This window comes from Marinomonas sp. 15G6-16 (assembly GCF_055809555.1).
The window spans coordinates 692,058-1,153,430 of sequence record NZ_CM147916.1; the positions used below are offsets into that span (position 1 = coordinate 692,058).

General features: G+C 42.6%; 417 protein-coding genes, 13 tRNA genes, 6 rRNA genes, 1 other RNA gene and 4 pseudogenes (2 of these 441 running past the window's edge). 166 read left to right on the forward strand and 275 right to left on the reverse strand.

Annotation, left to right across the window (positions count from 1 at the left end; genetic code table 11):
• Both AC0L46_RS03350 and AC0L46_RS03355 read left to right on the forward strand, forming a co-directional pair.
• Positions 1-1,537 carry the 3' portion of a cyclic nucleotide-binding domain-containing protein gene (locus AC0L46_RS03350; protein WP_473505728.1) on the forward strand. 1,088 nt of this gene lie to the left of the window's left edge, so the window shows 1,537 of its 2,625 coding nt (coding positions 1,089-2,625); its start codon lies off the left edge, out of view; it ends in the stop codon at positions 1,535-1,537.
• 10 nt (positions 1,538-1,547) lie between these two features.
• The gene (locus AC0L46_RS03355; protein WP_473505730.1) at positions 1,548-2,480 is read left to right on the forward strand and encodes an exopolyphosphatase; all 933 of its coding nucleotides are present in this window, start codon (positions 1,548-1,550) and stop codon (positions 2,478-2,480) included.
• A gap of 68 nt (positions 2,481-2,548) precedes the next feature.
• On the opposite strand, the gene AC0L46_RS03360 is transcribed toward AC0L46_RS03355, so the two are convergent.
• From AC0L46_RS03360 to AC0L46_RS03370, 3 genes are all read right to left on the reverse strand, one after another.
• Positions 2,549-3,160, reverse strand: coding sequence for a LysE family translocator (locus AC0L46_RS03360; protein WP_473505732.1), 612 nt, complete (start codon positions 3,158-3,160; stop codon positions 2,549-2,551).
• Between the two features lie 181 nt (positions 3,161-3,341).
• Entirely contained in the window at positions 3,342-4,943 is a 1,602-nt protein-coding gene (locus AC0L46_RS03365) for an isocitrate lyase (protein WP_473505734.1), read from the reverse strand.
• A 73-nt stretch (positions 4,944-5,016) separates the two neighbouring features.
• Positions 5,017-7,185 carry a malate synthase G gene (locus tag AC0L46_RS03370; protein ID WP_473505736.1) on the reverse strand — a complete coding sequence of 723 codons (2,169 nt, stop codon included), beginning with the start codon at positions 7,183-7,185 and terminating at the stop codon, positions 5,017-5,019.
• 196 nt (positions 7,186-7,381) lie between these two features.
• Here AC0L46_RS03370 and AC0L46_RS03375 point away from each other — a divergent pair, with 196 nt between their 5' ends.
• On the forward strand, positions 7,382-8,869 hold the full coding sequence (locus AC0L46_RS03375) for a DUF3612 domain-containing protein (RefSeq protein WP_473505738.1): 1,488 nt from the start codon (positions 7,382-7,384) through the stop codon (positions 8,867-8,869).
• Positions 8,870-8,973: 104 nt separating this feature from the next.
• Here the strand turns inward: AC0L46_RS03375 and AC0L46_RS03380 are convergent, their stop codons facing one another.
• Positions 8,974-10,938: a polysaccharide lyase family 7 protein gene (locus tag AC0L46_RS03380; protein ID WP_473505740.1), complete on the reverse strand. Its 1,965-nt coding sequence runs from the start codon at positions 10,936-10,938 to the stop codon at positions 8,974-8,976.
• A gap of 387 nt (positions 10,939-11,325) precedes the next feature.
• Between AC0L46_RS03380 and dapA the strand changes: the two genes are divergently transcribed.
• Positions 11,326-12,198 (forward strand): 4-hydroxy-tetrahydrodipicolinate synthase, encoded by an 873-nt coding sequence (gene dapA, locus AC0L46_RS03385; RefSeq protein ID WP_473505742.1) that lies wholly within the window; start codon positions 11,326-11,328, stop codon positions 12,196-12,198.
• A 90-nt stretch (positions 12,199-12,288) separates the two neighbouring features.
• Here the strand turns inward: dapA and AC0L46_RS03390 are convergent, their stop codons facing one another.
• Positions 12,289-12,972, reverse strand: coding sequence for an SPOR domain-containing protein (locus tag AC0L46_RS03390; RefSeq protein WP_473505744.1), 684 nt, complete (start codon positions 12,970-12,972; stop codon positions 12,289-12,291).
• A 72-nt stretch (positions 12,973-13,044) separates the two neighbouring features.
• A complete protein-coding gene (locus tag AC0L46_RS03395; protein ID WP_473505746.1) occupies positions 13,045-13,473 on the reverse strand; it encodes a YqaA family protein in 429 nt (142 codons plus the stop codon).
• 449 nt (positions 13,474-13,922) lie between these two features.
• Here AC0L46_RS03395 and AC0L46_RS03400 point away from each other — a divergent pair, with 449 nt between their 5' ends.
• Complete coding sequence (locus tag AC0L46_RS03400) at positions 13,923-15,542, forward strand: methyl-accepting chemotaxis protein (protein ID WP_473505748.1); 1,620 nt, start codon at positions 13,923-13,925, stop codon at positions 15,540-15,542.
• Between the two features lie 8 nt (positions 15,543-15,550).
• Here the strand turns inward: AC0L46_RS03400 and AC0L46_RS03405 are convergent, their stop codons facing one another.
• Positions 15,551-17,113 carry a methyl-accepting chemotaxis protein gene (locus AC0L46_RS03405; RefSeq protein WP_473505750.1) on the reverse strand — a complete coding sequence of 521 codons (1,563 nt, stop codon included), beginning with the start codon at positions 17,111-17,113 and terminating at the stop codon, positions 15,551-15,553.
• 256 nt (positions 17,114-17,369) lie between these two features.
• On the opposite strand from AC0L46_RS03405, the gene AC0L46_RS03410 reads away from it, so the two are divergent.
• From AC0L46_RS03410 to AC0L46_RS03425, 4 genes are all read left to right on the forward strand, one after another.
• The gene (locus tag AC0L46_RS03410) at positions 17,370-18,638 is read left to right on the forward strand and encodes a response regulator (RefSeq protein ID WP_473505752.1); all 1,269 of its coding nucleotides are present in this window, start codon (positions 17,370-17,372) and stop codon (positions 18,636-18,638) included.
• Positions 18,639-18,768: 130 nt separating this feature from the next.
• A complete protein-coding gene (locus AC0L46_RS03415; protein WP_473505754.1) occupies positions 18,769-19,170 on the forward strand; it encodes a phosphotransferase in 402 nt (133 codons plus the stop codon).
• The gene (locus AC0L46_RS03420) at positions 19,125-19,787 is read left to right on the forward strand and encodes a serine/threonine protein kinase (RefSeq protein WP_473505756.1); all 663 of its coding nucleotides are present in this window, start codon (positions 19,125-19,127) and stop codon (positions 19,785-19,787) included. The genes AC0L46_RS03415 and AC0L46_RS03420 overlap by 46 nt, the downstream gene beginning before the upstream one ends.
• A complete protein-coding gene (locus AC0L46_RS03425) occupies positions 19,784-21,778 on the forward strand; it encodes a RecQ family ATP-dependent DNA helicase (RefSeq protein WP_473505758.1) in 1,995 nt (664 codons plus the stop codon). Before AC0L46_RS03420 ends, AC0L46_RS03425 begins: the two co-directional genes overlap by 4 nt.
• Here AC0L46_RS03425 and AC0L46_RS03430 read toward each other — a convergent pair.
• The 4 genes from AC0L46_RS03430 to AC0L46_RS03445 all read right to left on the reverse strand — a co-directional run bounded on the left by AC0L46_RS03430 (position 21,756) and on the right by AC0L46_RS03445 (position 23,404).
• The gene (locus AC0L46_RS03430; RefSeq protein WP_473505760.1) at positions 21,756-22,199 is read right to left on the reverse strand and encodes a VOC family protein; all 444 of its coding nucleotides are present in this window, start codon (positions 22,197-22,199) and stop codon (positions 21,756-21,758) included. The two genes, AC0L46_RS03425 and AC0L46_RS03430, sit on opposite strands and share 23 nt — an antisense overlap.
• Positions 22,200-22,285: 86 nt before the next feature.
• Positions 22,286-22,585 carry a GIY-YIG nuclease family protein gene (locus AC0L46_RS03435; RefSeq protein ID WP_473505762.1) on the reverse strand — a complete coding sequence of 100 codons (300 nt, stop codon included), beginning with the start codon at positions 22,583-22,585 and terminating at the stop codon, positions 22,286-22,288.
• Positions 22,586-22,589: 4 nt separating this feature from the next.
• The gene (locus tag AC0L46_RS03440; RefSeq protein ID WP_473505764.1) at positions 22,590-23,201 is read right to left on the reverse strand and encodes a LysE family translocator; all 612 of its coding nucleotides are present in this window, start codon (positions 23,199-23,201) and stop codon (positions 22,590-22,592) included.
• A complete protein-coding gene (locus AC0L46_RS03445; RefSeq protein WP_473505766.1) occupies positions 23,198-23,404 on the reverse strand; it encodes a hypothetical protein in 207 nt (68 codons plus the stop codon). Before AC0L46_RS03445 ends, AC0L46_RS03440 begins: the two co-directional genes overlap by 4 nt.
• Before the next feature lie 243 nt (positions 23,405-23,647).
• On the opposite strand from AC0L46_RS03445, the gene AC0L46_RS03450 reads away from it, so the two are divergent.
• On the forward strand, positions 23,648-25,075 hold the full coding sequence (locus tag AC0L46_RS03450) for an aminotransferase-like domain-containing protein (RefSeq protein ID WP_473505768.1): 1,428 nt from the start codon (positions 23,648-23,650) through the stop codon (positions 25,073-25,075).
• Positions 25,076-25,137: 62 nt separating this feature from the next.
• Here the strand turns inward: AC0L46_RS03450 and AC0L46_RS03455 are convergent, their stop codons facing one another.
• Genes AC0L46_RS03455 through AC0L46_RS03470 form a run of 4 tightly spaced genes read right to left on the reverse strand, consistent with a single transcriptional unit; the run spans position 25,138 to position 29,016 of the window.
• Positions 25,138-25,959: an ABC transporter ATP-binding protein gene (locus tag AC0L46_RS03455; RefSeq protein ID WP_473505770.1), complete on the reverse strand. Its 822-nt coding sequence runs from the start codon at positions 25,957-25,959 to the stop codon at positions 25,138-25,140.
• 41 nt (positions 25,960-26,000) lie between these two features.
• Positions 26,001-27,065, reverse strand: a complete 1,065-nt coding sequence (locus AC0L46_RS03460; RefSeq protein ID WP_473505772.1) for a FecCD family ABC transporter permease — start codon at positions 27,063-27,065, stop codon at positions 26,001-26,003.
• Entirely contained in the window at positions 27,062-28,081 is a 1,020-nt protein-coding gene (locus AC0L46_RS03465; RefSeq protein ID WP_473505774.1) for a FecCD family ABC transporter permease, read from the reverse strand. The genes AC0L46_RS03460 and AC0L46_RS03465 overlap by 4 nt, the downstream gene beginning before the upstream one ends.
• A gap of 2 nt (positions 28,082-28,083) precedes the next feature.
• Positions 28,084-29,016 (reverse strand): ABC transporter substrate-binding protein, encoded by a 933-nt coding sequence (locus tag AC0L46_RS03470; protein WP_414680960.1) that lies wholly within the window; start codon positions 29,014-29,016, stop codon positions 28,084-28,086.
• A gap of 361 nt (positions 29,017-29,377) precedes the next feature.
• On the opposite strand from AC0L46_RS03470, the gene AC0L46_RS03475 reads away from it, so the two are divergent.
• Genes AC0L46_RS03475 through AC0L46_RS03485 form a run of 3 tightly spaced genes read left to right on the forward strand, consistent with a single transcriptional unit; the run spans position 29,378 to position 35,240 of the window.
• Positions 29,378-30,769 carry a TolC family protein gene (locus AC0L46_RS03475; RefSeq protein ID WP_473505776.1) on the forward strand — a complete coding sequence of 464 codons (1,392 nt, stop codon included), beginning with the start codon at positions 29,378-29,380 and terminating at the stop codon, positions 30,767-30,769.
• On the forward strand, positions 30,766-31,968 hold the full coding sequence (locus AC0L46_RS03480) for an efflux RND transporter periplasmic adaptor subunit (RefSeq protein WP_473505778.1): 1,203 nt from the start codon (positions 30,766-30,768) through the stop codon (positions 31,966-31,968). Before AC0L46_RS03475 ends, AC0L46_RS03480 begins: the two co-directional genes overlap by 4 nt.
• Positions 31,965-35,240, forward strand: coding sequence for an efflux RND transporter permease subunit (locus AC0L46_RS03485; protein ID WP_473505780.1), 3,276 nt, complete (start codon positions 31,965-31,967; stop codon positions 35,238-35,240). The genes AC0L46_RS03480 and AC0L46_RS03485 overlap by 4 nt, the downstream gene beginning before the upstream one ends.
• Before the next feature lie 139 nt (positions 35,241-35,379).
• On the opposite strand, the gene AC0L46_RS03490 is transcribed toward AC0L46_RS03485, so the two are convergent.
• Positions 35,380-36,243: an isocitrate lyase/PEP mutase family protein gene (locus tag AC0L46_RS03490; RefSeq protein ID WP_317004550.1), complete on the reverse strand. Its 864-nt coding sequence runs from the start codon at positions 36,241-36,243 to the stop codon at positions 35,380-35,382.
• 461 nt (positions 36,244-36,704) lie between these two features.
• Between AC0L46_RS03490 and AC0L46_RS03495 the strand changes: the two genes are divergently transcribed.
• Positions 36,705-38,009, forward strand: coding sequence for a cation:proton antiporter (locus AC0L46_RS03495; RefSeq protein WP_473505782.1), 1,305 nt, complete (start codon positions 36,705-36,707; stop codon positions 38,007-38,009).
• Between the two features lie 106 nt (positions 38,010-38,115).
• On the opposite strand, the gene hisP is transcribed toward AC0L46_RS03495, so the two are convergent.
• From hisP to AC0L46_RS03520, 5 genes are all read right to left on the reverse strand, one after another.
• Positions 38,116-38,895: a histidine ABC transporter ATP-binding protein HisP gene (gene hisP, locus AC0L46_RS03500; protein ID WP_473505784.1), complete on the reverse strand. Its 780-nt coding sequence runs from the start codon at positions 38,893-38,895 to the stop codon at positions 38,116-38,118.
• Between the two features lie 93 nt (positions 38,896-38,988).
• A complete protein-coding gene (locus AC0L46_RS03505) occupies positions 38,989-39,669 on the reverse strand; it encodes an ABC transporter permease (RefSeq protein ID WP_414680966.1) in 681 nt (226 codons plus the stop codon).
• Positions 39,670-40,347, reverse strand: coding sequence for an amino acid ABC transporter permease (locus tag AC0L46_RS03510; RefSeq protein WP_473505786.1), 678 nt, complete (start codon positions 40,345-40,347; stop codon positions 39,670-39,672).
• 43 nt (positions 40,348-40,390) lie between these two features.
• On the reverse strand, positions 40,391-41,170 hold the full coding sequence (locus AC0L46_RS03515; protein ID WP_414680968.1) for a transporter substrate-binding domain-containing protein: 780 nt from the start codon (positions 41,168-41,170) through the stop codon (positions 40,391-40,393).
• 415 nt (positions 41,171-41,585) lie between these two features.
• Positions 41,586-42,746, reverse strand: a complete 1,161-nt coding sequence (locus AC0L46_RS03520) for a methionine aminotransferase (RefSeq protein WP_473505788.1) — start codon at positions 42,744-42,746, stop codon at positions 41,586-41,588.
• A 124-nt stretch (positions 42,747-42,870) separates the two neighbouring features.
• Here AC0L46_RS03520 and AC0L46_RS03525 point away from each other — a divergent pair, with 124 nt between their 5' ends.
• Entirely contained in the window at positions 42,871-43,761 is an 891-nt protein-coding gene (locus tag AC0L46_RS03525; protein ID WP_473505790.1) for a LysR substrate-binding domain-containing protein, read from the forward strand.
• Positions 43,762-43,865: 104 nt separating this feature from the next.
• On the opposite strand, the gene AC0L46_RS03530 is transcribed toward AC0L46_RS03525, so the two are convergent.
• The 4 genes from AC0L46_RS03530 to AC0L46_RS03545 all read right to left on the reverse strand — a co-directional run bounded on the left by AC0L46_RS03530 (position 43,866) and on the right by AC0L46_RS03545 (position 46,911).
• A complete protein-coding gene (locus tag AC0L46_RS03530) occupies positions 43,866-44,963 on the reverse strand; it encodes an NAD(P)-dependent oxidoreductase (RefSeq protein WP_473505792.1) in 1,098 nt (365 codons plus the stop codon).
• A 335-nt stretch (positions 44,964-45,298) separates the two neighbouring features.
• Positions 45,299-46,120: a M23 family metallopeptidase gene (locus AC0L46_RS03535; RefSeq protein ID WP_473505794.1), complete on the reverse strand. Its 822-nt coding sequence runs from the start codon at positions 46,118-46,120 to the stop codon at positions 45,299-45,301.
• Between the two features lie 5 nt (positions 46,121-46,125).
• Positions 46,126-46,650 (reverse strand): DNA-binding protein, encoded by a 525-nt coding sequence (locus AC0L46_RS03540; RefSeq protein ID WP_473505796.1) that lies wholly within the window; start codon positions 46,648-46,650, stop codon positions 46,126-46,128.
• 3 nt (positions 46,651-46,653) lie between these two features.
• Positions 46,654-46,911: a hypothetical protein gene (locus tag AC0L46_RS03545; RefSeq protein ID WP_473505798.1), complete on the reverse strand. Its 258-nt coding sequence runs from the start codon at positions 46,909-46,911 to the stop codon at positions 46,654-46,656.
• Positions 46,912-47,234: 323 nt separating this feature from the next.
• Between AC0L46_RS03545 and AC0L46_RS03550 the strand changes: the two genes are divergently transcribed.
• On the forward strand, positions 47,235-47,876 hold the full coding sequence (locus AC0L46_RS03550) for a DsbA family oxidoreductase (RefSeq protein WP_473505800.1): 642 nt from the start codon (positions 47,235-47,237) through the stop codon (positions 47,874-47,876).
• An 89-nt stretch (positions 47,877-47,965) separates the two neighbouring features.
• Here the strand turns inward: AC0L46_RS03550 and AC0L46_RS03555 are convergent, their stop codons facing one another.
• The 5 genes and pseudogenes from AC0L46_RS03555 to AC0L46_RS03575 all read right to left on the reverse strand — a co-directional run bounded on the left by AC0L46_RS03555 (position 47,966) and on the right by AC0L46_RS03575 (position 53,350).
• Positions 47,966-48,430, reverse strand: a complete 465-nt coding sequence (locus AC0L46_RS03555) for a phosphoribosyl-AMP cyclohydrolase (RefSeq protein ID WP_414680270.1) — start codon at positions 48,428-48,430, stop codon at positions 47,966-47,968.
• A 417-nt stretch (positions 48,431-48,847) separates the two neighbouring features.
• Positions 48,848-48,934 (reverse strand): annotated as a pseudogene (locus AC0L46_RS03560) (type II toxin-antitoxin system YoeB family toxin); the annotation flags it as partial.
• A 158-nt stretch (positions 48,935-49,092) separates the two neighbouring features.
• Positions 49,093-49,638 (reverse strand): hypothetical protein, encoded by a 546-nt coding sequence (locus AC0L46_RS03565; protein ID WP_473505802.1) that lies wholly within the window; start codon positions 49,636-49,638, stop codon positions 49,093-49,095.
• Between the two features lie 123 nt (positions 49,639-49,761).
• Positions 49,762-51,147 carry a BglII/BstYI family type II restriction endonuclease gene (locus AC0L46_RS03570; RefSeq protein WP_473505804.1) on the reverse strand — a complete coding sequence of 462 codons (1,386 nt, stop codon included), beginning with the start codon at positions 51,145-51,147 and terminating at the stop codon, positions 49,762-49,764.
• A gap of 565 nt (positions 51,148-51,712) precedes the next feature.
• Complete coding sequence (locus AC0L46_RS03575) at positions 51,713-53,350, reverse strand: NAD+ synthase (RefSeq protein WP_473505806.1); 1,638 nt, start codon at positions 53,348-53,350, stop codon at positions 51,713-51,715.
• Positions 53,351-53,423: 73 nt separating this feature from the next.
• On the opposite strand from AC0L46_RS03575, the gene AC0L46_RS03580 reads away from it, so the two are divergent.
• Entirely contained in the window at positions 53,424-53,687 is a 264-nt protein-coding gene (locus AC0L46_RS03580) for a PP0621 family protein (protein WP_473505808.1), read from the forward strand.
• Here the strand turns inward: AC0L46_RS03580 and AC0L46_RS03585 are convergent.
• From AC0L46_RS03585 to AC0L46_RS03605, 5 genes are all read right to left on the reverse strand, one after another.
• Positions 53,684-54,145 (reverse strand): hypothetical protein, encoded by a 462-nt coding sequence (locus AC0L46_RS03585; protein WP_473505810.1) that lies wholly within the window; start codon positions 54,143-54,145, stop codon positions 53,684-53,686. The genes AC0L46_RS03580 and AC0L46_RS03585 overlap by 4 nt on opposite strands.
• A 64-nt stretch (positions 54,146-54,209) precedes the next feature.
• Entirely contained in the window at positions 54,210-55,100 is an 891-nt protein-coding gene (locus AC0L46_RS03590; RefSeq protein ID WP_473505812.1) for a hypothetical protein, read from the reverse strand.
• Positions 55,097-55,471: a type IV pilus modification PilV family protein gene (locus tag AC0L46_RS03595; RefSeq protein ID WP_473505814.1), complete on the reverse strand. Its 375-nt coding sequence runs from the start codon at positions 55,469-55,471 to the stop codon at positions 55,097-55,099. Before AC0L46_RS03595 ends, AC0L46_RS03590 begins: the two co-directional genes overlap by 4 nt.
• Positions 55,468-55,980 carry a GspH/FimT family pseudopilin gene (locus AC0L46_RS03600; protein ID WP_473505816.1) on the reverse strand — a complete coding sequence of 171 codons (513 nt, stop codon included), beginning with the start codon at positions 55,978-55,980 and terminating at the stop codon, positions 55,468-55,470. The genes AC0L46_RS03595 and AC0L46_RS03600 overlap by 4 nt, the downstream gene beginning before the upstream one ends.
• Before the next feature lie 70 nt (positions 55,981-56,050).
• Positions 56,051-56,920 carry an alpha/beta hydrolase gene (locus tag AC0L46_RS03605; protein WP_473505818.1) on the reverse strand — a complete coding sequence of 290 codons (870 nt, stop codon included), beginning with the start codon at positions 56,918-56,920 and terminating at the stop codon, positions 56,051-56,053.
• 88 nt (positions 56,921-57,008) lie between these two features.
• Between AC0L46_RS03605 and pabB the strand changes: the two genes are divergently transcribed.
• Complete coding sequence (pabB, locus tag AC0L46_RS03610) at positions 57,009-58,418, forward strand: aminodeoxychorismate synthase component I (protein WP_473505820.1); 1,410 nt, start codon at positions 57,009-57,011, stop codon at positions 58,416-58,418.
• Positions 58,419-58,426: 8 nt separating this feature from the next.
• Entirely contained in the window at positions 58,427-59,077 is a 651-nt protein-coding gene (locus AC0L46_RS03615) for an NUDIX hydrolase (protein WP_414680284.1), read from the forward strand.
• Between the two features lie 84 nt (positions 59,078-59,161).
• Here AC0L46_RS03615 and AC0L46_RS03620 read toward each other — a convergent pair whose 3' ends face one another.
• Entirely contained in the window at positions 59,162-59,476 is a 315-nt protein-coding gene (locus AC0L46_RS03620) for a LysR family transcriptional regulator (protein ID WP_473505822.1), read from the reverse strand.
• 111 nt (positions 59,477-59,587) lie between these two features.
• On the opposite strand from AC0L46_RS03620, the gene AC0L46_RS03625 reads away from it, so the two are divergent.
• The gene (locus tag AC0L46_RS03625) at positions 59,588-60,931 is read left to right on the forward strand and encodes an anti-phage deoxyguanosine triphosphatase (RefSeq protein ID WP_473505824.1); all 1,344 of its coding nucleotides are present in this window, start codon (positions 59,588-59,590) and stop codon (positions 60,929-60,931) included.
• A gap of 116 nt (positions 60,932-61,047) precedes the next feature.
• Here AC0L46_RS03625 and AC0L46_RS03630 read toward each other — a convergent pair whose 3' ends face one another.
• Both AC0L46_RS03630 and AC0L46_RS03635 read right to left on the reverse strand, forming a co-directional pair.
• Positions 61,048-61,668, reverse strand: coding sequence for a phosphoadenosine phosphosulfate reductase domain-containing protein (locus AC0L46_RS03630; RefSeq protein ID WP_473505826.1), 621 nt, complete (start codon positions 61,666-61,668; stop codon positions 61,048-61,050).
• A gap of 93 nt (positions 61,669-61,761) precedes the next feature.
• The gene (locus AC0L46_RS03635) at positions 61,762-62,250 is read right to left on the reverse strand and encodes an Lrp/AsnC family transcriptional regulator (RefSeq protein ID WP_414680287.1); all 489 of its coding nucleotides are present in this window, start codon (positions 62,248-62,250) and stop codon (positions 61,762-61,764) included.
• Between the two features lie 135 nt (positions 62,251-62,385).
• Between AC0L46_RS03635 and AC0L46_RS03640 the strand changes: the two genes are divergently transcribed.
• The 4 genes from AC0L46_RS03640 to AC0L46_RS03655 all read left to right on the forward strand — a co-directional run bounded on the left by AC0L46_RS03640 (position 62,386) and on the right by AC0L46_RS03655 (position 65,884).
• Complete coding sequence (locus AC0L46_RS03640; protein WP_473505828.1) at positions 62,386-63,321, forward strand: DMT family transporter; 936 nt, start codon at positions 62,386-62,388, stop codon at positions 63,319-63,321.
• A gap of 307 nt (positions 63,322-63,628) precedes the next feature.
• The gene (locus tag AC0L46_RS03645) at positions 63,629-64,057 is read left to right on the forward strand and encodes a RidA family protein (RefSeq protein WP_473505830.1); all 429 of its coding nucleotides are present in this window, start codon (positions 63,629-63,631) and stop codon (positions 64,055-64,057) included.
• A 238-nt stretch (positions 64,058-64,295) separates the two neighbouring features.
• Positions 64,296-65,312, forward strand: coding sequence for a 1-aminocyclopropane-1-carboxylate deaminase (locus AC0L46_RS03650; RefSeq protein WP_414680290.1), 1,017 nt, complete (start codon positions 64,296-64,298; stop codon positions 65,310-65,312).
• A gap of 119 nt (positions 65,313-65,431) precedes the next feature.
• Positions 65,432-65,884, forward strand: a complete 453-nt coding sequence (locus tag AC0L46_RS03655) for an Lrp/AsnC family transcriptional regulator (protein WP_473505832.1) — start codon at positions 65,432-65,434, stop codon at positions 65,882-65,884.
• Between the two features lie 21 nt (positions 65,885-65,905).
• Here the strand turns inward: AC0L46_RS03655 and AC0L46_RS03660 are convergent, their stop codons facing one another.
• The 5 genes from AC0L46_RS03660 to AC0L46_RS03680 form a co-directional block, all read right to left on the reverse strand.
• Positions 65,906-66,481, reverse strand: coding sequence for a YdeI/OmpD-associated family protein (locus tag AC0L46_RS03660; RefSeq protein ID WP_473505834.1), 576 nt, complete (start codon positions 66,479-66,481; stop codon positions 65,906-65,908).
• 79 nt (positions 66,482-66,560) lie between these two features.
• On the reverse strand, positions 66,561-67,148 hold the full coding sequence (locus tag AC0L46_RS03665) for a cytochrome b (RefSeq protein ID WP_473505836.1): 588 nt from the start codon (positions 67,146-67,148) through the stop codon (positions 66,561-66,563).
• A gap of 42 nt (positions 67,149-67,190) precedes the next feature.
• Positions 67,191-67,694: a GNAT family N-acetyltransferase gene (locus AC0L46_RS03670; protein ID WP_473505838.1), complete on the reverse strand. Its 504-nt coding sequence runs from the start codon at positions 67,692-67,694 to the stop codon at positions 67,191-67,193.
• 41 nt (positions 67,695-67,735) lie between these two features.
• A complete protein-coding gene (locus tag AC0L46_RS03675) occupies positions 67,736-68,785 on the reverse strand; it encodes a DUF2333 family protein (RefSeq protein ID WP_473505840.1) in 1,050 nt (349 codons plus the stop codon).
• 12 nt (positions 68,786-68,797) lie between these two features.
• Positions 68,798-69,670: a hypothetical protein gene (locus AC0L46_RS03680; RefSeq protein ID WP_473505842.1), complete on the reverse strand. Its 873-nt coding sequence runs from the start codon at positions 69,668-69,670 to the stop codon at positions 68,798-68,800.
• A 117-nt stretch (positions 69,671-69,787) separates the two neighbouring features.
• Between AC0L46_RS03680 and dsbD the strand changes: the two genes are divergently transcribed.
• The 9 genes from dsbD (at position 69,788) to purD (ending at position 80,556) form a co-directional block, all read left to right on the forward strand.
• Positions 69,788-71,623 carry a protein-disulfide reductase DsbD gene (dsbD, locus tag AC0L46_RS03685; protein WP_473505844.1) on the forward strand — a complete coding sequence of 612 codons (1,836 nt, stop codon included), beginning with the start codon at positions 69,788-69,790 and terminating at the stop codon, positions 71,621-71,623.
• Positions 71,624-71,869: 246 nt separating this feature from the next.
• Complete coding sequence (gene accB / locus AC0L46_RS03690) at positions 71,870-72,316, forward strand: acetyl-CoA carboxylase biotin carboxyl carrier protein (protein WP_473505846.1); 447 nt, start codon at positions 71,870-71,872, stop codon at positions 72,314-72,316.
• A gap of 21 nt (positions 72,317-72,337) precedes the next feature.
• Positions 72,338-73,678 (forward strand): acetyl-CoA carboxylase biotin carboxylase subunit, encoded by a 1,341-nt coding sequence (gene accC, locus AC0L46_RS03695; protein ID WP_414680298.1) that lies wholly within the window; start codon positions 72,338-72,340, stop codon positions 73,676-73,678.
• A gap of 119 nt (positions 73,679-73,797) precedes the next feature.
• Positions 73,798-74,688, forward strand: a complete 891-nt coding sequence (prmA, locus tag AC0L46_RS03700; protein WP_473505848.1) for a 50S ribosomal protein L11 methyltransferase — start codon at positions 73,798-73,800, stop codon at positions 74,686-74,688.
• A 45-nt stretch (positions 74,689-74,733) separates the two neighbouring features.
• The gene (locus AC0L46_RS03705) at positions 74,734-76,101 is read left to right on the forward strand and encodes a DUF3426 domain-containing protein (protein ID WP_473505850.1); all 1,368 of its coding nucleotides are present in this window, start codon (positions 74,734-74,736) and stop codon (positions 76,099-76,101) included.
• A gap of 155 nt (positions 76,102-76,256) precedes the next feature.
• On the forward strand, positions 76,257-77,225 hold the full coding sequence (dusB, locus tag AC0L46_RS03710; RefSeq protein WP_473505852.1) for a tRNA dihydrouridine synthase DusB: 969 nt from the start codon (positions 76,257-76,259) through the stop codon (positions 77,223-77,225).
• Between the two features lie 80 nt (positions 77,226-77,305).
• Positions 77,306-77,584: a DNA-binding transcriptional regulator Fis gene (gene fis, locus AC0L46_RS03715; RefSeq protein ID WP_317004590.1), complete on the forward strand. Its 279-nt coding sequence runs from the start codon at positions 77,306-77,308 to the stop codon at positions 77,582-77,584.
• An 85-nt stretch (positions 77,585-77,669) separates the two neighbouring features.
• Positions 77,670-79,247: a bifunctional phosphoribosylaminoimidazolecarboxamide formyltransferase/IMP cyclohydrolase gene (purH, locus tag AC0L46_RS03720; protein WP_473505854.1), complete on the forward strand. Its 1,578-nt coding sequence runs from the start codon at positions 77,670-77,672 to the stop codon at positions 79,245-79,247.
• Positions 79,248-79,269: 22 nt separating this feature from the next.
• Positions 79,270-80,556 (forward strand): phosphoribosylamine--glycine ligase, encoded by a 1,287-nt coding sequence (gene purD / locus AC0L46_RS03725; protein WP_473505856.1) that lies wholly within the window; start codon positions 79,270-79,272, stop codon positions 80,554-80,556.
• 364 nt (positions 80,557-80,920) lie between these two features.
• Here purD and AC0L46_RS03730 read toward each other — a convergent pair whose 3' ends face one another.
• Positions 80,921-81,172 carry a hypothetical protein gene (locus AC0L46_RS03730; RefSeq protein ID WP_473505858.1) on the reverse strand — a complete coding sequence of 84 codons (252 nt, stop codon included), beginning with the start codon at positions 81,170-81,172 and terminating at the stop codon, positions 80,921-80,923.
• Positions 81,173-81,236: 64 nt separating this feature from the next.
• Here AC0L46_RS03730 and AC0L46_RS03735 point away from each other — a divergent pair, with 64 nt between their 5' ends.
• Genes AC0L46_RS03735 through pdxH form a run of 4 tightly spaced genes read left to right on the forward strand, consistent with a single transcriptional unit; the run spans position 81,237 to position 85,213 of the window.
• Positions 81,237-83,534, forward strand: a complete 2,298-nt coding sequence (locus AC0L46_RS03735; protein ID WP_473505860.1) for a sensor histidine kinase — start codon at positions 81,237-81,239, stop codon at positions 83,532-83,534.
• A 44-nt stretch (positions 83,535-83,578) separates the two neighbouring features.
• The gene (locus AC0L46_RS03740; protein ID WP_414680997.1) at positions 83,579-83,920 is read left to right on the forward strand and encodes a histidine triad nucleotide-binding protein; all 342 of its coding nucleotides are present in this window, start codon (positions 83,579-83,581) and stop codon (positions 83,918-83,920) included.
• A 16-nt stretch (positions 83,921-83,936) separates the two neighbouring features.
• Positions 83,937-84,569, forward strand: coding sequence for a 2-polyprenyl-3-methyl-6-methoxy-1,4-benzoquinone monooxygenase (gene coq7 / locus AC0L46_RS03745; RefSeq protein WP_473505862.1), 633 nt, complete (start codon positions 83,937-83,939; stop codon positions 84,567-84,569).
• Positions 84,570-84,571: 2 nt separating this feature from the next.
• Positions 84,572-85,213: a pyridoxamine 5'-phosphate oxidase gene (pdxH, locus tag AC0L46_RS03750; protein WP_473505864.1), complete on the forward strand. Its 642-nt coding sequence runs from the start codon at positions 84,572-84,574 to the stop codon at positions 85,211-85,213.
• A 47-nt stretch (positions 85,214-85,260) separates the two neighbouring features.
• Here the strand turns inward: pdxH and AC0L46_RS03755 are convergent, their stop codons facing one another.
• On the reverse strand, positions 85,261-85,818 hold the full coding sequence (locus tag AC0L46_RS03755; RefSeq protein ID WP_473505866.1) for an alpha-ketoglutarate-dependent dioxygenase AlkB family protein: 558 nt from the start codon (positions 85,816-85,818) through the stop codon (positions 85,261-85,263).
• 23 nt (positions 85,819-85,841) lie between these two features.
• Between AC0L46_RS03755 and AC0L46_RS03760 the strand changes: the two genes are divergently transcribed.
• The 5 genes from AC0L46_RS03760 (at position 85,842) to AC0L46_RS03780 (ending at position 91,954) form a co-directional block, all read left to right on the forward strand.
• Positions 85,842-86,567, forward strand: a complete 726-nt coding sequence (locus AC0L46_RS03760) for a heparan-alpha-glucosaminide N-acetyltransferase (protein ID WP_473505868.1) — start codon at positions 85,842-85,844, stop codon at positions 86,565-86,567.
• A 312-nt stretch (positions 86,568-86,879) separates the two neighbouring features.
• The gene (gene nrdA / locus AC0L46_RS03765) at positions 86,880-89,144 is read left to right on the forward strand and encodes a class 1a ribonucleoside-diphosphate reductase subunit alpha (RefSeq protein WP_473505870.1); all 2,265 of its coding nucleotides are present in this window, start codon (positions 86,880-86,882) and stop codon (positions 89,142-89,144) included.
• Positions 89,145-89,301: 157 nt separating this feature from the next.
• Entirely contained in the window at positions 89,302-90,435 is a 1,134-nt protein-coding gene (gene nrdB, locus AC0L46_RS03770) for a class Ia ribonucleoside-diphosphate reductase subunit beta (RefSeq protein WP_473505872.1), read from the forward strand.
• Positions 90,419-90,715: a class I ribonucleotide reductase maintenance protein YfaE gene (gene yfaE, locus AC0L46_RS03775; RefSeq protein ID WP_414681003.1), complete on the forward strand. Its 297-nt coding sequence runs from the start codon at positions 90,419-90,421 to the stop codon at positions 90,713-90,715. The genes nrdB and yfaE overlap by 17 nt, the downstream gene beginning before the upstream one ends.
• Positions 90,716-90,754: 39 nt before the next feature.
• Complete coding sequence (locus tag AC0L46_RS03780; protein ID WP_473505874.1) at positions 90,755-91,954, forward strand: oxidoreductase; 1,200 nt, start codon at positions 90,755-90,757, stop codon at positions 91,952-91,954.
• Positions 91,955-91,995: 41 nt separating this feature from the next.
• Here the strand turns inward: AC0L46_RS03780 and AC0L46_RS03785 are convergent, their stop codons facing one another.
• The gene (locus AC0L46_RS03785; RefSeq protein ID WP_473505876.1) at positions 91,996-92,601 is read right to left on the reverse strand and encodes a CDP-alcohol phosphatidyltransferase family protein; all 606 of its coding nucleotides are present in this window, start codon (positions 92,599-92,601) and stop codon (positions 91,996-91,998) included.
• An 87-nt stretch (positions 92,602-92,688) separates the two neighbouring features.
• On the opposite strand from AC0L46_RS03785, the gene AC0L46_RS03790 reads away from it, so the two are divergent.
• Complete coding sequence (locus AC0L46_RS03790) at positions 92,689-93,468, forward strand: alpha/beta fold hydrolase (RefSeq protein WP_473505878.1); 780 nt, start codon at positions 92,689-92,691, stop codon at positions 93,466-93,468.
• On the opposite strand, the gene AC0L46_RS03795 is transcribed toward AC0L46_RS03790, so the two are convergent.
• From AC0L46_RS03795 to AC0L46_RS03810, 4 genes are all read right to left on the reverse strand, one after another.
• Complete coding sequence (locus AC0L46_RS03795; protein WP_473505880.1) at positions 93,465-94,307, reverse strand: hypothetical protein; 843 nt, start codon at positions 94,305-94,307, stop codon at positions 93,465-93,467. The two genes, AC0L46_RS03790 and AC0L46_RS03795, sit on opposite strands and share 4 nt — an antisense overlap.
• Positions 94,308-94,384: 77 nt before the next feature.
• Positions 94,385-95,086: a hypothetical protein gene (locus tag AC0L46_RS03800; protein ID WP_473507101.1), complete on the reverse strand. Its 702-nt coding sequence runs from the start codon at positions 95,084-95,086 to the stop codon at positions 94,385-94,387.
• The gene (locus AC0L46_RS03805; protein ID WP_473505882.1) at positions 95,059-96,453 is read right to left on the reverse strand and encodes a TonB-dependent receptor plug domain-containing protein; all 1,395 of its coding nucleotides are present in this window, start codon (positions 96,451-96,453) and stop codon (positions 95,059-95,061) included. Before AC0L46_RS03805 ends, AC0L46_RS03800 begins: the two co-directional genes overlap by 28 nt.
• 2 nt (positions 96,454-96,455) lie before the next feature.
• Entirely contained in the window at positions 96,456-97,322 is an 867-nt protein-coding gene (locus AC0L46_RS03810) for a prephenate dehydratase (RefSeq protein WP_414681008.1), read from the reverse strand.
• Between the two features lie 137 nt (positions 97,323-97,459).
• Between AC0L46_RS03810 and yidD the strand changes: the two genes are divergently transcribed.
• Positions 97,460-97,708, forward strand: coding sequence for a membrane protein insertion efficiency factor YidD (gene yidD, locus AC0L46_RS03815; RefSeq protein ID WP_317004609.1), 249 nt, complete (start codon positions 97,460-97,462; stop codon positions 97,706-97,708).
• Here yidD and AC0L46_RS03820 read toward each other — a convergent pair.
• From AC0L46_RS03820 to AC0L46_RS03835, 4 genes are all read right to left on the reverse strand, one after another.
• Positions 97,705-98,358: a response regulator gene (locus AC0L46_RS03820; RefSeq protein ID WP_473505884.1), complete on the reverse strand. Its 654-nt coding sequence runs from the start codon at positions 98,356-98,358 to the stop codon at positions 97,705-97,707. The genes yidD and AC0L46_RS03820 overlap by 4 nt on opposite strands.
• Before the next feature lie 27 nt (positions 98,359-98,385).
• Positions 98,386-100,344 carry an acetate--CoA ligase gene (gene acs / locus AC0L46_RS03825; RefSeq protein ID WP_473505886.1) on the reverse strand — a complete coding sequence of 653 codons (1,959 nt, stop codon included), beginning with the start codon at positions 100,342-100,344 and terminating at the stop codon, positions 98,386-98,388.
• A 109-nt stretch (positions 100,345-100,453) separates the two neighbouring features.
• Positions 100,454-101,194 (reverse strand): class I SAM-dependent methyltransferase, encoded by a 741-nt coding sequence (locus tag AC0L46_RS03830; protein WP_473505888.1) that lies wholly within the window; start codon positions 101,192-101,194, stop codon positions 100,454-100,456.
• 48 nt (positions 101,195-101,242) lie between these two features.
• Positions 101,243-101,863, reverse strand: a complete 621-nt coding sequence (locus tag AC0L46_RS03835; RefSeq protein WP_473505890.1) for an HAD family hydrolase — start codon at positions 101,861-101,863, stop codon at positions 101,243-101,245.
• A gap of 228 nt (positions 101,864-102,091) precedes the next feature.
• Here AC0L46_RS03835 and AC0L46_RS03840 point away from each other — a divergent pair, with 228 nt between their 5' ends.
• Both AC0L46_RS03840 and AC0L46_RS03845 read left to right on the forward strand, forming a co-directional pair.
• The gene (locus AC0L46_RS03840) at positions 102,092-103,120 is read left to right on the forward strand and encodes a TAXI family TRAP transporter solute-binding subunit (protein ID WP_414681013.1); all 1,029 of its coding nucleotides are present in this window, start codon (positions 102,092-102,094) and stop codon (positions 103,118-103,120) included.
• A gap of 84 nt (positions 103,121-103,204) precedes the next feature.
• On the forward strand, positions 103,205-105,328 hold the full coding sequence (locus tag AC0L46_RS03845; protein ID WP_473505892.1) for a TRAP transporter permease: 2,124 nt from the start codon (positions 103,205-103,207) through the stop codon (positions 105,326-105,328).
• Between the two features lie 102 nt (positions 105,329-105,430).
• Here AC0L46_RS03845 and AC0L46_RS03850 read toward each other — a convergent pair whose 3' ends face one another.
• On the reverse strand, positions 105,431-106,789 hold the full coding sequence (locus AC0L46_RS03850) for a peptidoglycan DD-metalloendopeptidase family protein (RefSeq protein ID WP_473505894.1): 1,359 nt from the start codon (positions 106,787-106,789) through the stop codon (positions 105,431-105,433).
• Positions 106,790-107,188: 399 nt separating this feature from the next.
• Here AC0L46_RS03850 and fdhD point away from each other — a divergent pair, with 399 nt between their 5' ends.
• Entirely contained in the window at positions 107,189-108,016 is an 828-nt protein-coding gene (gene fdhD, locus AC0L46_RS03855; protein WP_473505896.1) for a formate dehydrogenase accessory sulfurtransferase FdhD, read from the forward strand.
• Positions 108,009-110,348, forward strand: a complete 2,340-nt coding sequence (locus AC0L46_RS03860) for an FdhF/YdeP family oxidoreductase (RefSeq protein ID WP_473505898.1) — start codon at positions 108,009-108,011, stop codon at positions 110,346-110,348. Before fdhD ends, AC0L46_RS03860 begins: the two co-directional genes overlap by 8 nt.
• Before the next feature lie 54 nt (positions 110,349-110,402).
• Here the strand turns inward: AC0L46_RS03860 and AC0L46_RS03865 are convergent, their stop codons facing one another.
• Positions 110,403-111,722, reverse strand: a complete 1,320-nt coding sequence (locus tag AC0L46_RS03865; protein ID WP_473505900.1) for a methyl-accepting chemotaxis protein — start codon at positions 111,720-111,722, stop codon at positions 110,403-110,405.
• Between the two features lie 324 nt (positions 111,723-112,046).
• On the opposite strand from AC0L46_RS03865, the gene AC0L46_RS03870 reads away from it, so the two are divergent.
• Together AC0L46_RS03870 and AC0L46_RS03875 are read left to right on the forward strand one after the other, a co-directional pair.
• Positions 112,047-113,036 (forward strand): 2-hydroxyacid dehydrogenase, encoded by a 990-nt coding sequence (locus AC0L46_RS03870; RefSeq protein WP_473505902.1) that lies wholly within the window; start codon positions 112,047-112,049, stop codon positions 113,034-113,036.
• Positions 113,037-113,195: 159 nt separating this feature from the next.
• Entirely contained in the window at positions 113,196-114,050 is an 855-nt protein-coding gene (locus AC0L46_RS03875) for an inositol monophosphatase family protein (protein ID WP_473505904.1), read from the forward strand.
• Between the two features lie 83 nt (positions 114,051-114,133).
• On the opposite strand, the gene AC0L46_RS03880 is transcribed toward AC0L46_RS03875, so the two are convergent.
• The gene (locus AC0L46_RS03880; RefSeq protein WP_317004621.1) at positions 114,134-114,409 is read right to left on the reverse strand and encodes a hypothetical protein; all 276 of its coding nucleotides are present in this window, start codon (positions 114,407-114,409) and stop codon (positions 114,134-114,136) included.
• A gap of 263 nt (positions 114,410-114,672) precedes the next feature.
• On the opposite strand from AC0L46_RS03880, the gene AC0L46_RS03885 reads away from it, so the two are divergent.
• Entirely contained in the window at positions 114,673-115,017 is a 345-nt protein-coding gene (locus tag AC0L46_RS03885; RefSeq protein ID WP_473498624.1) for a metalloregulator ArsR/SmtB family transcription factor, read from the forward strand.
• A gap of 102 nt (positions 115,018-115,119) precedes the next feature.
• On the opposite strand, the gene phnE (AC0L46_RS03890) is transcribed toward AC0L46_RS03885, so the two are convergent.
• From phnE (AC0L46_RS03890) to AC0L46_RS03930, 9 genes are all read right to left on the reverse strand, one after another.
• Positions 115,120-115,929, reverse strand: coding sequence for a phosphonate ABC transporter, permease protein PhnE (phnE, locus tag AC0L46_RS03890; RefSeq protein ID WP_473505907.1), 810 nt, complete (start codon positions 115,927-115,929; stop codon positions 115,120-115,122).
• A complete protein-coding gene (gene phnE / locus AC0L46_RS03895; RefSeq protein WP_347982459.1) occupies positions 115,917-116,705 on the reverse strand; it encodes a phosphonate ABC transporter, permease protein PhnE in 789 nt (262 codons plus the stop codon). The genes phnE (AC0L46_RS03890) and phnE (AC0L46_RS03895) overlap by 13 nt, the downstream gene beginning before the upstream one ends.
• The gene (phnC, locus tag AC0L46_RS03900; protein ID WP_414681024.1) at positions 116,705-117,502 is read right to left on the reverse strand and encodes a phosphonate ABC transporter ATP-binding protein; all 798 of its coding nucleotides are present in this window, start codon (positions 117,500-117,502) and stop codon (positions 116,705-116,707) included. The genes phnE (AC0L46_RS03895) and phnC overlap by 1 nt, the downstream gene beginning before the upstream one ends.
• Positions 117,503-117,511: 9 nt before the next feature.
• Positions 117,512-118,453: a phosphate/phosphite/phosphonate ABC transporter substrate-binding protein gene (gene phnD / locus AC0L46_RS03905; RefSeq protein ID WP_473505910.1), complete on the reverse strand. Its 942-nt coding sequence runs from the start codon at positions 118,451-118,453 to the stop codon at positions 117,512-117,514.
• 149 nt (positions 118,454-118,602) lie between these two features.
• On the reverse strand, positions 118,603-119,583 hold the full coding sequence (locus tag AC0L46_RS03910; RefSeq protein WP_473505912.1) for a lipid A deacylase LpxR family protein: 981 nt from the start codon (positions 119,581-119,583) through the stop codon (positions 118,603-118,605).
• A 256-nt stretch (positions 119,584-119,839) separates the two neighbouring features.
• Positions 119,840-121,213 carry a short-chain fatty acid transporter gene (locus AC0L46_RS03915; RefSeq protein WP_473505914.1) on the reverse strand — a complete coding sequence of 458 codons (1,374 nt, stop codon included), beginning with the start codon at positions 121,211-121,213 and terminating at the stop codon, positions 119,840-119,842.
• 122 nt (positions 121,214-121,335) lie between these two features.
• Complete coding sequence (locus tag AC0L46_RS03920) at positions 121,336-122,511, reverse strand: acetyl-CoA C-acetyltransferase (protein WP_473505916.1); 1,176 nt, start codon at positions 122,509-122,511, stop codon at positions 121,336-121,338.
• Between the two features lie 61 nt (positions 122,512-122,572).
• Positions 122,573-123,232: a CoA transferase subunit B gene (locus tag AC0L46_RS03925; protein WP_473505918.1), complete on the reverse strand. Its 660-nt coding sequence runs from the start codon at positions 123,230-123,232 to the stop codon at positions 122,573-122,575.
• Positions 123,233-123,246: 14 nt separating this feature from the next.
• A complete protein-coding gene (locus AC0L46_RS03930) occupies positions 123,247-123,951 on the reverse strand; it encodes a CoA transferase subunit A (protein ID WP_347982465.1) in 705 nt (234 codons plus the stop codon).
• A 127-nt stretch (positions 123,952-124,078) separates the two neighbouring features.
• Between AC0L46_RS03930 and AC0L46_RS03935 the strand changes: the two genes are divergently transcribed.
• Complete coding sequence (locus tag AC0L46_RS03935) at positions 124,079-124,975, forward strand: LysR family transcriptional regulator (protein ID WP_473505920.1); 897 nt, start codon at positions 124,079-124,081, stop codon at positions 124,973-124,975.
• A 70-nt stretch (positions 124,976-125,045) separates the two neighbouring features.
• Here the strand turns inward: AC0L46_RS03935 and AC0L46_RS03940 are convergent, their stop codons facing one another.
• The 6 genes from AC0L46_RS03940 to AC0L46_RS03965 all read right to left on the reverse strand — a co-directional run bounded on the left by AC0L46_RS03940 (position 125,046) and on the right by AC0L46_RS03965 (position 132,268).
• Positions 125,046-126,773 carry a dipeptide ABC transporter ATP-binding protein gene (locus tag AC0L46_RS03940; protein WP_473505922.1) on the reverse strand — a complete coding sequence of 576 codons (1,728 nt, stop codon included), beginning with the start codon at positions 126,771-126,773 and terminating at the stop codon, positions 125,046-125,048.
• Entirely contained in the window at positions 126,773-127,678 is a 906-nt protein-coding gene (locus tag AC0L46_RS03945; RefSeq protein ID WP_473505924.1) for an ABC transporter permease, read from the reverse strand. Before AC0L46_RS03945 ends, AC0L46_RS03940 begins: the two co-directional genes overlap by 1 nt.
• 13 nt (positions 127,679-127,691) lie before the next feature.
• The gene (locus AC0L46_RS03950; protein WP_473505926.1) at positions 127,692-128,654 is read right to left on the reverse strand and encodes an ABC transporter permease; all 963 of its coding nucleotides are present in this window, start codon (positions 128,652-128,654) and stop codon (positions 127,692-127,694) included.
• 32 nt (positions 128,655-128,686) lie between these two features.
• Positions 128,687-130,267 (reverse strand): ABC transporter substrate-binding protein, encoded by a 1,581-nt coding sequence (locus tag AC0L46_RS03955; protein ID WP_473505928.1) that lies wholly within the window; start codon positions 130,265-130,267, stop codon positions 128,687-128,689.
• A 150-nt stretch (positions 130,268-130,417) separates the two neighbouring features.
• Positions 130,418-131,452: a hypothetical protein gene (locus AC0L46_RS03960; RefSeq protein WP_473505930.1), complete on the reverse strand. Its 1,035-nt coding sequence runs from the start codon at positions 131,450-131,452 to the stop codon at positions 130,418-130,420.
• A gap of 171 nt (positions 131,453-131,623) precedes the next feature.
• Positions 131,624-132,268 (reverse strand): peroxiredoxin-like family protein, encoded by a 645-nt coding sequence (locus AC0L46_RS03965; RefSeq protein WP_414681047.1) that lies wholly within the window; start codon positions 132,266-132,268, stop codon positions 131,624-131,626.
• A gap of 173 nt (positions 132,269-132,441) precedes the next feature.
• Between AC0L46_RS03965 and AC0L46_RS03970 the strand changes: the two genes are divergently transcribed.
• Positions 132,442-133,014, forward strand: a complete 573-nt coding sequence (locus tag AC0L46_RS03970; RefSeq protein WP_414681048.1) for a TetR/AcrR family transcriptional regulator — start codon at positions 132,442-132,444, stop codon at positions 133,012-133,014.
• A 131-nt stretch (positions 133,015-133,145) separates the two neighbouring features.
• Entirely contained in the window at positions 133,146-134,285 is a 1,140-nt protein-coding gene (locus AC0L46_RS03975; protein ID WP_473505932.1) for a capsular polysaccharide export protein, LipB/KpsS family, read from the forward strand.
• Positions 134,286-134,293: 8 nt separating this feature from the next.
• Here AC0L46_RS03975 and entS read toward each other — a convergent pair whose 3' ends face one another.
• On the reverse strand, positions 134,294-135,574 hold the full coding sequence (gene entS / locus AC0L46_RS03980; RefSeq protein WP_473505934.1) for an enterobactin transporter EntS: 1,281 nt from the start codon (positions 135,572-135,574) through the stop codon (positions 134,294-134,296).
• Positions 135,575-135,605: 31 nt separating this feature from the next.
• On the reverse strand, positions 135,606-136,910 hold the full coding sequence (gene fes / locus AC0L46_RS03985; RefSeq protein WP_473505936.1) for an enterochelin esterase: 1,305 nt from the start codon (positions 136,908-136,910) through the stop codon (positions 135,606-135,608).
• Between the two features lie 103 nt (positions 136,911-137,013).
• Between fes and AC0L46_RS03990 the strand changes: the two genes are divergently transcribed.
• The gene (locus AC0L46_RS03990; RefSeq protein ID WP_473505938.1) at positions 137,014-139,068 is read left to right on the forward strand and encodes a TonB-dependent receptor; all 2,055 of its coding nucleotides are present in this window, start codon (positions 137,014-137,016) and stop codon (positions 139,066-139,068) included.
• 55 nt (positions 139,069-139,123) lie between these two features.
• Here AC0L46_RS03990 and AC0L46_RS03995 read toward each other — a convergent pair whose 3' ends face one another.
• Entirely contained in the window at positions 139,124-139,408 is a 285-nt protein-coding gene (locus AC0L46_RS03995; protein ID WP_473505940.1) for a hypothetical protein, read from the reverse strand.
• A gap of 165 nt (positions 139,409-139,573) precedes the next feature.
• Here AC0L46_RS03995 and AC0L46_RS04000 point away from each other — a divergent pair, with 165 nt between their 5' ends.
• The gene (locus AC0L46_RS04000; RefSeq protein ID WP_473505942.1) at positions 139,574-139,987 is read left to right on the forward strand and encodes an acyl-CoA thioesterase; all 414 of its coding nucleotides are present in this window, start codon (positions 139,574-139,576) and stop codon (positions 139,985-139,987) included.
• Here the strand turns inward: AC0L46_RS04000 and AC0L46_RS04005 are convergent.
• Positions 139,984-140,448 (reverse strand): DUF2127 domain-containing protein, encoded by a 465-nt coding sequence (locus AC0L46_RS04005; protein WP_473505944.1) that lies wholly within the window; start codon positions 140,446-140,448, stop codon positions 139,984-139,986. The genes AC0L46_RS04000 and AC0L46_RS04005 overlap by 4 nt on opposite strands.
• 278 nt (positions 140,449-140,726) lie before the next feature.
• Here AC0L46_RS04005 and AC0L46_RS04010 point away from each other — a divergent pair, with 278 nt between their 5' ends.
• A complete protein-coding gene (locus tag AC0L46_RS04010) occupies positions 140,727-142,397 on the forward strand; it encodes a methyl-accepting chemotaxis protein (RefSeq protein ID WP_473505946.1) in 1,671 nt (556 codons plus the stop codon).
• A gap of 407 nt (positions 142,398-142,804) precedes the next feature.
• On the opposite strand, the gene AC0L46_RS04015 is transcribed toward AC0L46_RS04010, so the two are convergent.
• The 3 genes from AC0L46_RS04015 to katG form a co-directional block, all read right to left on the reverse strand.
• The gene (locus tag AC0L46_RS04015; RefSeq protein WP_473505948.1) at positions 142,805-143,947 is read right to left on the reverse strand and encodes an HNH endonuclease; all 1,143 of its coding nucleotides are present in this window, start codon (positions 143,945-143,947) and stop codon (positions 142,805-142,807) included.
• Between the two features lie 127 nt (positions 143,948-144,074).
• Positions 144,075-144,536, reverse strand: a complete 462-nt coding sequence (locus tag AC0L46_RS04020) for a hypothetical protein (RefSeq protein ID WP_473505950.1) — start codon at positions 144,534-144,536, stop codon at positions 144,075-144,077.
• A 139-nt stretch (positions 144,537-144,675) separates the two neighbouring features.
• Positions 144,676-146,892, reverse strand: coding sequence for a catalase/peroxidase HPI (gene katG / locus AC0L46_RS04025; RefSeq protein ID WP_473505952.1), 2,217 nt, complete (start codon positions 146,890-146,892; stop codon positions 144,676-144,678).
• Between the two features lie 331 nt (positions 146,893-147,223).
• Here katG and codA point away from each other — a divergent pair, with 331 nt between their 5' ends.
• The gene (gene codA, locus AC0L46_RS04030; protein ID WP_473505954.1) at positions 147,224-148,486 is read left to right on the forward strand and encodes a cytosine deaminase; all 1,263 of its coding nucleotides are present in this window, start codon (positions 147,224-147,226) and stop codon (positions 148,484-148,486) included.
• Here the strand turns inward: codA and AC0L46_RS04035 are convergent.
• The 14 genes from AC0L46_RS04035 to AC0L46_RS04100 form a co-directional block, all read right to left on the reverse strand.
• The gene (locus AC0L46_RS04035; RefSeq protein WP_473505956.1) at positions 148,483-148,923 is read right to left on the reverse strand and encodes a cupin domain-containing protein; all 441 of its coding nucleotides are present in this window, start codon (positions 148,921-148,923) and stop codon (positions 148,483-148,485) included. The two genes, codA and AC0L46_RS04035, sit on opposite strands and share 4 nt — an antisense overlap.
• Positions 148,924-148,936: 13 nt before the next feature.
• On the reverse strand, positions 148,937-149,905 hold the full coding sequence (locus AC0L46_RS04040; protein ID WP_473505958.1) for a D-2-hydroxyacid dehydrogenase family protein: 969 nt from the start codon (positions 149,903-149,905) through the stop codon (positions 148,937-148,939).
• Positions 149,906-150,050: 145 nt separating this feature from the next.
• Positions 150,051-151,226, reverse strand: coding sequence for an acetyl-CoA C-acyltransferase FadA (fadA, locus tag AC0L46_RS04045; protein ID WP_473505960.1), 1,176 nt, complete (start codon positions 151,224-151,226; stop codon positions 150,051-150,053).
• Positions 151,227-151,253: 27 nt separating this feature from the next.
• Positions 151,254-153,404, reverse strand: coding sequence for a fatty acid oxidation complex subunit alpha FadB (gene fadB / locus AC0L46_RS04050; protein ID WP_473505962.1), 2,151 nt, complete (start codon positions 153,402-153,404; stop codon positions 151,254-151,256).
• A gap of 106 nt (positions 153,405-153,510) precedes the next feature.
• A complete protein-coding gene (locus AC0L46_RS04055; protein WP_473505964.1) occupies positions 153,511-154,440 on the reverse strand; it encodes an electron transfer flavoprotein subunit alpha/FixB family protein in 930 nt (309 codons plus the stop codon).
• Positions 154,437-155,189, reverse strand: coding sequence for an electron transfer flavoprotein subunit beta/FixA family protein (locus tag AC0L46_RS04060; protein ID WP_473505966.1), 753 nt, complete (start codon positions 155,187-155,189; stop codon positions 154,437-154,439). Before AC0L46_RS04060 ends, AC0L46_RS04055 begins: the two co-directional genes overlap by 4 nt.
• A gap of 175 nt (positions 155,190-155,364) precedes the next feature.
• Positions 155,365-156,117 carry an enoyl-CoA hydratase-related protein gene (locus AC0L46_RS04065; RefSeq protein ID WP_473505968.1) on the reverse strand — a complete coding sequence of 251 codons (753 nt, stop codon included), beginning with the start codon at positions 156,115-156,117 and terminating at the stop codon, positions 155,365-155,367.
• Between the two features lie 103 nt (positions 156,118-156,220).
• A complete protein-coding gene (locus AC0L46_RS04070; RefSeq protein ID WP_473505970.1) occupies positions 156,221-157,921 on the reverse strand; it encodes an AMP-binding protein in 1,701 nt (566 codons plus the stop codon).
• A gap of 114 nt (positions 157,922-158,035) precedes the next feature.
• On the reverse strand, positions 158,036-158,350 hold the full coding sequence (locus AC0L46_RS04075) for an SCP2 sterol-binding domain-containing protein (RefSeq protein ID WP_473505972.1): 315 nt from the start codon (positions 158,348-158,350) through the stop codon (positions 158,036-158,038).
• 53 nt (positions 158,351-158,403) lie between these two features.
• Positions 158,404-160,209, reverse strand: a complete 1,806-nt coding sequence (locus AC0L46_RS04080) for an acyl-CoA dehydrogenase C-terminal domain-containing protein (RefSeq protein ID WP_473505974.1) — start codon at positions 160,207-160,209, stop codon at positions 158,404-158,406.
• A 222-nt stretch (positions 160,210-160,431) separates the two neighbouring features.
• On the reverse strand, positions 160,432-160,965 hold the full coding sequence (locus AC0L46_RS04085; RefSeq protein WP_414680254.1) for a DUF6882 domain-containing protein: 534 nt from the start codon (positions 160,963-160,965) through the stop codon (positions 160,432-160,434).
• Positions 160,966-160,974: 9 nt separating this feature from the next.
• On the reverse strand, positions 160,975-162,006 hold the full coding sequence (locus AC0L46_RS04090) for a CobW family GTP-binding protein (RefSeq protein ID WP_473505976.1): 1,032 nt from the start codon (positions 162,004-162,006) through the stop codon (positions 160,975-160,977).
• A gap of 44 nt (positions 162,007-162,050) precedes the next feature.
• Complete coding sequence (locus AC0L46_RS04095; RefSeq protein WP_473505978.1) at positions 162,051-162,797, reverse strand: DUF481 domain-containing protein; 747 nt, start codon at positions 162,795-162,797, stop codon at positions 162,051-162,053.
• Positions 162,798-162,922: 125 nt separating this feature from the next.
• The gene (locus AC0L46_RS04100; protein ID WP_473505980.1) at positions 162,923-163,447 is read right to left on the reverse strand and encodes an RNA methyltransferase; all 525 of its coding nucleotides are present in this window, start codon (positions 163,445-163,447) and stop codon (positions 162,923-162,925) included.
• 106 nt (positions 163,448-163,553) lie between these two features.
• Between AC0L46_RS04100 and AC0L46_RS04105 the strand changes: the two genes are divergently transcribed.
• Positions 163,554-164,414, forward strand: coding sequence for a TraB/GumN family protein (locus AC0L46_RS04105; protein ID WP_473505982.1), 861 nt, complete (start codon positions 163,554-163,556; stop codon positions 164,412-164,414).
• Positions 164,415-164,575: 161 nt separating this feature from the next.
• Entirely contained in the window at positions 164,576-165,868 is a 1,293-nt protein-coding gene (locus tag AC0L46_RS04110; protein ID WP_473505984.1) for an NCS2 family permease, read from the forward strand.
• A gap of 89 nt (positions 165,869-165,957) precedes the next feature.
• Here AC0L46_RS04110 and cpxA read toward each other — a convergent pair whose 3' ends face one another.
• A complete protein-coding gene (gene cpxA / locus AC0L46_RS04115) occupies positions 165,958-167,337 on the reverse strand; it encodes an envelope stress sensor histidine kinase CpxA (protein WP_473505986.1) in 1,380 nt (459 codons plus the stop codon).
• On the reverse strand, positions 167,337-168,023 hold the full coding sequence (locus AC0L46_RS04120) for a response regulator (protein ID WP_414680261.1): 687 nt from the start codon (positions 168,021-168,023) through the stop codon (positions 167,337-167,339). Before AC0L46_RS04120 ends, cpxA begins: the two co-directional genes overlap by 1 nt.
• 195 nt (positions 168,024-168,218) lie before the next feature.
• Here AC0L46_RS04120 and AC0L46_RS04125 point away from each other — a divergent pair, with 195 nt between their 5' ends.
• Complete coding sequence (locus AC0L46_RS04125; protein ID WP_414680262.1) at positions 168,219-168,755, forward strand: CpxP family protein; 537 nt, start codon at positions 168,219-168,221, stop codon at positions 168,753-168,755.
• A 101-nt stretch (positions 168,756-168,856) separates the two neighbouring features.
• On the opposite strand, the gene AC0L46_RS04130 is transcribed toward AC0L46_RS04125, so the two are convergent.
• Entirely contained in the window at positions 168,857-169,135 is a 279-nt protein-coding gene (locus AC0L46_RS04130) for a hypothetical protein (RefSeq protein ID WP_473505989.1), read from the reverse strand.
• 222 nt (positions 169,136-169,357) lie between these two features.
• On the opposite strand from AC0L46_RS04130, the gene AC0L46_RS04135 reads away from it, so the two are divergent.
• Entirely contained in the window at positions 169,358-169,879 is a 522-nt protein-coding gene (locus AC0L46_RS04135) for a hypothetical protein (RefSeq protein ID WP_473505991.1), read from the forward strand.
• 85 nt (positions 169,880-169,964) lie between these two features.
• Here AC0L46_RS04135 and AC0L46_RS04140 read toward each other — a convergent pair whose 3' ends face one another.
• Positions 169,965-170,963: a branched-chain amino acid aminotransferase gene (locus AC0L46_RS04140; RefSeq protein WP_473505993.1), complete on the reverse strand. Its 999-nt coding sequence runs from the start codon at positions 170,961-170,963 to the stop codon at positions 169,965-169,967.
• 243 nt (positions 170,964-171,206) lie between these two features.
• Entirely contained in the window at positions 171,207-171,473 is a 267-nt protein-coding gene (locus AC0L46_RS04145; protein ID WP_473505995.1) for a DUF1294 domain-containing protein, read from the reverse strand.
• A gap of 168 nt (positions 171,474-171,641) precedes the next feature.
• On the opposite strand from AC0L46_RS04145, the gene AC0L46_RS04150 reads away from it, so the two are divergent.
• On the forward strand, positions 171,642-172,592 hold the full coding sequence (locus tag AC0L46_RS04150) for a M23 family metallopeptidase (protein WP_473505997.1): 951 nt from the start codon (positions 171,642-171,644) through the stop codon (positions 172,590-172,592).
• Positions 172,496-172,936, forward strand: coding sequence for a bactofilin family protein (locus tag AC0L46_RS04155; RefSeq protein ID WP_473505999.1), 441 nt, complete (start codon positions 172,496-172,498; stop codon positions 172,934-172,936). The genes AC0L46_RS04150 and AC0L46_RS04155 overlap by 97 nt, the downstream gene beginning before the upstream one ends.
• A 66-nt stretch (positions 172,937-173,002) precedes the next feature.
• Here AC0L46_RS04155 and AC0L46_RS04160 read toward each other — a convergent pair whose 3' ends face one another.
• From AC0L46_RS04160 to apbC, 3 genes are all read right to left on the reverse strand, one after another.
• Positions 173,003-173,419, reverse strand: a complete 417-nt coding sequence (locus tag AC0L46_RS04160) for an NUDIX domain-containing protein (RefSeq protein ID WP_473506001.1) — start codon at positions 173,417-173,419, stop codon at positions 173,003-173,005.
• 241 nt (positions 173,420-173,660) lie between these two features.
• Positions 173,661-174,248, reverse strand: coding sequence for a dCTP deaminase (gene dcd, locus AC0L46_RS04165; RefSeq protein ID WP_473506003.1), 588 nt, complete (start codon positions 174,246-174,248; stop codon positions 173,661-173,663).
• Positions 174,249-174,286: 38 nt separating this feature from the next.
• Positions 174,287-175,378 (reverse strand): iron-sulfur cluster carrier protein ApbC, encoded by a 1,092-nt coding sequence (apbC, locus tag AC0L46_RS04170; protein ID WP_473506005.1) that lies wholly within the window; start codon positions 175,376-175,378, stop codon positions 174,287-174,289.
• Positions 175,379-175,680: 302 nt separating this feature from the next.
• Between apbC and metG the strand changes: the two genes are divergently transcribed.
• From metG to AC0L46_RS04220, 10 genes are all read left to right on the forward strand, one after another.
• Positions 175,681-177,726: a methionine--tRNA ligase gene (metG, locus tag AC0L46_RS04175; protein WP_473506007.1), complete on the forward strand. Its 2,046-nt coding sequence runs from the start codon at positions 175,681-175,683 to the stop codon at positions 177,724-177,726.
• A gap of 275 nt (positions 177,727-178,001) precedes the next feature.
• Entirely contained in the window at positions 178,002-178,583 is a 582-nt protein-coding gene (rsxA, locus tag AC0L46_RS04180) for an electron transport complex subunit RsxA (RefSeq protein WP_414680979.1), read from the forward strand.
• A gap of 8 nt (positions 178,584-178,591) precedes the next feature.
• Positions 178,592-179,188 carry an electron transport complex subunit RsxB gene (gene rsxB / locus AC0L46_RS04185; RefSeq protein ID WP_414680980.1) on the forward strand — a complete coding sequence of 199 codons (597 nt, stop codon included), beginning with the start codon at positions 178,592-178,594 and terminating at the stop codon, positions 179,186-179,188.
• Positions 179,188-182,304, forward strand: coding sequence for an electron transport complex subunit RsxC (rsxC, locus tag AC0L46_RS04190; protein ID WP_473506010.1), 3,117 nt, complete (start codon positions 179,188-179,190; stop codon positions 182,302-182,304). The genes rsxB and rsxC overlap by 1 nt, the downstream gene beginning before the upstream one ends.
• Complete coding sequence (rsxD, locus tag AC0L46_RS04195) at positions 182,305-183,363, forward strand: electron transport complex subunit RsxD (protein WP_473506012.1); 1,059 nt, start codon at positions 182,305-182,307, stop codon at positions 183,361-183,363.
• The gene (gene rsxG / locus AC0L46_RS04200; protein WP_473506014.1) at positions 183,363-183,980 is read left to right on the forward strand and encodes an electron transport complex subunit RsxG; all 618 of its coding nucleotides are present in this window, start codon (positions 183,363-183,365) and stop codon (positions 183,978-183,980) included. Before rsxD ends, rsxG begins: the two co-directional genes overlap by 1 nt.
• Positions 183,981-183,989: 9 nt before the next feature.
• Positions 183,990-184,748 (forward strand): electron transport complex subunit E, encoded by a 759-nt coding sequence (locus AC0L46_RS04205; protein WP_473506016.1) that lies wholly within the window; start codon positions 183,990-183,992, stop codon positions 184,746-184,748.
• 29 nt (positions 184,749-184,777) lie between these two features.
• Positions 184,778-185,413 (forward strand): endonuclease III, encoded by a 636-nt coding sequence (gene nth, locus AC0L46_RS04210; protein WP_414680985.1) that lies wholly within the window; start codon positions 184,778-184,780, stop codon positions 185,411-185,413.
• Positions 185,414-185,587: 174 nt separating this feature from the next.
• Positions 185,588-186,925, forward strand: coding sequence for an omega-aminotransferase AptA (gene aptA, locus AC0L46_RS04215; protein ID WP_473506018.1), 1,338 nt, complete (start codon positions 185,588-185,590; stop codon positions 186,923-186,925).
• 221 nt (positions 186,926-187,146) lie between these two features.
• Positions 187,147-187,473 carry a hypothetical protein gene (locus AC0L46_RS04220; RefSeq protein WP_473506020.1) on the forward strand — a complete coding sequence of 109 codons (327 nt, stop codon included), beginning with the start codon at positions 187,147-187,149 and terminating at the stop codon, positions 187,471-187,473.
• 80 nt (positions 187,474-187,553) lie between these two features.
• Here the strand turns inward: AC0L46_RS04220 and AC0L46_RS04225 are convergent, their stop codons facing one another.
• From AC0L46_RS04225 to AC0L46_RS04245, 5 genes are all read right to left on the reverse strand, one after another.
• Positions 187,554-187,823, reverse strand: a complete 270-nt coding sequence (locus tag AC0L46_RS04225; protein ID WP_414680988.1) for an RNA recognition motif domain-containing protein — start codon at positions 187,821-187,823, stop codon at positions 187,554-187,556.
• Between the two features lie 136 nt (positions 187,824-187,959).
• Positions 187,960-188,901, reverse strand: a complete 942-nt coding sequence (locus AC0L46_RS04230) for a nucleoside hydrolase (protein ID WP_473506022.1) — start codon at positions 188,899-188,901, stop codon at positions 187,960-187,962.
• Between the two features lie 55 nt (positions 188,902-188,956).
• Complete coding sequence (locus AC0L46_RS04235; protein WP_473506024.1) at positions 188,957-189,850, reverse strand: ribokinase; 894 nt, start codon at positions 189,848-189,850, stop codon at positions 188,957-188,959.
• A gap of 216 nt (positions 189,851-190,066) precedes the next feature.
• Positions 190,067-191,299, reverse strand: a complete 1,233-nt coding sequence (locus AC0L46_RS04240) for an argininosuccinate synthase (protein ID WP_473506026.1) — start codon at positions 191,297-191,299, stop codon at positions 190,067-190,069.
• Between the two features lie 191 nt (positions 191,300-191,490).
• On the reverse strand, positions 191,491-192,378 hold the full coding sequence (locus tag AC0L46_RS04245) for a flagellar protein MotY (protein ID WP_473506028.1): 888 nt from the start codon (positions 192,376-192,378) through the stop codon (positions 191,491-191,493).
• A gap of 95 nt (positions 192,379-192,473) precedes the next feature.
• On the opposite strand from AC0L46_RS04245, the gene rnt reads away from it, so the two are divergent.
• From rnt to AC0L46_RS04260, 3 genes are all read left to right on the forward strand, one after another.
• Positions 192,474-193,142, forward strand: a complete 669-nt coding sequence (rnt, locus tag AC0L46_RS04250; RefSeq protein ID WP_414680993.1) for a ribonuclease T — start codon at positions 192,474-192,476, stop codon at positions 193,140-193,142.
• 74 nt (positions 193,143-193,216) lie between these two features.
• Positions 193,217-193,627, forward strand: coding sequence for a YbaN family protein (locus AC0L46_RS04255; protein ID WP_414680994.1), 411 nt, complete (start codon positions 193,217-193,219; stop codon positions 193,625-193,627).
• Positions 193,628-193,711: 84 nt separating this feature from the next.
• Positions 193,712-196,462, forward strand: a complete 2,751-nt coding sequence (locus tag AC0L46_RS04260; RefSeq protein WP_473506031.1) for a DUF748 domain-containing protein — start codon at positions 193,712-193,714, stop codon at positions 196,460-196,462.
• A 437-nt stretch (positions 196,463-196,899) separates the two neighbouring features.
• Here the strand turns inward: AC0L46_RS04260 and AC0L46_RS04265 are convergent, their stop codons facing one another.
• Positions 196,900-198,777 carry a methyl-accepting chemotaxis protein gene (locus tag AC0L46_RS04265; protein WP_473506033.1) on the reverse strand — a complete coding sequence of 626 codons (1,878 nt, stop codon included), beginning with the start codon at positions 198,775-198,777 and terminating at the stop codon, positions 196,900-196,902.
• A 225-nt stretch (positions 198,778-199,002) separates the two neighbouring features.
• A complete protein-coding gene (locus AC0L46_RS04270) occupies positions 199,003-199,485 on the reverse strand; it encodes an FKBP-type peptidyl-prolyl cis-trans isomerase (protein WP_414680305.1) in 483 nt (160 codons plus the stop codon).
• A 412-nt stretch (positions 199,486-199,897) separates the two neighbouring features.
• On the opposite strand from AC0L46_RS04270, the gene AC0L46_RS04275 reads away from it, so the two are divergent.
• Positions 199,898-203,359 carry a hybrid sensor histidine kinase/response regulator gene (locus tag AC0L46_RS04275; RefSeq protein ID WP_473506035.1) on the forward strand — a complete coding sequence of 1,154 codons (3,462 nt, stop codon included), beginning with the start codon at positions 199,898-199,900 and terminating at the stop codon, positions 203,357-203,359.
• A 10-nt stretch (positions 203,360-203,369) separates the two neighbouring features.
• Here AC0L46_RS04275 and AC0L46_RS04280 read toward each other — a convergent pair whose 3' ends face one another.
• The 21 genes from AC0L46_RS04280 to AC0L46_RS04380 all read right to left on the reverse strand — a co-directional run bounded on the left by AC0L46_RS04280 (position 203,370) and on the right by AC0L46_RS04380 (position 219,255).
• Entirely contained in the window at positions 203,370-203,999 is a 630-nt protein-coding gene (locus AC0L46_RS04280; RefSeq protein WP_473506037.1) for a TetR family transcriptional regulator C-terminal domain-containing protein, read from the reverse strand.
• 57 nt (positions 204,000-204,056) lie between these two features.
• A complete protein-coding gene (locus AC0L46_RS04285) occupies positions 204,057-204,425 on the reverse strand; it encodes a DUF2750 domain-containing protein (RefSeq protein ID WP_414680308.1) in 369 nt (122 codons plus the stop codon).
• A gap of 31 nt (positions 204,426-204,456) precedes the next feature.
• The gene (locus AC0L46_RS04290) at positions 204,457-205,146 is read right to left on the reverse strand and encodes a pseudouridine synthase (protein ID WP_473506039.1); all 690 of its coding nucleotides are present in this window, start codon (positions 205,144-205,146) and stop codon (positions 204,457-204,459) included.
• A 26-nt stretch (positions 205,147-205,172) separates the two neighbouring features.
• On the reverse strand, positions 205,173-205,709 hold the full coding sequence (locus tag AC0L46_RS04295; RefSeq protein ID WP_347982890.1) for a GNAT family N-acetyltransferase: 537 nt from the start codon (positions 205,707-205,709) through the stop codon (positions 205,173-205,175).
• 101 nt (positions 205,710-205,810) lie between these two features.
• Positions 205,811-206,476 (reverse strand): hexitol phosphatase HxpB, encoded by a 666-nt coding sequence (hxpB, locus tag AC0L46_RS04300; RefSeq protein ID WP_473506041.1) that lies wholly within the window; start codon positions 206,474-206,476, stop codon positions 205,811-205,813.
• 240 nt (positions 206,477-206,716) lie between these two features.
• Positions 206,717-206,947, reverse strand: coding sequence for a hypothetical protein (locus tag AC0L46_RS04305; protein ID WP_473506043.1), 231 nt, complete (start codon positions 206,945-206,947; stop codon positions 206,717-206,719).
• A 180-nt stretch (positions 206,948-207,127) separates the two neighbouring features.
• Positions 207,128-207,550 (reverse strand): hypothetical protein, encoded by a 423-nt coding sequence (locus tag AC0L46_RS04310; protein WP_473506045.1) that lies wholly within the window; start codon positions 207,548-207,550, stop codon positions 207,128-207,130.
• 99 nt (positions 207,551-207,649) lie between these two features.
• On the reverse strand, positions 207,650-208,108 hold the full coding sequence (locus AC0L46_RS04315) for a hypothetical protein (protein ID WP_473506047.1): 459 nt from the start codon (positions 208,106-208,108) through the stop codon (positions 207,650-207,652).
• A 266-nt stretch (positions 208,109-208,374) separates the two neighbouring features.
• Positions 208,375-208,995, reverse strand: coding sequence for a YitT family protein (locus AC0L46_RS04320; protein ID WP_473506049.1), 621 nt, complete (start codon positions 208,993-208,995; stop codon positions 208,375-208,377).
• Positions 208,996-209,115: 120 nt separating this feature from the next.
• Positions 209,116-209,382 (reverse strand): S24/S26 family peptidase, encoded by a 267-nt coding sequence (locus AC0L46_RS04325; RefSeq protein WP_473506051.1) that lies wholly within the window; start codon positions 209,380-209,382, stop codon positions 209,116-209,118.
• A 79-nt stretch (positions 209,383-209,461) separates the two neighbouring features.
• Positions 209,462-209,965, reverse strand: a complete 504-nt coding sequence (gene sodN / locus AC0L46_RS04330) for a superoxide dismutase, Ni (protein ID WP_473506053.1) — start codon at positions 209,963-209,965, stop codon at positions 209,462-209,464.
• Between the two features lie 3 nt (positions 209,966-209,968).
• Complete coding sequence (locus AC0L46_RS04335; protein WP_414680317.1) at positions 209,969-210,175, reverse strand: hypothetical protein; 207 nt, start codon at positions 210,173-210,175, stop codon at positions 209,969-209,971.
• 50 nt (positions 210,176-210,225) lie between these two features.
• Entirely contained in the window at positions 210,226-210,669 is a 444-nt protein-coding gene (locus AC0L46_RS04340; protein WP_317004722.1) for a tetratricopeptide repeat protein, read from the reverse strand.
• Positions 210,670-210,882: 213 nt separating this feature from the next.
• On the reverse strand, positions 210,883-211,524 hold the full coding sequence (gene cobO, locus AC0L46_RS04345; protein WP_473506055.1) for a cob(I)yrinic acid a,c-diamide adenosyltransferase: 642 nt from the start codon (positions 211,522-211,524) through the stop codon (positions 210,883-210,885).
• Positions 211,481-212,209: a trimeric intracellular cation channel family protein gene (locus AC0L46_RS04350; RefSeq protein WP_473506057.1), complete on the reverse strand. Its 729-nt coding sequence runs from the start codon at positions 212,207-212,209 to the stop codon at positions 211,481-211,483. Before AC0L46_RS04350 ends, cobO begins: the two co-directional genes overlap by 44 nt.
• Positions 212,194-212,784: a histidine phosphatase family protein gene (locus AC0L46_RS04355; protein ID WP_473506059.1), complete on the reverse strand. Its 591-nt coding sequence runs from the start codon at positions 212,782-212,784 to the stop codon at positions 212,194-212,196. The genes AC0L46_RS04350 and AC0L46_RS04355 overlap by 16 nt, the downstream gene beginning before the upstream one ends.
• On the reverse strand, positions 212,781-213,566 hold the full coding sequence (cobS, locus tag AC0L46_RS04360) for an adenosylcobinamide-GDP ribazoletransferase (RefSeq protein WP_317004725.1): 786 nt from the start codon (positions 213,564-213,566) through the stop codon (positions 212,781-212,783). The genes AC0L46_RS04355 and cobS overlap by 4 nt, the downstream gene beginning before the upstream one ends.
• A gap of 55 nt (positions 213,567-213,621) precedes the next feature.
• Entirely contained in the window at positions 213,622-214,683 is a 1,062-nt protein-coding gene (cobT, locus tag AC0L46_RS04365) for a nicotinate-nucleotide--dimethylbenzimidazole phosphoribosyltransferase (RefSeq protein WP_473506061.1), read from the reverse strand.
• 9 nt (positions 214,684-214,692) lie between these two features.
• Entirely contained in the window at positions 214,693-215,460 is a 768-nt protein-coding gene (rlmB, locus tag AC0L46_RS04370; RefSeq protein WP_473506063.1) for a 23S rRNA (guanosine(2251)-2'-O)-methyltransferase RlmB, read from the reverse strand.
• Between the two features lie 42 nt (positions 215,461-215,502).
• A complete protein-coding gene (gene rnr, locus AC0L46_RS04375; RefSeq protein ID WP_473506065.1) occupies positions 215,503-218,070 on the reverse strand; it encodes a ribonuclease R in 2,568 nt (855 codons plus the stop codon).
• A 381-nt stretch (positions 218,071-218,451) separates the two neighbouring features.
• On the reverse strand, positions 218,452-219,255 hold the full coding sequence (locus AC0L46_RS04380) for a pyruvate, water dikinase regulatory protein (RefSeq protein ID WP_414680324.1): 804 nt from the start codon (positions 219,253-219,255) through the stop codon (positions 218,452-218,454).
• A gap of 281 nt (positions 219,256-219,536) precedes the next feature.
• On the opposite strand from AC0L46_RS04380, the gene ppsA reads away from it, so the two are divergent.
• The 3 genes from ppsA (at position 219,537) to AC0L46_RS04395 (ending at position 223,791) form a co-directional block, all read left to right on the forward strand.
• A complete protein-coding gene (ppsA, locus tag AC0L46_RS04385) occupies positions 219,537-221,936 on the forward strand; it encodes a phosphoenolpyruvate synthase (protein WP_473506067.1) in 2,400 nt (799 codons plus the stop codon).
• A gap of 226 nt (positions 221,937-222,162) precedes the next feature.
• The gene (gene trhP, locus AC0L46_RS04390) at positions 222,163-223,530 is read left to right on the forward strand and encodes a prephenate-dependent tRNA uridine(34) hydroxylase TrhP (RefSeq protein WP_473506069.1); all 1,368 of its coding nucleotides are present in this window, start codon (positions 222,163-222,165) and stop codon (positions 223,528-223,530) included.
• 9 nt (positions 223,531-223,539) lie between these two features.
• Positions 223,540-223,791 carry a YfhL family 4Fe-4S dicluster ferredoxin gene (locus tag AC0L46_RS04395; protein WP_347982905.1) on the forward strand — a complete coding sequence of 84 codons (252 nt, stop codon included), beginning with the start codon at positions 223,540-223,542 and terminating at the stop codon, positions 223,789-223,791.
• 35 nt (positions 223,792-223,826) lie between these two features.
• Here AC0L46_RS04395 and trxC read toward each other — a convergent pair whose 3' ends face one another.
• From trxC to AC0L46_RS04425, 6 genes are all read right to left on the reverse strand, one after another.
• Entirely contained in the window at positions 223,827-224,273 is a 447-nt protein-coding gene (trxC, locus tag AC0L46_RS04400; RefSeq protein ID WP_473506071.1) for a thioredoxin TrxC, read from the reverse strand.
• Between the two features lie 95 nt (positions 224,274-224,368).
• Positions 224,369-224,953 carry a DUF938 domain-containing protein gene (locus AC0L46_RS04405; RefSeq protein ID WP_473506073.1) on the reverse strand — a complete coding sequence of 195 codons (585 nt, stop codon included), beginning with the start codon at positions 224,951-224,953 and terminating at the stop codon, positions 224,369-224,371.
• Between the two features lie 135 nt (positions 224,954-225,088).
• A complete protein-coding gene (locus AC0L46_RS04410) occupies positions 225,089-225,724 on the reverse strand; it encodes a LysE family translocator (protein WP_473506075.1) in 636 nt (211 codons plus the stop codon).
• 167 nt (positions 225,725-225,891) lie between these two features.
• The gene (locus AC0L46_RS04415) at positions 225,892-226,167 is read right to left on the reverse strand and encodes a putative quinol monooxygenase (RefSeq protein WP_414680330.1); all 276 of its coding nucleotides are present in this window, start codon (positions 226,165-226,167) and stop codon (positions 225,892-225,894) included.
• Between the two features lie 30 nt (positions 226,168-226,197).
• Complete coding sequence (locus tag AC0L46_RS04420) at positions 226,198-226,578, reverse strand: VOC family protein (protein WP_473506077.1); 381 nt, start codon at positions 226,576-226,578, stop codon at positions 226,198-226,200.
• Positions 226,579-226,770: 192 nt separating this feature from the next.
• Entirely contained in the window at positions 226,771-227,739 is a 969-nt protein-coding gene (locus AC0L46_RS04425) for an NAD(P)-dependent oxidoreductase (RefSeq protein WP_473506079.1), read from the reverse strand.
• A 198-nt stretch (positions 227,740-227,937) separates the two neighbouring features.
• Here AC0L46_RS04425 and AC0L46_RS04430 point away from each other — a divergent pair, with 198 nt between their 5' ends.
• A complete protein-coding gene (locus AC0L46_RS04430) occupies positions 227,938-228,885 on the forward strand; it encodes a LysR substrate-binding domain-containing protein (RefSeq protein ID WP_473506081.1) in 948 nt (315 codons plus the stop codon).
• 47 nt (positions 228,886-228,932) lie between these two features.
• Here AC0L46_RS04430 and AC0L46_RS04435 read toward each other — a convergent pair whose 3' ends face one another.
• Genes AC0L46_RS04435 through AC0L46_RS04455 form a run of 5 tightly spaced genes read right to left on the reverse strand, consistent with a single transcriptional unit; the run spans position 228,933 to position 233,467 of the window.
• The gene (locus tag AC0L46_RS04435; protein ID WP_473506083.1) at positions 228,933-229,688 is read right to left on the reverse strand and encodes an iron ABC transporter ATP-binding protein; all 756 of its coding nucleotides are present in this window, start codon (positions 229,686-229,688) and stop codon (positions 228,933-228,935) included.
• An 8-nt stretch (positions 229,689-229,696) separates the two neighbouring features.
• On the reverse strand, positions 229,697-230,644 hold the full coding sequence (locus AC0L46_RS04440; RefSeq protein WP_473506085.1) for an iron chelate uptake ABC transporter family permease subunit: 948 nt from the start codon (positions 230,642-230,644) through the stop codon (positions 229,697-229,699).
• On the reverse strand, positions 230,637-231,614 hold the full coding sequence (locus AC0L46_RS04445) for an iron chelate uptake ABC transporter family permease subunit (protein ID WP_473506087.1): 978 nt from the start codon (positions 231,612-231,614) through the stop codon (positions 230,637-230,639). The genes AC0L46_RS04440 and AC0L46_RS04445 overlap by 8 nt, the downstream gene beginning before the upstream one ends.
• Positions 231,615-231,617: 3 nt before the next feature.
• Entirely contained in the window at positions 231,618-232,529 is a 912-nt protein-coding gene (locus AC0L46_RS04450) for an ABC transporter substrate-binding protein (RefSeq protein WP_473506089.1), read from the reverse strand.
• Positions 232,530-232,552: 23 nt separating this feature from the next.
• Positions 232,553-233,467, reverse strand: coding sequence for a helix-turn-helix domain-containing protein (locus AC0L46_RS04455; protein WP_473506091.1), 915 nt, complete (start codon positions 233,465-233,467; stop codon positions 232,553-232,555).
• A gap of 143 nt (positions 233,468-233,610) precedes the next feature.
• Here AC0L46_RS04455 and AC0L46_RS04460 point away from each other — a divergent pair, with 143 nt between their 5' ends.
• The 6 genes from AC0L46_RS04460 (at position 233,611) to AC0L46_RS04485 (ending at position 240,759) form a co-directional block, all read left to right on the forward strand.
• Positions 233,611-234,912, forward strand: coding sequence for an NtaA/DmoA family FMN-dependent monooxygenase (locus AC0L46_RS04460; RefSeq protein ID WP_473506093.1), 1,302 nt, complete (start codon positions 233,611-233,613; stop codon positions 234,910-234,912).
• A gap of 282 nt (positions 234,913-235,194) precedes the next feature.
• A complete protein-coding gene (locus AC0L46_RS04465) occupies positions 235,195-236,271 on the forward strand; it encodes a GGDEF domain-containing protein (protein ID WP_473506095.1) in 1,077 nt (358 codons plus the stop codon).
• A 191-nt stretch (positions 236,272-236,462) separates the two neighbouring features.
• Entirely contained in the window at positions 236,463-237,206 is a 744-nt protein-coding gene (locus AC0L46_RS04470; RefSeq protein WP_414682621.1) for a sulfite exporter TauE/SafE family protein, read from the forward strand.
• Positions 237,207-237,265: 59 nt separating this feature from the next.
• Positions 237,266-238,444 carry a 3-phosphoserine/phosphohydroxythreonine transaminase gene (serC, locus tag AC0L46_RS04475; protein WP_473506097.1) on the forward strand — a complete coding sequence of 393 codons (1,179 nt, stop codon included), beginning with the start codon at positions 237,266-237,268 and terminating at the stop codon, positions 238,442-238,444.
• A 411-nt stretch (positions 238,445-238,855) separates the two neighbouring features.
• Positions 238,856-239,419: a TRAP transporter small permease gene (locus tag AC0L46_RS04480; protein ID WP_473506099.1), complete on the forward strand. Its 564-nt coding sequence runs from the start codon at positions 238,856-238,858 to the stop codon at positions 239,417-239,419.
• A complete protein-coding gene (locus AC0L46_RS04485) occupies positions 239,416-240,759 on the forward strand; it encodes a TRAP transporter large permease (RefSeq protein ID WP_414682618.1) in 1,344 nt (447 codons plus the stop codon). The genes AC0L46_RS04480 and AC0L46_RS04485 overlap by 4 nt, the downstream gene beginning before the upstream one ends.
• A gap of 99 nt (positions 240,760-240,858) precedes the next feature.
• On the opposite strand, the gene pdxR is transcribed toward AC0L46_RS04485, so the two are convergent.
• From pdxR to uvrB, 4 genes are all read right to left on the reverse strand, one after another.
• On the reverse strand, positions 240,859-242,331 hold the full coding sequence (gene pdxR, locus AC0L46_RS04490) for a MocR-like pyridoxine biosynthesis transcription factor PdxR (RefSeq protein ID WP_473506102.1): 1,473 nt from the start codon (positions 242,329-242,331) through the stop codon (positions 240,859-240,861).
• A gap of 219 nt (positions 242,332-242,550) precedes the next feature.
• Positions 242,551-242,627, reverse strand: a tRNA-Val gene (locus tag AC0L46_RS04495).
• Positions 242,628-242,710: 83 nt separating this feature from the next.
• A complete protein-coding gene (locus tag AC0L46_RS04500) occupies positions 242,711-242,899 on the reverse strand; it encodes a hypothetical protein (protein ID WP_473506104.1) in 189 nt (62 codons plus the stop codon).
• A 19-nt stretch (positions 242,900-242,918) separates the two neighbouring features.
• Positions 242,919-244,946, reverse strand: coding sequence for an excinuclease ABC subunit UvrB (gene uvrB / locus AC0L46_RS04505; RefSeq protein WP_473506106.1), 2,028 nt, complete (start codon positions 244,944-244,946; stop codon positions 242,919-242,921).
• Between the two features lie 200 nt (positions 244,947-245,146).
• Here uvrB and AC0L46_RS04510 point away from each other — a divergent pair, with 200 nt between their 5' ends.
• Positions 245,147-246,868, forward strand: coding sequence for a SulP family inorganic anion transporter (locus tag AC0L46_RS04510; protein ID WP_473506108.1), 1,722 nt, complete (start codon positions 245,147-245,149; stop codon positions 246,866-246,868).
• Positions 246,869-246,903: 35 nt separating this feature from the next.
• On the opposite strand, the gene AC0L46_RS04515 is transcribed toward AC0L46_RS04510, so the two are convergent.
• The 5 genes from AC0L46_RS04515 to ihfB all read right to left on the reverse strand — a co-directional run bounded on the left by AC0L46_RS04515 (position 246,904) and on the right by ihfB (position 249,986).
• Positions 246,904-247,212, reverse strand: coding sequence for a ComEA family DNA-binding protein (locus AC0L46_RS04515; protein ID WP_473506110.1), 309 nt, complete (start codon positions 247,210-247,212; stop codon positions 246,904-246,906).
• 135 nt (positions 247,213-247,347) lie between these two features.
• Positions 247,348-248,055, reverse strand: a complete 708-nt coding sequence (gene pyrF / locus AC0L46_RS04520; protein ID WP_414682612.1) for an orotidine-5'-phosphate decarboxylase — start codon at positions 248,053-248,055, stop codon at positions 247,348-247,350.
• Positions 248,056-248,098: 43 nt separating this feature from the next.
• Positions 248,099-249,277, reverse strand: coding sequence for a lipopolysaccharide assembly protein LapB (lapB, locus tag AC0L46_RS04525; protein WP_473506113.1), 1,179 nt, complete (start codon positions 249,275-249,277; stop codon positions 248,099-248,101).
• A gap of 5 nt (positions 249,278-249,282) precedes the next feature.
• Positions 249,283-249,606 carry a LapA family protein gene (locus tag AC0L46_RS04530; protein WP_473506115.1) on the reverse strand — a complete coding sequence of 108 codons (324 nt, stop codon included), beginning with the start codon at positions 249,604-249,606 and terminating at the stop codon, positions 249,283-249,285.
• A gap of 74 nt (positions 249,607-249,680) precedes the next feature.
• Complete coding sequence (ihfB, locus tag AC0L46_RS04535) at positions 249,681-249,986, reverse strand: integration host factor subunit beta (RefSeq protein WP_414682609.1); 306 nt, start codon at positions 249,984-249,986, stop codon at positions 249,681-249,683.
• Positions 249,987-250,195: 209 nt separating this feature from the next.
• Here ihfB and ppa point away from each other — a divergent pair, with 209 nt between their 5' ends.
• On the forward strand, positions 250,196-250,726 hold the full coding sequence (gene ppa / locus AC0L46_RS04540) for an inorganic diphosphatase (protein ID WP_473506117.1): 531 nt from the start codon (positions 250,196-250,198) through the stop codon (positions 250,724-250,726).
• Between the two features lie 100 nt (positions 250,727-250,826).
• On the opposite strand, the gene trxB is transcribed toward ppa, so the two are convergent.
• On the reverse strand, positions 250,827-251,780 hold the full coding sequence (gene trxB, locus AC0L46_RS04545) for a thioredoxin-disulfide reductase (RefSeq protein WP_414682608.1): 954 nt from the start codon (positions 251,778-251,780) through the stop codon (positions 250,827-250,829).
• A 126-nt stretch (positions 251,781-251,906) separates the two neighbouring features.
• Complete coding sequence (locus AC0L46_RS04550) at positions 251,907-252,659, reverse strand: HesA/MoeB/ThiF family protein (protein WP_473506119.1); 753 nt, start codon at positions 252,657-252,659, stop codon at positions 251,907-251,909.
• 96 nt (positions 252,660-252,755) lie between these two features.
• On the opposite strand from AC0L46_RS04550, the gene AC0L46_RS04555 reads away from it, so the two are divergent.
• The gene (locus tag AC0L46_RS04555; protein ID WP_473506121.1) at positions 252,756-254,054 is read left to right on the forward strand and encodes an inosine/guanosine kinase; all 1,299 of its coding nucleotides are present in this window, start codon (positions 252,756-252,758) and stop codon (positions 254,052-254,054) included.
• Positions 254,055-254,157: 103 nt separating this feature from the next.
• On the opposite strand, the gene AC0L46_RS04560 is transcribed toward AC0L46_RS04555, so the two are convergent.
• The 8 genes and pseudogenes from AC0L46_RS04560 to AC0L46_RS04595 form a co-directional block, all read right to left on the reverse strand.
• On the reverse strand, positions 254,158-254,667 hold the full coding sequence (locus tag AC0L46_RS04560) for a chemotaxis protein CheW (RefSeq protein ID WP_317004763.1): 510 nt from the start codon (positions 254,665-254,667) through the stop codon (positions 254,158-254,160).
• Positions 254,668-254,774: 107 nt separating this feature from the next.
• On the reverse strand, positions 254,775-255,620 hold the full coding sequence (locus tag AC0L46_RS04565) for a Tim44 domain-containing protein (RefSeq protein WP_317004764.1): 846 nt from the start codon (positions 255,618-255,620) through the stop codon (positions 254,775-254,777).
• Between the two features lie 21 nt (positions 255,621-255,641).
• Positions 255,642-256,649 (reverse strand): tryptophan--tRNA ligase, encoded by a 1,008-nt coding sequence (locus tag AC0L46_RS04570; protein WP_473506123.1) that lies wholly within the window; start codon positions 256,647-256,649, stop codon positions 255,642-255,644.
• A gap of 166 nt (positions 256,650-256,815) precedes the next feature.
• Positions 256,816-258,699, reverse strand: coding sequence for an exodeoxyribonuclease V subunit alpha (recD, locus tag AC0L46_RS04575; RefSeq protein ID WP_473506125.1), 1,884 nt, complete (start codon positions 258,697-258,699; stop codon positions 256,816-256,818).
• On the reverse strand, positions 258,686-262,342 hold the full coding sequence (recB, locus tag AC0L46_RS04580) for an exodeoxyribonuclease V subunit beta (RefSeq protein WP_473506127.1): 3,657 nt from the start codon (positions 262,340-262,342) through the stop codon (positions 258,686-258,688). Before recB ends, recD begins: the two co-directional genes overlap by 14 nt.
• Positions 262,339-265,767: an exodeoxyribonuclease V subunit gamma gene (gene recC, locus AC0L46_RS04585; RefSeq protein WP_473506128.1), complete on the reverse strand. Its 3,429-nt coding sequence runs from the start codon at positions 265,765-265,767 to the stop codon at positions 262,339-262,341. Before recC ends, recB begins: the two co-directional genes overlap by 4 nt.
• 99 nt (positions 265,768-265,866) lie before the next feature.
• Positions 265,867-267,334 (reverse strand): annotated as a pseudogene (locus AC0L46_RS04590) (NAD-dependent succinate-semialdehyde dehydrogenase).
• Positions 267,335-267,517: 183 nt separating this feature from the next.
• A tRNA-Ala gene (locus AC0L46_RS04595) sits at positions 267,518-267,593 on the reverse strand.
• A 345-nt stretch (positions 267,594-267,938) separates the two neighbouring features.
• On the opposite strand from AC0L46_RS04595, the gene AC0L46_RS04600 reads away from it, so the two are divergent.
• Together AC0L46_RS04600 and AC0L46_RS04605 are read left to right on the forward strand one after the other, a co-directional pair.
• Positions 267,939-269,006 (forward strand): EAL and HDOD domain-containing protein, encoded by a 1,068-nt coding sequence (locus tag AC0L46_RS04600; RefSeq protein ID WP_473506130.1) that lies wholly within the window; start codon positions 267,939-267,941, stop codon positions 269,004-269,006.
• Positions 269,007-269,093: 87 nt separating this feature from the next.
• Positions 269,094-269,178, forward strand: a tRNA-Leu gene (locus tag AC0L46_RS04605).
• Positions 269,179-269,243: 65 nt separating this feature from the next.
• Here AC0L46_RS04605 and AC0L46_RS04610 read toward each other — a convergent pair.
• The 10 genes from AC0L46_RS04610 to AC0L46_RS04655 all read right to left on the reverse strand — a co-directional run bounded on the left by AC0L46_RS04610 (position 269,244) and on the right by AC0L46_RS04655 (position 276,032).
• The gene (locus tag AC0L46_RS04610) at positions 269,244-269,672 is read right to left on the reverse strand and encodes an acyl-CoA thioesterase (protein ID WP_414682599.1); all 429 of its coding nucleotides are present in this window, start codon (positions 269,670-269,672) and stop codon (positions 269,244-269,246) included.
• Between the two features lie 207 nt (positions 269,673-269,879).
• Positions 269,880-270,830: a DUF4862 family protein gene (locus AC0L46_RS04615; RefSeq protein WP_473506132.1), complete on the reverse strand. Its 951-nt coding sequence runs from the start codon at positions 270,828-270,830 to the stop codon at positions 269,880-269,882.
• Between the two features lie 195 nt (positions 270,831-271,025).
• Positions 271,026-271,112 (reverse strand) — tRNA-Leu (locus tag AC0L46_RS04620).
• Between the two features lie 11 nt (positions 271,113-271,123).
• A tRNA-Cys gene (locus tag AC0L46_RS04625) sits at positions 271,124-271,197 on the reverse strand.
• A 20-nt stretch (positions 271,198-271,217) separates the two neighbouring features.
• Positions 271,218-271,292, reverse strand: a tRNA-Gly gene (locus AC0L46_RS04630).
• Positions 271,293-271,389: 97 nt separating this feature from the next.
• The gene (gene pgsA, locus AC0L46_RS04635; RefSeq protein ID WP_414682597.1) at positions 271,390-271,950 is read right to left on the reverse strand and encodes a CDP-diacylglycerol--glycerol-3-phosphate 3-phosphatidyltransferase; all 561 of its coding nucleotides are present in this window, start codon (positions 271,948-271,950) and stop codon (positions 271,390-271,392) included.
• Positions 271,951-271,994: 44 nt separating this feature from the next.
• The gene (gene uvrC / locus AC0L46_RS04640) at positions 271,995-273,818 is read right to left on the reverse strand and encodes an excinuclease ABC subunit UvrC (RefSeq protein ID WP_473506134.1); all 1,824 of its coding nucleotides are present in this window, start codon (positions 273,816-273,818) and stop codon (positions 271,995-271,997) included.
• 18 nt (positions 273,819-273,836) lie between these two features.
• On the reverse strand, positions 273,837-274,478 hold the full coding sequence (locus tag AC0L46_RS04645; protein WP_473506136.1) for a response regulator: 642 nt from the start codon (positions 274,476-274,478) through the stop codon (positions 273,837-273,839).
• A gap of 26 nt (positions 274,479-274,504) precedes the next feature.
• Entirely contained in the window at positions 274,505-275,317 is an 813-nt protein-coding gene (locus tag AC0L46_RS04650; protein ID WP_473506138.1) for a replication protein P, read from the reverse strand.
• Positions 275,226-276,032, reverse strand: a complete 807-nt coding sequence (locus AC0L46_RS04655) for a DnaT-like ssDNA-binding domain-containing protein (protein WP_473506140.1) — start codon at positions 276,030-276,032, stop codon at positions 275,226-275,228. The genes AC0L46_RS04650 and AC0L46_RS04655 overlap by 92 nt, the downstream gene beginning before the upstream one ends.
• 303 nt (positions 276,033-276,335) lie before the next feature.
• Here AC0L46_RS04655 and AC0L46_RS04660 point away from each other — a divergent pair, with 303 nt between their 5' ends.
• From AC0L46_RS04660 to AC0L46_RS04680, 5 genes are all read left to right on the forward strand, one after another.
• Positions 276,336-276,992: a Bax inhibitor-1/YccA family protein gene (locus AC0L46_RS04660; protein WP_317004777.1), complete on the forward strand. Its 657-nt coding sequence runs from the start codon at positions 276,336-276,338 to the stop codon at positions 276,990-276,992.
• Between the two features lie 93 nt (positions 276,993-277,085).
• Positions 277,086-277,478 carry a sulfurtransferase complex subunit TusD gene (gene tusD / locus AC0L46_RS04665; RefSeq protein ID WP_473506143.1) on the forward strand — a complete coding sequence of 131 codons (393 nt, stop codon included), beginning with the start codon at positions 277,086-277,088 and terminating at the stop codon, positions 277,476-277,478.
• A gap of 4 nt (positions 277,479-277,482) precedes the next feature.
• Positions 277,483-277,827: a DsrE family protein gene (locus AC0L46_RS04670; protein WP_473506145.1), complete on the forward strand. Its 345-nt coding sequence runs from the start codon at positions 277,483-277,485 to the stop codon at positions 277,825-277,827.
• A gap of 15 nt (positions 277,828-277,842) precedes the next feature.
• Complete coding sequence (locus tag AC0L46_RS04675) at positions 277,843-278,130, forward strand: DsrH/TusB family sulfur metabolism protein (RefSeq protein ID WP_473506147.1); 288 nt, start codon at positions 277,843-277,845, stop codon at positions 278,128-278,130.
• An 11-nt stretch (positions 278,131-278,141) separates the two neighbouring features.
• A complete protein-coding gene (locus tag AC0L46_RS04680) occupies positions 278,142-278,462 on the forward strand; it encodes a TusE/DsrC/DsvC family sulfur relay protein (protein WP_473506150.1) in 321 nt (106 codons plus the stop codon).
• 67 nt (positions 278,463-278,529) lie between these two features.
• Here AC0L46_RS04680 and cobA read toward each other — a convergent pair whose 3' ends face one another.
• The 8 genes and pseudogenes from cobA to AC0L46_RS04720 form a co-directional block, all read right to left on the reverse strand.
• A complete protein-coding gene (gene cobA / locus AC0L46_RS04685; RefSeq protein WP_473506152.1) occupies positions 278,530-279,291 on the reverse strand; it encodes a uroporphyrinogen-III C-methyltransferase in 762 nt (253 codons plus the stop codon).
• 59 nt (positions 279,292-279,350) lie between these two features.
• Positions 279,351-280,652 (reverse strand): serine--tRNA ligase, encoded by a 1,302-nt coding sequence (gene serS, locus AC0L46_RS04690; protein WP_473506154.1) that lies wholly within the window; start codon positions 280,650-280,652, stop codon positions 279,351-279,353.
• A gap of 64 nt (positions 280,653-280,716) precedes the next feature.
• On the reverse strand, positions 280,717-281,088 hold the full coding sequence (gene crcB, locus AC0L46_RS04695) for a fluoride efflux transporter CrcB (protein WP_473506156.1): 372 nt from the start codon (positions 281,086-281,088) through the stop codon (positions 280,717-280,719).
• A complete protein-coding gene (locus AC0L46_RS04700) occupies positions 281,085-282,443 on the reverse strand; it encodes a replication-associated recombination protein A (RefSeq protein ID WP_473506158.1) in 1,359 nt (452 codons plus the stop codon). Before AC0L46_RS04700 ends, crcB begins: the two co-directional genes overlap by 4 nt.
• Positions 282,443-283,072 (reverse strand): outer membrane lipoprotein periplasmic chaperone LolA, encoded by a 630-nt coding sequence (gene lolA, locus AC0L46_RS04705; protein ID WP_473506160.1) that lies wholly within the window; start codon positions 283,070-283,072, stop codon positions 282,443-282,445. The genes AC0L46_RS04700 and lolA overlap by 1 nt, the downstream gene beginning before the upstream one ends.
• Before the next feature lie 44 nt (positions 283,073-283,116).
• Positions 283,117-284,883 (reverse strand): annotated as a pseudogene (locus tag AC0L46_RS04710) (DNA translocase FtsK); the annotation flags it as partial.
• Positions 284,884-285,333: 450 nt separating this feature from the next.
• Positions 285,334-285,788, reverse strand: a pseudogene (locus AC0L46_RS04715) (DNA translocase FtsK 4TM domain-containing protein); the annotation flags it as partial.
• Between the two features lie 197 nt (positions 285,789-285,985).
• Complete coding sequence (locus AC0L46_RS04720; RefSeq protein WP_473506162.1) at positions 285,986-286,816, reverse strand: hypothetical protein; 831 nt, start codon at positions 286,814-286,816, stop codon at positions 285,986-285,988.
• 585 nt (positions 286,817-287,401) lie between these two features.
• Here AC0L46_RS04720 and aat point away from each other — a divergent pair.
• Together aat and infA are read left to right on the forward strand one after the other, a co-directional pair.
• A complete protein-coding gene (gene aat / locus AC0L46_RS04725) occupies positions 287,402-288,145 on the forward strand; it encodes a leucyl/phenylalanyl-tRNA--protein transferase (RefSeq protein WP_473506164.1) in 744 nt (247 codons plus the stop codon).
• A 225-nt stretch (positions 288,146-288,370) separates the two neighbouring features.
• Positions 288,371-288,589: a translation initiation factor IF-1 gene (infA, locus tag AC0L46_RS04730; RefSeq protein ID WP_148831492.1), complete on the forward strand. Its 219-nt coding sequence runs from the start codon at positions 288,371-288,373 to the stop codon at positions 288,587-288,589.
• A gap of 142 nt (positions 288,590-288,731) precedes the next feature.
• Here infA and clpA read toward each other — a convergent pair whose 3' ends face one another.
• Both clpA and clpS read right to left on the reverse strand, forming a co-directional pair.
• Positions 288,732-290,984: an ATP-dependent Clp protease ATP-binding subunit ClpA gene (gene clpA, locus AC0L46_RS04735; RefSeq protein WP_473506166.1), complete on the reverse strand. Its 2,253-nt coding sequence runs from the start codon at positions 290,982-290,984 to the stop codon at positions 288,732-288,734.
• Positions 290,985-291,004: 20 nt separating this feature from the next.
• Entirely contained in the window at positions 291,005-291,355 is a 351-nt protein-coding gene (gene clpS, locus AC0L46_RS04740) for an ATP-dependent Clp protease adapter ClpS (protein ID WP_317004792.1), read from the reverse strand.
• A 244-nt stretch (positions 291,356-291,599) separates the two neighbouring features.
• Between clpS and AC0L46_RS04745 the strand changes: the two genes are divergently transcribed.
• The 9 genes from AC0L46_RS04745 to AC0L46_RS04785 all read left to right on the forward strand — a co-directional run bounded on the left by AC0L46_RS04745 (position 291,600) and on the right by AC0L46_RS04785 (position 300,665).
• The gene (locus tag AC0L46_RS04745) at positions 291,600-291,848 is read left to right on the forward strand and encodes a cold shock domain-containing protein (RefSeq protein WP_317004793.1); all 249 of its coding nucleotides are present in this window, start codon (positions 291,600-291,602) and stop codon (positions 291,846-291,848) included.
• Positions 291,849-291,998: 150 nt separating this feature from the next.
• On the forward strand, positions 291,999-292,724 hold the full coding sequence (locus tag AC0L46_RS04750) for a pseudouridine synthase (protein ID WP_473506168.1): 726 nt from the start codon (positions 291,999-292,001) through the stop codon (positions 292,722-292,724).
• Positions 292,660-293,055, forward strand: a complete 396-nt coding sequence (locus tag AC0L46_RS04755) for an NUDIX domain-containing protein (RefSeq protein ID WP_473506170.1) — start codon at positions 292,660-292,662, stop codon at positions 293,053-293,055. The genes AC0L46_RS04750 and AC0L46_RS04755 overlap by 65 nt, the downstream gene beginning before the upstream one ends.
• A gap of 122 nt (positions 293,056-293,177) precedes the next feature.
• Positions 293,178-294,299, forward strand: a complete 1,122-nt coding sequence (gene mnmA / locus AC0L46_RS04760) for a tRNA 2-thiouridine(34) synthase MnmA (protein WP_473506172.1) — start codon at positions 293,178-293,180, stop codon at positions 294,297-294,299.
• Positions 294,300-294,311: 12 nt separating this feature from the next.
• Positions 294,312-294,941, forward strand: a complete 630-nt coding sequence (gene hflD, locus AC0L46_RS04765; RefSeq protein ID WP_414682578.1) for a high frequency lysogenization protein HflD — start codon at positions 294,312-294,314, stop codon at positions 294,939-294,941.
• A 227-nt stretch (positions 294,942-295,168) separates the two neighbouring features.
• A complete protein-coding gene (locus AC0L46_RS04770) occupies positions 295,169-297,388 on the forward strand; it encodes an NADP-dependent isocitrate dehydrogenase (protein ID WP_473506174.1) in 2,220 nt (739 codons plus the stop codon).
• A gap of 185 nt (positions 297,389-297,573) precedes the next feature.
• Positions 297,574-298,947 carry an adenylosuccinate lyase gene (gene purB / locus AC0L46_RS04775; protein ID WP_473506176.1) on the forward strand — a complete coding sequence of 458 codons (1,374 nt, stop codon included), beginning with the start codon at positions 297,574-297,576 and terminating at the stop codon, positions 298,945-298,947.
• A 95-nt stretch (positions 298,948-299,042) separates the two neighbouring features.
• A complete protein-coding gene (locus AC0L46_RS04780) occupies positions 299,043-300,233 on the forward strand; it encodes a JmjC domain-containing protein (protein ID WP_473506178.1) in 1,191 nt (396 codons plus the stop codon).
• A gap of 15 nt (positions 300,234-300,248) precedes the next feature.
• Positions 300,249-300,665, forward strand: coding sequence for a GNAT family N-acetyltransferase (locus tag AC0L46_RS04785; RefSeq protein WP_473506180.1), 417 nt, complete (start codon positions 300,249-300,251; stop codon positions 300,663-300,665).
• Positions 300,666-300,765: 100 nt separating this feature from the next.
• Here AC0L46_RS04785 and AC0L46_RS04790 read toward each other — a convergent pair whose 3' ends face one another.
• A complete protein-coding gene (locus AC0L46_RS04790; RefSeq protein ID WP_317004801.1) occupies positions 300,766-301,386 on the reverse strand; it encodes an FKBP-type peptidyl-prolyl cis-trans isomerase in 621 nt (206 codons plus the stop codon).
• Positions 301,387-301,575: 189 nt separating this feature from the next.
• On the opposite strand from AC0L46_RS04790, the gene AC0L46_RS04795 reads away from it, so the two are divergent.
• Positions 301,576-301,797 (forward strand): hypothetical protein, encoded by a 222-nt coding sequence (locus AC0L46_RS04795; protein ID WP_473506182.1) that lies wholly within the window; start codon positions 301,576-301,578, stop codon positions 301,795-301,797.
• Between the two features lie 109 nt (positions 301,798-301,906).
• The gene (locus tag AC0L46_RS04800; protein WP_473506184.1) at positions 301,907-303,898 is read left to right on the forward strand and encodes a DNA topoisomerase III; all 1,992 of its coding nucleotides are present in this window, start codon (positions 301,907-301,909) and stop codon (positions 303,896-303,898) included.
• 19 nt (positions 303,899-303,917) lie between these two features.
• Here the strand turns inward: AC0L46_RS04800 and AC0L46_RS04805 are convergent, their stop codons facing one another.
• The 5 genes from AC0L46_RS04805 to exaC form a co-directional block, all read right to left on the reverse strand.
• Positions 303,918-304,535, reverse strand: a complete 618-nt coding sequence (locus tag AC0L46_RS04805; protein ID WP_473506186.1) for a LysE family translocator — start codon at positions 304,533-304,535, stop codon at positions 303,918-303,920.
• 40 nt (positions 304,536-304,575) lie between these two features.
• Positions 304,576-305,355, reverse strand: coding sequence for a hypothetical protein (locus AC0L46_RS04810; protein ID WP_473506188.1), 780 nt, complete (start codon positions 305,353-305,355; stop codon positions 304,576-304,578).
• A 275-nt stretch (positions 305,356-305,630) separates the two neighbouring features.
• A complete protein-coding gene (locus tag AC0L46_RS04815) occupies positions 305,631-307,169 on the reverse strand; it encodes an inorganic phosphate transporter (protein WP_473506190.1) in 1,539 nt (512 codons plus the stop codon).
• Positions 307,170-307,461: 292 nt separating this feature from the next.
• Positions 307,462-308,844 carry an L-serine ammonia-lyase gene (locus tag AC0L46_RS04820; RefSeq protein WP_473506192.1) on the reverse strand — a complete coding sequence of 461 codons (1,383 nt, stop codon included), beginning with the start codon at positions 308,842-308,844 and terminating at the stop codon, positions 307,462-307,464.
• Between the two features lie 237 nt (positions 308,845-309,081).
• Positions 309,082-310,599, reverse strand: a complete 1,518-nt coding sequence (exaC, locus tag AC0L46_RS04825; protein WP_473506194.1) for an acetaldehyde dehydrogenase ExaC — start codon at positions 310,597-310,599, stop codon at positions 309,082-309,084.
• 227 nt (positions 310,600-310,826) lie between these two features.
• On the opposite strand from exaC, the gene AC0L46_RS04830 reads away from it, so the two are divergent.
• The gene (locus AC0L46_RS04830; protein WP_473506196.1) at positions 310,827-311,750 is read left to right on the forward strand and encodes a helix-turn-helix domain-containing protein; all 924 of its coding nucleotides are present in this window, start codon (positions 310,827-310,829) and stop codon (positions 311,748-311,750) included.
• Between the two features lie 16 nt (positions 311,751-311,766).
• Here the strand turns inward: AC0L46_RS04830 and AC0L46_RS04835 are convergent, their stop codons facing one another.
• The 4 genes from AC0L46_RS04835 to folM all read right to left on the reverse strand — a co-directional run bounded on the left by AC0L46_RS04835 (position 311,767) and on the right by folM (position 315,025).
• The gene (locus AC0L46_RS04835) at positions 311,767-312,984 is read right to left on the reverse strand and encodes an MFS transporter (RefSeq protein WP_473506198.1); all 1,218 of its coding nucleotides are present in this window, start codon (positions 312,982-312,984) and stop codon (positions 311,767-311,769) included.
• A gap of 194 nt (positions 312,985-313,178) precedes the next feature.
• Positions 313,179-313,454, reverse strand: a complete 276-nt coding sequence (locus tag AC0L46_RS04840) for a hypothetical protein (protein ID WP_414682566.1) — start codon at positions 313,452-313,454, stop codon at positions 313,179-313,181.
• 81 nt (positions 313,455-313,535) lie between these two features.
• The gene (gene folE / locus AC0L46_RS04845) at positions 313,536-314,213 is read right to left on the reverse strand and encodes a GTP cyclohydrolase I FolE (protein WP_317004817.1); all 678 of its coding nucleotides are present in this window, start codon (positions 314,211-314,213) and stop codon (positions 313,536-313,538) included.
• Between the two features lie 71 nt (positions 314,214-314,284).
• Positions 314,285-315,025 (reverse strand): dihydromonapterin reductase, encoded by a 741-nt coding sequence (folM, locus tag AC0L46_RS04850; protein WP_473506200.1) that lies wholly within the window; start codon positions 315,023-315,025, stop codon positions 314,285-314,287.
• 287 nt (positions 315,026-315,312) lie between these two features.
• On the opposite strand from folM, the gene AC0L46_RS04855 reads away from it, so the two are divergent.
• Complete coding sequence (locus AC0L46_RS04855) at positions 315,313-316,233, forward strand: dienelactone hydrolase family protein (protein WP_414682564.1); 921 nt, start codon at positions 315,313-315,315, stop codon at positions 316,231-316,233.
• Positions 316,234-316,270: 37 nt separating this feature from the next.
• Here the strand turns inward: AC0L46_RS04855 and AC0L46_RS04860 are convergent, their stop codons facing one another.
• The 9 genes from AC0L46_RS04860 to AC0L46_RS04900 form a co-directional block, all read right to left on the reverse strand.
• Positions 316,271-317,362, reverse strand: a complete 1,092-nt coding sequence (locus tag AC0L46_RS04860) for an MJ1255/VC2487 family glycosyltransferase (RefSeq protein ID WP_473506202.1) — start codon at positions 317,360-317,362, stop codon at positions 316,271-316,273.
• 52 nt (positions 317,363-317,414) lie between these two features.
• Entirely contained in the window at positions 317,415-317,873 is a 459-nt protein-coding gene (locus AC0L46_RS04865; protein WP_473506204.1) for a phosphatase PAP2 family protein, read from the reverse strand.
• Between the two features lie 169 nt (positions 317,874-318,042).
• Positions 318,043-318,612 carry a hypothetical protein gene (locus AC0L46_RS04870; RefSeq protein ID WP_414682561.1) on the reverse strand — a complete coding sequence of 190 codons (570 nt, stop codon included), beginning with the start codon at positions 318,610-318,612 and terminating at the stop codon, positions 318,043-318,045.
• Positions 318,613-318,708: 96 nt separating this feature from the next.
• Positions 318,709-319,692 carry a phospholipase A gene (locus AC0L46_RS04875; protein ID WP_473506206.1) on the reverse strand — a complete coding sequence of 328 codons (984 nt, stop codon included), beginning with the start codon at positions 319,690-319,692 and terminating at the stop codon, positions 318,709-318,711.
• Between the two features lie 58 nt (positions 319,693-319,750).
• Positions 319,751-320,101 (reverse strand): 5-carboxymethyl-2-hydroxymuconate Delta-isomerase, encoded by a 351-nt coding sequence (locus tag AC0L46_RS04880; protein WP_473506208.1) that lies wholly within the window; start codon positions 320,099-320,101, stop codon positions 319,751-319,753.
• Between the two features lie 81 nt (positions 320,102-320,182).
• The gene (locus AC0L46_RS04885) at positions 320,183-321,118 is read right to left on the reverse strand and encodes a 2-hydroxyacid dehydrogenase (protein ID WP_473506210.1); all 936 of its coding nucleotides are present in this window, start codon (positions 321,116-321,118) and stop codon (positions 320,183-320,185) included.
• A 108-nt stretch (positions 321,119-321,226) separates the two neighbouring features.
• A complete protein-coding gene (locus AC0L46_RS04890; RefSeq protein ID WP_473506212.1) occupies positions 321,227-322,795 on the reverse strand; it encodes an FMN-binding glutamate synthase family protein in 1,569 nt (522 codons plus the stop codon).
• Between the two features lie 89 nt (positions 322,796-322,884).
• Positions 322,885-325,272 carry a putative bifunctional diguanylate cyclase/phosphodiesterase gene (locus AC0L46_RS04895; RefSeq protein ID WP_473506214.1) on the reverse strand — a complete coding sequence of 796 codons (2,388 nt, stop codon included), beginning with the start codon at positions 325,270-325,272 and terminating at the stop codon, positions 322,885-322,887.
• 432 nt (positions 325,273-325,704) lie between these two features.
• Positions 325,705-327,609: a PhoX family protein gene (locus AC0L46_RS04900; RefSeq protein WP_473506216.1), complete on the reverse strand. Its 1,905-nt coding sequence runs from the start codon at positions 327,607-327,609 to the stop codon at positions 325,705-325,707.
• Between the two features lie 242 nt (positions 327,610-327,851).
• Between AC0L46_RS04900 and AC0L46_RS04905 the strand changes: the two genes are divergently transcribed.
• A complete protein-coding gene (locus AC0L46_RS04905; protein WP_473506218.1) occupies positions 327,852-329,489 on the forward strand; it encodes a methyl-accepting chemotaxis protein in 1,638 nt (545 codons plus the stop codon).
• Positions 329,490-329,581: 92 nt separating this feature from the next.
• Here AC0L46_RS04905 and ykgO read toward each other — a convergent pair whose 3' ends face one another.
• The 18 genes from ykgO to tyrS form a co-directional block, all read right to left on the reverse strand.
• Complete coding sequence (gene ykgO / locus AC0L46_RS04910; protein WP_317002939.1) at positions 329,582-329,722, reverse strand: type B 50S ribosomal protein L36; 141 nt, start codon at positions 329,720-329,722, stop codon at positions 329,582-329,584.
• 12 nt (positions 329,723-329,734) lie between these two features.
• Positions 329,735-329,980: a type B 50S ribosomal protein L31 gene (locus AC0L46_RS04915; protein ID WP_317002938.1), complete on the reverse strand. Its 246-nt coding sequence runs from the start codon at positions 329,978-329,980 to the stop codon at positions 329,735-329,737.
• A gap of 203 nt (positions 329,981-330,183) precedes the next feature.
• On the reverse strand, positions 330,184-331,770 hold the full coding sequence (locus tag AC0L46_RS04920; protein WP_473506220.1) for an ABC-F family ATPase: 1,587 nt from the start codon (positions 331,768-331,770) through the stop codon (positions 330,184-330,186).
• Positions 331,771-331,964: 194 nt separating this feature from the next.
• The gene (locus AC0L46_RS04925; RefSeq protein ID WP_473506222.1) at positions 331,965-332,555 is read right to left on the reverse strand and encodes a glutathione S-transferase; all 591 of its coding nucleotides are present in this window, start codon (positions 332,553-332,555) and stop codon (positions 331,965-331,967) included.
• 60 nt (positions 332,556-332,615) lie between these two features.
• Positions 332,616-333,893, reverse strand: a complete 1,278-nt coding sequence (gene paeA / locus AC0L46_RS04930) for a polyamine export protein PaeA (RefSeq protein WP_414682551.1) — start codon at positions 333,891-333,893, stop codon at positions 332,616-332,618.
• Positions 333,894-334,077: 184 nt separating this feature from the next.
• Complete coding sequence (locus AC0L46_RS04935) at positions 334,078-335,031, reverse strand: N-acetylmuramoyl-L-alanine amidase-like domain-containing protein (RefSeq protein ID WP_473506224.1); 954 nt, start codon at positions 335,029-335,031, stop codon at positions 334,078-334,080.
• A gap of 28 nt (positions 335,032-335,059) precedes the next feature.
• Positions 335,060-335,398, reverse strand: coding sequence for a thioredoxin family protein (locus tag AC0L46_RS04940; protein WP_473506226.1), 339 nt, complete (start codon positions 335,396-335,398; stop codon positions 335,060-335,062).
• Positions 335,395-335,682, reverse strand: coding sequence for a YkgJ family cysteine cluster protein (locus AC0L46_RS04945; protein ID WP_473506228.1), 288 nt, complete (start codon positions 335,680-335,682; stop codon positions 335,395-335,397). The genes AC0L46_RS04940 and AC0L46_RS04945 overlap by 4 nt, the downstream gene beginning before the upstream one ends.
• A 14-nt stretch (positions 335,683-335,696) precedes the next feature.
• Positions 335,697-336,785 (reverse strand): amidohydrolase family protein, encoded by a 1,089-nt coding sequence (locus AC0L46_RS04950; RefSeq protein ID WP_473506230.1) that lies wholly within the window; start codon positions 336,783-336,785, stop codon positions 335,697-335,699.
• A 247-nt stretch (positions 336,786-337,032) separates the two neighbouring features.
• The gene (locus AC0L46_RS04955; RefSeq protein WP_473506232.1) at positions 337,033-337,908 is read right to left on the reverse strand and encodes a porin; all 876 of its coding nucleotides are present in this window, start codon (positions 337,906-337,908) and stop codon (positions 337,033-337,035) included.
• 412 nt (positions 337,909-338,320) lie between these two features.
• A complete protein-coding gene (locus AC0L46_RS04960) occupies positions 338,321-338,872 on the reverse strand; it encodes a DUF2058 domain-containing protein (RefSeq protein ID WP_473506234.1) in 552 nt (183 codons plus the stop codon).
• Positions 338,873-339,033: 161 nt separating this feature from the next.
• Positions 339,034-339,243 carry a cold-shock protein gene (locus tag AC0L46_RS04965; RefSeq protein ID WP_024024079.1) on the reverse strand — a complete coding sequence of 70 codons (210 nt, stop codon included), beginning with the start codon at positions 339,241-339,243 and terminating at the stop codon, positions 339,034-339,036.
• 922 nt (positions 339,244-340,165) lie between these two features.
• Positions 340,166-340,280: ribosomal RNA gene (gene rrf, locus AC0L46_RS04970) — 5S ribosomal RNA — on the reverse strand.
• A gap of 202 nt (positions 340,281-340,482) precedes the next feature.
• Positions 340,483-343,366 (reverse strand): 23S ribosomal RNA (locus tag AC0L46_RS04975).
• 277 nt (positions 343,367-343,643) lie between these two features.
• Positions 343,644-343,719, reverse strand: a tRNA-Ala gene (locus AC0L46_RS04980).
• Positions 343,720-343,739: 20 nt separating this feature from the next.
• Positions 343,740-343,816 (reverse strand) — tRNA-Ile (locus AC0L46_RS04985).
• Between the two features lie 77 nt (positions 343,817-343,893).
• Positions 343,894-345,434, reverse strand: a 16S ribosomal RNA gene (locus AC0L46_RS04990).
• Together the 16S, 23S and 5S rRNA genes with 2 tRNA genes alongside form the textbook arrangement of a ribosomal RNA operon.
• Before the next feature lie 377 nt (positions 345,435-345,811).
• On the reverse strand, positions 345,812-347,116 hold the full coding sequence (gene tyrS, locus AC0L46_RS04995; protein ID WP_473506236.1) for a tyrosine--tRNA ligase: 1,305 nt from the start codon (positions 347,114-347,116) through the stop codon (positions 345,812-345,814).
• Between the two features lie 106 nt (positions 347,117-347,222).
• Between tyrS and AC0L46_RS05000 the strand changes: the two genes are divergently transcribed.
• Positions 347,223-348,620, forward strand: coding sequence for a peptidoglycan DD-metalloendopeptidase family protein (locus AC0L46_RS05000; RefSeq protein WP_473506238.1), 1,398 nt, complete (start codon positions 347,223-347,225; stop codon positions 348,618-348,620).
• Positions 348,621-348,674: 54 nt separating this feature from the next.
• Here the strand turns inward: AC0L46_RS05000 and trxA are convergent, their stop codons facing one another.
• From trxA to lptM, 6 genes are all read right to left on the reverse strand, one after another.
• On the reverse strand, positions 348,675-349,001 hold the full coding sequence (gene trxA, locus AC0L46_RS05005; RefSeq protein ID WP_473506240.1) for a thioredoxin TrxA: 327 nt from the start codon (positions 348,999-349,001) through the stop codon (positions 348,675-348,677).
• A 106-nt stretch (positions 349,002-349,107) separates the two neighbouring features.
• The gene (locus tag AC0L46_RS05010; RefSeq protein WP_473506242.1) at positions 349,108-349,821 is read right to left on the reverse strand and encodes an HAD-IA family hydrolase; all 714 of its coding nucleotides are present in this window, start codon (positions 349,819-349,821) and stop codon (positions 349,108-349,110) included.
• A complete protein-coding gene (locus tag AC0L46_RS05015; protein WP_473506244.1) occupies positions 349,818-350,483 on the reverse strand; it encodes a DUF484 family protein in 666 nt (221 codons plus the stop codon). Before AC0L46_RS05015 ends, AC0L46_RS05010 begins: the two co-directional genes overlap by 4 nt.
• 7 nt (positions 350,484-350,490) lie before the next feature.
• Positions 350,491-351,321 carry a diaminopimelate epimerase gene (dapF, locus tag AC0L46_RS05020; protein ID WP_473506246.1) on the reverse strand — a complete coding sequence of 277 codons (831 nt, stop codon included), beginning with the start codon at positions 351,319-351,321 and terminating at the stop codon, positions 350,491-350,493.
• Positions 351,322-351,331: 10 nt separating this feature from the next.
• On the reverse strand, positions 351,332-352,585 hold the full coding sequence (lysA, locus tag AC0L46_RS05025; RefSeq protein ID WP_414682710.1) for a diaminopimelate decarboxylase: 1,254 nt from the start codon (positions 352,583-352,585) through the stop codon (positions 351,332-351,334).
• Positions 352,586-352,599: 14 nt separating this feature from the next.
• Positions 352,600-352,719, reverse strand: a complete 120-nt coding sequence (gene lptM, locus AC0L46_RS05030; RefSeq protein ID WP_473497217.1) for an LPS translocon maturation chaperone LptM — start codon at positions 352,717-352,719, stop codon at positions 352,600-352,602.
• 390 nt (positions 352,720-353,109) lie between these two features.
• Between lptM and AC0L46_RS05035 the strand changes: the two genes are divergently transcribed.
• Positions 353,110-353,718, forward strand: a complete 609-nt coding sequence (locus tag AC0L46_RS05035) for a hypothetical protein (protein WP_473506248.1) — start codon at positions 353,110-353,112, stop codon at positions 353,716-353,718.
• Positions 353,719-353,795: 77 nt separating this feature from the next.
• On the opposite strand, the gene argH is transcribed toward AC0L46_RS05035, so the two are convergent.
• Positions 353,796-355,202, reverse strand: a complete 1,407-nt coding sequence (gene argH, locus AC0L46_RS05040) for an argininosuccinate lyase (protein WP_473506250.1) — start codon at positions 355,200-355,202, stop codon at positions 353,796-353,798.
• 168 nt (positions 355,203-355,370) lie between these two features.
• Between argH and hemC the strand changes: the two genes are divergently transcribed.
• The 4 genes from hemC to AC0L46_RS05060 are packed head-to-tail and all read left to right on the forward strand — an operon-like array spanning position 355,371 to position 359,561.
• Positions 355,371-356,294 carry a hydroxymethylbilane synthase gene (gene hemC, locus AC0L46_RS05045; RefSeq protein ID WP_473506252.1) on the forward strand — a complete coding sequence of 308 codons (924 nt, stop codon included), beginning with the start codon at positions 355,371-355,373 and terminating at the stop codon, positions 356,292-356,294.
• Between the two features lie 24 nt (positions 356,295-356,318).
• A complete protein-coding gene (locus AC0L46_RS05050) occupies positions 356,319-357,071 on the forward strand; it encodes a uroporphyrinogen-III synthase (protein ID WP_473506254.1) in 753 nt (250 codons plus the stop codon).
• Position 357,072: 1 nt separating this feature from the next.
• Positions 357,073-358,335, forward strand: a complete 1,263-nt coding sequence (locus AC0L46_RS05055) for a uroporphyrinogen-III C-methyltransferase (protein WP_473506256.1) — start codon at positions 357,073-357,075, stop codon at positions 358,333-358,335.
• Positions 358,332-359,561: a heme biosynthesis HemY N-terminal domain-containing protein gene (locus AC0L46_RS05060; RefSeq protein ID WP_473506258.1), complete on the forward strand. Its 1,230-nt coding sequence runs from the start codon at positions 358,332-358,334 to the stop codon at positions 359,559-359,561. Before AC0L46_RS05055 ends, AC0L46_RS05060 begins: the two co-directional genes overlap by 4 nt.
• Before the next feature lie 105 nt (positions 359,562-359,666).
• Here AC0L46_RS05060 and AC0L46_RS05065 read toward each other — a convergent pair whose 3' ends face one another.
• The 4 genes from AC0L46_RS05065 to AC0L46_RS05080 form a co-directional block, all read right to left on the reverse strand.
• The gene (locus AC0L46_RS05065; protein WP_473506260.1) at positions 359,667-360,602 is read right to left on the reverse strand and encodes a methyl-accepting chemotaxis protein; all 936 of its coding nucleotides are present in this window, start codon (positions 360,600-360,602) and stop codon (positions 359,667-359,669) included.
• Positions 360,590-361,213 (reverse strand): PAS domain-containing protein, encoded by a 624-nt coding sequence (locus AC0L46_RS05070; RefSeq protein WP_473506262.1) that lies wholly within the window; start codon positions 361,211-361,213, stop codon positions 360,590-360,592. Before AC0L46_RS05070 ends, AC0L46_RS05065 begins: the two co-directional genes overlap by 13 nt.
• Before the next feature lie 114 nt (positions 361,214-361,327).
• Positions 361,328-362,236, reverse strand: a complete 909-nt coding sequence (locus tag AC0L46_RS05075; RefSeq protein WP_473506264.1) for a hypothetical protein — start codon at positions 362,234-362,236, stop codon at positions 361,328-361,330.
• A 52-nt stretch (positions 362,237-362,288) separates the two neighbouring features.
• On the reverse strand, positions 362,289-362,474 hold the full coding sequence (locus AC0L46_RS05080) for a hypothetical protein (protein ID WP_317002923.1): 186 nt from the start codon (positions 362,472-362,474) through the stop codon (positions 362,289-362,291).
• Positions 362,475-362,565: 91 nt separating this feature from the next.
• On the opposite strand from AC0L46_RS05080, the gene yaaA reads away from it, so the two are divergent.
• Positions 362,566-363,348, forward strand: a complete 783-nt coding sequence (yaaA, locus tag AC0L46_RS05085) for a peroxide stress protein YaaA (RefSeq protein WP_473506266.1) — start codon at positions 362,566-362,568, stop codon at positions 363,346-363,348.
• Positions 363,349-363,434: 86 nt separating this feature from the next.
• On the opposite strand, the gene prmC is transcribed toward yaaA, so the two are convergent.
• Genes prmC through hemA form a run of 3 tightly spaced genes read right to left on the reverse strand, consistent with a single transcriptional unit; the run spans position 363,435 to position 366,676 of the window.
• Positions 363,435-364,277: a peptide chain release factor N(5)-glutamine methyltransferase gene (gene prmC, locus AC0L46_RS05090; RefSeq protein ID WP_473506268.1), complete on the reverse strand. Its 843-nt coding sequence runs from the start codon at positions 364,275-364,277 to the stop codon at positions 363,435-363,437.
• A 40-nt stretch (positions 364,278-364,317) separates the two neighbouring features.
• A complete protein-coding gene (prfA, locus tag AC0L46_RS05095; RefSeq protein ID WP_347984631.1) occupies positions 364,318-365,406 on the reverse strand; it encodes a peptide chain release factor 1 in 1,089 nt (362 codons plus the stop codon).
• Position 365,407: 1 nt separating this feature from the next.
• Positions 365,408-366,676: a glutamyl-tRNA reductase gene (gene hemA / locus AC0L46_RS05100; RefSeq protein WP_414682698.1), complete on the reverse strand. Its 1,269-nt coding sequence runs from the start codon at positions 366,674-366,676 to the stop codon at positions 365,408-365,410.
• Between the two features lie 197 nt (positions 366,677-366,873).
• Between hemA and AC0L46_RS05105 the strand changes: the two genes are divergently transcribed.
• The 13 genes from AC0L46_RS05105 (at position 366,874) to AC0L46_RS05165 (ending at position 374,750) form a co-directional block, all read left to right on the forward strand.
• Positions 366,874-368,682, forward strand: coding sequence for a tetratricopeptide repeat protein (locus tag AC0L46_RS05105; protein WP_473506270.1), 1,809 nt, complete (start codon positions 366,874-366,876; stop codon positions 368,680-368,682).
• Positions 368,679-369,257 (forward strand): lipoprotein insertase outer membrane protein LolB, encoded by a 579-nt coding sequence (lolB, locus tag AC0L46_RS05110; RefSeq protein WP_414682696.1) that lies wholly within the window; start codon positions 368,679-368,681, stop codon positions 369,255-369,257. The genes AC0L46_RS05105 and lolB overlap by 4 nt, the downstream gene beginning before the upstream one ends.
• Complete coding sequence (gene ispE, locus AC0L46_RS05115) at positions 369,242-370,117, forward strand: 4-(cytidine 5'-diphospho)-2-C-methyl-D-erythritol kinase (protein WP_414682695.1); 876 nt, start codon at positions 369,242-369,244, stop codon at positions 370,115-370,117. The genes lolB and ispE overlap by 16 nt, the downstream gene beginning before the upstream one ends.
• Before the next feature lie 68 nt (positions 370,118-370,185).
• Positions 370,186-371,133 carry a ribose-phosphate diphosphokinase gene (locus AC0L46_RS05120; RefSeq protein WP_414682694.1) on the forward strand — a complete coding sequence of 316 codons (948 nt, stop codon included), beginning with the start codon at positions 370,186-370,188 and terminating at the stop codon, positions 371,131-371,133.
• 68 nt (positions 371,134-371,201) lie between these two features.
• Positions 371,202-371,780, forward strand: a complete 579-nt coding sequence (locus AC0L46_RS05125) for a 50S ribosomal protein L25/general stress protein Ctc (RefSeq protein ID WP_317002912.1) — start codon at positions 371,202-371,204, stop codon at positions 371,778-371,780.
• Between the two features lie 23 nt (positions 371,781-371,803).
• Positions 371,804-372,388, forward strand: a complete 585-nt coding sequence (gene pth, locus AC0L46_RS05130) for an aminoacyl-tRNA hydrolase (protein WP_473506273.1) — start codon at positions 371,804-371,806, stop codon at positions 372,386-372,388.
• A gap of 28 nt (positions 372,389-372,416) precedes the next feature.
• Positions 372,417-373,508 (forward strand): redox-regulated ATPase YchF, encoded by a 1,092-nt coding sequence (ychF, locus tag AC0L46_RS05135; RefSeq protein ID WP_473506275.1) that lies wholly within the window; start codon positions 372,417-372,419, stop codon positions 373,506-373,508.
• A gap of 111 nt (positions 373,509-373,619) precedes the next feature.
• Positions 373,620-373,694, forward strand: a tRNA-Gln gene (locus AC0L46_RS05140).
• A gap of 8 nt (positions 373,695-373,702) precedes the next feature.
• A tRNA-Met gene (locus tag AC0L46_RS05145) sits at positions 373,703-373,779 on the forward strand.
• A 17-nt stretch (positions 373,780-373,796) separates the two neighbouring features.
• A tRNA-Gln gene (locus AC0L46_RS05150) sits at positions 373,797-373,871 on the forward strand.
• Between the two features lie 15 nt (positions 373,872-373,886).
• A tRNA-Met gene (locus AC0L46_RS05155) sits at positions 373,887-373,963 on the forward strand.
• Positions 373,964-373,979: 16 nt separating this feature from the next.
• Positions 373,980-374,054 (forward strand) — tRNA-Gln (locus AC0L46_RS05160).
• A gap of 117 nt (positions 374,055-374,171) precedes the next feature.
• Complete coding sequence (locus tag AC0L46_RS05165) at positions 374,172-374,750, forward strand: porin family protein (RefSeq protein WP_473506277.1); 579 nt, start codon at positions 374,172-374,174, stop codon at positions 374,748-374,750.
• A gap of 78 nt (positions 374,751-374,828) precedes the next feature.
• Here AC0L46_RS05165 and clpB read toward each other — a convergent pair whose 3' ends face one another.
• The 3 genes from clpB to rluD all read right to left on the reverse strand — a co-directional run bounded on the left by clpB (position 374,829) and on the right by rluD (position 379,323).
• On the reverse strand, positions 374,829-377,408 hold the full coding sequence (gene clpB / locus AC0L46_RS05170) for an ATP-dependent chaperone ClpB (RefSeq protein WP_473506279.1): 2,580 nt from the start codon (positions 377,406-377,408) through the stop codon (positions 374,829-374,831).
• Between the two features lie 112 nt (positions 377,409-377,520).
• A complete protein-coding gene (pgeF, locus tag AC0L46_RS05175) occupies positions 377,521-378,276 on the reverse strand; it encodes a peptidoglycan editing factor PgeF (protein ID WP_473506281.1) in 756 nt (251 codons plus the stop codon).
• Positions 378,277-378,339: 63 nt separating this feature from the next.
• Positions 378,340-379,323 carry a 23S rRNA pseudouridine(1911/1915/1917) synthase RluD gene (gene rluD / locus AC0L46_RS05180; RefSeq protein ID WP_414682690.1) on the reverse strand — a complete coding sequence of 328 codons (984 nt, stop codon included), beginning with the start codon at positions 379,321-379,323 and terminating at the stop codon, positions 378,340-378,342.
• Positions 379,324-379,483: 160 nt separating this feature from the next.
• Between rluD and AC0L46_RS05185 the strand changes: the two genes are divergently transcribed.
• On the forward strand, positions 379,484-380,326 hold the full coding sequence (locus AC0L46_RS05185; RefSeq protein ID WP_414682689.1) for an outer membrane protein assembly factor BamD: 843 nt from the start codon (positions 379,484-379,486) through the stop codon (positions 380,324-380,326).
• A 61-nt stretch (positions 380,327-380,387) separates the two neighbouring features.
• On the opposite strand, the gene AC0L46_RS05190 is transcribed toward AC0L46_RS05185, so the two are convergent.
• Positions 380,388-381,059 (reverse strand): glutathione S-transferase, encoded by a 672-nt coding sequence (locus AC0L46_RS05190; protein ID WP_473506283.1) that lies wholly within the window; start codon positions 381,057-381,059, stop codon positions 380,388-380,390.
• Positions 381,060-381,258: 199 nt separating this feature from the next.
• Between AC0L46_RS05190 and AC0L46_RS05195 the strand changes: the two genes are divergently transcribed.
• Positions 381,259-381,717 (forward strand): DTW domain-containing protein, encoded by a 459-nt coding sequence (locus AC0L46_RS05195; protein ID WP_473506285.1) that lies wholly within the window; start codon positions 381,259-381,261, stop codon positions 381,715-381,717.
• Here AC0L46_RS05195 and AC0L46_RS05200 read toward each other — a convergent pair.
• The 3 genes from AC0L46_RS05200 to AC0L46_RS05210 are packed head-to-tail and all read right to left on the reverse strand — an operon-like array spanning position 381,707 to position 383,327.
• Complete coding sequence (locus AC0L46_RS05200) at positions 381,707-382,414, reverse strand: fumarylacetoacetate hydrolase family protein (protein ID WP_473506287.1); 708 nt, start codon at positions 382,412-382,414, stop codon at positions 381,707-381,709. The two genes, AC0L46_RS05195 and AC0L46_RS05200, sit on opposite strands and share 11 nt — an antisense overlap.
• 31 nt (positions 382,415-382,445) lie before the next feature.
• Positions 382,446-382,862, reverse strand: coding sequence for a hypothetical protein (locus AC0L46_RS05205; RefSeq protein WP_473506289.1), 417 nt, complete (start codon positions 382,860-382,862; stop codon positions 382,446-382,448).
• Positions 382,863-382,874: 12 nt separating this feature from the next.
• The gene (locus AC0L46_RS05210; RefSeq protein ID WP_473506291.1) at positions 382,875-383,327 is read right to left on the reverse strand and encodes a DUF302 domain-containing protein; all 453 of its coding nucleotides are present in this window, start codon (positions 383,325-383,327) and stop codon (positions 382,875-382,877) included.
• A gap of 273 nt (positions 383,328-383,600) precedes the next feature.
• Between AC0L46_RS05210 and AC0L46_RS05215 the strand changes: the two genes are divergently transcribed.
• Positions 383,601-384,803 carry a putative manganese transporter gene (locus AC0L46_RS05215; RefSeq protein ID WP_473506293.1) on the forward strand — a complete coding sequence of 401 codons (1,203 nt, stop codon included), beginning with the start codon at positions 383,601-383,603 and terminating at the stop codon, positions 384,801-384,803.
• A gap of 65 nt (positions 384,804-384,868) precedes the next feature.
• Here AC0L46_RS05215 and AC0L46_RS05220 read toward each other — a convergent pair whose 3' ends face one another.
• The 4 genes from AC0L46_RS05220 to prfB form a co-directional block, all read right to left on the reverse strand.
• Positions 384,869-386,491 carry a methyl-accepting chemotaxis protein gene (locus AC0L46_RS05220; RefSeq protein ID WP_473506295.1) on the reverse strand — a complete coding sequence of 541 codons (1,623 nt, stop codon included), beginning with the start codon at positions 386,489-386,491 and terminating at the stop codon, positions 384,869-384,871.
• Positions 386,492-386,780: 289 nt separating this feature from the next.
• Positions 386,781-387,839 (reverse strand): histidinol-phosphate transaminase, encoded by a 1,059-nt coding sequence (hisC, locus tag AC0L46_RS05225; RefSeq protein WP_473506297.1) that lies wholly within the window; start codon positions 387,837-387,839, stop codon positions 386,781-386,783.
• Positions 387,840-387,920: 81 nt separating this feature from the next.
• A complete protein-coding gene (lysS, locus tag AC0L46_RS05230; protein WP_473506299.1) occupies positions 387,921-389,420 on the reverse strand; it encodes a lysine--tRNA ligase in 1,500 nt (499 codons plus the stop codon).
• 50 nt (positions 389,421-389,470) lie between these two features.
• Positions 389,471-390,566, reverse strand: a protein-coding gene (prfB, locus tag AC0L46_RS05235; protein ID WP_414682679.1) for a peptide chain release factor 2 whose coding sequence is annotated in 2 segments (ribosomal slippage) — positions 389,471-390,493 and positions 390,495-390,566 — 1,095 coding nt in all. Because the reading frame shifts where the segments join, the coding sequence is not laid out codon by codon here.
• A gap of 144 nt (positions 390,567-390,710) precedes the next feature.
• Here prfB and AC0L46_RS05240 point away from each other — a divergent pair.
• The 3 genes from AC0L46_RS05240 to AC0L46_RS05250 all read left to right on the forward strand — a co-directional run bounded on the left by AC0L46_RS05240 (position 390,711) and on the right by AC0L46_RS05250 (position 391,914).
• A complete protein-coding gene (locus AC0L46_RS05240) occupies positions 390,711-390,998 on the forward strand; it encodes a cell division protein ZapA (RefSeq protein WP_317002894.1) in 288 nt (95 codons plus the stop codon).
• Positions 390,999-391,138: 140 nt separating this feature from the next.
• Positions 391,139-391,316, forward strand: a non-coding RNA gene (gene ssrS / locus AC0L46_RS05245) — 6S RNA.
• A gap of 4 nt (positions 391,317-391,320) precedes the next feature.
• Entirely contained in the window at positions 391,321-391,914 is a 594-nt protein-coding gene (locus AC0L46_RS05250; RefSeq protein WP_473506301.1) for a 5-formyltetrahydrofolate cyclo-ligase, read from the forward strand.
• Between the two features lie 15 nt (positions 391,915-391,929).
• On the opposite strand, the gene traF (AC0L46_RS05255) is transcribed toward AC0L46_RS05250, so the two are convergent.
• The 9 genes from traF (AC0L46_RS05255) to AC0L46_RS05295 all read right to left on the reverse strand — a co-directional run bounded on the left by traF (AC0L46_RS05255) (position 391,930) and on the right by AC0L46_RS05295 (position 400,679).
• Positions 391,930-393,396 carry a conjugal transfer protein TraF gene (gene traF / locus AC0L46_RS05255; protein WP_473506303.1) on the reverse strand — a complete coding sequence of 489 codons (1,467 nt, stop codon included), beginning with the start codon at positions 393,394-393,396 and terminating at the stop codon, positions 391,930-391,932.
• A gap of 102 nt (positions 393,397-393,498) precedes the next feature.
• On the reverse strand, positions 393,499-394,749 hold the full coding sequence (gene traF, locus AC0L46_RS05260; RefSeq protein ID WP_473506305.1) for a conjugal transfer protein TraF: 1,251 nt from the start codon (positions 394,747-394,749) through the stop codon (positions 393,499-393,501).
• 267 nt (positions 394,750-395,016) lie between these two features.
• Positions 395,017-395,823 (reverse strand): 3-deoxy-manno-octulosonate cytidylyltransferase, encoded by an 807-nt coding sequence (gene kdsB, locus AC0L46_RS05265; RefSeq protein ID WP_473506307.1) that lies wholly within the window; start codon positions 395,821-395,823, stop codon positions 395,017-395,019.
• Positions 395,823-396,404, reverse strand: coding sequence for a KdsC family phosphatase (locus AC0L46_RS05270; protein WP_473506309.1), 582 nt, complete (start codon positions 396,402-396,404; stop codon positions 395,823-395,825). The genes kdsB and AC0L46_RS05270 overlap by 1 nt, the downstream gene beginning before the upstream one ends.
• Positions 396,405-396,407: 3 nt before the next feature.
• On the reverse strand, positions 396,408-397,265 hold the full coding sequence (kdsA, locus tag AC0L46_RS05275; protein ID WP_473506311.1) for a 3-deoxy-8-phosphooctulonate synthase: 858 nt from the start codon (positions 397,263-397,265) through the stop codon (positions 396,408-396,410).
• Positions 397,266-397,333: 68 nt separating this feature from the next.
• Positions 397,334-398,308: a KpsF/GutQ family sugar-phosphate isomerase gene (locus AC0L46_RS05280; protein ID WP_473506313.1), complete on the reverse strand. Its 975-nt coding sequence runs from the start codon at positions 398,306-398,308 to the stop codon at positions 397,334-397,336.
• Positions 398,309-398,424: 116 nt separating this feature from the next.
• Positions 398,425-399,543 carry a zinc ABC transporter substrate-binding protein gene (locus AC0L46_RS05285; protein ID WP_473506315.1) on the reverse strand — a complete coding sequence of 373 codons (1,119 nt, stop codon included), beginning with the start codon at positions 399,541-399,543 and terminating at the stop codon, positions 398,425-398,427.
• A gap of 120 nt (positions 399,544-399,663) precedes the next feature.
• Positions 399,664-399,954 (reverse strand): succinylglutamate desuccinylase/aspartoacylase domain-containing protein, encoded by a 291-nt coding sequence (locus tag AC0L46_RS05290; RefSeq protein WP_473507103.1) that lies wholly within the window; start codon positions 399,952-399,954, stop codon positions 399,664-399,666.
• A complete protein-coding gene (locus AC0L46_RS05295; protein ID WP_473506317.1) occupies positions 399,882-400,679 on the reverse strand; it encodes a succinylglutamate desuccinylase in 798 nt (265 codons plus the stop codon). The genes AC0L46_RS05290 and AC0L46_RS05295 overlap by 73 nt, the downstream gene beginning before the upstream one ends.
• Before the next feature lie 232 nt (positions 400,680-400,911).
• On the opposite strand from AC0L46_RS05295, the gene AC0L46_RS05300 reads away from it, so the two are divergent.
• From AC0L46_RS05300 to glnK, 4 genes are all read left to right on the forward strand, one after another.
• Entirely contained in the window at positions 400,912-401,448 is a 537-nt protein-coding gene (locus AC0L46_RS05300; protein WP_473506319.1) for an NUDIX hydrolase, read from the forward strand.
• Positions 401,435-402,214 carry a DUF2927 domain-containing protein gene (locus AC0L46_RS05305; protein ID WP_473506321.1) on the forward strand — a complete coding sequence of 260 codons (780 nt, stop codon included), beginning with the start codon at positions 401,435-401,437 and terminating at the stop codon, positions 402,212-402,214. Before AC0L46_RS05300 ends, AC0L46_RS05305 begins: the two co-directional genes overlap by 14 nt.
• 152 nt (positions 402,215-402,366) lie before the next feature.
• On the forward strand, positions 402,367-403,467 hold the full coding sequence (hemE, locus tag AC0L46_RS05310; RefSeq protein ID WP_473506323.1) for a uroporphyrinogen decarboxylase: 1,101 nt from the start codon (positions 402,367-402,369) through the stop codon (positions 403,465-403,467).
• A 108-nt stretch (positions 403,468-403,575) separates the two neighbouring features.
• A complete protein-coding gene (glnK, locus tag AC0L46_RS05315; RefSeq protein WP_473506325.1) occupies positions 403,576-403,914 on the forward strand; it encodes a P-II family nitrogen regulator in 339 nt (112 codons plus the stop codon).
• 103 nt (positions 403,915-404,017) lie between these two features.
• On the opposite strand, the gene AC0L46_RS05320 is transcribed toward glnK, so the two are convergent.
• From AC0L46_RS05320 to AC0L46_RS05340, 5 genes are all read right to left on the reverse strand, one after another.
• Entirely contained in the window at positions 404,018-404,728 is a 711-nt protein-coding gene (locus AC0L46_RS05320; protein ID WP_414682664.1) for an ABC transporter permease, read from the reverse strand.
• Positions 404,729-404,731: 3 nt separating this feature from the next.
• Positions 404,732-405,421 (reverse strand): ABC transporter permease, encoded by a 690-nt coding sequence (locus AC0L46_RS05325; protein WP_347984591.1) that lies wholly within the window; start codon positions 405,419-405,421, stop codon positions 404,732-404,734.
• 89 nt (positions 405,422-405,510) lie between these two features.
• Positions 405,511-406,269 (reverse strand): transporter substrate-binding domain-containing protein, encoded by a 759-nt coding sequence (locus tag AC0L46_RS05330; protein ID WP_473506327.1) that lies wholly within the window; start codon positions 406,267-406,269, stop codon positions 405,511-405,513.
• Between the two features lie 73 nt (positions 406,270-406,342).
• The gene (locus AC0L46_RS05335) at positions 406,343-407,110 is read right to left on the reverse strand and encodes an ABC transporter ATP-binding protein (protein WP_317002875.1); all 768 of its coding nucleotides are present in this window, start codon (positions 407,108-407,110) and stop codon (positions 406,343-406,345) included.
• Positions 407,111-407,250: 140 nt separating this feature from the next.
• Positions 407,251-408,270, reverse strand: coding sequence for a GlxA family transcriptional regulator (locus tag AC0L46_RS05340; RefSeq protein WP_414682719.1), 1,020 nt, complete (start codon positions 408,268-408,270; stop codon positions 407,251-407,253).
• 295 nt (positions 408,271-408,565) lie between these two features.
• Here AC0L46_RS05340 and AC0L46_RS05345 point away from each other — a divergent pair, with 295 nt between their 5' ends.
• From AC0L46_RS05345 to sbmA, 3 genes are all read left to right on the forward strand, one after another.
• A complete protein-coding gene (locus AC0L46_RS05345) occupies positions 408,566-413,383 on the forward strand; it encodes an NAD-glutamate dehydrogenase (protein WP_473506330.1) in 4,818 nt (1,605 codons plus the stop codon).
• Between the two features lie 52 nt (positions 413,384-413,435).
• Positions 413,436-414,650, forward strand: a complete 1,215-nt coding sequence (locus AC0L46_RS05350; protein ID WP_473506332.1) for an aspartate aminotransferase family protein — start codon at positions 413,436-413,438, stop codon at positions 414,648-414,650.
• 247 nt (positions 414,651-414,897) lie between these two features.
• Positions 414,898-416,172 carry a peptide antibiotic transporter SbmA gene (sbmA, locus tag AC0L46_RS05355; protein WP_473506334.1) on the forward strand — a complete coding sequence of 425 codons (1,275 nt, stop codon included), beginning with the start codon at positions 414,898-414,900 and terminating at the stop codon, positions 416,170-416,172.
• 104 nt (positions 416,173-416,276) lie between these two features.
• Here the strand turns inward: sbmA and AC0L46_RS05360 are convergent, their stop codons facing one another.
• The 3 genes from AC0L46_RS05360 to AC0L46_RS05370 form a co-directional block, all read right to left on the reverse strand.
• Positions 416,277-416,486 (reverse strand): hypothetical protein, encoded by a 210-nt coding sequence (locus AC0L46_RS05360; protein ID WP_414682659.1) that lies wholly within the window; start codon positions 416,484-416,486, stop codon positions 416,277-416,279.
• 170 nt (positions 416,487-416,656) lie between these two features.
• On the reverse strand, positions 416,657-419,584 hold the full coding sequence (gene glnE / locus AC0L46_RS05365; protein ID WP_473506336.1) for a bifunctional [glutamate--ammonia ligase]-adenylyl-L-tyrosine phosphorylase/[glutamate--ammonia-ligase] adenylyltransferase: 2,928 nt from the start codon (positions 419,582-419,584) through the stop codon (positions 416,657-416,659).
• Positions 419,585-419,646: 62 nt separating this feature from the next.
• A complete protein-coding gene (locus tag AC0L46_RS05370; RefSeq protein ID WP_473506338.1) occupies positions 419,647-420,600 on the reverse strand; it encodes a CYTH domain-containing protein in 954 nt (317 codons plus the stop codon).
• 128 nt (positions 420,601-420,728) lie between these two features.
• Here AC0L46_RS05370 and argE point away from each other — a divergent pair, with 128 nt between their 5' ends.
• Both argE and argA read left to right on the forward strand, forming a co-directional pair.
• Positions 420,729-421,898: an acetylornithine deacetylase gene (argE, locus tag AC0L46_RS05375; RefSeq protein ID WP_473506340.1), complete on the forward strand. Its 1,170-nt coding sequence runs from the start codon at positions 420,729-420,731 to the stop codon at positions 421,896-421,898.
• Positions 421,895-423,217, forward strand: a complete 1,323-nt coding sequence (gene argA / locus AC0L46_RS05380) for an amino-acid N-acetyltransferase (RefSeq protein WP_473506342.1) — start codon at positions 421,895-421,897, stop codon at positions 423,215-423,217. The genes argE and argA overlap by 4 nt, the downstream gene beginning before the upstream one ends.
• Before the next feature lie 68 nt (positions 423,218-423,285).
• Here the strand turns inward: argA and AC0L46_RS05385 are convergent, their stop codons facing one another.
• The 5 genes from AC0L46_RS05385 to rpoE all read right to left on the reverse strand — a co-directional run bounded on the left by AC0L46_RS05385 (position 423,286) and on the right by rpoE (position 427,534).
• On the reverse strand, positions 423,286-424,692 hold the full coding sequence (locus AC0L46_RS05385; RefSeq protein WP_473506344.1) for a DegQ family serine endoprotease: 1,407 nt from the start codon (positions 424,690-424,692) through the stop codon (positions 423,286-423,288).
• 61 nt (positions 424,693-424,753) lie between these two features.
• Positions 424,754-425,221, reverse strand: a complete 468-nt coding sequence (locus AC0L46_RS05390; protein ID WP_317004872.1) for a SoxR reducing system RseC family protein — start codon at positions 425,219-425,221, stop codon at positions 424,754-424,756.
• Positions 425,214-426,251 carry a MucB/RseB C-terminal domain-containing protein gene (locus tag AC0L46_RS05395; RefSeq protein WP_414682718.1) on the reverse strand — a complete coding sequence of 346 codons (1,038 nt, stop codon included), beginning with the start codon at positions 426,249-426,251 and terminating at the stop codon, positions 425,214-425,216. The genes AC0L46_RS05390 and AC0L46_RS05395 overlap by 8 nt, the downstream gene beginning before the upstream one ends.
• 6 nt (positions 426,252-426,257) lie before the next feature.
• A complete protein-coding gene (locus AC0L46_RS05400; protein WP_473506346.1) occupies positions 426,258-426,944 on the reverse strand; it encodes an RseA family anti-sigma factor in 687 nt (228 codons plus the stop codon).
• 2 nt (positions 426,945-426,946) lie between these two features.
• Entirely contained in the window at positions 426,947-427,534 is a 588-nt protein-coding gene (rpoE, locus tag AC0L46_RS05405; protein ID WP_414682652.1) for an RNA polymerase sigma factor RpoE, read from the reverse strand.
• Between the two features lie 234 nt (positions 427,535-427,768).
• On the opposite strand from rpoE, the gene nadB reads away from it, so the two are divergent.
• Positions 427,769-429,364: an L-aspartate oxidase gene (nadB, locus tag AC0L46_RS05410; protein WP_473506348.1), complete on the forward strand. Its 1,596-nt coding sequence runs from the start codon at positions 427,769-427,771 to the stop codon at positions 429,362-429,364.
• On the opposite strand, the gene AC0L46_RS05415 is transcribed toward nadB, so the two are convergent.
• Positions 429,361-429,753, reverse strand: coding sequence for a hypothetical protein (locus AC0L46_RS05415; RefSeq protein ID WP_473506350.1), 393 nt, complete (start codon positions 429,751-429,753; stop codon positions 429,361-429,363). The two genes, nadB and AC0L46_RS05415, sit on opposite strands and share 4 nt — an antisense overlap.
• A gap of 40 nt (positions 429,754-429,793) precedes the next feature.
• The gene (locus tag AC0L46_RS05420) at positions 429,794-430,063 is read right to left on the reverse strand and encodes an FAD assembly factor SdhE (RefSeq protein WP_473506351.1); all 270 of its coding nucleotides are present in this window, start codon (positions 430,061-430,063) and stop codon (positions 429,794-429,796) included.
• Between the two features lie 328 nt (positions 430,064-430,391).
• Between AC0L46_RS05420 and AC0L46_RS05425 the strand changes: the two genes are divergently transcribed.
• The 6 genes from AC0L46_RS05425 (at position 430,392) to AC0L46_RS05450 (ending at position 437,114) form a co-directional block, all read left to right on the forward strand.
• Positions 430,392-431,714, forward strand: a complete 1,323-nt coding sequence (locus AC0L46_RS05425) for an ABC transporter substrate-binding protein (protein ID WP_414682648.1) — start codon at positions 430,392-430,394, stop codon at positions 431,712-431,714.
• 99 nt (positions 431,715-431,813) lie between these two features.
• Positions 431,814-432,674: a carbohydrate ABC transporter permease gene (locus AC0L46_RS05430; RefSeq protein ID WP_347984573.1), complete on the forward strand. Its 861-nt coding sequence runs from the start codon at positions 431,814-431,816 to the stop codon at positions 432,672-432,674.
• Positions 432,675-432,685: 11 nt separating this feature from the next.
• Positions 432,686-433,516 (forward strand): carbohydrate ABC transporter permease, encoded by an 831-nt coding sequence (locus tag AC0L46_RS05435; protein ID WP_414682647.1) that lies wholly within the window; start codon positions 432,686-432,688, stop codon positions 433,514-433,516.
• A gap of 18 nt (positions 433,517-433,534) precedes the next feature.
• The gene (locus AC0L46_RS05440) at positions 433,535-434,629 is read left to right on the forward strand and encodes an ABC transporter ATP-binding protein (RefSeq protein ID WP_473506354.1); all 1,095 of its coding nucleotides are present in this window, start codon (positions 433,535-433,537) and stop codon (positions 434,627-434,629) included.
• A 1-nt stretch (position 434,630) separates the two neighbouring features.
• The gene (locus tag AC0L46_RS05445; protein ID WP_473506356.1) at positions 434,631-436,061 is read left to right on the forward strand and encodes a mannitol dehydrogenase family protein; all 1,431 of its coding nucleotides are present in this window, start codon (positions 434,631-434,633) and stop codon (positions 436,059-436,061) included.
• 153 nt (positions 436,062-436,214) lie between these two features.
• Positions 436,215-437,114: an AraC family transcriptional regulator gene (locus AC0L46_RS05450; protein WP_473506358.1), complete on the forward strand. Its 900-nt coding sequence runs from the start codon at positions 436,215-436,217 to the stop codon at positions 437,112-437,114.
• A gap of 76 nt (positions 437,115-437,190) precedes the next feature.
• Here the strand turns inward: AC0L46_RS05450 and xylB are convergent, their stop codons facing one another.
• A complete protein-coding gene (gene xylB / locus AC0L46_RS05455; RefSeq protein ID WP_473506360.1) occupies positions 437,191-438,684 on the reverse strand; it encodes a xylulokinase in 1,494 nt (497 codons plus the stop codon).
• A gap of 185 nt (positions 438,685-438,869) precedes the next feature.
• Between xylB and ygfZ the strand changes: the two genes are divergently transcribed.
• Both ygfZ and AC0L46_RS05465 read left to right on the forward strand, forming a co-directional pair.
• Entirely contained in the window at positions 438,870-439,613 is a 744-nt protein-coding gene (ygfZ, locus tag AC0L46_RS05460; protein WP_473506362.1) for a CAF17-like 4Fe-4S cluster assembly/insertion protein YgfZ, read from the forward strand.
• Positions 439,589-439,783: a hypothetical protein gene (locus AC0L46_RS05465; RefSeq protein WP_473506364.1), complete on the forward strand. Its 195-nt coding sequence runs from the start codon at positions 439,589-439,591 to the stop codon at positions 439,781-439,783. Before ygfZ ends, AC0L46_RS05465 begins: the two co-directional genes overlap by 25 nt.
• Here AC0L46_RS05465 and ung read toward each other — a convergent pair whose 3' ends face one another.
• Together ung and AC0L46_RS05475 are read right to left on the reverse strand one after the other, a co-directional pair.
• Positions 439,784-440,503 (reverse strand): uracil-DNA glycosylase, encoded by a 720-nt coding sequence (gene ung / locus AC0L46_RS05470; protein ID WP_473506366.1) that lies wholly within the window; start codon positions 440,501-440,503, stop codon positions 439,784-439,786.
• A 19-nt stretch (positions 440,504-440,522) separates the two neighbouring features.
• A complete protein-coding gene (locus AC0L46_RS05475; protein ID WP_473506368.1) occupies positions 440,523-441,401 on the reverse strand; it encodes a phosphotransferase in 879 nt (292 codons plus the stop codon).
• An 89-nt stretch (positions 441,402-441,490) separates the two neighbouring features.
• Here AC0L46_RS05475 and hexR point away from each other — a divergent pair, with 89 nt between their 5' ends.
• A complete protein-coding gene (gene hexR / locus AC0L46_RS05480) occupies positions 441,491-442,357 on the forward strand; it encodes a transcriptional regulator HexR (protein ID WP_414682639.1) in 867 nt (288 codons plus the stop codon).
• Positions 442,358-442,812: 455 nt separating this feature from the next.
• Positions 442,813-444,309, forward strand: a complete 1,497-nt coding sequence (gene putP, locus AC0L46_RS05485; RefSeq protein ID WP_473506370.1) for a sodium/proline symporter PutP — start codon at positions 442,813-442,815, stop codon at positions 444,307-444,309.
• Positions 444,310-444,458: 149 nt separating this feature from the next.
• Here the strand turns inward: putP and edd are convergent, their stop codons facing one another.
• A complete protein-coding gene (gene edd, locus AC0L46_RS05490) occupies positions 444,459-446,273 on the reverse strand; it encodes a phosphogluconate dehydratase (protein WP_414682637.1) in 1,815 nt (604 codons plus the stop codon).
• Positions 446,274-446,664: 391 nt separating this feature from the next.
• Between edd and gap the strand changes: the two genes are divergently transcribed.
• The 6 genes from gap to AC0L46_RS05520 all read left to right on the forward strand — a co-directional run bounded on the left by gap (position 446,665) and on the right by AC0L46_RS05520 (position 452,093).
• Positions 446,665-447,678: a type I glyceraldehyde-3-phosphate dehydrogenase gene (gap, locus tag AC0L46_RS05495; protein ID WP_414682636.1), complete on the forward strand. Its 1,014-nt coding sequence runs from the start codon at positions 446,665-446,667 to the stop codon at positions 447,676-447,678.
• An 81-nt stretch (positions 447,679-447,759) separates the two neighbouring features.
• Positions 447,760-449,208, forward strand: coding sequence for a pyruvate kinase (gene pyk, locus AC0L46_RS05500; RefSeq protein WP_473506373.1), 1,449 nt, complete (start codon positions 447,760-447,762; stop codon positions 449,206-449,208).
• 25 nt (positions 449,209-449,233) lie between these two features.
• Positions 449,234-449,689 (forward strand): methylglyoxal synthase, encoded by a 456-nt coding sequence (locus AC0L46_RS05505; RefSeq protein WP_414682717.1) that lies wholly within the window; start codon positions 449,234-449,236, stop codon positions 449,687-449,689.
• Positions 449,690-449,853: 164 nt separating this feature from the next.
• The gene (purE, locus tag AC0L46_RS05510; RefSeq protein WP_473506375.1) at positions 449,854-450,345 is read left to right on the forward strand and encodes a 5-(carboxyamino)imidazole ribonucleotide mutase; all 492 of its coding nucleotides are present in this window, start codon (positions 449,854-449,856) and stop codon (positions 450,343-450,345) included.
• Positions 450,346-450,348: 3 nt separating this feature from the next.
• Entirely contained in the window at positions 450,349-451,413 is a 1,065-nt protein-coding gene (gene purK, locus AC0L46_RS05515) for a 5-(carboxyamino)imidazole ribonucleotide synthase (protein WP_473506377.1), read from the forward strand.
• A 44-nt stretch (positions 451,414-451,457) separates the two neighbouring features.
• Entirely contained in the window at positions 451,458-452,093 is a 636-nt protein-coding gene (locus AC0L46_RS05520) for an Lrp/AsnC family transcriptional regulator (protein WP_414682632.1), read from the forward strand.
• 767 nt (positions 452,094-452,860) lie between these two features.
• On the opposite strand, the gene rrf (AC0L46_RS05525) is transcribed toward AC0L46_RS05520, so the two are convergent.
• From rrf (AC0L46_RS05525) to AC0L46_RS05550, 6 genes are all read right to left on the reverse strand, one after another.
• A 5S ribosomal RNA gene (gene rrf, locus AC0L46_RS05525) occupies positions 452,861-452,975 on the reverse strand.
• Positions 452,976-453,177: 202 nt separating this feature from the next.
• A 23S ribosomal RNA gene (locus AC0L46_RS05530) occupies positions 453,178-456,061 on the reverse strand.
• Positions 456,062-456,334: 273 nt separating this feature from the next.
• Positions 456,335-457,875: ribosomal RNA gene (locus tag AC0L46_RS05535) — 16S ribosomal RNA — on the reverse strand.
• Between the two features lie 471 nt (positions 457,876-458,346).
• Positions 458,347-459,519: a sodium ion-translocating decarboxylase subunit beta gene (locus AC0L46_RS05540; protein WP_473506380.1), complete on the reverse strand. Its 1,173-nt coding sequence runs from the start codon at positions 459,517-459,519 to the stop codon at positions 458,347-458,349.
• 17 nt (positions 459,520-459,536) lie between these two features.
• Entirely contained in the window at positions 459,537-461,330 is a 1,794-nt protein-coding gene (gene oadA, locus AC0L46_RS05545; RefSeq protein ID WP_473506382.1) for a sodium-extruding oxaloacetate decarboxylase subunit alpha, read from the reverse strand.
• Between the two features lie 34 nt (positions 461,331-461,364).
• On the reverse strand, positions 461,365-461,373 hold the 3' portion of the coding sequence (locus tag AC0L46_RS05550) for an OadG family protein (RefSeq protein ID WP_414681448.1). 243 nt of this gene lie beyond the right edge of the window; the window shows 9 of its 252 coding nt (coding positions 244-252); its start codon lies off the right edge, out of view; its stop codon occupies positions 461,365-461,367.

A 461,373-nucleotide genomic window follows, 5' to 3' on the forward strand; every position in this document is an offset into this window, starting at 1 on the left:
CTTCGGTGTGCTCTATAAATGCTTACATTTCGGCAGCGTCTTAGAACGTACAATTGCAGGAATGTGTCTCGACATTCTGAAAGACTTACAACGTGAAAACGCTTTTTATCGTCACCTTCAAAATGTCTACGACAGCATTAACAGCCTGCCAAAAGGCACACCAAGCTTAGATGCAAGACGATTAGGAACTGAGCTTTTCAAACAAGCTTTCCAGCAAGTGCCTTATGTTATCAAAGGCTTGGAAAACCTACCGAAAAAAGCCGGTTCCCTGTTCATTTACAACCACTTATTAGGCTCGCCTACGAACCGCTTACCAAATGGCTTCCGTTTCTCTATGGACGCCCAGTTTATTGGCTCCATGGTTATTGATAATGAATACGGTATTTCTGGCCAGCGTGTTGTTCGTCGCAGTAAAGAGAGCGAGTTTTGGCGAGATGACTTCTACGAAAAATTTGGCAACCTCTTCATCCATAGCTGGGAAAACCTGACCCGAGACACACCTGAATACGAGCAATTTATTCAACAGTCTCAAGAAACTTTGCGCCAGAATTTCCCTTTAATGATTTCTCCAGAAGGCCAGAGTTTCAACACTCATCAGTCGCCTGGAAGCTTCTTACCACATGCCTTTGAAATCGCTGGTTCCATGGGCAGTGAAGAGCCTTGGATCGTTCCTATTGCCGTTGCTAACTTTGATAAACGCGCCGACCATAATATCTATACGGTTATTATCAAGCCCGCTTTCAAGCTGTCTGATAAAGTAGATTACACGGATAAAGCGGCGTTGAATCAATTCCTAGCGGCTTACCAAGAAGAATACAAAGGCTATGTGAATGAAGCGGTCGAACTGTCCAAAGAAATTCGCCAATACCCTATTTTTAGTGGCAAAAATGGCTACCGCTCAAATGTCATGAGCTTAAACCAAATTGACGTTGAGTTTGAATCCGATGTACGAGAGTTAGAATTCCACTTAGCTCACCAAGAGTACAAAGATCAGCCAGTAGCTTTTTATGGCTCTTCCACCATGCGTTTATGGCATGATTTTGATAGCAACTTCCGAGAAAAAGATGGCATAAACTTAGGTTTTGGTGGCGCGACATTAGAAGCCTGTGTTTATTACTTTGAGCGTATCATTCTGCCTCATAAGCCTCGGTCTTTGGTCATTTATGCGGGTGATAATGACATAGGTAACCATTACGACAGCAACAAAGTCGTTGAGTTATACATTGAATTACTGCAGAAAATAGATCGTCACTTACCGGGTATTCCTGTGACTTTGATCAGCATTAAATGCAGCCCAGCTCGCCTTAAAATGCGAAAAACAATTGAAACCACAAACGTACAATTAGAACGCTTAGCAAAAACGCGCCCTAATACACAGTACATTGATTTGTTCTCAACCTTGCTCGATCAGGAAGGCGAAGTAAAAGAGAATCTGTTTGATGGTGATAAGCTTCATTTAACTAAAAAGGCTTATGAACTTTGGACAAAACGTCTGATGAAAGCTGAAGAATTCATTTTTACTAAATCATTAAAATAAAGGCTATATAATGACTACAAAAAAATTCCGTCTCGTTACCCGCAGTGATTTTGACGGCTTGGTTTGCGCTGTTTTATTAAAAGACTTAGATATAATCGATGACATACTGTTCGTACACCCAAAAGACATGCAAGACGGTAAGGTCGAAATAACGTCAAATGACATTACCACTAACTTACCTTATGTAGCAGGATGTTATTTAGCATTCGACCACCACCTTAGCGAAACTGTGCGCAATAGTGACAAGATTGAAAACCATATTATCGACCCAGACGCCCCTTCTGCCGCACGAGTGGTATATGACTATTATGGTGGCCTAGAGAAATTCCCAAACATCTCTGTTGAGATGATGGACGCGGTAGATAAGGGCGACTCCGCACAATTTTCTAAAGATGAAATATTAAACCCTAAAGATTGGGTGTTATTAAATTTCATCATGGATGCTCGCACAGGTTTAGGACGCTTCCGAGAATTCCGTGTTTCTAACTATCAACTAATGATGCAATTAATTGACTGTTGCCGAGACTACTCTATAGAGCAAATTCTCGCTCTGGAAGACGTTCAAGAGCGCGTCAACCTGTATAAAGAGCACGATGCATTAGCTAAGGAGCAAATACAGCGTTGCGCTACCCTGTACGGTAACCTTGTGGTATTAGACTTAACTGCGGAAGAAACAATATACACAACAAACCGTTTTGTTATTTACGCTCTGTACCCAGAATGTAATATTTCTATTCATAAAATGTGGGGATTGAAAAAACAAAACACAGTTTATGCCATAGGAAAATCCATCACTAACCGTACCTCTCAGACCAATGTAGGCGAACTTTGCTTAACCTATAATGGTGGAGGACACATGAATGCCGGCACTTGCCAAGTTGATAATGACAAAGCGGACGAAACCCTTAAAGCTCTTATCCAAAAGATCAATATGGACGGCTAAGTAAGTCATTAAAAAGCGCTCAGAATACACAAAGCATTCTGGGCGCTTTCACAACAACTACAGCTTGTTTAGGTAAAGATCACTTTCAAACCAATCATAATAAGCAAACATCCCATTATTCGATCGACCCAAACCATGTTTTTACGCAACCAAGGCAACACTGGACCGCTCGCCAATAGCAGCGCCACTAAGACATACCAACCACCGTCAATCAAAACCACAGTCGTCCAAAATTGAAGCTTCATGATAGTAGTCATTTCAGCGTCAATCAGCTGGCTAAATAAAGCTAAAAAGAAAAGCGCAATCTTCGGGTTCATTAAAGAAATCATAAGCCCGTCACGCATGGCTTCCCAATAGGATGATTTAACGGCTTCCACTTCGTCTACCTGACTTTTACCAGCGTGACGCAATGCTTTGATGCCTAACCACGCCAGATACAGTCCGCCCAAAACCGTCAATACAGAGAACACTTGCTGATGTTGCTCTATAAGAACCGCCAGACCTTGAAGGGTAATAAATACCCAAAAGCCAACGCCTAAACCGTGTGCAACAGAGGCAAGCACACCATGTAAAGCAGTCTGAGAAATAGACAAACGTAAAATAACCGCGAGACTTGGCCCAGGTGAAATGGCTCCCATCACACACACGGCGGCCAAAGAAAGCCAGGTTGTCAGTTCCATACACACTCATCCTTTTTAACAGCTAACATTATACTTATTATTAGAAATCAATTATTTATGACGGGCGCTATAGTATCGAACAGATACTTGAAAATCGAGGATATAAAAACGAAATAAGGCCAACAGAGGGGAACTGTTGGCCTTATTCATTCATCAGGTTTTAAATACGATCTCTAGTGAATCACACCGCAAATTGATTCATTGTATTATCCTTACCGGACGCTTTAAGCGCTTGTTCGCCAGAGAAGTACTCTTTGTGATCATCACCTATGTTTGATCCAGACATATCTTGGTGTTTCACACAGGCAAGACCTTGGCGAATCTCTTTACGCTGTACTTCTCTTACATAACCCAGCATACCCTGCTCACCAAAGTAGTCTTTCGCTAGATTATCGGTAGACAACGCCGCTGTGTGATACGTTGGCAAAGTGATCAAATGATGAAAAATACCGGCTTGTGCCGCAGCATCTTTCTGGAAACGTCGAATGCGTTCATCCGCTTCTGCAGACAAAGCAGAGTCATCATAATCTTTCGACATTAATTGATCACGCTGGTATTCCGTTACATCTTTGCCTTCAGCTTGCCATGCATCAAACACCTGTTGGCGGAAATTTAGTGTCCAATTAAACGATGGGCTGTTGTTATAAACCAGTTTCGCGTTTGGTATAACATCACGAATACGATTCACAATACTCGCAATCTGCCCAATATGCGGCTTCTCAGTTTCAATCCATAATAAATCCGCTCCGTTTTGCAAAGACGTGATGCAATCAAGCACCACTCGATCTTCACCTGTATTAGGTTTAAAACGCACCAAACCATTAGCCAAACGAATCGGTTTAATCAGACGTTCACCTAATTTGATGGCCATATCACCAGATGCTATTTGATCTAAAGAAGTCACCTCTTCCCCATCAATAAACTCGTTATACTGCTCTGCCAAGTCACCCGCAGTTTGAGATACTGGAATCTTCTGCGTTAAGCCTGCCCCTAAAGAATCCGTACGAGCCACGATGACACCATCGTCCACACCAAGCTCTAAAAAGGCATAACGAACCGCATTAATTTTTGCTAAGAAGTCTTCATGTGGCACGGTTACCTTGCCATCCTGATGTCCGCATTGTTTGGCATCAGATACTTGGTTTTCAATTTGAATACAGCAGGCTCCTGCTTCAATCATTTTCTTCGCTAACAAGTAGGTCGCTTCTTCGTTACCAAAGCCCGCATCAATATCCGCAATAATGGGAACAACATGAGTTTCAAAACCATCGATTTTTTGTTGAATTGCCTGCTCACGCACTCGATCACCTGCCTCTCTTGCTTCATCCATTTCTTTGAATAAATGCTGAAGTTCACGAGCATCGGCTTGCTTCAAAAAAGTATAGAGCTCTTCAATTAAGGCTGGCACAGAGGTTTTCTCATGCATGGATTGATCTGGTAAAGGACCAAACTCAGAGCGCATGGCTGCAACCATCCAGCCAGATAAATACAGGTAACGACTACGAGTTGTACCGAAGTGTTTTTTAATGGAAATCATTTTCTGCTGGCCGATGAATCCGTGCCAACAGCCTAAAGACTGAGTGTAGTTTGCTGGGTCTTTATCATAATTCGCCATGTCTTCACGCATAATCTTAGCCGTGTACTTCGCGATATCCACTCCGGTATTAAAACGGTTCTGCAACTGCATTCTCGCGACAAATTCAGGATTCATCCCGGCCCAAGTAGGGCCTTGTTGATGAATAGTATTGTTCGCTTGCTGGGTTTTATTATTATAAGTTTGCATAGTTTTTCTCTCTCTTTAGGTTGTCTAAATTAATACGCCTTATTATTGATACATTCACTTTTTCATCATTCAGTTAATGGGCTTCTTTTACCTGTATTCGGTAAGCATGCAGTAATGGTTCTGTGTAACCATTAGGTTGAATATGTCCTTTAAAAATCAAATCTTGCGCCGCTTTAAATGCCTGACTCCCCCCATTAAATGCCATCGGCTGATAATCTTCAGTCGCACTATTCTGCTCATCTACCACAACCGCCATTCGCTGCATTACGCCATCAATCTGCTTTTTAGTGCACACGCCATGCAGCAACCAATTCGCCAAATGCTGACTGGAAATTCGTAATGTGGCTCTGTCTTCCATCAAACCAACGTTATTGATATCAGGTACTTTAGAGCAACCAACACCCGCTTCAACCCAACGAACCACATAACCTAATAATCCCTGAACGTTATTTTCTATTTCTCGCTCAATAACCTGATTCGATAAGGTCAAATTAGTTGGAATCATCGGTATTGTGAGCAAATCCTTAAGACTCGCTTTTTCACGATGTTTTATGCGTTGCTGTACTTCAAATACATTTATCTGGTGATAATGCAAAGCATGCAAAGTAGCCGCTGTAGGCGATGGCACCCAAGCTGTATTAGCACCGGCTTTTGGGTGTGCATTTTTTGTTGCCATCATATCTGCCATTTCATCTGGCATGGCCCACATGCCTTTACCAATTTGCGCTTTGCCAGGTAAACCACACTGCAAACCAATGTCTATATTGCGGTTTTCATAAGCTTGAATCCAAGGCTGATTTTTAATCTGATCTTTTGGTAAAAAAGCACCGGCCTGCATACTGGTGTGAATTTCATCTCCAGTACGATCCAAGAAACCCGTATTAATAAAGAAGACACGTTCTTTGGCCTGTCGAATACACTCTTTCAGGTTCAAAGTCGTCCGGCGCTCTTCATCCATAATGCCAATTTTGATGGTGTTTTTTCCCAATCCGAGCATTTGCTCAACTCGACCAAATAACTCACAACTGAACGCCACCTCATCCGGCCCATGCATCTTAGGTTTCACAATATAAATACTGCCAGTACGGCTGTTTCGCATACCTTCAGAACACCGTAAATCCAATGCTGCAATTAAACTGGTTACAACTGCATCTATGATACCTTCTGGCACAAAGCTGCCTAAGTTGTCCTGCATCAAATCACATTCCATTAAATGACCTACATTTCGTACCAACAAAAGTGAGCGACCATGGAGACGGTATTCTTGACCGTCTAAATCCGTAAAAATACGATCAGGATTCATGCGTCGTGTTTGCTGTTGGCCGTTTTTGCTAAAACTCGCTTCTAGCGTACCTTGCATCAGCCCAAGCCAGTTTCGATACACCTCGACTTTGTCTTCCGCATCCACTGCCGCCACAGAATCTTCACAATCAATAATGGTGCTAAGTGCCGACTCGATAATAATGTCGTTTATATTGGCTTTATCTTTTGCTCCGTTCTTCCCATTACGGTCAAATTGGATCTCTATATGGAGGCCGTTATTCTTCAATAAAATCGATTCTGGATCGCTGCGTTGACCATTTACTGCCACCAGCTGGCAAGGCTCTTTTAAACCTGTCTGACTGCCATCTTTGAAAAAGGCCAACAGATGATGGTAATAAACAAGGTAGCTGGTCACATTGTGATGAGAGCCAAATTCAAGTGGAAATACCTCATCTAGAAAGTCTTTCGCTTTAGTAATTACCTGTTCACCGCGAGCTGGATCATAATCAAGTGTCGTTCGCTCAATGTCTTTTTTAATCACATCGGTGCCGTAAAAAGCATCGAACAAACTTCCCCATCGAGCATTTGCAGCGTTTAAGGCAAAGCGTGCATTTTTAACCGGCACAACTAATTGAGGCCCGGCTAAATGCGCAATTTCGTCATCTACATTTTCTGTTGTGATTTGGAAGTCATCGCCTTCTTCAACCAAATAACCAATGTCACGTAAGAAAGCTTCGTATTCTTGAACATCAAGGCTTTGCCCTTTACGAGCTAAATGCCATTGATCAATTTGTTGTTGCATCACATCACGAGTCACCAACAATTGACGGTTAATAGGAGACAAATCCGCGATAAGCTGCTCAAGGTCGTGCCAGAACTTCGTTGGTTCAATAGCATGAAGTGGCAACACCTCGTCATTGATGAAGCTGCAAAACTCAGGGTGAATCTGACTGTTGTTTTTGGGTAAAGGCATATTCATCTCGCTTTCCTTCTTTAATAAGCTTTCTTCTTATTGTTAGCTGTTAACAGTTGGGAATGTCAGTTGTGAATCACATTCCCGCTTGCTTGATTTATAGTCTATGTCTTACTAAGCTGAAATTTCACAATAAGAATTACACAGTGTAAATTTTACAAAAATGAAGAATAAAAATAGCCTTAATAGAAAAGCCCATTTTTTGGGTACCAAGATCCGCAACCTGCGTAAACGCAACCGTTTGACGATGGAAGATCTATCATCGAGATGTGTAAAAATAGACGTGGAATGCGCGCCTTCTGTGTCTTATTTATCCATGATAGAAAGAGGAAAACGCATTCCCAGTGAAGACGTTTTAGAAGTCATCGCAAGTGTTTTTCAAAAAAATGTCGAATGGTTTTTGGATGATATTCCAGAAGAAGAGGCCATCACTCCGTCAAAAGGTTCTGGTGGTGGCATCAATGGCATGGCGTTAGAGCCAAACTTTTTATTTTCCAAAGAAATCTTACAAATAGCCATTCCAGAAATGTTGTCTCAGACAGGAACCAGTGGCCGACAATTTGCGCATTTACTCATTCGGGCTCATCAAGAGCACCATCAAAACCATTTTCCTGATTTAGAAAGGGCTGCAGAAGAAGTGGGGCTTAAGCGCTTACCTTTAAGTCTTGATGAAATTGTCGCGATTACCAAACAAATGGGACTCCAGGTCAAGTGGTTTCGCAAAACACCGTTAGCCGTTTTGAACGAAATGGGCATGAATGAAAGTCACCTTGTGACCTCTTTTTTTGATCCACCAAACAGCATCTACATCAATCAAATCATGAAAGCCCAGCCACAACGCTTAAAATACAATCTCGCTGTGCATATAGGCCATGCGGTATTGCATGATAAAGACGGCATGAAGAACATCTTGGTTACAGGGCGAAATGAAATCTCTCCGCTACAAACTAAAACATCAAAAATACAATCCTCTGGCATGGATGCGCAGGACATTTTATATGCCTGGCGCGACTTCGAATGCAGCTTTTTTGCGGGCGCACTGCTCTGTCCAAAAGTGCCATTCAGGCAAATGCTCGACCGTAATGGTTATGAGATTAATACAGCACAACTGGCCGGTGTATCTGAATCCGTCACCATGCGCCGAATGACCGCGGCTTCTCCCTACCCCCATTGGCATTATTTTGATGCGTATGCGCCAGGAAAATTAAAAGCGGTTTATCGTGGCAATGGCATTCCTCTGCCTTGGGGAAATATGAGTATGGTAGAAGACCCTTGTCAGCACTGGTCTGTGTTCCGAAAAATCAGCGAGCCAAGCACAGGAACATCTGCTCAAATCTCCATTTTAAATGTGGGTGACGAGCCTAAAATTTATGCCTGTGAGTCCATAAAAGTGCACGATCTTGCTGGCAACAGTCATGTTTTGTGCTCTGGTATCGACCTTAATCCAGCCATTCAGGCTCAAGGAAAAGATGCTCTATCCATTGCAGCGGATTTACGCCAAGTATGTGTCACAAAAGGTGGTTCAACAAAAATACCCAGAAGCATTCAAAAAGACCTCATGAGTGTTGCAAAGATTCTTAATATTAACTGGGTCGAGCGAGGCATAGAAAACGATGCAAGGCTTATTTGCTCCCGTGGCGCCGTCTGCCCGAGATCACCAAGCTGTTATCAGCAATGTGAAGCGAATTGATCTGGTTTGAAGCCTCATTAGAAAACATAGGAACTTCTAGACAAAAAAATCCCCGTTAAAGTTAACGGGGATTTTTAGGGTTAAGCAAAAGCGCTATATAACAATTAGTGCTTCGTTGTTAACTTATAAAAAGTTGCTTGTACATAATCTTCTGGGTCGCCTGAATGGTTTTGATTATACACACCGGCTTTGAAGTACATGTATTGACCACCAGCATCATAACCACTGTTGCTCATGTCTACTTTTTGCACGGCATCAGGCTTACCATCACGAGAAACAGTTACCGTCATGTCATTGCCTTTTACTTCGATGCGATAGCTAAACACTTCACCCAACGCGATACCGTCAACAGGATCTGCAGCGGCGCCAGAATGGCTACCAATTAGATCATAGTAAACATCGGAACCTTCATTTCTGTTTTCATGAGCGAAGTACACAGAGCCCTTTTTATGACCTGGTAACTGACGGAAATAAAGGCGGATAGGCTCATCATCATTGGCATGGATCTGACCAATAATGAAACGACCTACTTGCTCAGGTTCACCTGTTGTCGTTGTGTGATCTATTTTCAATGTCGCTTCTAATACACCGTCAACTGCGCCAGCATTTTTTCTGTCTTCTTCAGGGGCAGAACCAAACACCCAGTTGTTTTTCGTCACACCTTTTAAAGGAATGCTTTCATCACCACGGCGTAACATTTGACGTAGTTCAGTGCGAACATATTTTGTGTTTTTAGAAGTACGAACACCCTTGATAAAGCTCTTGAAGACTAAGCCGCCATCTTTCGCCGTATAGAAAAAATCAGGATTCTCGTAACCTTGAGCAAGGTACTGTTCAGGCACATCGTCAGGCTTACCATTTGCGTCATGGTCTGTTGCAATTGATAAGTACCAACCACCTAAATCAAAGTTTTGACCTGGTTTAAAGTCAGGGCGAACTTGTGCTGGCACATCTACAACTGGTAGAGGAGCTTCCCACCACTGACAAGTAGGATTTGTTTTCAAACAAGTACAGTCAGATACTTTCGCATCACATATTAAAGGCACATGTGTTCCGAAATCACCTGGACGAACTTTTGGCTTTTTGCTTTCAGCCAGTTTTTTCGCTTCTGCTTTTGCTTTTTCAATGGCAGCCATTTTTTCAAGTTCAGGCGCTGTTTCACTGATAGGACAAGCATCTACAGCACAGTTAGCGGCCAAGAACTCTGTTACGCTATTCCATGTATTGGATGTGTTACCGTAACCAACATACTTAATGTAGCGTGCTTTTGTTGGCTCTAACTCGAAGCGCTCTAGATTATTAGAAAAGCCTGAACTGCTTGTTTTTGGCAAAATAGTATTCCAAGTTTTGCCATCTTCACTGCCTTCTAACAAGAAAGACGTCGCTCGAGCATTACCTTTATGGAAAGCCAATTTCACAGCGTCTAATTCAATGACTTTACCGTAATCGAACTCAACCCACGCGCCGTCGCCATTTGCCGACCAACGTGTTTTCAAGTCATGATCTAGCAGTCTATCAGGACCGTTACCATCATGATCACTTGCTGTCACACTAACAGGAACAGAGGCAACCGCCATTGGGTTTAATTCAGATGTAGGGCAGCTGTCTACTTCACAATTTGCCGCCATGAATTCCGTAAGGCTGTTCCAGGTATTAGAAGTGTTACCAAAACCGACATATTTAATATAACGAGCTTGAGTCGCTTCTAGGTCGAATCGTTCTAATCCTAAACTCGTACCTGAGCTTTGTGTTTTTGGAAGGAGAGTTGTCCATGTTACGCCATCATTACTGCCTTCAATCATGAATGATGAGGCTCTGGCGTCGCCTTTGTGGAAGGCCATTTTAACGGCATCGATGTCTATATTTTTGCCGTAGTCTAATACTGCCCAAGCACCATCGCCATTGGCAGACCAGCGAGTTTTTAGATCGCCATCAATAAGTCTTTCGGGAGCATTACCGTCGTGATCACTAGCAGTAGCAGTCACTGGAGGAGGAGTTGGGATCACTGCACAGCCAACAGCCAGTACAGACAGGCAAACGCCCATCGTCCCTTTGAACAAGTTAGTCATATCAACACCCTTTTATTATTGTTGGTGTAATTAATGTTTGCTTGTAGTGAGAATCACTACTGACAAATAAAATATATGAAGCCATATTATAATACAAATAAAAAATTCACTTTTTTTGCATAAACACCGTAAAGATAAATTTCTCGCATGTATTGACCTTTGATAGAGAACACGGCAGCATAGAAACCACTTAATCAGTACATGTAACAAACTTTATGAACCACTCTTTCTTAAATAAACGCAACGGCGATAAACGTAAGGCTAAGAAGCTTTGCGGTGCTGACGTGCGGATTTAAGATTTAAAACTCCCCGGCAGCATTCTTGCTGGCGGACGAACTCTCCCTTTTCAGCAGAATGCTCCGGCTAAAAAATATATAAGGTAACTGTATGTTTCACGGTGCAATCACGGCGTTAATTACCCCCTTTAGAAATGGTCAGCTTGACGAAGAAGCCTTACGCAACATAGTGCGCTGGCAAATAGATCAGGGGATCAATGGTCTAGTTCCTGTTGGCACAACAGGCGAATCCCCTACTTTGAGTGAAGAAGAACACAAACGTGTTATTGAAATTACGGTTCAAGAAACAAACAAAGCTGTACCTGTTCTAGCCGGCGCTGGATCAAACAACCCTATTGAAGCAGTAAATTACTCTGAGTTTGCCTACCAAGCTGGCGCAGACGCGACTTTGCATGTTGCCGGATATTACAACCGACCAAATCAAACTGGCTTGTATGAACATTTCAAATATGTGCATGACAACAGCAAGCTCCCTATGATTATTTATAACATTCCGCCTCGTGCTATTGTCGGTGTAGAAGTGGCAACATTGGCGCGTCTTGCTGAGTTGCCGCGAGTCATAGGCGTAAAAGATGCTACAGGAGATCTAACCCGCCCAATTCGTGAGCGAGCTCTCATTACCAAACCTTTTGACTATTTAAGCGGCGATGACATAACAGCTGTTGCTTATAATGTTGGAGGCGGTCAAGGCTGTATCTCCGTCACTTCTAATATTGCGCCAAAGCAAGTCGCAGAATTGCATAGATTATGTAATCAAGGCTTATTCCGTGAAGCAGCCGAGTTACAAGACAAATTATTTGCGTTACATAACGCTCTATTCATCGAGCCTAACCCTGCAGGGCCAAAATACGCGCTGTCTCTACTTGGGCTATGTTCAGAGAAATGCCGTTTACCTATTGTGCCTTTACAAGAGAGTACAAAAGCTACGATTCGAACGATTATGGAAGAGCTAGAACTTATTTAGTTTTTCAGGTTTTCTTTGCAAGAAGGTTGATACAAAAATGCCAGAACACATGTTCTGGCATTTTTGTATTCGGAAAACAGAAAGACGATGTTAATTAATGGAAAAGTCTTCTCCATCATATTGGGTGACGAAACAATCTTGCCCTTTCTCTTTTAGCATCTGACAAAAATCAGCAGCGAAAGATTTGCTCAAAAATGAACCAACTTTCAGCTGATACATATCCGTTCCACCAATGCTTTTTTGGCTGACTCGTGGATCAAGGCCTTTGAAGGAATTTGGATCATTTTTGTGTAAAACATTCCAACTACGAATAGCTTCGGTGCGGCTTTTATAAGCAGAAAGTTGCACACCATATTCGACTTTAGGTGCTACTTTTGGCTCTGCTGGCGTTGCTAGCGGTGCAGATGCAATAAGTAAAGCTTCATCAGTATTAGTTTGCTCTTCCATTGCCATTGGCTCACTAGCCACATCTTTGGCAGACATTGGCTCTTCAAGCATTGGGGTAGATTCAGCAACCATTTCCTCATCAGAAAGAGTGTCTGCATTTGCAGTGTTAGCCAAAGCCATATTTTCTTGCTTTAGCTTTTCTACTTCTGCTTCCAGCGCGTCAATTTTTGCTAGTTGAGGCTGCACACTTTTCCACTGTTCATCATGTGCATGAACTTTATCCTGTAATTCGTTGTACGTTAAAAACGTATTTTTCTCTCCTGTAGATGAGCAAGCACCTAATGACAACCCAGCGATAACAAGGACCAATTTTTTTGCTATTCCCATTGTTCAACTCTCCTATTAAATCATTAAGGCACTCTATTCTTTACTGATGCTCTAGGATAAAAAAGCACCATATCAACTAAAGAACAGGTTTTGTCCCCATAAAAGTAAAGCGTAACGTATTGCTTTACCAGCAAATACTAAAGGTAAAAAGTACCAGATAGAGGTTCGTAATACACCTGATATTAAAGCAATCCCATCACCAACAACAGGTAACCAAGTGAATAATAAGCTCAAAATGCCATAACGATTAAAAACTTTTTCTGCTTTCACTCGCGTAGCATGACTGATTGGAAACCACTTTTTGCCTTGATATCTCAGTAAATACAAACCAAGCCACCAATTCACGACACCGCCTAATGTGTTCCCCAAACTGGCAACAAGCCAAAGAAAAAACACGGATAAAGAGCCATCAGAAGCATAAAAAAGCAAGGCGCCTTCCGAGCCTAAAGGCAAAATGGTCGCCGATAAAAAAGCAATAACAAATACGAAACAATAATCCAAGAATTTCCTCTTACTGCTTTTTCAAATGAAATAAATCAATAAATAACAAAACAATGACTTAGAGCAACCTTTCCACCTAGGCAGTTTTTCCTAAACCCTTTAGTCTAGGGAAGGTACGAACAAGTCCACTGGCTTCAACGTGTGGATAAACCTTTATTATTCGAGGCAAGCTTCGCAGTCCAATATGAACATATTGGCAAGAAGCTTAACAAAGAATAAAAAGAGTTTAGCCCACGCCCTTCGGGTCTTTCAGAGAAACGGCCTCTCTGCATTAAGAGTGATTGAAAGGTATTAACATTCCTGCTCACTCTTGCCTTGATAGACCGTTTCTCTGATAAGACTGAAGCTCAGAAGACTTATTCGTACCTTCCCTAGCTTCAACGTAGAGTTATTTCTCTGCCTCTATTAAATCACGATCAAACAATAACCTCATACGCGGTGGAGAGAAAATGCAGGATCGCATTAATAACATAAAAATTCGTTACAAATTATGGGCAATTATTGGGCTCATGTCAGTCGGAACCACAGCGCTTATTATTGTTTCCCTCACTACGTTATTTAATAGCCATGTAGACGCAAGGCAAGACCGAACTCAGGATATTTTGGACATAGTCCATACCGCTATTTTGCCCATCTATGAGCAACAAGAAGCTAACCACCTGACAGAGAAAGAAGCCAAACAAAAAGCGATTCAATTACTTGCAAATTTTAACTATGGCGACAACCAAGGTCTTTGGGTCATTGATAAAAGCAATTATTCTTTGCTTTCTGCCCCAAACAGCTACCAAGGGTCAAAAGCACCGAACTCTCTCGTCAATGCATTGCAATCAAGCACTTCCAGTACACCTTCAAAACAAAGCAAGGAGAGTATTGAGTTCTCCTTTAAAGGTACAAATGGCTCGCTTCATCGATTCATTGCTAGCAGCTTTTCCTTTTCGCCATGGAACATCACCATTGTTGCTACTTCTTCCATGGATGCCGTGATTGATTTCTTCCTAACAGCTTTAGTGGATTACAGTATTTTAGTCGGTGTATTGACTATCTTGGTTGGAGGCTCGGCACTTTATATCATTCACCTAGTCACAAGCCGAGTAACATCTTTATGTAAAACAATGACTTCTGTTCAGCATTCTGGTGATTTAACTCAACGAGTCGAGTTCAGCGGTCACGATGAAATGGGAGAAATGTCTCATGCCTTTAACAGCATGATGAATGATTTTCAGGCCATTGTACGCAATGTCAGCCATTCTAGTGAAACACTAGACACCATAGTTGACCAAACAAATTTATCGACAAACAAAACAGCTCAAGGCGTTACTCAACAGTTATTCAACATCGAAAAAGCTTCTACTCTGATGCAAAGCGTCATGGCCTCGGTGCATGAAACATTAACTATTGCAGAACAAGCAAACAACACCACTCAAGAATTAGGTAAGCACTCCAAACAAGGGTTAGGAGTGATGGATAAAGCAAACCAAGACATTCAACAACTTTCGAATGAAGTCGGTGACGCAGCAGTACAAATTCAAAAGTTGCGCGAAGCAGTTACTAACATCAACGATAGATTAGGGATTATTACCGAGGTTGCAGATCAAACCAATTTATTGGCATTGAACGCAGCAATTGAAGCAGCTAGAGCAGGAGAACAAGGTCGAGGCTTTGCCGTTGTTGCCGACGAAGTTCGTCAATTAGCGCAGCGCTCCCAGCTCGCCGCAACGGAAATTGGCGGATTAATCGAGCAGCTAACTCAACAAACCATGAAAACAGTGGATGTCATGTCATTGGCAAGAGGCACCGCCAACCAAGGGGCAGAGCAAACATCACAAGCGGGGCAGGCTTTTACTGACATCGCAAATGGCGTGTTGTCGATTTCACAACTCAATAGCGATATCAGTGAGGCGGCAAACCGCCAACATGAATCTTCTCAAACGGTTCATCAAACACTAGAAAGCATTGCTGGAATCAGTGAAGAGACAAGCCATAATTCAAATGACATTCAAACATCGGTTAACAACCTACAAGATTGTGCGTCTCAATTACGACAATTGGTTACGCAATTTACCGTATAGGCTCAACTCTACACCTTAGGTTTGAAGCCCATACGGAAGCCGCCCCAATGTTCACCGTTCACAAAAATGGGGACCGATAAATCATGAAGAATCTCACCGGTATCGCGTTTATAAGTTTGCAATAAGAAAGAGTCTGTATGAGCGCCGCATCGGGATCCAGTTGGGTCATTAAAGATCCGCTTAGTACGGTTATTGACTAGGTCTTTCTCGTAATTGCCACTCAAAGGTTGGCTGAATTTTTTATTATGGGTTGGAAAATACCCATTAACGTCCACAGCGCCAGCGAACATCACTTCTTCGTACTTATCTAAAACCGCTTCCTGAATCGCTGGGAAAGTTTGGTCACTAAAAGCATCGTACGCGGTACTGTATTTTTGAGGGTTGGTTTGCTGAATCGGCTGATAATCTCGCGAAAAAACAGCGTCTTTTGTTAGTTTTCCATTTTCTATGGCTGTTTCGAAAAGCTGTCCAATGTCTTGAGCGCAAGACTTTGCGCTACTAACCAAGTCAGAAAAAAACAATGAATCATCTACTTTATCTAACTCTCTAAAAACCACCTCAGCACCATTGCTTAAATTAGAGGCCTCTTTAGACAACACATCACTCCGCGCTGAAATGTCTTCCAAAGAATGACTTATACGCGAAATAGAGCTATTAATTTGTGCGCTGGTTGCACCCAATGATTCCCCTGCACTTTCCACTTCTGCTAACACCTTAGACGCCGTTTGAATCTCTTCTGCCAAAGAAACAAAACGCTGAGTTTCGTCCAACATGGTTTCAGAAAGTGATCCAGTGAGTGCTTTTACCGAAACCATCTCGCTGTCTGTTAATTTACTATTGCGACGCACTTCCGCTAACAGACCTGAAATTTGCTCAGAAGCATCGGCACTCTTAGCAGCCAAAGCACGAACCTCATCAGCAACCACAGCAAAGCCTCGCCCTTGCTCTCCTGCTCTAGCCGCTTCGATCGCCGCGTTTAAAGCCAAAAGATTGGTTTGTTCTGAAACGCCAATAATAACGGTTGTGATGCTGTCTATGTCATCGGCACTTTTCGTCAACAAAGCCAATTGCTCGCTGGCTCTTTGCACCTTGTCAGTAAGTTCATTTATTTGCTCAGCACTTTGAGTCAATGCCGCTTGTGCTGTCTGGCTAGACTGAGCCGTATGAGAAACCGTTTCTGACAGTTGCCCCAGATTATGAGACAGCGTCAGGCCAGTATTAGACAAGCTTTCAACCGCTTGGGTGATTTGTTCGCTATCCGTATGAGTATGATGAATGTCTTTCGTCAGTGTATCGACAAAATGAGAGACTTCCGCTGCGCAAATTGCCATTTTCGACGTTGCATCTGTGACTTTTTTACTCATGTCTGAATACAAAGAAGTTTGTTCGCACTTTATCTCGGCATCATTTTTACACGACTTCTTAGCTTTATTTGGCAAATTTAAAAGGATTAAACATAGACTAAGCAAAGAACCGACAACAACGTATGGTAATGAAATGGCGTCAAAGAAATAACCACAAACAAATACTATGAAAACACCTAGAGCGCTAGAAAATTGGAAATACAACATCACATATTCCTTCTCTTTTAATTATTATTTTTTCTAGTGTTTAACGCAGCTCATGGAAGGTCAACGTAAAACAAGGAGCCTAAGACTAAAGTAGTAGTTATCAATGAACCGCCCAAACCAGCATAAAAGGTTATTTTTTGCGTAATAATTAGTAATTTTTGGTAAATTGAGAGTTACCGCTAGTATTTTTTCAATCCCATTGGTATAAGTGAAGAAAGATGGAATTTATTTAAGGCTTAAATTATCGGGTAATATTGTGATTAACGTAACGCTTAGCAACACGGAAAGTAGCAATTTAGTTCAGCAAGAATTCACTGACTTATCAAACAAACGTGTTTTGATTATCGAAGACATTGGTGAAATGCGCATCATGCTGAAGTCCTTCATGATGTCCTTGGGTTACTCCAATATTGATGTTGAATCATCCGGCCAATTTGCCATTAAACGCATTTTAGAAAAACACTACGATGTCGTACTGTCTGATTACAACCTAAATGGCAGCATTGATGGACAGCAGATACTAGAAACCGCCCGCAAAAACTACTCTCAAGATCACTCCACTGTTTTCATTATGGTTACCGCCGATACCGCTTACGAGAGTGTCGTAAATGTATTGGAATACCAACCTGACAGTTACATAGTTAAGCCTTTCCCGCCAGCCGCTTTTTATCGTCGATTCGAACGAGTACAAAAGCAAAAGAAAATACTCGAAGACATCAATACAGCGCGAAAAATGAAAAACTACGAGCTAATGGAAACGCTCGCAAAAGACGTTATGGCGCAACATCCAAACTTTACAAGCCAATGCCTTAAAGTCATCGGAGAATCACTCCATGCCCGCGGCCATTATAAAGACGCCAAACGACATTACATGTTAATTATTCAAAAGAATAAGAACCTCGCCTGGGCTCACTTTGGTGTGGCGTTATGTGAATTGAAGCTTGGCAACGCCCTTGCAACAATCAAAAAGCTAGAAGACACTATTCAACTAAGTCGTTACTTCTTGTCTGCCTATGACCTACTTGCCGACGTTCAAGAGGGTTTAGGAAATTTAGAAGCAGCACAAGCTGCTATGTCAAAGGTAATTGAAGTATCGCCTCGAGCCATTGATCGATCTGTACGCTTAGCTCAAATCAGTATGACCATGGAAGATTGGACAACGGCTGAACATGCCTATTCTCGTGTCATTCGTTTAACCCGAGAAACCGCATTTGAAAAAGTAGAATATCATTACGATATTTTGAAATGCCTTACCCACTTAATGGAATCCGCCGAAGATAACCTTAAATTGGCAGACAAATTTAAGCGCATATTAATAAGACTACGTACCTTTGGAAAAGCAAACCCTGCTGTGGTTTCTAACTCATTTAGGCTTGAAATACAGCAGTATCTGGTTCGAAATCATCAAGAAGCCGCAGTCAAATCTTGGATGCAATGGAACCATCTCATCAACTCAAAACAAGCCTCACCACTAACAGACGCCCAAACCTATACGCTAGAAAAACGCCTTGGCTTAAAACATTAGCCCTTCTTTCTCTTTACCTTTGCTTGCTATAACGCTTCGTCCTCGTTATCGTCACCGTTCGATTTTCTACCTCTAATGCTGACACCACGCTAGACATTAGAGCTAAAGGTAAAGTTAAGAGGTTAAACCCATGTCTGCAAACGATAACACTTCAGCTAAACAAACTGACAAAGCCACAACATCGGCTAGCCTCGCGTTTTCCTCTCTTATTCCTGATGTCATTTTAGATGCGGTTGAATCCACAGGACTTTGGAGTGACTCTCGGATTTACCCTTTAAACAGTTATGAGAACAGAGTCTATCAAGTCGGAATTGAAGACAGTGCTCCTGTCATTGCCAAATTTTATCGACCAGAACGTTGGACTAAAGCACAAATTCTTGAAGAACATGCGACATTACTAAAACTAAAAGCAGACGATGTACCTGTTGTTGCACCATTAGAATTTGAAGGCAAAAGCCTTTTTAGCCACAAAGGGCTTTTTTCTGCTTGTCCCCAAGATTGGTTGGGCAACACCCTGAAGCCGATAACTTAGACGAGCTCTATCAGTTAGGCGAGCTCATCGGCCAAGTACATCAAAAAATGTCAGACAAACCTTTCTCGCAGCGAATCAGCGTGTCGCCTTTGACACAAATAGATCAAGCAGCAAAACAGATTCTATCGGCAAATGTTTTACCTAAAAAGCTGACACCCATTTATCAACAGCAAGTCACTAAGTTAAGAGAAATGTGTGAAAAACGCATACAAACTTATTGGCCTGCTCAACTACGTCCAGTGCATGGTGACAGCCACCGTAGTAACCTCATGTTGCATCAAGGTCAATTTCATTTATTGGACTTCGACGACTGTCAAAATGGCGTTGCCGTACAAGATTTATGGCTGCATTTAACCCAGACAGAAAGCCCAAGACAGCAACTAAGCGAAATTATCGAAGGCTACGAGAACTATTTGCCTTTTGAAACAAGAGAACTAGACTTAATCGATGTATTCAAAAGTGTGCGTGTGATCAATTACGCCGCTTGGTTGCAGAGTCGATGGAGCGACCCTGCGTTTGTAAAAGCATTTCCTTGGTTTGGCTCAGAAGAATATTGGCTAAATCATTTAAATGAATTAAAAAATTGCGAACTAGAATGGGGGAATATTTCCCGATGAAACGAATGGACTCGGCAGAAACTATGGAGAACTCACTACACGCTCTGTTTGGCTTTGATCAATTCCGTGAAGGACAAAGACAAACCATCGAACAACTTTTATCTGGCCACTCTTCTCTTGCAGTATTTCCAACTGGTTCAGGTAAATCCTTATGCTATCAATTCACAGCCACGCAACTTCCCCATTTAACCTTGGTGATTTCGCCGCTCATTGCCTTGATGCATGACCAACTCGAATTCTTACGTTCTAAAAACATTGCTGCGGCAAGCTTAGACTCAAGCCAAACAAAAGAAGAAAGCCAAGCAGTTATGGCTGGCGTTCAGAATGGCTCAATCAAAGTCTTAATGATCTCAGTAGAACGCTTTAAAAATGAACGTTTTCGACGTTTTATTAAACAGATTCCAATATCCATGTTGGTTGTTGACGAAGCCCACTGTATCTCTGAATGGGGTCACAACTTCCGACCAGATTATTTAAAGCTTCCCCATTACCAACAAGAATTAACCATTCCCCTAGTCCTATTGCTCACCGCCACCGCGACGCGTCGAGTACAAAAAGACATGGCACAGAAGTTTTCTATCCACCCAGAACACATAGTGCAAACAGGGTTCTATCGACGTAATTTAGACATCAATCTGATTCAGACACCCAGTCACGAAAAACTTAACCGATTAAAGACCGTATTGAACGACTCTAAAAACGCCCCTCAAGGCGCGAGCATTGTTTACGTCACTCAACAAAAAACAGCAGAAGACCTTGCCAACGCCTTACGTGCCGATGGCTATTCAGCAACGGCTTACCATGCAGGCTTAGGAAATGAAATTCGAAGCCAAATCCAAGCTGACTTTATGGCTGGGAAAACTCGCATCATAGTGGCGACCATTGCCTTTGGAATGGGCATTGATAAATCCGATATTCGCTTAGTTGTGCATTATGACTTACCTAAATCGATTGAGAATTACAGTCAAGAAATTGGTCGCGCAGGACGAGACAACCAAGCCAGCCGATGTGTTCTGCTCGCTAATTTAGAAGGCCTACACACGCTCGAAAACTTTGTTTATGGCGACACACCAGAACCACAAAATATCGGCTCATTACTCACCATCATTGCAGAGCAAACCAATGACTTAGAGTGGGAAACTCAGCTTTATGGACTGTCTAACCAAACCAACATCCGCTCTTTACCCTTAAAGACCCTACTCGTTCAATTAGAGCTGCTTGGCGCAATAACGCCAAAATACAGTTATTACGCTGATGTTAGACTCAAGTGGGAAGGAGACAGAATCGCTTTTGCAAGCCAGATTCCACCAGAGTGGCAAAGCGCCTATCAAGCAATTTTAAAAGGCATTCGATACAAAAAAATCTGGGGAACACCTAACTTCGAACAGCTATTTAACCAAGCAGGCTTATCGAGAGGCGACGTTTTACAAGTCCTAGAGTTTGCTGCGGACAAAAACGTCCTCACACTAGAAAGCAAAGGTCTAACAGAGGTTTATCAAATTAACCCAGACGCTTTTCATCATCAGGTTCTCGCCAATCAATTACATGAATACGTTGAGGAGAAGCAAGCTACAGAAATTTCTCGCATTGCAACAATGATTCGCTTTTTCCAGCTCGACCGCTGCTTAAACCATAATCTCGCCCGTTATTTTGGGGATCAAAACGCGCCAGAGAATTGTGGTCATTGTTCAGTGTGTCGGAAGAACGTCTTGGTTTTCTTGGATAAGCCAAAGACAACAGAAGAAAATTCGTTTGAAATGGAAGCATGGCAAGAGCATCTTGCCATGCACGTAGAAGAGTTCATTCAGCATGTTCGCCATAAAAGCCCAAACACACTGATTACGGCTGTTTTGATTACTCGCTTCTTAACAGGCTTAACACAGCCTATTTTCACTAAAATCAAAGCTCGCCAACTAAAAGGCTTTGCAATATATGAAGAGCAAGCTTATCAAGCGGTGCTAGAAGCCGTTACTCCGCTTTTTTCTCGTTAGTATCTGTCTCAATAGAATCAGATGAAGATTCCACTGGCTCATTCTCTGTGGAGTCTAAATACACACTCACTTCGATAAGGTTATTATCTGGATCATTAAAATACACAGACTCAATTGGGCCTTGAGCGCCGGATTTAGCAACAGGACCTTCTAGAATAGACACATCACATTCTTTTAAGTGAGCAATCACAGCCTCCATCGCCCAATCCGTAATCAGGCACAAATCACCTGAACCTTCCATTGCGTGATTTCGAAGCTCTTCGCCTAGCAGCTGTAAATTAATTTTTTGCTGACCAAACTTCACGGCTTTTCGCCCGTCACCAAAAGTGATCGCTTCCATTTTCAGTACGGTTTCATAAAAAGACACCGCTCTGTCTATATTTGCCACAGTCAATACAATGTGGTCAAAATGACTAATCATAGCGCCTTATCTCCATTTTATAAGCCATTAAAGAATACATCTCATGCTACGAATGATTGCCCAGAAAAACAAGCTTCTCCAGAGGTCTATTTTCTCAACAAGTGGATGTCGATTACACCATTAATCAATTGTAATTTCTGACGTTTATTCAATTTTTTAACTTGATACTCCAGCTTAAGAGCATCGCTCTTAGTGCCCACTTCTTGCTGCCAAACTAACTCTAATGGCCCCTTACCTTTTAAGTAACGTGCGGCGCGCTTACTGTCTCTAGAATGCTCTTTAAAGCGACGCGCCACATCAAGGCTGATACCCGTGTACAAAGTATTTAGACGAGTTTTAATCATATAAATACTCCACTGAGGTGCCGTTGTATTTTCTTCAGTCATGCCATTAATCTTGGATAATCATTAATAAGGTTAACGCTGTTGCCACACCCATCATAATATTAAACGCTCTTTGACGTGTAGTATCCGTTAACCAACCACGAATGCTCACACCCAATCCGGCCCAAAGTGAAATCGTTGGAAGATTCACACAGGCAAAAATAACCAGAAGAAAAAGCCCCGATTGCACATACAAATCCCCAGGAACAGTAAAGGTTCCCACGCCACTGATCGCCATCATCCAAGCCTTCGGATTAATAAACTGAAACAAAGCCGCCTGCCACCAGCGCATAGGCGCGGCCTTTTCACCTGAGTCTGTCGATAACCCATTAACAGGCGCGTTGGCAATCTTCCAAGCCAACCACAACAAATAACCGCCTCCTAGCCATTTGAGCAAACTATACAAAGGTGGATATAAGGAAAACAAAGCGCCCAGCCCCAATAAAGCTGATGAAATCAACATCGCCATCCCTATGCCAATTCCAAACATGTGAGGCAAGGTTCGTCGAAACCCAAACTGAGCACCAGACGCTAACAACATAATATTATTTGGACCCGGTGTTGCAGACATCACAAAGGAAAAGATCGCCAACGCCAAGAAAAAAGACAATTCCATCATAATAATGCCCTGCCTTTTTTGATTCTATCGATCAGGTCTCGTGTAAAACCTTTCACAGAGGCTTGAGAAAGTTCTGTTTGTTGGCGCTCTTGTGTCATTCCAATATCAGACATCTGTGCTGCCGTTAATGTCACCAAGGCTTTACGAGTTTTATAACGCACAACGCAATGCTGAATATGAACAAACAAACTAATGATTAGCATAACTTTCTCTCCTTATGTCACACTGCTTAAACCGTTTAAGCAATTACCATGTGTATGATTAACCACTTTAGAAGAAAGCAATAAGGCAATACAGATTCAAAAAAACACTAAAATAGTCATACAGAACTGCATTTATTGATCTGTATGGCAGAATAAATCGAAATCTGTATGGTCATCCAACAAGACTTAACGTTTTACAATATATGACAAGACGTGAAAGATAGGTTTAAAAAAGGAGAAGCCATGACACTTTATCAAAAACTCGCTAAGCGCTTACGAGAACACATACAGCATGGCTTCTATAAAGCAGGTGACAAACTGCCTTCTGTGCGCCAATTGGCACAGGAACACAATGTCAGCATTTCAACCGTACAAGAAGCTTATCGTCAGCTAGAACAAGACCAACTTGTCGAAGCAAAGCCAAAGTCTGGCTATTTTGTTTGCCAGCCGAAGAAAGATAATTTACCCAGTACATCACGGCCACCACAGCGCCCTCTTGAGGTTTCCCAATGGGAAGATGTCCTCAACATGCTGATGATTCGTGGCAGTCTCAAAGGCGTGCAGTTGCAACATGCCATGCCAGACATGAAAGCCCCGACACTAAAGCCGCTACTCAAAACCCTCTCGGATTTATCTAAACAAAAGCCAGAGTTAGGTTTATCTTATGCGGATATTCGAGGTGCTGAAGAATTACGCTCACAACTGTGTCGATTGGCTGTTGCTTCTGGCTGCCAACTACACCCTGATGATTTAGTGGTCACATCCGGTTGTCAGGAAGCCATTTCAGTTTGCTTAAGAGCCGTTACAGAACCCGGCGATATTATTGCCATTGAATCACCAAGCTTTTACGGTTCCATGCAAGCCATAAAAGCGGCCAACTTGAAAGCCATGGAAATCCCCACGCATCCAGAAACTGGCATGAGTATAGAAGCCTTAGAATTGGCGTTAGATCAATGGCCAATCAAAGCCATTTTTGTGACACCGACTTGTAATAATCCGATGGGCTACACCATGCCTGAAGAGCGCAAAGAACAGCTTTATAAACTGGCGCAAAACTACGACATCGCCATAATAGAAGACGACATTTATGGGGATATTTCGTACCAATTCCCTCGACCAAAAACCATTAAATCTTTCGATACCGATGGCCGAGTGCTTTTATGCTCGTCTTTCTCTAAATCCATTGCACCGGGTATTCGAGTCGGGTGGATTGCTCCGGGGCGTTATCGCGACAAAGTCACTCATGTGAAGTACGTGAGCAGCTCTATGTGTCCTGTTTTTCCACAGCTCGCCATTGCCAAATTTATTCGCCAAGGTGGCTACAATAAACACATACGACAAATGCGGCATAACTACGAGCCACAAAGAGACCATTTACTAAAAGTCATCAAAGCGCATTTTCCAAGTGACACACGCGTCAGCTTTCCTGACGGTAGCTTCATATTATGGGTCGAACTTAACCCTAAAGTTGATAGCATGGAATTAGTAGAAAAGTGTCGAAAAGAAGGAGTAGGCTTTGCACCGGGGCCGTTGTTTTCTGCAACAGGCAAATACAGAAACTGTTTTCGTTTGAACTTCAGTGAACAAAATACAGAACGACGGGAAGCAGCCATCAAGACATTAGCCAGAATCATTAAAGAGACTCTTGCAGAAAAGAGCTTGCAAAAATAACAGCAGATTTTTCTTGTTAAATCCACCTCGGTGTAGAGATCAAACCTTCTGGTATTGATTCTCTACTTCGTTTTCACTCTTTTAATATTGATCAAGATTGGGCTGCCCGTCATAGGGTCAGGAATTAAATCGCATTCAATGCCATAAAGTTCTAAAACAAGCTCTTTCGTCATAATGGTTTTAGGACAGCCTTGGGTAATAATCTTGCCATCTTTCATTGCGATCACATGATCAGCGTAACGGCATGCACTCGCCAAATCATGTACCACCATTGCAATGGTTTTGCCTTCTTCAGACAGCTCTTTGATCAGCTCAAACACTTCGATTTGATGCCCTAAATCCAATGCAGACGTTGGTTCATCCAATAGCAATAATGGCGTTTCTTGAGCTATCGACATGGCAATCCAAGCTCTCTGACGTTGACCTCCAGACAAGGTGTCTAAAAGGCGGTTTCCTAAGTCACTTAAATCCGCTGCATTTAATGCATAATCAATGGCTTCTTGATCGCCCATCATCCATTGCTTCATCGCACTATGATGAGGGTGACGACCAAATCGAATCAATTCTGTCACTGTGATGCCATCAGGCGCTATGGTATCTTGCGGCAACAAAGCCAAGCGGCGAGCCACTTCTTTCGATGGTAATTTATGAATGTCTTTACCATCCAATAGAACCGAACCATTACTTGGCAGATGAATACGCGACAAACCATTTAACAAGGTGGACTTACCACAACCATTTGGCCCAACAATGGCCGTTACTTTTCCGCTTGGTAAAGCAACTTCTAAATTTTCAATGATGGTGGTTTTAGCGTGCTTTAAGGTCAAATTTTCTGCACTTAAAGGGACTGTTTTAACATCGTCCGACAATGATGACTGAGTCACGAAATACCTATCCTTTTTATCAAATCTAGGGCGAATATCATTTACAAAGTGTGCTTAGAACCTTGACGAACCAAGATCCAAATCAAGTAAGGCCCACCAACAATAGAAGTTACTATTCCCACAGGTAATTCAATCGGCGATAAAATCGTTCGACCGACCAAATCAGCAACAACCATAATTAAACCACCCGCTAATGCAGAGCCAATAAGCGGAATACCACGATAACGAGCAAAGACTCTGGCCATTTCAGGGCCAATTAATGCGATCAAACCAACGGGGCCAGCCACCGCAACAGCCAGTCCTGTTAATAAAACCGACAGACTCAACGCCACAACACGAAGCTTTTTCATGTTGCTGCCTAAGCCTGTTACCACCGCATCGGAAAAAGACATAAGCGAGAAAAAGTGTGTGAGCAATAAGCAGCTGATCAGGCTTATTAATAACCCAACACCTAAAATACTGACCATCAAACCAGAGCGAGCACTTAAACTTCCTACTGTCCAAGGATAAGCCTCATTTGCCGTATCTATTGCTACTTGGCTTAATAACAACTGCGTCACCGCTCCAGCAATGGCGCCAATGCCAATACCAGCAACAATAAAACGATAACCTCTTGTGCCACTGCTTCCAGCTAAACCAAAAGCCAATGCCGTCGCCGTGGCCGCACCAGCTAGTGCCATCGCTGACGGTGCGAGTGAAATCCCCACACCAACGATAGATGAAACCGCAAATGCCATTGCAGCATTATCGATACCAATAATGCCTGGCGTCGCCAATCTATTACGCGCCAAGGTTTGCATTAAGCAACCAGCCAAGCTAAATGCCGCTCCGGTATACACGCCCGCCAGTAATCGTGGTAAGCGCAAATCCTGAACAACAAACAGACTCATTACATCGCCTTTCCCGAATAAGGCTTTCACCACATCCAAAGGCGCTAAAACCACGGTTCCAATCGCCAACGAAGCCACACAAGCCACGATCAGCAAACCACACAGAAGAAGATTTCGAGACACAGCCGCTCGGTCAACCAAGCAAGCATAATTCGCAACAGAAAGGCACCAATAACCTTCAGGTGCAGATATTTTCAAATCGTGAGGCTTTATCATAATGTTGGTAACCGTTGAGAACGAACAATAGCCAATAAAACAGGCGCGCCCACAATGGCCGTTAGCACACCTAAAGGCATTTCGGCAGGTTGTGCAATCAGCCTTGAAAAGACATCCGCACTGATGATCATCACAGGTCCTAAAGGCAAACAAAGCCACAAGGTTCGGCGAATATCTGCGCCAACTAAAGCTCGTGCTGCAAATGGCACGACCAAGCCGACAAAAATTACTGGCCCAGCAATGGCCGTTGCCGCGCCAACCAATAAAGCAACAGCAAATACAACAATCAGACGAATCCGGCTCGGCTTATAACCCAAGCCAATGGCCACTCTTTCACCCAATGCGAGAGACGCTAAAGGTCTCGCGACATAAAGCACACAGCAAAAAGCAATCAATAAGGAAGGCAGTAAAGTTACGAGTTGATCAAGATGACGACCAGCCACACTGCCCGTTACCCAAAAGCGAATTTCATCAGCGGCTTTTTCATTGTAAAGCAAGAGGATAGAAGTCATGGCCGTTAGCAAGCTGGTTAAAGCAGCACCAGCTAACACTAAGCGAATAGGGTCATTTCTCTGACCTTGCATTTGCGCCACACCAATCACACAAAAACAGCCTATTAAGGCGCCAACTTGTGCAAGCTCAACTGGCAAAGTGGCAATACTCATTCCGAGCGATAGAGCAACCGCCACAGCAAATGCACTGCCCGCACTGACTCCGAGCAAGCCCGGCTCAGCTAACGGGTTACGAGCCACCGCCTGCATCAAGGCGCCAGCCACACCTAAACAAAGCCCTGCAACCAAACCCACTAAAGTACGAGGAAGTCGTAATTCATAAATAACAAAATGTGCGTCATCACTGCCGTTTCCAAGCAAGGCTTGAATTGCCAACCTAGGACCAATTTCACCTGCACCAAACAGCAGGCTACAGACACTGCAAAGTGCCAGCAGTAAAACGGCTGGCACTAATACACTTACTATGGATCTTTGCGCGGGCGCTGAATTAAACCAAAGTGTCATTATTAATGAAGTTTATGGTCAAGCACGCTTTGGATGTCATCTAGAATCGCTTGTGCTGCAATCGGACCTGTCGCACTTGTCCAAAGCTGTCCATGAACTGGAATGACGTGACCTTTTTTCGCCACTTCTAAGCGAGCAAAAGCAGGTGATTTTTCAGCCGCAGCCAATGCATCTCTTGCTTCATCGTCTAGTGTCGCCATAAAGATCCATTCATTATCAATGCTAGGAAGGTTTTCTAGACTTAAAGGGCTGCTGTGTGGACGACCCGCTTTCACCAAACCGGCGTCAGTCACATCAAAACCAGTTTGAGCAAGAATCGCATTTGAGAAGAATTTTGGCGTTAAGATAACCGCGCCTTGAGGCATCCAACGCAATAAAGAAGCACCACGTTGATCCGCAGGAATCTTCGCTTCCACCATTTGCTTCATGCTGGCAATACGGTCATTAACTTTAGCAATAATGTCTTCTGCCAATTGTTCACGGTTTAACGCTTTTGCATAAAAGCGAAACTCGTTAATCCAAGTATCTGGCTCAATACCACCTTCTACAGGCACTAGAGTAGGTGCAATTCTAGACAACAAGTCATACTGCTCTTTTGGCAAGTAATATGGCGCTAAAATCACATCAGGACGCTGAGCAACAACCGCTTCAATGTTCAATTCTCGCATGCTGCCCACTAGTGGAACATCTTTGGCGATCTCTTGAATATAGCTTGCAACACCGTCACCACCACGAGTTGAAATGGCACCAACAGGCTTAAAACCCAAAGCAAAAGCCCCGTCTAAGCCACCTTCGTATACGGTCACAATACGTTTAGGCTCATCTTTAACAACCACATCACCGAACTTTGTCGCTACCGTAATATCTGCAGCATACAAGTTAAGAGCACACAATAAACCAAAAGCAACACAACCTAATTTTCGAGATAAAGACATAAAAAATCCCTTATTTTCAGCATCTAAAATGAATGAATTAAAGCTTCGTAGCGGTTCGAATAGGCGAGCTATTCTATGTAAAAAACAAACAAATGCAAATGATAACACTTATCGTTGATAACCTATGAGCTCAATATATCAATACACCACTCCTACACACTTTGTTTATACTGGTTTCATTATGTAAAGAAGTGAAAATTTTATTTAATGAACTAAACAGAAAATACGATACTCTGAGTAGAGCAAAATGTAATATCTGAACAACTAAATTGATCAGAAAGCATATCAAATTGATTGTTTTGCATAATAAATCGCGTTGTTGAACTCAATATATTTACTTATTTTCATTAGGATTCATTGAATGATGAACAGGCCGTTTCGCAATACTGGAGTACTTTGCCTTAGTTTATTTTTGGCAGCGTGTAGCAGCACAGGTAGTAACTCAGAAAACCGCCAAAACTATGCCGAATTAGCTCAAAGTGAGTTCGATACCGTAAGCGAGCAAAAATCCGCTCAATGGCAAAATCTAGATAAAGTGGCTCCTGTAAGTTACTTAACCGATTTAATTCAAGACTCTCAATTAGATGCTCTCATTCAACAGGCTCTTGATGCGAACCCTAGCCTTCAACAAACTCAACTCACTTTACAAGCCAGCTTGTGGGATATTAAAAGCCAACATGGTGATTCCTTACCAAGTGTTGAAGCAGGCTTTTCCGCAGATAAAACTGAAGGCGACAACATCAGTTACGATGCCGACCTAAAAATCAGCTGGGAATTGGATCTTTGGCAAAAGCTCGCTAATTCAGAAGAAGCCTCTACCAAAGCTCTGGCCAGCGACGAAGCGCTTTATCAAGCGAGCCGTGACACATTGGTAGCAAATGTCATTAAGTCTTGGCTTGCTATCACAGCCAAACAACACGCCATAGACATTGAACAAAAACGTTTAACTCTATTAGAAGCAAACGAATTACTGATTCAAAAACGTTTCAAAAATGGTCTTGGTGACCTAGAAGAACTGGATGCAGCTCGCACATCCACCTCACAATCAAGATCAGACCTAGTGGAATATCAAGAAGAACTCGCCATTGAAATGCGTACTTTACAGCTGTATTTGGGAAGTTCGGATTCGCTCAATTTTGTCGCCAATGCAGATTATCCTGACGTCAATTTATCTTTCAGCAACTTACCAGAGCAAGCTCTACAACGTCGCCCTGACTTAAAAGCCGCTTATCTAGACATTGAAGCCGCAGACTTAAATACCTCTGTGGCTTACAAAGACATGCTACCGAGTATTAGCCTCAGCGCCACATTAAGCGAAACCGCTGCCTCGCCAACGGGCGCCCTGTTCGGTTCACCTATTTGGACTTTATTAGCGCAATTGACTCAGCCGCTGTATCAAGGTGGTCAATTAAAAGCCGCAGCAGAAGTAGCAAAATTAGAAACGGCGCAAGCCTTTCAAGCCTACCGTGAAACCTTATTAACTGCCGTAAACGAAGTTGAAAACACATTGGGAAAAGAAAAAGTCTTGTCTCTACAGACACAACATATTCGCGATGCTTTAAACAGCTCAAAAAAAAACCTCAGTCAGTATGAGAAAAAATACCGCTCAGGTCTTGTGGAAATCAGTGACCTGATTGATGTGCAAACCACTACCTTTGATCTGGAAGCACAATTAGACGACATCATATATCAACATTTATCAAACCGAGTCGATTTAGGGCTCGCATTAGGGCTTGGAGTAAACGAAGAATGAAACGCCTTTCACTATGGATCACCTTAATATTGGCCCTAATTTCGATTGTTGGAGTGTATTTCTACATTACCAGCGCGGTTGAAGCTCAAAACAACAAGGTACGAAAAGCTCGCCCAGAAGCGCCAGAACAAGCCTTACAAATAACCGTCATGGATGCCGAAATAGGCACTTATGCTTCTTCAATAAATACGTCTGGTTTAGTTGAACCAAGATACTCCCTAACATTAACCAACCAAGTGAGCGGTGAAGTAACACAAATATCGAACCAATTTGAGTCAGGCCAAGTCATCAAAAAAGGCCACCTTTTGGCGACCCTTAAAAACACCGAGCTAAACAGTGATGTAGCTAGCGCGAAAAACACATTAGCCAGCGCGGAACTCGCACTAAAAGAAGAAATACGCCAAGGCGAGCAAGCCAGAGCCGAATGGGAAGCATCTGGTTTTGATGAAGCACCAGATTCTGATCTTGTACTACGTGAGCCACAACTTGCCGCAGCCCAAGCAGAGTATGACGCTGCCAAAGCCGAATTAGAAAACGCGCAAAACGATTTAAAAAACACCAAGCTTATTGCCCCTTTTGATGCTCTGGTTGTAGAGCGTTCGATCTCGCCAGGTTCTTATCTCAGCAGCGGAGACGAAGTAGGCACACTTTACAGTATTGATCGTGCTGAAATTCAAGTCGATCTATCAAGCAGTGATTGGCTCAAGCTACCAGATATCCAAACTCTGCTTACCTCTAACTGGCCAGTGACCATCAGCAGCGTCGATGACAACGCTACTTGGCAAGGGAAAATACTCAGTGTTGGGCTACACATTGATGAATCAACACGCATGCGTAGCCTCACTATTAGTTTAGACAAGCCATTGGAACAAACACCTCAGCTGATTCCTGGCTCTTTTGTTGGCATCACGCTACAAGGCAAAAAGCTTGAAAACTTATGGCGTTTACCGAACACAGCCTTAAGCCAAAAAAGCGAAATATGGTATCTGGACGAAGACAAGCGCTTGAGCGCCTTTGAAACAACACCTCGTTTTGTGGATTCAAACTACGTTTATATTCAAGTTCCAGAAAGCATGAGAGAAGGAACTTACCAAGTACTCGTGCAGCCTTACAACAGCTACATCAAAGGCACGCTGGTTGATCCGATTAAAGCATCAACAAAAACCACAAACGCAGCAGCAAAGGGCAATAATCCATGAGCCCTATCGACCAACACAAAGGCATTATTCCTTGGTTTGCGAACAACCCAGTTGCTGCGAACTTATTGCTAATCCTGATGATCACATTGGGTGTGATCAATATGGGTTCTATCAACAAAGAAGCGTTTCCTAGCTTATCGCCTAACAGGGTCTCGATTTCCGTCAGTAACGACAGTGGTTCCGCCAAAGAAAACGAGGAAGGCATTGCCATTCCTATCGAGCAAGCGTTACAAGGCACGTCTGGCATTAAAAACATCACCACCTCGTCAACCTCAAGCTCAACCGGTGTGAGCATAGAAATGATCGATGGTTATGACATCGATGTTTTAAAAGAAGATGTTGAAGACGAAATCAACCAAATTACCTCTTTCCCAGACGACGCTGACCCTGCGGTTGTTAGCAAAGCAGTTCGTGAAGAACACTCCATCTGGATTCAACTTTATGGGGACGCCGATCGTCGTACTTTGCAAAAGCTAACCGACGAACTGGAATCAGACTTGCTCGCCAGTGAAGACATCAGCGCTACTTCTATCACGGGTTGGTTAGACCCAACTATGATGGTTGAAGTGGATAGGAATAAACTCGAAGCCTATGGCCTAACGCTAACAGACATCGCCACGGCGATTAATGCAGAGTCTTCTACGGCGAAAGTGGCAACGCTACGCAATGAAGATATTTACCTAAGCATCAGTGCGTCTGAGCAAGCCTATATAAAAAGCCAATTCCTGCAAATTCCAGTCAGAACCAACGAAAATGGCGGTAAGCTTTTACTCAGTGATATTGCCAATATTCGCGACGTTTTTGACGAAGACGAGTTTGTCTTGTCTCGCTTTAACCGTCAGAACAGTTTGGCTATTCAAGTACTCACCAAAGGCACCAGCGATATATCCAATTCGGTTATTGCTGCAAAAGCCATCATTCAAGATTGGCAAGACAGTGGCCGTTTACCTCCAAATGTGAGTTTAGATACTTGGTACGATCGCAGTGAATCCATTAACCAGCGCTTAGAACTCATGGTCGAAAACGCGGTGACAGGCGTGTTCCTAGTCTTTGTACTGCTAGCCATTTTCCTAAACATCACCGTAGCATTTTGGGTTGCCATGGGTTTGCCATTTATCTTTTTCGGCACCCTCTTTTTCATGGGAACGGAAAGCATCGGCTTAACCTTAAACATGTTCACCACCTTCGGTTTTATCATGGCCTTAGGAATAGTAGTGGATGATGCCGTGGTGGTCGGGGAAAGTATTTATACGGTGCGGTCGAAAGAAGGCGATACGCTCGGCAGCACCATCAAAGGCACCATGATTGTGGCGGTGCCAACTCTGTTCGGTGTATTTACGACGGTGGCGGCTTTTTGGGCGCTATCCAATATTGAAGGACGTTTAGGGCAACTTTATTCTCAATTCGCCATTGTTGTTGCGATTTGTCTTGTATTGTCTGTGATTGAATCAAAAGTCATTCTACCGGCTCACTTGGCTCACATTAATACACGTAAATCCACTCGTACTAATCCAATAGCAAAAGGTTGGGCCTTGGTTCAACGAGGTGCTGATAATGGCTTACAATGGTTCAGTGATCGCATTTATAAGCCAAGCATCGACATCGCGCTAAACCACAGATATGCGATCTGCATTTTCTTCTTTGCGGTTTTCCTATTGGTTATGTCCATGCCGTTCACTGGCGCCATTCGTATTAGTTTCTTCCCTCAAATTCCGGGTGACACTGTGCGAGGCAGTCTCACCATGTACAACGATGTGAGTTACGGTCAAACCAGCCGCGTCTTGTTAACCTTAGAAGAAGCGGCTTACAAAGCGGATATTGCTTTGCGAAGTGATACTGGTGAACGCCGCCGTCCACCAAGACCAGATGCCGAAGGTGGCGACAATACAACTAAACCCAAAGCAGAAGCTGGCAATCGCCCAGCAATGAAGAAACCACCAGAGCCCAAAGGTGATGTGGCAATTCAAAACATTCAGGTAACGTCCAGCGATGAGCAATCCGGCAATATTCGGATCGAACTCGTCACTGATCGACCTTACACCTCTGCGCAGTTTGCGGCTAAGTGGCAAGAACTGTCAGGCATGCCAGAAGGCGTGAAAAACCTAAGAATTCGAAGCGCACGAGAAACCGTTGACGCATTAAGAATAGAGCTAAGAGGCAATGACTCCAGTGTGTTAAACGGCGCTATGGATGAATTATTAAAACAGCTCGAAACCTTACCCGCTGTCACCGGTATTGAGCAAAATACAGAACTGACTGAATCTCGAATGGTATTAAGGCTCACCGAACAGGGTCGTTTGTTAGGCTTATCCACCAGCGATCTTGCCTCTCAAGTGTCGACCAATTTCGACGGTCAAGTAGTACAAGAATACCAACGCGACAATGCCGAAGTGGAAGTACGTTTGGGTTATCCTAACGACCAACAAGAATCCCCTTCTGCTGTTATGAACACTAAGATCACACTGGACGATGGCACGCGTATTCCTTTGTCTTCTGTGGCGACATTATTTCAAGAAGCGGCAGAAACGACGATTGTTCGTATTGATGGCAAACGCTCTTTGTATTTATCTGCCGAGGTGGATAAAGACGAAATGTCTTCAACTGAGGTTGTCGAATATTTAGAGAAAGCGGTAGTGCCACAAATGGAACGCCAGTTCTCAGGTGTGTCTGTGTATTTCTCTGGTGAAGCGGAACAAAGAGCCGAAACTCAGTCGTCCATGTCTGAAATGTTCCTTATTGCCCTGTTAATCATTTATGGCTTACTGGCAATTCCGTTGAAGTCTTACAGTCAGCCGCTGATCATCATGATGGCGATTCCGTTCGGTATTATCGGTGCTTTGCTTGGCCATTGGATGAACGACTTAACGTTGGGTATTTTCTCTCTGAACGGCATTCTTGCTCTCAGCGGTGTGGTGGTAAACGATAGCTTGTTACTTGTGTCACGTTTTAACGATCTGCGCCATGAAACCGATCATGTTAAAAAGGCCATAAGCTTGGCTTGTCGTAGTCGATTACGTGCCGTTCTGTTGACGTCTTTCACCACTTTCGCTGGTTTGATTCCTATTCTTTGGGAAACCTCAAGACAAGCGCAAATGTTGATTCCAGCCGCCGTGTCCTTGGCTTACGGCATCATGTTCGCAACCGTCATTACCTTGGTGTTGATCCCAGTGCTTCTTATGATCAAAGAAGACATACATAACCTGATTGCTAAGATCAAAAAGAACCCTAGTGATGATTCTGATATCAGCAACCAACAAGCCGCAACGCTTTAGGTTAGCTCAGGCTAAATAAGCACACGCTTAGCAACATCAGCACATCATAAAAAAGGCCCTTCCAACGTAAGTTGAAAGGGCCTTTCTATTTATCGATCAACAAGGGCCAAACAAAGCAGCCCAATAATGAAAAATCGAATTATTCTTGAACATCCATATATTTAGATGCCCAAACGCGGTTATCTTCCAAAGTAGAATAACGCGTTGAAAGTTCAGAAGCGTTTAAAGTACCTTCCGCGATGCCACGTTGTTCACGCAAGCAATCGTAAGTTGCTTTGATCGCAGCGAAGTACGCCGCATGACCATTAACAACAATACGAACACCGTTTGCAGCAAGGCGAGCACGGTCACGCAATTCTGGGTTATCGTACGCAACCAGCATAATCGGAATCGAAATATGCTGAGCAATTTCTTCTAAGTGAGCGAAATCTCGAATACCCACCATGCAAATGCCGTCCACACCAACAGCTTGGTAAGCTTTTACTCGTTGGATAGTTTCTTCTGTGCTCAATTGGCCTGCATTTGTACGTGCGATGATGCTCATCACAGGATCAATACGCGCTTCAATTGCTGCTTTTAATTTACCAACCGCTTCTTCAACTGGAATCAAATCCGTCGATTTATGGCCGTATTTTGCTGGCAATAAAGTATCTTCAATTGTTAACGCCGCAACACCCGCTCTTTCCAACTCAGTGATGGTACGCATCACATTCAATGCGTTACCATAACCATGATCGGCATCAGCAATAATAGGCAAACGTGCAACTCGACCAATACGTGTTGCTTGCTCAGTGAATTCACTCAATGTAATCAATGCGAAATCCGGTGCCGCTAAAACCTGAAGCGAAGCGACAGAGCCACCTAAAATACCTACTTCAAAACCAAGATCTGCTGCAATACGAGCAGACATAGGATCAAAAGTAGATGCCGTGTAATAACATTGCTCGCTCGCTAAGAGTGCTCGAAAGTCATTACGTAAATCATGTTGAGATGGTGTTGCCATAAAGAAACCTCTAATAAAGCTATAAAATTAAATTCTGTAAATATGCGCAGATTATACTCGTCTTGGTATTTTGCGTCTTTACACTTTGACCCTTTATTTAGATTTACTCTGTAAATAATATTTTTAATTGTAACGGTTCATTTTTATCAAAATCTTTACAATAAATTTAAAAATCTACATTCTTTCCAAAAACCAAAATCGACTTATCTTTTTCTATCATAAACCTACGCTTTTTTATGATTTTCTTTCCTTTGTTTCTGGTTCCGAGCGTTTTTCTGAGGAATTAAAGCCAAGTAAGCGACAGCAAAAAAGTACAATTTAGATTCTCATAAAAACAGGTCGTTTTTTAACCACTTCATTCCGTGACAGCTACCAGCCTTGCATATAGAATGCCTGCCATTGCTCGTCCGTAGCACACCTAACCTACCTAATTATGACTTTACCTAAATGAAGGCACACAAATGAACGCTTGGTATCTCATCTGTTTTTTATCAGCTTTGGCGGTTTTTATCGCCTTTACCAACCAATTTATCTTAAAGATGCAAACCACAATCGCCATTACAACTGGCTCGGTGGTGATCTCTTTACTATTAATCATTGCTGTAAAAATGCTAGGGGATGAAACCGCCCTTTTTATTACTCAAGTCGTCGGTGGCATTGATTTTAACCAGCTCCTTCTTAAAGGCATGTTAGGCTTTTTGCTGTTTGCTGGCGCACTGGAAATCGATCTAACCGCCTTAAGAAAACAACGCTGGGAAATCACCATTTTGGTACTGTTTTCCACTCTGGTTTCCACCTTTTTAGTCGGCTATTTGAGCTATTACCTGTTTGCACTGTTGAACTTCCCAATCCCATTTATTTACTGCTTGTTGTTCGGCGCTTTAATCAGCCCAACAGACCCTATCGCTGTCTTGGCGATCATCAAGCAAATGAGCGCACCACAAGGCATTTCTATTCAAGTGGAAGGAGAGTCTCTTTTTAATGACGGTGTCGGTTTGGTTATCTTCACGACCATTTTTGCCGTGGCTTTTTACGGTACAGAAGCCAACTTCCATGACGTTGCGGAGCTGTTTTTGACTGACGCTATTGGTGGCATTTTATTCGGCCTCGCTATCGCGCTACTGGGTCACTTCACTATCATCAACTGTAAAGACGTCAACACTCGTTTACTGGTTACCTTAACCATTCCTTCTGCTGGTTTTGCTTTGGCCAATATCTGGGAAATTTCAGGCGCATTAGCCATGGTGACAAGCGGTATTTTGCTCGGCAACATCACTCGTGAAAAAGCTTCTAAACGACGCGGTCCAGAAGGCACGCGTTATGTAAAAGACTTCTGGCATGCCACTGACAGCTTTTTAAACGCCCTACTTTTCCTGATCATAGGCATGCTCATTGTTGCTATGCCATTAAGTTGGGAAGTCATCGGCTTAGGTTTACTTATGGTTCCTGTGGTTTTATTCGCACGCTTTATCAGTGTTGGCAGCCCGTATTTAGTGTTCAAACGCTACCGCAGTTACGACAAACACTCAGTGAAAATTCTGACTTGGGGCGGTTTAAGAGGAGGTCTTGCTTTGGCGATGGCAGCCGCGATTCCATCCGATAAAGTCTTCATTCAAGGTTTGGATATTCATGACATCATGGTCATCATCACTTATGTTGTCGTTATCTTCTCTATCATTGTTCAGGGCTTAACTATTTCCCCTTTGATACAGAAAAGCATTCAAGCAGCGGAAGAGAAAGCCAACTTAGAATCCCAAGGGAAATAGCCCTTTTCTCTTTCACATCACAAAGTAAAAAGGGGAGCTAAATAGCTCCCCTTTTTACTATTGTCTCGCCCGCAAACGCTAATGATCAATATCAGTACAAATAAGATTAATTTAATGCCGCAGATAGGAATTGCTGTAGACGCTCACTTTTAGGATGATCAAATACTTGATCCGGTGTGCCTTGCTCTTCAATTTTACCCTGATATAAAAAGACAACATGATTTGCGACGTTACGTGCAAAACTCATTTCATGTGTTACAACAATCATGGTCGTTCCTTCTTCTGCCAGTTGTTGCATAATTTTCAACACTTCACCAACCAGCTCAGGGTCTAAGGCCGAGGTCGGCTCATCAAAAAGTATCACTTCAGGCTCCATTGCAAGTGCTCTGGCAATGGACACTCGCTGCTGCTGGCCGCCTGAAAGTTGCGATGGATAACGCGCCTGCATTTTTTCATCAATACCTACTTTTCTTAAATAACCAATCGCCCTTTCCTTAGCTTCTTGCTTATTCACTCCCAAAACTTCAATCGGGGCTATCATCACATTTTCCAGTACACTCATATGACTCCAAAGATTAAAGTGCTGAAATACCATGGTGAGTTTCGTTCTCAGTGATTGCAGTTGTTTTTTATCAAATACCTTCAGTTGACCATCTGAGTCTCGCACCATATTGATAAACTTCCCTCCAATATGGATACTTCCCTCTGAGGGTTTTTCAAGGAAGTTTAAACAACGTAAAAATGTACTTTTACCCGAGCCAGAAGAGCCAATGATGCTAATCACATCACCAGCTTTGGCCTTTAAAGAAATGCCTTTAATGACCTCATTATCACCGTATTTTTTATGCAACTCTGTTACGGCTAACTTTGTATTTTCTAAGCTCACTTGAATACCTCGGATGATAATGCTCGTGTTGTAATCTGTTTTTCTAAGACTCAATTATGGAAAAGTCACATAAGCATGGAAGAACAAAAATAATTAAGAAGGCAACTCTACTTTTTTGCTAATGAAGCGAAAGCCACGGCTCAAAAGCCATGCAAGGAGTAAATAGAAAGCACCTGCAATAATTAACACCTCAAAAGGCGCATAGGTTTTCGCAGCGAAGCTCTTCGCGATGCCCGTCATATCCATCAGCGTAACCGTGCTAACAATTGAAGTGGCCTTAAGTACCAAAATCGCTTCATTACCAATAACAGGTAAGATGTTTCGGTAAGCTTGAGGCAAAATAATTTTTCTATAGATGATGAAATTCGATAGGCCCACAGCCATTGCCGCTTCATGCTGCCCTTTCGAAATGTCTTTGATTGCCCCTCGAACAACTTCACATGTATAAGCAGCAGAATTTAATCCGATGGCTAAAATAGCGGCGTACATAGGCTCACGTAACACAGGCCAAAAGAAGCTTTCTTGAATGAAAGGCACACTTGCTAACCCATAATAAATAATAAAAAGTTGAATCAGTAATGGGCTTCCTCGCTCAATAAAAACAAAAGCCCCTGATAGCTTACGATAAAACTTATTTGAACAATCTCGTAATAGCGCCAGTGGTAAAGCCACAATTTGCCCTAATACAAAGGACGCAACAGTAAGCAATACCGTCATCCAAAGTCCATTTAGAACCACTGGAAATGCACGAGTGAATAATTCAGCTGACATCATTTACCCTCTCCCTAACTGAGAACCAAGCTGCATGCGGTTAATAATGACTTGGGATACATAGGATATAAATAAATAGAAAGCCGCAGCGACAACATAGAAAAGTAAGTGCTGTTGTGTAGATCCGGCAGCAACAACGGTGACACGCATTAACTCCTCAAGACCAATAACAGACACCAAAGCGCTTTCTTTTAAACTAACCAGCCATTGGTTTGCCATTCCCGGCGCAGCACGCCGAATTGCTTGAGGTAACACAATGAAACGAAATATCTGAATTTGAGAGAAACCATAGGCATAAGACGCTTCCCATTGCCCCTTATCAAGGCTCAATAATGCGGCTCTTAATATTTCAGTCAAATACGCACTGGCAACAATGGACAACGCACAAATGCCAGCCGCCAATGCGCTTACCTCAAAATAACTCCCTGAGATATTCGTTAGCAGAACCGTACCACCATAATAAAAGAAAAAGATAATTAAGAGTTCAGGCAATCCTCGAAATGTATCGACGTATATTTTGATTAAAAATCGAACAGAATGATGCCCATATATGGAAAGTGGCGCCATGAATAGTGCAATCACAAGCCCAATAGCAAAGCTTGAGATTGAAACTTCAAGTGTGATCAAAGCACCTTCTAATAAGGTTAGAAGATAAGGTTGAAGAAATGTTAACGTATTCATGACGCAGGCCTTTTAATCTACATGTTAATTATAAAAAGTGAGCTTATTGCGCACTCAAATCATAACCAAACGTAGCGTTCGAAAGGCGAACAATCGTTCCATCTTCCATCATGGCTTTCAGTGCTTCATCCACACGCGCTTTAAGCTCAGCATTGCCTTTACGAATCACAATGCCCTGACCACGACCCAATTCAGAAAAATCACCACCTTTTAATAAAGGGCCTACATATTTAAAGTCCGTTGGGTTTTCACCGACTAAGCCATCCCAAGCGCTACGCTGAGTGAAACCAGCATCAATTCGTTTGGCTTTGATATCAGTAAGGATTTGCTCTGGGCGCTCATAAACTCGCACTTGAGCACTAGGAATATGGTTAATAACAACTTGTTCTTGGGTGGTACCAGATTGAACACCGACTTTTTTTCCATCAAGAAAAGCTAACAGCTTAGTTGTGTCGATATCTGACTCAACTGTGTTACTAGAAGAGATAATAAAGCTCGATGGAGAATCAGCATACGCAATGGAGAAATCAACATTCTTTTCACGCTCAGCATTAATAGATAAAGCCGCCAATACTAAATCGAATTTGCCGATGGCCAAACCAGGTAATAAACCATCAAAATTTTGGTTTACCCATACACATTCAGCACCAATTCGAGCACAAACTTCATCACCAATATCACGGTCAAAACCAACAATTTCACCAGCACTGTCAACGGATTCCCAAGGTGGGTAGTCCGCGCTCGTACCTATTCTAAGAGTCTCAGCAGACGCAGAAACACTAAATGTCAGTAAAGCTGTCGTAAGTAAAGTATTAATACGCATAATTGTTCCTTATGTAATTGATTTTTGTGTTTTGAACCTTTTTACCCTTATGCAAATAAGAGTGTATTCAAATGAATCTGCTCATGATTTTTATTTCAATGCATAGATAGGTTCATTTATGCATTCCTTATTTTTATGGTTAGAGCAGATAACATGCCAGAAAACTAAAACGGTAAAAGTAAACTTTAATTTCTTAAGAATTGGTTTTTAATCCAAAATCACGCGGATAATTAAAATAAAATTCACCATTGGATAACATTTTTGCACAAAGTACGGAGAATACTTTGTTTCTAACTGAACGCTTTTTCCTCCACAAATCACTAAAAAATTAACGCACTATAAATGTGCTGTTAATGCACTAAATATAGTATTCCTATCACCAGATTAACGAGAGACTTCAACCACTAGACTCTCTCTAACGAAAAGTATTCAAGGCTCTAACGCCATTAACTATGGTCTGTTGCTCTTTCGAAAAGGATAAACGCAGCAACTTGTTGTCCGTGCCGTCGCTGTAGAATGCAGATAATGGAATCGTTGCGACACCATGCTTGCAGATTAATTGCTTAACCACTTCTGAATCACTCTCTTGCGTTAAATGCCCATAATGAATCAGCATAAAAAACGAGCCAGAACTAGGTAAGACTTCAAAAGGCCCCGAGGCCAATTCCTGAATCATCAAGTCTCGTTTGCTCTGGTAAAAATCCGATAGACCAAGGTAAGTGTTTGAGTCTTTCATATGCTCACTGAAAGCGTATTGCATCGGAGTGTCTGCAGAGAACATCATAAACTGATGAATTTTTACAATTTCATTCATAATGGCAGCCGGAGCGACACAACACCCCACTCTCCAGCCAGTAACATGGAAAGTCTTGCCAAAAGACGTCACCACCACGCTGCGTGCGGCCAATTCTTTGTGACCGGATACACTCAAATGTTGTTTACCGTCGAAAATGACATGCTCATACACCTCATCAGAAAGAACAATAATATCGGTATCTCTAATGAGTTCTGCCAATGTGTCCAAATCCGCTTGGCTCATCACACTGCCAGATGGGTTGTGTGGTGAATTTAAAATGATCATTTTTGTCTTAGGCGTTAATGTGCTTTTAACCAGATCCCAATCAATTTTAAATTCCGGCACGGTCAGCTTAAGACCCACAGCCTTCGCACCTTGCAATCGAACAATCGGAGCATAACTGTCAAAACATGGCTCGAAGTAAATCACTTCGTCTTCAGGTTTTACTAATGAAGATATGGCGGAATACAACGCCTGACTTGCACTTCCCGTAATTAAGACTTCTTCGTCAGGATCATAATTTTGATTATGTAAGCTTTTGATTTTTAGTGATATTTGTTCTTTCAGACTTGGCAAACCAGTCATAGGTGCATACTGGTTATGATTCGCCTGCATCGCTAATTCAACTTGTCTACGCAGGTCTTCAGAACAAGGAAAATCAGGTGACCCTTGAGACAAATTAATCGCATTAAATTCACTAGCAAGCTGGCCAATAACACTAAATATCGTGGTACCAACACCATCTAACTTAGATACAGGACTAACCGGTGAAGTAATCATAATAAATCCTAATACAGGTAAAAATTTATACTTCTATTAAATAAAATATTATTGGTGACAACTAACTAAGTTTTGTCATAATAGCCATGAGAAAAACACATAGCTAAATAATGAGATCAACTTTATGGCACATGGAACTCCTCCTTTTAATGCCTTATATACTTTTATTATCACGGCAAAACACCTCAACCTCACCCATGCTGCAAATGAGCTATTTGTCACGCAAGGCGCTGTCAGTCGCCAAATTGCGTCATTGGAATCTTACCTTGGATTCAAGGTTTTTCTTCGCCATGCAAGGGGCCTGAGCCTGACAGCAAAAGGCGCAGAAATCCTGCCGAACATTAAAGCCGCTTACCAGCAGATCTTAGACACGACAAAACTGGCGATGGAATCCAACGGGGAAATAAAATTAAAAGCGACAACCTGTTCGACACGTTGGTTGATTCCGCATCTCGTCAAACTTCAAAATAACCATCCTGAGTCGAATGTTATTTTAACCGTCTGCACAGAACACGAAGTGGATTTTGGAAAGGAAAACTTTGATGCCGCCATCATCTACACAGAGAACCCAAAAAGCTTTGTAGATAAGGCTGCTAAAACAAATGCATTAACAATAAAGTTATTTGATGAACGGCTTTGTCCTGTAGTCGCTCCAAGCTTAATGGAAACCAGCAAACATTTTGATATTAACAACTGCACTTTTCTTCACCCAACTGAAGATAAAAAAGATTGGCAATTGTGGATTGATGAGAACAAGCAAGATGGCATCACCATGATGAAAAACCAACACTTTGAAACCATGGATTTGGCGATCAGCGCGGCCATTCAAGGGTTAGGAGTGACCATTGCAGACTTAAGTCTGGTGCAAGAAGATATCCGCATGAATCGACTGCAAAAAACAATGGATCACGATGTGCTAACAGGTGCGAGTTATTACCTAGTATTCAACCCTCTACAAATCATGACACCAGCGGTTGAAACCTTCATTGATGTATTAACCAGTAATAAAAAATAGAACCCTAAGAGAAAAGCAAAAATCCATTCATCAGTAAGCGATCAATAAAAAAACGCCTTCTTTTCCCGTCTCAGAAAAAAGAAAGCGTCATAATAAAACTCATTTTATAGGAAAGGTTTCCAAGCTTGGTCTGGCAAGATGTGCATGCCATTTTCAAACTGATCGCTTTGCTCAAACATGTGTTTTACGCCAGCGGCCATCAGCGCCAAAGACACATCAAATGCGTTCAAGCTGTCACCATAACCAGCGGTAAGATTAAACATAGCGCCATTCGATAACGCATAAAAATAATGCTCGCCTTTGCGGTATTCGTAAATTTCCGGCATGACTTCTTCTACTTGATAATCCGTCATGGCATCAAGGCGAATCTCGTGGCTTACGTGCCCTACATTCATCACAAACGCGCCAACCTTCAACTGGCTCAGCATGCTTTCACTCAACACACCAGCCACGCCTGTGGCCGTTACAACCACATCGGCTTGTGCAATCACATCATTCAAAGACGCCGTATGCCAGCCGTCGTAAGCCGCTTGTAAAAGACGAGAAGGATCGTTTTCTGCCACAATGACCTGCCCACCAAATGACTTCGCAGACGCAGCACAACCTTGTCCAACCAAGCCATAACCAATGATCACAACTTTCTTCTCATGCAATGACAAATGCGTGCGCTCCATAAAAGCTTGCCAAGCACTCAATCCCACCATGTGGCGATTATGCAAACCTTCTTTGGCATCCAAATCATCCCAATTAAATACCGGATGCTTTAATGGCATCTTGTCCAACACGGACACGCCAGAACCTGTGCCTTCTAAGCTGGCTGTCACACCAGAAAATTGTGACGAGCCATGATACAAACCACCTAACTGCGCGCCAAACTCACACAAATGGGTTGGCTTCCAATCCAGAGCTTTTTGCAAAGACGCCTGCCAATCAGACTCACTCATGTTTTTCCACGCGCTGGCTTCTGCGCCCAGAGACACCAAATACTCAACCACTTCATCTCGCACTGTTGTTGGATTACAAGTGGTTAAAAAAAGTTCGCCGCCTTGCTTCAAATAACCTTCGTAAAACGACACCATCTTGATGTCTAAATGGGTGCTCACCGCCAACCTTTTGCCTTCACAGTTTTGCAGCTGTGAAACAACATTGGCTGTACGTAACATATGGCGCGCATTCCACGCTAAATCTTGTGTAAAACTCATTTTTTTATTCCTAAATTGGTGTCACTAAGTTAGTAAAGCGTAATAAAAAGAAGAGAAAAACTGGCCGTTTGGGGGAAGACAAGCAATAAAAAGCCACATTTATTCACTATAAATAGCTAAAAACATGAATCTTTTTTAAGGCTATGTTTGCCGACAATATTCGCAAGTATCTCTTTGTATCAATACAAAAACACAGTGAGCATTCACCGCTATTTTTTGACTGTATTGATAGTCATCAGATTCCTTGCTGAACATTCCCGACAGAGAAACTGAGGGAGGCATCATCCTGATAATGCAGGTGGTGATTTAACCGAATCTGGAACAATAGGTCAAGATCATTCCTTGATCCACAAAGCTGCATCAATTCGCACATCACGAACATTCATGCGCCAATCAAGATGTGGCCCTGTAGAGCGACCAGTGGAGCCAACAGCGGCAATGGGGTCACCCTTTTTCACCAACTGCCCCACTTTCACATCCACACTCGACAGATGCAAAAAAGTACTGCTGATGCCCGCACCATGATCCAGAATGATCGTCCCGCCACTGTAATATAAATCGTCTTCGGCCAAGACTATCTTACCGCCCGCTGGCGCATAAACAGGCTCGCCTTTAGGTGCTGCGAGATCAATTCCCCAATGGGGGCTGCCCGATGCAATGCCGTTATAAAATCGCTCACTGCCATAAACGCCAGTAACACGACCTTCAATTGGCCATTGAAATGTATCGGTTCGCCAAAAATCATAATCGCCCACATTGGCACGAGCTTCTCGAACCTGAGCCGCTTCCGCCGCAATACGCTTTGCCACATCATCTGGCGGCGTCACACGAGAAGGCGGAACACCATTTACGCGTTGCACTTTATATTGTCGTGACGCAATGTTGAGCGTACTGCGTTTCACTTCGCCAGAAGGTGATGTAATGATGATGCGATGCTTCCCAGACACATCACGACCTAACCCAATGGCAAGATAACCTTTTGAATCTAACAGATAAGACTTACCAAGAAACTCAACAGAAGAACGCGGCGCAGCCTGAACAATAATATAACCACCACTTTGATACTGCTTTTCAGTAAAAGTGATGAATTGCGCGCTCAGCGGTAAACAGATGAACAGACAGCACAAAACGACTGCACTTTTTAAGTGATTCAACATAGTTACTAAAGCCCTAAAGACGATATTTTTGATTGGGTACTATGATCCAACTGCGCCCATTCCTTAGCAATATTGATTTGCATATTTGCAGAGGAAATCTCTTTAATAGTGAGGTTTACTGGCTTCTCCAAAGACTCTTCATACCACTGTAGGAAATCAAACAAATGCCAAATAGACACTTTTCCCGTATGTACAGGTTGAGGGAAATTAACCTTCGTGGTTTCTAATTTACGCAGATATTGTCTAGTCACACCGATCAGGTTGGCAATGTCAGTCAAGCCAACTAAATCAGGGGTGGATTCTATTAATTTGGCTTCTGGGATGGCACGTTTTACATCTTGAATGGCTGACTTTACGGCAGAAAAAGCATCAACCGCTTCGCGCGTAAACTGAAGAGCAACTCGACCTTTTTGGCGAATGCCGATAATCGCATCATCACAACCAGACTCACCCAAAGCTTCAATATACTCTTGGGGATCTTGAGTAGAATTCGGAAACGAAAACTTTAAAGTAAATTCAAATTCTTTCATACATTATGCCTTAGAGTCTGTGTTTCGAGCGGTACAATTATCAACGACTCTTTTAATTTGCTTAGCGTGGTTAACTGAGTTTTTAGGTGTACTCCAAATACTTGAAATACAAAATTCACCGCAACGACATTCTTTGTCGTTATAGGGGCAGTAAATTTTTCCCCAAACATGACCGCCACCAACTTCGACTTTCCAGCCAAGTTCTTCGGCATAACCAAGCGCTTCTTCCACTTCCTTTTTAGAGTGCTTTTTTCTAGACATATCACTCACAATCCTTTGCAAGAGTGTAGATTGGCAAGTATTGGTTGTCAATTGACAACCAATACTTATGAGAAATAAAACAAGGAATGTATCGAGGAAAAACACCTTTATTTCTCTGTCATTTCATTCCATTAACGATTTCAATGTATCTTGTGTAGTATGACATTTCCAGTCAGTATTCTGGCTATCAAGGCCAAATCCTTTGACATTTATGGCGAAAACGCCATCTTGAACGATTGTTCACTTTATTTACTCACTCCCTTCGTCTAATACGTTTTATATTAATGCTATCTAGACTATTTGAATCGTGAGTGGGTTTTATTATGAGTAAAGTGAAGATAGACATTGTGTCCGATGTGGTTTGTCCTTGGTGCATCATTGGGTATCGTAATTTGGAAAAAGCCATTGAAGAACTTGGTGTTCAGGATCAAGTTGAGATTGAATGGCAGCCATTTGAACTCAATCCAGACATGCCAGCAGAAGGCGAAGTATTAAGCGCGCACTCTGCTCGTAAATACGGCTCAACACCTGAAAGCAGCGCACAATTTCGCGTAGAGATGACAGCTCGCGGCAAAGAAGTTGGTTTCGACTTTGACTATTTCCCAGAAATGAAGATTGTAAACACACGCGATGCCCATGTTTTATTGGAATACGCGAAAGAATGCGACTTACAGACAGAGATGAAATTACGTTTTTTCTCGGCCTTTTTTACTGAACATAAAGACGTCTCAGATCGTAACGTTTTACTCAAAGAAGCCGAAGCCGTTGGTTTAGATGTGAATGAAGCAAAAGCGCGACTCGAAGACACTAGCTCCGCTCAGCACATTCAACAAATCGAATCACAATGGCAACAAATGGGCATTTCTTCTGTGCCAACTGTGGTTGTGAATCGTAGAAATGCCATTGCTGGCGCGCACCCAGTAGAATCGTTTAAACAACTATTAGAGTCTGCATTGGCAGGCTAAATGTCACTCTTGTAGAAAGTTTGGCGTACGCAGAAGCAATAACTTGCGTACGCCAATTCACTCGTTATCTGAGCAAAGTCCTACTGACTTTAAGGCTGATAAGGAAGTGAAGATTGATGCAAAATAATACGAACTTTACCGTCGTCACACTCTTTGAAAACAAAGCTTTTGTTAACAAAAATATGGCTGTCGTCATCACCGATAAAGTGCACATTACATTGCACAATCGCTAGGTCGTTATGCAATATAAAATCTTCCTTGCTGTACCAAACTTTTACCCAAGGCTTAAGTTTAAAACCTGTATCGTCAGGAAACTCACTGTTCCCACCGACAAAGTAAGAAAGCGCGCCTTCTTTCGTTGGGCGAAAGGTTTGCTGTCCAAATGTAAGAGTTGGCTTGAATAATACGTGGCCGTTATCGTAGTCATAATTCTCAGATAACACCTTAAGAGAAAACGCTTGAGCGTCACCACCTTCCGCATGAACTTGTCCAACTTTTACGACGTTGTCGCACCAAGTTTGCAGTGCTGTATGTGCCATTTCTTTTGTAAACATAGAAGTATACTTTTCCTTTAGAGGCTTCATTGTATCGATTCAATCACACACAGAAACACCGTTTAAAATGCTCCGTAATGCTTAACGTAAATGATAAGTAACTCTGTCATACGATAACACCAATAATCGTGGGTGAAATAAGATTAAATTATGAAAGAAAAAGGAGAAAGCCGAGCTTTCTTTAATCAGAACAAGCAACTTTTCACTCACCAAGGAGAGGTAAATGCTTACGTTGTTGGTAAGTTAAAGCCAGCTCTAAACATTGTTTGATGATGGCTTCTGGCAAGGGCTTCGACAAAGGCAAGATAATCGCTCTATTTCCCTGAAACTCTAACTCCTCGCCATAGAGTTCTCGATTTACGTAATGGTTCGGCGGGAAAAAAGATTGAACTTTAGTACTTTGTTAACAGCTGCCTACTAGTAGTGATACCGACAAGAGATCATCGTAATTGTCGTGTCTTCTACAGCGTAAACTAAACGATTGGTATCATCGATTCTACGAGACTAAAAGCCTGTTACTCATCAATCAATTCTCGCTGAGACGTTTGTCCAGCGCCAGACTCTTCAATAGAATGCCTTGTTAAGAGGCAATAAAATAGTTGACTAAAATTAGCGACGAAGGAGCAAAAGCCAACTGTTTTTTTGTCCTCTTAAGCGGCTTGTTAAATAGCAATTAGTACCAAAGTAACTACAAAAATAAATAAGACTAAAGAAAATAGATAACTTAACTTTTTATTTAATGAAGCCACTTGTTGTGACAGGTTATTAATCATTTCCGTTTTATCAATAACCATTTGTTGTACAACAACATCCTCTCTATCTGTAGCGCTTTTATCTGCATCGTTAGCTAATATGCTGCCACCTGCACCAGAACATGCAAAAATCATCAGGTTCTTAAATATATCCAGTTTCTGATAAACATCTAAGCCTAATGCGTCGGTGGTTTTTTCTCCAGAAAGAAATTCAGGGAAGATTTTTTCGGGAATTACTATACCTGAAAAAATGCCAAATAATATTAAAAATACGCCTTTCAAAAATCTCTCTGCTTTATAATCCAATATAAAGATAAAAGCCATAAGGTTAGATATGAATAAGAAAATCAAGGACAAAGTAATATAGTCATAATCTTTGAGAACGGGAACCGAGATAAAGAGGATTACAGTAATTGTGATCAATACTTTGTGGTGCATAGTATAATTTTGTGACATAAAATTCCTTGATGCCATTTAACGCCAACATTAGTGGCGAGTTGAGCCCAGCGAAAACGAGTCCAAAGCCCGCCTGAGCGGAGCGAGGGTCTTTCGGGCTGACACTACATGTTCTTGTTAGTTTCATTTAAATGTAGGGATAGTTGGAAGCGCACACCATGATGCTATCTTGTTGTATTTGGCCACCAATTCTTGAGCAATCTCGAAGCCTTGTTGTGTAGTATCAATGACTTTTCTAATAGAGCTATTAGTATCTCTGAGTTTATCTATAAATCGGGAAAACTTTACCATTGCTGAAGAAGACCGAACTTTTTCTTGGTTTTGTTCCTCTTCTATTGATTGAAGTGATTTCGATAGATCCATAATTGGCAAGGAAATTTCATCTTGCTTTGGAAGTATATCGCTTAGCTCCTCAAGGCATCCCATGCTTGCAGATATATCTGCATTGATGGTTATAGACATATTATTTTGAATGCAGGGATTAACTTGGACATTTATATGTCGAGGTTCCTTTTGTAATCCTTGCCCAACTAACAGAAGCAAGGAATCTATTCTTTCTTCACTACTTCTTATCCTATCATTCTGAGACGCAATAAAATCCTGCTGTGACTCAATCCTAAATTTAGCGGCCCTTACTTCATTTCTAAGATCTAAGATAAGTTTATCGTTCTGCGTGAATTTAGCAGGATTCTCTCTGCCAGACATAATTTGTTCGTATTCGTGTAGCGCTTTTTCGATAATTTCTGAGTTCCCGTCATCGGACTCTACTATCATCCTTACTTTTAAGCCTTTCTGCTCAATACGAACTGTTGCTGTTTGACTAGGATAATTCTCATGGAGATACGTAGAAAAGAAATTCAAAATACCTATTCCAGCTTGATGATATTCTGGAGGAAATTCAATGCTTTTATTGATGACTACATTTTCCTCATTGCGAGAATGAGGGTTTTCTTCTTGAACCAATTCAACTACATTTACATCAAATAACGTTTCTTGCGTTGAATAACCAATTACAAGAAATGGCACACTCAGGCTTATTGGTGACAGCATCTCTAACTGCTCTTGATAATATTCAAAATTGCTCATTCTTGACATGTGGCGAGCACGTTCGTCTTCAGGTATAGAATCCCGCATTGGTATAACTAGAATAGGTATATCAGCGACACCATTCCTCACTCCAAGTGTTGCATAAGTGAAAAGCCATCTAGATAAAAAGTCGGGATTGCCAAATCCGTGCTGCGCAGCTAAGCCATTCTTTTGCGGACCAATAAAACGAACAGGTAACCTCCGTCCAGAATTTGTAAAGAACGTTTGCTCAGTTACTTCCCACCCTTCATCATATAAAGCCTTTTCCCACAAAGCCCTTGTTCCCATTCGCTCTTCATCAGCGAGAGTTACTTTACCTAAAACAAATCTTTCAAGGGCTGTACAAAGAGATTCATATTCATTCGAGTATGAATTCTGAATTCGACCCCAAGCCCCCATAAAACTCAAAACACCTTGTATCAATTTATGTTCTCCTTTGCTCAGGGTAATGGGAAACTAACATTTTAATAGTGCACATGCGCGTTTACATATTTTTAAAACTCTCTAAACATCTCTACAACTAACTGAATATTCAGTACCTTACAAATCTATCCACAAAATTTAAAACGGGTAAACGAGCGTGCGTGTTATTTAAAAAAGAATAAAAGGGAAGGATTTATGGTAGATAAAACGTCCGTAAGTCTCTGTCATTTCATTCCGTTGTGACGTTAATGTAGCGTGAGTTGGTTTGGATTTCTAGTGTCAATTTTTTTGGTTGTAGATATGAACATTGAAGGATTTGAAAAATGACATTCCGCTGAGGTAGGCGGTAGTTTCGAGGAGGAATGTCATTTTCAAATATCCGCACAGTACAGATTAGTAGGGTCAAAGCCCTTTTCAATTAGCTCTTTATTCATTAAAGGTTTTTCGGATAGAAAAGGGGTTCGACCCTTGGCTATCTTTGTCTCACTGAAGTGCGACCTACTGAAGGAAGATTTGTATGCGTTCCCACGCAGGTGCGTGGGAACGAGTATGGTAATAAAGGGGGTTATTCGCCGATGTGCCAGCCGTTGGTGATTGGGTAGCGGCGGTCGCGGCCGAAGCCTCGGGCGGTGATGCGTACGCCAGTTGGTGCTTGGCGGCGTTTGTATTCGTTTAAATCGACAAGGCGAAGGACGCGGTAAACGGTTTCTCGGTCGAATTTCTTCGTGGCGAGTATGGCTTCTGCGCTTTGGTCTTCTTCTATGTACATGCGCAAGATTTCATCGAGTATGTCGTAGCTTGGCAAGGAGTCTTCGTCTTTCTGATCCGGTGCCAATTCAGCGGATGGCGGACGAGTAATCACGCGCTCAGGAATCACGTAGCCAAGTGTGTTGCGGTATCGGCACAGTCTGAATACGAGCATTTTGAACACGTCTTTTAGCACGGAATAACCGCCCACCATGTCGCCGTACAGTGTTGCGTAACCCACAGCCATTTCACTCTTGTTGCCTGTGGTAAGAACCATGTAGCCTTTTTTGTTGGAGATCGCCATCAAGGTGACACCGCGAGTTCGTGCTTGTAGGTTTTCTTCTGTGGTGTCTTTTCCGTAGCCTTCAAACTCTGGCGCGAGCACGTCAGAAAATGCCGACACCATAGATTCAATCGGCAACACGCTGTATTTCACGCCAAGTAATTTCGCTTCTTCTTCCGCGTCATGCAAGCTGATGGAAGAGGTGTAAGTGTATGGCATCATCACCGCTTGTACGCGATCTGCGCCAATGGCGTCTACCGCCACAGCAAGTGACAAGGCAGAGTCGATGCCGCCACTTAAGCCCAGTACGATGCCTTTGAAACGGTTCTTCTCAATGTAGTCACGCAATCCCAAAACCATAGCCTGATAAACGCTGGCTTCTTCGCTAAGCGCTGGCGCAATTTGCCCCGCAACAGGTTCAACTTTATTCGGTTGGTCGTCGTTGATGATCATATCAACGCAATACAAGCCCGCTTCAAACCAAGGCGCTTGCATGACTTTGTCGCCTTTGGCGTTCACGACAAAAGAGCCACCTTCATAGACTAATTCGTCTTGCGCGCCCATGTAGTTCACATAGACGATCGGCAAGCTGACTTCCGTCGCACGTTGATGCAATAAGGCTTCACGCTCGCCCATTTTTTCAATGTGATAAGGCGATGCATTCAAGTTCAAAATCAATTCAGCGCCAGCGGCTTTGGCTTGCGCAATCGGCTCTGGATGCCAAATATCTTCACAAATACTTAAACCAACTTTTGCCCCTTTAATGTCTACGATAACGGCTTCTTGGCCTTCGCTAAAGTAGCGTTTGTCGTCAAAGACAAGGAAGTTTGGCAGTTTTTGTTTGGCGTATTCGCCCAGCATTTTGCCTTGGTAAATCACGCTGGCACAGTTGAAAAGCTCGCCATCAATACGGCGCGGATAACCCACCACCAAATAGATGTCTTTCACTTCTTTTAATAAAGTTTCTAGCGCCGCTTCGATGCGCGTATCTAAACTGGGTCTAAGCAGTAAATCTTCTGGCGGATAGCCTGTTAAGGTCAATTCAGGAAAAACCACCACATCGGCTTTGTCTTCGTCGCGGGCTTTGTTTGCCGCATCAATAACCGATTGAGTGTTTTTCGTAATGTCGCCGACCAGCATGTCAAGCTGGGCCATTGCAATTCGTAATGTCATACAGTTGCTATCTCGTAAACTCTGTTAGATTATGCTGCTTATTGTCTGGAATTACACAACTTAGGTAAAGTCTATGATCGTCCGTTTGATCGTTTTTATTGCGATTTTTTTCATCGCTTGGTGGTTGTACCGCAAATTTATCACGTTTAAAGGTGGGCTATCCCCTACCAAATCAGAAAAAGTCAAATCTTCCAAAAAAGAAGAAGCACAAGAAAGCATGGTTCGTTGCACAGAATGCCAAACTTTCACGCCTCGTTCCCACGCTATTCATGACCAAGAAGCACGTCCATTTTGCTCCGCAGAGCATTTAAAAGACTTCAATAAAAAGTCTGATTAATTCACGGTAACCCAACCGCTCGAAATCAGTTTTCCATCGCGCCACCACCAGCATAAATAGACTTGCTGGTTTTGTGTGGCGCAGAGCCGGTAAGACGTTTGGATGGCTGATGTTGTTTCGCCTTCACTCTCTTCTTCATCTTCATCTTCATCTTCATCTTCATCTTCACTCAGATCATAACGAGACCATTGATACTGCAATGTTTGCCCATCTTTGCTCCAAGTACTTTCTTCATCGCTGGTTTGTTGCTCAGCCAGATCACAAAAACCAACGCAGTCGCTTAGCGTCGCCAGATGAAAAGAAGGAGAAGTCACATAGTCGTCAATAAAGTCTCGCCATTTTTGCTGATCTTCTTCTAAATCACTCAGCTGCCCGCGCCATTGATAAGACGCAATTACGGTGTTTTGAAAATGAGTCGATAAGCTAGATATCGCCAATAAAAGCGCAATAATGGGCAATGAAACCCAGCCTTTTTGATCATTTATAAAGGAACCTAAAAAGAGTTGGAAGAAGAAATAGACATCAAATACTTCCTCCTTTTAAGACGATTATTTGATTGCCAATATTCTGGCAAGGGGAAGTATAAGACCAAGTCTCGCCTCGCATCGAAAGGTAGCTTTGTTCTAACTGAGCGCCTCTTTCAGACTGACAATCATCCAAAGCATATTGGTACTCTATCCATAACCCTCGCAGCGCTTTTAGACTGAAATCACCATAGTTTGTGACCAAGGTATCAACAGAGCCGTCGTTGTTTTCATCCAACAAAGGGAAAATCGCTAAGCGCTCTATTCCGTTTAATAACTCCAATGAATTGCCACTTTCTTCCGGTGTTCGCCAAAAAGCGGTTCCGCCGTTTTTACCGGGCGATAAATACCAATAGAAACCGTCTTGGCTTTCCAAAACACCTGATTGCCCAATAGCCGTATCATCCATGAGCTGTATTTGAGTCTGAGTGCTGGTAACAGACAATACTTGCCCATGAAACTGCGCAGCACAGTTGGAAAAAATAATGCTGTCTCCGGCTTGCCAATGACAATCGAGCGTCGTTGAAAATGGATTCTCTGATATTGTTAACGTGCTTCTACAAGAGCCATAATCCACGCCTCTCAACCAATCTGAAGTGGCCATTACCACACGTGAAGACAGGCGATCAGGCTTTGCGCTTCCTGAGCCTATGGTTAAAAACATATCACTGCCATCGTAACAATTCGACGGCACCAAGCGCGCCCATTGGGCGTTAAAATGAGCATCTATAGCGGCTTTAAATTTGTGCTGATCTTGATAAATTTGCGCTAGAAAATGCCGCTCTTGCAAGCGCCCTAACGCAGCGACTAAAAACGGCAAGAACAGGGAAATCAGCAAACACACCACCAGCAATTCCAATAGCAAACTGCCTTTCAATTGTGATTTCATTCTTCGCCCTCCAAGCCCGTTTTAGACAAATAGGTTTCAGACAAATCATGTTGCGAGGCATAAAACCAGCGCTCTAGTTGGCTGCCAGTGCATTCCTGACATTCGGGGTAAGAATCACTGTCTTGGCCGTCGTCGTCCGCAGACCAACTTCGCTCTACTACCAGCATTTCCATCAAGGCCTGCTTTTGTTGGTTTTCTTCAAGCTTTCTTTGGTTTTCTGCTAACTGAATGGATTGCCACTGGGTTTGGCTTTGAACTTGAGCAAGGTGTAATACAAACGCCAGCAAGGCGAGACACAAAGTGACTTCTAGCATTATCCAGCCTTGCTGTGATTTACGAGAAATGCCGCCAGAAAAAGAGTGAAATTTCATAAGCAATCACCTTCGTCTTTTTCCTGAATATCTGTTCTGTAGAATCGACCACTTTGATTAAGAACCAGCATTGCTTGCCAACTTCCTAGACAAAATTCAAAGGTGCCATTTTGATAGCCAGATAAACCATTACTGTGAAATTCGATTTGCTGCTTGTTAACAGGAAAGCCAGCCCAAGACACAGCCAACAGATCATGAAAGGCAATAGAGCGATACGAGATATAGTCTGAACTTGATTCATCACCTTGATACAAAATAAAGCCAAAAGACCAATTTCCGTCACACGCTAAACCACCACAAACGAAACTAGGCGAACCACTGACGGCCGCCAACTGACGGGCTTGCAGCAAGGCATCGGATAATTCGTTAATGGCATTATTTAGAAGGGTTTGATCTTGCGTATCTTGACTGGCGGCTAGGAATTGCGCCGAGCCTGCATAAGCAAGAACACTGAGAATGGCCAGAACGCAGAGCATTTCTAGCAGAGAAAAGCCTTTTTGATGCAGCATTGAAAACCTCCTTGTTTTCGATCACTTCGAGCATCCTTGCTCTAATGAAGAGTGTGATTCACTGTCTTGATCAGCTACTCATAGCAAACCATTTATTGATGTGATTGGCAATTTGTCTTGGTTTTTGGAACGGCAAGGAATGATCACAGGCACTCATAACCTTGTGTTCCCATTCTGCTTTGTTCTGGTTCAGCAATTCATAATGCTGCTTTAATGCTTCATGGCTTAGCTCACCAGAGAAAAGAAACACCTGATCCGATGCATCGATTAGTGCTTCTCTTAAGCTTGGTTCTTGGCTCATTATTTCAACATGGTTTGTGACCGCATCCAGCGCATAAGCAAAACCAAAAGGACGATGAGCAAGACGAGATTGAGTGGTTGCTTCCGCCACTGGGTGTTTTCGACGGTTCGGTGAAACGCCGTCCATAAACTGTGCCACACCCAATTCCACATCGCCTGTTTCACGAATCAATTTTGACGCATGGCGATACTTCAAGCGTACTTCCATCAAGTTCGATAAGTCTTCTCGGTCCAAAGAAGCGGGTTCTAACAAGGCCATTTTGGCTTTTGGTTTGCCTTGCTGTTGGCGTCGATAATTCAAGTTCAAAGCAACCAAGCCACCTAACGAATACGCCACCGCATCGAAATCATCCCATTTAAGATGCGCCAATAAAGCTTCTATCTCATCGGTTAATTCGTCGATCGTCACCGCCTCTTCTTCACCATGATGATGAAAGGAATCTCCCATGCCTTTTAAATCTGGCACCAACATCCAGCGCCATTGTGTGAGATAAGGCAACATAGGCGAATAGGTAATTTCCCCCGCGACACCTGCGCCATGCAACAACAAACAGGTTCGATCTGTTTGGGCATTGGGATTTTCATAAAGACGATACGCTAGACGCGCACTGGGTAAAGTAAGAAAAAAAGTCTCAGACACTTGTAATTAACCTGTGAGGAACCTATTTAAAAGAATACAATATTTGCTATTAAAAACATGACTACATATTACTAGGTATTGATAAAAAATGTCAGAAATCAAACGGGTTAATCTCCCTTATCAGACATCCTTACTGTCTTTCTTTTCTGCCGTAAGAGATTTGCCCTACCCTGCTTTACTCGACAGTAATCACGAACATTTCTCCGATACCCAGTACGATATTTTAGTCGCCAATCCTTTGGCGCGTATTCGCCCGTCACAGGATGACACTTCAAACGACTTGATTTCATGGCGAGACACGCCAGTTTATGAGTTACAAAACACTCATAATCCAATGGATTTGTTAAACGAATTAATGACGTTGATTTGCCAAGAACCTTGGGCGAAATCTGCCTCGAAAGAACTGCCTTTTACTGGCGGTTTGCTAGGTTATTACGGTTACGAAAGCGGCCATTTTGTCGAAAAGCTGCCCGATACAGTCAAACATGACATTCAGTTAGCCTCGTTAGATATGGGACTTTATGCTTGGGCAGTGATTAGTTCTCATCAGGAAAAAACCACTCAATTGGTTCTCACGCCTTGGTGTTCTGATGAAGAAACAGAAGCGCTAGTCAAACGCTTTACCTCTGCTAAGTCTGACAACTTAAAAGACTTCACCCTTAAAACGCCTTTTGTCTCCAACATGACAGAAGGCGATTACGCGGAAAAATTTGCGGCGGTACAAGAGTACATTCAGTCCGGCGATTGCTATCAAGTGAATTTGGCTCAACGCTTTTCCAGCACTTACCAAGGTGACACCTTTACCGCTTATCAAGCATTGCGTGATGTTTGTCCGACGCCTTTTTCTGCTTATCTTGAAGTGTCGCCCGAGCAGAGCTTGCTAAGCCATTCTCCTGAGCGTTTTTTATTGTGTGATAAAGGCCGCGTTGAATCCAAGCCAATCAAAGGCACCATTGCTCGCGGCGCCACGCCAGAAGAAGACAAAGCCAATGCCGATTGGCTCATTGCATCGGAAAAAAATCGCTCCGAGAATTTAATGATTGTCGATTTGCTACGCAACGACCTTGGCCGCACTTGTTTAACCGGCAGCATCAAGGTGCCGAAACTGTTTGCCTTAGAAAGCTATGCCAATGTGCATCATTTGGTGTCTACCGTGGAAGGTGCAATAGACCAAGCTGACCAAGCCATTCGTGTGTTTCACCAAAGCTTCCCCGGCGGCTCTATTACTGGCGCTCCGAAAATTCGATCTATGGAAATCATCGACGAATTAGAACCTCATCAGCGTTCTGCTTATTGTGGCTCCATTGCTTACTTTAGTTCCAACGGACAAATGGACTCCAGTATTAGCATTCGAACATTGGTTGCCGACCATGGAAATTTGCATTGTTGGGCTGGCGGTGGATTGGTAGCCGACTCAAAATGCCAAGAAGAATACCAAGAAACCTTTACCAAAGTAGGTAAATTGACCCATACTCTAGAACACGTCTTTTTGAAGTAGGCCGTACAATGAGTGACATAGAGCAGTTTTTAAATGCTCCTCCTATCGACCTGAGCTTAGAGGAAATTCGCGCCGCGCTAGACAGAGCGCCTTATGCGCAGCAGATTCATAATCCGGACAGAGAACTCTTTCCAGATGGATATGACTTAGACTACCGCTCAGCTGCAGTACTGATTCCAATCTGGCGCAAACCAGAAGATGGTGAACTCTACGTGCTTTTAACCCAGCGCGCACTGCACATGCGAAATCACCCCGGACAAATCGCTTTCCCTGGCGGAAAACACGACCCAGACGACGCCAGCATTCAATACACAGCGCTACGAGAAACTTTAGAAGAAGTAGGATTAGCGCCAGATTGCTTCGATTTATTAGGCGAACTTGGAGAGTATTGCACCATTTCTGGCTATTGCATTAAGCCCATCATTGCAGAAATGACCCGAAGAAGTGAATTAAGCCTTTGTGAAGACGAGGTAAAATCTGTTCATTGGGTGCCATTGCGTCACTTGCTCACACCACAAAATTACCGTTTTAAAAAGAAAAAGCTCGATGCGATTTCCCGTGGTTATTTTGAAATTGAATACCAAGACATTCGGATTTGGGGTGTCACCGCAGGTATTTTATTTGGGCTTTACCAAACCCTAGCAGAGCACATTCGTTAGTCGATCTTCCTTATCGACTTTCTAAAAAAATTATCTGAAAAAAGCTTTCTAGATTAGCTTGCCACCTTGCCAGCCTGAACAGGATTAGGCTTCCACTTGCTCTACAGCGCTGAATTCCATCCTCGGACTTTCTGTCATGAGATGCATTTGCCATCTTGTATCAAAACGCTCGTAACACTCTTCTAGTGCTTGAATGTGCTCAAGCAAAATACTGCCCGCCTGCGTAATTTCAGTTGTGCGGCCATGTCGAGTTAATAACGGTTTCCCCAACTTGCCTTCCAGTTTTTGAATGTGCTGACTCACGGCTGGCTGAGTTAAACCCAATTGCTTTGCCGTTCGGGTAAAACTCCCCGTCTCGACCAACACTTTAAATGTCATGAGATGCTGTGTATTGAACATAAAGATTCCTTATAATTCATTTCATTATGCCCAAGCCTTTTCATAGGAACATTGACCTATATCGTGTTTTCGTGAAAGATTGACGGTAATTAACCCGAGTGGATGACAAGAATGACAAAACCGCAAGATGACCTACAACCTTGGTACGAAAGGCAATCTGGCCACAAAGCATCCCGCGATAACGACTATCGAACACCTTATCAAAGAGATCGCGCCCGCATCATTCACAGTGCAGCGTTTCGTCGTTTGCAGTCTAAAACTCAAATTCTTGCCATTCGCCAAAACGATTACAGTCGCACCCGTCTTACTCACTCTTTAGAAGTAGCACAAATTGGCAGCGGTATTGTTCATCAATTGAAACATAGCTCCCCTGCTGATGCGGATTTCCAAAAGTGGCTCGCAGACGATTCGCTCATCGAAACCATTTGTTTAAGCCATGACATTGGTCACCCACCTTTTGGCCACGGCGGTGAGATTGCATTAAATTACATGATGCAGTCCCACGGTGGCTTTGAAGGCAATGCTCAATCTCTGCGCATATTAGGAAAACGAGGTTCTTACTCGCAAAACTTTGGTATGGATGTGACTCGACGCACTTTATTGGGCATTCTGAAATACCCTGTTTTATACCAAAACGTGGTTGGAACTTATCCGGAAAAGCACACCAATTTCCGCCAATTTAAAGCATCCCAATGGGCGCCACCGAAGTGCGTTTATCAAGACGAAGAAGATTTATTAAACTGGATTCTTCAACCCTTCAGTGAAGCCGATAAAACGGCTTTACAGGCAGTCAGAAGAACAGACAATAATCACGCAAAAGCAACCCATTCGAGCTTTGATACCAGCATTATGGATCTCGCGGATGACATTGCTTACGGCGTACACGATTTAGAAGATGCCATTGTGCTTGGCATGGTGACCAAAGATATGTGGCTAGAGCATTTGGAACCTAAGCTTTCCGCGCTTGCTTCGCCTTATCTCGCGAAAAACTTAAACAACATTCGCACACAATTGTTCAGCCGCCAGAGTCATCTACGAAAAGAGGCTATTGGCGACCTTGTCAGTTGGTTTATCACTTCGTGCCAAGTGATTGAAAATACAAACTTTGAACACCCATTACTGCGCTTCCAAGTCGGCTTGCCAGAAGGTCAGCGCCAAGCACTTTCTTTGCTAAAGCAGTTTGAAATGCAGCACATAATTCAACGACCAGAAGTACAAATGCTCGTCTATAAAGGTCAGCAAATGCTTTTAGAAATGTTTGAAGCTTATGCCGCAGACCCAAATCGACTGTTGCCAAGAGAGATAGCAACAGAATGGCGTAAGAGCCAAGAACAAGGTGAAAACGGGCTTAGAATAATTTGTGATTACATGGCATCCATGACGGACGATTATGCGAGCCGTATGTACAACAAGTTGTTTGTGCCGAGCTTAGGCTCTGTATTTGAGCCGATGTAGCGCAATCCAATAAACCTGCCACCTCATTCCATAAGAGCACATAGAACATAAAAAAGCCCCAAACTCAAAATATGCATTTGAGTCTGGGGCTTTTCTATTTCGCTATATTCTACTGATTAAAGCTGAGTGTGCAGACCACATTCGCGGTTAGACAAACCTTTTGTTGGATCAAAGTAGTTTTCAACGTTTGGTAAGTCATGCTCTTTCAAGTAAGCCAACATATCCGCTTCTTTCCAATGTAAGAAAGGTGCAACCTTGATAACACCATCCGCGCCTTGGCTAATCACTTCCATATTTTGACGGAAGGCTGTTTGTTCTGAACGCACACCGGTGATCCAAACATCTGGAGCAACTTCTTTCATGGCTCTTGTGAATGGCTCTAGCTTGAAGTTTTGAGTAAAAGCATCGTGACTTTCTTCGCCCACATCTGGCACACCACCAAAGGCATTATCCCAACGAGCAGCTGTAATTTTTGGCGTGTAAACTTCTACTTCCAGCTCAAGAGAAGCAATGAGTTTTTCAGCCACAAGGTAAGTATCACGAGTGTTATAGCCAGAATCAGCCCAAACCACAGTAATGTCTTTTTTAGCCTGTACTGCGGTATGAAGAACCACGGCTTCCATTGGTCCAAAATGCGTAGAAACAATCGGTTTTTTACCTTGCTCAACAGCCCATTTAATAATCTCTAATGGCGTTGCAGCGCTCAATTCTTTATTCGCTTTAGCTATATCAATCATACAAAAACCTATAAATAAATTATAAAAAATGCAATTTCGCTAGAATGCCATTAATTTAAAAAATTATCTACGGTAATTTATAGGCAATAACGCCTACAAATTAAGCGCCATCCCACTTTCTGGTAAAGGCAAAGCCGTTTTATATCGCACCTGTTTTAACGCAAAGCTAGAGCGGATATTTTCCACACCTTGGATTTTGGTTAATCGCGTGAGTATCAAGGTTTCTAATGCCTGAATGTCTGGAACCAAGACTCGCAATAAGTAATCTTCATCCCCTGTCATCAAATAACATTCCATCACCTCTGGGCACTCGGCGATGGCACTTTCGAAAACTTCTAGTGCTTCTTCATCTTGCTTCTTTAGCCGTATGTGAATAAAAACGTTCACATGCAAGCCAAGCTTCTTCGCGGAAACAAGAGAAACCTTGCCATTTAAAATGCCCATTTCCTCAAGTCGCTTTACTCTATTAAAGCAAGGTGTCGGCGACAAATTCACCAGACTCGCCAGCTCTGCATTTGTCATATCACCATTAATCTGCAAGTTATTAAGAATGGCGATATCTTTATTATCGAGCTTAACCACACAAATTATCCTTTAAATTAACTTAATTTAGATAATATATACTGCAATTAAGTTTTATACGACAAACAAAAGAAACTTTCTCTGAAAGAATTTGGATACTCTATTTCTAAGCCATCTAATGAATGTGAGTCCAATATGTCTAAAATCTTAATGCCACCTATCACGAAAGATTCTTGGAACATTTCTTTGCTTTCTCCGCAGACAAAAGCCCTGTGTGTTTTATTTGTTGCCATCATCATTTGGGGAGGAAATTGGCCTGTGATGAAAGCAGGTTTGAACCACATTACGCCATTCTGGTTTTCCATGATGCGATTCGCTTTAGGTGGCGCGGCTTTATTTGCCTTCCAATTCATGACTAAAAGCCTTTATATTCCGACAAAAAAAGACCTGCCATTAATACTCAGCATCGGTCTGATACAAATGATGGTATTCACAGTGCTTGGTTCCATTGCCATGACGCAAGTGGACGCTGGACGCTCAGCGATTCTCGCCTACACCACCACATTGTGGGTACTCCCCTTGTCTGTGGCTTTTTTTCGCGAAACCTTAGCGGCAAAGCAATGGCTCGGCGTCATCTTAGGTTTAGCTGGCGTTATTACTTTGTTTAACCCTTTTAGTTTTGACTGGAGCAACTCGTCACTATTAATGGCAAACGGTTTGCTACTGATTGCGGCTTTTTGCTGGAGCTTATGCATCATTCATTTGCGTCATTCAAAATCCTCTGCCACCGCTTACCAACTCGCACCTTGGCAGATGCTAACAGCAACAGTTCCATTAGTTTTTCTAGCCTATTGGATCGAAGGCCCATTTACCGGCGATGGCAGTGCTGACTTTTGGGCAATTTGCTTGTATTTAGGCCCTCTTGCCACCGCGTTTTGCTTTTGCGCGGTAAACGGAGCAAGCCGAAAATTGTCTGGCACCTTCGTCTCAACTTCCATGCTTGGCGTGCCAGTAACAGGACTACTGTTTTCAAACTTCTTTTTGAGTGAAGCCCTCACCATTCCACTGATTGCTGGAGCCTTGTTAATTTGCAGTGGCATATTTTTTGTCATCATCAGCGCTAAGAAGTAAGTCCAGAGCGGTTTAGAGCTTACTTCAAAACATCAGACCATCACTCCAAAGACGCCTCTCCATGAAGGTATATTTCATTTTTTATCGAATATTTGAAATATACCTTCATAAAATCTCATCATAAGAAACATCACGGAAGATATAAGCGAATTATGAAAGCACTTTACTCATCAATCAGAGTAATCTAATAGTGTATAAATTTTATGCACACAATAGAGTTCGCCCTAAAGCGTTCTCTATACCATTCTTATTACAAAAAAGTGTGTGAAGGTTTATTTCATAAAATAACTAAACGGAAGGAACATCCATGACAAGCTTTCTTAGACACACAAACATTCAGAAGGCGATCGAGCCCCATGAATTGTATTCCCAGGCGATTCAAGCCGACAGGCTATTATTTATTTCTGGGCACAACACTGACACAATAACCGATCCATCAAATACAAATAAAGCCTCAATAGAAGCGCAAACCACAACAGTATTCGAGAATTTAAAAGCCATGAGTGAAGCCGCTGGCGGTTCACTTAAAAACATGGTGAAGCTCAATATCTATCTGACAGACCTATCTCATCTTGATACCGCCAACCAAGCAATCGAACATTATTTCAGTCCTCCTTACCCTTGCCGTACAACTTTAGTTGTAAAAGCTTTGGAGAATGAAGCTGATATCAGTGCAGACGGCATTGTCATTCTACCCAATCGCTTTAGCCTAGAAGAGCTGGCTGTCATTACTTAGGGCAAACCTTACAAGCCCCCACATATCAAGCATTACAAGAAATCCGCCTATTGGCGGATTTTTTAAACCCAACATTTAAAATGAAAGAATATTTCAAAAAATACAATAGTTAATAAATATAAAATTATAAATATACAAAATTGAGAAAGTTTAAAATAAATATTAATAAAAAATCGAGAGCACATTTCATTTCTAAGAAGCTAATCTATTTAGCACAAACTAACAAAAGGAACGAAATATGAATCTCGATAAATTTGAACGCTACCCCCTCACCTTCGGCGAAACAGCCATTGAATACTTACCACGTTTAACAGAAGCCGTAGGCGGCAAAGTAGAAATCTACGCAAAACGCGAAGACTGTAATTCAGGCTTAGCTATGGGCGGAAACAAATTGCGTAAATTGGAATACATTATTCCTGATGCCATTGCCTCTGGCGCCGACACTTTAGTATCCATTGGTGGCGTGCAATCAAACCACACACGTATGGTCGCGGCTGCAGCCGCAAAAATTGGTATGAAATGCCGCCTAGTACAAGAAAGTTGGGTACCACATGAAGATGCTGTTTATGACCGTGTTGGTAACATCCTAATGACACGTTTAATGGGTGCAGACAGCCGCATTGTTGATGACGGCTTTGACATCGGCATTCGTACTTCCTATGAAAAAGCCATTGCAGACGTTAAGGCCGAAGGCGGCAAACCTTACGGTATTCCTGCTGGTGGCTCCGTTAACAAATTCGGTGCTATTGGTTATGTGGCCTTCGCTGAAGAAGTGAAAAAGCAAGAAGAAGAATTAGGTTTCAAATTTGACTACATTGTCGTGTGTGTTGTTACTGGCTCCACTCAAGCTGGCATGATTGTGGGATTTGCTGACCAAGGTCGTGCAGATCGTGTTATTGGTATTGATGCTTCTGGCACCGTTGAACAAACTCGCTCTCAGGTTCGCCAAATTGTTGACAATGCAGCCGAGTTAGTTGAATTAGGCCGCAAGGTGACAGATGAAGAAATCGTCATTAACCCAGATTACGCTTATCCAGCCTATGGCGTTCCAAGTGCAGAAACCAATGATGCCATTCGCCTTGCTGCTCAAACAGAAGCCATGATGACAGACCCTGTTTACGAAGGTAAATCCATGCAAGGCATGATCGACTTGATCAAAAAAGGTGACATTCCTGAAGGATCAAAAGTTCTTTATGTTCATCTTGGCGGCGCACCAGCATTGAATGGGTACAGCTACACATATCGTAATGGTTAAGACTGATTGAAAGCCACGCAATAACACTTTTCGGACAATCCCGAGAAGTGTTATTTCACTCTTCTTTTAATTTCTATATGATAATTTCATCAAACAAAGAAAAGTGAGAAGAATCCAGCATGAATAAAGTTGATAAGAAAATCTTACATCTTTTACAAGAAGATGGACGACTCACCAACGCCAACTTAGCCGACAAAGTAAACGTTAGCCCAGCCACTTGTCATCGCCGCACTCACCAGCTTTTCAAAGAAGGCTATATTAGTGAAGTAAGAGCCATCATCGCGCCAGAAAAAGTCGATCGCAGCGCCTTGGTTTTGGTGGGAGTTGTGCTTGATCGATCAACAAAAGAAAGCTTTGCCTCCTTTGAAGCTTCTATAAAAACACTGCCTTTTATTTTAGATTGCTATCTTGTGGCGGGAGATTTTGACTACTTTTTAAAGGTTCGCGTTAAAGACATGGCGGATTTCAACAAACTGCACAGCGATCAACTACTGGAGCTACCCAGCGTGCGCCAGCTTAGAACCTTTTTCGTGATGAAAGAAGTTCAAGACAATGCCCCACTGTTTTTCTAACAATAGGCACAAACGAAGAACTTAAGTCGGCTTTTGGGACTGTTTTAAACTGTCCATAAATTTACTGAAACGTCTTTGCCTTGTTTCTGCCCTCTTTGCACTTGTTAAACCATGAGCAATCACATAACGACTGGACTTGGTTAAGGTCGCATAAAACGCCTTCGCTTCAGGGTTATTATCTAACGCCTTGATGAAATCTTCCGGAACTTCCATCTCACTTACAGAGTAAGCATTTTCCCAGCGCCCATCGGCTTGCGCCGCACGCACATGAACAAGCCCCACTTCCTCCATTCGACCTTCAGCGATCAACCGCTCTACATGATCACGGTTTCTCTTTGACCAAACACTACGCGATTTTCTTGGTGTGATTCTCTGCAAATACGCTTGATCATCAAGAGACTTTTTAATGCCATCGATCCAGCCCCAACACAAGGACTCGACCACAACATCATCCCAAGTCACACTCATCACACCAGATTGTTTCTTAAAGATTTTCACCCACAATTCCATTTTTGAATCGTGATGAGACCTAAGCCAATCAGCAATCTCATTTGCGGTTGAAAACATTAATGTGTTTTGATTTGTTGGATCCGACATAAGCCTCTTTTCCTTGAAAGCAGTGTTTAGATACAAGAATCCAAACACCGCTCGTTAGCTCTAACACCTAGAGTTTGCTCTATTTCTCTTTTTTCCCTGGCAACATGCGTGTTAGCGTGTCGTCTTTTTGAACAATATGATGATGTAAAGCCGCACCAACATGAGCAACAACCAACACCCAGAGTATCCAAGGACCACTGACGTCTTTATGGAAAAAGTCCCACTTCTTCTCCCAAATGTCCCACTCTGTGTTGAACAAATCTAGAATCCATTGCCCCAAGCCTGTGTTACGAAAGGAAGGAATTTCAAAGAAACCATAGTTAACGGAGCCGCCAAAGCCAAACCACCCAGAAATAGGCATAGCAAACATAAAGAAATACAAAAGCCCATGCATGCCATGAGCACTCATACTTTGCCATTTCGGCATATCTGGCATCTTAGGTTGAGGGTTCATAAATTTCCATATGATGCGCAAAGACGCCCAGCCAATCACACTAAAGCCTATGGCCACATGAATACTTAACATTGAGCGATACGAAGCGTCATCCGAATCCAAAAACCACAACTTATAATAAATAATGACGTAGGCGGAAATAATGCAAAGCGCCACCAGCCAATGAAACCACTTGGCAACACTGCCATAACTTCTTTCAGTATTCTTGATCATCGCCTTTCCTCTCCTGCTGATATTAAAACTAAAAATAGGCTTCTATGAATCGCTGGCACCATAAATTTTGCCGTATAAATAGACATCTTCTCTTTCATTTTGTTGCTGCGCGATTTTAGGAAGACTTCCCCATTGTTGGAATGTCTGTTTTTCAAAGAAGGTCTGGCTCTTGGTATTGCTGGCGTAGATATAGGCGACAAGATGAGTAAAGCCAATATTAGCTTGCTGCATTTCTAAATATTGAATGAGTTTTTTTCCAATGCCTTTAGCCTGCCATTGAGGTGAAACATACAGGCTAATTTCGGATGCAGTGTCAAAAGCAGGCAACCCGTAGAAAGGTTCAATTGAGCACCATGCAATGATGTCCCCAGCCTCTTCAAACACCAGCATTGGGTGTTTGTCTGTGGCATTTTCCAGCCAGTCCATAACATCAATTAAGCTGATATGAGAGTTTCGCTGAGTGCTCTTTGCAAAAGGGTCACAGAGTTGAAAAATAGACAAAATATGGGGAGCATCGTCTAACTCTGCTGTCCGAATCTTCCCCATATCAATGCCTTTATAAAATCCGTATTGCTTCTGTTTGCCGTTTAGCCTTGCTCAAGCAAAGTACGCAAATCGATAATCGCGGTGTTGGCCCTAGAAATATAAGACGCCATGACCAAAGAGTGATTGGCTAATACTCCAAAACCACTGCCGTTTAGAATCATAGGTGACCAAATACTGGTTTGTGTTGCTTCCAACTCACGAATAATCTGACGCAAACTAACTAAGGCGTTTTTATCTTGCAAGGTAAAGAAGAAATCCACTTCCACTGCGCGTAACATATGAATCAGCGCCCAACTTGCTCCTCGTGCTTCATAGAATACATCGTCTACTTTGCTCCAAGGCGTTTTCACATATTGATAAGTGCCAGTATCACTGGTTTGGCGAGCGTTCTTGTCTCCTGCTAAATCTGTGTTCTCACGAACATTCGCCACACTTGCAGAAAGACGTTGAGAAAGGCTTCCCAAACGAGTACTTACGTCAGATAACCAATCCGATAAATTATCAGCACGAGCATAAAACTGTGCGTCATTTTTACTGGTATCAGCAAGACGATCAAGATATTCCATCAACTCGTTATTACCACGGCGATATTCGCTTTCACTAGAAGGCAGCGCCCAACTTTTGGTGTCAAAGTTAAACTGTGGCTCGGCGATTTTTAAGTTCACATCTTCGGTTGATTGAGACTGAGAACGGCTGAACTCTTTACGCAAGGCTCTTGCTAAATCTCGCGACTGAACTAAGGCACCAAATTCCCATGCTGGCATGTTGTCCATAAAAAGCCCTGGTGGCGTGACATCATTGGTAATAAAGCCGCCTGGTTTGTCCAATAAAGTACCAATAATGGTGTGTAAAGTGCTGGCAGTTGTGTAGCCAACCACTAATTTTTTACTGTTATTCAAGTAGCCCTTGGCTTCTGCTTTCTCTTTTGCCGTGGCAACCACATCAAAAGAATCTGGCTCACTACTCCAGTACATACCTAGAAAACTTAGGAGTACACAAATAACCGCAACAACCGCAATGATCACTTTCCAAATCCCTGAAAAGCCCACCCGCGCACTTAAACCTTTAAATTTATCAACTAACCACGACATTATTGTCCTACCTTAATCTTGTTGTAATTCTACTGTGTGATCCGCTTGACGAAATGTCATTGCGCGCACACGAAACTCTGGAATACGACTGTTAATTATCTGATAAATCAGACGCGCTTCTTTATCATTCGGCCAATAAATGGCAATTGACTGCTCCGTTTTAGCCACTTCATCTATAATAGGCTGAATTTTGCCAATAATCTCTTCATCACTCAAACTAAAGAGTGTTTCAGGCAAGGTGTAAATGCCTTTTTTAACAGGCTCTTCTTCATTTTGTTCTGCTGTTTCTTCATTACTGTTTGCGGCTGCCGCTTTTTTGACCGCTTGCTGTGCTCGATATTGTGCTTCTTGCGCACGCCTTGTCTTCAGGTCTCTGATTTGAGCCGCCATATCCTCAATAAGGGGATCTTCTGGATTTACTGAACGAGCAAGGCTTAAATAGCGATCGGCTTGTTTATAACCTCTTCCTACCGCTGATACCCAAGCCCAATCTGTGTAAGTTTCAACTATGTTCGCGATGCCTTGTGTGGCACGAAAGTTCCCCGGATCTCGACCCAAAGCCGCTTGGAAATATAAGTTGGCGTTGTCTTCTTCTGGCGTCAAAAGTCGCTGCGCGGACAAGGCTTCTTCGCCTCTTTCAATCAGACTTAAAGTCAATTTTTCAGACGCTGTCAGTTCTTTTTCAACAACGATAGTTTCGACTTGCTCTTGAACAAGCGCTTCCGATTCAAATTGATCATTCGTTACTTCTGATTCAGGTTCGTCAATAAGAGAGGCTTGCGCTGATTCCGCAATGGGAGCTGAGTCGCTTGAAGGCGCGACATTCTGCTGACAACCAACAATAAAAAGCACAAGAAATGGCAAAGAAATTAGATTTTTATTCAATTTATCCTCTTGCGATTGGCAACTTTAAGATGGATTGATAGTCTACATCCTCTATCCTAGAGCGATGGATTTGGATTTTCCATTTAAACCGCGCTTTCACCCCAATTGAAGATGTTTATGCGCTTACTTTTTTGTTTATTTTTACTGACGATTCACACGGCTTCTCAAGCTTTCACCTTTGCCCCAACTTCTAAGCTTTCTGAACCTGACTTTTTACCTGTCGATCAAGCTTTTCAGCTATCCATTTCAGCAGCTGAAGATGGCAAAATCATTGCTTCTTGGCAAATCCATGATGGTTACTATTTATATCAAGAACAATTTGGTTTGTCTGGAAAAGACGCAGATAAACTGCACTTTTCCCCATTTACTCCCGGAGAGAAAAAACAAGACGCTTATTACGGTGAAGTCACCGTTTACCGAAACCAGTTTACCTTACCTATTTATTACGACATTAACCTTCCAGCAGGCACTCAGTTAAGCGCCATACTGTCTTACCAAGGCTGTGCTGATAAAGGTTTGTGTTACGCGCCGCAAAAAGTGCCATTAGACTTCACCGTTCCTGTGTTATCTTCACCTGATTTAATCAATAACAACTCTGGCTCTTACCAAGCATCCACGACTGGCTCTAATAGTGCGCTGCCGACAACAGATGTTGCCTTGTCTGGTTCTCAATCCATCAGTCAATTATTGCAATCCGGTGATGTGTTGAGCACATTGCTTGTGCTGTTTGGTTTAGGTTTATTGCTGTCGCTTACACCTTGCGTTCTTCCTATGGTGCCGATTGTCAGTGCGATTGTGGTTGGTGCACGCAGCTCTACTGCTCGTGCTTTTTATTATAGCGCCGTTTATGTTTTGGCCATGGCTCTGACTTATGCAGCCATTGGCGGATTGGTTGGCTTATTTGGCACCCAATTAAATCTACAAGCACAATTACAAAACCCAATTTTATTGGCCATTAGCGCGGTTATTTTCGTGTTACTGGCATTGGCTATGTTTGGTGTTTATGAACTAAAACTGCCAGCATCTTGGCAGCAAAAACTCCAAACTTCGACCAATCACTCTGGTTCTAGTTGGCGTACAAGTGGCAGTATATTTTTAGCTGGCGTGCTATCCACTTTGATTGTCTCACCTTGTGTATCCGCCCCTTTAGCAGGAACTTTGTTGTATATCAGTGGTCAAGGTAATGCTTGGTATGGTGCTTTGGCTCTGTTTGTTATGGCTTTAGGGATGGGCGTGCCACTTTTACTGGTTGGGTTATTTGGCCCTAAAGCATTACCAAAAAATGGTGAGTGGTTAGAAGACATCAAGGTGCTCATGGGATTTGGATTGTTAGCTGTCGCTATTTGGCTAGTGACTCGCTGGCTTCCTCTTGATAGCCATTTGTATTTATGGAGTGTGCTTGCCATTGGTATCGGCAGCTATTTTGTCCATCGAGCCTATCAAGCCAAATCTCACCCCGTGCGTTGGTTTTTGGCCTTCGCTTGCTTATTAATAGGCGCCATTGAATTTTTAGGTGGCGCAATGGGTAATGTGACACCTTTCCAACCATTAAAGACAACCGCTTTTCAGTCTCAAACTGCTCCACAAGAAAGTGATATTTTTGATGGTCATATTGGCAGCTTGGAAGAACTTAGCAACATAGTGAACAATCAAGACTCGCGCCCTATCTTATTGGACTTATATGCCGATTGGTGTATCAGCTGCAGAGAGGTAGAAGCCATGTTTATTTCTCCTGACGTATCTCCTCTATTAGAAACTGTGCAACTGATCAGAGTTGATGTAACCGAGAACTCAGATCAAAACAAAGCCCTGATGGAAAAATTCAATTTGTTTGGCCCACCATCCTTGGTTTTCCTAGACTCTCAAGGTCAGGAGCAAAAAGCACTAACCCTAATGGGTGAGCCGACTAAAGCCGAAATAATCGAACGTTTACGCTTTGTAGCCGAACAATAAACCTTACAAAAAAATCAAAGTTTACAGAAGATCAAAAAACAAACAGAGATAACATTTTTTGGTTTTTTTCCCGAAGAACTGGACAATTTCTAGCTTTTTACCGATAATTTCTATCCTTGTTAGCATTTACACATCCATATTTGTAAATGCTTTGCTCTTAAATGAGCTAAAGTTCAAAAAAGAATTACCAACCGTCAGTGAAAGTTATTATCACTGAGTCACAAATGCAGATAAAAGAGAGTAAGCATGGACATTCGTAAAATTAAAAAACTAATCGAGCTTTTAGAAGAATCTAACGTCTACGAGATTGAAATCAAAGAAGGCGAAGAAGCAGTTCGTATTAGTCGTGGTGGTGCCCCGGTTATGGCACCAATGGCCGCTCCAGTTGTTTCCGCAGCACCAGCTGCTGCTCCAGTTGCCGCATCTACCGCTGCTCCAGAAGCACCTGCTGCTGTTTCTGGTCACACTGTTAACTCTCCAATGGTAGGTACTTATTACAAGTCTTCTGCTCCAGGTGCTAAGCCTTTCATCGAAGTAGGCCAAACAGTTAACGCTGGCGATACTATCTGTATCGTTGAAGCAATGAAAATGATGAACCAAATCGAAGCTGACAAGTCCGGTACAATTGGCGCTATCTTAGTTGAAGACGGCGAGCCAGTTGAATTTGATCAACCACTTGTTACTATCATTTAATCCAAAGCAATAGGTTTCATCATGCTCGATAAGGTATTGATTGCTAACCGAGGCGAAATCGCGCTACGTATTTTACGTGCGTGTAAAGAACTCGGTATCAAAACCGTTGCGGTTCACTCTAAAATTGACCGCGACTTACTACATGTGCGCCTTGCAGACGAATCTATCTGCATAGGTCCAAATCCTTCAACGCAAAGTTACTTAAACATTCCTGCAATCATTAGTGCTGCAGAATTGACAGATACCTCTGCCATTCACCCAGGCTACGGTTTTCTTGCGGAAAATGCAGACTTTGCAGAACAAGTTGAAAACTCTGGCTTCGCTTTCATCGGTCCTAAAGCAGAAACAATTCGTCTAATGGGCGATAAAGTATCTGCGATCAAAGCAATGAAAGAAGCAGGCGTTCCGACGGTTCCTGGCTCTAACGGTCCAGTACCAACAGACCCAGATGAATGTCTACGTGTTGCTCGCGAAATCGGTTTCCCGGTTATCGTTAAAGCCGCAGCAGGTGGCGGTGGCCGTGGTATGCGCGTTGTTCACAACGAAGGCAGCCTATTAAAGTCTATCAGCATCACCCAATCTGAAGCTGGTTCTTACTTCGGTGACAGCACGGTTTACATGGAAAAATTCCTACAAAACCCTCGTCACGTTGAAGTTCAAGTTCTTGCAGATGGCCAAGGCAATGCCGTTCACTTATATGATCGCGATTGCTCTTTGCAACGTCGTCACCAAAAAGTATTGGAAGAAGCGCCAGCACCTATGCTGGATGAAGAATCTCGCCAAGCTTGTTTAAAAGCCTGTGTTGATGCTTGTATCAAGATCAACTATCGCGGTGCGGGTACATTTGAATTCTTGTACGAAGATGGCGGTTTCTACTTCATCGAAATGAACACACGTGTTCAAGTAGAACACCCAGTTACTGAAATGGTAACAGGCGTTGACATCGTTAAAGAACAGCTACGCATTGCAAGCGGTTTGCCTTTGTCTTTGAAACAAGAAGACATCAAGCTAAACGGCCACGCTGTTGAAGCACGTATCAATGCGGAAGACTCTAAAACCTTCATGCCTTGCCCAGGTAAAGTGGAATACTTCCATGCACCAGGCGGTATGGGTGTTCGTGTCGACTCTCACTTGTACAGCGGCTACTCTGTTCCACCAACGTATGATTCCATGATTGCCAAGATCATTTGTCATGCTCCAGACAGAACAGCAGCACTAAAACGCCTTTCTGGCGCTCTTGATGAAACCTTCATCGACGGTATTAAAACCAACATAGAGCTACAAAAAGAACTAGCAAATGATACTAACTTCATTGCTGGTGGCGTTAACATCCATTATTTGGAGAAAAAACTCGGTTTATAAAAACTGCAGTTTCGTCCCTAGTGATTGCATAAATCACTAGGGACTATCATTTTCCTCTCGCCTCTCGCACCAAGCTTCGTTATTCTATTCCTGTTTTATTCATTGTTGGACTCCACTTTATGCCTTGGCTTCAGATTTGTATCCATACTACACCCGATCACGTGCCTGCTTTTGAAGACACTCTATTAGAATGTGGCGCTATGGTCGTTACCTTTGAAGATGTGCACGATGACCCTGTATATGAACCAGACTTAAACACCACGCCATTGTGGAAAAACACGAAAGTCACTGGACTATTTGAAGCAGACACAGATGTAGAAGCGGTTCGCCCTGTGGTTGAACACAAAGCCGCCTCTTTGAGTGAAACTGATGTGGATTTAAAAATAGAAATCCTTGAAGACAAAGATTGGGAAAGAGAGTGGATGGACAGCTACCACCCTATCCAATTTGGCGAACGCCTTTGGGTTTGCCCAAGCTGGCGCGAAGTCCCCGATCCTAACGCTGTCACATTAATGCTTGATCCTGGACTTGCTTTTGGCACAGGCACACACCCAACTACGGCACTCTGTTTGCAGTGGCTAGACAGCATTGATTGCCAAGATAAAACCATCATAGATTATGGTTGTGGCTCCGGTATTCTCGGTATTGCAGGATTGCTTCTTGGCGCAAACAACATGGTCGGCATCGACATTGACCCTCAAGCGGTTCAAGCAACAGAAGCCAACGCTGAGCGCAATAAAATCGATCCAAGCCGTATTGAAGTCAAACTGCCACCTTATGAATCTGATTTGCAAGCGGACATTGTTGTGGCAAACATACTCGCCGGACCTCTCGCGCATCTTGCACCGACCATTTCGGCTCTCGTAAAAACTGGCGGTCAACTTGCTTTATCAGGCATTCTTGCCAATCAAGCAGAAGAAGTTATTCAAGCGTACCAAGAGTGGTTTACTATTGAATCCATCACAGAAAGGGAAGAATGGGTTCGTATTGTTGGTACAAAAAATCCATAATTAACAATTATTTAGTACAGATTAAAAACAGGAAGAAAGACGCTCATGGCCAATAGCTTAATTACACGTTGCCCAAAATGTTCAACTGCATTTCGTGTTAACGATGAAGTATTAAGCATGGCCAAAGGCAAAGTCAGATGCGGACAATGTTTCCATATTTTTGATGCTAATGCCTCCAAGCCAACACAATCTGAAGCCGCAGTAAAACCTGAAACCACGCCAAAGCCCCAGACAAAGAGCCAAGCACCCGCTCAAAAAGCGGACACCTTAGAGAAAAAGACAACACCACAATCGTTGCCAAAAGAAACCTCCATAAGCACAGCAGAATCACCCAATGTATTAATCAGCGAGCAAGGCATCATCACTGAGGATGATATCCTGAATTTGTTCAATGAAAGTGATTTGACACCACCCAGTGAAGAAGATTTAGCGGCAAGCAAAAAAGCACTGAAAGAGCAAAAAGCAAAAGAGGCTGAAGCAAATGCCGACACCCAGAAAGAACAAGAGCCTGCCAAGCAATATCAAGAAAGAGCAAAATCGGCTCGTGGCGAAACCAATAAAGAACTCCATGCGGACAGAAATGATTCCCTCGCACCCTGGGAAGTTGAATTAGCCGAAGTGGAAGCGGCGTTAAGTGCTCAACCGAGAGCGCCAAGAGTTAAAAAAGAAGTCGTTAATAAAACAAAAGAAGAAGCCAAGCCTTCTTCACCAACACCTTCTATTGAAAGCAAACCAACACCTAAAGCAGAGACTGCTAATGAACCAGATTATATGGTTGCGTTACAGTCTTTGGCTCAAACCGCATCCGAACAAACCCGCCCTTCTGATGCCAAAAATCAACACACGATTCTTGAGCAATTATCGGCTCAAGAAAGCCTTGCTCCGCTTTTGGAAGAAAACCCGAAAAACACCAAACCCAAAAGTAAGCATCGCTTTTTGTGGTTCTTCGCTTCATTGCTTGGCTTGGCTTTATTAGCAGGGCAAGTATCGATGCATTTCTTTGAAGAAGGGAGCCGATCTTCTAACTTCCGGTCTTTCTATCAAATGATCTGCTCTTATTCAGGCTGTACTCTTCCGGGGTTTGAAGATATCGATGCCATTAGCATCCAGCATGTACGAATTCAGAGTCACCCTTCTATCCCAAATTCGCTTCTCGTGAATGCAATTATTACGAACGTCAGCCCGTTTTCTCAGCCTATGCCGAAAATCGCTTTAGAGTTTTCAGACTTAAATGGCTCACCAGTGGCCGCTCGCTTATTTTCGCCAAGTGACTACCTACACAAAGATTTCTTAGATATCACTTATATGCCACCAAACACTCCGATTCATGTTGTCATTCCGATACAAGATCCGGGTGCTCGCGCTGTTACACACCAATTGAAAACCTTCCCTTCGAACACTCGCTCTTACTAGAACGAGTGTTATTTCCTACTTAGTCAAAAAAAGCACAAAAAATAATCAATTTTTAGTCTGTCAAGACTTCAAAAATAACAATTGCCTAGGTATTATGCACGCCCGATCGACACTGTCGGCGATCTTTAACATTCAATCCAGTATTCAGGAAAAGCATGGCATTTGCTATTGGCCCTTACCGCGTTGATAAACCTGTTATCCTTGCCCCCATGGCAGGCGTAACCGATTTACCTTTTCGCCGCCTTTGCCATGACCAAGGCGCAGGATTAGTTGTATCTGAAATGGTTACTTCTGATGTTCGCCTTTGGAACTCGACAAAAAGCCGTCACCGATTAGTTCATGACGCCGAGGTTTCACCTAGGTCGGTTCAAATTGCTGGTGGTGACCCAAGAATGATGGCAGAAGCCGCTCAACAAAATGTCGAGTTAGGTGCGCAAATCATTGATATCAACATGGGGTGCCCCGCCAAGAAAGTCTGTAATAAAGCCGCTGGTTCGGCATTACTTAAAGACGAAGCACTTGTTCGAGAAATACTGGAATCGGTTGTAAATAGTGTTTCTGTTCCTGTCACCCTAAAAATCCGTACAGGATGGAGTCAGGATCAGAAAAATGGACTTACCATTGCAAAGATGGCTCAAGATATTGGTATTCAAGCCTTAGCAATTCATGGACGTACCCGAGAATGTAAATTTCAAGGGCAAGTCGAATACGATACGATCGCAGAGATCAAACAGCATTTGACGATTCCTATTTTTGCTAATGGTGATATCAAAGATTCTGAAACAGCCAAATTTGTGAAAGATTACACGAAGGCAGATGGCATCATGATTGGTCGCGCCGCTCAAGGTAGACCATGGATTTTTCGTGAAATCAATCACTACTTACAAACCAATGAATTGTTAGCGCCTCCGTCTTTGTCTGAGGTGAGACAGCTGGTCATCAACCATGTTAACGCCCTCCACCAGTTTTATGGTGACTATCTGGGTGTGCGTATTGCTCGCAAACATGTTGGTTGGTACTTGCAAACGTTAGCGGACAAAACTCAATTTCGAAGCCTGTTTAACCGTATTGATAATACGCAAGAGCAGCTTGATAAATTAGAAGAGTTCTTTGTTTGTCAGTAGGCAAACAAACCTCATACTTAATGTATTGAATCCTAATTTACATTAATAAATGGTTAGCTTTAAAAATAGAAGGTCATTCTGTGGTAGAACAAACTCATACATATACATTTCAAGCCGCTTCTTCAGAGCAGTCACAAACACTACGTGACAATGTTGAAAAAGCACTACAAAACTACTTTGCTCATCTTGATGGGCAGCCAGTTACCGATTTATATCAATTGGTTTTAGCTGAGGTTGAGGCGCCTTTGCTGGAGTCAGTGATGAGCTACACCAAAGATAACCAAACAAAAGCATCGACTCTTCTTGGTTTAAACCGAGGTACGCTGCGCAAAAAATTGAAGCAGTACGGCATGCTATAGAACACAAGAAAAAAGGGCGAATTCGCCCTTTTTTCGTTTAATCCTCCCCTTGTTTATTTAGTGTTAAATTATTGCGAGAACCACGATGGCAAATCAAAAAACAGTTACTCCAATCAAACGAGCTTTAATCAGCGTTTCCGACAAAACAGGCATTGTCGAGTTCGCTCGTGAATTAACAGCTCAAGGCGTTGAAATTCTTTCTACTGGCGGCACCTACAAGTTATTGCTTGAAAACAAGGTCCCTGCGACTGAAGTATCCGATTACACAGGTTTTCCTGAAATGATGGACGGCCGTGTGAAAACACTTCACCCTAAAGTTCATGGCGGTATTCTTGGTCGTCGAGACATCGATGGCGCTATCATGAAAGAACACGGCATCGACGAAATCGATATGGTTGTGGTGAACCTTTACCCATTCGAAGCAACGATTGAACGTCCTGATTGCGACTTGCCAATGGCCATTGAAAACATTGATATCGGTGGACCAACTATGGTTCGCTCTGCAGCGAAAAACCATAAAGACGTGGCGATTGTTGTTTCTCCAGCAAGCTACGACAGCCTATTGGCGTCATTGAAAGCCGATGGTGGTTTAACATACGACCAACGTTTTGACCTTGCTGTACAAGCATTTGAGCACACTTCTCATTACGATGGTGCCATTGCAAACTTCTTAGGCAAAAAAGTCGAAGGCGGCAGTGAAGATTTCGCTCGTACTTTTAACCTACAATTCAACAAGCAAGAAGAAATGCGCTACGGTGAAAACCCTCATCAAAAAGCCGCTTTTTATGTTGAAGCTAATCCTAAAGAAGCCTCCATTAGCACAGCGAAACAATTACAAGGTAAAGCCCTTTCATACAACAACATCGCTGACACAGACGCTGCACTTGAGTGTGTAAAAAGCTTCGACAAGCCAGCTTGTGTGATTGTAAAACATGCTAACCCATGTGGCGTTGCAACAGCAGCATCACAATTTGAAGCTTACGATCTAGCTTTCAAAACAGACCCAACTTCTGCTTTTGGTGGCATCATCGCCTTCAACCAAGAATTAGACGCACAAACAGCACAAGCCATTGTTGACCGTCAATTTGTTGAAGTCATCATTGCACCAAGCGTCAGCAAAGAAGCGTCTGAGATTGTCGCGGCAAAACAAAACGTTCGTCTACTTGAATGCGGTCAATGGTCACAAGACAAACCAGCCGCACTGGATTACAAGCGTGTAAACGGCGGCCTATTGGTTCAAGATCGTGACGATGGCAACATCACTCTAGACGATCTAAAAGTCGTCTCTAAACGCCAACCGAGTGAAAAAGAACTAAACGATTTATTGTTTGCCTGGAAAGTGGCTAAGTTCGTTAAATCCAATGCCATTGTTTACGCAAAAGCAGAACAAACCATCGGTGTCGGTGCAGGGCAAATGAGCCGTGTTTACAGCGCGAAAATTGCTGGCATTAAAGCCGCTGACGAAAACCTACAAGTGGAAGGTTCTGTTATGGCATCGGATGCTTTCTTCCCTTTCCGTGATGGCATAGACGCAGCAGCTGAAGCAGGTATTACTGCGGTCATTCAACCTGGTGGTTCAATGCGTGATGACGAAGTCATTGCCGCAGCTGATGAAGCTGGCATGGCAATGGTATTTACTGGCATGCGTCACTTCCGTCACTAATCATTAAAAGGATTAAGATAAAATGAAAGTTCTTATTATTGGTAATGGCGGCCGCGAGCACGCACTAGCTTGGAAAACAGCCGAATCAAATGACGTCAGCAAGGTTTTCGTTGCACCAGGTAATGCTGGCACAGCAACAGAAAACAAAGTGGAAAACGTTAATATTGGCGTAACCGACATTGATGCGCTTGTTGCCTTTGCAAAAAGCGAATCGATCGACTTAACCATTGTTGGCCCTGAAGCACCTCTAGTCATTGGTGTTGTGGATGCTTTTGAAAAAGAAGGCTTAGCTATTTTTGGCCCAACAGCGGCCGCGGCACAACTGGAAGGCTCAAAAGCCTTTACTAAAGACTTCTTAGCACGTCACAATATTCCGACTGCAAGCTACGGAAATTTCACTGAGATTCCAGCGGCAGTTGAATACATCAAGCAGCAAGGCGCACCCATTGTTGTCAAAGCCGATGGCCTTGCGGCAGGTAAAGGCGTTATCTTGGCGCAAACCGAAGCAGAAGCGATTGAAGCCGTTGAAGACATGCTACAAGGCAACGCTTTTGGTGAAGCCGGCAGCCGCGTTGTGATTGAAGAGTTCTTGACTGGTGAAGAAGCCAGCTTCATTTGCATGGTGGACGGCGAAACAGTATTGCCAATGGCGACCAGCCAAGACCATAAAGCGCGTGATAATGGCGACCTTGGCCCTAACACTGGCGGCATGGGCGCTTACTCTCCTGCACCAGTTGTTACACCAGAAATTCATGATCGCATTATGAATGAAGTCATCATGCCAACCGTAAAAGGCATGAACGCTGAAGGTAATCGCTATCGTGGTTTCTTGTATGCTGGCGTAATGATTGCAGAAGACGGCACACCAAAAACATTGGAATACAATTGCCGTTTTGGTGATCCTGAAACACAACCTATCATGATGCGTTTGCGTTCTGATTTGGCGCAAATGTGTTTGGCGGCTGTGAATGGCAAGCTAGATACAGTGAAAGCAGATTGGGACCCAAGAGCAAGCTTAGGTGTTGTCTTGGCCGCTGGCGGTTACCCTGCAAGCTACCCTAAAGGTGATGTTATTTCTGGTTTAGACAGCGCTCTTCCAGCTCACCAAAAAGTCTTCCAAGCTGGTACGGCATTGAAAGATGGTCAAGTCGTTACTAATGGTGGTCGTGTACTTTGTGCCGTGTCTCTTGGCGATACCGTCGCGGATGCACAAGCTGGCGCTTACGATGTGGTAAATAAATTGTCTTGGGACAAGGTGTATTTCCGTACAGACATTGGCCATCGCGCCATTGCTCGTGAGCAGAAATAACGCTTACTCAAGGAAGGTACGAACAAGTCCACTGGCTTCAGCGTGTGGATAAACCTTTATTATTCGAGGCAAGCTTCGCAGTCCAATATGAGCATATTGGCAAGAAGCTTAACAAAGAATAAAAAGCGTTTAGCCCACGCCCTTCGGGTCTCTCAGAGAAACGGCCTCTCTGCGTTAAGAGTGATTGAAAGGTATTAACATTCCTGCTCACTCTTGCCTTGATAGACCGCTTCTCTGATAAGACTGAAGCTCAGAAGACTTATTCGCATCTTCCTTAGTTCATTAAACTAAAAAGGCCTCTTCTGAGGCCTTTTTTATGAGTCATTGCTTGTATAGCAAGCAGATATCAATCTAGCTTTCTTTATTACTTTTTTAATTGTGCTTCTTTCTTATTCAGCCAAGCTCGAAGTAAACGCCCAAGCTCAAGCACAATCAGACCAAAAATAATTCCGGCTACCCAATCAAACGCCAACACAAAGCCAAGCACTGCGATCATTCCATAACCATATATGAGGTTCGTTCGGGTTTTAGGTGTTGATTGTCGTGCAAACCAAGTGACCGCTAACAACAGCAAACTAAACCAAACGTAATATTCCACCAAAATTGGATATAGCATTCGATCCCCTATCTAGTTAATAATGATAGCCTACACCTTCTTTTGACGGGCATAGGCTATCGTTTTGTTTTCTCGATTAATTTTACTCTTTTTAATTGTTGTCTCCAACTTTACTTGGGGAGCAAGTGACGTTGCCATCATTGATGACAACAACAACACATTCAATATCGCGGAAAGCGGTTTCTTCTTCATCGACAAAAACAAAACACTTTCCTTTGATGAAATACAATCAAGCGAATACGCCAAACAATTCCGCCCCATCAATCGCAGCTTTCTTCAGCTTGGCATAGTTGAAGGTAATATTTGGGTTCGCTCCGATATAGCCATTCGTACAACAACCAACATTCCCGTTGTTTTAGAAGTGAATTCCCCAAGAATCCAAAATTTAGAAATCTTCTTACCGACACTATACGACAATCAGATACAGGCAGAGTTCGGCAGCGCTCACACCTACAACAGCAAAGCGATCAAATCAGCAAAGTACTTATTCACCTTACCAACCAACACACCAGCGGTTTTTACCGTCTATTTCAAACTCTCTTCTCACCTTCCTGTGAATGCCCAAATAGAGCTTAAAACCTTATCGAAATTAAGTTCAGACTCTCAAAAGGACTTTATATTCACAGGTGTACTGATTGGTGTTTTATTAGCGTTGTTTACCTGCAATATCTTTTTCTACATCCGATCTCGCAACCTGATGTATTTAATTTATGCAGGGTTACTTGTCTCTATCATCATTTTACACCTAGCTCTCCACGACCAAATATCTCAGTTTTTCCCTAATAAAACAGGGATGCAAGAACGGATATACAACCTATCTTCTTTCCTCTGCCTTAGTACGATTGTGTTCTTTTCTCGACTTTATCTCGATACCAAACAACATCTTCCGATGTTAGACAAAGTCTTACTCGTAATAGGTTCGTTAAACGCTTTCTTCGCTATTATTTTCTATACAGCACCAGAGTCGATGAACATTGTCATTCTGTCGATCATGGCTGTCGTGACCATCTCAACATTAACATTTCACGCCATTATCTCTTGCATCAAGAAAATTCCCTTTTCTGGCTATTACCTTGCTGCTCGTTCCATTCTATTAATCGGCCATTTGGCTTGGATCACGTCAGTTTATGGCCTTATTCCAAGCGCCACATTATTAGAGTGGGGATTATCCGTCACCATTATCATCGAGACATTAATCCACTTTACAGGAATGATTTCTCAGAAATCCCCCTTGCTCCAACCTCACATTTATAAAGCTAAACACTCTCAAGATGAGATATTTGATCTTTTATCGGACCTGTCTAGCCGTTTACGTCGTCAAATCAACATCATTGGTGGTGGGATTACACATCTAGAACAAGCTGCTGTCTCTCCAGACACAAAATTGCTCATCGCAAGTACCCAGACAGCAAACAACAATTTGAAAAATTTGATTACCCGTATCGATTACCTAAGCGATCTTGAAGACAAGACCGCCTTTGAACAAACGACGCCCGTATCACTCAACCAGCTGATTGATAACGCTCATCACAACTTCCAACGCATTGATCAAGACAGTGCGCTCATTGAGATAAACACCAACAAAACAGACAAGGTTGAAATATTAAACAATGCGCAAGTACTGCAACATCTTATTGAAGTGTTGGCCGAAGAGTTTAAGCATTTCACCAACCAAACGCTGACCATTAACATCACTCATCATGATGTAAACAGAGAAGGTATTACGTTGCTGGAAATTGAGTGTTCTCCATTGCCGACTAGAGCCAGCACTCAAACCTCAAGTTTCGATTTTGGCTCAAGCTATATCGAGCTATTAGTGCAATATTTAAATGGTGAATGCCATTTATCTGACAACGACCAAACCAGCCGCCTTAATATCCAAATTCCGATTCAGTCCCATATCCGAAGTTTGGCTCACAGAAGCGAACAACAAGGTCATTTTGATATTATTTTGCTTGGGCAAGAAGACGATGACCTACAAAAAACACTCACTCTATTGCAAAACCATCAAAACAAAATCGAGCATTTTGCCACGCTAGAATCTTTGCTGGATCACCTAAACCAATCAAAGCAAAGAACATCCGGTCTGATTATTCTCGTGTTTGATAACGGTGGGCACATTCCTCACATCACTCAGCAAAGGTTATTGCCTTTGATGAACATAGAAGATCAATGCCTACTTATTAGCAACAATGTTAAAATGTCACCGGATTATGCCAAAAAGCTTGGCTTTGATGAGATACTCCCTTGCTCGGAATTAGACAGCCAATTTAAAACAATGCTTTCTCGTTTAATTCAAAAAGGCGACAGATTAAAGAACACCTCTTTGTCACGCATCAAGACTTTGAATAAAACGCCTTGATGCCAGTAAATGAACTCTGAATAATACAGATGAAAGGAAATGGTATGGATTGTTTATTTTGTAAAATAGTGAACGGAGAGATTCCAGCAACCGTATTGTATGAAGACGATGACGTCATTGCGTTTGAAGACATTATGCCGCAGGCGCCTACTCATTTTCTTGTTATACCTAAACGCCACATCAGCACCCTAAATGACTTAACAGATGACGATGCCGCCGTTGTAGGTAAGCTGCAAATAACCGCAGCCAAAGTAGCAAAACAAAAAGGTATCAGTGAAGAAGGTTATCGTGTTGCCATGAACTGCAACGAGATGGGCGGACAAACTGTTTACCATATACACATGCATGTACTGGGCGGTCGTCAAATGACATGGCCTCCAGGCTAATTAAGAGGAAATCCAAGTGATCTCTTTTCTAGACAAAGCCGTATTACAATTTGATCGAGCACTACAAACACTGGTTCCCCATGCTGCAAAAGCTTCTCGTGTTTCTCCTGCTAGCCAGATTGCCGAAGCAGAATTAACGTCTGACGAACGCAAACATGCTTCAGGGTTAATGCGTATAAACCATACTGGCGAAGTATGTGCTCAAGCGCTCTACGCTGGGCAAGCAACCACAGCCAAGCTAGAGGCCGTTCGTAAAGAAATGGAACACGCAGCGGATGAAGAGATTGATCATCTCGTGTGGTGCGAACAACGCCTTTATGACTTGCAGAGCAGACCGAGTTTGTTAAACCCTTTATTCTACAGTGCGTCCTTTATGATTGGCGCAGGCGCAGGACTGATCAGTGATAAATTGAGTTTAGGGTTTGTCGCTGCAACGGAAGATCAAGTGTGCGTGCATCTACAAAAACACATGCAAGCATTGCCTGCGCAAGATGAAAAAAGCAAAGCCGTTTTAACACAAATGCACATAGATGAAGCCAAGCACAAAGAAGCAGCATTAGACGCTGGCGGTTATGAATTTCCACAACCTGTTATGGCCATTATGACGCAAGTATCCAAAGTCATGACAACCACTACTTACCGGATTTAATTATGAACAGAGATCTCCACTCTATTCGACGAGACTATCAATTCGAAGACCTCTTAGAAGATCAAGCAGGCAATGATCCTTTAAGTCTTTTTGATACTTGGCTAGAAAAAGCCATCGAAGCCTGTCCAGATGATCCAACCGCCATGACATTGAGCACAGTAGACAAAGACGGTTGGCCACACTCCCGCATTGTTTTGTTAAAACAACGTAATGAATCAGGCTTTTCCTTCTTTACTAACTACAGCAGTGAGAAAGGTCAACAGCTTGCTCAGAACAACAAAGCCAGCATAACTTTTTTCTGGCCTGCACTGTCTCGCCAAATACGTATTGAAGGGACAATTGAAAAAGTGGCTCGTGATGTCTCTGAAACCTACTTTGCAAGTCGCCCTCGCGGCAGCCAGCTTGCTGCACGAACATCACAACAAAGTGCTGTAATCCCTAACCGAGCTGCTCTGCAAAATGCGTTCAATGAAGAGGAACAAGCCTTTGATGGTCAAGAAGTGCCTTGTCCTGATAATTGGGGAGGTTATGTTTTAAAGCCAAGGTTCATTGAATTCTGGCAAGGTCGTCCGAGCCGTTTACATGACCGGATTTGCTATACATCTAAAGACGATAGCTGGGTACAAACACGTAAAGCCCCTTAATCAAAGCTCTTTCATTAAGGTCGTATTCCTTTCTAACGCCACAACAATCAAAGCAAGAGTCGGAAAGTTAAACTTATCCGCTCTTCTTTGATTCTTTTTCTAACAGGCAATGAGTGTTGCCACAATACTTGCGTTGACGTCCCCATAATTAGCCAACTGCCGTGTTCTAATTCCATACTATGTTTGGTTTTATGATCGGCTTTCAGTCGAAACAAAAAGTCTCGCGTCGCTCCAAGACTCAACATCGCAACAATAGGTGCTGGCCCTAATACCTTTTCGTTATCAGAATGCCACCCCATATATTCCTCGCCGTCTCGATACCAATTCAGCAATACGGAATTAAAAGATTGCTGTGACAAAGCCTCGGCTTCTGCTTTTATGGGTAATAACCATGCAGGCCAACCGGCTCCGTGATGATCTTTTCCAGAGTAACGATAACAAACGCCTTCATCCGCAACAAAAGCCACCAGCCTTGGGACAGGCACATCTCGCCCAAACATAGACAAAACTTCCTTTTGCCAAGGCAGGTGCAATTTAAGCTCAGACATCAAGCTTGGTAAGCTTGAGCTAGAAAATGAGTATCGGTATGATGGCTTTGCTTCCATTTAACTAATTACCTTGGATTTCAATGCAACCTTCCCCAGCGAATGCGTTAGTAAAACGCAGTGATTTTTTAGATGCTTATCGTGGTTTAGCCGTTCTATTAATGATGGTATTTCACTTTTGTTGGGATTTACGGCATTTTGGCTTCCTAGAATATTCTATTTATGACCCTTTCTGGGTGTATTTTAGAAGCCTAATTCTCACCCTATTTCTGACTGCTGTTGGTTGGTCAAGCTACTTAACCTTTAAAAAAGACAACTATTGGTCATTCTGGAAACGAGATATCAAGCTGTTCATTGCAGCTTCTGCTATTTCCCTAGTAACCTATCTTGCAGCGCCAGATCAATGGATCTACTTTGGTATACTGCATTTTATTTTCATTGCCTCATTATTGACTCGGCCATTGGTGAAGTGGCCTATTGCATCCGCAGCGATTGGCATCATCATTCTGCTGATTTATCACACCACACATTATTTAACCTTTCCAAATGCTTTCGGCACTATAACGAGTTTTCTCGCTCTTCCACAAAGAACACTTGATATTGTCTTTCCCTTTCCATGGATTGGGGTTGTCCTTCTTGGCCCTTTATTTGGCTATTTAAATCTTCATAAGTGCCAAACACCTAAAATAATACTCACTAGAATACTGGCACTTTTAGGTCGCTATGCATTACCAATTTACCTTGTCCATCAAGTGTTTTTATTTGCCTTAGTTGCTGGGTTCAAAATGGTGCTTTTGCAGTTTTCTTGATCGTTTTTTGTGCGTATTAAGGGTTCATTTATTAAGCCAAAAAATACATAAAAAAATAGATAAAAACTCTTTTATGATCTTGCCAATCGCCAACTTTATACTTTTTGTGGCAGGGCAAGTGAGTGAGCACTTAGCCTTTATTTAATTCTCATTTTTACAGAGTTTTCAAGTCTTGATTTTACATTCATTGCACACTATTGTTCGTCACAGACTTGAGATAAAACACTACATATAGTGCTTTATCTCAAAAAGACACACTAGATAGAGTAAAGCACCTCTTTTTTCAACAATGCACTAATGGGAAGTTAAGGCATGAGCACTCTCACAGTTACTAAGCGTAACGGAAAGACCGAAAGTATCAATCTGGAAAAGATTCATAAAGTCATCATGTGGGCCGCTGAAGGTTTAGATAATGTCTCTGTTTCTCAAGTAGAATTAAAAGCACAAATCCAATTCTTCGAAGGCATTCGAACCACAGATATCCATGAAACTTTAATCAAATCCGCTGCCGACTTAATCTCTGAAAATACACCAGATTATCAGTACCTTGCAGCTCGCTTAGCCATCTTCCATTTACGCAAAAAAGCATTCGGTGATTTTGAACCACCACACCTTTATGAGCATGTCACAAACTTAGTGAAACAAAATCGCTACGACGCTCATTTGCTTGAAGATTACACTGAAGAAGACTTCAACCAGTTAAACGACATCATTGATCACTCTCGTGATATGAACTTCTCTTACGCTGCGGTTAAGCAATTAGAAGGTAAATATCTAGTACAAAACCGTGTGACTGGCGAAATTTACGAAAGCCCACAGTTTATTTATATTCTTGTTGCTGCTTGTCTATTTGCAAAATACGACAAAGCACAGCGTTTGGATTTGATTCGCCGCTTTTATGACGCGGTTTCTCAATTTAAGATTTCTTTGCCGACACCAATCATGTCTGGCATTCGCACACCAACTCGTCAATTCAGTAGTTGTGTATTGATTGAATGTGGTGACTCTCTAGATTCGATCAACGCCACTTCCAGTGCCATCGTTAAATATGTGAGTCAGCGTGCTGGTATCGGTGTAAACGCCGGTGCGATTCGAGCTCTTGGCAGTACCATTCGCGGCGGTGAAGCATTCCACACAGGCTGTATTCCATTCTACAAACACTTCCAAACAGCGGTTAAGAGCTGCTCTCAAGGCGGTGTTCGTGGTGGTGCGGCGACTGTCTTCTACCCAATCTGGCACTTGGAAGTGGAAAGCTTATTAGTGCTTAAGAACAACCGTGGTGTTGAAGAAAACCGTGTTCGTCACCTTGATTACGGCGTTCAGTTCAACCGTTTGATGTATCAGCGCTTGATCAAGGGTGGCAACATTACCTTGTTCAGCCCTTCTGACGTACCTGGTCTTTACGATGCTTTCTTTGCGGACCAAGAAGAGTTTGATCGTCTATACACCATGTATGAACAAGATGATTCTATTCGCAAGCAAACCATCAAAGCCACTGAGCTATTTACTTTGTTTGCTTCTGAACGTGCTAGTACAGGTCGTATTTATCTTCAAAACGTCGACCACTGTAATACTCACAGCCCATTCGATCCGGCTGTCGCTCCAGTTAAGCAAAGTAACCTATGTTTAGAAATCGCATTACCAACGAAACCTCTAGACAGTATCAATGACCCTAAAGGCGAGATTGCACTTTGTACTCTTTCTGCTTTCAACTTAGGCGCATTGGAAAACCTAGACGAGTTAGAAGAATTAGCTGAACTAATCGTTCGCGCGCTAGACAGCCTATTGGATTATCAAAACTACCCAATTCCTGCGGCACAGCGTGCCACTGAATTGCGTCGCACCTTAGGTGTTGGTGTTATCAACTACGCTTACTACCTTGCGAAAAATGGCGTTAAATATTCAGACGGTAGTGCAAACGAGTTAACTCACAAAACGTTCGAAGCCATTCAATATTTCTTGTTGAAAGCGTCTAACAAGCTATCAAAAGAATTTGGCCCTTGCTTAGCATTTAATGAAACAACCTATGCGAAAGGCATTTTGCCAATCGATAGCTACAAAAAAGAAATCGACAATATTTGCCCTTCTGAGCTTTATTACGACTGGGAAGCCTTGCGTAGCGAGATCGTTGAACATGGTCTACGTAACTCAACCTTGACCGCTCTAATGCCATCAGAAACATCTTCGCAAATCAGTAATGCGACAAATGGTATTGAGCCACCACGCGGATTCGTTTCTGTTAAAGCCAGTAAAGACGGTATTTTGAAGCAAGTTGTACCAGAATTCGAAAGACTGAAAGACAGCTACGAGTTGTTGTGGACAATTCCATCAAACGACGGCTACTTGCAACTTGTTGGCATCATGCAAAAATTTGTCGACCAAGCAATTTCTGCGAACACAAACTACGATCCACAGAAGTTTGAATCACAAAAAGTCCCAATGAAGGTGATCTTAAAAGACCTTCTCACCGCCTATAAACTCGGTGTGAAAACGCTTTACTACCACAACACAAGGGATGGTGCGGAAGACAAGCAAGAAGACATCGATGATTGCGCAGGCGGCGCTTGTAAAATCTAGTCAAACTAAAAACTAATAAGCTTCGTATTACACTGCGAAGCTTATTAGATTTCTGGCATTCTAAATGTTCATTTTTATTTAATTAATTCACAGTATTAATAACTAAGGCCGATGTACTTTATCACTCGCCTTACGCATTAGAGGATATACCCAAGCAATGAGTTACTCGACGTTCAACCGCAAGCACTTCGATAGTATGAAAGAACCTATGTTCTTTGGTGAAAATGTCAACGTGGCTCGTTACGACCAACAAAAACACCCTATTTTTGAAAAATTAATTGAAAAGCAGCTGTCTTTCTTTTGGCGTCCAGAAGAAGTTGACCTTTCTAATGACCGTAAAGACTTTCAAAAATTGGAAGAGCATGAGAAGCATATTTTCTTAAGCAACTTGAAATATCAAACTCTGCTAGACAGCGTACAAGGTCGTTCTCCAAACGTTGCCCTATTACCTATCGTTTCTCTTCCTGAGTTAGAAACCTGGATCGAAACTTGGTCATTCAGTGAAACCATTCACAGTCGCTCTTACACACACATCATTCGTAATATCGTGAATGATCCAACGCTGATTTTTGATGACATAGTCACCAATGAAGAAATCACCAAGCGTGCAGACAGTGTGTCGAAATACTATGACAACTTGATCGAAATGGTGAATCTATATAACACGATGGGATTTGGTACTTTTAACGTACCGGGCAAAGGCGATGTTGAAATCACTATGCCGAAGCTGAAAAAGGCGCTTTATCTTACTATTGCTTCCGTGAATGTATTAGAAGCCATTCGCTTCTACGTCAGCTTTGCTTGTAGTTTTGCCTTTGCTGAACGCACCTTGATGGAAGGTAACGCGAAAATCATCAAGCTGATTGCTCGTGATGAAGCCTTGCACCTAACCGGCACACAGCACATGCTTAACTTAATGGCGTCCGGTAAAGATGATCCAGAGATGGCCATTATTGCCGAAGAGTGCAAAGACGAAATGCGCGACATCTTCATCGAAGCCGCGGAACAAGAAAAAGAATGGGCGACTTACCTATTCCAAAGCGGCTCAATGATTGGCCTTAACGCGCAAATTTTGGGTCAATACGTGGAATACATCACTAACGTTCGTATGCAAGCTGTTGGCCTTGATGCGCACTTTGAGACGAAGCATAACCCAATCCCTTGGATTAATGCTTGGTTGGTTAGTGACAACGTTCAAGTCGCACCACAAGAAGCTGAAATCAGCTCTTACTTGGTTGGACAAACAGATAACAACTTGGATGATTCAGACTTCGATGACTTCGATCTCTAAGCAAGAATCAGCAACAAAGAAAGAGCAAGTAGTACATCGTGTACTAATAGGTAAAAAACAGATTCTGGTAACAGAAGAAGAGCCTTTAATGGTTCAACTTGAACGGGCTGGAATACATGTGGAATACCAATGTCGCGAAGGCTACTGCTCTTCTTGTTCAGTGAAGCTTTTATGGGGAAATGTTATTTACCCTTTTGAACCCCTAGCTTGGGTACAAAGTGGTTATTTATTAGCTTGCTGCGCCATCGTGAAAAGCGATATAGAAATTCAGTTTTTATAAGCTACTCGCTCCTCCCATAGAGCAAAGGAGGTAATACTTATGACGTTATCAAGCTCATTAATCCAATCTTCCTTGAAACTGCCGTGCGGAGCTATTTTAAAAAATCGATTAGCAAAATCAGCCATGTCCGACTCTCTAGGAGATGGTGAAGGCAATCCAACAGAAGCTCAAATTAACTTATACAAAAAATGGGCAAAAGGTGGTGCCGCTATCTCTTTTATTGGTGAAGTACAAGGTGACCCAAGATACCCTGAAGCCCCTGGTAACTTAGTACTTCATGACAATTCAAATTATTCATCCCTTCAATTATTAACCCAACAATCGACCATCAATAACTCCCACCTTTGGGCTCAAATAGGACATGGCGGGGCACTTTCTTATTTGCCTATTACTCATCCCAAGGGGCCCTCTGCTCTCGACTTAAAGAATCTAAAATGTGAGGCAATGAACAAAGCGGATATACAAGCTCTACCAAGCTTATATGCAAAGACCGCTTTACACGCAAAGAAAGCAGGCTTTAGTGGTGTGCATATCCATGCTGGACACGGCTTTCTACTAAGTCAATTCTTATCACCTTTATTCAATAAACGCACCGATCAATACGGTGGTTCGATTAAAAATCGCAGTCAAATTATCTTAGATATTATTAATGAAGTGAGAGCAAAGGTAGGTAAAGATTTTCCTATTGGCATTAGAATAAATGCTACAGATCAACTCGAAGGAGGATTAACAGAGCAAGAGTCATTAAGCGTTATTGCTCAACTTAATGATACCTCCCTTGATTTAATCGATATCAGTGGAGGCACTTACTTTCCCGGCGCAAAATCAAGTTCTGAGAATACCGTAAAAGGCGCTTACTTCTTCAATTTTGCTAAACAAGCAAAACAAATAACAAACATCCCATTAATGCTTACAGGTGGCATTAAAACCAAGGAGGAAGCTCTCTCAATACTATCTAGTGGAGCAGCCGACCTCATTGGTTTAGCTAGAGTAATGGTATTAGAGCCAAGCCTACCTAATTATTGGTTAAGCGGCGTCGATATGAATCCTGCATTTCCAATATTTGATTCTCGTCCTGCTGGAGGTATCACAGCTTGGTACACTATGCGCCTAAAAGCATTGAGCGAAAACAAAGAAGATACGTTCAACATGGATTTAGAAAGCGCTATTCATCTTTATGAAGAACGAGACAAAATAAGAGCCCTAAAGTGGAAAAAATATTTTGATTTAAATAACTAAATTTCTTTAATTACTTCCTGCTATTTGTATAAATCCATAACCTATCTCAAAGTGCGATAACCTGCATAAATTCGTGTGGCTGTTGTAATCCAACAAATCGTTCCGAAGACATAAGCCAACACAACAAAGTGCGACGGCAACAAACAAATCAATACGAGAAAAGCGATGGTCTCTGCGCCTTCCGCTAAACCGCCAATAAAGTGTAACGACTTGCCGCCATAATCCAGATTTTCAATATGGCGCTTTTCCGCCATGATGGCAAAAGCCAAAAAGCTGCTGCCCGTTCCCATAAAAGAGAAAATAACAAAGCTGGCCGCTAATGCATTCTCTGCCGGATTTGCCAATGCAAAGCCAAAAATAACCGCAGAGTAAAAAATAAAGTCCAATGTAATATCAAGATAACCACCTAGATCCGTAGGCTCTTGCACTCGCGCTACGGCGCCATCTAACCCATCCATCAAACGATTAAGGATAATAAAAATCAAAGCAAGCCAGTAATACTCTTGACTCAAGGATGGCACAGACAAGATCCCCATCACAAAACCAAATACGGTGATGTGATTTGCTTTAATTCCCATTGCATCGAGCTTTAACGCGATATTTCGCAAAGGTGCTTTCAATTGTTTAATAAAAAATGGATCTAACATAAATAGAACAACTCTCACTTATCAAGAATGACTCAGCCGCTATAGACTTGGTACAATGGCTTAAAACTTATCGAATGTAAGGCTCTTATGATACACGCAAAGCAATATAGTTCCTCTGGACCAAACCTTATTATTATTCACGGTTTATTCGGTAACGCAGATAACTGGCATTCCATTGCACAAGGCTTATCTGAACACTTTAATTTGTTTTGCATTGATTTACCCAACCACGGCCAATCATCTTCTATGCCAAACGCAACTTACCCAAAAATGGCTCAGGCTGTTTTAGATTGGGCAGAGTCTCAAAACATCAAATCTTTCCATTTGCTCGGCCATTCCATGGGCGGAAAAGTGGCTATGCAAATGGCTTCGCTGGCGGAGCAATCAAGCAATATTAAAATAGAAAAGCTCATCGTCGCCGACATTGCTCCTGTCGACTACAAACCAAGCCACACCGACATTTTGAAAGGCTTAAAAGCGGTTCAATCAAGTGATGTAAACTCCCGTAAAGCCGCAGATGATATTTTAAGTCAGTATGAGCCAAGTCTGCCGATTCGACAGTTTTTATTGAAAAACTTGGTTAGAACAGAAGACAAACTGTATCAACTCGCCTTGTCCGTCAACGACATTGACGACAGCTACAGTACGATATTGAAAAAGCCTGAAATAAGCCAAGCAGTTAATACCCCCACGCTATTCATCAAAGGCGAGCACTCGGACTATATCATTTCGGATTATCAACAAGACATTATGGCCGCCTTTCCAAATGCCTCTTTTAAAATACTGTCCGGAACTGGGCATTGGCTTCATGCAGAAAAACCGCTGCCATTTAGCAGCTTAGTGAAGCGCTTTTTACAGCAAGATTAACATTGCGTGTCGGCACACAGTCCGTATTTGTCTTTTAAGTAAGATGCGGACGGTAAAACAACCCCATGAGATCGAATTAAATACGGGTTAAACGTCACTCGCAATGTGCCTGGATAATCGGCTTCTATCAAAAGTTTGCTGTCTTCCCACGCTCGAATCCTTTCCACCAAAGCTGTCAGTTTAGAACGGCTATCGGAATGAATAGCAAAAAGCGAACCGGCTCTAACAAAAGCAAATGAAGAGCCAATCATTATGCGTTGTTTATGGAATAAGAGCTTTAGAATATCTTGCGCGACCCCATCTTGATAAAGCTGTGTGTCCACCAAAGATAGAATCACTTCAGACTCTTCCAATAAAAAGTTGACCGACTTCAGGACAGACAAACGATCTGTGTCTGTTTTTAAAAAGCGTAATTCAAAACCGTACTCTGCGGCTTCTTTTTCCATTTTTTGCTGATCAATAAAAAGTGTATCGCTATAAAGTACAGCCAATGGTTTTCGGTCAAACCAAACAGCATTAAGCAACGCAAAACGCTTATCCAAAGGCGCACCAGAAAACACTCCACTACTTGGTATTAAGCAGTCTTTCTGAATATTCAAATACTCTTCTTGCCCAATGAAAGTAGCAATCACAATACCTGTATTAACGGTCGAGCAAATTTGGGCATAACTGTCTCTGCCTATAGTCACTAGAATATCGTCGTTTTTAAGCGCAGCTATATTCTGATAGAAAGCAGAACTACGAACAGGTTTCGCTTGAAGAGAGGAAGGTAAAAGAGCAGATAGTTGAAACGTCAAAGAACGTACTGAACTTTCTTCAGCATCATGTATGACATACACGGAAGCAAAGACCTTAACGGACAGCAGCATTCCGATGAAAGTTACAAAAATCCTTTTCAACTTACTAATAATCCAGATTAAAAAGTAATATTGGTGAAGACATAGGCATAGCTGTCTTCGTCGTAATTATTATGTCTTGAAATAAGAGAGTTATTATCTAAACGTGTTTCTAACCCTATTCCAACGGTCGCCTTTGAATACCCACCTAAAGAGGTCTGATAAGATAACCAAGTATTAAAAAACTCATAGTCCTTATCCGCTAACTCTTTACCATACCAATAGTAGCCTTGATATGACCATTTTTCACTTAAAGGTAGACTATAAAAGAAGGACATGAGTATTGGTGGTGTCGTTTCGAGCAAACGCTCCAACTCCGTTTGCGTATCCTGATAAGCATAGGTGAAACGAGTCATGGCTCCTGAATCAAACCGCCAATCCAATTCCACTTCAACACCGTTTATATCTATGTTCTCTGTTACTCCCTCCTCAACCGGAGCATCCTCTAAAAAGCCTGCAAAGTGCTTTCTACTGAGCACAAGCCCTTCTACTTCATCATGGTACAAACGCACATCGAAAGATAAATCTTGGGAAGGCCAATAATGAAAGTAGCCGACTTCATAGGAAGTGACAATTTCTTCCTCTTCCCCTTCTTCAGCATAAGTAGCAGATGAACTTTCACCTGAGGTGAGCACATAACGCCAATTAAAATATTGGTCTGATAGGTCAGGCGTTCGTACCGCTCGGGATGCATTCATGCGAATGGATTCGTGTTCAGACAGTTTGTACGTTGCGCCAAACTTTGGTGATAAAAAGTCCCAGCCATTTTACTGTGCTCTAACATGGCGCCAGTGTTAATCACCCAATTTTCACTAGCGCGATATTCCATATTAGAAGACAGTCGGGTAATTTCATCATTCACCGTCCCGCCAAAGTAATGCTCCGACCTTGCTTCATCGTATCGATAGCCGAGCACCGAAATTAAACGCAATTTCTCTGACGCCTCTAAAGTGCTTTGCAATTCAATATCATGGCGAGTCTCACGCAGATCAACAACAAACGACTTATTGACTGAGCCTTCAGTACCACTTAGCGCATCTGAAAGGTAAGTCGAGCTAAGAGGATCCGTACCATTGAATATAACGTCATAAAAGAAATCATAAAGCACAACATCGTGCTGCTCGTTAGCATCTGATTGATCGTAATAATATTGCAACTTCAGCTCATGATTTGAGGCCACTTGTTTGGCAAAACTAAACTTGATGTGCTCTCTTTCAACTTCATTCGTTGGATCTGTTGAATCATAACCCCCAACATACTCAAAAGTTGAACCGCCATAATCAACATCAACCGCGTAATCATCTCTATCTGCTTCAGCATTGACATAACTCGCACCAATATCCAAATCAAAGAAGCTCGTGGAAGTTTCATGCTGAATGAAAACATTTCCCATTTCTGAGCGATGACCATCGTTGCGCTCATCCCCATAAAAATCTGTGTCGTACCCTTCTACAGAATTTGTCGAAGCGGAAGCTCGATAACTCCAATTTCCATTCAAGCCACTATGTTGACCATATATACGGTAGTCTCCCTGAGTCCCAGCATAGGCACTAATGCTGTTTCCTAAAGTCTCTAAAGGAGAACGAGTAATGATGTTCACTACAGCAAAAAAGGAATTCAGCCCATAGCTTGCAGCATTTGGCCCACGGTTCACTTCTACTCGTGCTATGTCTTCAATGTTCAATGGCAACATCGACCATTCCACACGCGCTAAACCTGCACTGTAAACAGAGCGACCATTAACCAATACTTGAATGCGGCGGTATCCATTAAACTCCGTACCATGATAAGACGCAGATTTTTGACTAGAAGATGTATTAGCAACCACAGTAAAACCAGGCACAAATTGCAGTAAGTCTTCCACATACTGAATATTAATTCGTCGAATAAAGTCGCCATCTAAAACAGACAAGCTGGATGACACATCGGCTCTCGGTTGCGATATTTTTGATGGCGTCACCACAACAGGAATGGTGTCTGAAAAGGTGTCATATTCATCTAGACTGAACATGTCTGCTTGAGCTGATACGCTAACGAATAAGCCCAATATAAGGCTGAAATGCTGTCGCCACAATCTTTGTCTTATCATGTTTACTTCAGCCTATAATCATCCGCAAGATAGGTTCCCAAGATGCGAACTTCCTCTGAGAAGAAACCAAGCTCTTCTAAGGCGGCCTGCATGGCAGATGATTGAAAGTGCGCCTCAACATCCACATAAAACTGAGTTGCAGTAAAGTTCCCGTTCACCATATAGCTTTCTAGCTTCAACATATTAATTCCTTGCGTCGCAAAACCGCCCATTGCCTTATAAAGCGCAGCAGGAATATTACGAACTCGAAACATAAAGGAAGTAATGTATGTTTGGCCTTCTTCAAACACAGGCATTTTTTGTTGACGGGAAAAAACTAAGAAGCGAGTCGTATTTCCAACCGTGTCATTGAAATGGGTTTTCAGAATATTCAAGCCATACAACTCAGCAGCTAACTCAGACGAAATTACAGCGAGCCCAGGCTCTTCATTCTCAGCAATGTGTTTTGCAGCACCAGCCGTGTCATACATCGCCTGATTTTTTGCGTTTAGCGCCTTAATATTGGCATCACATTGCGCCAAGGCTTGAGGATGACTGCCTATGCGATTTATTTGCTCAAGCGTCATACCATGACGAGCCATTAAACAATGATTCACTGGCTCAAAGTGCTCTTTTACGACATAAAGCTGAGTTCGTTTGAGTTCTCGATAAATCTCTTCAACTCGCCCTGCTGTGGAGTTCTCAACAGGGATCATGGCGTAATACGCGTCACCTCGTTCAACCATCTTTAAGGCATCAGCAAAGGTTGCGCAATGGACACTGGTCCAGTCAGGAAAGGTGTGTTTGCAAGCAAGATGCGAATAAGCACCTGGCTCGCCTTGATAAGCAACGATTTTAGTTGCATCAAGAGTAAGATGTTGCTCTGGCATATTAAAAATAATTCTGTGATATATTTCTTTTACAGTAACAAATAGGCGTGGCGAGATACATAAAAATGCGAAGATTTTGTCATTATATTGTAAGTATCTTGTCTTAAAAGTGGCTAATTAAACAAACGTACCCTGTGATGAAAAGCATATTTATATTATTGGTAAAAGCTTACCAAGTTGCCATTAGCCCATATATAGGAAGTAACTGCCGTTTTTACCCAAGTTGCTCCCATTACATGATTGAAGCAATCGAAAAAAAAGGCGTCATAAAAGGTGTGTACCTTGGCGTGAAGCGCTTATCAAAATGCCATCCGTGGGGTGAAAGCGGCCTAGACCCAGTTCCACCCTGCAAATGTGATAACGAAAAGCAAAACAAAGAGAGTTAGCTAGCGATTGTTCCAATTTGCAGCTTTAAATCACTGGCAATCAACACAGCTTGTGTTCGATTGTTAATCTCAAGTTTACGAAAAATCGCTGTGATATGTGCCTTTACCGTCGCCTCAGAAATGGATAACTCAAAAGCAATTTGCTTGTTCAATAGGCCTTCGTGAAGGTAACACAACACTTTATATTGTTGAGGGGTGAGTTCTGCGACTTTATTCTGCATAGATAAGTCGGGCTTAGGTTGGCTTTCAACGGCTTGTTTTAAATTCTCAGGTAACCAAATATCACCGGCTAAAATCGCATTAATTGCTTGTACGTAAGTGGCAGGCTCACTGGTTTTAGGAATGAAACCCAAAGCACCAGCATCAATCACTTTTGCCACCATAGCACTGTCTTCACTACCAGAAATAATGGCGACAGGCACATCAGGAAAGTCTTTTCGGATTCGAATCAACCCATATAATTCACCACTGCCTGGCATGTTTAAATCCAGCAAGAGTAAATCTAAATCATCTGTCTTCTCTAAACATTGAAGTGTGGAGTCTAGATCTTGGGATTCCGCTATCTCAACGCCCTGTATTTCTGCACGTAGCGCACTGCTTAGCGCGCTACGGAACAGAGGATGATCATCCGCGATAATAAGTGATATCACTGCTTACCCTTTTAAATGTATAAAGTGTTACACATTTAAACGGTTTTCGATCAAATCATCAACCACACTTGGATCGGCTAGTGTACTTGTATCGCCCAATTGATCATGTTCACTCGCTGCAATTTTTCTCAAAATACGGCGCATGATTTTTCCAGAGCGTGTTTTTGGCAACCCTTTACTCGCCCACTGAATCAAATCAGGTGTGGCAATTGGGCCAATCTCTTGACGCACAAACTGCTTCAGAGATTTAGTCAGTTCTTCGTCTGGCGTAACACCGGCTACAGCACTGACATACACATAAATACCCTGCCCTTTAATATCATGAGGGTAACCAACGATCGCCGCTTCAGCAACGGCTGGATGAGCAACCAATGCACTTTCGATTTCAGCCGTACCAAGGCGGTGGCCCGATACATTCAGCACGTCATCCATACGACCAGTTATCCAATAATGACCGTCTGCATCTCTTGATGCGCCATCACCAGTAAAGTACATACCGTCAAAAGTACTGAAATAAGTTTGCTCAAAACGTTCGTGATCCCCATAAACTGTACGCGCTTGACCTGGCCAAGAATCGGTAATGACTAAACCACCGTCAACTTGCACGCCTTGTTCATCAAGCTCAACGCCTTGCGCATCGACCAATGCAGGCTGCACGCCAAATAAAGGTCCAGTACAAGAACCTGGCTTAGCGTCACCTTGTACAACACGCGGCGTCATCATGATGCCACCGGTTTCTGTTTGCCACCAAGTATCAACAATTGGGCAAGAAGCGTTACCAATTTCAGAGTAATACCAAGACCAAGCCTCTGGGTTAATTGGCTCACCAACACTTCCCAAGACACGCAATGAATCACGCTTGCTAGAGCGAGTCGCTTCATCGCCTTTTGACATCAAAGCTCGGATCGCAGTCGGTGCTGTGTACAAAAGAGACACATTGTATTTATCAACAACACGGCCAATTCGGCCAGAATCAGGGTAAGTTGGCACGCCTTCAAACAGAATGCTCGTTGTTGCATTGGCTAGCGGCCCGTACACCATATAACTGTGTCCAGTGATCCAGCCCACATCAGCAGCACACCAATAAATATCATCTGGTTTTAGGTCGAACACCAATTCATGAGTTAAAGAGGCATACACCAAATAACCGCCAGTAGTATGAACAACCCCTTTTGGCTTACCTGTGGAACCTGAAGTGTACAAAATAAACAAAGGGTCTTCGGCGTTCATCGGTTCAACTGGGCATTCTGTACTTTCGTCTTTTGCTTCAACAGCCCAATCTAAATCTCGACCATCAAACCAAGGCACATCTTTCTGCGTGTATCGATAAACCAAAACTTTCTCAACAGAAGGACACGCATTGTTATCCAATGCCATATCAACGTTGTGTTTCAGTGGAATAGTATTGCCTGCGCGACGACCTTCATCAGCTGTAATCACCAGTTTCACTTCACAGTCATTTAGACGATCTGCGATAGCGTGAGCAGAAAAGCCACCAAATATAACGGAATGAATCGCACCGATTCGAGCACAAGCCAGCATGCTGTAAACCGCTTGTGGAATCATGGGCATGTAGATAGCGACACGGTCGCCTTTTTTAACACCTTGTCGCTTGAGAAGATTTGCTAAACGACCCACTTCGTCGTGTAGGTTTTGGTAGGTAACGGCTACTTTATCATCGGTTTCGGCATCGCCTTCACAATAATAAGCCACTTTGTCTGCGTGTTTCACTAAATGGCGGTCAATACAATTGTAAGCGACATTCAGTTCGCCATCTTCAAACCACTTAATATTGACATTGCCACGTTGGAATGAGGTATTTTTTACCTTGCTGTAAGGTGTTATCCAATCTAAACGCTTCCCTTCTTCACCCCAAAATTCGTTTGGGTTTTCAATCGATTCTTGATAGCGTTTTTCAAATTCTGCCTGACTTACGTTGGCGTTTTTTGCCGCCTCACTTGAGGTTGCGCTATATAATGACTTCATAACCCGCTCCATTGTTAAATTTGTTATTCGGATGCGAGACCACTATAACTCGCTCTATTTGCGAATCTATTCCACTTTAGTCTTATTAGCTCTTTCTACGCATCAAAACTCACCAGACTCTTCCGGCCTTAACAAAAAAGGGCAAACGCACGTCTTGCTTATGATGTGGGTCCGACCAAGCATCGCGAATAATAGGTTCTGCATTGAGCAAAAACTCATCCCCATGTTCTTGAATATATGACTGAGAGGCCGACCAAGTACGGATAAAATCCAGTGTTTGAGAAACCGACCAATGGCAATTTAGCTCAAAATTCGGCACATTCATGAGCTCGAAAGGAAACTGAATATCATTGTATTGATTCCATAACACTCGGCTCTGGGAAGGCCAATAATTGCTAAGATGCGGCAAGATATTTTCCGAAATTACCTTGTCTTCCGCTTCCCCTATTTGTAACCAGTTATATCCCCAACACACAAACAAGCCACCGGGCTTAAGCACTCGGCGCAGCTCTTGCCAAAACTTACCCAAATCAAACCAATGTAGCGCGTGAGCAACACAGACAAGATCAAAAAAATGGTCAGGATAAGCGGTGCTTTCAGCCGAGCCTATTTGATAATTTACTTTACGATGGGGAGTTGCCGCATTAACTTGGGAAGCACTAATATCAGAGGCTTCGACCCTTTCAAAATACGCTGCAAGATCTAAAGAGGCTTGACCTGTTCCACAAGCACAATCCCACACGACACTGTTTGAAGGCGCTTGTTGAGATAACCAATAGTAAAGCTCAGCCGGATACATAGGGCGAGTTTTTGAGTAAATATTAGAAGACAGTCCATCAAACGTGCGCATAAAAACCTCAAAATTAAAGGGCGTTACTCCCTATTAAAACGATCTCTTTTATTGGGATAACACCCCATATTGATTGAGTACGGAACGAGCTTCCTCAACTCCTTTTACTCGATACGCCTGCATTCCCATGTCATTTGCTGTATCAATATTGACCTGATTATCGTCTATAAAGAGTATCTCTTTTGGTGCGACTTGTAATTGATCTAAGACGTGCTGATAAATGGTTTTATCTGGTTTCGTTGCTCCCACTAAATGAGACGCATAATAGCTATGAAATTTACCCGCTAAGCCCATTTCATCCATTAAACGTGGCCAATGTGCGGCATTCGTATTGGACAAAATCGCTCTATGGTATTCAGGCTTAACTGAATCCACCAGCGACAAAGCACCATCAAACAAGCCTCTTGGCCACGCCTTAAACGCCGTTTTAAATGTTTCTTTATCAGTGTTACTGCCAACTTCTTTCAGTAAGGCTTCAGCAAAATGATCAAACGACACTCTACCGGAATCAAATGCGGCAACTGCTGGTGATTTAAGCCATTTTAACCACACTTCCGCTTCTTCACCTTGGGTATTCAGCATGGCATGCATTTCCGAAACATCACCCAAATCGACCAACACATTCCCTAAATCAAACAATACAACACGAATATTACGATTCTGTTCCATACGCCCTTCCTACCAAATTTCGGCCTTAACCTTAAACCATTGATCACCTTTTAGAAAACAAACCTGTCAAAAATAAACATAGACCATGGTCTATCTAGGAAGAGAGCACACCAATGCATACTATAGGCTTGGACTGAAAACACAGGAAAAGCATAAAAATAGAAGCACAACAGAACGAATTCAGCTATACCTTTACCTGAGCAACCCCAACTATAGGAGAAAAATAATATGAAATTGGGATTTGTGTCTAAAGCAATACTATCCAGTGCAACCGCCGTTGCCCTTACTCTGTCTGCAAGCAGCTCATTCGCTGCTGACAATCGAGACTACATTCTAGCGACCGCTTCAACAGGTGGAACCTATTACCCCGTGGGTGTTGCGATTGCAACTTTGAGTAAAGTAAAACTTACCCCTAAATTTGGTTTCTCTGTTTCTGCAATCAGTTCTGCAGGCTCAGGTGAAAACATCAAACTGATCCGAGAAAACCAAGCGCAATTTGCTATTTTACAAGGTCTTTATGGCGCATGGGCGTGGAATGGCGAAGGCCCATTTGAAAGTTCCGGCAAGCAGACAGACCTACGTTCTGTTTCCATGCTTTGGCAAAACGTAGAACATCTTGTTTTACACACAGACCTCGTAAAAACAGGCACAGTTTCCGATCTAAAAGCCCTTGAAGGAACCAACAATAAATTCTCGATAGGCAGTAAAAACTCAGGTACCGAAGGTTCTGGTCGCCAACAGCTGAAAGGCTTAGACATTGACCCAGATAAATTCAACCTCGCTTACATGGGCTATGGTGCCAGTGCTGATGCGATGCAAAATGGCAATATTGAAGGCATGAACACACCAGCGGGTGTGCCGGTTAGCGCCGTTACTCGCCTTTATGCTTCCATGAATGGCAAAGTAAAAGTACTGGATTACACAGACGAGCAAATGAAAGCGGCCAACGGAAATTATGATTTATGGACGCGCTACGTTATTCCTGCTGATACTTACCCAGGCCAAACAAAAGCGATCAATACCGTTGCTCAACCGAACTTCCTAGCGACTCATAAAAACATGTCAGAAGAAGATGTTTATGAGCTAACAAAATCCCTTTATGAAAACCTAGCGTACTTAAGCGCAATCCATAAAGCGACCTCCGTTATGTCCATTGAAAAAGCCATTGCCGGACTCCCTGTGCCATTGCACCCTGGCGCAGCACGTTACTACCGAGAACGCGGTATTAATATTCCTGCTCGTCTAATCGCAGAATAAGTCCTCCCCATAAAACAACACCGTAGCGCTTACGGTGTTGTTTTTGTGCTAATCGTTTTTTGTACATAATAAGGTCGCTTGTCTATGACTGCTTCATCGCAACCCAATGAGTCTCAAGAAATCAATCTAAGTGATTTTGAAACAACACACCGTTCAGGACCTTGGTTGAATCGTTTTGTTTTTACCCTTTCTGTTTTATTAGCGGTTGCCCATATTTATATCAATACTCTGGGAACATTGCCGGAGTTATGGGTGTCCGCTTTTCACTTTGCCGGATTTGGTGCCTTATGCGCCTTATTAATACCCGCAAATCCAAAATGGCGAAACAGCAAAATTGCCATGATATTTGACAGCGCCATTGTATTGGCACTGGTTGCGATGGTGTTCTATATCATCCTATTTGAAGACGCTTTGTATAACCGAGGCGTAACCTTTAACACTGGAGACTGGATTGTTTCCTTCGTCAGTGTGGCTCTGGCGCTTGAGCTTATTCGTCGTACCAGTGGTTGGTTTATCCCCTTTTTGATTTTAGTTGCCTTAACCTATGTGGTGATTTGGGGACAATGGCTTGGAGGCATGTTCACCTTTCCCGGTTTAAGCCTAGAAACACTCATGTATCGCAGCTTTTTCAGCACCGATGGCATGTTCGGTTCTATTTCCCGAATTTCATGGAGCTTCGTCTTCATGTTCATTCTTTTCGGTGCGTTTCTGGTGAAATCTGGCGCGGGGGATTTCATCATAGATTTGTCTCGCTCCCTAGCCAGTAAAATGATTGGCGGTCCAGGTTTTGTGGCGGTATTAGGATCAGGCTTGATGGGTTCTGTTTCTGGTTCTTCTGTTGCCAACACAGTTTCTACTGGTGTCATCACGATCCCTTTGATGCGTAAAGCAGGCTTTCCCGCTCGATTTGCTGCAGGCATAGAAGCGGCCGCATCAACAGGTGGTCAATTAATGCCTCCCGTTATGGGGGCAGGCGCGTTTATCATGGCGTCTTATACGCAAGTTTCTTATGTCACCATCATCAGTGTCGCGGCGATTCCTGCCTTACTTTATTTCCTATCCGTTGGTTTCTTTGTACGTGTGGAAGCAAAACGAAGTAAGGTAATCTCCACCCAAGGTGATGATGAGATTGTGGTTTCAGAAGTCTTAAAAGGCGGATGGCATCATATTCTTCCTCTTGGTGTTCTTGTCACGTTACTTGTTCAAGGGTTTACGCCTACTTATGCCGCTGGCATTAGTATTCTTGCCGTCATTGCAGCCTCGTTCTTGTCTAAAAAGCATCGCATGGGGCCTATCGAAATTTTAGATGCCATGGCTCAAGGCGCTAAAAACATGTCTACAACGGCGGTTTTGCTTGTTGGAATTGGATTGGTTGTCAATGTTATCAGTACCACTGGCGTAGGAAACACCTTCTCGTTATTGATTACTGATTGGGCCGGTGGAAGCCTTTTCTTCACCATTATCTTAATCGCTATTGCTTCCTTGATTCTTGGAATGGGATTGCCTGTTACAGCGTCTTATATTGTTTTGGGAACGCTATCTGCACCGGCTTTGTATAACTTAATTGCAGAAAGTCAGCTGATTGAGATGATGGCATCGGGCACTCTTCCTGAAGCAGCAAATGCGATTTTCATGCTGGTTGATCCTGCGGCTCTTGCGACATTGGCACAAGGCATGCCAATCGAACAAGCGGCAGCATTATTGGCTCAGGTACCAAGTGATTTCAAAGGCATGTTAATGGATCAAGCGTTAGGTGCTCAGACAGTCGCTATGATCTTGGTGACAGCGCACATGATTATCTTTTGGCTCTCTCAAGACAGTAATGTCACGCCGCCTGTTTGCCTAACCGCCTTTGCTGCCGCTGCCATCGCCAAAACGCCGCCTATGTTAACAGGCATGACCGCTTGGAAATTGGCTAAAGGTCTGTATATCGTCCCTTTATTAATGGCTTACACTCCATTAATTGGCGGCGATGGTGATGAGTTATTACGACTTACTTTCTTTGCTATTTTTGGAATGTATGCCTTGGTGTCGGCAATGGAAGGGTATTTGGAAGATAAGCTTTCTATTGTCACAAGAGCGCTAATGTTAGCAGCGTCATTTATGATGCTATGGCCAAATTTAGACTTATGGATTCAAGGGATTGGCTTGGCTCTATTTCTGGTTGTTTTCGTACTGGGAAATATTACCTATAAGAAAAAGGCGTAAGCTCACTTTTGAAGAAAGTGAAGCCGTCTTCTTTAGTAAAACAAAACAAGCGTGCAGGATAAGCGCGCTTGTGTCTTTAACTGTGACAAAGAAGTGTTGAGCTTAACTTTCCCTAGCCATCATCTTCACCCAACTCGCAACATGCTGTTCATATTCCGCTTTCGCCTCAGATGGAATAGATTGAGTCGTTGGAATCTTAGTCGTCATTGGGTTCACTGGATGACCTTTCACATGCAATTCATAATGCAAATGAGCACCCGTTGTTCGACCCGTATTGCCAGATAAAGCAATGACTTGGCCTCGTTTTACTTTCTGGCCTTTTTTCACCAACACTTTACTTAAATGCAAGAACCGAGCGCCATAAGGCCCGTTATAATCAAGCACTAGGTATTTGCCTGCGTATTTGTGAGTCGCAACACGAGTCACTATGCCATCACCTGTTGCTAGTACTTTTGTGCCCGTTGGTGTGGCTAAATCCACACCATTATGTGGCGCAGGGTGCCCAGTAATTGGGTGTAATCGGTTAGCATTAAAAGAGGAACTGATTCTGTATTCTTTTTCAGTAGGCCAGCGTCTTAAGGATGGTGTCAGGCTGTTGCCTTCCTCATCATAAAATCGACCATCCGAGTGCAGAAAAGCTCGATAGGTTTCGCCTTTCACCGTCATCTGCAATGCTTCTAGCTGAGTGGTGCCGACCTGAATACCATCAATACTTCCCGTTTTCAGAACCAGATCGAATGCATCATTTGCTCTTAAGTCTTTGCGAAAATCCACACGACCTTCTAACACATCATGAATAATGAGTATGTTACTGTCCGACAAACCTATTTTCTTAGCGGACTCATAGAAGCTGCCTTCAATTTGGCTGTGTACCACCTGTTGCGAGTAATTCACAGGTGTGATCTGTTCCTCGTACGAATAACCACCGCTTTCATGTCGTACATAAGACACACTTTTGCTGATATCAATACGGCGAGTTAAAGAAACCAAACCGCCAGCTTCATCCAATGTGAAGGTGTATTTTTCTTTGGGTAATAAAGGCTCAAGCACCAGATATTCTTGATCCGCGTCTAAAATGGCGTACATGGATTTTCTCGACAAACCAAGACGAGAAAAAATACGAGCCAATGAGTCACCAGACTTAATCACATAATCAATGGAGGTATAGGTAGAAGCAGGCGTTTCTTCAACAGCTGGTTGTAAAGGAGGAGTCAGTATACTTTGTAATGTCGAGTCGATTATTTCCTGCAATGGATCAATAAAAACCGAATCATCTTTGTGTTCACTTACGTTTGATTGCTGATTGTTTCCATTAGGCAAAACGTATTCGTCGAGGTTATCAGCGGGCACAACTAGGGCTTTATAAACCAGAAAAAAAATGAAGAAGAGGCTGATATTGATAGTTAACCAAACTTTAGGTGCAGAAAAGCTCCAATGGGTAAGGCGTCTTATAAATTGCATAAACTAGCTCGTTAAACAAAAAGTGGCTCAAGAGGAAATAAGCTCCATGTCGATACCATCGACCACACTTATTCCAATAAATAATAAAAAGTAGAACCACACTTTGTAGTATTGGCATTCGCCTTACTACCGTTGGGAGGTAAATAATCCCACTCTATGCTTGATTCCTATAGAGTTTTACAAAACCCGTACAAAACATTATTGACATTAATAATCGGGGTAGAATACGGCATTTCCCCTTTTAAGGAAATACCCACTCTAACGAGAAAGCCACACTTGCCCATTAACTCCTTATTGAAGAGTTCATAAATGCTACTTATACACTCGAAAAATATTGGACGGCCTCTTTCCTGCTGAGTAGTATAAAGTTTAAGTTCCCTATCAGTAACACACTTACTTATGTCAGATTTTTCCGGTTACCAGATACGTTCATTTCATTATGGAACAGAATCAACAAGCCTAGAATCAGCCATTTTGGTGGAGGAAACCCCTCTCGCCATTAGTGTTGGTGGCATTGCCTACGCCGTCATGATGGTAACCCCTATTCATTTGGAAGAATTTGTCATTGGCTTTGCTTTAAGTGAAGGCATTATTGAAGACTTATCCGACCTCCGTGATATCCATATTGAAGCCGTTAAAGCTCAATTGGACATTGATAGTATTTCGATCAATTTAGACATCAGTCCGCGCAGGTTTAATCATTTTAAGCAAAAACAAAAAACACATCTTGGAGCAACAGGGTGCGGTTTATGTGGTGTCGAATCCTTAGCTCAAGCCATTCCAGAGTTGTCCAAGTTAGTATCAAGCAACCCTATTGAACCCGACACACTCATTGCACTAAGACAGCAATTAAAAGAACATCAAAAGCTTGGTCAACTCACAGGAGCAATTCATGCGGCTTTACTTCTTTCTCCTGACAACAAGCCAATCTGTTGCATGGAAGATATTGGGCGCCATAATGCTCTAGACAAGATAATTGGTTTTGCTAAAAAAAACGCCATAAGCTTACATAATCATAATGTGCTAATGTCGAGCCGATGCAGTACAGAATTGGTGCAAAAGGCAGTCCGTGTTGGTCTGTCTCAACTCACACATTTAGCATCACCTAGCACCCTTGCCGTAAAACTTGCTAAGCACTATGGGCTTACATTGATTCATTTACCTAAACAAGATGCGCCTCGTATATTCGCACCTTGTATGCAGTCAGAGGACACAGTCAATGAGTAAAAACGCAACTAATGAAACAAAGAATTTTTACAAACCTTATAAAGGGCCAGCAGGTGGTTGGGGCGCATTAAAAAGCACCACAGAGCATTGGTTTAAAAGTGAAAACGCGGTGCGAAATATCCACACGCTTTTAAAAACCAACCAACCTCATGGCTTTGATTGTCCAGGTTGTGCTTGGGGCGAAAAGCACGATCCTGCCAAAATACGTTTTTGCGAAAATGGTGCTAAAGCCGTCAACTGGGAAGCAACATCCCGCAAGGTAGACGCTGCTTTTATGGCAAAACACAGTGTTTCTTGGTTAAACACGCAAAGTGATTACTTTCTTGAATATCAAGGTCGCCTCACAGAACCACTTAGCTACAATCGAGAAACAGACCATTATGAGCCTATTTCTTGGGAACAAGCCTTTCAAAAAATAGGCGAGACACTGAAAGCTCAATCGAACCCAAACAAGGTCGCTTTTTACACCTCTGGCCGCGCGAGTAATGAAGCTGCGTTCCTCTATCAACTCTTTGCTCGTGCCTACGGAACAAACAACTTTCCAGATTGCTCGAACATGTGCCATGAAGCGAGCGGTTATGGATTAACAAGCAGTATCGGCATAGGCAAAGGCACGGTAGAAATAGACGATTTTGAAAAGGCTGATGCCGTATTTGTTTTTGGACAAAATCCCGGCACCAACCACCCTCGCATGCTAGAAACACTCAAAGAAGTCGTGCAGCGTGGCGGCCAGTTGATAAGCTTTAATACCTTGCACGAAAGGGGGTTAGAGCGCTTTCAGAATCCACAAAACCCAATTGAAATGCTCACCAATGGTTCAAAGCCAACCAGCACAAATTATTTCTGCCCTAAGATTGGCGGTGACATGGCAGTGGTTCGAGGCGTTGTGAAAGTATTAATCGAAATGGAAGAAGCCGCTCAAAAAGAAGGCAAAGCCATTTTTGATCATGACTTCATTAATCAACACACTCAAGGTCTAGAAGACTACCTAGAACAGGTGAAGCAAACCTCTTGGTCTGACATCCTGCAACAATCTGGTTTAACCAAAGAAGACATTGTTCATACAGCCAATGTCTACGCCAAAGCAGAAAGTGTCATCATCACATGGGCGATGGGCATCACTCAGCATCACCATTCTGTGGCAACCATTCATGAAATAGTAAACTTGCTTGCCTTACGAGGAAATCTAGGCAAACCGGGAGCGGGCGCCTGCCCTGTGCGAGGGCACAGTAACGTACAAGGTGACAGAACCATGGGCATTAATGAGTGCCCTTCTCCTGCCTTCTTAGATGCATTGGAACAACGCTTTCAATTTACACCACCAAAAGAACACGGCTTAGCCGTCGTCGACACGATTCGTGCCATGCGAGATGGAAAAGTCGGTGTATTTATTGCTCTCGGCGGTAACTTTGCGGCGGCAACGCCTGATACACAAGCAACAGAACATGCTCTTAAGCAATGTGAGCTGACAGTTCAAATCAGCACCAAGCTCAATCGCTCTCACCTGATTACAGGTAAAGATGCCATCATTTTACCTTGTCTTGGTCGTACCGATATTGATCATCAAGAAAAAGGTCAACAGAAGGTAACAGTAGAAGATTCCTTTAGCATGATCCATGCTTCTGGTGGTGTACTGGAACCGCTAAGCAAGCAGCAAAAATCTGAACCTGCCATCATTGCTGGCATGGCAGAAGCGACGCTAGGAAACTTCCCAATTAATTGGGCTGAAGCAATCGCTGATTACGATATTATTCGAGAACATATAGCAGCGGTCGTTCCAGGCTTTCATGGTTTTAATCAACGTATATTGGAAGATGGCGGTTTTTATCTTGGTAACAGCGCAAGAGAGAGAAACTGGAAAACGCCATCTGGAAAAGCCATTATTCACAGCCATCCATTACCAGAATCCATTCTGCCAAAACGTGCGCAAGACTTGTCTTCCGAGAAAACACTTGTCTTGCAGACTTTACGGTCACACGATCAATACAACACAACTATTTATGGCATGAATGACAGATACCGAGGCATAAAAGGCGAGCGAAATGTTGTCTTTATTAACCCTGCGGATATACAACGCCTAGGCTTTAAAGAAGGCCAAAGTGTAACATTACGGTCAATATGGGATGATGAAACAGAGCGTAAAGTGAGTAATTTTAAACTGGTTCCCTACAGTATTCCTGCTGGTAACATCGCAGCTTACTACCCAGAAACCAATCCATTGGTGCCACTCGATAGCCTTGGAGAATTCAGCAATACTCCTACGTCAAAAAGCATCGCTATTGAACTAGAAGTCTACGAAGCAAACAGTGAAATCAATTTACAAACAACATAAAAAGCACATATAAAAAAACCGAGCTTAAGCTCGGTTTTTTTATGCTTTATTTCTTTATTCAGAGAACTGATTAGCAAACTGACTAACCGCATCAACAACGCGCTGTGCGCCATCTTGAATTTCGATAATCACATCACCTGCTTCATTAGATAGCTCCAAACCCTTCTCTGCTTGCTGCTTGCCTTCATTGATCAAAGCAACCGCTTTTTCAGCTAACTCCTGATTCTGCATAACCACGGAGACAATTTCTTCAGTTGCTTCACTGGTTCGTGAAGCCAACTGCCTTACCTCATCCGCAACAACAGCAAAACCTCGACCTTGTTCACCCGCCCGTGCGGCTTCAATTGCGGCATTCAAAGCCAACAAGTTAGTTTGGTCTGCAATCCCTTGAATACTCTGAATAATGCTACCAACTAATTGAGACTGCTTATCTAATTCAGAGATTCCCTCTGCTGCTTGTGCCATCTGATCTGATAGTTGATGCATAACTTGCACCGTTTCTTTTACCACTTCACTGCCTTTTTGAGCGCTTGCGTCTGTTTGTTTAGACGTAGTAAAAGCAATATCAGCCGCTTCAGAAACTGCCATCTCTCGCATGACTTGATCTGTGATGATGGTGGCAAATTTCACAACTTTATAGAAATGACCATGAACATTTGAAATAGGATTGTATGACGCTTCTAACCATACTGTATTGCCTCGGCTATCAACTCGCTTGAAGCGCTCAGCAGCAAACTCACCTTTATTCAAACGCTCCCAAAACTGCCTGTACGCTTCTGAGGACGACTCTTCAGTCGTGCAAAACATTCTATGATGCTCACCTTTAATCTGCTCTAAACTGTACCCCATTCCTTGTAGGAAAAGGTCATTCGCCGTCAGAATATGCCCAGTCATATCAAACTCAATAACAGCAGTAGACCTTTGCAATGCAGCAATGATGTTTTCATCTTCTCGAGAATTACTAATGGTTCTCGTTAAGTCATTGCAATATAAAGTAAGCTCTTTAACTTGACCTGTTTTACTGTCAAAAATAGGCTGAAAAATCCCTCTTAACCAAAGAACATTGTCGGCACTTTTTTCAACTTCTATGGCACCGACCCAATGCTTCTTATTTTTTATGGCATCTATAAAAGCGTTATAATGTCCAGTATTTCTAGAATAAGTAGGAGTGAAGTCAGTTAACTTTTTTCCGATCAAGTCTTTTTCCGAAAATCCCAGATCATTGGTCACTTTTTGGTTAACAAAGGAGATAACCCCCTCTTCGGTTAACTTTATAACCAGCATCTCCAGTTCTAAGCTTTCTTTCACTTGCTTAAGTGCATGCAGCTGCTCCTTAACTAACTCGAGCTCATTCTTCAAATTTCCATTAAACATCCTAGTCTCCAAAGCGATTCGATATAAAATATAGGCGATAACCAAACAGTAATGAGAACAGTATAGCTCAGACCAATTTTTTTTCGGTTTTAATATAAAATTCAGATTAGATATTTTCTCACAAGGCCAAATAAAATCATTACAAAGGAACACTTCTTTACAATATTCAAAAAACCATTTACACGCGCAGTAATATAAATAAAAAAGTAGGTCTTACCATTCTTTTATTGCTCTACATCAAACGACTCACTAAAAGCAAAGCAACGACAAGGGTTTTGCGCTATAAATAAACCTTCTCTTTTCCAAAACGACAGGATTACGTTTATGAAAATCGCCGTTTTCTCTTGCAAGCCTTATGACAAGCGCACACTTTCTACTTATACGCAAAATACAGATTTATCTATGAGCTATTTTGAAAGTCGCTTAAGCATGGAAACCATCGACTTAGTAAAAGGTTTTGATGCTGTGTCTTGCTTCGTCAACGACGATGTGAACGAAGAAGTCATTAAGCGCCTGAAACAACAAGGCGTGAACACCATCGCATTACGTTGTGCTGGCTTTAACAATGTAGATTTAGAAGCAGCAAAACAAGAAGGCATCAAGGTGTTTCATGTACCAGATTACAGCCCAACATCTGTGGCGGAACATGCTGTTGCTCTGATCATGACGCTGAACAGAAAAACTCACAGAGCTTATCATAGAGTCAAAGAAGGCAACTTTGCGTTAGAAGGTTTAATGGGATTCAACCTAGAAGGCAGAACCGTCGGCTGCGTTGGAACAGGCCGAATTGGCGCGGCTTTTTGTCGCATCATGAAAGGGTTTGGTTGCGATGTTTTATGTTACGACCTTTACCCTTCAGATGAGCTAATCAGCATAGGTTGCAAATACGTGTCTCTCGACGAACTATACAGCCAAAGTGACATCATCAGTTTGCACTGCCCATTAAATGAATCAACTCATCACCTGATCGACAATCAGAGTTTGAGTAAAATGAAAGATGGCGTGATGATTATTAACACAAGCCGTGGCGCACTTGTTCATGCTCAAGAAGCCATTGACGCTCTTTACAGCAGAAAAATTGGTTATTTAGGCCTTGATGTTTATGAGCAAGAAAACGAAATGTTTTTTGAAGACATGTCTTCTCACATCATTCAGGACAGTGTTTTCCAACTCATGCTGACATTCCCAAATGTTGTGGTCACTGGCCACCAAGGTTATTTCACTGACGAAGCGTTAAGCCATATAGCGGAAACAACCGTTGATAACCTACTGCATGATCAGAATGAAGAAAGTCATCAACGCCAACTGGCTTAATCAAAAATTGGCATTTAAGTATTTAAATGCCAATTCTCTTCCTCAGCGATAGACCCAAGCTCATCGGTTAATTGAAATGATTTACTAAAAGTGCCAACAAACTGTCACCTTGATCACGTATAATTCGTAACAGTTTGAATAAAAAAGGATGGCAAGATAATGAATTTCAACGAAAGCGCTCAAAATCAACTTATAGAAATCGTTCGTCGCGCAGGACAAGAAATTGTCATGACTAACTTTCGCCAGTTGAGTTCAGCTGATGTTGAAACCAAAAGCAGCTTTAGCGATCTGGTCACCATTGCAGACAAAGCCTGTGAAGATTTCATTACTCAGCAAATCCAGCAACACTTTCCTGATTGGGCGATTGTAGGCGAAGAAGCCACCGCTGAAGACACATCTACAACAGATAAGATCAACCAGTCAGACATTTGCGTGATTATCGACCCAATCGATGGAACTTGGAATTACGCCCACGGCATTGCTGACTTCGGCATTATTCTTGCCGTCCTAGTAAAAGGAGAAACACGCTTCGGTTTACTTTATGACCCAGTAAATGACGACTGGATCTATGCCAACAAAGGCGAAGGCGCTTTCTTCCAACGTACTTCTTTGAAAGAAAGAGGCACAGGACAAATTCCAAGCCAAGCACCATTGGCATTAAAGATAACAGCCGAAGCAGAACTTGAAAGGCTTGCAGGCATTATGTCGATACACTCTTACACTGGCGACAAACAAAAAGACTTCGCTATCAAAGCAACCCGCTTTGCTCGAATCAACAATCTGCCTTCTTGCCCTGCCTATCGCCAATTGTCTCTTGGGCATTTTCACTTCAGCCTCACCTACAAAATGCTTCCTTGGGATCATGCAGCAGGCGTACTTATTTACACAGAAGCTGGCGGTGTTTGCCGACTGTTGAATGGCACAGAATACAACCCAGCCATGTTAGAAGGCGAACTGCTTGCCGCTCAATCTGAAGCACAATGGCAAGCCATCGCAGAACACTTCAGAAAATAATAAACCTAATCTAATAACAAAAAACCGTTACTCTGGCGTAACCAAAGTAACGGTTTTTTAGTTCTAAACCTATTTCTAGGAGATTATTTTTTCATCGCTTTAATGTAAGAATCCAGCGTTTCTTGGCTTGCTGCTTTTAATGTCATGCCGTTTGGACCCGCCCCAATATTGCTAAATTGTTTTGCTGGCTCACCGTGTTTTTCAAAGAATGCTAAGTTCTCAGAACCGGCTTCAAAAACCCATAAACGGCCATCTTCGATCTTTGTTGTAAAGCCATCTAAATCAAACTCTGATGCGAAAGCTCCCATGCTTAAAGACGCGCCCAACAATGCAGACATAATCACTTTAGATTTATTCATAACACACCTCATTTACTTGGATTGATAAAATTGATGAGGCTATCTTGCGATACTTTTATGTCAGAAAGATTACAGAAAACAGTGAAATATACATTTTTCCGCATATATTTTATTTCATATATTAAAGCTACTGAAAAGTCTCATATTTTCCTTTAAAACCGATCAGCACCCTTTCCCAACTATCTGTTAAACTAGCCAATATTGATCAATAAACTACAGAGAATAAACACGGTTGGTTTCCCCAAACAAACCTAAGGAAAACAATGGATCCGATTCAATTTTATAAATGCTTATCCGACGAAACTCGTCTACGCAGCATGTTACTAATTTATTTAGAGAATGAATTATGCGTATGTGAATTAATGGTGGCATTAGATGAAAGTCAGCCAAAAGTATCGCGCCATCTTGCTTTATTAAGAAACTGCGGGCTCTTGACGGATCGTCGTCAAGGACAATGGGTATATTACAAAATCAATGCCGCGCTACCAAAATGGGCACTCACAGCGCTTGCAGAAACAGCAACAAACAACACCAAGTTCATGAGTATTAATCAGCAACGACTTAACGATATGGGCGATCGCCCAGAGCGAACGGTTGCTTGCTGCTAATCACAAACTAGCGTAAACACCTGCAAAAAAAGAGCCGCCAACGAATACACTGAGTATTCATTGGCGGCTCTTTTTATCTTATCTAACAAGCATTCACTGATGTTAAATCAACAAGCTTCTCACCCTGGCTGAAATGTATTCAGACACCACAACCGTCGCCAAAATCACCAGAATAATCAAGGTCACTTGAGGCCACGCCAAGACATTCAACGAAGATGACAGGAACAAGCCAATGCCGCCCGCGCCAACCAAGCCTAATATGGTGGATTCTCGAATGTTAATGTCCCATCGGAAAATCGTGATGCTTAAAAAAGCAGGCAAAATTTGCGGGATAATCGCGTAAGCAATGGTTTGAAAACGAGACGCGCCCGTCGACTCAATCGCTTCTACGCTGGTGCTGTTGATCTCTTCAATGCTTTCATACAGCAACTTCGCCACAAACCCGATCGACCTTAAACCAATCGCGATAATACCTGCCAAAATCCCCGGCCCTAAAATCGTCACCAATAACAAAGCCCAAATCAACGAATTGATAGAACGCGATGAGGCAATGATAAACAACGCAATCGGGCGCACAAACTTTGTGGACGGCGTGGTATTTCGTGCAGCCAAGAAAGCAACAGGAAACGCCAGAATCACACCAAGCAAGGTGCCTAAAGTCGCGATATTCAAGGTGTCCCAAAGGGCTTTATACAGCTTATTGATGTACAACCATTCTGGTGGAAACATGCGATCGATTAAATCAGCCGCTTGCACAGGTGCGTCATAAACAAAAAACCAAATCGTGTCTTCCGTCATTTCCAACCAGCAAAAAACGGTCAGTAACACAATGGAAAACCAAAATCCCCAAACGGTCCATGCTTTGCGCCTAGTATGACTTTCCCATACTAATTTTTGTTCTAACTCACCCATTTTCTTATCCATCCAGAAAGGTATTCACACGCCAACACAATAAGAATAATTAAAATGAGAATGGCACCAGCAGAATCGTATTCGTAACGATCAATCGAAGTATTCAAGGTCGCACCAATGCCGCCTGCGCCAACAATGCCAATGACCGCTGATTCACGAAAGTTGATATCGAAGCGGTAAAACGACAAACCAATCATACGCGGCATCACCTGTGGCCAAATCGCGATGTGCATGCGTTGCAACCAAGACGCGCCTGTTGAGGCAATGGCTTCCAATTGCTTTTTATCGATCTCTTCGATTTCTTCTGCGAGCAGTTTTCCTAGAAAACCAATTGTCGCGTAGGTTAGCGTTAAGAAACCCGCAAAGGCTCCGAAGCCAAAAAGCGCCACCAAAAAGATGGCCACTATGACTTCTTGCATAGAACGAGAAACTGCAATAAAAGATCGACAAAACAAATAGATAGGTTTTGGAGAAATGTTACGCGCCGCGCCCATTCCAAATGGAATAGACAACAGAATTCCAACCACCGTTGAGGTCACCGTCATGGTTAAGCTTTCATAAATCCCAGAATAAATGTCCGCCGCTCGACGAGTAAAATTAGGGTTCAAAAAGCCTTCGATAAAACGACCACCGCGCTCCAAACCTTCGTAGACGCGTTGCCAGTTCACCTCAATGCTGCCAATACCGACAATCAAATACAGAAAAAAAGCGATCCAAAGCGCGATGCGCCAGCGTTTATCTGGCACAAGATAATGAGGCCTTTGCCAAGTTCGCATTAAGCGGCCTCCTCACTTTCCTGTTCATCGTCTTCGTCGTCTGGCTTAACGTCCGTCCAATCTTCGTCGCCATAAATGCGCGTCAGCACGTCTTCTGTTAATTCATCAGGCTTGCCGTCAAACACCACTTCGCCACCTTGCAGACCAATAATGCGATCCACAAACTGCATCGCCAGCGGCACATCGTGAATATTGATAATCGCCGACAAAGCTTTTTCACGGCAAATAGACTGAATCAAACGCATGATTTGACGAGACGTTTTTGGGTCCAAACTTGCCGTTGGCTCATCCACCAGCAACAAACGAGGATCTTGCGCCAAGGCTCTGGCAATCCCCACACGTTGGCGTTGACCACCAGACAATTCATCAGCTCGTTTATTGGCATGATCAATCAAACCAACACGGTCTAAATATTCAAAAGCATTATCAATGTCTTCTTGTGGATAGCGACGTAAGAAAGAACGCCAAAAAGACAAATACCCCAATCGACCAGACAAGACGTTTTCCATCACGCTCAGTCTTTCAACCAAGGCGTATTCTTGGAAAATCATCCCAATGTGACGACGTTGCTCGCGAATTTTGCTGGAAGACAAACTGCTCAAGCTCACATCGTCCAACTGGATATTGCCTTCACTTGGATCGATAAGGCGGTTTACACAACGAATCATAGTGGATTTACCGGCCCCACTCGGGCCGATAAGTCCAACAATTTCACCGTCAGGAACCTCAAAACTAATGTCTTTTAAAACCCAAGGACCAGACTTATAACGCTTTTTTAAGTGTTCAATTTTAAGCACTGAAAGATCCTATCGGCAGTTGTATGAAACGCCGTTTGCGTCATCAATTTTACGAATCACATTCCAGTGTTGCTTAAAGGTAATTGGCAAGAACTGACCTTCTTTCGAGAACTCTTCTTTCAGCTTGCTGCCTTCCCATTTGTAAGAGAAAAACGCTTCTTTGATTTTTTCTTGAAGCTCAGGCTTAAGGTTGTAAGCCACGCCGTAGCTTGTTGTTGGGAAAGTTTCAGATTTATAAATGGATTTTATTTGGCTGGCTTTCACAACATCACGATCAATCATTCGATTCAATACAGAGTTTGCTACAGCCGCTGCTGGGTAATCTTTGTTTGCCACACCCAAAATAGAGTTGTCATGCTTACCAGAGAACTGAGGCTCGAAGTCACGCTCAGGAATCAAATCAAAATCCGCTTTTAGAATCGCAGAAGGCGCTTTAAAACCAGAGTTAGAGGTTTGGGACGTAAAGGCCAACTTGCTGCCTTTAATGTCTTTAGGAGAATTGATACCAGAATTTGGGTAAGTGATGATTTCCATCTCATAACCAAAAGAACCGTCTTCTGCTGCCATCATAGTAAATGGACGATAACCCGCACAAGCAACCGCTAATGGGTTAGAACCTGTGTTAAAGCCTGCAATGTGAAGACGACCAGCGCGCATTGCTTCGATTTGCGCGGCATTAGATTGTACTGGGAAGAAACGCACTTTCTTGCCTGTTACGTCTTCCATGTGCTCTAGGAACTCAGACCAAACATCTGCATAAACGGCAGGATCTTCGACTGGTGTATAAGCAAAAATCAAAGTACTAGGGTCAATTAACTTAGACTCATCCGTTGGGATATCAGCGATTAAATCATTGTCTTTATCCGTGTAACGGCTGTCCAAAGAAAACTCTGCATTGGCTGCGCCTGCTGCAAACATTGACGCCAAAAGTACTGGGTATAACAGTTTCATAGTGTCGCTCCTGATTAAGTAATCACGAAACTCTACCCCTGCTTTGTGACAGTTCAGTTAAAACATGCAAATAAACATATATAAGGAATGATTCTCTTTTTTAACCAAAATTTATTTCTGATTTAGGCCGTATACAGCTTTTAAAACAACTATATCTGCCACGCAAATGTCAGTGTGCCGTAGCTATTAAAGTCGTCTAATCGATGATCACTGCTGCCGTTATATTGCAATGAGAAAGGCGTATTGATCGCAAAGGCGAGGGAGGAATTTCCCCAAGAGTAAGTCACGCCTAATGCTAAAATATTAATATTATGGTCATAGTCGATGGATCGACTATCGCTGAAGGTATTACCGTCGGTGTAAATTTGGTTAAAGTAGTATTTTAACGCCAGTCCAGAATACACAAACCATCCACCATTTACGGCAATAGGGTTTGATGTTCTTGAGTCTGCAAATAAAGCGGTAGCATAAGAACTTTCTAAGTTTTTACCGTATCGAAAAACAGCGGCTGTACTAATACTACTGCTTAAGGTACCAAGACCTATATTCCCTCCAAGTAAGATATCCGCATGGCCGCTGTCCGATATCCACTCTCGCCATATTCGCCCACGAGAAAACTCAAATACCAATTCATTATTTAATTGCGTATCCCAACCTTTCGGTTCTTGTGCAGAAATAATGGAATGGATGGCCTTCTGGCTTTCCTCTCCCAATGCAAGTGGTCCGACAATACCTAGGGTTGTACTGACTCTATCCGCATAACTTGGACCTGCAGAAATATAGGTATTGGTAAAGCTAATAACTGCCGAATAAGGCAAATCTGACTCGGATGGAATAACTTGTGAAATATCATAAGGGGTCGTTAGTGTTTGACCAAAGCTGTACACATTTACAGCTCTATCAATCGAGCGATTTGGCATACTCCACATTAAAGGTTTTACCCAAATATCCGCTTCATGCTGTGAATAGGAGCCATCATAAACATTGTATTTGGATACATAAATTCCGTTGGTGTAACCATTGTCTTCGCCAACAAAAAAGTCATTATCCAATGTGGCAGACATCCAACTAACATCGCTATAAGCCTGCGTGCCATACAAGAGAAACAAAATAGACGCGAAGGTTTTCAAGAAACTTTCCGCTTTTCTATTATTGTGACTTTTTCTGTCTTTCGTTGTATTCACTTGATTTCAGCTCGCTGATTTTTCTTACGTTACATAACTAAGGAGATATCATTATAAAGCTTACAAAGCGGAACATAGACCAAGAAATATTGAATAATCATGAACTTATCAAGGATAAAATTTTTCTATAAAAAAACACCATCTAAGAAAAACCCAGATGGTGTTTTAAATTGTGTATTTCTTTCTGGATGAAAAGCCATTCTTAGAAAATCAAGAAGCCTAATGAAATGATCACACCAGAACCAATTAAGGCCATCAAGCAATAACCCATTACATCTTTCGCACCAAGCCCTGCAATCGCTAACGCAGGTAATGCCCAGAACGGCTGAATCATATTAGTCCAAGCATCTCCCCATGCAATTGCCATGGCAGTTTTAGCTGCATCAACGCCCAGTGCTGCACCTGCAGGCATCATAACAGGTGCCTGAACAGCCCATTGCCCACCACCGGAGGGAACAAAGAAGTTCACAATACCAGCACTTAAAAATGTAAATAGAGGAAAGGTTGTTTCATTGGAGATAGACACAAAACCCTGTGAAATAACTGCTGCGAGAGAAACACCTGAGTCACCTGAAGCCGTCATCATGCCCATGATTCCTGCATAAAAAGGAAACTGTAATAGAATCCCTGAACAGTTACGTGCGCCCTGAGAAATCGACGTCAGCAAACTTTTCGGAGTACCATGCAGTAAAACAGCAGCAAACAAAAAGGTAAAGTTAACGATGTTTAAATTCAACGCAAAACCATTTGTCACGAAGTAATAAACCACATAAACAAAGCCCATAATGCCTAAAAGCAAAGAAAGAGTACGACTACTTTCAAGACGTTCAGCTGGGCTCATTTCACTTCGATCCTTAACTTCTTCAACCTTAGTTTCTTCCAAAAGCTCAGCATCAATAGTAATGATATCCTGAGGCGCCGGATGCATCAGGCGATTTAACAAAGGAATACTGACAAACATAACCGCTAGAATAGTTAGGTTCATCGGAGAGAAAATGGTTTCTGAGGTTGGAATAGCGCCTGTTACCGCACCATTTGTAACAGTAGTATTATTGCCACCAGCAATCGACAACGGAATCGAGCCTGATAAACCTGCATGCCAAAATAAGAAGCCACTGTAAGCAGAAGCGATTAACAATCGGTAATCTACACCCTTTACTCGTGCTGCGATTTCTCGGGCAAAAATAGCGCCTACGACCAAACCAAAGCCCCAGTTTACCCAGCATGCCATGGCGCTAATCGCCGTAACTAGAATAATAGCTTGTCCCGGTGTTTTAGCGACGCCAGCCAACATGGCTAATTTGCGTTTAAAAGCAGGGGCACTTGCCATAGCGTGGCCCGTTACCACAACCATCGCCATCTGCATCGAGAAGCTTAATAAATTCCAAAAGCCACCCGCCCACGCATTAACAACCTGCATGGGACCTTGCCCTGTGCTCGGCATCACTAATAAAAACACGACAAATGTGAGGATAATGGCAAAAATGAAAGGATCAGGAAGGTAACGCTGCAACAGCAATACAAAGAACTGACTGACTTTTTGTAGACCTGTTTGTTTTTGTTGAATTGTATTCATGAGACTTTTCCTATTTTTATATTTTTTATTAGAAAAATAGTAAGAGAGGTATTCGAATCAGACACTTATGGCACCGACGAATCCTCTCTTCTATATCATGCACTTTTTGATCAATGCATTTTTTAACGCGACACTAACATGGCTACTCCCATACCACCGCCGATACACAAAGTAGCAAGCCCTTTTTCAAGATCTTGCCGTTGCATTTCATGAAGCAAGGTCACCAAAATGCGACAACCTGATGCTCCGATTGGGTGACCTAGAGCAACAGCGCCACCATTAACATTGACTTTATTAGCATCCAAACCAAGTTCTTTGTTGACGCACAGAGCTTGCACAGCAAAGGCTTCGTTGGCTTCAACAAGGTCTAAATCAGCTACTTGCCAATTGGCTTTTTTAAGCACCTTGTTGGTTGCCGCGATTGGCCCCGTTCCCATAATGTCAGGATCAACGCCAGCAGAACTCGCCGCTTCGATGACTGCTAAAATTGGCAAACCTAAGCGTTTTGCTTCTTCATCCGTTGTCACAACCACCATCGCCGCACCATCATTTAATGTGGATGCATTCCCTGCCGTCACACTGCCTTCTTTGGCAAAAGCGGGACGTAGTTTCGCTAGTGATTCCGCATTGGTATTCGGACGAATTTGTTCGTCAGCGTCGACGATCACTGGATCGCCTTTGCGTTGAGGAATTGAAACAGGAAGAATTTCTTCGACAAAACGCCCCGAAGACTGAGCTTGTGCCGCTTTGTGTTGTGATCGCTCTGCGAATTGGTCTTGCTCGGCGCGGCTAATATCCCAACGGTTAGCAATATTTTCTGCCGTCTGTCCCATGTGGTAGTTATTAAACGCATCCCATAGACCATCGCTCACCATGGAATCGACCAGCTCCCAGTTGCCCATTTTTTTACCAGAACGACTGTTAGGCAAAACATGCGCCGCTTGACTCATGCTTTCTTGCCCGCCAGCAACCACCATATTGGCATCGCCATTTAGAACCGCTTGCGCTGCCAGTTGTACGGCTTTTAAGCCCGAACCACATACTTTGTTTATTGTCATGGCAGAAACATGATTCGCCAATCCAGCGTGAATAGCCGTTTGGCGTGCCGGATTTTGCCCACAGCCTGCCGCCAAAACTTGCCCCAAAATAACGTCATCAATGTGATCTTTCAAAATAGGTTGTTTGGCCAGCATACCAGACAAGAGCTGAGTACCGATTTGCACGGCACTTAACGAAGATAAGGCACCATTAAAAGCACCAATTGGCGTTCTCGCCGCTGCAACGATAACCGCTTTCATATGATCTGCTCCTTAATAAAATTCTGTTTATTCTTCTAATTTTGAATAATAAGGCTTTATCTTAAGCAAAAACCATCTCGGGAACATGGTCTGGAACAATAAGCTTACCTTGCGTCTTTTCAATGATTTCGTCTGTGGAAACACCTGGCGCTCTTTCCTTAAGAACAAAGGCACCATTTTCAATTTCTAACCAAGCAAGATCTGTCAGCACTTTTTTGATACAGCCCTTACCAGTCAAAGGTAAAGAGCAGTTTTCTAGCAACTTGGACTCACCCGATTTAGAAGCATGCGTCATGGTGACAATGATGTTGTCTGCGCCAGCAACCAAATCCATTGCTCCGCCCATGCCTTTCACTAATTTGTTAGGAATCATCCACGAAGCAATATTGCCGTTTACATCCACTTCAAACGCACCCAATACGGTTAAATCAACGTGACCGCCACGAATCATGGCAAAAGATTCTGCTGACGAAAAAATAGAAGCGCCTTTGACTGCGGTAACAGTTTGCTTACCCGCGTTGATCATGTCTGCGTCTATGGTGTCTTCCGTTGGAAACTCGCCCATGCCAAGCAAACCGTTTTCAGATTGCAGCATGACGTCCATATTTTCTGGAACGTAATTCGCCACCAAGGTTGGAATACCTATTCCCAGATTAACGTAAAAGCCATCTTGTAATTCTTGAGCGACACGTTGTGCCATTTGTTCTCTTGTTAATGCCATGTCAAACCTCGTTATTATTTTGCTGCTTTTACGGTTCTTTGTTCGATACGTTTCTCAAATGTGCCCAACACAACACGATCCACGTAAATACCAGGAGTATGAATCTGCGTTGGATCAAGTTCTCCCACTTCAACAATCTCTTCTACTTCAACAACCGTAATTTTGCCCGCTGTCGCAGCGAGTGGGTTGAAGTTTTGTGCAGTATGGCGATATACAACATTGCCGTAACGGTCTGCTTTCCAGCCTTTAACAATGGCGAAATCCCCCGTAATAGCTTCTTCGAGTAAGTATTCTCTGCCATTAAATAATTTGGTTTCTTTGCCTTCAGCAACTGGAGTACCAACACCTGTGGCAGTATAAAAAGCAGGAATGCCAGCACCGCCTGCGCGCATTTTTTCAGCTAAGGTGCCTTGGGGAGTGAGCTCAACTTCTAATTCACCATCGAGCAATTGTTTTTCAAATAAAGCGTTTTCGCCTACGTAAGACGAAATCATTTTTCGAACTTGTTTGTCTTCTAGCAAGATGCCCAACCCAAAGCCGTCAACGCCACAGTTATTCGAAACCACTGTCAGACCTTTTGTACCTTTGCGTTGGATCTCTGCGATCAGGTTCTCTGGAATGCCACACAAGCCAAAACCACCAGCTAGAACAATCATATCGTCTTCTAAACCAGCCATGGCTTCTTCGTATGAGGTAACCACTTTGTCAAAACCTGCCATTCCCTTTCTCCTGATTATTATTTTGAAGGAAGTTCAGTTTGACCTAAGAAGATAAATTAATTAAATTTGTTTTATATATTTATTAATAAGTTTTACAAATAAATAAAAACCAACAAAGTGACTCACAATGAATATTAAACAAGTTCGTGCTTTTCTTGCTGTGGCTCAATCCATGAGCTTCGCAAACGCAGCCAACCATCTGCATCTGTCTCAGCCCGCATTGAGCTTGTCGATCAAAAGCTTAGAAGATAGCCTAGGTGGGAAATTACTCACTCGAACCACTCGCAGCATCGCCCTCACCCCAGAAGGTGAAGCATTAGTGCCGATTGCTAGGCGCTTGCTGGCTCAATGGGAAAACGCTGAAGATGAGATGAAACAACGCTTTGCTTTGCAACTTGGTAAAATCACCATCGCTTCTATGCCTTCGTTTGCCGCGTCGTTACTGCCAAAAGCCATTCGCAATTATCATGCCTCGTATCCAGATATTCAGGTCGCTATTGATGATGTGTTATCAGATGTGGTGGTTGAAATGGTGCGAAATAATCAAGTAGAGCTGGGGATTTCATTTGAGCCTGTAGGCTTGCTTGAATTAGCGTTTTATCCATTATACGACGACCGATTTATTGCGATACTACCGAAAGATCACCCTTTAGAAGTGCATGAAAGCATCACTTGGGAATCCTTACTAGAATACGATTTCATCACATTGCAGCGCCCTTCTAGCGTACGAACCATGATAGAAAAAACACTCAGTGACGCCAACATAGAATTGAATGTCGCCTTTGACGCCCATCAGCTTGCAACCGTTGGGCGAATGGTCAGTGATGGAATGGGCGTTGCTGTTGTTCCTGCTCTTTGTCGTCAACAAGCCAAAGAACAAGGCGCTATTTGTCGACCTGTCGTAGAACCAGAAATACATCGTCGCGTTGGTGTCATATGTCAGCCAAGGTCCAGTTTATCTATCGCTGCGGCCGCTATGTTGGATGTTTTGATAGAAACCTACGCAGGAGAAAATGCATTATAAATAATGCTCTCTCCTGTAAGGTTAAATGAATATATTTGTCGATATACAACTCAAATTAGCGCCAGAAAAATCAAAACCCTGCTGGATTAAAACCCCATTCTTTTGGCATGACAGGTGTTAAAGAAAGCAGTTTCTTGGTGTACTCAGCTTGAGGGCGCTCAAATAAGTCTTCCGTTTTCCCCGCCTCTTCAATCACGCCATTTCGAAGCACCACCATTTCATCTGCCATTTGTCGCACCACTGAAAGGTTGTGACTGATAAACAAAATGGTCAGTCCAAATTTTGACTGCAGATCTTTTAAAAGGTTGAGAATCTCGGCTTGAATCGACACATCTAAAGCCGAAGTCGGTTCATCGCATATCAAGAATCTTGGTCGAGCTAACAAGGCACGAGCCACAGCAATACGCTGACGCTGTCCACCAGAAAATTGATGAGGGTATTTATCAATGGCATCAGGTGCCATGCCAACTAACGCTAGCATAGAAGCCACTAATTCTTGGCGTTGAACGGGATCTTTTTCCAAACCATAAAACCAAAGTGGTTCCATTAAAATAGAGCCAATTTTGTGACGTGAATTAAGGCTTGAATATGGGTCTTGAAACACCATTTGAATCAGTCGACGTGAAGAATGTTTTCGACTACGAGCCTTTCCTCCTGGCAATAGCTCCTCACCAAGTTTCATGGTGCCGCCATTTGGCGTAATCAAACCTGTAATGGTTTTAGCGACTGTCGATTTCCCTGAACCACTCTCACCAACCAACCCCATAATGCTACCGGGTTTGACGTTAAAGCTGATTTTATCGAGCGCAATAAAATCATCCGGTTTACGCCAAATCGACTTACGAGTACCAGCAAAACGAACATCTAATTCGGAAATAGAAAGCCCAATTGAAAGCTCTTTGTTTTCACCTTCTGGCAGTGCTTTTTCTTCAAGTAACCACTGCTCAGCAAGGTCGCCTGTGGCTGCACCTTTGGCTTCAACCTCTTTTTCCGTTGGCACACGGAACCGATCAATTTTATGATCCATCGGCGGAACCGCGTCCATCAAGGCTCGCGTATAAGCATGTTTTGGTCGTCCAAGCACCTGAGGCGTTTCACCGGATTCAACCACTCGCCCTTTACGCATGACAGTGACGCAATCAGCAATTTGTGCAATAACACCAATGTCATGAGTAATCAGGATGAAGCCAATTTTGCGTTTATCGGCCAATGAGCGAATCAGTTCCAACACTTGGCTTTGTACTGCCACATCCAATGCCGTTGTAGGTTCATCCGCAATAATGAGTTCAGGATTGGTACAAAGAGCTAAAGCGATAACAACCCGTTGACGCATACCACCAGAAAATTGATGTGGCCAAGATTTGATGCGTTCTGCCGCATTCTTGATACCAATCTCTTCTAGTAAATGAATGGCACGAGCGCGAGCCTCTTCTGCAGTAATATCTTCATGGGCCAAAATGGTTTCGACTAATTGATCTTCCACCGTCATCAGAGGATTTAGACTGGTTTGCGGATCTTGAAAGATCATCGAAATACGCTTGCCGCGCAAAGCATGAGCTTGATTGACGTCCAAAGCCCGCAAGTCTGTATCGCCCAACATAATCTTGCCATCCGCGATATAACCCGGCGCTTGCAATAAACCAATCACGGCCGCGCCAACGGTGGATTTTCCTGCACCACTCTCTCCAACTAGACCATGTATTTCACCGGCTTGAACCTGCAAATTGATGTTTTCAATAGCCGTCGTATCACCAAATCGTGTTGGGAAGCGTACGGTTAAATTTTCCACTCTGAGCATTAGCGTAACCCCGGATTAAAAACATCACGCATGAAATCACCAAGCGTATTAATAGAAACAACTAATGCCACAAGGAACAAAGTCGGTATCCATAAAATCCACCATTCACCAGACAACATAAACTGCATACCAATGCGAATCAGTGTGCCTAATGATGGGCTGTCTGCCGCAAGGCCAATTCCTAGAAACGACAAAGTGGCTTCCAACAAAATAGCGGAAGCGAGATCCACCGTCATAATGACCAAAAGCGGCCCCAAAATATTCGGCAAGATATGGATAAACATAATTCGAATTGGGCGTTGCCCCATGATAATCGCCGCTTGCACGTATTCTTTATTCATCTCTACGAAGGTAGAAGCGCGAGCAGTACGAGCAAAATTCACCCACAGAGACAGAGCAATCGCCAACGTTAATACCACAACCCGTAAGTCCTGTTGTACTTCTGGCGGTAAAATTCCGCGAGCAATCCCATCAATCAATAAAGCCGTTAGAATGGCGGGTAAGGCAAGCTGAACATCGGCAATTCGCATGATAATCGCATCAAAACGACCACCATAAAAACCCGCCGCAAGACCAAGTCCAACACCTAATACAGTAGCAATTACCATTGCAGACAAGCCAATCAATAAAGACAAACGAGCGCCGTATAAAATCGACGAAATCATGTCTCGACCTTGATCGTCTGTGCCCAAAATGAACTGCGAGATTCCGCCTTCCAGCCAAACCGGAGGAAGCAGCCCGTCCATCAAACTAAAGGTGCTCAAGTCGTAAGGATTGACAGATGCAATCCAAGGCGCAAAGGCCGCACCAATAAAAATCATAATGGCAATAACCGCAGCCACCATAACCGCAGGACTACGAGTAAACAGCCAAAGGCCTTCCGAGCGTTTTATAAACTCTTTCATATTTATCTCCTGCCTACACTCGAAGACGTGGATCAATGGCCACATACAAAAGATCGACTAATAAATTCACCACGACAAAGAAGAAAGCGATGACGACTAAATAAACACCCATCACAGGAATATCAACAAAACGAATCGATTCCAAAAACAACAACCCCATTCCAGGCCATTGAAAAACACTTTCCGTCACAATGGAAAATGCAATAACGCCACCAAACTGCAAACCAATAATAGTAATAACTGGCACCATGGTGTTCGCCAACGCATGTCGAAAATACAGCTGCTTCATTGGCACACCGCGAGCAGTCGCAAAGCGAATATAGTCGGTTCGCATCACATCCATCATCTGAGCTCGAACCAAACGCATCGTCAATGTAAGCTGATAAACACCAAGCGTAATGGCTGGCAAAATAAGCGCTCGCCAACCGTCGATAGAAAATAACGAGCTTTCCCAGAAACCAATGCTAACGGTTTCCCCTCGTCCAAACGTCGGCAACCAACCAAGCTGAACGCCAAATAAAAAAATCAGCATGATACCGATAACAAAAGTCGGGATTGAGATACCAATCAATGTGGTCATCAGAATGGTCTGAGTAATAACGCCTCGTGGCCGAAGCGCGGTATAAACACCAGCAGGAATACCAATAATAAGTGAAATCAACAGAGCAACGACGCCCAATTCGAGCGTCGCTGGAATACGACTCGCGATCATATCCGCCACAGGTTGACGAGTACGGTACGAAAAACCAAAATCCCCTTGCAGCATGTCCGCAGTAAAACGCCCAAATTGACTGATGAATGGGTCATTAAGACCCAATTCTTCACGTAATCGCTCTTGATCAGCAATAGAGGTTTCGACGCCTGTCATTTGGGTAATTGGGTCACCCACAAAGCGAAACAGTGAAAACGCCAAAAAAGCGACCGCAAGCATCACGAAAACGGATTGAATGAGTCGCTTAGAAATGAAATAAAACATCAATGTTCCATTCGTTTAGATAAATTTAAATTCTATTTAATCGTAACCCAGCGCAGCATAAAGAAATTATCCGCACGTTGAGTTATGTCGATGTTTTCTTTCGTGGCCCAAATTAATGGTTGCGTATAAAGCGGAATATACGCCACTTCCTTTTGCGTTATAGCAACAACTTCATCCACCATAGCTTGGCGTTTAGCAGGATTAATCTCCTGCAATATAGATGGAAGCAATTCATCAACACGGGCATTTGAGTAATTACCAAAGTTCCAAGAACCAAGTTTCTTCTCGTTATCTTGGGTGTGCAATAAAAAGCGAATTGGATGCTCTACATCGAAGGTACCAGGAGACCAGCCAAGTAAGTACATATCAAAATCATCAGCGCGTAATTGCGTCCAATAATCGCGAACTGGGCCTGTGCTCAGTTGTGCTTTTAATCCTACAGCACTGAACATAGAGGCTGCCGCACGACACAAGGCTTCATCATTAATGTAACGGTCATTGGTACATTTCAAGCCAAAGCTGAAACCGTTTGGATAACCCGCTTCCGCTAGCAACTCTTTCGCACGTTTTGGATTGTATTCAGGACGTGCTGCATTTTTCTCAGAGTAGCCAGAAATACCCGCTGGCACTAATTGTGATGCAGCTTCAATTTTCCCACGGAATAACACTCGATCAATTGATGCCATGTTAATCGCATGAGCGGCGGCTAAACGAACTCGTGAATCTTTAAATGGATTGGCATCATTAACGTCGGATGAATAAAGCAATTTGTCATGTTCGTGACCAAAGCCAAACATAATGACACGAGTTTCTTCACCTTCTAAAACTTTGAAACCTTTACGGCTTTCAACCTGTTTAGCGTCTTGTAGTGGAATCGGTTGAATGAAATCAATTTCCCCAGACAACAACGCAGCAATGCCCGTCGCTGAGTTACCAATCGGAGTAAAAACCGCTTCCGTCACATTATGAGTCGCCGTGTCCCACCAGTTGCTGTAAGGCTTTAGAGTAGTTTTTACACCAGGATCGCGGCTAGACAAGGTAAAAGGTCCGGTACCATTAGTATGAATCGTGGCGTAGTTTTGCGCATCCTTTGCTGGTAACGCAGCGTTGTTCTGTTCAGCCCAGTCTTTATCCAAAATCATGAAATTCGCAATGGAATCTGGAAAAAGCGGGTTAGGATTATTAGTCACAAAATCAATTGTATAGTCATCAACCACAATCACGTCAGAAACAGGAGAAAACCATGAACGTACGTCGGCTACTTCATTAGAGGCTCGCAAATAAGAGAAATACACATCTTCCGCTGTAAAGGCAGCGCCATTTTGAAACGTCACATTTTCGCGTAAATGAAAGCGCCAGCCGTTTTTACCTTCCAATGGCTCCCATGATGTCGCCAAAGACGGTTCAATCGACATATTTTCACCACGTCTAACCAGTCCTTCATAAATATTGTTCAAAAATGACAAGACTGGTGTGGAATTCACCGCATGAGGATCCATAGTTTGTGGGTCTGTATTGGAAGCCCAACGGAAAGTGTCTGCATTGGCGCCCGTTGCGGATAAAAGCAAGATGCTGGACAGTATAGCTGTAGGGCGAAAACTGGTTTTTTTCATAGCATTTTCCTAATGGGTAATTTTAATTAACGTGAGAATAAACAGCTTCTTAATTAAAGTCCACATGCAGACTTCATGCCCAAGATACTGAATTTGAAAGTATTTTATTTTAATCAAAGCCTTTTGTGCTCTATGACTATTTAAAAGACATCAGATCGATTGCGCAGCGAGTATTGCTTTTTCAACACAAATAGCAGCATGAGCGTCATTGGCAGCATAAAGGATTTGTGAATTGCTTAACGGGTAAGCGCCCCAATTCGATTTTTGCGCTCCTTTTCCTAGTCGAAACTTTAATACCATAGCAACCGCCGCACGAGCTCCAATGGCGTTTTTATCGCCAATCATGCGCTTTAGAGTAAAAGACAGATCTTGTGTATTTACTATGCCGATATCGAGTTTACTTCGAAGCTCTTTATTGTCTCCTTTTATTCCGAACCCAACTTTCTGAATATCTGGGTTCATCAAAATTTCTGCTGCCGCGGCAACGGCGATAGGAAATCTTGCCGGAAACAAAAACGCCTTAGACTCAGTCGCAATTTGGATAAGGGAAGGTCCAGGACTGGCCTGCCCTTTACGGAAAATCGGTTTGCTTTCCGTATCAAACCCTACACAAGGTTCATTTTCTAATATTTCCAGCGCTTGCTTTGCATCTGATTCATTTTCGACAATGACAATGTCTTTCAGTGCAAGGCCAATGTATGAAGGCAAAGCATTGATTTCTTCTTTCGTTGGACGTTCCATAAAATTCCGTTTAACCACTCTATTTAAGCCGTTGTCAGCTTTTTTCAGTAGATCATGAATATCTGCTTTTAGTTCTTTATCTATAATTTTATTGCTGTGAATTTTAGCCTGTTCTAAATATTCAATGGCGCGCTCTTTATTACCCAAATCCACATGCAAACGTGCTGCAGAAAAGCCAATCGAAGACAAATAATCTTTTGAATTAATCGCTGAGGCTTTTAATAAGGCTTTATCGTAAAGGGAAAGCGCCTGTTCTAGATCATCAGTAAAATCTGCCAGAGTTTCCCATTGAACCGGATGGTCTTTTTCAGTGCCATCATTTTCGTCACATACTTTTTTCAATTCGGCATAGTAAGTATCGAAACGATTCTGATCTTTTTTGTGGACACAACTCATCAATTCTTTGGCTAAAGAAAGAACCTGTTTATATATTCTTGTATTCATAATGGACTCTAGATTAAGGCTTTCAGCATTTTAGTGTCTCTATGGTAGTTTTAATGAGCGACTTATGACAGCTTTTCACCTTTTTCAAATCCATAAAAAAACCAGTATGGAATAAAACTCCACACTGGTTTTTTAGATAATTCAATTTCGCGTTATAAAACGCAACAAGCATTAAAGCGCGTTAAGAGCCGCAACTACTTCAGCTGGTTCTTGGCGAGTTGTGTAATCCGCATCTACGAATGCATTGGCAACAGTACCGTCTTGAGCAATCACAAAAGTGGCCGCTAATGGCAAATCGAATTGGCCTTCGCCATTGTGTTTTTCAAGCTCGATACCAAAAGACTTGTAAATTGGACGCAATTCTTCAGCCAATGAGAAAACCAAACCAAGGCTTTTTGCATACTCTGCGTTAGCATCAGATAGAACTTCAAATTCCAATGCGTTTTTCTCTGCAGTAGACAATGACATGTCTGGTAATTCTGGAGTGATTGCAACAAGAGTAGCATTTGCTGCTTTAATATTAGCAAGCTGATCTTGGTATGCTTTCAATTCTAGGTTGCAGTATGGGCACCAACCGCCACGGTAAAATGTCATCACAACAGGACCTTTCGCTAATAAATCTTCTAGATTTACTGTCTCACCATTTTGGTTTGGTAATGAGAATGCAGGTAGTTTTTCAGATACTTTTGGCGCTTTATCAACAATGCCTGTTTCCGCTAGGTCTTTTGTTACCTGCTTCATCAGCTCTTGTACTTCTAATGGTGCTTTTTTAACAAACGCGGCTTTGTATTCTGCAATTTGATCTTGTAATGACATAGTAAACCTCATAACCAATAAAATTAACTTGAATAGTCATTCAAACAGCTTTTGAGTGATCATTCAACCACTTTTTGAATGATCACTCAAAAATTTGCAGAAGCCATAATTTACTCGTTATACTTGGTCATCATTCAGACACAAAAATGTATTAATCAAGAATAGGTAACCCAATGGCTAGAGTGCAGTTCGATAAGTCAAAAGTATTAGAAAGCGCGACTCACGCTTTTTGGCGCTTAGGATATACCGCTACTTCTATGCAAACTCTTGTAGCGCAAACGGGGTTGAAACCGGGAAGCATTTACCTCGCTTTTGGAAATAAAGAAGGCCTGTTCAAAGAGTCTCTTGATTATTACGCCGAACAGTCATTGGCAAACTTAGAAGCCATGCTCGCACAATACGAATCTATTGAAGAAGCGCTTCCGCATATTCTCTTAGCGCTTATTGAAGAATCCAGCCAATCAGAATATTGCAGCTGTTTTTTGGTCAAAAGCCAGCTAGAACTCAGCGATGAACAGGCAGAATTAAAACAACATGTCTCCCAACGACTTCGCAAAGTGGAGTCTCTTTATTTCGAGGGATTCTTGAAAAACAACAGCGAAGCCGAAGCAAGTGCCAAAGCAGCCAGTGTCATGATGCATATATTTGGAATACGAGTTTATGGCTACCACACAAACTCTAAAGAGCAATTGATGAATGGCATTCGCCTTGGTCTGCCTTGGTTAGCATGGGAAACATTGCATTAAAAATACTGCAATCAAATCTATCTATTTAATTAGCTAGCCGCTTAATTCCTTTCATTTTTACTCATCTGGCTTCGTCACATCTCTGTCTTATTTTGGTGATATAAAGAACTAAATCAAAGAGACAGAGCCATATGAGCTATTTATTTATTTCCCGAAAAAATGTACATGCCCGATACTACAAAATTCTAACAAAGCGACTTCAGCTTGACTGTGAATTATATGTTATGGGAATGCCTAAATGGTCAGCTCTTTCTTACCTAAAGCAAGCATTCTCTGCCAACTTTGATCAGATTCTAAACGAGCAATTACAACGCAAACAGGCTTATAACAAGATATGGAATAATCCTCTATTAGCCTCTTTATACTCTATTACCCTTACCTTTCTTGAAAGGTTAAGATACGCTAAATATCTAGCCATTCTAAAACAAAAAAAACCGACGCATCTTGTTATTTGGAATGGACAAAAGCTTCCAAATATTACCGTCGTCAAGGCGGCAAAAAGTCTAAATATCAATATTTTCTATTTTGAAAATGGCCTACTGCCGGACACAGTATCGCTAGACCCGAAAGGTATTAACTTCCTGTCCTCTTTAAGCAAAGACCCGAATTTTTATCTCGAATACAACTTGTCTGACACTTTTTCTCCTCCAACTATCACACCTAGAAAGAGCAGTAAAAAACGCAATAAGTTTTCTCCAATTGAACTCCCAGAAAGGTATATTTTTGTTCCCTTTCAAGTGCCTCATGACACGCAAATTGTTTATCACTCGTCTTGGGTTCAGTCCATGGAAGCATTTTATGATGAGGTAATTAAAGCTGTACGTGGCCTAAAAGATCCATCACTCAAGGTTGTTTTCAAGGAACACCCTTCCTGGCATAAGCACTATGACTCTTTATACTTAAAAGATCCGCTTGGCGTGTTTGCAAACGGTAATGATACGGTCGAACTCATAGAGAAATCTGTTGCTGTATTAACCATAAACTCTACAGTTGGATTAGAGTCTTTGCTTCTGAACAAAGAGGTAATCACTCTAGGTGATGCATGCTACAACATCGAGGGACTTGTCTTACATGCTAACAATCAACAGCAATTAGTGAATTGTTTGACGCAAATGAACCAAGGGTGGAAAGCGAATGATCAAGTACGTATGAAATTCTTCTCTTATCTAGAATACGTTTATTGCATTCCCCGTATCAGCAAAGACGACCCAAATCATATCCAGGCAGTTCAAGAAAGACTAATAGGTAGTGACTCATTTAGCCGTCAGTAACCATAACCCTATGAGGAAGAAACTGAATCTTCAATGTGTTTTTTATTTGGCTCAACTTTTGCTGAACAAATACTCGTATCCGTTAAACTCGCTTTTCTGAGTTCGCTTGCTGCTTTACTGATAAGTAAACTAGTTGCAGCACAACCGAAACCAAGTGTGAGCAAGCCTAATACAGGTGACAACACTTTGACTATTAAGCCGATACCAAGTGCACCAACGGAGTCGCCCACTACGCTTTGCGCTGTCCAGAAGCTTCCCATACGTCCCAACATATTATCCGGCGTATGACCTTGCACAATCGAATACTGCAACAAGCCGCCAATAGAACCAAAGTAGCCAAATACAGCTAGAGCAAACAGCATAATAAATACATGGCCTATCACGCCTAATGCAGCAACGCACAAGAAAGACATAAAGGCGGTTATCAGCATCACCATACCTGGGCGTTCCAGCTGACGAACCCAACCACTGGTCAAAGCGCCTATAACAGAACCCACAGGCACTGCCGCATACATTAAGCCCACTTCAAAGGCACCGCCACCAAACGCCGTTGCCGCCAAAGCTGGGAATAAGATACGAATCGATTTGGTCACCGCTTCCAAAGTACCAAGCGCCACTACCGCTCGAATCACCTTATGGGTAAACACAAACGAGAAGCCATCAAACAAAGATCTCAAAGGGTGCTCTTTTGGGCCACCGCTTTGAGGTTTCATATTTGGCAAGGTCACTAGTGTGATAAGCGTACAAAGAGTACCAATGGCCGCTAAGGTGTAGTTCCATGTCACGCCATACGCCACAATAATGACACCCGCTACTGCTGGAGAAATAACAGAACCGATTCGTACAATCAGCATGCTTAGTGCGCCTGCTGTTGGTAGGTTTTCTCGTCCAACCAAATTAGGAATAGACGCCATGAGTGCCGTCATACCAATCGCACTAAAGAATCCATCCCATAGAGAAATGGCGTATACCGCAAAAAGACTCGGTTCAGACAGATACGCATTGCCTGCTAACAACACAAAGCCAACACCACAGATAAACCGTGAAAATAAGATCAGATACTTACGGTCCATGCGATCGGCCAGCACTCCGCCTAACATAAGACCAATAAACATCCCTATACCATCAAGGGCTACCGCATAACCGACTTGCAAACTCGACCCTGTTAATTCATAAATTTGTACAGGCACCGCTACATTCAACATGCCAATGCCCAAAACAGACATTAAGCGTGCAATGAAAATAGCGCGAAAGTGAGCGTTGGTTTTTAATAAACTAAAATCCAACATGATATTTTTTTAGACATGAGTTCTCTTAAATCTAGTGCTGTGCTGGAAGCAAATGCATCAATCCATTGGTTAAACTCGAGCGCCATGAGAGCCAATCATGACCACCAAAAACGGTTTCGTAATATACATTTCCACCTTTCTCTTTAATGGCCTGATAAGTCATATCATTGTATAGGCACATATCTTTTTCTCCTGAACCGACAGTTAAAAAAGCATGAAGGTGTTGCACATCGACCAAATCATTCTGAATTTGCTCAGCCAAACTATTAGGCACAAGTGTTGTCTGTAACAAGTCTGTGCTCTTTGGCGATTGCATTCTATCGACTTCTGGCCACCAAAAAGAACCAGAAAGACTAATTACTTTAGAAAAATACTCGGGGAAATGAAGCCCTGCATATAGAGAAGAAAGTCCACCTAAGCTTTGCCCAGCAACAATATAATCAGAAATGCTAGAGCCTACTTTTGCTAATTCAGATTCTACATCCGGAAGAAGCTCATCAATCAATGCTTGCCAAAAAGGCTTATGACAGCTCAACTCTTTCCAACGAGTTTGACCATCAATACAAGGAAGCAAAAGGTAATGTGCTGGCGTAATTTTCTTCATCGCAGTTAAATATTGAAGAACGGATAGGGTTCCACTGGTAGCCCCCCATTTTTGACCATCAAGCAAAATGACTAATGGCGCATCACCCTTCGCGGTTGAGAAAAGCTGACAATCACGTTGGTTATTTAGTATAAATGAGTGCCAATGAATAGATTGTATTTGATCCACCGACAATAGAGGCAAAGCTCCCTGGTCCCACTCTTTCCAGCCTTCTTCCTCTGGTGCATGAGGTAAATGAAGTGCTGAGCTCTCTCCCCAACCTGACGTTAATGTAGGGGATTTATTCAAAGCATCTGGAATCTGATTCGCCACAACCTCTATCCACCACGCCCGTTGAGCCTCTCTGCTCCCATCGCTCTGCTTTTTTACACACTCAGGAAGTTGATCTGCTTGAAGAGGAATAAAAGAATAACTACCACGCCATTTTGAATTCACGGTTAAATGACCAAACCAGACATCTGTGCCTGCAACTCGACTTAAACATTCAGGCTCCCAGCTATGATGATCTGTTAGCGAGTTAACCGCTAAAACAACACTCGCAATACTTGACGTTTTTTCATTTCCTTGCGGATCCTGCCACACAAAAACAACTAGGCTTTCTCCATTATCTTGCGCCTTGATTAACGGCATACCACAAGAGCCTATACTCTCCCACCATTCAAAACTACCAATCTGATGATGAAGTTGACCAAAGCAATCTAACAACACGGTTAAGTCTAAATATTTGGCCAATTTCTACACCTTTCGTAAAATATCAAAAAACTTATTGATAATAATTCTTATTAACAATACCATCACCAACAAGTTTACCAAACCACGACAAATAAGGACAATTATGTACTTGTCAAAAAAGATCGTATCTACTAACACGCCAAGCAAACTATCAAGTATCGCCCTCGCTGTGATCAGTATTAATGCTGCTTTTATTTCAGCGAATGCCTTGGCTGAAGATACAACAGACACTAGTGAAGCTAGTCTGCCGGTATTAATTGTTACAGGTGAAAAAGTCGATAAAAATATTAAAGACACCACTACTGCTGTAACCGTAATAGGCGAAGAAAGCTACGCTAGCGGAGAAGCAAAAGAGGTAAACGATATAGTGGTCCAAGCTCCTAATGTCACATCAGCCGGATTTGGAACAGTGAATATCCGTGGCATTAACGGTACCGGGGCAGCTACAGGAAGTACGGCATATAGCAGTGGAGCAAGCCCTCGCATATCAACCACAATAGATGGCGTGACCGAAGCTTGGGGAGGATATAATTATACTCCTGCAGGACTTTGGGATACTCAAACAGTTGAAGTGCTTCGCGGGCCACAATCGACGACACAAGGAACAAATGCTATTGGTGGCGCAATCGTTATTAATACAAATGAACCATCCTTTACTCCAGAAAGTGCCGTTCGCTTAGGTTTAGAACAATATGAAAATGGCAACCTAAAATATAACCTAGCAGGTATGAATTCCGGAGCGCTTATTGATAATGAACTCGCTTACAGACTCACTTTTAGCGGTACAAAAGGTGAGGGGTGGATGAATTATGATACATCCAGTTTAACTGACCCTATCGACGTGAATGATTCAGAGTCAACAAGCTTTCAAGGAAAACTTCTCTGGACCCCTTCTAATGTAGAGGGTTTAACTGCAGGATTAAAAATCAGTCATAGAAAATATGATGGAGAATACCTTTCTTGGGCAAGCGATACCGATACACAAACATTAGACTTAAATGGTAACAACACCCGTTTACAAGACTCCACAAACGATACGATTACATTTGATGTTGACTATCAGATATCTGACAGCATCAGAAATAATTTACAAGTAAGTTATAACAACCAAGACTCTTATTTTGAACAATATCCAAGTGTTATTGATGTAACGAGAACTGAAGAAAAAATCACATTAGAAGATAGGGTCTTTATCACCCCGAACGACTCAAATATAACAAGCTTTATTGGCTTATATGCAGAACAGAGTGATACAACCTTAGATGTTGATTTTAGCGCTCTCGACGATGTTTATGTTTCTGATGGAACAAAAACTACATTATCTCTTTATGGCGAAAGCTCTTACCACGTAAATAACCAGATATCAGTAATCGCTGGAGGAAGAATCCTTCATGAAAACCAAAAGCGAACACTTGTTAAAACTAGTACAACTACATTAAATCAAGACACAACAGAAACAGTGTTATTACCTAGTTTAAGTACAACTTACGGCGTAACAAAAGACACGACATTAGGCGCGTCTGTCCGTCTTGGTTATAACTCAGGTGGCGCTGGACTGGATAACAACAATGATTATTATACGTATGATAATGAGAATGTGATTGCCTATGAAATAAGCAGCAAAAGTCAATTTAATCACATGTCTATTAACGCTAGCCTTTTTTACAATGATTACTCTGATTACCAAGCTTATGAAAATGGCGGTATAGAAAATCTATCGTCAGTAAACACTTATGGTGCAGAGCTAGAGCTTAAAAGTAGGATTAGTAAAGACCTTGAATTAACTGGCTCTATCGGTACATTACATACACAAATAGACACTAATGACACATCCGACTGGAATAACAATGAAGTAACCTATGCTCCAGATCTAAACCTTGGTGTCGGCTTCACACAGTTTGTTGATGAGAACTGGTCATTTGGCGCAGATGCGACTTATGTTAGTGAATATTACTCAGACCTTGATAATGACGAAGATTACAAAGCCGGTAATTACATAACTACTAATGCTCGCCTTCAATACATTCAGGGCAACCTGACTGTTGATGGCTATATTACAAACCTTACCAATGAAGATATTGTATATTTAGCTCGAAGCAGCACTTCTTCGGTTGGCCAGAGCCGTACCGTGGGTGTAAGCGCTACATACCGTATGTAATATAAAAAAGGCGAATCAGCATTTCTGATTCGCCTTTTTCTAACAAAAAACACCATCAATTCAAAACAACCGTTCCTTCTACCTCTAGTACTGTTTTAGCGTCTGTACGTTCCATAATTTTCACTAACGCAGATTGTATTACTTCGTCTTCACGTACATTTCCTTGGCTAGAAAATCTCTGCTCTTGTGGTTCTGCACCTTCCTCTAAAACAAATGTCACAACCACTTCTGTCGCTTTCTCTGTGGTTTCACCGAAGTAAGAAAATGTCACTTGTGGGTAGCCTTTGAAACCCATTTTCACTTTCTTTGCGATACGCTTTTTAGATTTATCTAAGTTCATGCTGTTTGCCTAATAGAGGTGATGTCACGAAAAGTATGATGAGATTAAAGCACAAAACAGGTCAGTTTAAGTCGATAACATGTCAGTAAATTTGAGCGATTTTGCCATATGTTTATTCTGCAAAGAAAAGTAACCTTTTTTACGTCAAGATGAGAAGGAAGAACCATGCTAAACATCATTCAAATCAAAGTCCGAGGCTATCATTTAGATGTCTTTCAACATGTTAACAATGCTCGCTATTTGGAGTTTTTAGAAGAAGGTCGTTGGGCGTTTTTTGATGAATTTGGTGCTGGTACAGATTTGATGGAACAAGGTTTAGCTTGGGCTGTTGTCAATATAAATATCGACTTCAAAGCAGAAGGTAATTTTGCTGACGTTCTTGAAGTACATACTCAATTTGCCAAATTGGGGAATCGCAGTATCACTATGAAACAACGAATCCTAAATGCGAAAAACGATGTACTTGTTGCCGAAGCAGACGTCACATATGTTTGTTTTTCAAAAGAACAAAAAACCGCTGTTCCCTTGCCTGAAGATTACAAAATGAAAATTCAAGCTGCTCTTGCCGAATCATCTTAAACACGAGTCGCCGTTTCTTTTTTGCCACGCTTTAAAACACGAAATAAATACCCTGCAATAAGGAGGTTTATCAACAAAGCCGACACGCTAAAAACATTGAGATCTTGATAGATGGCATACAACTCAAAAGGTATATAAAGTGACGCGGTAATAAAAGCAAACCACTCAATCCAAATGAGCTGATTCCAAAGCCCGTACGCCAATATGAAGCGGAAAATGCCATAGGTAAGCGCCACTACAGTAACAAGAATCAAACTATTACTGGACACTTTATCCGCCATCATCAAAATGACTTTAGAGTAATGATTTGCAGGTGAAATCCCCCACTCAGTCATCAGTTCCAAAACAAGTTGATGAAGGTCTTCACCAACGAGTGCATTTACACTAACCGCAACGAACAGCGCCAGTATCCCTTTGAAACCTTCCAACAATGCAATCGCATTTAATCCTTGAAACTTCATAATTCCAGCTTTTCTTTAAAGAAATTCAGAGCGAGTAAATAGAGTACAAGCTCATTTCATTTGAATGATAAATAGTCACCTTTTCGAGATCAGGCAACGTCATTTTTTCTCACTTTTCATAAGCTTAAATTATATTAAAACAATTACTTGTCATAATTTGTAAGTGATACTTTCTTATTCTTACAAAATACTATAATTATGTTTACTAAATATGGTTTAAATGCCAAATAATAAGTCATTAAGGGTATTATTTACCTTTGTATCCCGGAGTATTGCTTATGTTTCGTTCACTAAAAGCCCAAATTTATATGTTTGCCTTTGCCCCCTTTCTGTTGGTGGCAGCAGTAGGCATTTTTATGCAAGTAAAGGCACTCGACACAATCAATCAACAAGTTTCTAAAATTTCTGAAGACGCCATTATTGAGGTCGAGAAAAGACGTCTTGTCACTGTCATTGACTCTTCTTTAAGCATCATCAAGCCATACTTAGACATGCCGGGTAAAGAAGGCATGGAAGACGCGTTAGCCTTACTTTATAACTACCGATTTGATAACGACATCGGCTACTTGTTTGCTTACGATGGTGAAGGCAATCGTCTAATGAGTGGTTCTGGTGTCGGTGTAGGCGGAAACTTTATCGACTCAAAAGACAAGCTAGGCAACTTTATCGTTAGAAATATAATAACTGCTGCCAAATCTGGTGAAGGCTTTACAACTTACTACTTCCCGAAAAAAGGTGAAACAGAACCTTCTGCAAAATACAGCTACTCTCTTTGGATAGATAAATGGAATATTGCTATCGCAACTGGCTTCTTCATTGATGGCACAGAAGAAATGTTAAGCAATATAGATAGCTCTCTTAGTGAAACCCAACAATCTAGCCTTACTCAAAACTTACTAGTGATATTTGGATTGGCTATTTTTGTTGCGATTGTTGTTTTCTTCTCGGTTCGCCTCATGTTGACTGCGCTTACCTCATTACGAGATGCCGTTGAAGACCTAGCCGATGGCGAAGGTGACTTAACCGCCACATTACCTGGAAGCTCTTTAGATATTTTGGACGATATTTCCAGCCACTTTAATCGCTTCTTAGCTTCCATGGCAGGAGACATCAACAGTTTGAAGAGCGCTTGCGACCAATTAAATGAAGTTGCAACAGTATCAAGGCAACAACATAAAGAACTGGCCATCGCATCTGATAAACAAGTTCAAGAAACAGCCAATACAGCCACAGCAATAGAAGAAATGTCGACAACAGCAATGGAAATTGCTGATAACGCTGAACGCACACGCACTTCCGCTGAAAGCACAGACGCTGAAGTTCAACATGTTCTAAAACAAGTTCAAATTTCTGGCGAAGAATTAAATGCTCTAAATGGTGTTTTGATGAGCGTCGAAGGTTCCATCCAGGAACTTGGTGGAAACGTTGAAGAGATCAACTCCGTACTGAGTGTTATCCAAGGCATTTCAGAGCAGACCAACCTACTGGCGCTTAACGCCGCCATTGAAGCGGCTCGCGCCGGTGAACTAGGCCGAGGCTTCGCGGTTGTTGCTGATGAAGTTAGAAACTTGGCGCAACGCAGCCAACAAAGCACGGTTCAGATTCAAACCATTCTTGATAAGCTACAAGTCAGCGCAGAAAAAACCATTCAAGATATGGCCAACACAACAGAGAAAAGAACCGCTGTTATTGAATCTATGGATGCCATTACAGACATCATCAATTCAAGCTCTGAGTCCATTAAACAGCTTACTAACATGAACATTGATGTTTCAAACGCGGCCAACCAGCAATCTAGTGTTGTGAACGACATGGCTCAAAATATCAGTGGCATTGCTGATCTTGCAGACTCTATTGGCAAGAGCTCGAAAGACACCAATGCTCAATTCTCAAGATTAGAAGAGCAATCTCAACTAATCCTGAAAGTAACCAATAAATTTAAAACCTAAGGTTTAAATTTAAACAATCAGCCCCTCAAATCATCAGTCAATTTGAGGGGCTTTTTTATGAGCAATTTTTAACGAATAAATCCAACTCTCGCCTAACATTAGACAATAAAAAGCCCCACAACCTTTCGAGTACGGGGCTTTAGAATTGTTGGCAACTCTAGGAGATTAAGCTAGATCGAAGCCAGCTAACTCCATTACGTTGAAAAGATAGAAACTAGTATCTGCTCCATACTTACCAATGAACTTGCGCTGTCACAATATTAGCTTGTACCTGCGGCTACATTCGTAGCAAATAAAAGTGCTCTAATTAGTACGTTTCTCATGCTTTTTTTGATGCGAACGCCGCGCTCTGTGGCAAATTTGGAGCGTAGCGAGTAATTTAACCGTGTGAAGCAACTTGTTATAAGCTATTTTTGCTTCCGTGACTGTGCAAGCTGATGAAGGATGAACGGTTCTAGCTTTTCCATCATAAGACCGGTTAACTTGTTTACGTGTTCTGGCATCAACATTTCACCTTCTTTCGCACCACAATTTTCAAATGCATGCTTTACAGCTTCATTTAGAACGCGAGTTTTTTCTTTCTCAAACGAAGCTTTCATGCCAGCAGGAATCACTTCATGAAATGCAGTCTCGACAGAGCCCTTCGGAATCTTATTATAATCATACGCCTCGCGTATCTCAGAGTTTGAGAGATTTAAATCTACTATAAGATCCAACTCTTCACCCGTAACTGGGTTGATAGCGTAAGTATCTGATATATCTTCACCTTCATAAGATCCAGCTAAGCAAAGAACAACTCGTTGGACACCAAAATACTCTACATAACCAATTACTTGCTTGGTTTTTCTACACCCTTTAATTGAGACACAGTGAAGAGGAATGCCTTCAGGGCGATTTGTTATTAAATCTGTCTCATAGAAATATCCAAAACAAGCTTCTGCTTCGTCATTCCTTAAGTAGTTTGTGGCTTCAGAACATTTCTCTGCTGAAATGCCTGAAGAAACGGCCAATGCTAATGCTGACTTCACGATTGAGCGACCTGCTTTATGGCCACCAAAGGAAAAGTTAAAATTCAACATATCTTGGCAATAAGATGCTTCTGATTTTGCATTACCCAATAATTCATTGAGGTCAACTTGAGGGTATTTTCTTTTCACGCCTTGAAGCATTCGCTTTGCTTCAGACATAGAGCGGGCTCTAATTTGAATTTTTACACCCGATCCAGACTCTAATGGGCTCTCACTATACAGAGGCTTCTCTATATTCATGCTCCCATCTACATTAAGCTTTAACTTATCTCCGCCTGTAGTTTCAAACAGTTGAGATGGTGCTTCCCCACGCTCACGACTAATCCCAAAGAATAGACTCAAGGGGTTGAGTTGCTTCGCTAACTCCGATTCCCAATCATCTCCTGACGCATTGTTACAGCTTTCACAAATAAACCCTTTAACCTTCTTTCTTCCACCAATTGAATTGGGAATAAGGTGTTCTTTTGTGTCATTTACTTCTGTAATTTCTACGTCACAGAGTACACATTTGGAAGAGATCATTTTACTTCCTTATAGAATAGGATGATTAAATGGCCTATAACGCCTTGCTAAGGGGAAAATAATGGTTGGCTATAATGTGCGGGGGACGAGCGCAACCAACTGTTATTTATCCCGCTTGAGCAACTTGTTATATTTTATATATATCAGCGATCTCTTTAAGAAAAGCTTTCTCTTTTTTCCTATATCCCCATGAGAAACCGGAACCTTTAAAATATGAGTCATTATTATCAAAATAGATTATATCTGTAGATATTGAAGACATATTTTCGGATGAGGTAGATAGTATAGTTTCATCATGTTTGAGGTGATATTCCCACCAAGAATCAGCATCATAAAATACATTTTCAAACATGTAGGTATACGTGCTTACTCTATCAGTAATGTGAGCACGTTGTATTCCCATTCTTGAAGTTCTCTCAAAGTCACATTCAATAAATTTTTGAAGTGCTAATTTTGTTATACCAATAACTCGCCATCCATCATCATATTGACCAAATAATTCGGTGAGTAACCTTACTTTTCTTTTTACCGGCATTTTCATTTTTGATATAAGTAAATAATCGTGATGCAGATCATCTATAGAGAACATTTGGTTCGACCTTAAAATATAATACTTTGTTAACGTGCATGCATTTAGACATTTTTACTCTAAGATTTAAGTTTAAACAATAAAAAGCCCCACAACCTTTCGGGTGCGGGGCTTTAGAGTTGTTGGCAACTCTAGGAGATTAAGCTAGATCGAAACGATCCAACTCCATTACTTTCGTCCATGCTGCAACAAACTCTTCCACAAAACGATCTTGTGAGTCATTACAAGCATACACTTCAGCAATAGCGCGAAGCTGTGAGTTTGAACCGAAAACCAAGTCTGCGCGAGTGGCTGTCCACTTCACTTCACCTGTTTTACGGTCACGGCCTTCAAACTCTTCCTCTTCTTCAGATACAGCCGTCCATTTGGTCGCCATATCAAGTAAGTTAACAAAGAAATCATTTGTTAATGTCTCAGGTGTTTGTGTGAAAACACCGTGAGCAGATTGCTCTGTATTCGCACCTAATACACGTAAGCCACCAACCAACACTGTCATTTCAGGGGCAGACAAAGTTAACAACTGCGCCTTATCTAACAAGATCTCTTCTGTTGATATTGTGTACTTACCTTTTTGGTAATTACGGAAGCCATCTGCAATTGGCTCAAGTACAGAAAATGACTCAACATCTGTTTGCTCTTGAGAAGCATCTGTACGACCTGGAGTGAAAGGCACAGTAATTTCTTTACCTGCTGCTTTCGCCGCTTTTTCAACACCAACAGAACCCGCTAGGACAATTAGGTCAGCAAGAGAAATCTGTTTAGCAGAGTTGTCTCGGTTGAAGTCAGCTTGAACCGCTTCAAGTGTTTTCAATACCGTAGCCAATTTCTCTGGCTGATTCACTTCCCAATCTTTTTGTGGAGCAAGACGGATACGAGCACCATTTGCACCACCACGCTTGTCTGAACCACGGAACGTAGAAGCAGATGCCCAAGCGGTTGATACCAAGTCTGATACAGACAAACCAGAAGCCAAAATTTTCGCTTTAAGATCGGCAACATCTGCTTCATCAACTAACTCATGAGTAACAGCAGGCACTGGGTCTTGCCATACAAGCTCTTCTTTTGGTACTAGAGGCCCAAGGTAGCAAGAAACTGGTCCCATATCACGGTGCGTCAATTTGAACCAAGCACGCGCAAACGCATCGGCCAACTGATCTGGGTTCTCATGGAAACGCTTAGAGATTGGCCCGTAAATTGGATCATCACGTAATGCCAAATCCGATGTAAACATCATTGGAGCGTGACGTTTCGTTGCATCATGAGCATCAGGAACACTGTTTGAACCAGCTGTACCTTTTGGAGTCCACTGCCAAGCGCCAGCTGGGCTCTTAGTCAATTCCCAATCGTAATCAAATAGGTTGTCAAAGAAACCGTTGTCCCATTTGATTGGGTTCTTAGTCCAAGCACCTTCAAGACCACTACTAATAGTGTCCGCACCGTTACCGGTACCTTGAGAGTTACTCCAACCAAAGCCTTGCTCTGTAATACCAGCCGCTTCAGGGTCGTCGCCCACTTGAGCTGCATCACCTGCACCGTGAGCTTTACCGAATGTGTGACCACCTGCGATCAAAGCAACGGTTTCCTCATCATTCATCGCCATACGGCCAAATGTGTCACGGATGTCACGAGCAGAAGCTAGTGTATCTGGCTTACCGTCTGGACCTTCTGGGTTAACGTAGATCAAGCCCATTTGTACAGCGGCAAGAGGATTTTCTAGGTCACGTTCGCCAGAGTAACGGCTGTTCTTACCGCCACTTTCTTCTAACCAAACGCCTTCTGAACCCCAGTAAATATCGTTTTCTGGTTCCCAAACATCGGCACGACCACCAGCAAAACCAAAGGTTTCGAAGCCCATAGATTCTAATGCACAGTTACCCGCAAGAATCATCAAATCTGCCCAAGAGATTTTACGGCCGTACTTCTGTTTAATAGGCCAAAGCAAACGACGTGCTTTGTCTAGGTTGACGTTATCTGGCCAGCTGTTTAGAGGCGCAAAACGTTGTGTACCCGCTGTCGCACCACCGCGACCATCTGCTGTACGGTAAGTACCTGCACTGTGCCAAGCCATACGAATCATGAAAGGACCATAGTGACCGTAATCTGCTGGCCACCAGTCTTGTGAATCAGTCATCAAGTCATAAAGATCTTTGCGCAAGGCTTCAAGGTCTAGAGTTTTGAATTCTTCTGCATAATCAAAGTCTCCACCCATTGGATTCGATTTGTCAGAATGCTGATGTAAAATGCTCAAATCCAACTGATTCGGCCACCAATCTTTATTTGATGTACCGCGAGCGGCTGACTGAGGTGCTGGTGCAGTAGCACCATGATTAAATGGACACTTGCCTTCATTAGACATAAGGGACTCTCCTGCTTGCTTTAGTAATTTGTTTCATTTGACTGTACATAGTTATAACCTTAAACAACTCATCTAACTAATAAATAAAAACTAACATTACGATAGTCAGGTCAACACACTCCTTTTGACCTTGGTTGTCTAAGCCACCATTAAATATAGACTAACTATCTATCAAGTCATTAATGAGACAGACATATACATTTTCTTTCACAATGGCTATATATGTAATTTGCGTTTTACTTGGCTCCTATGACCGAATCAAAAGTAGGCCGTTCATCCATGAATGACAAAAGACAGGCCGACCAATAAGCCACTAAAATTGAGGTTTCCTATGAAGATTATTAACGCCCGTTTACGCCAGCAACCAGAGCTGTTTACCTTACATATTGAGAACGGCTGCTTTAGCAAAATAGAGAAACAAGATACGTCCCTCCCTTCTGGTTCAGAGCGAGTCGCAGAAATAATAGACGCACAAGGCAACCTTGTTTGCGCCCCTTTTGTCGAACCTCACATTCATCTTGATGCAGCGTTAACCGCTGGCGAGCCAGAATGGAACCACAGCGGTACGCTCTTTGAAGGGATCGAGCGCTGGAGCCAGCGCAAGCCCATGTTGAACGAAGACGACATTCGACAGCGCGCCCTTTCTACCATTGAATTGTTAATACAAAACGGTGTACAAGCCATTCGTACCCATGCAGACACAACCGACCCAACCTTGGTGGGCGTTCGCACCTTATGCGCCCTACGAGATGAACTGAAAGACAAGATCGACTTACAAGTCGTTGCCTTCCCTCAAGACGGCATGCTGTCTTATCCAAATGGTTTAAAACTGATGGAAGAAGCGCTAGAAATAGGCGCGGATGTGGTCGGTGGCATTCCTCATTTTGAATACACGCGAGAACTAGGCGAACAATCCGTCAAGAAGATTATCGAACTAGCCAAAAAGTACGATCGATTAATCGATGTTCATTGTGATGAAATCGACGATCCGAATTCACGCTTTTTAGAATTTCTTGCTTGCGAAGCTTTGTTTCATGAAATGGGTCACAAAGTCACCGCTAGCCACACAACGGCCATGCATTCTTACGACAACGCCTACTGCTCGAAACTCTTTCGCTTATTGAAAAACTCAGGGATCAACTTCATTTCCTGCCCGACAGAAAGCATCCATCTTCAAGGCCGATTTGACACCTACCCAAAACGCCGTGGTGTAACACGGGTCAAAGAGCTACGTGGCGCGAACATCAATGTGTGTCTAGGGCAAGATTCCATCTTTGACCCTTGGTATTCATTGGGCAATGGCAAACTGCTGCGCACCTTAGACTTCGCCATGCACATCTGCCAAATGATGGGTTACAAAGACTACGAAACAGCCCTTGATATGATCACAAACAACAGCGCAAAAACTCTATGCTTAGAAAATTACGGAATCAAAATTGGAAACCCAGCCAACTTCATTTTATTAGAAGGCTTTGACGATTACAGCGTACTGCGCAAACAAGGCGAGGTTTTATTGTCAGTACGCCACGGAGAAATCATCATGCAACGCCAGCCTGCTCAGGTCATTAGCAAGCCTTGGATTACAGAGATTTAGCTCTCTCTTGCGGAGAGTTTAATGTGCACCGCAAGTAGGGGCTCGTCACCTATTAATTCTGCGGTGTGACCATGAATGTCATCATCAAAGGTTTCATTGTCTTGCAAATAGTCTTGAGCAATAAACATGTCCCCGGCGGCAAAATCTCGATATTCGTCATTACGCAATGCGATTCGCAATACGCCCGAACGCACAATGATCAAAGTCGGATCGCCCGCCACATGCCACGAGCTGAAATAACCAGGCTGACTCATACGATGACGAAAGTTCAATGCATCTATTCTGTCTGTAATAAACAGGCCGTTATAGTCTTCTAAGGAATACACCACATCGTTGAAAACAGAAGAAGCTGTTTTCCCTGTTTTAACATCAAGAGGCGAAGATAAAACAGACAAGTGAATTTGATCATGAGCAACAGATGTTGAATTAAACGACATTCAGCTCATTCCTTTAAAGATCGAATACAAGGTTTTGAGGCTCACCTTTAGCGAAAGAGACAACATTCTCAAAGGCGATATTGAAGTAAAGTTCATAACTAGCTTTCTCAACGTAACCAATATGTGGCGTACAAAGTACATTTGGCAACGACAATAAAGGTTCATTTTGCGTATTGGCAGGCTCTGTTTCAAATACATCAACAGCAGCCTGTTTCGATGGATTCGCAGACATCACTCGGTACAAGGCGCCACTTTCCACTAACTCAGCACGGCTGGTATTAACAAACAAAGCACCCTCTTTCATTTGCTCTAAATCGCCTTCTGTAACACAGGCTTTTGTGACGTCATTGAGTCTTAAATGCAAGGAAATGACATCGGCGGATTGGAAAAACTCGGCTTTAGATGCAGCAACTAAAAAGCCGTGTTCCTGTGCTAACTGTCTGGACGCTTCTCTTCCCCAAATCATCACTTTCATCCCAAAAGCCTTGGCGTATTGAGCAATACGTTGACCAATTTTTCCGTATCCCCAAATGCCCAATACAGAGCCGTGCAATACTCGACCCAAACCTAATGGGCCGGATTGCTGCCATTGATCTTGTGTGAAATGAGAAACATAAGAAGGAATATGTCTGCTGGCTGACATAATCAGCCCCCAGCAAAGTTCAGATGGCGCAACAGGCGAACCAACACCTTCAGCAACCGCCACGCCGTATTCTTTACAAAGCTTGGCATCAATATGATTGCTGACCTTTCCTGTTTGGCTAATTAGCTTTAAATTCGGTAAGCGAGATAATAATTCTGCGGTGATCACTGTACGTTCACGAATCAAAACAAGCACATCAAAATCGACAAGATGATCAACCAAATCATCCACGGTCAAAAAGGTTTCATTGAAAACATGCACATCGTGATCTTTTAAAAGCTCAAAGCACGACAAGTCTTTTACCGCATTTTGATAGTCATCTAGAATCGCCACTTTCATCTTATATCTCCCTCATTATTTTTCTTAGATGCGATAATAATCCACCAAGACAAGAGGAAATTCCACCTTAAACTACTTGCCGCCAAACAAAAAAGCCCCGTACCAATAAGGTACGAGGCTTTGCTTAACTAAGGGTTTCTAGCGATTAAACCCGTTCAAATACCGTTGCGATACCTTGCCCCATACCGATACACATGGTGGCTAAACCTAAGGTCGCGTCTTTGCTTTGCATCACGTTCAACAGCGTCGTTGAAATACGCGTACCAGAACAACCTAACGGATGGCCAAGAGCTATCGCACCACCGTTTAAGTTTACCTTCTGATCCACCAAATCAAGCAACTTTAAGTCTTTCAATACTGGAATAGATTGCGCAGCAAAAGCTTCGTTCAACTCCACAATATCCATGTCATCAATGGTTAAGCCTGCACGCTTTAGGGCTTTCTTCGTTGCAGGAACAGGTCCATAACCCATAATCGCTGGATCACAACCCGCCACGCCCATGCTGCGAACTTTCGCAATCGGCGTTAAACCAAGATCTTGCGCTTTTTGTGCTGACATCATCAACATAGCAGACGCGCCATCGGACAAAGCAGACGATGTACCCGCTGTCACGGTTCCAACTTTTGGCATAAAGACAGGTTTCAAACCAGCAAGAGATTCCATAGAGGTTTCCGGACGAATAACTTCATCCACTTCTACCAGAATCTTATTACCTTCAGCGTCATGACCTTCAAGAGCGACTATTTCATTATTGAAACGGCCTTGAAGTGTAGCTTCATGGGCAAGACGGTGGGAACGTACCGCAAACTCATCTTGTGCTTCACGGCTTACACCGTGCATTTTACCGAGCATCTCAGCCGTTACGCCCATCATCATGGACGCTTTTGCCATGTGCTTAGACAAAGCTGGGTTCACATCAACGCCGTGCATCATGCCGACGTGTCCCATGTGCTCAACACCGCCCACAACAAAGACATCGCCTTGGCCTGTCATAATCGCCTGAGCTGCCGTGTGAATCGCAGACATAGACGAACCACATAAACGGTTCACCGTTTGGGCTCCACAAGTAAGAGGCAAGCCACCTAACAAGGACACCGCACGGGCCATATTAAAACCTTGCTCTAGAGTTTGGTTAACACAGCCCCAGATCAAGTCTTCTACGTCTTTTGGGTCTACATTTGGGTTACGCTTAAACAAGGCTTTTACCAAGCCAGCCGATAAGTTTTCGGCACGAACATTACGAAACACACCGTTTTTCGTTTTACCCATCGGTGAGCGAATTGCGTCGATAATCACGACATCATTTGGATTCAATTTCATGGTCATTCTCCTCTAGCCTATGGGAAATTAAGCGCCGTAATAAGTTTGGTTGTTTTTCGCCATATCTCGCATTTTCGCGGTTGGCTCATACAACTTACCTAAGTGGCTGTATTTGTCTGCAAGGTCACAAAACGCCTGCAGTCCCATTTGGTCTAAGTAATGCAAAGCACCACCAAGGTATGGAGGGAAACCAATACCATAGATCAATCCCATGTCTGCTTCCGCTGCTGATGCCACGATGTTTTCTTCCACACAACGAACCGTTTCGATACAAAGTGGAATCATCATACGAGCAATAATGTCTTCTTCTGTTAACTCAGATTGAGACGAAACAACAGGAGCAAGTAGATCGTTAATTTCATCATTGAAGATTTTCTTCGGCTTGCCTTTACGATCTGGCTCATAGGTATAAAAACCTTTGCCATTTTTCTGACCAAAACGCTCTAGCTCAAACAGACGATCTACGGCGTTTTTGCCTTCATGTTTCATTCGATCAGGGAAACCTTCCGCCATAACTTGGTCTGCATGGAATGCAGTATCAACACCAACTACATCCAACAAGTAAGCAGGGCCCATTGGCCAACCGAATTTCTCCATGGTTTTATCAACCACTTGGAAGTCCGCCCCTTCCTGCATCATCAAAGAGAAACCAGCGAAGTAAGGGAACAACACACGGTTAACCAAGAAGCCAGGACAATCATTCACCACAACAGGCGTTTTCCCCATGGCTTGAGCATAAGCAACGGTTTTTGCAATCGCTGCATCGCTGGATTTTTCGCCTCGGATAACTTCAACCAAAGGCATACGATGTACTGGATTAAAGAAATGCATACCACAGAAATTTTCTGGGCGTTTTAGGTCTTTTGCCAATTCGGTAATGGAAATAGTCGAGGTATTCGATGTCAAAATGGCATCATCTGCGATTTTGCTTTCTACTTCGGCAAGTACAGACTTTTTGATTTTGACGTTCTCAACAACGGCTTCAACGACAAGATCAACATGTTCAAACTCGCCGTAGCTTAGTGCCGGAACAATGCCATTCATTGCTTTAAAGGCTTTATCTGCGGTTAAACGACCGCGTTCAACTTGCCCATTAAAGAGCTTGTTCGCTTCACTCAAACCAAGCTCTAAGGCTTCTGGTCGAATGTCTTTCATGATGATTGGCGTGCCTTTAGAGGCCGATTGATAAGCCACACCGCCGCCCATGATACCCGCACCTAATACGGCCGCTTGTTTTACTGGCGTTGCGTTTTTCGCATATTTGCTCGCGGTTTTCTTAATCTGCTGATCACTTAGGAATAGATTCACCAAAGACTTGGCAACAGGCCCTTTGGCCAATTTAATAAAGCCTTTGATTTCGGTATCAAGGGCTTTTTCCATATCTTGGCTGATGCCTTTCTCGATCGTTTTAATCGCTAGCATTGGCGCAGGATAATGTTTACCCGCTTTTGCACCAACCACACCGCGAACCGATTCAAATATCATCATTTTTTCGATTGGAGAAAACACCATTGGCGCACGCAACTCTTCACGGCGAGCATGATAATCTAGCTTGCCATCAAGCACCTGTTGAATAAGATGACGAGCCGAATCGTTGACTTTCGCTGCCGGAACAACCGCATCGACGGCACCATCTTTAAATGCATCTTCGCTGCGCTTTTGAGCACCGCCACAAATCCACTCACAGGCATTATCAGGGCCGATCAAACGAGGTAAACGTACACTTCCGCCCCAACCTGGATAAATACCAAGCTGAGTTTCAGGTAAGCCAATTTTCGCTGAATCTGCCATGACTCGATAATCACAGGCTAGGCACAATTCCATACCGCCACCTAATGCGATGCCGTTAATAGCGGCAACTGTTGGGTAAGGCAAATCAGAAATCGTGTTGAAAATAGCGTGTGCGTCTCGGAGCTTATCGGCAAGCTCTTCATCATCCAGCTTAAACCAAGTAGTAAATTCCGTAATGTCAGCACCAACAACAAAAACGTCTTTGGCACTCGCAAAAATCACACCTTGAATGTCTGCCGTATGTTTAAGCGCATCAACGGCTTCGGCCAGTTCTTTCAGTGTCAGGCTATTAAATTTATTAACCGATTCGCCAACCAAATCCAGAGTGACGGTTGCCACACCTGCATCATCGACTGCAACCTTGACTGCTTGTCCTTCGAATATCATGCTGGTCTCCAATTATTTTTATTATGACAATGACGGTCATGTTTTCCGCCATTGTCTGGTATTTGAAAATTCTGTTATCTATACAAAGCGGCCTAAAGCCTAAAGCCTAAAGGCTGTTTTCTAGTTCTGGAACGGCTTCGAATAAATCCGCTACCAAACCATAATCCGCCACTTGGAAAATCGGAGCTTCTTCATCTTTGTTAATAGCAACAATGATTTTAGAATCTTTCATGCCAGCCAAATGCTGAATCGCACCGGAAATACCGACTGCGATATACAGATCAGGAGCAACCGTTTTACCCGTCTGACCAACCTGTAAATCATTAGGTACAAAGCCTGCGTCAACGGCTGCACGGGAAGCACCAATCGCGGCACCCAGTTTATCTGCCACACCTTCTAATAATTTGAAGTTATCGCCATTCCCCATACCGCGACCACCAGAAATAATCACGCCCGCAGCGGTTAATTCAGGTCGATCTGATTCAGCCAGCTGCTCTTTCACAAATCGACTACGGTCAGAAGCAATCACTTGAGAAAGCACTTCACGCTCTGCATTGCCACCTTGCGCCGACGCAGCATCAAATCCTGTTGCGCGAACCGTCATGACTTTCACTGTGTCCGTGCTTTTCACTGTCGCAATAGCATTGCCCGCATAAATAGGGCGAACAAAAGTATCTGGTGATTCCACTTTGATGACGTCAGACAATTGAGCAACATCCAACAAAGCAGCCACGCGTGGTAAGGTATTCTTACCTGTTGTGGTTGCAGGCGCCAAAATGTGACCATAACCACTGGCAATTTCGACCACTAATTTAGAAACGTTTTCTGCCAATTGGTGTTCATAGACGGCATTATCAGCCACCATAACTTTCGTGACACCTGACACCTGCGCAGCTTGTTCTACAACGGTTTGACATTCAAACCCTGCTACCAACAAATGCACTTCTGAATCAATTTGTGTTGCAGCCGTTACGGCATTTAATGTCGCTGGCTTCAAAGACTTATTATCATGTTCTGCAATAATTAATACGCTCATGACACCACCTTCGCTTCATTTTTTAGTTTGTCTACTAACTCAGCAACCGAGCCCACTTTGATACCACCAGCTCGCTGTGGCGGAGGCGTAACAGAAACTATGCTGACGTTAGAACCAATTTCGACACCAAGATCCGCAGGCGTTTTCACATCCAATGGCTTTTTCTTGGCTTTCATAATGTTTGGTAGAGACGCAAAACGTGGCTCGTTTAAGCGTAAATCGGTTGTGACAACCGCAGGAAGAGTGATCGACAAGGTTTGTAGTCCACCATCGATTTCACGGGTCACTTGCGCTTCACCATTTTCAATAACAACTTCGGAAGCAAAAGTAGCTTGTGGGTAATCCAACAAGGCAGCCACCATTTGACCGGTTTGATTATTGTCAGAATCAATCGCTTGTTTGCCCATAATGATCAAATCAGCCGATTCTTCTTGAGCTACTTTTGCTAGGAGTTTGGCGACAGAAAGAGAGTCTAAACCGTCTTCTGCATCCACTTGAATGGCACGATCAGCTCCTAAAGCCAATGCTGTTCGTAATGTTTCATGGCATGTTTTAGAACCAACAGAAACCACAACTACTTCCGATGCCACGCCTTTTTCTTTTAGACGGATAGCTTCTTCTACTGCGATTTCACAAAAAGGGTTCATGGACATTTTTACGTTAGTAAGATCGACCGCTGTATGGTCGGCTTTGACACGAACCTTAACGTTGTAGTCAATGACTCGTTTTACGGATACTAGGATTTTCATAAGCCCCTCGTTTTTTATTATTTTCATACTATCTATAGTAGTTTGGGAATGATTTTCATCAATAACAAAAAAGCGCCAGTTAACTGACAAAAATATTCAACCTTTCATCAGTACAAACAAAAAACGGCTCCATTATTTAAATGGAACCGTTCTGTTTTGTATCACTTTAAATAGATTATTTATTGCGAGATAAGAAACCAGCAAAAGCTTGATGAGCTTCTGGCGAGCGTAAACGGTCTTTAAATATTCGACCTTCACGCATTAGCGTCATCTGCACATTATCTTGATCATGGAACTTCAATAAATCCTTGCTGAGAGCCACCGCCTCTGGAGGCAAAGCCGCTACTTTTTCCGCGTACAACAAGGCTAGCTTATAAGCTTCACCTTCTTCACAAAGGTGATTAATCAGTGACATTTCGTAGGCTTCTTGAGCATCAAACGTTTCTCCTAAAACCAACAATTCAAAGGCCTTTTGATGACCAACGAATTTTGGCAAAAAGTAACTCGATGCGGCTTCAGGCACTAAGCCCAACTGGACAAAAGGAAATTGAAAACGCGCTTCACGGGAAGATAGTACTAAATCGCAGTGCAGCAGCATGGTGGCACCAACACCAACGGCTCGACCTTCGACCGCAGCAATAAGCGGTTTTTTATAGGTTGCTATCGCCTGTAAAAAAGTCATAGTCGCTTCCATCTTCTCTGGCTTCTGGGCAATTTCGACAAACTCATTAATATCATTACCCGCAGAAAAATGGCCACCAGCACCTCTTATTAAAGTTGCTTTAATATCAGGATTTCTTTCTGCACCATGCAACAGATCAGCCAAGGTTTGGTACATATCTAACGTAATGGCGTTCCGTTTTTCTACTCTGTCAAAACATAGAATCTGAATACCAGACTCAATATTTTCAGTAATAAACTGACTCATCCTTGCCTCCTGTGAAAATAACTAGGTTATCTCTCATGTAATGGTGATTCAGCCATTGCAATAGGCTTTCCCAAAGCAATGGCTTACTCGTTCACCTTATTCCTTACTTAGCCTTTTCTTCTTCCCTTAAGGCTCGACGTAGAACTTTACCTACATTGGTTTTCGGTAAATCTGTTCTCACTTCAACATATTTAGGCACTTTATAGGCGGCTAAATTCTCTTTGCAATACGCACGCAAAGTTTGAACATCTAAGGTTTCTACGTCTCCTTTTAACACCACAAACACTTTTACCGCTTCACCAGCTTTATCATCAGGAACACCAATCGCAGCAGATTCCAGCACATCAGGATGCGACGACACACAATCTTCCACTTCTGTTGGGTACACATTAAAGCCAGAGACAATAATCATATCTTTAGAGCGATCGACGATTTGTAAATAACCATCCTCGTGCTGTACCGCAATGTCACCCGTGATTAAGAACCCGTCTTCCGTCATCACATCACGAGTCGCCGATTCTTGTTTCCAGTAACCTTTCATCACTTGAGGACCGCGCACGCACAACATGCCAGATTCCCCTTGTGGCAAGGTTTGACCATCGCGACCTTGTATCTTTATTTCGGTTTCATCAACAGGCACACCGATCGTACCAATCTGTTCTTTACCGATTGGGTTAAATGCCACAACAGGCGATGTTTCGGTTAAACCGTAACCTTCAACCACTTGGCAGCCTGTCACTTTTTTCCATTCATCAGCAGCAAAATGCGTCAGTGGCATACCGCCTGAACAAGTTAGCTTAAGGTGTGAGAAATCTAACTCACGAAACTCTGGATTATTACAAAGGCCAACAAACAAGGTGTTTAGCCCCACAAAACCAGTGAAATCCCAATTTTTAAGCTCTTTAACAAAACCAGGCAAATCTCTTGGATTAGGAATCAGAACACTGTGGCCGCCCTGCTCTAAAAGAGTTAAGCCGTGAATCAAAAAAGCATAGATATGATAAAGCGGTAACGGCGCAATATAGGTTTCACTGCCTGCATCTATTATGCTGCGCAAACGGGAACTTAATTGATTCATATTGGCAATCAAGTTGGCGTGAGTAAGCATCGCGCCTTTTGCTACACCCGTTGTACCACCTGTGTATTGCAATACAGCAATGCTTTCAGGTGTTGCTTCATAAACAGACACTTTTTTACCAGCACCTTTCGCCAGTACACTGTTCAAACTGACAGCACTCGGAAGGTTATAAGCAGGCACCATTTTCTTCACATACTTAACAACTGAGTTGATTAAAAGACGTTTGACTGGCGCATGAAAGTCTGCAATTTCGGTAACAATAACGTGCTTGATTGAAGTCTTAGCAATGATCTTTTCAACATTGCTGGCCATATTAGCGAACACAACCAGAGCCTTCACGTTCGCATCATTAAACTGATGCTCTAGCTCTTTTGGTGTGTATAAAGGGTTTGTATTAACGACAATAAGCCCTGCTTTCATCGCGCCGAAAAGCACAACAGGGTATTGAATAACATTCGGTAATTGAATGGCGATTCGATCACCAGGAACCAGATCTGTTTCGTGCTGAAGATAAGCGGCAAACTGATTGGATTTTTCATTTAATTCACGATACGTCAGTGTTCTTCCCACACTGGTAAAAGCAGGAAGATCAGCGAACCTGTCCGTTGCTACCGCAAAAATATCTGTCAAAGAACGGTAACTACGTGGATTTAACGAATCAGGCAAATAGCTGCCGGGCTCTGGTCTAGCGTCTAAACCATTATGAGGTGAAGTATCCACATTCATATAAAGCTCCATTTGTTGTTTTTATTGAGGAGAGCAAAACAAGTGCAAAAGCTCAGCCAAATGTATCTTTGCTGAGCTTATCGTAAAGCACTTGATCAAATTTTATTCACGAACCTATAAAGGGAAAATTTGCGTCAGTTTTGTCGCTAACATGATGTCTCCGTCTGCGCGAATTTTACCTTGCATGAAAGCGGCCATGCCATCTAATTCTCCACTCATTACGTCTTTTAATGTATCTAAGTCCATACTTAATGTTACAGTTGGATCGTCATGCTCCCCTTCACCCATCTCACATTTCCCATCACTGATACTTAAGTGATAGCTGTCAGCGTCGTCTAAGTCAAATTGGAACACCGCTTCCATATCATCTGCTTCATCCGCATCAAAACGACCAAGCATAGATTCAAATACTGATTTTGCTTCGCTCATAATAGTTACCTCTTCAATCTTTTTAGAATTATTTTTTATAAACAGTTAAAACATTAAGCATTCAGAAATAGAAAGTTTTCTTCATCCATCGCTAATAGATTGTCAACGCCTGACAACATAGCTTCGGCATGCGCTTTCGTACGAGGCAACAGGCGCTCATAATAGAAAGTGGCTGTTTGCAATTTCGCAGTATAAAAGCCGACTTCATCTGTGCCTTCTTCTAGTTTTGTTTTGGCAACCACAGCCATACGGGCCCAGAAGTAAGCTAATACGACATAACCTGAGAACATAAGATAATCAACGGACGCCGCGCCCACTTCGTCTTTATTACGCATGGCTTTCATGCCGACTTTCATGGTCAAATCACCCCACTCGCCGTTTAACTTATCTAACGCAGTAATATAAGATTTGAAGCGCTTATCGCCTTTATGTTCCTTACAGAATTTATGGATAATTTTGGTGAAACGACGTAGCGTCGCGCCTTGTGTCATTAGGACTTTACGGCCCAATAAATCCAAAGCTTGAATTCCTGTTGTGCCTTCGTACAACATGGAAATACGACAATCTCGTACGTTTTGTTCCATACCCCATTCTGCAATAAAACCATGACCACCAAACACTTGTAGGCCTTGGTTAGCAGATTCAAAACCAGTTTCTGTTAAGAAGGCTTTTGCAATTGGCGTCAATAAAGACATCAATTCATCCGCTTCAGCTTTTTCGTCTTCTGTACCGCGCTTCGTGGTATCCACCAGCATTGAACAGTAATGAATAAGTGCTCGACCACCTTCAGCAAAGGCTTTCTGTGTCAGCAACATACGACGAACATCTGGGTGAACAATAATAGGATCAGCTGCTTTTTCTGGTGCTTTCGGGCCAGACAAAGAGCGCATTTGGAGACGATCTTTGGCATAGGCAACTGAATTTTGCAAAGCCCACTCTGCATGAGCAAGACCTTGCAAGGCTGTACCAATACGTGCCGTGTTCATAAAGGTGAACATACAGTTTAAGCCGCGATTTGGAGGTCCAATCAAAAAGCCTTTGGCGCCATCAAAGTTCATCACACAAGTGGCATTACCATGAATCCCCATCTTGTGCTCAATCGAGCCGCATGACACTTGGTTGCGGTCGGCTTTTTCACCTGACGCATCTACGCTGAATTTTGGCACAATAAAGAGTGAAATCCCTTTTGTTCCAGCAGGTGCATCAGGAAGTCGCGCCAGCACGATATGAACAATGTTTTCAGCCATGTCATGCTCACCAGCCGAAATAAAGATTTTCGTGCCTGTAATGGCATAACTGCCGTCTTCTTGAGGCTCAGCTTTGGTTTTCAACATACCCAAGTCTGTACCGCAATGAGGCTCAGTCAAACACATGGTGCCTGTCCATTCGCCAGAAACAAGTTTGGTTAAATAGGTGTCTTTTTGCTCATCCGTACCATGAATTTCAATAGTATTCATCGCACCATGGCTCAAGCCTGGATACATGCCCCACGACCAATTAGAAGTCGCAATCATCTCTGTCACCATCATCCCAAGGGAATCTGGTAAGCCTTGTCCACCAACACTTTCAGGATGAGATAACGACGGCCAGCCACCTTCAACGTATTGTTGATAAGCTTCTTTGAATCCGTCTGGCGTTGTCACAACGCCGTCTTTGAATTGACAACCCTGTTGATCACCAACACGGTTTAGAGGAGAAAGAACGCGCTCAGCAAATTTAGCGCCTTCTTCAAGAATGGCAGATACCATATCCGGTGTGGCATCTTCTGCACCTGGCAACTTCGAATAGTGCTCATTAAATTTAAGCACTTCTTCGGTAACAAATTTTATATCTCGTAATGGCGCTTTATATTCAGGCATAGCCTAAGACCTCTTTTTGTTATTGTTTTATGAGCCCAAAGAAGAACTCTTTCTATAGTAGAAAGGTTCCTCTATCAGCGTCATTCTCTCAATAACAAAAGATGCCAAAGTTAATGACAAAATAAATCAAGGCGGTTGCTTCTGAATGTCATAAACCTATCTCAAAAGCATCTCGAGACTTTAAGACAACAAAACAAACGAAGAATAAAAAGGGGCGAAACTTTACTTTTTCTTCTGTTTTAGATCTTTAACCCAGTTGATATCCGTAATCACCATATAGATAAAGCCTGTTTCTGCAGAGGTTCTATAAGCCCCTTTTCCTTTTAACAAATAGCAACTGACAGACGTCATATCCCAACCATCAGACTCACTGCCGTGCCATGTGTCTTTCTTCAAAAGTTTGAAGTTGTTTGTTTCACCGTGCTCTTTAACCTTGTGTATTTGGCTTTTTGCATTGTCCAGAATAGTGCCATTGGCCCAAGACCAAATCCACATTTTGCTTTTCGTCGATAAAGAACCAACAAACTGAACTTTAGCCATCACAACAGGGCCGTCATCATCAGAAAATACTAAGGTGCTATTTTCTTGATCCCAGTCGAAACGCTTGTACTCTCCAATTTTATAGGTAGAAACCAAGGACTTTTGTCGTTTAGACAAATAGTCATGAGCCGTGACAACAAAACTCTTCCATTGAGCAGATGGTGAATCTGGGCTTAATTCCAAAAAATCTAAAACTGACTTAACAATCTTTTTCATGCTGCCTCTTTAATGCTTCTCTAACCCCTGAATATTCACCTTAACAGGCCAATTACTTTCTAGGCTTCCAATCACTTCCATTCGGCTTGTTTCCTGCCATAGCGTTTTCGTAAAACTCACTTCCCCACGGGAAACATTCACTAATAATGCTTCTGTTGAGTCAATTGAAAAAACACCTTTGATTCGATAAACCCCTTCCAATGTCGACATGCCTTCAATCGTAGACTGTAAAGCCTCTTCATTAAAGTGCTGTTCGATCGGCCAACGCCAACCCAATACCTGCATTGCATCCTGATGCTTTTGATAATGCCAAGGGGAATTCAGCAAACAATCTTCGGAAGCGGCATGATGCTCATGCTTATGCTTATGTGAATGCTCATGCTCGTGTGAGTGCGAGTGCGAGTGCGAGTGCGAGTGGGTATGAGAATGCTCAGACACTTTATCCTCAACCAATACATCTTTTAGCCCGACATCTAAATCTGCAAGATCCAGCTTCATAGGATTAGACATAAAGAGCTCAGGTTGTGCTTTAGATTCATCACCGAAGTAATGGTTTAAAAAGCTTATGTCAGCGTCTTTGTATTTGTCAGAGTGACTCAAAACGATGCCATTCGCTGACTCAATTTGATCATTAAAAATCTCGTGTTGGGTATAACGCTCATCTTGTAAATTACGAGCGTCTAAAACGCAGAAAACACCGGTAAGCAATAAAACATCTTGGTACAAATCGCTGCGTAACTTTTGGACAATTTGTTTTGGATGACCAAGACCTGAAGGCTCAATGAGAATTCGATCCGGATTGTATTGTCGAATGAGTTGATTCAAGCCTTGCTGGAAAGCCGCCGAAGTGGTGCAACAAACGCAACCACCTGGAACTTCTTTAATGGCAACACCCGATTCTGAATAAAACGCGCTATCTAACCCAATATCACCAAACTCATTTACCAGAACGGCCCACTTTTCGTTTGCAGGGGCTTTTTCCAGTAGCTGACGGATCAAAGTCGTTTTGCCTGCTCCTAAAAATCCGGTGACTAAAGTCACTTTTATTCCTTGATAGCGCATATCCAAAATCTCAACTATTTCAATTAAAAGGTATAAGCCAATGACACGCTCGTCACTGTATCTGTATTCTCTTTTGTGCTCAGCACTTCACTGTTGTGAGTAATGCTGTAAGCCGCTTTCATGCTTAAATCTCGACGAATTTTTGTGCTAATCGCTGTTTCTGATTTCGTCTGAGTATTCTCATCAGACTCTAACGCCATTTCTGTACTAAACGTCTGTGTAAACTTGGCTGTCGAACTGATATTAAATAGATATTCTGCTTCAAGGTGAACAATCGCAGATTCTCCTTTCTCACCTTCATCCGTCTTGTTAAAAGAATAACCCGGACCCACACTGTAATCTAAGAAGGAATATTGGTTAGAGAAAAGCCTTGCAGAATAACCAACAGCAACCGTATTTTGGTACTCATAACCGCTTAAACGATCGTCTGTGTGAGATCCATAAACGAAGATAGAAGTATCCTCATCGCTTAATTTGTAATCGCTTTGAGCAGATAAAAATAGCTTCTGCGCCGTGGTTTTCGTTTCACCATCGTATTCACTTTTTTTATAGAGTGTATCGATCAAGTATTTATTTTTCCAAGCCCGAAAGTCTTGATGAAGCGTCGCCTTCCCCTTTAAAGAGGTACTTTCTGTATTACCTGACGTAGCGATAATCCCTAACTCTAATTCGGCTTTGAATGGCTCTAGCTTTTTTGGTGGTTCTTCTGCATAAAGAGTCGGAATCGTTAGAGTCAAACCAGTGAGCGTCAGTAACTTGAGCGTTTTCATGAGAACATCTTCCTTTTTCTGTTTAAAAAAACGAAGAAGATATTCTTTCATTGATCTCTTTTTATCTCAGTCAACATAGAGTTAACTATTTGAAAACTAATCGATAAAACAAAGAAAAAGCTTTATTAAGAACGCACTTTTACATTGTTATTTACGTCTTTACTCTGCTTAATCAAGTCATCTCCCGCGTCTGCTCTGGCGGATTTTGCCAAACGGTCATACAGCAGCACATTCACCGAAGCGGCCAGATTCATACAACCAACCGTTGGCACAAACACCACATGATCGGCTCGATCGACAATCTTTTGGGAGATCGTGCCGTCTTCTGGCCCAAAAATATATAACGCCTTTTCTGGGTGCTGAAAGCTTGGTAACGGAGTCGCACCTTGTATTAAATCGACACATATTATTTGAGTGTCAGGCTCAACAGCATCGATTAGAGTCTCAGCACTCAGAGTTTCTATATTGACTAAAGGAATAGTAGAACTGGCGTTTTTGGTATCTGTCGTCATTTTTGCCGCACGATCATAGCGCTGGCCAGAATACAGAACCTGATCCACTTGATAACAACCCGCCGCTCTCATTACTGACCCCACATTCTCAACCCCTTTCGGGTTTGTAAGACCAATAGAAACATATTCTTTTTTCATCGATAGACACTACACTGACATTGAAAACGGCGGAGATAGTACCACTATTTAAAGAGACAGTGACGACATCTCCTGTTCCAACAAACAAGATTTATTCGAGGCAGACATGCATTTCTTAAAAAAAATTGGCTTTACTCTTCTCGCCGCTGCCACATTTCAAACGCAAGCAGCTTCCGTCTGGAAGGTCTCATCTGAGACAAACACAGTTTACATTGGCGGTACTATTCATCTTTTAACACCGCAAGATTACCCTTTGCCTAAAGCCTACGACATTGCTTACCAAGCATCCTCGAAAGTCATTTTTGAAACCAACATGGACACCATTAGTTCTGCTGCTTTTCAAAAAAATCTTCAAAATAACATGCTTTATACCGACGGAACGACACTGGATAAGATACTGCCATCTGACACTTATCAATCCCTTGTCGATTACCTGAACAGCCGAAACATTCCGATCAACGCGGTACAAAACCTCAAGCCAAGTTCATTGGCAATGTCTTTGAATATGATTGAACTAAAACATCTGGGCTACACCAGTGAAGGTGTGGATATGTTTTATTCACGCAAAGCCACAAAGGAAAACAAACCAAAAGGTTGGCTAGAAGAACCAGAAGAGCAAATCTCTGCTCTCAGTAGCTTCAACCAGGAAAACGAAGAGCAAATCATAGAATACGCTCTAGACGATATTAAAGAGATGCCAAGCACAATGGATAAACTTCGGAACAGCTGGCGTCGAGGCGACATGGAAACCATGGCAAGTTTAGAAATTGTAGATCTCAAAAGAAACTACCCAGACGTGTATGAATCGCTTCTAACAAAGCGTAACAACCTATGGATGCCTCAGATAGAAACCATGCTAAATGACTCACAAGTTGAATTTATTATGGTTGGCGCCATGCATCTCGCAGGACCAGACAGCATTTTGAAAAAGCTTAAGAACAGAGGCTACGAGGTGAAACAACTGTAAAAGCACCTAATTGGGCTCAAAAAAGAGCCCATTTCCTTAAAACAGACAAATTCTTCTCCCAAATCACGGCCTATTTTTTTATACTAGCCGCCTTTAATTTTAGGGCTGACTAAACGATCAGCTTTAACACTCCCCCACTAAAGGCAAAAAAGGCAATTTTCATGCTCGAACGTTATTTCCAACTTAAAGCGCATAATACCTCCATACGCAATGAGGTCGTCGGTGGCATCACGACTTTCCTAACCATGGCGTACATCATCTTTGTGAACCCATCTATTCTTGCTCAAGCAGGTATGGACCAAGGAGCGGTATTTGTCGCGACCTGTCTAGCTGCAGCCATTGGTTGTTTGATTATGGGTCTTTATGCAAATTACCCAATCGCCTTGGCTCCGGGCATGGGCTTAAATGCCTTCTTCACTTACGGTGTTGTTTTAGGCATGGGCTACTCGTGGGAACAAGCTCTTGGAGCCATTTTCCTATCCGGTATTCTTTTCATTTTCATCAGTATATTCCGCATTCGTGAGTGGGTAATTAACGCTATTCCATCTTCCCTAAAGCTAGGCATTGCTGCAGGTATTGGTTTGTTCTTGGCGATGATTGCTTTCCAAAACTCGGGCATCATTGTTAAAAACCCTGCGACTTTGGTTTCTTTAGGTGATTTGTCTTCTCCTTCTGCTATTTACGGCTTTCTAGGCTTTTTTGTGATCTGTGCATTGGCTTACTTAAATGTCACTGGCGCCGTGATGATTGGCATTTTACTGGTCACTGTTTTATCTATGATATTTGGTCAAAACAGTTTTGGTGGTTTGGTTTCTATGCCGCCATCTATCGCACCGACTTTCCTTGCTATGGACATAGAAGGCGCTTTTCAAATTGGTATGATCAGTGTGGTTTTTGCTTTCTTCTTTGTTGATCTATTTGACACTTCCGGCACGCTAATCGGTGTGGGTCAACGTGGTGGATTGCTTGATAAAGAAGGTAAATTGCCTCGTTTGAAAAAAGCACTTTTGGCAGACTCAAGCGCAACGGTCGTTGGCGCTGCATTAGGGACCTCTTCTACAACAAGTTACATCGAAAGTGCTTCTGGTGTATCTGCTGGTGGTCGAACTGGTTTAACTGCTGTTGTGATCGCTTTGCTTTTCTTGTTAAGCCTTTTCTTTGCGCCATTAGCAGGTTCTATTCCAGCTTACGCAACGGCTGGTGCCTTGATGTACGTAGCGGTTCTAATGATAGGCAGTTTGGTACATGTTGATTGGGATGATATTTCTGAAGCAGCACCGGTTTTAATCGCAGCCTTCACTATGCCATTAACTTACTCAATCGCTGACGGCATCGCGCTTTCTTTCATCAGTTACGCGGTCATTAAATTATTATCTGGTCAAGGTAAGCAAGTTAGCGTTGCAGTTTACCTTCTAGCAGCATTGTTTATTGCCAAGTTCTTTGTGTTCGTATAACACTCAAAGAAAACGACAATAAACACAAAAAAAGAGAAGCAAAATGTTATTTGCTTCTCTTTTTTATTGGTCAAGTTTTACGGGTTAAGTCACACCAATGGCAAGGTCACTTCAACTAACAATCCACCCAATTCACTACGAGATGCCGTCACAGAACCATTATGCTGACGAATCGCACTTTCTGTAATGGCCAAACCTAAACCTGTTCCGCCACTGTGACGATCACGAGCCGTTGACACTCGATAGAAAGGCCTGAAGATAGATTCCAACTCTTCATCAGGAACCCCTTCACCATTGTCCTCAATACGGATATGTAACGCTTTCGCTTCTTCTCTCATATCAACGCGTATTTCATCTTTACTATAAGAAATCGCATTACGAACAATATTCTCCAGCGCACTCATCAAAAGCTGCGGATAACAAACAATAGAGCGATCTGGAATCGCCGACACATGGAGTGCTTTGCCCATTTGTTCGGCTTCGAACTGACAATCTGTCAGCAGCTCTTCCCACAAGCTAGAAAGCGGCTGTGCTTCTCTGTTTGTATGGTTGTCTACTTGCATACTTGATAGCTCAAGCAGCTTACCTATCATTTGCTCAAGTCGCTGAGCTTCTGTGTCAATCCGAGTCAGTTCCGTGCTCTCACCCTGCTTTCTTGTGGCCAACGCTTGCGCCATTCTCAATCGAGTTAATGGCGAACGTAATTCATGAGAAATATCCGACAACAATCGCTGTTGTCGGCAAATCATGTTGTTCACCGCTTCCACCATTTGGTTGAAGCTTTCTCCTGCTTGGCGAAATTCAGAGGTGCCTTTTTCCAAGCTAGGGTCCGTTTCAAACACACCTTGAGCCACTCTTTGCGCTGCTTTTTCCAATCGACGAGCAGGCTGACTTAACGCCCAAGCAAGCCATAAAAGTAAAGGCGTACTGACCAGCATAACCGCTAAAAGTAGACGAAATGGTTGATCAAACAGTTGCAATAGGAAACTTGGTGGCTCACTCTTTTTTACTCCGATATAAAGAAGACGATCTTCATCGCCAAGCTTAATCGGGAAAGGCCCTGATAACATGACTCTGCCATATAACTTTTGTTGGGGCTTAAGAGGATCTTCTACTCGAGTAACGAAATTTCGTAACATTCTCAATGTGAAATCAGACCGACGAGACCAAACCTGAATTTCACCATCAAGGTCCGTAATATACAAACGCAGTTTGCTGTCTTCGTCACCACGTTTCGAGCGGCGTTCTATTTCATCAATGACGGAATAAAGCTCTTTGTTTTTGACAAACTCTTGCTCAATTCTGTCTCTCACTTGGAGCATATCGCTGTAATGAGGTGGTGAAATGTCTTTGGTTAATCGAGGATCTAAGCGCGGTAAAGCCAGCACAGCCAGAATCACTAAGAACATGGTGAACCAGAAAATAGCGAAAATACGACCATACAAACTGGTGATTTTGGGTAGTTTCATTATTCCCCCTCAGCCAATAAGTAACCTCGACCACGCAATGTTTTAACTCTCGGTTTGCCATTCGGCCAATCTGGTAACTTCTTCCTTAAGTTAGATACGTGCATATCTACCGCTCGATCAAATGCTGCCAAGCGTTTACCTAAAACCTCTAAGCTCAAAACTTCTTTCGTGAGTACTTGCCCAGGGTTAAGTAGGAAGTAATGCAGTAAAGCAAACTCCGTACTGGTTAAATCCAAAAGATCACCATTGCAATAAGCTTCTAATCGACCAGGGTAAAGTTTAATGTCTCGATACATCACAAAGTCATTTTGAGTCCCAGCCTTGGTGACTTGAGTTCTTCGTAATATGGCACGAATTCTTGCTAATAATTCACGCTCACTAAACGGCTTAGGTAAGTAATCATCTGCACCAAGCTCAAGCCCAACAACGCGGTCTATTTCATCGCCTTTCGCTGTTAGCATTAACACGGGAACGTCCCATTTTTCGCGCAGCTGTTTTAAGGTTTCAAAGCCATTTAGTTTAGGCATCATTACATCAAGTAAAACCAAGTCCACACTTTCATCCATTGCATCTAATCCTTCCATCCCATCATAGGCGGTAGAGACTGTACAATTTTCAAACGACAACACTTCTTTAAGTAAATCACTTAACTCAATGTCGTCATCAATGATTAATATATGTGGCATGTGCTTTTCCTGAAAAATGATTAAAGAGACAAGTCATTAAGTATATTTTACGTTGAAATGACAACAATAATCAGGCCTTTACGATACTTTACCTTAGCAATACGCCACTTTACCTAACAAACTCTATTCTATCCCTATTCGCTGAACACACAGCGCAATAACGAATACCAACCTACAATATAGAAGGAAATGAATATGAAAATGGCAAAAAAAATCATCTTAGCATCTGTTGTTCTTCCATTCGCATTAAGTGCTGGTAGCGCGTTGGCTTTTGGCGGAAAAGACCATAAAGGCGGAGACGGACAATGCTTCCCAGGTTTAGACCGCGGCATCTTGAAACAACTAGAACTGACTGATGCTCAAAAAGATCAACTAAAAGAGTTGCGTAAAGCGGACAAAGAAGACCGCAAAGCAGATAGAGAAGAGCGTAAAGTAGCTCGAGAAGATCGCGAAGAAAACGGTATTCCTGAAGAGCGCAAAGAAGCTCAAGAGCAAAAGCTTGAACAACTAAACGGCTTACTATTAGCAGACAAGTTTGATCCAGCTGAAGCGACTAAAATCGCACAAGAAATGGCTCAAAAACACATCAAACGCCAAGTGAGTATGCTGAACAAGCAATACCAAATGATCAGCATTTTGACACCTGAGCAAAAAGAAAAATTCGTTGAGCTTCAGGAAGAGCGTTTAGACAATTGCGCTGAAAAAATGCACAAGGGTAAAGACCGTAAATAATTGCTCTAAATAGCAAAAACGCTCCCCCTAGTTAGCAAAAAGGCGACTCACCTTAACAGTGAATCGCCTTTTTTATGTTTCTTTTTAAACTATCGATTCTATCAACGGCGCTTCCAAATCCTAGCAACAGCCTGATCACTGCCCAATAACCCAACAATTTCACATACGATGCCCGTTATACCAAAAACAGCAATTGGAATGATCCCTGCGAACTCGCCTGTTTTCAATGTAAACACCAAGGATACCGTGGCAATAACAAAACATAGCAGACCTAATACCAGCAAAATAGTACGGTGAGACTTTTTATAATCGTATTCCCCTTCCCCAGACTCAAACATATTCAAAATCGGAGCACATAACTTTTTCATCATTTCTTTCATTGATCATCGCCTTAATGTCTGGAGTACACGTCTTCATAATCTTTACAAATAAGAGAACTCTATTTATATCATTAAGTTACCTAAAAATAAGAACTCTCTTCATAAAATATCCCAATTCATCATTAAACTTTTATCAAAGCAAGCCGTTGAAGTAGTACAGAAGTTGCCATACAGCTATCACTTCGCTATTTGTTGTCTCAATGAGAACTAGGGGAAAAGGACATGAAAAAAATTATCGTTTCAAGTATTGCAGTAGCCACAATGGCTTTGTCTGCTGGCGCACAAGCTGCACCTTTTAATTATATCGATTACGCTATGGGCACAGTTGATTACGGTTCTGGCGCATCAGATGGCGACTACTCTAATTTGTCTGCCGTGTTCGAAACACCCATTGTTCCGTTAATTTCACTTGAATCTGTTGATTATGGTGGCGCTGATATTTTGAAACTAGGTATCGGTAACTATATTGAATTAGGCAGCTACACGACTCTATTTGGCTTTGTTCATTACAACGACTACGACGAAGCTGACAGCGACTTCAGCATAACGGCTGGTGTAAACAGCACATTAACGGATCGTTTAGAGCTAAGAGCGTCTTACTCTACATACACAGATCATGATGGTTTTGATGGTTTTAAAGTTGGATTGGGATACTACTTCACAGAAAACTTCTCTATTTCTGGTAACTATGAGTCTCTTGATTTCGCAGACATCACTTCTTTCTCAGCAAGAATCAGTTTCTAAATTCATCTTTTAGAAATAGATATAAAAAAAGCGGGTAGAAACTTCATATTTCTACTCGCTTTTTTATGTCAAAAGAAAAACTAAATTAGCTTACTTTTGTCAACCAACCATGAGTATCTTCTGCTTTACCCCATTGAATATCATTCAATGCTTGGCGAAGTTTATTTGCGATTGGCCCCGGCTCACCAGAACCCACTTTGTATTCTTTCTCATTATGAATAAACGTACCGACAGAAGTTAATACCGCTGCTGTGCCAGACAATACCGCTTCTACTTCTGGTTTAGCGGCGCGCTCTAGCAATTCTGCAACAGTCAAATCACGTTCTGTTACCGTCATGCCCAAATCTGCCGCTAACGTCAAAATAGAAGAGCGAGTCACACCATGTAGGAAAGACGTATCCAAACCTTTGGTGATGATTTCGTTGCCATCAATCAACAAGAAGTTTGCTGCGCCGGTTTCTTGCACATCGCCATTTGGGCAGAACAAAATCTGGTCAGCTTTCACTTCTTCATTGGCTTTCTTGATTGGACCTAATGCGCTGGCGTAGTTACCACCACTTTTGATCATGCCCATGTGAGGCGCACAACGCATACCCGTTTCATCCAACAAAAGGCGCAATGCTTTCGCACCACCTGTGAAATAATCGCCTACTGGAGACAACAAAACGTACAACATAGAAGCCGCTGTTGCGCCTGCTGCTTTACCTACGTTTGCTTCTGTTCCTATGTGAGTTGGGCGAATGTACATAGACCCTGGTGGCTCTGGTACATCTGTTGCGAATTCAGCAACAACATCTAAAATCATTTTTGTAACCTGAGCTTCATCCAACTCAGGCAATGACAACAAACGACTACTTTGCGCTAAGCGCTTAATGTTTTGGTCCATTCGAAATACGTGCACACTACCATCAGCGTGGCGAAAAGCCTTCAAACCTTCAAAGCAGGTACTTGAGTAATGCAACACATGCGCACCAGGATGCAATTGAATGCTATCTGAAGAGACTAGGTTTGCTTCACTCCATTGATTGTTTTCAAATGTTGCTAATGCCATTTTCGGCATAAACACGCTACCAAAAGCCGCCATTTTTGTTTCCTATATAAATAAATGATTACGAGTAACAGCAAATTCAAAGCAAAAAAAGTAAGGCTCTAAAATTCCACGTTACGACCCAATGACAAGATATTAAAGGGGAAAGCAGATTGAGGAAAGTAAATCGTTTCATGCAGCCAGATAAAATCACACCTTTTTGCACCTTAGGCACGTTTTTTCATTCCTAGCATCAACAACCTAAGAATTAGAACCATAAAAACACTTTAAAACCAGCTTCTACAGGATCCAGATAAAAAGCATTGAAATAAGAATATTGGCAACAAGAGTCAACCAAAACACCACCTGAAAACGGCGCTTTTTAGTCTTATGACGGAACATACTTTGGCCAAACATAGCACCAAGCCATCCCCCCAGAAACGATAAGATATGTAAGGTGCGTTCACTGATACGCTGGCTTCCTCTTTTTGCGGCGTATTTATCAATACCGTAAATAAAGAAAGTCAGCACGCTTAAGAAAGCAAAGTAATACGCTAAAAATATCATCTAAAAACTTCTATCAGATTCCTACCAAGTCTATCGCTCATCTACAGTTGAATAAAAACTTATCTCAAGTGTAAAGGCCGCTTTTGATATGTAAGAAAAACTATACAAAGACAAATGTTCTATTGTATACCTAAACAATCATTTTTATGTTGGTGACAAAAACAGGCAATGAAAGACCACTTAACCATTTCCATTTCTTCGGTTCATGGAAGCAAGCACTTTAGTTTTGGGAAGAGTTTTCGCCATACATTTAAAATTATTAGTTACGCCATCATTATTGCTCTGGTCGTCATGGCTGGCGTGATTTATTACCTAGTTAATGAAGCCGAATTTGCCAAGATTAAACAAAATGAACTGGAAACAAGATCGTCTTCTTTAAGTCGTGAACTTACCGCCTTAACTGAGCTCAAGACCAACTTGGAAAGTGACCTATTAGAGCGGGAAGAAAAAATGCAATTGGTCTCTGACCGATTGGGCGATTTAGAAAACCTGTTAGGCATGGAAAACGATGCGACTAGCGAGCTTGAATCACGCTTAGACACAGCCGCCATTCACTCGTCCGTACGTATTATCATGCTCACTCAGATTCCCAGTGGTGCTCCCGTTAAAAACGCCAGAACCTCCTCTGGTTACGGAGAAAGAATACACCCTGTTACCGGTATCAAAAAATTTCACCGAGGACAGGATTTCGCAGTAAACACAGGCACTCCAGTGTATGCACCTGCTGACGGTGTCATTGAAGTGACCCGACCAAGCAATGAAGGCTCTGGAAACTACCTACGCATTTTTCATGCTCATGGTTTTTCCAGTTCCTACTCTCATTTAAGTAAGTTCGCCGCTAATAAAGGCGACTTTGTAAAAAAAGGCGATCTCATTGCTTATTCAGGAAACAGTGGTTTATCTTCTGGGCCACACCTTCATTATGAAGTAAGGTTTATTGGGCGAGCGCTTAATCCGAAACCTTTTTTGGATTGGGATGTCGATAATTTTGATTCAATTTTCAAAAACGTAAGAGGAATAGGATGGGAATCTTTGGTGGGAAAAATCGAGTTAAGAGTCAGTCATCAACTACAACTCTCATCGCAGAAGGCTGCTCAATCAACGGACACATTAAAGTAGAAAACCAGCTTCAAATTGACGGATACGTTGAAGGACAAATTGAAGTAAAAAATCTACTGAGAATCAGTGAGACAGGCAATGTCGTAGGTGAAATTCTTACCGAACGCCTTATCATTAACGGCACATTTGAAGGTGTTTGCCGAGCCACCTACATTGAAGTACTCAGCTCTGGCCGAGTCACAGGCACGGTTTACAGTGACAACCTAAGCATCGAATCTGGCGGCAAGTTTATGGGTGTCACCAAATCGCCAGAAGAACTAACAAGTGATCAAAACATCATTGAACAGAGTGAAGCTGAGCCTGAATCTGAACAAAAAGACCTAGCCTACGATCAAACCACATAGTTTTTTAGAAAGTCCAAAAGTGAAAATCACGCCAAGAGGGTTTTCACTGCGATGAACGAAAAGCGATTAAGAAGCCACCAGAAATTCATCTCTCACCAAGGATAACAAAAAGGTTTCACGCTCAATGGACATACCTTTCTTGTCGCTGTTTTTGATCGTATTCAGATTATGTTCAATCGCATCATGAACATTAATCCACACAGCTTTCATGCCATTTTTTACTTCGTAATCTTCTAAGTTCGTCTCGCCTAATTCTTCATCAATATCGCAGGTATAACAGTAAGAATTCATCTGAACAATGTCGAAATCTTCCTTGTACCAAGGGCGAAATTCCTCATACATACCAAAGGCTTTCACATTACGAATATTCTGCGCGCCCGTTTCTTCTGCCAATTCACGGATCAAACCTTCAACCTGATTCTCACCTTCATCTATGCCACCGCCCGGCAAGGTGTAATCATCATAACGTTGTGTATAAAGCATTAAAATTTCCTCGCCTTTTAACACAATCCCTCGTGCAGCAAGGCGCAAAAAGGAAGATTTATCTAGTGAATTCAGGCTTGGATGAACGGTCGATTTTAACAGACGCATAAAGAAGAATACTGTGGTTGTTGAAGTGAAAAAGAATATTGGATTTAAAGGGGTCAGAGCCCTTTAAATCCAATAAGAGTGTGCATTTCGATATGAATTTATTAAAAGGGTTCTGACCCCTTTAACTGCTAGCCTAAGACTTATCACCCGAAATCCGGCTGCCAACTGCAGAGGTTTGGTTTTTGTATTTCGCGTTGTCACGTTTGTTGTAAGGACGCTCTGCTGAGCCAGACATGGCTTCAAAGTTGATTGCGCCAATGGTCATTCCTGGGCTGAGGGCAATTGGCAGTTTGCCTCCGTTGAGGAATTCCAAAACAATGCCGCCGCTCCAACCTGGGTCGATTCGATGAGCCGTTACGTGAACCATTAAACCAAGGCGCGCCAAAGACGAACGACCATCTAACCAACCAACCAGATTATCTGGCACGGTGACGGATTCTTTCGTCACACCCAACACCAATTCACCAGGGTGGATAAAGAAAGGTTTGCCGTCTTCCACCAAAATTTCATCACTCATAACGGATTCAATTACTTTGCTTAAATCCGCTTTTGAGCTACTAAGATCAAGATACGGTGCTGGGTGACCTTGAAAAACTCGAAACGAATTCCCCAATCTAAGATCCACAGACACTCCACTGATAACACTGTTATCAGGACGAGGATCAATGACGATAGAACCCTCATCTAAGGCTTTTATGATATCTCGGTCACACAAACGCATTACTTTTCCTTAATAGGCAGTTAAATCATTGTCTTTCTTTAATCATCGCTCATGCCAATGGTTGGCATGACAAATTGCTGATTATCTGAAGCACCTTGTTGGGACGTAAGGGTAGCACCAAGCTTGCGTGCAATCGACTGATAAATGCCTGCCGCATCACTTTCTGGCGCGTCAGCAACAATCGGCTTGCCTGCGTCACCTTGTTGGCGAATCGCTAAACTCAATGGCAACTTGCCCAATACGTTAACATCATATTCTTTGGCAAGGCTCGCGCCACCTTCGTCACCAAATATTGCTTCATGATGACCGCAATTAGAACAGATGTGTGTGGACATATTTTCAACCACACCCAACACAGGAATCTTCACTTTATTAAACATCTCAATGCCGCGGCGAGCGTCTAACAAGGCGATATCTTGTGGCGTCGTCACAATCACAGAGCCAGCTACTGGCACTTTTTGCGCCAAGGTAAGTTGAATGTCGCCAGTTCCCGGTGGCATGTCGATGAACAAGTAATCAAGATCATTCCAATCCGTTTGCGTCAAAATCTGCATTAGCGCACCTGTTACCATTGGTCCACGCCACGCAACGGGCGTATCTTTGGTCGTCAAAAACGCCATCGACATCACTTGCACGCCATAAGCAGTTGGTGGAATGAAGAACTTTTCTTCACGTACTTCTGGTCGAGTACCATCAGCAAAGCCCATCATCATGCCTTGGCTTGGGCCGTAAATATCCGCATCTAAAATACCAACGCGCGCGCCCTCTTTCGCCATCGCTAATGCAAGGTTCACTGTGGTTGTGGATTTACCAACACCTCCTTTACCAGAAGCAACCGCAATAATATTTTTCACGCCTTTTAAGCCTGGGATGTTACCTTGAGTCGGCTGACTTTTTATCTCGTGCGTTATTTCTAAAATTATCTCTCGGCTATCGCCCAATGCCGTTTTAATACGTGCTTCCAATGAAGCCTGTTCCGTCTCTGCTGGATAACTCAAATTTAATACGATATGCAGGCGACTTTCATCACCAGTGACTTCCCAAACTGCGCCATAGGGCTGACCGCTGTTTTCATCAATCAGGCTTTCTAGCTTGGCGAGCAATTCTGTTTGTTGCGTGTTTGTTGTCATTTAGCGCTCCTAGTGGTGAGAAGAAAACTTGTAAAACGGACAAGAATAAGAAGTACAACACTTTTCCTTGCCTTCATTCCAACTTCGTTCTCAGCACTCTTTGCAAAAGTAAATTAAAATCATGTGGCAAATGTGGGGGCAAATTGCGGAAAAGCAAGTCTAGCCCTTGCACACGAGAGGCTGAGACTTATAATTACGCCTTCTAAATGCTATCCGTATTTTTGGCTATTTATTGAACCATTATCTTAGTTTAATTACCGATAGAATAATCGACCTTTTTTAATCCAGCAGGCTTATCAAAAATGGCACAAACGCAACGCAAAATATTAGTTACCAGCGCGCTTCCTTATGCAAATGGCCCTATCCACCTTGGCCATATGATTGAACACATCCAAACTGATATTTGGGTACGCTTTCAAAAAATGCGCGGTCACATGTGTACAGCTGTTTGTGCCGATGATGCTCATGGTACTGCCATCATGATCAAAGCTGACCAAAACGGCATCACGCCAGAAAAGCTAATCGACGGTGTTCGCCAAGAACACATGGCGGATTTTAATGACTTCTTAATTGGCTACGACAACTATCACTCCACACACTCGGAAGAAAACCGTGAGATTTCTTCAAGTATTTATAAAGCGTTGCGCGACAACGGTAAGATTTCTGTTCGTTCCATTAAGCAAGCTTACGACCCTGAAAAAGAAATGTTCCTTGCCGATCGTTTCGTAAAAGGAACGTGTCCTAAGTGTAAAGCAGAAGATCAATACGGCGATAACTGTGAAGTGTGTTCTGCCACTTATAGCCCGATGGAAATGATCAACCCACGCTCTGTGTATTCCGGCGCTACACCAATTGAAAAAGAATCAGAACATTACTTCTTCAAACTGCCAGACTTCCAAGACTTCTTAGCGAAATGGACACGCAGTGGCACCTTGCAAGATCAAGTCGCCAACAAACTTTCAGAGTGGTTAGATTCTGGCCTACAAGAATGGGACATCAGCCGTGATGCTCCTTACTTTGGTTTTGAAATCCCAGACGCGCCAGGCAAATACTTCTACGTTTGGCTGGATGCTCCTATCGGCTATATGGCCAGCTTCCAAAACTTATGTGACCGTACAGAAGGCCTAAACTTCGACGATTACTGGGCGAAAGATTCTGATGCTGAGCTGTACCACTTCATCGGTAAAGACATCATTAACTTCCATGCTTTATTCTGGCCTGCGATGTTAGATTGCGCTGGTTACCGCACACCAACTAAGGTGAATGCCCATGGATTTGTGACCGTTGATGGCAAGAAAATGTCCAAATCTCGCGGCACTTTCATTAAGGCTCGCACTTATTTGAACCACCTTGATCCACAATACTTACGCTACTACTTTGCAGCAAAATTAAACTCAAGCGTGGATGACATCGATTTAAATTTAGAAGATTTCATCCAACGAGTGAATTCAGACGTAGTAGGTAAAGTTGTTAACATTGCAAGCCGCACAGCCAGCTTCATCACGAAAAAGTTTGACGGACAATTAGCTGCGCAAGTAAGCGAAGAAGCCATGATCCAATCTTTCATTGATGCGGGCGACCTGATCGCTGAGCACTTTGAAAGCCGTGAATATGGTAAAGCGGTTCGTGAAATTATGCGTCTTGCAGATATTGCCAATACTTATATTGCTGAACAAGCGCCATGGGTATTAGCGAAAGACGAAGCAACTTTACCTAAGGTTCAAGAAGTTTGTACTGTTGCCTTAAACCTATTTAGTATTTTGGCAACCTATTTAAAACCAGTAATGCCAAGCTTGGTTGCCGATGCAGAAGCCTTCTTGAACAAAGAACTTACATGGGACAACCGTAGCGAACTTTTGTTTGACAACAAGGTAAACACCTTCAAGCCTCTTATCGGCCGCATCGATCAAAAACAAATCGACGCCATGATCGAAGAAGGCAAAGTTGAAGCGGAAGCCGCTGCACAAGCAACCGCTCAGGCGAGCCAAGTAGAAACAGAACTCAGCAAAGAACCTATTGAAGCAGAAATCAATTTTGATGATTTCGCGAAAGTAGATCTTCGTATTGCATTGATTGCAAAAGCAGAGCACGTTGAAAAAGCCAATAAGCTATTAAAACTGACTTTGGATATTGGTGGTGAAACACGCACTGTATTTTCTGGTATTAAGTCAGCTTATAAGCCAGAAGATTTAGAAGGCAAATTAACCGTGATGGTTGCTAACCTAGCGCCTCGTAAAATGAAGTTTGGTTTGTCTGAAGGCATGGTATTAGCAGCAGGCCCTGGTGGTGAAGAAATTTACCTGCTTGAGCCTCACAGTGGTGCCAAGCCTGGCCAGCGTGTCATGTAAGATCAGCGCTGATCTGCTCTCTATTGCTTGGCTTATTGGAAATTAACACTCTAAATAAGAAGAGTTCTTAATAAGCTAAGCAATAGAATTTTCAATTCAATATAAACTCTATTTATATAAGTCTAGCTTATTATCTATATACTTAATCAGACTAAAAATGCAGCACTTTTAGCTTTGTTAGTTATAAGCAGATTGGTATAGTTACGCCATTAAAGATACATCTATAAACTCGTATCTATACTATTCAATTCACCATATATTTTTTTGGACGTGAGATGACTGAATATCTCTTGATACTAGTCAGTACCATACTGGTTAACAATTTTGTCTTAGTACAGTTTTTAGGACTTTGCCCTTTTATGGGCGTGTCTGGCAAACTGGAGACCTCTATTGGCATGGCAATGGCCACAACCTTTGTATTGACTCTGTCGAGCCTATGTAGCTATCTCACTTTCACTTATATTCTCCAGCCATTTGGCCTTGAGTACTTGCAAACCATCTCCTTTATTTTGGTGATTGCCGTTGTGGTTCAGTTCACTGAAATGGTGGTGCGTAAAACTAGTCCTTTGCTTTATCGCGTTTTGGGGATTTTCTTGCCTCTTATTACAACAAACTGCGCAGTATTGGGTGTGGCATTGCAAAACATAAGCAAACAAAACGGTTTCGTCGAATCCATTCTTTATGGTTTCGGGGCAGCGGTCGGCTTCTCTTTTGTCTTGATTCTATTCTCTGCTATGCGCGAACGTATCAACGTGGCTGATGTACCGGTTGCTTTTAAAGGCTCTGCGATCGGCATGATCACAGCAGGACTTATGGCGCTTGCTTTCATGGGCTTCACCGCCCTTGTACAGATTTAGGAGCCGTCATGTTAACTGTTTTACTTGCCATTGGTGTGTTGGTTCTTTTATCGCTTATTTTCGGTGCAATTCTAGGTTATGCCAACGTCCGCTTCCATGTGGAAGGCGACCCAATTGTTGATCAGATCGATGCGCTTTTGCCACAAACCCAATGTGGCCAATGTGGTCATCCTGGTTGCCGCCCTTATGCCGAAGCCATTGCCAATGGTGAAGCCATTAACCATTGCCCTCCAGGCGGACAAGCAACGATTCAAGCCTTGGCGGATCTTTTAGACGTAGAAGCCATTCCTTTGGACGGCGACCACGGAGAAGAAACAGCAACCAAAGTCGCCGTGATTCGTGAAGACGAATGTATTGGCTGTACTAAATGTATTCAAGCTTGCCCAGTAGACGCTATTTTGGGCGCAGCAAAGCAAATGCACACCGTCATTTCGGACGAATGTACGGGTTGTGACCTTTGTGTTGAACCTTGTCCAGTAGATTGTATTGATATGGTAGAAGTTGGCGTGACAGCAAAAACATGGTCTTGGGATAAACCTCAGGGTATTGCAGCAAGCTCATTGAGCATTATTGCAACTGACCGTCAGTCGGAGGTTGTTCACTAATGGCGACAGCAAGCACAACATCTGCAAACATTTTTTCGTTTCACGGCGGCATTCACCCAGCCGAAAACAAAGTGCAATCTTTGCAACTTCCTTTGGGTCGTCCAAGCCTACCAAATGAGCTGATTTTACCTTTAGGTCAGCATATTGGTCAGGCATCACGTCCTATTGTGGCGGTTGGGGATTATGTTTTAAAAGGCCAGACGATTGCCGTTAATAATGGTTTTTTAAGCAGCCATCTACACGCGCCGACGTCTGGCACCATTGCTGGCATTGAAGAACGTGCGATTGCGCACCCTTCTGGTTTAAGCGATCTGTGCATGGTAATTTTCCCTGATCATAAAGATCAATGGGTAGAACGCACGCCATTGGAAGATTGGCAAGCAAAACCTGCGACAGAGATCCTTGAATACCTAGCCAATATGGGCATTGTAGGGATGGGCGGCGCTGGTTTCCCAACCCAAGTGAAGCTACAAGGTGCTCATAAAAACGCGCTAAAGTATTTCATCATTAATGCGGCAGAGTGCGAACCTTACATCACAGCCGATGACATGCTGATCAGAGAAAAGACTCAAGAGCTTATTTCTGGCATCGAAGTTTTGCAGCATATTGTGAACGCAGAACAAGTCATTATCGGTATTGAAGACAACAAGCCAACCGCCATTGCTGCACTTAATGCTTTATTGAGTGAACAAAACAGCAGCATCCAAGTGGCTGTTGTACCAACAAAATACCCTTCTGGCGGTGAAAAACAGCTTATCCAACTATTAACAGGCCAAGAAGTTCCAAGTGGACAATACCCTGCTGATATTGGTGTTTTATGTCAAAATGTCGGTACATGTGTCGCGGTTCACGACGCTATTTTCCACGGCCAACCCTTGATTTCACGATTCACCACACTAACAGGTGACGCGCTAAAAGCACCTCAGAACGTTGAAGTGTTATTGGGAACACCTGTGACTCATTTATTAGAGTACGCAGAATCCCAACCAAATAACCTTCACAGACTTGTGATGGGGGGCCCAATGATGGGTTACACGCTGGACTCTGCTGCTGTGCCTATCGTGAAAACCAGCAACTGTATTTTGGCTACGACAAAAGAAGAACTGCCGCCACCAGCGCCAGAACAAGCTTGTATTCGTTGTGGTATGTGTGAACAGGCTTGCCCAGCGAGTTTGTTACCACAGCAATTGCTTTGGTTCAGCAAAAGCCAAGAGCATGAAAAAGCCGAACACTACAATCTGTTTGATTGCATCGAATGTGGCGCTTGTTCTTACGTTTGTCCGAGTAGCATTCCTTTGGTTCAGTACTACCGCCACACGAAAAGTGCCATTCGAGAAGCCCGCGAAGCCAATGTGAAGTCTGATTTAGCGAAACAGCGCTTTGAAGCTCGTAAAGCGCGCCAAGAAGCAGAAGCCGCTGAAAAAGAAGCGAAGCGCTTAGCTCGTCAAAAAGCATCGTCAGCGAAACCTGCGGCGAAAACCGCTGCACCTAAGGCTGCTCCAAGCGCGCCTTCTGCAACACCTGGCATCAGTGACGAAGCTAAAAAGTTAAAAGTAGACATCGCTATTGGCAAAACAAAACTGAAGAAAGCTCAGAAGCTACTGCTTGAAGCTCAAGAAAATGAGCACCTAGAAGACATCAAGTCACTACAACTGAAGGTGACAGAGCAAGAAACACAGCTTGCGTCATTAGAAGATCAGCTGAGCAAACTGACACCTGCGGCTGCTCCAGCGAAAGCCGAGGCAAAACCAGCTGTTAGTGATGAGTTGAAAAAGGCAAAAGTAGATGTTGCTCTCATTGGTGTGAAACTGAAAAAGCTGAATAAGCAATTAGAAGAAACGCCTGATGACCAAGAGCTAAAAGAGAAAGCAGCTGGCTTGGAAGCGGATCTAAAAACCGCACAAGCGACAGTTGAAAAACTAAGCACTGACTCAGCAGCATCACCTTCTCCTGCGGCCGCACCAAAAGCAGCCATCAATGACGAGCTGAAAAAGTTAAAAATCGATGCCGCTATCGCCAAAGCCGCAGTCAAGAAAGTCGAAAAGGCACTGAAGAAAGCGGAAGAAATTCAGGCGCCAGAAGTGGATGCGATTCGTCAACAGCTGAAAGAAGCTCAACAAAGAGCAGATGAATTAGAAAAAGCGTTAGCAAATCCACAAGCGACCAACACTAACTCTGCACCTGCGCCAAGCAGCCCAAATGCTGACGTAGAAAAGAAACGTAAGATTGATTTAGCCATCGCCAAAGCAGGTCTCAAGAAAGCCGAAAAGAACATTGCTCTCTTGAAAGAACAAGGCAAAGATGACGCTGAAATAGACGCATCGGAATGGCCGAAGAAGCTCGCAGAAGCACAAGAAAAACTGGCAGCGCTTGAGAACGAATCTGCACCAGCGGCAGTTGTGGAAGCGAAAGCAGAAGTCACCGCACCTGCAAACGCGGATGCAGAGAAGAAACGCAAGATTGACTTAGCCATCGCTAAAGCAAGTATCAAGAAAGCCGAAAAGAACATTGCTCTCTTGAAAGAACAAGGCAAAGACGATGCTGAAATAGACGCATCGGAATGGCCGAAGAAGCTAGCGGAAGCACAAGAAAAACTGGCAGCACTTGAGAATGAATCTGCACCAGCACCAGCTGTGGAAGCGAAAGCTGAAGTCGCGGCGCCTGCAAACGCGGATGCCGAGAAGAAACGCAAGATCGACTTAGCCATCGCCAAAGCGAGCATCAAGAAAGCTGAAAAGAACATCGCTCTCTTGAAGGAACAAGGCAAAGACGACGCTGAAATAGACGCATCAGAATGGCCGAAAAAGCTAGCGGAAGCACAAGAAAAGCTTACTGCACTGGAATCGAACGATGGTAACTCGGCGACAGAGAAAAACGCTGAGAAATCTCCAGAACCCAAAATAGCCCAAAGCCCTGCTGATTTGGCTGGTCAAATAAAACAGCAAAAAATTGCAGCCGCATTGGCAAAAGCACAAATCAATAAGCTAACTAAGCGTCTAGACAGTGAGCCAGAAGCTGCTGACAGTATTCAGCAAGAAATCGCGGCCACACGTCAAAAACAACAAGACGCAGAAGCTTTATTAGCAAAACTTACTCATTCGCAAGAGAGTCTCTAAATGGCATTATTGAGGATTTCATCACCCCACACTCAACGTGCAGGACATCGCACTTCTTGGGTTATGCAGATGGTGATCTTAGCGACCATTCCTGGTATCGCAGTACAAACTTGGCTATTCGGTTGGGGAACGTTAATCAACCTAATGATTGCGAGTATCGCCGCATTAGCTTGTGAAGCGGCTATTTTGTCGATCCGTCGCCGTTCTGTTGCTTTCTTTCTAAAAGATTACAGCGCCCTACTCACTGCCGTTTTACTGGGTGTCGCTTTGCCGCCAACTGTGCCTTGGTGGGTAACAGTAACCGCTGTCGGTTTCGCGATTATTTTTGCGAAGCAGCTTTATGGCGGCTTGGGCAACAATCCTTTTAATCCAGCTATGGTGGGTTATGCCATCGTACTTGTGTCGTTTCCTGTACCGATGAGCCAATGGCTGGGCGTTCAATCCATTGTCGCACCTGGTGAAAGCCTGTCTTTCTTACAAAGCTTACAAGCTATTTTCCATCACTTACCCAATGTAGATGGTTACACAATGGCGACGCCGTTAGATGGCTTCAAGAATAAAGATTTGCTTGATAGCGCAACAGCATTCCAAACCATTGAAGCGCTACAGAGTGCTAACCTTAATAGCTGGTTGTGGGTCAATATGGCTTACCTAGTTGGCGGACTTGGCTTGCTTTGGTTGCGCATTATTACTTGGCACACGCCTGTTGCCGTTTTAAGTGCTTTGCTTGTCATGGCTGGCATCTTCCACTTGTTTGACATGAGCAACACAGCAACACCATTGTTTCACCTGACAACAGGTGCCGCTATGTTTGGTGCCTTTTTTATCGCCACAGACCCTGTCTCTTCTTGCACCAGTAATCGGGGTAAATTGATTTATGGCGCTGGCATTGGCATCTTAATTTACATTATCCGTACTTGGGGCGGTTACCCTGATGGTGTGGCCTTTGCGGTACTGCTAATGAATTTCTCTGCGCCGCTTATTGACTACTACACTCAACCTCGTACTTATGGTCACAAAAAGGCCAAAAAAGGCTTGAAGATAGGAGAAGATAACTAATGGAATTATTAGCCTCTATCCGTCGTAATAGTCTTGGCTTGGGTATCTTTGCAGTGTTAACTGCTGGACTTATTGCTCTGACTCATCAGTTCACTAAAGGCACCATTAAAGACAATATATTGAATGCGCAAATCTCAGCCTTCAACGAAATTTTGCCTGCTGAATTATACGATAACGACTTAACAACAGACGTTGCGACTTTGCCTGCTGATCCATTGCTCGGCAGCCCAGAAGGGATCAAAATCCATATCGCCCGTAAAGATGGCGATGTCACTGGAATCATCTTTGAAACCATTGCTCCAAGTGGTTACAACGGCAATTTGGATTTGCTCGTTGCCATCGATAAAAACGGCATAGTAACCGGCAGCCGCGTGATTAGTCATAAAGAAACACCTGGTTTAGGTGACAAGGTTGATTTGAAAAAATCCAATTGGATCTTAAGCTTTGCGAACACTTCCTTGTCCAATCCAACAATTGAAGGTTGGGCAGTGAAAAAAGATGGCGGTGACTTCGATCAATTTACAGGTGCGACAATCACTCCTCGCGCTGTCGTTCGTGCCGTGAAGAATACTCTCGTATATTTTGAACAACATAAAGATGCGCTGTTAGCGCGTTAGGATAAAAAAATGAGCGCTGAAACAGACACAAGTGACGCGGTTGATAACAGCAAACCAAGCACAAACTACGCTGAAATCGTTTACAACGGCATCTGGAAAAATAACCCAGCCTTAGTGCAATTATTGGGATTGTGTCCAATGCTGGCGGTGACCAGTACAGTAGTTAATGCTTTGGGCTTAGGATTGGCGACTTTAGTGGTATTGGTTGGCTCTAACGTTGCGGTTTCTTTGATTCGGAACTACGTTGCCGATGCAGTTCGCTTACCTGCCTTTGTGATGATTATTGCTTCTTTCACAACCTGCATCGAATTGATCATGCAGGCTTATACTTATGAGCTGTATCAGATTCTGGGGATTTTCATTCCTTTGATCGTGACAAACTGTGCAATTCTTGGCCGCGCGGACGCCTTTGCAAGCCGCAACCCAATTATACCGTCGGCATTAGATGGTTTAATGATGGGATTAGGTTTCGGAGTGATTCTTGTTGCACTTGGCGCAATGCGTGAGCTGATCGGACAAGGTACGTTATTCGCTGACATGCAATTGCTATTTGGTGATATCGCCATCAACTGGAAATGGGTGGTTTTTGATGATTACCCGAATGTTTTATTCGTGGTTTTACCGCCAGGTGCCTTCATTGGTTTAGGCTTGCTTATCGCCTTTAAGAATTACCTTGATGAGCGAGAAAAACAACGCCTTGCTGCACAAAAAGCCAAAGACGGCCCAAGTGAATCCAAACGTGTTCGTGTGACTGGGCAAGTTAACTAAAATCTGGACAGAACGAAAGGCAATTTCAGGTGAATAAAGAAAAGCGCTACGAGATTTTTTCCCGCTTACGAGCAGAAAATCCAAATCCTGTGACCGAGCTAGAATACAGCTCGCCTTTTGAGCTTTTAATTGCCGTCTTGTTTTCTGCCCAAGCCACAGACGTAAGTGTTAATAAAGCGACCAGAAAACTTTTCCCTGTCGCAAATACCCCAGAAAAAATGCTCGCATTAGGCGTAGATGGCTTAAAAAGCTACATTAAAACCATCGGGCTTTTTAATGCCAAAGCAGAAAACGCCATCAAAACCTGCAAAATCCTCATTGAAAAGCATAACAGTGTTGTTCCTGAAACCCGTGAAGAGCTAGAAGCCTTACCCGGCGTTGGTCGTAAAACTGCCAATGTGGTATTGAATACCGCGTTTCGACAAGTGGCTATGGCGGTGGATACTCATATCTTTCGCTTTGGTAATCGCACCAAGGTTGCTCCAGGCAAAAACGTCTTAGAAGTAGAAATGAAGCTGCTGAAATTCGTCCCTAAAGAGTTTCTTTTAGACGCGCATCACTGGATGATTTTGCACGGTCGTTACATTTGTGTAGCGCGTAAACCCAAATGTGACGCCTGCATTATTGAAGATCTTTGCGAATTCAAAGAGAAGACATCAACCTAGTTCTTTATCTATCCTCCTCAGAATATCTCTTTACTACTAGGTTAAATAACACTCACTTAGTTAACTTAATCCTAATCTAAAATTAAATAAGCTCGAATTTAATAAACCTTTCTAGCTCGGCATTCTCTATTTATCGATTTTATTTCTGAGACTTTACTTTTAGAGAATGTCCTTATGAGCCATATTGCTAAATCCCGCTTAACTCAAGCTCAGCTTGATGCCCATTGGATGTCTTACACAGGCAACCGTCAATTCAAAAAAGACCCGCGTATTATTTCGTCTGCGGCCGGTCATTACTACACAGACATTGAAGGTCGAAAGATTTTTGATGGCTTGTCCGGTCTTTGGACTTGTGGCTTAGGCCACAGTGTTCCTGCCATCAATGAAGCGGTTGCTGAGCAAGTAAAAACATTGGATTACTCTCCTGCATTTCAATTCGGCCATGAGAAGTCATTTCTATTGGCGGAGCAAATCACTCAATTTATGCCGGACGGTCTGAATCGTATCTTCTTTACAGGGTCTGGATCTGAATCTGTCGATACTGCTTTAAAAGTCGCTCGAGCTTATTGGCGCAAGAAAGGCATGGGCACGAAAACCAAGTTCATCGGCCGTGCAAAAGGCTATCACGGTGCCGGCATTTCAGGCTTTAGTGTGGGCGGCATTCCAGCGAACCGTACTTTATACGGCCAAGGGTTAGAGTCTTATCACCTACCTCACACTCAAGTTCCAGGTACAGAGTTCACAAAAGGCATGTCTGAGTTTGGCAAAGAGCGTGCTGAAGATTTGCTGAACCTTATTACTCTGCATGACGCTTCCAATATTGCAGCGGTCATTGTTGAGCCTATGTCCGGTTCTGGCGGTGTTATTATCCCGCCACAAGGTTATTTAAAGCGCTTACGAGAAATCTGTGACCAACACAATATCCTGTTGATATTCGATGAAGTCATCACAGCTTTTGGGCGAATGGGCGCGAAAACAGGCTCTGAGGCATTTGGCGTCACGCCAGATGTTATCACCATGGCGAAACAGGTAACAAATGGCGTTATTCCAATGGGAGCTGTTGCCTTTAAACAAGAAATTTACGACACCTTCATGGATACTGGCGGCCCAGATTACATGCTCGAAATCCCTCACGGCTACACTTATGCCGCTCATCCAATTGCTTGCGCTGCAGGTCTCGCGTCTTTAGAGGAAATCAAAAAACAGGGGCTAATAGAGCGTGTAAAAAACATGAGTGGATTTTGGGAAGACAGCGCTCATCAACTAAAGGACACAAGCCCTATTATCACCGACATTCGTAACTATGGCTTCGCAGCAGGCATTACCATTGCGCCAGTGGATAATGAGCCCGGTAAACGTCCTTTCCAAATTGCCATGGACATGTGGGACAAAGGTTATTACGTTCGCTACGGCGCTGATACGATTCAATTAGCACCACCTTTTACAACAGAAAAGTCTGAAATAGACAGCATGATCAATGCTCTTGGAGATTCCATTCAAAAGTTAGGTTAGACATTTAGACAAAAAAGTAAGCCCATTTATCCATGGGCTTACTTTTAAAAAAGAGCACTTTCTCTATCTATAACAAAGCCTTATATCAATTCAAAGCGCCTTCATTTCCTTTATTTAAATTGAATTTAACTTCATTACACTCAATATTTTTTGCTCTATAATAATCCTCAGGAATACGCCACACGGTGTTGGATCTTCATCTAGGAAAGGATAAACAATCAGTGTCGATAACTCACTCTCCTTATGTTCGTTGCTTCTGGACAGGCTCTCTTTATTTAACGAATGGCATTGTTATGCCAATTCATTGCACTCATATTTCAACAAAGAAAATAGAGATAGAAGCGCCAAATGGGTTACAAGGTTCTAAAATGGTGAAGTTGGAGTTAAACGCTATTCATGAAGGAAAGATGGCAAAAATTAAAATATTGTGTGATCCACTGGCTGACATATTTAATGAGCACGACAAGCACTATATGAAATTGGCATTTCACACGATTTCAGACAAGGATGTGAGCTTTATTAAAGAGTTTGCTGATGCACATTCTTAGAAAAAGCTCACTATAAAACGACCGGCGAAAGAAATGAAAAAGGGCTATATGAATAGCCCTTTATTTGTATAAACTTCGCTTTATTCTTCGGTATCGCTTTTCGCTGCTGAAGCATCTTCCGCTTTTTTCACACGGATCTTAGCGCCATCTACTTCTTTACCATTTAGCGTTTTAATAGCGGCTTTCGCTTCGCCTACTTTTGGCATTTCAACGAAGGCAAAACCTTTTGACTCGCCTGTTTCTTTATCCATTACCAAGTTGCAAGACTGCAAAGTACCATGCACAGCGAACAGGCTTTTTAATTCATCTTCCGTCGTGTTTCGGGCGAGGTTTCTTACTAATAATTTCATTCATATCACTCTTTTTTGAATGACTGCTAAGCAGCCTCTTCATTCATAATTACAAAACACAATGTCGTGCAAAGGCTTCAATAAAAAAGGCATGAAACCAGGGTTCCATGCCTTTTGATAACGCAATTCTAATGGTTTAAGACAAGGTTGTCTCGAACAGTTTCAGCAATCGCTCACTGTCCACTTCCATACACACTTGAGTCATAGGAATATCATTCCAATGTGGTGTTGGGAAATCCATGCCTTCTGGCGCAAAAATGGTTTGGCCAATACCAATGCCTTCGCAAGCAACACGAACTGCGCCTAATTCAACACCAAAGATGCTTGGATCAATCACGTAAGCAATCGTTGATGCATCATGGAAGTAGCAGCCATCCATATCAAAACGGCTGCTGTAGAAGTTAATATAATGCTGTGCGCAGTCGTATAAGAAACCACCTTCGGTTGGGTTTGCTTCTCGAATACGTTCTAGAATTGGGTTGTCTAATAGAACCTGATGAGTAACATCTAGGCCAATCATAGTAACCTGCCAAGCTGCTGTGAAAACTTTATCAGCCGCATGTGGATCATTCATAATATTGGCTTCAGCGACAGGTGAAACGTTACCGTATTCAATCGCTGTGCCGCCCATTAATACGACTTCGTCAACTAGACTTGCCACTTCTGGATCAAGTTCTAATGCTTCTGCCAAGTTACCCAAAGGCCCTAACGCAATAATAGTCACTTCACCCGGGTATTTACGTACAGTATCGACAATAAATTGCGCGGCATTTTTATCAACTGCTTTGCCTTTTGGTGCTGGCCAATCAATATTACCGAAGCCGTCTTTTCCATGTACAAAGTCTGGATGTGGACGAGGATCGATCACACTAGGAACGGATACACCTTGCGCAACAGGTACATCTACTTTTGCAATTTCTGTCAGCGTAATGGCATTTTGTGTCGCCAAATCTACGGGCACATTTCCGAACGTCGTTGTTAAACCTAATACTTCAAGTTGCGGTGCTTGGAAGGCAAAAAAGATTGCCATTGCATCATCGATGCCCGGATCTGTATCAATAATAATTTTACGAGCCATTTTAAAAGTCCTTAATCATTGTCTGTCATAAACGACTGAGTCGTTTGAGTCTGTATTAGTTATGAGTAGAAAGAAAGGCATCTACTTCACTGGAGTCTGGGATTGCGACCATGGCGCCAATTCGAGTCACACACAGGGCTGAAGCCGCACAACCTCTTTGCATGGCTTTTTCTGTATCAGCACCAGATAAAATGGCTGAGATTGTAAAACCAATAAAGGTATCGCCCGCTGCTGTCGTATCCTGCGCGTCCACTTTAAACGCCGGAACGTATAGGTTTTCACCACAATCAAAATAGCGCACACCATCACTGCCTAGTGTCATCAAAACCGCTAATTCTGGGTATTGTTCTGGCAACGCTTTCGTCGCGGCGTCGATTGAATCCACGCCAGCTAAATCCATGGCTTCTACTTCGTTTACAATCAATAAAGTTACATAAGGCAGAACAGCTTTGGTTAATCCAGCGTCCATTGGCGCTGGATTAAAAGCGACTTTTAATCCTTTACTGTGCGCCTGCTGAATAATGTAATCAACAAGGTTGGTTTCGTTCTGCAATAGCACCCAATCGTCTTGCGAAGCTTGATCTAAAATACGGTCGATATTCGCTTTTTCAAAACAATGATTCGCACCTTGGTACAAAATAATCGAGTTTTCAGCTTCTTTGGTTAACTGAATAATCGCGTGACCTGTTGGCGTATCAATAGACTCAACCAACTCAACATTCACACCGTATTCTTGCAATTGCCTTAAAATTAATCGGTCAACAGAGTGGATAGCACCAACGTGTTTCACCTCTGCGCCGGCTTTCGCCAATGCGACGGATTGGTTCGCTCCCTTTCCACCCAACAGACACTGGTAACTGTCTGACGCCATGGTTTCACCTGGGCGCACAAAATGGTCCAGTTGGTAAAGGTGATCTAAATTAATAGACCCAAAGTTATAAATTGTCATATTTTCCTCAGGGCTTACTTAAGAGTGAACCTATCGTTTACTGTGCTAAATAGCGTGTCATCAACATAGCGCAAGAATTAATATCTTGCTTCGATTGTATAAATTTCTGACCGATTGAACAAATATTTATTTATCTTCAAAAATCAATGAAACAACACCAATAAAAAAACGCCCCATCCTGAAGAATGGAGCGTTTTAATAAAGAAGCCTATTAGCTTATTTATCGCTGTCTAAAAAGCCACGGCCTTTTTGAGCAGCAATACGCATACGCAATGCGTTTAACTTGATGAAGCCAGCTGCATCTTTCTGATCGTATGCACCCGCATCGTCTTCAAACGTCGCAATAGAGCTATCAAACAAGCTGTTTGGCGACTGACGGCCAACAACGCTAACGTTGCCTTTGTACAATTTAAGACGAACAGTACCGTTCACGTATTTTTGTGATGCGTCGATCAATGCTTGCATCATACGACGCTCTTCTGACCACCAGAAGCCGTTGTAAATGATTTTTGCGTAACGTGGCATCATTTCATCTTTTAGGTGCATCGCTTCACGGTCTAGCGTAATAGACTCCATGGCACGGTGCGCTTTCATCATGATAGTGCCGCCAGGTGTTTCGTAACAACCGCGAGCTTTCATACCAACAAAACGGTTTTCTACGATGTCTACACGGCCAATACCGTTTGCGCCACCGATTTTGTTCAATGTTTCTAGCATGGTCGCTGGCGATAAAGCTTCACCATTCAAAGAAACTGGGTCACCGTTTTCGTAACCGATTTCAATGTAAGTAGCTTCATTTGGCGCATCTTCAGGAGACACAGACCAACGCCACATGTCTTCTTCTGCTTCTGTCCAAGGGTCTTCTAACTGATCACCTTCATAAGAGATGTGCAATAAGTTAGCGTCCATAGAGTAAGGCGATTTCTTCTTCTTAGTCGAGAAATCAACCGGAATCTTATGCTCTTCACAGTAAGCCATTAGAGTTTCACGGGAAGTCAGATCCCATTCACGCCAAGGCGCAATCACTTTAACGCCTGGTTTCAATGCGTAAGCACCTAACTCGAAACGCACTTGGTCGTTACCTTTACCAGTCGCGCCGTGAGAAATGGCATCGGCGCCTGTTTCGTTGGCGATTTCGATCAAACGTTTCGCGATCAACGGACGAGCAATAGACGTACCTAATAGGTATTCGCCTTCATAAATAGTGTTGGCACGGAACATAGGGAAGACGAAGTCGCGTACAAACTCTTCACGCAAATCTTCGATGTAGATTTCCTTAATACCCAACGCTTGAGCTTTAGCGCGAGCTGGTTCAACTTCTTCACCCTGACCCAAATCAGCGGTAAAGGTAACCACTTCACAGTTATACTCTTCTTGAAGCCACTTCACGATTACGGAAGTATCCAGGCCGCCAGAATAGGCAAGCACTACCTTCTTCACGTCAGACATTATTTCTATTCTCCTCAACGGGCTTGCGCTCCGACACCAATGTTTTAAAACCAATACATGGCGGCGCAAATGATTTATAAAATGGGCTGTAAGTGTAAGATTTCGGTTCTTGCTTAGCAAGTAAAAAGCCCTGTTTCCCTCATAAAATTGAGACAAACAAGGCCTTTTGATAATTCATTGATATAACGGAATCAGTTACTTTCAGATTTTTCCAAACGAATCGTTACTCGTCGATTTCGCTCTCTGCCTTGAGCCGTATTATTCGAAGCAGATGGGTAACGTTCACCATGATAACGAGAGACTATTTTTGCCGCTGGAACGCCTTTGTCGAGCAAATAAGCCGTTACTTTTTCCGCTCTTAATTTAGATAACTCACGGTTATCTCGGCGAGAACCAATTAAATCCGTATGACCATCAATATAGATGTATTCCACACTAGGATCAGAAGACACATACAAAGCGACTAAATCTAAACGAGCTTTTATTCGCTCCGTTAGATCCACACCATTAACCGGAAACAATGCCGCTGTTCTTGCGATTTGGTCATAGTTAACAGGCAGCAAGCCAGACAAACAACGACGAAATTCATTGTAGGCTGGGGCAAAGTTGATGTTCGACAAACCCACTTCAACGGTTTCTCGGTTATTTTCCCATGCGGTGCCAGCCACAACAGGATGACGACCTCGATCCAAACTGGTGAGCATTCTTTCTGCTACTTTGCCACCCACTTCAACCGTTAGGCCATAACCTGGATAAGGTAGAATTTCTAAGGTTTCAGGCTTCACGCCAGGCGACCAACTCGGCGCTTGAGAGATAATGTAAACTTGACCTGGACCTAACTTCTCATTTTGCGGCTGCAGAATAAATTTCATTGGCTCTCCGGCTTCTTTTATAAAGTGCCCTTCGCCGTAATGAGGAACGGGATGCGTTAAGCTACAAGAAAATATATCGCCTGATAACAGCCACTCAGAATCCGTAATGCCAGATTGATAATGTGTTAATGCGCTCACTTGCCCAAACGGCAAACAAGCTGTTAGCGTAAATACAGTACGAATTAGAAGTTGTTGGGTAATTCCCATTGAGACGTCTCGTTCAAGCATTATCAAATGTGTTATGATTCGATCCTATTATATACCGTCATTGTTCATCAAGCGGCAGAATTAAGGACCTTCTTTTGTCAAACCACGAAATTAAAGATCGATTCCGAGGTTATCTACCTATTGTTATCGACGTAGAAACCGCAGGCTTTAATCAAAAAACTGATGCTTTATTAGAAATGGCTGCCAGTATCCTAAGAATGGATGAAAATGGCGATTTTTATATCCATGAAACCTTAGAGTATATTATTAAGCCTTTTGAAGGTGCCAACTTAGAAAAGTCAGCCTTAGACTTTACGGGCATTGACCCTTTTGCACCTGGAAGAGAAGACATTACTGAGCAAGAAGCATTATCACAAATGTTTTCTAAAGTTCGTAAGGAGCTCAAATCTTCAGGTTGTAAACGTGCCATTTTAGTAGGCCATAACGCTGCTTTTGATCACGGCTTTTTAAATGCCGCCATTGAACGTGCAGAAATAAAGCGCAACCCTTTTCATCCATTTTCTAGCTTTGACACAGCCAGCTTGGCAGGCTTAGTATTTGGACAAACCGTCTTAGCAAAAGCCTGTGAAGTTGCCTCGATTCCATTTAGCAACTCCGAAGCACACTCAGCTAAATACGATACAGAGAAAACAGCTGAATTATTTTGTGAAATGGTTAACCGCTGGAAGCAACTCGGTGGATGGCCACTGATTGCCAATGAAACAGAAGATGATATGGCGTCTATTTTCCACTCAGGGAAATAAGACACACTGAAAACGAACCTTATTCCTTTCACCAAGCTAGGGTTCGTTTTTTATTCAGATGATGAGTTAACAATATGACAGGAAAGCGAATTTTATATTTGATTTTAGGGTGGCTTTCCTTAATCACAGGCATTATTGGTATTTTTTTGCCTCTACTACCAACAACCCCTTTGGTGTTACTCGCTGCTTGGTGCTTTTCAAAATCCTCCGACCGATTCCATGCTTGGTTACTCAACCATAAGTTTTTTGGCCCAATCGTAAAAGACTGGCAATCCTCTGACGGTATTCCGAAACGCTCCAGAAACCGTGCGATTATTTTCATGTGGGCAGGCATGGCGATTTCCATCACGCTTGTTTGGCGCTTTTGGGCTACGGTGGGACTTATCTTTATCGGCATCTGTGTCAGTATTTATTTGCTAAGAATGCCTTTACGTACAGAATCTTTACCACCTAATTCGGTAGAAGATAAAGAAGAAAACCTTTAGTCTATTAAGCTGTTTTTTTATCTTCAGTGGCTAGAAAATACGCCTATACTGAACCATACTTTTTTATCTAAAGGCCACGTAATAATGACTCGCCGACACTTTCGGAACTTTATCTTTTTTCCTTTTTCAGCCTTAGTTATCATCGTCATCCTAATCTGGGTTGCGACTCCTTTTATAGCCAAACACTACCTAACGACCTTCTTCCAAGAGCAAGGTGAAGAAGCGTCTGTCGATTCTATCTCTGTCAATTTTTTCCCTCCAAAAATTGATGTGAAAAATCTTGTTGTGACAAAGCAACAGCAGGAAACCTTATCTTTAAAACGCGCAACATTTGAAGTGGAAATTTGGCCTCTACTCACTCGTACAGTTCGCATATCAGAAGCCAACATTGATGGCTTCGAGATTGCATTGGCTCAGCAAGAAAAAGACTGGATCGTAGCGGGTATCAACACATCTCAATTCCTTGCTGAGGAAACGGAAGAAAAAGACCCCACTGTTGAAGAAACATCTTCCGAGAACAGCACTCCATGGTCTATTAACTTGCCCGTTTTCTCTTTCACTGACAGTCAATTTCATTTGTCACGTCAACCTAATCCGAATACACCAGCCCAATTAGATACCTTTACTTTGAAAGAACTGGTTATAAAAGACCTTTCTGGACAAGGAGAAAGTTGGAATGGAGAAATCAGCTTGTCTGCATTAGTTAATCAAGCTCGTTTTTCAGTAAGCAGCTTATTTGATTATTCTCCTGAGAAAACAAGCCTAGATGTAAAAATTGAAGACACCCTTTTACCTATCGACAGCTTCCAGCACTTTATTCCAGAGCCGTACAATAAAACGATAGGAAAGCTGGGGCTAGATGGGCAATTCCAGTTAGAGCAAACCCAAGTAAACAATGAACCCTTCATTGAAATAAAGCAGCTTGTATTGAATTCCGTTATAGAAGACCTAGACCTCAGCCTAAACACTGGAGAAAGGATTCAAACAAAATCGACTGCACTCTCTATCAGCCAATCTGATATTCAATTTACGTCTGCTGAGCAATTAAAAGCCACAGCGAACGTTACTCTTAAGTCACAAGATCTTTCTTTTAATCAAGAAGATATCATCGCCAGTTATGAGTCATTCGATTTCGAAAACACTGTGTCTGTCGAAATAAATGACGGTTTACTCACTGCTCAAAACAATCAACTCAGTTTTAATATTCAAGGATTAAAAGGCGCTCTTGAGAAAGAAAAGAAGGTCTCCATTGGGGCGATTTCTTTAACCGCAGAACAAATCAATGCCGATATAGACAACCAACAAGCACCTTCTATCATTGGCACCAACTTGCAGTTTGAAAGCACATTTTTCGATAGTTTCTTAACAGATGATAAGCGTATCGCTTCATTCGACAAAGCAGGCTTCAATGGATTGTCTTTCACTCAACAGGGTGAAGCATTTGACGTCGTATTAGATTTATTAGCTGTAGATAATTTAACATTTTCTGAGGCACTAACAGCATCAGGGGAAAGTCAAAAAACGCTGCCAGCTTTAACACATGTGAGCAAAATTCAAGTACAAAATATCAAAGCAGATTCCAAAGGTGCGAGCATCGATTCTATCGTCTCAGACGCCGTGAAAGTTAATACGATTATCAGCCCAAATAAAACATTGGCAAACCTCGTTTTCCAAGAGGAACAAGACTCAGAGTCAACATCAAACACCCTACCTCAAGCGTCTTTGCAGGGTTCAGGATCACCAAAAGCCTCAGACGCTCAACACGCTATCGAAAATACACCAAACGCCGAACAAGAACCGGCATTCAAAGCACCTTATTATGTCGCTCTAAAGTCATTTGACGTCACTGGAGAATCAGCGGTTTATGTACAAGATCAACGCATTAAACCAGCGTTACAACGAACTCTGAATATAGACACTCTCTCTTTGCGTAATCTAAATACACAAGATAAAAAACAAGCAACAGTATTATCTTTAAAAGCACGAAATGGGAAGTACTCAACACTCGACAGTGACATTACGATTTGGCCACTAGCAGATGAACTTACGATGCAAAGTACATTGGTGATTAAAGAAGCCGAATTACCACCTTACTCGTCCTATATTGCCAATGCACTTGGCTATCAAATTGACTCAGGGCAGTTGAATTTAGATTTAAAACTAGATGCAGATAACGGCGAATTAGATGGCAACTCTCATGTTTTACTTAGACAGTTTAATCTTGGTGGACGCCAAGAAAGCAGTTCCGTTATCAAAGCGGGGGCTGTGCCTCTTAATATCGCAGTGGGAATATTAAAGGACAGCGATGACAACATTGACTTAGACATACCGCTTTCCGGTAATGTTAATAATCCAGAATTCGGCTGGAAGAGTTTTCTTGTTCAACCAGTGCGTACCGCTCTTTATAAAGTATCAAGCAACTACCTTATGCAAACCTTCATTCCTTATGCAAACGTCATCACCATTGCACAGTTTGCCGGAGAACAATTGCTTAAAGTGCGTGTGGAGCCTCTTATGTTCACACCAGAAGAGGCTCAACTAAATAGCTCGCAAGATACATTTTTAGAACAGCTAGTTGCATTAATGAAAGACAAAGAAGAGAGCCAATTAAAGGCCTGCGGCGTCACAAGTTATGTTGACTTAGGGTTCGAGCAACCACCAGCAGAATTGAATGATGAAATGAAAGAACAAGCGCTTAGTTTGGCTCAGGAACGTGCGGATAATTTAAAAGAGTTTTTGGTGGAGAAAGGCATTGATTCTTCTCGTATCTTAATCTGCTCCCCAGAAGTTGATCTATCGAGAAGCAGCCAACCTCGCGTAGAACTTAACTTCTAAAACTTAACTCATCACACACTGTACAGTATCCTTTTTTTACAACTTGATACTGTACAGTGCTATTTCCTTACGCTATCAACACAAGACAAATAAAAGACCATTGAGTTTTATTTTCTACCTGAACAGCACTTTTTATCACCATAGTAATTATCTCCATAATTACAGCTAACCTCTTGAGAGGTTCGATGTCCACGCAGCAAACCTGAAAATCGTTGCCCCATGATAGTGATTAAGTCTCGCATTTCATTACTCCTACTAAGTTTGTAGTTAGAATACTAATCAACGCCACAAAATCAGTAAAAGTTATAGTTTTTATAGTGCTAATAAAATTAGACTATTGTTTTTCATTTCGTTAAAAACAAAAAAAGCAGCCTCTATTTCTAGAGGCTGCTTTAGTTAGATAAGCTTAAAAGCTCAGAGAGCTGCTCGATAAAGACTTAGACCTTAAAGAACTCCATCTCATCTTTTTGAGTTTGTGCTAAACGTGCCAACTCAGTTGATGCTTGTAAGGTTTCATTAATTGCCGAAGCATTTTGTTGAACCAAATCAAAAGCTTGAGTGGTATTTTTAGAAATATCTTCTGTTACACCCGTTTGCTCAACAGAGGCAGTAGCCACAAGTGCATTAATCTCAGAAATTGCATTAATAGCTTGAGAGATTTCTTCAAAAGCCAATTTCACCTGATCTGCCAACGCAACAGAGCCATCGATTAATTCGACATTTTGCGTCATATTGCTGCTTGCTTCTTCTGACTTCTCTTGCAGTTTCAAAATAATCTCTTGAATACTGACTGTAGATTGTTGCGTTTTCGAAGCCAATGTTCGAACTTCATCAGCAACTACAGCAAAACCTCGTCCAGCTTCACCTGCTCGAGCAGCTTCAATAGCAGCATTTAACGCAAGTAGGTTGGTTTGCTCAGAAATACCATTAATCACATCAATAACAGTACCGATCTCAATAGAAAAGTTCTTCAACTCATTAACAATTGTGGCTGTGTCGGTTACCGAGTTATTTATATCGCGGGTTAAAGCAATATTTTTCTCTAATGTCACTTTGCCGTTTTCTATTGTTTTCAGACTAACTTTGGTTTCTTCTTCCGCTTCTAGAGCCTTATTACTCACTTCTTGCGATGTACTAGATAACTCATAAATAGCGGTAGAGATTTGCTCAACCTGTAGCTTCTCGTTTTCCATGTTATTCAAGGTGTCATTCATTACCGCACTCAACTCTTGAGAAGAAGAGGACACACTGTCTGAAATGTTTAATGAGTTACTCACCAAACCAGAGAGCTGATTGGAAAGCGTCACAAGCGAACGATAAATACCTGTGTCTTTACTAGATGGCGTTAATTTGACTGTTAAATCACCTGTCGCCATTTTCTCAATTAATTTGGCGATATCTTCCGGCGCACCGCCCACAGGTTTTAAAACAAGTCGATTCATTACCATCAATAAAATAACGCATGCTATAACAAAACATACCAAGCCAATAATTAGGGAAGATATAAGCTGGTTATTTGCCCCTCGATGTATCTGCTCAGTTTTAATGACGTTGACATACTCCCAGTCATTGATATCCATTCGCCCCCAGAAACCAGTGAAGTCAACATTACTGCCATTATCACCCACGCCAGGTGCTGTATAAGATAACTCAGGGGTCTCTGGACTAAACTGCTCATACCTTGGGCGAACATCGAGAATTTTTTTACCAATAAAGTCTTCATAAGGCGCAATAATAATTGTGCCATTACCTGTATAGAGGAATAGATCCTTTCTATCTTGAAGTTCAACTAAGAAGGTATCTAATTGAATAGTTGTCATTAATGCCACATCGTCATTTACTCGATAAGCAATAGCGACAAAACGAAGGTCTTTGGACATATAAGGGGAAGAAACGTAGAACTTTTCATCTCTATCAAAAAGCGCTTTATAGTAGCTACGGCCTTTATAATCTCTACCAGTATTCGTACCGTTTCTTCGGTAAGAAGCTCCTGTCTTATCAAAAAGGTAAACACCATTACTTCTTTCTTTTAAGAGGCCATATACAGCTCCCAAACTCGCTGCGTTATGCTTAGATAAAGCATCTGCACCTAATGAGTGTTCTTTCAAATCAATCGAGGCAAGTATCAATCGATAATTTTCAAATTTTTCAGTTATCCCTGCTGTTAATGTCTCATTTTTCTCTCTAAGAATTTGTTTATTCAGATCCATACTTTCAGATCTAAATGCCAGAAAATCTAGTAATGCAATAATCAAAATGATTGCTGCAATTATAATTCCAAGAGCAAAAATGACCTGTAATTTAAATTTTTTCATTATAGAAAATCCTATGGTTCCTTCTTTTCAAGAAAAATTAGAGTAAAACAATTAGAGTAAACAAAAAGAATCTACCTTGATCTTTTACAGTTTACATTAACAACACTAATATATAGACGTTACTTAATAACATATTAACATAAGTCAATAAAAAAGCAGCCCTCATAATATGAAGGCTGCTTTCTTTAAAAATTAAATAGTAAAAACTAACTTAGTAATTACATATTAGTGATGATGACCACCGTCACCATGAACATGACCATGCTCTAATTCTTCTGTAGAAGCTTCTCGAACATCAACAATTTCAACATCAAAGTTCAATGTTTTACCTGCCAATGGGTGATTTCCATCTAACATGATGCCGTCTTCTTCTACACCAATAACAGTAACAGGTTGCTCACCACCTGGCGTTTGCGCCATGAATTGCATACCCACTTGGATATCATCAACACCTTGGAAATTTTCTGCAGGAACCTTTTGAATCAATTCTTGATGCACTGCACCGTAGCCATCTTCTGGAGCCACTGATACAGCTAATTTTTCACCTGCTGCTTTACCTTGTAGTGCTTTATCCAAACCATCAATGATGTTTTGAGCGCCACTCAAAAATACTAAAGGATCTTGTCCAACTGAAGAGTCCAGCTCTTGGCCTTGCTCGTCAGTCAAGGTGTAGTGCATGCTAACAACAGTGTTTTCAGTAATTTGCATTGTATTCTCCTAATAAACAAAAACATAAATGATGAGGGAACGAGCGCTTGATACAAGCAAATCTTACATTTCAACAATAAGCGATACACCGCCACAACACGAACCCAAACGATAATTCATAAAGCTATGATAACGTCCCATACACTCAATAACTACCGTATAACCAGAAAGTTTGGTACGTTCGACGATTTTTAAAGGGGTGAAGTAATATAAAATTCAAATTTTCTGTCTAGTTAGACAAGAATATCAAACCCACCCTGAAATATGGCCTGCTTAATTACTTCCTATATTTGAGGATGATTAGGATTATCATCCCTTATTATTGCTCTCGACCTAAGTCGTAGAGGATTATAAGTTCCACTGTGTTACATTAAATTCTAAATAATAAAGACCATATTCAGGTAATTTATACATGACTGTTTTCTGGATTCTATTAGCCATTTTTTATGTTTTAGGCTTATTCTGGATTGCCATTTGGGGCGATAAAGAAAGCACTACAGCGAAGAAGCTCACTCGTCATCCTTTGGTCTACAGTTTATCTCTTGCGATATATTGTACCGCTTGGACTTTTTACGGCTCGATTGGAGAGGCCTCTCGCTCAGGCTGGAGCTACCTTCCCATTCTTTTAGGCCCTATTCTCTTATATTTGTTCGCCTTCCCTGTGCTCAGAAAAATGATCACAGTAAGCCGCAAACAGAATATTACCTCCATCGCAGATTTCATCTCTTCTCGATATGGCAAACGTCCCATCACCGCACCTTTAGTCATACTGATTAGTATGCTTGCGGTCATCCCTTACATTGCTTTGCAGCTCAAGGCGATTGGTTCCAATTTCGCGTTGTTTGTTAACCAAGATGAATCATCCACCAGCTTAGTGGTGCTAATTGCGACCATTTTGATTGGTGTCTTCGCCATGCTGTTTGGCACCAGAAAAGTAGAAGTTACAGAGTATCGTTCTGGAATGATGCTCGCCATTGGCGCAGAATCCCTCTTTAAACTGATCGCCATTGTGGCCGTTGGCCTTGTCGCCATCATCATGACGCAAGACTTTAAAGCGGATGAGTTTGGGCACAACCTGGACATGTCCGTCTGGTCATCTGAACAAATGCTGTCGTTCCCTTTTTTGATGCAAACATTCATGTCTGCTGCAGCGGTTATTTGTTTGCCACGCCAATTTCACGTCACCGTGGTGGATCATCAAACAAACAAACAATCCAATATGGCTCGCTGGCTATTCCCTTTATATTTGTTGATTTTTGCCGTCATCATTCCACCGATTGCTATTGCGGGTCAAAGTCTATTTTCGGCTGACATAAACCCAGACACTTATGTTATCCAATTCGCTTTGGCCTCAGACAATTTGCCTCTGCAAATGCTGATTTTCTTAGGTGGCATGTCTGCGACAACTGCCATGATCATTGTTGCTACCTTTGCCCTAAGCATCATGATCAGCAACGATGTCATCTTGCCAATCATGCTTGCGCGCGCCAGTTCACAGCAACAAGCTCTGCCTTTATATAGACGACGAATACTAACCATTCGACGATTAGCCATGACTGGCATATTGATGCTGTCTTTTCTGTACTATCAAAAAATGGCCAATAACGAATCCTTAGCCGGAACTGGCGTACTGGCCTTCTCTCTTGTACTGCAACTCATGCCAGCTGTGTTAGGCGGACTATATTGGAAACGAGCTCACGCTTACGGCGTTTATACAGGATTAACTCTAGGCTTTTTATGCTGGGTTCTGCTTATGATGCTGCCGTTAACTGGCTCAATCGATTGGGGTCTAGACAACGCTCAATCTCGCTCAGAATTGATTAGCTACGGCGCCTTCATCAGCTTATTGGCCAATATTTTTGGTTATGTTGTAGGCTCTTTGCTATCCAATGAAAGACTGATCGATCGAATCCAAGCCACGGCCTTTGTCAGCCCAACCACAGAACTCGAAAAAGGCTTTTTCAAACCCAAAAGCAAAGCAACCAATGGCGATTTCTTTGTCCTGTTAGAAACCTTTCTAGGCAAACAAAAAAGCCAACAAGTGTTGCTAAATTATGAGCGAGACTACAGCCAAAGTATTCCATCAAATGCCTCGCCAAACCGCTTATTTGTCGATTATTGTGAGCGCATTCTAGGGGGTGTTTTAGGTGGTTCCTCAGCTCGAACCATCATTAATTCCATCTTGGTTGATAAACAAATCAAAGTTGAAGAAATGGTGACTTATCTGGATGAAACCACTCAAGCCATTCAGTTCAGCCAGAACCTTTTGTTTGTTTCCATGGACAACCTAGACCAAGGCATCAGCGTGGTAGATAAAGACCTGCGCATCGTCGCATGGAACAAAACCTATTTATCCCTCTACCCTTACCCAGAAGGTATGTTGACCGTTGGCTTACCCGTTGAAGAGCTCATTCGCTACAATGCGATTCGCGGCGAATGTGGCGTGGGCGACATAGAAGAGCTTGTTAGCAAACGCCTAGATCACCTTAGAAAAGGCACCGGACACAGATTCTTACGCCGCAGAGCCAGCGGGCGAGTCATCGAAATGGTCGGTAATCCATTACCGGATGGCGGCTTTGTCACCAGTTTTACCGATGTCACCGAACACATCGAAAGCCAACAAGCCTTAAAAGAAGCCAATATTGATTTGGAAAAACGGGTTGAAGCGCGCACTGAGGAAGTTCAAGGCGTCAACAACGAACTCATGCAAGAAATCGAGCGCCGTAATCAGGCAGAAAAAGCGTTAATAAGCGCCAAAGCGGAAGCCGAACAAGCCAATGCGTCTAAAACAGAATTCCTAGCATTAGCAAGCCACGACATTTTACAACCGCTCAATGCCGCTAAACTTTACATGGGGATTTTACAATCCACTCAGCTTCCCGAAGACACAGGCCAAGTCGTCGCAAAACTGTTTGATTCCTTAGAATCTACCGAAGCTCTGATCTCCACCTTGCTCGAAATTGCACGATTAGACCAAGGCGCGATACAGCCAAAACTGATGGATTGCAGCCTACAAGATATTCTCACGCCAATTATTTCTGAATTTGATGTGATTGCAGAAAACAAAAACATACGACTCACCACTCACATTAGAGCTTTAAGAGTTCACACAGACCCAATTTACTTACGTCGAATCATTCAAAACTTCGTCTCAAACGCCGTCAAATACACAGAAAAAGGTCGTGTTTTAGTCGGCGTGAGACTGCGTAATAACTTCGCCTATTTGCAAGTTTGGGACACAGGCGTTGGCATTCCAGAAGCGGAACAACAAAAAGTCTTCGATGATTTCTATCGCTGGGAAAACACCCAAGAACCCGGCATGGGATTAGGGCTTGGGTTAGTGCGCCGCATGCAAAAACAACTCGGACTGGTCACACACATACACTCAACTCCGGGCAAAGGAAGCTGCTTCAGCATTGGTATACCGCTTGCTCAAAGCGATGTCATTGTCGAGCTCCCAATGAAGGAAGCAGCGAAAGAAGCAAAAGACAAAACCGCCCATTGCTATGTCTGGTGTATTGATGATGAGCAAAACAACCTAACAGCGATGAACACACTCTTAACACACTGGCAATGCGACTGTCGCACCTTCAATCGTTACGAGGAAGCGCTAGAAGCGAAAGGAGAAGCAGAGTTACTCTTGGTGGATTATCACTTAGATGACAACAAAGACGGTGTGTCGCTAATAAAAGCGCTTAGAGAACGCGCTCAAAAAGAGATTCCAGCAGTGCTGATTACCGCCCTACGCGACCCTGAATTGGTTGAAGAGTGCAAAAAGCTGAACATTACTTACATGGCAAAACCAGCAAAGCCCGCAAAATTACGGGCTTTGGTTCAGCATATTCACCAATTAAGAGAAAACGAAGAGCAATAAAAAAAACGGTCTATGATTTAGGCGGAAGACTAAGGCCACAACCGTCCAAAATAATACTGCTGATTGTATCGCCTACGCGAAGTAAGTCTTCCTCGGTTAAAGACTTCGCCCCATTTAACGCCAAAATTTGCGCTTCAAAGTCAGCATAATGTTGCGTGGTAGACCAAATCATATAGATCAAACTTGCAGGATCTCGTTGCTGCATTTTCCCTGCATCCATCCAACCTTGAAGCAAAGCAACCCGAGACATAAACCAAGGTCTCAGCTCTTCTTTCAAAAAGTCGCCAATATGATTAGCACCGCCAATCACTTCCATGGCGAATAAGCGTGACGCCACGCCTTTTTCAAAGCTCTGCTTCAATTTAACGCGAATAAAGCTGTCTAACACCTCAGCAGGATCGTCATCTAACGTGGCACGATCAAAAAGGTCATTCCACCCCATCAACGTCTGATCAAGCACGTGTTTATACAAATTGGCTTTAGACTGAAAATAATAAATGATGTTTGGCTTTGGCAAACCGGCGCGCTCTGCAATATGTTGCAAACTAGCGCCGTTATAACCTTTCAAACCAAATTCAATTTCTGCCGCGTCTAGAATTTTAACAAACACTTCTTCACGGTTATTTTGACGTTTACTCATGGGGAGTTAAGTCCTTATTTATTTCCCGAATACAATAATCAATCTTTCGACACTGGGTTACGCAAACAATTCTGTCAACTCAGCCGCGGTTGACAACTTACCTTCATCTTCAATATTCGGAAAAACAGCGACGGTAATATTATCCAGTGCCAAACTTGGTAACCATTCGCCTTTAAACGTATCAAGCGAGATAGAAACGGGTTCGCAATCGTCCCATTCATCAATCGCCCACTGGCTCGCAAATTCAGCATCTGGCCAAACCATAACACAATCGCCATCGTCTGTTTCAACCATCACAAAACCTTCTTCGTTGCTTAAGCTCCAAACAAGTTCTGTGGCTTTTGCTTGCTCCACAAAATACGCCAAACGCTCACTATCAGGGGAAACCAATAACTGAACACGTTCGTCCATTGATAACTCTTTCATTATAGAGACCTCTTTATCATTCACGCTAAGATCAAAAGTACGCGACTTCTGTTTCAGTTAATTGACGGAACTCGCCAGCTTGAAGATCGACATCCAAGGCTAACGAGCCAATTTGATCTCTGTGCAACAATTCCACTTTATTACCGACGGCAGCCAACATACGCTTCACCTGATGATATTTACCTTCTTGAATCGTCAGATAAATTTCGTTTTCACTGATTCGCTCAGCCACCGCAGGTAAGGTAGGAGAAGATTCACCGTTTAACAAAACGCCTTCTTCCAACTGTTTTAAATCATCATCACTGATTGGGTCAGCCAAGGTCATGCGATAACGCTTACCACAAGCATTTCGTGGTGATGTAATGCGGTGCAACCATTGTCCGTCTGTCGTCAGTAGCAACAAGCCCGTTGTATCTTTATCCAATCGCCCAACAATATTTAATGTCTGCCCTAAGTGAGAAGGCAATAAATCCAATACCACAGGATGATCAGGGTCTTGATTAGCGCACACGTAACCGGCTGGTTTATGAATCAAGTAATAACCTTCAGAAGGCCAAGCCAAAGGCATATCATCTAGGCAGATAACATCCCCTTCTTTTACGGTGTAATTCGCTTTTTTAATAACGTCACCGTTTACTGTAACACGGCCTTTTGATGCAGCAATTTTCGCTGCTTTTCGAGCCAATTCCGTTACATGGGATAAATAAAAATCAAGTCTCAAGGGTATCGCCTATCGCTATATTTAGGTTAAGAAAACACTTCGTGGGTGGTTTCAATTTCTTTATAAAAAAACGTCGAGTTATGCAGCATGCCATTCGCGCTGCGTGTATAGCCAGGCACTTCACCAAACGGAATATAGCCCATATTGACGTACATATCATGGGCGATATCGTCACTGCGAACTTCAAGAATAAGCAGCTGTCGTTGCATTGCCGCGGCGACACGTTCAACACCTTGCATCAAGGTACCACCCAAACCGTTTTCACGGGCTTGCGTATGAACCATGAGTTTTTCAACATCACAACGGTGTAAAGCATTGGCCTTCGGCGACATGGCAATTTGCACACTGCCAACGACTTTGTCATCTTCGCGAACCAACAAAACTTGGCGGGCATTTTCTTGTAGATCGTCATTCACAGACAACCAATAGGCTTTCGCTTCAGGCTCGCTCATTGGTGGTAAAAAGCCAATCGGAGCACCGGAATCCACAGCGTCACACAATAACTCGATAAGATCATCTAGGTAGGGATTAAGATTGTCTACTTTCAGTAACTCCAAACTCATTTCCTCAGTCTTTTGATTGGCGTAATCATACAGGAGAGGCGAAAACTTAGGAAACGGATCTTTAGTCACAAAGTTGTTTGTCGGCATTTATGCCGACAAAGCTACCCCGCTGCCACGCAACTACTTTGCAGTACATCAGAAAGCTCAGAGAGTTGTTTAAGCTTAATATCCGCAATGTCGTATTTTTTATCGGAGTATTCGACAACAGGAGGAACGACAACTGTTTTCATGTTTGCATTGATCGCTGCCATGATGCCAGAAACAGAGTCTTCAATTGCTATGCATGCTGAAGGTTCAACATTAAGCTTCTTAACGGTCGATAAATATACCGCAGGATCAGGTTTTCCCTGTATTTCATACTCGGAAGAAGAAACGGCATGAAAGTAATGAGCTACGTCGAGTTTTTCCAAAACGACAGGTATTAATCTAGCTGGTGCATTTGTCGCCAAACCTATTTTAAGCGCTTTGCTTTGACAAAAATCGAGCGCTGTTTTAACACCTTCCATTGCCCTGCCTTCGGTAGCAATAAGTGTTGCGACACGATCAACCACATCATTCTCAACCTGTTCTAAACTTCTTCCTGACCAAGGAAACACCTTATACCAAAACTCAGTCACTTCTCGTGTCGTCATCGCAGCCGTTTGACATGAAAGTTCGTCTGTCACGTCAACCCCAAGAGATGAAAAAACGAACCTCTCAGCCTCTTTCCACATAGGCTCTGAATCGATCAAAGTCCCATCCATATCAAATATTACGGCTTCTATCATATTGGGCTTACTTAACTTTCTCTATAAAACGGCAAAAGATGCATCTAGCAATCTAACAACAGATTTTTGATTTCAATAAACCATTTAGGCTGCATGTCATCGAAATCGGTTCGCACATTCGATTGTAAATAACTGGCTGAGTCCAAAACAAAATCTTGCCCATCGACACGTTTAAAAACCACCCAATGCCAAAAAGCTTTCCCTTCTTCGTAATGATATTTAATGGATAGGAGCGCAAGATCAGGCAGTTTTTCCCCATGCCTCAAATGGAACCTCAACAGACGAAGTCGACACCTCAAATTTAGCCAGCATGTTTCGTACATATTGTGTATCAGACCAGAGTGATTCGTCTTCTGCAAAAATCCCCATGTCATTAGCAATCGCCTTCATTTCAGAATAAGTCTTACCAAGTATATTGGCGACTGAGGCAATACCACATCCTGTTGTTTCTTCTTGAATGACCGCTTTCAATTCAGTTCTCTCTAAAATAATGACGAAGCTGTGGGGTTATGCAAGCTCCCAAACTTAGCCAAGAAACAGGCTAATTTCCGTAAAAGAATAATTCAAAAACATCAAATCTTCATCAAACAGAGTAAAGCAAAAATGACACATAATTATGAGTCGGCCTTAAACATCTTTTTACTCTCCTGTTTAAATATTGATGCTTTCTAACTTCTTATTTAGTACTTTCATAGCTAGTTGTTTTGAGATGTCCATTACTGCAGATAAACCTTCATTTTTGAATTTTTCTTGAATAACTTCGAGTACTTTCGGTTCATTTAAAGACTGTAAAAATTCAATACCTGCAGTAGTCAAACGAATTGGTTTGCTATTAACCATAAAATGCATTGGGTTTTGAGAACTAGGGACCAAACCACTTTCTTTGAGATCATATATCGAACTTGTATTGGTAGAAATAAACCCATTTTCCACGATCAAATGCCAATGAAAAACAAACTGTTTTGAATGCTCCTCAAGATGTTTTTTAAACAAGTCACCAGACTTAATATAAGGCGATTGCCCTTGCTTTATTTCTTCTAGCAGTTTCTTTATGTATGCATAATCAATATCCAAAACTTCCTCCTTAGACAGTTAAAAATTACATTAACAGTACTTTGAAATAGAGCTAAAAGCGCAATATGGTGAGTATTTCAACATCTGCAATGGTTATTCTTACTCCGGTTCCCAACCTAGAATCTCATAAAACTGGAAAACAAAATGCTCTTGTTGCTCTCCAAAGGGGCATATCTTTTTCGGGTACTCACCCAGAAAACGAACGAACTCATAATATAAATCAACAACCCAACTATCCTTACCAAATTCATACGCAAATGAAGTCATTTTTTCACCATACATTTCCTTTTGAAAATGATATACGGCGTTTCTGGCTCGCTTTAGCAATAAGACCCCATCTTGATTTTTTTGAAGTATCCGATCAATTTCTACATCCTGAAGTTTTAGTTGTTGCCAACCCTCGATTACCACATACATTGAGGCAAAAAACTGAAACGATAATGCCACGGACTTCGATGGTATGTGTTTCTCAGAACAAATCCATTGGTCACCATTCAGCTGTGCCCAGTAGACATACTGCCCCCAAGAAGCAACTTTTTTAAATTCATCCCAATTCATAGAAAGACATAATTATTTAGTAGTGCACATATGCACATTGCTGCTTTCATTCACAGCCTACTATTTATGCTGTGAATACGATTACTTATTGATACTAAGGTGATTTTTTCTTTTCTTCTAGTGCAAATGAGCGAAAGGGAGTTTTTTAAAATGCGGATAGGTACAAAGCATTTGAATGGAGCTGATAGTCTTTGTCGGGCTAAAGCCCAGACCTACAAACAAAAAAGCGACTCAAGTGAGTCGCTTTTAAAGATCCGTTGGAATGTTTACACGTTGCCCATGTAACGTCCCGGTTTATGGTTAACCGCAATGATCATATTCAGCGCGATAGCGCCAACAATGGAGATAGCGATTAAAGTGTAATCAACGACAAAAATAGATAACAGAACAATACAGCAGTCGACCACCATCTGGAATTTCCCCATTGAAACGCCGTATTTCTCAGAGACATAACGAGCAAGAATATTGATGCCACCCAAGCTCGCGTTATGGCGGAACAACATCAAAAAGCCAACGCCAATTAAAGAACCGCCAACAATACTGGCATAAATTGGGTTAACACTTTCAAAGGAAATCATCATGGCGGTTAAATCGGAAAATGCCGATAAGCAAAACACAGCAAAGAATGTTTTCAGCGTGAATTCCCAACCAAAGTGAATAATAGCCAGTGCGTAGAAAGGTAGGTTAATAAGGAAAAACGCCTGACCAAAACTAATCGTTGTGGAATATTGAATTAGAAAGGCCAAACCTGCCGATCCACCAGAGAGCAAACCCGTTTGGATAAAAAGGTTTACACCTAACGAAATAATTAATGTCCCAAGGATCATAGCTTGGGCATCTTCAAGGCGAGTATGTTTTTGTGATTTCTTTGCGTCTACTGTCGACATAGATATCTCTTTGGCTTAAATAAAGGATGGGGGGTTGTGATGGCGTGGATTCTAGAGAAAAACCACGCCAGACCAATATCCGACCAAAAAGCATTTTTTCGTTGTTTCTTTAAAAGTGTCTTATTTTCTATACACTTTCGATGAGCAGATACAGAAGATGACTTTGCCAATAACCCGTCGAGCCGACACCCAGCCAATTCGTTCTGATTGCATACTTTTATCATTCTCACCACCTAACCAAAGCTGGCCATCTGGTGCAATGTGTAGGACTTTTTTGACGATAAAGCCATAAAGCGCATGGTCGACCACCACAAGGTGACCGACCTTAAGCTTTTTGTACCAACGACTGGTAAAAACAAAATCACCATCCTGTAATCTAGGAGACATACTATCTCCTTGTACTTTGATTAGGTTCAGCATTTTGCCTCCTTTCTTATCAGTGTCATTTGTTTGAACTAATCACAACCTAATCTTTCAGATCAGGGTAAACCACTGTTAATAATGGTGGATAAGGGCAAGTCGCACGGTATGTCGCTACGCCTTTCGTTAACCAGAAAGCATCGGCAAATTGGTTAACAAGTTCAACCAGCTTTTCACCTTCTTCACGGTCAATGCCTTGCTTACATTTTGAAGCTTGCAACATGATAGAGTGGGTTAAGTCATGAATAGTTGGCACTTGCTCAAATTGTGGCGCTTTAAAATAATCGCCCCAAATGATTCGCACGGCTTCTTTTACTTCGGTGCAAGCCGCTTCTTTTTCAGTTACTAGACGAGAAATCTGTGCGAAACCTGCAACATCAAGCGGGCCTTTATCTTCCACTTCTTTGATCAAGTCCAATAGACGCACACAGCTTAATGCTGCTAGTTGCGCTGTGAATGGGTCGTACATTTTACAAGGAATATCACAATGAGCTTGCGCGGTTTTAAAACCAATTACCTTGTCTAGTGCCTTAACAAAACTGTGCATCATAACTTAGTCCTCTTTGTTCGAGCCTTTACGGCGTGTATGTTGTTGAAAAGCGACAACAGCACCAAGAATGACACTACCAACGGCTAAAATAGTCACTAAGTGGATAAATCCACTCATCCAATGGGAGTGATCATGGCCTGGATGAGCTTGCGCAATCTGGCTAACTGCAAGGCAGAAAGTAACAAATAAGCTAGTAACAATAGATTTCATATAAGTATCCTTATGAGTTTTACGAAATGGGTTAAACCGAATTTAATTCGTTAGTGTTGAACCATACCTTTTGCACTGGAAACAGCATGAGACAAGGCTCGCATGAGTGTTTTGCTTTGTGCTGAAACACTTTTTCCGTGGCTCTGAGCAAACAACTCCCACTCAAAACGAATGTGTGTTGCTGTTCTCATAATCAGGTGTCTTTGCTCATCGTCCATATCTGGACGCACCATGATGGCTTGTAAAAAATTAACGGCGTTTTCAAACTGTGTATTCGCTGAAATGAAGTCACCTAACGCGGTATAAGATTCAGCAATATTCAAGAAGCTCACGGCAGCGGCCGCAACTGCAGACTCTGCATCACGATGGAAGTCATCATCAAAACTCTTCTCCGCTTGCATCAATGCCTCTCGATTTAACTCAACGGCATCAGAAAAAGCATGATTTGAATAAGCTCGATTTGCTTGCCTTGTTAAACGCTCCCAGTTCTGCATAACGTTCTCCTCGAATATGATGAATATCACTCTTTGAAACCTAATGAGAATCATTATTATATAAAGGGGAGAAAAAATCCACTTATTTGAGAATAAATCTCATTAAAATCTAGATATAAAAAAAGCAACACAGAAACAAAAATGGCCGCAGTAATGCGACCATAATGTAGAAGGAGTGGGCGTTATGAGAAACAGATTAAAAGACGGTGAGTATTACCATTCGATACCGACTTGAGCTTTCACACCATTAGCAAAAGCATGACGCTCATTGCCAATTTTACTGTGTGTGTCAACGCTGTCTAACAATACTCTAGGTGCTGTACGACCCGTCATCATGACATTCTGATGTTTAGGGCGAGCCGCTAAAGCCGCCACTAAATCATCTTCATTCAGATAACCATATTTGTACATGTAGGTTATTTCATCTAACAAAATGAAATGAATACTTGGGTCAGACAACATTGTCTTCGCTAAATCCCAAGCTTGCTCTGCGGCTTCTTTTTCCAATTCTGGATTACGAGTTTCCCAAGTAAAACCGTGCCCCATAACGTGAAAATCCACCAAAGGATGTTCGCCAAAAAACAACTGCTCGCCTGTTGCTTTTCGACCTTTGATAAACTGAATCACACCACACTTTTGCCCATGACCCAAAGCACGCGCCATAGTGCCAAAACCACTTGAGCTTTTGCCTTTGCCATTTCCTGTCAGCAAAATCGTCACGCCACGTTCTTCCGTCGCGGCAGCAATACGCTGATCCACAACGGCCTTTTTCTTTAACAAACGGGCTTCATTTTTATCCAAAGCGTCTTGATCAGTGTTTGAGATTGTTGTTTTCGTTATCTGTTCTTTGCTCATGATGTATCTCTTTTTTATAGAGTAACCAACTTGGGTAATACAAATCTTTATGTATAGCGAATACCCTCAGTATAAAGATTAAAGACACCGCGTAAATGGAGTTAAATTCATGTGAAGGTATGTTTTTTTGAAGTAGGATAAACAAAAAAGCACCCAAGAAAGCCGGTGTTGCATAAAACTCTCGCCCTAAAACCAAAGGCGGACGATGGCTTAAAACATCACGAATGATACCACCAGCAACACCAGTGATGATTCCCATGGTAATGGCAATCGGCGCAGCAAAACCAAGCATTAACACCTTTTCTGTTGCCACCACTGTAAAGAGAGCAAGACCAAAAGAATCCGCATAGTGAAAGACTTTTTGACGGTCATTCATAAAGCGCACACCAAAAAAGGCCAAAACAGAAGACGCAAACGCGACCCATAAATACGAGGTATCCGCGACCCAATAAACAGTCTCGACAGATAAAATCGTGTCTCGAATGGTTCCACCGCCAAGCGATGCCACCATCCCAAGAAATACCACACTGATAATATCCATGTCTTTTTTACCAGACGAAATAACGCCCGTGATTGCAAAAGCAGCAATACCAAACATACCCAAAAGATATAGCAACATTATGTAATTTGTCTCAATAAAACCAAAGATAACTTGGCGAACGCCAAACCTTACGCTGTCACCCAATCACCAGCGCCAAGACGCTTTAAGGTGACATAATCCCCTTGCACCATAAATTCCGTCAGGCTAGTAAAGCCAACATCAATACGGTGAGATTGAGCAAGAGGCCACTGGCACAATAAGCTCACTAACACCTTAATCACACCGGAATGAGCGACTAATACGCAGTTTTGCATTGGCTGGTCTTTGATCGACAACCACCAACGCCAAACGCGATCAGCAACAACTTGAAGCGACTCGCCATTATAAGGCGCGCCGTTAACAATATCTTCCATCCAAGTGTCTATTTCTTGTTTGGAAATATCTTGCCAGCAACGCCCTTCCCAATCACCAAAGTCCAACTCTTTCAGAGCAGACACTGGTTGAGAATGGCCGCCACTAACATAGTCCGCCAATTGAGCCGCTCGACTCAATGGACTGTGATAGCAAGCATTTGAAGTATCTGAGAAATCCAATGAAAGGGATTTTACTAAAGCATTTGCGCCGTCTTCCCAACCTGCAGCTAATGGCACATCCATATCGCCATAACACAGACCTTTTTCTACATCTGGCTTTGGGTGACGGATTAAAAACAGTTTCACGAATAAGATGCCAGCAAACAAATAATGACCAAAATCTCACCAATCTGCTCACTTGCTCCTAAGGTGTCACCGTTAAAACCTTCTATTTTCTTCTGCAAATACATGCGCAAGAGAACCACCACACCCACAGTTATGAGCAGCGTAATAAGCAGAGCGACCACATTGAACGCCAACAAACCAATCACCAAGCAAGGTGCTAAGGCAATCGCCCAATGAATCGGGCTGAGTTTCGCAATCATTCCAGACGCTTTACTCTTGCCCAGCGTCACATAATCCAAGGTACTCATTAGCATTAACGGCATAATCCGCGCTAAAACATGCACGATGCACCAAGCACTTAAGGTATAAATAAAGCCTAAGAAGGATTCAGGAATAACGTCCAGAAGCTCGCTCAACAGCAACCATTTAATCGTCAGAGAGAACCAAATAGATAAAGCAGCGTAACTGCCAATCCGTGAGTCTTTCATAATGGTCAGACGTTTTTCTTTGTCCCAACCGCCAATCAAGCCATCACAAGCATCCATCAGTCCATCTTCATGAAATCCGCCTGTCAGCAACACGGCAGTCAGCAGCATTAAAATGGCTTGCAAAGAAGAAGACCAATCAAACCAAAGCGGCCAAGCACTGATCAAAGCCACAACGATACCAATCCATGGTAAAAAGCACACAGGTGAAATGTGCTTTATATCATCACTCCAATCCACTTTAAGAGGGATTCGAGTATAAGTAACAAGGCTTCGTTTAAAGCCTTGCCAATAAGGATCTAACATGGTGATTTTCATCTTATACTTTCTCAGATTGATCTATCAGAGTCTGGGGAAACAATACGCCAATAGGCTATTTTGAATCGCTCACGCCAGCACTTTCAAAACTCGCCATTTTATTCAAAAACACACAAGCACTCTGAATCAAAGGGTAAGCCAAGATAGCACCAGAACCTTCACCTAAGCGTAAGTTCAAGGACAATATAGGCAAAGCATCAAAATGCTCAAGCAAAGAACGGTGAGCCTGTTCGTTCGACTGATGGGCAAAAACGGCGAAATAACGCACATTCGGCGCAACCTTTTGAGCGAACAATAAAGCAACCGTACAAATAAAACCGTCAACAACAAAGGCCGTTTGACGCTCAGCTGAACGCAACATAGCGCCCGCCATCGCCAATATTTCAAAGCCGCCAACTTGTTCCGCTAACGTTTGCGCGCTCCAGTCCGCCATAGACTGACCCGTCGCTTGCTCTGCGCGTTTCAAAGATTGCTCAATAATAGAAGCTTTATGAGACACACCCGCTGAATCTAAACCTGTTCCGCGTCCAGTACTTTGCGCAGCACTCATGCCGACCAAAGCCGCCATCATGCAAGACGATACACAAGTATTGCCGATGCCCATCTCGCCAAACATTAGCAAGTTCACGCCGTCATCAAGCGCAAGATCCGCTTCGTCTACACCCGCTTGAATCGCCTGAGCTGCTTCTTCCAATGTCATCGCCGCTTCTTGGCTGAAGTCTTTGGAAGCCATAGCAACTTTGCGCGCACCCAATAAAGGATGTTCGTCTAACTTGGCGTTAACACCCACATCGACAACACGCAAAGGCACATTATGTTGATCACAAAATACGCTAACCGCAGCGCCGCCCATTAAGAAGTTCATCACCATTTGAGGCGTCACTTCTTGAGGAAACAAACTAATGCCTTGTGCGACAACACCGTGGTCTGCCGCAAAGACAATCATTTTTGCTTTGGAAACATCTGGCGTTAGGCTGTTCTGAATTTTACCTAATTGAAAAGCCAGATTTTCCAATTCACCTAACGCACCTAACGGTTTGGTTTTAGTATCGATTTTTTGTTGTAACTCAACTTCAATAGAAGACGAAGGTGATTGAATCGTAAAACTTGGAAACACGAAAACTCCTTATCCTTGTGCTTTCACAGCACGTTGACGCACTACTTCATAAAGACAAACGCCCGTTGCAACAGAAACGTTCAGGCTTGAAACAACACCCGCCATTGGCAACTTAACAAGATAATCGCATTGCTCTCTGGTTAAACGACGCATACCTTCGCCTTCTGCTCCCATTACGATCGCAGTGCCAATGGTGAAATCTTGTTCATAAACCGTTTGCGTTGCCTCACCCGCCGTGCCAAAAATCCAAACACCTTGGTCTTGGAGCTTTTTCATGGTGCGAGCCAAGTTTGTGACAGAGAAAACAGGCATGCTTTCCGCTGCACCGCAGGCAACTTTGCTTACTGTCGCATTCAATGGCGCGGAATTGTCTTTTGGCATAACAACCGCATGAGCGCCTGCTGCATCGGCGCTTCGTAAACAAGCACCTAAATTATGCGGATCAGTAACGCCGTCTAGAATAATAATCAGAGGATTTTCTTCTAAGCCCGCAACCAAGGTATGCAAATCTGCCTCGTTACCGGCTTTGGTCATTGTGGTAAAAGCCACAACACCTTGGTGTACAACGCGGTCTTTATTCTTAGTGAACAACTGGTCGATATCACGACGGGGAACAATGCTGTAACGCACTTTATTAGTTTTACAAAGCTGTACCAAACGCTGATTTTTCTTATCGTCTCGGCCTTCTTGAAAACGTACTTCTTTCACGCGCTCAGGTTGTTGAGTCAACGCATTTTCCACGGCATGAATACCGTATATCCATTCTAAATCTGACATTATTTACTCTATTCTTTTATGTGTCGTACTTCGAGTTTCTACTCAATCTTTCGCTTTAGGCTTAGCGTTGCTCTTTTTTGGCTTTTTCGGCTTCTTCGGTTTTTTCGCCGCAGAAGCAGAAGGTTTACTAGCCGAAGCAGCAGATGCCGATTTCTTCTGGCGGATACGCTTACCTTTAGAAACAGGAGGGCGACGCTTTTTCTTCGCTTTTCCGCTCGACTCTTTAGAATCTTTACCCGATTCAGCCTTCGCATCAGCACCTTTTACAGAGCTTTTCGGCTTAGAGCGACCGCCTAATTCGATAGGAGGCAATTGAGCCAATTGCATTTCAAGCTCGGTTTGATCGTTACGCTCAACCTTCTTACGAGCTCTTGGCGCTGTGTCGTCTAAGCTCAAATCAATTTTACGCTGCTCCAAATTCACACTCGAAACACGCACTTTCAACGAATCACCAAGACGGAAAACACGTCCTGTACGCTCACCGACAATCGCTTGATGTTCAATATCATGAACAAAGTAATCTTGCCCAAGACCGGAAATATGCACCAAACCATCAACGAATAAACCTTGTAGCTCAACAAACAAACCGAACGAAGTCACCGCCGTCACAACACCATCAAAAGGTTCGCCAAGATGTTGTTCAACGTACTGACATTTCAACCATGCTTCCACATCGCGAGTCGCTTCATCAGCACGACGCTCTGTCACGGAACAAGAATCACCAAAGCCGTCCATATCCGCATGTTCGTAGCCATATATTTTACGTTTTTTAAGCTCTGGACTGCCTTTTACGCGATGAACCTGACGCACAACAGGACGACCTTCACCACGAATCAAATAACGAATCGCACGATGCACTAACAAATCAGGATAACGACGAATAGGCGAAGTAAAGTGTGTGTAGGCTTCATAATTCAAGCCAAAGTGCCCCATGTTATCTGCTTGATAAACGGCCTGAGACATAGAACGAAGCATCATAGTTTGAATACTACGAGCATCAGGACGATCTTTAATCGTTTCGGACAACATAGCGTAATCGGCTGGTGTCGGCTTAGCACCACCAGTTAATTCCAAGCCAAGCAAACCAAGATAAGTACGCAAGGTTAACAAGCGATCATCTTTTGGCCCTTCGTGAACTCGGAATAACGCAGGCAAATCAGACTTAATCAAAAGCTCCGCCGTTGCTACGTTGGCACACAGCATACATTCTTCAATCAGCTTATGAGCGTCATTGCGTTCTACTGGAACAATGTGTTCGATCTTAGAGTTTTCATCAAACACCATGCGAGTTTCGACAGTGTCGAACTCCATTGCACCACGTTCATCACGAGCGCCTTTTAATGTGTGATATAAACCATTTAAGTCATCGATGTGAGAAACAATCGACTTGTAGCGCTCGCGCAATTCTAAACCTTGTTCTTCTGGTTCAGCAGCGATCATTTTAGCGACTTTAGAATAGGTCAAACGAGCGTGTGAACGGATCAAACCTTCATAGAATTTGAAGCCGCGCATCTTGCCTCTGGAAGTCAAAGAGATTTCCGCAACCATCGCCAAACGGTCAACGTCTGGGTTCAATGAACACAAGCCGTTCGACAAGACTTCTGGCAACATTGGAATAACGCGTCCAGGAAAGTAAACAGAGTTACCACGAACAATCGCTTCTTCATCCAATGGCGAATCTTTTTTCACATAATGCGAAACATCAGCAATGGCAACAAACAGCTTCCAACCACCTGGTGTTTTTTCACAATACACTGCATCGTCAAAATCACGCGCGTCTTCGCCATCAATCGTGACAAATGGCGTATCGCGTAAATCCACTCGATTCGCTTTGTCTTCTTCTGCCACTTCCGCAACAAAGTTTTTAATCTGCTTTTCAACCGCCGCTGGCCACTCATTCGGAATTTCGTAGCGGTGCATAGCGACTTCGATCTCAACGCCAGGCGCCATAAAGTCGCCTAAGATCTTTTTCACAAGGCCTTGAGCAGGTTTACCACGCTCTGCATAAGAGACAATCTCAGCTAAAACATACTGGCCGTGAGTTGGTGCCAAACCAGAATCTGTGGTGATTTGAATGTCTTGGGCGATGCGTGGATTTTCTGGTGTAACAAAAGCCGTACCGCTTTCCAAATAGTAACGACCAACCATTTGAGTGTGTTTACGTTCTAACACCTCAACCACAACACCATCTAAACGACCTTTTACGCTACGACCAGAAAGGCGCACTTTTACCTTGTCACCGTCCATCACATTTTGCATTTGACGGGCAGACAAGAAAATATCGTCGTCACTTGGACGCAATAAGAAACCGTGGCCTTCTTTGTTTCCTTGCACGTAACCTTCGATCAGCTCACTTTCTAAAAGCGGCTTATATTCGTCGTTACGATTGCTGGTTAACTGGTTATCACGACACATGGCGATCAAGCGGCGGCGAAGAGCTTCTATTTCGTCTTCACCGGTAAGCGCGAACTTTTCGCATAGATCAAGGTGACCAATGCTTGTATTTTGGCTGGCTAAAAACTCTAGAATGAATTCGCGGCTTGGTACTGGGTTATCGTACTTAGACGCTTCTCGTTGCATGTGTGGGTCGTTAATTTTTTTATTACTCAATGTATAGTTATCCTTGGTTTCTCGATAAGACGTCTCTCTTTTATACAATTCAAATATGAACATCTTATTATTTAGAACATCTGCCTCGTTTGGTGATCTCTTGCCCCAAACCTCTGACACGTTCAATTAGTCAATATTATAGAGCATTCTGATTAAATACTCTCCAAGTTAGCAAAGCACTTAGCCTTATCTTCATCTTTTATGATGAGTTATTTCGTAATTACACAACAAAAAGATGGATTTGCTCGATATTTCAGGCTTTTTTGACCTGACGCCTTAACTTCTTGTCTTGGTAAATTGACTTTTACACAAGTCTTTTGCGGTATTTTTCACCCAAAACAGGCCATTAATCGAATTATTCGATAGATCAGCCATTCATAATTACTGCCTGTGACGCACTAAATTCATCTCCGCCATGACTTTGGTGGAAATTTCCTCCACAGAAAGCTTAGTCGAGTTTAAAAATGGAATCCGTTCTTGCCGATAAATAGATTCCACCTCATCCACTTCATAACGACATTGTCGAGCGGAAGCGTATTTGCTAGACGCCATTCTTCCCGTACGGATTTCATGTAAGCGTTGGGCATCGATCGTCAAACCAAACAGTTTTTTCTTGTGCTCTTTTAAAACTTTAGGCAACCCAGAAGAAGAAAAGTCATCTTCAGTGATCGGATAGTTCGCCGCCTTAATTCCATACTGCATCGCCAAATACAAACTGGTTGGCGTTTTCCCAGAGCGAGATACGCCAAGCAGAATAATATCGGCTTCTTGGAAGTTCTTAACAGAAACGCCGTCATCGTTTGCTAAAGCATAATTAATAGCGTCGATACGACCATCATAAACGCCCTCTTTCATGCCGTGAGCTTTCTGCGCCGCTGGCTGTGCTTTTACACCCAACGCCTGCTCGATGGGCGATAACAAATCACCGAACAAGTTGTAGCAATGACAGTTGCAAGATTGAATAATCTCACGAATTCCCACATCAGAAATAGTATAAAAAACCAACAAAGCCAAACCTTGCTCAACTTCCAAATCTATCTGTTGCTTTAAACCATTTGCCTGATCTTTTGTCACCAAAAATGGCACGCTTTGGGTTTCCACAGCCACATCAAAAAACGACAACATCGCTGAGCCAAACACTTCGGCGGTAATCGCTGTCCCGTCTGAAACAAAATACACTTTCATCCGTCTTCACCTGTTTTGTTGTTATCTAACGACATTTATTTTTTCGATTGAAATAAAACTACATCGAATAATCGATTTTATTCAAAGCAACGCCTCTACATACAATGACCCCAGACACAGCGTTTTGACAAGCACCAAGATTGCTAGAGAAACACTACCAACCTCTAGGAATAAACGCTGATATCTCGTTGGCAACCCGCCAAAAATATAGAAGGTATCGCTCAGCCTAGCCAATATTAGGGTGATGCAACCTTCTCTCATAAAAATAATAGGAGTTTCTTGTGAGCAAATTTGTGAAGTGGTTCAAAGATCTTCGTTTAGAAGATGTCGGTGAAGTTGGCGGCAAAAACGCCTCTTTGGGAGAAATGATTTCTAATCTGACAGACCTTGGCATTCAAGTGCCTAACGGTTTCGCGACCACTTCCTACGCATATCAAAGCTTCTTAGAAGAAAGCGGCTTAAACGATAAAATCCACGATGCACTTAATGCTCTCGATGTGGACGATGTTCAAGCACTTGCCAAAACAGGCGAGCAAATCCGAGCATGGATTGAAGAAGCCCATTTTTCTAAAGAATTCGACCAAGAAATTGAAGCCGCCTTCGCCCTATTGTGTGATGACAACGCCAGCGACACATCCTTCGCGGTACGCTCATCTGCGACGGCAGAAGATTTACCAGACGCTTCCTTTGCAGGCCAACAAGAAACCTACTTAAACGTCGTTGGTTTGGCTGACATTAAAGCATCCATCAAGCGTGTGTTTGCGTCTTTGTTTAATGATCGTGCGATTTCATACCGTGTTCACCAAGGCTTTGAACACCAAGGCGTCTCATTGTCTGCTGGCATTCAAAAAATGGTACGCAGTGACATTGGTGCATCCGGCGTTTTATTTACTCTAGACACAGAATCAGGTTTTGATGAAGTGGTCTTTATTACGGCCGCTTACGGCTTGGGCGAAATGGTCGTGCAAGGCACGGTAAACCCAGACGAATACTATGTTCACAAGCCAACCCTTGCAGCGAATCGCCCGTCGGTTGTGCGCAAAAGCCTTGGCAGTAAAGCTCAAAAAATGGAATACGCCGAAGCTGGCAGCGATGACGAATTTGTCAAAATCGTTCCCGTTGCATTGGATGACCAAAACCGCTTCGCCCTTACCAACGACGAGATCCAAGATCTTGCTCGACAAGCTTGCATCATCGAAGACCATTACAAACGCCCGATGGACATTGAGTGGGCGAAAGATGGTATCGATGGAAAAATTTACATCGTTCAAGCACGACCAGAAACCGTACGCAGCCAAGGTAATGCCCAAAGCATGGAGCGCTACAACCTGAAAAAGACTTCTCAAGTGCTGATGACTGGTCGAGCCATTGGTCACAAAATCGGTACAGGTGAAGTGAAAGTTCTGTCTTCGATTGCAGAGATGGATCGCATCCAACCGGGCGATATATTGGTCACTGACATTACCGATCCAGATTGGGAACCCATCATGAAACGTGCGTCTGCGATTGTCACCAATCGTGGTGGGCGAACCTGTCACGCGGCCATCATTGCCCGTGAACTTGGTATTCCAGCTGTGGTTGGCTGTGGCGATGCCACTGAGGTTTTAAAAGACGGACAAAAAGTCACCGTATCTTGTGCTCAAGGCGACATGGGCTTTGTTTACCAAGGTGAATTGCCATTCGATGTCATTACATCGGAAGTGGGCAACATGCCAGAACTGCCAGTCAAAATCATGATGAACGTAGGCAACCCGAATCGCGCCTTCGATTTCGCCATGCTACCGAACGCAGGCATTGGCTTGGCTCGCTTGGAGTTCATCATCAACCGCATGATCGGCATTCACCCGAAAGCATTGCTCAACTACGCAGACATGGCGCCAGCACTCAAAGAAGAAATTGATCACAGAATCGCTGGCTACACAGGTCCAGTCGAATTCTACGTCGATAAGCTTGTTGAAGGCGTTGCCACACTGGCTTGCTCTTTCTCGCAAAAGCCTGTGATCGTGCGCTTATCCGACTTTAAATCGAACGAATACCACAACCTTGTTGGCGGCCCTTTGTTCGAGCCAGACGAAGAAAACCCAATGCTTGGTTTCCGAGGTGCGGCTCGTTACATCGACGACTCCTTCCGTGATTGCTTCGCCCTAGAGTGTGAAGCCATTCGCCGAGTCCGAAACGAAATGGGCTTAACCAACGTACAAATCATGATTCCATTTGTACGTACGCTAGAAGAAGCAAAACAGGTAACTGAGCTACTTGCAGAACAAGGCTTGGCTCGTGGCGAGAATGGCTTGAAAGTCATCATGATGTGCGAGCTGCCTTCGAATGCATTATTGGCGGATGAGTTCCTTCAATACTTCGATGGCTTCTCAATCGGCTCAAATGACTTAACCCAATTAACCCTCGGACTTGACCGCGATTCAGGCTTAATCGCAGACAAATTCGACGAACGAAATCCAGCAGTGAAAAAGCTGCTAACGATGGCGATACAAGCCTGCCGCAAACAAGGCAAATACGTGGGAATCTGTGGGCAAGGCCCATCTGACCACGCCGATTTCGCAGATTGGCTTGTGGCTCAGGGCATTGAGAGCATGTCTCTTAACCCTGACACCGTTGTCGAAACCTGGCTGCATCTTGATGAAGTATTGAAATCGACTTCATTAGATCAGAATGCTGTGTAGCAACAGCGCGTGGCTTCCTTAGCTACTCTCTAGTTTTATAGCCCCGCACTTGCGGGGCTTTTTTTACTTAAAACACCTTCCAAAAATGCATTCATTCGCTATCGATACAATAAGAATTTGACCTAAATCAAATCGCCATGAGTTAAACAAACAATCCTAGCGACACATCTTGAGTTGAATAAATGGGCAGGTAAACTGCGCGTTTTTTCATCGATCAGTGAGTGTTATGTTTACGCCAGAATTATTGTCTCCAGCCGGTTCATTAAAAAACATGCGTTATGCTTTTGCATACGGCGCCGATGCGGTTTATGCGGGGCAACCACGCTATTCTCTTCGTGTGCGCAATAACGAATTTGATTTAGAAAAGCTGGAAATAGGCATTAACGAAGCACATAATTTAGGCAAAAAGCTTTATGTTGTGAGTAACATTGCCCCCCATAACGCCAAATTAAAAACCTACATTCAAGATTTAGAGCCTGTCATCCGACTCAATCCAGACGCGCTGATCATGTCAGATCCAGGCTTAATTATGATGGTTCGAGAAGCCTTTCCAGATCAACAAATTCATCTGTCGGTGCAAGCCAATGCAGTGAATTGGGCAACCGTAAAATTTTGGCAGCAACAAGGTATTTCCCGCGTCATTCTATCTCGTGAATTGTCTTTAGATGAGATCGAAGAAATTCGTCTAAAAGTGCCAGATATGGAACTCGAAGTCTTTGTACATGGGGCTTTATGTATGGCGTATTCTGGCCGTTGTTTGCTCTCTGGTTATATGAACAAACGCGACCCTAACCAAGGCGCTTGCACCAATGCTTGTCGCTGGCAATACAATGCTCACGACGCCAAACAAGACGAGGTTGGACAAATTATCGCCAGCAGCGATTCGTCTACACACTCTCAAACCTCTGCCGTGCAAATCCAAGAACCAACGGATCAGCTCTACTTATTACAAGAGCGTGGTCGTCCCAATGAATACATGCCCGCGTTTGAAGACGAACACGGCACCTACATCATGAATTCAAAAGATTTACGCGCCATTCAACACGTTGAACGCTTGGTGAAAATGGGCGTTCATTCGTTAAAAATAGAAGGTCGCACTAAGTCTTTTTACTACTGCGCTAGAACCGCGCAAGTCTATCGTCAAGCAATAAACGATGCCGTTGCAGGAAAAGACTTCAACAATCAACTGATGAACACTCTGGAAAACCTAGCTCACCGAGGTTACACCGATGGATTTTTACAACGTCATCGTCATGTGGAAATGCAAAACTACGACACAGGCAACTCCATCAGCGAGCACCAACAATTCGTTGGTGAAGTCATCGCAACTAACAACAACGCTCTTACGATAGAAGTGAAAAACCGTTTTAGCGTCGGCGACTCATTAGAGCTTATGACACCGAAAGGAAATGTTATTTTTCAGCTAGCAGAGCTAAACGATAAACAAGGACGAGCCATCGAGGTTGCCAAAGGCAGTGGTCACATCGTTAACATTCCTTGCCCTCAAGGTATCGATGCATCCATGGGAATCTTACTGAGAAATCTCTCGGAAGGACAAACCACTCGCCAGCCTCATGCAAGCAAAACAGCATAGAGACAAGCAATGGCATTATTAATCAATGATCGTTGTATCAACTGCGACATGTGCGAACCAGAGTGTCCTAACGAAGCCATTACTATGGGTGCTAAGATTTACCTTATTGATCCAGACAAATGCACAGAATGTGTTGGTCATTATGACCAACCCACCTGTGTGGCTGTCTGTCCTATCGATTGTGTGAAACCGGATCCAAACAGAAGAGAAACCGAAGAAGCCCTATACGAGAAATTCGTTGAGTTACACTTTGACGTTTAATATCCGGACGAAACATTAAACGCTATAAAACACGGTTAAATAGTCGGTAAATTCTGAGCAAGCCATTGCTTGAATTGCGCTTTTGGCAAGGCGCCAGACAAGCGAGCTACTTCTTTTCCATGATGAAAGATCATAAGCGTAGGAATAGAGCGGATATTATAACCACCAGCGATCATTTGATTCTTTTCTGTGTCTAGCTTCACAAAACAGGCTTGCGTAGACATTTCTCCTGCGACTTGTTCAAAAATAGGCGCGAACTGCTGACACGGCCCACACCATGAAGCCCAAAAATCCGCCACCACAGGCAAAGCATTCTCTGTAATATAACATCTGAAATTGGCATCACTTCCCACAATAGGATGAGTGGCAAGTACAGGGTTACCGCACTTCCCGCACAGCGGCTTATCACTCAATTTCTCTTTTGGCAGACGATTTTTTGTATGGCAGCTTTGACAAACTATTTGAATGGGAGAATTCGTCATCTTAAACCTCAGATGTAAAATATTAATGAGTGATATAAAACGCCTGTTAAAACACAGCAGGCAGCATCATAGGATGGTGTTCTTCAAGCCCAAATTCAAGCCACCTTCCAAACCAATAGCATGTTATTTGCTGGCATAGGAATGGTTTCAACAAGCACCATTTTCTCTGCCCATTCCATTAATTCTGCAATATCACAAATTCCACCGTAACCGCCTGCTTTCAAACTTTGGTCAAATTCACGATTGCCTTCACTGGTATATTCGCCGTTTACATTCATCGGTCCATACTGACAAAACACGCCACCGGAAGGTAAATTTTCACCCACTGTTTTCATCATCAACTTTGCTTGATCACGCTGCATGATGTGCGTGGTATTCGCTGTAAATACGCCATCTAAAGGAAGATCCGGCCAATCGTTCTTACCAAAGTGAAATTCAAAAGGTGCTATCACATTGCTTAAGTTTGCTTCTTTCATCCATGCATTAATGCTGTCATGGTTCTCCAACATATCACTGGTATTCCAGATTAAATGAGGTAAATGCTTGGCAAAAAATACCGCGTGCTGACCTGTACCAGAACCCACCTCAAGCACTTGCTGGCAACCCTGAAAATGCACCACAAGCTGATCTAAAATTGGTTGTTGGTTTCGATCACATGAAGGAGCAAAGTTTTTAGTCATAATAAAAATACCGAGAGAAGATAAGAACCACTTGGAAAATGAGCACCTGAAAAAGTTCCAACAGATACTTGAAAGAAAATAGGATGACATTAAGCCACCCTATTTATGAAGATTATACTGAAAAAGAAAACAAGCTTACGCTCTTGTTGCCGTTGCTAATAGCCCGCTTGCCATGACAAAGATGCTGCCCATACCACGGTTCAGGTTTTTCATGCCTTTTGGACTGCGAATCAATCGACGGATTTGTTTACCGCTCATCGCATACACATACGCAGCGATAAATTCCGTCACACAAAAAGTCAGCCCCATCCAGAAAAATTGTACAGCCACTGGCTGATTTAGATCGAGCATTTGAGGGAAAATCGCAGTAAACAATAGGATGGCTTTTGGATTACCAATCGCCACTAAGAACTCCTGACGCATACGAGCAAAATTGCCTCGCTTCGCCTTTGTGCCTTCTTCACTTTCATGTTCTTCAAGCACAATGGCGGCACTGCGCCATGTTTTGATGCCCACATAAAATAAGTAAGCAACACCACACCATTTAATAACACTGAACCAAAAGGCAGAAGCCACAATAACTGCTCCTAGCCCCAAAGCGGATAGCAGCATCAAAATGCTAAAGGCTAAATTTCGTCCAACAACCGCTGTCACCGCCTTTGCAGTTCCGACTTGCATACCGTTATGCATCGCCAAAAAGTTATTCGGACCTGGCCCTAAAGAAAGCAACATTAATAAAGGCGCAACCGCCAACCAAACGCTGAAAGTCATATTGATTCGATCTCACAAAACAGGAAGCAAAAATGGTTAGAACAACCATAAAAACAGCGCCACTTTACCGCTTAATAAAAAGCCTGTCAGCTTATTTTTTATACGATTTAAAGACATTGCGTGCGAAGACTTCTTGACCTTCAAGCCTTGAAAGATTTACGGCTTATTTAGCCCGTGATTTCATAATGACGCTCAACATTTACCGTCAATTTTCCCCAGTGAGAGGCTTTCACTCTGCTCTGATGATGATCAAAAGCCGCTTTGTCTTTGAACTCTTCATACACATCAAAACGAAGAGGGTTTATCGGGCTTTCTGTAACGCTAAAATGAATGCATCCTGACTCTTCGAGAGTCAAACGCTTATGATTAACCAGCTCTGCTTTTACCACTTCAAGCTCAGACTCAGGAACCAGAATAAAGCCTTTTAACGTTACCTTTGACATAAAACCTCTTGAATAACTCGTTTTCAAAACCTATTTGGACGAATGCAAACCAAACATATTTCCTTCTGTGTCAAAAGCCATAGCGATGAAACCATATTCACCAATAGACATCTTGGTTTGATTTACTTTACCGCCAGCGCCTTCCACTCTGGCTTCTTCTATAGAGCAGTCTTCACAGGAAAAATAAACCAAAGTGCTGTTTTGGCCAACAGGCACGCCATCCATCTTGACCAACGCTCCTGTAGCGCCATAACCTTCCATATTAGAAGGAAAAGCGAGCATTTTTATACTCGGATCGTTTGGATCACCCAATACTTCTAACTCGACATTTAAAACCGACTCATAAAACGCTTTTGCTCTCGACAAATCATCAACATAAATTTCAAACCAAGCCACCGGATTCTTCTTCATAATGTGCCCCAACTGTTTTAATAGTTCATTTATTCTAGAAGGCTTTTCTGCCTCCTGCCAAAAACAAACGCAATAAAAAGCCTATAAAGGAGAGCTAAGAAAGTTAAGAAATGAGAGCCCAATTGATAACAAAAAAAGCCATCTTAATTATTTAAGATGGCCTTAGTTTTTCTGAATTAAATTCTGGAAGAATTAGTAGTCACTACGGAATGGGATTTTCACTTCGTAACCTGGCTCTTCTGGCTCGTCATCGACCATTTGTGCTGGGAAGCCTTTGCCTAATACTTTCACATTGCACGCGTCTTCTAGACGACGGATGATGTTTGGAGAAAACTCACGGTCGCCGTAGCGCTCTTGGCCGTCTTTGAAAATATCAACCACAAGTGGCGCAAGTTCTAGTGGTAAGCCATGACGCTTAGCGACTTCATCAAACAAGCCAACGTCTTTCGATACAAGATCCAGTGTGAAGCTGATGTCACGGCTACCGTTCAAGATCACTTGAGATTCTGTTTCATGAACAAAAGAGTTACCAGACGATGCTTTGATTGCTTCGTAAGTTACGTTCATGTCTAAGCCCATTACTTTTGCAGAAGTCAGTGCTTCAGACAAAGCAACAAGGTGAACACTGCATAAGTAGTTAGTAATAACTTTCAATTTAGACGCGCTGCCTAATTCACCAGTGTGAATAATACGACGACCCATTGTGGTTAGGATTGGCAATACCTTGTCGAACGTTGATCGGTCACAACCTGCAAAGATAGAGATGTTACCTGTTCCCGCACGGTGACAACCACCAGATACAGGGCAATCCACTGGGAAGGCGCCTTTGGCTTTTACTTTTTCAGCAATACGACGAATTTCTGCTTCGTCTGTTGTACTCATTTCCAGCCAAACGCCGCCGTCTTTGATGCCGGCAATAACACCATCGTCTGCTTCCATAACATGAGAACACACAGCAGGAGAAGGAAGACAAGTGATTACAACGTCACATGCTTCGGCTAATTCCTTAGGAGATGCTGCTGTTCCAGCGCCTAGCTGTTTAAATTTAGACATCAATGCGTCGTCTAGATCACGCACCATCACGTCTAAACCATTACGCAACAAACTGCCTGCTAATTGCCCACCAACATTACCTAACCCAATAAAACCAACCTTCATCATGACGCCCCTTCAACCAAAGTGAATGGGTACTTTTTGCTCTCGTGAGCCACAAAGTACCGCAGAATAAACTTCGTAAAGAGTAGCCATCAAAGAATCCGTTAAAAATTGATTTTTTTTCTCTCTTTGGTAAAAAAAATTTTCCAATTGTTTTACACTCAACCTCAGAACCTAGGTAAGTGATTCGATATAGGCAGCGGTATGAAAAGTATTGGTAATCAGGGACAGCAAGAAAACGATACAAGCAAAATAGATTTACGCCAGTTACCGCCTTTAAAATCATTAAAAGGTTTCGAAGCAACGGCACGATTAGGCAGTGTTCGTGGTGCTGCAGAGGAACTCAGCCTCACTCATCCGGCCATCAGTCACCAGATACAAACCTTAGAAGACAGCCTAGGCGTAAAGCTTTTCTCACGAGAAGGAAGACACATTCGTCTTACCAATGAAGGTAAAGAATATTATCAGTTTGTACGCCAAGCATTGGGGATTTTAATATCTGCTACGGAGCAAATTCGCTCTTCTATTAGTCAACCTAGCTTAAGAGTACAAACCTACATCACCACATCCATCCGCTGGTTGGCTCCGCGTCTGCCTAAGTTTAAAAAGCATTATCCTGATATTGAATTGGAAGTAAGCACCTACAATGCCAATTGGGATTTTGATGAGAAGCATGCCGACATTGCCATTATCTATAGAACCGATGATCTACCTGATCATTTAAGTTGGCAGCCTATTTTTGAATCAAGTGTCTTCCCTGTTTGCAGTCCAGAATTTTTGGCTGAATTGCCGAGTTCACCGAAACCTTATGAACTGAGCCAATATCCATTAATTTCTGTTCACACCGAAAACAAATATTGGAACTGGGAAGATTGGTTTGATTCTATTGATGACAACCCAAACACACACAATACAGACTTAAAAATACTCGAAGTAGACACACTCGCCGCGGCTCTAGAAATGGCCATAGTGGGCGAAGGTATTGCCCTCGTAAATGGCCCTTTTGCAGACAAAGACATCGCCTCTGGCCGCCTAGTGATTCCCGTTTCCCATCAAGATAAAGGCGCTGGCGAATGGGGAATCGTCTACCATAAAAACCTCGCCAAAGACCAACGCGTCACCACCTTTATCCAATGGTTGTTGGAACAGTGAGATTACCAATTCTTGACTACCCTCTTCATTATCAATAACGCGACCCGTTAAAAGTGAACACAAAATCGCTTGTCTCCAAGCGTTAACATGGACACATCAAGGTTATACAGTTGCCCTATATTGGATTCGGTTAATACCTCAAGTGTTTGGCCGTGAAAGAGTACATTGCCCTGTTGTAAGGCGACGATATAATCCGCATATTGGCTGGCATAGTTAATGTCATGCATGACGACCACAATGGTTTTTCCCCAGTCTGTAATCGCTTGCTTGAGTGTTCTCATCAAGTGTCGAGCATGATACATATCGAGATTATTTAAGGGTTCATCCAGCAAGATATAATCGGTGTCTTGGCAGAATGTCATGGCAACAAGGGCAATTTGTCTTTGCCCACCTGATAATTGATCAATAAATTTATGCTTTAAAGCCTCTAAGCCAAAGTATTGAATAATGTCCTCTACCTTGGTTTTGTCTTCGGCTTTCGGTCTGCCTTTATGGTAAGGGTAACGAGAGAAGATTAATAAATCCTCTACCGTTAAACGGCTCATAAAGTGTGTACTTTGTTGAAGTATTGCTATTTTACGAGCCACTTCGTCACTTTTCGTGGTCGATATGTCCATTCCATCAAACAGTATCTTGCCCGTTTGCAAAGGCGACAAACGAGACATCAAGGACAAGAGTGTCGATTTGCCTGCACCATTCGGCCCGATCAGAGCAATGACCTGATTCCCAGTGAGCGTCAAACTTGTGTTTTCAAGCACGCTATTGCCTGAGATGTTGTGTTGTACGTTTAATAGTTCAATCATTCATACACTCAATTAGATTTGCGACTCTTCAGTAAAAGCATAAAAAACACCAAGCCACCAATAAACTCGATGACAACGCTTAATGTGGATGCTAGCCCTAACACATGCTCAAAAATTGCCTGTCCACCCACCAGAGAAATCGCGCCAATAAAAGCCGCCATGATCATGAATGAACCCGATCGAGCTGAGGGAAAAAGAGCAAAAACAATCGCAGTGATTAACAAGCCAAAGAAAAAAATAGGACCGACTAAAGCCGTAGATGCGCTGACTAATATGGCCACCAGCATCAGTAAGTTCGTGGTCATTTTCACATAAGGAATACCAAGATTGATGGCACTGTTCCGTCCTAAACGATAGATGTCGATTGCCGGATAAATGCGCCACAACATAAGAATAACAAACAACAGAACACCTGCGACGACACCTAAAAGCTCTGTTTGAACACGGTTAAATTGGGCAAACGCAATGCCCTGAAACAGAGAAAAATCTTCTGGTGTAATCAGCCTTGCAAAGAACTCAACCAAAGATTGAATCAATAAGCCAAGCGCAATGCCTATGAGCAAGAGTCGGCTGATATCCATTGAAAAGCGCCTCACCAGCAGACCAAATACCGCCACAGCAAAGAGCATCATCAAGACAACTTGTAGGAAAAATTTAATAGAGCCAGAGATCTTGGCGTACTCAGCGCCGCCAATGACTCCAATTAATAGAACATTGAACAATAAGAACACGGAATCCAATCCCATTATGGCTGGTGTTAGCACCCTACTTTGAGAAACGGTTTGAAATAAAAAGGTCGCCAAGGCAACGGAAACTCCCACAAAGTTCAGTGCCAACCATTTCTTAACGCGAAACCGCCACACAAAATCCAAATCGCCGCCACTGCCGAGCAAGAGAAACAATAAAGACGCCACCATCCAAATTGCAATAATCATGGTCAAAGCACGTTTAGACATTTGGCTCACCTTTATAAAGTACCCAAATGAAAAAACATCCACCTAACACACCAAAGACCAAGCTTGCTGGAAGTTCAAAAGGGTTCGACAAATAGCGACCCAACATGTCACAGCCTAATAACAAAAAAGCGCCAATCAAGGCCGACCAAGGCAAACTCTGTTTCAAATTGTCGCCCAAGTAATAGCGCACAATGTTTGGCACAACCAAACCTAAAAAGCTGATCATGCCAACGGTCGCCACCACCATAGAAGTAGACAAAGCAATCATTACCATGGCAATGAACACCAGTGTTCTAAACGGTACTCCCAAAGCGCGACCTGTTTGTTCTCCCAAGTTAAGTAGGTTGAGTTGATTCGCTAACCAATAAACCAGCACAGCAATCGCCGCAGCGCCCCATATCAACTCATAACGACCGCTGATCACGGTGGAAAAATCGCCGTTTAGCCAAACCATCAAAAACTGCATGAGGTCAAATTCAAAAGCAATAAAGGTGGCGATTGCGCCTAGAATGGCGGAATAGATTAAGCCGATTAAAGGCAGCAACATTGGATCATTGAGTTTGAGCTGGCGAATAATAGAGAAAAAGCCAAAAAGACTTAATAGGCCAAAGCCTGAAGCAACCAGTGTGTGCACATACAAAGGCGATTCGGGCCATAAAATATGCGTGCCTAATAAACCAATGGCAACGCCTTGCGCTGTGCCTATTGTTATTGGTTCGGCAAAGCGGTTGTTCAACACCACTTGCGATAAGCCGCCAATAAGCCCAAGCACACCGCCTGCGATGACAACCGCTAATGTTCTCGGAACACGGCTTAATAACATCACGATACTGGCTTGTTCGTTTTCAAACACACTTGCCAAGGTTAAGTCATAAGTGCCAATAAACAGGCTGGCGAGCATCAGTGTCATCAAGCATAAAACAAACAATAACAAGAGCAGAGACTGAGTCAGCCCAGTGTGTCGTATCATCTATTATGGCTGTCCATTCATGCGTGCGGAGAATGTCTTAATCAGCTCTTCAAGAGTGTGTTCAATGCCTTGTACGCCACCCACAGAATTGAGTGTTCCCACCCCATTCAAATAAATAATCTGATTTTTCTGCCACGCTTTCGTTGCGTGAATAAGCGGTGTGTCCATGTATTCTTTCGATAAATCCTTCGCGCTTCTTCCTACGGATGCGTCTCGGTCCATGACAATCAGCCAATCGGGATTTTTAGACAAAATGTATTCATAGGAAATAGGAGCCACTTCATTCAAACTTTTCACATCGCTGGCTTCCAAGTTCATTCCTAACTCTTCTTGAAACCAATCAATGCGAGTTTGACTACTGAGTACGTTTAAAGCTCGCCCCATCAGCATCACCACCATCACAGACTCGTCTGGGTTAATCCATTTTTTTGCCTGATCGCGTAATTCATTAAGCCTGTTTTCTATCTCTTTTGCCTTGTCTTCTTTATCAAACAATTTGGCAAGACTGTGCATTCTTTTAAGACTTTCTTGGAAAGTGTTTCCTCTTGGGATGGATAAATCGATCACGGGAGCCACGTCTGTTAAAACATCATATTGCAGCGCGGAACGCTCGCCAATGATCACCAAATCTGGCGACATTTTATGAATTTTCTCAATGTCTGCGGTAAAAAGTGTGCCGACAGTTTGCGCCTTTTGCGTATCGACATAATCCAGAAAAAGGTTTTCTGGCACACCTTGTACAGAGACACCTAAAGCATCCAATGTATCAATAACACCGGCAGGAAAAGCGACCACTGTTTGTGGCGTTTGAGGGAAAGACACCTCTCCACGAAAAGTCGATACAGTCAGTGCTTGAGCGGCATTTGAAAACAGGAAACACAGACTTACTAAGCTAATAAAAACGCTAACATTCATCTAATCTTGAACCATTTTTGGAGTTAATAATGTCTCTTTTGAAGTGACAGATACACCTTGGGTGTCACGTTAAAAGCCTTACGAAAAGCCAGAATAAAACTCGAATTATGTTGATAGCCTGCAATCCAACTTGCCTCCGAAATAGAGACCCCTTTTTCTAACATGGCGTTCTTTGCTAATAACAAACGCTGTTCGGTAATCCATTCTTTAAGAGTGCAACCCAATTGCTCTTTGGCTCGTCTTTGCAGCGTCCGAACACTCATATTCAAAGCGTCCGCATACCTTTGAGCATCAAAAATGCCCTTGCGCATCAACACATCCAAAGATTGCGCTAACTCAAGACGCTGATAATCAGAGCCTCTGATACAGAGCGTGGTTCGCTTCCGCCACCAGAGGTAATAATTCCATGTTGCGTTGAGTAAAGTCAGACCTAAAATGTCACGTTGCAATGTGCCTAGGCTAGTGTCTAGCGTCATCCATTGTTCACAGCCTTCTCGCATCGAAGCGGTCATTGGCCAACTTCTCAAACGTTCGTTATACAAGTCATATTCTTCGACATTTTCCATAACATCTTCGTCTAACCACTGTTCCATTCCAGTCAGCACAACATGCTTATTACACTCTCCAGAATTAGCCAAACGCCTCAACACTTCGCTCTCTTTTGAACTCATCATGATGCAACAGCCATGTTCACCGGCAGAAAATACGTATTTTTTCCTACGCAGTATGAGTGTCATATTTCCTTGTAAAAGATAGATAAAAGTAATCTGAGGTGGCACTTCTGCACTGCTATCAACATCGCACACATATCGGGTCTGAGCACCGCGAATCTGCACACCACTTTTTAATCTATAGTGCCAAGATTTACCGCGCCAGCCCTCTGTCATGCTGTGCGTATCTGAGTGTCTGGTCATGTCATAGGAAGAAGTATGAGCCACAATTCCCTCCGTTCTAAATAGGTTGTCGTGTTTTCAATATAGGTTGGCTTGTTTTCAACACCGAAGCTGAAACATTATCGAATACAATTTGACGCAAACAATAACCTTTCTCATTAACGAATACAATTTACGATACGGACAAAATGGAACCCAAAAAATTGCACATTGGATTGGCTCTAGCAATGGGCTGGTTAAGCGGTAAAGGCTGGCAACGACCAGACAGCGACGTGGAATCCGCCTTCAACACAGCACCCTATATTGAAATGGCCAAGCTGGCAGAAGCCTATAAACTGGATTTTGTCTTCCGCCCCGACACTCAGTTTCTGAACGAAGAGCTCTTTGATACTGAACCCGGCTTTTGTAATCTTGATCCTATGTTACTGCTTGCCGCTATTGCGGAGCATACAAAATCCATTGGTTTAATTTCCACTGCGTCTACCACGTTACTGCCTCCCTATTACGTGGCAAAACAATTGCAGACATTACAATGGATAAGCCAAGGCCGAGCGGGTTGGAATATTGTCACCGCCATTGATGGACACGAGAACTACGGCCAAACAGAAAGACTCAGCTCTGACGAACGTTATGAAAAATCTTCCGAGTTTTTAGAAGTGGTCATGAAGCTTTGGAAGAGCTTTCCTAATGCCGCATTAAAACAAGACAAAACCACAGGCACTTTTGCCGATAAAACGCTTGTGCAACCGGTTCATCACGAAGGCAAACACCTTAGTGTTAAAGGCCCTTTAAATTTACCTGAGTCACCATTTAAAGACATTGCGTTGTTTCAAGCAGGCGCTTCTGAATCTGGACGACATTTTGCAGCCAACATCGCGGATGCCGTTTTCGCGGCAACACCAGATATAGAGTCTGGGATCGAGCTTAGACAAGACCTTAGAGCCAAAGCCAAGGCACAACACCGAGACGAAAACAGCATAAAAGTCTTTCCAGGTTTAAGTTTGTTTTTAGCATCGACTCAAGAAGAAGCTCTGCAACTGTATAAATCGACTCATCGTCAACCTAGCAAACAAAAGAGAATAGAATACATAAAAGACGCCATAGGACTCGACCTTTCAAATTGGCCTCTTCATGAACCGATAAAAACCAACATAACAAAAATACATGAGAATGTTCGTAGCAAAACACACAGCCAACTTTTATTAACCTACATTCATAGAGAGTCTCCCACACTGGCAGAATTGCTTGAGCGACCTGAAGTTATTGGTTCTTCTCATTGGCTGGTCATTGGCACGCCAGAGGATGCGTTTCACTCTATTGTAGAAAGAGCAAACGCCAATGCGTTAGACGGATTTATTGCCATTCCTGGTGGAGATAAAAACTCCATGCGATTGTTTTTCGAAGAAGTGATTCCCATGCTGGTTGAAAGCGGCTGGTTCAGAGACGAATACAAAGAAGTAAACCTCAAAGAACGCTTGAGGAAGGTATGAACAAGTCCACTGGCTTCAGCGTGCGGATAAACCTTTATTATTCGAGGCAAGTTTCGCAGCCCAATATATTCGCACCTTCCTTAACACCTTAGCAAAATAAAAACGCAAGCGAGCCAAGTATATTCTTGGCTTTTTATCAAGCGAACGTTGACTTAGAGGTCAACGAAGGTAAAATTTCATATCATCTGAGCAACCCAAACCAATTGCTTTACTGCAATAAAAACAGCTTATAAAGCAATCATTAAAGACTCTCACCCAAACTTCACATAAAAGGAGCTTTCAGTGAACGATGGCGTAATTAGACGAACCTTGACTTGGCTGTTAGGAAGTCGAGACAAGCCCTTCGAATACACCCATCATGCTGTTCTACTGATTGGCTCGATTGTCTATTTCTACTGTGCCTTGGCTAACTATCTTTTTGATTTGGCCAGCATGCCAAACATTCTATTACAACTTGTCTTATGCCCTGTCATTCTCGGTGTTTGGTACTTATCCCGCTGGCGCAATTATTTTAAAAGCATGGCCATTGTTTTCATGTTTTTGGTGACCTTAGTCTCTTTGCCATTCAACTGGATAGGTAACGGCGGTTATGACGGGCCAACGTATTTCATGAATTTAGGCGTACTTATCTATATTTCCGTCGCTTTCCGTGATTTGGGGTTTTACCGAAGGCTAGGCCAAGCCTTGGCTATTTTTATGCCGGTCCCTCTAATTCTCATTGAAAATAACTACCCTGATTTGATTTTCAAACACCCAACAACAGAATTGCTCCAGTTAGACTTAACCATCAGCTTCATTGTCACGGGCTTTTTCTTAATGCTCATGATGGAAAACCATTCCAAGCGCTACAAACTAGAACGAGACAAAGCAAACGCTCTATCTATTCAGCTGCAAACATTATCCGAACAAGACCCATTAACCGGACTCAACAATCGCCGCGTTTTAGAAACTTATTTAGATCAATGGGACGCTCAAGGGAAAACCTTTAGCCTTGCCCTTATCGATTTAGACCACTTTAAATCGATAAACGACCAATGGGGACATAACTACGGTGATGTGGTGCTGTGTGAATTCGCCAACGCTTTACGAAGAATTGCTAATTTATACGCAGGGCACGCGATTCGATTAGGTGGGGAAGAATTTGTTCTACTACTGCCAACAGACCTAATGAAAAGCCAAGAATACCTCCAACAACTGGCAAACAACTTTGCTTCGGTCAAACTTGAAAACGGACTGACCACCTTCAGCGCAGGCATAGCTCAAAGACAAGATAAAGAAGAGTACCAAGCCTTGCTCAAGCGCGCAGATGACTTAATGTATGAAGCAAAAAGAACCGGACGCAATTGTATTAGACTCTAATTTTGAGCTTAATACTGGCTGCTCTTCTTTTCCCTCTTCGCTTTTTAGCCCTAAAAAGAACCCCAAACCGCCCCTAACTTCGATAACAACATTGGTACCATAAATATCACCTTTTGGCTCTAAAGCATCAGTCCAGACAAAAGGCATACTAAATCCAATATCACATATCTTTGTTTAAGTAAGAGGTTTAGGTGTCGTTAGAAACTATTTCCATCTTAGCCTGTATCGTCATTATCGCAGGCATCATACGGGGCTTTACAGGCTTTGGGTTTGCTGCTGTCGCGGTAGTGGGCATGAACATATTTCTGACGCCTCAGCAAAGCATACCAGTTGTTCTTGGGCTAGATATTCTCTGCTGTGCTCCTCTTATTCGCCAAGCTATTAAACAAGGCGACAAGCCTACTTTTAAACTCCTTACTCTTGGTTCAATCATTGGTATTCCATTTGGATTAGGCTTACTGCTTTTCGTGCCTAGCATTACGTTAAAGCTTGCGATTTGCATCGCGATTCTACTCTTTTCTGCCTTGTTGATTATGGATTTCCGAGTTAGCAACACAGACAAAACACCAGTAAGACTTGGCTTTGGTATTGGTGCTGGCGCAAGCACAGCCGCTGCCTCGGTTGGCGGGCCAATTATCGTGTGTTACATGCTTTCTAGCACTCTAAGTGCAGCCACACAACGAGCTACCATGATCATGTTTTTCGTTGTCAGTGAATCTCTCGCATTGGCTGCTCTGTTTTTCAGTGGATTAGTTGGAAAAGAAGAACTCCTGCTTACCGGCATACTGCTTATTCCCACACTCATTGCGGTACGTGTCGGCCAATGGTTATTCAATAAGCACCCACCTAAATCGCTAAAACATTTCGCTATTCCTATTTTAGTCATGGTTGCTTTATTGGGGATCAGCGCATCTGCCGGAGAACTTTCGATTTAGAGTTATTGTTACGGACTATTTCTGCCATTTAATATTTTTGTTTGAAAGGATAAATACGAATGAAAGACACTTCTCATCCAGCTCTTATTGGTTCACTAAGCTCAACTGCACCTTCTGAAGAAGTGATCAACTTTAGCCCTGGTCCAACATCTTTACCTAAAGCGGTAGAGAAAAAAATCGCAGAAATTTTCCAAAAACCTGGCTTAACCTCTTTAGCTTTGTCACATCGTACGCCTGAATTCCAAGCTATTCTTGATCACGCCATTAACACCACTCGACGTGTTATGGAAATTCCTGATGAGTATGAAATCCTATTTACTCACGGTGGCGGACACGGTCAATTCGCGGCACTTCCATTAAACCTGTGCCGCAATTTAACAGACAAAGCAAGCTACGTCGTGAACGGCACTTGGTCAGAAAGAGCCAAAAACGAGGGCGATAAATTTTGCTCTGTTCAAGTTATTGATGGAAAAGACCCTGAAAGTGGTCTCTACACTCACTTCCCAGAGTTTACCGAAGACAATATTCATCCTGATAGTAAATACGTTTATTTATGCTCAAACGAAACGGTTAATGGGATTGAACTACACCGCTTACCAACGCTCCCTGAGTCACGAAAGCACATACCTTTAATCGTTGATGCAAGTTCAGATTTTTCAACGAAACCAATTGATTGGGTAGAAGCAGGTGTAGGTATTTTATTTGCGTGTGCATCTAAAAACATTGGTCACCCAGGACTAACCATCACAATTATTCGCAAAGACCTATTGGGTGATGACAAAGCCTCCGATCTTTGCCCTGGCGTATTCAACTACACAACCAACGCTAAAGCTGGAAATCTATGGAACACACCAGCAACGTTTAATATTGAAGTCGTTGGCATACTAATGGATTGGCTAGAAAAAGAAGGCGGCGTTCATGAAAACGAACAGCGCTCTATCAAAAAAGCTCAGCTACTCTATGACGCCATAGATCAATCCAACAATTTCTACAGCACTCCAGTCAAAAACAAATCATTAAGAAGCCGAATGAACGTCCCATTTAACATAAAAGGCGGCGATCAGAAATTAACCGAAAAATTTCTAATAGAAAGTTGGGATTTAGGGATTGTCGGCTTAAGAACATTAACTCCATTTGGTGTTGGGGATTATTTAAGAGCCAGTCTATATAATGGAATAACCATAAAAGACACAGAAAAACTTTCTGAATTTATGATTAAATTCCAAAAAGAAAACTAAATAAAACACAACAAAAAACCAAACAAAAAATAGAAACACCCTGAAATATAATAAATATATTTCGGGGTATTTCTATTTCAACACAAAAACAACGCACCAAAACAAAACAAAAAATCAAAAGCAAAAACACATTAAAAACAAATACTTAAAAACACATATCGCACAACAAGAGTGCATAAAAACACGAGAAGCACCAAAACAGACCAACAAAAACTTCAAGTAAAACCAGAAAAATTTAATTCGAAAAACTAAAACCTTTTAAAAACAAACAGATCAAAAATAAAAAATAAAAATCAGAAAAAACAAACAAGATGGCATATTAAATGCTTATATAAAACAAGACATTTTTTGTCTTCTCTCACATTTATATTAAAAATATTGTTCTCTATTAAAGGAAACAAGATAAGCCCCATGAAATTACTATCAAAGATCGTTAATAACCTGGAAAGCTACCTTTGTAGAGCCTTGTTGTCCGCATTTGTAATGCTTCTTTTTGCTCAAATCATCTCCCGCGAGGTATTTGGCTACTCCATTACTTGGAGTGAAGAATTGTCTGTTTACATGTTCGTTTGGTTCGTTTTTCTTGGCTCTAGCTATGCAGCCAAATTAGCAGCACACAACCGCGTTACATTCCAATACAAATGGCTCCCTCACAAACTAAAGGTGGCTTGTGAGCTACTGTCGGATTTGGCTTGGATTGGATTTAACTGCTACTTCATCATCATCAGTTATGACTTCGTGTTTAACCGTATGAATTTATTTTGGAAGTCACAAACTCTTGGCATTCCAATGAAGTACATCTATCTCATTCTCCCTATTGCCTTTACCTTAATGACAATACGCATCCTTCAAGTAAATTATTTGAAGTTTGTGAAAGGCATAGACACTGTTGACCCTGAAGCCAAAGAAGTGAACGAACTTATGCAGGAAACTGAAGAAACTGGACAAGAAGCAAACAAGGAGAAGGGACTATGAGTGAATCCTCCATTGTTTTAACCCTATTTGGCTCCTTTCTATTATTACTCGTGTTAGGCGCCCCTGTTATGGCTTCACTTGGTGTTGCCGCACTCGTCTCCTTTTTATACTTAGACGAGAACCCAATTAAGCTAGTACAAATTGCCTTTAACTCAGTTGGCTCATTCCCTTTGATGGCCCTGCCTGCCTTTATTTTAGCGGGTGCTCTTATGGAAGCGTCAGGCATATCAAAACGCTTAGTAAATCTAGCTGAAAGCTTTGCAGGCCCCGTCACTGGCGGTATGTCAGCCGCTGCGATTTTGGCCTGTATGTTTTTTGGTGCTATTTCTGGCTCAGGTCCAGCGACAACCGCCGCTGTTGGCATGTTGATGATTCCAGCTATGGTGAAACGAGGTTACGACAAAGGCTACGCCTCTGCTGTTACAGCCTCTTCCGGCGGCTTAGGTATTGTTATTCCTCCTTCTATTCCTATGGTTATTTTTGGCATTTCAGCGCTAGGCATGACAGTTCCATTAGACGCGATTGCAAAGCATGGTGAATTCCAAAGTATCTCTATTCCGAAACTCTTCATTGCTGGCTTTTTGCCCGGCGTTGTTATGGCCGTGAGTTTAATGACTTTAAACTACATCCAATGTCGTCGTTATGGCTATAAAGGAACAGGAGAAGGTTGGTCTGTTGATCAAATACGCAAAGCCATTCGCTCAGGAGTATGGTCAATACTCGCTCCTCTCGTCATTCTTGGTGGTATTTATTCAGGATTATTCACACCAACAGAGTCTGCGATTGTTGCGATTTTCTATACGCTTTTCATCGGAATTTTCGTACACAAAGAACTTAAATGGAAAGATCTAGCACACTGCTTAGAAACCACCACATGGATTTCTGGCCGCGTCCTGCTAATTCTGTTTACAGCAACGGCCTTTGGTCGAATCTTAGTAGAGAATCAAATTCCCGCTATCATTGCAGACTCAATGCTGAGCGTGACAGATAACCTCTATCTTATTTGGTTGCTACTCATTGGATTCTTGCTGTTTGTTGGTATGTTTATGGAAACTCTAGCGGCCATCATGATATTGACACCTGTGTTACTACCAGTCACTTACACCCTCGGTATTGACCCAGTACACTTCGGTATTGTTATGGTCTGTAGCTTATCAATTGGCTTCTCTACGCCACCATTGGGTGAGAACCTATTTGTCGCATCTGGTATATCCAAAACGCCATTAGAAGAAGTAACAGCAAAAGCCTTACCATTCGCCCTAATGTCCACTATTGCTGTTATATTAGTGGCTTACATTCCAGCCATATCACTTACTTTACCTAGACTGCTAGGTTATTAATCCCATTAAAAAAGCCAACGCTATCTACTTGAAGATAGCGATGGCTTTTTGTTATTTGCGTCTCTATTTGAGTATTTCAGAAAGACTTACGCCTTCCAATCACTTACCAAACTGATCAATAACCTTGCTTAGCGCCTTAATGCCCGGCTCAATTTTGTTCATATCAATAGCAGAAAAACCTAAACGAAATAAATGCGAAGGCGGATTTGGAGTGGAAAAATGCACCGCTCCTGGTTCGATCAATATGCTATTTTTGGCGGCTTCTTGAGACAACTCTTCTGTACAAACATTCTCATTTGCAGTCAACCAGAAAGACGTCACACCTTTTCTTGAATGATCACCTGCAAAAGACTCTGGCAGGTACTTATCAATTGACTCAATCATCACGCTTTCTTTTTTAGAATAAATGACACGTAATTTTTTCAAATAAGCATCGTAATGCCCCAAAGATAAAAACAAAGCTAAATAGCGCTGATTATTCATTGGCGGATGACGATACATTAGTTTTCTTAATGAGCGCACTTCTTTGATAAGTTGCTCATCTGCCACCATGTAACCCATTCTAAGACCTGGAGAAATAGACTTCGACATACTACCGATATAGATTACACGGTTGCTTTTATCTAGCGCTTTCAAGGAAGGTAAAGGGTTTTCTCTTGTGCTGATTTCTGAATCGTAATCATCTTCAATGATAATAAAGTCATTTTCATCTGCCATCTTCAGTAGAGCATGTCTGCGCTCTTCAATCAGCTCAGCTCCCGTTGGCACCTGACTACTTGGCGTAATATATAAGTAATCACTTTTCTTTAAATTATCATCAACCAGAATGCCAGATGAGTCCACCGGCTGATAACCTATATTGCTATCAAACAATGAGAAAATATTTACCGCATCTCTGAAACCTGGGTCTTCAATCGTCACATTCGATCTATTATTACAGAGTAAATTCGCCAATAAATACAAAGAGTTCTGTGTACCCAGCGTAAATAAAATCTCCTGGGGTTCCGCGTATATACCTCGTCTAGGAAGGATTCGAGTACGTATTTGATCAATCAACATAGGATCATCAGAATCAACCATGTCGTTGATCCAATATTTATTCCAATGTCCACTCATACTTTTTCTGACTGAATCTCTCCAAAGATCGATTGGAAACACGTCTTTTTGAATCTGTCCGTAGATGAATGGATACTCAAAATCCTGCCAATTGCTTGGCTTAACTATGTTTCTTTTATTGCTTGATTGACGAATAAAACGACTGGACCAGTCTGGTAGGAAAACAGAATCCTCTAAATTTTGAGATTCCAATACCTCTGGTTTTAAGAAGTTATCTGAGACGAAATAGCCCCTTCGAGATCGTGACTCAATATAGCCACTGTCGACCAGACTTTCATAGATTAAAATAATGGTATTTCTTGAAACGCCCAGCATCTGAGACAGATTACGAGATGATGGCAATGGATCATTAGAAGAAAGCTTTCCACTAAGGATGAGATTCACCAGATATTCTCGAATCTGTTCCTGTAGAGTTCTACCTGAATCGAATTCAATATGAAAAATATGTTCGTTCAATTTTCTTCAACTTCAGCGAAATAAAATACATTTTAGCATACTTAAGGGCATATTTCCTGACTTGTTTAACGAAGTTAACCAGTAAATTTAAACTTAAAAAGCAGGAAAAATCTTTTGATTTTCATTTCCGCATGCATATCAGATTTAAAAAAGAAAAGGAGAATTAGGCACAAAAAAGCCGAACACTGGGTTCGGCTTTTTTGTATTTTGTAAAAAGAATGGTAGGACTAAGCAGATTCGAACTGCTGACCTCATCCATGTCAAGGATGCGCTCTAACCAACTGAGCTATAGTCCTAAAAAAGTGTTGGCTATTATACGCAGAGGGTTAGTTTTGACAAGCCCTCAATAGTACTTTTTGACACCTTTGTTTCAAATAGATTACTCATTGGTTGGGATGAGTAATTCATGCCCTATTACTTCGTCAATCAGGTCATAAGGCACCTTGTATTTTTTTCCTTTGAATTTCACAAGCACATGGTCGTAGCACATTTCGATAACAGTGCAATTCACAATAACACCGTTGTCGATGACTCGGACTATGTTGTAATTTCTTAAAGTAATTGCCATGCCTACTTCCTAAACTCGTTTATGATTCGCCTACATCTTTTAGCTTTTTCTGAAGCTGACGTATTTGGTCTCGATAACCTGCTGCCAACTCAAACTTAAGCTCTTCCGATGCCAACATCATTTCTTTCTGCAGTTGAACCATAGCTTTACGAACTTGAGCCACGTCTTCCATGCTTTCCACTTGGTAATCTTTCGCGGTTTCAGCCACTTTCTTAGTTTTATTACCACGCTTACCCGCTCCAGGGTTGTAAGCCCCTTCCATGATGTCTTCAACCGATTTAGTGATACCTTTAGGTGTAATACCATGTTCTTTGTTATGCGCGATTTGTTTTTCTCGACGACGATCTGTTTCGCTTATCGCACGTTCCATGGAACCTGTTATGCGATCAGCGTAAAGAATGGCTTTACCATTTACGTTACGAGCAGCACGACCGATTGTCTGAATCAACGACTTTTCAGAGCGCAAGAAACCTTCTTTATCCGCATCTAAAATAGCAACAAGACTCACTTCTGGAATATCCAAACCTTCCCGCAGCAAGTTGATCCCCACCAACACATCAAACTCGCCCAAACGAAGGTCTCGGATGATTTCAACCCGTTCAACCGTGTCGATATCTGAATGTAAATAGCGAACTCGGATTCCATGCTCGTTCAGGTAGTCACTTAAGTCTTCTGCCATACGCTTGGTTAAAGTAGTGACCAAAACGCGTTCACCTACTGGCAATCTAAGGTTAATTTCAGACAGTAAATCATCGACTTGCGTTGCGACAGGTCGAACTTCTAGAATAGGATCAGTCAATCCTGTCGGTCTAACAATTTGCTCTACAACCCAGTCTTGATGCTCTTCTTCGTACTTTCCAGGTGTCGCTGATACAAAAATAGTTTGCGGTTTAATTTGCTCCCACTCTTCAAATCGCATTGGTCGATTATCTAGCGCAGAAGGCAAGCGAAAGCCATATTCCACAAGGTTTTCTTTACGCGATCGGTCACCCTTGTACATGGCACCAATCTGCGAAACGGTCACATGGGATTCATCGATGACTAACAGTGCATTCGGGGGCAAATAATCAAATAGCGTTGGCGGTGGTGCCCCTTCTTCTCGGCCAGACAAATAACGAGAGTAGTTCTCTATTCCAGAGCAATACCCTAACTCTTGCATCATCTCTAAATCGTAGCGAGTACGTTGCTCAAGACGTTGTAATTCAACCAATTTGTTTAACGATTTTAACTGTTCTAAACGCTCATCTAACTCAACTTTAATGCGTTCTATAGCACCCTCTACTGTTTCTCTTGGTGTCACGTAGTGGGTTTTCGGATATATCGTTAAACGAGGGACTTTGCGAATTGTCTTATTGGTAAGCGGGTCAATCATCGATAGATTTTCGATTTCATCGTCAAACAATTCGATGCGAACCGCTATGTCTTCAGAGTCAGCAGGAAAAACTTCAATCACATCGCCTCGTACGCGAAAATTACCGCGCTCTAGCACCAAATCATTGCGGCTATATTGCAACTCAGCTAAGCGACGTAATATGTCTCTTTGATCAATGCGATCACCACGATCTAGGTGAAGCATCATTTTCAAATAGGATTGAGGATCACCCAAACCATAAATTGCCGAAACTGTCGCGACGATAATAACGTCTTCTCGTTCAAGTAAAGCTTTCGTAGCAGACAAGCGCATTTGCTCTATGTGTTCATTTACCGACGCGTCTTTTTCAATAAAAGTATCGGAAGCGGCAACATAGGCTTCAGGCTGGTAATAGTCATAATAGGAAACAAAATACTCCACTGCGTTGTGTGGAAAGAATTCCTTGAACTCTCCATAAAGCTGAGCTGCCAAGGTCTTATTATGAGCCATAACAATGGTTGGGCGTTTTACCTGAGAAATCACATTGGCGACGGTGTAAGTTTTACCAGAGCCCGTTACACCTAATAAGGTTTGATGAGCTAAACCGGCTTCGACACCTTGAACCAACTTTTCTATGGCTTTTGGCTGATCGCCTGCGGGAGAGTATGGTGAGACAACTTGAAACTCTTGCGACACGGATTTTTCCTAAGCTTTAAATTGACTTCACAGAATAGCAAATCTTACAACGTGCGTCTGACTTTTAAGCAAGATTCGTAAAGAATAAAAATTCAACTTTACCTGATCCGCCCTTCTATATACCATAACGATCTAAGTTTATAACAAATATAAAATATGGTCGGCGTTGACTCGCTCATCTTCAACATAGCGTAGACACAATGAAACTAAACAAGCTTCTTCCAGCCCTTGATTGGCTTAAAACCTACAGCAAAACTGATTTCCAGCAAGATACTGTCTCAAGTATCGTTTTTACAATTATGGTGATACCGCAAAGTTTAGCTTATGCCATGCTGGCTGGATTACCTGCTGTTACTGGTTTATACGCCAGTATTTTGCCTTCTATCTTATATTCTCTATTTGGCACAAGCCGAATATTAGCCGTTGGCCCAGTGGCACTAACATCCGTTATGACGGCATCTGTCATAATGCCTTTTGCCGTATCAGGCACGGAACAATACGCCACAGTCGCTATTTTATTAGCTTTATTATCTGGTGTATTTTTACTGGTTTTAAGTCTGTTGCGGCTAGGCTTCTTAACTAACTTATTAAGCCATCCGGTTATTTCAGGCTTTATTAGCGCATCCGCACTTCTCATTGTCATTGGGCAAATTAAGTATTTACTTGGTATTCAATCAGAAGGTGACACACTCATCCCTTTGGCCACCAGCTTATTTGCTCATATTACAGATATAAACATGCCAACGTTTATATTAAGTGTCGTCTCTATTTCGGCGCTATTATTTGTAAGACGCAATTTCGCTCGTTTTTTAAAATACATTGGATGTTCCGCAAAGACCGTTCAACTATTTGGTAAATCAGGCCCTGTCATTATCGTTGCTATCGCCACTGTAAGCGTCGCAGTTCTGTCTCTAGATCAACATGGTGTGAGCATCGTGGGTGCTGTTCCTAGTGAAATACCTAGCATTAACCCAGAATTAATTGACCTAGATATGATATGGCAGCTTTTGCCAGGGGCATTTTTAATCACCATTGTAGGCTTTATCGGGTCCGTTTCTGTTGCCCAATCTTTTGCCGCAAAACGTCGTCAGGATATTAATCCAAACCAAGAATTAGTTGGGCTTGGACTGGCTAATATCGGCTCTGCTTTATCGGGTGCTTTTCCGGTTACTGGCGGCTTCTCACGTACTGTTCTCAATGCCGATTGTGGGGCTAAAAACCCAATGACGGGCATTTTGTCTGCTGTTTTCATTTTGTTAATTTTGCTGTTCTTAACACCATTATTTTTCTATTTGCCTAAGGCTATTTTGGCGGCCATCATTTCTATTTCCATGATGCAATTGGTGAACTTAGAAGACTTACGGTACTTGTGGCGTTTTTCTCGTAAGGAAGCCATTTTATTATTGGTGACCTTCTTCATTGTACTAATAGATGGAATGCAGTCTGGCTTAATTGTCGGTGTTATTTTGTCTCTATTGTTTTTCCTGTGGCATACCAGCCACCCACATATTGCCATTGTTGGACGACTTCCAGGGACAGAGCATTTTAGAAATGTTCAGCGCTTCTCTGTAGAGACTCACCCAAGCATTCTCACAGTTCGCATTGACGAAAACTTATTTTTCGCCAACGCAAGATCTCTTGAAGAAAGGCTGCAAGGACTTGTGTCTCAAAATGAAGAAATCAAACACCTTGTATTAATGTGCACAGCCATCAATATGATCGATGCCAGCGCCCTACAAAGTTTAGAAAAAATTGCTGATCGCTTAAATGACGCTGGAGTGAAGCTTCACTTATCAGAAGTGAAAGGCCCAGTTATAGACAAGCTCGAAGGCTCAGACTTAATCAAAAATCTCAGCGGCAAAGTCTTTATTACTCAGCACCAAGCCATAAAAGAATTGGAAGAAAAACAAGCTAATACTTAAATTAGCTTGTTTATCAGTCTTATAAAAAGCAAAGATTATTCTGAGCTCTTTCCATTTCCTATCTGCAACAACGCTTTATTACGTTCTAGTAAAGCGTTGCCAATTCCCTTCACATTGGACAACTCTTCAATAGAATTAAAGTCGCCATTAGCTTCTCGATAAGCCACAATGGCTTCTGCTTTTTTCTCGCCAACACCCGACATAACAGCCGCCAGCTGTGCCGCTGTAGCGGTATTTATGTCTAAAGGCGTCGCAGCAAAAAGAGAAAAAGGCGTCAGAGCCAGAGAAAACACAAGAAGGGAACGGGAAATACCTACGCGGAGCATACGTGTTAGATTCATCATAAATTCCTTTTCAGATTCGTCTTTCAAAAGATGGCATCTTGCCAATAAAAAACCACTTAGTCTTTTTCATAAAAAGCGCTAAGTGGTTTCAGAGTAGAATCTTTTTTCTAAGACATCAATAGTCAATGAAAATATTTACAGCACGATACCTAAGTCAGAATTGGCTTGTGTCAAAACTGCAATTGGGTCTGCTGCTTGAGTGATAGGACGCCCCATAACAAGATAATGACTACCAGCAGCCATTGCTTCAGCGGGTGTCATAATACGCTTCTGATCCCCTTGATCAGAGCCAGTTGGGCGAATTCCCGGCGTCACTAAGACAAAGTCTTTACCAAGATCAGTAGAAAGCATGCTCGACTCCTGAGCAGAACAAACTACACCGTCCATACCAGATGATTTAGCTAAAGTAGCCAAACGCTTCACATGTTGCTCCGGCGTTCCATCAATACCAATTTCCATAAGATCAGATTGATCCATGCTAGTCAGGACAGTAACGGCAATCAATAACGTGTTCTGATCTGGTAATTGTTGCAATGCATTCGCAGACGCTTCCATCATACGACGACCACCAGAAGCATGAACATTGACCATCCAAACCCCCGCTTTAGCAGCAACGCTAACAGCATTCGCAACTGTGTTTGGAATATCGTGGAATTTTAAATCAAGGAAAATATCAAAGCCCAATTTATGAAGCTCATCTAAGATCACAGGTCCCGCTGTAGTAAATAACTCTTTACCTACTTTCACTCGGCACTGATTAGGGTCAAGTCGTTTTGCCATTTCAATAGATTGCGCCATAGTTGGAAAATCTAAGGCTACGACTATAGGTGATTGACAGCTCATTCAGTGTCCTCTTTTTAATGTTTTAATTAATCTGTACAAGAAATTACTCGCCTTCTAGGCCGTGGATAGGTTTCACCGTTCCCCAGCTTTTACAGCTTGGACATTGCCAGTGAAGTTGGTGCCCGGGGAAACCACATTGACGGCACTGGTATTTATGTTTTGCTTGAATAAGCTGATCGATCAACTCGAAAAGTACAACCAAATGTTGTTGGTTATAACCTTGTGAATCGGCTAATTGCAGATTGATCAGCTCTTTAAACCCTTTAATTGTTGGATGCGCTCTAAGCTGTTCCACCAAAAACATTTCAGCGTAGTCTTTGTCTGTTTCCATATAATGCTGAACCAGCGCCATAATTAGTGCTGTTGTTGGTCGTTTTTGATTTTGTTCTTGCAGGAATTTTATATAGCCACTGCCGCCCCAAATATTTTGATAACACTCTTTTAACTTGGGAATAATCAATGACATAAACTCTGGATCTTGTTCCGCCGCATGCTTTAGCTCTTTAATCGCATCACGATAACGACGCTGACTATTTAATACATCAGCAGCGCCAATGCTGGCACGGACACAAGTAGAGTCCACTTCTAACGCCCATTTGTAATGCTGGAAAGCCGTTTTCCATTGCTCTTTATTTTGCTGCTCTTGCGCTAGCTCACAGTGAAAGTGCGCTAATCGTTTAATTTCTTTTTTGATTGGCGTTTCTTTGATTAATTCGGTGCCTATTTGAATGGCTTTATCCCAACTTTGCTCGAACTCATAAAGATCCACTAACAAAGTCAAAATCTTTGAGTGAAACTCGCTTTTTCGAGATGTCGAAGCCATGTTGAGAAGCAGGCGCCCTGCTCGGTCCAACAAACCAGCTGACATAAAATCGCTGGCCAATTCTAATTGCACCATACGCATTTCACGCGGAGAGATTTCAGGACGAGCAAGAAGGCTTTGATGAATATGAATGGCTTTTTGGATTTCACCTTTTTTACGGAACAAATTCCCTAAGGTGAGATGAATATCAAAGGTATCTGAATTAACTTCTAATGAATCAACAAAAGCATCTATCGCTTCTGAATGCTGATCATTCAATAAATGATTAAGACCACGAAAGTAGTCGGTAGGAATATTTTGACTGACCTGCTTAGTTTTTTTCGCAGAGTTCTTACGCCCCATTGACCAACCAACGAAAAGGGCAATGAAGAGAACCAAAAACAACCCAATTTCGGTCAACTCAATCACCTCTTCTCAACAGACAGCTCTTTGGTGATAGAGGCCTTATGCAGAGCATCAATTTCTTGACGCGCTTTTTCATATCTTCGAGTTAATACCTTAATCTCTCGTTCACTGCGTAAGTAGTTCACCGAGCTGGCCAGTAGTGCCACGCAGGCGCCAAACATGAAAGATAAAATAACGTACAGAGCCACGCTCAGCTCTGGTGCTTTCCAAAACACAAGATCAAGACTAATAAGTTGCGGATTACGGATGGCAAAAAACATTCCTACGACGAGGAAGAAGACAACAAAAATGATGTAGATAACTCTTTTCAGCCATTTAAGCATAAAACCACCTACCAAAAATATAATGGCTACATTATGCCGTGATAGCTCAAAAATTTCGAGAGATTAGAAGTAAATTAGTTAAGTTCGTTCATCTCGTCATCAGATGAATTAACCAATTCTCTTAATTCTTTCCCTGGTTTGAAATGAGGAACATATTTCGCGTTCAACTCTACAGACTCGCCAGTTTTAGGATTTCGACCTATTCTAGGAGCGCGATAATGAAGAGAAAAACTACCGAAACCTCGTATTTCGATGCGTTCACCATTCGCCAAAGAATCGGACATATGCTCTAGCATCGCCTTAATAGATTGCTCTACATCCTTTACAGGCAAATGAGATTGCTGATCTATTAGCAGCTCTATCAGCTCAGATTTTGTCATTACTGTCCTCGCGACTATATTTTGATCACACTGTAAGACTAGCTAAATTCAGAAAGAAAGCAATAACTTAACACGTTTAAGCTGCATTTTTTACGTATTTTCTTAACTAAGAATAGCGAATATCATAAAAGGAAGCCTTCCATAACTAGCATAGAAGCAATCTAGCTTTTATAATAGCGCCCATATTTACCACATTGGAAGAAATAATAATGAGCTATAGTAAAATTCCAGCGGGCAAAGATGCTCCAAATGACATCAACGTAATCATCGAAATCCCAGCACAAGCAAACCCTGTCAAATATGAAATTGATAAAGATATGGACGCGCTTATTGTTGACCGCTTTATGACAGCACCAATGTTTTACCCAGCTAACTATGGCTATGTAAACAACACATTAGCTGATGACGGCGACCCAGTTGACGTATTGGTTATCACACCTCATCCAGTTGTTGCTGGTTCTGTTGTTCGTTGCCGTCCTGTTGGCGTATTGAATATGTCAGACGAAGCTGGTATGGACGCAAAATTAGTTGCCGTTCCTCATGAAAAGCTAAGTAAAGAATACGGCCACATTCAAGATGTGAACGACATTCCTCAATTACTACGTGACCAAATCGAGCATTTCTTCGAGAACTACAAAACGCTTGAAAAAGGTAAGTGGGTAAAAGTTGACGGTTGGGCAAGTGCTGACGAAGCACGCAAAGCCATCGTTGAAGGTATCGAAGCTTACAACGCTCAATAAAATAACAGATCATTTTCTTGTTATTTGAAAACATAAAAAAACCGATCTTATGATCGGTTTTTTTATGTCTCATTTCAGTTTCTCGATTTACATCGAAAACTTACTCCAAAGAATCCAAGAAACGCTCAGCGTCTAACGCAGCCATACAACCCGTTCCAGCTGATGTAATAGCTTGACGATAAATATGATCGCTCACATCACCTGCAGCAAAAACCCCTTTCACACTGGTTTGAGTCGCATTACCTTCAGAACCAGACTGAACTTTTAAGTAACCATCTTTCATTTCCAATTGACCTTGGAAAATGTCTGTATTCGGCTTATGACCAATGGCAACAAAAACACCAGCAAGTGAAATTTCTTTCTTCTCGCCTGTTTCATTATTTTTAATACGAATACCTGTCACACCAGATGCATCACCAAGCACTTCATCTAACTCGGAGTGCCATTCGATCTTCACATTACCGTTTTTCGCTTTTTCTAACAATTTATCCGACAAGATCTTCTCTGAACGGAATTTGTCGCGACGGTGAATTACTGTCACTGTTTTAGCAATGTTAGACAAATAAAGCGCTTCTTCAACCGCTGTGTTACCACCACCGATAACCGCAACATCTTGGTTACGGTAGAAGAAACCATCACAAGTAGCACAAGCAGAAACACCTTGTCCCATAAAGTTCGCTTCACTTTCTAGACCAAGGTATTGAGCACTTGCACCTGTTGAGATAATCAAAGAATCACAAGTATAAACACCCGCATCACCTTCTAAGCGAAACGGTCTGTTTTCTAAATCTACTTTGTTGATATGATCAAAAACGATTTCTGTCTCAAAACGTTCAGCGTGTTTACGCATACGATCCATCAACTCAGGACCTTGTACACCTTGGTCATCTCCAGGCCAGTTATCAACGTCTGTTGTTGTCGTCAACTGACCACCTTGTTGCATACCTGTAATCATCACCGGATTAAGGTTGGCGCGTGCTGCATAAACCGCTGCTGTATAACCTGCCGGGCCAGAACCTAAAATCATTAATTTAGCGTGTTTAACATCGCTCATGTTATTACTCCTGAAAATGAGTGTGCGGCATCAACTATTATGTACCGCTTAAAAATTTGTATGAATTCTAATGAAAATCTGATGACATTCTTAGCAAAAATTATTAATTACTAACATAGGGGCTTTCTATGGCTTTTCAACCGAACAAGCCAAGCATTTTGGGTTTCTTGTAAGACGCATCTCGCGCCAACTCCCTTCAAAACCATCAAATAACTTTAATACGCCATGTTTCACTTCGCCGCATTTGCTGACTACCTTCAACGCTTCCAAAGCTTGAAAAACGCCTAACATACCAACGACTGGCGCTACTATACCACTTTCATTACAACTCAATTGTTGATCTGATAAGGAAGGATAAAGACATTCATAGCAAAGGAAGGATTGCTGGTGATACAAAAAGCTCACCAACTGCCCTTCCCAACGAATGGCGGCGGCACTTACTAAAGGCTTTTTATGCTGCAAACAAGCTCGATTAATCGCTTGCCTTGTCGTGAAATTATCGGTGCAATCTAATACAACATCAGCCTTCATGACTTCGTTAGATAAGGCTTCTCCTGATAGCTTCTGATCTATCGTACGTATTTTCGCCGCCGAGTTTTTCTTTAGTATCTGCTCTTTTGCTGCGACGACTTTATTCAGCCCTATCTGACTTTCATCATAAAGCACTTGGCGTGGCAAGTTGCTGCTTTCTAACTGATCGCCATCTGCTAACACTAAGCTTCCAACGCCAGATGTCGCTAAATAAGTGGCCGCCACATTACCCAATCCACCTAATCCGATGATTAAAACGCTGGCCCCAGAAAGCGCTAACTGCCCTTCTACGTCAAAATTGGACAACAATAACTGTCGACTGTAACGATCTAGCTCTAATTCGTTCATGCGCACCTTACTTTATTTTTCTTCATTTCTGCCCGATCGTTCCATTCTTTGATAAACTCAACAAATTACCTATGACCACCGACCATGAGCATCTAAATGAAGTTTCCCGGCAAACGCAAACTTAAACATTATTTCCCAGTATCTCAACCAAAACCCATTTTACCTACTCACGAAGTAAAACCCGACAAAGATACTTATATTGTTGGTTTAGATGAAACCATTGTCGATGTGGTTGCTAATGTTACTGATCAATTTCTAGAAACCTTTAATATTCAAAAAGGTCTTTCGAATCTTGTTGATGCGGACACCGCTTCTGCGATTTATCGAGAGCTAACGAATCAAGGCTGTATTTCTGACCACTTTGCTGGCGGCACCATTGGTAACACAATCCATAACTACTCAGTGCTTGCTGATGATAAATCTGTTTTATTGGGCGTTATGTCAGCCAATATCACTCTAGGCTCACCAGCTTATCACTATATTTGTCACACCAGCAGCAAAGTTGATATGAACCACTTACAGGGCGTATCTGGCGACATTGGTCGTGGCATCACCTTGATTACCCCAGATGGCGAAAGAACCTTTGCAATCGCTCCAGGCGATATGGATGACTTGGACGAAGACCACATTCCAGAAAACATTATTGCAGGCAGTGCAGCACTTGTTACTTGTGCATATCCATTGCGACACCAAGGTAAGCCAATCAAGCAAGCCATGATTCAAGCATTAAAATATGCTCATAATCATCATGTGCCAACCGTGCTTACCCTAGGCACAAAGCATGTAGTGGACGAGCACAAAGAAGAACTGCTTGAACTTATCAAAAACTACGTCAACGTATTAGCGATGAATGAGCTGGAAGCAGAAGCACTCACAGGCTTTTCAGACCCACTTCAAGCCGCTGATGCCATACTAGATCATGTTGACATTGTGCTTCTGACAGCAGGACCTGATGGCATGTATTTATGCGGTCACACAGATGACGAACAAAAACGCGAAACAAGCAATCCCATAAAATCCGGCAGCTTAGCGGATTTCAATCGCTGGGAGTTTAGTCGCCCTATGCTACGAAATACTTGTAAGAAGCCAATTAAAGTCTTTTCTCACATTGACCCTTACATGGGCGGACCTGAGAAAATACGCAACACAAATGGCGCTGGAGACGGTGCTTTGTCTGCGTTGTTACATGACATTTCAGCAAATCACTTTCATAAGGAAACCATCCCGAATTCCAGCAAACACTCGGCACCATTTTTAACTTATTCATCCTTTGCTCAGATTTGTAAATACTCAAACCGAGTTAGCTACGAGATTCTGGTACAAAACGCATCACGCTTATCTCGCGGTTTACCAGAAAGGGAAGACAGCCTAGAAGAAGCCTATTGGGAAAAATAACGTCTTACGCACTAAGTCGTACAACTTTATTCAGAACATAAAAAAAACCATGCCGCGGCATGGTTTTTTTTATGTTTAAGATACTGAGTTCTTAAAACAAGTATTAAGACATTGCTTCAATACCAAGTGCTTCATTACGCTCAAACATACGATCAAGCTCAAGCAGAATAACCAACTCTTCTTCTTTCTGGTAAACACCTTGAATGAATTTCAAAGCTTCGTCATTACCAACACTTGGGCTTTGCTCAATCTCATTTTGGTACAGATAAAATACTTCTTGAACAGCATCAACAAGCAAACCAATTTGTTCGCCATCGTGTTCAATAATGATGATTCGAGTTTCATCTGTAATAGTACATTCTGGTAAGCTGAAACGAACACGCGTATCAACCACAGTAACGACATTACCACGTAAATTAACGATACCTAGCACATAAGAAGGCGCACCTGGCACAGGGGCAATTTCACTATAGCGAAGTACCTCTTTAATCTGCATGACGTTGATCCCGTAGGTCTCGTCAATCAGTTTAAACGTCAGATACTGTAACAACTCACCTTTTTGCGATTCTGCTAAGGCTTTCCCATTTTCTTTAATAGGCGCTAATTCAGACATGGCTCACATCCGTATTCAATTTGTTTAGAATAATGTAGAACTCATCACGGGCTTTGTCTAGTTTAAAACGCACTATGACGAGTCTACGAGTACTAATTCTCTAATAATTAACTGTCCTGCTGGATACCAACAATCGTCCAGTTACTATTCGCATTTACCATGTTTTTCTCTAAATGCCAGATCTCATTCGTATCAGATGTTTCATCACCTTCTTTGATCCAACCAGAGAATTGCAGGGAAATAGACGCTGTAGAGCCAACAATTTCTCCACGAACAATCTCAACCATTAACGAAACAACTTCTGTGCGAGGCTTATCGTCGCCATAAGAAGCTCGTTCTGTTACCAACAAGTTGTAAAGTTCAGGGCTAACATAATCTAGAATCTCATCAAAATTATTGTCATCCCATGCTTTTTGCAAGGTGATGTAATGGTCTTTCGCTTCTTTAACAAAGCTTTGCTCATTAAAGCCTGGTGGCAATTGGATTTCTGGCTGACCGCCAAAACCACTGATTCCGCCCATAGGAGAAGGCTGAGAGTTACCGCCCATTTGGCCCGGCATCTCACGGAACATACCATTTCCAGCAGCCTGCTCAGCAGCACGACGTTTTGGCGCGATGAAAAACTTATAAACGAGGAAGCCAATCAAAGCGAACAACAAGATGTCACCGAAAGAAATGCCTTCAAAAGCGCCGCCCATTAGGCTTGCAAACAAACCACCAACCAGTAATCCACCCAATAAACCGCCGCCTAGACCGCCTAAGAAACCTGATTTTTTCGTAGTAGATGCCGCTCCAGTTGTGGCAGCAGATGACGTTTTAGACTTTGAAATAGAAAAGCTTTTACCAAAACTTTTACCACCACCGAACTTTTTAGCTTGGACATCGGCACTGTAACCACCGGCACCTATCGCTAAAACAAACGCCATAAACATGGCAAATACGGTTGTTCTCACAAAACTCTCCTTTAAATTTTATTATTTGAAGTTCACTAAACCTACAGCATTACGCAGATCTGCAATCATTGCTCGCGCACGAGCTCTGGCTTTTTCTGCACCTGCTTGTAATACGTCTTCCACATGAGAAGGGTTTGCCATTAGTTCTAAATATTTTTCTCTTGGTCCACTAAGTTGACCGTTTACTAAAGCAAAAAGTTCCTTTTTCGCCTCTCCCCATGCAATCCCATCAGCAAACTTCTGACGCATTTCTGCAATTTGTTCAGGTGTAGCAAAGGACTTATAAACATCAAAAACAACAGAATCATCTGGATCTTTCGCTTCACCAGGTTCCAAAAGGTTAGTTTTGATTTTATTAATGCCTTTTTGCAATTTCTTCTCTGTATCAAACAACGGAATCGTATTGTTGTAGCTCTTACTCATCTTACGACCGTCTAAGCCTTTAAGAATCGAACCTTCTTCACCAACAACCGCTTCAGGCAATACAAAATGTTCACCAAATAGGTGATTAAAACGACCCGCAATATCTCGAGCCATTTCAATATGTTGAATTTGATCTCGGCCCACAGGCACTTTATGAGCGTTAAACGCCAAAATATCCGCAGCCATTAGAACTGGATAGCAGAACAAGCCCATGGTAATACCAAAATCTGGGTCTTGATCATTGGCTAAATTTTCGTCCACAGCGCCTTTATAAGCATGCGCTCTGTTCATCAAACCTTTGGCTGTTACACAAGTTAGCAACCAATTTAATTCCGCTATTTCAGGAATATCAGACTGACGATAAAACGTCGCTTTGTCTGTATCTAATCCACAAGCTAGCCATGTTGCAGCAATTTCTAATCGAGATTGTTTTACGCGCTCTGGATCTTGGCATTTGATCAAAGCGTGGTAATCGGCAAGAAAGAAATACGACTCTGTATTTTCTTGACGACTTGCTTCTATTGCAGGACGAATTGCCCCTACATAATTACCTAAATGAGGCGTTCCTGTTGTGGTAACACCCGTTAAAACAATTTCTTTTGCCATTACTGCTCTTCTCTCTTTAAAAGACGACATTAATATCGGTGCTTACCCTATCACAAAAGTATTAAAGCAAGAACGACTCTAAATAATATTTAATGTAATGTTTTTCTAACGATTCAAAGACTTACTCGTTATCTTTTAATGGGGGTTAATGGCGCAATATCAAGTTTTAAGAAACAGACCACAACGCCTCAACCAAACCTGAATGTCGCTCAATTCGAGATTCAGCCGCTGCGCGAATCAAATGGCCGGATCCCCACAAGGTGAAGTCTTTTTTCGCCCTTGTAATACCTGTATAAATCAGCTCTCGGGTTAACACTGGCGAAGGCGTCATAGGCAACAGCAAATCGACTTTCTCAAATTCCGAGCCTTGAGATTTATGCACTGTCATTGCAAACACGACTTCGAACTCACTCAATCGACTCGGTAATAACCCAGTAAAGCTGCCATCAGGTTGAATAAACCAAACCCTCAATCGCTGCGATTCATCCGGCATGCACAAACCAATATCGCCATTAAACAAACCCAACGCCGCATCATTTCGCGTCAACATTACCGCTTTACCGGGATACCAAACATGAGGATCTTTTACTCGTCCACGTTGATAAAAGTACTGTTCAAGTTGAGCGTTTACCTTCTCCACACCAAACTCACCTTGGCGCACAGCGGTTAAAATTTGATAGCGAGAAAACACAGAGTATATTTTTGAAATAGACTGACTGTCGTAAGCGCTATTATTCACCTCTCGCACCGCATCCCAATATCCATCATAACCTTTTGCCAAGGCCGCAATGTCAGCTTTGGTTTGCCCTTCTTTGGGTACTTGCCAATGAACATCTGCTTTGTTCGATTCAAGGCAATGCAAAACGCCTTTAACATCACCTGCGTTCATGGCTTTCGCCAGCTGACCAATTCCACTGTCTGCGGCAAAACGATAACTGGTTCTTAATAAGGTCAAAGCTCGGCTGATAGAAGGAGCCGAAGCATTGGAATAAGGCTGAAGATTTTCACCCGTTAGTTGCGCCAAACGTTCCGCCCAATCTGGCTGAAAATAAACCTTCTCGATACCGAAGGATAAATCGCCTAACACTCCGCCCGCTTCCACAGACGCTAATTGATCTTTATCGCCCAATAAAATCAATCGCCCATGGGATGGCATGGCATCAATCAGTTTTGCCATCATGGGTAAATCCACCATGGACACTTCATCCACCAGCAACACATCAAGATGTAAGGGATTTTCTTTATTGTGCTTAAAGCGGCTGCGGCCAAAATCACTGCCTAATAAACGGTGCAAAGTACTGGCTTGCTCTGGAATCGCTTGCTTAATATCGCTACTTAAGGGTAAGCCAGATTTGGCTTTAGAAATGGATTCCGTTAAACGCGCTGCCGCTTTCCCGGTTGGCGCAGCCAGTTCTATACGCAAAGCTTGACCTTGCTCTGCCGCTTGCGCGACCAACAAAGCCAATAACTTAGTGACAGTGGTTGTTTTACCTGTTCCAGGGCCTCCACTAATTACAGCGAACGGTAAACTCGCCGCATTCGCGACAGCCACTTTTTGCCAATCTACAGAGTCACTTTTATTCGGGAAAAGCTGCGCAATCAGATTCGCATCCACATCATAAGGCGACATATCAAACTGCTTCTTCAAGTAGATCAGAACCTGCTGTTCATATTGATAATATCGATATAAATACAAACGTGTTCCAGACAACACCATTGGACGCTCAGCAAGTTGCTCATCTAACGTCACCAAAGCACTTTTCACCAGTGCGTTTCGCCATTCATCAACACTTGTAACACCACATAAAGCCAATGCACGACGAAGCTCTTCTAACGTCATACCTTCTGGTGGCGCTTGCCAAATGGCCGCTAAATCAATACAAATATGCCCCGCGCCAAGATAAGCACTGCATAAAGCGCCCGCCACTAACACCGAATCAATGTCTTCCTCGACATGATTTGAAAGATGCTCAACCCATTGGCAATCAATCGCACGTAATATCCCTTTTTCCTGCCAAATGGATAAATCCAAGCCATTAGAAAAGTCCATATTGCACCGCCTCATTGGTATCTGCATCGCCACAGAAAAGCGCATCTAAGGCATTGACATGTTCAAGCGTTAAACGAGTTTGGAAGACGCCCGTTTGCTGTCCAGAGCGCATACCTCGAAGGAATAAATACACCACACCGCCGACATGTTTCTCATAGTCATAATCAGGTAAACGCTGTTTTAACAAGCGATGCAAAGCCAAAGTATAAAGTTGATATTGTAAATCGTATCTGTGTTCGCCCATGGCATGAACAAGCTTACCCTGCTCATAATCGGCAAACTCGTCACCCAAATAATTCGATTTATAATCCAGAACGTAATAACGCCCTTCCCACTCAAATAACAAATCGATAAATCCTTTCAACATGCCTTTTAATGGACGATCTTGAATCATTGGCGCAATACGCGATACAGCGTCATGCTCACGAGAAATTCGATCCAATTGCAAAGCGTTCATGCCATCGACAGGAATAAAGAACTCCATTTCCTTTCGGCAAGCCGACTGAGTCAATGCACCAAGGCTCATGCCTTCAAATAGCTCTGTATTCACGATATCCGGCAGCCATTCATTCAACACAGATTGCCACTCTGCAAAGCCATAACGCTCATAATAATCCGCCATCAGTTTATGATGACTTGTTTTGAGCAAGTCTTTAAAACTCGGCGTAGAGGTCACATCATGTAAGGCTTTGCCTTCCAAAGTATCGTGCAAAAAGGTTCCCGGCTTAGCGCCTTTTGGAAAAGTAAATCGATTACTCACTGGCTCTAACAAGAGTTCAGGTTCGTCTATAAGATCCGCTAGCGGGTCGACCACATTGGTCATTTCATCCAAACCAGGCACACTTTCGTCGTGATGCTCTTTGTCTTCCACAACCAAAGACGAATAACTTCCCACCCACCAATCTCGTTCAATTCGGCCTTTAAATTCGAGTGCTTCAGGGTGAATCACTGCCGCTTCAGCCATTTTAAATCTTGGCAATTCTAAAGGTTCGTTAGGTAAGTTTTGCAACCACATTTGATGAGGCTGATAACGGCTACAAAGACGTTCAAGGCTTGGGTATAAAGCACCAGCATCTAATGATTCACCTTCCGAGATCAAAGCGCCAACGCCACTTAGATGCACATTCGATTCCGCTTCTTTCTGTTTTGTCGCGCCCTTTCCAACCTCCATACAACCAATAAAACAGGCTTCTTTTGAACGAGTAAGCGCGACATAAGCCAAACGAATTTCCGCAGCGTACAACTCTTCTTTATGCCGCTCGCATTCGCCTTCATCTGGGTCAATGGCAATCCATAACTGCTGCTGGTCATCATGATACAAAGCAGAACCTTTTTGATCTCGATACGGCGTTAAAGCAAAAGGCAAATACACAATCGGGTATTCCAAGCCCTTACTTTTGTGAATAGTGACAATACGCACCAGCTCAGCGTCTGTCTCAAGACGAATTTTCTGTTCATCACTGTTGCCATTCGGATTTTGAATCGCCAACTTGAGATAACGTAAAACGCCTTCTTTCGAGTCCAGTTCAAGGGATTTTTGCTGTAACTTCTCGGTCAGGTGCAAGAAGTCTGTTAAACGTCGCTCTCCACCAATATGGCTCAGCATATTCGCCGCCAAAGACACTTCTTGCATAAACATTCGTAACATCGGCAAGAGACCTTGTTGATCCCAAACCTCAAGGTACTGACGAAACTTTTTCACCCACTCTTCGTACACAAGATCATCGTGATTCAGAGTGTCTAAATCTTCCAAAGACCACTCAACCAAGTTGGTCGCCAGAGCGGAACGCAGCTTACGTTCTTGTCCATTGGACAAAATAGCTGTCAATACGATTAATAGCTCACGGGCTTCAACGGTTTCAAACACGGAACCTTTGTCACTCAAATACACACTGGCAATACCACGCTGACGCAGTGCCGATTTCAAGGCATTTGCTTGGCTAAAGTTCGTCACAAGCAAAGCAATGTCTTTTGGTCGAACACCTTCACCATCAATAAGCGCTTGCCCTTGCTGGCCTTCCAATAATAACGCGTGTAAATGCGCAGCACAGGATTCCGCCATGATGTTCCGGTAATCCGCTGGAGAAACCGGCTCATCTGTTTCTTGATACAAAAACTGCAAAGCGGCTTGGGTTTCCCCTTGTCGGGAAAAGCGTCCGGCGATGCCTCGGTCTTGCACTTCAACAAATGGAATTCCGTCTACTCGAAACGGTTTATCTTGAGTGGTGAAAAGCCCATTAACCGACTGAATCATGGCCGCTGAGGAACGGTAATTCGTCGCTAAAGAATAAATACTGTCGACCTGTTTTTTCGCCGCCAAATAAGTGTAAATATCCGCGCCACGAAAGGCGTAAATTGCCTGCTTCGGGTCGCCAATCATGATCAAACCTAAGGCATTTTGATCTGGCGTTGCAGGCGCATAAACATTAGAAAAAATCCGATATTGCACCGCATCGGTATCTTGGAACTCATCAATTAAAGCAATCGGATAAAGGTGACGAATCCGCTCCGCCAATTTCCCTGCTTCGTCTTGCGCTAACGCGACGTCTAATGAGGTCAATAAATCGGTGAAGGTCAGCGATTGTGTACTGCGTTTCCAACGCTTCATTCGCTCTTGGGTGTGTTGCCAAAGCTGGGTTAACAATACCGCTTTTAATCGGCCCGCTTCTGGAAAGCTTTCTCGTAAAGTTTTCACCAAGTCAAAAAACGCATGGACAGGTGGCTCACCGCCTTTACTTATGCGACTCGCGTGCTCATTGGCGTCAAACTTTTCAAGGCATTTATCCAGCTCGAAACGAGATGAATGCGCCCATTGAGTCATGGCTTGAATGTCTTTTGATGGGTCTTTACGCCAAAAATTACGCTTAATACCACTGTGTTCTAAGGCATCAATAATGTCTTGGGATTGCGCCAGCCACATACTTCTTACAGCGACCATGGTTTGCTGTGATTGCAGTAATGCGCTTTCCCAATCGTAATCGGGCGCGACAATTTGAGCGTCTGGCTGATTATTTAGTAACGACAGATCTTTTAGTAAGGCGTCTGGCGATGACCAAATTGGCTGAATCAAAGCCGCTTTTGTGTCATCCATTGGATAAAACACACTTCGCCAGACATCTTTAACCGCCATAGACAAAGGCGCTTGCTCGTCGGTTTCTATGGTTTGTTGAAACAACATACGGCTTTCAAAAGCGTTCTGACTGAGCATGCGCTGACAAAAACCATGAATGGTAAATACTGCCGCTTCGTCCATTTGTTTTTCAGCGTAAAGCAATTTTTCTATCGCGCCTGATCGTTGGTCGTCCGACATTTGTGCCAGCCAATCTTTCAAGAACACGTCTTTACTTTCACCTTGCAACAAAGCCTTACGCGCCACACGAATTCGATCTCGAATTCTGGCTTTCAATTCTGCTGTGGCCGCTTCAGTAAAAGTCACCACCAAAATTTGATCGACTGTCAGCGGCTTGTTTAAGTCACCTTCGCAGCCTGTTGGTACAAGAAGCCTTAAATATAAATTGGCGATGGTGTAGGTTTTTCCTGTTCCTGCGCTGGCTTCAATCAAACGCTTCCCAAACAAAGGAAAGGTTAACGCGTTTAACTGTTCTGGCGTTGGAGAATTTAAAGAGGGAGAAAAAAGACTCATTCGAGCACCTCCAAATGACGGTGCATCGGCAACCAAATTAATTCACACATAGCGACAAAGTTGTCTTTTTGCTCGCTTAAATCTGGGTAATAGCGCTGCCAATAAGCGTCGTCAACTTCGCTACTAGTAAAGGCACTGCTGCTTTCTTGATAAATTTTCAACGCTTGCTCCCATGCCGTATCCGCATCACCTTCCGTCTTACTGGAGCAATAACTTTTACACCAAGCATCGGCTGCTTTCGCAGGCAATGCCAAAGGCTGACATAAGCCTTGCTGCAACAAAGCCAGCATATTGGTTAGGTGCTCTTTCGCTTCATCCGGCGAGATTAAGATAAAGCCATGTTGCAGCAATTTACCTGTTTTCGAGAGATTAATAAGGTGATGTTGCTTCGGCGTACCTTGAGCACACAATGCCAAATGCTCAATCCAGACCTGCATTTTTTGATGGGCCGATAAATCACCTATTCGATAGGACAAACGCGTCGTGGCTGTAGGACGATCTAACCAAGCTTGAAGAAGAATGCTGCCTAGCGATAAATTCACTTCGATTGGCTCGCACTCTTCCAATGAATATCCTTGCAGAGCCGTAAACAACTGTTGGCATTGGCTTCGACTTTTCTGCAAAGACAAACGCCCTAATGCGCCGTAAGGTAACTCTCCTGTCAAAGACAATCTTTCAATAAAAGTCGCTTCATCGCCTTTTAACATGGCTTGGAGCAAGGCTTCTCGCAGTTGATACCCAGCCAAGCCGTCTAAAGCGAAAGGTTCGTCTTCTCTCTCTTCCTCTTCTCGTAAGCTCAAATACGCCTTTAAACGACGTTGGGTGAAATAACGTGTTGGGTGACTGATAAAGCGCGACAATTCATCCAAGGCCAGCTCTAATCTAGGTTGCTCCAGCCCTTCCAAAGGCGTGAATCCAGACACGACCTCCTCTTCTTGAACACTCATTAAAGCTGGCAGCCATTGCTCGTCATAACTGTAAAATCGTTCACTTGAAGAAGAATTGCCTGAAGAATAGTAAGCCGGATTAAAGGGTTGCAAAGGATGCTTCACAATCAGTCGCTCCAACAAAGCGACTTGCGCTTCATCCGGCGCCAGATTTTGATCACCCTCAAACACACAACTTTGTCCGATGTATTCCAATAGTTCGCTCACCAAGATAGATGGATTCTTTTCGCTGTTATCCTGAATGCTACGGCCAACATAACTGATGTAAAAACAGTCTCGTGCGGACATCAAAGCTTCAAGGAACAAGTATTTGTCGTCTTCTCGGCGGCTTCGGTCGCCACTGCGATATTGCCCAACCATCAAATCAAAGCCCATTGGCGCAACGCTTCGAGGATAATCCCCTTCGTTTAATCCCAATACACAAATCACTTTAAAAGGCACAGAACGCATCGGCATCAAGGTACAAAAATTCACTCGCCCAGCAAGAAAACGCTGACTTCCTTGAGACTCTTGCAGCATAGGAGACAACAGCTGGCGTATTACCTGTTGCTCTAAAGGTGCGTCAAAATGCGCTTGTTGCCATTGCAGCGTTAACGTATCCAAATGCTTACTCAATGACGCAGGAAACGCATCGTCTTCTTCAACTAAAAAGAACCTTTCTAATAAATAATATAAGGTTGAAATCCACTCTTTTGGTGATAATGCCTGCATAAGGCGCACTTGAGCATCGTCAATCGCAACGAGGAATTCTGCTAGCTTTCCTGCAACAGACGCTTCCAAACCTTCCACATCACCATAACTTAATGTGCCTTCCCAAATATGATCATGACCCATTGCATAACCTAACAACATGCGTCGCATGCCATTTAGCCAAGTGTGAGATTCTTGAATTGGAAGGTCATGCTGTTGAGCCGTTTTGCCATCCATGCCCCAGCGAATACCGACTTCTGTAGACCAAAGACGAATGCGCTCTAACTCATCTGTTGTCAGCTCAAAACGCGCCAACACCGCTGGCACTTCCAGCACACTGATTAATTCCGACAAAGTAAAGCGGCTTTCGCCTAACCCGAGTAGATACAAGTAGGCATCGACAATAGGATTTTCCATTCCACCCGATTGATCTATTAAGGCAAAAGGAATGTGTTTCTTGCTTTGTGCGCTGTTTTTCGCACCAAAAACCGCCTTAACAAATGGGCTGTAAGTGTTTACGTCTGGCAACATCACAATGATGTCTTTTGGCGTCAATGTTGGGTTTTTCTCAAACATTTGCAAAAGCTGATCATGCAAGACTTCCACTTCACGCAATGGGCTGTGGCAAAGCTGCACTCGAATACTTTGATCATCACAATCCACCAAGTGACGGTACTCGGCCGTCGCAATATGAGCGTCGCGCTCTTCTTTTGAACCATGATTTTCTAGGGTTAATACATCTTGCTGAACCCATTGCAACAAACCATTTTTTTGTAAATTCGATGCAAGCTCTTGATTCTCAAACGCTCCGCTATTTTTAAGCGCTTCGCTAGCGACAGCATAATCTTCAAATACTTCTAATTGGTTGTCTGCCATGTCTTGCAGTTGTGCGATGTAATCTCTTCCCAAACGCCCCCAACTTGCCAACAAAGGATTCGCATCAAGGTGCAAGGTATCAGCACTCAAACCTGGCTTAAGGGTTTGGCGTTTAATCTCTCGGCCAAAGTAATGTTTATCGACCACATCACCCCAATAAAAACGACATGGGTTTTGTAGGAAAAGATGAATTTCAATCCAACCAGATGCGGCCAATACACGAAGTGATTCTAAGGTGTTAGGTGGAAGCGAAGAAACGCCAAAAATAAAAATACGTTCCGGCACACCCACAGGTCGAGACGAGGATTGAGACGCTTCTTGCAAGGCTTCAATCAAGTTTCCACGATGATATAAGGAAGTGCTTTGCTCACTGATGTCTGCAACCAAATCCCGCCATAAAATCGCTTGCCAAGGTTGCTGCTCAAACAAGGCGTTTAAGGAAGCATCTTGGCATTCACCGGATTCCCAAATTTTGATCCAGTCAGGGCGATAAACAAGATATTGGTCGTAAATATCCGCAATACTACTGCACAACTGAAAACGTCGAGTTTGTGTGTCGTCGTCTTCTAAATACCAACTCAGCGCCTGAAACTCTGGACCTCCTAAGCGAGAATCTAGAATGCGCATTAAGCGCCAAACTAAGAAAGGTTTGTTAAATTCACTTTGAGAAGGAATATCGCTCAGCGTTTGGGCAAAAGTCTGCCAAACAAAAGTAGATGGCAAGGGAAAAGAAAAGCCCGCTGAAATAGAATGAGACTGAGCTAGAAACATCTTCAACCACTGAGCCATCCCAGGGTTTTGCACCAAAATATACTCGTCATCAAATGGATTTTCTGGCGGAGAGACAGACAAAATCTTCGCAAGCAATACGGCCAAATCCTCTAGCCGATTACCTGTATAAAGTTGAAACATTTACAAATCCTACTATTTCAAAGAAACAACCGAAATAAGCCTAACCCTGCAAGGCTCAAAAAAGAAGACATTTCATGCAGACGAAAAACGCGGTGAGGCTTACGCCAAACCGCCCATGCATAGGTATTTGATTTCGACGTACTCATCGATGCCGTATTTAGAACCTTCGCGACCACTGCCGGATTCTTTCATGCCGCCAAACGGCGCCACTTCATTCGAGATAAGGCCTTCATTAATGCCTACTAAACCGTATTCCAAAGCTTCGCCTACTCGCCAAGTGCGACCAATGTTTTGTGTGTAGAAATAAGCTGCTAAACCAAATGGCGTATCGTTCGCCAATGCCACAGCCTCTTCCTCTGTGCTGAAACGGAACAATGGCGCAACAGGGCCAAAAATTTCATTGGAGAAGATCGCCATATCACGGGTAACATCAGTGAGGATAGTTGGCTCAAAGAATTGCGCAACCGGCTTCGCTGGCTTTGGCGCCACCAAGTAATGTCTTCGCGCCCTTGCCCACTGCATCTTGTACCAATTCTTCCACTTTATTAATGGCGGCTGGATTAATCAGTGGGCCAATGGTCACGCCATCTTTGAACCCTTCTCCGGTTTTAAAGGTCGCTACTCGTGCCGCAAGTTTTTCTGCAAAAGCATCGTAAATCTCATCTTGCACAAGAATTCGGTTGGCACACACGCAAGTTTGACCTGCATTGCGGTATTTTGAAGCAATGGCTCCTTCGACGGCCGCGTCTAAATCCGCGTCATCAAAAACAATAAATGGCGCATTGCCACCTAATTCCATTGAGGTGCGTTTGACGGTTTGTGCGCACTGGGACAACAACAATTTTCCCACGGGCGTTGAACCTGTGAAGCTCAGTTTGCGAACGGTTGGATGGCTGGTCAATACGCCACCAATGGCTTTAGCGTCTTTACCTACAACCACATTCAACACACCAGCTGGAATGCCAGCTTGATGGGCTAATTCGGCCAAGGCCAAAGCACACAAAGGCGTTTCCTCAGACGGCTTAATCACAATAGTACAACCTGCTGCCAAAGCAGGACCGGCTTTACGGGTGATCATGGCGATGGGGAAATTCCATGGCGTAATGGCCGCGACCACACCAATACCTTGTTTGATGGTTAAGACGCGACGGTCATTAGCAAAGGTTGGGATAACATCGCCATATAAACGACGCGCTTCATCGGCAAACCACTCAATAAAAGAAGCACCATAGGCTACTTCCCCTTTGGCCTCTGCCAGTGGCTTGCCTTGTTCCAAGGTCATTAGTTTTGCTAAATCATCTTGGTTATCGAGAATGAGTTGATTCCAGCGACGTAGCAAAGTTGTACGCTCTTTAGCAGTCAATGCCTGCCAACTTTTTTGAGCTTTTGCAGCCGCTTCTACCGCCAAGGTAGTTTCTTCAGCTCCTGAATCAGCCACATCTATAATGTGCTCACCATTCGCAGGATTAGTCACGGCAAAGGTCTTACCGGATTCTGCCTCTTGCCATTTTCCATCAATATAAGACTGACATTTCAACAAGGAAATTGATGCTAATTGTGCGTTCATAATAAGTCTCAGCTCGATTTATTTAAGTAGCTCACACAATACTAAACAATATGGCTTAGGTAAAAGATCACGGGGAATCAACTTAATGCTTGCAGGCCGTCAAACATTCTAAAAGCAATAAAAATGAAGAATTCATTCAGAGAGGGTAATTGGATCGAATCGGTAGAAAGGTTTTGCATTCGATGGTGGAGCTATGCGGGATCGAACCGCAGACCTCTTGCATGCCATGCAAGCGCTCTCCCAGCTGAGCTATAGCCCCATCGAACAGCGCAGAATTTTATGAGCACTTTATTTGAGTGTCAACTGAAATCCATAGTTTTGTTAAGCATGGAGGTTTTCGTACATAAAGCTACAAAAGTCCGAATTCTAGCGCTATGGCACTAGGAAACAATGTGTTTTTATTAACGGTTAAAATATATGCAACTACTTTACAGGTAAAAAGTACATCGATGGAATTTCCAAGCGCTTTAGATGACCTTATGATGGCTCAGCAACCTATCCTAAAAAAATCAAAGGAGATTTTTGGGTACGAATTGCTATTCCGAGAAAAAATACAGAGAGTGCCAATGTTACTGATGGCGAAACAGCGACAAGCCAAGTATTAGTGAATTTATGTATTGGCATTACTGAAATCGGCGCCCAACTTAACAAACCTTTTTTTATTAACATGACCACAGACCTCATGTTGTCTGACGCCTTTTTTCCGACAAACCCAGGCTCTGTATACATTGAAATTCTTGAAGACCAAACATTAACGCCAGACTTCTTAAACGCACTCAAAAAATGGCAAGCCGCTGGCTATCAGTTTGCCTTAGACGACTACCAATTCGGTGCTGATTATCAAGCTCTTTTACCTTGGATTTCCATTGTAAAGGTCGATGTTCTGTCAACGCCACCAAGCCAATACGCAAAAGAAATCGCAGATTTAAAAAGTAAAGGGATTACTTTATTAGCTGAAAAAATTGAAGATGCTGAAATGTTCGAACAATGTGAGCAACTTGGTTTCGAACTCTTTCAAGGCTACTTTTTACAACGTCCAGAAATCATTAAGGGCAAAAAGATTAGCTCAGCAACTCAAAGCGCCATCACATTATTAAAAGCGCTTCAAAACAACGACATAAGCATAGAAAACATCACCGAACTTGTTACAAAAAACCCCAAACTTTCTTATCAATTGCTTCGGATTTTAAACAGCCCTATTTGCGGCATTCCAAGAAAAGTCACTTCAATTAAAGAAGCCGTTGTTTACCTAGGTCTCAACCAGCTTAAAAAGTGGGCTCTGCTCATTACAATGACATCGTCTGCAGCTCAGCCACCATCACTGCTTAAAATACTATTAATCCGTGGGCGCTGCTGTCAGTTGCTCGCAGAAAAGAATCAATCTAAAAATGCTGATTCTGCTTTTATGGTCGGCTTAATGTCTGGCATTGATGCCATGCTTAATTTGGAAAAAAAGAGCGCCTTGGCTCAAATCGCCTTAGAAAAAAGCATGCTTGACGCCATAATCAACCAAACTGGTGAGTTGGGCGATTATCTCAGCCAAACATTACTTTGTGAGAATCAAGACTGGGAAACCATGCAAGCCATGAAACCAGAACAACTCGCAAACCTCAACCGATCTTTCCTAGATGCAATGATCTGGGCAAAAGACGTTATGAGATCAATAAATTAACTCCACTTGAAATTTAATCCGTATATTTTCCTTTAAACGATTGACACTTAAAGAAAAAGTCATAAAATACGCTTCACCTTTTTCAAGGCCAGTGTGGTGGAATTGGTAGACACGACGGATTCAAAATCCGTTGCCGAAAGGCGTGGCGGTTCGAGTCCGCCTACTGGTACCAACATTAAAAAAGCGATTACATTTGTAATCGCTTTTTTTTGCGCTAAAAACAGTTAATTCGAAAAGCTAATCATCAAAACCTTGGTTTACGTAATCAGGCAAATCTTCTTCTTTTGGAATAGGTGTTGACTTGCCGTTGTCATCAATTGCCACAAATTTGAACATACCTTCAGTCACTTTTTCACGGTGTCCAATGCGCCCACGTCTAACCCAAGCTTCCACTAAAATATTCATAGAGGTTCGGCCAACGGATTCAACTCTTGTATAAACCCCTAAGATATCCCCAACCTTAACAGGGCGAATAAAACTCATCCCATCCAAAGCGACAGTCACAACACGAGACTGAGCACGCTGCCCTGCACATATCCCTGCGGCAATATCCATTTGAGATACAACCCAACCACCAAAGATGTCGCCAGCTGGGTTCGTATCACCCGGCATCGCTACTGTTCTTGTCGTAAGACGACCTTTTGCCTGTTCTTGTACCTCTGACATAACACCTCACAACCAAACGTTTAATAGGATCTGATGACAAAATACTATCACAAGAAGGCAAAATATCTCGTCAAACTTAACTATTAGCCTTTTAAAGCAAAAACTATTTAACCCGCAGATATAAAAAAAGGTAAAAACAAACGCCTGTCTGTTTTTACCTTAATATTCCAGGCTCTTAAAACCTAAATTTGAACAACGAAACTGCTTTTAGTTATCGAAGTAGCGCGTCAGCATACTTAGTGCATCACGGTTAATTCCAACTCGTGTATCTGTATCGGTAGAACTAGGACGAATACCCAGTTTAATGCCTACGATTGCATCACTGTCTTTCGCGAAACCACTTGCCGACAAACAATCATGTATAACTTGTTCAGTCATCAAAGAAGTGGGTTCTATTGGTGCTGGCGGCATATGAGTGTCTTTCCAAACACCGTATTCAGACTCTTGATTTGAAGCACCAGAGAACATAATGCCTTCTAACAATTCCGCTTTTTTCACCGCTTCAATATGTTCTAACGCTTGCTCTGCACGCTGAGTTTCTAATGCAGATCGCCCCCAGTTAATGACAATACCAAGTGGCGTTTTCGTCTGCTCGTTTAAAGCTTTTAAAACCTTAATTTCATCTTCTAAGCTCAAGAAACCTTTCGCTGGTGCATGACCTTCATTTGGCGTATCACAATGCTCAATCAGAAGCTGAGCACCTTGCCAATCCCACTCTAACAAGGTATTCAAAGACTTTTCAAATGCCTGAGCCGAGCCTGATGCTTTCGTACGATTTGGAGCCGTTTGCAGAAAGATCCCTTTCACTGACTGACGACCTGTAGACTGGTTCAATTTGGCGATCGCATCACGGGCTTGAGCGCAAAACTCAATGGCTTGTTGACGGCCTTCTTCATCATCTGAAGCCAAACCAAAATTTGGATTCTTACTCAAGGCTCCCATCACACCAGGAATACAAGTAAAAACGAAATCCCAGTTTGGATCGATATTCTCTAAAAACCATGCATCATCGTGACCGTGTAAATTACCCACAAAAGGATGCTCTAACCCTTTAATAGAATCTAAAGACTTCAACTGTGAATAATACTCACCTTCTTTCTCTGCATCCCAACCACTCACATTCGGTGAACTTGCATAAGCGCCAACATAAAACTTCACGATACTTCTTCCTTTCATGGATTAAACAGACAATGAATTTCTAGTCACTATAGCATAGAGAAAAAAGCGATCTATAAACAAAAGTGTCTATAGAATTTATATGAGGAAGATAAATGAGAAAAATAAAAGGGGCTGAGATTTGAACGAGATAAGGCGTATTTAAGAAAGTGCAGGCATAAAAAAAGGCACCATAAATGGTGCCCGGGACCGGAATCGAACCGGTACGCTCGTTAAAGCGCAAGATTTTAAGTCTTGTGTGTCTACCAATTTCACCACCCGGGCAATTCTGATTATGGAGGCCGGAGTCGGAATCGAACCGGCGTTCACGGAGTTGCAGTCCGCTGCATGACCACTCTGCCATCCGGCCTCTATCAGAAATCTGTTTTTTGGAGCGGGAAACGAGGCTCGAACTCGCGACCCCAACCTTGGCAAGGTTGTGCTCTACCACTGAGCTATTCCCGCGTCTCAAAAGACGGTGCCTATTCTATGTATTTGAGCTTTCACGTCAAGGAAAAAATCCAAATAAATAGCTAACTTAGCGTTTTTTTTTGCTGTCTGTTTATTTTTTATTCGACTCTTGAGACCTAAGCTCAGGCCAAGCGGCTTTTAAATAAACATACATAGACCATAAGGTTAGCAAAGCCGCCGCAATCAGAACCGCTTCACCGACATGAGCCAAAACAGTATCAGGTCGACTGCCTAACAAGATAAATATAGCCAACATTTGCATGGCGGTTTTAAGCTTGCCTATGTAAGACACTGCCACGCTGGCGCGCTTACCCATTTCCGCCATCCACTCCCGCAATGCTGAAATGACTATTTCTCGACCGATAATCACAGCGCTGGCGAGCGTTAATAATGGATTAGCATAACTTGCGACTAATAAGACAAGCGCAATGGCCACCATAATTTTGTCGGCCACAGGATCGAAGAAAGCACCAAAAGGCGTTGTTTGATTAAGCTTCCGCGCTAAATAACCATCTAACCAATCCGTTACAGCGGCAAGAGCAAAAATAATAGCGCAAGCATGATAGCGACCTTCCCAAGGCAGGTAATAAATCACCACCAAAACGGGGATCATAAAAATACGTACAGAGGTCAATATATTCGGTATGTTCATTTTATTCCTAATTCTTAGGCGAAATTTTCTATCTTTCGACAAGCTTAACTTTTATGAAGGTAAAGATAAATTTCTTCTGCCTTTTTCACGCCAATTCCTTTTACTTTAGAAATGTCTTCTTGGCTTGCCGACAGCAGCTCTTGATAGCCACCAAAGGCGGTAAGTAACTCTTTACGACGACTAGGACCAATTCCCGGTATTTCTTCTAAGACAGAATGGCGGCGTTTCTTATCCCGTCTACGTCGGTGAGTTTTAATGGCAAATCGGTGAGCCTCGTCACGAATATGCTGAATCAAATGCAATGCGGCTGAATCTGGAGGCAAAACCACCTCATCTTCTTTAGAGCCAATATACAAGGTTTCTAAACCGGGTTTACGCGTATCACCTTTTGCGACACCCAATAAGAAGATATCCACCAAACCCAATTCTTTTAATACTTCTTCCGCTTGAGTGAGCTGCCCCTTGCCACCGTCTATTAATAAAACGTCTGGCGGATCAAGCTCGCCGCTTTTGACACGCTTGTAGCGTCTAGTCAAAGCTTGTTTCATGGCGCCGTAATCATCACCACCTTCGACACCTTCAATATTAAAAGAGCGATAACGCTTTTTATCTGGACCATCGGGGCCAAAAACAACACAAGAAGCCACCGTAGCCTCCCCACTTGAATGACTAATATCAAAACATTCCATGTGACTCGGCGGCTCAGCAAAACCTAACAATTTCTGCAAGGCCGTGACTCGACTGAAGTGATTGCGTTTATCAGACAAACGCGCCTGCAAACCTTGCTCGGCATTGAGTTTTGCAAGATCCAACCAACGAGCTCGCTGACCTCTTACATTACTAAGCACTTCAATTTTCTTTTGTGTCGTCTCAAAGATACCGTCCACCAAGGCTTCACAGTCATCCAACTCATGACTGACAATTAATGTTTTAGGAAGCTCTTGAATACCGCCAAGATAGAACTGCGCAATAAAGGAAGACAGCAATTCGCCTTCTGATATTTCGATGGGCATTTTGGGGTAATGGCTTTTGCTGCCAACTACTTTACCGTTTCGCACCATCATCACATGAACGCATAAACCGCCAGGTTGAATAATGGACGCAATGACATCCGCATCACCCGTTTGCCCATAAACGTGCTGCTGCTCTTGAATGTGCTTCAATTGAATAATCTGATCGCGCAATTCTGCCGCTCGTTCAAATTCCATATCCGCCGCAGCCGAACTCATTTGCGTTGTCAGCTCTGACGTCAGCTCTTGGTCTTTGCCCTGTAAAAACATTCGAGCATGACGCACGTCTGATTCGTACTCTTCGTCGCTAATAAGTCCAACACACGGCCCAGAGCAGCGTTTAATCTGATATTGCAAACAAGGTCGTGAGCGGTTTGCGTAGGTCGAATCTTCACATTGGCGAACTTTGAATACCTTTTGCATGGTATTCAAACTTTCTTTTACCGCGCTACCACTGGGAAACGGACCGAATAAAGTCCCTTGACCTGTTTTGTCGCCACGACGAAACAATAATGCCGGATGTTGGTGATTCGATAAGAGAATATAAGGATAGGATTTGTCGTCCCGCAACAAAATATTGTATGGCGGACGGTGCTGTTTTATCAGTGTTTGCTCAAGCAATAAAGCTTCGGTTTCGCTTTTGGTGACAGCAATTTCAATGGTGTGAATGCGACTCACCAAAGCCATGGTTTTGGTCGTTAGACCTGTCACTCGAAAATAGCTCGCCACACGATTTTTTAAGTTTTTGGCTTTGCCAACATACAACAAAGCACCTTTACTATCGTACATGCGGTAAACGCCTGGACGAGTCGTTAAGTTGCTAACAAAGTGTTTTGGATCAAATTCTGAATGGCTCAAACAAACCTCGTTTTTCGCCTAGCCCATACCAAGCACATTGTAACGAACCGCCAAACGGATCAATTCAACGTCGCTCTCTATGTTCAATTTAGTAAAAATTCGCGTGCGATAAGTGCTCACTGTTTTTGGGCTGACATTTAAGTGATCGGCAATTTCATTCGATTTTTTGCAATCAACGATCATCTGAGCGACTTGCAGCTCACGGTCTGACAACTGCCCTAATGGCGACCCTTGCCCATCAATAGAAAACTTAGACAAGGCCATTTTCTGAGCAATACTTTTGGAAATGTAGTGTTCACCTTTCGCAACAACATCAATGGCTTCTAGCAATTCAAGCGTGTTGGTACCTTTTGTCAGATAACCCGATGCGCCCGCTTCCAATAGTTTTACTGGATAAATATTGTCGTCTAATGCCGATAAAGCAATGATTTTGGTCTTAGGTAAAAGGCGCTTTATTTCTTTTGTCGCTCCCAAACCACCAATGCCCGGCATATGAACATCCATCAATACGATGTCTGGTTTTAACTCCCTTGATTGAGCAATCGCTTCCTCGCCACTGAGCACAACACCAACAACCTCAACGCTATTCACATCTTGCAATACTCGACTAATACCATGGCTGACCATGTCATGGTCATCTACTATCAACACTTTTAACATAACCACCTCACCAATGTATTAATGCCTTATGCGGGAAGTTCGCCTTTATAGCCCATTTCCAATAGCTTTTTCTGGCTCACTTCGCGATAACGTAATCGCACACCAGAACCAAAGGTTTTTTGCGTGTAATAAAGCAAAGGAGCGATTTCATCTTCTTCAACAGACAAATCTTGAGCAATTTTGGCAATTAAGTCCTTCACACTCAATGTGTGTTTGTCTTCGATCATGACAACTTTTGGAATCACCAAACGCTCGCCAGCAATGACTTTATCTACAACTTTTAAATAACTTTGCTCAAACAGTGGCCAAGAAACGCGTTCTTCTTCTGATTTTAGCTTGTACCAACCGGCTTCAGAGCCTGCAAAAAACACCGCTGGATGACTCCACTTATAAGTCAATGGATCAACTCGACAGGCACAAGCCTCAAGGTAAGCGGAACGAGGGTCAGACAATCCGTAGGCTTTATAAGCCGTGCTGATCAGTTTTAAAAACTCTGAAATCGTCGGCGGCCACGCATACACTTCTTTGGTGCGTTCCACCGCATAAGCTAATAGTGGTTCCTGAAAACCTTTTAGAGCAATGGCCCATTCGCGCTTAGCCAATTTCACTTCATCAGGGTTACTGTAAGCCGAGGCAAATTTATGGGTATAAATTGCTTTAAATCGAGCGAACAGCATATTCACTAGAACACGTGTTTGCTGTTCCGCCTCACTTGGTCCCGAGTCAGGGTTACGGCCAGCATCTGGCTCACCAGTCTGTGTCGTGTATGTTTGTGAGGGCGTCGCTAACTTGTTCTCGAGAGGTTTTAGTAAATGTTGAATTGCCTGAGGTTCCTTCATATGAAGACCGATCCGATTGTTTGTATTGCCACTGACGTTTTACGTATTTAAAAAATTCGCTGTTCCAAGTTCTAACGTTTTTACGCTGTTCTTTAATTCTTAGCAAAAATTCTGTTTGTAATGACGAAGCAAATTCTCGTGTGATGCCTGCTTGGGTAATTTGCTCAAAAGTTGCTTCTTCAGGTTGCCATTGATCTGGCTGACGAGCACGCTCTTTTTGCTCCAAATACAAATCAAAATCTGTCACGCCTCGACGATCATTCGCTACAGGCGGAGAGGAAGGAGCATCATACTGTCTATTTACTTGTGCTGCAGGATACGATTTTGGCTGAGGCGCGCTTCTTGTTGGAACCGTACTCTTAAACTGAGCACCCGCGCTTTCTTGCTTTTCTCTTGAAGCTTTATGCAAACGATCCATTTTACTCATCAAAGAATCAGCAGGATCACCCACAGGTACATGTGAAGAATTTGCTGTAGGCGCTGCACTTGTTGCACCTAATTGAATTTCCAATAGTTCGTCTTTTCGTTGAAAGTTCAATAGCTGACTAAGTTGCAAATTAGCTAATAAACGCATCAACATTGGCACTGTCCAAAATGGTAACTGAGCGCTTAATCGCCCCATTTCGACACGCAAAACCTGAGAGCCGCTTAAGTAAACCTGCTGCTTCAGAAATGTTAATAATACCGTTTCTTCTAGCCCAATTTGAGCCGCCATTGAAAATGATATCGGTAATGAATAGTCGTTATCCAACATAAATCTCGCTTCGCATACTGAGCGTCACAGTCTATCAAAAGCCATTCCCAGAAGCACGACAACCTTCACATCTTCTCTTTATAAAAAGTAACAATAAAAACACAACAAGGTGGCATAATGACGTACTTTCAAGGCTATTTTTTGGCATTTCTTCACTAGATCAGCGCTTTTCTTTCTCTTGATGAAGAAACAAGCTTGAACTTTGGAACTTTCAGCCTCATATTACGTCATAGATATTGTTATAAACCTAAAGGAGTAATACTCATGCGTTACACAGAAGCCCTTTCGACACATACGTCACAAGCGGCAAACAAAACGCTTCGTAATACCTACGGACTGTTGTCGCTAACCCTATTGTTCAGCGCCTTCACTGCAGGCTTGAGCATGACTATGAACCTACCTCATCCAGGGCTGATCATCACCCTAGTGGGATTTTACGGTTTGTTGTTTCTAACTCACAAATTTAAAAACAGCTCAGCAGGCATTTTATGCGTTTTTGCTTTGACTGGTTTTATGGGCTTAACACTAGGTCCTATATTGAGCGCCTACTTAAATATGACCAATGGTGCGAGCATGATCATGAGCGCATTGGGTATGACTGGATTATCTTTCCTAGGCCTTTCGGCTTACGCCTTGGTCTCTAAGAAAGACTTCAGTTTCCTTAACGGCTTCCTTACAGTAGGTTTCTTTGTCTTATTGTTTGCGGTTATTGCAGGATTCTTCGTACAAATGCCAGCCTTGCAAATCTTCATCTCTGCGGGTTTTGCCTTGTTCTCTGGTGCCGTTATTTTGCTTCAAACAAGCCAAATCGTTCGTGGTGGTGAAACAAACTACATCGTAGCGGCTGTGACCCTGTACGTATCTATTTACAACATGTTCCTAAGCATATTGTCTCTACTTGGTATGGCAAACGACGATTAAGTTTCCCAGCCATCATGAAAGGCCGCTGACCGCGGCCTTTTTTATGTGTAAACTTTACCAAATCGTTTTTCTATTCTTATTCAGGTTTTTCTAATGCAATACGCCCTGCTTATCACAGGTTCTCCTTATCAAACCAAAGCATGCCATACTGCACTGCGCTTTATAAAAGCCGCTTTGGCCAAATACCCTAATTGCATTAAAGGTGTGTTTTTTTATGAGGATGCCGTCTTGCTTGGCAATCAACTTAGCCAGCCACCAAGAGATGAAATAAGCCTTCTACAAGCTTGGCAAGACATCGCCACACAACATGATGTTTCTTTGTATTTATGCATTGCCGCAGCAGTAAGGCGTGGAATTATTAATGAGAGTGAAAGCCAGCGTTATGAGTTAACACAACACTCTTTGGCGGAACATTTCCAATTAGAAGGATTGGGAACCTTAGTTGATCTCATGAACACCACAGACAAAATCATTCAGTTTAGGTAGCCATATGAAACACACTTTAATTCACCTAAACAGCAGTCCATATTCCAACCTTTCCTGTAAAGAAGGGCTAGATCTGGCTCTCGTATTAGCAACGTTCGAACAACCTGTCGATCTTTGCATCTCTGGCGGCGCCTTAGCCATTCTGGTAACGAACCAAAACCCTAGTGCAGAACAGGGCAAGAACCTTCATAAACTACTAGAAGGTCTGGAATTTTACGACATTGAAAATATTTTCGTAGAACAAAGCGATCAAATAGCTGGCTCAGATATTTGGCAAGGCATTCAAACCCTTGAAAGTCAGGATTGGCATTCATTGTTTTCAAACTATCAACAAGTCTTTCGATTTTAACTTTCGGTTTTCATTATGCAGCTTCATCAAATAAACCAATTATCCTATTCAGCAGATCTGGAAATGACTTGGCAAAACAGCCTCAAGGAAGGCGACCAAGTTCTCTTGATTGAAGAAGGCATCTTACGGACAACTCAAACGTTAGAAGCATTACAGCAGCTGTCCCAAGCAAAGCAAGTTGAGGTGCTCTATTTACAAAGCGATGCAACAGCCTATGGCTTGTCTCCCAAAATAGGCAAAGCACTATCTGACGAAGAATGGATCGATCTGACATTCTCTGCAACATCAAACATAACTTGGTAATGACAATCACAATGGAAATAAACACACCACCTTTAGACGAAGAAGGTTATTTACTCAACCTAGAAGACTGGACGCCAGAACTGGCGACTCATTTGGCGCAAGAACTTGAGCTAGAATTAACAGAAGCGCATTGGGAAATCATTTATTTACTAAGGGATTTCTATAAAGACTTTGAAGTGTCTCCCGCCATGCGTCCATTGGTAAAAGCCGTGACCAAAAAGCTCGGAGCAGAAAAAGGCAAAAGCATTTATTTAATGACTCTGTTTCCAGGCAGCCCACCAAAATTAGCCGCAAAAATTGCCGGTTTACCAAAGCCTGCTAACTGCTTATAAAAAACGGAGCTTACTGACAACATCAATAAGCTCCGTTTTTATGAATGCTCTAAAAGTCTAAAGTAATCTAGTACTTTCCGTACCATTCCAGTTTTTCTTGCAAAGCCACCACTTCGCCAATAATCAGCAAAGCAGGTGATTTGGCTTCATTTTTCGTCGCTACATCATAAACTTGATCAATGGTTGAAGTAAAAACGCGTTGCTCTTTAGTCGTACCTTTTTCAACAACCGCTACTGGCATAGAAGGCTTCATACCAAATTTAATCAAAGACGCACTAATGTCTTTTAGGGCCGTCAACCCCATATAAATCACTAAGGTTTGAGCCGGATGAATCAACTCTTCCCAAGGCAAATCTGTTGTGCCGTCCTTTAAATGACCTGTTAGAAAACGAACCGACTGAGCATAGTCTCGATGGGTCAAAGGAATGCCTGCATAAGCCGCACAACCCGCCGCAGCCGTAACGCCTGGCACAACCTCAAAAGGCACAGCTTCTTGGATCAACTCTTCTAGTTCTTCTCCGCCACGACCGAAAATAAATGGATCACCGCCTTTCAGACGAACCACCATATTGCCTTCTTTCGCTTTCTTCGTTAGAAGGGCATTTATGTCTTCCTGAGGTAAGCTATGAAGTGATTTTTCCTTGCCGACATACATTTTCTCAGCGGTTTCAGGAATCAACTCAATAATTTCTTTACCGACCAAACGATCATATAGAACCACATCCGCTGCTTTTAATAAGCGATGCGCTTTTAACGTTAACAATTCTGGATCGCCAGGACCCGCACCAATCAAATAGACCTTGCCCGTCATAATTTTTTTACTGCCCACTACTGTCTATAGAGAATAAAAAAGCCTCTGTGGGAGGCTTTTTTATTCGAAAGCGTGACTTACGCTTTTTTCAATAAGGTTTTACCACCCATATAAGGTACTAGAGCGCCGGGAACACGAACACTACCGTCTTCGTTTTGATAGTTTTCCAACACAGCAACCAAAGTACGCCCAACGGCTAAACCAGATCCATTCAAGGTGTGTGCCAATTCAGGCTTACCTGTTTCTGGGTTTCTCCAACGAGCTTGCATACGACGAGCTTGGAAGTCCCACATATTAGAACAAGAAGAAATCTCACGATATTTTCCTTGGCCTGGCAACCACACTTCAATGTCATAAGTTTTATGAGCAGAGAAACCTAAGTCGCCACCACATAGAATCACCGTACGATAAGGCAGATCTAATCTTTGTAGGATAGTTTCTGCATGGCCAACAAGTTCTTCAAGCACTTCTTCAGAGCGATCTGGACGACAAACATGCACCAACTCAACTTTCTCAAATTGGTGTTGGCGAATCATACCGCGGGTATCACGACCATAACTGCCTGCTTCACTACGGAAACATGGCGTATGAGCCACAAACTTTTTATGTAAGTCTGCATCATTTAGGATTTCGTCACGCACCAAATTGGTAACAGGCACTTCCGCAGTCGGGATCAAATACAAATCATTGTTGCCACTTTCTTTATCGACAGGCACTTTGAAAAGGTCTGCTTCAAACTTCGGCAACTGCCCCGTTCCTTTAAGAGAGTGAGAGTTCACCAAATAAGGTACATAAACCTCAGAATAACCATGTTCATCAGCGTGTGTGTTGATCATAAACTGAGTCAAAGCACGATGAAGGCGAGCAAGATCAGAACGCATCACAGCAAAGCGTGACCCCGTTATTTTTACCGCCGCTTCAAAGTCCAACATATCCAAAGCTTCACCAAGATCTACATGATCTTTTGGCTCAAAATCGAATTTTTTCGGCTCACCCCAACGACGAATTTCAACATTATCGTCTTCAGTTGCGCCTTCTGGCACAGATTCATGAGGTAGGTTTGGAATACCTTCTAACAAAGCTTCCATTGCCAACTGAACATCATTCAATTGGTCTTTAGCGGCATTTAGGTCATCGCCTAATGTCGCAGTTTGTTCTTTCAATTCCGCCGCTTTGTCTTTATCGCCAGACTTCATGGCTTGACCAATTTCTTTGGATACCGAATTACGGGTTTGTTGCAGATGTTCTGTTTCTACTTGAATGGCCTTACGACGCTCTTCCAAGGAAGAAAAAGTCGCCACATCCAACTCATAGCCTTTCTTTTTAAGTTGAGCCGCAATGGCTTCTGGGTCAGCGCGCAATGCTTTAATGTCTAACATCTCTGCAACAATATCCTTTAAACAATGTAATAAAAAATGTGATCAATACTGATCATGAATGGGGTTAGAAAAATCGAGCCGCCGCCATACCAATCGCGAGGCCAACAACACCCAAAATGCAGCTCAATAATAAATAGCTTATGGCACTTAGCCAAGCCTGCATGTTAATAAGCGAGACAATTTCCAAAGAAAAGGTAGAAAAAGTGGTAAATGCCCCTAAAAAACCCACCATAACCAAAGGACGATAAGGCTCAAGTGACGGCATCCTTTCACTTACCACTACAAATGCAACGCCCATCAACACGCAACCCAACACATTAATGAACAGGGTTGCGAATGGGAAATGATGCTGCCAGTAGCTATTAATCCACCTTGTCATGCCATATCGGCTTAAGGCTCCAAAAGCACCACCTATTGCAATCATAAGATACATCATAAATCTTGCTCTCTTACATTCCCACGGTAGCGCTGTAGAGCGCTTTCTTCATCAAGCTTCGATAGCCAATCCAACTTATCCGCGATTTTTTTCTCTAAACCACGATCTGTCGGTTGATAATAACGCATTTCGGCCAATTCTTCTGGCATATAATTTTCGCCAGCGGCGTAAGCGTATTCTTCGTTATGAGCATAACGGTATTCATCACCGTGCCCCATGCTTTTGGCTAAAGACGTCGGAGCATTCCGTAAATGCACAGGCACCTCATAGCTTGGCTGCGCAGCAACATCGGACATGGCCTGATTAAACGCCTTATAAACCGCATTACTTTTTGGCGCACAAGCCATATAAACAGCCGCTTGAGCAATCGCACGATTTCCTTCACCTGGGCCAACACGCTCAAAAACATCCCAAGCGTTTAAACCGACTTGCAAGGCTCTTGGGTCTGCGTTGCCAATATCTTCAGAAGCAATCGCCAACAGACGTCGCGCGATATACAAAGGGTCGCAACCACCATCTAGCATTCGCGCCATCCAATACAAAGCACCATCTGGAGACGAACCTCGCACCGATTTATGAAACGCTGAAATCTGGTCGTAAAAAACATCTCCTTTTCGGTCAAAGCGACGGACACTGCCACCAAGAACATCTTCAAGCTGTTCTTGCGTCACTTCCGTTCCAGGCTCAACCAAGTCAGACAATATTTCTAAAAAGTTCAAGCCACGACGAATATCGCCATCGGCTGCCTGCGCCAATACAGAGAGGAAATAGTCAGAGACTTGGAAACCATATTCAGCCATGCCTTTCTCGTGACTTTGCAAAGCTCTCACTAAAACAGATTTTACTTCTTCGACCGTAGGTGACTTTAATCGGTAAACACGGGCTCTCGACAGCAAAGCGGAATTCAATTCAAAGGCAGGGTTTTCGGTCGTGGCACCAATAAACAAGAAAGTGCCGTCTTCGATAAAAGGTAAAAATGCATCTTGTTGAGATTTATTAAATCGATGAACCTCATCAACGAACAACACTGTTTGCGTACCTTTCACCATACGCAATTGCTTCGCCTGATCAACAGCGGCACGAATGTCTTTCACGCCAGACATAACAGCTGAGATTTCGATAAATTGCGCATCCAGCGCATGAGACAACAACTGAGCAAAAGTTGTTTTACCAACGCCCGGAGGGCCCCAAAGAATAAAAGAATGGCAATTACCTGTTTCAACCATCCGTCGTAATGGTTTTCCCGGGCCAACTAGGTGCGACTGCCCAATATAATCGTCTAGGTTAGAAGGCCGCATTCTTGCAGCTAAAGGCTGATAAGCACCTGTTGGTATATCCGAGAAAAGATCTTTCATTACTGACCTTCTACAATCACATCCACATGATCTGGAAGATCTAACACGAAGTTTTCTTTCGCGACGCCTTCATGCTGCTCGACGTTTTGGAACTCCATCACAGTGGTTTGCCCAAGCGCATCGACGATACTCATGGAGGTAATCACTTCATTTCTAAAAGATAAAGTAAGAGTTTGGAATAAATCCTGCTCTTTCTTAGGCTCTAAACGAAATTTTTCAGGCCCCATTGTCGTCACACTGTAGTTAGGTAAAACCTCTGCAGCTGGCTGGCCAAGCAAGGCAGCGGGAGAGTTACCAATAGAGCTAGCAAGAGGCTTAATGGTCGCCTGCTCCAAATCCACATCCCAAACGGTAATGCTTGTACCATCCGATACAATTCGCTGTGCAAAAGGCGAAATGCTGTCCCAAACAAATTGATTTGGCTTAGCTAACAAGAAAACCCCTTTACTCACCTGAAGCTCGTGACCTTTTTCATCATACGTTACCTGACGAAATTGCCCTTCAATGTCACGATTTCCTTCTAACAAATGCTCGATTCTACTTTCGACACTGTCTTCGGCTTGCACTGCAATCGCTTGAAAACCCAAAAAAATGCTAAATACACATACAGCAACTAATTTATTAATCAAACTGCTTCTCCAAACACTTCCAATAAAACAGGAAGATAAAATAATTATTCTGGAATCAAAATGTCTCGCTGACCATTGGTGCCCATTGGCCCTACTAAGCCGGCTGCTTCCATTGCTTCCACCAAATTAGCCGCTCTGTTGTACCCTATTTTAAGACGGCGTTGAATAGAGGAAATGGAAGCTTTACGCGTTTCAATGACAATTTTCACGGCTTCGTCATAAAGTGCATCCTTGTCTTCACTGTCACCACCAGACATTAAGTCTTCTGGGTTCACCACAACGTCTTCAATGTACTCTGGCTCACCTCTTTGCTTCCACTCTTCCACAACCGCATGCACTTCTTCATCAGAAACAAAAGCACCATGAACACGGATCGGCGTTGGCAGACCCGCTGGAAGGTATAACATATCACCCATTCCCAAGAGTTGATCTGCGCCACCTTGATCCAAGATGGTACGAGAGTCGATTTTTGATGACACCTGAAACGCCATACGCGTCGGAATATTGGCTTTAATCAAGCCAGTAATAACGTCCACAGAAGGTCGCTGTGTCGCCAAGATCAAATGAATACCAGCGGCACGGGCTTTTTGGGCAATACGTGCAATCAGCTCTTCCACTTTTTTGCCGACTATCATCATCATGTCTGCGAACTCGTCAACGACAATCACAATGTAAGGAAGAGGTTCTAGGTGCGGCACAGTACGCGCTACACCGTCTTCAGAGAACATCGCCATTTCAGGCTGCCATAAAGGGTCTTCAATTGGCTTACCCGCTTCAATGGCATCACGCACTTTTTTGTTGTAGCCTGCGATATTACGCACACCTAATTTCGACATAAGCTTATAGCGTCGTTCCATTTCGTCTACTGACCAACGTAACCCATTCGCCGCATCCTTCATATCAGTAATAACTGGCGTCAACAGATGTGGAATACCTTCATAAATAGAAAGCTCAAGCATCTTAGGGTCAACCATGATCATACGCACTTCGTCTGGTGTCGATTTCAGCAACATACTGAGAATCATGGCATTCACACCAACCGACTTACCAGAACCTGTTGTGCCTGCAACCAAGACATGAGGCATTTTCGCTAAGTCGACAACAACTGGCTCACCAGAAATATCATGTCCTAAAGACAAAGTTAACGGTGAAGATGAATGATCATATCCGTCGCAGTTAATGACTTCAGAAAAGTACACTGTGTCGCGAACTTGGTTTGGAATTTCTATACCGATGGTGGATTTTCCAGCGATGACTTCAACAACACGAACACTCATGACACTTAAAGAACGCGCAAGGTCTTTCGCCAAATTGGTAATACGAGACACTTTAACGCCTGGCGCTGGCTGTATCTCAAAGCGTGTAATGACTGGGCCTGGGTTCACCTCTACCACTTCTGCCTTGACGCCGAAGTCTTGCAGACGTTGTTCAAGAAGTTCAGACAAGGCCAACAACTCATCTTCAGTGTAGCCACCCTGTTTCGGTTTCGGCTTAGTTAATACTTCCCGGCTTGGTAACGAATAGGCTTTTTGATCTGATTTACTCTCAACATCGTTGGAAGAAGGCCCGCCAAGTGAATCTAACTGTTTAGCTTCAGACAAAGTGCGGAAAGCCGGTTTATGCGCTGCAGGAGTCGAAGGCACAGGTTCAGCCTCTTCACCGAACAAAGCCGCATCCGCTTGCTCTTTTGTAATAGTCGCTGATTTTGACTCTATTGCATCTGACTTCGTATCTGACGTTGCGTCTGAAGAATCAGCATTAGAATCAGACCATGATTCTTCAATATACAGAGTGTCGCCAAAGTTGATATCCGGCTCATCAAACGACAAGCTGTCTAAACCATCAAAGTCGGGCTCTTCATGAACAGCTGGGCTTTCATCTGTCGTTTCATTTTTCGGTTTTGAAGACTTAGCTTTTGAAAACAAAGAAGAGAGACGAAATTTAGATGCTTTAGCTTCTTCTTGCTCAGTCGTTAACGGCTCAGGCAAGTCTTGCTCTGTGGATGTGTCCAGCAAAATATCTTCACTGACTTGTTCATTATTGATCGTTTTTTCTTTTCGTCTTTTTCGCAGGATAGCCGGCTCTTCTACTTCATCGGAATCCAAAGATACATCAGCAGAATCAGACTTTTTACTGGCTTTCACCTCTTGGCGATTCTGATGCTTATCACGAAGAAACAATCCAAACCTAAAAAGAGTTTCCCCTAAACGATCCATTAAACTCAGCCAATGCAGCTGAGATAATAAGGTAAACGCTAAAATCACTAAAGCTAAGCTAACCAGCGTTGCGCCATCATAACCAATAAAGCCATATAATAATTTACCTAAACCTAAACCTAAGACACCACCTGCGCCATACTGCAGAGTCGAATCACCGACTGTGTGCAAAAAGCACAGCACAGAACCAAAGGATAAATATAAAATACTGCCCAATGTACAGAGCAAAGCATTATTAATAGGAAGAAGGGAATGAGGATTGCGCCACAAAATAATAGCAACCCAAAAAATAAAGGCGGTAGAGAGTAAAATAAAGATCCAAAAAAGCCAGACATTAAATCGGCAATCGTCGCGCCAATTGGCCCCATGGAGTTTTGAATCGCTTGGCCGTTACCAGAATAAAACCAGCCAGCATCGTTTGGGTTATAGGTGTAAGTTGCCAACCCGAAAAAAAATAAACACAAGAGCGCTGCAATAAACGCCGCTTGTTTAGCAAACATATTCCATATTGGTGAGTGTGCAGACTCACTCGCTTTTTCTGACAAAACACGCCTTCCTATTTTTATGCTAACCAAAACAAATACATACTCTAAAAAAACAGAGTGACAATTTCGTCAAGCTTACCATAAAAAAAGCCAGCCCAAAGGGCTGGCTTTCGCTTTTACACTAAGTAAACGTTTCTAATAATAGAAAGGTCTTAGAAAGAAGCTGTAACACCAACAATTGTTGCTTCAGTAGTATAATCACCAGCGTAGTTTTCTACGTAGTAAGTCAAATCACCAACATTGTATGCTGCAATGAAGTAAGTACCATCTGTTTCAGACTCAGTTTCGTTTGCATACTGAAGAGTCAAAGTAAGCGCTTCAGTTGCAGCGAAAGCTACAGAGAAGCCCATTTCAGCAACATCAGCATCAGTAGAATCTGTACCCATGCCGTAGTTAGCAGATAGAGTCAATGCATCGATAGAAGTTTGAACACCAACGTTAAGAGCAGTTGCATCACCTACAGAACCGCCAGATACACCGAAAGAGAAACCATCCATTTCAGTAACATAAGATAGAGCAACACCGATATCAGAATCAGTTTCAGTAGTAGTATCACCTTGAGTTGCTTCTAGAGCAACAGTCAACTCTGGAGAAACAGCGTAACGGATACCTGTATCATCAGTAGATGGAGCGATACCAGTGTAACCGATCTCGTCCATACCCATGAAAGCACCAGATGCTACAGAACCGTCGAAACGACCGAAAGATACAGCGCCTTGTTTAACAAAAAGCTCTTCTGTAGTTACAGTAGTCGCACCGTCTACACCAGCAGCAAGTTCGATTTCAGCAAATACAACGCCATTATCAACGTTGATTTCAACTTCACCTAAATCGATACCATCCGCAAGGCTAGCTTCATCATAAGAAGTGTATTCGATACCAGCAGTACCAGAGAATACAGCTTCAGCAGCCATAGTAGTTGTAGAAACAGCAGCTGCAACAGCAGATACCGCGAAGATAGAAGCAAGTTTAATCGCTTTCATTCAAGATTCCCCTTTATATTATATTATGTGGCCTTGTAGACCGATTTGATAAGTTTCTGTCAATTCAAGAAACGTTGTTAAATCAACGACTCATGCATCTTAAAACCAATCAGTTTCACTTTTGTGACAAATGCCAAAAAAGCTAGCTATTCTGTAGTTCCTAACACAGCAACCCCAAGGTCACTTCAAATTACAGTTTAGGACTGCATCGATTAAAACCAAGTTTCAAGGTACTGGTCAAGCATTCCTTGCGCTTTTTTTCTTTTTTTTTCATTTTGCGCTCTCTTTTGATCGAAAAACACTCAATAAAAGCAAAAAAAGGTCATTCCCTTGATTTATTCCTACACAATCACAAGAATCCATCCAGACAATGTGTCAATTCATTGCAAGCCCAGTACTTTTTCTTGCTTAATTGATGTATCGGGATATGAATCAATATCTTTAGTTTTTTTGTATAATTTTCCCAAGTTTTTATTTCACCTAAAAAACACGTTATTGAATCTAGGGAAGGTACGAACAAGTCCACTGCCTTCAGCATGTGGATAAATCTTTATTATTCGAAGCTAGCTTTAGGAACCCACTTCAATGCAAGCACCTTCAGAAGACAATCAACCAGAGCTGATTTTGCTGACTGAATCACCTTATGACACTCCTCTCCCACATAAGGCATTACAAGATCCAGAGGGTTTATCCGCTATAGGTGGCGATTTATCGTCAACTCGCTTAATACACCTTTACAGTAAAGGGTTTTTTCCTTGGTTCAGCGACCCAGATCCTATTTTGTGGTGGCACCCTGAACAAAGATGTGTACTTACCCCTAAACAATTCCATTTTTCGAAATCCTTAAAAAAGGCAATTAGGAAAGGCAACTGGCAATTTTCTGTTAATAAAACGTTTGAAACCGTGATTGGACACTGCTCTTCATTACGGGCAGATAAGGAAGGAACTTGGATATCAGAAGACATAAAAACCGCTTATTCTGAGCTTCACCGCCTTGGTTATGCGCATTCTATTGAAATATGGCAGGACGACATATTAGTGGGCGGCTTTTACGGTGTCGCAATGGGAAGAATGTTTTTTGGTGAATCCATGTTCTCACTTGCACCAAATGCATCAAAAATTGCTTTAAAAACCTTCTGTGAGCTAGCTCAAAAATGTGGCATTGAATTAATAGATTGCCAAGTTGAATCCGAACATTTGCTCTCGCTGGGCGCCGAATTAATGCCAAGAGAGAATTTTGTCACCATTTTGCAGCAACTTATTTCAAACACTCATACCAATTCAGAGCTTATAAAGCTTGGCCAAAAAACAGAAAAATGGGCGATTTAGCCCGAAAAGAGACAAGAAAACCCAACAACTAAGTTTGCCTTACGATACTTTTTTAGGCAAAATATGCTCGATCAAAATTCAGACGTCGCTAAATTAGGCTTTATGACTAGTAAATTTAGCGCTCAATTGGAAAAGAAAAACATGAATTTCTTTTTCTGTAGACCTTCGAGTAATCCATGGTCGGCGTCTACTAAATATACAAGTTAACACCATAGGACACATATTGTGGCAAAAGAAGAAGGCTTAGAAATGGAAGGCACTATCATTGATACGTTGCCTAACACCATGTTCCGTGTCGAACTAGAAAACGGACACGTTGTAATTGCTCATATCTCTGGAAAAATGCGTAAAAACTACATCCGTATTTTGACTGGCGATAAAGTAAAAGTTGAGTTAACACCTTACGACCTTACAAAAGGCCGTATCGTTTACCGAGCTCGTTAATTTAGTCATTGCGCCATACCAGCAGCAAACATCTAAATTAGAAATATAAAAAACCGGACATTTCATCTTACTGAATTGTCCGGTTTTTTTATGCTCTCAATTTTCAAGTCCTCCCCCCTTATCAAGGGGGAGTTAGAGGAGGTCAATGAACCGCGGCTTCTTTTATTACTTCGAATTTCAGTTCATCACTTTTCTCATCCAGCGACACTTTGACGTGACCGCCATCATGTAAATCGCCGAATAAGATTTGATCTGCCAATGGTTTCTTCAAATGCTCTTGAATCACCCGAGCCATTGGACGAGCGCCCATCTGACGATCATAACCCTTATTAGCCAACCACCCCCTTGCGGTGTCAGATACTTCCAGCATAACGCCTTTAGGGTCTAACTGAACCTGCAACTCAACCAAGAACTTATCCACCACACTGAAGATAATACGTTCATCAAGTTGTTGGAATTGAATCACAGCATCCAGGCGGTTTCTAAACTCTGGTGTAAAGGTACGATTAATCACCTCCATACCATCAGTTGAATTATCCTGATTAGAGAAACCAATCGAGCGACGAGCTAACTCCTCTGCACCGGCGTTGGACGTCATCACCAAGATCACATTACGGAAATCCGCCTTGCGACCATTGTTATCCGTCAAGGTACCATGATCCATAACCTGCAGTAATAAATTGAAAACCTCTGGGTGAGCTTTCTCAATCTCATCCAGCAGAACCACACTGTGAGGATTCTTAGTCACAGCTTCAGTTAGCAAGCCACCTTGATCAAATCCGACATAACCTGGTGGCGCACCAATCAAGCGGGAAACCGCATGACGCTCCATGTATTCAGACATGTCGAAGCGAATCAATTCCAAGCCTAATTGCTTAGCAAGCTGCTTGGTCACTTCTGTTTTACCAACCCCTGTTGGGCCTGCCATCAAGAAAGAACCAATTGGCTTCTGCTCTGCTTTTAAACCTGCACGAGACAATTTTATCGCCGACGACAAAGAATCAATGGCATTGTCTTGGCCAAACACTACCATTTTTAGATTGCGCTCTAGATTAGAAAGCACTTTTTTATCATCTGAGTTAACCGCTCGAACTGGCACTCTGGCGATCTTAGAAACGATATCTTCAATCTCTTGAACCGTAATCACAGATTTACGCGTTTCCTCTGGCTGTAGGCGCTGATAAGCACCTGCCTCATCAACCACATCAATTGCTTTGTCTGGCATATGACGGTCTGTCACGTAACGCTGAGCAAGCTCTGCTGCCGCCAGTAAAGCTGGCTCTTCGTATTTGATTTGATGGTGCTCTTCAAACGCACCAATGATGCCTTTTAGAATATGATAAGTATCGTCAACACTTGGCTCATTCACATCGATTTTCTGGAAGCGACGAGCCAAGGCGTGATCTTTTTCAAATACACCTCGAAACTCCTGGAAAGTCGTCGAGCCAATGCAGCGTAAGCCGCCGGAGCTCAAGACTGGCTTCAATAAGTTAGAAGCATCCATTACGCCACCGGATGCCGCGCCAGCACCAATAATGGTATGAATTTCATCAATAAACAAAATGGCATTGGGCATTTTTTTCAATTCACCCAATAACTGTTTCAGGCGTTTTTCAAAGTCACCACGATACTTTGTACCAGCCAATAAAGCACCAAGATCCAAGGAGTAAACCACGCCATCGGCGATCACATCCGGCACTTGCCCATCAACGATACGTTTAGCCAAACCTTCAGCAATGGCGGTTTTACCCACGCCAGATTCACCCACCAACAACGGGTTGTTCTTACGACGACGAGAAAGTGTTTGTATTACTCGCTCTACTTCGTATTCACGACCAATCAATTTGTCGATTTTTCCAGCTTTCGCCTCTTCATTAAGGTTGGTTGCAAACTTCTGCAAAGGCGCTGTATTGGTATCTTCTGCGTCTTCATCTTGCTCCGCTTCTTGGGCAGCATCGCCTGTTTTAGAAATACCGTGAGCAACGTAATTCACTACATCAATACGTGCCACGCCGTGACGTTTCAGCAAGTAAACCGTTTGGCTTTCCTGCTCACTAAAAATCGCCACCAGCACATTGGCGCCCGTCACTTCTCGTTTACCAGACGACTGCACATGAAAAACGGCACGCTGTAAAACACGTTGAAAACCAAGCGTTGGCTGCACTTCACGTTCTTCGTCGTCTTCAGGAATTAAAGGTGTTGTACTGTTTACAAATTCTTCCAACTCTTTGCTTAGAACGTCTAAACTGACACCGCATGCTTTCAGGACGCTTGAGGCAGCGTCGTTATTAATCAGAGCTAATAGTAAATGCTCTACCGTCATGAATTCATGGCGCTTGTCACGCGCCGCTTTAAAAGCTGTGTTTAGGGTTTGCTCTAGTTCTTTATCTAACATTGCTATTCCCTCACTCTGAATCAGTCGACTTTTTCCAAGTCACACATTAAAGGGTGCTCATTCTGTTCCACGAACTGCTGTACCATTGCTACTTTTGTCTCTGCAATATCAAAAGGATAAACGCCACAAACGCCTTTTCCTTTTTGATGCACTTCTAACATTACCTGATTAGCCTTCTCTCCATCCATAGAAAAAAAACGTTGTAGAACAAATACGACAAAATCCATTGGCGTATAATCATCGTTAAACAATACCACCTGATACATGGAAGGTGGTTTTAATTCTGTTTCCTCTGGAGCAATCGCAATATTCGTGTTGCCACGTTGCTCGTCATCTTCTGATATTAGTCTAATTTGTTGATTTACAATCATCCCACGCCTCTGAGGCTAAAATTCTTCACGTAACGCGTCAAATTTGACTCATTACTGCTTATACGTCGTATTTTGTATTACAGATTACCACTTAGATTTTACAAATTCCAAAAGGGCTTCTACCTTCATTATTGGGACTATCATATATTCAATCAATCTTTATGAGTGAAATTCTCACATTGATAGCTCAAATTAACAGAAATTAAACGCTTTACAGCGATTAGAGTGGATAAGGAGTGACTCAATGCATCAAGGTTCAGTGAAGTGGTTTAACAATGCTAAAGGCTATGGCTTTATCGTATCGGAAGATTTTGATGAAGATTTATTCATTCATTATTCAGCGATTAATGTGGAAGGCTATAAAACCTTAAAAGCAGGCCAAACGGTTACCTTTAGTGTTGAACCTGGAGAACGAGGCTTACACGCCATAGAAATCAATCCGGTGATCAGCCAAGCAGAGGAGCCTTCAACACAAAGCAACCAACCTGCATAAAAATACCGCTGTAAGCAAATAGCCACATCGCTATCCAAACTCGAATTTGTTACCTTACCCTTCCAACACGAAGGGTAAGGTGTCTTAGTTTGGTATTTTGATATCAGCAACACTTACCTAAACAAAAAAACTTGATCATAGCTTGTACGCATGTCTTCCAATCTAATTTTGCTTAATAAACCTTTTAAAGTCCTCAGCCAGTTTTCACAAGAAGGCGATAAAGAAACACTGGCATCTTATGTGAAAGCTCCTGATTTCTATCCTGCTGGGCGTTTGGATTATGATTCTGAAGGTTTATTATTGTTGACCAATCAAGGAGCGCTCCAACACCTCATTGCTTCTCCAACCTTTAAAATGCCCAAGACATACTGGGTACAGGTGGAAGGCGATATATCCGATGAGGCGCTTGAACAATTAAGGCAAGGTGTTGAACTAAAAGATGGTTTAACCAAACCTGCATTGGCAGAACCTATATTAGAGCCCAATATCTGGCCAAGAACTCCGCCTGTCAGACACAGAGAAAATATCCCGACAAGCTGGATTTCACTGCAAATCCATGAGGGGAAAAATCGTCAAGTACGTCGCATGACAGCCGCTGTCGGCTTTCCCACTTTACGTTTAATACGTTATGCCATTGGACCTTACACATTGGATGATGTTTCTGTTGGTGAATGGCAATACATAGAACCAACCGCACAACTTACTCAGCAGGTAATGGAATTTGAACAACAAAGAAAGAGAAAGACTGCCTCACCTCACCGTCGCCGCACTGGTCAAAAAAGACATTCAAAATCAGCCAACCAAGTATCTGATGGTGAAAGAGTGGCAAGACGGCCAACTGGTTCTCAACCAGCCCGCCGGTCACATAGAAAATAACGAAAGCGCTATAGAAGCCGTTGTTCGAGAAACACGAGAAGAATCAGGATGGCGAGTAAAGCCTATTGGTTTACTTGGTCTGTATAGCTTTACGCCTTTTGAAGGGGCCGATACCTATCATCGACTTTGTTTCATGTGTGAAGCCCTAGAAGAAGCAAGCCAAGAGCTAGATCCAGACATAGAATCCAGTCATTGGCTAACCTATGAGGAAATCATGGCTCTGCCTCATCGCAGTCCATTAATCAAAGCCTGCATTGAAGATTCGCTTCGCAACCCCATAATACCTTTGTCGTTTTTGTCTGATCGGTTTCTCCACCCTGTTTCACCGTAGAGAAAATGCTACAATGGCCAGCAAAATTTTACCTGAGGCGTCAGCCTCTTCGTAACCGTTTAAATATGAGCCTTTTTTGAAAGAGCTTTTACCACCGTTTTTACAATGAGAATGATCAGGTCATGAAAGAAAACCCTATTGCGAACAACGCAAACAGCACAAAAAAAGTTATCGTCGGCATGTCTGGCGGTGTGGATTCGTCCGTTTCAGCACTTATTTTGATGCAGCAGGGTTATCAGGTCGAAGGCCTGTTCATGAAGAATTGGGACGAAGACGACGGTACAGAATATTGCACTGCCAAAGAAGACCTTGCCGATGCGCAAGCGGTATCCGACAAGCTTGGTATCAAACTTCATACTGCAAACTTTGCCGCCGAATATTGGGATAATGTATTTGAGCACTTTTTAGAAGAATACAAAGCCGGCCGAACACCGAATCCAGATATCCTTTGTAATAAAGAAATCAAATTCAAAGCCTTCCTTGAATACGCCTTGGCACTTGGCGCTGATTACATTGCCACAGGGCATTATGTGCGTCGTGGAGAGCAAGATGGCGAGCCACTTTTATTAAAGGGTTTGGATGGCAACAAAGACCAAAGCTACTTTTTATACGCTGTCGGCAAGGACGAAATAGCCAAAACACTCTTCCCCGTTGGCGAGCTTGAAAAGCCAGAAGTACGTCGTCTCGCAGAAGAGTTTGGACTGGTCACACACAACAAAAAAGACAGTACAGGTATTTGTTTCATTGGCGAACGCCGCTTTAAAGATTTCTTAGAACAATATTTGCCCGCTCAACCAGGTAATATTGAAACCCTTGAAGGTGATGTGATTGCGCGCCACCATGGTTTGATGTATCACACCATTGGTCAACGCCAAGGGTTAGGCATTGGCGGTTTAGCAAACTATTCCGACGACCCTTGGTATGTGGTAGAAAAAGACCTTAAACGCAATGTGCTGATTGTGACTCAAGGCGGCCAACATGAGTCGCTCTATAAAACCCACTTAATTGCTGAAAATTTTGATTGGGTGGCACGCCAAACACCAAGTTTGCCTATGACTTGCACAGCAAAATGCCGCTACCGCCAGCCCGATCAAGAATGTACTGTGTATCTTAATGAAAAAGGCCAAATTGAAGTGTCTTTTGTTGAGCCACAAAGGGCCATTACACCAGGGCAATCCATTGTTTTTTACCAAAATGAATTGTGTCTAGGTGGCGGCATCATCAACATCGCCTTTAATAAATAGAGAACCTATCACGTGAGTAGCAAAGAAAAAGAACAAACTATTGCGCTATCTGCTGTGTTTCAAGCAGCAGAATTGGTTGCGGTTTTAGCCAAGACAGGAAAAGTCGATAATGCGGCCTTACAGCCTATGATCGAAAGCATCTTACTCGTCAACGCACCCTCTACTGAAGACATTTATGGTGGACAGTGGGATTGTCAGAGCAATTTATCACTTGGTCGTAACGTCACGAGAAAAGCATTAAGCAAAGATCGCAGTAGTGTAAACCCTGATACATTGCGATACGCTCTCAGCTTAGTCCACCTTGAAAGCAAACTCGCTAAAACACCACAAATGCTGTCCACTATTGGCCAACAGATTTCTCAGATAGAGCAAAAGAAAGCTCATTACGACAGCCTACTTCACGAAAACATCATTGCTGCTATTTCAGGCATGTATCAAGAAACCCTAAGTACTTTGCCTTTCCGCATTCAGGTACAAGGCGATAGCCGCTTTTTACAACAGCCACATATCGCCAACCAAGTTCGCACTATTTTAATGTCTGGTATTCGCGCCGCTATGTTGTGGCGTCAGCTAGGCGGTAAACGCTGGCATTTGATTTTTAAAAGAAAGGCACTATTAAAAGCACTAGAATCTCGCAGCTAATCACGTATTTTAGCTAGGCTTGATAGAACAAATTCATAGGATAACTGAAATCAATTTTGAGTATATCTTAGAGCCAATATCTCTACCTTGGTTTTTTAGGTAGTATGTTGAGCAAATTTTTAACCTGTGCAAGATATTATGCACAACCAGTTAAAACCTAGGGAATGGCGGCTAAAAGTCATCTTCGATTCAATGGGCAACACTGCCTGAAATGTTAGGGGAATTACATGTCGAAACAAACCATCTATTACACGTTGACCGATGAAGCACCAGCATTGGCAACTTCATCTTTGCTTCCTATCTTTGGCGCTTTTGCAAAAGAAGCAGATATCGAACTACAACTAACAGATATCTCTTTAGCAAGCCGTATTCTTGCAGGCTTCTCTGACCTTCTTCCTGCGGATAAGCAAGTAGAAGATGGCCTTCAATTCTTAGGTGACTTAACCGCTTCTCCTGAAGCAAATATCGTAAAACTGCCTAACATCAGTGCTTCTTTGCCTCAGCTTAATGCTGCAATCAAAGAACTAAACGCACAAGGTTACGGACTTCCTGAGTACCCAGAAAATCCAACAACTGACGAAGAAAAAGACATCCAAGCGCGTTATGCAAAAGTACTTGGTAGTGCAGTAAACCCAGTTCTACGTCAAGGTAACTCTGACCGTCGCGCACCAGCAGCGGTTAAAGGTTTTGCTCGCAAAAACCCACATTCAATGGGCAAATGGAAAAAAACCTCTATTTCTCATGTTGATCACATGCGTGATGGCGACTTCTACTCTTCTGAGCAATCTGTAACTATGGATTCTGCTAAAACCGTGAACATCGAATTCGTCAGAAAAGACGGTTCTGTTGAATTGAAAAAATCGCTTCCTCTTCTTGAAGGCGAAATCTTAGACAGCATGAACATCAGCTGCACGAAACTACGTGAATTCTTTGAAGCGTCTATGCAAGAAGCAAAAGAAGACAACATCATGTGGTCTGTGCATTTGAAAGCAACCATGATGAAGGTGTCTCACCCAATCGTATTCGGTCATGCTGTAACAGTTTTCTACAAAGACGTATTCGAAAAATACGGCGAATTGTTTAAAGAAATCGGCGTTAACCCAAACAATGGTTTAGGCAGCGTATACGACAAGATCCAAACACTTCCTGAAGCAAAACAAGAAGAAATCAAACAAGCGATTCAAGACGTTTACAACACGCGTCCAGAGTTGGCCATGGTTGATTCCGACAAAGGCATCACTAACTTGCACGTACCAAGTGACGTGATCGTTGACGCTTCTATGCCAGCGATGATCCGTAACTCTGGTAAAATGTGGGGCCGTGACGGCAAAGCACACGATGCAAAAGCGGTTATTCCAGATCGCACTTACGCTCGCATTTACCAAGAGACTATTAACTTCTGTAAAACAAACGGCGAATTCGACCCAACAACAATGGGTACGGTTCCAAACGTTGGTTTGATGGCGCAAAAAGCACAAGAATACGGTTCTCACGACAAAACATATGAAATCGCTGAAGCTGGCACAATGCGCGTTGTAGACGCTCAAGGTAACGTTCTTATGCAGCACGCTGTAGAGAAAGGCGATATCTGGCGCGCATGTCAAACAAAAGACGCTCCAATCCGTGACTGGGTAAAACTTGGTGTTACTCGTGCTCGTCAATCTGACACACCAGCAGTGTTCTGGTTAGAAGAAGAACGTTCTCACGATAACGAACTTCGTAAGAAAGTAGAGCTTTACCTAAAAGACCACGACACAACAGGCCTAGACATTCGCATCATGCCTTACAACGAAGCGATCCGTTTCTCTATGGAACGCATCATTCGTGGCGAAGACACGATTTCAGTAACAGGTAACATCCTGCGTGATTACCTAACTGACTTGTTCCCAATCTTGGAACTTGGTACGTCTGCGAAAATGTTGTCTATCGTTCCAATGCTAAACGGCGGCGGCATGTATGAAACTGGCGCGGGTGGTTCTGCTCCTAAGCACGTTCAACAGCTAATGGAAGAAAACTACCTACGTTGGGATTCACTTGGTGAATTCTTGGCTGTGGCGGTTTCTTTTGAAGAGCTTGGCATCAAGAACAACAACGAGAAAGCAAAAGTACTTGCGAAATGCCTAGATAAAGCAACAGGCAAATTGCTAGACACTAACAAGTCTCCTTCTCGTAAAGTTGGCGGTATCGACAACCGTGGTAGCCACTTCTACCTAGCAATGTACTGGGCTCAAGAGTTGGCAGCACAAACTGAAAACGCTGACCTTGCTGCGAAATTCGCACCATTAGCAAAAGAGCTAACAGCGAAAGAAGATACTATCGTTGCTGAACTGGCTGCAGTACAAGGTAAGCCTGCTGGCCTATCTGGTTACTACCACGTTGACCTAGATGCAGTTGAAAAAGTCATGCGCCCAAGCGCTACATTCAACCAAGCTTTAGCTACACTGTAAGCCTAAACCTTATCTCTATTTAGAGAGGTTTCAGTAACACCAAGCCCAGATGCCGTTTAGATATTTCTATTTAAACGAAATCTGGGCTTTTTTTATGCCTATACAAGCACCTACTCCCTGTATTACCTCGCCTCTTTTGCCTATAATAGCGGCTCCCTGAAAACCATGTTCGAGGCGTTATCTCAATGGAATTAACTAGCTTAAATGCAATTTCCCCTATCGACGGTCGTTACGGATCGAAAACAAACGTATTACGTCGCTCAGTAAGCGAGTACGGTTTGCTACGTATGCGAGTCATAGTTGAAGTTCGCTGGCTACAGGCTCTTGCCAGTCACCCACAAATTGTTGAAGTTCCTGCTCTTAGTGCTCAAGCCAGCACTTTCTTAGACCAATTAGCAGACAACTTCAGTGAAGCCGATGCTCAAGCGATTAAAGACATTGAGAAAACCACCAATCACGATGTGAAAGCGGTTGAGTATTTCATCAAAAACAAAATGGCAGACAACGCGGAATTGGCTGCAATTTCTGAATTTGTTCACTTTGCTTGTACATCGGAAGACATTAATAACTTGTCTCACGCTTTGATGCTTCGTGAAGCTTTGGAAGAAGGCATTACTCCAGAGTTAAACAACATCATTACAGCCATTCAAGACCTAGCTATTGAACATGCTGAGCAACCTATGTTGTCTCGAACTCATGGTCAAACAGCCTCTCCATCTACCATGGGTAAAGAAATGGCGAACGTTGCTGCACGTCTTAGCCGTCAGCTTAAGCAAATCCAAAGCGTTGAATTTTTAGGCAAAATCAACGGCGCGGTGGGTAACTACAACGCTCACCTTTCCGCTTACCCAGATGTGGATTGGCAAGCACACGCAGAGAAGTTTGTGACCTCTTTGGGCTTAACGTGGAACCCTTACACGACTCAAATCGAGCCACACGATTACATCGCAGAATTGTTCGATGCTATCTGTCGTTTCAATACGATTTTGATCGATTTCGATCGTGATGTTTGGGGCTACATTTCTATGGGCTTTTTCAAGCAAAAAACCATTGCAGGTGAAATTGGCTCTTCTACTATGCCGCATAAAGTCAACCCAATTGACTTCGAAAACTCTGAAGGTAACTTGGGCATTGCGAATGCGATTATGGGACACTTGAGCGCGAAACTACCGATTTCTCGCTGGCAGCGTGACCTAACAGATTCAACGGTATTGCGTAACCTAGGTGTTGGCTTAGCTCACAGCTTAATTGCTTACCAATCCACGCTAAAAGGCATCAGCAAGCTTGAAATCAATGCGCCTCGCCTAGATGCAGACTTAGATGCGGCATGGGAAGTTTTGGCTGAGCCAATTCAAACTGTGATGCGTCGTTACGGCATTGAGTCTCCTTATGAAAAACTAAAAGAGCTAACTCGTGGCCGTGTCATTGACCAAGCAACAATCGAAGCGTTTGTTGAAACCTTAGACATGCCAGAAGCAGCCAAAGCCGAGCTAAAAATCTTAACACCAGGCACATATATTGGTAATGCTGTTGCGCAAGCGAAAGCTATTCGTAACTAAGCTTTACTTTTTATAGCCTTAAGAAAAGAGCCGATTTATCGGCTCTTTTTTGTCTTACACTTCCAACTGATTCTTTATATTTTTACGAGAAACCTATGATAGACCTAGATACGCCGTTAACCATTCTTGGCGGAATGACAGCACAAACATTCTTGAATGAATATTGGCAAAAGAAGCCTCTTCTCATTCGTGCTGGTCTGTCAGACTTTGAAGTGCCACTGGAAGCAGATGAACTCGCCGGCATGGCAATGGAAGAAGAAGTCGAGTCACGCCTCGTAATTGAAAACGGTAAAACACCATGGGAGACACAACAAGGGCCATTTGACGAAGACACCTTTGCTAACTTACCAGAAAAAGAATGGACACTTCTCGTTCAAGCGGTTGATCACTGGGTTCCTGAGATTCAAGCATTAAAAGAACAATTCCAATTCCTCCCAAGCTGGCGCCTTGATGATGTGATGATCAGCTACGCAACCGAAGGCGGCAGCGTTGGCCCTCATTATGATCAATACGATGTTTTCTTAATTCAAGTTGCTGGTAAACGCCGCTGGCAAGTTCTCGCGCCTGAGGAATATCAAGACTCAGCCATTGCTGACATATCTCTACACATTTTAGATAACTTCTCTGTAAACCCAGAAATGGATTGGGAATTAGAAGCCGGTGATATTTTGTATTTACCGCCTAACTTCGCCCACAATGGTCGCGCTTTAGACGACGAATGTATGACCTATTCTGTCGGCTTCCGTGCACCAAGCATACAAGATGCTTTGACAGGAATTCGCAACAAACTGTGCGAAAACATCAATGTCAAAAACCGCTTTGCGGCACCAGAAACGGGAAATCGCGATCATAGCGCTCAAATACATCAAGATGATGTTTCCTATTTGCAAGCTGAGTTAGCTAAGCTCATAAATCAGCCTGATGTATTAGCAAACTGGTTAGGCGAAACCATGAGCGAAAGCAAATACCCTGAATATTTAGCGCCGCTAAACTCAAGCGACTTAGATAAAGCGTTTCAAAATGCGATTCAAGGCCGAACCTTTATTCGACCTGGTGATGCGCGTATTTGCTACTATCTCAATGACAAAGAAAATCATATGACGGTTTTCTGCAACGGTGAAAGTATTAATCTGGACAGTGAATTAGCCCCATTTGTTCAAGCAATTACAGATCAGGTTGAATTTGATTTTTCTGGTTTAGACTTAAGCCAAAACGATGACTTAGAGCCTCTTGTGCGATTTTTTATTCGCCAACAAGGTGTTATTGAACTCGTCGCGCCAGAATAAAAACAGGAGAACAAGGTGAAGGTATTAACTTCGGACTGGAACAGCAGCAAAGACCAAATAACCTTTGTACGCAAACAAGTCTTTATTATTGAACAAGGCATCGACCCAGAAGACGAATGGGATGACCATGATGAAGATGCCGTTCACTTTGTAACTTTTGGCACAACAGCCGTACCGACAGGAACTTGTCGACTGACAGAAGAAGGTCAATTAGGCCGTTTAGCAGTATTGCCTGCTTATCGACACCAAGGCTACGGTGAAATGCTGATGGCTAGAGCCATCAAAGTCGCGAGAGAAATGGGGCTCAGAAAAGTTTTCCTCAATGCCCAAGTCGATTCCCAGCAATTTTACACAAAGCAAAACTTCCGTTCTGACGGTAAGATATTTCTAGAAGCAGGAAAAATGCACGTCCGAATGGAACGGGAAATATAACCGGCCTTTGAACTTAAGTTTAAATTTACTGCTTTTTAGACATAAAAAAACGAGCTTTTCTGTATTAGAAAGCTCGTTTTTTTTCGTTCTAAATCGCTAATTAAACAACAGCAATTAGCTCAACATCAAACTGTAGAACAGAGAAAGGCTGAATCATTGCGCCTGCGCCTTGTGCGCCGTAAGCTAATTCAGCTGGAATTGTTAGACGGTATTTCGCGCCTTCTTTCATCAACTGAAGACCTTCAGTCCAACCAGCAATAACGCCAGTTAGAGGAAATTCAATTGGCTCGCCACGGGCAATTGAGCTATCGAATACTTGACCATCAATCAAGCGACCTTCGTAATGAACACGAACGGTTGATTCAAGGCTAGGAGTTGCGCCAGTACCTTCTTCAAGAACTTCGAACTGCAAACCGCTTTCCGTTGTTTGAACGCCATCTTTTGCTTTGTTTTCTGCAAGGAATGCTTCGCCAGCTTTTACTGTTTCTTCAGATCCAGCGCGAGCTTTTTCTTCCATTTTTTGCTGAAGTTCTGCAAAAGCTGCTTCCAATTCTTCACCTGGAACGCGCATTTCAGCTTGATTCAAAGAATCTTCAATCGCAGCAAAAAGATGCGTTAGAGATAATTCTCCAAGGTCACTACCACGTAGTTGATCACCAATTTGGCGACCAATACCGTATGCGATTTTTGCTTCATTCGAATCGAACGACAGTTCAGACATGTTTACACTCTCTTATTCGTTACACATAAAAATTGAGCGCAAATTGTAACATAGCCAGAATCACATGGGCTCATTTTTCAAAACCATTAAACTGCCGCTGCTGGATTAATATTTTTTATATTAAATCGATAGATTTATTAAATGATATCCATTATCATTTAATGAATTCATTGAGCGAAGGAACCCATTATGAAAACGAAGCGCTTTATACCATCAACCATACAAAATCGAGTCAGCAAAAAATCTTCTGACTATTGGGGCATGCTATTCATCAGCTTCTTATTTTTGTCGGCTATCAGTAGCTTTTTATTTGCAAATCACATTGATCGCCCTCAGCTTGATAATGTCTCGAGTACATCACACCAAACAAATACGGTAGTGGTGAATAAAAATCAGAAAATAAAAAGCTAAACCGACACACCTTTCACTTCTCTCAGCGGATTCAATAAAGCAACGCCACTCTAGTCAAGGTTACATTTGTTCGATACACTTACTGTATATATAAACAGTAAGTGTATTCATGATTCTTTATATTGCAGAGAAACCAAGCCTTGCTCGCGCCATTGCAGCCGCCCTCCCATCACCACAGAAAAAAGAAGACGGCTGTATTTGGTTGCCTAATGGAGACTGTATTAGCTGGTGTATTGGGCATTTGCTAGAGCAAGCTGAACCTCATCAATATGATCCTATTTTTAAATCATGGAGCTTGGATCATCTGCCAATTATCCCAACCGACTGGCAATGGCAGGAAAAAGCCAACACAAAAAAACAGCTAGGTGTTTTAAAAAAACTCATTAAAAAAGCAACGCATCTTGTTCATGCAGGTGACCCAGACCGCGAAGGTCAGCTGTTAGTTGATGAGGTCATTCATTTCACCAAAGTGCCTAAGCTCAAACTGCAAAATACTCAACGCCTCCTGATTAATGACCTAACACCAAGCGCCGTCAAAAAAGCACTAAACAACTTACGCCCAAACAGCGAGTTCGCTGCTCTTTCCCGTTCAGCCTTAGCGAGAGCCAGAGCCGATTGGTTATTTGGTTTAAACCTTACTAGAGCCTATACCATTAGAGGCCGACAAGCTGGCTATCAAGGCGTTCTATCCATTGGCCGAGTGCAAACGCCAGTATTGGGCCTTGTGGCGGCGAGAGACAAGGAGCGAGAACACTTTATTCCGAAAGACTACTTCCAAGTCTGGGCTCAATTAGAAACTAATCTGAAAGTAAGGTTTCAAGCGAAGTGGCTGCCAAGTGAAGCTTGCAAGCCGCATATGGATGAAGAAAACCGCGTTCTAAATCGAGCTTTAGCCGTCAATGTCGCTTCTCGTATCACCAACCAACCAGCCAATGTTATTGAGGCGAGCTATAAGCAAAAGAAGCAAGCGCCTCCTTTGCCTTATAATTTATCAAGCCTTCAAATCGATGCAGCGAAGATTTTCTCGTTATCCGCTCAACAAGTTTTGGATACTTGCCAAACCTTGTATGAACGCCATCAAATGATCACCTACCCGAGATCAGATTGTCGTTATCTACCAAGTCTTCAACACAAAGACGCGAAAGGTATTTTAGCCTCGTTAGGTAAGGCCACAGCAGAACTTGCACAAGGTGCTAAGAATGCGAACCCAGCAATACGCAGCAAAGCATGGAATGACAAACAAGTTACCGCTCACCATGCGATCATTCCGACTAGCCAAGCCCATAAAGCAGGCTCTCTCGGAAAAGTAGAATCACAGGTATTTGGGCTGATTGCTCGCCAGTATTTAATGCAGTTCTATCCCGATTATGATTTCCTCGCCTCTTATATCAAGCTCGATATCGCTGGTGGTCAGTTTGAAGCAAAGGGCAATACAGCAATCTCTCTTGGGTGGCGTACACTGCTTCCGCAAAAAACAAAGTCGAGCAATAAAGGAGAGCAAAACGGCGAAGAACAAAATGAATTGCCTAAACTTCAGAAAGGCGATTCACTTTGGTGTCATGAGGGTATTATTCATGACAAAGTCACCACGCCGCCAGCCGCTTTTACTGATGCTACCTTGCTTTCAGCAATGACAGGAATTAGTCGCTTTGTCACAAATAAAGACATAAAAGCCATTTTGAAAGACACAGATGGACTGGGAACAGACGCCACAAGAGCAAGTATTATTGAGTTGTTATTTAAACGAGGGTTCTTAATCAGACAAGGGAAACAAATACACGCCAGCGAAACAGGCCGAGCGTTTGTAGACTGCTTACCTAGCCAATTGGTCACACCTGATATGACAGCTCAATGGGAATCAACACTAAACACAATAAGCCTCGGTGAAACAAGTTATCAAAGCTTTATGTCACATTTAGAAAGTAATTTAGTAGAACTGTTAGACGCCTCGAAAAGCCTGTCTTCAGCGTCATTAAAGCATTTGCCTGCGCCAGCTAAGAAAGCTTTTTCAAAGCGCTCAACAGGCAAAAGAAAGTCCGCATCGAAGCCCTCAAACAGCACATCAAAAACGAGAACAAGACGGTCTACTGCAAAGCGCTAAATAAGTTAAGTTCAAAAAGCTAGCCTATTGCTAACCAAGCTCCGACACCAATCATTAAGGTTCCAGCAATGCGGTTCATTATACGAACATTGCCACTTTGCATAAGCAAAGATTTGAGTGTTCGACCGCCCGCCGCATAGATAAGCAGACAGCTGAATTCAAGCATGAGAATAACACTAATCAATATGATCAACTGACTAGCGAGTGGTTGAGTTGCATCTAAAAAAGGCGGTAATAATGCCACAAAAAACGCCCAACCTTTAGGGTTGGCAATGGCAGTCACAAAGCCTTGTGAGATTAAATCAATACGAGAAGCAGGCTCTTCTTCAGATTCCATTTTAATGGCCATTTTGCCTTTAGATAGCCACATTTGAATACCGATATACGCCAAGTAAGCGCCGCCTAAATATTTTAAAACGAGGAAAACATTCGGATAATTTAAAAGTAAAGCTGCGACGCCAATAGCAGATAAAGTGGCTACGGTCGCAACACCAATAAGCTCACCAAACATCATCCAAAGTGCGCGCTTAATACCGATTGTCATGCCAAGCGTCATGGCAAGAGTCATGCACATACCAGGCGTGATAGAGACAAAAAAGAAAGTAGGTATAAAAGCAGAAAGCAGAGCGAGGTTCACACAATATCCTTATCTAAATTAAAAGTTCAATTCACACAAATTAAAAACGTTTTTTCTCTTTGAAGTCAGAATTTTCAATAAACTTATTCCATTCATCATCCATTTCTTCTTTCTCGTTCGTCATCGTCTTACTAATTTCTTCTTCTGCTTTCTGTAAGGCCAAATCTTCTTCAAGCTCTTGAATGACATCTTTTAATTTCAAAATTGCTGGCTGGGCTTGGGCAGAGTCTTTTAATGGCGATAACTGAGACAAAGCCTCTTTATATTGCTCTAACGCCTTATCTATTCTTCCACTTAGAAAGTCTTTTCGAGCAAGGTAAGCATAATGGTCAGCATTAATTTTATACTTGAAGAAATGCATTAACTGAATATAGCGATAAGCTAAATCAGAATCGATTTCTTTGTCTCTTTGCGCCACGGTCAAAAACGTTTCAAACGAATCAAATAAACGCTTTACTTCAACAATAAGCACTTCATCATTCATCGGCTTAGCACGACGTTTTTGTTTACTTGATTGAAACTCTTCTATTTCTTCAGCAAGATGATTTCGTCGGCGCGTTAAAGTGGCATCCGGCTGTAAAGTCAGTAATTGATCATAGAGTTGAAGCATGCGAGAAAATAGCCATAAACGCATGTCTTTTGGTTGATATTGAGGAGGCATTTCATCCAAATAACGACGAACCTGACGCAATTGATTGTTCAAAGTAGCGATTTTGCGCAACTTAGCCAATCTTGCCTGCTCTTTTAGCTGCAATACAATGGCGAAGACTATAAATCCGCCTATAACAAGTAAAAGCACAGTGATACTAACAGCAGTCATTGGATGAATGTTTACCTTAATATTGATAACTGGATAATGCAAAAGGCTCTCAAAATGAGCCGAAATACAATAATGTGAAATAGTCACTTCACATTACACAAACTCCATCTGTAATCGAACGCATACGTCTTCAAATCGTGAAGGCCGTCAGCTTATTAAGTTTTTATCCCTAGACACTTTAAAAAGCAATTCTCTTATATAACACAGAGCAGAACTGTAACACAAAAAAAGACCAGACAAGCTGGTCTTTTTTTGTACTCTTAATGCTGCAAAGTTTAACGAGAAACAGAGAAACCAAGCAACATATAAAACAACATAGCAGAAAGTGTCGCAGACGCAGGTACAGTAATCACCCAAGCTGCAGCAATGCGTAATAATGCAGAACGCTTCACTAACTCTTTCTTCGTCGCTTTTTTCAAGCTTTTACGCTCAGCAGATGAAATCGGCGAAGATGCTTGAGCCGATTTCAACTCTTTCAAAATCAGACGTTTTTCATCAACATCAGCATCCTGAAAACGTTTTACGAACTCTTGAGTTTGATAACCATCATGACCAGCAGATTCAGAGTGAGCAACAATAGATTTCAACTTTTTCTCATAAGACTGCTTTAGGTATTCTCGCAAGAAGCCAACACCAAAAACACCACCAACAGCAATATGTGTTGAGCTAACAGGTAAGCCTAACTGAGAAGCAACGATAACCGTAATTGCTGCCGCCATAGCGATACAAAATGCTCGTGTTTTATCTAGCTCTGTAATTTCAGAACCAACTGTCTTGATAAGCTTAGGGCCAAATAAAGCAAGACCAACCGCAATACCTATTCCACCAACAATCATAATCCACAATGGAATAGCGGCTTTACCCGTAACGGCGCCCGTTAACAAAGCTTCATTGATCGCAGCTAGTGGCCCAATCGCATTGGCAACATCGTTTGCACCATGGGCAAAACTCAATAACGCGGCAGAAACAATTAATGGAATTGTAAATAAGCTATTAACAGAGTCTTTGTTGTTTTCAAGTGCCGCCGCTGCTTTATCGACGATAGGACGAACAATGAAATAAGCTGTTAGAGCAATTGCAAAAGCAATCATAGCTGCAGTGACGAAATCCAAAGACCAGATTTTCTTCAAGCCCTTAAGAATCAAATAAGTAGAGAAAGCCCAAACCATTAATCCAACCAACAGAGGAACCGCTTTCTTAGCCGCTGCAATCATATCGCTTTTATATGTGATAGCGCGTTTGATGTACATTAAGAAAAGTGCCGCAATGATGCCGCCTAATAATGGGGAAATTACCCAACTAGCAACAATGGCAGTCATCTTGTCCCAGTTCGCAATATCCCAGCCACCAGCAGCAATACCAGCACCTAATACACCACCAACAATCGAGTGTGTTGTTGAAACAGGAGCACCAAGATACGTTGCTAGGTTAAGCCAAATCGCTCCAGCCAATAATGCCGCCATCATGACCCAAATAAAGGTGCCTGAATCACCAATAAAGTTAGGGTCTATAATGCCGTTTTTAATTGTACCAACGACCGTACCACCGGCAATTAAAGCACCAGAAGCTTCAAAAATTGCGGCAATAACAATGGCGCCAGTCATGGACAAAGCTTTTGCCCCTACTGCTGGTCCCACATTATTCGCTACATCGTTTGCACCGATATTCACAGCCATGTAAGCACCAATCGCTGCTGCGATGGCTAAAATAGATATATTAGAAACTTCCACTCCATTGGTTGTCGCATAAAAGCCAACAGCTAAAACAAACGCTAACGCAATCAGAACACGAATATATTCATGACCATTAGCCAAAGCTGCACTTTTTTTGAGGTATTTGTAAGATCCATAAGGGCTCTTCTTCATAGAATTAATCAGTACCAAGAGCAGTTAATAAAATCTTATTAACTGCTTTCTTGTCCAAAGGGTGGCTATATTACATCTTAGCCATTGCTTGTCATATTTCTGCAACACAATTTTGGCGTCATTCTACACGGGCTTTTTATAGATAAAAAGACCTAAAAACCTCAAATATTCAGAGCATATACAAACAAAAAAAGCGCCTTTAACAGCGCCTTTATAAAAAACAATAAATCGTTACAAAGCATCAACACTCGATAACATTTACCGCTAAACCACCGCGAGAGGTTTCTTTGTATTTATCATTCATATCTCTTCCTGTATCTCGCATGGTTCTAATGACTTTATCTAGCGATACATAATGATTTCCATCACCGCGTAATGCCATAGAGGCAGAATTAATGGCCTTCATCGCTCCCATTGCATTACGCTCAATACAAGGTACTTGTACCAATCCACCAATAGGATCACAAGTTAGCCCTAAATTATGCTCCATACCGATTTCAGCCGCGTTCTCAATTTGCTCTGGTGTTCCACCTGTAGCCGCAGCCAAACCAGCCGCTGCCATGGCACAAGCAGAACCGACTTCTCCCTGACATCCGACTTCGGCTCCAGAGATGGATGCATTTTCTTTAAAAAGAAAACCAATGGCCGCCGCCGTAAGAAAAAATTCAACAACACCTTCATCATTAGAGCGAGGGCAAAAATCCCAATAATAATGTAAAACAGCAGGAATAATGCCCGCTGCGCCATTAGTTGGCGCCGTGACAACTCGTCCTCCCGCGGCATTTTCTTCATTTACCGCCAACGCATAAAGATTCACCCAATCCATTGCTCCAAGAGAAGGTGTAATCATATCCATGTTCGTTTTTTTCATGAGATCTTTATGAAGGCTAGCGGCTCGGCGTTTTACCTTTAAACCGCCAGGTAAGCTTCCCTCATTTTGAATTCCTTGCTGAACACAGGATTTCATCACGGCCCAAATCGACAAAATTTCCTGCTTTATCTCTTCTTCTGTTCTCCAGGTTTTCTCATTTTCCATCATGATTTGAGCAATGCTTTTCTCTTCTTCTCGACAAAGCTTAATAAGTGTCGCTGCATCATGAAAAACATAAGGAAGCTCTGTCGTATCTTCGACTAAAGCAACATTACCCTCTTCATCTTCTTCAACAATAAACCCGCCACCAACGGAGTAAAATGTCGCTTTATGAATTTCATCATTATTTTGATCAAAGGCAGCTAGCGTCATTCCATTAGCATGAAAATCAAGGCGATCAATACGGTGAAAAATGAGGTCATTAGCAACATCTATAGAAATATTGTGCTCTGAAAGTAAGCTCAGCTGCGATGTCTGGTTAATACGCTCAACACGTTCACTGACCAAAGTAGGATCAATAGATTCTGGAAGCTCGCCTTCCAACCCCATCAATACAGCCGTTCCTGTACCATGCCCTTTGCCCGTCGCGCCTAGAGAGCCATATAAATCTATTTTTAGCCTGCATACCTGTTTCAGCAAATCACCTTTTAGCAATTGATAAGCAAACTGGTTCGCAGCAACCATTGGCCCAACTGTATGAGAGCTGGAGGGACCGATACCTACCTTAAAAAGATCAAATAAACTGATTGCCATGCTTTATCCTCTATCGCCAACCCATGGAACACCATAAGTACATTAGCAGAATACCTAGCTAAGAAAATTATCACTTACGACAAAAAGTTTCCAATAAGAAACATATTGCAGGGTTATATGAAGAAACGAGCCAATAAAACAAATCAAAGTGAGAAGGTGTAACAACGTAGAAGCTAAGAAAACGAAAAAGCCAAGAGACTGGCTCTTGGCTTTTGCAGAACAATTAGAATAAAAGGGTTAGAAAAAGCCCATTGGATTAATATCGTAGCTCACCAGCATATTCTTCGTTTGCTGATAATGCTCTAGCGCAACCTTATGGGTCTCGCGGCCAATACCTGATTTTTTATAACCACCAAACGCAGAATGAGCAGGATACATGTGATAACAATTCATCCAGACTCGGCCGGCTTCTAGGTTTCGCCCCATGCGATAAGCAAGGTTAGTATCTCGTGTCCATACACCTGCACCAAGCCCAAATTCACTGTCATTGGCAATTGCGAGAGCTTCCGCTTCGTCTTTAAAGGTCGTCACACTGACAACTGGGCCAAAGATTTCTTCTTGGAAAATACGCATATTGTTTGACCCTTTAAACAAGGTCGGTTGTACATAATAGCCTTTATTGAAACCATCCACTGGTGCAATACCGCCTCCCAATAAAAGCTCAGCACCTTCCCCCTTACCTATGTCGATATATTTTAATATCTTATCAAACTGCTCTTTTGAAGCTTGCGCACCAACTTGAGTTTCCGTATCAAGTGGATTGCCACGCTTAATTGTTTTTGTTCGCTCAATCACTAAAGCCATAAATTCGTCGTACATATCTTCTTGAATGAGAACTCGAGATGGACAAGTACAAACTTCACCTTGGTTAAAGAAGGCCAATACCAACCCTTCAACACATTTACTAATGAAGTCATCTTCTTGCTTCATAATGTCAGAGAAGTAGATATTTGGAGACTTCCCTCCTAACTCAACAGTAGACGGAATAATATTTTCTGCGGCACACTTTAAAATCCCTGAACCGACTGGTGTGGAGCCAGTAAAAGCAATTTTGGCAATACGTTTACTTGATGCCAAAGCTTGCCCTGCCTCTTTACCAAAACCATTAACAATATTTAATACACCTGGTGGCAATAGATCTTGAATGACTTTAACCAACTCAAGAATTGAAACCGGAGTTTGTTCTGCCGGTTTAAGAACCACACAGTTGCCAGCGGCAAGTGCTGGAGCAAGTTTCCATGCAGCCATTAAGATAGGGAAGTTCCAAGGAATGATTTGACCGACAACACCGAGCGGCTCATGAAAGTGATACGCCACTGTATGTTCATCGATTTCAGCTGCCGTACCTTCTTGTGAACGTAAGCAACCAGCGAAATAACGGAAATGATCTGCGGCTAAAGGAATATCCGCATTTAATGTTTCACGTATGGCTTTACCGTTATCCCAAGTGTCAGCAACAGCGAGCGCTTCTAAATGCTGCTCAATTCGATCGGCTATTTTCAATAGAATACCGGAACGGGTTGCTACAGACGTTTTTCCCCAAGCTGCGCGAGCTGCGTGAGCGGCATCTAAAGCCAAATTAATGTCTTCTTCTGTTGATCGAGGAATTCGGCAGAACACTTCTCCGTCAACAGGGCTGACATTATCAAAGTATTGACCTTTAACAGGTGCAACCCATTCACCACCAATGAAGTTTCCATACTCAGCTTGAAAGGTCACAGGGCTACCAGAAGTACCAGGTTTTGCATAAATCATAGTAATTTCTCCACTTTTATTGTTTTTATTAGTTCATTCAGCAAGGTATTTACCTGAACCTCCACTCTAGAAACAATTAGCAAAGAAAACTTGTCTGTCAGTCCATGATACTTGTCTGAAGATCCATTTCTCTCCATGTTTTTGTGTTGACCAACAGGCAAGCAAGAGTAATGATAGAAGAAAGAAAAATGATCCACGCCAACTATAAATATAAAAGAGGTGTGTTAATGAACCGTTCTTTCTCTATGGCAAAAGATCGACTGAAAGATAAGCGCTCACCCATTCAGTTAGTCGAAAATCGGGTATGTTTTGCAGGGCCTAATTCTGAGCTAAGCATCTACGATACCTATGAACAAGCCCAGAAAGTCAGCTTAAAAGCGGACTCATTACTTTATTGTGGCATGGTGACTGGCGCTAAAGTGATGCATACCCAATACAATGGGAATGTGCCCTTTCTCCCTCACGAATCTTTTATATTGGCACCAGAAGAGGAAGTCTTCATTGATTTTCCAGAAGCTCGATGGGAACAACCGACGACCTGTCTCACCATTGCCATCTCGAAAGAAAGAGTCGCTCAGATCTGTGATCGAATGAACGACATCATGTTTAAATCTCTTCCTTACGATGCCGTCATCGACCCGAATCAGCATTTGCATACCATTCATACTCAAGCCACTCAACAAGTATTAGATCGTTTGACCAGTGACTTCATTCAGAATGATCCCGACCGAGACCTCTTAGTGGATTTTGGGGTAAGTGAATTAGTCACTCGCATATTAAGACATCATGGCAGAGATGCGCTGCTACGCTTTACTCAACATTCACCTGATGCAAACGGGCTCACTTGTGTTATATCTTGGATAGAGCAAAATCTTGCGGAGCCACTCGATATCAATCAATTGGCTAAAATGGCGTGTATGAGCCGCAGTCGATTTTACGAAAGCTTTAAACGCCAACTGGCTTGCACACCATTGGAATATCAACACCAACGTAGGATGCAGAGAGCCTATCAGCGCCTACAAGAAAAGTGTTCTGTAACCGAAGTGAGTTATGAATTAGGTTATCAAAGCTTGAGCCACTTTAGCCGACGCTTTCACCAACATTTTGGCATTTCACCACGGCAAGTCACTCAAGCTCATAAGCTTAGTTAGTCAAATATTAAAATAGCTAAAATGTATAACCTAGCTTTGATTTACAGTAGCTGAAGATCGACAATATCAACAGCAACCCAAACATTAAGGCAAAGAATGGCACTAACTGCCCAACTTGATACAAAGATGCCAAAGCGACTGGACCTAACGCCGCTCCTAACCCTTGCATCGAAGCATTCATACTGGCCAAACGGCTTTGTTGATCGTCTTTCACTAACAAGGTTTGTGCCGTCACAATGCCAGGAAACAAAAAGCCCACGCCTGTACCAAACAATCCCATAGCAAACAGCACACCGGCATAAGAGTCTAAAAATATAAACGCCAACTGCGCTGATATGCCAATGCTTGTACCTGTGAAGATTAAAGTAATCACGCCAAACTGAAATCTCGGTACAAGTATCATTTGCACCAAAATGCTGAAACAAGACATCGTCATCATGGCAAACCCAACTTGTTTTGTAGTTTCAGCCACATCTAAATGAAATCTGTCTTGAATCAGAAACGCCATAATTTGCTGCACACCGGTAATAGAAAGAATCACCAAGGTCGACATTCCTAAAAATGGCACAACTCTTTCTTTAAACCAGTTAATGGCTGGAGGCTTTTCAAATTGGCGAACATGTTTTGTATCTTTCACATAAAACGAAGCCAATACAGCGGCGCCACCAGCCAGAAAAGCAATAATATAAAACGGTGCGGTTAAGCCTAATCCACTTAACAAAGATGCGCACGCTGGCCCTAAAATCATCCCCACACTAAAAGACGCGCCTATTTTGGCAATGGTTGCACTACGATGCTTAATGTCTGTGTGCGCAATCAAATAAGTCTGCACAGACGGTAAAATCCCTGCAATTCCCAAGGCAAATAAAATGCGCAACGCAAAGACAAAATAGTAAGTTTGCTCAGCCGACATATTACGCTCTAACGCTTCATGCAATACAAAGCCCGTCATTCCGATGGTAACCGCATAGCAGCTCATACCAATAATGACTGAACGAACACGACCGATTCGATTAATGATGCCTCCCCAAAAGAAAGCGGCGACAACAAACGTCGCCGCACCAGCCGTAATCAAGGTACTAATACGAACATCAGCCAGCCCGATTTCACGACCAATTGGTGGCAAAGAGGTAAAAATAAAAGATTGGCCAATGCCGACTGCAACAAGGCAAAAAAGCAATAATCCACGTGAAAGGTATTCAGGAAAAGAAATGTTATTATCCGTAGTAGTCAATGTGAGTCCCTTGTTCTATCAGGCCAAAAGCCAAGCAAAGATAACTCGTCGCCTGACTTTTAATAAGGTTGGTAAAGTAACATATTTTTACAATCAACCTAATACGTTAATGCCACTTCATTAAGGTTATGAAAGATAGACAAGATAAGTTATATCTTAAAAACCAGACAAGATTTTAAGATAAACTTTAGAGGTTATTTAAATAATCGACGTTTTTCTTTATCAATTGTTTTCCACTTCCAATTAGGTGCTTCGCCTTTCACGTAATACACCACAAGCAGAATCACAGTGCTAATAGACACCAATATTAACCATATAGAAAGCTCTTCTTTTGGGTCTACAAAAAAGCTGATGAGGCCGACCGAAAAAAGATAAAACATTTGTACAAACCAACCTTGCCAAGCGGTTGGACGACTCCATCCAAAACCATTCTTTTTAGCAGGAAACCAAACTGTTTTCTTATCTGTCATTGTCTTCGCCTTTTTCTTATTTATACAGCAACAAAAAAAGCCTTATGAAAGGCTTTTCGTCTCACGGATGTCATCAAACCATTATCGAGCAAGAAACTCACTACGAGTTTTATCACTGCGCTTAAATAACCCACCAAGCGCTGTCGTTTGAGTCGAAGAGCTTGCGTCCATAACACCACGCGATTTCACACAATAGTGAACCGCATCCATAGTGACTGCGACGTTATCGGTTTCCAATAAGGTTTGTAATGTCACCAATACTTGCTGAGTCAAACGCTCTTGAACCTGAGGACGTTGCGCAAAGAAACGAACAATACGGTTAATTTTCGATAAACCGATGATTTTTGTTTTAGGTAAATAAGCCACTTTTGCCAATCCGTCGATCGTCACAAAGTGATGCTCACAGGTGCTGGTAAAACTAATGTCGCTGACCTTCACCATTTCATCGACTTTCATCTTGTTTTCAATCACTGTGATTTTTGGAAACTGGGTGTAGTCCAAACCAGAAAAGATTTCCTTCACGTACATTTTGGCAATGCGATGAGGCGTTTCCGCTAAACTGTCATCGGCTAAATCCAAACCCAAAGTCGTCACCACATCTTCAAAAGCACTTTTGATACGCTGGTACTTTTCTTCACTGGATAAGCCGTTATCAATCATCGGAGTTTCTAAGCCCTTACTGATTAGAGCGTCACGAACTTTTCGCGCCCCATCGGATAGGCCAAGAGTTGTTACATTATTTGATTCTGCTGTGTTCATTTCTGTATCCTAAATTGCTTGGCCCTGTCACATGACACGGAGGCATTAAAAAAGAAGTCGCATTTGGTGCATTAGACCAGATGCCGGCCTCCGTCGAGAGACAAGGTTCGCCCTGTCATGTAACGACTATCTAATAAATATTGTATGGCTTGCACACCTTCTTGCTCGCCTGGCTCTTTACGCAGCAATGACTTATTGAGCGCCTTTTGACGATACTCTTCATCATCTTCTTCATTAAACATAAGAAGTGACGGTGCAATTGTGTTCACTTTTATTTTCGGTGCAAAACGCTTAGCAAATGACAAGGTTAAATTAGCCAAACCTGCCTTGCTGGATGCATAAGCAATGTGATTATTACTGCCTTTTTCTGCGACATAATCTGTCATATGAATAATATCAGCAGCGCCACTTTGTTCAAATCCTGCCAATAATAATGCCTCAAAGGCCAGATTTATACGGTAAGGCGAAAATACATGTATTTGCCACATTTTTTCCATCAACAAAGCCGAGTCTAAACCCGCATCTTCCGACTCCCACTCTGATGCATTGTGTATAACGCCTCTTAGTGCTTGATAGCCAGTTTGTACCTTATTGATGAAATTATCTACACCACTCTGAGTAGAAAAATCCGCTTGAATGCAATCCACTCCCAATTCTTCCAATTGCTGAATGCTTTCACGCATGGTGCGATAGGTGACAACCAGATCGTAACCTTGCTCAACTAACGCTTTTGCGCAAGCCAAGCCAAGACGCTGGCCTCCACCAGTAATAACTATTGGCACTTTAAGCGTCATCCATCTTTCTCCATTCATTCATCCGTTCGTTTCGCTCAAGCTTTCAATGCTTGTATTAACGACGATTGTCAGTTTACACCTTCCTTTGTTTGTACGATAAAAACACGGAAAGGGATTGATCCCCAATCTACATTTAAGCCAATTATGTCTTTACACAAAAGATTCTACTCATACCAAAAAAAGTCATCTAATATTTATTTTGCATCGTAATGATTGAACTAATTTTGAACTATCACATCTAAAGAAAGCGTTCGAAGACCTTTATGACTACCCACTTTAAATAGAAAGAGTACAAAGGAGTTGAAATGAGCTTACAAACAGAAAAAACGGCCCTTGCTTTATCGGCAAAAGACATCCCTCAAGAAGCATTTGATTGGTACGACGAATATGCTCATGGAGACATTGACCGTCGCACCTTCTTATCTCGCCTTGGCACACTAAGCGTAGCAGGATTAACTCTATCCGTCGTTGCTGGAGCACTTACTCCAAATTACGCGCTAGCAGAGCAAGTTTCTTTTAATGATCCAGACATTACAGCAAGCTACGTGGAATTTGACTCGCCAAACGGACACGGTAAAGCGCGCGGCTACCTAGTTGTTCCAAAAGGTGTTGATGCAAATAATAAAGCTGCAACAGTTTTAGTGGCTCATGAAAACCGCGGTTTGAACCCATACATTGAAGACGTTGCTCGTCGATTGGCGAAAGCTGGCTTCATCGCTTTAGCACCTGACGCTTTGTTTCCTTTAGGTGGTTACCCAGGAAATGATGACGAAGGTCGCGCAATGCAAAGAACACTCGACGGAAGCAAAATTGAAGGCGACTTCAAAGATGCCGCAACGCTACTTAAGAACCACGAGTTCAGCACGGGTAAAGTGGGCATGGTTGGCTTCTGCTTTGGTGGTTACTTAACCAACTCTCTAGCAGCAAATATGCCAGACACAATCAATGCCGGTGCGCCTTATTATGGAACGCCAGCAAAATCTAATATTGATCAAATCAAAGCTCCGCTGCAAATTCATTTTGCGGAATTAGATGATCGAGTTAATGCGACTTGGCCAGACTATGAAAAAGCACTAAAAGCCAACAAAGTTGATTACACTGCTTATGTTTATCCGAAAGCGAACCACGGTTTCCATAATGACTCGACTGGTCGTTATCAAGAAGACAATGCAGAGCTTGCTTGGGAGCGAACCATTGGGTTCTTTAAACAGAACCTGAACGCTTAAGAAAGGAAGAAAAGTAAAAAAGCGTTACAGCAAGAAATTATGCTGTAACGCTTTTTGTATTTAGTGATGCCGGTTTTTGATTGTATTTAAAATCAATTCCACGCACATTTGGCGTTTGTTGCCATAAAGATTCACACAAATCAGAGACACTCACATCATTGCTTGATTGCAACCAAGACACCACTGCACGAGCCACATTAGGGTAAGATATCTGCACGACTCGACCGGTTTCCAGCCACTCTTGAATAATCCCAGAATCTAAAGTCTCTGTTGTTTTCGCCACACCTAATTGCTCCAAGGCAATGGCATTGGAATGTTGCTCAATTTGTCCTTTAAGCGGTTTCGCCAATATTCTTCGGCCTAACTGCAATGCTTCAGAATTCAGTTCAAAACCCGCATTACAAAGGACAGATTCACATTCGCTCAGATTCTTCTGAAACTCTTCCCGGCTAAACGGAAAAACTTCAACCTTGCCATACACACCTGGCTCAATGTCTTTGCAATGCAACCTGAAAGAATAATCCGGCACACCTTCCAACCAATCCATGACTTCTTCGCTGTTTTCAAAAGGCAAATACACAAGCACGTCCATAGAGTCTGGCGTGTTTTGTCTTTCTTCATGATGAATTAACGGCGGTAAAATTGGGTAACCGAAGTGATGCCAATGAGCGCCAAGCTGAATCGCAGCTGGCGCAAAATTAGACATAATCCATTGCGCAATAAAGTTCTTCTTATAACGAGGAATGTCATGTTTAAAAGCGTATTGATGCCCAAACCCAATACAAGGAATACCTTGAGATTTTGCCGCCCAAGCAACAATCGGTTCGTAGTCCGTAATAACCAAATCATAACCACGAAGATCTAATGAGCGAATATCTCGAATGAGCTTAAAGAAATTCGCATTTCGACAAGTCGCCAATAAATCTAACTTGCCATTGCGAGCAACAAAGCTCAGACCTTGAAAGGTACGATAATCGCCAAATACCGACATATCGAAATAATCTTCAGGCGGACGACCAGAGAAAATAAAGTCTACTTCTACGCCAGCTGCATTCATTTCAGCAGCCATGGCTCTTGCTCTGGTAATATGACCATTTCCTGTTCCTTGAACGCCATATAAAATCTTCATACCAGAACTCCAATCATAAAGGCCGCACAGGCACTTCCTAATAAAGCACCAATCACTGTGTCTGTTGGGAAATGCACACCCAAAAAATACGCGACAAGCCAACGTGCGCCGCCCAAAAATACAAAATAATATTGAAGCTTGGGAACCATTCACTTAGGCAATACGCCATAAAGAAAGCCCCTGACGTATGACCAGATGGAAAAGAAAACTGGTCAGATGGAATAATAAAGCTACGGAAGTCATCAAGCGCATCTGCTGGACGATTCCGTTTAAAACCACGCTTTAAAACAAAATAGACAATACGCTCAAGCAAGAAACCAAAAGCTAAAACAGTGACTAGAGTTTCATAACCCGCAACCCAAAATATGATTGCGGCAGCGGCATAAAGAGGGCCATCGGCTGTGAATGAAATAGCACGCCCAATACTGGTTAATTTTGCTCTGTGTTTACGAGCCATAAACCAGTAAAAAGTCTGTACATCAAATGCATGTATATTCTGAAGTATGTTCATGCTATCACCTCGCTGTTTATCTTATTCTCAAACATAGACGAGTAAAATGTCAGTTAGATGGCACTTAAATGACAACTTGATGACATACCACACAAACAAAAATGCCCCGCATAAAGCGAGGCATTATTTGGTGTTACTTCAAGCTCAAAGTTTGAAGTAAATACCTTCTTTAAAGATCGTTCATCTTGTGGAACTGCTCAATCATGGCAACAGGTTTCACGCTCTTATTGCTGCTGTTTAACGCATAAACAACAGTTTCACCATTTGGACCAGCGCCAATTTCTGTATAACGTAATGGCACTTCACCAACCAAACGAGCATTGTTCATTTCAGCCAAAGAAGAGAAAACAAAAATACGGCCTTCAACGCGCATTTCACCGTAGAAAGGCGTAGCACCTTCTAATGTGCCGTGATACATGTCCATAGAAGCAATGCCTGATGTTTTCTTCTTGTCTTCGTTTGTTAAACCGAAAACAAGCGTCTCACCTTTTGGACCTTCACCGATATGAACTTTACGGAAAGAAGTTTCACCTACTTCAAGGAAGCTTTCGTATGTTGCGCGGTCATCAAAAATATGAATTCGACCATCATGATGAACTTCATATAAATCTTCATTATTTAAAGACATCGCTTCAGCAACAGACGCAGTGTCACCACTTTTCACAGACTCATTACCGCAAGCCGTTAGAAGAGTTAGTGCCACTAAACTTGTTGTAACTGGTAAAAACTTCAATTTCATTTTATAGCTCCTAGGTTAGATTTATAAACACCTTAGAAGCAAAAAATGACAATACAATGACAAAATCTTTTCAATAAGAATACAAAGACAATTAAATTACAGCCAATTCGACAACATAATACCAATCCCTAAAGATTGTGTTTGGTGATTATAATCAAGCAGCGACTGACCATAACCATTGAAGTACTGGATGTAGCCTCGCGTTTTCCCCCATAAAGGGAAGTTAAAACCAACCTGCAAAGCCCCTTTGTTATCGGACGCTTTGAGGTTATTTCTCAGCATAATATCAATACTGTAATCATCAATAACATGGATGACACTCAGCTCACCGTAACCATAATATCTTTCTATATTTGGGTTATCGTCATTGTCTGAGCTTTCAGGAATACGATACCAAGGCTTAAAGGAAAAGGCGGTGTTGCCTTTCTCAAACAAAAAATCCACGTAAAACCGGTTCCACGATCGAGAAAGATCACCGGATTGACCATTCGACTGATGATTAAAACCGTAAGCAATATAACTAGGCTTAATGCCTAAAAAGCCATTCTTTGGCTTATCTACAATAAAGACTTCTGGTTCATGATTCGTATCTCGAAAAGGCGCTGAAATATCACTGTTATAAGCTTGCCAGAAAGCTTGTTGAGTATAGGCAAACCATAGGCTGGAATTACGCCCCACCACATCGTAAACAACGGGGAACTTCACACTCAACTGAAATTTGAATTCCACGCTTTGCAGGCTTTCTGTCTCATCGTCCCCTAAAAAAGCTCTGTCATTAGGGTTAGAAGTATAAGCAATCGGTAAGAAGTAGTTTGGTTTATGAGGTGTTAAAACGAATGGGTTGTCTACTGTTACAACTTCTTTATCCACTCGCTGCTGAAATAAGCCTTTGGCTTTCTCCGCTCGCTTGGAAATAGATTCAGGCACTGCAGGCTCTGTTGGGGAAAAAGATGTGTCTTCTTCCTCAGCAACAGCCGCGTTTTCAGCCGATTCCGCTGTAGTATAATCCGGCGTGTTTATTTCGGTTTGAGCCAAAAGCAAACTAGGAAGTAATACCATCGAATAGACTATGGCTTTCATTATTTAAAACCTTATCGAGTGACATAAGCCACTTTAACGAATTTAGACAAGCCTCAGGTTATTGAGACAACACAACTTTTTTGGCGTAGGTATCACGATCCATATCGCACAATTCAACAGACAAACTAACATCTTTTAATGAAAATTGTGTTAAAGCATTCAGAACCAAAGTAGACAACTGCTTTTTCTCTTCTTTTGTACGACCCGACAAAAGCCTTATCATCACGTGTATGAAAGCATCCTCTTGTCCGCCAGTAATAAAGCTTTTATAAGCACTGCTCCGTAATTTGATGTCTTCTACGGAAAATAAATTAGATGCGACACAGGCTTCTTTAACAGTCTCAAGTAATTCCGCTGGTGGCACTTCTTGCTCTAAATTCTGGCTGTATTCCAAAATACAATGTGGCATGCTTTTCTCCATTCTTTCAGTTTATCAAATACAAATAGTTAAGAATCTTATCGATACCAAACCAACTCTGCTCATCAATATCTAATAGCCTAACTCCGGATTCACAGACAACGGAATCGTTCCGTCCGACCGGTAACGCCGCACATTCTCAGCTACCGTTTTACTCGCGCTCATAGGATGCGTTGGAGCTGAGATGTGAGGCAATACCGTCACATTGGCATTTGTCCAATATGGATGCGGCTCAGGCAACGGCTCTTGCATAAAAACATCTAACACTGCGTGAGATAAGTGTCTTTTTTCCAGCTGTGCTAATAACGCCTGATCATCAATAATAGGACCACGCGCAAAATTAATGATGCTGGCGCCTTCTGGTAAATGAGACAAACTCTGCTCATTTAACAAACCTGTCGTGTCAGGCGTTAAAGGTAGAAGGCATACGAGTATATCACTTTGATTCAGCAATGATGCCAAGCCATCTTCACCATAAAAGCAGTTTATACCATCGATTTGTTTTGGGTTGCGACTCCACCCTGCAACAGAAAAACCATTCTGCGCCAGCCTTTGTGCGCTAACACGGCCTAAAGCACCTAACCCCAAAACCCCAACTCTTCGGTCTTGCGCTTTTACCATAGGCTGCTCTATCCATGATTTCTCACGTTGTTGGCGAGCGTACGTTGGCATGTCACGGTGAAGATACAAAGTCCAAGCTAACACAGCTTCAGACATGGCCTGTGATAATTCTGGGTCTGACAATCTGACAATCGAAAAAGGAGGCGAAACTAACTCGTTCATTATGCGCTCAATGCCCGCCCATAAACTATGAACCCATTTTAAATTAGGCAGCGCCAGTAAATCTTGAGGGTTAGGATTAGCAACAATAGCGATTTCACAGTCTTGTTTCTGTGCATCCGTTAAATCTGCAAAAGCAACTATCGTTTCATCTGGCATATTGTCGGATAACATTTCTATCCACATGGCTTGCTCTCGCTCATCAACACGACCAAGAAAGGGAATCATAAAACGTACTCCATAGTTAAATTCGGATAAAAAATGAGAGCCTAATAAGATAAAATATAGACAAGCGACAACACTGAGATACGCTCAAAAACGTAATGTAGAAAAGCGCTATTGCAAGCGCTCTTCTACTGGCGTTGAAGCATCTTGAGGAGATGGCGACATAATATTGATGTATTCAGTTTGAACATTCGGAAGTGGATTCGCTTCAGAAAACAGTGTTGAACGGCTCTGATTTTCTATAATGCGGACATGCTCTCTGGTTAACTCTCTTGGCTCTTTAACGCCACAAGAGTGAGCAATCATCTCAATACTGTGCAAAAGTTCTTGTGCGTAATTGGCAACCCGAACCGCTTTTTCTTCTGCCACTAAGCCACGCTGTAAATCCGTATTGTGAGTGGTAATGCCTGTGGGACAAGTGTTTTTATTACACTGTAATGCTTGAATACAACCTAATGAAAATAAAAAGCCTCGTGCTGAGACAACAAAATCCGCTCCCGCACTCAAAGCCCAAGCCGCCTTTCCAGGAACGATCAATTTTCCTGAGGCAATAACCTTGATATAAGGCCGCAAACCGTAAGAAGTAATAATATTAACCACTGTTGGTAAGCTTTCCCGTAGGTGCATACCAACGTAATCCATAAGTGGCTGTGGAGCCGCTCCCGTGCCACCATCAGAGCTGTCGATGGTAATGAAGTCAGGGCAATACTCTATGCCTTTTTTGTGTATTAATTCACACATTGTATTGAAGAAACTCAAATCGCCCACCACCATTTTAAACCCGACAGGCTTAGAAGTAACTTGGCGAACACGATGTATCATATTCAATAAGTCATCAATGGATTTTACATCTGGATGACCATTTGGGCTGTTTGAATCCTTACCAACAGGAATGCCACGAATCTGAGCAATTTCCTCTGTTACTTTCTCACCAGGTAACATGCCACCTTTACCAGGCTTGGCTCCTTGGCTCATTTTGATTTCAAACATTCGAACATTTTCATGCTCAGCAACATTCGCTAGCTTTTCGTCGTCCAAATGACCTTCATGATTACGCACACCATATTTAGCCGTACCAATTTGGAAAACGATATCGCAGCCACCAGCAAGATGATGAGGAGATAATCCGCCTTCGCCTGTGTTCAACCAAATTCCTGCTTTGGCAGCGCCTTTTGATAAAGCTTGGATTGCTGGCTTTGACAAAGCACCAAAGCTCATTCCTGAAATGTTCACAACCGAACTCGTTCGATATGGCGTCTTTGCCGTATATTGTCCGATACAAACCTCTTTCGGAGACTGAGCATCTTCTTCAAGTGTTGGAAAAGCCCCATTTAAAAAGAAAATATCTCCCGGTGTTTCTAGAGACCGAGTAGAGCCAAACGCAATTGTGGAATCTACTTTTTTAGCCGCACGATAAGCCCAAGAACGCTCTGCTCTATTGAAAGGCAACTCTTCTCTGTCTTGAGCAAAAAAGTACTGTCGAAAGAATTCTCCCATATGCTCAAAAAGATAGCGAAATCGACCGATAACAGGATAGTTACGTCTGATGGTGTGTGCTGTTTGATTCTTGTCGATCCAGTACATTGTCGCGACAGATATAATGGCAACGAGAAGACAAAAGGCTAATAGCAAGGCTCCCCACTGAATGGTTAGGGAGGCTAACGAAGACAAATAATCCATAACTGGCCCTTATGGTATGTGAAAAATACTTATTCTGTATTAGATAATAATCTAGAGAGTGGGATAAGTCTTTTATATCGTTTCTGGTCTTACTTGCTTATAAAGTCCGTAACAAATTGACTGGGCGGTACAGGACGACCGAAGTGGTACCCTTGATAGTTATAGCAATGGATTTCTTCTAGACGATTATGATGCTCTAAGGTTTCTACACCTTCCGCAAGTACGTTCATGTTTAAGGCATTTGCCATGGCGATAACGGCTAACACAATCGCCTCATCACTTTTATCCGTTAATAGATCTCGAACAAAAGATTGATCGATTTTCAATCTATCCACAGGCAATGACTTTAAATATTTGAGAGAAGAATACCCTGTACCAAAGTCATCAATAGAAAGGTAAACGCCCAGCTCTTTAATTTTATTCATCTTGTCTAAACTAGACGACAAATCGTTCAAGAGCATATTTTCTGTAATTTCTAAATCGACACAAGCTGGCGGAACGTCATGTTTTTCTAACAAGGCTTTTAACATGGGTAAAAAGCCTACCTGCTGAAACTGTATAGGGCTCACGTTGATTGACATACGCCATGATGGCTGCCATTTGCCTTCTTTCAGCCAAGTCGCGACCTGCGACAAAGCCTCGTCTAATACCCATTCACCAATTTCTACAATTAAGCCAATTTCTTCTGCAACGGGAATAAACTCAGCAGGAGAAATAAACCCTCTGCGTTCATCTTTCCAACGAATCAGCGCCTCTGCACCAATTAACTCATTTTTTTGGTTCACTTGAGGCTGATAATAAAGTTCAAACAGCTTCCCTTCTGTTGCATTGTGAAGCGCTTTTTCCATTTCTAGGCGAGCATCTGACGCAACTTGCATGTCAGGCTCATATAAAGAAAAAGTATTTCGCCCCAATTCCTTAGCGCGATATAAAGCCGTGTCTGCTTGTTTCAAAATCACTTCAGCAGAATCATCGGCACTCTTAAATAAAGTAGCGCCAAAACTCGCAGTAATATGAACTTCATGATTGCCTGCTTGCTTCACCTGCTGACAAGCAAACTGAATACTCTCCACAAAGTTTTTAAGGTCTTGTTCGACTTGAGACCTGTCTGAACCTAAATATCTCAGTAGCAAAACAAACTCATCACCGCCCATGCGAGCCAATGTGATGTCGCTCGAGATTTGTTTGGATATTTGCACAGCCACACAACGCAGCAATTGGTCTCCTGCGGAATGCCCTAAAGAGTCATTTATGACTTTAAAACGGTCAATATCCATGAATACAACCGCCGAATATTCTTGCTGCTGTTCCGTTTCAGATAACAAGCCATCTAACTGCTCTATAACATATTGTCGATTAGGTAGTTTGGTGACCGAATCGTAATACGCTAAATGATGTATGTGCGCTTCTGCTTCCTTACGCTCGGAAACATCACGCACCAATAATAGAATTTCAAACTTATCTTTTATTGTATATTTTGCGATTCGTATTTCCACTGGAAGCGCAGCGCCTTCCACTTGATAAGCGGCCTCGAATGTTTGAGGCATCACCTGCAAGCCATCAAGTACTTTTGAAAAACCGCCCCAAGAAGAAACTGTAAATAAGCTCTCTAACGAGCTGGATATAATGTTTTCTGAGCTCATCTTCAATAAATGCTCAGCGGCAGCATTCACGCGGGTAATTTGATAATTTTCGTTTAATAGAAAAATGCCATCCGCTGCATGCTCAATAACCGCGCGATTGTGACTATCACTGCGCTCTAGATCGCCTAACGCAATGTTTAGTTTTTCGAGAAGTTGTGAAAAGGTAAAATGAAGACGACCTAACTCATCGGATTGATGGTATCGAAAAAAAGATTTGGGTAAGGAAAGTTTTGCATTTCGCCCAAGTGTCGATAAAGCATCGGTTAAGCGAGTTAAAGGGTGGGTAACTAAAAAATAAAAAACCAAAGATATCAAAGAGGCTAACAAAACGTCTTTGAACAAATTGTAAGTCAGAATGGGCAAATGCTCAGCGAAAATATTGTCTAGCAGGTAACGTTTCTCTGGAATAACAGATAAAGTGCCAGCATAGAATTTAGGGGTTTCCATGTGTAAACCACTCTTATACTCTTCCAAATCAGACAGTACAGAATCCGCTAGCGATTGTGAAACGGTAAAATCTCGCACTTTCTCCTTTGTTTTAACCAATAAAGCTCCGCTTTCATCATGCACTTCGACATAAGCAATGGAAGGACTCAGTGACAAACTGTCAACTTGCTGTTGAGCAAACGTCATATCCAGACGAAACAAAGCCTCAGCAAGAGGCCTTTCAACCACCGCCAATAATTCGTCAAAATTTGAGTTTATTTTCTCTTTTCGAGCCTCGACGCTTTCTACAACCTGAAAAGCGCTACTCAGCAAGCTCAAAAAAACAGCCAGTATTAAAACGAGAACAGCCTGTTTTATAAATAACGATTTAGATAACACAACAGCCATTATTACTCACTTAAAACGTCCCTAGTTTGAGTGCATGCCAAAGTGCTATACGAAGCCAGCACAATAGATCTAGAGTATAAGAATACTTTATAAATGAAAGTGCTCCCTTCATTTATAAACTGATGTAGATCAAAGTATTTACTAATATCTAATAAAACGGCTATTTGCTCACCATAACCTTGAGAGTGGCGGCATTTATACACTCCCCTTAACTTATTAATATAGTTAAGGAATATATAAAAAAATAGCGTGTGTCACTAAGACTATGACACAAAATATGAAAAAGAAAGAGTTACATCAAAAGAAGGATGAGCCTAAACTCACACCAATCGAATAAATTTTTCTTATAGCACAAAGGTAAAATACAAAAAAACCAGCATGAATACCATACTGGTTTTTTTCGTGCCTCAATGATCGACTAACGCCGAATAATTAACCGATTACCGCACCATCTTCACGCGAGATAGCAATCACACTTGAGCGAGGCACAGACTGACCGCCACCAGGCCAATGAGAATCACCTTTTTCACCTGGATGCTGAACGCTGATAAACATAGTAGTACGCTCAGTGTTCCAAGCAGCGCCCGTAATCTCACACTCCTTAGGCCCTACTAAGAAGCGGCGAATTTCACCTGTTTCAGGATCTCCAACCAACATTTGGTTGTTACCTTGCCCTTCAAAGCCTTTCGCATTGGAGTAGTTGCCATCTGTTTGGATCCACAACAAGCCTTTAGAGTCAAACTTCAAGCCGTCTGGCGAGTTGAACATGTTATCTTGATTCACATTTTGAGAGCCTGCATTTGCATCATCATACACAGCAGGGTTGCCCGCTAACACAAACAAATTCCATTTAAAGTCACTGCTTGTGTGGTCTTCATTCATAGGCGTCCAACGAACGATTTGACCAAAGTTATTTTCAACACGAGGGTTTGGCCCACCAGCTGGCGTTGCATCACCACCCGCATTTGGTTTAACTCCACGGTTTTTGTTATTGGTTAGCGCACAGAATACTTCCACTTTATTTGGATTCGATGCTACCCATTCTGGGCGATCCATTGTCGTTGCGCCAACTTTAGAGGCTGCGATACGAGTATGAATTGAAATTTCCGCTTCGGTCATACCTGTTGTTTTTGGCGTTAACGCCAACCACTCACCACGATTATTGTCGTGGAATTTGGCAACATACAAGGTGCCTTCTTCTAATAGATCACGGTTGTTTCCGCCTGCTAAATATTTATGCTTAGAAACGAAGCGATATAAAAACTCGCCACGCTCATCATCGCCTAAATACACGACAACATGACCATTAGAAGCAATAGTTAACTCTGCATTTTCATGTTTGAAACGACCAAGCGCAGTACGTTTTTTAGGGCGAGCTTTAGGGTCTAATGGATCAATCTCAACAATGTAACCTGCACGGTTCGGCTCGTTAGGTTCTTTTGATACATCAAAACGAGAGTCAGACATCGCCCACTTGTAACCCCAATCTTTATGGCTGATGCCATAACGCTTCATTTCTGGAGTTAATGAGAAGTTTTCGTCACTTGAAGAGAAGTAGCCGTTGAAGTTTTCTTCACAGGTTAAGTAAGTTCCCCAAGGCGTTTGACCATTACCACAGTTGTTCCAAGTGCCTTTTGCAACAACACCTTTAGAATCAGATGAAGTACGCATCAATTTGTGACCACGAGCTGGACCTGTAATGTCCATTTCTGTGTCGGCAGTAATACGGCGGTTAAACTCCGAATCTTTTACTATGCCCCATTGATTATTTTTATGGGCTATTTCAACTATGCTGACACCATGGGCCGCTTTGCTTTTGCGAATATCGTCTGCTGTTGTTGGCACACCATCCGTACGATTGGCGTGAAGTGTTTTTAAATTCGTGTATTCATTATTTACACATAGAATTTGACGACCGTGATGGGCAAACAATGCCATACCATCACAATGATCTCCAAACGCAGCTTCTTGAGATGCACCAGTACCGCCAGTAGCACCATTAAAATCTGGTGTACTGGAAAACATAGGCTCTCCCCAAGACGCTAATATTTCCCATTTATAACCTTCTGGAACAGTCACAGTATCAAGCGCATTTGCTTTCACCATCTTAAAAGCAAGGCGAGATTCTTCTGACCCAGCAGCAAGCGCTTTACCAGCGGCTAATGTGGTTGATCCCATAACAAAAGCACCCGCGCCAACAGCGACACCGCCACCCAAAAAACCACGGCGAGAAACCATCTTATTCGATACTTTTTCAAACTCTACAACCTCTGGCGCTGGTCGTACTAATTCATCTAACTCATCAAAGCTTAAATCATGTTTTTGCACGGTTTTCATAATACTGCCCTATAATATTGTTAATAGATGACTGCCGCTCAGCAACACTGCTTTCCGCATTAGCCTCTGTAAATACTGACTGTTAAAAGAAGACTTCCCCCTGCAAAAGGAAGTTGTACATAAAACTACAGTGAAAAAATGGCATTAAAATGACAGCTAGATTGCATTATGGTTATATGAGGAAAAGGCAACATGTTGAGACTAGTTGCATATAAAATAATAATGCTTTTGAGGATATTGAAATGATCAACACTCTACGTAAATTCTCGATCAATCTACGCTTAGTCAGCTTAGTTTTTTTCTTCTCCTTAGGCTTATTACTCGTTATTTATTTAAGCTTAACCACCAACAAACAATCTCTTCTCAATGAGAAATACTCACAAACAAAGCATGTTGTTGAAACTGCCACTGGCGTGTTTGAGTATTTTCATACACTCCAGCAATCTGGCGAGCTGAGCAAAGAGCAGGCACAACGCTTTGCTATGGAAACCATCAAAGATACTCGCTATTCAGAAGTCGAATATTTTTGGATAAATGACAATGCAGGCAACATGATAATGCATGGTGCAAACGCGTCATTGAATGGTAAGAACTTATTAAGTCTTGAAGACAAAAATGGGAAAAAAATCTTTTCTGAATTTATCAAAGTCGTAAAAGCGCAAAACGCAGGGTTCGTTGACTATTTATGGCCAAAACCTGGTAGCGAAGAACCGGTTGAAAAAATTTCCTATGTTCAAGGCTTTGAAGCTTGGGGCTGGATTATCGGCTCTGGTATTTACCTAGATGATGTTGATGCTCAATTTAATAAAGAAGCCATCAAACTCAGCATCATTAGTAGCGTGATTATTTTAGCCGCTTTATTTATCTCGTTCTTAATTATGCGCTCAATTCTGCTTCCGATAGGCCAAATACGCCTAGCCATGGAAAACATTTCACATGGTGATGGTGATTTAACCGCTCGTTTACCTGAAGCCGGCAATGACCAATTAACCAAGATTGCAGCTCACTATAATACTTTTGTAAACCGACTTTCTGGAACACTCACAAAAGCTGTCACACTCAACCAAGAAGTTGAAAATAAAAGCCAAGAGCTAAAAACTGTTGCTTCAAAAACCAAAGCAATCACTCAAGAACGTGAAGGCATGTTTGCTCAGATGACAGATACGATTAAAGAAGTTGATAGCTTTAAAGATGAAGTAATTGAAACAACGCAATCCACTATCACATCAGCACAAAATACAGCTAGTAAAACCCAAACAGGTCAAGAGTCAATCAAGCAAACCGTTGAATCATTAGATAAATTGTCTAATGAACTTGAGTTAGGACTTAAAACTGTTGTCCAGCTTGCCGAGCAGTCACAAACAATTGGTTCCGTACTGGATGTTATTAGCGCCATTTCTGAGCAAACTAATTTGTTGGCCTTGAATGCGGCAATTGAAGCTGCCCGTGCAGGTGAGCAAGGCCGTGGATTTGCTGTTGTTGCAGATGAAGTTCGTGGTTTAGCCAGCCGAACTCAAGCATCAACAGACGAGATTCAAGCTATGATAAACAAATTGCAAGATGGCGCGAAAGAAGCGGAATCTCGTATTACTGAAAGCCATCAGCAATCGCAAAAAACCACAGAAGAAATGTCACGCACCTCACAGTATCTACAAGAAATCGCACATTCGGTTAATGACATAAACACAGCAAGTAACACCGTAATACAAAGTGTTTCTATGCAAAGTGATGCAGTACAAAGGCTGAATGACTTGAATACAAAAGTGGCCGAGCTTTCCGCTCAAGCCAGTATGCAAGTTCAGAAAAATAATCAAACAAGTGAAGCTCTCGCTGACACATCAAAAGAAACTCGCAAGGTGATGTCGACGTTTAAGCTCTAAGAAAGTGAGTTGAAACAGCAACATCAACGCAATAAAAAAGCAGCCAGCTAATATATTAGCTGGCTGCTTTTTTCCAGTGATTGTCTCATCTCTTAGCGTTTACTTTTAACGCCTTGAGAAGCTTTGAAACGAGGGTTTGATTTGCAAATAACAAACAGACGCCCTCTTCTTTTTACGACCTTACAATCTTTATGACGATGTTTAGCACTTTTTAAAGAGCTGAGAATTTTCATGACAATCTTCCTTTATTTGCTCTTGCGGTAACGACGTTTGAACTGTGCAATACGGCCTTCTGTGCCGTGCGTTCTCTGTTCACCTGTATAGAAAGGGTGAGACGAGCTAGAGACGTCAATCGCCATGTAAGGGTATTCTGTCCCATCTCGCACAATCGTTTGCTGTGTTTCAACGGTAGACCCAATAAAGAAATAAGTGTCAATTTGAGTGTCATGGAAGGCAACCGTTCGGTAATTTGGGTGTATATTTTTGCGCATTGGATACTCCTTATAAAATGTTATGATATAACATTTTATATTTGCAGAGCAATACTGTCCTTTGTCCGCTGAAAAATACTTACTGCTCACCTAAATTAATCACTCAAGAAGCCAAAATACTTGTAAGCACCAACAAAAATGCCGCTTCTAAAAGCGGCATTGGGTGTGATCTTTTGCATCATTAAAATGTTTCGATGAAGGCCTTAAGCAATATGCGTTAGATACTCATCATAAGTCCCTTGGAAATCAATAACCTTGTTATCTTTGATTTCAATCACACGGTTCGCCAAAGAAGAGACAAAGGCTCGGTCATGGCTGACAAATATCAACGTACCATCAAAATCCATTAACGCATTATTCAAGGCTTCGATGGCTTCCATGTCCATATGGTTAGTTGGCTCATCCATAATCAGGACGTTCAAGTCCATCATCATAAGCTTACCGAATAATAAGCGGTTTTTTTCACCACCAGAGCAGACACGCACTTTCTTGTTGAAGTCATCTGCTGTAAATAATAAACGGCCTAACATGGCACGAACTTTCAAGTCATCATGTTTCGCAGTGCGCCATTTAGACATCCAATCAAACAAGGTTAAGTCACAATCAAAATCTTCTGTGCTGTCCTGTGGGCAATAACCTATCACCGCATTTTCCGCCCATTTGATCTCACCTTGTTTGGCTTTCAATTCATCCATCAAGCAACGAAGGAAGGTAGTCTTACCCGCACCGTTTTCGCCGATAATCGCTAATCGCGCCCCCGCATCAAGAATCATACTGCCGCCCGTAAACAACATTTCATCTTCAAAGCCATGCCCCAGATCTTCTAATATCAAGGCTTGGCGATGCAGCTTTTTATCTTGCTTGAAATTTAACGACGGCGTCATTCGACTCGATTGTTTTACTTCTGATAGTTCAATTTTTTCTAGCTTCTTCGCACGAGAGCTGGCTTGCTTGGCTTTTGATGCATTGGCAGAAAAGCGGTTTACAAAGGCCTGTAAGTCATCCATTTCAGCACTTTTCTTCGCATTTTCTGTGAGTAATTGCTCACGAATTAACGAAGAAGCTTCCATGAAATACTCATAGTTACCTGGGTAAATTCTCAATTCGCCAAAATCGATGTCCGCCATGTGAGTACATACTGTGTTTAAGAAGTGACGGTCATGGGAAATAATGATCATGGTGCACTTACGTTGGTTCAATACACCCGCTAGCCAGTTGATTGTGTGAATGTCCAAGTTGTTGGTTGGCTCATCCAGCAATAATATATCAGGGTTAGCAAACAAAGCCTGTGCCAATAACACACGCAATTTCCAACCCGGCGCTACTTGGCTCATTAAACCAAAGTGATATTCTTCTTCGATGCCCGCTTCAAGCAAGATATCGCCAGCGCGACTTTCGGCACTGTAGCCGTCCATCTCCGCAAACTCGGCTTCTAATTCACCCGCTCGCATGCCGTCTTCTTCGCTCATTTCTGGCTTAGCATAAATCGCATCACGCTCTTGCTTCACTTTCCAAAGCTCTACATCGCCCATAATCACAGCATCAACGACAGAGTATTCCTCAAAAGCGAATTGATCTTGGCTCAAGGTTCCGACTTTTTCACCTGGTGTAATGGAGACATTGCCTGATGTCGGCACTAAAGCACCACTCAGAATTTTCATGAAAGTCGACTTGCCACAGCCATTCGCGCCAATCAAACCGTAGCGATTGCCGTTACCAAATTTAGCAGAGATATTTTCGAATAATGGCGTTGCGCCAAATTGCATGGTGATATTAGCTGTGGAAATCAAAAGAAAGTCCTGAGAGTAAGTAATGAGAAAAGCGGTTTATCAATGCGGCTTAAGCAAGCGTACAAAAGATAAACACAAAGGGGTGCGAATATAGAGAGTTAAAGCGATAAAGTCGAGGGATAAAAAGAGTATTTAAAACCAGACATCAGTGACTCATTTATCATCTTTGAAAAATAAGTCATCTGATCCCTGCGTTATAAACTATTCGAGAACTGAATGGCTTTTTCTAATAAAGGCCATTTCAACAAACTCTCCTGATATTCTCCAGCCGTTCCGTTAAATTCAACACCATAGGAGTGTAATCGATATGCAAGAATGGCATAAAAAGCGTCCACAGCACCGGCGTTATCGAACATAAAAGGCAATCTGGCTTGTTGAAAAATAACAGCGAGTCTATCCAGCTCTTTTTGAATGCCCTCATTTCTATCCATTAATGGTGACACCGCTTCTAACGAGAACGGACACAGGCTTCTCAAGTTCATAAAGCCAGAATGCATTTCCATACAAAGACTTCTTGCCAATGCTCTTTCCAATGAGCTTTCTGGATACAAGGCACCATTGGACTCTTCATTAAAATATTCTGTAATTGCCAAAGAGTCATGAATAACCAAATCCTTTACGACTAAAGCGGGAACCAAGCCTGTAGGAGAATATTTCAGCACTTCCTCCTTGTAGCTATCTTTAGACAAGTCAATTGCGTGTATTTCACACTCTATTTTAGCCAGCTGGCCACACATCCAAGCTCTTAATGACCAAGTGGATAAAGTTCCAATGACTAATTTCATATTAAGCATCCTGTCATTATTCTGCGTTTAATCGTGTTCACTTTCCGACTTAAGGTGCCTTTACTTTAAACGAGTCACCAATAGCTGTTCAACTCGAACCCCTTCAAGGTCAAGCACCTCGAACTTATATCCTTCGTAGATATAAGAGTCTGTCCGCTTCGGCAAACGTTTCAAGCTGTATGTCATGAAACCACCAAGGGTTTCATATTGAGTGCGATCTGGAAAATCTTCAATGTCTAAGCTGCGCATAACATCGCTGATCGGCGTTAAACCTTCAATCAACCATGAATCTTTATCTCTCTGAACGATTTGCTCTTCATCTTCAGGTGTTAGCAAACCTCCCATGAAGCCAGCTAACAAGTCTTTGACTGTCACAATACCAACAATGGTTGCATACTCATTCACGATCACAGCGAAAGCCTGAGGCGCCACACGAAAGGCATTTAACGCTTCTGAAAGCGTCAATGTTTCTGGTAAATAGAAAACATCTTTGTCTACTTTCTCTGCTTTAATCTGTGCAGGCTCACCTTTTAAAACCAATCGCAGAATTTCTTTTGATTCGATAATGCCTTCAATTTTATCTAAACTGCCATTACAAACTAAGAAGTCATTATGAGGATGATCAATGATCTTCTGACTGATCACTTCACTGCTGTCATCAATATCGAAGTAGATAATCTGATCTCGTGGCGTCATAGTGCTAGAAATATTACGAGTTTCTAACTCAAACACATTTCCGATCAGCTGATATTCCTGTTTCTGTAAACTGCCATCTTCAGCACCAGCGTCCATCATGGCAACAATGTCTTCAGTCGTCACCACTTCTTGCCGCTCAATCGGTACATTGAATAAACGTAAAATAATATTGGTGATGCCATTAAATAAGAACACCACTGGCGTTAACAAAAACGTTACCCAAAGCATTGGCGTTACCATACGAATCGCTACAGCTTCCGGCATAATCATCGCAAGACGTTTTGGTAGTAAGTCCGCAAATAAAATAAACAACGACGTCAGCGCCAAAAACGACAGTGTGAAACTAATTTGAGCTAACAAAGGCCCAGTATAAAAAAAGCTAACAGCATCTTTAATATAAGGTGTAAGCGCTTGCTCACCAATGATACCGCCCAAGATTGCAATGGCATTTAATGCAATTTGTATCATCGCAAAAAAGGCCCCAGGCTTTTGTTGAAGATTAATAACAGCTTGAGCTTTTAAGTCTCCCTCTTCGGCCAGTACCCGAAGCTTAATTTTCCTTGCTGCCGCCATACCAATTTCAGACATAGCAAATAAGGCACCAGCAATAATTAATAAGCCAATACTCAACATATCATTCATTTACTTCTCACTCTAAAAGAAAGGGCCTAGCCCAAATATGAGCGCATTATAGAAGGAAGTTGAGCAGACACAATGTATATTTTTTATACTTTTAGAAGAGAGCAAAAACACTGCTTATAAGCATAAAAAGCGCTTTTTAAAAGCCTTATTTATCAAGAGAGAGGCTTTAAAAATTCTTTTAATATCAATTTCTTAACACTTGTACATTAAAACCTTTTAGAGACGATGTGCTGGTATATCGAGAAAAGTAATCAACAAAATCTTCATCAATCACTTTTTTATGAAGCACGCTGGCGTGACGAAGTAACAATTGACCCTCTTTGCGTATTGCAAACCCTTGATGGGAAACATTCATATTTGTGCCAATCCACTGTTTAAGCTCCCAATTTGGTCGTACCATGCTAATCACGCTACCAGAGGGAATCCGGTCTAAAATAGATTGATCGACTATAAAGCTAGCATCATCGGACTTGTCTGATGATGGCAAATAAAGTGCGGTTAATGGAACATAATCAAGGCTAGCGACTTCTGGCAAAAACGCATCACCTTCATCATGAAGTTGGTCTAATAAGCCATCACACTGGGCAGATAAATCCTTGTCACAATAAAGGTTTTTCTTCTCCATTTTCTGATACCAAGAGGCTTTATCAATGAAGGCTTCTGCAGTCATTAACGATTCTTGTGCCACTAACTGGGTAATATCTTTTAATTTATCTTGGTTGTTTGGGATCCAATCCAAACTTGGAAAGTGATTGCGAGAGATAAAAGTGACATTACTATCTTTGTAGCGAAAACTCAGTAAGCTGGGCATGAAGCCATTCTCAGAGCTCGACATGACGCCCGCTAAAATAGTTTCCACATACGTTGTACAGTCGAACTCATCAAACCGAACCAAAGGATCTTTATCGTACTTCCCTTGCTCGCCTTCCCCTAAACCACCGCCAACATAAGGCACACCTAAAAATATTTTACTTAAAGAGTTAATGCGTTCTTCTGAAGGGACAACATGCGGAGTATTTTCAAGTTCTTGATAAAACAAGGATTGATAAGAGAACTCTGTTTTTACGCTGGCGGCCACAGGTGCAACATAAAGCACAGCGAAACTCACTAAGGCCAAGAAAGAGGCCAAATTCAACATAACTCTCCAGCCTTATTGTTAGATAGGATCATGAAAGTAATAATAATCGACGGACTTCCTCTGCTGATGTGAAACGTACAATACGCTCAACCTCTTTACCATCACGCAATAAAATCAAAGTAGGCCAAAGCTTTACAGCGAACTGCCGTCCTAGCCTTTTCCCCTTTCCATCGAATATCTTGATATGCACCAAGCCAGAATGTTCGTCGATGGCTTCTTGCATGGCATTACGAGCAGCCTGACAATGACCACACCAAGGTGCACCAAACTCCAATAAAGTTAAGCCTGATAAGCCATGAATTTCTTCAAGGCTTGGCGCATCTTCAGAGTACTCTGTATTAAAGCCAATCGTTGCCGCTTGCATCATACCTTCTTAAATTCATCTCGACATTCATAAGAACCCATTTCAAATTCTCGACAAATCCAAGGGCGATTCTCATAAATTGTACAAAAATAAGTTTCTCGATCCACAGCAGAGCACCAACCATCATCTAGTCTCAGCATGGTTTCTCCGCCCCACTCATCAACAGAAATATGCTTTTCAGGAACACCAGTGTCACTGATGATCATAACTTCCATCCGGCAACAGGAGGCTTGGCAGTTGGAGCAAGCAACTTCAGGTTCTAAAACGTTGTTTAATTTAATATCCATAACTGCAGGATACCTTATAAACAAACCGCTGGCGCCTGATAGTCCAGATTTAGCAATTTAAAATAGTTTGCTCCCAATGCAATGTTACGAAATGCATCATCATTAAGGTACTGATGTATCCTACTCGTAACATTCAGCTCTTCTTGATACACCTCATAGGAATTATTTCGAAAAGCGACAAAATCTGAACCAGGAAGAATTCGCTCCGAATATTGGTTCATAAAATCAACGTACAATGGCTGATTACCAGGTCGGCTAAAGTAGTAGTCGTCCAATATTCTCCACGAAATATCCAACATCAAATTAGGGTATTGATCCAGTAAACGAGACAAAATGGAAATATGCTCGCGGGCATCTAACCTAGTTTGCTCATAGGAGACTCCCATGTGCGCCCAAACAATTTTATTATCAGGATAGCGTGCTAAGGCTTTTTCCATTAGATGCAAATAATAGGTTGGATGAGCGTCGTTACCGATATCTGAATGAATCGTAATCGGATAATTTCTTGCTCTGAGTTCTGTCATGAAGTCAGACCATTGTTCAATATTTTGAGGACTAGCAGGAACATGGTGATTATTAAACTGAGCTTGTTTAACTAGATTGACCTCTCCCATCCAATGAAACAAACCTGGGTATTCTTTTTCATACAATGCCATCAAAGCCATAGTCGACTCAGGGTTTGATAAATCAGTAAAGGTCATTGATAACGTCAAATGCAGGTCATCAGGAGCTGAGGCAATCATATTCTCTGCATTGACAAAATCGCTTCGTGTCGTTGGTAAAACAGGGACACCAGGGCATTTTGAATAATTAGAACAAGAAGACTGGGCTGGTAACATTTGCCCGATACCGTAAATGTTGACGAAACGGACACTGGTTCGAGACAAATATTCATTCATCTCGTCAAAAGGAATGGCTTTGCCATCGAAAGGTCGATAATGCAGGTGTGTATCTACAACAGGAGTATAAGGCTCAGTTTCCCTGTCATAGCAGGCAGACTCTCCTCGGAAGGAGTCAAGTGTTCTATTAATAGTTCCTTCTTGTGAAGAAACACACCCAGTTAACAACAAAGTGTTTAGGGCAAGATAGACAAAGTGCCTCATAAATTTTTCCAATACATCAAACAGTTAAAATAAGAGCAATAATTAGACATTATAGCAGCTTAGCTATAAAGCAATTTGAGGGTTGGAAACAAAATAAAAAAGGCACCAAATGTTGCCATTTGATGCCAAAAGAATTCCAACAATCTGCCTACAAGAGAAGAAATATGGAACCTTGAATGATCCTACTTAACATAAGGCTCCTTATAACCGGAGCCTTAGAGTAAATAAAATCATTTAATTAATGATCTTAGAAACCGTAGTAAACACCTACAGCTGTCGTAGTGTCTTCAGTGTCACCAAGCTGACCTACTTCGCCATAAACATACATGTTTGAAGCAAGGCTGTAGCTAACGCCTGCAGCATATTCGTTGTAATCATCAGAACCATCTTCAGAAACAACTTGAGCTGAAGCATAAAGATCACCTGCACCGTAACCATAACGAGTAGACAAACCTGTAATATCTTGATCATCGTTGCTTTCTAGTTTCGCAGAAACAGAAAGTGCTGGCGTTACTTGGTAACCGATAGAGAAACCAATTGTTTCTTCCGCATCATCAGAAAGTGAGTCATAACCAGCAGCAAAAGTAAGCGCATCAACACTGTACTTAGCAACAGCAGTTGTCGCATTTCCAGCACCTTCTGCCGTATTAACTTGTGAAGAAAGTTGCAGTTCTAAGCCATTAAAAGACGGAGAGAAGTAAGCAATCGTATCGCCTTCTTCTGTAGTATCAGCTCCTGTAAAACCAATAAATTCAAATTGATCTACAGAATCTTGAATTGCATCATTATAAATACTGTCGAAAGAACCTGCTTTTACTGTACCAAAGTTACCTTTTAAACCAACAAATGCTTGGTCAAGTTTCGCTTCATCAGTTTCATTATCTTCATCAGCATCAAACTCTAGTTCGTATTTGAAGAAACCAGTCAAATCATCATTGATTTTAGTCTCACCTTGTACACCCAAAGTCGAGCCATTGTCAGCAAAGTCACCAGTACCTTCAGTATCAGTGATTGCATACTGAATATTACCGTAAACATCAAATGTTGAGCCTTCTGCTGCGATAGCAGAAACAGAAGTCAATGCTGCGCTAGACACAGCAAGAGCAATAATCGATTTTTTCATTCTCGTTTCCTTTTTATAGATGCAATTTCTTTTTCTTCGTAAAAATGCACGATACGTGCAAGTAACAGGACAATAATCTAAACATTTCAAGATAATTAACAACGGTGTAAAACTTACTTGCACAGTCTTATCTTTTAGGGTTCTTTATTTTTGAAAAAAACTAAAGAAAAAGGAATATCAAGATTTTTAAGCTGAATAATGGAGAAAATAAACCTTATTTTTCAATAGGTTGAAAATGAATAAGGCGTTAATGTGCAAAACTTAGAAAAAGGTAAGGAGAAAAAACCAGCTCATTTGCAATCAAAGTGTAAATTGCATACTTGAACTTGGAACAAAGGAGGTGAAAACGGAAATGAAAGGAGAACTAAACAGTGAAAATGAGTATAAAAGACCCACTTTCACTAAGAGCATATCACCACATTAGATCATCAGGAATCTTAAAGTCCGCATATGGGTCATCCTCATCAACAGCGTCATCAAGTCGGTTATTACAAACGAGAACATAAGCTTCGTCCCGTTCTTTGATTTTAGCTGCGACTGGTTCAGCTACTAATTCATAAGCTTGATCAAGTTTCACAATAGCAAGGCGACCACGACTCAAATCATCATGCATAACCTGGCTAATATAAATCTGCTTGACTACTTTGTCGTCAGTAAAATGATAAGCAATATCGCCTTCTTCTTTACGGATTCGATTCTGTTCTATCATCTGACGGATCTGACCTTGAATAGCCTTTTTCTGAGCTACTTTTTGCTGCTCTAAATTAAGAGCGCGATCTCTCTCGGCCTTTTCTTCACGCTGGCGCTTCAATTCTTCTAAACGCGCGCTCTCATCTATTGGTGCAGCCTTGCCATTTTTCACCTTTTGCTTATGTTGCATCTGCTCAGTTTTTATCTTTTTTGCCTTTTTTTTATCAATAAGACCAGCTCCTAACAGCTGTTCCTGCAATGATTTGGCCGCCATTACTTTCTCCTAATTAATAGAATTTTCTACAATCAAAAAATTTAGAGAATATTGAAGTCTTCTCTATTGCATATATCTATCAAGTACAAAAACAAAAAAAGCGACTTAAAAGTCGCTTTTTTAGCATTCACACCGCTGAGAAAAATCTCAGCAACGTTACCTTATAAAGGTGTAACGTTTTGAGCTTCAGGGCCTTTTTTACCTTGAGCTACTTGGAATTCAACTTTTTGGCCTTCAGCCAAAGTTTTGAAACCAGAAGTGTTGATTGCAGAGAAATGAACAAAAACATCAGGACCTGAATCCTGAGTGATGAAACCGAAACCTTTAGTTTCGTTGAAAAATTTTACTGTACCAGTTACTACGTCAGACATGTCTGTTTATCCTGTAGGTTAAGTTAATTTATACGCAGATGTAAATCATCATACGTTATAGTGCTAAAAAAACTCGGTATTACTTATGACTTAACAGGACCGAACATACATAGCGTAGTATTCGCAACTCTGGACATAAATATTGCCAACTCTTTTAAACGAAATTGATTGTAGTCCGCTTTCAGTCACTGGGTCAATCAAGTTTTGAACAATTTTTCATTCATTTGCTATAAAAGAATAAAAAAAGCCTTTTATAGCAAATAATAGCTACATGTCTCTTAAGATTAGAGACTATAAAAATGCTCGCTAGATCATAAAAAATAAAACTGAGGAATAATAAAATAGAGAAGGATTTTCTGCTGCATCCATGCAGCTCTGAATCATCATGAAAAGGAGACAGGGCCTCCACCTTGGAGGCTTGGGCAATCCATTGCCCCCTGTCTGTAAATAACACTATCAAACAGTGAATATATTGTGCAAGAAAAAATTCAACTTTTTCTTGTGAATTAATTTTCTATAGAAGAGAGCCAACTTAATACAGACTCTAAACATTTACACTAACGCATCAAACAAGGCATGAGATAAGCAAGGCAATAGAGCGCCTTAGTTACCATTTACACAGACGCATCGAATCACAAGGCAGCGTGGTAGTTGAGTGTCTTGGTAGTCATTTACACAGACGCATTGAGGTACGAAACAGGCGCAAGTAAATGACCACTAAGACGCTCTTGTTTCTAATCTAATCTGTTCCCATCTCTGTTCCCTATCAGACCTTCCATTTCCTACAGACGAAAAAAAGCCCCGACAGCTTAGCTATCAGGGCTTTCTTAATTATAAGCTTGTCGACTTACTGCTCTCACATGCATATCTGCAATAAAAAACCCCACACAGCGTTGGCTATGTGGGGCTCTTAGTATTATAAGCTTGACGACGACCTACTCTCACATGGGATCTCCCACACTACCATCGGCGATGGCGCTTTTCACTTCTGAGTTCGGGATGGGATCAGGTGGTTCAACGCCTCTATGATCGTCAAGCAATTCGGCTGCGTTTTCACGCGAATACGTTGCTTGGATCTTTAACAATTCATTTTGAAATAACGTGTATCAAGGTTAAACCAGCGACCTCCATGGATGGAGGAAATGCTGAAAATTGTCAGGAACAATTTCAGTACTTTATCGTAATGTGTCTCTGTAATCTTTGATGAGCTTTCTCATCCAAAAACCACTTTGGTGTTATATGGTCAAGCCTCACGAGCAATTAGTATTGGTTAGCTCAATGCCTCACAGCACTTACACACCCAACCTATCAACGTCCTAGTCTCGAACGGCTCTTTAGGGGACTTATGTCCCAGTGAGATCTTATCTTGAGGGAGGCTTCCCGCTTAGATGCTTTCAGCGGTTATCCCGTCCGAACATAGCTACCCGGCAATGCCACTGGCGTGACAACCGGAACACCAGAGGTTCGTCCACTCCGGTCCTCTCGTACTAGGAGCAGCTCCTCTCAAATCTCAAACGTCCACGGCAGATAGGGACCGAACTGTCTCACGACGTTCTAAACCCAGCTCGCGTACCACTTTAAATGGCGAACAGCCATACCCTTGGGACCGGCTTCAGCCCCAGGATGTGATGAGCCGACATCGAGGTGCCAAACACCGCCGTCGATGTGAACTCTTGGGCGGTATCAGCCTGTTATCCCCGGAGTACCTTTTATCCGTTGAGCGATGGCCCTTCCATACAGAACCACCGGATCACTAAGACCTACTTTCGTACCTGCTCGACGTGTCTGTCTCGCAGTTAAGCGTGCTTTTGCCTTTACACTCTATGCATGATTTCCGACCATGCTGAGCACACCTTCGTGCTCCTCCGTTACTCTTTGGGAGGAGACCGCCCCAGTCAAACTACCCACCACACAGTGTCCTCGATCCAGATAATGGACCTGAGTTAGAACCTCAAACATACCAGGGTGGTATTTCAAGATTGGCTCCAATAGAACTGGCGTCCTATCTTCAAAGCCTCCCACCTATCCTACACAAGTAGGTTCAAAGTTCACTGTGAAGCTATAGTAAAGGTTCACGGGGTCTTTCCGTCTAGCCGCGGATACACAGCATCTTCACTGCGATTTCAATTTCACTGAGTCTCGGGTGGAGACAGTGTGGCCATCGTTACGCCATTCGTGCAGGTCGGAACTTACCCGACAAGGAATTTCGCTACCTTAGGACCGTTATAGTTACGGCCGCCGTTTACTTGGGCTTCGATCAAGAGCTTCGCCGAAGCTAACCCCATCAATTAACCTTCAAGCACCGGGCAGGCGTCACACCCTATACGTCCACTTTCGTGTTTGCAGAGTGCTGTGTTTTTAATAAACAGTCGCAGCCACCTGGTATCTTCGACCGATCAATGCTTACGGAGCAAGTCCTTCACACTAACCGGCGTACCTTCTCCCGAAGTTACGGTACCATTTTGCCTAGTTCCTTCACCCGAGTTCTCTCAAGCGCCTTGGTATTCTCTACCTGACCACCTGTGTCGGTTTGGGGTACGGTTCGATCATATCTGAAGCTTAGAAGTTTTTCCTGGAAGCATGGCATCAACCACTTCGCCCAAAAGAGGGCTCGTCGTCAGTTCTCGGTCTTAAAGGGACCCGGATTTGCCTAAGTCCCAAACCTACCGCCTTAAACACAGACAACCATCGCTGTGCTGGCCTAGCCTTCTCCGTCTCTCCATCGCAATATGTACGAGTACAGGAATATTAACCTGTTTCCCATCGACTACGCATTTCTGCCTCGCCTTAGGGGCCGACTCACCCTGCCCTGATTAACATGGGACAGGAAACCTTGGTCTTCCGGCGGGGGAGTTTTTCACTCCCCTTATCGTTACTCATGTCAACATTCGCACTTCTGATACCTCCAGCCTGCCTTACAGCTTGACCTTCAACGGCTTACAGAACGCTCCTCTACCATGCGTATAAATACGCATCCGTAGCTTCGGTGTACAGTTTAGCCCCGTTATATCTTCCGCGCAGGCCGACTCGACTAGTGAGCTATTACGCTTTCTTTAAAGGATGGCTGCTTCTAAGCCAACCTCCTAGCTGTCTAAGCCTTCCCACATCGTTTCCCACTTAACTGTAACTTTGGGACCTTAGCTGACGGTCTGGGTTGTTTCCCTTTCCACGACGGACGTTAGCACCCGCCGTGTGTCTCCCGTAATTGCACTCATTGGTATTCGGAGTTTGCATGGGGTTGGTAAGTCGGGATGACCCCCTAGCCCAAACAGTGCTCTACCCCCAATGGTGAGATACGAGGCGCTACCTAAATAGCTTTCGAGGAGAACCAGCTATCTCCGAGCTTGATTAGCCTTTCACTCCTATCCACAAGTCATCCCCGGACTTTTCAACGTACGTGGGTTCGGTCCTCCAGTTAGTGTTACCCAACCTTCAACCTGCTCATGGATAGATCGCCCGGTTTCGGGTCTATTCCCAGCAACTAAACGCCCTATTAAGACTCGGTTTCCCTACGGCTCCGCTAATCGCTTAACCTTGCTACTGAAAATAAGTCGTTGACCCATTATACAAAAGGTACGCAGTCACGGAACAAGTCCGCTCCCACTGCTTGTACGTACACGGTTTCAGGATCTATTTCACTCCCCTCACAGGGGTTCTTTTCGCCTTTCCCTCACGGTACTGGTTCACTATCGGTCAGTCAGGAGTATTTAGCCTTGGAGGATGGTCCCCCCATATTCAGACAGGATAACACGTGTCCCGTCCTACTCGTTTTCATTGAAATGGCGTTTTCGTATACGGGGCTATCACCCACTATGGCGACCCTTTCCAGAGTCTTCTACTAACACCAAATCAACTTAAGGGCTAATCCCCTTTCGCTCGCCGCTACTTAGGGAATCTCGGTTGATTTCTTTTCCTCCGGGTACTTAGATGTTTCAGTTCCCCGGGTTCGCCTCGTTAAGCTATGTATTCACTTAACGATACCCGCAAGCGGGTGGGTTTCCCCATTCGGAAATGTTCGGATCAAAGTTTGTTTATCAACTCCCCGAACCTTATCGCAGATTACCACGTCCTTCATCGCCTCTGACTGCCAAGGCATCCACCGTGCACGCTTGGTCACTTGACCATATAACCCAAAATAGTTTCGGATCACATACCTAAGAGCTTTTGTTCCTCTTAGGATTTACGATAATAGAAGTCACTAGGTTAAAGTGAACTTCCACCGGTTTAACGCTTGATTCATCGTTATTTCAAAATTTGAATTGTTAAAGAGCAAGTTTAGTGCAAAGCACTAAGTCAGAGACTAAAAAGTCAGAACACATTCAAAGCACGCTTTGAATCGATTCTGTTTAGTGTCTTGCTTAGAACTCTCGCTAATCTTAAACACAGAAGAAGTTAGTAAATGGTGGAGCTATGCGGGATCGAACCGCAGACCTCCTGCGTGCAAAGCAGGCGCTCTCCCAGCTGAGCTATAGCCCCATTATTCACTGTCTAGTATTTGGTGGGTCTGGGCCGATTTGAACGGCCGACCTCACCCTTATCAGGGGTGCGCTCTAACCAACTGAGCTACAGACCCAAACACTTTCTGTGCGTCTTATAAAGTAGATATACATCAGATAATTTGTGTGAACGCTCACCAGAGCTTCTATCGTTTAAGGAGGTGATCCAGCCCCAGGTTCCCCTAGGGCTACCTTGTTACGACTTCACCCCAGTCATTGACCACTCCGTGGTAACCGCCATCCCGAAGGTTAAGCTAGCTACTTCTGGAGCAATCAACTCCCATGGTGTGACGGGCGGTGTGTACAAGGCCCGGGAACGTATTCACCGTAGCATTCTGATCTACGATTACTAGCGATTCCGACTTCATGGAGTCGAGTTGCAGACTCCAATCCGGACTACGACGTACTTTATGGGATTCGCTCACTATCGCTAGCTCGCAGCCCTTTGTATACGCCATTGTAGCACGTGTGTAGCCCTACTCGTAAGGGCCATGATGACTTGACGTCGTCCCCACCTTCCTCCGGTTTGTCACCGGCAGTCTCCTTAAAGTTCTCAGCATAACCTGCTAGCAAGTAAGGATAAGGGTTGCGCTCGTTACGGGACTTAACCCAACATTTCACAACACGAGCTGACGACAGCCATGCAGCACCTGTCTCATAGTTCCCGAAGGCACCAAAGCATCTCTGCTAAGTTCTATGGATGTCAAGAGTAGGTAAGGTTCTTCGCGTTGCTTCGAATTAAACCACATGCTCCACCGCTTGTGCGGGCCCCCGTCAATTCATTTGAGTTTTAACCTTGCGGCCGTACTCCCCAGGCGGTCTACTTATTGCGTTAGCTGCGCCACTAAGTCATTACAACCCAACGGCTAGTAGACATCGTTTACGGCGTGGACTACCAGGGTATCTAATCCTGTTTGCTCCCCACGCTTTCGCACCTCAGTGTCAGTATCAGTCCAGAGTGTCGCCTTCGCCACTGATGTTCCTTCCTATATCTACGCATTTCACCGCTACACAGGAAATTCCACACTCCTCTACCGTACTCTAGCCTGCCAGTATCCGGTGCCATTCCAAGGTTGAGCCCTGGGATTTCACATCAGACTTAACAAACCACCTACGCGCGCTTTACGCCCAGTAATTCCGATTAACGCTTGCACCCTCTGTATTACCGCGGCTGCTGGCACAGAGTTAGCCGGTGCTTCTTCTGGAGCTAACGTCAAAACATTTGGGTATTAACCAAATGCCCTTCCTCACTCCTGAAAGTGCTTTACAACCCTAAGGCCTTCTTCACACACGCGGCATGGCTGGATCAGGCTTGCGCCCATTGTCCAATATTCCCCACTGCTGCCTCCCGTAGGAGTCTGGGCCGTGTCTCAGTCCCAGTGTGACTGGTCATCCTCTCAGACCAGTTAGAGATCGTCGCCTTGGTGAGCCTTTACCCCACCAACTAGCTAATCTCACGCAGGCTCATCTAATAGCGGAAGGCTCCGAAAAGTCCCCTCCTTTCCCCCGTAGGGCGTATGCGGTATTAGCATGCGTTTCCACATGTTGTCCCCCTCTACTAGGCAGATTCCTACGCGTTACTCACCCGTCCGCCGCTCGACGCCTGATAGCAAGCTATCATCGTTTCCGCTCGACTTGCATGTGTTAAGCCTGCCGCCAGCGTTCAATCTGAGCCATGATCAAACTCTTCAGTTAAAAAGTTTGCTTACTCAAGTATCGAAACACCAACAATTTACTTATAAAGCGAATTGACGTGTTTGACGTCTCGTAAGACTTCAATTTTTTTGATCAACTTACTAACTAAAAGTCAGTAGCCAATCTTCTGAAGTCTCCAGCGAGCGCCCACACAAATTATCTGATTATCTATTTTAAAGAGCGTTTGACTTACATGTCGGCCTACTTAGAAAACCAAGCTGCAAAATCAAATTTGCTTCAGCGACTGTGTCAGTGGGTGGGTATAATACATTCTGATTTTTTTAGCGCAAGTACTTTTTAAAAGTTTTTTAATATTTTTATCTGCATATAAAAAAAGGCGCATAAGCGCCTTTTTACTAAATAGATAAACCACTCATTTAAAGAACAAATAAGTGGTGTTTTTTCTTACCCAGTTTCACTAAGAAATACTTGTTGTAGTAACCCTTTTCTGCTGAAAAAATTGCAGCAGCATCCATGTTGTTATCAATCCCTTGAGCCAGACCGTTTACCACAACAGAATTACGTTGCAATGCATCTTTAACTTGTTTGCCACTTGCAGCCAAACCAGCATCGGCCAAAAGAGATGTTAGCGGCGTTGCCATCAAATCAATCCCTTGTAAAGAGCTACTTGGTAAACCATCCAATTGAATCTGCTCTAAGTCTTGCTCACTCAAGTCATCCGCTTGGCCACTAAACAAGGCTTTTGTAATACGCTCTGCTGCTTGCAACCCTTCTTCACCATGCACTAATTTAGTTGCTTCGCGGGCAAGGATAGATTGAGCTTCTGGCTTACCAGCACTTTCTTGATCAGCCTTTTCAATAGCATCAATTTCTTCAAGGCTTAAAAAGGTAAAGAATTTCAAAAACTTATAAACATCAGCGTCTGCTGTGTTCATCCAGAACTGATAAAAAGCATACTGACTGGTTTTAGCTGAATCCAACCACACAGCACCAGATTCTGTTTTACCAAATTTCGTACCATCTGACTTTGTCACTAATGGAACGGTTAGGCCAAATGTTTGAGCTTGATTCTGACGGCGAGACAAGTCGATACCACCAACAATGTTCCCCCACTGATCACTACCGCCCACTTGAATAGTACAATCATAAGTCCGGTTAAGTTCAGCAAAATCCATACCCTGCAACAAAGCGTAAGAGAATTCAGTAAAGGAAATACCAGCCCCTTCACGGTTAAGGCGCTGCTGTACAGACTCTTTATTTATCATTGCATTTACTGAGAAGTGCTTACCAATTTCCCGCAAGAAATCCAGCATACTCATTTCGCCAGCCCAATCTAAGTTATTAACAACTTTTGCTGGATTTGGCACGTCATCAAATTTCACAAATTGACTTACTTGACCTCGAATTTTTTCAGCCCAACTAGCTACAACATCTGATGTATTTAATTGTCGCTCTGTTGCTTTAAAACTTGGATCACCAATCAATCCCGTTGCGCCACCAACTAATGCAATTGGCTTATGTCCAGCGTCCTGAAATCGTTTTAATACAAGCAAAGGAACAAGGTGACCAAGGTGCAAACTGTCTGCTGTTGGATCAAAACCGCAATAAAGTGTACGACTTTCATCTTCAAGATGTTTTTTTAGCTCCTCTTCTGCCGTCATTTGGGCAATAAGTCCGCGAGCCTGCAAGTCATTTATAAGGTCTTTACTGCTTACCGTCATTATTTTGATCCATTTCCTAGTGAGTTTACGTGAGTTAAGCATTCAATTATAAAAGCAATCTTGATAGGATGATAAGGCTTTCTTAAAGATTTTTTGGATACCTATTTTGATCAAATTACTACCTACAAAACATTTAATTCTTATTGCTGTTGTCTGTACACTTCTCGCCATACTTTTAATCGTCATTCCAGAAGAGCAGCCTTCTCAGAACAAAGTAATTTCTCTTGAAGCTAATCTTGAGCAAGTTCACCAATCTGATCTCGTATTTAACGACCTACAACAGCCAACATATATTACTGCTCACACATCCGATCAAGACAGTATCGATACGGCATACAGTGCCCCAACACCAGAAGCATTGATAAAAAAGAACAGCCCCCCAACTTATAAAGAGCAAACTATTACTGTTTCTTCAGGCGACTCTTTATCAAAGCTTTTATCTCAAGAGGGAATTTCCGCTCAAGATATCTACAAAGTTTCTATTGCTGATAAAGAGCAAAAAACCTTATTACGAATGCTACCTGGACAGGAGCTTAGCTTTACCACCAATGAAAAAACTGGAGAATTAACCCAGCTTACTCTTGTGCTAAATCGTTTAGATAAGGTAACTTTTAAGCGCAACGAAAACACTTTTGATCGAACAGAGGTTTCTCGAGAGCCCGACATCATAAAGACCTACAAAGAAGCTGAGATTAACAACTCTCTTTTTGTTGATGGATTAGCGTCTGGAATAGAGCAATCTCTGCTCATTGAACTTGCTAACATCTTTGGCTGGGATATCGACTTTGCCCTTGATATTCGTAAGGGTGACAGCCTTAGCGTTCTGTATGAAGAAAAATTTCTAGATGGTGAAAAAATTGGCCACGGCAATATCATAGCGGCCCAATTCATTAATAATGGACGCACTTTTCAAGCAATTCGTTACACAACATCCAGAGGTTCAAGCTATTACACACCAGACGGTTTAGCTATGCGCAAGGCCTTTATTCGAACCCCTGTGGATTTCACTCGGATTTCATCTAAATTTAACCCAAACCGACTACACCCTATTTTCAAGACAAGCCGACCTCACCGAGGCGTTGATTACGCAGCAGCAAGCGGAACGCCAGTAAAGGCAGCAGGTGACGGAAAAATCTCCTTTGCAGGAAAACAAAATGGTTATGGAAACGTGGTTATTATTGATCATGGTAAAGGCTACCAAACACTTTATGCGCACCTGAAAGGGTTCGCTAAAGGCACAAAACGAGGCACCAAAGTATCTCAAGGAAAAATAATCGCTTATGTAGGACAAACGGGCTGGGCAACTGGACCTCACCTACATTACGAATTTCGCATCAATGGTGTTCACAAAAACCCTGTAACAGTGAAACTACCCAACGATGAGCCAATGCCAAAAAGCGACCTACAAGCCTTCTTGCCTTACGCCAAACAAGTTGTGGCGACATTAGAAAGTTCTCACTCACCAGCTTTCGCCCAAAAACTCGCATCAATCAAAAATAGATAAAACAAAAAAGGCAGCTTATTAGCTGCCTTTTTTAAAAATTCTTAACACCTCTTCTTAGATAGCGTTATTTACGAACTCAACCAACTGAGACTTAGATACAGCGCCAACTTTCGTTGCAACAACTTCACCGCCTTTAACAACAAGCAATGTAGGAATACCGCGAACATTGTATTTAGGTGCCGTTTCTTGGTTTTCATCAACGTTAAGTTTAACTACTTTAACTTTACCAGCGTATTCTGCTGCAACGTCTTCCAAAACTGGAGCAATCATTTTACATGGACCACACCAAGGAGCCCAAAAATCAACAACTACTGGAATATCTGAATTCAATACTTCTTCCGCAAATTGTGCGTCGGTGATTTGAATTGTGTTTTCACTCATAATTAAGTTTCCCTTAAAATCTGTTTGTACTAATTAATGGGGTTAGTGTACCACTAAATACTTAGGGTAAGAATCTATATCTTTCAATTGAAATAATAGACAAAGCCTATAGTGCCAGAGAGGAAATAGCCGAAGGCAACTCTAATAACGAGTGCACTTCAGCATTGGATCTAGCTCCCCACTCATCCGCCCACCGCCTTGCCCCATGACGGTTAAACCAAATACTTTTCGCTCCAACATTTGTCGCCCCTAAAACATCGTCAACTGGATGATCTCCAACGTGGATAATTTGAGAGAAGTCCAATCCTGCTTTCTTAGCAGCCATAGAAAAAACATCGGCGCTGGGCTTTGCAGCTCCAACTTGATCAGCGCGAATGGCAAATTGAAAATATTGCCCTAAACCAACATAAGGGTGGAAAACATCAGCATTTCCGTTTGTGATAACCGCTAAATCATATTCCTGACTTAACTCTTCCAGAACATCCATAACATGAGGAAAAAGATCTACTCTTTGGCGCCACTCACAAAAATGCGCCAATGCCGCTTTCGCCATTAAATCCGCTTCTTCTGTTGGTAAGCCGAACTTTCTTAACGACGTTTTATACACTCTCAAGCGTAATTCAGTCAGATTAAAAGCAATTTCTGAGGCTTCATCGATAATTCGTTGCTTGATGCTTTCCTGAACAGAAAATGGAAACTGCTGACTATAGCCCGGAAAGCGCTCCTCAAACCAAGATTCCATTGCATATTCTGCTCTTGTGATAACTGGCGCCACATCCCACAAGGTATTATCTAAATCAAATGTAATCAAAACACTCATTTCAACAACCTTAGTAGAATGGCACTCAATAAATCAGCAAGATATTGAAGAAACAAACTCCCTTTATCTTTGCTAAAAGCCGTAGGCGTTTTATCACCCAAAACGAGAACACCACATTTTTTCACTTCACCGCCTGAGCGAGAAAGAAGAGGCAATACAGCCACGGAGTGAATTTGGTCTGCATCGTCTGAAAAGAAATAGCTCATTTCATTCGCAGGCAAGATACCACAGAAACATTCAGTGAACCCTGAAGTATGAGACAAGTCAGAATCTTCATTAACAAGGTTATGAGTTCTGACAGCACTATCTGTAACATCACCAAATAAAATAAGGGAATGATAAGGAACTTGGAAATCATCTCTAACCATGTCCCCCACTACCATAGAAAAGTCGTCTAACGATTCGCAGTTCAAGCCAGCCAATATAAGCCGACGACTCTTCTGCATGGTCGATTCATTTTCTCGTGCAACATCGACAAGTCGTTCAAATTGGCTTCGATAGCCAGCTGTCGACTTCTGTAACACACTCACTTGATACTCAAGCAAAGAAACGACATTACCGCTAACAGGATGAGGAAGCGTTAAGCTTTCTAATACATCAGAATTTCGAACAAAGAAATCTGGCGTACTCAACAAATACTGAATTACTTCCTCTTCGCTCATACAACCTCTATAGATAAATTTGGCCTTCGAATACTTTCACAGCAGGTCCTGTCATAAAAATTGACTGACCTTCGCCCTGCCACTCGATATGTAGATCTCCACCCAAGGCATGAACAGTAACCCTAGGAGACAACCAGCCCTGTTTGATACCTGCAACTACCGCTGCACATGCACCCGTTCCACAGGCTTGCGTTTCACCAACGCCACGTTCATAGACACGTAAATTAATTTCAGTTGGGCTAACAACCTGCATAAAACCAACATTAACGTTTTGCGGAAAACGCTCATGACTTTCAAGCAAAGGCCCTGTTGTCGCGACCTCTTCATCCACCAGCACATCCACTTTAATAACAGCATGAGGATTACCAACCGAAACAGGCGTAATTAGGTAATCTTTCTCTCCAGCTTTTATTTCGTACAGTGACTCAGAAGCGTCTGCCGTAAAAGGTAAGTCTTTTGGCTCAAAACTTGGGCTGCCCATATCAACTGTAACCAAACCGTCATCCATAACTCGTAGCTGAATCGCTCCGCGTTTTGTCTCAACGTCAATGACACGTTTATTTGTTAACCCTCTATCAAGAACGAACTTAACAAAACAGCGAGCACCATTGCCACAATGCTCTACTTCACTGCCATCAGAGTTGTAAATACGGTAACGAAAGTCCATGTCAGGATTCGATGGCGGCTCAACAACCAAAAGCTGATCAAAACCAATTCCTAAGTTACGATCACTTAAGCGTTCAATTTGCTGCTTATTAAAAAACACTTTTCGCGAAACCGCATCGACAACAACAAAGTCATTTCCAAGCCCATGCATTTTTGTAAACTTCAATAACACAAAAAGCTCCTCAGTCTGGTAGAACTTGTTCACCAGCTAACTGATGTTCGATTGTTTCACGGGCACGAATCAAGTGAGTAGTATCACCATCTACCATCACTTCTGCCGCACGATTACGACTGTTGTAGTTTGAAGACATAGTAAAGCCATAAGCACCGGCAGAGCGCACAGCCAACAAATCGCCAGCCTGAATATCCAATTCGCGATCTTTGCCTAAGAAGTCGCCTGTTTCACAAATAGGACCAACCAAATCGTAACTGCGCTTACCTTCAGGCGTTGGCACCAAAGACACAGGCACAATATCCATCCAAGCACTGTATAAAGAAGGGCGAATCAAATCGTTCATCGCACCGTCTATGATCGCGAAGTTTTTATGAGGAGTGCACTTCAAAAATTCAACTTGAGTCAACAAAACACCCGCATTAGCAGCAATTGAGCGACCTGGTTCAAACGCCAAAGTAACATCTAAGCCTTTTACTTTTTCTAGCAACAGCTCAGCGTAATCGGCTGGCGATGGTGGCACTTCATCACGATAACGAACGCCCAAACCACCACCTAAATCAAGGTGTTTAATCTTAATACCAACTTCGGCTAACTGATCAACCAAGCCGATCAGACGATCGAATGTATCAAGGAAAGGCTTAAGTTCAGTCAACTGCGAACCGATATGACAATCAACGCCCATCACATCTAAATTTGGCAACTTGTGCGCTATTTGATAAATGCGAACGGCATCTTGAATATCGATACCAAATTTGTTTTCTTTCAAACCGGTAGAAATATAAGGATGCGTTTTAGCGTCTACGTCTGGATTCACGCGCAATGACACTGGCGCTTTTTTACCCATTTCACCTGCCACTTGATCAAGGCGATACAATTCCGCTTCAGATTCGACGTTAAAGCAATGAATACCCACTTCTAAAGCGCGACGCATTTCACCAGCTTGTTTACCTAAACCTGAAAACATCACTTTGGCAGGATCACCGCCCGCCTTAAGAACACGTTCCAATTCACCGACAGAAACAATATCAAACCCTGAACCTAATCTTGCTAATACGTTCAAAATAGCAATATTTGAACAAGCTTTTACTGCATAACAAATCAGAGTTGGGTGAGAAGCAAACGCTTCCGCATAGGCGTTATAATGGCGCTCTAATGTCGCGCGCGAGTAAACGTAACAAGGCGTACCGTATTGGTTCGCAATGTCAGATAAAGAAACATTCTCTGCTTGCAGAGTCTGATTAGAATAATTAAAAAAATCCAAAGGGGAATCCTCAGCTATAAAGAAGATGCTTGCTGTTCACTGACAGTGTCACTCGGCAAATAAAGAGCGCCTTTATTGCCGCACGCTACAAGAAAAAAAGCCAACATACATACAGAAAACAACTTAAACATCATCTTTTCTCTCTATTTTTGATTCACAGAGTATACCTTGCGGCCAGTTCGTTTCCCAACCCTAGCCAATCAATAACATCGATAATCTTTACGAAAAATATAAATAAAGGCGCACTTGGATTTGTTAACCTCAATATAAGGTGTACAGTTCCATTTAAGCGCTTACAGCGAACCCTGTTAACCGTATTCTTTTTCCAAAGCGCAAAGGGTCTATGAAATTTAATGAAAAGAAAAATCCTTCCATGGGTGGTGGCTATTCTCTGTGCGATCTTTCTGCACATACTATTTTTCCTCATATCGCCCCAGTTTAATTGGTTCAAAGCACTAGACGTCACCTCTAGCGACTCTCGCTTTGAGCTACAACTACTACCCAATACAACGCAAGAACCTCTTTTGAAAAATGAGGAGACCGCGACAGACTCTTTAAACACAAGTGAAGAATTTAGCGATGAGCCGCCATCTCAGATAACAGAAACCACATCAAGTGACGTAGAAAGCTTTAACGGTACAGAATTATTCAACGAAGCTTTTTTTGACCTTTCAACAGAAAATAACCGCTTAAACAGTGAGAGAGAAAGCAGCGAAGTGAGAAGCGATGAAATAGAAAATAATGATGTGATAATTACGAAACCTAGCTTGCTGGATTTATCTTCAATCAACTTACCTTCAAGCAATAGTCACGATGCTGCGGATAAGGTTTTTTCGCCAGAATTAAGAGAGAAAATAGCCGCATCAGAAGTCGCTCAACAAGAATATTTGAAAGGGCAAATCAAAAAAATAGATTACCCAGTCACCACTGGGCCAGATGGCGCACGTTACGTCAACATAGATGGTGTGTGTTGGCGCATTCCTGCAGTAGGCAGTGATGAGCCGTGGGCCGTCGTTTTTGCAGGATGCACAGGAAAGAGTAAAACCTTTCTATTTGAGCTAAACATTGCGCCTAGCGTCTTTTTAGGGACGGACTCACCTTTTTCGATTGAGCAACTAAAAAGCGGTGACTGAAACCTTTTCTACTTGGCTGAAACACCTAAGTAGAAAAAGCGCCATCCACCGCTTTTCATGAGAAAAATGCTTATATTTTAAGCAAAACGAGCAGCCAATTCCGCTTTCGCTCGTTCAACGGCTTTCAAGACTTGCGCTGGCGCTGTTCCACCAACATGATCACGCGCGGCAACAGAACCTTCTAAGGTCAATACATCAAACACATCCGCTTTAATCATATCGCCAAAAGACTGTAATTCTTCCAATGTCATTTCTGACAAATCCTTGCCTTCTTTAACGCCATAGCCAACTGCTTTACCAACAACTTCATGTGCATCACGGAAAGCCACACCTTGACGAACCAAGTAATCCGCCAAATCCGTTGCTGTAGAAAAACCACGACGAGCCGCTTCATACATATGTTCTTTACGAGATTCGATAGCAGGAATCATATCGGCAAACGCACGCAACGACCCTTTTAGGGTATCAACCGTATCAAACAAAGGCTCTTTATCTTCTTGGTTGTCCTTATTGTAAGCCAAGCACTGAGATTTCATCAGTGTTAGCAAGCCCATCAAATGCCCATAAACTCGACCTGTTTTACCACGTACTAACTCAGGCACATCTGGGTTTTTCTTCTGCGGCATAATCGAAGAGCCTGTGCAAAAACGGTCTGGCAAGTAGATAAAGTTAAATTGAGCAGACGCCCACATCACCATTTCTTCTGCCCAACGAGACATGTGCATCATGATGATCGATGCTGTTGAGGTAAACTCAATGGCAAAATCACGATCACTTACGGAATCCAAAGAGTTGTAAGTTGGGCGCTCAAAACCAAGCAATTCCGCCGTCATATTACGATCGATTGGGTAAGTGGTTCCGGCAAGCGCAGCGGCACCAAGAGGCAAAATATTAATGCGCTTACGGCAATCCACAAGACGCTCATAATCACGCTGCATCATTTCGTACCAAGCCATCAAATGATGACCAAAGGTCACAGGCTGTGCCGTTTGCAAGTGAGTGAAACCAGGCATAATGGTGTCGGCTTCTTTTTCAGCCAAGCTTAAAATACCTTGTTGAAGGCGAGTCACTTCTTCAAGAAGAAAATCCACTTCATCACGCATGTACAAGCGAATATCCGTCGCCACTTGGTCATTACGAGAACGTCCAGTGTGAAGTTTTTTCCCTGTAATACCAATTTTTTGAGTCAGGCGCGCTTCGATGTTCATATGCACGTCTTCTAACTCAATCGACCATTCAAATTCCCCATTGGCAATTTCTTGTTCGATTTCCGTCAAACCTTGAATAATCTGATCACGCTCTTCTTCTGTTAACACACCGACGCTTGCTAACATTTTGCCGTGGGCAATCGAGCCTTGAATATCTTGTTTCGCCATACGCTGGTCAAATTCAACAGAAGCAGTAAAACGAGCAACAAAAGCATCAACAGGCTCAGAAAAACGACCACCCCATTGTTGGTTAGTGGTTTTATTTGTATCAGTCATTCAATAGGTTCCTACGCAAGATTCAATCAGCTGCCAAGATTACCTTAAGCGCCCTGACTTATAAAGCATCAAGGATGACGACTTTGTGCTTAACGAGTATCATTGAAAGTAATACACACTAGAAGAATGCCAAACTGCCTTCTGAGCATTAATATTTTGGGAGATACCGTGAAAGACACCATCGTCATTGCCACTCGTGAAAGTCAACTTGCCCTGTGGCAAGCAAACAATGTAAAAGCACAATTGGAAGCACTCTATCCTGAACTAAAAGTAGAACTTCTAGGCATGACAACAAAAGGCGATCAGATTTTAGATTCGCCCTTATCAAAAATTGGCGGTAAAGGTTTGTTTGTCAAAGAATTGGAAACCGCCCTATTGGATGGCCGAGCAGACATTGCTGTACATTCAATGAAAGACGTGCCAATGGCCTTTCCTGAAGGTTTAGGCTTAGCGGTAATTTGTGAACGAGAAGACCCTACTGACGCCTTTGTATCAAACCACTTCAACTCTATTGATGATCTTCCTAAAGGCAGCGTGGTTGGCACTTCAAGCTTACGTCGCTCTTGTCAGTTACGAATGAACCGTCCTGATCTTGTCATCAAAGACCTCAGAGGCAATGTGAATACTCGCTTGCGCAAGTTAGATAATGGCGAATACGACGCTATTATTCTTGCCACAGCCGGCCTTCTTCGCTTGGAAATGCAAGACCGAATTCGTCAAAGAATGTCAGCTGAACAGAGTCTTCCCGCTGGCGGCCAAGGCGCTATGGGCATTGAGTGTCGTAGAGATGATATACAAACAATTGAAATGCTAGCCCCTCTGCAACATGAAGAGACAGCAATCAGAGTAACTGCCGAACGTGCGGTTAACGAACGCCTAAACGGTGGCTGCCAAGCTCCTATCGCTTGTTTTGCGACACTCACAGACGACACTATTTGGTTAAGAGGTCTCGTTGGTAGCCCTGACGGAAAAACCATGATTCAAAGTGAAATACATGGTCACAAAGAGGATGCTAAATCTCTTGGAGTCCAGTTAGCTGATAACTTGTTGGCTCAGGGAGCAAATGACATTCTCGCTGAAATATACTCTTAAGAGTCATAGACAGGCTGCCTAACAGTGGAAAACTATCGCATTCTAATCACTCGCCCAGAACCTGAGAACTCAGTGACTTGTAACACTCTCAGCAGTATGGGTCTGTCTCCAATTTCTTTGCCCATGTTAGAAATACAAGCTCTACAGGGTGAAGATGAAGAGGCAAAAATCCGTTCGCAAATATTTAATATCGATGAGTTTCATTACGTCATATTTGTCAGTAAAAACGCCGCCCGATATGCCGCCGAATGGCTAGACACATGCTGGCCAATGCTGCCGGAAAAAGTTCATTGGATTGGTATTGGTCAAGGCACCACGCAAACATTGATTAACGAAGGCATTCCTGCGCTATCAAACCCAGGAAACACAAGTGAGGCCTTATTAGACTGGTTGAAACCCGTTAAGATGTCAGAACAAAAAGTACTTATTGTACGTGGCGTTGGCGGACGAACCGAGTTAGGCGATAAACTTGAGGAGAAAGGCGCAAAAATCAGCTATCTTTCTCTTTACGAAAGAAAAAAACCTGAATATCACGCTCAAACTTTTTTCATGTTGCCAGATATCAACTTAATCTGGGTAACCAGTGGCGAAAATTTAAGTAATCTTTCAGAATACGTTTCTCAATATAAGCCCGAATGGAAAGCACTTCCGATACTGACACCCAGTCTCAGAGTGAATCAGCAAGCAATAAACATGGGTTGGATTAATGCTTCATGCGCCGATGGCGCCGACGACAACAGCTTACTCAAAGCGACGGAATTTTATATAGGAAAATAGAATGACAGAGAATAACAAACAAGAAACTTCGGTCGCTGAAGACAACAACTCTACACCAATAAAAGACACGTCTGACAAAACTGAAACACAGCCAGTAAAAAAAGATGATGCGCAGCAAGAAACAGCTTCTCAAGGAAAAGTAAAATCCTTGGTTGCGGCATCGCTTTGCTTATCTCTTGTTGCTTTGGCGGCGAGCGGATGGCTCTACTACCAAAGTACGCAAAGCTCAATTCCACAAGACATTACACTACTGCAAAATCAGCAGAACAATTTAGATAAAAAAATCAGTACAAATACTCTGAATCAAGCTCAACTCAAGACACTCATTGAGCAAATACGAAACACAGACAAAACAACTCAAACAGAAAAACAACAGCTGGCTGACAAACAGAACCAACAAGACGAGCAGATACTTTCTCTTGAGGCCAAACTCAGCCGATTGGATAACACCACAAAAGAAGATTGGAAGTTAGCAGAAGCTGAATACCTTATTCGCCTAGCAAACCAACGCCTGTTATTAGAATCCGACAGCAATGGCGCAATTACATTATTAAATAATGCCGATGACATTTTAAATGAGTTGGAAGACCCGATCGTTTTTGCAACGCGTAAAGCATTAGCAAAAGATATCCAAGCATTAAGCTCTGTCAGCCAATTTGACTTAGAAGGCGCTTATTTAAAATTAAGTGCGTTATACGACAATGTGCCCACTCTTCCACAAAGAGAGCCTTCTAAAAAGTGGCAATCTTCAACAAATGAGACAGCATCAACAGAAAGCAGTAATACTGAAGTAAGTTCGATTGAAGCCGCATTGGCTAGCTTCTGGCAATCTCTGCGCTCTTTGGTGGTGATCAATTACGACCACAAACCTATCAAAACATTATTGCCACCAGCTGAGTATCAAGAGCTTGTTACTGGCTTACAACTGCAATTAGATGTCGCTCAAGTAGCACTTCTAAAAGGCGAATCTGTCATTTATCAGCAATCACTCAAACGTGTTGGTGACGCAGTAACAGAACATTTTGATACACAATCAAAAGCAGTCACGTCGTTCTTATCGAACTTAACATCCATGCAGCAGCTCAACCCTGCTCCTAGCTTCCCATTGCCTAGAGATTCATTAACAGCAATGAAATCTTTAATGCAAAATTGGACAAGCAGAATAGACAGTACGCCATCCTCTACCGATTCGCCTATTGCAACTACACCAGAAGCGGTAACACCAAAAGCAGCAACCAAAACAAATTCAGGAGATGAGATATGAAAAAACTCCTCTTCTTATTAGTCATTATGATGGCTGTCGGCGGCTTGTTAGGACTGCTGATGCGCCAAGACAGTGGCTATGTTTTAGTTGCTTACAATGGCATAACAATTGAAACCAGCTTGTGGGTGTTGCTCGCAGGGATGATTGTCGCCTTATTTGTTATGAGCTGGGTAAAACGCATTCTATTTATTGCATTAAAGCCAAGCAGTTCATTGGCAAAAGTGACAGGAAATTTGGCTCAAAAGAGAGCATCTCGAAATACAATAAGAGGCATGCTGGAGCTTGTTGGAGGGAACTGGCATAAAGCGGAAAAACTCTTAACAAACAGTGCTGAAAAGGTACCTTATCCTCTTATAAACTACATCAGTGCAGCGTACGCAGCGAGTGAGCAAGACGAACACGAGCGCTCTAAAGCCTTGCTCAGATCCGCCCACAAATCCACTCCAGAAGCCGAATTTGCGATTGGCTTTGCGCAAAGTCAAATACAAATGAAGCAAGGTCATTACGAAAGTGCTCTCGCCTCTTTGCTTCGCCTACAGAAACTCAAGCCAAAACATAAACAAGTTTTGAAAATGCTCGTCACGGTTTACACCAAGCTAAAAGACTGGGACGCTCTACTGACTTTGACACCAACATTAAAGAAAGACGGCATATTTGATGATGACAACATGCTTGAGCTTGAACGTAATGCTTTTTTAGCCTTGTTAGATAAGATCAAATTCCGTAATAAACTTGGACAAAGCAGCCAAGAGCTAGTGGCTGAACTAGAAACACTTTGGAATAAGTTAGACACACTGTCTCAAGATACGGAAATGAGTGTCTTATATGCTCGAACGTTAATTCAATTTGGCGACCACGCCAAAGCGGAAAACTTCATTCGTCATAAGCTGAATCAAAAATGGTCTGAAGAGCTTATTTTCGAGTATGGAAATATTGATCAAGGCACTTATAAAAAGCTGCTCGCAAACTGTGAAAACTGGCTAAAGAAAGAACCAGCCAGCGCGAATTTATACCTTGTTTGCGGACGCTTGAGTCAATCCATGATGTTGTGGGGCAAGGCAAAAGATTACTATGAACAAGCTTTAGCCTTAGACAGTCAAAATGAAGCATTAGCTGAGCTGAGCAGACTGCTCAAAGCCATGGGCGAAACGAAAGCCAGCCAAGACTTAATGATGATCAATCTTAATCACACAAGTAAACGACTAAAAGCTCTACCTTTACCTTAAGCAAACCTTTCAATTTACCGGTAGTTTCTACTAATAAAAAAACGCTGCTATGTTCATAGCAGCGTTTTTCATTTCAAAAGCTCGTTGTTCGTCTCAAAACACTCTTTACTTGAATCGAACAATTAACTCATGCATGCCATCAGCCACTTGCTCTAAAGATTTAATACTGTCACTTGATTGGTTAGATTTTTCTAAACTCTCTGTTGCAAGGTCAGATATACGCACCACTTGTCGATTAATATCTTCGGATACGTGAGCTTGCTCTTCAACTGCTGTCGACATCTGCATCGTCATATCAGTGATATTGGAAACAGCCTCAACAATATTGTCAAAAGCCTTTTCCATTTCAACAATTTTGTCTAAGCCTTCCCTTGCATCTTGTTTGCCTTTCTCAGCAATGGCAACCGAGCTTGTGGCACCTTCTCGCAAAGTACTGATAATCTTGTGAATATTTTGTGTCGAGCCTTGAGTTCTTTGTGCAAGTTGACGCACCTCATCTGCAACAACAGCAAAACCACGACCATATTCCCCTGCTCGTGCTGCTTCAATGGCCGCATTGAGCGCTAATAAATTTGTTTGCTCTGCTATTTGCTCAATCATTTGAGCAACTTGGGCGATTTCTTCCGAATGATTCGCTAGATTCTGAACGGTGACACCAATCTCATCAACCGTTATACTAAGTTGCTGAATTGAGCCTCGCGTATCTTGAACCGTTTTTTGTCCAGACTCTGCAGATTCAGAAGAAGATTTTGCACTGTCTGCAGCAATCTGTACTTGCTGAGCCACATCATTAATCGTAGCCGTCATCTCTTGCATGGCTGTCGCAACATTTTGTGTTTCATGCTGCTGGTTATCCATGGTTTTAGCCATTTCAACCGTCAATGCCAAGCCAAGTTTAGATTGACTCGATACCTTTAGAGACTCATCTTCAAAACGCGTCAAAATGGCATCTATTCTAGATTCCATGCTTTTTGCACCTGCATCTAAAATAGCGTCATCTAATGAGTTATCTGAGTAAGTAATACCGGCTAATGGATGCAAAAAGACTTCGACAAACGAGCCGTCAGTATTTTCTGTAAGCGTGAATGGTTTACAACAAAAAGACTATTCATCAGTAAACTCGTCAGTAGCCAAATAGCTAAGCCATAAGAAAGCTCAACAAAGCCAGCGAACACACCAAGCACACCGCCAACAAGAGGCACCAAGAACTTCCAAGACAAAAACTTCAATGGCAATACACGCTGCCCATTGATGACTTTTTTGTATATTCTTTCTGCTCTAGCAACGTCTTTTTTATCTGGTAATGTCCTTACTGATTCATAGCCAGCAACTTTTCCAGACTCCATAACAGGCGTCACATAAGCATCAACCCAATAAAAATCGCCATTTTTACAACGATTCTTCACCAATCCCATCCAAGCCTTGCCTTGCTTAAGCGTTTCCCACATCACCTTAAAGGCTTCTTGCGGCATATCAGGGTGACGAACAATATTATGCGGGCTGCCAATTAATTCTTCTTTCGTAAAACCACTAATATCAATAAAGGCATCATTACAATGAACAATATTGCCATTCAAATCTGTTGTCGTGACCAACTTAACGCTTTTATCAAACGTTTTCTCGTGATTTGTCACTGGTGTATTTTTTCTCATAAAACCAACATCCTTTAAGTTTTCGGGAAAGATAAAAACTCTTATCAGTATAAGCCGACTTTACAAAAAGGCTAACATAAGATTTAACTAAATAAGCACCTGATTATTTAAGTGTTATTTGGTCAATACTTTATTAAGCCAGCGAGTCAAAACAGGTAATAAAGATGTCGGAATTTGCAGAGCCCCCACCATTGGTAAAAAAGCCGGCCCTAACAATCCACCAGCAATGGTGTAGGTCAATAAAACATTCCGATTTCCAGAAGTGATCGCAGCGGTTAACGCAACCGTTTTACCCTTCTTCCTGTACACAACAAACGCTAATGCAAAAAACAAAAAGCACAGACCAGTTGCTATCAAAAAGTACTGGAGCGCCATCATAGGATCTTGATCATAAAGCTGCCTAAAGCTGCCAACTAGACCAAAGGGGAAAGCAAATACCAACAGAATAGTATAAGGCGAGATTTTCACTAAAAATCTACTTAACGATTCTTCGGGAACAAAGCGATGTACCAAGAAAGAAAAAAACATAGGGCCAAAAATAAAAATGATTAAACGAAGTGAGTAATTCGCCCAATTTAAATCAAGCTCTTCAGTTTGGTAAAACAGCAATGCAATGCAAATCGCAATAGGCAAACACAGTGTCGTCGCAATGGTCATTGCCATGGCTTGCACACTATCAAACCCTAAAGCACGAACAATCGCTGGCGTTGCAAACAAAGATCCTGTTCCTGCGACTGCAACAACCGCCAATAGAAGATCACCATCGAAAGATAAGATTCGCCCCAAAATACCAACAAATGCCATGAAGGCAATGGAGTGCAACAAGGTGTAACGCCAAACCGCAAAACTTGCCAAACGCTTAATCAATTCATTTTGCTTCATGCCCAATAGAGTCAATGTCATCAAGCCAAAAAGCACAATGGATAAGAAGGGAAACAGCGTGAGTGAAAGTGAAGGAAGTAAGAAGCCAAGTATGGCACAGAGAAACATGAAAAGAAGAGAATGACGAACAAGGAACAACATAGGACTAACACCTTAAAGAAGCAGCCCGAAATAGAAATAAAGAGTTATTCCATTACTTTTTAGAGCCGCAGTACATTTTATTATTTTCAGGCAATTCAGCCGCTTCCAATTCCCAGCCATTACGAGCTTGGTCAAACGCCGCACGAAGTGCCTTTAATTTATCGCTCGAATGACGTATTGCTGCTTTATGTTCAACACGCTGACGAGACGTCGGAAATGGTATCAGATTATTCTTCATAAATTATCTCTATTAAAGCATTGTCTGGATATCTATCGGCACTCCATGGATAATCTTTAACAAGCAAAATCATTATGCAAATGGAAAAATTATGAAATTTTTAATCTCTCCCGCAAAAACTTTGGACTTGACCTCTGAGCTTCCCAACAGTCATTTCAGTCAACCTGAAATGCTTGATAACTCTCAAGAGCTCATTGATACAATCAAGCCATATACTCCTGCAGAAATTGCCACATTAATGAAGCTAAGTGACAACTTAGCAACCTTAAATGTTTCACGCTACCAAGAATGGCAAAAAGAGCACACAGCATCCAACAGCCGCCCAGCAGTTTATACCTTCATGGGCGATGTTTACACAGGCTTAGATGCTTACTCTCTAAGCGATGAAAACATGGATTATGCACAGAAATCACTTCGTATCCTAAGTGGATTATACGGCCTTTTGAAGCCTTTGGATTTAATGCAAGCCTACCGATTGGAAATGGGAACAAAGCTGACCAATAATCGCGGCAGCAACTTGTATCAGTTCTGGGGAGACATCATAGTCGATAAAATAAACGATACGCTTGAAGAGAACGAGTTGCTCGTCAATCTAGCATCAAACGAATATTTCAAAGCGGTGAATAAGAAGAAGCTTAAATCTACCTTAATTACGCCAAACTTCCTTGATGAGAAAAACGGTCAGTTCAAAGTCATCAGCTTTTATGCAAAAAAAGCACGCGGCTTAATGGCTCGTTACCTCATTGAAAACCGCTGTGAAACGCTTGAAGAATTGAAGGCATTTGATTTGGCTGGATATCGTTACGACCCAGAACAATCAACAGACGCTGCACCTGTGTTTATTCGCCCAGAAGATGCGCAGCCTAAGAAGTAAACAGAGCGCAGTCGCTGAATAAAGTCAGGAATATAACCACAATTTTGTTGCTTTATATTCCTGACTTTCCAATGGACGAAATACACTTAATGCCAGCGACCTATGGTCACTCGGTCATTACCACCCAGATCCTGAAAGCTCTCTACAGAATCAAAACCTGCCTGAATAAGAAGGTGTCTAACCGCTTCTGCTTGGTCGTAACCATGCTCAAACACCAAATAAGCATCTAGCGTCATGAATCGAGGAGATTCCTTGATAATGCGTTCTATGTCAGCCAAACCATGATGGTCTGCCACTAAAGCACTTTTAGGCTCAAACCTCACATCACCTTGAGACAAATGCTCGTCATCAGGGTCAATATAAGGCGGATTAGAGACAATCAGGTCAAACTGTTCGTTATCTGTTAACGCATCAAACCAACTACTTTGCTTAAACGCAACATTATGCAATTGGTTTTTCTTAGCATTACCTTGAGCAAGTGACACCGCATCCTGCACAAGATCAACACCAATAACCTGCGACTCAGGCAACTCCGACGCTAACGCCAAGGCAATTGCCCCAGTTCCTGTACCAAGGTCCAAAATATGCTTCACTTTTAAACCATCATCAACAAGAGACAAGACAACTTCGACCAACCGCTCTGTGTCTGCACGAGGAATCAAAGTACAAGGCGCCACATCTAAATCTAAATTCCAGAATGCTTGATGCCCAAGCAAATAAGCAACTGGCTCTCCTTTCTCTCGACGAGCCAATAACTGATTGAATACAGCAACCTGTTCCCCATCCACCTGCTTTTCTGGCCAAGTATAAAAATAAGACGTAGAAACAGACAGCACATGAGCCAATAACAGCTGCGCATCTAATTGCGCTGTATCTGAGACAAAAGTAAGGCGCTCTAAAGCGCCTTTTAGTAACTCATCAATTCGCATGAGAGATGACTACCCTGTAGAAAGAAAAGTACATTATTGATTAATTGTCGCCGCTCAAAGTAGCAAGCTGTTCTGCTTGGAACTCGTTAACCAACGGATTAATCAAAACATCCAAATCACCTGTTACGATCTCGTCCAATTTGTACAAGGTTAAATTGATACGGTGATCTGTCACACGGCCTTGTGGGTAATTGTAAGTACGGATACGTTCAGAACGATCACCACTTCCCACCAAGGATTTACGTGTTTCGGATTGTTCACTTGCCGCTTTCTCTTGTTCCGCAGCCTGTAATCGAGAAGCCAGTAAAGACATGGCTTTCGCACGGTTTTTATGTTGAGAGCGCTCTTCCTGACATTCAACAACCACGCCAGTCGGAATGTGAGTCAAACGAATCGCGGAATCGGTTTTGTTTACGTGCTGACCACCGGCACCAGAGGCGCGGAAAGTGTCGATTCGTAAATCAGCCTTGTTAATGACAATGTCATCTAACTCATCCATTTCAGGCATAACGGCAACAGTACAAGCAGAAGTATGAATACGGCCTTGCGATTCCGTTGCTGGCACTCGCTGAACACGATGGGCGCCAGACTCAAACTTCAACTTTGAATACGCGCCATCACCAACAATTCGAGCAATTACTTCTTTATAACCGCCGTGCTCACCTTCGTTCGCACTGACAATTTCAACCTTCCAGCGTTGAGTCTCTGCATAACGAGAATACATACGGAACAAATCGCCTGAGAAAATAGACGCCTCATCACCACCTGTACCCGCTCGCACTTCTAAGAAAACGTTTTTAGAGTCATTTGGGTCTTTTGGTAAAAGCAATTTCTGTAGAACCAATTGAAGCTCTTCTTTTTGAGCCTGACCCGCTTTGTATTCCTCCACACCCATTTCTTTAATATCTGGGTCTGAGTCTGTCATCATAAGTTCTGCTTCAGCAATGTTTTCATCAATTTGCTGGAACTCATTGAAACACTTAACAACAGGTTCAAGTTCTGCATATTCTTTGGAATAAGCACGAAACAAATCCTGATCCATAATAACTTCAGCCACACCTAGTAACGCAGCCAACTCATCATAACGATCAGACAAACTTTCTAACTTTAATTTAATCGATTCTTTCATTTTAATTATCTTTTTCTTCGTGAATGCCCAATACATTCGAGGCAATAGTTAATGCGTCTTGATCTGCATCTGCGCCAGCGGCACGCAAATAGCGAGTCGGTGCATGAATGAGCTTATTCATTAAACCATGAGCAAGTTTGTTCATTACTTGCTCTGGCGCCTGGCCCATTTCAAGACCTTTCAGTGCTTTTTCTAATTCTGTGTTTTTAATTTCTTCAGCAGATTGTCTAAAGGTCACAATCAGATTTGAAACTTTTCTTGATTCAACGATTCGACGATAGGCATCTACGCCTTCATCAATCATCTGCTCAGCTGCTTTCGCAGCATCTTGCCTTGCTCTTACATTTTCTTCAATGACTGAATGCAAGTCATCAACAGTATAAAGATAAGCGTCTTTAACATTTTCGACTTCTGGCTCGATGTCTCGCGGAACGGCAATATCAATCAACAACATAGGAGAATGTCGGCGTTTTGCTGTTGCGCGTTCAACCATGCCTTTACCTATGATAGGCAATTGACTCGCCGTAGATGAAATCACGATATCAGCCTGTGACAAATAATCACCAATGTCACCCAACATAATGGCTTCTGCATTGAGTTCAGTCGCTAGATTTTCTGCTCGAGCTAAGGTTCTATTCGCGACAATGATGCGTTTGACGCCATTTTCTTTCAAATGACGCGCGACCAACTCAATCGTTTGGCCAGCACCAATCAATAACGCCGTACTGTTTCTAATATCAGCAAAGATACGTTGCGCCAAACTCACCGCAGCAAAGGCAATTGAAACAGGGTTCTCACCAATGGCTGTATCGGTTCGAACACGTTTTGCGACGGAGAAAGTACGCTGAAATAAAGATTCTAACTCCGGACCAAGGCATTCACCTTCTTGCGAAACCGCATAAGCCGATTTAACTTGTCCGAGTATTTGTGGCTCACCTAAAACCAAAGAATCCAAACCGGAAGCAACGCGCATCACATGGCGTACACTGTCATCTTCACAATGGGTATAACAATACTGCTTGAGGTCAACCGCATCGATGTCATGATACTGCCCAAGCCAAGTAATCACCTCATCCGCTTTTTGGACATCTTCTACCGAGCAGTAAAGTTCGGTTCTATTGCAAGTAGAGACAATGACAGCTTCATTGGCGGTTTTCTCAGACAACAGAGAAGACAACGCATCGACCATCTTTTCAGGCGCAAAAGCCACACGCTCACGTATCGAAACGGGCGCTGTTTTGTGATTTACACCTACAGTAATTAGCGGCATTCAGGACTCTTCTCAAAAATCGAGATTTTAAGACATGACAGGAGGAAGCGCAGCTTCAACATGACTCTTTACACAAAGAAGACACATTATACGAGAAATTCACTTTTTTGCGCACCCTATCTTACCAATAAAAGTAATAGGATTAATTTATAGTTGTAACTGACATAAGACGCCGCTAACGATAATATAAGAGCTATATGAATTCAGCATCGAGAATAAACATGCCATCTTGTTTCGGCACACTACACAATTTTCTGAAAGAAAAGCGCGACAACAAAAAGTGGCTGACGCTTTTTTTCGTGGTAAGCCTTCCTATTCTTACTGCTTGCCAACAGATGGCGAAAACAAATGACTCAAGCCAACAAGAAGCATCCGTAACACAAAACAAAACATCTACCGCTCAACAAATAGAAGCCTTGCTAGAAGCTGAATTCCTTTTGCAGCGAGAAGGCCCAGAAAAAGCCTTCGACACTTTTTATGATCTCGCCAGTAAAACTGCAGACGATAAATTACTCGAAAGATTAATTCAGGTCGCCATTGCATCCCAGAACGATAATTATGTAGAACAAAGCGCGAACCTATGGCTCGCAGCCGACCCTTTTGCTGAGCAAGCATATTCATTAAAGGCTCAAGTTCTGATTAAAAATCAACGCCCAGAAGAAACCGCCACACTCTTAATCAATGCAATAAGGCACAGCGTTTCTCTACAATTCTTGCCTCTGTATTTAGAAGACCATGTACGTGACAGTGAGAAAGTCGCTGTGATTAGCGAAGCCATTTCCGAACTGCCCGCTAAGTACCAAAAAGACCAGTACATTCAACTTAGCCAAGCGCATATTTTCTTATTAGCTGGCCAATATGAAGAAGCCATCACTGCATCTCAACAACTGCTTGAGCGTCCAGACTTAGAAAAGAATGAAATATTGTTTTTGATTCTCGCTTTTAGTCAAAAGAATATTGGTCAACTTGATGAGTCGATCGAAACCTTATTAGAAGCAACAAAGCATCACCCAGAGAATACTCGAATCATGGCCTCTTTGATTGACTTCCTTGTGGAGCGAGGCGATGTCTCTCAAGCCATGTCGATTTATAACGAGAAAACATTAGACGATTCGGAGCAGCTTCAAGTTGGTATTGGCTTTATGCGTACTTTATTGGCAAACAACCAACCAAAGCATGTTTTAGAAGTGTCCGCCACTTTGCCGGAAGAAAGCTTCGGTTTTGGCGATCAAATCCAATTCCTTGAAGCCATCGCGTTAGCAGAATTGAAAGAAACAACCAAAGCCATTGAAATAATGCGCAATGTGGAAGGCAACCTACGAACAAAAGCCACACAACAAATTGCGTTATGGCTTTATGAGGAAAACAAAGAACAAGACATTAACGAGATGGTCTTAACAAGAACCTTGCGAGAAAACATTCCTGAGCAAGTCACACTGATCAGTCAGTTACATCTACAAAACGATAACGAACGTTTAGCCTACGACTTAGTGAGCCAAGCCTCTGACACTTACCCTGAATCAAATGCGCTACGTTACCGAAAAGCATTATTGGCAGAATCATTAGGCGATTGGCAAACTACGGAAACTGAAATCCACATTTTATTATTGAAAGATCCTGAAAACCCTCAGTATCTTAACGCTTTAGGTTACACCTTGCTCACTAGAACCTCTCGCATTGATGAGGCCATGAAATACATAGAATCAGCCTATGAAAAAGCAGAAGATGATCCTGCGGTCATAGACAGCTTAGGCTGGGGACACTTTTTAAAAGGCGAGCTAGAACAAGCATCTTATTATCTCAAGAAAGCATGGAGTCTTTTGCCTGACGCTGAAATAGCAGCGCACTATGGCGAAACCTTATGGAAACAGCGACATTACAAAGAGGCAATAGAGATATGGGAAACTGCCCTAGACAGCGAACCAAACTCACCACTTTTATTAGAAACGATTAAACGACTGTCGCCGTCTTTAATAGAAGAAAGACAACAGGATATTACGCCATGAATTATCGCGCACTTTGTATTATTTCACTGACGGCTTTTTTAGGTGCCTGTAGCACACAGCCTTCTGGCCCTGTCACGCCACCACCGTCTAGTGTCGATGCCATATCAAAATGGGAAACCTCAGGTCGAGTCGGCATTCGTACTCAAGATGATGCGATCTCAGGAAATTTCAGCTGGCAAAAAGCCACAGATACCTTTTCTTTGTCTATCGTTGGCCCTTTTGGTCAAGGTGCAACCAAACTCAATCAAAACGAAAACGGCTTAGTCACATTAGCCTATGAAGACAAAGTCATTACAGGTGATAACCCAGCAACACTTTTGCACGACGAGCTAGGTTGGGCTTTTCCTGTTGAGCAGGTCACTTATTGGATTCGCGGTTTGGCTTCGCCACATTCGCCAGCCCAAATCACTAAAGAAGCAGACTCCGACACGGTGGACAAAATAGAACAAGATGGCTGGGTTGTTACCTATAGTAATTTCACTAAAATAGACGGTTTATCCTTGCCGCAAAAAATGCAAGTTTCAAACTCTCCGTTTCGAGTAAATTTGATTATCAACGAATGGGCCGTTCAGTAACCACAATGCGATTACCTTCTCCAGCAAAGCTAAATCTCTTTTTACACATTACAGGTCGCCGAGAAGATGGTTATCATGAGTTACAAACCGTCTTTCAATTCATTGATTTATGCGACACTTTAGAGTTTTCTCTTACGCAAAATAATCGCATTACTATTTCCCCAGAAATAGAAGGTTTACCAACCGAAGAGAACCTTATCCATAAAGCCGCTGAGTTGCTCACACCTTTCAAAAAAGACAAAACATTTGGCGTCGATATTAGACTCGAAAAACAACTGCCAATGGGTGGCGGTATCGGTGGCGGAAGTTCAAATGCCGCGACAACGTTATTGGCACTCAACACTCTGTGGGAATGCCACTTAACTCTCGAAAAATTAGCCGAAATGGGTGTCACGCTTGGGGCAGATATTCCAGTATTTGTGATGGGGTTTTCAGCCTTTGCCGAAGGTGTTGGAGAAAGGCTCCAAAAAGTCGAGCCAGATACGCCGTATTTTTTACTCTTAAAGCCCAATTGCCACGTCTCTACTGCTCAAATATTTACCGATAAATATTTGACAAGAGACACCCCTCCCATCAAAATACCGCACGCCTTGAAGCTGGGTGGTCATAACGATTGCCTTGATGTCGTAAAAAAGCACAATCCTGAAGTAAACGAAGCGTATTTATGGCTTAAAAATCATGGAGATGCGAAGTTAACCGGGACAGGTGCTTGCCTATTTCTAGCATTTGATAATTTACTCGAAGCTGAGCGAGTAAAACAGCTAACACCAAAGAAATGGCAAAGTTGGGTATGTCGCAGCACAAATACGTCACCAACTCATGACGCATTAAACCAGTGGATTGAGCAAAATAAAAGTTAGCAAGGCAAGGCTCACTTATACTAAGCCAATCTATTTTCATCGCAGATAATATACAAAGGGTATACACAGTGTCCAAGTTGATGGTTTTTACCGGTAATGCAAACCCGGAACTCGCTCGTAGAGTCGTACGTCGCCTAGGTTTACCTATTGGTAATGCAACAGTCGGTAAGTTCAGCGATGGTGAAATTACAGTTGAGATTAATGAAAACGTTCGCGGTAAAGACGTTTTTATCATCCAGTCAACTTGTGCACCAAGCAATGACAACCTAATGGAACTCATTGTTATGGCAGACGCTTTACGTCGTGCATCCGCTACTCGCGTCACCGCCGTTATCCCTTATTTTGGTTATGCTCGCCAAGATCGTCGCGTACGATCTGCACGCGTACCTATTACAGCAAAAGTGATTGCCGATATGATTTCTGCAGTAGGGATCAACCGCGTATTAACGGTTGACCTTCATGCTGATCAGATCCAGGGATTCTTCGACATTCCTGTTGATAACGTTTATGCAACACCTTTATTACTTGACGATCTACAACGCCAAGGCCATGAGAACATTGCTGTTGTTTCTCCTGACGTAGGCGGCGTTGTACGCGCAAGAGCCTTTGCGAAAATGTTAGATGATGCAGACTTAGCAATCATCGACAAACGTCGCCCTCGTGCAAACGAAGCTCAAATCATGCATTTGATCGGTGATGTTGAAGGCAAAACATGTGTCCTAGTTGATGACATGTGTGACACTGGCGGTACTTTATGTGCAGCCGCTAAAGCATTGAAAGAACATGGCGCTTCAAAAGTACTTGCTTACTGTACTCACCCTGTTCTTTCTGGCAAAGCAATTGAAAACATTAAAAATTCCGTGCTCGATGAATTGGTTGTGACTGATACCATTCCATTGAGACAAGAGGCGCTTAATTGCCCTCAGATACGCCAATTGTCGATGTCTGACATTATGGCGGAGGCTGTTCGTCGCGTATGCAACGAAGAGTCTATTAGTGCCATGTTTGGGGCCTAAACCAAACACTTACGCTCGGAATGGGTCGCAGTTCTGGGCACAAACTTTATTATTATTAGGAAAATATCATGTCATTATCTATTAATGCCGTAGCACGAACTCTAGAAGGTAAAGGTGCGAGCCGCCGCCTTCGCAACGAAGGCTTAGTGCCAGCTGTTATCTACGGTGGCGAAGCTGCTCCACAATCTATCGCATTCAAAGACAACGAGCTTCTAAAAGCTGTTGCTACTCCAGGTTTCTTAACTGGTCTAGTAGAAGTGTCTGTTGAAGGCAAAGCTGAGAAATTGCTTGTTAAAGCTCTACAACGTCATCCAGCAACTGGCGCTGTTATGCACATGGACCTTCAGCGCGTTCAAGAAGACAGAACGATCACTACTCGCGTTCCTTTAAGCTTCATCAACGCTGCGAAAAGTGAAGGTGTTAGCAAGCAAGGTGGTCGTTTGACTATCGAATCTAAATTGGCTGAAGTACGTTGCCTACCAGCAAACCTACCTGAAGCATTGATCGTTGATACTATCAATGGCCAACTAGATCAAATCTTCCACCTATCTGACGTAACTCTTCCTGAAGGCGTTGAGTTGGTTTCTTTGTTGAAAGGCGAAGATCACAACCAACCTATCGGTCGTATCAGTAAGTCAAAACGTTAAGATAACTCATTGAAGGCAGCATTGTGGCAAGTTTCAAATTATTAGTCGGCCTAGGTAACCCTGGCAGCGAATACGAGAACACGCGTCACAATGCAGGCGCTCAATGGATTGAAGCATTGGCTCAACAGAGCCAATGCTCTTTACGTACTGAGAAAAAGTTTTTTGGTCAATTCGGTAAAGTTTCTATAGCTGGTGAAGAATGCTATTTACTCATTCCCACCACCTATATGAATTTAAGCGGAAAAGCGGTACAAGCCGTTTGCCAGTTTTATAAAATCCTTCCTGAAGAAATTCTTGTTGTTCATGACGAATTAGACATTCCGCCCGGCACAGTTAAATTAAAGAAAGGCGGTGGACATGGCGGCCATAACGGTTTAAAAGACATTATTGCTAAATTAGCGAACAACAGAGAATTTGCTCGTCTTAGAATAGGCATTGGCCATCCAGGTCATGCAAGCCAAGTTGCAAATTACGTTTTGAAAAAAGCGGCTCCCGACGAGTACGCAAAAATTGAAACAACAATTAACGAATCATTGCGCTATGTAGATGACATTGTACGGGGCGATTTAAACCCTGTAATGAACCAACTACACAGCTTCAAAGCATAATCATTAAATTATATTTAGGAATTTCATTATGGGCTTTAATTGCGGCATCGTTGGTTTACCTAACGTTGGTAAGTCGACTCTTTTCAATGCATTAACAAAAGCAGGTATTGGAGCAGAAAACTTCCCATTCTGTACGATTGAGCCAAATGCCGGTGTCGTTGCTATGCCAGACCCAAGACTCGACGCGCTCGCAGAAATTGTTAAGCCTGAGAAAGTACTGGCAACTACGATGGAATTTGTCGACATTGCCGGTCTTGTAGAAGGCGCATCGAAAGGTGAAGGCCTTGGAAACAAATTCTTAGCAAACATTCGTGAAACAGATGCCATTGCCCATGTCGTTCGTTGCTTTGAAGATGAAAACGTCATTCACGTCGCTAACCATGTAAACCCTAAGGCAGACATTGAAGTCATCAACCTTGAGCTGATTTTTGCGGACATCGAATCCATTGATAAGCAAATCTTCCGTACAGCTAAAAATGCCAAAAGCGGCAATAAAGAAGCCATTGCTCACAAAGCCTTTTTAGAAAGCATTAAAGAGCATCTAGAAAATGGCTTACCTGTACGCTCTATGGAAATGTCTGACGATCAGAAAAAAGAAGTCCGAGCACTTCACCTATTAACAACCAAACCAACCATGTACATTGCCAATGTATCTGAAGATGGTTTCGAAAATAACCCTTATCTAGACCAAGTTAAAGAAATTGCAGATGCTGAAGGTGCAATGGTTGTACCTATCTGTAACCAGCTTGAAGCTGAAATTTCAGAACTGGATGCTGATGAGATGAAAGAGTTCCTAGATGAAATGGGTATGGAAGAACCAGGACTGGATCGTGTAATTCGTGCCGGATACGAGCTCCTAGGCCTTCAGACCTACTTTACAGCAGGTGTAAAGGAAGTTCGTGCATGGACGGTTAAACACGGTGCAACAGGCCCACAAGCCGCTGGTGTTATCCATACGGACTTTGAAAAGGGCTTTATCCGTGCAGAAGTTGTCAGCTATGATGATTTCATTCAATACCGTGGCGAAAGCGGCGCTAAAGAAGCCGGAAAATGGCGCCTAGAAGGGAAAGAATACATAGTAAAAGATGGCGATGTGATGCATTTCCGCTTTAATGTTTAATCAATCACAAACATTTTTAGAAAAACACTTGACCCATTAACGGGTTATATGAATAATATCGCGCCACAGAGGCAGTGGTTCAAATTGAATTAACTGCTTTGTGTTGTCTGTTGGGGTATAGCCAAGCGGTAAGGCAACGGGTTTTGATCCCGTCATGCGTTGGTTCGAATCCAGCTACCCCAGCCACAGACAAAGGCTATGTAGCTCAGTTGGTTAGAGCACATCACTCATAATGATGGGGTCACTAGTTCGAATCTAGTCATAGCCACCAATAATTATCGATAGTATTGGGGTATAGCCAAGCGGTAAGGCAACGGGTTTTGATCCCGTCATGCGTTGGTTCGAATCCAGCTACCCCAGCCATCGATATCTGCACAAGGCTATGTAGCTCAGTTGGTTAGAGCACATCACTCATAATGATGGGGTCACTAGTTCGAATCTAGTCATAGCCACCAGCAAGTTCAGAATTATTGGGGTATAGCCAAGCGGTAAGGCAACGGGTTTTGATCCCGTCATGCGTTGGTTCGAATCCAGCTACCCCAGCCAATTCTAATTCTTCACATACAACACTTTTCTATAATTTCTCATTTCTCTGGATTTTACTCACTGATCATCTATAATTGCCAAATAATTTACGTTAATTAACAATTGTGAGTGCCAATTATGAAATCAATAAAATCCGCTTTTGCTTTATCAACAGTGTTGCTAGCAACTTCTGCTCATGCCGATTTTCTTGGCGCTAACGCAGAGGCAGGTATTTTTGATAGTAGCGACGGTTCTGCAACTTACGCAAGCCTTGCAATTCAACACCCTATTCCACTCATTCCAAATCTTCGCGTAGACACTTGGGACTACGAGTCTGACCCTTCTGGAACAGAAATCAGCCACTTAGATTTCACAGGTTATTACGGTGTAGGGTTATTATGGGCAAGCCTTGAAGGTGGTCTAACATTCCGTAATTTAGACATGACAGTCGGTTCTTCTGACGACAGCGAATCTGTCCCTATGCTTTTCTTAGCCGCTTCTCTTGCCATTCCAGGCACAGGTATTACATTAGCAGCTGAGTCTAAAAGCATTTCTTCTTTTGATGATGTCACAATCTCTGATCAATCTTTCAAACTTCAATACCAACCTATCCCAATCCTTGGTCTAGAAGCAGGCTACCGCTCTATCGATCAAGAAACTGATTTCCTTGACACTGATTACGATGGTTACTTCATCGGTTTAACAATCGATATCTAATCATTAAAGAGAATTTACTTATAAAAAAACTCTAGCTCTTTTTAAGAGACTAGAGTTTTTTTTGCTCTGAATAATCAATTAGCCTTTGTTAAAAACTAATTGCTCATCTGCTACTTCTACTTTGATTAAGTCACCCGACATAAAGTTGCCAGCCAACAATTCATTCGCCAATGGATTCTCGATCCATTTTTGAATCGCTCGCTTCAAAGGGCGCGCACCATAAATCGGATCATAACCCACTTCGACTAGTTGCTCTGAAGCTTCTTCTGTTAACTCTAAAGACATTCCCATCTCAGCCAACCTTTCATTCAGATGAGCCAACTGAATGCTCGCTATGCCTTTAATCTGATTCTTCATCAGAGGATGGAAAACCACCGTTTCATCAATACGGTTAATAAACTCTGGACGGAAATGCATAGCCACCACATCCATCACTTTTGATTTAATTTCCTCGTACTGATCATCAGACTGATACTCTTGAATAAGATCCGAACCTAAGTTCGACGTCATCACAATCACAGTATTACTGAAGTCTACAGTGCGTCCTTGACCATCTGTTAATCGACCATCATCCAACACCTGTAAAAGTATATTAAAAACGTCAGAATGCGCCTTTTCGATCTCATCAAGCAACAAGACCGAATAAGGACGCCTTCTTACCGCTTCCGTCAAGAAACCGCCTTCCTCATAACCAACATAACCTGGAGGCGCACCAATCAAACGAGCGACAGAGTGCTTCTCCATAAATTCAGACATATCGACCCGAACCATGGCTTGCTCTGTGTCAAACAAGAACTTGGCTAACGACTTACATAACTCTGTCTTACCAACGCCTGTAGGGCCCAAGAAAAGGAAAGAGCCATTTGGTCGATTAGGGTCAGCTAAACCAGAACGAGAGCGTCTAACCGCGTTAGAAACAGCTGAAACGGCTTCATTCTGCCCCATTACAGATTCATGCAGAACATCTTCCATACGCAGGAGTTTATCGCGCTCTCCTTCCAACATTTTGTCTACTGGAATACCGGTCCAGCGCGAAACAACCGTCGCAACCTCTTCTTCCGTAACTCGTCTTTTAAGTAGCTTGGTTTCCGTTTGCTCTTCTTCCTGACCAGCTTTTCCAATTTCCGCTTCCAGCATTGGAATGACGCCATATTGAAGCTCAGACATTTTCGCCAAATCACCATTACGACGAGCTTCTTCCATTTCATGTCGAACCGAATCTAGGTCTTCTTTAAGTTTCTGAGCACCTTGAACTGCGGCCTTTTCAGCACTCCATATTTCTTCTAAATCAGAGAACTGCTTTTGCAAATTATTGATTTCTGCATCAAGGTCATCGAGGCGTAACTTAGACGCTTTGTCTTTTTCTTTTTTCAGAGCCTCTTTTTCAATTTTTAGCTGAATTAAGCGACGTTCTAACCGGTCCATATCTTCTGGTTTAGAATCCATTTCCATACGAATACGACTGGCAGCTTCGTCAATTAAATCAATCGCCTTATCTGGTAATTGTCGATCTGTAATATAACGCTGAGACAACTTAGCCGCTGAAATAATCGCAGAATCGGTAATGTCTACACCGTGGTGAATTTCATAACGCTCTTTTAAACCACGTAAAATAGCGATCGAATCCAACACACTTGGCTCTTCTACCAAGACTTTCTGGAAGCGTCTTTCTAGCGCCGCATCTTTCTCAATAAACTGACGATATTCGTCTAGCGTTGTAGCACCAACACAATGAAGCTCACCACGGGCAAGCGCAGGCTTCAACATATTCCCCGCATCCATAGAGCCTTCTGACTTACCAGCACCGACCATGGTATGAATTTCATCGATAAACAGGATAATTTGTCCTTCCTGTTTCGATAATTCATTTAGCAAAGCTTTTAAGCGCTCTTCAAACTCGCCACGATATTTGGCTCCAGCAATCAAAGCGCCCATATCAAGAGATAAGACACGTTTGTTCTTCAGCCCTTCCGGCACTTCACCATTAATGATTCGCTGCGCCAAACCTTCTACAATCGCAGTTTTACCAACACCAGGTTCACCAATTAACACTGGGTTATTTTTACGACGACGCTGTAATACCTGAATTGTGCGACGAATCTCATCATCTCGCCCAATAACTGGATCCAATTTACCGTCCGCTGCTCTCGCTGTTAGATCAATGGTGTATTTATCTAAAGCTTGGCGATTTTCTTCTGAATCTGGGTCGTTAATTGACTCGCCACCACGAATGCTGTCTATCACAGCAGCGATGTCATTCTTTGTGACGCCACTCGCTTTGAGGCTTTTAGCCAATTCATCTTTACCATCAAACATGGCCATCACAACCAGTTCAGATGAAATAAATTGATCTTTGCGCTTTTGAGCTTCTTTATCTGCCAAGTTTAATAAACGCCCCAATTCAGGAGACATTTGAACATTGCCGTCATGGTCTTTCACCTTAGGCAAGTGATTCAATAAACCATTTAAACTTTCACGAAACTTGGCAACTGGGATTCCAGCTTGTTGTAAAATCGGACGAGTGCTGCCGCCTTGTTGATCAAGCAACGCAATCATTAGATGAAGAGATTCTATGTAAGAGTGGTCCTGACCAAGAGCAACAGATTGAGCATCTGAAAGGGCCAACTGCAATTTACTAGTAAGACGATCTATACGCATAACGAACATCCTGGGTAAAAATTAAAGGAATAAGTAATTACAGACTTAATAGTTCCCAAAAATGGCTTTTCAAGATCCGGGTGTCATTTTTTTGACACCCATCAGTAAATACTTAACAATTCGTCCCATCAGTCCATATAACAGACGCCATTCGGCCAGTTTTTCCTTCACGTCGATAGGAATAAAAAAGAGCTTCATCAGTGAAAGTGCAAAAGTCGCCGCCATACACTTCCGTTACACCTGCGGCAGCCAACCTTTGCTTTGCCAACAAATAAAGATCGCCTAACCATTTCCCTTCGTTCTGAGTCGCTTTAAATGCTACCTCAGCTTCTGGAAGCTGCTTCATAAAGGCTTCTTTCACTTCACCGCCCACTTCAAAAGCCGCAGGTCCAATAGCAGGGCCAAGCCACGCCATAATTTTGTCCTGCTCATCAAAGCATGCCAAAGTTGACTCTAAAATACCGTCACAAAGCCCTCGCCAGCCTGCATGCGCCACAGCCACCTTGGATCCAGACTCATTACAGAAGAAGACAGGCAAGCAATCTGCCGTCAAAACTGCACAAACTTGATCTTTTGTATCCGTAAACGCGGCATCAGCACTTTCTGGTAATTTGTCACAAGGTAAAAAAACAGTACGTGTGCCGTGAACTTGATTTAACCAAGTCACTGTCTCTGGCATATCAATATAAGACGCGAAAATCTCACGATTTTTTTGCACTGAGTTGGCTTCATCTTGAACATGAGCACCAAGATTTAAACTATCAAAAGGTGAATGACTCACCCCGCCTAATCGCGTAGAAACATAGGCCCGAACCGACGCTGGCGCTGGCCAATCAGCACAAATAACTGATTTATTATGAGAAGGCATGTGTCCTCCTATAAATGAAATTGAAGGCAAATAAAAAGGCAGCTTCAAGCTGCCTTCCGTTTATCAGAAGTATTCCGAGTCGTTACTTCCAGACTCTACCATATCTTTTTTCAGCGCCCCTAATAAGTGCTGCATATCTTCCGGCAAGTCTACTTCCCATTCCATCCATTCACCCGTAATAGGATGAGCAAGCTCTAACCTTTTCGCATGCAGAGCTTGGCGACGGAAATTACGCAATCCTTCCTGTAACTCTTCAGAACAGGCTTTTGGCATTTTCAGACGGCCGCCATATTGCGGATCACCAACTAGCGGATATTGAATAAATGCCATGTGTACACGAATTTGGTGAGTACGGCCGGTTTCCAGTTTCAAACGAATATGCGTGTGGTTTTTAAAGCGTTCAACCAGACGATAATGTGTCACCGCATCTTTGCCATGCACAGGCTCGACCGCTTGTTTCTGACGATTATGAGGATGACGTCCAATTGGTTCATCTACCACGCCACCACCAGTCATCACGCCGATAGTAATCGCTTCGTATTCACGTCCCATGCTTCGCTCTTGTAATTGCGACACCAAATCAGTTTGTGCCGCCAATGTTTTCGCAACAACCATCAAGCCCGTTGTTTCTTTATCAAGGCGATGTACAATACCTGCGCGTGGAATATGCGCTGTTTCTGGAGCATGATGCAAAATGGCATTCATCAAGGTGCCATCACGATTACCAACCGCAGGGTGAACAACCAAGCCAGCTGGTTTGTTTACTATGATGATGTCGTCATCTTCATAAACGATATCCAGCGGCATCTCTTGCGCTTCATGGGCTTCTTGATCTTCGATCAGGATATCAAGCGTAATGGTCTCTCCACCGAAAAGCTTTTCCTTCGGCTTGGTCTCTTTCCCATCTACTTTTAAGACGCCTTCTTTGATCCAACTTTGAATTCGCGCACGAGAATAATCGCTAAACAATTCTGTCGCGACTTGATCAAATCGGTTACCACCCAAATCAAACGGGACTTGGGCTTCTTTTACTATTCGCTCTGCCATACAATGTACTTATGTCTGTTGTTTTCAGCTCATTAATTTTATCATTGAGTCTGAAAGTGAAAAAAACGTGTAGCGCTTGCACTTCATCATCTTTCGCAATATAACGCTACAAAATGCCGATTTAGGCTTATCTACCACCATATCAAGGTTTTGATTATACATGGGATTTCATCACTCGTTGCTCCGATTCTCTGGAATAGTTAGTTTTTCTTTATTGATTGTGGCTTGTTCAAGCAAACAGGTACAAGAACCCGACCTACCTGAACGCGTTTACTATGAAAAAGCACAACAAGCTTTAGAAGACAACTTACCTTCAACCGCTATAAAACACCTCAAGGATTTGGATTCACGCTATCCATTTGGCGAGTTCAGTGTACGCGCTGAATTAGACCTGATCTACGCGCAAATAGAAGCGAATGAAAATATCGCGGCTCATGCGACAGCGGATCGTTTCATAAAGAACCACCCTGACCATGACTCTATTGACTACGCCTACTACATGCGTGCGTTATCAACTTACAATGGAGCGGAAAGTTTACTGTCTCGTTTTCTGGATTTAGACCCAAGTGAGCGAGATTCAAAAGAGCTTTCTAAAGCCTTCAGTGAATTAGCTGATTTTACTGCGCGTTTCCCTAACAGCAGCTATGCGCCAGACGCCAAAGCTCGGATGTATTACTTGCGAGAAATGGTTTCTCGTCATGAGTTAACCGTTGCGCATTATTATCTGAAAAGAAAAGCACCTCTTTCAGCGCTTCGCCGCAGCCAAGAAGTGGTACAAAACTACCCAAGCACTCGCTCTGTCGAAGGCGCATTGGCAGTGAGCGTGCAAGCGTATAATGATTTAGGGAAAACTGAACTGGCTGAAACCAATTTAGCGGTATTAAAGCAAAGTTTCCCTGCGTCTTCTTATGTTGATGAAGAAGGAAACTTCATACCATTAAAATTACCTAGCGATGCCGATCCGAGCTTCTTGTACTGGATCAGCTTTGGGTTATTCGATTAATCACCCTAAAAAATAAAGCATCCATAAAGCCAAGTATTTTCAATGAAAGTACTTGGCTTTTTTATGATAATGACGACTTCATGGGAAATAATGGACTTTCCTCACCTTCTTCCCATTTGGGAAACTTCGCCATAACCATTTGAAACAGCTCAGAATCCAAAAAGCCTGTTAGCCACTCTCGAACCTTTTTATATTCGGAAGCCTCAAACCACGCAGAATTCACGCCAGCAAACTGACGAATAAATGGAAAAATAGCAATATCTGCCAACGTCATCGTTTCCCCAAATAAATAGCTATTCTTAGCCAAACGCTTTTCCAATCGCTTTAGAAAAACTTCACCTCTTTGCCGATAATATTCTTCCGTGTGCTCAAGGTGTCGGTCAGCATATTTGTAGCGATCTAGCCAATGCTTAAAAAAGCGATCATTGTAAGTAATCCAAGCCCGCATTTTATTTTGCTGAATGGCAGAAGAAGGCCAAAGAGAATCCGCTCTAGGTTGATCGCTTATCTGAGACAATGCCCAATAAATAATATCCAGACTTTCTGGGTATCGAGTGCCATTTGTGTCGATTAACTGAGGCACACTTGATCGCCCACCCAATGCTAATAAAGACTCTGGTTTGGCTTTTAAGGCAACCTCTCGCAGAGAAACAGGAACACCCAAAGTGGCAATCGTGTATCGCGCTCTTATTGCATAAGGGCATCGTCTGAATGAATAAAGAATAGGTAACAAAAAAGCTCCTCAGTGAAATACGCAGGGACTGGCTAAACAGCCATTATAAAGAATCGTCGATTTCCCTTAAACAAAAAGCTCCTCAGTGAAATACGCAGGGACTGGCTAAACAGCCATTATAAAGAATCGTCGATTTCCCTTAAACAAGGAAAGCCATTAACATGGCTCGCTACAGTAGTGCTCGTAAGGTAAAAATCACATGAAGTTCTGGCTATTAACGCATACAGAAGAGCTGAAGAAAACCACAGGGACAGGAAAGCTAATCAAAGAAACATTAGGTGAATATTGTGAAATTATCCCTTGGTCAAGAGTCATACCAAGCGAGTCGATTTTAACGCTACCACCAAACAATACGCTACTCATTTACCCTAATGAAAATAATCAAGCAACGAGCTTTGATGGCGACACATCGAAAATAGAAAACATCATTATCATTGATGGAACTTGGCAACAGGCAAGGAAGATCTACAACAGATCTCCCTATTTACACGCTTTTCCACACAAAGAAATACAAGATGTGAAATCTATCTACACTAAGCGACGTAACCAAAAAAGCATCGGCTTATGTACGGCAGAAGTGGCGATCTACTTATTAGACGAGCGAGATCACCCTTCTGCAAAAACACTGAGAGATAGATTTCTTGAGTTTAATCAGTAACGCCTACTTTAATTTCGCCAAGGTGCTCCACCCAAGCAAGCATTTCGTCACCGGAAACAACAGCGCCGACGTTTTCTGGGGTTCCAGTCATGATCAAGTCACCAGCTCGTAGTTCAAATACTTCGGACAACTTGCAAATAACTTCTTCAATCGACCAAGTTAAGTTAGAAACATGGCTAATTTGCTTCAATTCGCCATTCACTTTCAAACCGATTTCCGCTCGTTCAACCTGAGCAATCAGTGAGTCACTTTTTAGCACAATCGGACTGATAGGCGCGGATTCATCAAAAGACTTACCAACTTCCCATGGGCGACCTTTCTTCTTCGCTTGTCCTTGAAGATCACGACGAGTCATGTCCAAGCCTACCGCATAACCTAAAATAGACTCACGGGCTTCTTCTATGGATAAACAACGTCCGCCCTTTCCGATGGCTACAACAAGCTCAACTTCGTAGTCAAATTGCGATGTCGCCATAGGGTAAGCAATCGAAGCTTTTTCTGAGAAACCAACAGGTACAACACAAGAAGCGTCTTTCGCAAAAAAGAATGGCGGATCTCTATCTGGATCGTCACCCATTTCTCTGGAATGCTCCGCGTAATTACGGCCAACACAATACACTCTTCCTACTGGAAAAACGTCTTGAGAGCCTTCTACAGGTAAAGATACGCCTTCCTGCTTCGGTACAATAAATCCCATGCAATACTCCAAAACACAAATCAAACAGTTACTATCGAACTACCGAGTAGTTTTTACCTTCAGAGCGAACCAAATCAATCGTCACAGTTTGGCCGCCAAAGCCATGCAGATTGCATTTTGCTCTGACGGTAACCAAGTTATTATCACTTGGAATGTTTACGCCACAAACACTGCGAGTAAATGGCTGCTCGTTATCATGAGGATGAAACAATACTCTCTCAGCTAACACATCGCCTTTTGAGTCAACAACTTGCCAAGCGTCCGCATAATGCTCCCAACCTTCATCGTTATGGCGTACTTGAGTATTAAAACACCAAGTGCCGTTCGCGCTTTGTGTTGCTTTAACATATTGAACTTGTGCGTAATCTAATGAGTTATGCACAGTGTCAGAAGCAAAGGCAAAGGTCGTCATGAAAAACAACAAACAAGATAGGCCAAATATTTTCATTTTGAGCACTTTCTATTTAGAGGCAGAAGCAGAAGATAATGCCGATAAAACACCCGACACTTTCTCAATCACTTTGCCACAGCCTTCCATATTATGGACACCTTTAAGGTACATAGGATCATAATAAGACAACCATACTTGTTGCTTCTCATCTTCCATCACTAAGACTTTTAAAGGCAAATCCAAGCCCATAGATTGCTCACACTGCATTAACAATGTGCCGACTTTCGGGTTACCAAAGATGATTAATTGAGTCGGTCTAAGATCTAGATCAACAGCTTCTGCATTTTTCTGATGATCGATACGGGCAAAAATATTCAGACCTTTAGATTCAGCAATCTCGGTAAATCGATCGGCTGTTTCTTGAACGGAGTGGGCACTTTGCATTTTCACCATACTGTCAGCAGCACTTAAAGAGAAAGACGCCGACAAAATCAAAGCACCGAGTGATGTTAACTTGATCATAAAATATATCCTTTTAAACAGTTCATATTATTTTTTTAGTTTTCCTGTTACCAGATAACATTAAAGCTTCTTATTTTGAAAGCATCACTGTTATGCATGCACATTAATTCCTTTTTCAAAGAAACTTCTGACGCTTTCACATAGACAACCCATCTTATATTTCTTCAATTGAGTCCTACATTGATAAAACTACACAACGATTACATATCAATTCTTGCACAAACGAAAGGATATAAACGATAATCATTATTATATAAAACATTGGTTTATCGTATGCAAACATCACCCGAGCCCACTGACTCGATAAAAACAGTCACGACTAGCAAAACGCTTTTAAACAAACGTATGTTTATTCCTCTTGCATTAGCCGCTCTTTGGCTTATCCCTGAGTTTAAGGACATTATTTACACTCTATTAGCGGAGGCATTCTTACAAGTCTCCGCTTTTGTCGCACTAACATTGGCCTTGTATTACGGCGTGAGTCATAACCTAAACACATCCAAGCTACAAAACTGGATGCAGGAAAAGAGTCATCGTGAAATCATTTTTGCAGGTTTGATGGGCGTTTTACCCGGTTGTGGTGGTGCAATCGTCGTAATCACTCAATATACCCAAGGAAAAATTCGCTTCGGCGCGGTGGTTGCTGTGCTCACTAGCACAATGGGTGACGCCGCATTTTTGTTAATTAGTCAGCGGCCTGAAGACGCTATTATTGTGCTTTCGATCAGCATAGTAATCGGCATTATATCTGGCCTTATTGTCGATGCTTTTCTGCCTTCACCTAAGCCAGAATCCATAAAGAAGGCCGCTCAAGCGCCAACCTGTTCACCACAAAATCCAAGTCACTTTGAAATTTGGATAACCCGTATAAGTGTGGCGTTCTGGTGTTTACTCATCATACCCGCCGGCATTATTGCTTTATTGGTTGCAGCACAATACGACGTAAATGCTTTATTAATGTTACCCGAAGAATCAATCGAATCTTTTGGCGCTCTTGCTGGTTTTATCTGCCTTTTACTTTGGGCTTTATCTGCTAAAAATGACAGCTACTCAGAACTGGCAAAAGAAAACGATAACTTATTACCAAAACACTGGATCCGCAAAGTGGCGCAAGACACCCAATTTGTCACAAGCTGGGTCGTGGTGGCGTTTGTTTTCTTTGAATTGATTCTGCATTTCGCTGGGGACGATTTATTTAGCTCGCTAGAATATTGGGGGAGCACAACCATATTCTTCGCGACCGTCATTGGATTACTGCCTGGATGCGGCCCACAAATCATGGTGACAGGTTTATATTTGCAGAATGCCATTCCCTTATCTGCACAAATTGCCAATGCAATAAGCAATGATGGCGACGCGCTGTTTCCTGCCATTGCGTTAGCTCCGAAAGCGGCTTTATTTGCCACTGTTTATTCAACCATTCCTGCATTAATCGCAGGTTATGGATATTACTGGTTAGTAGAACAAGGGCTATAAAAAAAGCGTATCTAAGTTTTCATTAGATACGCTTTCATTTCTTGTTGCTGCTTTGCTTTAACCAGTTACTTCACAACGAAATAATTAATGTCTCGCTTCAACTTATCAGACAACTGTTCAAGCGACACAGCCTCTTCCGAGTTACTCTTCAATGAAAGGCTGCTTTCTCTCGCCATATTGGCAACTTCTTCAACACCTTTTGTAATTTCTTCAACAGTGGCGACTTGTTCTGAAGTGGCTTGCACAACTTCTAACACTTTTTCTAACGAGTCATTTGCCTGAGTTTGAATGTCACTCAATAACTGGTTCGCGTCACTCATTAATTGTAAGCCGTGTTCAACTTGTGGCACGGTTGCTTCCATCGCAACAACAGAAGCTTGAGTATCTTCTTGAACCTGCTGGATCATCTTCTCAATATCGCCTGTTGCTTCGCCTGTTCGTTTAGCCAGCTGTCTTACTTCATCAGCAACAACAGCAAAACCACGACCATATTCCCCCGCTCGCGCGGCTTCAATAGCAGCGTTCAAAGCCAGCAGGTTTGTTTGATCTGAAATACTATAAATAACATTAACAATGTCACCTATTTCACTCGTGCGTTCTTGTAAAACATTCACTTGGTTCACGGTTGCTTTCACGGTTGTAGAGATTTTCTCGATCTCTCTAGCAACATCTTGCACTGCCGCTCGCCCTTTCAAAGAAAGCTCTGCTGTTAGCTTAGAGTTACTTTCTGTTTGCAATACGGTGTCTGCAACCGAATTAATACTGTTGCTCATTGCAGCCAAACTGTTAACCGCTGAGTTGGTATAAGAAACCTGAGTTTCCGCTGCAACCAAAGCTTGTTGAGACCCAGAAGCAACAATAGAAGAACGATGAGACAACTCATCTGAAGAACTCATAATGCTATTCACAGTTTTCTCTAGCTGGGTTTGCATGATTTGCACAGAAGACATCATGCTGCCATCACAGCAAGAGTCAATTTTTCCTGTTAAATCACCTTTCGCTATTTTTGCAATGACGTCAGCGGCTTCTTGTGGCTCACCACCAACAGAGTTGCGGATTCTCACACTAATAAAGTAAGCAAGAGAAGAGCCAATGAGAAAAGCAACGGCCGTTAAAGCAATCATCCAACCAGAAAAGCTGCTCGCTACTTCGCGAACTTCCACCGTCGTGGCTTGGTTACTTGCTTCTTCTAAATCAATAAACTGGTTAATCGTCGCAAGCCATTCAATAAAAGCAGGCTTGGCCTCAGTCAATAATAAATGCGCAGCTGCTTCTGTGTTGTTATCCGCTCGATATTTAATAATCTGCTCAATCAAAGGCACTGTTTTTTGTTCAATGCTCTTAATTTTGTTATAGATAGCAACTTCTTGGGAAGACATGGCTATTTTGGCAGGCGTAAGCAACTTAGCAGACATTTGATAGAACTTATCAAATTCCTTAATCTCGCTTACCGTTTCATTTAGCTCTATTTGATTACGGGAGAAAACAACATCTCGAATGGCGATCGCTCGATCATGTACACTGCCACGGAAGTTAATGGCATAGCGTTGTTTAACCGAATTGACGTCGTTTATTTGTGTAATCGATTCATTAATGAAATTAACTCGATGAATCCCAATACTTGTCAAAATCAGCATCATCAGTAACACACTAGCGAAGCCTATTGTTAGTCTTTGATTAATTGTCAAAATCTATAACCTGTAAATACTTTTAGTTTGAAAAATCATTTTGAACACTACTTACCGAAATAGCGAATTCCAAAGTGCTTTTAAGTAGTCTTATTTTATCCGTTATTCAAAAACCCGCAGAGCAAATTATAGTAGCCTTTCAAGCTTTTTTAATACTAGTTGAAAATATCCTAAGTGCCTAATTTATCGAAGCTATCTTCTCCATTAGAAAGCAAAATTTCATCATCTACATACAATAAAACCGCCCAACTAAGCGGTTTTATATCGAACCTAGCAATAGCCCATTAGATTACAGGCTTTTCAATGCAACAATCAGCGCATCCATTTCTTCATCCGTACCGATTGTGATTCGAAGGTGGTTACCAATTCTTGGCTTTTTACCGAAGTAACGAACCAAGATGCCCTGCTCTTTTAATGCCAAATAAATGGCTTCTGCGTCTTTTTCTGGGTGCGTCGCAAAGACAAAATTCGTCGCTGACGGAACGATATTAAAACCAAGCGCTTTAAGCTCTTTTATTGAGCGTTCACGGGTTGCAATGGTTTTCTGACAAATATCCTGTAAGTAGGCATCATCTTCTACCGCCGCAGTGGCACCAGCCAAGGCAATACGATCAATTGGATAAGAGTTGAACGAGTTCTTCAAACGCTCCAACCCTTCGATCAGCTCAGGATGACCTAATGCATAACCCACTCGAATACCGGCCAAAGCACGGGATTTAGACAAGGTTTGTACCACCAATAAATTTGGGTATTGGTTCACTAAAGCCGCTGCACTTTGTGCACCAAAATCCACATACGCTTCATCCACCAAAACCACCACATCAGGGTTAGCTTTTAGGATGTATTCAATATCTGTTAAAGGTAAGGCTTTGCCCGTCGGGGCATTTGGATTCGTCACCACAACGCCAGACACATTCAGGTTCTGATAATCCGTTGGCACGATGTCGAAATCCTCATTAAGAGGAATAAGCTTTGGCTCAATACCATACAAGCCTGCGTACACTTTATAAAAACTGTAGGTAATATCAGCAAAAGCCAGTGGCTTGCCACCAGCAAAATAGCCCATAAACGCCAAGGCAAGCACTTCATCCGACCCATTGCCCACAAACACTTGATTGCTATTCAGCTGATAGCTTTTCGCCAAGGCATTTTTGAGCGTCATGCAATTTGGATCAGGGTAAAGACGCAGACTTTCACTCACTTGTGCCGCCATAGCAGACAAAGCCTTTGGTGATGGCGAGTAAGGACTTTCGTTAGTATTTAACTTTATGTATTTTTTATCTTGTGGCTGCTCACCTGGCACATAAGGGTCAAGTGACGAAATTTTATCTGTCCAAAAACGACTCATGGAATGCTCCGTACTTTTCATAAAATAAGGCCTCAAATGAGGCCTTATAAATTCATTAACACACTATGAACTGGCCTAAGATTAATCTTGTGGCTTCATATGTGGGAACAACAAAACATCACGGATCGAAGGCGCATCAGTGAATAGCATGACCAAGCGATCAATACCGATACCTTCACCCGCTGTTGGTGGCAAACCGTATTCTAAGGCATTGATGTAATCCGCATCGTAATGCATAGCTTCATCATCACCTGCGTCTTTTTCCGCGACTTGGCGCTTAAAGCGTTCAGCTTGGTCTTCTGGGTCATTTAACTCCGAGAAGCCATTGGCGATTTCACGTCCACCTACGAAAAATTCAAAACGGTCAGTAATGAATTCATTATCGTCATTACGACGCGCCAAAGGCGACACTTCTGCTGGGTATTCTGTGATGAAAGTCGGCTGATCCAATTTGTGCTCAGCAGTTTCTTCAAAGATTTCTGTCCAAAGTTTGCCTAAGCCCCAAATCGGTTTTACGTCGATTTTGAGTTTTTTCGCAACGGCTGTCGCACTTTCTAGTGTTTCTAAATCTTTCGCAGTTAATTCTGGGTTGTAATGCAAAATAGACTCAAGCATGGTCATACGAACGAATGGCGCGCCAAAATCGTATTCAGAACCTTGATAAGTAACGGTCGTTTTCCCTAGCACTTTCTCAGCGACAGTGCGTAGCATGTCTTCTGTTAAGTCCATCAAGTCTTTGTAATCTGCGTACGCTTGGTAGAATTCAATCATGGTGAATTCTGGGTTATGACGCGTTGACGTTCCTTCGTTACGGAAGTTACGGTTAATCTCAAACACACGCTCAAAACCGCCTACAACCAAACGCTTCAAATAAAGCTCTGGCGCGATACGCAAGTACATGCTCATGTCCATTGCGTTGTGATGCGTAATAAAAGGACGCGCCGTTGCACCGCCAGGAATGGTTTGCAACATTGGTGTTTCAACTTCCATGAAGCGACGATCTTCTAAGAAACGGCGAATCGTAGAAATGATTTTAGAACGCACTTGGAAAGTATCGCGAGACTCTTCATTTACGATCAGGTCAACATAACGCTGACGGTAGCGCATTTCCATATCAGACAAACCATGGTGCTTATCTGGTAACGGGCGCAAAGATTTAGTCAGTAGTTGCGCTTCTTGCATGTCAATGTACAAATCGCCTTTGCCAGATTTATGCACAGGGCCTGATACACCAATAATATCGCCTAAATCCCATGTTTTCTGATCGGCAAGCAATTCAGGAGATAAGGCTTTACGGTTTACATAGGCCTGTATTTGCCCCGTCATGTCTTGTAGCAACATAAAAGCACCGCGGTTACGTACAATACGACCAGCAATGCTAACAATGTGGTTTTTTTCTTCTAAATCTGGTTTTTCAATATCACCAAATTCCGCTTGCAGATCCGCTGCATAAGCATTTGGGCGAAAGTCATTCGGATACGCATTACGCTCTTCACGAATAGAAGCCAATTTAGCTCGACGTTCCGCAACTAAACGGTTGTCATCAGATTGTGTGGATTCTGTGTTGTTTTCATTAGCCATGATTTGCTATTACTCTTTAATATTCAATAATGTTAAAAATGGGGCGGCGCTTATAGGCCCTGCTTTAAACTTGCCACGATAAACTGGTCCAAGTTGCCATCCAGCACAGCACCAGTGTTGGAGCTTTCCACTCCTGTACGCAAATCTTTAATTCGTGATGCATCCAATACATAAGAACGAATCTGACTTCCCCAACCGATATCCGATTTACTGTCTTCTACCGCTTGCGCAGCTTCCGTACGTTTCATCATTTCAAATTCGTACAACTTGGCACGAAGTTGTTTCATCGCAAAGTCACGGTTAGCGTGTTGAGAGCGCTGGTTTTGACATTGCACAACGATGTTCGTTGGTATGTGAGTAATACGCACCGCGGAATCTGTCGTGTTTACGTGCTGACCACCAGCACCGGACGAACGATAGGTATCGGTACGAATGTCCGCTGGATTGATTTCAATTTCAACATTGTCGTCAATTTCAGGAGAAACGAACACAGAGGCAAAAGAAGTATGTCGACGGTTACCAGAATCAAACGGTGACTTACGCACCAAGCGATGAACACCTGTCTCGGTTCTTAACCAACCAAATGCGTATTCGCCTTCAAAACGAATCGTCGCCGATTTAATACCTGCCACATCACCTGCGGACACTTCCATCAGCTCAACTTTAAAGCCCTTGTCTTCACCCCAACGCAAATACATACGCAATAGAATGTTGGCCCAATCTTGTGCTTCTGTACCGCCAGAACCAGATTGAATATCCAAAAAGGCGCTGCTTTCATCCATTTCTTTGGAAAACATACGACGGAATTCTAACTTAGCTAACAGAGCATCTAACTCTTCAAGCTCAAGCTGAACGGCTTCAACAGAATCTTCATCGCCATCTTCTACAGCGATTTCCAACAGTTCTTTGGAATCGTTTACACCGGATTCCAAACTATCTAGTGTTTCAACAACCGCTTCAAGTGACGCTCGCTCTTTACCTAGCTTTTGCGCGTATTCTGCATCATTCCAAACGTCTGGATCTTCAAGTTCTCGGTTTACTTCTTCTAAGCGCTCTTTCTTTGAATCGTAGTCAAAGATACCCCCGAAGGGTTAGAGCACGAGCAGAAAGGTCTTTTATCTTTGAAAGTATCGGGTTTATTTCCATATTGGCGTCAATTTGCTATAAACAGTGTGAATAAAATTAATTCGGAATTGTAACGAATTTACTCGCAGCATAAAATGCCATTCGCTACTCAATGATGGAAAAACAGACCATTTTTTGTGGGCCTTGCTATCAAATGGAGTCTATATGGATAAGCCAACCGTTTCAGTGGTCATACTGGGACAAACTTATAAGATAAATTGTCCTAAAGGGCATGAAGCAGATTTGAAAGAATCAGCTGAATATTTAAATGACCAAATGAGTGATATGCAATCAAGTGGGAAAAACATCCCTCTTGAAAAGCTTGCCGTACTCGCTGCGTTGAATATTACTCACGATATGCTTTCAAGCAAAAAATACGCTCGAGCGAATGAACAACTATTGCGAGAACTGACATCACAACTTGATAACGCTTTGACGCATCAACAAAATTGATCAAGGAGTAATCATCAATCGTTTACTCCTTAATCTACTTTTTGATTGCAAGTTAAATAACACGAATTTTCTTCATACACCCTAGAAACCGAATAGGAGCTCTAAGTGATTTCCAGTAAAAATTGCTCTATACTCCAATCTGTTTCCTGGGTTGTTCGAAGCGGCTTAACGCCCTTGAGCCTATGAGTAATACCCCGGAAAGAACCTGTTGGTTTGGTGTGCATGTCCGTGCGTCGGAAAGCCTAAAGAGTCACAGTTCTTTCCACCTTGAACCACTGGGTTCAAGGCCAATAGCCGAAACGGCAACTTGGGAAACTCCTTTATGCCTTCACATCTAGACCACAGACAAACACTTCGTCGTCAATTACGCCAAACTCGAAGAAACCTATCTTCAGTTGAGCAACTGCTCGCCGCCGAAGACTTACTCGAAAGCTTTAAACAATATTTATCTGATATCGACGCTCCAGAAAGTAAAGCCATCAAAAACGTGGCCTTATACTTAGCAAACGATGGAGAAATCTCCCCTCATATATTATGCCAATACTTCTGGCAACAAGGCATTAATACCTATCTTCCTGTTATTCAAAATAAGCAGTTAGCGTTTGCCCTGTATTCTGAAAAAAGCATTTGGCAAGAGAATATCTACGGTATAAAAGAGCCCATGACGGAACATTATCTAGCCAAAGAAGAGTTAGATATTGTCCTTTTGCCCTTGGTTGGGTTTGATTCTGATGGCGGTCGCTTAGGAATGGGAGGCGGTTTTTACGATAGAACCTTTGAAGGTAAAAAGTCTACAGAAAAACCTTTGCTGATTGGTTTGGCTCACGATTGCCAGCAAGTGAAGTCACTGCCAATAGAAGGCTGGGATGTTCCATTGCAAGCCTTTGTCACTCCGACACAAGTCATTAAGGTATAAATTTAACTCGCACAATTAAAAAACGAAGCTGTAACCCATAGAGAAAAAGAGCCCAGAATTCCCAGAGTCATTCTCTGGGGCATAGGCAAGATCTACATCCAAACGTCTCGACAAAGTCATTCCAGCTGTGTAATAGGTCAGTTCATTTCCTACTAAGTTTTGTCTGATTCCTGCTCGAATACCTGGAATCAGCAGGTAGTCACTAAAAAATGACAGCGATACGACACTCCACTGATACTCATCTCCCAACGGGTCTTTAATCGGGTTTACATCGTAAGAGCCACCTAAAGAAAGATGCTGATCTTTACTTTTTATCGCCGCATCGATGGTCATTTGAGCTTCCATCTTGTAGGTTTCATTAAGATCAATATCACCACTCGAAGCAAAATTTACCGCAGCATTGCAATTCGTTAAGTCTGCGCCAGTTAAGCCTGAACAATTCCCTATTTCCTCGTACTTGAATGTTGGCTCATTGACATTAGAAAGCGTCATCCCTAATTGAAAATTACGCCTTACTAACAAAGCCCCTAAGTCCAAAGAAATACCGGTAGAAATTTTATCGCGACTGATGAAAAAGTCACCGTAAGACACAGAAGGGTCATCCTCTTCTGTCAACACAGTGAGTTTCTGCCCTAATGCCAAACGATGAAAGTTCAAACGCCCACCGATAAGAATGGCTTCTGTCGGTGTTCTAGAATGCATCGTGCTGTATCCAATGCTAAATCGGTAATTCGACGCCCTTTTTATATAAGCGGCTGTGTCTGTTTCCAAGTCCACATCATCTAAGGAAAGATTATAAATTTCACTGTATGTCAGGTTATCATCATACAGCTCCCCCTCACCATCCAGTCCCGTTAAGGTTAGACTATCTGCCAACAAACTAGCACGCCCCACAATTGAAGCACTGGCTTCGAGTGTAAACACATTCCGACGTCGGGTTTTATAAATAATAGGTGTAAAAGGAGCTTGTAGTGTTGTAGCAAACTTCGCATAAACTGTTTCAGTGATATTGGAAATCACACCATCTGCATTAGATAGAGTATCATTGATACTCACCTCAAGATCATCTACATCTGACACAAAAGAGGCTACAGCAGCCGATTCAGCTGCAGAGCTGTCCCCACTCGAGGCATATTCAGCATTATAAGCAGCAGTGGCATTGTCTTCTATATCTTGCAAATCACTGTCCGTAATAAAGTCAGAATCCAAAATATCCGTAAGATCATCAATGTCATCATTAATAGTACTGACTCCACCACCTTCAACAGCGATACCCAACGGCCCAAGAAAACCGACTCGAAAGCCTTCTAGGTTTGCCATCAAATAACTGGAAGCGGGGTTCCCAGAAGCAGTAGATAAGGCATGACGATTTCCATAGCCACCTAAAACAATACTGGAGCCTATCGGTTGGTATAAATACATGGATGCCCAACCAATAGAGCTGAACAAACTAAGAAAAGTGAAAACTAAGTACTTCTTCATGTATTACGAATGCCCATAACTGATATTTAGAATTTAGGAGAAAAAAAGCCGATAATCTTTAAGATTATCGGCTTTTTTGACTAAAACTTTACAGTTTAAATATTAAAAAGCAGTTGAGTAGCCTAAAGAAAAGAAGAAGCTACGTGGGATTTCTTCTCCATCTTCATCTTCAACTGTGTCTAAGGCAACAGCAAGGTCTAAGTTTAAGCGCTTAAGCAAAGTCAAACCTGCAGATGCATAACTTAATTCAGAGCCTGCCATATTTTGACGAAAACCAAGGCGCAGACCTGGTAAGAAGTGCGAATCACCATAGTAAGACAAAGAAGCAGCGGCCCACTGATATTCATCACCTACAGCGTCTTCTACTGGATTTACATCATATGAAAAGCCTAAAGTGACTTGCTTACCTGGCGTCGTAACAGCAGCATCAATGGTCGTTTGCATTTCCATGATATAAACGCCTTCATCACTAATTCCATAAGAATCAGATACCGTATTGCCGGTGATATCCATGCCGTCAAATTCAGGCTCATTGATATTGGCGAATGTTACACCTGCTTGGTAATAGTGAGATACCCAAATAGCCCCTAAATCTAAGCCAATACCAGAGCTACTTACTGTATCATCAAAAGCGTCTTCTAAAGCATCTTCTGAATCCGAGCTATCATCATCTAGTTCAACCAATGCACGACCTTGAGATAATTGATGGAAATTGGCCTTCACACCCCCAACCAAAATACCATGTGAATTTTGCCACATAGCCTGACTGTAACCTAAACCTATCTTTAAGTCTGTAACACCTTGAGCATAAAAAGAACTGTCTGTATCTAACTCGTTATCATTATCTGAATCATCAACTGTACCAGCTAATAAACTACCTTTAGTTATTAGTGAAAGACTTGAATCTAACATGAAAGCGCCGCTATTCTTCGTTTTATAGATAATCGGCATCAAAGGAACCTGCAAACTGGCAGAAACTTTCACATACGCTGAATCCCCAATTTCATCTAAAATTGCATTAGCCTCATCTATTCCAGCTTGAGCTTCTGTAGCATCTGCATAATTTGCATCTAAAATATCTTCTAACTCTTCCACTTGATCTTCAAGGTCACTTACATCGCCAAACTCGACACCTACACCAAGTGGCCCAAGAATACCAAAACGGAAGCTATCATCGTCTTGCTCATTAACCATCAAGAAAGGAGCGGCAGGATTGCCTAAGGCAGTGGAAAGCGATCGCAGGTTTGGCGAGCTACTTAATGTAAAGCTTGAGCCTACAGGGTGGTTAACTGGCATAGCTGCCATAACAGCTGAGCTCAACAAAGTCGTGGACATTAATATAAGCTTTTTCATGATTTAATCCTTCCTATTCCTTAGCTAATCAAAAAACTTGACAATAAAAACAAATCATTACATTAAAACAATTATAGACCTATTTTTTACACATTCTCTACAAAAAAAGTACTTTTTTACATTATCCAGCCAAAATCATAGATAAGAAAGAGAAGTGATCAACAAGCCAGCCTTCGATAGAAGCATAAAAAAACCGCAACCTATGCAGAATAAGTTGCGGTTTTTATTAAGCTTTTAATGCTTATATTAGATGTTTTATCAATCTAATTAACTGTCTAATAAGCTTAACTGATGCCTTAATTTCTCTAAATCTTCCGGCGTATCTACGCCATGCATAGGCAAGCTATCCGCTAGTGCAACTTGGACTTTAATTCCTTGGTGCAAGAATCTTAGCTGTTCTAACTTTTCCCAACGCTCTAATGGCGACATGGGTAAATCGGTGTATTTGGACAATAAACTTGCACGATAAACATACAAACCAATATGTCGCAAAGCAGGAAAGTCTACGGGTAAATAACCTTCTTTAGAGCCAATGCCAGCAAAACCATCGCGATCCCAAGGCATGGGCGCTCGGCTAAAATACAATGCTCGCTGCATCTCGTCACAAACCACTTTGACCACGTTCGGATTCAAAAGGTCAGCGACATCGTCAATCACACAAGCCACCGTTGCCATCTCTGCCTCATTGTCTTGGCTTAAAGCCATCACACTGGAATGAATCAGCTCAATTGGCAGAAAAGGTTCGTCACCTTGCACATTGACAATAATTTCATTGTCTTTCCAGTCCATTTTAGCGGCCACTTCTGCAAGGCGTTCTGTGCCATTTTCATGGTCATCACGAGTCATAATGACAGACACGCCAAATTCTGATGCCGCTTGATAAATAATCTCATGATCTGTTGCAACGGTTACCGTCTGAGCACCAGCCTTTAAAGACAATTCATAAACCCACTGTAATACTGGCTTACCACCTAGATCCGCCATCAGTTTTTTAGGAAAACGTTGAGACGCATAACGGGCAGGAATCACAATATGAAACTCTGGTAGCCCTTGTGTATTTTTAGGTGTTGTCATTATTTTTCGAACTCCGGCTTCTGCGCCAATTCATACGCTTCTTCTAAGGGCATACGTGTAGATAAAATAAGGTCAGCAACTTCCCTTGCCACCCCTTCTCCCGCGGCTTTATGTAAAACAATAGAGCAATGGCGATGCAATAGAAGGTGAGCGTCTGCAGGACACAAAGCCACACCGACCTTAGGCATCACTTGCAAATCGATGACATCATCACCGACATAAGCCGCTTCTGCAGGATCCAGATTCAAACGAGCGATTAAATCGTCAAACGCTTCCGCTTTATTATGGCAACCGGGATAAAAATGATCGACTTTTAGGTCCTTCATTCGAAGTCTCAAGGGTGCGGAATCTTTGGCCGTAATCACCGCGACTTGAATCCCCCACTTAGGCAGCAATTTCATTGCAACCCCATCTTTCACATTAAAGCATTTAATGTTTTCGCCCTGATCGGTATACAACAAACGACCGTCTGTCAGTACGCCATCCACATCAAACACGACAAGTTTCAGTGACTGTAATTTGGCCACTAATGAATCATCATTCTGCAATGAAGGGTAAAAGGAAAGAAAAGTCGAATCCATGATTTAGGCACTCGTGTCTAATTCTTCAAACGTTTTGACCAGTTCGTCAAGCTGCTTCATCTGCTTCAAGAAAGGCGCCAATTTGCCTAATGGTAAAGCACAAGGCCCGTCACATTTTGCACTGTCTGGTGTTGGGTGAGTTTCTAGGAATAAGCTCGACAAGCCTAAAGACATTCCAGCACGAGCAAGCTCTGTTACTTGAGCTCGACGGCCATCCGCAGAATCTTCACGACCGCCAGGACGTTGTAATGAATGCGTCACATCAAACATCACTGGATAACCCATCTTTTTCATTTCGCCAAAACCAAGCATATCTACAACCAAGTTGTTGTAACCCATCATGGTGCCACGCTCACACAACATCAGCTGATCATTGCCTGCTTCTTGGCATTTCGTCAGTATGTGTTTCATTTCATGAGGCGCAAGGAATTGGGCTTTTTTGATGTTAATTACCGCTCCTGTTTTTGCCATCTCAACAACCAAATCCGTTTGACGAGATAAAAAAGCTGGCAACTGAATCACATCAGCAACTTCTGCCACCGGCGCACACTGATAACCTTCGTGAACATCTGTGATAACAGGCACACCAAAAGTGTCTTTGATTTCTTGAAGAATTTTCAAACCTTCTTCCATGCCAGGCCCACGGAAAGAATTGATGGAAGATCGGTTAGCTTTATCAAACGAGCCTTTAAACACATAAGGAATATTTAATGCCTGCGTTACTTTCACATGCTCTTCTGCTACTCGCATTGCGAGATCACGAGATTCTAGAACATTAACGCCGCTGAATAATACAAACGGCAAATGGTTGGCTACTTCAACTTTGTTGCCGATTTTAATCACTTTGGATTCTTGAGACATGGTTGCTCCATTAAAATTTCAATTCGCACACTCTAAGTCAAACAGAGCAGCAAGATAGACATCAATATTTATCGATCGTAAATTTCTAAAATACCAGACACTTTTTGATCATCGTCCACAACAATTAATAAGGTAATCTTGTCGCGTAACATTTGCTCTTCAGCTTGTACTATCATGACATTTTCATTGATGGTTTTCGGGTTTGGTGTCATTAAACTTGCCATGGGTTTCTGTATCATGCCTTCACTTTCTTTCAACATAGCACGACGCAAATCACCATCGGTAAAAATCCCTAATAATTTATCTTCATCTTGAATCAAAACCACACCCATGCGGCCATGGGTCATCACAGAAATGGCTTCTTTCAACGTAGCTGTTGACGAGCATACAGGTAAGTTTTCCTTATGCATTAGGTCTTTCACACGCGTCAAGAGCTTACGCCCTAAGCTTCCGCCAGGATGAAAACGTGCAAAATCTTGCGGCTGAAAATCTCGACACTCCATCAAGGCGACGGCTAAAGCATCGCCCATTGCCGTTGTCATGGTTGTTGATGTGGTTGGTGCTAGATTATTCGGGCAGGTTTCTCTATCTACCGAAATATCCAACACACAATCGCAATGCTTGGCTAAGGTGGAATCCATATTACCAACCAAAGCAACACTTGGATTACCAAAGTTTTTCAGTGAAGGTAACAGTCTCATCAGCTCTTCTGTTTCACCTGAGTAACTGATTAACACCAACACATCTTCTGGCTGAATCATACCTAAATCGCCATGAAACGCTTCGCCAGGGTGAAGAAAAAAACTAGGCGTTCCAGTAGAAGCAAAAGTCGCTGCGATTTTTTTGCCTATCAAGCCTGATTTCCCCATACCACAGATAATGGTTCTGCCTTTACTGGCAAGAATCATACGAACAGCTTTGGCAAATTCTTCTGTAACTTGATTCGATAAATTAGTAAGAGCTTGAGCTTGAATAGATAAGGTGCGCTGAGCACTTTGGATAAGGGCGTCTGAGTGGGTATTGTTAGTCGTTAGGTCGCTCATAAAGCCTCTCTGCTCTCCATAATGAACGTAAAGTTGCGTCATTATACAGAGTAGAAAGTAAATCGCCTACCAAAGAGCAAGCTTTCACAGCTTACTCTAGTGGTAGGCGAAACACATCAATCTAAGCAGCTAAGGAATTGACCGCTCAAGGTGCTTAAGAATGTGAAGTAAGCATCTTTATTTAGAGGAATTTCACTGCCTAAAGGATCTAAAACAGCTGTTTTTACGTTAGTGCCATCTAGCAAGGCTTTAACAATGCCTGGGCTAAATTGCGGTTCACTAAATACACATTGAATTTTGTTTTCTTCAATTTGATGGCGAAGCTCTGCAACTTTCTTCGCTCCAGGTTTACGCTCTGGGCTCACTGATACTTCGCCAGAATTATTCAAACCATAATGCTCTTCGAAGTAAGTATATGCGTCATGGAAAACGATATAAGGTACTTTAGAAACCTTATCGAAAGAGTGACGTATCTCGTCATCTTTTGCAGACAAACCTTTATCGAATGCTGCTAGGTTAGCTTTGTAATATTCTGCATTTGCTGAATCTAAGTACACCATACGCATAGTCACAGCTTCCGCCAAGACTCGAGCATTATCAGGCAACAACCAAACATGTGGATCAACACCTTCATGGCTGTGACCTTCATGACCTTCATGCTCGTCGTGGTCATGTTCATCATGATCGTGGTCGTCATGCTCATCATGGTCGTGATCGTCATGTTCATCATGATCGTGGTCGTCATGCTCATCATGGTCGTGATCGTCATGCTCATCATGATCGTGGTCGTCATGTTCATCATGATCGTGGTCGTCATGCTCATCATGATCGTGGTCGTCATGCTCATCATGATCGTGGTCGTCATGCTCATCATGATCGTGGTCGTCGTGACCCTCTTCACCAAAGTTATGAAGCTCCACACCTTTCAGAGCAAGCCACTCAATAGAGGACTCTTCTTTTCCTGCGTTTTTAAGCGGTTTCTCTAGAAAGTTTTCTAGTGATTCACCCACCCAAACAACAGCATCTGCATTCGAAATTTTTCTAAGGTCAGATGGTCGCAACGCGAAGTCATGAGGTGATGCTGTGCTTGATACAATTTGTTGTATGTCCGCTTTATCGCCAGCAATGGCTGCCACGATCATGGAAACAGGACTGATACTTGTAACAATGGTTGGTTTTGCTAAAGCAAGAGGAGATAAGGCAGAAACGCCTAGCGCAAAAAAGAGTTTGTTCATTATTGGGTACCGGTTAAGATGTTATAACATAACGGTACGATATTAAAAAAAGAGATTCAAGTCATTTGACTAAAATCTCTTATAAATAAACCATCTTTAAGACACTAAAAAGGACAGCAATCAAACAAGTTGCAATGCTTCAAGCTCAATTGGTCGAACCATTAAACCCGCTCTTTGCCCGACAGGTAAATTCGTATTAGGGAAGACAATCGCATCTCCGTTTTTTTCAACCTGATACTGGCTCTTTTCGGAACGAGCTAAAACATAACCTTCCTCAAATTGAGTAAAGTTTTTCACATCATCAGCAATACTTAATTCATAGCTTTCATCGTCTTTTATTAGAGCCTCAAGTACTGAAAAACCTGCAAAGTAGACAAAGGTTTTTGCGCCAAAACACTCTCTTGTAGCAATAAAACCAAACTGCGTTCTAGATCATCAAAGCGTGACAGATCATTTTGGCCAAACGGATGAACTTTCCCAAGCTCTACGGTAAAAGCATGAGCGCCATGAGCAGCATGACTATAATAAGAAAAAGTCGTGGTTGGTTGATGGGATAGCAACACAGCTTCTATTCCGCTAGATGCTAAAAAGGCCAATTGCTCTTTGTCATAAACGGCCTTTTCGACAAATGGATGCACAACAAATTTTTCATGCATAGACCCTCGGATGGCAGTGTGCAAATCATAATGCAACCGGACTTGCTCTCCTTGCTGGTCTTCCTTTTGATAAAAATCACTGACGGCCAACTCAAGTTGTTGCGCCCTATCGGCTTCAAAACCTTCGTAGTTTTGCCAAGCTCCACTAAACAACCGATTCAGGTTCACTTCACAAAAGCGTTTTGAGCAGTTGGCAGCAATAGGATTTCCGATCAACACAAGAAGTCGAATATTTAATGTTAACTGACCTTTAAGAATCGACTTAACAAGATTATTGAGTAACTCTATCGGACCTGTTTCATTACCATGAATGCCGGCAGATAAAACAAGACTAGTAGAAGACGCCTCTGTTGGCTCAAGTCTTAAGATTCCAGTGTCTTCAACAAAGGCAGTGCCACTAGGAAAGGTAAAATGAAAAGGGGAAATTTCTTTTGGATTAGCCAAGGTTAATGCCAAAAAGTCATTATTCAAAATAGTCATTTTTTCCTTAAAGCCACCCTTAAAATAAAAAATAGGAGGCTTATCATACTGTTTTTTGCGATTTTCACACGAAACATTCAAGATTTTCATGCATAAAACAAAATAATAGGTCGCTTTATTTATACTCCACTAGGCCAGAAACGAATGACAAGAAAACAGAAATCTTTTCTTTCAAGTAAAATGCCGATACCCTCTTTATTTACAGCAATGTTTTCAACCAATCGAGTACTTTATGCCAGTGAATGACGAAGTCATTATATTAGTCGATCAACACAACAACATCATTGGTGATGTACCACGACGCAAAATGGACTTTAGCACTGACTTCCATCGCGTAACCTACATTCTTGTGTTCAATAAAGCCGGAAACCTACTTGTTCAAAAAAGAGCCGCGGACAAAGCCTTTTGTCCAAACTTTTATGGCATAACAACCGGTGGTGTTGTGGAAAAAGGCGAATCCTATATAGACTCAGCACACCGCGAATTACAAGAAGAGCTTGGCTTTGATGCGCCATTAGAAAGCCAAGGTATTTTTCTCACCCAAGGAGAAGGGTTTAACATCTGGGGCAAAATCTTCGTGTGTCACTACGATCAAGAAGAGCATGGGGAGCTAACACTCCAACAAAAAGAAGTCGCTTCAATCCATGAAATGAGTATTGATGATATTCTCACCAACCCAAATAATTTGCCTTTCACGCCTGATTCTTTGGATGCTTTACAGCATTTCACTGGCCAATTAACCCAAGCTAAATCAGATGATCCGCTTTAGTCTTTTACTTTCACTCCTTTGGCTCGCTCTTCCGTCTCTTGCTCAAGAGCGTTGGCAAAGCGATCAATACATCCAAGACAGTTTCATTAAAATTGCATTGGGACGTGAGTACAAAGAAACAAAATACCCAAAACTCATACGCTGGAATCAGCCTATAAAACTGTTCTTTGAAAGCGAAAGCGGAGACAACGAACTGCAAAAAGAGTTACTAAGTGTCCACGCCAAGCACCTTGCGTCCATCACAGGTTTATCGATTGAATTTACAGACAATCCTAAAAAAGCAAACATGTTTGCCATCTTCACTCGCTACGAAAACATGGAAAACAAGGTTCAGCAGTATATTGGCGATCCTGAAAAAATTCGCGCAGCTTTGAACGAAGCGATATGTCTCGGCACATTCAGGCGCAACTCACGTTATGAAATAACTAAAGGCATCATTATTATCCCAGTGGACTATGCACGGGAAAAAGCTCGCTTCTTAGATTGTATCGTTGAGGAAATCACCCAGTTACTCGGACTGCCCAATGATTCTGACGATGTATTTCCCTCAATTTTTAATGACATTAGTATTGATACTTACCTCAGCCCTCTCGACTATATTTTGCTAAAAGCCCTGTATTCTTCTAAGCTAAAACAAGGTATGGATGAAAAGCAAACCAAAGCGGCGTTCCCATCCGTTTTAAAGAATTTACATGCCAATAAAAACATTGAGAATGCAACCCAACAAGTACAGTTCCACAGCCTAAAAAGATATCTAGGTGATTGATTACTCTTATAAATAGCCATTAACAAACCCTGCTATAGATCAATATTATTGGTCTTTTCAACGGGCTTCTCATAAATTGTATTTATTCCCTCTGCTTTTCCCTTACAAGTTAGGTAAAATGCGCTCAATAAAATTCACATCGGAGAGTATTAATGTTTCCAGAACTCAAAAATGACCGCTTCTTGCGCGCATTGCTCAAACAGCCAGTCGACACAACCCCTGTATGGATGATGAGACAAGCTGGACGCTATTTACCAGAATATCGAGCAAGTCGAGCAACTGCTGGAGATTTTTTGAGCTTATGTAAAAACGACGCATTTGCCTGTGAAGTGACGCTACAGCCACTTAGACGATATGAATTAGATGCCGCGATTTTATTTTCAGACATCTTAACCATCCCTGATGCAATGGGCTTAGGCTTATATTTCGAAACAGGGGAAGGCCCAAAATTCAAACATAAAATCCGTACAAAAGCAGATGTTGAAGCTTTACCAATTACAACAGCAAACGACCTCGATTATGTGATGAAAGCTGTCACCACTATTCGTCATGCGTTAAACGGCGATGTGCCACTAATAGGCTTTTCTGGCAGTCCATGGACTTTAGCGACTTATATGGTTGAAGGCGGATCAAGCAAAGATTTCCGTCACATTAAAGCCATGATGTACCAATCTCCAGAGACGCTTCATGCCCTATTAAACAAATTGGCTGAATCAGTAACAGCCTACCTAAATGGGCAGATTTTAGCTGGCGCACAAGCTCTACAAATATTTGATACTTGGGGCGGTGTTTTGAGTGGCCCGATGTACCAGCAGTTCTCATTGCTCTACATGAAGCAAATCCTAGATGGCCTTATCCGTGAACATAATGGGCAAAAAATCCCAGTGATCTTGTTCACTAAAAATGGCGGCCAATGGTTAGAAAACATGGCAGCCACTGGTCCAGATGCATTAGGTTTAGATTGGACAACTGATATTTCTGAAGCTCGCGCTCGCGTTGGCGATAAAGTGGCATTACAAGGAAACATCGATCCTAGCGTGCTTTATGCAGATCAGAGTGTCATCGAGCGTGAAGTGGAAAACGTACTATCGGGATTTGGTCATGGTACTGGCCATGTATTTAATCTTGGTCACGGCATACATCAGTTCGTCAACCCTGATCACCCAAAATACCTAATTGACGCTGTGCATAAATTGGGTGAAAAGTATCATCAGCCTGAGTTTGATGACCTAGACGCGATGAATGGCCTTTAGTAAATAACACTAGAAAGAAGCTTCATAAACATCAAGTATGTAGCGCCTTTAATAAGAGAGTGGTATTTTAAATCCAAAGAATACTTTTTATTCCTATGGAGAGCAGAAATGAAATTAATTACAGCCATTATTAAACCCTTCAAACTAGATGAAGTACGTGAGGCATTATCCGAAATAGGAATTAATGGCATCACAGTAACAGAAGTGAAGGGTTTTGGTCGTCAACGAGGCCACACCGAACTTTACCGTGGCGCTGAGTATGTGGTTGATTTTTTACCTAAGGTTAAACTAGAACTTGCCATAGAAAGCGACCAAGTTGAACGTGCAATCGAAGTAATACAAAACAGCGCGAACACAGGAAAAATTGGTGACGGTAAAATTTTCGTTATTACTCTTGAGCAAGTTATCCGAATCCGTACAGGCGAAACTGGAAACGAAGCGATTTAACACTTCATTTTCAGAACCAAAAGTACGATCAGAATCGCAATAAAAAAGAGGCTTAAGCCTCTTTTTTATTGCTCCGAATCCATTCTCAAAAAACAGCCTCACATTACCCTTTATCTGGAACCTTAATAGATAAAGTACCTAGGTAACGGTTTTGACGTAATTCTATTTGACGGAAAATCGCAATAACAACAATACTGATCAACAAATATATGCCACCAGCCGCCAAGAAAATTTCCATCGGCGTATAGGTTCTTGCGATGATGGTTCTTGCCATACCGGTCAAGTCCAAAATGGTAATGGTACTTGCCAACGCACTGCCCTTTAGCATCAAGATAATCTCGTTACCGTAAGCAGGTAAAACAATACCAAATGCCCGAGGCAAAAGAATACGACGGTACATTTGTACTTTCGTCATACCGACTACTTTACAAGCCTCAACTTCACCCTGAGGAATGGCTTGAATCGCGCCTCTGAAAATCTCTGCCGTATAAGCAGACGTATTCAAAGTAAAAGCAATAATGGCGCACCAAAAAGGTTCTCTTAGAATAGGCCAAAAGATACTTTCTCGTACTACATCAAATTGCGACGCACCGTAATAAACCAAAAAGATTTGCACCAACAAAGGCGTACCACGGAAGAAGAAGATATAAGCAAAAGGAAATGCTCTTATCCAAGCAACAGGGGAAATTCTCGCTAAAGCAATTGGCAAGGCCAATATTCCACCTAACACAACAGATAAAACCACTAACTGTAAACTAACCCAAGCGCCACTTAACAAACGGGGAAAGTATTCAACAACAACTGAAAAGTCCATTCATTATCCCCTTGTTAAACCGCGACTGGCTCGTTTTTCTAAGTAAGAAACCAAAACCATAGAAACAATGGTTAAAGCCAAATACATGAAAGCGGCCACCAAATAAAACAAAAACGCTTCTTTCGTACTGCTAACGGCAATGTTAGCTTTACGCATGATGTCATCAAGACCAACAACAGAAACAAGCGCGGTGTCTTTCAGCAAGACTAGAAATAAATTACCAATACCTGGCAAGGCAATACGCCAAACCTGCGGTAAAATAATGCGATAAAACTTACGAACAGGCCCCATACCTAAAGCAATTGCAGCTTCATGCTGCCCTTTAGGGATTGACTGTAAAGCACCTCGGAAAACTTCTGTCGCATAAGCTCCAAAGGTTAAACCAAGTGCTGTAACACCCGCGGCAAACGCACCTACTTCAATGTATTCGTCATAGCCAAATACGCTGGCAATGGCCATCAAAACACTGGTGGCGCCAAAGTAAATAATAAGAACCGTTAATAGTTCAGGAATACCACGAATAATGGTTGTGTAGCCATGAGCAATCCATCGGAAGAGTTTAATCGAGGACAATTTGGCGGAAGCACCCAATAACCCAAGAATTAAACCGACAAACAGAGAAGACAATGCTAGCTCTAAGGTAACGACAGCACCTTGCAGCAGCTGGTCACCGAATCCATGAAGATCAATCATAGTTTTTTCTCAGAGTAAGCGAAAAAGAGGTTCCTCGGCTTTTAAACACCGAGGAACTTTATATGGAGACTTAAATTAACAAGTCACCCTTAGTAGATAGAGAATGGGAAGTAACGAGCGTTGATTTTCTCGTAAGTGCCATCAGCAATCAGCTCATCAAGCGCTTTGTTCAATTTCTCTTTTAACTCAGAGTCACCTTTACGAACAGCAATACCGATTTCGTCGTTTTTCATGAAAGAGTTGCCTTTGAACTCAAACTGAGACGCGCCTTCTGCTGTTTTCAACCAGTTGTAAGTTGGTAGTTCGTCAGACAAAACGATGTCTAAACGGCCAGAAAGAAGATCTAGATAAACGTTATCTTGGTTATCATAGAATTTTAGATCTGCTTTGCCAGTGAAGTTATCTTCTAGGTATTGAGCACCCAAAGTTGCACGCTGCGCACCAATTGTTTTGCCAGATAGATCGCTTAGGTCAAATGTCTCACCAACACGGCCCATGAAGCGCAATCCGCCAGAGTAGTATTTGTTAGTAAAATCAACGACTTTCAAGCGATCTTCAGTGATAGACATAGAAGCAATAATGGCATCAAATTTACGTACTTTTAAACCAGGAATCAGACCATCCCAGTCTTGAGTCAGGATTTCACAATCCGCTTCCATTCTTGAACATAAGGCACGCGCAATATCAACATCAAAACCTTGTGGCATACCCGCAGCATCAATAAAGTTGAATGGTGCCCAAGCACCTTCAGTCACAAAGCGTACTTTATCTGCTGCTTGAGCAGAAATAGTAGACATTGCTGCAGTTACTAATAAAGCAGAACCTAAGACAATTTTTTTAAGTTTCATAACACTACCTTTTTGATTATTAAATTATTCACGATAACAAGAGTTAAATCTGTCCTTCCAACCCTGCTACTTCTTAAAATGCACTAGACAAAAATGCTTTGCAACGCTCTGATTTAGGCGAGCCAAACACTTCGTCAGGTGTTCCTTTTTCTTCAACAACGCCTTTATGTAAAAAGACAACATCACTTGACACTTCACGTGCGAAATTCATTTCATGGGTCACAATAAGCATTGTGCGCCCTTCTTCAGCTAGATTACGCATAACACCTAACACTTCCCCAACCAATTCAGGGTCAAGTGCAGAAGTTGGCTCATCAAACAAAATAAGCTGAGGGTCCATAGCCAATGTTCTGGCAATCGCAACACGCTGTTGCTGTCCACCAGACAATTGATTTGGGTACATATTTTTCTTTTCTGCTATTCCTACTTTGCGTAACAAATGCTCTGCATATTCAGCAACTTCTTGCTTCGGACGCTTTAGAACATTCAAAGGGCCTTCCATTACATTTTGCAAAATAGTCATATGAGGCCAAAGGTTAAAGCTCTGGAAAACAAATCCGATTTGCTGGCGCATCTTGGTAAGTTGCCTCATATTATTAGCAACAAGATCCGTCTCACCTTGCACCAAGTCCAACTTACCGCCATTGAAGATTATTTCACCTTGCGTTGGGTTCTCAAGTAAGTTGATACAACGTAAAAACGTGCTTTTACCAGAACCACTAGAGCCAAGAATTGAGATAACATCACCATCATAAGCCTTCAAAGAAATACCTTTGAGTACTTCAACATCGCCAAATGTCTTATGAATATCAATGAGTTCTAACGCTGGGGCTTTCGACATGGTTTTTTTACCTTATTTTATTAGCAGCTAACTGTCTCTAACGAGGCGTAATAAACGCATACACCTCTTTGTAACTCCATTTATACTGTCACGAAGAATACAAAAATCACGCCAAAAACAGTCTTAACCAGTAGTTTAAATTATTTTTTCCAAAGTTGCCTTTTTTTCCGGTCGCTCTGTAACGGAATTGAAACCTTGTTATGGGTTTTCTTACGTTCCTCTCTTGGCGTCACACCAAAAAAACTTTTATACGTCGTACTAAAATGGGGCGCTGTAGAAAACCCACACTCATTACCAATATCATTAATAGCTTTATCTGTTTGAGTTAACAACTGTTTAGCATGCTGCAGGCGCAATTCTAAATAGTAGCGAGAAGGCACAATGTCTAAATTACTTTTAAACAACCTCTCCAAGTGCCGTCTAGAAACGCCAACGTGGTAAGCAATATCATCAGAAGAAAGCGGCTCTTGAATATTGGCTTCCATCAATTGAACAGCTTCAACCAGTTTTGGCTGTCCGGTGCCGATACGCGCTTGCAAAGGAATCCTTTGCGGGTCGTCGTGTGTACGGATTCGCTCACACACAAACTGCTCAGAAATACTGCTCGCCAAACTCATACCATGCTGTTTTCCTATTAGAAACAACATCATATCCATGGCTGCTGTGCCGCCACTACAGGTGTAGCGGTCTCTATCCACTTCAAACAAATGATTAGACACAATCGTCTGTGGAAACTCGTCACGGAGGTTAGCAATACTCCACCAATGAATCGTCGCTCGATAACCATCTAACAACCCTGCTTTGGCTAGTAAATGACTTCCAGTGCAAACGCCACCGAGTCCAACATTTCTTTTTGCTTGTTTTTTTAACCAATTTTCTAAAGTTTGATTTTCGTTTTTTGACACAGGTGAAGACCCGCACACAAAAATAGCATCTAAATCACTCGGCGCATCACAAGTTAAGTAGTCCGAGACGGTTACAACCCCCGTATTTGAAGGCATTTCTCTTTCACCGTAACTAATAGTACAAAAAGAATAGAGCTCTTTTCCTGTTACCCAGTTCGCCATATGCAAGGTTTCGATTGCAGAAGAAAAACCCAGCATAGAATAATTAGGCAACAGCAAAAAACCGTATTTTAGGGGCTTTTTACTTGCCTGCATGATTTCTCTTGATGCGAATTCACTCTTGTACAAAATATTATCCTGCGAACTATAGGCAAAAAAGAAGTTTATTTCGTTTAAAATGGATAACAAAGGTTTTTTACTTCTTTCACAAGATGTAAGAGCCTTTGAAAACCACACATGGAAACAACATGTCGCTATTAAGAAAGTTACTAACTATCAAAGGTTTGGTTTTTTCATAATAATCTTATGCAGAGTCTAAGCCAAATACTTTCGCAAAATCGCATTTACAACTAGTTTTATTATGAACACCACTCACAAGGGATGAGTTCTAATGACTGACCACAAAAAAAATGAATTAATCGAACGCGTTGAAGTAGAAATAAATGAAAACTTTAGTGATGCTGAAGCAAGCAACATTATTCAGCTCGCGCACCTTTATTTCCAAGACTCTCTAACAGAAGATTTGGCAGCCGAATCCATTGAAAACCTATACGGCACAATTATCTGCCTATGGGATTTCTTGCAAAATCGCGCTCCAGACCAACCTAAAATCCGCGTTTACAACCCGAATTATGAAGAACACAGTTGGCAATCAACGCACACAGTCGTTGAAATTTTAACGCAAGACATGCCTTTCTTAGTGTCATCCTTCAGCATGACGCTTGTTCGCTTGGGCTACACAATACACATGACAGTGCATCCGCTTGTACCTGTCGAGCGAAACAAAAAAGGCGAACTTATCAAAATAGGATCGTCTGCCAACACCAACGACTCATTAATGCGTTTTGAAATTGGCCGTTTATCCGATACTAATGTTTTAGATCAAATCAAAGACGAGCTTACTAAAACATTTAGCGACATCACCAAAGCCGTGAATGATTGGCCGCCAATGCAAACCAAGCTTAATGACATCATCACAGAGTCAGAAGGCATTGCGCACCTAAAAGACAACGCAGAACACCAAGAAAACTTAGACTTTCTTCGTTGGGTTGCCAACAACCACTTCACTTTTGTCGGCTTTCGTTCATACGACCTAGTTATAGAAAACGATGAAACGCATCTAAAGCTTGTTGATGGTTCAGGGTTGGGCACGTTCCGCGACCTGAGTGACAAGAAAGTAAAACGTGACATCGTTTTGCACGATCATCTTGCCAAACTAGCTGTCGATAATACAAACATGTTGATTTTAACTAAATCAACGGCGATCTCGACCATCCATCGCCCTGTTCATTTGGACTATTTGGGCATCAAACGCTTTGATAAGAAAGGCAATGTGATTGGCGAGTGGCGTTTCTTCGGTTTGTATTCCTCTACTGCCTACATCGCACGCCTACAAGATATTCCATTGCTGCGTAAAAAGCTGGAATTGATCATTGAAAAATCGAATGTGGATCCAAACAGCCACAAGGGCAAGAACCTCAAGCACATTCTAAATAGTTATCCTCGTGATGAAATGTTGCAAGCACCAGCGGAGCACCTTTTCAACGCGATTGAAAGCATTTTGGCTATCCAAGAGCGCCGCCAATTACGCGTTTTCCTACGCAAGGATATTTATGGTCGCTTCTTAAATGCATTGGTTTATGTACCAAGAGACCGCTACAACACTGAACTCCGTATTAAAATGCAAGAAATTCTGATGAATGCATGCAACGGAACCAGTTCAGAATTCAATGTACAGTTTTCTCAATTGGTCTTGGCTCGCGTCAATTTCACAATACAAATTGCAGATCCGAAGCAAAGCCCAAAAATTGATGCAGAAGAAATCCAAAGCCGTATGCAAGATGCAATGACATCTTGGGAAGATAAGCTTCTAAATGCATTGTACAAAAGTCATGGTGAAGAAAGCGGCAACAAACTGTACAACACTTACACGCCTTATCTACCCGTGGCTTACCGAGAAGACTTCTCTCCGAATGCTGCAGTATTAGATATTGAGCGCTTAAGCCTACTTGGAGGCGAAGGCGATATATCTACACACCTTTACCGTCAAGTTGGCCAAGCGCAAAACAATTACTTCTTTAAAGTCTATGGCGCTGGCACAACACTGGTTCTGTCCGATGTATTGCCAATTTTAGAATGCATGGGACTGCGCGTTTTGGAAGCTCGCCCTTACGAGCTAGACCAAAACGGCGATGGCAAAGCCGACACATGGGTTGTTGAATTCGCTATCTGTGTTGATGCAGATGTAAACCTTGAAAAACCAGCACAGCGCGAAGCCTTCCAAGATGCTTTCAATCAAGTATTTAGCCGTCGAGTTGAAAACGATCGCTTTAATGCCTTAGTACTTAACGCTTCTTTAACGTGGCGCCAAATTACTATGCTGCGAGCATTAACCAAATACTTGATGCAACTTCAAGTGCCTTTCTCTGGCCAATACATGCAACAAACCCTAGAGAAAAACACCAGCATCACACGTTTGCTTGTGCAACTTTTTGAACAACGCTTTGACCCTAGCCAAACAACTAAGCGCGCTGAAAAAGTACAAAAACTACTTGAGAAAATTGATCTTGAATTAGATCAAGTTGCAAATCTAGATGAAGATAGAATCCTGAAACATTACTTGTCCGTTCTTCAAGCAATGCTACGAACTAACTTCTATCAAGCCGATGCAGAAGGCGGAATCAAAGACTATGTGTCTTTCAAATTAGACCCTTCTCTGATTCCAGCGGTTCCTTTACCGCGCCCTAAATTTGAAATTTTCGTTTACGCTCCTTGGGTGGAAGGCGTGCATATGCGCGGCGGAAAAGTGGCTCGTGGTGGACTTCGTTGGTCTGACCGCATGGAAGACTTTAGAACCGAAGTTCTTGGTCTTGTTAAAGCCCAAATGGTTAAAAATGCCGTTATTGTTCCTGCGGGCGCAAAAGGCGGTTTCGTTGCGAAGCAATTGAAAAAGAACGCTTCACGCGAAGAAGTTCAAGCGGAAGTGGTTCATTGTTACACCACCTTCATTAGCGGCTTGTTAGACATTACTGACAATCTAGTACAGAACGAAGTCGTTGCTCCTCTTTCTGTTGAGCGTTACGACGAAGACGATCCATATTTAGTAGTCGCAGCAGACAAAGGCACAGCAACTTTCTCTGATTTAGCCAACAGCATTTCAGAGAAATACGGTTTCTGGCTAGGAGACGCCTTCGCTTCTGGTGGCTCAAATGGTTACGACCACAAGAAAATGGGCATCACGGCGCGTGGCGCATGGGAATCGGTTAAACGCCAATTTAAAGAAATTGGTATCGATTGCCAAACAACCGACTTTACTGCCGTGGGCGTGGGCGATATGGCCGGTGACGTTTTTGGTAACGGCATGCTGCTATCAAAACATACTCGCTTAGTGGCTGCTTTTAATCACATGCACATCTTTATTGATCCGACGCCAGATGCGGCGTCATCCTTCGCTGAACGTGAACGCATGTTTAAATTGCCTCGTTCATCTTGGGAAGATTACAACAAAGAATTGATTTCAAAAGGCGGCGGTATCTTTAACCGCTCTGCGAAATCGATTCCGATTAATGCAGACATTCGCAAAGCATTAGGTATCGAAGGCAATGTTAAGTCCATGGCGCCGATTGATTTAATCAACGCCATTCTTAAAGCGCCAGTTGATCTACTTTGGAACGGCGGTATCGGTACTTACGTTAAATCTGAAGGTGAGTCTCACGCCGATGCTGGCGACAGTGCAAACAATGGATTACGTGTAAATGGTAAAGAGTTGCGCTGCAAAATTGTTGGCGAAGGCGGCAACTTAGGCCTTACTCAACTGGGTCGTATTGAGTTCGCTCAAAACGGCGGCTTGATTAGCACAGATGCCATCGACAACTCAGCCGGTGTAGACAGCTCAGACCACGAAGTAAACATTAAGATCTTGCTGAACCGTGTTGTTGAAAACGGCGACATGACTGAGAAGCAACGCAACAGCTTGTTAGCAGAAATGACAGACGAAGTCGGTAATCTTGTTTTACGTCACAACCTTGGCCAGAGCCATGTGTTGTCGCTTGCTAATGCGCAAGCACCAGAGCGTTTAGCAGATCATTGGCGTTTGATTCAGTCTCTTGTTCGTGAGGGTCGATTGAACCGTGAGATCGAGTTCTTGCCAAGTGATGCTCAAATTAAACGACGCTTAAACAAAGGTTTAGGACTTACTCGCCCTGAAATATCCGTCTTGTTGGCTTACTCGAAAATTAAGCTCTCTGAACAATTGGTCATCGATGGTATTGGCGAAGATTCGGATTTAACGACTCAAATCAATGAGTATTTCCCGACTCAATTGACGAAGCGTTTTGGCAACCAAATGTCTTCACACCCATTGATTCAAGAAATCATTGCTGGGCATGTAACAAACAATCTTGGCAACCGTATGGGGCCAACCTTTACGACTTATATGCAAGAAGAAACAGGCGCATCATCGTTGAATGTTGTTCGAGCTTACATGGCGGCAGAAGATATCTTCGGCATTGCAGCACTGTGGGATGCAATCAATGATTTAGACTTTGTTGTTTCCAATGCTGTGTTGAATGATTTGTTGATCCAAATCCAAGGGCTCATCGAACGTGCAACATTGTGGTTGCTACGCAACACCCGCGAAAGCTTGTCTATCCAGCGTTTAAAAGACACTTACAAACCTGGTATCGATATTATTCGAGCCAACATGCAAGCGATCTTAACGGAATCAAGCAAAGCGCACTTAGCGGATATTTCTGCCGACCTTGTTAGCAAGAATATCCCAGCGGAACTGGCAGACACCTTGTCTTCTCTTCAAGCGCTATTCTACGGCTTGGACATCATTCGTGTTGCCGCCAATACAGACACAGAAGTACTTGATGTTGCTCAAACCTATTTCGCTTTGGAAATGGACTTAGAGCTACATTGGTTACGCCATAAAGCAAGCGAACTGCCTGCTGATGATATGTGGCAACAACGGGCGAAAGCAGGATTGGGCGACGAAGTCGACAGCAGCCTAAGAACATTAACTCAAGCCGTGATTCAATCTAGCATTGACATCAAGAAACTGGAGGAACGCTTAACTCATTGGCGTGAGTCAAATAGCGAAAATATAAACCATTACCGCGCGACTTTCGGTGAGATCAAAGCTGAAAGTGAATTAACGCTACCAATGGTAACCGTCGCTATTCGAGAGTTAAGAAATCTGATATAAATTTAACGGTGGCCGTTACCTCGGCCACCTATTTTTTAAGAGGAATAAACAAGTGACATTACAAGTAACGAGAGCAACCTTTGATGAAGTAATGGTTCCTAACTACGCACCTTCGGCAATTATTCCAGTGCGTGGCGAAGGCTCTCGCGTGTGGGACAAAGAAGGCAAAGAATACATCGATTTTGCAGGCGGCATTGCGGTTACTGCATTAGGTCATTCCCATCCAACTCTAGTCAACGTCATGCGCGAACAAGCTGGACAACTTTGGCACCTAGCCAATGTTATGACCAACGAGCCAGCATTACGATTAGCTAAAAAGCTGACTGACAAAACGTTTGCAGATCGCGTCTTTTTTGCAAACAGTGGCGCAGAAGCAAATGAAGCTGCATTTAAGCTAGCACGTCGTTACGCATTTGATCATTTCGGTCCTGAAAAGCACGAAATCATTGCTTTCAATAAGTCTTTCCATGGCCGTACTTTGTTTACTGTTTCTGTTGGTGGACAAGCAAAATACAAAGAGGGTTTTGAGCCGACTCCAGGTGGCATCAAACATTGTGACTACAATGATATTGAGCAATTGAAAGCCATCATCAGTGACAAAACTTGCGCGGTTGTAATCGAGCCAATCCAAGGTGAAGGCGGCGTTATTCCTGCTGATAAAGAATTCGCTAAGCAAGTTCGTGAGCTATGTGACCAGCACAATGCTTTACTTGTTTTTGATGAAGTTCAATCTGGTGTTGGCCGTACAGGTACTTTATATGCCTACGAGCAACTAGGTGTAAAACCTGATGTGCTGACGACTGCAAAAGCACTAGGCAATGGTTTCCCTGTTGGCGCTATGTTGGCAACAGAAGAAACAGCAAAAAGCTTAGCCTTCGGTACTCACGGCAGTACTTATGGCGGCAATCCAATGGCATGTTCTATTGCTGAAGCTGTGATTGATATCGTTGATACTCCTGAAGTTCTAAGTGGCATTCAAGAACGTCACGATATTTTTGTTGCAGGTCTAAAAGCCATCAACGAAAAACTTAATGTGTTTAAAGACATTCGTGGTATGGGTCTTTTGATTGGCGCTGAAGTGGTTGATTCTCTTGCTGGAAAAGCAGGGACTTTCGTAACAGCGGCCGCAGCAGAAGGCCTATTTGTTTTAGTAGCTGGACCAAATGTTTTACGTTTAGCCCCTTCTTTGGTTATCCCAAAAGAAGATATTGCAGAAGGCCTTTCTCGTTTAGAAAAAGCCATTGAAAAAGCGATTGCTAACGCATAAGACACTTAATAAAAGTGACTAAGCAGAAACAAAAAATCGAGCCTCGGCTCGATTTTTTTATGTCTAAGTTCGAATAAGACTAAAAATGGGCAAATTTGTTCCTATTGTCGTCTTTTTTGCAGATTCCTTAAAAGCCGGCTGATTGTGCTTATTCATGGACTGGTTTAAGCTCCTATAAAGCGCCATTATACATTTTCGAGTAAATCAATGGCTTACGCACTATTCACCAATATAGAGAAGCTAAACTGTGTTTCAATCTTTCTTTCCCAAACCTAAGCTCTTTTTTATAAGTTTCGCCCTTTGGGCAATTGCATGCGTTCTAGGCTGGTATCTTATTGCCCAAGACCTTGGAGCCAGTTTAAGTTTAGGCTCACTGTTCGGCATTAATTTCCCCGAAGCACTAACCGAAGGTGCGGACGCCGCAGCTCAAGTCGCTTTTACAAGCGCACAAAGCACCGCGCTAGATATTTGGCTATATCAATACATGATTCTTTGTTACGGATTATTTGTCGGTGCTTGGACTATTTACGGCGGACAAAAGTGGGCGAAATGGTCTGTTTCTGGATCCGCGTTAATTGTTTTCATCACTTGGTTCCAAGTACAAGTGAGCGTCATGCTTAACGAATGGTATGGCAGCTTTTATGACCTTATTCAAAAGGCATTGGGCGAGCCAAATAGTATTCCTTTGGCTGATTATTATGCCGAGCTGTCCACTGTAGCAGTCATCATTTTAGTCGCCATCACAGTGTCTGTATTAAGTAACTTCTTCATTAGTCATTACGTTTTCCGCTGGCGTACTGCGATGACAAGTTATTATTCCTCAAAATGGGATAAAGTTCGTCACATAGAAGGGGCATCTCAGCGTATACAAGAAGACACCATGCGCTTTGCCTCTATCGTCGAAGGCTTAGGTGTTAGCTTACTTAGATCCGTTATGACCTTGATTGCCTTTTTGCCTATTTTGTGGGGATTATCTGGCTACGTTAAAGAGTTACCACTAATTGGAGAAGTTCCTCAAGCCTTGGTCTTCACGGCAATTATGTGGTCTGTTTTCGGTACTCTTTTACTTGCTCTTGCTGGTATCAAACTGCCAGGACTGGAGTTCAAAAACCAGCGTGTAGAAGCCGCTTACCGAAAAGAACTCGTTTATGGAGAAGATCATGCAGACCGAGCAGATCCGATCACTTTAAACGAGCTATTCGACAACGTGCGTAAAAACTACTTCCGTCTGTATGCCAATTACCTCTACTTTAATATCGTGCGATACGGCTACTTAAACGTAGGTCAGTTTGTGCCATTGATTGTGCTTGCGCCTTCCATTATCGCGGGCGCTTTCACCCTTGGTGTAATGCAGCGAGTTATGAATGCCTTTAACCAAGTAGAAAACTCTTTCCAATATTTGATTAACTCTTGGACAACAATCGTTGAACTACTGTCGATTTATAAACGTTTAAAAGCGTTTGAAATGGCCATAAATGAAAACGAAGCCAAGCTAGATTTGGACTCTTCGAGCACAGATTAATCAACAAGATTAAAGACACAAAAAATCCCTGATATGTTTCACCATAGCAGGGATTTTTTTAAATACGTTTTGTATTCTTTGCACTTAACTCTTTAGGTGAATGATCAAACGTTGATGTTGATATTCTGCCCTAAGTTATCTGTCGTTGTATGTGATCCGCTACTTGCTGCCGGTGTTACCGACTCAACAGCTCGCTCCAACAATTCAAGGTTTTGGCTACCTTCTTGTTGTTGAGCTCGTTTCGCTAAGCTCGCGCTGTATACTTCGCTCGCATAATCCATTCCTGGACCACCGCTTACGCCGTTTACTTCCATTTTCATCTCCTATTCACTCGAAGCCATCAGCTTACTTATGTTAGAGAAAAGATTTATATCCGCATCTAACTGTCTAATAAATCACCAATTAAAATCAGTATAGCTGTGTAGCGTATAATTTACGACCACCTTTTTGTAACAAAGCAGCTCTGCAACGAGTTCCGCTCTCTTTAAATAGAGTCATCTGTCACAAAAGAGCCCCAATATTGGCTCATCAGAGTTTGCCTTTGCACCAAGGTATCGTCTTGGATCACTCGCCCTTGTTGCTGGAGATTCAATCGATGCGCTCTCGCCCTGTAAAGAGTGTAAGTTTCTATCATCTTGTCTGCTTTGTCTGAATCTAACAAACCAACTTGTGAAGCCGCTTCCAATTGACGAACATTATCCGAGAAGCGCATCAGCTCTGGGTATTTGTGAGACCAAGCCAACACCAAATACTGAACCATAAATTCAATATCAATAATGCCACCAGCACCTTGTTTCAGATCGAAGCCTTTGTCTTTGCCACCAGTGTCTAAATGAGTACGCATTTTTTCGCGCATTTTAATCACTTCAGCTTTGAGCTCCTGCTTATCTCGCACCGTAGAAATAACCTCTTTTCGACAAGCTTCAAACTGAGCCAGCAAACCAGACTCTCCTGCTAATCCTCTCGCTCTGGTCAAAGCTTGATGTTCCCAAACCCAAGCTTCTTTTTGTTGGTACTCACGAAAAGCATCCAAAGTTGAAACTAACAAACCAGAATTACCAGAAGGTCGTAAGCGCATATCTACTTCGTATAAGCGCCCTGCTGCGGTAAAACTGGTGATCATGTGGATTAACCGCTGCCCTAGTCGTGTATAAAAGGTCAAATTATCCACACTGCGTTCACCATTAGTGCTACCCGTTGATTCAGCTCCGTGGATAAACACCAAATCCAAGTCAGAATCATAACCTAGCTCCCAACCACCAGATTTACCATAACCAATAATTGCCAATTGAGGAGCATGGGACACTTCCCCGCGGCTGACAGGATAGCCATATTTTTTCGTCATGCTATACCATGATTGCTGCAATACTTGCTCTAGCAGCACTTCAGCCAACCAAGTTAAGTGATCGCTCACTTTCATAATCGGCAATATATCCGTGATATCACAAGCGGCAATACGCAAGATAATCGAGCGCCTAAACCGACGCATAGCATCCATTTGAGCTTCTTCATCATCTTCCGGTAAACACAATAAGATCTGCTGTAATTCTTCCACTAACATGGCTTTGTCTGGCGGCGAAAACAAAGTGTTGGCATCTAGCAATTCATCCAACAAAGCAGGTGTTGTTGAAATAGCTTCGGTAAACCAAACACTTTCTCGACATAAACGAATCAGGTGTGTCATGGCCGTCTGGTTTTCGCACAACAAGACCAAATAAGCAGTACGACGAAGTACGGCTTCTAAAATTGGAAAAACCCGCTCCAACACCAAATCAGGCTTACCTTCATTTGCCAGTTGAGACATAAAAGACGCCAAAAATACCGCTAACCTTTCATGCCCAATTGGCTGCATAAAAACAACGGTTCGCGAACCTAAAAGCTGAGCAATACGTTTAACAACAGCGTCTTTATCCTGCCAAACAATGTGCTCTATCGCGTCTAAAATGGCTTCTGAATCTTCAGGGTGTTTTATAAGCAGGCGCCACGTTTCTTGGTGTTTAACCTCTTCTGTGCTGTCTTCACCGTCATCGATGAGATCCACAAAACAAGCGTGAACTTTTTTACGCACTTCCCATAAACGCTCATCCAATGCTTGCCACGATGGATAACCTACCATCAACGCAATACGCAAACGGGCTTTATCACTGTCTGGCAATAGCTGAGTTTGTTCGTCATTGACTGCTTGTAAAGCATGCTCTGTTCGCCTTAGTAATACATAAGCCTCTTGGAGCATACCCACTTCTTCAGCAGACAAATAATCTTGCTGAGCAAGATAAGGCAGCACTTTTAATAAAGAAGGGGTTTGTAGACCTTGATCGCGACCGCCGTGCAGAATTTGTAATGCTTGAGCAATAAACTCCACCTCGCGAATGCCACCTTCGCCAAGCTTGATATTGTGCTCAATACCTTTACGACGGACTTCTTTGGCAATCATTTGCTTTAAGTCTCGCAATGCGCCTATCGCACCAAAATCGAGGTATTTACGGTAAACAAATGGTTTTCGTAAGGCTTCAAACTCACGGATATCCAGTTCACTGCCAGACATCACTCTGGCCTTAATCATGGCGTATCTTTCCCAATCTCGACCTTGATCTTGGTAATAGTTTTCAAGGGAATCCATATTCAACACAAGCGCCCCTGATTGTCCGAACGGACGCAAGCGCATATCGACACGGAAGACAAAACCATCAGCCGTGACTTGATCCAAATGCTGAATCAATTTCTGCCCTAGCTTTGTAAAGTACTCTTGGTGAGAAAGGCTTTTCTTACCGCCTTGTGTATCGCCATGTTCTCGAAAGGCAAAAATAAGATCGATGTCTGAAGACAAGTTCAGCTCATGACCACCTAATTTCCCCATCCCAATAACAATTAAGGATTGCGGCAAACCATTGCTGTCTAACGCTCTGCCATACAAAGAAAGATAGTTTTGCTCTGTCCATGCCAAGCTGGCGTTCACACAAGCATCCGCCAAACCACTAAGACGGCGAGTCAATTCTGCTAACGGCAGACGTTGCTGAATATCCAAAGCAATAAGACGCACCATCCACCAATGTCGATATAGACGCAAACGCTTTAGAAGCGAAGCTTCATCAAACTGATCGAATTCATCTTTAGGGCATGCTTCTGGCTCAAGTGCAAAAGACGCTTCTCCCGCCATTAATGCCGCTTGAGAAGGCGACTCAGGCAAGGTTTCAAGAACCAATAAATCGTCAAGCCAATGGGGAAAACGCACGCATTGTTGATGTACATAATCACTTAATAGCCAAAGCGGCTCCAAAGCCTTAATTTGCTCTTGGCCTAGCGGTGATAAACATGCTCTTTCTCGCGCATCTTGAATGTGCTCCAGCAAGAGCTGAGAATCGCTTTGTTCGTGAAAAAATGCGTAACTTGAATTCAAATCAGGTGATATCAAAAGGCCGCCCTCAGAAAATAGATCTTTCTCAAGTGAATCGTTATTGTTTTATTGATCGACGTTTAGTCTGTATGAACTTGTTTATTTAGCCATTGCCCAACTTCCAACATGGCGATGCCAACCGATGTCATGCTCATCAGTTTTTTAATCGTAAGTAGTTCTTCTTCCATAAAGCATTCATCCATTTGCCCATCCAAGCTTATCAATTGCTTTTGAAGCTCCGCGGGTAAATATTTGCCAAGTTCTTCAATCGAATGACGTACTGGCTGAAGTAACGCTTCATCTTGCATAAAGTGCATGGCTTCCCAATATACGAGCCAGACTTCATACCAATAAGAAGCCAACTCCAATCTAGAGGCCATATTCAGAGGTTTTTCGGGAAATTCAATCTGTCCATATTTCAAACGCACACCTTTTTGCGCCTTTGAAACGGTACTCACTTGTACAGGGATTTGCTGCGCAAGCTCAAGAGCAAAATGATATAAACCAGCCTCACTTCCATCTTTGAGTTCTAGTTCCAACTCACAAATAGAATCCTCACCGTAAGGCGACGTCACTAAGCCGTGATCGCAAACCACCTCCATTGTTGAGCCTTGGGCTTCTATGTTCCAAACCTGTCGCTCAAAGTCTGTTCGATAAACTTCCACAAGCCTATTCGTCCAAGACATGTCTTTTAGCTCATCAGGAAGTGGGACTTCTGCCAATAATGAAAAATCCAGTTGGTCAGAAGGAACCTGCCATTCCCATTCACCACGAGCATGCATACCAACACGGCTGCTGCCGCGCGTTTTTACCGTTTGAATGAATTTGTTATTCACAGCACGAATGCGCATTGCGATCCCGGCTTTCATTAAATCTGCCTCTTCTGTATCGAAATAAGCATTCATTAACGACAAGGTAGGCTGACGACTTTGCTCTTCATTGTCAGAAAGTGTACAAATTTCATCAAGAAAATCGCTGGCAGACTTGAGATACTCAGACTGAACCATTAACTTAAGTTCTAGCTCGGTAGCCATAATAGATAAACCTCTAAGCACTTCATTGTTTATTCAACAACAAAGAAAAATATTGTTGTTGTAAGTGTACCAGATGCCTAGCTTCCAGTAGTAATATTAGGGAATCTCTCGGATTCAAGGAAATCCTTATGCCAGCACTTCCATCACTTATCAGTATGATGACGCAATTAATTGCGTCGCCCTCTATCAGCTGTAGTCAAGCAAGTTGGGATCAGTCGAATAAAGGCGTGATTCAGTTGCTCGAAAGCTGGCTTACTTCGCTCGGTTTCGCATGCGAAATCATGCCTTTGCCAGACCAGCCCAATAAATTTAACTTAATTGCGACACTTGGCAGTGGTGATGGTGGTTTGGTGCTATCAGGCCACACAGACACAGTACCTTACGATGAAGGTCGCTGGAAATCCGACCCTTTTGCCTTAGAAGAAAGAGACCAAAAATTATACGGTCTGGGTTCTTGCGACATGAAAGGCTTTTTCGCAATTGTATTGGACACAGTTCAGCAAATGCAGCTTAGCGACTTGAAGCAACCGCTCATCATTCTAGCGACCGCAGACGAAGAAAGCTCCATGTCTGGCGCACGAGTTCTGGCAGAGCAAGGTTCCGTCAAAGCCCGCTACGCCTTGATTGGCGAGCCGACTTCCTTAACGCCAATTCATGCCCATAAAGGCATCATGATGGAACGCATTCAAGTAACAGGGCAAGCTGGCCATTCATCTAATCCAGCATTAGGTAATAATGCGATGGATGCCATGCATTCCGTCATGTCTGAGCTGATGACATTTCGTAAACAACTTAAAAAACAATACCGTGACGCTAACTTCGTGATTGACTATCCGACCATGAACTTTGGCTGTATTCATGGTGGCGACAATCCAAACCGAATCTGTGGTCGTTGCGAATTAGAATTTGACCTAAGAGCGTTGCCTGGCATGAGCAATCAGTCTCTCATGGCTGAAATCGCACAAATATTGCCAAGCATTGAAGAGCGAACAGGTACGACAATTCAACTGAATAGCTTATTCCCTGATGTGCCCTCTTTTTATACTCCGATTGAATCGGATATCATAAAAGCATGTGAAGCGCTTACTAAGCGTCAAGCCAGTACCGTTGCCTTTGCAACAGAAGGCCCTTTCTTAAATCAAATGGGCATGGAAACTCTAATACTTGGGCCTGGCTCTATTGACCAAGCTCACCAACCAAACGAATTCATGGCGTTGGATCAAATTCAACCTATGCAACAGGTAATACGTGGTTTAATCGAACGTTTTTGCCTTCAATCACACGAGCAGAAAAAATGAGGAACAGCGTGCCTGACGAACTCAACTATGTAGATTGGTTCCGCCATTCATCCCCCTATATCAACGCCCATAGAGGGAAAACCTTTGTCATCTTGATTCCTGGTGAAGCGGTTGAATGCGCTCACTTCTCAAGCATCATCCACGATCTAGCCTTACTAGACTCGCTTGGTATTCGCTTGGTTCTAGTACAAGGCGCACGCCCACAAATCAGTCGAGTACTTACTAACCGACACTTAACAAGCAAAGTAGAAGAAGACTATCGCGTCACGCCACAAGATCAGCTCCTTGATGTCATCCAAGCTTCGGCTGCCGTACGAGTCCAACTTGAAGCACAACTATCAATGGGACTTTCCAATACGCCTATGGACGGCGCTCGCCTCAAAGTGTGCAGTGGCAATTACGTGATTGCGAGACCTTTGGGCGTGGTTGATGGCATTGATTACGGCCATACAGGGGAAGTGCGTCGAATTGATACCGAAGCTATTTTCCGCCTTCTGGAAGATGACAACATGGTGCTGCTGCCACATCTTGGCTTTTCGCCAACAGGTGAAGTATTTAACCTAAAAAGTGAAGACGTTGCCCTTCAAGCCGCAGTTCAATTAAAGGCCGATAAGCTGATCATTTTTTCAGAAGAAGAAGGCATATTTAAAGAAGATGGTGAACTTTACTCAGAGTTACTCACCAAAGATGCTGATCTGATTCTCAAGGAAAGAAAACTAAACAGTGTGACTCACGCTGCTTTAGAAGCTTGCGTTCAAGCCGTTCGCCAAGGCCTGCCAAGAGCGCATTTGATTTCATACAATGAAAACGGTGGGTTATTAAGAGAACTTTTCACTCGTGAAGGTTCTGGAACCATGATAGACGAAGACAGCTACGAGCAATTACGTCCCGCCCAAATTGATGATGTTGGCGGCATGATGGCGTTACTCGCACCGCTCGAAGAAAAAGGCGTCTTGGTTCGACGCTCAAGAGAGTTGCTTGAAAATGAAGTCGATCGCTTCATTGTTATTGAACGAGATGGGGCTATTGTAGCTTGCGCAGCACTTTATCCTTTTGAGCAAGAATACGCTGGAGAATTGGCATGCTTAGCGGTTTCACCAGATTATAGAGGCTCCAACCGAGGTGAACGCTTACTTAAAGGCATTGAGAAAGCGGCTAAAGCGTTGAACCTGTCGACACTCTTCTTACTAACCACAAGAACCGCTCACTGGTTTATCGAACGTGGTTTCAGTGAGACGACATTGGCGACTCTGCCGACCAAAAAACAAGCACTGTACAATTATCAGCGTAACTCAAAGATTTTCTCTAAAGCGCTTTAGTTTTTGAGCTTGAACCAAAAAAGGAGATCCAATTGGATCTCCTTTTTATTGGCTAATTTCTTGCCTTATTACTCGATTATCTTAAACGGAATAAACATTGGGTAACCCTGTCTAATAACTCGAATTGGAACAGAGCGACCATTCGGAATGTCTTTCGCTGTAGCAGTAAAGTCAGATACTCCTTCAACGCGTTTACCATTTAACATGGTAATCACATCACCTTGTTGAAGGCCATTTCGAGCGGCTGTACCACCTATAATCTGTTCGATTACAACACCACCTTCGATATCAAACTCTTTTGCCATATCAGCAGGCACTTCGCCCACTATCATGCCAAGTCGATTTTGATCCTGTTGTGATTGCGCCAATACTTTAGGGTCACTTGGGCGTTCATCTAATGCCACGCTAATAGTTTGCTCTTTACCATCTCGGTAAACTTTCGCATCGACTTTATCGCCCGCTTTTAGCTGCCCAACCACATAAGGTAATTCACCAGAGTGCTCAATGTTTTCGCCATTGAACATCATAATGATATCACCAGGTTTCAGGCCTGCTTTTTCCGCAGGAGAATCAGGCAATACACGACTAATCAAGGCACCGTTTGATCGATCTAAACCGAAAGATTCTGCCAAATCATTACTGACGTCTTGAATCAATACACCCAACCAAGCTCGAGACACCTTGCCTTCATTTTTAAGCTGATCAGCCACGGACATTGCGACTTTAGAGGGAATAGCAAAAGACACACCCATAAAACCGCCAGAGCGAGTATAAATTTGCGAGTTAATTCCGATCACTTCACCATCTAAATTGAATAAAGGACCACCAGAGTTACCTGGGTTAATAGCAACGTCTGTTTGAATAAACGGCACATAGCTATCAGAAGGTAAATTACGACCAGTCGCACTGACAATACCCGCCGTCACTGTGTAATCAAAACCGAATGGCGAACCAATTGCCAACACCCATTGCCCCGGTTTCAACTTGTCCGAATCACCCATTTTTACAATAGGAAGATCTTCTGCATCTATCTTCAACAAAGCCAAATCGGTTCTAGGGTCAGTACCAACCAATTCAGCCAAGTATTCACGGCGGTCACTTAAACGCACATGAATCACGTCCGCACCGTCGATAACATGGTTATTCGTTAGAACATAACCATCATGAGAAATAATAAAACCAGAGCCTAAAGAGCTTCTTTGTCCTTGTTGAGGCGCTTGCTGACCAAACGGCTGTTGACCAAAAAAGTGCTTAAAGAACTCGTTAAGCTCTTCACTATTTGGGCCAAACTGCTGACCATTTTGATTGGCTGTTTTGGTTGTGATTGTTTGCTCTGTGCTGATATTCACAACAGCCGGGGAAGCCTCGTCCACCAACTCCGTGAAGTCAGGTAGTGAAGCCGCGTGGGAAAGCATAGAAACCATCATAAAAGTACTGATGACAACCATACCAAGGTGTTTAAGCAATCTGTTCATTGATTGGTCTCCTTAAGACATACCAAGTTCATTACAGTGCCAGGTGAAGATGATTCATCACTTATGACGTTACAACCAAAGGGATTTGGTGATTTTCTTGTGATGCAATTCTGAGAATCTTAGGGTAGTAATCAAGGTTACTTTCTTCCTGTTTGGACTTACGCCTTGCTAATAACAAACCACCCGCAAAACCAATAATCGATAAAATAACCGCGACACCAGATCCGCCACCCCATATCGAGGGCAGAACAGCACCGCTAACTAAGCCAAGCAATGGGATCAAATACATCCAGACAGATGCTTGTAATAAGGTATCTTCAGGTATGCCGACAACGACTTCCTGACCGACTTCCACCATGAATGGGTCAACCGCTCGCATTCTCATACGGTTAGCCGACGACACTTGTGCAATTGCATGATGACCACACCCGTGACGAGCGCGACAAGAAGTACAGCTGCTAGTACGTATGGTTTCTACGTCAGCAAATCCATTCTCTATTGATAGGACCTTTCCAGTTTCTTCAATCATGATCTTGCCTTGGCATAAATACAGACATTAACTTTTCTATGGTTGCTTGTGGGACTTCACCAACCATAGTTAATAGATACAACTGATCTTTTATTGTAAAGCTACGTTCCCCTGCAATGGTGGCACCAGTGCGGAAAATCGACATTTCTTTCTCTTTCGTTGCCGGTTCCACAAAAACAGATACGGTTGCCATTCCATCCGATAAAAGCAGCATACTTGTACCATGATTCAGCGCTCTTGCTTCAGGCCAAACCAAAGAAAACCCTGCTGGCAACCAATCAAAGCGCCATAAGTTTTTTACTCGTCTAGGCACGGCTTTTACAACAGGTTCAGAATAACTCCCTTGTTTTGGGGCAAAATCTTCCCGTTTCAAGTCGGGAGAAAAATTCACCGAGGTAAACTGGATTCTTTCCAACAGTTTGCCATCTTCTTTCATCATGTCGTGTTTCAGTAGAAAATGGTTTTCCTCGTCTAGCCAAAACTCATGACCATAGCGATATTCATCTTTTGGTATCAATCTCACAACAACAGCGTCACGTCCCGCAATTCGGCTGACACCTTGCCCAACAAGCATTTCATAGCCCTTTATTAAGCGATCACTTTCTACGTCTTTAAAACGCTTAAAAGGTGGCACTAATGGCTGGCTCATGTTCGCTACAGACGCATTGGGATAAACACAAATGATTGTGTCATCGACTCGGAGAACTTCAACCTTATCACCATCTAAATCCACTAAACTTTCATATTCGACGCCATCCATAACCCCATGACGAACTCGCATACTGTTCATATTCATGGCTTCTAAATGGATAAAGACTCCATCGTATTTCAACCCTGCAAACGACTGAGTCATATTGCTTAATAGCTCCAGCGCAGAGGAAGATGAAAGTCCTAGAGCATGGCTGTTTTTCGGCTCGTTATGATTATTTGAAGAAAGATCATTCAAAGGCAAACCGCTAGCGGATACAACGCCAGAAATCAGTATGCATGCCAGAAATAGGATAAAACTTCGTAATTGCAAAACCACCATAATCACCTATTCTTCCACTGGATAGCTAACAACGCGCGCCATAGGAATCATCCCTTGCCCAACCGCCATCGCCGCTTGTTCTGCATGCTGGCGCAAGTAATGCTGCAACCTAATATTATCGGCTGGTAAGGCTTCATTTTTAAGCTCATCCAAAGACGCTATAGCTGTGTCTGTCACAATCGAAGGCTCCTGAACGTCAGCAACCACCGCGGTTGTATTCGCTTCGGGAGTAAGTAATAAATTGCCACCAAAAATCACCACAAAAGTCACACTCGCTGCGATCGCCACATTAGAAAACATTGTTTTCCACGTAAATGGCATGACTTTCTGAGCAGATTCTTCATTGTCCAACAGTTGGTCATTCGCAACTTTTAGGTCTTTCGTGATGCTTTCTGGCACTTTTTCCAAAGAAGTAAAGTGATGGCTGCTTGCATCAGACATATCTTCTTGCAATGCATCTTCAGCATCAATTTCTGCTCGAATACGAGACACCAAACTATCTTGCAATCCAATCGACACTTTGGACTCTTTATGCAAAGTCTGCTGGATCAAGTGAAAACTCTCTAACTGCCGATTGATCTCAACATGGCTTTCGCTAAGCAAAGACTCAATATCTTGCTCTGTTGCTTCGCCATCAAACATTGCAGACAAACTAGAAGGTGAGGCTAGGGAATGATCGTTTGTCGTTGCCATGATTACTCTCCTGACCCCATCAAGGGGCGTATGTGTTTTTCAACGGCTTCTCGCGCGCGAAAAATACGTGATCGAACCGTCCCAACAGGACAGTCCATAATTAATGAAATATCTTCGTAACTTAATCCATCAAACTCTCGCAGAGTTAGTGCACTGCGCAATTCCTCTGGCAAATTTTTGATGGCTTGATGCACCGCCTTTTCAAGACGGTCAGTGTTTAAATTTGCTTCAGGTGTGTCGATATCCGCCAAGGCTTCATAGGCACAAAAAACTTCTTCATTATCAAGTTCAACATCAGATTCTGGAGGTCGACGGGAACGACTAACCAAATAGTTTTTTGCCGTGTTAACCGCTATTCGATATAACCAAGTATAAAATGCGCTTTCACCACGAAAGTTCCCAATGGCACGATAGGCCTTAATAAAACTTTCCTGAGCAACATCCAATGCTTCACTTCTATCTTGTACATAACGCCCAATCAGGCTTACTACTTTGTACTGATACTTAGCAACTAAAAGGTCAAATGCTCTCTTATCGCCCTGCTGTACTTTCTCAACTAACGCCTGATCGGAAGACGTTTCGTGCTGCATAGGCACCTCATACTAAACTCTTATTTTTCATGTGTGCCTCTTTGTTGAATATACAGACAACAAGGAGGCTTACGAGTTCCCAATGAGAACCGCCAATTCGGTCATTTATAACCAAATGCTTCATTTTTACAAAAACTATTTAGAATAATGAAAATGGAATAGACAGAAAGTATTCACTATTACTGATCAACAATAGTAACATTCATTTCTTAATCACAATATTAGATCAATACCATGAGTCGACATTATCAACACGACATCGTCATTATTGGCGCCGGCGCGGCTGGATTAACACTCGCTTTAGAACTCGCAGATAAACACAGCGTCGCCATTTTAACAAAAACCGACATACGTGAAGGGTCAACTTTATACGCTCAAGGTGGCGTGGCGGCCGTATTATCAGATACGGACACGATTGATTCACACATCAATGACACAATCGATGCCGGTGTTGAATTGGGCGATCCAGAAGCGATCCGCTTTACTGTTGAACATTCTAAAGAAAGTATCGACTGGTTGATTGATCAAGGCGTTCCTTTCACTCGCTATGGCGAGGGAGACGAATACCACTTAACAAAAGAAGGTGGCCACAGCCACAGACGCATTATCCATAGCGCCGATGCAACAGGTCTAGCCATTTCAAAGACCTTAATTAAAAATGCGACGGATCACCCTAATATTGATTTTTACCCTGATCGTGTCGCTATCGATATCGTCACCACGAAAAAATTGGGACTTCCAGGTGAAAATCGCGCGGTTGGCGTTTATGCACTCAATCAAGAAGACGATGTTATTGAAGCCTTTCATGGCCAGTTCATCTCCTTAGCTTGTGGCGGCAGCAGTAAGGTCTACTTATATACAAGCAATCCAGACACAGCATCCGGCGATGGTATTGCAATGGCTTGGCGAGCAGGTTGTCGGGTGGGCAATATGGAATTCAACCAATTCCACCCTACTTGTTTGTACGACGCTAAAGCGAAAACCTTTTTAATATCTGAAGCTGTTCGAGGAGAAGGCGGCAAGCTCTTACTTCCGGATGGCACACGTTTTATGTCGAAGTTCGACCCACGAGCAGAACTGGCTCCTCGTGACATTGTCGCTAGAGCAATCGACCATGAAATGAAGCGACTGGGTATCAATCACGTTTTATTGGATATTTCCCATAAAGACGAAGACTTCATTAAAGAGCATTTCCCAACCATCTATAAACGCTGCTTGGAATACGGTCACGATATGACAAAAGGCCCGATTCCTGTCGTCCCCGCGGCTCACTACACTTGTGGTGGCGTTGTCGTAGACAAACACAGCGCAACAGACATAGACAACCTCTACGCTATTGGTGAAACCGCTTACACAGGGCTGCATGGTGCAAACCGACTAGCCAGTAATTCATTGTTAGAATGTATTGTATTCGCCCGATCTGCAGCAGACCACATAGCCAAACATGACAACAAACACGAGAAAATAACCATTCCAGATTGGGATGAAAGTAAGGTCACTAACTCGGACGAGGATGTGGTGATCACGCACAACTGGCAAGAGTTAAGACGTTTCATGTGGGATTATGTCGGCATAGTAAGAACAGACAAGCGCTTATTGAGAGCCAAACACAGGGTCGATCTCTTACTTTCTGAGATTCAAGAGTTTTACGCGAATTACAAGGTATCGAACGATTTGCTGGAACTGAGGAATCTTGCGATGGTGGCAGATTTGATCATTCGCTCGGCCATGTCTAGAAAGGAAAGCAGAGGGTTGCACTTCACCTTGGATTACCCTAATAAACAGGAACCGAGTTCTCCAACAATATTATCACCTCACAAACCAAGCTAATCCTTCGAGAAGCTTTTCCTTGCTTCTTCACTGCGGCTCAACAAGATTTGTTGCGCCGCAAAGGATTGCAACATTCTGTACTTTTCTGCGCTCACACTATCACAATAAACCACATGAAATTGTGGCCAAAGCCATCCCAATAACTTTGATTTTTGCTCTCGTTTAGCAATGAGCTGGAAACTATTTACTCTGACAAACAGTAACCTTACAACACGACCTCGCCTACACAAAAAAGCGCCATCAGCATCAATGCCAATTTTCGCTTTGTTCTGTTTGTGTCGATAAAGCAAGAAAGCAAAGCCCGACAAAAAAGTACCGAGCAGTAGACATGCCCGCAACAAAGCAGGCATCCAGAAGAGTTGAAAAAGTGCTGCATAGGAAAGAAACATGACGCCCCACAAGCAGCAACTGATTTTAGAGAAATTTAGCTCAGTGGTTTTCAGGCTGTACACGGGTCACAATAATATCAACAATACGAGCCAAATCTGGATCCTGTGGCACGTCAGTTTGCATAAACCACAAGAATAAATCTTGGTCTTCACACTCTATGAGCTTATAAAAGCGCGCTTTATCTTCTTCATCTAGGGTCAAAAAAACTTCATCTAGAAAAGGCTCTAATAAAAGATCCAATTCCAACATGCCACGACGGCAATGCCATTTTAGGCGCTTAAAGCTTAATGAATCTGCAGTTTCCATCATAAAATCACCTTTCGAATACATACTTTTGCATTATAGCCATTTCTCACACAAAAAAACGCAAACCCTTACGCTAATTAACTGAGGCAAATCAGAAAAAGTTCTAATATGACGAAAGATAAAATGGTCAAAGCCTCGAAAAACGCATATTAAATTGACTTTATTTTGTCAGTAACAATTGAAATGAAACAAAATAGTACATATATTGGCAATTTATGTATTAACGCGTCAATTGTGAGATGACCTATATTAGGTTCCACTTGGTGATACTTCACTGAGAAATTAGGTCAAATTATATAAAAACAAAGAAACTCCAAACTGGGAGAAACCTATGAAAAGCCTTACTAAAAATACTTTAGCTTACGCGGTATCCATCTCTGCAGCCATGACGGCAGCCAGCACTACCTTCGCAGAAACTCAAATCACAGTGGCCACTGTAAATAACGGTCACATGATTGAAATGCAAAAACTTACTCCAGAATTCGAAAAAGCCAACCCAGATATCAAAGTGAAATGGGTGACTTTGGAAGAAGGTGTATTACGTCAAAACGTTACTCAAGATATCGCTAACAAAAGTGGTCTTTATGATGTTATGACAATTGGTATGTACGAAGCGCCTATTTGGGGCGATCGTGGTTGGTTAACTCCTATCGATGTTAGCGGCTCTTACGATGTACAAGACATTCTGCCTTCTATCCGTCAAGGTTTATCTCACGAAGGCACTCTATACGGCGCACCATTCTACGGTGAAAGCTCTATGGTTATGTACCGTAAAGACCTAGTGAAAAATGCAGGCATGACAGTAAGTGATCGTGATAGCTGGGAGCACATCCGTGATGTTGCAGCCGCTGTACACAACCCAAGCGAAGGCGTTTACGGTATTTGTTTACGCGGTAAAGCTGGTTGGGGTGACAACATGGCACTTATGACAACTATTGCTAACTCGTTTGGTGCTCGTTGGTTCGATGAGAACTGGAAGCCACAGTTAGAATCAAAAGAATGGAAACAAGCCGTTTCTTTCTATGTTGATCTTTTGACTAAGTACGGCCCTCCAGGTTCAAGCAGCAACAGCTTCAACGAAAGTTTGGCGTTGTTCAACGAAGGCAAGTGCGGCATGTGGATTGACGCAACAATCGCAGCGTCTTTCGTAACTGATCCATCACAAAGTAAAGTAGCTGATCAAGTAGGTTTCGCTCAGTCTCCTATCAGCGCAACAGACAAAGGCGCTAACTGGCTTTGGTCTTGGTCTCTAGCAATCCCAGCAGCGACTAAGAAAGCAGAAGCGGCTCAAACGTTTGTTCGTTGGGCGACATCTAAAGAGTACATCCAGCTAGTTGGTGAAACAAATGGTTGGGCTGCAGTACCTACAGGTACTCGTTCTAGTACTTATGCTAATCCTAAGTTCCAAGAAGCTGCTGTTTTTGCAGACGCAGAGTTGAAAGCAATCAATTCAGCTGATCCAACTGACAGCACATTGAAACCATCTCCTTACGTTGGTGTTCAATTCGCAGCGATTCCTGAGTTCCAAGCAATTGGTACAACTGCAGGACAAATGATTTCAGGCGCTCTATCTGGCTCTATGTCAATAGATCAAGCTCTAAAATCTGCGAATATCTCTGCTGATCGTCAAATGCGTCGTGCAGGTTACTACTAGTCTAGACTGACTAAGAAATAGGGCTATTTAGCCCTATTTCTATCTAATTCCGTCCGCTTTCAGGACGAGCTTTTCTGCTTATAATAAGAGACATATAACATGAAGCGTTCAATCACTCGCTTATTAATGGCGCCGTCTGTCATCCTGCTTTTAGCTTGGATGATCATACCTTTGTCCATGACTATTTACTTTTCGACTATCGAATTTAGTGCGTATAATCCAGATCAAAATGACTTTGTTGGTTTGCTAAACTTTGAGTTTTTCATTACTGATCCAGCATTTTTACCTGCAGTAACAAATACATTAATCCTGCTGCTATCTGTTTTGTTCATTACAGTGGTATTCGGTGTCATTTTATCAGCACTGATTGACAAGCCTTTCTTTGGTCAAGGTATTGTTCGAGTATTATTAATCTCACCTTTTTTCATCATGCCAACCGTCAATGCATTGATTTGGAAAAACATGATGATGAATCCCGTGTATGGCATCTTTGCTTGGATATCCACCTCATTAGGGTTAGAGCCTATTGACTGGTTGTCTACTTATCCGCTTATGTCAATCATCATAATGGTGAGCTGGCAGTGGCTACCATTTGCCATTTTAGTTTTTGTAACGGCTCTTCAGTCACAAGACACTGAACAAAAAGAAGCGGCTCAAATGGATGGCGCAAATGGCTTTCATATATTCCGCTACCTAACCGTTCCTCACTTAGCACGCCCTATTGCGGTCGTTGTTATGATTGAGACTATTTTCCTATTAGCTGTTTTTGCTGAAATCCTTGTGTCTACAAATGGTGGACCAGGTTATGACAGCACAAACCTAACCTACTTAATTTACAATCAAGCGCTTCTACAGTTTGATGTTGCAGCAGCTTCTGCTGGTGGCCTGCTAGCGGTTGTACTAGCAAATATTGTCGCCTTCTTCTTAATTCGTGCCGTTGGCAAAAACTTAACGGTGTGAGGTAAATAACCATGACTCTTACTCAACAACGCAAACTAAAAACGATAATAACAGGGCTTTTCGCTTGGACGGTGGCATTGGTTTTATTCTTTCCAATCTTCTGGATGTTTATCACCTCTTTTAAAACAGAGCTTCAAGCGATTTCCACTCCACCGTCATTGTTCTTTGAGCCTACTTTGCAAAACTTTGTAGAAGTACAGGAACGCAGTAACTATCTACACCATGCTCTTAATTCTGTCGTGACGGCATTTGGTTCAACTATTATCGCTCTGATCATTGCGATCCCAGCAGCCTACTCAATGGCCTTTTTCCCTGGAAAACGCACTAAAGACATTCTTTTGTGGATGCTATCTACAAAAATGCTACCGGCTGTTGGTGTATTAGTACCAATTTACATCCTTTGCCGTGACTACGGGTTATTAGACTCTCGTACTGCATTGGTGATTATCTTCACCTTGATGAACCTACCAATCATTGTGTGGATGCTGTTCTCTTACTTTAAAGACTTGCCGAAAGAGATTTTAGAAGCAGCTCGTATGGATGGCGCAACACCTTGGGATGAAATGATAAAAGTGGTTATGCCTTTATCAGTTGGTGCCATTTCATCCACTGCACTTTTATCTATCGTTTTGTGCTGGAATGAAGCCTTTTGGTCTATCACCTTAACCGCGTCAGAAGCAGCACCATTGACAGCGATGATCGCATCCTACTCAAGCCCTGAAGGTTTGTTCTGGGCGAAGCTATCTGCTGCATCAACTTTAGCGTGTGCTCCAATCGTTATATTCGGTTGGTTCTGTCAAAAACAATTAGTCCAAGGCCTTACATTCGGCGCCGTAAAATAATTATTAGGAAGTTTTCTCATGTCTTACTTAACTATTACAGATTTACAAAAACATTATGATAGCTACCACGCTCTACGTGGTATTAACCTAACCATTACTGAAGGCGAGTTCGTTGTTTTTGTTGGGCCTTCAGGTTGTGGTAAATCAACATTATTGCGTACCATCGCAGGACTTGAGTCCAGCTCTGGTGGTACGATTGAACTAGATAATCGTGACATCACTGAATTAGCGTCATCAAAGCGTGATTTAGCAATGGTGTTCCAGTCTTACGCTCTATACCCACACATGACAGTGGCAGACAACCTATCTTTTGCTCTACGTCTTGCAAAAATCCCAGACGATGAGATCCAAGAGAAAGTGCGTTCTGTATCTGCTTCATTGCAACTTGATCCATTACTAGATCGTAAACCAAAAGAACTGTCTGGTGGTCAGCGTCAACGTGTTGCTATTGGTCGTGCGATTGTGCGTCAACCTAAAGTCTTCTTATTCGATGAGCCTCTATCTAACCTTGACGCAGCACTTCGTGTACAAATGCGTCTTGAGTTAGCTCGTCTACATAAAAAACTTGGTACAACCATGATTTATGTAACCCACGACCAAGTAGAAGCGATGACACTAGCAGACCGAGTTGTTATCTTGAACGCTGGTCAAATCGAGCAAGTAGGCACGCCACTAGAATTGTACCGTCAGCCAAACAGCCGATTTGTTGCTGAATTTATTGGTACGCCAAAAATGAACCTTATCCCAACAGATAAAGCGACATTAGAAGGTGACAGCCTAGCCATTGGTTTACTTGGCAAGCACATTGACTTCCCTGCTAAACGCCTAAAAGAATCTCTATCTGCTTCCACTATTCTTGGCATCCGTCCAGAGCACATGCAACTGGTTGAGCAAGATGGTGATATCGTAGGTCGCATCGAGTTAATCGAGCATTTGGGCTCAGAAGCTTATGCACACATTCAGCTGTCTAATAACCAAACAATTATTGTAAAAGCGGCTGCACGTAGCGAATTGCAAGATGGCCAAGAAGTTAATATCAAAATCGATATTGATGAAGTCATCCTATTCAATGAAAACGATCGTGTGATTTCGGTGATCCCTGAGGAAGCGTAACATGTCAAATCATCTTCAAGCTTCACTTAACCAAGACCAACTTTCTGTTCAAAACTATCAGAAAGATGCTGTTCAGGCTGGAGTCGTACATTTGGGCGTGGGTGCATTTCACCGCGCCCATCAAGCAGTCTATTTTGATCGTCTATTAGCAAATGAAGACGAACAAAACTGGGGAATCATTGGCGTCAATATTCGCCCACAAGACAGCCAAGCTTTTTCACGCTTCATTGAACAAGATGGCGAATACGTTTTAAAAACCATGGCAGCAGATGGCGAAACAAATTACGAACACATTCGCTCTCTGATCAAACAAATTGATGGTGCACAAGCTCCAGACGATGTTGATAATGCGCTTGCAGATGCTAGCATTCAGCTTGTTACCTCAACAGTAACAGAAGGTGGTTATTACCTTGATGAAAACCGCAAGTTAATGCTCGATCACCCAGCTATTAAAGGAGACATAGAAGGTACAAGAAACACTCTTTATGCTTTCTTGTACGCTGGCCTGAAGAAACGCAGTGAAACATCCAAAGCAAAAATCACACTATTATGCTGTGACAACCTTCGCCACAACGGTGAATTATTGCAAGCTGGATTAATGCAGTTCCTAGAAGCCAAGCAAGACATTGAACTGGCTAACTGGATCAAGCAAAACGTGTCTTTCCCTTGCTCTATGGTAGACCGCATTACACCAAAACCAAGTCAGCAACATGTTGATGACGTTCAGTCTCGCTTCGGTGTTGATGACCAAATGACGGTTATGGGTGAAGATTTCATCCAGTGGGTTGTGGAAGACAATTTTGCCGGTAAAAAGCCATCTCTTGATAAAGTTGGTGTTCAATTTGTTCAAGACGTTGTGCCATTCGAAGAAGCTAAGATTCGTATTTTGAATGCAGGCCATACTTGTGTCACTTATCAAGCGGCGCTAAAAGGTCTGACTTACTTTGATGAAGCAATGCGTGATGAAGAACTACACCAGTACTTCAAAGACTTCATTTTACAAGATTCGATTCCAGCCATTGGTGACTCTGTCGTGGATTTACCAGCTTACTTAGACATCATTGCAAAACGCTTTAGCAACGCCAATATTGGTGACACTGTTGAACGTATCTGTAGTGATGGTTATGCCAAATTTCCGATTTTTGTTTTCCCGACATTGGAAGGCACATACCGTAAAGGCAGAACGCCAAGTAAGACAATTCAAGGCATCGCTAGCTGGTTTACATTTATTCAGTTAACGAATGAAGGTAAAATAAAGACTCAATATCATGAACCAAGCAAAGCCGAAGTAGCTGCTTTTACTAACACTGCAGAAGGAATCAACGCTTTTGTCACAGACAGTTTTTTGTGGGGCAATGTACCGACAGAATTCCCTGAGTTTGTAACTCAATTGACTCAAGCTATTCACGCCAATATGGAAAAGTACGCTTAGGTAGCTACTACCTAGCTCAAGAAGCAAACTTTGGCCAGCCTATGTTTAATGGGCTTTTGCTTCTTGAGCCTCTTAATTAAAAATAAGAAAAAATGGCAAGGTAAAAATAGAGTCTCCACTCTGTACCTTGTTTTGTTAATACGGGAAAGTACTATGACCACTACAGCCAAACGCCTCACACCAGAATATGAGCTTGTCGACGACAACGAAACCATTCGCTATCAAGAACATGGATATCCATGCGATCTTATTCGCTGGCACGCCCATGACGATTACGAGCTTCATTTTATTGTAGCGACATCAGGTAAAGTATTTATTGGTGACTTTATTGGTAACTACTCTCCCGGACAACTGATCTTAACAGGGCCAAGGCTTCCCCATAATTGGATCTGCCAAAACGACCAAGAAAGTGTTGAAACCCGCGATATGCTGATTCGTTTTGATCACGAATCTTTTTCAAATGGTATGAAAATCATCCCTGAGCTCGCTGAAATTCTTCCTATGCTTGCTAAGGCAAAATCGGGCATCGAGTTTTTTGACCTAGACCCGGAGTATCTAAAAGATATTTTTAGAAAAGTACGTGATACCAGTGGTTTATCTCGCTTAATGGTCGCTTTGCCTTTATTACAAAAACTGGCAAAAACACCAAATTACCGCTTACTTTCTACAGTACAAATTGACTTAAAATCCAATGAAACATTGCAACGTAAAATCAATACTGTTGTAGATTATGTCTCACAAAATTACAGCCAAGACATCACGCTCTCCAGCGTAGCTAGCTTAATTGGTATGTCAGATAGCCATTTTTCACGCTTCTTTAAAAAAGCGACTGGCAACCGTTTTATCGAATTCGTAAATCGCGTTCGAATCAGTCGTGCATGCAGCCTGCTAACAGAAACTGACCAACAAATTGCAACCATCTGCTTCCAAGTAGGCTTTAACAACGTGGCTAATTTCAACCGACGTTTTCACGAACTAAAAGGCGTCACACCAAGAGATTTCCGCTCTCAAAGCAACATTCGCATCGATGGTTTAGCAACCGTTACACATTGATTCCTAAACGAATATTCACAAAAAAACGCCGCTTAATATTAAGCGGCGTTTTTGTTTTCACATACTAAAAGAGACGTTAAATAGACGATAACGTCATGAGCTCTGCATTAAGCATATGAGTCGATTGATAAAGCTTTTGGAATAAAGCGTACTTCTTCTTATAATACTCAGCCGTTGTTGCATCAGGCTCATGAGTTTCTAGAACTTCTGGCATAGTGCAATATTCTTTTATAAGCCACTCGATATCTTTCCCTTGGCTTTGCTGCTCGCCCAATAATGCCAACCTTGCGGCACCCAAACCAGGACCCACATCGCCACCATCACGGTAAATTAATCGTTTCTCAAGAACATTCGCTATAATTTGACGCCACATAGCAGAACGCGCACCTCCTCCAATGAGTGATAACTCACTCACTTTACTGCCCGCACTCATTAACGCATTTTGGCAATCCAGCAGAGAAAACGCCACACCTTCTAAAATCGCTAACGTCATTTCCTCTCTACTTGAGGAGTTAACAAGTCCAACAAATTGGCCGTTTGCCAGAGGATCATTATGAGGCGTACGCTCACCATTTAAATAAGGAAGAAACACAACATTGGTTTTCTGTACATCAGACTCTTCTAGAGAATCTAACAACTCAGGAACAGTTTTATCCACCAGCTTGGCAAACCAAGCCAATGAGTTCGCCGCACTTAATGTCACTCCCATTTGATGCCAACGATTCGGTAAAGCATGGCAAAACGCATGCACTGTGTTTTGGGGATTCGCTTTATGGGATTCACTTACGGTGAAATAGACGCCAGATGTCCCTAGAGAGATAAAGCCTTGCTCTGGATTCGTTACACCCATACCAACGGCTCCAGCTGCATTATCCCCAGCCCCAGCAACCAGCGGTAACTTAGGCAAGCCTAGTTCATTGGCAACATCAGTGGATAACTCTCCCACAAGAGCACAACCTTCATAAACCTTTGGCATGTTGCTTTTAGTTAAACCCGTTGCGGCTAACAATATATCATCCCATTGGCGAGTCTCTGGATTGAGCCACAAGGTACCTGCGGCGTCTGAGCAATCAGAAGACATAAAGCCAGTTAGTCGATATGCAATGTAATCTTTAGGTAACAATACGAACGCAAGCTTTTCAAAAATATCTGGCTCATTCTCTTGTACCCAGCGTATCTTAGGTGCAGTAAAGCCGGACATAGCAAGATTCCCGGAGCGTTCAATTAAGTCTGGATATTCTTCCATTAAAGCCTGACATTGTGCCTGACTTCGACCGTCGTTCCACAAGATGCAAGGACGTAAAACATTGCCATCTTTATCCAATAAAGTGGCACCATGCATTTGTCCAGATAAACCTACCGCTTTCAGCTTAGCCAAATCAAAGCGCTGCTGTAATTGCTCAATAACATCAACACACGCTTGCCACCAAGATAAAGGGTCTTGCTCTGACCAAGTTGGAAAAGGTGAGCCAGTCAATAAAGAAGCAGACTCCTGCGCTAATACATTTCCTTTTTCGTCAATTATGACGCCTTTTAAACCCGAAGTTCCAAGATCAAGACCTAAATACATACCTATACTCATCTCATTAAAGATACTAAGTGAAACTGACGCGACAACTGGGCTGTGGATATTCGACCAATAAGCGTGCCATCATAATGAAATCATTCTTTCATACCTATTGAAAATACAGAAATAGCCATTACTGATACATTACCGAATTAATCTGCTGCAACTCTACTTTTGGAAATCATGATATGACTTCATTTAACGACACAATGACATCCCTATTACAAAATAAAGAGGTTATTGCTCAACAAAAGATTGGAGTGCTTAAGGCAGCGGGACCAGATGCAAAGAAATTCTTACAAGGTCAAATTACCTGCGACATCAATAAGCTTACTCAAACTGATGCACTCTATGGTGCAATATGCAGCATCAAAGGACGGATTATCACGAATTTCTATCTCGTCCAAAACAACGACGACGTGCTGATGCTAATGAGTGCGGACCTAGTAGAAAAGACATTACTACATTTAAAAAAGTACGCTGTTTTCTTTAAGGCTGAATTATCAGATGAAAGTGAACATTTTCACTTGTATTCAAGATTAACAATGGCTTCTGTTGAATCCGCACCAGAAACACTTACAGAGAAACTGCCCACTATTACAAGTGATAATGGAATCAATCTAACGGTTAGCCAGTATCCAATTACCGTTCAATGGCTACTTACCGACTCAAGCAACAAAATAGAAGAGCAAAACCAAGAACTCGCAGCGCTCGAAATACTGTCTGCTCGTCCAGTGATCAACCTAGAACAAAGTGAAACCATCTTGCCACAATGGTTAAACATGCAAAGAACCGGCGGTATTAGCTTCACAAAAGGTTGTTATACAGGACAAGAAATTGTCGCGAGAATGCAATATAGAGGGAAATCCAAAAAACAGCGCTCGCACTTTTTCAGTCGGAAACCCCAATGGAAACAAACCAAGACATTCTAGATAAAGAAGGCAAAAACGTTGGGCAAGTCATCAAAGCCGCGGCTTTATCCAATGGATATTTAGCACAAGCTATTATCAATACTGACCCAAGTGAAATCGATGGTTTCTTAATAGATAACCAAACCATCAATCACCTATCCTTGCCTTATTCCATCGACAGCGTCAACTGATCAAAAAGGCAATTCAACTTGTCCTGTTTCAGCCAATTCAATCGGATTTAAAGCCCATTGAATTGGTGTTTTTCCTTGCTCACTTAAATAATGATTCGCCTTAGAAAAGTGCTGGCACCCGAAGAAACCACGATAAGCCGATAAAGGCGAAGGATGAACCGTTTCTAAAACACAGTGTTTATCACGATCAATTTCTTTGCCTTTTTTCTGCGCGTAAGCGCCCCACAACATAAACACTACACCTTGGTGTTGTTCATTTATCAAAGCAATGATCTTATCCGTAAAGGCTTCCCAACCTTTATTTTGGTGAGAGCCCGCTTTGCCTGCTTCGACTGTCAAAACGCTGTTTAACAGCAAAACGCCCTGCTCTGCCCATTGCTCCAAATAACCATGAGTTGCAGGGGGAATACCTAAATCCGTTTCAAGCTCTTTGTACATATTCACCAAAGAAGGTGGCACCTTTACTCCCGGTTGTACGGAAAAAGACAAACCGTGAGCTTGGCCTTCGCCATGATAAGGATCTTGACCAAGTATCACGACTTTCACTTTGTGAAAAGGCGTTGCTTTTAACGCAGAAAAATATTGGCTCTCATCAGGATAAATTGTACAAGCGGCTTTCTCTGCTGATAAAAAAGCCAATAAGGATTGCATATAATCCTGATTTAACTCGTCTGCTAAATCTTCATGCCAGCTTTTTACTGTTACTGTGTTCTCATTCATTTAATCTGCTTCATTTTTCTTATAGGTTAAAAGTGTTTAGCTCTGGCGACGTCTTAAATTCAAAGTACTGCTTCAATGCCATTTTATCTTCTGAATCTATTAGGTGCTTTAAAAACAGCCAAGCCATTTCTCGTAAAGCGTAACACTGTTTATAGGTATGAATGGCTAATCTTGCTTCTTGCAAGGGCAAACTCGCCTGATACGTCGATAACAGAATTTCTATTTGCTCATCGTTTAAATTATGGGATTTCGCAACAACAGCAAGATCGAACAAAGGATCGCCAACGCCAGCGTATTCCCAGTCAATCAACCACAAGACATCATCGTCCATTAAAATATTTTTAGGGTTTAAATCATTATGACAAAGCGCAAAAGGCAGCAAAAAACGAGGCTGAGTTAATTCCTGAAAACAATCTAAAAGATATTCATATTCACGACTAAGTAACTCGTTATTTAACACAAAACCCTGAATTTGCTTCAGGTAATGATCTATCACATCAAACACATTGTATTCATGATCAACCACAGCAAGTTTATGGGTTTTAGCAAGCGCCTGAGCAATGCGTTTTACATCCTCATTTTTATGATTTACCGACCAATCCATTGTCGGTTGTGAGGCAAACTCACAAACAATCCCTCCTTCATCATTTGTCCAAACAACTCCCGGTGATAACTCCATAGAAGCCGCTTGTTTAAGTGCACTGATCTCAGCCATACGATTCACAAAAAAAGCATCGCAATCGATGCATGGAATGCGTAATACAAAGCGAGGAACCTGCTCCACACTCAGTAAATACACCTTATTTGAAAAGCCTTCAGTCAATAAAGTGGCTTCGACCTTAGAAAGGTTTGGCAATAGCTTGCCTATTTCCACAAAATATTCAGATAGTGCGTTCATTTATAATGATTTTATTGCCAGAATTGTATGTGGCTGTCAGAATGAACAACTGAGCCATTCGAGTCAATAGACAAAATTGAAGCAGATAGATGAATAAACACGAAGACATTATTCGTAAGATACAAGAACGCCTAAGCACCTTAAGCAAATCTGAGCGAAAAGTAGCTGAAGCGATTCTTGCCGACCCAAAAACCACCATACATTCTAGTATCGCAAAACTTGCAGCACGGGCTGAAGTTAGTGAACCTACAGTGAATCGATTTTGTCGTAGCTTGATTGGTAGCGGCTTCCCTGATTTCAAAGTATCCCTTGCTCAAAGCTTGGCAACGGGCACGCCTTATGTGAATTTAAACGTAGAACCAGATGACGCTCCTGGCGCAGTCACTACGAAAATTTTTGAAGCGGCAAAAAGCAACCTAACTCGAGCACAAGAAATTCTTCCTGAGTCTTTAATTAGTCGTGCTGTTGACGTACTAGCTCAAGCTCGTCGAATTGAGTTTTACGGCTTAGGCGCTTCTGGACCTGTTGCTCAAGATGCTCACCACAAGTTTTTCCGCTTAAATATGCCAGTTGTTGCTTACACAGACATTTTAGTACAACGCATGGCGGCAGCAGGCACTCACCCAGGTGATGCTGTTGTTATTATTTCTTATACAGGTCGCACTTTGCCATTGATTGAAACAGCACGCGTTGCACGAGAAACCGGCGCATCTGTTATCGGCATTACCAATCCAAACTCTCCTCTCACGGAACACTGCTCTATTGTGTTACCAATCGAGGAAACAGAAGACACGGATATTTATACACCAATGAGTTCTCGTATTGTCTATCTTACCTTGATAGACGCTCTTGCAACTGGTGTTCTATTGAAACGTGGTCCTGAATTTAATGCGCACTTGAAAAAGCTTAAACAAAGCGTTCAAGACACTCGCTTGCCAAAGATAGACAACAAATAAACCACTCAAATGATGGTTAAACGAAAAGGAAGAGTGCTTTGCATTCTTCCTTTTTTGCGTCATGGACAAATGTTTTTGGCAGCTTATCTTGTTCGATTTAAAGAACTTTTCGAGCATTACATACAACTCAAAGCAATTTGCCCGACTTTTTTACAACTTTGTCAGAGGATTTTGAAAGATTATCCTACCTCAGCCACCTAGAATCACGGTTCGTCTTGAAATGAGTCCAAAACAATTCACAGTTTTTACAAGGCTATGGTGATTTGGACATTAAAAATCAATGACTCTCAGAATAAAGATAACGCCATACCACTCTTTAGGGTGAGGTCCGAATGGCATCTTTTATCCACCGTGTTAAGTACGCACTAGTGACTTACACCATAAAGTGACCTGATGTGTCACGTCGTCATTCACAGACCGTTTCATCCACACATTTTCAATAAAGGAAAATAACAATGATAGAAAGCAGCTACGCGATCAGTTTTACATTCCTAGCTTATTTAGTCGTTATGCTAGGCATTGGACTGTACGCTTATAAACTCACCTCCAGCTCAGAAGATTACTTTCTAGGTGGAAGATCATTGGGCCCTTGGCCTACAGCACTTTCAGCAGGCGCATCAGACATGAGCGGTTGGCTTTTGCTTGGTTTACCTGGCTACGCCTATGCAGCAGGTTTGGAGTCTATTTGGATCGCTGGCGGCTTACTTGTTGGTACATGGCTAAACTGGTTGTTGTGTGCAAAACGCTTACGCACATACAGTATCAAAGCCAATAACGCTCTGACGTTACCCGACTTCCTATCCACTCGTTTCAATGATAAATCGAAACTGATTCAGACTATTTCTGCTTTATTCATTTTGCTTTTCTTCTTGTTCTACACAAGCTCTGGCTTAGTGGCAGGCGGTAAGTTATTTGAAACTGTATTTGGCTTAGATTACACATACGCTGTGGTTATCGGAACAGTTTGCGTGGTTTCCTACACATTATTTGGCGGCTTCTTAGCTGTTGCTTGGACAGATTTAGTTCAAGGCTTGATGATGAGCGCCGCTTTGGTGATTGTTCCTATCATTGCGCTTGATGGGAGCTGGTCACAACTTTCAGATACATTAATGACAAAGAACCCAGAGCTACTAAACATCTGGACTAATGTCAGCGGCGAACCTTTAAGCGCTATTGCTATTATCTCTCTTGTTGCATGGGGATTAGGTTACTTTGGGCAGCCACATATTTTGGCTCGATTTAAAGCATCTCGCTCTAACAAAGACGTGAAAACCGCTCGCTATATTGCTGTTTCTTGGACGTTGATTTCCATGATTGGCGCTTTGTTAATTGGTCTGGTTGGCATCTCTTATGTTGACACTAACCTAGCTGGCAACTTAGCAGACTCTGAAAAAATCTTTATGATTTTAGTGAATGCTATTTTCCACCCTGTTGTTGCAGGCATCTTATTAGCCGCTATCTTAGCTGCCATTATGAGTACGGCTGATTCACAACTATTAGTGTCCTCTTCAGCACTGGCAGAAGATTTCTACAAACAACTTTTCAATAAAGACGCAACACAGGAGCAAATCGTAAAAGTTGGCCGCCTCGCTGTTGTTATGATTTCTGTGGTTGCGCTGTTCCTTGCATTAAACCCTGAAAGCTCGGTTCTTGGTCTGGTTTCTTACGCTTGGGCTGGTTTTGGTGCGGCATTTGGCCCTGCTATTTTATTGAGTCTATTCTGGCGTAACATGAACAGAAATGGCGCACTTGCCGGTATTATCATTGGCGGTGTTACTGTTGTCGTATGGAAGCAACTATCTGGTGGTATTTTCGATTTATACGAAATCCTTCCAGGCTTTATCTTATCAAGCCTTGCAATAATCATTGTCAGCATTGCTACTGGCGCACCAGAAGAGTCAGTGACCAAAACGTTTGATGATTACGAAGAAGCACTTAAGACAATGGATTAATCCATTCTCTTAAGACAATTAATTTGCTCTTTAGATTCAAAAGCCCGAACCAAATAATTGGTTCGGGCTTTTTTATAGGCAAAAAAAGGGGCTTAAATAAGCCCCAAAACACCAGTTTACTAACAAGACGTTAGTAATCAGAGGAAACACTAATCATTAAATAAGCTACAAGCACCTTGCTCAGCACCACTCACTAAAATACGCTGCGCGCTAAACAACTCACGCCCCATACCTTGGTGCGAATCAGACAGGTCTTGTGTTGCTGCCACTCGATTGTTCAGTTCTTCATCAGAAATCAATACAGATAAAGTGCCTTCATTTGCATCTAAACGAACCAAATCACCGTCTTGGATCTTCGCGATCAAACCGCCAGCCAATGCTTCTGGCGTTAAGTGAATGGCCGCTGGTACTTTACCGGAAGCGCCTGACATTCGACCATCAGTCACTAAAGCAACCTTGTAACCTTGGTCTTGTAAATTCCCTAAGAAAGGCGTCAATTTATGTAGCTCTGGCATGCCTAGAGCTTTTGGCCCTTGGAAGCGTACAACAGCCACACAATCGCGTTTTAGCTGGCCACTGCCAATCGCTTCTGCCAATTCGTTTTGACTATGAAAAACAGCCGCTGGAGCTTCAATTACTCGGTTCTCTTCTTTTACAGCAGATACCTTAATAACTGAACGACCAAGATTACCTTTCAATAAAGACAAGCCACCTTCGGCACTAAATGGGTTTTCAATCGGACGAATAACTTCTTCGTCCAAGCTACTTTCTGGCCCTTCGCGCCACACCAATTCTTCGCCATCCAAAAATGGTTCCTTGGTGTAATGTGACAAACCCTTACCTACGATGGTATTCACATCTTCATGCAACAAACCACCTTTCAATAGTTGTTTCACAAGGTAAGCCATACCGCCAGCTGCGTGGAAATGGTTAATGTCAGCCAAGCCATTAGGGTAAATACGTGTCATTAATGGCACAACTTTCGATAACGCTGAAAAATCATCCCAAGTAACAATAATGCCTGCCGCGCGCGCATAGGCAACAATGTGCATTGTATGGTTGGTTGAGCCGCCTGTTGCTAATAAGCCAACAATGGAGTTCACGATACTGCGCTCATCAATGACTTCGTACAAAGGACGGTAATCTCGACCTAATGCCGTAATCTTAGTTGAAAGCTGCGAAGCGTATTTTGTCAAAGCAGGACGCAAAGGATTATCTGGGTTCACAAAAGAAGAACCTGGTAGTTGTAGTCCCATCATTTCAACAAGCAACTGATTTGAGTTCGCTGTACCGTAAAAAGTACAAGTACCTGCACTGTGATAAGAAGAAGACTCGGCTTCTAGTAGCTCATCTCTTGTCGCCTGACCTTGAGCGTATCTTTGACGAACCGCCGCTTTCTCAGCATTGGTAATACCGGATGGCATTGGGCCAGCAGGAATAAATAAAGAAGGGAGATGACCAAAACGCAAAGCTGCAATTAATAAACCTGGAACAATTTTGTCACAAATACCTAGATACACAGCAGCATCAAACATATTGTGGGATAGAGCAATAGCCGCACCCTGAGCAATGTTGTCACGACTAAAAAGACTCAGCTCCATGCCGTCCTGCCCTTGAGTCACGCCATCACACATAGCTGGAACACCGCCCGCGAATTGTGCAATCGACCCCATTTCTTGAACGGCAGCTTTAATTTGACTTGGATAAGCTTCATAAGGCTGGTGAGCGGAAAGCATGTCATTATATGAAGAAACAATGCCTATATTAGCCGCTTCCATTAATGTTAATTTCTGCTTTTCCTGAGGCTGACACGCTGCGAAGCCATGAGCTAAATTACCACATGACAATTTTCCACGATGCGGGCCTTGTTCTTCAGCCTTTTTCATGTCCGTAAGATATTGTTTACGCAGTGTTTTACTTCGCTCAATGATGTCGTTAGTTACCTTCGCAACAATCGGATTCATGCCTCTCTCCGTTTTTGAATTCATTTATTTTTGTGATCATCTGTTCTGACTAGTTTCGTAATATTACTACATTTTTAGCAATAGTTACCTATAAATTTATCAAAAACCCAGATTCAAACGAAAAATATGTAATTTTTTTACATAAATAGATCTAATAGTCGTTATTTCGGCTAAAATATCTCAGCAATTGCAATGCTTTTGTAATACAATTAAAGGTAATATGGTTAACAAGCCATGGTATGATTAAAATATAGTCAAGCTGAGAAGGATTTGTTACTAATCCTTGCGTAAAAATTTACTTCTGTAGTATTTTTACATCAAAGAACAAGACCAAACACTGAACGCTCAAGTTTGAATATTCAGTAATTTTCGCACTATTTTAGAGGTAAGTATGACAATTAAGGTAGCTATCAACGGTTATGGCCGTATCGGACGCAACACTCTTCGAGCTTTATATGAGTCTGGTAAACGTGATCAAATTGAGATTGTTGCGATCAACGATCTTGGCGATTCAAAAACCAATGCTCACCTGACAAAATACGACACAGTTCATGGCCGTTTCAGCGAAGAAGTTACTTTTGACGACGAAGCTTTGTATGTAAACAAAGATAAAATCCGCACATTTTCTGAGCGTAACCCTGCAGACCTTCCTTGGGCTGAGTTGGGTGTTGATGTTGTATACGAATGTACTGGTTTCTTTACAACGAAAGAAAAAGCAAGTGCTCACATCAGCGCTGGCGCTAAAAAAGTTATCATTTCAGCACCAGGTAAAGAAGTTGACGCTACTGTTGTGTACGGTGTTAACCAAAACGTACTAACATCTGATATGACTGTTATTTCTAACGCTTCTTGTACTACAAACTGTCTAGCACCTGTTGCTAAGCCACTAAGCGACAAGTTAGGTATTGAAAGCGGTTTGATGACAACTATCCACGCTTACACAAACGATCAGCGTCTATCTGACGTATATCACGAAGACCTTTACCGTGCTCGTGCTGCTGCAATGAACATGATTCCAAGTAAAACAGGTGCTGCTGCCGCTGTAGGTCTTGTTGTTCCTGAGCTAGTTGGTAAATTCGATGGTATGGCTGTACGCGTTCCAACAATCAACGTATCTCTTGTTGATTTAACTTTCTTGGCGCCACGCGAAACGTCTGTAGAAGAAGTAAACGGCATCATTGAAGATGCAATCAAAGCGGATCCAGTTCTTGCTCAAGTATTGCAAGTTAATCATGATCCTCTTGTTTCTTCTGACTTTAACCACAGCACATTCACATCTAACTTTGATGCAACACAAACGCGTGTTCAAGGTAAGCTAGTGAAGATTATGGCTTGGTATGACAACGAGTGGGGCTTCTCAAACCGCATGCTCGACAACACTATTGCATTGATGAATGCAAAATAGTTGATATAGCACAAAGGCTGCTTTAGCAGCCTTTGTCGTTTCATGTACTTCTCTTCAAGTTTATAACCTTTGGTAAATAAAATGACTCGCAGAACAAAAATTGTTGCAACTTTAGGTCCAGCTTCTAGTTCACCAGAAATGATCGAAAAATTGATCTTAGCTGGTGCAAACGTTTTCCGTCTTAACTTCTCTCATGGTCAACCGGAAGACCATATCAACCGAGCTGAAGTTGTTCGAGCTATGGCGAAAAAGAACAACCGCCACATCGCTATTCTTGGAGACCTACAAGGACCAAAAATACGTATTGCTCGCTTCAAAAATACTAAAGTTGAACTCAAGGATGGCGCACAATTTATTCTAGACGTTGGCTTTGATAAAAATGCTGGCGATGAAAACCGAGTTGGTATCGACTACCCTCAACTTGCAGAAGACTCTGAACCAGGTAACGTCTTGCTTCTTGATGATGGCCGAGTGGTACTTGAAGTTATTGAAGTAAAAGGCACTGAGGTTATTACTAAAGTACTTGTTGGTGGACCATTGTCTAACAACAAAGGCATTAACCGCCAAGGTGGTGGTTTATCTGCTGCCGCTCTGACTGAAAAAGATAAAGAAGACATCATCACTGCTGCAGCATTAAAAGCAGACTACTTAGCTGTTTCCTTCCCTCGAAGCGCTGCAGATCTACACGAAGCACGCTCATTGGCAGAAGCTGCAGGCTTAAAAGCTGGCATCGTTTCTAAAGTAGAACGAGCTGAAGCCGTTGCAGATAACGAAACTCTAGATGACATTATTCTTGCTTCTGACGCTGTCATGGTGGCTCGTGGTGATTTGGGTGTTGAAATTGGTGATGCCGAACTGATTGGCGTTCAAAAACACATGATCAAACGCTGCCGTCAATTGAACCGTCCAGTAATCACTGCAACGCAAATGATGGAAACCATGATCACAAGCGCAATGCCTACGCGTGCTGAAGTATTTGACGTAGCTAATGCTGTTCTTGATGGTACTGACGCCGTTATGTTGTCTGCAGAAACGGCAGCTGGTGCATACCCAGTTGAAGTAATTCAAACAATGAATCGCGTTTGTTTAGGTGCTGAGAAGCAACCTGCAATCAGCCGTTCTAGCCATCGTCTAGATGTTACTTTTACAGATGTTGATGAAACCATTGCAATGTCAGCTATGTATGCAGCTAACCATTTAGAAGGTGTAAAAGCCATCATCAGCTTAACTGAATCAGGTACAACTCCACTTCTAATGTCTCGCATTAGTTCTGGCTTGCCTATTTATGCACTTTCTCCAAACCAAGAAACACTAAATAAAGTAAATCTTTATCGTGGTGTAACGCCTGTGTCTTTCTCTTCTCAAGAGTTTAACGTAGATACTATCGTTGCAGGTTTGGTTGACCATGTTAAATCGCTGAACTTGATTAAAGACGGCGACCTAGTTATCGTGACAAAAGGCGATCACCTAGTTAGCTACGGTACAACTAATATGATGAAAATCGTGAAAGTTGGTGATGTAAAAGAATAATCAAGTGAAGGGTTAAACAGTGCAACTGCAACAAAAAACCATCACAACACCAGAGCGTAAAAACGTCGCTCTGGTGGCTCATGACAATATGAAGCCAGCACTCATTGATTGGGCTGAGAAACACAAAGACAAGCTAATCAAACATAATCTATTAGCGACAGGCACTACTGGGAATTTAATGCAAAAGCAATTAAATGTTCCGGTTCAATCTCTTATTAGCGGCCCTCTTGGTGGGGATCAGCAATTAGGAGGCTTGATAGCTGAAGGAAAAATTGATGTGCTGATTTTCTTTTGGGACCCTTTCGAGCCAATGCCTCATGATCCAGATATTAAGGCCTTGCTTCGAGTTGCTGCGGTTTGGAATATTCCAATTGCATGTAGCGTAGCTTCAGCTAACTTTCTTGTATCGTCACCTTTATTCGAAAGTGAGTTTGAACGACAAGTTCCCGATTACGATAAATATCTTCAAGAGCGACTTTAAGTCGCTCTTCTTTTTTATACCCTCCTCAATACTCGCGGTTTGACTCAAAATCGGCTATATTAGCGGCCATTATTATTTGATGAAATTTTCATCTAAAGACAAATAAATTCAACGTACCTCCCCTCTCAAACACCACGTTGGATACCATCGACAGGAGAAATATTTTGCAAGCTGAAGTTGCCCTTATAATGGGATCAAAAAGTGATTGGGCCACAATGGAAGGCGCCGCTGAAATCATGGACCTTCTTGGTGTTAGTTATCATGTCGAAGTAGTTTCTGCTCACCGAACTCCCGCTAAACTTACCGAGTTTTCAGAAAATGCTATCAAAAATGGCTTCAAAGTCATCATTGGTGGTGCGGGTGGCGCTGCTCACCTACCTGGCATGGTTGCCGCACACACGAGCCTTCCAGTCTTAGGTGTACCAGTTCAAAGCAAAGCATTAAACGGTATGGACAGTCTATTATCTATAGCCCAAATGCCTAAGGGTGTTGCTGTAGGAACATTAGCAATTGGAAGCGCTGGAGCCTTCAACGCAGGCTTACTGGCCTGTCAAATTCTTGCTACATCAAACCCTGAGTTATCAGCAAGAATAGAGAAATTCAGAGCAGATCAAACCAATACAGTTTTAGCGAACCCGGACCCAAGAGAGGCTTAATATATGTCAGTTTTATGGGTATTAGGAGCAGGTCAATTAGGCGCTATGCTAAAACAAGCTGGCACTCCTCTTGGTGTCGATGTTCGTCCTGTAGATATTGAATCAACAGAAACACTGCCTTTGCAAGAAAGCGACATAGTAACAGCAGAAAGAGAAGAGTGGCCTGAAACTGTTGCCACTAAACAACTTGCAACACATAACAATTTTATTAACTTAACGACATTCCCTCAATTAGCAGACCGTTTAACACAAAAGCAATGGCTAGATCGCCTCGATCTTGCCACAGCGCCATGGTTTCCAGTAAAAAGTGATTCAACAGCTGAATACGCATATAAAACCCTTGGCGATAGAGTGTTGATGAAGCAACGTCGTGGCGGATATGACGGCAAAGGGCAATATTGGTTAAAACAATCTGAATCAATAGAAATACCGGAAGATTGGAAAGGTTGTGCTATCGCAGAGCAGGCAATCAACTTTGATGAAGAAGTGTCTATTGTTGGTGTAAGAGGCAAAAATGGAGAAAAGCATTTTTACCCTTTAACGCTTAACCTACATATTAATGGTATTTTGTACGCTTCCATTTCTCCTCTAGAGCGCCTAAAACCACTTCAAGCTAAAGCAGAAGAAATGCTTAGTAAGCTGATGGATACATTAGATTATGTAGGCGTAATGGCGATGGAGTGTTTCCGTGTTGGAGATGAATTACTCATCAATGAGCTTGCACCTAGAGTTCATAACAGTGGACATTGGACTCAAGCAGGAGCAAGTGTTAATCAGTTTGAAAACCACGTTAGAGCAGTTACAGGCTTGCCTCTGGCTCAAGCAGAAGTTAAAAGCCAAAGTATGATGGTTAACTTAATCGGTGTAGACCTCAACTATGACTGGTTAAAAATAAAAAGCTTAGAACTTTACTGGTATAAAAAAGAAGTAAGGCCTGGTCGCAAAGTCGGCCATTTGAACTTCTGTTCCAATGAACTCGCTATTTTACGTAGCGCTCTGACAGAGTTAAATCTACCTTCCCCTTACCCTGAAGCAATCTCTTGGCTTGAAGATAATCTGCCTAAATAAATATCAGCCGCTGATGCAATCATCAGCGGCTTTTTTTATGTTTAATGAAAGGAATTATCCAAAATATTGGAGGCTACAAGCGAAAAAGACATAAAAAAGGAAAAAATAATGATTTTAAACTTGTTAAGTTTATAAAAGACCTTATCCTAAATGTATTAGCTGAAAACAGCATAACAACAATAATACAGTTAAATAAGGCACCATCAATGAATCATATTGAACTCGACAGTTATGATTGGCGATTACTTCAAGCCCTTCAACAAAATGCCCGATTATCTAATGTCGCATTATCAGAGCAAGTTAACCTATCCCCATCTCAATGTTCGCGACGACTCCAAAGGTTAGAGCAGCACAACATAATCGAATCCTACTTCACTCAATTAAATGCCAATGAGCTAGGCTACAAAGTTACCGCTTTTATCTATGTCACCTTAGATAAAAACATAAAAAACAGTGACTCAGAATTTAAAAGTACTATTGCTAACATGCCACAAATACTTGAATGCTACTCTATAAGTGGGGACAGTGATTACTGGCTGAAAGTCATTAGTGAAGACTTGCCTTCTTTATCTGTATTCTTAAACGGGTCCATATCCATACTATCAAGTGTCAAAGGTATCACTTCAACTGTAGTACTGGATAAAATAAAACAAGTACCATCCATTCCTCTCCCTAATTAAATACCTCAGATCCATAAGGTTATCGCCATAATTGCGCTTATTTACCCAAGCCTAGAAAGTATTTAATGCATAGTAATATATTGGGGATAATCACTTACACAGGAAGAAAGGCAGCGAATTCTATCTGTTATGCTAGGTGATTATTAATGAAAGCTTGCACTAACGCATCGAACCAACTTAACTAACTAAAATATAGCGTTGTAGAATTTTATTTGCACTAATACATCGAGTCACAGGACAAGTCAGTTAGTAGAGCATCTTAGTGGTTATTTACGCAGACGCGTTGAGGTACGAAACAGGCGCAAGTAAATGACGACTAAGACACTCTTGTTTCTCATCTGATCTGTTCCTATCTCTGTTCCCTATCAGACCTTCCATTTCCTACAGACGAAAAAAAGCCCCGACAGCTTAGCTATCAGGGCTCTCTTAACTATAAGCTTGACGATGCTTATCCCCTTTGCGGGACGACCTACTCTCACATAGGATCTCCCACACTACCATCGGCGATGGCGAGCGCCAGCGGCGGATAAAGAGTCACTTCTGAGTTCGGGGTGGGATCGGGTGACTCAACACCTTTCTGCTTTCTGGTCTGTTCTTATATCTGCACCCTATTAGGACTTCCATTTCCTACAAACGAAAAAAAGCCCCGACAGCTTAGCTATCAGGGCTTTCTTAATTATAAGCTTGTCGACTTACTGCTCTCACATGCATATCTGCAATAAAAAACCCCACACAGCGTTGGCTATGTGGGGCTCTTAGTATTATAAGCTTGACGACGACCTACTCTCACATGGGATCTCCCACACTACCATCGGCGATGGCGCTTTTCACTTCTGAGTTCGGGATGGGATCAGGTGGTTCAACGCCTCTATGATCGTCAAGCAATTCGGCTGCGTTTTCACGCGAATACGTTGCTTGGATCTTTAACAATTCATTTTGAAATAACGTGTATCAAGGTTAAACCAGCGACCTCCATGGATGGAGGAAATGCTGAAAATTGTCAGGAACAATTTCAGTACTTTATCGTAATGTGTCTCTGTAATCTTTGATGAGCTTTCTCATCCAAAAACCACTTTGGTGTTATATGGTCAAGCCTCACGAGCAATTAGTATTGGTTAGCTCAATGCCTCACAGCACTTACACACCCAACCTATCAACGTCCTAGTCTCGAACGGCTCTTTAGGGGACTTATGTCCCAGTGAGATCTTATCTTGAGGGAGGCTTCCCGCTTAGATGCTTTCAGCGGTTATCCCGTCCGAACATAGCTACCCGGCAATGCCACTGGCGTGACAACCGGAACACCAGAGGTTCGTCCACTCCGGTCCTCTCGTACTAGGAGCAGCTCCTCTCAAATCTCAAACGTCCACGGCAGATAGGGACCGAACTGTCTCACGACGTTCTAAACCCAGCTCGCGTACCACTTTAAATGGCGAACAGCCATACCCTTGGGACCGGCTTCAGCCCCAGGATGTGATGAGCCGACATCGAGGTGCCAAACACCGCCGTCGATGTGAACTCTTGGGCGGTATCAGCCTGTTATCCCCGGAGTACCTTTTATCCGTTGAGCGATGGCCCTTCCATACAGAACCACCGGATCACTAAGACCTACTTTCGTACCTGCTCGACGTGTCTGTCTCGCAGTTAAGCGTGCTTTTGCCTTTACACTCTATGCATGATTTCCGACCATGCTGAGCACACCTTCGTGCTCCTCCGTTACTCTTTGGGAGGAGACCGCCCCAGTCAAACTACCCACCACACAGTGTCCTCGATCCAGATAATGGACCTGAGTTAGAACCTCAAACATACCAGGGTGGTATTTCAAGATTGGCTCCAATAGAACTGGCGTCCTATCTTCAAAGCCTCCCACCTATCCTACACAAGTAGGTTCAAAGTTCACTGTGAAGCTATAGTAAAGGTTCACGGGGTCTTTCCGTCTAGCCGCGGATACACAGCATCTTCACTGCGATTTCAATTTCACTGAGTCTCGGGTGGAGACAGTGTGGCCATCGTTACGCCATTCGTGCAGGTCGGAACTTACCCGACAAGGAATTTCGCTACCTTAGGACCGTTATAGTTACGGCCGCCGTTTACTTGGGCTTCGATCAAGAGCTTCGCCGAAGCTAACCCCATCAATTAACCTTCAAGCACCGGGCAGGCGTCACACCCTATACGTCCACTTTCGTGTTTGCAGAGTGCTGTGTTTTTAATAAACAGTCGCAGCCACCTGGTATCTTCGACCGATCAATGCTTACGGAGCAAGTCCTTCACACTAACCGGCGTACCTTCTCCCGAAGTTACGGTACCATTTTGCCTAGTTCCTTCACCCGAGTTCTCTCAAGCGCCTTGGTATTCTCTACCTGACCACCTGTGTCGGTTTGGGGTACGGTTCGATCATATCTGAAGCTTAGAAGTTTTTCCTGGAAGCATGGCATCAACCACTTCGCCCAAAAGAGGGCTCGTCGTCAGTTCTCGGTCTTAAAGGGACCCGGATTTGCCTAAGTCCCAAACCTACCGCCTTAAACACAGACAACCATCGCTGTGCTGGCCTAGCCTTCTCCGTCTCTCCATCGCAATATGTACGAGTACAGGAATATTAACCTGTTTCCCATCGACTACGCATTTCTGCCTCGCCTTAGGGGCCGACTCACCCTGCCCTGATTAACATGGGACAGGAAACCTTGGTCTTCCGGCGGGGGAGTTTTTCACTCCCCTTATCGTTACTCATGTCAACATTCGCACTTCTGATACCTCCAGCCTGCCTTACAGCTTGACCTTCAACGGCTTACAGAACGCTCCTCTACCATGCGTATAAATACGCATCCGTAGCTTCGGTGTACAGTTTAGCCCCGTTATATCTTCCGCGCAGGCCGACTCGACTAGTGAGCTATTACGCTTTCTTTAAAGGATGGCTGCTTCTAAGCCAACCTCCTAGCTGTCTAAGCCTTCCCACATCGTTTCCCACTTAACTGTAACTTTGGGACCTTAGCTGACGGTCTGGGTTGTTTCCCTTTCCACGACGGACGTTAGCACCCGCCGTGTGTCTCCCGTAATTGCACTCATTGGTATTCGGAGTTTGCATGGGGTTGGTAAGTCGGGATGACCCCCTAGCCCAAACAGTGCTCTACCCCCAATGGTGAGATACGAGGCGCTACCTAAATAGCTTTCGAGGAGAACCAGCTATCTCCGAGCTTGATTAGCCTTTCACTCCTATCCACAAGTCATCCCCGGACTTTTCAACGTACGTGGGTTCGGTCCTCCAGTTAGTGTTACCCAACCTTCAACCTGCTCATGGATAGATCGCCCGGTTTCGGGTCTATTCCCAGCAACTAAACGCCCTATTAAGACTCGGTTTCCCTACGGCTCCGCTAATCGCTTAACCTTGCTACTGAAAATAAGTCGTTGACCCATTATACAAAAGGTACGCAGTCACGGAACAAGTCCGCTCCCACTGCTTGTACGTACACGGTTTCAGGATCTATTTCACTCCCCTCACAGGGGTTCTTTTCGCCTTTCCCTCACGGTACTGGTTCACTATCGGTCAGTCAGGAGTATTTAGCCTTGGAGGATGGTCCCCCCATATTCAGACAGGATAACACGTGTCCCGTCCTACTCGTTTTCATTGAAATGGCGTTTTCGTATACGGGGCTATCACCCACTATGGCGACCCTTTCCAGAGTCTTCTACTAACACCAAATCAACTTAAGGGCTAATCCCCTTTCGCTCGCCGCTACTTAGGGAATCTCGGTTGATTTCTTTTCCTCCGGGTACTTAGATGTTTCAGTTCCCCGGGTTCGCCTCGTTAAGCTATGTATTCACTTAACGATACCCGCAAGCGGGTGGGTTTCCCCATTCGGAAATCTCGGGATCAAAGTTTGTTTATCAACTCCCCCGAGCTTATCGCAGATTACCACGTCCTTCATCGCCTCTGACTGCCAAGGCATCCACCGTGCACGCTTGGTCACTTGACCATATAACCCAAAATAGTTTCGGATCACATACCTAAGGAGCTTTTGTCTCTCCTAAGGATTTACGATAATAGAAGTCACTAGGTTAAAGTGAGCTTCCACCGGTTTAACGCTTGATTCATCGTTATTTCAAAATTTGAATTGTTAAAGAGCAAGTTTAGTGCAAAGCACTAAGTCAGACATTGAGTTATCAACATCTTGCTTAGAACTCTGTTCTAACGTCTTAAGATAGGTATCAGATAATTTGTGTGAACGCTCACCAGAGCTTCTATCGTTTAAGGAGGTGATCCAGCCCCAGGTTCCCCTAGGGCTACCTTGTTACGACTTCACCCCAGTCATTGACCACTCCGTGGTAACCGCCATCCCGAAGGTTAAGCTAGCTACTTCTGGAGCAATCAACTCCCATGGTGTGACGGGCGGTGTGTACAAGGCCCGGGAACGTATTCACCGTAGCATTCTGATCTACGATTACTAGCGATTCCGACTTCATGGAGTCGAGTTGCAGACTCCAATCCGGACTACGACGTACTTTATGGGATTCGCTCACTATCGCTAGCTCGCAGCCCTTTGTATACGCCATTGTAGCACGTGTGTAGCCCTACTCGTAAGGGCCATGATGACTTGACGTCGTCCCCACCTTCCTCCGGTTTGTCACCGGCAGTCTCCTTAAAGTTCTCAGCATAACCTGCTAGCAAGTAAGGATAAGGGTTGCGCTCGTTACGGGACTTAACCCAACATTTCACAACACGAGCTGACGACAGCCATGCAGCACCTGTCTCATAGTTCCCGAAGGCACCAAAGCATCTCTGCTAAGTTCTATGGATGTCAAGAGTAGGTAAGGTTCTTCGCGTTGCTTCGAATTAAACCACATGCTCCACCGCTTGTGCGGGCCCCCGTCAATTCATTTGAGTTTTAACCTTGCGGCCGTACTCCCCAGGCGGTCTACTTATTGCGTTAGCTGCGCCACTAAGTCATTACAACCCAACGGCTAGTAGACATCGTTTACGGCGTGGACTACCAGGGTATCTAATCCTGTTTGCTCCCCACGCTTTCGCACCTCAGTGTCAGTATCAGTCCAGAGTGTCGCCTTCGCCACTGATGTTCCTTCCTATATCTACGCATTTCACCGCTACACAGGAAATTCCACACTCCTCTACCGTACTCTAGCCTGCCAGTATCCGGTGCCATTCCAAGGTTGAGCCCTGGGATTTCACATCAGACTTAACAAACCACCTACGCGCGCTTTACGCCCAGTAATTCCGATTAACGCTTGCACCCTCTGTATTACCGCGGCTGCTGGCACAGAGTTAGCCGGTGCTTCTTCTGGAGCTAACGTCAAAACATTTGGGTATTAACCAAATGCCCTTCCTCACTCCTGAAAGTGCTTTACAACCCTAAGGCCTTCTTCACACACGCGGCATGGCTGGATCAGGCTTGCGCCCATTGTCCAATATTCCCCACTGCTGCCTCCCGTAGGAGTCTGGGCCGTGTCTCAGTCCCAGTGTGACTGGTCATCCTCTCAGACCAGTTAGAGATCGTCGCCTTGGTGAGCCTTTACCCCACCAACTAGCTAATCTCACGCAGGCTCATCTAATAGCGGAAGGCTCCGAAAAGTCCCCTCCTTTCCCCCGTAGGGCGTATGCGGTATTAGCATGCGTTTCCACATGTTGTCCCCCTCTACTAGGCAGATTCCTACGCGTTACTCACCCGTCCGCCGCTCGACGCCTGATAGCAAGCTATCATCGTTTCCGCTCGACTTGCATGTGTTAAGCCTGCCGCCAGCGTTCAATCTGAGCCATGATCAAACTCTTCAGTTAAAAAGTTTGCTTACTCAAGTATCGAAACACTAACAATTTACTTATAAAGCGAATTGACGTGTTTGACGTCTCGTAAGACTTCAATTTTTTTGATCAACTTACTAACTAAAAGTCAGCAGCCAATCTTCTGAAGTCTCCAGCGAGCGCCCACACAAATTATCTGATTATCTATTTTAAAGAGCGTTGCCGTTACACTTAAGCCGCCAAACCTCTTAAACCTAATTAAGATGCTAAGCCCTGTCCGTGTCAGCGAGGGCGTATATTAAGGATCTACAGATTTTGTGCAACCCTTTTCTGACAATTCTTTTAATTAAATGATAAAGAAGTATTTTCTGATCAATAAAACATCAAAACAACCATAAACTGATCACATAACAACCAAACAACATCTCACTTCACATCAAATAGACATAAAAAAGCCCCATCACTTTTCAGCGACAGGGCTTTTATCTGCAAACTAAAAACTAATGCTTAACCACCAACGTAACTTAGCATCACACCAGCAGCAACTGCAGATCCAATTACGCCTGCAACATTTGGCCCCATAGCATGCATTAACAAGAAGTTTTGTTTGTTCGCTTCAAGACCAACTTTGTTCGCCACTCGTGCCGCCATAGGAACCGCCGACACACCAGCCGCACCTATTAGAGGGTTGATATCTTCAGCTGAGTATTTATTCATGATCTTAGCCATGATAACACCTGAAGCGGTACCAATAGAGAAAGCCACTAAACCTAGACCTAGAATACCCAATGTCTCAACATTTAAGAAATCTTCAGAACTAAGCTTCGAACCCACACCCAAACCCAAGAAAATAGTAACTATGTTGATAAGAGCATTTTGAGCTGTATCACTTAAGCGATCAACAACACCACATTCTTTCATCAAGTTACCAAAGCAAAACATACCCAACAATGGCGCCGCACTCGGTAAGAACATAGCCGCTAGAAAAATCACCACAATAGGAAAGATGATTTTCTCTTTCTTAGAGACTTCTCTAAGTTGAACCATCTTGATAGCACGCTCTTCTTTAGAGGTAAGTGCTCTCATGATTGGCGGCTGAATCAATGGAACCAAAGCCATGTAAGAGTAAGCAGCAACAGCAATAGCACCAAGCAAGTCAGGAGCCAATCGACTCGCAACAAAGATCGCCGTAGGACCATCAGCACCACCGATAATACCAATCGCTGCCGCATCCGCTAAGGTGAAATCCATAATTCCAGCCGCACCTAGAACCACAGCACCAATGACCGTTGCGAAGATACCGAACTGAGCTGCGGCACCTAAAAGAAGCGTTTTAGGATTAGCCAACATAGGGCCGAAGTCCGTCATAGCACCAACACCCATAAAAATGAGCAATGGGAACAACCCAGTTTCGATACCACCATGATAGATATAGTACTGAAGACCACCCGGCGAGACTAAATGTCCAGTCGCATCATAAACAGGTGCGGCCATAAAACCTGCACCCGGAATATTCACCATCACAGCACCAATACCGATTGGTAATAACAATAATGGCTCAAAGCCCTTTTTAATAGCCAAAAAGACAAGCAAAAGGCCAACGCACATCATCACAAACTGACCCAGCTCAAGCTGGTAAAAGCCAGTATCATGAAGCAAATTTAGTAGCTTATTTTCCATTTCTAAGTTTTCCTAGATTACAAAGTAAGAAGCGTGTGACCAACTTGTACAGAGTCACCTTCTTTCACATTAATGGAACCAACCACACCAGATTTAGGGGCTGAGATTTCAGTTTCCATTTTCATAGCTTCTAAAATCATAACCGTTTCACCTTCTTCAACTTGCTGACCAGGAGAAACAAGCACTTTGAAAATATTACCTGCAAGTGGAGATGGAACCGCTTCACCAGAAGATGCTACTGGAGCAACAGGCGCTGCAACTGAGGCCGATGCTGAACCTGCAGGTTGGATAGCGCCAACAACACCACCCTCTGTCACTTGAACAACATACTCTTCACCAGAAACAGAAACAGTGTAAACACCTTCACCACCAGGAGAAGAATTAGCCACACTAGAAGAATCTACAATCGACTCCGCAACAGGTGCTGGTTCAAACGCACTAGCGTCACCACGATTCTGAAGGAATTTAAGACCAATCTGAGGGAATAGCGCATATGTTAAGACATCATCAATTTGGTCATTAGCTAGCTGAATTCCCTTCTCGCTAGACAAACCAACCAACTCTTCTGTTAGCTTATCCATTTCTGGAGACAACAAATCAGCTGGACGACATGTAATAGCTTCAGCACCATCAAGCACACGCGCTTGAAGCTCCGCATTAAATTCAGCAGGCGCCGCACCATATTCGCCTTTTAAAATACCAGCCGTTTCTTTAGAGATAGACTTGTAACGCTCACCTGTTAATACGTTCAATACAGCTTGCGTACCTACAATCTGAGATGTCGGCGTTACAAGTGGTATCAGACCAAGGTCTTCACGCACTTTAGGAATTTCTTTAAGCACATCATCAAACTTATCCGCTGCGCCTTGCTCTTTTAATTGACTCTCCATGTTCGTCAACATTCCACCAGGAACCTGAGCGATAAGAATGCGAGAATCTGTTCCGCGTAAAGAACCCTCGAATTTAGCGTATTTTTTTCTTACCTCACGGAAGTAAGAAGCAATTTCTTCAAGCTGAGTTAAATCCAGTCCTGTATCACGATCCGTTCCTTGCAAAGCAGCAACGACAGATTCTGTTGCACTATGACCGTATGTCATAGACATAGAAGAGATGGCTGTATCAACACGATCAACTCCCGCTTCAGCCGCCTTAAGAATCGTCATATCGGACAATCCAGAAGTTGCGTGAGCATGCAATTGAACCTCTAAGTCTGTTTGCGCTTTTAAAAGACTAACTAGCTCAAACGCATCATAAGGAGTCAAAATGCCAGACATATCCTTAATAGCAATAGAGTCAGCACCCATATCTTCTAGCGTTTTCGCATAATCTACCCAATTTTGGGTCGTATGAACTCGGCTCTTAGTATAAGAAATCGTGCCTTGAGCATGCTTACCTTGTTGCTTAACCGCTTTAATCGCTGTTTCTAAGTTACGAGGATCATTCATCGCATCAAAAATACGGAAGACATCTACGCCATTAAAAGCAGCACGCTCAACAAACTTATTTACAACATCATCAGCATAATGACGGTAACCTAATAAGTTCTGACCACGAAGCAGCATTTGCTGAGGCGTGTTTGGCATCGCTTTTTTCAATTCACGAATACGCTCCCATGGATCTTCACCAATGAATCGAATACAAGAATCGAATGTTGCACCACCCCATGACTCAAGTGACCAGAAGCCAACTTTATCAAGCTTTTCAGCAATGGGAAGCATGTCATCAATTCGCATGCGTGTAGCAAACAAAGATTGATGAGCATCACGCAAAACGACATCTGTAATGCCAAGAGGTTGCTTAGTGGTTGTCATGTTTCAGCCTCAAAAAATCTGGATAGTTAGTAGTTTAAGAATT

Excerpts from the sequence above, each read along its gene's own strand:
- AC0L46_RS03355 (WP_473505730.1), top strand. The coding sequence starts at position 1,548 with ATGACTACAAAAAAATTCCGTCTCGTTACCCGCAGTGATTTTGACGGC.
- AC0L46_RS03360 (WP_473505732.1), bottom strand. The coding sequence starts at position 3,160 with ATGGAACTGACAACCTGGCTTTCTTTGGCCGCCGTGTGTGTGATGGGA.
- AC0L46_RS03365 (WP_473505734.1), bottom strand. The coding sequence starts at position 4,943 with ATGCAAACTTATAATAATAAAACCCAGCAAGCGAACAATACTATTCAT.
- AC0L46_RS03370 (WP_473505736.1), bottom strand. The coding sequence starts at position 7,185 with ATGAATATGCCTTTACCCAAAAACAACAGTCAGATTCACCCTGAGTTT.
- AC0L46_RS03380 (WP_473505740.1), bottom strand. The coding sequence starts at position 10,938 with ATGACTAACTTGTTCAAAGGGACGATGGGCGTTTGCCTGTCTGTACTG.
- dapA (WP_473505742.1), top strand. The coding sequence starts at position 11,326 with ATGTTTCACGGTGCAATCACGGCGTTAATTACCCCCTTTAGAAATGGT.
- AC0L46_RS03390 (WP_473505744.1), bottom strand. The coding sequence starts at position 12,972 with ATGGGAATAGCAAAAAAATTGGTCCTTGTTATCGCTGGGTTGTCATTA.
- AC0L46_RS03400 (WP_473505748.1), top strand. The coding sequence starts at position 13,923 with ATGCAGGATCGCATTAATAACATAAAAATTCGTTACAAATTATGGGCA.
- AC0L46_RS03405 (WP_473505750.1), bottom strand. The coding sequence starts at position 17,113 with ATGTTGTATTTCCAATTTTCTAGCGCTCTAGGTGTTTTCATAGTATTT.
- AC0L46_RS03415 (WP_473505754.1), top strand. The coding sequence starts at position 18,769 with ATGTCTGCAAACGATAACACTTCAGCTAAACAAACTGACAAAGCCACA.
- AC0L46_RS03425 (WP_473505758.1), top strand. The coding sequence starts at position 19,784 with ATGAAACGAATGGACTCGGCAGAAACTATGGAGAACTCACTACACGCT.
- AC0L46_RS03430 (WP_473505760.1), bottom strand. The coding sequence starts at position 22,199 with ATGATTAGTCATTTTGACCACATTGTATTGACTGTGGCAAATATAGAC.
- AC0L46_RS03435 (WP_473505762.1), bottom strand. The coding sequence starts at position 22,585 with ATGACTGAAGAAAATACAACGGCACCTCAGTGGAGTATTTATATGATT.
- AC0L46_RS03440 (WP_473505764.1), bottom strand. The coding sequence starts at position 23,201 with ATGATGGAATTGTCTTTTTTCTTGGCGTTGGCGATCTTTTCCTTTGTG.
- AC0L46_RS03445 (WP_473505766.1), bottom strand. The coding sequence starts at position 23,404 with ATGCTAATCATTAGTTTGTTTGTTCATATTCAGCATTGCGTTGTGCGT.
- AC0L46_RS03450 (WP_473505768.1), top strand. The coding sequence starts at position 23,648 with ATGACACTTTATCAAAAACTCGCTAAGCGCTTACGAGAACACATACAG.
- AC0L46_RS03460 (WP_473505772.1), bottom strand. The coding sequence starts at position 27,065 with ATGATAAAGCCTCACGATTTGAAAATATCTGCACCTGAAGGTTATTGG.
- AC0L46_RS03465 (WP_473505774.1), bottom strand. The coding sequence starts at position 28,081 with ATGACACTTTGGTTTAATTCAGCGCCCGCGCAAAGATCCATAGTAAGT.
- AC0L46_RS03470 (WP_414680960.1), bottom strand. The coding sequence starts at position 29,016 with ATGTCTTTATCTCGAAAATTAGGTTGTGTTGCTTTTGGTTTATTGTGT.
- AC0L46_RS03475 (WP_473505776.1), top strand. The coding sequence starts at position 29,378 with ATGATGAACAGGCCGTTTCGCAATACTGGAGTACTTTGCCTTAGTTTA.
- AC0L46_RS03480 (WP_473505778.1), top strand. The coding sequence starts at position 30,766 with ATGAAACGCCTTTCACTATGGATCACCTTAATATTGGCCCTAATTTCG.
- AC0L46_RS03485 (WP_473505780.1), top strand. The coding sequence starts at position 31,965 with ATGAGCCCTATCGACCAACACAAAGGCATTATTCCTTGGTTTGCGAAC.
- AC0L46_RS03490 (WP_317004550.1), bottom strand. The coding sequence starts at position 36,243 with ATGGCAACACCATCTCAACATGATTTACGTAATGACTTTCGAGCACTC.
- AC0L46_RS03495 (WP_473505782.1), top strand. The coding sequence starts at position 36,705 with ATGAACGCTTGGTATCTCATCTGTTTTTTATCAGCTTTGGCGGTTTTT.
- AC0L46_RS03505 (WP_414680966.1), bottom strand. The coding sequence starts at position 39,669 with ATGATGTCAGCTGAATTATTCACTCGTGCATTTCCAGTGGTTCTAAAT.
- AC0L46_RS03510 (WP_473505786.1), bottom strand. The coding sequence starts at position 40,347 with ATGAATACGTTAACATTTCTTCAACCTTATCTTCTAACCTTATTAGAA.
- AC0L46_RS03515 (WP_414680968.1), bottom strand. The coding sequence starts at position 41,170 with ATGCGTATTAATACTTTACTTACGACAGCTTTACTGACATTTAGTGTT.
- AC0L46_RS03520 (WP_473505788.1), bottom strand. The coding sequence starts at position 42,746 with ATGATTACTTCACCGGTTAGTCCTGTATCTAAGTTAGATGGTGTTGGT.
- AC0L46_RS03525 (WP_473505790.1), top strand. The coding sequence starts at position 42,871 with ATGGCACATGGAACTCCTCCTTTTAATGCCTTATATACTTTTATTATC.
- AC0L46_RS03530 (WP_473505792.1), bottom strand. The coding sequence starts at position 44,963 with ATGAGTTTTACACAAGATTTAGCGTGGAATGCGCGCCATATGTTACGT.
- AC0L46_RS03535 (WP_473505794.1), bottom strand. The coding sequence starts at position 46,120 with ATGTTGAATCACTTAAAAAGTGCAGTCGTTTTGTGCTGTCTGTTCATC.
- AC0L46_RS03540 (WP_473505796.1), bottom strand. The coding sequence starts at position 46,650 with ATGAAAGAATTTGAATTTACTTTAAAGTTTTCGTTTCCGAATTCTACT.
- AC0L46_RS03545 (WP_473505798.1), bottom strand. The coding sequence starts at position 46,911 with ATGTCTAGAAAAAAGCACTCTAAAAAGGAAGTGGAAGAAGCGCTTGGT.
- AC0L46_RS03550 (WP_473505800.1), top strand. The coding sequence starts at position 47,235 with ATGAGTAAAGTGAAGATAGACATTGTGTCCGATGTGGTTTGTCCTTGG.
- AC0L46_RS03555 (WP_414680270.1), bottom strand. The coding sequence starts at position 48,430 with ATGTTTACAAAAGAAATGGCACATACAGCACTGCAAACTTGGTGCGAC.
- AC0L46_RS03565 (WP_473505802.1), bottom strand. The coding sequence starts at position 49,638 with ATGTCACAAAATTATACTATGCACCACAAAGTATTGATCACAATTACT.
- AC0L46_RS03575 (WP_473505806.1), bottom strand. The coding sequence starts at position 53,350 with ATGACATTACGAATTGCAATGGCCCAGCTTGACATGCTGGTCGGCGAC.
- AC0L46_RS03580 (WP_473505808.1), top strand. The coding sequence starts at position 53,424 with ATGATCGTCCGTTTGATCGTTTTTATTGCGATTTTTTTCATCGCTTGG.
- AC0L46_RS03590 (WP_473505812.1), bottom strand. The coding sequence starts at position 55,100 with ATGAAATCACAATTGAAAGGCAGTTTGCTATTGGAATTGCTGGTGGTG.
- AC0L46_RS03595 (WP_473505814.1), bottom strand. The coding sequence starts at position 55,471 with ATGAAATTTCACTCTTTTTCTGGCGGCATTTCTCGTAAATCACAGCAA.
- AC0L46_RS03600 (WP_473505816.1), bottom strand. The coding sequence starts at position 55,980 with ATGCTGCATCAAAAAGGCTTTTCTCTGCTAGAAATGCTCTGCGTTCTG.
- pabB (WP_473505820.1), top strand. The coding sequence starts at position 57,009 with ATGTCAGAAATCAAACGGGTTAATCTCCCTTATCAGACATCCTTACTG.
- AC0L46_RS03615 (WP_414680284.1), top strand. The coding sequence starts at position 58,427 with ATGAGTGACATAGAGCAGTTTTTAAATGCTCCTCCTATCGACCTGAGC.
- AC0L46_RS03620 (WP_473505822.1), bottom strand. The coding sequence starts at position 59,476 with ATGTTCAATACACAGCATCTCATGACATTTAAAGTGTTGGTCGAGACG.
- AC0L46_RS03625 (WP_473505824.1), top strand. The coding sequence starts at position 59,588 with ATGACAAAACCGCAAGATGACCTACAACCTTGGTACGAAAGGCAATCT.
- AC0L46_RS03630 (WP_473505826.1), bottom strand. The coding sequence starts at position 61,668 with ATGATTGATATAGCTAAAGCGAATAAAGAATTGAGCGCTGCAACGCCA.
- AC0L46_RS03640 (WP_473505828.1), top strand. The coding sequence starts at position 62,386 with ATGTCTAAAATCTTAATGCCACCTATCACGAAAGATTCTTGGAACATT.
- AC0L46_RS03645 (WP_473505830.1), top strand. The coding sequence starts at position 63,629 with ATGACAAGCTTTCTTAGACACACAAACATTCAGAAGGCGATCGAGCCC.
- AC0L46_RS03650 (WP_414680290.1), top strand. The coding sequence starts at position 64,296 with ATGAATCTCGATAAATTTGAACGCTACCCCCTCACCTTCGGCGAAACA.
- AC0L46_RS03655 (WP_473505832.1), top strand. The coding sequence starts at position 65,432 with ATGAATAAAGTTGATAAGAAAATCTTACATCTTTTACAAGAAGATGGA.
- AC0L46_RS03660 (WP_473505834.1), bottom strand. The coding sequence starts at position 66,481 with ATGTCGGATCCAACAAATCAAAACACATTAATGTTTTCAACCGCAAAT.
- AC0L46_RS03665 (WP_473505836.1), bottom strand. The coding sequence starts at position 67,148 with ATGATCAAGAATACTGAAAGAAGTTATGGCAGTGTTGCCAAGTGGTTT.
- AC0L46_RS03670 (WP_473505838.1), bottom strand. The coding sequence starts at position 67,694 with ATGGGGAAGATTCGGACAGCAGAGTTAGACGATGCTCCCCATATTTTG.
- AC0L46_RS03675 (WP_473505840.1), bottom strand. The coding sequence starts at position 68,785 with ATGTCGTGGTTAGTTGATAAATTTAAAGGTTTAAGTGCGCGGGTGGGC.
- dsbD (WP_473505844.1), top strand. The coding sequence starts at position 69,788 with ATGCGCTTACTTTTTTGTTTATTTTTACTGACGATTCACACGGCTTCT.
- accB (WP_473505846.1), top strand. The coding sequence starts at position 71,870 with ATGGACATTCGTAAAATTAAAAAACTAATCGAGCTTTTAGAAGAATCT.
- accC (WP_414680298.1), top strand. The coding sequence starts at position 72,338 with ATGCTCGATAAGGTATTGATTGCTAACCGAGGCGAAATCGCGCTACGT.
- prmA (WP_473505848.1), top strand. The coding sequence starts at position 73,798 with ATGCCTTGGCTTCAGATTTGTATCCATACTACACCCGATCACGTGCCT.
- AC0L46_RS03705 (WP_473505850.1), top strand. The coding sequence starts at position 74,734 with ATGGCCAATAGCTTAATTACACGTTGCCCAAAATGTTCAACTGCATTT.
- dusB (WP_473505852.1), top strand. The coding sequence starts at position 76,257 with ATGGCATTTGCTATTGGCCCTTACCGCGTTGATAAACCTGTTATCCTT.
- purH (WP_473505854.1), top strand. The coding sequence starts at position 77,670 with ATGGCAAATCAAAAAACAGTTACTCCAATCAAACGAGCTTTAATCAGC.
- purD (WP_473505856.1), top strand. The coding sequence starts at position 79,270 with ATGAAAGTTCTTATTATTGGTAATGGCGGCCGCGAGCACGCACTAGCT.
- AC0L46_RS03730 (WP_473505858.1), bottom strand. The coding sequence starts at position 81,172 with ATGCTATATCCAATTTTGGTGGAATATTACGTTTGGTTTAGTTTGCTG.
- AC0L46_RS03740 (WP_414680997.1), top strand. The coding sequence starts at position 83,579 with ATGGATTGTTTATTTTGTAAAATAGTGAACGGAGAGATTCCAGCAACC.
- pdxH (WP_473505864.1), top strand. The coding sequence starts at position 84,572 with ATGAACAGAGATCTCCACTCTATTCGACGAGACTATCAATTCGAAGAC.
- AC0L46_RS03755 (WP_473505866.1), bottom strand. The coding sequence starts at position 85,818 with ATGGAAGCAAAGCCATCATACCGATACTCATTTTCTAGCTCAAGCTTA.
- AC0L46_RS03760 (WP_473505868.1), top strand. The coding sequence starts at position 85,842 with ATGCAACCTTCCCCAGCGAATGCGTTAGTAAAACGCAGTGATTTTTTA.
- nrdA (WP_473505870.1), top strand. The coding sequence starts at position 86,880 with ATGAGCACTCTCACAGTTACTAAGCGTAACGGAAAGACCGAAAGTATC.
- nrdB (WP_473505872.1), top strand. The coding sequence starts at position 89,302 with ATGAGTTACTCGACGTTCAACCGCAAGCACTTCGATAGTATGAAAGAA.
- yfaE (WP_414681003.1), top strand. The coding sequence starts at position 90,419 with ATGACTTCGATCTCTAAGCAAGAATCAGCAACAAAGAAAGAGCAAGTA.
- AC0L46_RS03780 (WP_473505874.1), top strand. The coding sequence starts at position 90,755 with ATGACGTTATCAAGCTCATTAATCCAATCTTCCTTGAAACTGCCGTGC.
- AC0L46_RS03785 (WP_473505876.1), bottom strand. The coding sequence starts at position 92,601 with ATGTTAGATCCATTTTTTATTAAACAATTGAAAGCACCTTTGCGAAAT.
- AC0L46_RS03790 (WP_473505878.1), top strand. The coding sequence starts at position 92,689 with ATGATACACGCAAAGCAATATAGTTCCTCTGGACCAAACCTTATTATT.
- AC0L46_RS03805 (WP_473505882.1), bottom strand. The coding sequence starts at position 96,453 with ATGATAAGACAAAGATTGTGGCGACAGCATTTCAGCCTTATATTGGGC.
- AC0L46_RS03810 (WP_414681008.1), bottom strand. The coding sequence starts at position 97,322 with ATGCCAGAGCAACATCTTACTCTTGATGCAACTAAAATCGTTGCTTAT.
- yidD (WP_317004609.1), top strand. The coding sequence starts at position 97,460 with ATGAAAAGCATATTTATATTATTGGTAAAAGCTTACCAAGTTGCCATT.
- acs (WP_473505886.1), bottom strand. The coding sequence starts at position 100,344 with ATGAAGTCATTATATAGCGCAACCTCAAGTGAGGCGGCAAAAAACGCC.
- AC0L46_RS03830 (WP_473505888.1), bottom strand. The coding sequence starts at position 101,194 with ATGCGCACGTTTGATGGACTGTCTTCTAATATTTACTCAAAAACTCGC.
- AC0L46_RS03835 (WP_473505890.1), bottom strand. The coding sequence starts at position 101,863 with ATGGAACAGAATCGTAATATTCGTGTTGTATTGTTTGATTTAGGGAAT.
- AC0L46_RS03840 (WP_414681013.1), top strand. The coding sequence starts at position 102,092 with ATGAAATTGGGATTTGTGTCTAAAGCAATACTATCCAGTGCAACCGCC.
- AC0L46_RS03845 (WP_473505892.1), top strand. The coding sequence starts at position 103,205 with ATGACTGCTTCATCGCAACCCAATGAGTCTCAAGAAATCAATCTAAGT.
- AC0L46_RS03850 (WP_473505894.1), bottom strand. The coding sequence starts at position 106,789 with ATGCAATTTATAAGACGCCTTACCCATTGGAGCTTTTCTGCACCTAAA.
- fdhD (WP_473505896.1), top strand. The coding sequence starts at position 107,189 with ATGTCAGATTTTTCCGGTTACCAGATACGTTCATTTCATTATGGAACA.
- AC0L46_RS03860 (WP_473505898.1), top strand. The coding sequence starts at position 108,009 with ATGAGTAAAAACGCAACTAATGAAACAAAGAATTTTTACAAACCTTAT.
- AC0L46_RS03865 (WP_473505900.1), bottom strand. The coding sequence starts at position 111,722 with ATGTTTAATGGAAATTTGAAGAATGAGCTCGAGTTAGTTAAGGAGCAG.
- AC0L46_RS03870 (WP_473505902.1), top strand. The coding sequence starts at position 112,047 with ATGAAAATCGCCGTTTTCTCTTGCAAGCCTTATGACAAGCGCACACTT.
- AC0L46_RS03875 (WP_473505904.1), top strand. The coding sequence starts at position 113,196 with ATGAATTTCAACGAAAGCGCTCAAAATCAACTTATAGAAATCGTTCGT.
- AC0L46_RS03880 (WP_317004621.1), bottom strand. The coding sequence starts at position 114,409 with ATGAATAAATCTAAAGTGATTATGTCTGCATTGTTGGGCGCGTCTTTA.
- AC0L46_RS03885 (WP_473498624.1), top strand. The coding sequence starts at position 114,673 with ATGGATCCGATTCAATTTTATAAATGCTTATCCGACGAAACTCGTCTA.
- phnE (WP_473505907.1), bottom strand. The coding sequence starts at position 115,929 with ATGGGTGAGTTAGAACAAAAATTAGTATGGGAAAGTCATACTAGGCGC.
- phnE (WP_347982459.1), bottom strand. The coding sequence starts at position 116,705 with ATGCGAACTTGGCAAAGGCCTCATTATCTTGTGCCAGATAAACGCTGG.
- phnD (WP_473505910.1), bottom strand. The coding sequence starts at position 118,453 with ATGAAACTGTTATACCCAGTACTTTTGGCGTCAATGTTTGCAGCAGGC.
- AC0L46_RS03915 (WP_473505914.1), bottom strand. The coding sequence starts at position 121,213 with ATGAATACAATTCAACAAAAACAAACAGGTCTACAAAAAGTCAGTCAG.
- AC0L46_RS03920 (WP_473505916.1), bottom strand. The coding sequence starts at position 122,511 with ATGAAAGCGGTTATCGTTGCAGCGGCGAGAACGCCAATTGGTGCTTTT.
- AC0L46_RS03925 (WP_473505918.1), bottom strand. The coding sequence starts at position 123,232 with ATGGCATTAACAAGAGAACAAATGGCACAACGTGTCGCTCAAGAATTA.
- AC0L46_RS03930 (WP_347982465.1), bottom strand. The coding sequence starts at position 123,951 with ATGGCAGGTTTTGACAAAGTGGTTACCTCATACGAAGAAGCCATGGCT.
- AC0L46_RS03935 (WP_473505920.1), top strand. The coding sequence starts at position 124,079 with ATGAATATTAAACAAGTTCGTGCTTTTCTTGCTGTGGCTCAATCCATG.
- AC0L46_RS03940 (WP_473505922.1), bottom strand. The coding sequence starts at position 126,773 with ATGCTCAGAGTGGAAAATTTAACCGTACGCTTCCCAACACGATTTGGT.
- AC0L46_RS03945 (WP_473505924.1), bottom strand. The coding sequence starts at position 127,678 with ATGAAAGAGTTTATAAAACGCTCGGAAGGCCTTTGGCTGTTTACTCGT.
- AC0L46_RS03950 (WP_473505926.1), bottom strand. The coding sequence starts at position 128,654 with ATGTTTTATTTCATTTCTAAGCGACTCATTCAATCCGTTTTCGTGATG.
- AC0L46_RS03955 (WP_473505928.1), bottom strand. The coding sequence starts at position 130,267 with ATGAAAAAAACCAGTTTTCGCCCTACAGCTATACTGTCCAGCATCTTG.
- AC0L46_RS03960 (WP_473505930.1), bottom strand. The coding sequence starts at position 131,452 with ATGAATACAAGAATATATAAACAGGTTCTTTCTTTAGCCAAAGAATTG.
- AC0L46_RS03965 (WP_414681047.1), bottom strand. The coding sequence starts at position 132,268 with ATGTCATTACAAGATCAAATTGCAGAATACAAAGCCGCGTTTGTTAAA.
- AC0L46_RS03970 (WP_414681048.1), top strand. The coding sequence starts at position 132,442 with ATGGCTAGAGTGCAGTTCGATAAGTCAAAAGTATTAGAAAGCGCGACT.
- AC0L46_RS03975 (WP_473505932.1), top strand. The coding sequence starts at position 133,146 with ATGAGCTATTTATTTATTTCCCGAAAAAATGTACATGCCCGATACTAC.
- entS (WP_473505934.1), bottom strand. The coding sequence starts at position 135,574 with ATGTTGGATTTTAGTTTATTAAAAACCAACGCTCACTTTCGCGCTATT.
- AC0L46_RS03990 (WP_473505938.1), top strand. The coding sequence starts at position 137,014 with ATGTACTTGTCAAAAAAGATCGTATCTACTAACACGCCAAGCAAACTA.
- AC0L46_RS03995 (WP_473505940.1), bottom strand. The coding sequence starts at position 139,408 with ATGAACTTAGATAAATCTAAAAAGCGTATCGCAAAGAAAGTGAAAATG.
- AC0L46_RS04000 (WP_473505942.1), top strand. The coding sequence starts at position 139,574 with ATGCTAAACATCATTCAAATCAAAGTCCGAGGCTATCATTTAGATGTC.
- AC0L46_RS04005 (WP_473505944.1), bottom strand. The coding sequence starts at position 140,448 with ATGAAGTTTCAAGGATTAAATGCGATTGCATTGTTGGAAGGTTTCAAA.
- AC0L46_RS04010 (WP_473505946.1), top strand. The coding sequence starts at position 140,727 with ATGTTTCGTTCACTAAAAGCCCAAATTTATATGTTTGCCTTTGCCCCC.
- AC0L46_RS04015 (WP_473505948.1), bottom strand. The coding sequence starts at position 143,947 with ATGATCTCTTCCAAATGTGTACTCTGTGACGTAGAAATTACAGAAGTA.
- AC0L46_RS04020 (WP_473505950.1), bottom strand. The coding sequence starts at position 144,536 with ATGTTCTCTATAGATGATCTGCATCACGATTATTTACTTATATCAAAA.
- katG (WP_473505952.1), bottom strand. The coding sequence starts at position 146,892 with ATGTCTAATGAAGGCAAGTGTCCATTTAATCATGGTGCTACTGCACCA.
- codA (WP_473505954.1), top strand. The coding sequence starts at position 147,224 with ATGAAGATTATTAACGCCCGTTTACGCCAGCAACCAGAGCTGTTTACC.
- AC0L46_RS04035 (WP_473505956.1), bottom strand. The coding sequence starts at position 148,923 with ATGTCGTTTAATTCAACATCTGTTGCTCATGATCAAATTCACTTGTCT.
- AC0L46_RS04040 (WP_473505958.1), bottom strand. The coding sequence starts at position 149,905 with ATGAAAGTGGCGATTCTAGATGACTATCAAAATGCGGTAAAAGACTTG.
- fadA (WP_473505960.1), bottom strand. The coding sequence starts at position 151,226 with ATGAAATTGAATCCAAATGATGTCGTGATTATCGACGCAATTCGCTCA.
- fadB (WP_473505962.1), bottom strand. The coding sequence starts at position 153,404 with ATGATATTCGAAGGACAAGCAGTCAAGGTTGCAGTCGATGATGCAGGT.
- AC0L46_RS04055 (WP_473505964.1), bottom strand. The coding sequence starts at position 154,440 with ATGAGCGTATTAATTATTGCAGAACATGATAATAAGTCTTTGAAGCCA.
- AC0L46_RS04060 (WP_473505966.1), bottom strand. The coding sequence starts at position 155,189 with ATGAAAATCCTAGTATCCGTAAAACGAGTCATTGACTACAACGTTAAG.
- AC0L46_RS04065 (WP_473505968.1), bottom strand. The coding sequence starts at position 156,117 with ATGAGTCAGTTTATTACTGAAAATATTGAGTCTGGTATTCAGATTCTA.
- AC0L46_RS04070 (WP_473505970.1), bottom strand. The coding sequence starts at position 157,921 with ATGAATGTGGATACTTCACCTCATAATGGTTTAGACGCTAGACCAGAG.
- AC0L46_RS04075 (WP_473505972.1), bottom strand. The coding sequence starts at position 158,350 with ATGAGCGAAGCAAAATCAGTATTTGAATCTATGCTTGGTCGTTTTGAT.
- AC0L46_RS04080 (WP_473505974.1), bottom strand. The coding sequence starts at position 160,209 with ATGCCTGAATATAAAGCGCCATTACGAGATATAAAATTTGTTACCGAA.
- AC0L46_RS04085 (WP_414680254.1), bottom strand. The coding sequence starts at position 160,965 with ATGAAAAAGATTGTTAAGTCAGTTTTAGATTTTTTGGAATTAAGCCCA.
- AC0L46_RS04095 (WP_473505978.1), bottom strand. The coding sequence starts at position 162,797 with ATGAAAACGCTCAAGTTACTGACGCTCACTGGTTTGACTCTAACGATT.
- AC0L46_RS04100 (WP_473505980.1), bottom strand. The coding sequence starts at position 163,447 with ATGAAAAAAGAATATGTTTCTATTGGTCTTACAAACCCGAAAGGGGTT.
- AC0L46_RS04105 (WP_473505982.1), top strand. The coding sequence starts at position 163,554 with ATGCATTTCTTAAAAAAAATTGGCTTTACTCTTCTCGCCGCTGCCACA.
- AC0L46_RS04110 (WP_473505984.1), top strand. The coding sequence starts at position 164,576 with ATGCTCGAACGTTATTTCCAACTTAAAGCGCATAATACCTCCATACGC.
- cpxA (WP_473505986.1), bottom strand. The coding sequence starts at position 167,337 with ATGAAACTACCCAAAATCACCAGTTTGTATGGTCGTATTTTCGCTATT.
- AC0L46_RS04120 (WP_414680261.1), bottom strand. The coding sequence starts at position 168,023 with ATGCCACATATATTAATCATTGATGACGACATTGAGTTAAGTGATTTA.
- AC0L46_RS04125 (WP_414680262.1), top strand. The coding sequence starts at position 168,219 with ATGAAAATGGCAAAAAAAATCATCTTAGCATCTGTTGTTCTTCCATTC.
- AC0L46_RS04130 (WP_473505989.1), bottom strand. The coding sequence starts at position 169,135 with ATGAAAGAAATGATGAAAAAGTTATGTGCTCCGATTTTGAATATGTTT.
- AC0L46_RS04135 (WP_473505991.1), top strand. The coding sequence starts at position 169,358 with ATGAAAAAAATTATCGTTTCAAGTATTGCAGTAGCCACAATGGCTTTG.
- AC0L46_RS04140 (WP_473505993.1), bottom strand. The coding sequence starts at position 170,963 with ATGGCGGCTTTTGGTAGCGTGTTTATGCCGAAAATGGCATTAGCAACA.
- AC0L46_RS04145 (WP_473505995.1), bottom strand. The coding sequence starts at position 171,473 with ATGATATTTTTAGCGTATTACTTTGCTTTCTTAAGCGTGCTGACTTTC.
- AC0L46_RS04150 (WP_473505997.1), top strand. The coding sequence starts at position 171,642 with ATGAAAGACCACTTAACCATTTCCATTTCTTCGGTTCATGGAAGCAAG.
- AC0L46_RS04155 (WP_473505999.1), top strand. The coding sequence starts at position 172,496 with ATGGGAATCTTTGGTGGGAAAAATCGAGTTAAGAGTCAGTCATCAACT.
- AC0L46_RS04160 (WP_473506001.1), bottom strand. The coding sequence starts at position 173,419 with ATGCTTTATACACAACGTTATGATGATTACACCTTGCCGGGCGGTGGC.
- dcd (WP_473506003.1), bottom strand. The coding sequence starts at position 174,248 with ATGCGTTTGTGTGACCGAGATATCATAAAAGCCTTAGATGAGGGTTCT.
- apbC (WP_473506005.1), bottom strand. The coding sequence starts at position 175,378 with ATGACAACAAACACGCAACAAACAGAATTGCTCGCCAAGCTAGAAAGC.
- metG (WP_473506007.1), top strand. The coding sequence starts at position 175,681 with ATGGCACAAACGCAACGCAAAATATTAGTTACCAGCGCGCTTCCTTAT.
- rsxA (WP_414680979.1), top strand. The coding sequence starts at position 178,002 with ATGACTGAATATCTCTTGATACTAGTCAGTACCATACTGGTTAACAAT.
- rsxB (WP_414680980.1), top strand. The coding sequence starts at position 178,592 with ATGTTAACTGTTTTACTTGCCATTGGTGTGTTGGTTCTTTTATCGCTT.
- rsxC (WP_473506010.1), top strand. The coding sequence starts at position 179,188 with ATGGCGACAGCAAGCACAACATCTGCAAACATTTTTTCGTTTCACGGC.
- rsxD (WP_473506012.1), top strand. The coding sequence starts at position 182,305 with ATGGCATTATTGAGGATTTCATCACCCCACACTCAACGTGCAGGACAT.
- rsxG (WP_473506014.1), top strand. The coding sequence starts at position 183,363 with ATGGAATTATTAGCCTCTATCCGTCGTAATAGTCTTGGCTTGGGTATC.
- AC0L46_RS04205 (WP_473506016.1), top strand. The coding sequence starts at position 183,990 with ATGAGCGCTGAAACAGACACAAGTGACGCGGTTGATAACAGCAAACCA.
- aptA (WP_473506018.1), top strand. The coding sequence starts at position 185,588 with ATGAGCCATATTGCTAAATCCCGCTTAACTCAAGCTCAGCTTGATGCC.
- AC0L46_RS04225 (WP_414680988.1), bottom strand. The coding sequence starts at position 187,823 with ATGAAATTATTAGTAAGAAACCTCGCCCGAAACACGACGGAAGATGAA.
- AC0L46_RS04230 (WP_473506022.1), bottom strand. The coding sequence starts at position 188,901 with ATGGCTCGTAAAATTATTATTGATACAGATCCGGGCATCGATGATGCA.
- AC0L46_RS04235 (WP_473506024.1), bottom strand. The coding sequence starts at position 189,850 with ATGACAATTTATAACTTTGGGTCTATTAATTTAGATCACCTTTACCAA.
- AC0L46_RS04240 (WP_473506026.1), bottom strand. The coding sequence starts at position 191,299 with ATGTCTGACGTGAAGAAGGTAGTGCTTGCCTATTCTGGCGGCCTGGAT.
- AC0L46_RS04245 (WP_473506028.1), bottom strand. The coding sequence starts at position 192,378 with ATGGGAATTACCCAACAACTTCTAATTCGTACTGTATTTACGCTAACA.
- AC0L46_RS04255 (WP_414680994.1), top strand. The coding sequence starts at position 193,217 with ATGACAGGAAAGCGAATTTTATATTTGATTTTAGGGTGGCTTTCCTTA.
- AC0L46_RS04260 (WP_473506031.1), top strand. The coding sequence starts at position 193,712 with ATGACTCGCCGACACTTTCGGAACTTTATCTTTTTTCCTTTTTCAGCC.
- AC0L46_RS04265 (WP_473506033.1), bottom strand. The coding sequence starts at position 198,777 with ATGAAAAAATTTAAATTACAGGTCATTTTTGCTCTTGGAATTATAATT.
- AC0L46_RS04270 (WP_414680305.1), bottom strand. The coding sequence starts at position 199,485 with ATGCAAATTACTGAAAACACTGTTGTTAGCATGCACTACACCTTGACT.
- AC0L46_RS04275 (WP_473506035.1), top strand. The coding sequence starts at position 199,898 with ATGACTGTTTTCTGGATTCTATTAGCCATTTTTTATGTTTTAGGCTTA.
- AC0L46_RS04280 (WP_473506037.1), bottom strand. The coding sequence starts at position 203,999 with ATGAGTAAACGTCAAAATAACCGTGAAGAAGTGTTTGTTAAAATTCTA.
- AC0L46_RS04285 (WP_414680308.1), bottom strand. The coding sequence starts at position 204,425 with ATGAAAGAGTTATCAATGGACGAACGTGTTCAGTTATTGGTTTCCCCT.
- AC0L46_RS04295 (WP_347982890.1), bottom strand. The coding sequence starts at position 205,709 with ATGAGTTTGGAGTTACTGAAAGTAGACAATCTTAATCCCTACCTAGAT.
- hxpB (WP_473506041.1), bottom strand. The coding sequence starts at position 206,476 with ATGATAGAAGCCGTAATATTTGATATGGATGGGACTTTGATCGATTCA.
- AC0L46_RS04315 (WP_473506047.1), bottom strand. The coding sequence starts at position 208,108 with ATGAATTGGGATGAATTTAAAAAAGTTGCTTCTTGGGGGCAGTATGTC.
- AC0L46_RS04320 (WP_473506049.1), bottom strand. The coding sequence starts at position 208,995 with ATGTCGACAGTAGACGCAAAGAAATCACAAAAACATACTCGCCTTGAA.
- AC0L46_RS04325 (WP_473506051.1), bottom strand. The coding sequence starts at position 209,382 with ATGTCTCCTAGATTACAGGATGGTGATTTTGTTTTTACCAGTCGTTGG.
- sodN (WP_473506053.1), bottom strand. The coding sequence starts at position 209,965 with ATGATGCACAGTTTTGTTAAGGCACTAGACAAGGTAATTGGTTTTAAA.
- AC0L46_RS04335 (WP_414680317.1), bottom strand. The coding sequence starts at position 210,175 with ATGAAATCTATTGTTACTAGCTTATTTGTTACTTTCTGCCTTGCAGTT.
- AC0L46_RS04340 (WP_317004722.1), bottom strand. The coding sequence starts at position 210,669 with ATGCAGAACTGGGAGCGTTTAACAAGGCAAGCAAATCGAGCTTATTCA.
- cobO (WP_473506055.1), bottom strand. The coding sequence starts at position 211,524 with ATGAGCAAAGAACAGATAACGAAAACAACAATCTCAAACACTGATCAA.
- cobS (WP_317004725.1), bottom strand. The coding sequence starts at position 213,566 with ATGAAAATCACCATGTTAGATCCTTATTGGCAAGGCTTTAAACGAAGC.
- rlmB (WP_473506063.1), bottom strand. The coding sequence starts at position 215,460 with ATGTCAGATTTAGAATGGATATACGGTATTCATGCCGTGGAAAATGCG.
- AC0L46_RS04380 (WP_414680324.1), bottom strand. The coding sequence starts at position 219,255 with ATGAAAGTGTATTTTGTTTCAGACGGGACAGCGATTACCGCCGAAGTG.
- trhP (WP_473506069.1), top strand. The coding sequence starts at position 222,163 with ATGTTTACGCCAGAATTATTGTCTCCAGCCGGTTCATTAAAAAACATG.
- AC0L46_RS04395 (WP_347982905.1), top strand. The coding sequence starts at position 223,540 with ATGGCATTATTAATCAATGATCGTTGTATCAACTGCGACATGTGCGAA.
- trxC (WP_473506071.1), bottom strand. The coding sequence starts at position 224,273 with ATGACGAATTCTCCCATTCAAATAGTTTGTCAAAGCTGCCATACAAAA.
- AC0L46_RS04405 (WP_473506073.1), bottom strand. The coding sequence starts at position 224,953 with ATGACTAAAAACTTTGCTCCTTCATGTGATCGAAACCAACAACCAATT.
- AC0L46_RS04410 (WP_473506075.1), bottom strand. The coding sequence starts at position 225,724 with ATGACTTTCAGCGTTTGGTTGGCGGTTGCGCCTTTATTAATGTTGCTT.
- AC0L46_RS04415 (WP_414680330.1), bottom strand. The coding sequence starts at position 226,167 with ATGTCAAAGGTAACGTTAAAAGGCTTTATTCTGGTTCCTGAGTCTGAG.
- AC0L46_RS04420 (WP_473506077.1), bottom strand. The coding sequence starts at position 226,578 with ATGAAGAAGAATCCGGTGGCTTGGTTTGAAATTTATGTTGATGATTTG.
- AC0L46_RS04425 (WP_473506079.1), bottom strand. The coding sequence starts at position 227,739 with ATGATGAAGGTTGGTTTTATTGGGTTAGGTAATGTTGGTGGGCAATTA.
- AC0L46_RS04430 (WP_473506081.1), top strand. The coding sequence starts at position 227,938 with ATGAAAAGTATTGGTAATCAGGGACAGCAAGAAAACGATACAAGCAAA.
- AC0L46_RS04435 (WP_473506083.1), bottom strand. The coding sequence starts at position 229,688 with ATGATTGAACTATTAAACGTACAACACAACATCTCAGGCAATAGCGTG.
- AC0L46_RS04440 (WP_473506085.1), bottom strand. The coding sequence starts at position 230,644 with ATGTCTAAACGTGCTTTGACCATGATTATTGCAATTTGGATGGTGGCG.
- AC0L46_RS04445 (WP_473506087.1), bottom strand. The coding sequence starts at position 231,614 with ATGATACGACACACTGGGCTGACTCAGTCTCTGCTCTTGTTATTGTTT.
- AC0L46_RS04450 (WP_473506089.1), bottom strand. The coding sequence starts at position 232,529 with ATGAATGTTAGCGTTTTTATTAGCTTAGTAAGTCTGTGTTTCCTGTTT.
- AC0L46_RS04460 (WP_473506093.1), top strand. The coding sequence starts at position 233,611 with ATGGAACCCAAAAAATTGCACATTGGATTGGCTCTAGCAATGGGCTGG.
- serC (WP_473506097.1), top strand. The coding sequence starts at position 237,266 with ATGAAAGACACTTCTCATCCAGCTCTTATTGGTTCACTAAGCTCAACT.
- AC0L46_RS04480 (WP_473506099.1), top strand. The coding sequence starts at position 238,856 with ATGAAATTACTATCAAAGATCGTTAATAACCTGGAAAGCTACCTTTGT.
- AC0L46_RS04485 (WP_414682618.1), top strand. The coding sequence starts at position 239,416 with ATGAGTGAATCCTCCATTGTTTTAACCCTATTTGGCTCCTTTCTATTA.
- AC0L46_RS04500 (WP_473506104.1), bottom strand. The coding sequence starts at position 242,899 with ATGGCAATTACTTTAAGAAATTACAACATAGTCCGAGTCATCGACAAC.
- AC0L46_RS04510 (WP_473506108.1), top strand. The coding sequence starts at position 245,147 with ATGAAACTAAACAAGCTTCTTCCAGCCCTTGATTGGCTTAAAACCTAC.
- AC0L46_RS04515 (WP_473506110.1), bottom strand. The coding sequence starts at position 247,212 with ATGATGAATCTAACACGTATGCTCCGCGTAGGTATTTCCCGTTCCCTT.
- pyrF (WP_414682612.1), bottom strand. The coding sequence starts at position 248,055 with ATGAGCTGTCAATCACCTATAGTCGTAGCCTTAGATTTTCCAACTATG.
- AC0L46_RS04530 (WP_473506115.1), bottom strand. The coding sequence starts at position 249,606 with ATGCTTAAATGGCTGAAAAGAGTTATCTACATCATTTTTGTTGTCTTC.
- ihfB (WP_414682609.1), bottom strand. The coding sequence starts at position 249,986 with ATGACAAAATCTGAGCTGATAGAGCTGCTAATAGATCAGCAATCTCAT.
- ppa (WP_473506117.1), top strand. The coding sequence starts at position 250,196 with ATGAGCTATAGTAAAATTCCAGCGGGCAAAGATGCTCCAAATGACATC.
- trxB (WP_414682608.1), bottom strand. The coding sequence starts at position 251,780 with ATGAGCGATGTTAAACACGCTAAATTAATGATTTTAGGTTCTGGCCCG.
- AC0L46_RS04550 (WP_473506119.1), bottom strand. The coding sequence starts at position 252,659 with ATGAACGAATTAGAGCTAGATCGTTACAGTCGACAGTTATTGTTGTCC.
- AC0L46_RS04555 (WP_473506121.1), top strand. The coding sequence starts at position 252,756 with ATGAAGTTTCCCGGCAAACGCAAACTTAAACATTATTTCCCAGTATCT.
- AC0L46_RS04560 (WP_317004763.1), bottom strand. The coding sequence starts at position 254,667 with ATGTCTGAATTAGCGCCTATTAAAGAAAATGGGAAAGCCTTAGCAGAA.
- AC0L46_RS04570 (WP_473506123.1), bottom strand. The coding sequence starts at position 256,649 with ATGGCAAAAGAAATTGTTTTAACGGGTGTTACCACAACAGGAACGCCT.
- recD (WP_473506125.1), bottom strand. The coding sequence starts at position 258,699 with ATGGACTTTTCTAATGGCTTGGATTTATCCATTTGGCAGGAAAAAGGG.
- recB (WP_473506127.1), bottom strand. The coding sequence starts at position 262,342 with ATGAGTCTTTTTTCTCCCTCTTTAAATTCTCCAACGCCAGAACAGTTA.
- recC (WP_473506128.1), bottom strand. The coding sequence starts at position 265,767 with ATGTTTCAACTTTATACAGGTAATCGGCTAGAGGATTTGGCCGTATTG.
- AC0L46_RS04610 (WP_414682599.1), bottom strand. The coding sequence starts at position 269,672 with ATGTCAGAGGTACAAGAACAGGCAAAAGGTCGTCTTACGACAAGAACA.
- pgsA (WP_414682597.1), bottom strand. The coding sequence starts at position 271,950 with ATGAACATACCGAATATATTGACCTCTGTACGTATTTTTATGATCCCC.
- AC0L46_RS04645 (WP_473506136.1), bottom strand. The coding sequence starts at position 274,478 with ATGTTAAAAGTGTTGATAGTAGATGACCATGACATGGTCAGCCATGGT.
- AC0L46_RS04650 (WP_473506138.1), bottom strand. The coding sequence starts at position 275,317 with ATGAAGGAACCTCAGGCAATTCAACATTTACTAAAACCTCTCGAGAAC.
- AC0L46_RS04655 (WP_473506140.1), bottom strand. The coding sequence starts at position 276,032 with ATGGCGGCTCAAATTGGGCTAGAAGAAACGGTATTATTAACATTTCTG.
- AC0L46_RS04660 (WP_317004777.1), top strand. The coding sequence starts at position 276,336 with ATGCGTTACACAGAAGCCCTTTCGACACATACGTCACAAGCGGCAAAC.
- tusD (WP_473506143.1), top strand. The coding sequence starts at position 277,086 with ATGCAATACGCCCTGCTTATCACAGGTTCTCCTTATCAAACCAAAGCA.
- AC0L46_RS04670 (WP_473506145.1), top strand. The coding sequence starts at position 277,483 with ATGAAACACACTTTAATTCACCTAAACAGCAGTCCATATTCCAACCTT.
- AC0L46_RS04675 (WP_473506147.1), top strand. The coding sequence starts at position 277,843 with ATGCAGCTTCATCAAATAAACCAATTATCCTATTCAGCAGATCTGGAA.
- AC0L46_RS04680 (WP_473506150.1), top strand. The coding sequence starts at position 278,142 with ATGGAAATAAACACACCACCTTTAGACGAAGAAGGTTATTTACTCAAC.
- serS (WP_473506154.1), bottom strand. The coding sequence starts at position 280,652 with ATGTTAGACATTAAAGCATTGCGCGCTGACCCAGAAGCCATTGCGGCT.
- crcB (WP_473506156.1), bottom strand. The coding sequence starts at position 281,088 with ATGATGTATCTTATGATTGCAATAGGTGGTGCTTTTGGAGCCTTAAGC.
- AC0L46_RS04700 (WP_473506158.1), bottom strand. The coding sequence starts at position 282,443 with ATGAAAGATCTTTTCTCGGATATACCAACAGGTGCTTATCAGCCTTTA.
- AC0L46_RS04720 (WP_473506162.1), bottom strand. The coding sequence starts at position 286,816 with ATGAAAGCGATTAAACTTGCTTCTATCTTCGCGGTATCTGCTGTTGCA.
- aat (WP_473506164.1), top strand. The coding sequence starts at position 287,402 with ATGCAAGCACCTTCAGAAGACAATCAACCAGAGCTGATTTTGCTGACT.
- clpA (WP_473506166.1), bottom strand. The coding sequence starts at position 290,984 with ATGTTAGATAAAGAACTAGAGCAAACCCTAAACACAGCTTTTAAAGCG.
- clpS (WP_317004792.1), bottom strand. The coding sequence starts at position 291,355 with ATGATTGTAAATCAACAAATTAGACTAATATCAGAAGATGACGAGCAA.
- AC0L46_RS04745 (WP_317004793.1), top strand. The coding sequence starts at position 291,600 with ATGCATCAAGGTTCAGTGAAGTGGTTTAACAATGCTAAAGGCTATGGC.
- AC0L46_RS04750 (WP_473506168.1), top strand. The coding sequence starts at position 291,999 with ATGTCTTCCAATCTAATTTTGCTTAATAAACCTTTTAAAGTCCTCAGC.
- AC0L46_RS04755 (WP_473506170.1), top strand. The coding sequence starts at position 292,660 with ATGGTGAAAGAGTGGCAAGACGGCCAACTGGTTCTCAACCAGCCCGCC.
- mnmA (WP_473506172.1), top strand. The coding sequence starts at position 293,178 with ATGAAAGAAAACCCTATTGCGAACAACGCAAACAGCACAAAAAAAGTT.
- AC0L46_RS04770 (WP_473506174.1), top strand. The coding sequence starts at position 295,169 with ATGTCGAAACAAACCATCTATTACACGTTGACCGATGAAGCACCAGCA.
- purB (WP_473506176.1), top strand. The coding sequence starts at position 297,574 with ATGGAATTAACTAGCTTAAATGCAATTTCCCCTATCGACGGTCGTTAC.
- AC0L46_RS04780 (WP_473506178.1), top strand. The coding sequence starts at position 299,043 with ATGATAGACCTAGATACGCCGTTAACCATTCTTGGCGGAATGACAGCA.
- AC0L46_RS04790 (WP_317004801.1), bottom strand. The coding sequence starts at position 301,386 with ATGTCTGAACTGTCGTTCGATTCGAATGAAGCAAAAATCGCATACGGT.
- AC0L46_RS04795 (WP_473506182.1), top strand. The coding sequence starts at position 301,576 with ATGAAAACGAAGCGCTTTATACCATCAACCATACAAAATCGAGTCAGC.
- AC0L46_RS04800 (WP_473506184.1), top strand. The coding sequence starts at position 301,907 with ATGATTCTTTATATTGCAGAGAAACCAAGCCTTGCTCGCGCCATTGCA.
- AC0L46_RS04810 (WP_473506188.1), bottom strand. The coding sequence starts at position 305,355 with ATGACTGCTGTTAGTATCACTGTGCTTTTACTTGTTATAGGCGGATTT.
- AC0L46_RS04820 (WP_473506192.1), bottom strand. The coding sequence starts at position 308,844 with ATGGCAATCAGTTTATTTGATCTTTTTAAGGTAGGTATCGGTCCCTCC.
- exaC (WP_473506194.1), bottom strand. The coding sequence starts at position 310,599 with ATGATTTATGCAAAACCTGGTACTTCTGGTAGCCCTGTGACCTTTCAA.
- AC0L46_RS04830 (WP_473506196.1), top strand. The coding sequence starts at position 310,827 with ATGAACCGTTCTTTCTCTATGGCAAAAGATCGACTGAAAGATAAGCGC.
- AC0L46_RS04840 (WP_414682566.1), bottom strand. The coding sequence starts at position 313,454 with ATGACAGATAAGAAAACAGTTTGGTTTCCTGCTAAAAAGAATGGTTTT.
- folE (WP_317004817.1), bottom strand. The coding sequence starts at position 314,213 with ATGAACACAGCAGAATCAAATAATGTAACAACTCTTGGCCTATCCGAT.
- folM (WP_473506200.1), bottom strand. The coding sequence starts at position 315,025 with ATGAATGGAGAAAGATGGATGACGCTTAAAGTGCCAATAGTTATTACT.
- AC0L46_RS04855 (WP_414682564.1), top strand. The coding sequence starts at position 315,313 with ATGAGCTTACAAACAGAAAAAACGGCCCTTGCTTTATCGGCAAAAGAC.
- AC0L46_RS04860 (WP_473506202.1), bottom strand. The coding sequence starts at position 317,362 with ATGAAGATTTTATATGGCGTTCAAGGAACAGGAAATGGTCATATTACC.
- AC0L46_RS04865 (WP_473506204.1), bottom strand. The coding sequence starts at position 317,873 with ATGAACATACTTCAGAATATACATGCATTTGATGTACAGACTTTTTAC.
- AC0L46_RS04870 (WP_414682561.1), bottom strand. The coding sequence starts at position 318,612 with ATGAAATTGAAGTTTTTACCAGTTACAACAAGTTTAGTGGCACTAACT.
- AC0L46_RS04875 (WP_473506206.1), bottom strand. The coding sequence starts at position 319,692 with ATGAAAGCCATAGTCTATTCGATGGTATTACTTCCTAGTTTGCTTTTG.
- AC0L46_RS04880 (WP_473506208.1), bottom strand. The coding sequence starts at position 320,101 with ATGCCACATTGTATTTTGGAATACAGCCAGAATTTAGAGCAAGAAGTG.
- AC0L46_RS04885 (WP_473506210.1), bottom strand. The coding sequence starts at position 321,118 with ATGATTCCCTTTCTTGGTCGTGTTGATGAGCGAGAGCAAGCCATGTGG.
- AC0L46_RS04890 (WP_473506212.1), bottom strand. The coding sequence starts at position 322,795 with ATGGATTATTTGTCTTCGTTAGCCTCCCTAACCATTCAGTGGGGAGCC.
- AC0L46_RS04895 (WP_473506214.1), bottom strand. The coding sequence starts at position 325,272 with ATGGCTGTTGTGTTATCTAAATCGTTATTTATAAAACAGGCTGTTCTC.
- AC0L46_RS04900 (WP_473506216.1), bottom strand. The coding sequence starts at position 327,609 with ATGAAAACCGTGCAAAAACATGATTTAAGCTTTGATGAGTTAGATGAA.
- AC0L46_RS04905 (WP_473506218.1), top strand. The coding sequence starts at position 327,852 with ATGATCAACACTCTACGTAAATTCTCGATCAATCTACGCTTAGTCAGC.
- ykgO (WP_317002939.1), bottom strand. The coding sequence starts at position 329,722 with ATGAAAATTCTCAGCTCTTTAAAAAGTGCTAAACATCGTCATAAAGAT.
- AC0L46_RS04915 (WP_317002938.1), bottom strand. The coding sequence starts at position 329,980 with ATGCGCAAAAATATACACCCAAATTACCGAACGGTTGCCTTCCATGAC.
- AC0L46_RS04925 (WP_473506222.1), bottom strand. The coding sequence starts at position 332,555 with ATGAAATTAGTCATTGGAACTTTATCCACTTGGTCATTAAGAGCTTGG.
- paeA (WP_414682551.1), bottom strand. The coding sequence starts at position 333,893 with ATGAATGATATGTTGAGTATTGGCTTATTAATTATTGCTGGTGCCTTA.
- AC0L46_RS04935 (WP_473506224.1), bottom strand. The coding sequence starts at position 335,031 with ATGTTGAATTTGGCCTCTTTCTTGGCCTTAGTGAGTTTCGCTGTGCTT.
- AC0L46_RS04940 (WP_473506226.1), bottom strand. The coding sequence starts at position 335,398 with ATGATGCAAGCGGCAACGATTGGCTTTAATACAGAGTACTCTGAAGAT.
- AC0L46_RS04945 (WP_473506228.1), bottom strand. The coding sequence starts at position 335,682 with ATGGATATTAAATTAAACAACGTTTTAGAACCTGAAGTTGCTTGCTCC.
- AC0L46_RS04950 (WP_473506230.1), bottom strand. The coding sequence starts at position 336,785 with ATGAGGCACTTTGTCTATCTTGCCCTAAACACTTTGTTGTTAACTGGG.
- AC0L46_RS04955 (WP_473506232.1), bottom strand. The coding sequence starts at position 337,908 with ATGAAAAAATCGATTATTGCTCTTGCTGTGTCTAGCGCAGCATTGACT.
- AC0L46_RS04960 (WP_473506234.1), bottom strand. The coding sequence starts at position 338,872 with ATGGCGGCCAAATCATTGCAGGAACAGCTGTTAGGAGCTGGTCTTATT.
- AC0L46_RS04965 (WP_024024079.1), bottom strand. The coding sequence starts at position 339,243 with ATGTCTGACGTAGTAACTGGTACAGTAAAATTTTTCAACGAAACTAAA.
- tyrS (WP_473506236.1), bottom strand. The coding sequence starts at position 347,116 with ATGACGGTAAGCAGTAAAGACCTTATAAATGACTTGCAGGCTCGCGGA.
- trxA (WP_473506240.1), bottom strand. The coding sequence starts at position 349,001 with ATGAGTGAAAACACAATTCAAATCACCGACGCACAATTTGCGGAAGAA.
- AC0L46_RS05010 (WP_473506242.1), bottom strand. The coding sequence starts at position 349,821 with ATGAGTGTTTTGATTACATTTGATTTAGATAATACCTTGTGGGATGTG.
- AC0L46_RS05015 (WP_473506244.1), bottom strand. The coding sequence starts at position 350,483 with ATGAGCGAAGAGGAAGTAATTCAGTATTTGTTGAGTACGCCAGATTTC.
- lptM (WP_473497217.1), bottom strand. The coding sequence starts at position 352,719 with ATGATGTTTAAGTTGTTTTCTGTATGTATGTTGGCTTTTTTTCTTGTA.
- argH (WP_473506250.1), bottom strand. The coding sequence starts at position 355,202 with ATGACTGATACAAATAAAACCACTAACCAACAATGGGGTGGTCGTTTT.
- AC0L46_RS05055 (WP_473506256.1), top strand. The coding sequence starts at position 357,073 with ATGACAGAGAATAACAAACAAGAAACTTCGGTCGCTGAAGACAACAAC.
- AC0L46_RS05060 (WP_473506258.1), top strand. The coding sequence starts at position 358,332 with ATGAAAAAACTCCTCTTCTTATTAGTCATTATGATGGCTGTCGGCGGC.
- AC0L46_RS05070 (WP_473506262.1), bottom strand. The coding sequence starts at position 361,213 with ATGAGAAAAAATACACCAGTGACAAATCACGAGAAAACGTTTGATAAA.
- AC0L46_RS05075 (WP_473506264.1), bottom strand. The coding sequence starts at position 362,236 with ATGTTGTTCCTTGTTCGTCATTCTCTTCTTTTCATGTTTCTCTGTGCC.
- AC0L46_RS05080 (WP_317002923.1), bottom strand. The coding sequence starts at position 362,474 with ATGAAGAATAATCTGATACCATTTCCGACGTCTCGTCAGCGTGTTGAA.
- yaaA (WP_473506266.1), top strand. The coding sequence starts at position 362,566 with ATGAAATTTTTAATCTCTCCCGCAAAAACTTTGGACTTGACCTCTGAG.
- prmC (WP_473506268.1), bottom strand. The coding sequence starts at position 364,277 with ATGCGAATTGATGAGTTACTAAAAGGCGCTTTAGAGCGCCTTACTTTT.
- prfA (WP_347984631.1), bottom strand. The coding sequence starts at position 365,406 with ATGAAAGAATCGATTAAATTAAAGTTAGAAAGTTTGTCTGATCGTTAT.
- hemA (WP_414682698.1), bottom strand. The coding sequence starts at position 366,676 with ATGCCGCTAATTACTGTAGGTGTAAATCACAAAACAGCGCCCGTTTCG.
- AC0L46_RS05105 (WP_473506270.1), top strand. The coding sequence starts at position 366,874 with ATGAATTCAGCATCGAGAATAAACATGCCATCTTGTTTCGGCACACTA.
- lolB (WP_414682696.1), top strand. The coding sequence starts at position 368,679 with ATGAATTATCGCGCACTTTGTATTATTTCACTGACGGCTTTTTTAGGT.
- ispE (WP_414682695.1), top strand. The coding sequence starts at position 369,242 with ATGGGCCGTTCAGTAACCACAATGCGATTACCTTCTCCAGCAAAGCTA.
- AC0L46_RS05125 (WP_317002912.1), top strand. The coding sequence starts at position 371,202 with ATGTCATTATCTATTAATGCCGTAGCACGAACTCTAGAAGGTAAAGGT.
- ychF (WP_473506275.1), top strand. The coding sequence starts at position 372,417 with ATGGGCTTTAATTGCGGCATCGTTGGTTTACCTAACGTTGGTAAGTCG.
- AC0L46_RS05165 (WP_473506277.1), top strand. The coding sequence starts at position 374,172 with ATGAAATCAATAAAATCCGCTTTTGCTTTATCAACAGTGTTGCTAGCA.
- clpB (WP_473506279.1), bottom strand. The coding sequence starts at position 377,408 with ATGCGTATAGATCGTCTTACTAGTAAATTGCAGTTGGCCCTTTCAGAT.
- pgeF (WP_473506281.1), bottom strand. The coding sequence starts at position 378,276 with ATGCCTTCTCATAATAAATCAGTTATTTGTGCTGATTGGCCAGCGCCA.
- rluD (WP_414682690.1), bottom strand. The coding sequence starts at position 379,323 with ATGGCAGAGCGAATAGTAAAAGAAGCCCAAGTCCCGTTTGATTTGGGT.
- AC0L46_RS05185 (WP_414682689.1), top strand. The coding sequence starts at position 379,484 with ATGGGATTTCATCACTCGTTGCTCCGATTCTCTGGAATAGTTAGTTTT.
- AC0L46_RS05195 (WP_473506285.1), top strand. The coding sequence starts at position 381,259 with ATGAAGTTCTGGCTATTAACGCATACAGAAGAGCTGAAGAAAACCACA.
- AC0L46_RS05200 (WP_473506287.1), bottom strand. The coding sequence starts at position 382,414 with ATGGGATTTATTGTACCGAAGCAGGAAGGCGTATCTTTACCTGTAGAA.
- AC0L46_RS05205 (WP_473506289.1), bottom strand. The coding sequence starts at position 382,862 with ATGAAAATATTTGGCCTATCTTGTTTGTTGTTTTTCATGACGACCTTT.
- AC0L46_RS05210 (WP_473506291.1), bottom strand. The coding sequence starts at position 383,327 with ATGATCAAGTTAACATCACTCGGTGCTTTGATTTTGTCGGCGTCTTTC.
- AC0L46_RS05215 (WP_473506293.1), top strand. The coding sequence starts at position 383,601 with ATGCAAACATCACCCGAGCCCACTGACTCGATAAAAACAGTCACGACT.
- hisC (WP_473506297.1), bottom strand. The coding sequence starts at position 387,839 with ATGAGTCGTTTTTGGACAGATAAAATTTCGTCACTTGACCCTTATGTG.
- lysS (WP_473506299.1), bottom strand. The coding sequence starts at position 389,420 with ATGGCTAATGAAAACAACACAGAATCCACACAATCTGATGACAACCGT.
- AC0L46_RS05240 (WP_317002894.1), top strand. The coding sequence starts at position 390,711 with ATGGATAAGCCAACCGTTTCAGTGGTCATACTGGGACAAACTTATAAG.
- AC0L46_RS05250 (WP_473506301.1), top strand. The coding sequence starts at position 391,321 with ATGCCTTCACATCTAGACCACAGACAAACACTTCGTCGTCAATTACGC.
- traF (WP_473506303.1), bottom strand. The coding sequence starts at position 393,396 with ATGAAGAAGTACTTAGTTTTCACTTTTCTTAGTTTGTTCAGCTCTATT.
- traF (WP_473506305.1), bottom strand. The coding sequence starts at position 394,749 with ATGAAAAAGCTTATATTAATGTCCACGACTTTGTTGAGCTCAGCTGTT.
- kdsB (WP_473506307.1), bottom strand. The coding sequence starts at position 395,823 with ATGACAACACCTAAAAATACACAAGGGCTACCAGAGTTTCATATTGTG.
- AC0L46_RS05270 (WP_473506309.1), bottom strand. The coding sequence starts at position 396,404 with ATGGATTCGACTTTTCTTTCCTTTTACCCTTCATTGCAGAATGATGAT.
- kdsA (WP_473506311.1), bottom strand. The coding sequence starts at position 397,265 with ATGTCTCAAGAATCCAAAGTGATTAAAATCGGCAACAAAGTTGAAGTA.
- AC0L46_RS05280 (WP_473506313.1), bottom strand. The coding sequence starts at position 398,308 with ATGAGCGACCTAACGACTAACAATACCCACTCAGACGCCCTTATCCAA.
- AC0L46_RS05285 (WP_473506315.1), bottom strand. The coding sequence starts at position 399,543 with ATGAACAAACTCTTTTTTGCGCTAGGCGTTTCTGCCTTATCTCCTCTT.
- AC0L46_RS05295 (WP_473506317.1), bottom strand. The coding sequence starts at position 400,679 with ATGACTATTTTGAATAATGACTTTTTGGCATTAACCTTGGCTAATCCA.
- AC0L46_RS05300 (WP_473506319.1), top strand. The coding sequence starts at position 400,912 with ATGCCAGTGAATGACGAAGTCATTATATTAGTCGATCAACACAACAAC.
- AC0L46_RS05305 (WP_473506321.1), top strand. The coding sequence starts at position 401,435 with ATGATCCGCTTTAGTCTTTTACTTTCACTCCTTTGGCTCGCTCTTCCG.
- hemE (WP_473506323.1), top strand. The coding sequence starts at position 402,367 with ATGTTTCCAGAACTCAAAAATGACCGCTTCTTGCGCGCATTGCTCAAA.
- glnK (WP_473506325.1), top strand. The coding sequence starts at position 403,576 with ATGAAATTAATTACAGCCATTATTAAACCCTTCAAACTAGATGAAGTA.
- AC0L46_RS05320 (WP_414682664.1), bottom strand. The coding sequence starts at position 404,728 with ATGGACTTTTCAGTTGTTGTTGAATACTTTCCCCGTTTGTTAAGTGGC.
- AC0L46_RS05325 (WP_347984591.1), bottom strand. The coding sequence starts at position 405,421 with ATGATTGATCTTCATGGATTCGGTGACCAGCTGCTGCAAGGTGCTGTC.
- AC0L46_RS05330 (WP_473506327.1), bottom strand. The coding sequence starts at position 406,269 with ATGAAACTTAAAAAAATTGTCTTAGGTTCTGCTTTATTAGTAACTGCA.
- AC0L46_RS05335 (WP_317002875.1), bottom strand. The coding sequence starts at position 407,110 with ATGTCGAAAGCCCCAGCGTTAGAACTCATTGATATTCATAAGACATTT.
- AC0L46_RS05340 (WP_414682719.1), bottom strand. The coding sequence starts at position 408,270 with ATGCAGGCAAGTAAAAAGCCCCTAAAATACGGTTTTTTGCTGTTGCCT.
- AC0L46_RS05345 (WP_473506330.1), top strand. The coding sequence starts at position 408,566 with ATGACTGACCACAAAAAAAATGAATTAATCGAACGCGTTGAAGTAGAA.
- AC0L46_RS05360 (WP_414682659.1), bottom strand. The coding sequence starts at position 416,486 with ATGGAAGTAAACGGCGTAAGCGGTGGTCCAGGAATGGATTATGCGAGC.
- AC0L46_RS05370 (WP_473506338.1), bottom strand. The coding sequence starts at position 420,600 with ATGGCTACCGAGCTAGAACTTAAGTTAATGGTTCAGTCTGAGTATCTC.
- argE (WP_473506340.1), top strand. The coding sequence starts at position 420,729 with ATGCCAGCACTTCCATCACTTATCAGTATGATGACGCAATTAATTGCG.
- argA (WP_473506342.1), top strand. The coding sequence starts at position 421,895 with ATGAGGAACAGCGTGCCTGACGAACTCAACTATGTAGATTGGTTCCGC.
- AC0L46_RS05385 (WP_473506344.1), bottom strand. The coding sequence starts at position 424,692 with ATGAACAGATTGCTTAAACACCTTGGTATGGTTGTCATCAGTACTTTT.
- AC0L46_RS05390 (WP_317004872.1), bottom strand. The coding sequence starts at position 425,221 with ATGATTGAAGAAACTGGAAAGGTCCTATCAATAGAGAATGGATTTGCT.
- AC0L46_RS05395 (WP_414682718.1), bottom strand. The coding sequence starts at position 426,251 with ATGGTGGTTTTGCAATTACGAAGTTTTATCCTATTTCTGGCATGCATA.
- AC0L46_RS05400 (WP_473506346.1), bottom strand. The coding sequence starts at position 426,944 with ATGGCAACGACAAACGATCATTCCCTAGCCTCACCTTCTAGTTTGTCT.
- rpoE (WP_414682652.1), bottom strand. The coding sequence starts at position 427,534 with ATGCAGCACGAAACGTCTTCCGATCAGGCGTTAGTTGAGAAAGTACAG.
- nadB (WP_473506348.1), top strand. The coding sequence starts at position 427,769 with ATGAGTCGACATTATCAACACGACATCGTCATTATTGGCGCCGGCGCG.
- AC0L46_RS05415 (WP_473506350.1), bottom strand. The coding sequence starts at position 429,753 with ATGTTTCTTTCCTATGCAGCACTTTTTCAACTCTTCTGGATGCCTGCT.
- AC0L46_RS05420 (WP_473506351.1), bottom strand. The coding sequence starts at position 430,063 with ATGATGGAAACTGCAGATTCATTAAGCTTTAAGCGCCTAAAATGGCAT.
- AC0L46_RS05425 (WP_414682648.1), top strand. The coding sequence starts at position 430,392 with ATGAAAAGCCTTACTAAAAATACTTTAGCTTACGCGGTATCCATCTCT.
- AC0L46_RS05430 (WP_347984573.1), top strand. The coding sequence starts at position 431,814 with ATGAAGCGTTCAATCACTCGCTTATTAATGGCGCCGTCTGTCATCCTG.
- AC0L46_RS05435 (WP_414682647.1), top strand. The coding sequence starts at position 432,686 with ATGACTCTTACTCAACAACGCAAACTAAAAACGATAATAACAGGGCTT.
- AC0L46_RS05440 (WP_473506354.1), top strand. The coding sequence starts at position 433,535 with ATGTCTTACTTAACTATTACAGATTTACAAAAACATTATGATAGCTAC.
- AC0L46_RS05445 (WP_473506356.1), top strand. The coding sequence starts at position 434,631 with ATGTCAAATCATCTTCAAGCTTCACTTAACCAAGACCAACTTTCTGTT.
- AC0L46_RS05450 (WP_473506358.1), top strand. The coding sequence starts at position 436,215 with ATGACCACTACAGCCAAACGCCTCACACCAGAATATGAGCTTGTCGAC.
- xylB (WP_473506360.1), bottom strand. The coding sequence starts at position 438,684 with ATGTATTTAGGTCTTGATCTTGGAACTTCGGGTTTAAAAGGCGTCATA.
- ygfZ (WP_473506362.1), top strand. The coding sequence starts at position 438,870 with ATGACTTCATTTAACGACACAATGACATCCCTATTACAAAATAAAGAG.
- AC0L46_RS05465 (WP_473506364.1), top strand. The coding sequence starts at position 439,589 with ATGGAAACAAACCAAGACATTCTAGATAAAGAAGGCAAAAACGTTGGG.
- ung (WP_473506366.1), bottom strand. The coding sequence starts at position 440,503 with ATGAATGAGAACACAGTAACAGTAAAAAGCTGGCATGAAGATTTAGCA.
- AC0L46_RS05475 (WP_473506368.1), bottom strand. The coding sequence starts at position 441,401 with ATGAACGCACTATCTGAATATTTTGTGGAAATAGGCAAGCTATTGCCA.
- hexR (WP_414682639.1), top strand. The coding sequence starts at position 441,491 with ATGAATAAACACGAAGACATTATTCGTAAGATACAAGAACGCCTAAGC.
- putP (WP_473506370.1), top strand. The coding sequence starts at position 442,813 with ATGATAGAAAGCAGCTACGCGATCAGTTTTACATTCCTAGCTTATTTA.
- edd (WP_414682637.1), bottom strand. The coding sequence starts at position 446,273 with ATGAATCCGATTGTTGCGAAGGTAACTAACGACATCATTGAGCGAAGT.
- gap (WP_414682636.1), top strand. The coding sequence starts at position 446,665 with ATGACAATTAAGGTAGCTATCAACGGTTATGGCCGTATCGGACGCAAC.
- pyk (WP_473506373.1), top strand. The coding sequence starts at position 447,760 with ATGACTCGCAGAACAAAAATTGTTGCAACTTTAGGTCCAGCTTCTAGT.
- purK (WP_473506377.1), top strand. The coding sequence starts at position 450,349 with ATGTCAGTTTTATGGGTATTAGGAGCAGGTCAATTAGGCGCTATGCTA.
- AC0L46_RS05520 (WP_414682632.1), top strand. The coding sequence starts at position 451,458 with ATGAAAGGAATTATCCAAAATATTGGAGGCTACAAGCGAAAAAGACAT.
- AC0L46_RS05540 (WP_473506380.1), bottom strand. The coding sequence starts at position 459,519 with ATGGAAAATAAGCTACTAAATTTGCTTCATGATACTGGCTTTTACCAG.
- oadA (WP_473506382.1), bottom strand. The coding sequence starts at position 461,330 with ATGACAACCACTAAGCAACCTCTTGGCATTACAGATGTCGTTTTGCGT.